The sequence below is a fragment of the Brevibacterium picturae genome (genome assembly GCF_900105045.1).
GTDB classification, from domain to species: Bacteria; Actinomycetota; Actinomycetes; order Actinomycetales; family Brevibacteriaceae; genus Brevibacterium; species Brevibacterium picturae.
On record NZ_LT629739.1, the window covers coordinates 1 to 457,850 of the forward strand.

Annotated in this window: 419 protein-coding genes, 6 tRNA genes, 7 pseudogenes and 1 riboswitch (1 of these 433 running past the window's edge); of the genes and pseudogenes, 180 read left to right on the forward strand and 252 right to left on the reverse strand. The window is 63.2% G+C overall.

Translation table 11 applies throughout. The annotated features are described in order from the left end of the window. Positions 1–708, forward strand: a pseudogene (locus BLT92_RS00005) (Rne/Rng family ribonuclease); the annotation flags it as partial. Positions 709–816: 108 nt separating this feature from the next. On the opposite strand, the gene BLT92_RS00010 reads toward BLT92_RS00005, so the two are convergent. Next, a complete protein-coding gene (locus BLT92_RS00010) occupies positions 817–1,656 on the reverse strand; it encodes an SPFH domain-containing protein (protein WP_231938940.1) in 840 nt (279 codons plus the stop codon). A 408-nt stretch (positions 1,657–2,064) separates the two neighbouring features. Between BLT92_RS00010 and BLT92_RS21165 the strand changes: the two genes are divergently transcribed. The 7 genes and pseudogenes from BLT92_RS21165 to obgE (BLT92_RS00035) all read left to right on the forward strand — a co-directional run. Beyond that, entirely contained in the window at positions 2,065–2,856 is a 792-nt protein-coding gene (locus BLT92_RS21165; RefSeq protein WP_407922867.1) for an alanine:cation symporter family protein, read from the forward strand. 43 nt (positions 2,857–2,899) lie between these two features. After that, positions 2,900–3,082 (forward strand): annotated as a pseudogene (locus tag BLT92_RS21170) (alanine:cation symporter family protein); the annotation flags it as partial. An 85-nt stretch (positions 3,083–3,167) separates the two neighbouring features. After that, positions 3,168–3,596 carry an alanine:cation symporter family protein gene (locus BLT92_RS21175; RefSeq protein WP_407922868.1) on the forward strand — a complete coding sequence of 143 codons (429 nt, stop codon included), beginning with the start codon at positions 3,168–3,170 and terminating at the stop codon, positions 3,594–3,596. 110 nt (positions 3,597–3,706) lie between these two features. Continuing rightward, the gene (locus tag BLT92_RS00020) at positions 3,707–4,021 is read left to right on the forward strand and encodes a chorismate mutase (RefSeq protein WP_092101578.1); all 315 of its coding nucleotides are present in this window, start codon (positions 3,707–3,709) and stop codon (positions 4,019–4,021) included. Between the two features lie 177 nt (positions 4,022–4,198). Then, complete coding sequence (rplU, locus tag BLT92_RS00025; RefSeq protein WP_092101582.1) at positions 4,199–4,507, forward strand: 50S ribosomal protein L21; 309 nt, start codon at positions 4,199–4,201, stop codon at positions 4,505–4,507. A gap of 13 nt (positions 4,508–4,520) precedes the next feature. Further along, on the forward strand, positions 4,521–4,772 hold the full coding sequence (gene rpmA / locus BLT92_RS00030; RefSeq protein WP_009884168.1) for a 50S ribosomal protein L27: 252 nt from the start codon (positions 4,521–4,523) through the stop codon (positions 4,770–4,772). An 83-nt stretch (positions 4,773–4,855) separates the two neighbouring features. Beyond that, positions 4,856–5,926 (forward strand): annotated as a pseudogene (obgE, locus tag BLT92_RS00035) (GTPase ObgE); the annotation flags it as partial. A gap of 9 nt (positions 5,927–5,935) precedes the next feature. On the opposite strand, the pseudogene obgE (BLT92_RS00040) reads toward obgE (BLT92_RS00035), so the two are convergent. The 5 genes and pseudogenes from obgE (BLT92_RS00040) to BLT92_RS00060 form a co-directional block, all read right to left on the reverse strand. Beyond that, a pseudogene (gene obgE / locus BLT92_RS00040) lies at positions 5,936–7,255 on the reverse strand (GTPase ObgE); the annotation flags it as partial. Between the two features lie 82 nt (positions 7,256–7,337). Then, positions 7,338–7,589 (reverse strand): 50S ribosomal protein L27, encoded by a 252-nt coding sequence (rpmA, locus tag BLT92_RS00045; protein ID WP_009884168.1) that lies wholly within the window; start codon positions 7,587–7,589, stop codon positions 7,338–7,340. Between the two features lie 13 nt (positions 7,590–7,602). After that, positions 7,603–7,911: a 50S ribosomal protein L21 gene (gene rplU / locus BLT92_RS00050; RefSeq protein ID WP_092101582.1), complete on the reverse strand. Its 309-nt coding sequence runs from the start codon at positions 7,909–7,911 to the stop codon at positions 7,603–7,605. Between the two features lie 176 nt (positions 7,912–8,087). Further along, positions 8,088–8,402, reverse strand: coding sequence for a chorismate mutase (locus tag BLT92_RS00055; protein ID WP_092101578.1), 315 nt, complete (start codon positions 8,400–8,402; stop codon positions 8,088–8,090). Between the two features lie 110 nt (positions 8,403–8,512). After that, entirely contained in the window at positions 8,513–10,045 is a 1,533-nt protein-coding gene (locus BLT92_RS00060; protein ID WP_092101584.1) for an alanine/glycine:cation symporter family protein, read from the reverse strand. 409 nt (positions 10,046–10,454) lie between these two features. On the opposite strand from BLT92_RS00060, the gene BLT92_RS00065 reads away from it, so the two are divergent. Further along, positions 10,455–11,294, forward strand: a complete 840-nt coding sequence (locus BLT92_RS00065; RefSeq protein ID WP_231938940.1) for an SPFH domain-containing protein — start codon at positions 10,455–10,457, stop codon at positions 11,292–11,294. 108 nt (positions 11,295–11,402) lie between these two features. Here the strand turns inward: BLT92_RS00065 and BLT92_RS00070 are convergent, their stop codons facing one another. Continuing rightward, positions 11,403–14,492 carry an Rne/Rng family ribonuclease gene (locus BLT92_RS00070; RefSeq protein WP_231938943.1) on the reverse strand — a complete coding sequence of 1,030 codons (3,090 nt, stop codon included), beginning with the start codon at positions 14,490–14,492 and terminating at the stop codon, positions 11,403–11,405. Between the two features lie 287 nt (positions 14,493–14,779). Between BLT92_RS00070 and BLT92_RS00075 the strand changes: the two genes are divergently transcribed. Beyond that, positions 14,780–15,430, forward strand: coding sequence for a vitamin K epoxide reductase family protein (locus BLT92_RS00075; RefSeq protein WP_092101587.1), 651 nt, complete (start codon positions 14,780–14,782; stop codon positions 15,428–15,430). A 91-nt stretch (positions 15,431–15,521) separates the two neighbouring features. Here the strand turns inward: BLT92_RS00075 and ndk are convergent, their stop codons facing one another. The 6 genes from ndk to BLT92_RS00105 form a co-directional block, all read right to left on the reverse strand. Further along, positions 15,522–15,935 carry a nucleoside-diphosphate kinase gene (gene ndk, locus BLT92_RS00080; protein ID WP_092101590.1) on the reverse strand — a complete coding sequence of 138 codons (414 nt, stop codon included), beginning with the start codon at positions 15,933–15,935 and terminating at the stop codon, positions 15,522–15,524. Between the two features lie 82 nt (positions 15,936–16,017). After that, the gene (locus BLT92_RS00085) at positions 16,018–16,383 is read right to left on the reverse strand and encodes a DUF4233 domain-containing protein (protein ID WP_092101595.1); all 366 of its coding nucleotides are present in this window, start codon (positions 16,381–16,383) and stop codon (positions 16,018–16,020) included. Between the two features lie 3 nt (positions 16,384–16,386). Continuing rightward, positions 16,387–17,775 (reverse strand): bifunctional folylpolyglutamate synthase/dihydrofolate synthase, encoded by a 1,389-nt coding sequence (locus BLT92_RS00090; RefSeq protein WP_092101598.1) that lies wholly within the window; start codon positions 17,773–17,775, stop codon positions 16,387–16,389. Beyond that, the gene (gene ileS, locus BLT92_RS00095; RefSeq protein WP_092101601.1) at positions 17,772–21,038 is read right to left on the reverse strand and encodes an isoleucine--tRNA ligase; all 3,267 of its coding nucleotides are present in this window, start codon (positions 21,036–21,038) and stop codon (positions 17,772–17,774) included. Before ileS ends, BLT92_RS00090 begins: the two co-directional genes overlap by 4 nt. A gap of 313 nt (positions 21,039–21,351) precedes the next feature. Continuing rightward, positions 21,352–22,107 (reverse strand): SDR family oxidoreductase, encoded by a 756-nt coding sequence (locus BLT92_RS00100; RefSeq protein ID WP_092101604.1) that lies wholly within the window; start codon positions 22,105–22,107, stop codon positions 21,352–21,354. Between the two features lie 140 nt (positions 22,108–22,247). Then, on the reverse strand, positions 22,248–23,444 hold the full coding sequence (locus BLT92_RS00105; RefSeq protein ID WP_231938944.1) for an acyltransferase: 1,197 nt from the start codon (positions 23,442–23,444) through the stop codon (positions 22,248–22,250). A gap of 137 nt (positions 23,445–23,581) precedes the next feature. Between BLT92_RS00105 and valS the strand changes: the two genes are divergently transcribed. Both valS and BLT92_RS00115 read left to right on the forward strand, forming a co-directional pair. Further along, complete coding sequence (gene valS, locus BLT92_RS00110; protein ID WP_092101607.1) at positions 23,582–26,227, forward strand: valine--tRNA ligase; 2,646 nt, start codon at positions 23,582–23,584, stop codon at positions 26,225–26,227. A gap of 142 nt (positions 26,228–26,369) precedes the next feature. Further along, positions 26,370–27,059 carry an AIM24 family protein gene (locus tag BLT92_RS00115; RefSeq protein WP_092101609.1) on the forward strand — a complete coding sequence of 230 codons (690 nt, stop codon included), beginning with the start codon at positions 26,370–26,372 and terminating at the stop codon, positions 27,057–27,059. A gap of 130 nt (positions 27,060–27,189) precedes the next feature. On the opposite strand, the gene BLT92_RS00120 is transcribed toward BLT92_RS00115, so the two are convergent. The 6 genes from BLT92_RS00120 to BLT92_RS00145 form a co-directional block, all read right to left on the reverse strand. Continuing rightward, entirely contained in the window at positions 27,190–28,479 is a 1,290-nt protein-coding gene (locus tag BLT92_RS00120; protein ID WP_092101612.1) for an MFS transporter, read from the reverse strand. Between the two features lie 13 nt (positions 28,480–28,492). Further along, the gene (gene clpX / locus BLT92_RS00125) at positions 28,493–29,779 is read right to left on the reverse strand and encodes an ATP-dependent Clp protease ATP-binding subunit ClpX (protein ID WP_092108590.1); all 1,287 of its coding nucleotides are present in this window, start codon (positions 29,777–29,779) and stop codon (positions 28,493–28,495) included. Positions 29,780–30,033: 254 nt separating this feature from the next. Next, on the reverse strand, positions 30,034–30,675 hold the full coding sequence (locus BLT92_RS00130; protein WP_092101615.1) for an ATP-dependent Clp protease proteolytic subunit: 642 nt from the start codon (positions 30,673–30,675) through the stop codon (positions 30,034–30,036). A gap of 26 nt (positions 30,676–30,701) precedes the next feature. After that, positions 30,702–31,298, reverse strand: a complete 597-nt coding sequence (locus BLT92_RS00135) for an ATP-dependent Clp protease proteolytic subunit (RefSeq protein ID WP_092101618.1) — start codon at positions 31,296–31,298, stop codon at positions 30,702–30,704. A gap of 268 nt (positions 31,299–31,566) precedes the next feature. Next, on the reverse strand, positions 31,567–32,949 hold the full coding sequence (tig, locus tag BLT92_RS00140; RefSeq protein WP_092101621.1) for a trigger factor: 1,383 nt from the start codon (positions 32,947–32,949) through the stop codon (positions 31,567–31,569). 373 nt (positions 32,950–33,322) lie between these two features. Beyond that, positions 33,323–33,393: transfer RNA gene (locus tag BLT92_RS00145), tRNA-Gly, on the reverse strand. A 178-nt stretch (positions 33,394–33,571) separates the two neighbouring features. Between BLT92_RS00145 and BLT92_RS00150 the strand changes: the two genes are divergently transcribed. Together BLT92_RS00150 and BLT92_RS00155 are read left to right on the forward strand one after the other, a co-directional pair. Beyond that, a tRNA-Pro gene (locus BLT92_RS00150) sits at positions 33,572–33,645 on the forward strand. A 428-nt stretch (positions 33,646–34,073) separates the two neighbouring features. Then, entirely contained in the window at positions 34,074–35,261 is a 1,188-nt protein-coding gene (locus BLT92_RS00155) for a PQQ-dependent sugar dehydrogenase (protein ID WP_092101627.1), read from the forward strand. A 2-nt stretch (positions 35,262–35,263) separates the two neighbouring features. Here BLT92_RS00155 and BLT92_RS00160 read toward each other — a convergent pair whose 3' ends face one another. The 3 genes from BLT92_RS00160 to BLT92_RS00170 form a co-directional block, all read right to left on the reverse strand. Continuing rightward, a complete protein-coding gene (locus tag BLT92_RS00160) occupies positions 35,264–36,376 on the reverse strand; it encodes an alcohol dehydrogenase catalytic domain-containing protein (RefSeq protein WP_092101630.1) in 1,113 nt (370 codons plus the stop codon). Positions 36,377–36,392: 16 nt separating this feature from the next. After that, complete coding sequence (locus BLT92_RS00165; protein WP_092101633.1) at positions 36,393–36,866, reverse strand: ribose-5-phosphate isomerase; 474 nt, start codon at positions 36,864–36,866, stop codon at positions 36,393–36,395. Between the two features lie 91 nt (positions 36,867–36,957). Continuing rightward, a complete protein-coding gene (locus BLT92_RS00170; protein WP_092101635.1) occupies positions 36,958–37,563 on the reverse strand; it encodes a mycothiol-dependent nitroreductase Rv2466c family protein in 606 nt (201 codons plus the stop codon). Positions 37,564–37,667: 104 nt separating this feature from the next. Here BLT92_RS00170 and pepN point away from each other — a divergent pair, with 104 nt between their 5' ends. From pepN to BLT92_RS00185, 3 genes are read left to right on the forward strand one after another with little or no spacing between them, the layout of a single operon-like run. Further along, positions 37,668–40,364: an aminopeptidase N gene (gene pepN, locus BLT92_RS00175; protein ID WP_092101638.1), complete on the forward strand. Its 2,697-nt coding sequence runs from the start codon at positions 37,668–37,670 to the stop codon at positions 40,362–40,364. Between the two features lie 12 nt (positions 40,365–40,376). Next, positions 40,377–41,495 (forward strand): mechanosensitive ion channel family protein, encoded by a 1,119-nt coding sequence (locus tag BLT92_RS00180; RefSeq protein ID WP_231938945.1) that lies wholly within the window; start codon positions 40,377–40,379, stop codon positions 41,493–41,495. A gap of 2 nt (positions 41,496–41,497) precedes the next feature. After that, positions 41,498–41,899, forward strand: a complete 402-nt coding sequence (locus BLT92_RS00185) for a globin (protein WP_092101640.1) — start codon at positions 41,498–41,500, stop codon at positions 41,897–41,899. A gap of 48 nt (positions 41,900–41,947) precedes the next feature. Here BLT92_RS00185 and BLT92_RS00190 read toward each other — a convergent pair whose 3' ends face one another. Then, positions 41,948–42,622 (reverse strand): DUF8185 domain-containing protein, encoded by a 675-nt coding sequence (locus tag BLT92_RS00190; RefSeq protein ID WP_092101643.1) that lies wholly within the window; start codon positions 42,620–42,622, stop codon positions 41,948–41,950. Then, on the reverse strand, positions 42,619–43,170 hold the full coding sequence (locus BLT92_RS00195) for an acyl-CoA thioesterase (RefSeq protein WP_231938946.1): 552 nt from the start codon (positions 43,168–43,170) through the stop codon (positions 42,619–42,621). Before BLT92_RS00195 ends, BLT92_RS00190 begins: the two co-directional genes overlap by 4 nt. A gap of 82 nt (positions 43,171–43,252) precedes the next feature. Between BLT92_RS00195 and BLT92_RS00200 the strand changes: the two genes are divergently transcribed. Beyond that, positions 43,253–44,161: an acyl-CoA thioesterase gene (locus BLT92_RS00200; protein WP_092101650.1), complete on the forward strand. Its 909-nt coding sequence runs from the start codon at positions 43,253–43,255 to the stop codon at positions 44,159–44,161. Then, on the forward strand, positions 44,158–44,388 hold the full coding sequence (locus tag BLT92_RS00205) for a hypothetical protein (RefSeq protein ID WP_231938947.1): 231 nt from the start codon (positions 44,158–44,160) through the stop codon (positions 44,386–44,388). The genes BLT92_RS00200 and BLT92_RS00205 overlap by 4 nt, the downstream gene beginning before the upstream one ends. Before the next feature lie 122 nt (positions 44,389–44,510). Here BLT92_RS00205 and ettA read toward each other — a convergent pair whose 3' ends face one another. The 9 genes from ettA to BLT92_RS00250 all read right to left on the reverse strand — a co-directional run bounded on the left by ettA (position 44,511) and on the right by BLT92_RS00250 (position 53,405). Beyond that, positions 44,511–46,193, reverse strand: coding sequence for an energy-dependent translational throttle protein EttA (ettA, locus tag BLT92_RS00210; RefSeq protein WP_092101652.1), 1,683 nt, complete (start codon positions 46,191–46,193; stop codon positions 44,511–44,513). Positions 46,194–46,259: 66 nt separating this feature from the next. Further along, a complete protein-coding gene (locus BLT92_RS00215; protein ID WP_092101655.1) occupies positions 46,260–46,976 on the reverse strand; it encodes a DUF6993 domain-containing protein in 717 nt (238 codons plus the stop codon). A gap of 143 nt (positions 46,977–47,119) precedes the next feature. Then, on the reverse strand, positions 47,120–47,719 hold the full coding sequence (locus BLT92_RS00220) for a single-stranded DNA-binding protein (protein ID WP_092101657.1): 600 nt from the start codon (positions 47,717–47,719) through the stop codon (positions 47,120–47,122). Positions 47,720–47,927: 208 nt separating this feature from the next. Continuing rightward, the gene (locus BLT92_RS00225; RefSeq protein WP_092101660.1) at positions 47,928–49,508 is read right to left on the reverse strand and encodes a GTPase; all 1,581 of its coding nucleotides are present in this window, start codon (positions 49,506–49,508) and stop codon (positions 47,928–47,930) included. Beyond that, positions 49,505–51,202 carry a dynamin family protein gene (locus BLT92_RS00230; protein WP_231938948.1) on the reverse strand — a complete coding sequence of 566 codons (1,698 nt, stop codon included), beginning with the start codon at positions 51,200–51,202 and terminating at the stop codon, positions 49,505–49,507. The genes BLT92_RS00225 and BLT92_RS00230 overlap by 4 nt, the downstream gene beginning before the upstream one ends. A 118-nt stretch (positions 51,203–51,320) precedes the next feature. Next, positions 51,321–51,394, reverse strand: a tRNA-Arg gene (locus BLT92_RS00235). 146 nt (positions 51,395–51,540) lie between these two features. Continuing rightward, positions 51,541–51,747, reverse strand: a complete 207-nt coding sequence (locus tag BLT92_RS00240; protein WP_092101663.1) for a hypothetical protein — start codon at positions 51,745–51,747, stop codon at positions 51,541–51,543. A 129-nt stretch (positions 51,748–51,876) separates the two neighbouring features. After that, the gene (locus BLT92_RS00245; protein ID WP_092101666.1) at positions 51,877–52,191 is read right to left on the reverse strand and encodes a thiamine-binding protein; all 315 of its coding nucleotides are present in this window, start codon (positions 52,189–52,191) and stop codon (positions 51,877–51,879) included. 23 nt (positions 52,192–52,214) lie between these two features. Further along, on the reverse strand, positions 52,215–53,405 hold the full coding sequence (locus BLT92_RS00250) for an acetyl-CoA C-acetyltransferase (RefSeq protein ID WP_092101669.1): 1,191 nt from the start codon (positions 53,403–53,405) through the stop codon (positions 52,215–52,217). Between the two features lie 228 nt (positions 53,406–53,633). Between BLT92_RS00250 and BLT92_RS00255 the strand changes: the two genes are divergently transcribed. Then, a complete protein-coding gene (locus tag BLT92_RS00255; RefSeq protein ID WP_092101673.1) occupies positions 53,634–55,175 on the forward strand; it encodes a cell division protein in 1,542 nt (513 codons plus the stop codon). Between the two features lie 424 nt (positions 55,176–55,599). Next, positions 55,600–56,295, forward strand: coding sequence for an endonuclease NucS (gene nucS, locus BLT92_RS00265; RefSeq protein WP_092101676.1), 696 nt, complete (start codon positions 55,600–55,602; stop codon positions 56,293–56,295). Positions 56,296–56,312: 17 nt separating this feature from the next. On the opposite strand, the gene murA is transcribed toward nucS, so the two are convergent. The 29 genes from murA to guaB1 all read right to left on the reverse strand — a co-directional run bounded on the left by murA (position 56,313) and on the right by guaB1 (position 87,679). Then, entirely contained in the window at positions 56,313–57,626 is a 1,314-nt protein-coding gene (gene murA, locus BLT92_RS00270; RefSeq protein ID WP_092101679.1) for a UDP-N-acetylglucosamine 1-carboxyvinyltransferase, read from the reverse strand. After that, positions 57,626–58,093 (reverse strand): DUF2550 domain-containing protein, encoded by a 468-nt coding sequence (locus tag BLT92_RS00275; protein ID WP_092101682.1) that lies wholly within the window; start codon positions 58,091–58,093, stop codon positions 57,626–57,628. The genes murA and BLT92_RS00275 overlap by 1 nt, the downstream gene beginning before the upstream one ends. Before the next feature lie 22 nt (positions 58,094–58,115). Next, positions 58,116–58,376, reverse strand: coding sequence for a F0F1 ATP synthase subunit epsilon (locus BLT92_RS00280; RefSeq protein WP_092101685.1), 261 nt, complete (start codon positions 58,374–58,376; stop codon positions 58,116–58,118). Between the two features lie 3 nt (positions 58,377–58,379). Beyond that, entirely contained in the window at positions 58,380–59,828 is a 1,449-nt protein-coding gene (gene atpD, locus BLT92_RS00285) for a F0F1 ATP synthase subunit beta (protein ID WP_092101688.1), read from the reverse strand. Between the two features lie 27 nt (positions 59,829–59,855). Next, complete coding sequence (locus BLT92_RS00290) at positions 59,856–60,788, reverse strand: F0F1 ATP synthase subunit gamma (protein WP_092101691.1); 933 nt, start codon at positions 60,786–60,788, stop codon at positions 59,856–59,858. Between the two features lie 31 nt (positions 60,789–60,819). After that, the gene (atpA, locus tag BLT92_RS00295) at positions 60,820–62,454 is read right to left on the reverse strand and encodes a F0F1 ATP synthase subunit alpha (RefSeq protein WP_092101694.1); all 1,635 of its coding nucleotides are present in this window, start codon (positions 62,452–62,454) and stop codon (positions 60,820–60,822) included. 84 nt (positions 62,455–62,538) lie between these two features. Continuing rightward, positions 62,539–63,345, reverse strand: coding sequence for a F0F1 ATP synthase subunit delta (locus BLT92_RS00300; protein ID WP_092108600.1), 807 nt, complete (start codon positions 63,343–63,345; stop codon positions 62,539–62,541). Beyond that, positions 63,345–63,896: a F0F1 ATP synthase subunit B gene (locus BLT92_RS00305; protein WP_092101697.1), complete on the reverse strand. Its 552-nt coding sequence runs from the start codon at positions 63,894–63,896 to the stop codon at positions 63,345–63,347. Before BLT92_RS00305 ends, BLT92_RS00300 begins: the two co-directional genes overlap by 1 nt. 19 nt (positions 63,897–63,915) lie before the next feature. Next, positions 63,916–64,140, reverse strand: a complete 225-nt coding sequence (gene atpE, locus BLT92_RS00310; RefSeq protein WP_025776917.1) for a F0F1 ATP synthase subunit C — start codon at positions 64,138–64,140, stop codon at positions 63,916–63,918. Between the two features lie 79 nt (positions 64,141–64,219). Further along, positions 64,220–65,032 carry a F0F1 ATP synthase subunit A gene (atpB, locus tag BLT92_RS00315; RefSeq protein WP_231938949.1) on the reverse strand — a complete coding sequence of 271 codons (813 nt, stop codon included), beginning with the start codon at positions 65,030–65,032 and terminating at the stop codon, positions 64,220–64,222. Between the two features lie 206 nt (positions 65,033–65,238). Then, a complete protein-coding gene (locus BLT92_RS00320) occupies positions 65,239–65,685 on the reverse strand; it encodes a Cg1360 family ATP-synthase-associated protein (protein WP_092101701.1) in 447 nt (148 codons plus the stop codon). Beyond that, a complete protein-coding gene (locus BLT92_RS00325; RefSeq protein WP_092101704.1) occupies positions 65,682–66,791 on the reverse strand; it encodes an MraY family glycosyltransferase in 1,110 nt (369 codons plus the stop codon). Before BLT92_RS00325 ends, BLT92_RS00320 begins: the two co-directional genes overlap by 4 nt. Beyond that, positions 66,792–67,442, reverse strand: coding sequence for an L-threonylcarbamoyladenylate synthase (locus BLT92_RS00330; protein WP_092101707.1), 651 nt, complete (start codon positions 67,440–67,442; stop codon positions 66,792–66,794). It lies immediately after the preceding gene. 54 nt (positions 67,443–67,496) lie between these two features. Further along, a complete protein-coding gene (gene prmC, locus BLT92_RS00335; RefSeq protein WP_092108604.1) occupies positions 67,497–68,384 on the reverse strand; it encodes a peptide chain release factor N(5)-glutamine methyltransferase in 888 nt (295 codons plus the stop codon). Between the two features lie 34 nt (positions 68,385–68,418). Next, positions 68,419–69,498, reverse strand: a complete 1,080-nt coding sequence (gene prfA, locus BLT92_RS00340; RefSeq protein ID WP_092101710.1) for a peptide chain release factor 1 — start codon at positions 69,496–69,498, stop codon at positions 68,419–68,421. Between the two features lies 1 nt (position 69,499). After that, positions 69,500–71,626, reverse strand: coding sequence for a transcription termination factor Rho (gene rho / locus BLT92_RS00345; protein WP_092101713.1), 2,127 nt, complete (start codon positions 71,624–71,626; stop codon positions 69,500–69,502). A gap of 225 nt (positions 71,627–71,851) precedes the next feature. Next, complete coding sequence (gene thrB / locus BLT92_RS00350; RefSeq protein ID WP_092108606.1) at positions 71,852–72,754, reverse strand: homoserine kinase; 903 nt, start codon at positions 72,752–72,754, stop codon at positions 71,852–71,854. Between the two features lie 2 nt (positions 72,755–72,756). After that, positions 72,757–73,845: a threonine synthase gene (gene thrC, locus BLT92_RS00355; RefSeq protein WP_092101717.1), complete on the reverse strand. Its 1,089-nt coding sequence runs from the start codon at positions 73,843–73,845 to the stop codon at positions 72,757–72,759. Beyond that, positions 73,842–75,155, reverse strand: coding sequence for a homoserine dehydrogenase (locus BLT92_RS00360; protein WP_092101720.1), 1,314 nt, complete (start codon positions 75,153–75,155; stop codon positions 73,842–73,844). Before BLT92_RS00360 ends, thrC begins: the two co-directional genes overlap by 4 nt. A gap of 31 nt (positions 75,156–75,186) precedes the next feature. Continuing rightward, positions 75,187–76,623, reverse strand: coding sequence for a diaminopimelate decarboxylase (lysA, locus tag BLT92_RS00365; RefSeq protein ID WP_092101723.1), 1,437 nt, complete (start codon positions 76,621–76,623; stop codon positions 75,187–75,189). After that, on the reverse strand, positions 76,624–77,526 hold the full coding sequence (locus BLT92_RS00370) for a DALR anticodon-binding domain-containing protein (RefSeq protein WP_092101728.1): 903 nt from the start codon (positions 77,524–77,526) through the stop codon (positions 76,624–76,626). It lies immediately after the preceding gene. Positions 77,527–77,611: 85 nt separating this feature from the next. Then, positions 77,612–78,787, reverse strand: coding sequence for an MFS transporter (locus BLT92_RS00375; protein WP_092101731.1), 1,176 nt, complete (start codon positions 78,785–78,787; stop codon positions 77,612–77,614). Positions 78,788–78,832: 45 nt separating this feature from the next. Beyond that, positions 78,833–81,382 carry an FtsX-like permease family protein gene (locus BLT92_RS00380; RefSeq protein ID WP_092101734.1) on the reverse strand — a complete coding sequence of 850 codons (2,550 nt, stop codon included), beginning with the start codon at positions 81,380–81,382 and terminating at the stop codon, positions 78,833–78,835. Continuing rightward, complete coding sequence (locus tag BLT92_RS00385) at positions 81,379–82,134, reverse strand: ABC transporter ATP-binding protein (protein WP_092101737.1); 756 nt, start codon at positions 82,132–82,134, stop codon at positions 81,379–81,381. Before BLT92_RS00385 ends, BLT92_RS00380 begins: the two co-directional genes overlap by 4 nt. A gap of 94 nt (positions 82,135–82,228) precedes the next feature. Next, positions 82,229–82,304 (reverse strand) — tRNA-Arg (locus BLT92_RS00390). 87 nt (positions 82,305–82,391) lie between these two features. Next, positions 82,392–83,429 (reverse strand): M15 family metallopeptidase, encoded by a 1,038-nt coding sequence (locus BLT92_RS00395; RefSeq protein WP_092101740.1) that lies wholly within the window; start codon positions 83,427–83,429, stop codon positions 82,392–82,394. A 277-nt stretch (positions 83,430–83,706) separates the two neighbouring features. Next, a complete protein-coding gene (locus BLT92_RS00400) occupies positions 83,707–84,762 on the reverse strand; it encodes a hemolysin family protein (RefSeq protein ID WP_092101743.1) in 1,056 nt (351 codons plus the stop codon). After that, on the reverse strand, positions 84,762–86,090 hold the full coding sequence (locus BLT92_RS00405) for a hemolysin family protein (RefSeq protein ID WP_092101746.1): 1,329 nt from the start codon (positions 86,088–86,090) through the stop codon (positions 84,762–84,764). The genes BLT92_RS00400 and BLT92_RS00405 overlap by 1 nt, the downstream gene beginning before the upstream one ends. 131 nt (positions 86,091–86,221) lie before the next feature. Beyond that, a complete protein-coding gene (gene guaB1 / locus BLT92_RS00410) occupies positions 86,222–87,679 on the reverse strand; it encodes a GMP reductase (protein ID WP_092101749.1) in 1,458 nt (485 codons plus the stop codon). 101 nt (positions 87,680–87,780) lie between these two features. Here guaB1 and BLT92_RS00415 point away from each other — a divergent pair, with 101 nt between their 5' ends. From BLT92_RS00415 to BLT92_RS21180, 3 genes are all read left to right on the forward strand, one after another. After that, positions 87,781–91,542, forward strand: coding sequence for a multifunctional oxoglutarate decarboxylase/oxoglutarate dehydrogenase thiamine pyrophosphate-binding subunit/dihydrolipoyllysine-residue succinyltransferase subunit (locus tag BLT92_RS00415; RefSeq protein WP_092101753.1), 3,762 nt, complete (start codon positions 87,781–87,783; stop codon positions 91,540–91,542). Then, on the forward strand, positions 91,539–92,153 hold the full coding sequence (locus BLT92_RS00420; RefSeq protein WP_092101756.1) for a GDSL-type esterase/lipase family protein: 615 nt from the start codon (positions 91,539–91,541) through the stop codon (positions 92,151–92,153). Before BLT92_RS00415 ends, BLT92_RS00420 begins: the two co-directional genes overlap by 4 nt. A gap of 76 nt (positions 92,154–92,229) precedes the next feature. Then, on the forward strand, positions 92,230–92,304 hold the full coding sequence (locus tag BLT92_RS21180) for a 50S ribosomal protein bL37 (protein ID WP_371860662.1): 75 nt from the start codon (positions 92,230–92,232) through the stop codon (positions 92,302–92,304). A 99-nt stretch (positions 92,305–92,403) separates the two neighbouring features. Here BLT92_RS21180 and rsrA read toward each other — a convergent pair whose 3' ends face one another. Then, positions 92,404–92,676, reverse strand: coding sequence for a mycothiol system anti-sigma-R factor (gene rsrA, locus BLT92_RS00425; RefSeq protein ID WP_092101759.1), 273 nt, complete (start codon positions 92,674–92,676; stop codon positions 92,404–92,406). Then, positions 92,673–93,329, reverse strand: a complete 657-nt coding sequence (locus BLT92_RS00430) for a sigma-70 family RNA polymerase sigma factor (RefSeq protein ID WP_407922869.1) — start codon at positions 93,327–93,329, stop codon at positions 92,673–92,675. Before BLT92_RS00430 ends, rsrA begins: the two co-directional genes overlap by 4 nt. 149 nt (positions 93,330–93,478) lie before the next feature. On the opposite strand from BLT92_RS00430, the gene BLT92_RS00435 reads away from it, so the two are divergent. Genes BLT92_RS00435 through BLT92_RS00455 form a run of 5 tightly spaced genes read left to right on the forward strand, consistent with a single transcriptional unit; the run spans position 93,479 to position 98,455 of the window. Next, complete coding sequence (locus BLT92_RS00435) at positions 93,479–93,976, forward strand: DoxX family protein (protein WP_092101765.1); 498 nt, start codon at positions 93,479–93,481, stop codon at positions 93,974–93,976. Beyond that, on the forward strand, positions 93,969–95,285 hold the full coding sequence (gene aroA / locus BLT92_RS00440) for a 3-phosphoshikimate 1-carboxyvinyltransferase (RefSeq protein ID WP_092101768.1): 1,317 nt from the start codon (positions 93,969–93,971) through the stop codon (positions 95,283–95,285). Before BLT92_RS00435 ends, aroA begins: the two co-directional genes overlap by 8 nt. A 1-nt stretch (position 95,286) precedes the next feature. After that, a complete protein-coding gene (gene rsgA / locus BLT92_RS00445; protein WP_092101771.1) occupies positions 95,287–96,324 on the forward strand; it encodes a ribosome small subunit-dependent GTPase A in 1,038 nt (345 codons plus the stop codon). Positions 96,325–96,333: 9 nt separating this feature from the next. Continuing rightward, positions 96,334–97,140 carry an inositol monophosphatase family protein gene (locus BLT92_RS00450; protein WP_092101775.1) on the forward strand — a complete coding sequence of 269 codons (807 nt, stop codon included), beginning with the start codon at positions 96,334–96,336 and terminating at the stop codon, positions 97,138–97,140. A gap of 43 nt (positions 97,141–97,183) precedes the next feature. After that, on the forward strand, positions 97,184–98,455 hold the full coding sequence (locus BLT92_RS00455) for an aminotransferase class I/II-fold pyridoxal phosphate-dependent enzyme (protein ID WP_092101778.1): 1,272 nt from the start codon (positions 97,184–97,186) through the stop codon (positions 98,453–98,455). Between the two features lie 154 nt (positions 98,456–98,609). On the opposite strand, the gene BLT92_RS00460 is transcribed toward BLT92_RS00455, so the two are convergent. Further along, positions 98,610–99,158 (reverse strand): YceI family protein, encoded by a 549-nt coding sequence (locus BLT92_RS00460; protein WP_157691283.1) that lies wholly within the window; start codon positions 99,156–99,158, stop codon positions 98,610–98,612. A gap of 193 nt (positions 99,159–99,351) precedes the next feature. On the opposite strand from BLT92_RS00460, the gene BLT92_RS00465 reads away from it, so the two are divergent. Beyond that, positions 99,352–99,425: transfer RNA gene (locus BLT92_RS00465), tRNA-Met, on the forward strand. A 126-nt stretch (positions 99,426–99,551) separates the two neighbouring features. Then, positions 99,552–99,625: transfer RNA gene (locus BLT92_RS00470), tRNA-Met, on the forward strand. A gap of 202 nt (positions 99,626–99,827) precedes the next feature. Here the strand turns inward: BLT92_RS00470 and BLT92_RS00475 are convergent. Beyond that, positions 99,828–102,836: a UPF0182 family membrane protein gene (locus tag BLT92_RS00475; protein WP_092101784.1), complete on the reverse strand. Its 3,009-nt coding sequence runs from the start codon at positions 102,834–102,836 to the stop codon at positions 99,828–99,830. After that, the gene (locus BLT92_RS00480; protein WP_092101787.1) at positions 102,836–103,975 is read right to left on the reverse strand and encodes a YlbL family protein; all 1,140 of its coding nucleotides are present in this window, start codon (positions 103,973–103,975) and stop codon (positions 102,836–102,838) included. Before BLT92_RS00480 ends, BLT92_RS00475 begins: the two co-directional genes overlap by 1 nt. 171 nt (positions 103,976–104,146) lie before the next feature. On the opposite strand from BLT92_RS00480, the gene BLT92_RS00485 reads away from it, so the two are divergent. Then, a complete protein-coding gene (locus tag BLT92_RS00485; RefSeq protein ID WP_092101789.1) occupies positions 104,147–105,571 on the forward strand; it encodes a zinc-dependent metalloprotease in 1,425 nt (474 codons plus the stop codon). After that, on the forward strand, positions 105,572–106,141 hold the full coding sequence (locus BLT92_RS00490) for an NUDIX hydrolase (protein WP_092101792.1): 570 nt from the start codon (positions 105,572–105,574) through the stop codon (positions 106,139–106,141). Here BLT92_RS00490 and BLT92_RS00495 read toward each other — a convergent pair. Next, positions 106,119–106,676 carry a M48 metallopeptidase family protein gene (locus tag BLT92_RS00495; protein WP_092101795.1) on the reverse strand — a complete coding sequence of 186 codons (558 nt, stop codon included), beginning with the start codon at positions 106,674–106,676 and terminating at the stop codon, positions 106,119–106,121. The genes BLT92_RS00490 and BLT92_RS00495 overlap by 23 nt on opposite strands. Positions 106,677–107,193: 517 nt before the next feature. Between BLT92_RS00495 and BLT92_RS00500 the strand changes: the two genes are divergently transcribed. After that, positions 107,194–108,096, forward strand: a complete 903-nt coding sequence (locus BLT92_RS00500; protein ID WP_092101798.1) for a hypothetical protein — start codon at positions 107,194–107,196, stop codon at positions 108,094–108,096. On the opposite strand, the gene BLT92_RS00505 is transcribed toward BLT92_RS00500, so the two are convergent. Further along, the gene (locus BLT92_RS00505) at positions 108,073–110,112 is read right to left on the reverse strand and encodes an ATP-dependent DNA helicase UvrD2 (RefSeq protein ID WP_092101801.1); all 2,040 of its coding nucleotides are present in this window, start codon (positions 110,110–110,112) and stop codon (positions 108,073–108,075) included. The genes BLT92_RS00500 and BLT92_RS00505 overlap by 24 nt on opposite strands. Next, a complete protein-coding gene (gene nudC, locus BLT92_RS00510; RefSeq protein WP_092101804.1) occupies positions 110,109–111,086 on the reverse strand; it encodes an NAD(+) diphosphatase in 978 nt (325 codons plus the stop codon). Before nudC ends, BLT92_RS00505 begins: the two co-directional genes overlap by 4 nt. 105 nt (positions 111,087–111,191) lie before the next feature. Here nudC and BLT92_RS00515 point away from each other — a divergent pair, with 105 nt between their 5' ends. Beyond that, positions 111,192–112,328, forward strand: a complete 1,137-nt coding sequence (locus tag BLT92_RS00515) for a protein kinase family protein (RefSeq protein ID WP_092101807.1) — start codon at positions 111,192–111,194, stop codon at positions 112,326–112,328. 5 nt (positions 112,329–112,333) lie between these two features. Here BLT92_RS00515 and BLT92_RS00520 read toward each other — a convergent pair whose 3' ends face one another. Together BLT92_RS00520 and BLT92_RS00525 are read right to left on the reverse strand one after the other, a co-directional pair. Continuing rightward, on the reverse strand, positions 112,334–115,519 hold the full coding sequence (locus BLT92_RS00520; protein ID WP_092101810.1) for an ATP-dependent helicase: 3,186 nt from the start codon (positions 115,517–115,519) through the stop codon (positions 112,334–112,336). Continuing rightward, positions 115,519–118,794, reverse strand: coding sequence for a PD-(D/E)XK nuclease family protein (locus BLT92_RS00525; protein WP_092101813.1), 3,276 nt, complete (start codon positions 118,792–118,794; stop codon positions 115,519–115,521). The genes BLT92_RS00520 and BLT92_RS00525 overlap by 1 nt, the downstream gene beginning before the upstream one ends. A 97-nt stretch (positions 118,795–118,891) precedes the next feature. Between BLT92_RS00525 and BLT92_RS00530 the strand changes: the two genes are divergently transcribed. Both BLT92_RS00530 and BLT92_RS00535 read left to right on the forward strand, forming a co-directional pair. Continuing rightward, positions 118,892–119,485, forward strand: a complete 594-nt coding sequence (locus BLT92_RS00530; RefSeq protein WP_231938950.1) for a TetR/AcrR family transcriptional regulator — start codon at positions 118,892–118,894, stop codon at positions 119,483–119,485. A 91-nt stretch (positions 119,486–119,576) separates the two neighbouring features. After that, on the forward strand, positions 119,577–119,798 hold the full coding sequence (locus BLT92_RS00535; protein ID WP_092101816.1) for a DUF3107 domain-containing protein: 222 nt from the start codon (positions 119,577–119,579) through the stop codon (positions 119,796–119,798). Between the two features lie 126 nt (positions 119,799–119,924). On the opposite strand, the gene BLT92_RS00540 is transcribed toward BLT92_RS00535, so the two are convergent. Next, on the reverse strand, positions 119,925–120,557 hold the full coding sequence (locus BLT92_RS00540; RefSeq protein ID WP_092101819.1) for a ferritin-like fold-containing protein: 633 nt from the start codon (positions 120,555–120,557) through the stop codon (positions 119,925–119,927). A gap of 61 nt (positions 120,558–120,618) precedes the next feature. Here BLT92_RS00540 and BLT92_RS00545 point away from each other — a divergent pair, with 61 nt between their 5' ends. Beyond that, a complete protein-coding gene (locus BLT92_RS00545) occupies positions 120,619–122,088 on the forward strand; it encodes a DEAD/DEAH box helicase (RefSeq protein WP_092101822.1) in 1,470 nt (489 codons plus the stop codon). Positions 122,089–122,224: 136 nt separating this feature from the next. Further along, positions 122,225–123,331, forward strand: coding sequence for an acyltransferase (locus tag BLT92_RS00550; protein ID WP_092101825.1), 1,107 nt, complete (start codon positions 122,225–122,227; stop codon positions 123,329–123,331). Positions 123,332–123,347: 16 nt separating this feature from the next. On the opposite strand, the gene BLT92_RS00555 is transcribed toward BLT92_RS00550, so the two are convergent. After that, positions 123,348–124,205 (reverse strand): PHP domain-containing protein, encoded by an 858-nt coding sequence (locus tag BLT92_RS00555; RefSeq protein ID WP_092101828.1) that lies wholly within the window; start codon positions 124,203–124,205, stop codon positions 123,348–123,350. A gap of 79 nt (positions 124,206–124,284) precedes the next feature. Here BLT92_RS00555 and BLT92_RS00560 point away from each other — a divergent pair, with 79 nt between their 5' ends. Together BLT92_RS00560 and BLT92_RS00565 are read left to right on the forward strand one after the other, a co-directional pair. Then, positions 124,285–125,799, forward strand: coding sequence for an aminopeptidase P family protein (locus BLT92_RS00560; protein WP_092101831.1), 1,515 nt, complete (start codon positions 124,285–124,287; stop codon positions 125,797–125,799). After that, positions 125,796–126,872: a P1 family peptidase gene (locus tag BLT92_RS00565; RefSeq protein WP_092101834.1), complete on the forward strand. Its 1,077-nt coding sequence runs from the start codon at positions 125,796–125,798 to the stop codon at positions 126,870–126,872. The genes BLT92_RS00560 and BLT92_RS00565 overlap by 4 nt, the downstream gene beginning before the upstream one ends. 145 nt (positions 126,873–127,017) lie before the next feature. Here BLT92_RS00565 and BLT92_RS00570 read toward each other — a convergent pair whose 3' ends face one another. Continuing rightward, positions 127,018–128,946, reverse strand: coding sequence for a calcineurin-like phosphoesterase C-terminal domain-containing protein (locus BLT92_RS00570; protein WP_092101837.1), 1,929 nt, complete (start codon positions 128,944–128,946; stop codon positions 127,018–127,020). A gap of 217 nt (positions 128,947–129,163) precedes the next feature. On the opposite strand from BLT92_RS00570, the gene BLT92_RS00575 reads away from it, so the two are divergent. The 4 genes from BLT92_RS00575 (at position 129,164) to BLT92_RS00590 (ending at position 132,665) form a co-directional block, all read left to right on the forward strand. Continuing rightward, positions 129,164–130,438, forward strand: a complete 1,275-nt coding sequence (locus BLT92_RS00575; protein WP_092101840.1) for a magnesium transporter MgtE N-terminal domain-containing protein — start codon at positions 129,164–129,166, stop codon at positions 130,436–130,438. Between the two features lie 2 nt (positions 130,439–130,440). Then, positions 130,441–130,992 carry a DUF1003 domain-containing protein gene (locus BLT92_RS00580; protein WP_092101843.1) on the forward strand — a complete coding sequence of 184 codons (552 nt, stop codon included), beginning with the start codon at positions 130,441–130,443 and terminating at the stop codon, positions 130,990–130,992. A 23-nt stretch (positions 130,993–131,015) separates the two neighbouring features. Beyond that, a complete protein-coding gene (locus BLT92_RS00585) occupies positions 131,016–132,140 on the forward strand; it encodes an Mrp/NBP35 family ATP-binding protein (protein WP_092101846.1) in 1,125 nt (374 codons plus the stop codon). Between the two features lie 90 nt (positions 132,141–132,230). Continuing rightward, entirely contained in the window at positions 132,231–132,665 is a 435-nt protein-coding gene (locus BLT92_RS00590; protein WP_092101848.1) for a hypothetical protein, read from the forward strand. A 69-nt stretch (positions 132,666–132,734) separates the two neighbouring features. On the opposite strand, the gene BLT92_RS00595 is transcribed toward BLT92_RS00590, so the two are convergent. Next, complete coding sequence (locus tag BLT92_RS00595; protein WP_092101851.1) at positions 132,735–133,211, reverse strand: twin-arginine translocase TatA/TatE family subunit; 477 nt, start codon at positions 133,209–133,211, stop codon at positions 132,735–132,737. A 178-nt stretch (positions 133,212–133,389) separates the two neighbouring features. Between BLT92_RS00595 and BLT92_RS00600 the strand changes: the two genes are divergently transcribed. Together BLT92_RS00600 and BLT92_RS00605 are read left to right on the forward strand one after the other, a co-directional pair. Then, positions 133,390–133,722, forward strand: a complete 333-nt coding sequence (locus tag BLT92_RS00600) for an MGMT family protein (protein WP_092101854.1) — start codon at positions 133,390–133,392, stop codon at positions 133,720–133,722. A gap of 11 nt (positions 133,723–133,733) precedes the next feature. Next, positions 133,734–134,396, forward strand: coding sequence for an O-methyltransferase (locus tag BLT92_RS00605; protein WP_231938951.1), 663 nt, complete (start codon positions 133,734–133,736; stop codon positions 134,394–134,396). A gap of 109 nt (positions 134,397–134,505) precedes the next feature. Here the strand turns inward: BLT92_RS00605 and BLT92_RS00610 are convergent, their stop codons facing one another. The 6 genes from BLT92_RS00610 to dapE form a co-directional block, all read right to left on the reverse strand. Further along, entirely contained in the window at positions 134,506–134,676 is a 171-nt protein-coding gene (locus BLT92_RS00610; RefSeq protein ID WP_092101857.1) for a DUF3117 domain-containing protein, read from the reverse strand. Positions 134,677–134,806: 130 nt separating this feature from the next. Beyond that, positions 134,807–136,042 (reverse strand): hypothetical protein, encoded by a 1,236-nt coding sequence (locus BLT92_RS00615; protein ID WP_092101860.1) that lies wholly within the window; start codon positions 136,040–136,042, stop codon positions 134,807–134,809. Beyond that, complete coding sequence (locus BLT92_RS00620; RefSeq protein WP_092101863.1) at positions 136,039–136,308, reverse strand: DivIVA domain-containing protein; 270 nt, start codon at positions 136,306–136,308, stop codon at positions 136,039–136,041. The genes BLT92_RS00615 and BLT92_RS00620 overlap by 4 nt, the downstream gene beginning before the upstream one ends. Before the next feature lie 31 nt (positions 136,309–136,339). Further along, entirely contained in the window at positions 136,340–137,239 is a 900-nt protein-coding gene (gene folP, locus BLT92_RS00625; protein ID WP_197679649.1) for a dihydropteroate synthase, read from the reverse strand. Next, positions 137,236–138,042: an LOG family protein gene (locus BLT92_RS00630; RefSeq protein WP_092101867.1), complete on the reverse strand. Its 807-nt coding sequence runs from the start codon at positions 138,040–138,042 to the stop codon at positions 137,236–137,238. Before BLT92_RS00630 ends, folP begins: the two co-directional genes overlap by 4 nt. A 5-nt stretch (positions 138,043–138,047) precedes the next feature. After that, the gene (dapE, locus tag BLT92_RS00635; protein WP_092101870.1) at positions 138,048–139,214 is read right to left on the reverse strand and encodes a succinyl-diaminopimelate desuccinylase; all 1,167 of its coding nucleotides are present in this window, start codon (positions 139,212–139,214) and stop codon (positions 138,048–138,050) included. A gap of 43 nt (positions 139,215–139,257) precedes the next feature. Between dapE and dapD the strand changes: the two genes are divergently transcribed. Further along, positions 139,258–140,202 carry a 2,3,4,5-tetrahydropyridine-2,6-dicarboxylate N-succinyltransferase gene (dapD, locus tag BLT92_RS00640; RefSeq protein WP_092101872.1) on the forward strand — a complete coding sequence of 315 codons (945 nt, stop codon included), beginning with the start codon at positions 139,258–139,260 and terminating at the stop codon, positions 140,200–140,202. Positions 140,203–140,607: 405 nt separating this feature from the next. Here dapD and BLT92_RS00645 read toward each other — a convergent pair whose 3' ends face one another. The 3 genes from BLT92_RS00645 to fdxA all read right to left on the reverse strand — a co-directional run bounded on the left by BLT92_RS00645 (position 140,608) and on the right by fdxA (position 143,456). Then, complete coding sequence (locus BLT92_RS00645) at positions 140,608–141,891, reverse strand: citrate synthase (protein ID WP_092101874.1); 1,284 nt, start codon at positions 141,889–141,891, stop codon at positions 140,608–140,610. Between the two features lie 116 nt (positions 141,892–142,007). Next, positions 142,008–143,129 carry a succinyldiaminopimelate transaminase gene (gene dapC, locus BLT92_RS00650; RefSeq protein WP_092101876.1) on the reverse strand — a complete coding sequence of 374 codons (1,122 nt, stop codon included), beginning with the start codon at positions 143,127–143,129 and terminating at the stop codon, positions 142,008–142,010. A 3-nt stretch (positions 143,130–143,132) separates the two neighbouring features. Continuing rightward, positions 143,133–143,456: a ferredoxin gene (gene fdxA, locus BLT92_RS00655; protein ID WP_092101879.1), complete on the reverse strand. Its 324-nt coding sequence runs from the start codon at positions 143,454–143,456 to the stop codon at positions 143,133–143,135. Between the two features lie 192 nt (positions 143,457–143,648). On the opposite strand from fdxA, the gene BLT92_RS00660 reads away from it, so the two are divergent. Next, positions 143,649–144,722: a GNAT family N-acetyltransferase gene (locus BLT92_RS00660; protein ID WP_092101882.1), complete on the forward strand. Its 1,074-nt coding sequence runs from the start codon at positions 143,649–143,651 to the stop codon at positions 144,720–144,722. Between the two features lie 28 nt (positions 144,723–144,750). Here the strand turns inward: BLT92_RS00660 and BLT92_RS00665 are convergent, their stop codons facing one another. The 7 genes from BLT92_RS00665 to BLT92_RS00695 all read right to left on the reverse strand — a co-directional run bounded on the left by BLT92_RS00665 (position 144,751) and on the right by BLT92_RS00695 (position 156,443). Next, on the reverse strand, positions 144,751–146,511 hold the full coding sequence (locus BLT92_RS00665) for a VanW family protein (protein WP_092101885.1): 1,761 nt from the start codon (positions 146,509–146,511) through the stop codon (positions 144,751–144,753). Between the two features lie 13 nt (positions 146,512–146,524). Beyond that, positions 146,525–147,874, reverse strand: a complete 1,350-nt coding sequence (locus BLT92_RS00670; RefSeq protein ID WP_231938952.1) for a PIG-L family deacetylase — start codon at positions 147,872–147,874, stop codon at positions 146,525–146,527. Positions 147,875–147,890: 16 nt separating this feature from the next. Next, positions 147,891–149,801 carry a translational GTPase TypA gene (gene typA / locus BLT92_RS00675; protein ID WP_092101887.1) on the reverse strand — a complete coding sequence of 637 codons (1,911 nt, stop codon included), beginning with the start codon at positions 149,799–149,801 and terminating at the stop codon, positions 147,891–147,893. A 229-nt stretch (positions 149,802–150,030) separates the two neighbouring features. Further along, positions 150,031–151,959 (reverse strand): ABC transporter ATP-binding protein, encoded by a 1,929-nt coding sequence (locus tag BLT92_RS00680; protein ID WP_092101890.1) that lies wholly within the window; start codon positions 151,957–151,959, stop codon positions 150,031–150,033. After that, entirely contained in the window at positions 151,959–152,990 is a 1,032-nt protein-coding gene (locus BLT92_RS00685; protein WP_092101893.1) for an ABC transporter permease, read from the reverse strand. The genes BLT92_RS00680 and BLT92_RS00685 overlap by 1 nt, the downstream gene beginning before the upstream one ends. Beyond that, a complete protein-coding gene (locus tag BLT92_RS00690) occupies positions 152,987–154,531 on the reverse strand; it encodes an ABC transporter permease (RefSeq protein ID WP_092101896.1) in 1,545 nt (514 codons plus the stop codon). Before BLT92_RS00690 ends, BLT92_RS00685 begins: the two co-directional genes overlap by 4 nt. A gap of 103 nt (positions 154,532–154,634) precedes the next feature. Then, on the reverse strand, positions 154,635–156,443 hold the full coding sequence (locus tag BLT92_RS00695; protein WP_092101899.1) for an ABC transporter family substrate-binding protein: 1,809 nt from the start codon (positions 156,441–156,443) through the stop codon (positions 154,635–154,637). 246 nt (positions 156,444–156,689) lie between these two features. On the opposite strand from BLT92_RS00695, the gene BLT92_RS00700 reads away from it, so the two are divergent. Next, positions 156,690–157,280: a hypothetical protein gene (locus BLT92_RS00700; RefSeq protein WP_231938953.1), complete on the forward strand. Its 591-nt coding sequence runs from the start codon at positions 156,690–156,692 to the stop codon at positions 157,278–157,280. Positions 157,281–157,297: 17 nt separating this feature from the next. On the opposite strand, the gene BLT92_RS00705 is transcribed toward BLT92_RS00700, so the two are convergent. The 5 genes from BLT92_RS00705 to BLT92_RS00725 form a co-directional block, all read right to left on the reverse strand. Next, positions 157,298–157,954: an MBL fold metallo-hydrolase gene (locus tag BLT92_RS00705; RefSeq protein WP_092101905.1), complete on the reverse strand. Its 657-nt coding sequence runs from the start codon at positions 157,952–157,954 to the stop codon at positions 157,298–157,300. 7 nt (positions 157,955–157,961) lie between these two features. After that, the gene (locus BLT92_RS00710) at positions 157,962–159,032 is read right to left on the reverse strand and encodes an NADH:flavin oxidoreductase/NADH oxidase (RefSeq protein ID WP_092101908.1); all 1,071 of its coding nucleotides are present in this window, start codon (positions 159,030–159,032) and stop codon (positions 157,962–157,964) included. Positions 159,033–159,061: 29 nt separating this feature from the next. Beyond that, positions 159,062–160,672 carry an SLC13 family permease gene (locus BLT92_RS00715; protein ID WP_092101911.1) on the reverse strand — a complete coding sequence of 537 codons (1,611 nt, stop codon included), beginning with the start codon at positions 160,670–160,672 and terminating at the stop codon, positions 159,062–159,064. Positions 160,673–160,714: 42 nt separating this feature from the next. Then, complete coding sequence (locus BLT92_RS00720) at positions 160,715–161,479, reverse strand: alpha/beta fold hydrolase (protein ID WP_092101914.1); 765 nt, start codon at positions 161,477–161,479, stop codon at positions 160,715–160,717. A 63-nt stretch (positions 161,480–161,542) separates the two neighbouring features. Then, positions 161,543–162,184 (reverse strand): thymidine kinase, encoded by a 642-nt coding sequence (locus BLT92_RS00725; protein WP_092101917.1) that lies wholly within the window; start codon positions 162,182–162,184, stop codon positions 161,543–161,545. A gap of 140 nt (positions 162,185–162,324) precedes the next feature. On the opposite strand from BLT92_RS00725, the gene BLT92_RS00730 reads away from it, so the two are divergent. The 3 genes from BLT92_RS00730 to BLT92_RS00740 all read left to right on the forward strand — a co-directional run bounded on the left by BLT92_RS00730 (position 162,325) and on the right by BLT92_RS00740 (position 165,776). Beyond that, positions 162,325–164,553 (forward strand): NADP-dependent isocitrate dehydrogenase, encoded by a 2,229-nt coding sequence (locus BLT92_RS00730; RefSeq protein ID WP_092101920.1) that lies wholly within the window; start codon positions 162,325–162,327, stop codon positions 164,551–164,553. An 89-nt stretch (positions 164,554–164,642) separates the two neighbouring features. Further along, entirely contained in the window at positions 164,643–165,128 is a 486-nt protein-coding gene (locus BLT92_RS00735) for a LapA family protein (protein WP_092108616.1), read from the forward strand. Between the two features lie 3 nt (positions 165,129–165,131). After that, positions 165,132–165,776 (forward strand): 4'-phosphopantetheinyl transferase family protein, encoded by a 645-nt coding sequence (locus BLT92_RS00740; RefSeq protein WP_092101923.1) that lies wholly within the window; start codon positions 165,132–165,134, stop codon positions 165,774–165,776. Between the two features lie 10 nt (positions 165,777–165,786). Here BLT92_RS00740 and BLT92_RS00745 read toward each other — a convergent pair whose 3' ends face one another. Both BLT92_RS00745 and pdxR read right to left on the reverse strand, forming a co-directional pair. Continuing rightward, positions 165,787–166,194, reverse strand: a complete 408-nt coding sequence (locus BLT92_RS00745; RefSeq protein WP_092101926.1) for a hypothetical protein — start codon at positions 166,192–166,194, stop codon at positions 165,787–165,789. Positions 166,195–166,203: 9 nt separating this feature from the next. Continuing rightward, on the reverse strand, positions 166,204–167,655 hold the full coding sequence (gene pdxR / locus BLT92_RS00750; protein WP_092101929.1) for a MocR-like pyridoxine biosynthesis transcription factor PdxR: 1,452 nt from the start codon (positions 167,653–167,655) through the stop codon (positions 166,204–166,206). 144 nt (positions 167,656–167,799) lie between these two features. On the opposite strand from pdxR, the gene pdxS reads away from it, so the two are divergent. The 3 genes and pseudogenes from pdxS (at position 167,800) to BLT92_RS00765 (ending at position 170,836) form a co-directional block, all read left to right on the forward strand. Beyond that, positions 167,800–168,681: a pyridoxal 5'-phosphate synthase lyase subunit PdxS gene (pdxS, locus tag BLT92_RS00755; RefSeq protein WP_092101932.1), complete on the forward strand. Its 882-nt coding sequence runs from the start codon at positions 167,800–167,802 to the stop codon at positions 168,679–168,681. Then, a complete protein-coding gene (pdxT, locus tag BLT92_RS00760; protein ID WP_092101936.1) occupies positions 168,678–169,259 on the forward strand; it encodes a pyridoxal 5'-phosphate synthase glutaminase subunit PdxT in 582 nt (193 codons plus the stop codon). The genes pdxS and pdxT overlap by 4 nt, the downstream gene beginning before the upstream one ends. A gap of 10 nt (positions 169,260–169,269) precedes the next feature. Next, a pseudogene (locus BLT92_RS00765) lies at positions 169,270–170,836 on the forward strand (helicase HerA-like domain-containing protein). Here BLT92_RS00765 and BLT92_RS00770 read toward each other — a convergent pair. The 6 genes from BLT92_RS00770 to BLT92_RS00795 all read right to left on the reverse strand — a co-directional run bounded on the left by BLT92_RS00770 (position 170,833) and on the right by BLT92_RS00795 (position 175,889). Continuing rightward, on the reverse strand, positions 170,833–171,768 hold the full coding sequence (locus tag BLT92_RS00770) for a diacylglycerol/lipid kinase family protein (RefSeq protein WP_157691285.1): 936 nt from the start codon (positions 171,766–171,768) through the stop codon (positions 170,833–170,835). The pseudogene BLT92_RS00765 and the gene BLT92_RS00770 overlap by 4 nt on opposite strands. A gap of 7 nt (positions 171,769–171,775) precedes the next feature. Further along, complete coding sequence (locus tag BLT92_RS00775; protein ID WP_092108618.1) at positions 171,776–172,858, reverse strand: winged helix DNA-binding domain-containing protein; 1,083 nt, start codon at positions 172,856–172,858, stop codon at positions 171,776–171,778. Positions 172,859–172,941: 83 nt separating this feature from the next. Beyond that, positions 172,942–174,249, reverse strand: a complete 1,308-nt coding sequence (locus BLT92_RS00780) for a carboxylesterase family protein (RefSeq protein ID WP_231938954.1) — start codon at positions 174,247–174,249, stop codon at positions 172,942–172,944. A 10-nt stretch (positions 174,250–174,259) separates the two neighbouring features. Beyond that, positions 174,260–174,769, reverse strand: a complete 510-nt coding sequence (locus tag BLT92_RS00785; protein ID WP_092101943.1) for a phosphoribosyltransferase — start codon at positions 174,767–174,769, stop codon at positions 174,260–174,262. Between the two features lie 59 nt (positions 174,770–174,828). Next, positions 174,829–175,317, reverse strand: a complete 489-nt coding sequence (locus BLT92_RS00790; protein ID WP_092101946.1) for a DUF2087 domain-containing protein — start codon at positions 175,315–175,317, stop codon at positions 174,829–174,831. Between the two features lie 188 nt (positions 175,318–175,505). Continuing rightward, on the reverse strand, positions 175,506–175,889 hold the full coding sequence (locus BLT92_RS00795) for a YchJ family protein (protein ID WP_231938955.1): 384 nt from the start codon (positions 175,887–175,889) through the stop codon (positions 175,506–175,508). A gap of 55 nt (positions 175,890–175,944) precedes the next feature. Between BLT92_RS00795 and BLT92_RS00800 the strand changes: the two genes are divergently transcribed. Next, positions 175,945–176,523 carry an HhH-GPD-type base excision DNA repair protein gene (locus BLT92_RS00800; protein WP_092101953.1) on the forward strand — a complete coding sequence of 193 codons (579 nt, stop codon included), beginning with the start codon at positions 175,945–175,947 and terminating at the stop codon, positions 176,521–176,523. 134 nt (positions 176,524–176,657) lie between these two features. Further along, entirely contained in the window at positions 176,658–177,299 is a 642-nt protein-coding gene (locus BLT92_RS00805; RefSeq protein WP_157691286.1) for a hypothetical protein, read from the forward strand. A 62-nt stretch (positions 177,300–177,361) separates the two neighbouring features. On the opposite strand, the gene BLT92_RS20305 is transcribed toward BLT92_RS00805, so the two are convergent. After that, on the reverse strand, positions 177,362–177,748 hold the full coding sequence (locus BLT92_RS20305; protein ID WP_157691287.1) for a hypothetical protein: 387 nt from the start codon (positions 177,746–177,748) through the stop codon (positions 177,362–177,364). Between the two features lie 75 nt (positions 177,749–177,823). Between BLT92_RS20305 and BLT92_RS20310 the strand changes: the two genes are divergently transcribed. Beyond that, positions 177,824–178,165 (forward strand): hypothetical protein, encoded by a 342-nt coding sequence (locus BLT92_RS20310; protein WP_157691288.1) that lies wholly within the window; start codon positions 177,824–177,826, stop codon positions 178,163–178,165. Positions 178,166–178,262: 97 nt separating this feature from the next. Further along, complete coding sequence (locus BLT92_RS00815) at positions 178,263–179,501, forward strand: NAD(P)-binding domain-containing protein (protein WP_092101962.1); 1,239 nt, start codon at positions 178,263–178,265, stop codon at positions 179,499–179,501. Here BLT92_RS00815 and BLT92_RS00820 read toward each other — a convergent pair. Beyond that, the gene (locus tag BLT92_RS00820) at positions 179,471–180,139 is read right to left on the reverse strand and encodes a hypothetical protein (protein ID WP_231938956.1); all 669 of its coding nucleotides are present in this window, start codon (positions 180,137–180,139) and stop codon (positions 179,471–179,473) included. The two genes, BLT92_RS00815 and BLT92_RS00820, sit on opposite strands and share 31 nt — an antisense overlap. 115 nt (positions 180,140–180,254) lie before the next feature. Between BLT92_RS00820 and BLT92_RS00825 the strand changes: the two genes are divergently transcribed. Beyond that, positions 180,255–180,971: a PIG-L deacetylase family protein gene (locus tag BLT92_RS00825; protein WP_092101965.1), complete on the forward strand. Its 717-nt coding sequence runs from the start codon at positions 180,255–180,257 to the stop codon at positions 180,969–180,971. 38 nt (positions 180,972–181,009) lie between these two features. On the opposite strand, the gene tpx is transcribed toward BLT92_RS00825, so the two are convergent. From tpx to BLT92_RS00860, 7 genes are all read right to left on the reverse strand, one after another. Continuing rightward, positions 181,010–181,510 carry a thiol peroxidase gene (gene tpx / locus BLT92_RS00830; protein WP_092101968.1) on the reverse strand — a complete coding sequence of 167 codons (501 nt, stop codon included), beginning with the start codon at positions 181,508–181,510 and terminating at the stop codon, positions 181,010–181,012. 292 nt (positions 181,511–181,802) lie between these two features. Beyond that, entirely contained in the window at positions 181,803–182,774 is a 972-nt protein-coding gene (locus BLT92_RS00835; protein ID WP_092101970.1) for a DUF368 domain-containing protein, read from the reverse strand. Positions 182,775–182,809: 35 nt separating this feature from the next. Further along, the gene (locus BLT92_RS00840; protein ID WP_231938957.1) at positions 182,810–183,223 is read right to left on the reverse strand and encodes a VOC family protein; all 414 of its coding nucleotides are present in this window, start codon (positions 183,221–183,223) and stop codon (positions 182,810–182,812) included. A 72-nt stretch (positions 183,224–183,295) separates the two neighbouring features. Continuing rightward, positions 183,296–184,129: a thioesterase family protein gene (locus tag BLT92_RS00845; RefSeq protein WP_092101975.1), complete on the reverse strand. Its 834-nt coding sequence runs from the start codon at positions 184,127–184,129 to the stop codon at positions 183,296–183,298. Positions 184,130–184,165: 36 nt separating this feature from the next. After that, positions 184,166–184,660: a hypothetical protein gene (locus BLT92_RS20735; protein WP_231938958.1), complete on the reverse strand. Its 495-nt coding sequence runs from the start codon at positions 184,658–184,660 to the stop codon at positions 184,166–184,168. Between the two features lie 354 nt (positions 184,661–185,014). Further along, positions 185,015–187,441, reverse strand: a complete 2,427-nt coding sequence (locus tag BLT92_RS20315; RefSeq protein WP_157691289.1) for an LPXTG cell wall anchor domain-containing protein — start codon at positions 187,439–187,441, stop codon at positions 185,015–185,017. A 268-nt stretch (positions 187,442–187,709) separates the two neighbouring features. Beyond that, on the reverse strand, positions 187,710–189,644 hold the full coding sequence (locus BLT92_RS00860; protein ID WP_092101978.1) for an LPXTG cell wall anchor domain-containing protein: 1,935 nt from the start codon (positions 189,642–189,644) through the stop codon (positions 187,710–187,712). A gap of 245 nt (positions 189,645–189,889) precedes the next feature. Between BLT92_RS00860 and BLT92_RS00865 the strand changes: the two genes are divergently transcribed. The 3 genes from BLT92_RS00865 to BLT92_RS00875 are packed head-to-tail and all read left to right on the forward strand — an operon-like array spanning position 189,890 to position 191,760. Then, positions 189,890–190,354, forward strand: a complete 465-nt coding sequence (locus BLT92_RS00865; protein WP_092101981.1) for an META domain-containing protein — start codon at positions 189,890–189,892, stop codon at positions 190,352–190,354. Next, positions 190,351–190,671, forward strand: a complete 321-nt coding sequence (locus tag BLT92_RS00870) for an META domain-containing protein (RefSeq protein WP_092101984.1) — start codon at positions 190,351–190,353, stop codon at positions 190,669–190,671. The genes BLT92_RS00865 and BLT92_RS00870 overlap by 4 nt, the downstream gene beginning before the upstream one ends. Beyond that, positions 190,672–191,760 carry a DUF808 domain-containing protein gene (locus BLT92_RS00875; protein WP_092101987.1) on the forward strand — a complete coding sequence of 363 codons (1,089 nt, stop codon included), beginning with the start codon at positions 190,672–190,674 and terminating at the stop codon, positions 191,758–191,760. Positions 191,761–191,794: 34 nt separating this feature from the next. Here the strand turns inward: BLT92_RS00875 and BLT92_RS00880 are convergent, their stop codons facing one another. The 7 genes from BLT92_RS00880 to BLT92_RS00910 all read right to left on the reverse strand — a co-directional run bounded on the left by BLT92_RS00880 (position 191,795) and on the right by BLT92_RS00910 (position 197,757). Further along, positions 191,795–192,643, reverse strand: coding sequence for an ABC transporter ATP-binding protein (locus tag BLT92_RS00880; RefSeq protein WP_231938959.1), 849 nt, complete (start codon positions 192,641–192,643; stop codon positions 191,795–191,797). After that, the gene (locus BLT92_RS00885; RefSeq protein ID WP_092101990.1) at positions 192,640–193,746 is read right to left on the reverse strand and encodes a FecCD family ABC transporter permease; all 1,107 of its coding nucleotides are present in this window, start codon (positions 193,744–193,746) and stop codon (positions 192,640–192,642) included. Before BLT92_RS00885 ends, BLT92_RS00880 begins: the two co-directional genes overlap by 4 nt. After that, complete coding sequence (locus BLT92_RS00890) at positions 193,743–194,810, reverse strand: iron chelate uptake ABC transporter family permease subunit (RefSeq protein ID WP_092101994.1); 1,068 nt, start codon at positions 194,808–194,810, stop codon at positions 193,743–193,745. The genes BLT92_RS00885 and BLT92_RS00890 overlap by 4 nt, the downstream gene beginning before the upstream one ends. 88 nt (positions 194,811–194,898) lie before the next feature. Continuing rightward, positions 194,899–195,384 carry a SufE family protein gene (locus tag BLT92_RS00895; RefSeq protein WP_092101998.1) on the reverse strand — a complete coding sequence of 162 codons (486 nt, stop codon included), beginning with the start codon at positions 195,382–195,384 and terminating at the stop codon, positions 194,899–194,901. Next, the gene (locus BLT92_RS00900; protein WP_172802532.1) at positions 195,384–196,292 is read right to left on the reverse strand and encodes a sulfurtransferase; all 909 of its coding nucleotides are present in this window, start codon (positions 196,290–196,292) and stop codon (positions 195,384–195,386) included. The genes BLT92_RS00895 and BLT92_RS00900 overlap by 1 nt, the downstream gene beginning before the upstream one ends. Positions 196,293–196,442: 150 nt before the next feature. Beyond that, a complete protein-coding gene (locus BLT92_RS00905; protein WP_092102001.1) occupies positions 196,443–197,231 on the reverse strand; it encodes an alpha/beta fold hydrolase in 789 nt (262 codons plus the stop codon). 31 nt (positions 197,232–197,262) lie between these two features. Beyond that, entirely contained in the window at positions 197,263–197,757 is a 495-nt protein-coding gene (locus BLT92_RS00910; RefSeq protein WP_092102004.1) for an SRPBCC domain-containing protein, read from the reverse strand. Positions 197,758–197,818: 61 nt separating this feature from the next. Between BLT92_RS00910 and BLT92_RS00915 the strand changes: the two genes are divergently transcribed. Continuing rightward, positions 197,819–198,277 (forward strand): NUDIX hydrolase, encoded by a 459-nt coding sequence (locus BLT92_RS00915; RefSeq protein WP_092102007.1) that lies wholly within the window; start codon positions 197,819–197,821, stop codon positions 198,275–198,277. A gap of 47 nt (positions 198,278–198,324) precedes the next feature. Here the strand turns inward: BLT92_RS00915 and BLT92_RS00920 are convergent, their stop codons facing one another. Continuing rightward, positions 198,325–199,281 carry an iron-siderophore ABC transporter substrate-binding protein gene (locus BLT92_RS00920; RefSeq protein WP_092102011.1) on the reverse strand — a complete coding sequence of 319 codons (957 nt, stop codon included), beginning with the start codon at positions 199,279–199,281 and terminating at the stop codon, positions 198,325–198,327. A 33-nt stretch (positions 199,282–199,314) separates the two neighbouring features. Next, complete coding sequence (locus BLT92_RS00925) at positions 199,315–200,316, reverse strand: helix-turn-helix transcriptional regulator (RefSeq protein ID WP_157691290.1); 1,002 nt, start codon at positions 200,314–200,316, stop codon at positions 199,315–199,317. Between the two features lie 54 nt (positions 200,317–200,370). On the opposite strand from BLT92_RS00925, the gene BLT92_RS00930 reads away from it, so the two are divergent. After that, positions 200,371–201,684 (forward strand): FAD-binding oxidoreductase, encoded by a 1,314-nt coding sequence (locus tag BLT92_RS00930; protein WP_092102017.1) that lies wholly within the window; start codon positions 200,371–200,373, stop codon positions 201,682–201,684. Here the strand turns inward: BLT92_RS00930 and BLT92_RS00935 are convergent. Beyond that, positions 201,659–203,149 (reverse strand): amino acid permease, encoded by a 1,491-nt coding sequence (locus BLT92_RS00935; protein ID WP_092102020.1) that lies wholly within the window; start codon positions 203,147–203,149, stop codon positions 201,659–201,661. The two genes, BLT92_RS00930 and BLT92_RS00935, sit on opposite strands and share 26 nt — an antisense overlap. Positions 203,150–203,210: 61 nt before the next feature. Next, positions 203,211–204,488, reverse strand: coding sequence for an FAD-dependent oxidoreductase (locus BLT92_RS00940; RefSeq protein ID WP_157691291.1), 1,278 nt, complete (start codon positions 204,486–204,488; stop codon positions 203,211–203,213). A 157-nt stretch (positions 204,489–204,645) separates the two neighbouring features. On the opposite strand from BLT92_RS00940, the gene BLT92_RS00945 reads away from it, so the two are divergent. Next, complete coding sequence (locus BLT92_RS00945) at positions 204,646–205,257, forward strand: TetR/AcrR family transcriptional regulator (RefSeq protein ID WP_157691292.1); 612 nt, start codon at positions 204,646–204,648, stop codon at positions 205,255–205,257. Here BLT92_RS00945 and BLT92_RS00950 read toward each other — a convergent pair. Next, the gene (locus BLT92_RS00950) at positions 205,235–206,506 is read right to left on the reverse strand and encodes an alpha-hydroxy acid oxidase (protein ID WP_092102025.1); all 1,272 of its coding nucleotides are present in this window, start codon (positions 206,504–206,506) and stop codon (positions 205,235–205,237) included. The genes BLT92_RS00945 and BLT92_RS00950 overlap by 23 nt on opposite strands. 197 nt (positions 206,507–206,703) lie before the next feature. On the opposite strand from BLT92_RS00950, the gene BLT92_RS00955 reads away from it, so the two are divergent. After that, entirely contained in the window at positions 206,704–207,921 is a 1,218-nt protein-coding gene (locus BLT92_RS00955) for a Fic family protein (protein WP_092102028.1), read from the forward strand. A 23-nt stretch (positions 207,922–207,944) separates the two neighbouring features. Here the strand turns inward: BLT92_RS00955 and BLT92_RS00960 are convergent, their stop codons facing one another. Both BLT92_RS00960 and BLT92_RS00965 read right to left on the reverse strand, forming a co-directional pair. After that, a complete protein-coding gene (locus BLT92_RS00960; RefSeq protein ID WP_269457378.1) occupies positions 207,945–208,631 on the reverse strand; it encodes a response regulator in 687 nt (228 codons plus the stop codon). A 7-nt stretch (positions 208,632–208,638) separates the two neighbouring features. Then, positions 208,639–209,787: a sensor histidine kinase gene (locus BLT92_RS00965; protein WP_092102031.1), complete on the reverse strand. Its 1,149-nt coding sequence runs from the start codon at positions 209,785–209,787 to the stop codon at positions 208,639–208,641. Between the two features lie 152 nt (positions 209,788–209,939). On the opposite strand from BLT92_RS00965, the gene BLT92_RS00970 reads away from it, so the two are divergent. Together BLT92_RS00970 and BLT92_RS00975 are read left to right on the forward strand one after the other, a co-directional pair. Continuing rightward, positions 209,940–210,605, forward strand: a complete 666-nt coding sequence (locus tag BLT92_RS00970) for a DedA family protein (RefSeq protein ID WP_157691293.1) — start codon at positions 209,940–209,942, stop codon at positions 210,603–210,605. A gap of 8 nt (positions 210,606–210,613) precedes the next feature. After that, the gene (locus tag BLT92_RS00975; RefSeq protein WP_092102034.1) at positions 210,614–211,246 is read left to right on the forward strand and encodes a histone deacetylase; all 633 of its coding nucleotides are present in this window, start codon (positions 210,614–210,616) and stop codon (positions 211,244–211,246) included. Here the strand turns inward: BLT92_RS00975 and BLT92_RS00980 are convergent. Together BLT92_RS00980 and thiE are read right to left on the reverse strand one after the other, a co-directional pair. Continuing rightward, on the reverse strand, positions 211,200–212,141 hold the full coding sequence (locus BLT92_RS00980) for a 2-dehydropantoate 2-reductase (protein ID WP_092102037.1): 942 nt from the start codon (positions 212,139–212,141) through the stop codon (positions 211,200–211,202). The two genes, BLT92_RS00975 and BLT92_RS00980, sit on opposite strands and share 47 nt — an antisense overlap. Beyond that, the gene (thiE, locus tag BLT92_RS00985; protein ID WP_092108636.1) at positions 212,138–212,806 is read right to left on the reverse strand and encodes a thiamine phosphate synthase; all 669 of its coding nucleotides are present in this window, start codon (positions 212,804–212,806) and stop codon (positions 212,138–212,140) included. The genes BLT92_RS00980 and thiE overlap by 4 nt, the downstream gene beginning before the upstream one ends. A gap of 23 nt (positions 212,807–212,829) precedes the next feature. Beyond that, positions 212,830–212,932, forward strand: a riboswitch (TPP riboswitch). Here thiE and thiO point away from each other — a divergent pair. The 4 genes from thiO to moeB all read left to right on the forward strand — a co-directional run bounded on the left by thiO (position 212,923) and on the right by moeB (position 216,317). After that, positions 212,923–214,104 (forward strand): glycine oxidase ThiO, encoded by a 1,182-nt coding sequence (gene thiO / locus BLT92_RS00990; RefSeq protein ID WP_092102040.1) that lies wholly within the window; start codon positions 212,923–212,925, stop codon positions 214,102–214,104. Its footprint overlaps the riboswitch before it by 10 nt. Continuing rightward, positions 214,101–214,349 (forward strand): sulfur carrier protein ThiS, encoded by a 249-nt coding sequence (thiS, locus tag BLT92_RS00995; protein ID WP_092102043.1) that lies wholly within the window; start codon positions 214,101–214,103, stop codon positions 214,347–214,349. The genes thiO and thiS overlap by 4 nt, the downstream gene beginning before the upstream one ends. A gap of 1 nt (position 214,350) precedes the next feature. Then, positions 214,351–215,118: a thiazole synthase gene (locus BLT92_RS01000; RefSeq protein WP_092102046.1), complete on the forward strand. Its 768-nt coding sequence runs from the start codon at positions 214,351–214,353 to the stop codon at positions 215,116–215,118. Continuing rightward, positions 215,115–216,317, forward strand: a complete 1,203-nt coding sequence (gene moeB, locus BLT92_RS01005) for a molybdopterin-synthase adenylyltransferase MoeB (RefSeq protein ID WP_092102049.1) — start codon at positions 215,115–215,117, stop codon at positions 216,315–216,317. The genes BLT92_RS01000 and moeB overlap by 4 nt, the downstream gene beginning before the upstream one ends. Here moeB and BLT92_RS01010 read toward each other — a convergent pair. Beyond that, positions 216,297–216,800 (reverse strand): SRPBCC family protein, encoded by a 504-nt coding sequence (locus BLT92_RS01010; RefSeq protein WP_092102052.1) that lies wholly within the window; start codon positions 216,798–216,800, stop codon positions 216,297–216,299. The two genes, moeB and BLT92_RS01010, sit on opposite strands and share 21 nt — an antisense overlap. A 70-nt stretch (positions 216,801–216,870) precedes the next feature. Between BLT92_RS01010 and BLT92_RS01015 the strand changes: the two genes are divergently transcribed. After that, positions 216,871–217,515 carry a mismatch-specific DNA-glycosylase gene (locus tag BLT92_RS01015; RefSeq protein ID WP_197679650.1) on the forward strand — a complete coding sequence of 215 codons (645 nt, stop codon included), beginning with the start codon at positions 216,871–216,873 and terminating at the stop codon, positions 217,513–217,515. 34 nt (positions 217,516–217,549) lie between these two features. On the opposite strand, the gene BLT92_RS01020 is transcribed toward BLT92_RS01015, so the two are convergent. From BLT92_RS01020 to BLT92_RS01035, 4 genes are all read right to left on the reverse strand, one after another. Next, entirely contained in the window at positions 217,550–218,164 is a 615-nt protein-coding gene (locus BLT92_RS01020; RefSeq protein ID WP_092102055.1) for a thymidine kinase, read from the reverse strand. Between the two features lie 23 nt (positions 218,165–218,187). Next, on the reverse strand, positions 218,188–218,844 hold the full coding sequence (locus tag BLT92_RS01025) for a PepSY domain-containing protein (RefSeq protein WP_092102058.1): 657 nt from the start codon (positions 218,842–218,844) through the stop codon (positions 218,188–218,190). 74 nt (positions 218,845–218,918) lie between these two features. Next, positions 218,919–219,380: a VOC family protein gene (locus BLT92_RS01030; RefSeq protein WP_092102061.1), complete on the reverse strand. Its 462-nt coding sequence runs from the start codon at positions 219,378–219,380 to the stop codon at positions 218,919–218,921. A gap of 81 nt (positions 219,381–219,461) precedes the next feature. After that, on the reverse strand, positions 219,462–220,247 hold the full coding sequence (locus tag BLT92_RS01035; protein ID WP_092102064.1) for a hypothetical protein: 786 nt from the start codon (positions 220,245–220,247) through the stop codon (positions 219,462–219,464). A gap of 159 nt (positions 220,248–220,406) precedes the next feature. Here BLT92_RS01035 and BLT92_RS01040 point away from each other — a divergent pair, with 159 nt between their 5' ends. Further along, the gene (locus BLT92_RS01040; RefSeq protein ID WP_092102068.1) at positions 220,407–220,697 is read left to right on the forward strand and encodes a YrhK family protein; all 291 of its coding nucleotides are present in this window, start codon (positions 220,407–220,409) and stop codon (positions 220,695–220,697) included. On the opposite strand, the gene BLT92_RS01045 is transcribed toward BLT92_RS01040, so the two are convergent. Genes BLT92_RS01045 through BLT92_RS01065 form a run of 5 tightly spaced genes read right to left on the reverse strand, consistent with a single transcriptional unit; the run spans position 220,698 to position 225,539 of the window. Next, positions 220,698–222,152 (reverse strand): ATP-binding cassette domain-containing protein, encoded by a 1,455-nt coding sequence (locus BLT92_RS01045; RefSeq protein ID WP_092102071.1) that lies wholly within the window; start codon positions 222,150–222,152, stop codon positions 220,698–220,700. Next, on the reverse strand, positions 222,145–222,960 hold the full coding sequence (locus tag BLT92_RS01050) for an energy-coupling factor transporter transmembrane component T family protein (RefSeq protein ID WP_092102075.1): 816 nt from the start codon (positions 222,958–222,960) through the stop codon (positions 222,145–222,147). The genes BLT92_RS01045 and BLT92_RS01050 overlap by 8 nt, the downstream gene beginning before the upstream one ends. After that, positions 222,961–223,824, reverse strand: a complete 864-nt coding sequence (locus BLT92_RS01055) for a histidine kinase (RefSeq protein ID WP_092102079.1) — start codon at positions 223,822–223,824, stop codon at positions 222,961–222,963. Further along, positions 223,808–225,046 (reverse strand): nucleoside hydrolase, encoded by a 1,239-nt coding sequence (locus BLT92_RS01060; protein ID WP_092102082.1) that lies wholly within the window; start codon positions 225,044–225,046, stop codon positions 223,808–223,810. The genes BLT92_RS01055 and BLT92_RS01060 overlap by 17 nt, the downstream gene beginning before the upstream one ends. A gap of 34 nt (positions 225,047–225,080) precedes the next feature. Beyond that, entirely contained in the window at positions 225,081–225,539 is a 459-nt protein-coding gene (locus tag BLT92_RS01065; protein WP_092102085.1) for a DUF2695 domain-containing protein, read from the reverse strand. Positions 225,540–225,658: 119 nt separating this feature from the next. On the opposite strand from BLT92_RS01065, the gene BLT92_RS01070 reads away from it, so the two are divergent. Continuing rightward, the gene (locus BLT92_RS01070; RefSeq protein ID WP_092102087.1) at positions 225,659–226,546 is read left to right on the forward strand and encodes a carbohydrate kinase family protein; all 888 of its coding nucleotides are present in this window, start codon (positions 225,659–225,661) and stop codon (positions 226,544–226,546) included. On the opposite strand, the gene BLT92_RS01075 is transcribed toward BLT92_RS01070, so the two are convergent. The 3 genes from BLT92_RS01075 to BLT92_RS01085 all read right to left on the reverse strand — a co-directional run bounded on the left by BLT92_RS01075 (position 226,475) and on the right by BLT92_RS01085 (position 227,802). Next, positions 226,475–226,969 carry an SRPBCC domain-containing protein gene (locus tag BLT92_RS01075; RefSeq protein ID WP_092102090.1) on the reverse strand — a complete coding sequence of 165 codons (495 nt, stop codon included), beginning with the start codon at positions 226,967–226,969 and terminating at the stop codon, positions 226,475–226,477. The two genes, BLT92_RS01070 and BLT92_RS01075, sit on opposite strands and share 72 nt — an antisense overlap. 13 nt (positions 226,970–226,982) lie before the next feature. Beyond that, positions 226,983–227,315 carry a VOC family protein gene (locus BLT92_RS01080; protein WP_092102093.1) on the reverse strand — a complete coding sequence of 111 codons (333 nt, stop codon included), beginning with the start codon at positions 227,313–227,315 and terminating at the stop codon, positions 226,983–226,985. Between the two features lie 100 nt (positions 227,316–227,415). After that, on the reverse strand, positions 227,416–227,802 hold the full coding sequence (locus BLT92_RS01085; protein ID WP_092108640.1) for a DoxX family protein: 387 nt from the start codon (positions 227,800–227,802) through the stop codon (positions 227,416–227,418). A gap of 83 nt (positions 227,803–227,885) precedes the next feature. Between BLT92_RS01085 and BLT92_RS01090 the strand changes: the two genes are divergently transcribed. Further along, positions 227,886–228,755 (forward strand): sigma-70 family RNA polymerase sigma factor, encoded by an 870-nt coding sequence (locus BLT92_RS01090; protein ID WP_269457388.1) that lies wholly within the window; start codon positions 227,886–227,888, stop codon positions 228,753–228,755. A 12-nt stretch (positions 228,756–228,767) separates the two neighbouring features. Here BLT92_RS01090 and BLT92_RS01095 read toward each other — a convergent pair whose 3' ends face one another. Further along, entirely contained in the window at positions 228,768–229,301 is a 534-nt protein-coding gene (locus BLT92_RS01095) for a winged helix-turn-helix transcriptional regulator (RefSeq protein WP_231938962.1), read from the reverse strand. A gap of 54 nt (positions 229,302–229,355) precedes the next feature. Between BLT92_RS01095 and BLT92_RS01100 the strand changes: the two genes are divergently transcribed. Beyond that, positions 229,356–230,000, forward strand: coding sequence for a dihydrofolate reductase family protein (locus tag BLT92_RS01100; RefSeq protein WP_092108642.1), 645 nt, complete (start codon positions 229,356–229,358; stop codon positions 229,998–230,000). An 87-nt stretch (positions 230,001–230,087) separates the two neighbouring features. On the opposite strand, the gene BLT92_RS01105 is transcribed toward BLT92_RS01100, so the two are convergent. Further along, positions 230,088–230,774 (reverse strand): SDR family oxidoreductase, encoded by a 687-nt coding sequence (locus BLT92_RS01105; protein WP_092102101.1) that lies wholly within the window; start codon positions 230,772–230,774, stop codon positions 230,088–230,090. Positions 230,775–230,866: 92 nt separating this feature from the next. Between BLT92_RS01105 and BLT92_RS01110 the strand changes: the two genes are divergently transcribed. From BLT92_RS01110 to BLT92_RS01150, 9 genes are all read left to right on the forward strand, one after another. Next, on the forward strand, positions 230,867–231,445 hold the full coding sequence (locus BLT92_RS01110) for a hypothetical protein (RefSeq protein ID WP_092102104.1): 579 nt from the start codon (positions 230,867–230,869) through the stop codon (positions 231,443–231,445). Between the two features lie 145 nt (positions 231,446–231,590). Next, a complete protein-coding gene (locus BLT92_RS01115; protein ID WP_092102107.1) occupies positions 231,591–232,163 on the forward strand; it encodes a 1-acyl-sn-glycerol-3-phosphate acyltransferase in 573 nt (190 codons plus the stop codon). A gap of 9 nt (positions 232,164–232,172) precedes the next feature. After that, positions 232,173–232,586: a PH domain-containing protein gene (locus BLT92_RS01120; RefSeq protein WP_092102110.1), complete on the forward strand. Its 414-nt coding sequence runs from the start codon at positions 232,173–232,175 to the stop codon at positions 232,584–232,586. A 24-nt stretch (positions 232,587–232,610) separates the two neighbouring features. Continuing rightward, positions 232,611–233,051: an alternative ribosome rescue aminoacyl-tRNA hydrolase ArfB gene (arfB, locus tag BLT92_RS01125; RefSeq protein ID WP_092102113.1), complete on the forward strand. Its 441-nt coding sequence runs from the start codon at positions 232,611–232,613 to the stop codon at positions 233,049–233,051. Between the two features lie 47 nt (positions 233,052–233,098). Continuing rightward, positions 233,099–233,602 carry a mycothiol transferase gene (locus BLT92_RS01130; RefSeq protein WP_092102116.1) on the forward strand — a complete coding sequence of 168 codons (504 nt, stop codon included), beginning with the start codon at positions 233,099–233,101 and terminating at the stop codon, positions 233,600–233,602. 106 nt (positions 233,603–233,708) lie between these two features. Then, entirely contained in the window at positions 233,709–235,436 is a 1,728-nt protein-coding gene (locus BLT92_RS01135) for a carbon starvation CstA family protein (protein WP_092102119.1), read from the forward strand. Positions 235,437–235,439: 3 nt separating this feature from the next. Continuing rightward, positions 235,440–235,745 (forward strand): cory-CC-star protein, encoded by a 306-nt coding sequence (locus BLT92_RS01140; protein ID WP_407922870.1) that lies wholly within the window; start codon positions 235,440–235,442, stop codon positions 235,743–235,745. Further along, positions 235,736–236,719: an ArsA family ATPase gene (locus BLT92_RS01145; protein WP_092102125.1), complete on the forward strand. Its 984-nt coding sequence runs from the start codon at positions 235,736–235,738 to the stop codon at positions 236,717–236,719. Before BLT92_RS01140 ends, BLT92_RS01145 begins: the two co-directional genes overlap by 10 nt. Positions 236,720–236,831: 112 nt before the next feature. Further along, positions 236,832–238,052, forward strand: coding sequence for a N(5)-(carboxyethyl)ornithine synthase (locus BLT92_RS01150; protein WP_092102128.1), 1,221 nt, complete (start codon positions 236,832–236,834; stop codon positions 238,050–238,052). 25 nt (positions 238,053–238,077) lie between these two features. Here BLT92_RS01150 and BLT92_RS01155 read toward each other — a convergent pair whose 3' ends face one another. Then, positions 238,078–238,992 carry an alpha/beta hydrolase fold domain-containing protein gene (locus BLT92_RS01155; protein WP_092102131.1) on the reverse strand — a complete coding sequence of 305 codons (915 nt, stop codon included), beginning with the start codon at positions 238,990–238,992 and terminating at the stop codon, positions 238,078–238,080. A 16-nt stretch (positions 238,993–239,008) separates the two neighbouring features. After that, the gene (locus BLT92_RS01160) at positions 239,009–239,848 is read right to left on the reverse strand and encodes an alpha/beta fold hydrolase (RefSeq protein WP_092102134.1); all 840 of its coding nucleotides are present in this window, start codon (positions 239,846–239,848) and stop codon (positions 239,009–239,011) included. Between the two features lie 192 nt (positions 239,849–240,040). Between BLT92_RS01160 and BLT92_RS01165 the strand changes: the two are divergent. Further along, positions 240,041–240,577, forward strand: a pseudogene (locus tag BLT92_RS01165) (bile acid:sodium symporter family protein); the annotation flags it as partial. 107 nt (positions 240,578–240,684) lie between these two features. Here the strand turns inward: BLT92_RS01165 and BLT92_RS01170 are convergent. Further along, positions 240,685–241,692, reverse strand: coding sequence for a helix-turn-helix transcriptional regulator (locus tag BLT92_RS01170; RefSeq protein WP_092108644.1), 1,008 nt, complete (start codon positions 241,690–241,692; stop codon positions 240,685–240,687). Positions 241,693–241,798: 106 nt separating this feature from the next. Between BLT92_RS01170 and BLT92_RS01175 the strand changes: the two genes are divergently transcribed. Next, positions 241,799–242,191, forward strand: coding sequence for a VOC family protein (locus BLT92_RS01175; RefSeq protein ID WP_092102140.1), 393 nt, complete (start codon positions 241,799–241,801; stop codon positions 242,189–242,191). Positions 242,192–242,254: 63 nt separating this feature from the next. On the opposite strand, the gene BLT92_RS01180 is transcribed toward BLT92_RS01175, so the two are convergent. Further along, positions 242,255–243,484, reverse strand: a complete 1,230-nt coding sequence (locus BLT92_RS01180) for an alpha/beta hydrolase fold domain-containing protein (protein ID WP_092102143.1) — start codon at positions 243,482–243,484, stop codon at positions 242,255–242,257. Between the two features lie 169 nt (positions 243,485–243,653). Continuing rightward, positions 243,654–244,595 (reverse strand): LysR family transcriptional regulator, encoded by a 942-nt coding sequence (locus BLT92_RS01185; RefSeq protein WP_092102146.1) that lies wholly within the window; start codon positions 244,593–244,595, stop codon positions 243,654–243,656. Between the two features lie 124 nt (positions 244,596–244,719). On the opposite strand from BLT92_RS01185, the gene BLT92_RS01190 reads away from it, so the two are divergent. The 3 genes from BLT92_RS01190 (at position 244,720) to BLT92_RS01200 (ending at position 247,682) form a co-directional block, all read left to right on the forward strand. Beyond that, complete coding sequence (locus BLT92_RS01190; protein ID WP_092102150.1) at positions 244,720–245,712, forward strand: putative oxygenase MesX; 993 nt, start codon at positions 244,720–244,722, stop codon at positions 245,710–245,712. A gap of 17 nt (positions 245,713–245,729) precedes the next feature. Then, positions 245,730–246,770 (forward strand): methionine synthase, encoded by a 1,041-nt coding sequence (locus tag BLT92_RS01195; RefSeq protein WP_092108646.1) that lies wholly within the window; start codon positions 245,730–245,732, stop codon positions 246,768–246,770. 225 nt (positions 246,771–246,995) lie between these two features. Continuing rightward, positions 246,996–247,682, forward strand: a complete 687-nt coding sequence (locus tag BLT92_RS01200; RefSeq protein WP_092108648.1) for a haloacid dehalogenase type II — start codon at positions 246,996–246,998, stop codon at positions 247,680–247,682. A gap of 121 nt (positions 247,683–247,803) precedes the next feature. On the opposite strand, the gene BLT92_RS01205 is transcribed toward BLT92_RS01200, so the two are convergent. Next, positions 247,804–248,301 carry an Lrp/AsnC family transcriptional regulator gene (locus BLT92_RS01205; RefSeq protein WP_172802533.1) on the reverse strand — a complete coding sequence of 166 codons (498 nt, stop codon included), beginning with the start codon at positions 248,299–248,301 and terminating at the stop codon, positions 247,804–247,806. 81 nt (positions 248,302–248,382) lie between these two features. Between BLT92_RS01205 and BLT92_RS01210 the strand changes: the two genes are divergently transcribed. From BLT92_RS01210 to BLT92_RS01220, 3 genes are all read left to right on the forward strand, one after another. Continuing rightward, a complete protein-coding gene (locus tag BLT92_RS01210; protein WP_092102156.1) occupies positions 248,383–249,021 on the forward strand; it encodes a LysE family translocator in 639 nt (212 codons plus the stop codon). A gap of 65 nt (positions 249,022–249,086) precedes the next feature. Further along, entirely contained in the window at positions 249,087–250,016 is a 930-nt protein-coding gene (locus tag BLT92_RS01215) for a ketopantoate reductase family protein (protein ID WP_092102159.1), read from the forward strand. Then, the gene (locus tag BLT92_RS01220; RefSeq protein ID WP_092102162.1) at positions 250,013–250,960 is read left to right on the forward strand and encodes a PLP-dependent cysteine synthase family protein; all 948 of its coding nucleotides are present in this window, start codon (positions 250,013–250,015) and stop codon (positions 250,958–250,960) included. Before BLT92_RS01215 ends, BLT92_RS01220 begins: the two co-directional genes overlap by 4 nt. Before the next feature lie 215 nt (positions 250,961–251,175). On the opposite strand, the gene BLT92_RS01225 is transcribed toward BLT92_RS01220, so the two are convergent. From BLT92_RS01225 to ychF, 3 genes are read right to left on the reverse strand one after another with little or no spacing between them, the layout of a single operon-like run. Next, positions 251,176–251,616, reverse strand: a complete 441-nt coding sequence (locus BLT92_RS01225) for a HEPN domain-containing protein (protein WP_092102165.1) — start codon at positions 251,614–251,616, stop codon at positions 251,176–251,178. After that, the gene (locus BLT92_RS01230; protein WP_157691294.1) at positions 251,609–252,202 is read right to left on the reverse strand and encodes an ArsR family transcriptional regulator; all 594 of its coding nucleotides are present in this window, start codon (positions 252,200–252,202) and stop codon (positions 251,609–251,611) included. Before BLT92_RS01230 ends, BLT92_RS01225 begins: the two co-directional genes overlap by 8 nt. A 49-nt stretch (positions 252,203–252,251) precedes the next feature. Beyond that, a complete protein-coding gene (gene ychF, locus BLT92_RS01235) occupies positions 252,252–253,337 on the reverse strand; it encodes a redox-regulated ATPase YchF (RefSeq protein ID WP_092102171.1) in 1,086 nt (361 codons plus the stop codon). Positions 253,338–253,410: 73 nt separating this feature from the next. Between ychF and BLT92_RS01240 the strand changes: the two genes are divergently transcribed. Continuing rightward, positions 253,411–254,595 (forward strand): DNA recombination protein RmuC, encoded by a 1,185-nt coding sequence (locus BLT92_RS01240; RefSeq protein ID WP_092102174.1) that lies wholly within the window; start codon positions 253,411–253,413, stop codon positions 254,593–254,595. 12 nt (positions 254,596–254,607) lie between these two features. Here the strand turns inward: BLT92_RS01240 and BLT92_RS01245 are convergent, their stop codons facing one another. Next, entirely contained in the window at positions 254,608–255,666 is a 1,059-nt protein-coding gene (locus BLT92_RS01245) for a 4-hydroxy-3-methylbut-2-enyl diphosphate reductase (protein WP_092102178.1), read from the reverse strand. Positions 255,667–255,846: 180 nt separating this feature from the next. Here BLT92_RS01245 and xseA point away from each other — a divergent pair, with 180 nt between their 5' ends. Both xseA and BLT92_RS01255 read left to right on the forward strand, forming a co-directional pair. Next, complete coding sequence (gene xseA / locus BLT92_RS01250; protein ID WP_092102180.1) at positions 255,847–257,157, forward strand: exodeoxyribonuclease VII large subunit; 1,311 nt, start codon at positions 255,847–255,849, stop codon at positions 257,155–257,157. 48 nt (positions 257,158–257,205) lie between these two features. Further along, entirely contained in the window at positions 257,206–257,445 is a 240-nt protein-coding gene (locus BLT92_RS01255) for an exodeoxyribonuclease VII small subunit (RefSeq protein ID WP_092102183.1), read from the forward strand. Between the two features lie 6 nt (positions 257,446–257,451). Here the strand turns inward: BLT92_RS01255 and BLT92_RS01260 are convergent, their stop codons facing one another. Beyond that, entirely contained in the window at positions 257,452–258,018 is a 567-nt protein-coding gene (locus BLT92_RS01260) for a DUF4245 domain-containing protein (protein WP_231938963.1), read from the reverse strand. Positions 258,019–258,227: 209 nt separating this feature from the next. On the opposite strand from BLT92_RS01260, the gene glpX reads away from it, so the two are divergent. The 3 genes from glpX to BLT92_RS01275 all read left to right on the forward strand — a co-directional run bounded on the left by glpX (position 258,228) and on the right by BLT92_RS01275 (position 261,537). Next, positions 258,228–259,352, forward strand: coding sequence for a class II fructose-bisphosphatase (glpX, locus tag BLT92_RS01265; RefSeq protein ID WP_172802534.1), 1,125 nt, complete (start codon positions 258,228–258,230; stop codon positions 259,350–259,352). Positions 259,353–259,443: 91 nt separating this feature from the next. After that, the gene (locus BLT92_RS01270; protein WP_092102186.1) at positions 259,444–260,070 is read left to right on the forward strand and encodes a carbonic anhydrase; all 627 of its coding nucleotides are present in this window, start codon (positions 259,444–259,446) and stop codon (positions 260,068–260,070) included. Positions 260,071–260,133: 63 nt separating this feature from the next. After that, positions 260,134–261,537, forward strand: a complete 1,404-nt coding sequence (locus BLT92_RS01275) for a class II fumarate hydratase (protein ID WP_092102189.1) — start codon at positions 260,134–260,136, stop codon at positions 261,535–261,537. 162 nt (positions 261,538–261,699) lie between these two features. On the opposite strand, the gene BLT92_RS01280 is transcribed toward BLT92_RS01275, so the two are convergent. Beyond that, positions 261,700–263,007 carry an RNA 5'-3' helicase PhoH2 gene (locus BLT92_RS01280; protein WP_092102192.1) on the reverse strand — a complete coding sequence of 436 codons (1,308 nt, stop codon included), beginning with the start codon at positions 263,005–263,007 and terminating at the stop codon, positions 261,700–261,702. Between the two features lie 177 nt (positions 263,008–263,184). Further along, the gene (locus BLT92_RS01285) at positions 263,185–263,946 is read right to left on the reverse strand and encodes an isoprenyl transferase (RefSeq protein ID WP_092102195.1); all 762 of its coding nucleotides are present in this window, start codon (positions 263,944–263,946) and stop codon (positions 263,185–263,187) included. Positions 263,947–264,082: 136 nt separating this feature from the next. Between BLT92_RS01285 and trhA the strand changes: the two genes are divergently transcribed. After that, positions 264,083–264,898: a PAQR family membrane homeostasis protein TrhA gene (trhA, locus tag BLT92_RS01290; RefSeq protein WP_092102198.1), complete on the forward strand. Its 816-nt coding sequence runs from the start codon at positions 264,083–264,085 to the stop codon at positions 264,896–264,898. 12 nt (positions 264,899–264,910) lie between these two features. Here the strand turns inward: trhA and BLT92_RS20740 are convergent, their stop codons facing one another. Next, positions 264,911–265,315 carry a hypothetical protein gene (locus BLT92_RS20740; RefSeq protein ID WP_231938964.1) on the reverse strand — a complete coding sequence of 135 codons (405 nt, stop codon included), beginning with the start codon at positions 265,313–265,315 and terminating at the stop codon, positions 264,911–264,913. Then, positions 265,312–266,301 carry a mycothiol conjugate amidase Mca gene (mca, locus tag BLT92_RS01300; protein WP_092102200.1) on the reverse strand — a complete coding sequence of 330 codons (990 nt, stop codon included), beginning with the start codon at positions 266,299–266,301 and terminating at the stop codon, positions 265,312–265,314. The genes BLT92_RS20740 and mca overlap by 4 nt, the downstream gene beginning before the upstream one ends. A 124-nt stretch (positions 266,302–266,425) precedes the next feature. On the opposite strand from mca, the gene BLT92_RS01305 reads away from it, so the two are divergent. Together BLT92_RS01305 and greA are read left to right on the forward strand one after the other, a co-directional pair. Then, positions 266,426–266,851 (forward strand): DUF4307 domain-containing protein, encoded by a 426-nt coding sequence (locus tag BLT92_RS01305; protein WP_231938965.1) that lies wholly within the window; start codon positions 266,426–266,428, stop codon positions 266,849–266,851. 215 nt (positions 266,852–267,066) lie between these two features. Beyond that, a complete protein-coding gene (greA, locus tag BLT92_RS01310; RefSeq protein ID WP_092102206.1) occupies positions 267,067–267,561 on the forward strand; it encodes a transcription elongation factor GreA in 495 nt (164 codons plus the stop codon). 149 nt (positions 267,562–267,710) lie between these two features. Here greA and BLT92_RS01315 read toward each other — a convergent pair whose 3' ends face one another. Next, positions 267,711–269,069 (reverse strand): AI-2E family transporter, encoded by a 1,359-nt coding sequence (locus tag BLT92_RS01315; RefSeq protein WP_092102209.1) that lies wholly within the window; start codon positions 269,067–269,069, stop codon positions 267,711–267,713. Between the two features lie 65 nt (positions 269,070–269,134). On the opposite strand from BLT92_RS01315, the gene BLT92_RS01320 reads away from it, so the two are divergent. The 3 genes from BLT92_RS01320 to BLT92_RS01330 all read left to right on the forward strand — a co-directional run bounded on the left by BLT92_RS01320 (position 269,135) and on the right by BLT92_RS01330 (position 272,694). Beyond that, positions 269,135–270,091: an SGNH/GDSL hydrolase family protein gene (locus BLT92_RS01320; protein ID WP_231938966.1), complete on the forward strand. Its 957-nt coding sequence runs from the start codon at positions 269,135–269,137 to the stop codon at positions 270,089–270,091. Beyond that, positions 270,088–270,762: a Maf family protein gene (locus tag BLT92_RS01325; protein ID WP_092102212.1), complete on the forward strand. Its 675-nt coding sequence runs from the start codon at positions 270,088–270,090 to the stop codon at positions 270,760–270,762. Before BLT92_RS01320 ends, BLT92_RS01325 begins: the two co-directional genes overlap by 4 nt. A 123-nt stretch (positions 270,763–270,885) precedes the next feature. Then, complete coding sequence (locus tag BLT92_RS01330) at positions 270,886–272,694, forward strand: acetyl/propionyl/methylcrotonyl-CoA carboxylase subunit alpha (RefSeq protein WP_092102215.1); 1,809 nt, start codon at positions 270,886–270,888, stop codon at positions 272,692–272,694. An 8-nt stretch (positions 272,695–272,702) separates the two neighbouring features. Here the strand turns inward: BLT92_RS01330 and BLT92_RS01335 are convergent, their stop codons facing one another. From BLT92_RS01335 to BLT92_RS01350, 4 genes are all read right to left on the reverse strand, one after another. Next, positions 272,703–273,986: an RNA polymerase sigma factor gene (locus tag BLT92_RS01335; RefSeq protein WP_092102218.1), complete on the reverse strand. Its 1,284-nt coding sequence runs from the start codon at positions 273,984–273,986 to the stop codon at positions 272,703–272,705. Next, positions 273,986–274,327 carry a YciI family protein gene (locus BLT92_RS01340; protein WP_092102221.1) on the reverse strand — a complete coding sequence of 114 codons (342 nt, stop codon included), beginning with the start codon at positions 274,325–274,327 and terminating at the stop codon, positions 273,986–273,988. Before BLT92_RS01340 ends, BLT92_RS01335 begins: the two co-directional genes overlap by 1 nt. Positions 274,328–274,443: 116 nt before the next feature. Then, complete coding sequence (locus BLT92_RS01345) at positions 274,444–275,862, reverse strand: NAD(P)H-quinone dehydrogenase (protein ID WP_092102224.1); 1,419 nt, start codon at positions 275,860–275,862, stop codon at positions 274,444–274,446. Positions 275,863–276,037: 175 nt separating this feature from the next. Continuing rightward, the gene (locus BLT92_RS01350) at positions 276,038–276,592 is read right to left on the reverse strand and encodes a gamma carbonic anhydrase family protein (RefSeq protein ID WP_092102227.1); all 555 of its coding nucleotides are present in this window, start codon (positions 276,590–276,592) and stop codon (positions 276,038–276,040) included. A 360-nt stretch (positions 276,593–276,952) separates the two neighbouring features. Here BLT92_RS01350 and BLT92_RS01355 point away from each other — a divergent pair, with 360 nt between their 5' ends. Beyond that, positions 276,953–277,201, forward strand: a complete 249-nt coding sequence (locus BLT92_RS01355) for a WhiB family transcriptional regulator (RefSeq protein WP_009884680.1) — start codon at positions 276,953–276,955, stop codon at positions 277,199–277,201. 471 nt (positions 277,202–277,672) lie between these two features. Here BLT92_RS01355 and BLT92_RS01360 read toward each other — a convergent pair whose 3' ends face one another. Together BLT92_RS01360 and BLT92_RS01365 are read right to left on the reverse strand one after the other, a co-directional pair. After that, on the reverse strand, positions 277,673–279,187 hold the full coding sequence (locus BLT92_RS01360) for a sensor histidine kinase (RefSeq protein ID WP_092102230.1): 1,515 nt from the start codon (positions 279,185–279,187) through the stop codon (positions 277,673–277,675). Between the two features lie 142 nt (positions 279,188–279,329). Beyond that, positions 279,330–284,222 (reverse strand): NAD-glutamate dehydrogenase, encoded by a 4,893-nt coding sequence (locus tag BLT92_RS01365; protein ID WP_092102233.1) that lies wholly within the window; start codon positions 284,220–284,222, stop codon positions 279,330–279,332. A 139-nt stretch (positions 284,223–284,361) separates the two neighbouring features. On the opposite strand from BLT92_RS01365, the gene BLT92_RS01370 reads away from it, so the two are divergent. Beyond that, the gene (locus tag BLT92_RS01370) at positions 284,362–284,826 is read left to right on the forward strand and encodes a DUF2505 domain-containing protein (RefSeq protein WP_092102236.1); all 465 of its coding nucleotides are present in this window, start codon (positions 284,362–284,364) and stop codon (positions 284,824–284,826) included. A 53-nt stretch (positions 284,827–284,879) separates the two neighbouring features. Here BLT92_RS01370 and BLT92_RS01375 read toward each other — a convergent pair whose 3' ends face one another. The 3 genes from BLT92_RS01375 to BLT92_RS01385 are packed head-to-tail and all read right to left on the reverse strand — an operon-like array spanning position 284,880 to position 287,209. Further along, complete coding sequence (locus BLT92_RS01375; protein WP_092102239.1) at positions 284,880–285,332, reverse strand: DUF6912 family protein; 453 nt, start codon at positions 285,330–285,332, stop codon at positions 284,880–284,882. A gap of 9 nt (positions 285,333–285,341) precedes the next feature. Next, on the reverse strand, positions 285,342–286,562 hold the full coding sequence (locus tag BLT92_RS01380; RefSeq protein ID WP_092102241.1) for a CpaE/TadZ family protein: 1,221 nt from the start codon (positions 286,560–286,562) through the stop codon (positions 285,342–285,344). Continuing rightward, positions 286,559–287,209 carry a hypothetical protein gene (locus BLT92_RS01385; protein WP_092102244.1) on the reverse strand — a complete coding sequence of 217 codons (651 nt, stop codon included), beginning with the start codon at positions 287,207–287,209 and terminating at the stop codon, positions 286,559–286,561. Before BLT92_RS01385 ends, BLT92_RS01380 begins: the two co-directional genes overlap by 4 nt. 140 nt (positions 287,210–287,349) lie before the next feature. Here BLT92_RS01385 and BLT92_RS01390 point away from each other — a divergent pair, with 140 nt between their 5' ends. Further along, positions 287,350–287,571 carry a helix-turn-helix domain-containing protein gene (locus BLT92_RS01390; RefSeq protein WP_092102246.1) on the forward strand — a complete coding sequence of 74 codons (222 nt, stop codon included), beginning with the start codon at positions 287,350–287,352 and terminating at the stop codon, positions 287,569–287,571. Positions 287,572–287,625: 54 nt separating this feature from the next. On the opposite strand, the gene BLT92_RS01395 is transcribed toward BLT92_RS01390, so the two are convergent. Further along, positions 287,626–288,141 carry a hypothetical protein gene (locus BLT92_RS01395; RefSeq protein WP_092102248.1) on the reverse strand — a complete coding sequence of 172 codons (516 nt, stop codon included), beginning with the start codon at positions 288,139–288,141 and terminating at the stop codon, positions 287,626–287,628. A gap of 148 nt (positions 288,142–288,289) precedes the next feature. On the opposite strand from BLT92_RS01395, the gene BLT92_RS01400 reads away from it, so the two are divergent. Then, on the forward strand, positions 288,290–288,973 hold the full coding sequence (locus BLT92_RS01400; RefSeq protein ID WP_092102251.1) for a LysM peptidoglycan-binding domain-containing protein: 684 nt from the start codon (positions 288,290–288,292) through the stop codon (positions 288,971–288,973). Further along, positions 288,970–289,440: an Rv3235 family protein gene (locus BLT92_RS01405; RefSeq protein ID WP_092102254.1), complete on the forward strand. Its 471-nt coding sequence runs from the start codon at positions 288,970–288,972 to the stop codon at positions 289,438–289,440. The genes BLT92_RS01400 and BLT92_RS01405 overlap by 4 nt, the downstream gene beginning before the upstream one ends. 39 nt (positions 289,441–289,479) lie before the next feature. Here BLT92_RS01405 and secA read toward each other — a convergent pair whose 3' ends face one another. Both secA and BLT92_RS01415 read right to left on the reverse strand, forming a co-directional pair. Next, on the reverse strand, positions 289,480–292,176 hold the full coding sequence (gene secA, locus BLT92_RS01410) for a preprotein translocase subunit SecA (RefSeq protein ID WP_092102258.1): 2,697 nt from the start codon (positions 292,174–292,176) through the stop codon (positions 289,480–289,482). A gap of 54 nt (positions 292,177–292,230) precedes the next feature. Beyond that, positions 292,231–293,472 carry a winged helix-turn-helix domain-containing protein gene (locus BLT92_RS01415; protein ID WP_092102261.1) on the reverse strand — a complete coding sequence of 414 codons (1,242 nt, stop codon included), beginning with the start codon at positions 293,470–293,472 and terminating at the stop codon, positions 292,231–292,233. A gap of 175 nt (positions 293,473–293,647) precedes the next feature. On the opposite strand from BLT92_RS01415, the gene BLT92_RS01420 reads away from it, so the two are divergent. The 4 genes from BLT92_RS01420 to BLT92_RS01435 all read left to right on the forward strand — a co-directional run bounded on the left by BLT92_RS01420 (position 293,648) and on the right by BLT92_RS01435 (position 297,230). After that, on the forward strand, positions 293,648–294,214 hold the full coding sequence (locus BLT92_RS01420; protein ID WP_092102264.1) for a hypothetical protein: 567 nt from the start codon (positions 293,648–293,650) through the stop codon (positions 294,212–294,214). Between the two features lie 70 nt (positions 294,215–294,284). Beyond that, entirely contained in the window at positions 294,285–295,418 is a 1,134-nt protein-coding gene (locus tag BLT92_RS01425) for a sensor histidine kinase (RefSeq protein ID WP_092102266.1), read from the forward strand. Between the two features lie 28 nt (positions 295,419–295,446). After that, complete coding sequence (locus BLT92_RS01430) at positions 295,447–296,088, forward strand: response regulator (RefSeq protein ID WP_197679651.1); 642 nt, start codon at positions 295,447–295,449, stop codon at positions 296,086–296,088. Between the two features lie 68 nt (positions 296,089–296,156). Further along, complete coding sequence (locus BLT92_RS01435; protein WP_092108653.1) at positions 296,157–297,230, forward strand: DUF418 domain-containing protein; 1,074 nt, start codon at positions 296,157–296,159, stop codon at positions 297,228–297,230. Between the two features lie 107 nt (positions 297,231–297,337). Here the strand turns inward: BLT92_RS01435 and hpf are convergent, their stop codons facing one another. From hpf to mtrA, 5 genes are all read right to left on the reverse strand, one after another. Next, positions 297,338–297,997 carry a ribosome hibernation-promoting factor, HPF/YfiA family gene (hpf, locus tag BLT92_RS01440; RefSeq protein WP_092102272.1) on the reverse strand — a complete coding sequence of 220 codons (660 nt, stop codon included), beginning with the start codon at positions 297,995–297,997 and terminating at the stop codon, positions 297,338–297,340. A 66-nt stretch (positions 297,998–298,063) separates the two neighbouring features. Then, the gene (locus BLT92_RS01445; RefSeq protein ID WP_092102276.1) at positions 298,064–298,786 is read right to left on the reverse strand and encodes a ComF family protein; all 723 of its coding nucleotides are present in this window, start codon (positions 298,784–298,786) and stop codon (positions 298,064–298,066) included. 31 nt (positions 298,787–298,817) lie between these two features. After that, positions 298,818–300,539, reverse strand: coding sequence for an LpqB family beta-propeller domain-containing protein (locus BLT92_RS01450; protein WP_092102279.1), 1,722 nt, complete (start codon positions 300,537–300,539; stop codon positions 298,818–298,820). Continuing rightward, positions 300,536–302,551: an MtrAB system histidine kinase MtrB gene (mtrB, locus tag BLT92_RS01455; protein ID WP_092102282.1), complete on the reverse strand. Its 2,016-nt coding sequence runs from the start codon at positions 302,549–302,551 to the stop codon at positions 300,536–300,538. Before mtrB ends, BLT92_RS01450 begins: the two co-directional genes overlap by 4 nt. Further along, positions 302,548–303,228 carry an MtrAB system response regulator MtrA gene (mtrA, locus tag BLT92_RS01460; RefSeq protein ID WP_092102285.1) on the reverse strand — a complete coding sequence of 227 codons (681 nt, stop codon included), beginning with the start codon at positions 303,226–303,228 and terminating at the stop codon, positions 302,548–302,550. The genes mtrB and mtrA overlap by 4 nt, the downstream gene beginning before the upstream one ends. A 135-nt stretch (positions 303,229–303,363) precedes the next feature. On the opposite strand from mtrA, the gene BLT92_RS01465 reads away from it, so the two are divergent. Genes BLT92_RS01465 through BLT92_RS01485 form a run of 5 tightly spaced genes read left to right on the forward strand, consistent with a single transcriptional unit; the run spans position 303,364 to position 308,691 of the window. Further along, positions 303,364–304,416 (forward strand): hypothetical protein, encoded by a 1,053-nt coding sequence (locus BLT92_RS01465; protein ID WP_092102288.1) that lies wholly within the window; start codon positions 303,364–303,366, stop codon positions 304,414–304,416. Further along, positions 304,413–305,069, forward strand: coding sequence for a hypothetical protein (locus BLT92_RS01470; protein ID WP_092102290.1), 657 nt, complete (start codon positions 304,413–304,415; stop codon positions 305,067–305,069). Before BLT92_RS01465 ends, BLT92_RS01470 begins: the two co-directional genes overlap by 4 nt. Then, on the forward strand, positions 305,066–306,331 hold the full coding sequence (locus BLT92_RS01475; RefSeq protein WP_092102293.1) for a DUF4350 domain-containing protein: 1,266 nt from the start codon (positions 305,066–305,068) through the stop codon (positions 306,329–306,331). The genes BLT92_RS01470 and BLT92_RS01475 overlap by 4 nt, the downstream gene beginning before the upstream one ends. Further along, positions 306,328–307,404, forward strand: a complete 1,077-nt coding sequence (locus BLT92_RS01480) for an AAA family ATPase (RefSeq protein WP_092102296.1) — start codon at positions 306,328–306,330, stop codon at positions 307,402–307,404. Before BLT92_RS01475 ends, BLT92_RS01480 begins: the two co-directional genes overlap by 4 nt. Continuing rightward, positions 307,405–308,691 carry a DUF58 domain-containing protein gene (locus BLT92_RS01485; protein ID WP_092102300.1) on the forward strand — a complete coding sequence of 429 codons (1,287 nt, stop codon included), beginning with the start codon at positions 307,405–307,407 and terminating at the stop codon, positions 308,689–308,691. It abuts the gene before it with no gap. 44 nt (positions 308,692–308,735) lie between these two features. Here the strand turns inward: BLT92_RS01485 and BLT92_RS01490 are convergent, their stop codons facing one another. Further along, complete coding sequence (locus tag BLT92_RS01490) at positions 308,736–309,734, reverse strand: stage II sporulation protein M (RefSeq protein ID WP_092102303.1); 999 nt, start codon at positions 309,732–309,734, stop codon at positions 308,736–308,738. Positions 309,735–309,827: 93 nt separating this feature from the next. On the opposite strand from BLT92_RS01490, the gene BLT92_RS01495 reads away from it, so the two are divergent. Beyond that, positions 309,828–310,652, forward strand: a complete 825-nt coding sequence (locus tag BLT92_RS01495; RefSeq protein WP_231938967.1) for an RDD family protein — start codon at positions 309,828–309,830, stop codon at positions 310,650–310,652. Positions 310,653–310,691: 39 nt separating this feature from the next. On the opposite strand, the gene ahcY is transcribed toward BLT92_RS01495, so the two are convergent. The 3 genes from ahcY to BLT92_RS01510 are packed head-to-tail and all read right to left on the reverse strand — an operon-like array spanning position 310,692 to position 313,992. Next, positions 310,692–312,185 carry an adenosylhomocysteinase gene (gene ahcY, locus BLT92_RS01500; protein WP_092102306.1) on the reverse strand — a complete coding sequence of 498 codons (1,494 nt, stop codon included), beginning with the start codon at positions 312,183–312,185 and terminating at the stop codon, positions 310,692–310,694. 11 nt (positions 312,186–312,196) lie between these two features. Continuing rightward, positions 312,197–313,660 carry a phosphohexomutase domain-containing protein gene (manB, locus tag BLT92_RS01505; protein WP_231938968.1) on the reverse strand — a complete coding sequence of 488 codons (1,464 nt, stop codon included), beginning with the start codon at positions 313,658–313,660 and terminating at the stop codon, positions 312,197–312,199. Continuing rightward, positions 313,657–313,992: a DUF3499 family protein gene (locus BLT92_RS01510; protein ID WP_231938969.1), complete on the reverse strand. Its 336-nt coding sequence runs from the start codon at positions 313,990–313,992 to the stop codon at positions 313,657–313,659. The genes manB and BLT92_RS01510 overlap by 4 nt, the downstream gene beginning before the upstream one ends. A gap of 130 nt (positions 313,993–314,122) precedes the next feature. Here BLT92_RS01510 and BLT92_RS01515 point away from each other — a divergent pair, with 130 nt between their 5' ends. Continuing rightward, positions 314,123–314,482, forward strand: coding sequence for a metallopeptidase family protein (locus BLT92_RS01515; protein ID WP_092102314.1), 360 nt, complete (start codon positions 314,123–314,125; stop codon positions 314,480–314,482). Here the strand turns inward: BLT92_RS01515 and BLT92_RS01520 are convergent. From BLT92_RS01520 to BLT92_RS21020, 3 genes are read right to left on the reverse strand one after another with little or no spacing between them, the layout of a single operon-like run. Then, complete coding sequence (locus tag BLT92_RS01520) at positions 314,479–315,936, reverse strand: DUF5719 family protein (RefSeq protein ID WP_092102317.1); 1,458 nt, start codon at positions 315,934–315,936, stop codon at positions 314,479–314,481. The two genes, BLT92_RS01515 and BLT92_RS01520, sit on opposite strands and share 4 nt — an antisense overlap. Further along, positions 315,933–319,079 carry a glycosyltransferase family 2 protein gene (locus tag BLT92_RS01525; protein WP_197679652.1) on the reverse strand — a complete coding sequence of 1,049 codons (3,147 nt, stop codon included), beginning with the start codon at positions 319,077–319,079 and terminating at the stop codon, positions 315,933–315,935. Before BLT92_RS01525 ends, BLT92_RS01520 begins: the two co-directional genes overlap by 4 nt. Then, on the reverse strand, positions 319,076–319,516 hold the full coding sequence (locus tag BLT92_RS21020; RefSeq protein WP_269457380.1) for a WhiB family transcriptional regulator: 441 nt from the start codon (positions 319,514–319,516) through the stop codon (positions 319,076–319,078). Before BLT92_RS21020 ends, BLT92_RS01525 begins: the two co-directional genes overlap by 4 nt. Positions 319,517–320,014: 498 nt before the next feature. Between BLT92_RS21020 and BLT92_RS01535 the strand changes: the two genes are divergently transcribed. From BLT92_RS01535 to BLT92_RS01550, 4 genes are read left to right on the forward strand one after another with little or no spacing between them, the layout of a single operon-like run. Next, positions 320,015–321,142 carry a coenzyme F420-0:L-glutamate ligase gene (locus BLT92_RS01535; protein WP_092102320.1) on the forward strand — a complete coding sequence of 376 codons (1,128 nt, stop codon included), beginning with the start codon at positions 320,015–320,017 and terminating at the stop codon, positions 321,140–321,142. Between the two features lie 60 nt (positions 321,143–321,202). Further along, positions 321,203–321,916: a hypothetical protein gene (locus BLT92_RS01540; RefSeq protein WP_092102322.1), complete on the forward strand. Its 714-nt coding sequence runs from the start codon at positions 321,203–321,205 to the stop codon at positions 321,914–321,916. After that, complete coding sequence (locus tag BLT92_RS01545) at positions 321,904–322,674, forward strand: CoA transferase subunit A (RefSeq protein WP_092102325.1); 771 nt, start codon at positions 321,904–321,906, stop codon at positions 322,672–322,674. The genes BLT92_RS01540 and BLT92_RS01545 overlap by 13 nt, the downstream gene beginning before the upstream one ends. A 12-nt stretch (positions 322,675–322,686) precedes the next feature. Beyond that, entirely contained in the window at positions 322,687–323,352 is a 666-nt protein-coding gene (locus BLT92_RS01550; protein ID WP_092102328.1) for a CoA transferase subunit B, read from the forward strand. Positions 323,353–323,767: 415 nt separating this feature from the next. On the opposite strand, the gene manA is transcribed toward BLT92_RS01550, so the two are convergent. The 9 genes from manA to BLT92_RS01595 form a co-directional block, all read right to left on the reverse strand. Continuing rightward, positions 323,768–325,081, reverse strand: a complete 1,314-nt coding sequence (manA, locus tag BLT92_RS01555) for a mannose-6-phosphate isomerase, class I (protein ID WP_092108659.1) — start codon at positions 325,079–325,081, stop codon at positions 323,768–323,770. Between the two features lie 354 nt (positions 325,082–325,435). Continuing rightward, positions 325,436–328,243 carry an NlpC/P60 family protein gene (locus tag BLT92_RS01560; protein ID WP_231938970.1) on the reverse strand — a complete coding sequence of 936 codons (2,808 nt, stop codon included), beginning with the start codon at positions 328,241–328,243 and terminating at the stop codon, positions 325,436–325,438. A gap of 263 nt (positions 328,244–328,506) precedes the next feature. Continuing rightward, on the reverse strand, positions 328,507–330,027 hold the full coding sequence (locus BLT92_RS01565; protein WP_092102334.1) for an LCP family protein: 1,521 nt from the start codon (positions 330,025–330,027) through the stop codon (positions 328,507–328,509). A 300-nt stretch (positions 330,028–330,327) separates the two neighbouring features. Then, positions 330,328–331,476 (reverse strand): acyl-CoA dehydrogenase family protein, encoded by a 1,149-nt coding sequence (locus BLT92_RS01570; RefSeq protein ID WP_092108661.1) that lies wholly within the window; start codon positions 331,474–331,476, stop codon positions 330,328–330,330. Positions 331,477–331,513: 37 nt separating this feature from the next. Next, positions 331,514–332,089: a 5-(carboxyamino)imidazole ribonucleotide mutase gene (gene purE, locus BLT92_RS01575; RefSeq protein WP_407922872.1), complete on the reverse strand. Its 576-nt coding sequence runs from the start codon at positions 332,087–332,089 to the stop codon at positions 331,514–331,516. A 1-nt stretch (position 332,090) separates the two neighbouring features. Continuing rightward, positions 332,091–333,335, reverse strand: a complete 1,245-nt coding sequence (locus BLT92_RS01580) for a 5-(carboxyamino)imidazole ribonucleotide synthase (protein ID WP_092102337.1) — start codon at positions 333,333–333,335, stop codon at positions 332,091–332,093. 54 nt (positions 333,336–333,389) lie between these two features. After that, entirely contained in the window at positions 333,390–334,625 is a 1,236-nt protein-coding gene (locus BLT92_RS01585; RefSeq protein WP_092102340.1) for a methyltransferase, read from the reverse strand. Between the two features lie 63 nt (positions 334,626–334,688). After that, positions 334,689–335,852 carry an alkaline phosphatase family protein gene (locus BLT92_RS01590; RefSeq protein ID WP_092102343.1) on the reverse strand — a complete coding sequence of 388 codons (1,164 nt, stop codon included), beginning with the start codon at positions 335,850–335,852 and terminating at the stop codon, positions 334,689–334,691. Next, positions 335,852–336,439, reverse strand: coding sequence for a DUF5998 family protein (locus BLT92_RS01595; RefSeq protein ID WP_092108665.1), 588 nt, complete (start codon positions 336,437–336,439; stop codon positions 335,852–335,854). The genes BLT92_RS01590 and BLT92_RS01595 overlap by 1 nt, the downstream gene beginning before the upstream one ends. 124 nt (positions 336,440–336,563) lie before the next feature. On the opposite strand from BLT92_RS01595, the gene BLT92_RS01600 reads away from it, so the two are divergent. The 3 genes from BLT92_RS01600 (at position 336,564) to BLT92_RS01610 (ending at position 343,004) form a co-directional block, all read left to right on the forward strand. Next, positions 336,564–339,236: a bifunctional acetate--CoA ligase family protein/GNAT family N-acetyltransferase gene (locus tag BLT92_RS01600; RefSeq protein WP_092102347.1), complete on the forward strand. Its 2,673-nt coding sequence runs from the start codon at positions 336,564–336,566 to the stop codon at positions 339,234–339,236. 240 nt (positions 339,237–339,476) lie between these two features. Next, positions 339,477–340,031 (forward strand): TetR/AcrR family transcriptional regulator, encoded by a 555-nt coding sequence (locus BLT92_RS01605; protein ID WP_092102350.1) that lies wholly within the window; start codon positions 339,477–339,479, stop codon positions 340,029–340,031. Positions 340,032–340,238: 207 nt separating this feature from the next. Further along, a complete protein-coding gene (locus BLT92_RS01610) occupies positions 340,239–343,004 on the forward strand; it encodes a DNA gyrase/topoisomerase IV subunit A (RefSeq protein WP_092102353.1) in 2,766 nt (921 codons plus the stop codon). A 322-nt stretch (positions 343,005–343,326) separates the two neighbouring features. On the opposite strand, the gene BLT92_RS01615 is transcribed toward BLT92_RS01610, so the two are convergent. Both BLT92_RS01615 and BLT92_RS01620 read right to left on the reverse strand, forming a co-directional pair. After that, entirely contained in the window at positions 343,327–344,847 is a 1,521-nt protein-coding gene (locus tag BLT92_RS01615; protein ID WP_092102356.1) for an adenylate/guanylate cyclase domain-containing protein, read from the reverse strand. Continuing rightward, positions 344,844–345,836 (reverse strand): biotin--[acetyl-CoA-carboxylase] ligase, encoded by a 993-nt coding sequence (locus tag BLT92_RS01620; RefSeq protein ID WP_092102359.1) that lies wholly within the window; start codon positions 345,834–345,836, stop codon positions 344,844–344,846. The genes BLT92_RS01615 and BLT92_RS01620 overlap by 4 nt, the downstream gene beginning before the upstream one ends. 67 nt (positions 345,837–345,903) lie before the next feature. Here BLT92_RS01620 and BLT92_RS01625 point away from each other — a divergent pair, with 67 nt between their 5' ends. Both BLT92_RS01625 and BLT92_RS01630 read left to right on the forward strand, forming a co-directional pair. After that, positions 345,904–347,484, forward strand: coding sequence for an acyl-CoA carboxylase subunit beta (locus tag BLT92_RS01625; protein WP_092102361.1), 1,581 nt, complete (start codon positions 345,904–345,906; stop codon positions 347,482–347,484). Then, the gene (locus tag BLT92_RS01630) at positions 347,481–347,795 is read left to right on the forward strand and encodes a hypothetical protein (RefSeq protein WP_092102364.1); all 315 of its coding nucleotides are present in this window, start codon (positions 347,481–347,483) and stop codon (positions 347,793–347,795) included. Before BLT92_RS01625 ends, BLT92_RS01630 begins: the two co-directional genes overlap by 4 nt. 71 nt (positions 347,796–347,866) lie before the next feature. Here BLT92_RS01630 and BLT92_RS01635 read toward each other — a convergent pair whose 3' ends face one another. From BLT92_RS01635 to BLT92_RS01650, 4 genes are all read right to left on the reverse strand, one after another. Beyond that, a complete protein-coding gene (locus BLT92_RS01635) occupies positions 347,867–349,651 on the reverse strand; it encodes an MDR family MFS transporter (RefSeq protein WP_092102367.1) in 1,785 nt (594 codons plus the stop codon). Then, positions 349,648–350,457, reverse strand: coding sequence for a TetR/AcrR family transcriptional regulator (locus BLT92_RS01640; RefSeq protein WP_092102370.1), 810 nt, complete (start codon positions 350,455–350,457; stop codon positions 349,648–349,650). Before BLT92_RS01640 ends, BLT92_RS01635 begins: the two co-directional genes overlap by 4 nt. 94 nt (positions 350,458–350,551) lie before the next feature. After that, positions 350,552–351,349 (reverse strand): carbon-nitrogen hydrolase family protein, encoded by a 798-nt coding sequence (locus BLT92_RS01645; RefSeq protein WP_092102373.1) that lies wholly within the window; start codon positions 351,347–351,349, stop codon positions 350,552–350,554. A gap of 104 nt (positions 351,350–351,453) precedes the next feature. Continuing rightward, positions 351,454–352,650, reverse strand: a complete 1,197-nt coding sequence (locus tag BLT92_RS01650) for an MFS transporter (RefSeq protein ID WP_092102376.1) — start codon at positions 352,648–352,650, stop codon at positions 351,454–351,456. A 201-nt stretch (positions 352,651–352,851) separates the two neighbouring features. Between BLT92_RS01650 and BLT92_RS01655 the strand changes: the two genes are divergently transcribed. Beyond that, the gene (locus tag BLT92_RS01655) at positions 352,852–354,522 is read left to right on the forward strand and encodes a DUF885 domain-containing protein (RefSeq protein ID WP_092102379.1); all 1,671 of its coding nucleotides are present in this window, start codon (positions 352,852–352,854) and stop codon (positions 354,520–354,522) included. Between the two features lie 33 nt (positions 354,523–354,555). After that, on the forward strand, positions 354,556–355,272 hold the full coding sequence (locus tag BLT92_RS01660) for a GntR family transcriptional regulator (protein ID WP_092102382.1): 717 nt from the start codon (positions 354,556–354,558) through the stop codon (positions 355,270–355,272). 2 nt (positions 355,273–355,274) lie between these two features. Here the strand turns inward: BLT92_RS01660 and BLT92_RS01665 are convergent, their stop codons facing one another. From BLT92_RS01665 to BLT92_RS01690, 6 genes are all read right to left on the reverse strand, one after another. Continuing rightward, the gene (locus BLT92_RS01665; RefSeq protein ID WP_092102385.1) at positions 355,275–356,000 is read right to left on the reverse strand and encodes an aspartate/glutamate racemase family protein; all 726 of its coding nucleotides are present in this window, start codon (positions 355,998–356,000) and stop codon (positions 355,275–355,277) included. Positions 356,001–356,013: 13 nt separating this feature from the next. Beyond that, complete coding sequence (locus tag BLT92_RS01670) at positions 356,014–357,531, reverse strand: NCS1 family nucleobase:cation symporter-1 (protein WP_092102388.1); 1,518 nt, start codon at positions 357,529–357,531, stop codon at positions 356,014–356,016. A gap of 363 nt (positions 357,532–357,894) precedes the next feature. Continuing rightward, the gene (locus BLT92_RS01675; protein ID WP_092102391.1) at positions 357,895–359,454 is read right to left on the reverse strand and encodes an MFS transporter; all 1,560 of its coding nucleotides are present in this window, start codon (positions 359,452–359,454) and stop codon (positions 357,895–357,897) included. A gap of 89 nt (positions 359,455–359,543) precedes the next feature. After that, entirely contained in the window at positions 359,544–360,848 is a 1,305-nt protein-coding gene (locus BLT92_RS01680; RefSeq protein ID WP_092102394.1) for an MFS transporter, read from the reverse strand. Positions 360,849–360,993: 145 nt separating this feature from the next. After that, positions 360,994–362,373, reverse strand: a complete 1,380-nt coding sequence (locus BLT92_RS01685) for an LLM class flavin-dependent oxidoreductase (RefSeq protein WP_092102397.1) — start codon at positions 362,371–362,373, stop codon at positions 360,994–360,996. A 62-nt stretch (positions 362,374–362,435) separates the two neighbouring features. Continuing rightward, entirely contained in the window at positions 362,436–363,776 is a 1,341-nt protein-coding gene (locus BLT92_RS01690; protein ID WP_092108667.1) for an MFS transporter, read from the reverse strand. Positions 363,777–364,027: 251 nt separating this feature from the next. Here BLT92_RS01690 and BLT92_RS01695 point away from each other — a divergent pair, with 251 nt between their 5' ends. The 4 genes from BLT92_RS01695 (at position 364,028) to BLT92_RS01710 (ending at position 367,052) form a co-directional block, all read left to right on the forward strand. Continuing rightward, complete coding sequence (locus tag BLT92_RS01695) at positions 364,028–364,552, forward strand: flavin reductase family protein (RefSeq protein ID WP_092102400.1); 525 nt, start codon at positions 364,028–364,030, stop codon at positions 364,550–364,552. An 85-nt stretch (positions 364,553–364,637) separates the two neighbouring features. Continuing rightward, positions 364,638–365,747: an Rv2578c family radical SAM protein gene (locus BLT92_RS01700; RefSeq protein WP_092102403.1), complete on the forward strand. Its 1,110-nt coding sequence runs from the start codon at positions 364,638–364,640 to the stop codon at positions 365,745–365,747. A 76-nt stretch (positions 365,748–365,823) separates the two neighbouring features. Next, positions 365,824–366,261 carry a hypothetical protein gene (locus tag BLT92_RS01705; RefSeq protein WP_092102405.1) on the forward strand — a complete coding sequence of 146 codons (438 nt, stop codon included), beginning with the start codon at positions 365,824–365,826 and terminating at the stop codon, positions 366,259–366,261. Positions 366,262–366,302: 41 nt separating this feature from the next. Next, the gene (locus tag BLT92_RS01710; protein ID WP_092102408.1) at positions 366,303–367,052 is read left to right on the forward strand and encodes a DsbA family oxidoreductase; all 750 of its coding nucleotides are present in this window, start codon (positions 366,303–366,305) and stop codon (positions 367,050–367,052) included. Between the two features lie 40 nt (positions 367,053–367,092). On the opposite strand, the gene BLT92_RS01715 is transcribed toward BLT92_RS01710, so the two are convergent. Then, on the reverse strand, positions 367,093–367,749 hold the full coding sequence (locus tag BLT92_RS01715) for a TetR/AcrR family transcriptional regulator (protein WP_157691295.1): 657 nt from the start codon (positions 367,747–367,749) through the stop codon (positions 367,093–367,095). A gap of 153 nt (positions 367,750–367,902) precedes the next feature. On the opposite strand from BLT92_RS01715, the gene BLT92_RS01720 reads away from it, so the two are divergent. Next, a complete protein-coding gene (locus BLT92_RS01720) occupies positions 367,903–370,422 on the forward strand; it encodes an ABC transporter permease (protein WP_197679653.1) in 2,520 nt (839 codons plus the stop codon). A gap of 98 nt (positions 370,423–370,520) precedes the next feature. Here BLT92_RS01720 and BLT92_RS01725 read toward each other — a convergent pair whose 3' ends face one another. Next, positions 370,521–371,135, reverse strand: a complete 615-nt coding sequence (locus tag BLT92_RS01725) for a VOC family protein (protein WP_172802537.1) — start codon at positions 371,133–371,135, stop codon at positions 370,521–370,523. A 140-nt stretch (positions 371,136–371,275) separates the two neighbouring features. Between BLT92_RS01725 and BLT92_RS01730 the strand changes: the two genes are divergently transcribed. Then, positions 371,276–372,013, forward strand: coding sequence for an MgtC/SapB family protein (locus BLT92_RS01730; protein ID WP_092102414.1), 738 nt, complete (start codon positions 371,276–371,278; stop codon positions 372,011–372,013). A 48-nt stretch (positions 372,014–372,061) separates the two neighbouring features. On the opposite strand, the gene BLT92_RS01735 is transcribed toward BLT92_RS01730, so the two are convergent. The 4 genes from BLT92_RS01735 to BLT92_RS01750 form a co-directional block, all read right to left on the reverse strand. Continuing rightward, positions 372,062–373,252 carry a M20 metallopeptidase family protein gene (locus BLT92_RS01735; RefSeq protein WP_092102417.1) on the reverse strand — a complete coding sequence of 397 codons (1,191 nt, stop codon included), beginning with the start codon at positions 373,250–373,252 and terminating at the stop codon, positions 372,062–372,064. A gap of 86 nt (positions 373,253–373,338) precedes the next feature. Next, positions 373,339–374,661 (reverse strand): metal-dependent hydrolase family protein, encoded by a 1,323-nt coding sequence (locus tag BLT92_RS01740; protein WP_092102421.1) that lies wholly within the window; start codon positions 374,659–374,661, stop codon positions 373,339–373,341. 77 nt (positions 374,662–374,738) lie between these two features. Then, a complete protein-coding gene (locus BLT92_RS01745) occupies positions 374,739–375,356 on the reverse strand; it encodes a TetR/AcrR family transcriptional regulator (protein WP_092102424.1) in 618 nt (205 codons plus the stop codon). A 131-nt stretch (positions 375,357–375,487) separates the two neighbouring features. Beyond that, positions 375,488–376,090, reverse strand: a complete 603-nt coding sequence (locus tag BLT92_RS01750; protein WP_092102427.1) for a TetR/AcrR family transcriptional regulator — start codon at positions 376,088–376,090, stop codon at positions 375,488–375,490. A 90-nt stretch (positions 376,091–376,180) separates the two neighbouring features. Between BLT92_RS01750 and BLT92_RS01755 the strand changes: the two genes are divergently transcribed. After that, complete coding sequence (locus BLT92_RS01755) at positions 376,181–377,395, forward strand: ABC transporter permease (RefSeq protein WP_092102431.1); 1,215 nt, start codon at positions 376,181–376,183, stop codon at positions 377,393–377,395. An 86-nt stretch (positions 377,396–377,481) separates the two neighbouring features. Here BLT92_RS01755 and BLT92_RS01760 read toward each other — a convergent pair whose 3' ends face one another. Genes BLT92_RS01760 through BLT92_RS01780 form a run of 5 tightly spaced genes read right to left on the reverse strand, consistent with a single transcriptional unit; the run spans position 377,482 to position 383,024 of the window. Beyond that, positions 377,482–378,144 carry an ABC transporter permease gene (locus BLT92_RS01760; protein ID WP_092102435.1) on the reverse strand — a complete coding sequence of 221 codons (663 nt, stop codon included), beginning with the start codon at positions 378,142–378,144 and terminating at the stop codon, positions 377,482–377,484. Beyond that, the gene (locus tag BLT92_RS01765; protein WP_092102438.1) at positions 378,141–378,863 is read right to left on the reverse strand and encodes an ABC transporter permease; all 723 of its coding nucleotides are present in this window, start codon (positions 378,861–378,863) and stop codon (positions 378,141–378,143) included. Before BLT92_RS01765 ends, BLT92_RS01760 begins: the two co-directional genes overlap by 4 nt. Then, positions 378,860–379,909 (reverse strand): ABC transporter ATP-binding protein, encoded by a 1,050-nt coding sequence (locus BLT92_RS01770; protein WP_092102441.1) that lies wholly within the window; start codon positions 379,907–379,909, stop codon positions 378,860–378,862. Before BLT92_RS01770 ends, BLT92_RS01765 begins: the two co-directional genes overlap by 4 nt. 7 nt (positions 379,910–379,916) lie before the next feature. After that, entirely contained in the window at positions 379,917–380,870 is a 954-nt protein-coding gene (locus BLT92_RS01775) for an ABC transporter substrate-binding protein (protein WP_092102444.1), read from the reverse strand. 6 nt (positions 380,871–380,876) lie between these two features. Continuing rightward, positions 380,877–383,024: a CocE/NonD family hydrolase gene (locus BLT92_RS01780; protein WP_157691296.1), complete on the reverse strand. Its 2,148-nt coding sequence runs from the start codon at positions 383,022–383,024 to the stop codon at positions 380,877–380,879. A gap of 215 nt (positions 383,025–383,239) precedes the next feature. On the opposite strand from BLT92_RS01780, the gene BLT92_RS01785 reads away from it, so the two are divergent. Continuing rightward, positions 383,240–384,067: an MBL fold metallo-hydrolase gene (locus tag BLT92_RS01785; RefSeq protein WP_092102450.1), complete on the forward strand. Its 828-nt coding sequence runs from the start codon at positions 383,240–383,242 to the stop codon at positions 384,065–384,067. A gap of 64 nt (positions 384,068–384,131) precedes the next feature. Here BLT92_RS01785 and BLT92_RS01790 read toward each other — a convergent pair whose 3' ends face one another. From BLT92_RS01790 to BLT92_RS01805, 4 genes are all read right to left on the reverse strand, one after another. Then, the gene (locus BLT92_RS01790) at positions 384,132–385,214 is read right to left on the reverse strand and encodes a fatty acid desaturase family protein (RefSeq protein WP_092102453.1); all 1,083 of its coding nucleotides are present in this window, start codon (positions 385,212–385,214) and stop codon (positions 384,132–384,134) included. A gap of 155 nt (positions 385,215–385,369) precedes the next feature. Beyond that, positions 385,370–386,128: a response regulator gene (locus BLT92_RS01795; protein ID WP_092102456.1), complete on the reverse strand. Its 759-nt coding sequence runs from the start codon at positions 386,126–386,128 to the stop codon at positions 385,370–385,372. Next, complete coding sequence (locus BLT92_RS01800) at positions 386,125–387,543, reverse strand: sensor histidine kinase (protein ID WP_157691297.1); 1,419 nt, start codon at positions 387,541–387,543, stop codon at positions 386,125–386,127. Before BLT92_RS01800 ends, BLT92_RS01795 begins: the two co-directional genes overlap by 4 nt. Positions 387,544–387,836: 293 nt before the next feature. Further along, positions 387,837–390,071, reverse strand: a complete 2,235-nt coding sequence (locus tag BLT92_RS01805) for an HNH endonuclease signature motif containing protein (protein WP_092102462.1) — start codon at positions 390,069–390,071, stop codon at positions 387,837–387,839. Positions 390,072–390,641: 570 nt separating this feature from the next. Between BLT92_RS01805 and BLT92_RS20680 the strand changes: the two genes are divergently transcribed. Together BLT92_RS20680 and BLT92_RS01815 are read left to right on the forward strand one after the other, a co-directional pair. Next, positions 390,642–391,175, forward strand: coding sequence for a hypothetical protein (locus BLT92_RS20680; RefSeq protein WP_197679654.1), 534 nt, complete (start codon positions 390,642–390,644; stop codon positions 391,173–391,175). A 118-nt stretch (positions 391,176–391,293) separates the two neighbouring features. Then, positions 391,294–392,565 (forward strand): ArgE/DapE family deacylase, encoded by a 1,272-nt coding sequence (locus BLT92_RS01815; RefSeq protein ID WP_092102465.1) that lies wholly within the window; start codon positions 391,294–391,296, stop codon positions 392,563–392,565. 103 nt (positions 392,566–392,668) lie between these two features. Here BLT92_RS01815 and BLT92_RS01820 read toward each other — a convergent pair whose 3' ends face one another. Further along, positions 392,669–394,174, reverse strand: coding sequence for a succinyl-CoA:acetate CoA-transferase ScpC (locus BLT92_RS01820; protein ID WP_092102468.1), 1,506 nt, complete (start codon positions 394,172–394,174; stop codon positions 392,669–392,671). Between the two features lie 65 nt (positions 394,175–394,239). Further along, positions 394,240–395,538 (reverse strand): amidohydrolase, encoded by a 1,299-nt coding sequence (locus BLT92_RS01825; protein WP_092108671.1) that lies wholly within the window; start codon positions 395,536–395,538, stop codon positions 394,240–394,242. A 142-nt stretch (positions 395,539–395,680) separates the two neighbouring features. Between BLT92_RS01825 and BLT92_RS01830 the strand changes: the two genes are divergently transcribed. After that, on the forward strand, positions 395,681–396,502 hold the full coding sequence (locus BLT92_RS01830; RefSeq protein WP_092102471.1) for a CDP-alcohol phosphatidyltransferase family protein: 822 nt from the start codon (positions 395,681–395,683) through the stop codon (positions 396,500–396,502). Next, the gene (gene ribA, locus BLT92_RS01835; RefSeq protein WP_092102474.1) at positions 396,499–397,938 is read left to right on the forward strand and encodes a GTP cyclohydrolase II RibA; all 1,440 of its coding nucleotides are present in this window, start codon (positions 396,499–396,501) and stop codon (positions 397,936–397,938) included. The genes BLT92_RS01830 and ribA overlap by 4 nt, the downstream gene beginning before the upstream one ends. Here the strand turns inward: ribA and BLT92_RS01840 are convergent. The 5 genes from BLT92_RS01840 to BLT92_RS01855 are packed head-to-tail and all read right to left on the reverse strand — an operon-like array spanning position 397,868 to position 402,055. Beyond that, complete coding sequence (locus BLT92_RS01840) at positions 397,868–398,740, reverse strand: lysylphosphatidylglycerol synthase domain-containing protein (RefSeq protein WP_157691299.1); 873 nt, start codon at positions 398,738–398,740, stop codon at positions 397,868–397,870. The genes ribA and BLT92_RS01840 overlap by 71 nt on opposite strands. Continuing rightward, a complete protein-coding gene (locus BLT92_RS20320; protein ID WP_157691300.1) occupies positions 398,737–399,735 on the reverse strand; it encodes a class I SAM-dependent methyltransferase in 999 nt (332 codons plus the stop codon). Before BLT92_RS20320 ends, BLT92_RS01840 begins: the two co-directional genes overlap by 4 nt. Continuing rightward, positions 399,732–400,724, reverse strand: coding sequence for a glycosyltransferase family 4 protein (locus BLT92_RS01845; protein WP_092102480.1), 993 nt, complete (start codon positions 400,722–400,724; stop codon positions 399,732–399,734). The genes BLT92_RS20320 and BLT92_RS01845 overlap by 4 nt, the downstream gene beginning before the upstream one ends. Next, positions 400,721–401,104 carry a 6-pyruvoyl trahydropterin synthase family protein gene (locus BLT92_RS01850; protein WP_092102483.1) on the reverse strand — a complete coding sequence of 128 codons (384 nt, stop codon included), beginning with the start codon at positions 401,102–401,104 and terminating at the stop codon, positions 400,721–400,723. The genes BLT92_RS01845 and BLT92_RS01850 overlap by 4 nt, the downstream gene beginning before the upstream one ends. Further along, positions 401,105–402,055: a zinc-dependent alcohol dehydrogenase gene (locus BLT92_RS01855; RefSeq protein WP_092102486.1), complete on the reverse strand. Its 951-nt coding sequence runs from the start codon at positions 402,053–402,055 to the stop codon at positions 401,105–401,107. It lies immediately after the preceding gene. A gap of 161 nt (positions 402,056–402,216) precedes the next feature. Between BLT92_RS01855 and BLT92_RS01860 the strand changes: the two genes are divergently transcribed. Together BLT92_RS01860 and BLT92_RS01865 are read left to right on the forward strand one after the other, a co-directional pair. After that, complete coding sequence (locus BLT92_RS01860) at positions 402,217–403,596, forward strand: AfsR/SARP family transcriptional regulator (protein ID WP_092102489.1); 1,380 nt, start codon at positions 402,217–402,219, stop codon at positions 403,594–403,596. A 90-nt stretch (positions 403,597–403,686) separates the two neighbouring features. Next, on the forward strand, positions 403,687–405,369 hold the full coding sequence (locus BLT92_RS01865) for a tetratricopeptide repeat protein (protein ID WP_157691301.1): 1,683 nt from the start codon (positions 403,687–403,689) through the stop codon (positions 405,367–405,369). Positions 405,370–405,373: 4 nt separating this feature from the next. On the opposite strand, the gene BLT92_RS01870 is transcribed toward BLT92_RS01865, so the two are convergent. Together BLT92_RS01870 and BLT92_RS01875 are read right to left on the reverse strand one after the other, a co-directional pair. Next, entirely contained in the window at positions 405,374–406,219 is an 846-nt protein-coding gene (locus BLT92_RS01870; protein WP_092102496.1) for an ABC transporter permease, read from the reverse strand. After that, positions 406,216–407,247: an ATP-binding cassette domain-containing protein gene (locus tag BLT92_RS01875; RefSeq protein WP_092108673.1), complete on the reverse strand. Its 1,032-nt coding sequence runs from the start codon at positions 407,245–407,247 to the stop codon at positions 406,216–406,218. Before BLT92_RS01875 ends, BLT92_RS01870 begins: the two co-directional genes overlap by 4 nt. 144 nt (positions 407,248–407,391) lie before the next feature. Here BLT92_RS01875 and BLT92_RS01880 point away from each other — a divergent pair, with 144 nt between their 5' ends. Next, on the forward strand, positions 407,392–408,318 hold the full coding sequence (locus BLT92_RS01880) for a carbon-nitrogen hydrolase family protein (RefSeq protein ID WP_157691302.1): 927 nt from the start codon (positions 407,392–407,394) through the stop codon (positions 408,316–408,318). Here BLT92_RS01880 and BLT92_RS20745 read toward each other — a convergent pair. After that, complete coding sequence (locus tag BLT92_RS20745) at positions 408,299–408,820, reverse strand: hypothetical protein (protein WP_231938972.1); 522 nt, start codon at positions 408,818–408,820, stop codon at positions 408,299–408,301. The genes BLT92_RS01880 and BLT92_RS20745 overlap by 20 nt on opposite strands. A gap of 206 nt (positions 408,821–409,026) precedes the next feature. Here BLT92_RS20745 and BLT92_RS01890 point away from each other — a divergent pair, with 206 nt between their 5' ends. Next, the gene (locus tag BLT92_RS01890; protein ID WP_231938973.1) at positions 409,027–409,683 is read left to right on the forward strand and encodes an RNA polymerase sigma factor; all 657 of its coding nucleotides are present in this window, start codon (positions 409,027–409,029) and stop codon (positions 409,681–409,683) included. Next, positions 409,680–409,901, forward strand: coding sequence for a hypothetical protein (locus tag BLT92_RS01895; protein WP_092102499.1), 222 nt, complete (start codon positions 409,680–409,682; stop codon positions 409,899–409,901). The genes BLT92_RS01890 and BLT92_RS01895 overlap by 4 nt, the downstream gene beginning before the upstream one ends. Positions 409,902–409,926: 25 nt before the next feature. Here BLT92_RS01895 and BLT92_RS01900 read toward each other — a convergent pair whose 3' ends face one another. Further along, entirely contained in the window at positions 409,927–411,183 is a 1,257-nt protein-coding gene (locus tag BLT92_RS01900; protein WP_092102502.1) for a phospholipase D-like domain-containing protein, read from the reverse strand. Between the two features lie 125 nt (positions 411,184–411,308). On the opposite strand from BLT92_RS01900, the gene BLT92_RS01905 reads away from it, so the two are divergent. After that, positions 411,309–411,836, forward strand: coding sequence for a Dps family protein (locus tag BLT92_RS01905; protein WP_092102505.1), 528 nt, complete (start codon positions 411,309–411,311; stop codon positions 411,834–411,836). 111 nt (positions 411,837–411,947) lie between these two features. On the opposite strand, the gene BLT92_RS01910 is transcribed toward BLT92_RS01905, so the two are convergent. Together BLT92_RS01910 and BLT92_RS01915 are read right to left on the reverse strand one after the other, a co-directional pair. Then, positions 411,948–412,577, reverse strand: a complete 630-nt coding sequence (locus tag BLT92_RS01910; protein ID WP_092102508.1) for an HD domain-containing protein — start codon at positions 412,575–412,577, stop codon at positions 411,948–411,950. Between the two features lie 66 nt (positions 412,578–412,643). Further along, complete coding sequence (locus BLT92_RS01915) at positions 412,644–413,105, reverse strand: nuclear transport factor 2 family protein (protein ID WP_092102511.1); 462 nt, start codon at positions 413,103–413,105, stop codon at positions 412,644–412,646. 169 nt (positions 413,106–413,274) lie between these two features. Here BLT92_RS01915 and BLT92_RS01920 point away from each other — a divergent pair, with 169 nt between their 5' ends. After that, complete coding sequence (locus BLT92_RS01920) at positions 413,275–414,177, forward strand: Ltp family lipoprotein (RefSeq protein ID WP_092102515.1); 903 nt, start codon at positions 413,275–413,277, stop codon at positions 414,175–414,177. A 97-nt stretch (positions 414,178–414,274) separates the two neighbouring features. Here BLT92_RS01920 and BLT92_RS20565 read toward each other — a convergent pair whose 3' ends face one another. Next, on the reverse strand, positions 414,275–414,418 hold the full coding sequence (locus BLT92_RS20565) for a GPGG-motif small membrane protein (protein ID WP_009884920.1): 144 nt from the start codon (positions 414,416–414,418) through the stop codon (positions 414,275–414,277). 316 nt (positions 414,419–414,734) lie between these two features. Here BLT92_RS20565 and BLT92_RS20325 point away from each other — a divergent pair, with 316 nt between their 5' ends. The 5 genes from BLT92_RS20325 (at position 414,735) to BLT92_RS01945 (ending at position 420,138) form a co-directional block, all read left to right on the forward strand. After that, a complete protein-coding gene (locus BLT92_RS20325) occupies positions 414,735–415,916 on the forward strand; it encodes a hypothetical protein (protein ID WP_157691303.1) in 1,182 nt (393 codons plus the stop codon). Between the two features lie 149 nt (positions 415,917–416,065). Continuing rightward, positions 416,066–416,806: a DUF998 domain-containing protein gene (locus BLT92_RS01930; protein ID WP_092102521.1), complete on the forward strand. Its 741-nt coding sequence runs from the start codon at positions 416,066–416,068 to the stop codon at positions 416,804–416,806. 44 nt (positions 416,807–416,850) lie between these two features. Beyond that, positions 416,851–417,750 (forward strand): macrolide 2'-phosphotransferase, encoded by a 900-nt coding sequence (locus BLT92_RS01935; RefSeq protein WP_092102524.1) that lies wholly within the window; start codon positions 416,851–416,853, stop codon positions 417,748–417,750. A gap of 18 nt (positions 417,751–417,768) precedes the next feature. Continuing rightward, entirely contained in the window at positions 417,769–419,223 is a 1,455-nt protein-coding gene (locus BLT92_RS01940; RefSeq protein ID WP_092102527.1) for a dihydrolipoyl dehydrogenase family protein, read from the forward strand. Between the two features lie 126 nt (positions 419,224–419,349). Further along, positions 419,350–420,138, forward strand: a complete 789-nt coding sequence (locus tag BLT92_RS01945; RefSeq protein ID WP_092102531.1) for a fructosamine kinase family protein — start codon at positions 419,350–419,352, stop codon at positions 420,136–420,138. 119 nt (positions 420,139–420,257) lie between these two features. On the opposite strand, the gene BLT92_RS01950 is transcribed toward BLT92_RS01945, so the two are convergent. Next, positions 420,258–421,145, reverse strand: coding sequence for a DUF4352 domain-containing protein (locus BLT92_RS01950; RefSeq protein ID WP_092102534.1), 888 nt, complete (start codon positions 421,143–421,145; stop codon positions 420,258–420,260). 173 nt (positions 421,146–421,318) lie between these two features. Here BLT92_RS01950 and BLT92_RS01955 point away from each other — a divergent pair, with 173 nt between their 5' ends. Further along, the gene (locus BLT92_RS01955) at positions 421,319–422,761 is read left to right on the forward strand and encodes a sensor histidine kinase (protein WP_231938975.1); all 1,443 of its coding nucleotides are present in this window, start codon (positions 421,319–421,321) and stop codon (positions 422,759–422,761) included. A gap of 46 nt (positions 422,762–422,807) precedes the next feature. After that, on the forward strand, positions 422,808–423,503 hold the full coding sequence (locus BLT92_RS01960) for a response regulator transcription factor (protein ID WP_092102537.1): 696 nt from the start codon (positions 422,808–422,810) through the stop codon (positions 423,501–423,503). A gap of 287 nt (positions 423,504–423,790) precedes the next feature. Here the strand turns inward: BLT92_RS01960 and BLT92_RS01970 are convergent, their stop codons facing one another. Next, entirely contained in the window at positions 423,791–425,071 is a 1,281-nt protein-coding gene (locus BLT92_RS01970; protein ID WP_092102543.1) for an ISL3 family transposase, read from the reverse strand. Between the two features lie 122 nt (positions 425,072–425,193). After that, a complete protein-coding gene (locus tag BLT92_RS01975; RefSeq protein WP_092102546.1) occupies positions 425,194–426,009 on the reverse strand; it encodes a PaaX family transcriptional regulator in 816 nt (271 codons plus the stop codon). Positions 426,010–426,196: 187 nt separating this feature from the next. Here BLT92_RS01975 and BLT92_RS01980 point away from each other — a divergent pair, with 187 nt between their 5' ends. From BLT92_RS01980 to BLT92_RS02015, 8 genes are all read left to right on the forward strand, one after another. Beyond that, positions 426,197–427,612 (forward strand): MFS transporter, encoded by a 1,416-nt coding sequence (locus BLT92_RS01980; RefSeq protein ID WP_092102549.1) that lies wholly within the window; start codon positions 426,197–426,199, stop codon positions 427,610–427,612. Beyond that, positions 427,609–429,222 (forward strand): acyl-CoA synthetase, encoded by a 1,614-nt coding sequence (locus tag BLT92_RS01985; RefSeq protein WP_197679655.1) that lies wholly within the window; start codon positions 427,609–427,611, stop codon positions 429,220–429,222. Before BLT92_RS01980 ends, BLT92_RS01985 begins: the two co-directional genes overlap by 4 nt. Beyond that, positions 429,219–430,043 carry a crotonase/enoyl-CoA hydratase family protein gene (locus tag BLT92_RS01990; RefSeq protein WP_092102552.1) on the forward strand — a complete coding sequence of 275 codons (825 nt, stop codon included), beginning with the start codon at positions 429,219–429,221 and terminating at the stop codon, positions 430,041–430,043. Before BLT92_RS01985 ends, BLT92_RS01990 begins: the two co-directional genes overlap by 4 nt. An 11-nt stretch (positions 430,044–430,054) precedes the next feature. Continuing rightward, on the forward strand, positions 430,055–432,097 hold the full coding sequence (locus BLT92_RS01995; protein WP_092108679.1) for an acetoacetate--CoA ligase: 2,043 nt from the start codon (positions 430,055–430,057) through the stop codon (positions 432,095–432,097). Then, the gene (locus BLT92_RS02000; protein ID WP_092102554.1) at positions 432,094–433,026 is read left to right on the forward strand and encodes a 3-hydroxyacyl-CoA dehydrogenase NAD-binding domain-containing protein; all 933 of its coding nucleotides are present in this window, start codon (positions 432,094–432,096) and stop codon (positions 433,024–433,026) included. Before BLT92_RS01995 ends, BLT92_RS02000 begins: the two co-directional genes overlap by 4 nt. A gap of 28 nt (positions 433,027–433,054) precedes the next feature. Further along, positions 433,055–433,939 carry an amidohydrolase family protein gene (locus tag BLT92_RS02005; RefSeq protein WP_092102556.1) on the forward strand — a complete coding sequence of 295 codons (885 nt, stop codon included), beginning with the start codon at positions 433,055–433,057 and terminating at the stop codon, positions 433,937–433,939. A gap of 43 nt (positions 433,940–433,982) precedes the next feature. Beyond that, positions 433,983–434,498: a hypothetical protein gene (locus tag BLT92_RS02010; RefSeq protein WP_157691304.1), complete on the forward strand. Its 516-nt coding sequence runs from the start codon at positions 433,983–433,985 to the stop codon at positions 434,496–434,498. Between the two features lie 232 nt (positions 434,499–434,730). Continuing rightward, positions 434,731–434,934: a hypothetical protein gene (locus BLT92_RS02015; protein WP_157691305.1), complete on the forward strand. Its 204-nt coding sequence runs from the start codon at positions 434,731–434,733 to the stop codon at positions 434,932–434,934. 27 nt (positions 434,935–434,961) lie between these two features. Here BLT92_RS02015 and BLT92_RS02020 read toward each other — a convergent pair whose 3' ends face one another. Both BLT92_RS02020 and BLT92_RS02025 read right to left on the reverse strand, forming a co-directional pair. Beyond that, complete coding sequence (locus tag BLT92_RS02020; RefSeq protein ID WP_092102564.1) at positions 434,962–435,720, reverse strand: SDR family NAD(P)-dependent oxidoreductase; 759 nt, start codon at positions 435,718–435,720, stop codon at positions 434,962–434,964. A gap of 52 nt (positions 435,721–435,772) precedes the next feature. Then, positions 435,773–436,774 (reverse strand): acetamidase/formamidase family protein, encoded by a 1,002-nt coding sequence (locus tag BLT92_RS02025; protein WP_092102566.1) that lies wholly within the window; start codon positions 436,772–436,774, stop codon positions 435,773–435,775. A 327-nt stretch (positions 436,775–437,101) separates the two neighbouring features. Between BLT92_RS02025 and BLT92_RS02030 the strand changes: the two genes are divergently transcribed. Next, positions 437,102–437,746, forward strand: a complete 645-nt coding sequence (locus BLT92_RS02030; protein WP_231938976.1) for a phosphatase PAP2 family protein — start codon at positions 437,102–437,104, stop codon at positions 437,744–437,746. A gap of 17 nt (positions 437,747–437,763) precedes the next feature. On the opposite strand, the gene BLT92_RS02035 is transcribed toward BLT92_RS02030, so the two are convergent. The 3 genes from BLT92_RS02035 to BLT92_RS02045 all read right to left on the reverse strand — a co-directional run bounded on the left by BLT92_RS02035 (position 437,764) and on the right by BLT92_RS02045 (position 440,736). Then, on the reverse strand, positions 437,764–438,366 hold the full coding sequence (locus tag BLT92_RS02035; RefSeq protein ID WP_092102569.1) for a PadR family transcriptional regulator: 603 nt from the start codon (positions 438,364–438,366) through the stop codon (positions 437,764–437,766). Between the two features lie 70 nt (positions 438,367–438,436). Continuing rightward, the gene (gene ligM, locus BLT92_RS02040) at positions 438,437–439,840 is read right to left on the reverse strand and encodes a vanillate/3-O-methylgallate O-demethylase (protein ID WP_092102572.1); all 1,404 of its coding nucleotides are present in this window, start codon (positions 439,838–439,840) and stop codon (positions 438,437–438,439) included. Positions 439,841–439,884: 44 nt separating this feature from the next. Next, positions 439,885–440,736, reverse strand: a complete 852-nt coding sequence (locus BLT92_RS02045; protein WP_092102575.1) for a methylenetetrahydrofolate reductase — start codon at positions 440,734–440,736, stop codon at positions 439,885–439,887. Between the two features lie 251 nt (positions 440,737–440,987). Here BLT92_RS02045 and BLT92_RS02050 point away from each other — a divergent pair, with 251 nt between their 5' ends. Continuing rightward, on the forward strand, positions 440,988–442,334 hold the full coding sequence (locus BLT92_RS02050) for an MFS transporter (RefSeq protein WP_092102578.1): 1,347 nt from the start codon (positions 440,988–440,990) through the stop codon (positions 442,332–442,334). Positions 442,335–442,442: 108 nt separating this feature from the next. Here the strand turns inward: BLT92_RS02050 and BLT92_RS02055 are convergent, their stop codons facing one another. From BLT92_RS02055 to BLT92_RS02070, 4 genes are all read right to left on the reverse strand, one after another. Continuing rightward, the gene (locus BLT92_RS02055; RefSeq protein ID WP_231938977.1) at positions 442,443–442,964 is read right to left on the reverse strand and encodes a DUF3237 domain-containing protein; all 522 of its coding nucleotides are present in this window, start codon (positions 442,962–442,964) and stop codon (positions 442,443–442,445) included. Between the two features lie 64 nt (positions 442,965–443,028). Continuing rightward, the gene (locus BLT92_RS02060; RefSeq protein WP_092102581.1) at positions 443,029–443,532 is read right to left on the reverse strand and encodes a DUF805 domain-containing protein; all 504 of its coding nucleotides are present in this window, start codon (positions 443,530–443,532) and stop codon (positions 443,029–443,031) included. Between the two features lie 170 nt (positions 443,533–443,702). Beyond that, on the reverse strand, positions 443,703–445,091 hold the full coding sequence (locus BLT92_RS02065) for an MFS transporter (RefSeq protein ID WP_092102584.1): 1,389 nt from the start codon (positions 445,089–445,091) through the stop codon (positions 443,703–443,705). Positions 445,092–445,098: 7 nt separating this feature from the next. Then, positions 445,099–446,118 (reverse strand): MBL fold metallo-hydrolase, encoded by a 1,020-nt coding sequence (locus tag BLT92_RS02070; protein ID WP_231938978.1) that lies wholly within the window; start codon positions 446,116–446,118, stop codon positions 445,099–445,101. Between the two features lie 126 nt (positions 446,119–446,244). Between BLT92_RS02070 and BLT92_RS02075 the strand changes: the two genes are divergently transcribed. Further along, entirely contained in the window at positions 446,245–447,174 is a 930-nt protein-coding gene (locus BLT92_RS02075) for a LysR family transcriptional regulator (protein ID WP_092102590.1), read from the forward strand. 137 nt (positions 447,175–447,311) lie between these two features. Here the strand turns inward: BLT92_RS02075 and BLT92_RS02080 are convergent, their stop codons facing one another. Next, on the reverse strand, positions 447,312–447,494 hold the full coding sequence (locus BLT92_RS02080) for a hypothetical protein (protein WP_092102593.1): 183 nt from the start codon (positions 447,492–447,494) through the stop codon (positions 447,312–447,314). A 214-nt stretch (positions 447,495–447,708) separates the two neighbouring features. On the opposite strand from BLT92_RS02080, the gene BLT92_RS02085 reads away from it, so the two are divergent. Then, positions 447,709–447,957 (forward strand): hypothetical protein, encoded by a 249-nt coding sequence (locus BLT92_RS02085; protein WP_092102596.1) that lies wholly within the window; start codon positions 447,709–447,711, stop codon positions 447,955–447,957. Positions 447,958–448,045: 88 nt separating this feature from the next. On the opposite strand, the gene thpD is transcribed toward BLT92_RS02085, so the two are convergent. After that, complete coding sequence (thpD, locus tag BLT92_RS02090) at positions 448,046–448,954, reverse strand: ectoine hydroxylase (RefSeq protein ID WP_346034997.1); 909 nt, start codon at positions 448,952–448,954, stop codon at positions 448,046–448,048. Between the two features lie 304 nt (positions 448,955–449,258). On the opposite strand from thpD, the gene BLT92_RS02095 reads away from it, so the two are divergent. The 5 genes and pseudogenes from BLT92_RS02095 (at position 449,259) to BLT92_RS02115 (ending at position 453,400) form a co-directional block, all read left to right on the forward strand. Continuing rightward, positions 449,259–450,596, forward strand: a complete 1,338-nt coding sequence (locus BLT92_RS02095) for a dicarboxylate/amino acid:cation symporter (protein WP_092102602.1) — start codon at positions 449,259–449,261, stop codon at positions 450,594–450,596. Between the two features lie 257 nt (positions 450,597–450,853). Further along, positions 450,854–451,330 carry a hypothetical protein gene (locus BLT92_RS02100; protein ID WP_092102606.1) on the forward strand — a complete coding sequence of 159 codons (477 nt, stop codon included), beginning with the start codon at positions 450,854–450,856 and terminating at the stop codon, positions 451,328–451,330. A 37-nt stretch (positions 451,331–451,367) separates the two neighbouring features. Further along, entirely contained in the window at positions 451,368–452,393 is a 1,026-nt protein-coding gene (locus tag BLT92_RS02105) for a D-cysteine desulfhydrase family protein (protein ID WP_092102609.1), read from the forward strand. A gap of 80 nt (positions 452,394–452,473) precedes the next feature. Next, positions 452,474–452,959: a ribonuclease E activity regulator RraA gene (gene rraA / locus BLT92_RS02110; protein WP_092102612.1), complete on the forward strand. Its 486-nt coding sequence runs from the start codon at positions 452,474–452,476 to the stop codon at positions 452,957–452,959. Positions 452,960–453,027: 68 nt separating this feature from the next. Continuing rightward, a pseudogene (locus BLT92_RS02115) lies at positions 453,028–453,400 on the forward strand (PH domain-containing protein). Between the two features lie 27 nt (positions 453,401–453,427). On the opposite strand, the gene BLT92_RS02120 reads toward BLT92_RS02115, so the two are convergent. Next, on the reverse strand, positions 453,428–453,925 hold the full coding sequence (locus tag BLT92_RS02120) for a hypothetical protein (RefSeq protein WP_092102615.1): 498 nt from the start codon (positions 453,923–453,925) through the stop codon (positions 453,428–453,430). 114 nt (positions 453,926–454,039) lie between these two features. Here BLT92_RS02120 and BLT92_RS02125 point away from each other — a divergent pair, with 114 nt between their 5' ends. Further along, entirely contained in the window at positions 454,040–454,270 is a 231-nt protein-coding gene (locus BLT92_RS02125; protein WP_157691306.1) for a hypothetical protein, read from the forward strand. A gap of 44 nt (positions 454,271–454,314) precedes the next feature. On the opposite strand, the gene BLT92_RS02130 is transcribed toward BLT92_RS02125, so the two are convergent. After that, positions 454,315–455,904 carry an acetolactate synthase large subunit gene (locus BLT92_RS02130; RefSeq protein WP_092108684.1) on the reverse strand — a complete coding sequence of 530 codons (1,590 nt, stop codon included), beginning with the start codon at positions 455,902–455,904 and terminating at the stop codon, positions 454,315–454,317. Between the two features lie 223 nt (positions 455,905–456,127). Here BLT92_RS02130 and BLT92_RS02135 point away from each other — a divergent pair, with 223 nt between their 5' ends. Then, entirely contained in the window at positions 456,128–457,081 is a 954-nt protein-coding gene (locus tag BLT92_RS02135; RefSeq protein WP_092102622.1) for a VOC family protein, read from the forward strand. On the opposite strand, the gene BLT92_RS02140 is transcribed toward BLT92_RS02135, so the two are convergent. Then, positions 457,032–457,850, reverse strand: the final stretch of a protein-coding gene (locus BLT92_RS02140; protein WP_231938979.1) for a heavy metal translocating P-type ATPase. 1,368 nt of this gene lie beyond the right edge of the window; 819 of the gene's 2,187 nt are visible here — the last part of the coding sequence; its start codon lies beyond the right edge, outside the window; it ends in the stop codon at positions 457,032–457,034. The genes BLT92_RS02135 and BLT92_RS02140 overlap by 50 nt on opposite strands.

The following is a 457,850-nucleotide window of genomic DNA, read 5'->3' on the forward strand; positions in this document are numbered from 1 at the left end:
CGCATCGGCACCGGGCTTGCCGAGTCCCTGGTCAGCGCCGGGGCCGACCTGTCCGGCCGCGGACTGCTGCTGCCGGGTTCAGAAGAGGACGGCTCGAAGGCGCACCACGGCAATCGGTCCTCGAACAACGACAGCTCGAACAGCAAACGTGATCGAAAGCGTCGCGGAGACAACAAGCCGTCGTCGTCGAAGGCCAGCGATTCCGCCGGCCAACCCGATGCCGCGACCAACGACGCCTCACGGTCGGCCGTTGCCGCCATCGCCAAGGCCACGATGAAGAAGGGCGAGACCGAGTCCAAGGACACTGGCAAGGCAAAGGACGCATCGGTGTCGAACGACTCCGAGCAGTCGCCGAGCACCGACAGCTCTGACGAATCGCGTGGCAGCGAGTCCACCGATGCGAACGGCAGCAGCAAGTCCGGTCGGTCGCGTACCCGCACGAGCAGGAGGCGGTCGAACTCACAGACTGCCGAAACGTCTGAGCCGGCCCAGAACAAGCCGGCACCGGACAAGCCGGCCCAGAAAAAGCCGGAAGTCCCTGCTGCCGAGCTTCCGCTGATGATCGGAGGCGACACTGCGACCAAGGTGGCCACGGCCGAGCCGGTCAAGGCCGCTCCGCGACGGAAGCCGGCTGCCAAGGCCGAGCCCAAGGATGAGTCAGCCCAGGAGTCATTGCCGACCTCGTTCGTCATCATCGGCGAAGACTGAACACATCGAAGGCAGTCGTCTGACTGACCCGAGCGTACAGAGAAGAGGCGTCCCGACACCGATCATTCCGATCGGCGGCGGGACGCCCCTTCTCTGTGCTGATGCAGTTCAGCTGCCGGATTCCTGATTCCTCGTTGTGCTGATCGTCGGTTGAGCTGCCTGATCGCCGCAGAGGACGATCATCAGGTTCGACACGAGATCGCTGCGTTCGAGCTGACCGAGCTTGACGATTCCACGCCCCTCGATCTGCTCGATGGCGGTCTCGACCATACCGACAGCACCCTCGACGATGAGCTGACGCGCTGCCACCACGGCCGTCGCCTGCTGGCGCTGGAGCATCGCACGCGCGATCTCAGCCGCGTACGCGAGCTGTGTGATGCGGGATTCGATGACGGTCACGCCCGCGGCAGCTACACGTGCAGCGACCTCGTTGGACACCTTCGACGTGATCTCATCGGCATTGTCGTGCAACGACATCCGGCGCGGATCCGAAGAGTCGTAGGCATAGGAGTTCGCGATGTGGCGCACGGCGGTCTCAGCCTGAATGGCGACGAACTCTTCGAAGTCATCGACCTCGAACAGGGCCTGAGCGGTGTCTTGAACCTGCCAGACGACCACGGCTCCGATCTCGAGCGGATTGCCGTCGAGGTCGTTGACCTTGAGCGTGGAGGTTTCGTGGTTCCGAATGCGCGTGGAGACCTGAATCTTCCAATACAGGGGATTGACGAAACGCAGACCCGACTGGCGCACAGTGCCGACGTACCTCCCATAGAGCTGGAGGACGACAGCATTGCCCGGAGCCACAGAAGTGCATCCCTTGAACATGAACATCGCGGCGATGAAACAGAGCACGGCCACCACGATGAGGATGACGCCGACCACAGCCTGGGCAACCGTCATGATGAGACCGAACACCGCAAGCAGGAGTGCCAGGAGGAGCAGAATCACGGCGCCGACGATGGCGAAGTATCCGGAAACACCCCCTGCAGGGCTTTCCCTGACCCGTTCGCCCTCCGGCGAGGCGATTCGCCGGCGCGGATCAGGAGGACCTCCGGGCAGCCCTTGCGGTCGCCGCTGCTGCGGGGGCTGCTGCGAACCATTCTGCTGACCGGGGACAGGCTGCTGACGACGCCTCGGGTCCGGGCGCCCTCCTTGGTGGGCTCCGGCTACTGCGGCGGCGGGGGAGGATCGTGTTGGTTGGGGTTCTGAGTCATGCTGTCAGTCTAAGACACAGAGTGAGACGTGCATCTCATAGGCGCCCTGATGATGTGATGCAGATAACAGTTGGATAACTGTATTCGAGTAGGGCGTATTAGTGCTTGCTACCTGCATGGGGGTACGGCAGGTTATTGCACCATGAACACTTTGCTACTGGCAGCAGATGCCCCCAAATCTCCAGTTGATGATGCGATCAACTCCTGGTTCGATCCGATCGCCACCTTCTTCGGCGGGATCATCTTCTTTCCCATCACCCTCGGCCCGATCTCATTCCCCTTCGTCGTCCTCTGGCTCATCGCTGCGGCACTGATCTTCAGCATCTACTTCGGCTTCATCCAGTTCCGCGGATTCAAGGTCTCCCTCGATGTCATTCGAGGCAAATACTCGTCCAAGAACGATCCCGGCGAAATCACGCATTTCCAGGCGCTGGCCTCCGCGCTGTCAGGCACAGTCGGCCTCGGCAACATCGCCGGCGTCGGTGTGGCGATCGCCCTCGGCGGGCCCGGTGCCACCTTCTGGATGATCATCGCCGGTCTTCTCGGCATGTGCACGAAATTCGTCGAGTGCACACTGGGCGTGAAATATCGTGAGATCGACGCAGACGGTGTCGTCTACGGCGGTCCCTTCAAGTATCTTCCCATCGCGTTCCGCAAGTTCTCGAAGCCGGTTGCTTCGGTTCTCACCGGCATCTTCGCAGTCTCCATCCTCATCTTCGGCGTTGTCGGCGGTGGCATGTTCCAGGCCAACCAGACCTTTGCTCAGGTCCGCACCGCCACTGGCGGCTCTGAAGGCTTCCTCGCCGGCCCCTGGGCGTCACTGATCTTCGGAATCATCTTCGCCGTTCTGGTCGGTCTCGTCATCCTCGGCGGAATCCGTTCGATCGCACACGTCACGACAAGCTCGTGCCCGCTATGGGAATCTTCTACGTGATTTCCTGCCTCCTCGTTCTGGGCATCAACTTCCCCAGATCCCGATGGCCTTCGGGGAGATCATCTCGGGCGCGTTCAATCCGCAGGGAATCGCCGGCGGCATCGTCGGCGTCATGATCATCGGCTTCCAGCGCTCGGCCTTCTCCAACGAGGCCGGCATCGGCTCGGCACCCATCGCCCACTCCGCAGTCAAGACGCGTCGGCCCATCTCGGAAGGCTTCGTTGCGCTGCTCGAGCCCTTCGTCGACACGGTCATCGTCTGCACCATGACCGCGCTGACCATCATCGTCGCGAACCAGCCCTCCTACACCAATGATCTCGGTGAAGGTGAAGATCGGCGGCGTGGCCCTGGCCTCGGATGCCTTCTCCACAGTTGCGAGCTGGTATCCGGTGCTCCTGGCGATCGCGGTGGCCCTCTTCGCATTCTCCACACTCATCACCTGGGCCTACTACGGTGAGCGAGCCTGGGCCTACCTCTTCGGCAAGTCGAACGGCGCGGCTACAGTCTTCCGCGTCCTCGTCTGCGTGTTCGTCGTCATCGGCTGCATCGCGAGCTTCAGCAAGGTCGTCGAGTTCGCCGATGCTGCGCTGTTCCTCTGTGCGTTCATCAACATCCTCGGCCTGTACATGCTGATGCCGGTGGTGAAGAAGGAGATGAAGAAATACCTGGCCGATCGCAAGGCCGGTACTCTCAGCGATCCCGACACCAAGGACGCCGTGCCGGTGGACCAGCCCGCCTGAGTCCAGCCGTCCTCTGAAGCCGACACCTGAGACCGATTCCGTGCCTTTGCATGGGGTCGGTCTCAGCGCGGCGACGAAGGAACGCCACGAGTCTCGTTAGACTGGTGCACGTGGATCAGATCAACGACAAGACACGTGCCCAGGAGCGACTGTTGGAACTGCGCGGAAGCATTGACAACATTGACGCAGCGCTCATCCATCTGCTCGCCGAGAGGTTCAAGCTCACAGAGACGGTCGGTGAGCTGAAGGCCGACCACGGCCTGCCTCCCGCCGACCCTGAGCGAGAGAGCAGGCAGGTCGCCCACCTTCGCGAATTGGCTGAAGATGCGCACCTGGACCCGGAATTCGCAGAGAAGTTCCTGACGTTCATCGTCGCCGAGGTGATCCGTCATCACGAAAGGATCGCGGAGACCCGAGAGGCCTGAGCTCGCAGTCCCTCACGGTTTGCCGATCGTCGGTCGAGTCCATTAGACTTGACCGTCGGTGCGTACGACGCACCACGGCTGGTGATTCCTCTCAATGGGACACCCGAAGAAAGTTCTTCTTCGGGAGCCAAGGGATCAACCGCCGTTCGTTTGTGTATGAACAGAAAGGGTTCGACCATGGTCTATGCCATTGTCCGTGCCGGTGGCCATCAGGAAAAGGTCAGCGTCGGCGACATCATCACAGTTAACCGAATGAAGGCGAAGGCCGGGGACAGCGTCGATCTCGACGCCGTCCTCCTCGTCGACGGTGAGACTGTCACGACCGACGTCGACGCCCTGTCGAAGGTTGCGGTCAGCGCAGAGGTCGTCAACGAACTCCGCGGTCCCAAGATCATCATTCAGAAATACAAGAACAAGACCGGTTACAAGAAGCGTCAGGGCCACCGCCAGGACCTCACCCGTCTGAAGATCACGAACATCAAGTAAGAGGAGACTTCACATGTCAAGCAAAAAGGGAGTCAGCTCGTCCCGCAACGGTCGCGACTCGAACCCGCAGTACCTCGGTGTGAAGCGCTTCGGCGGACAGGTTGTTAAAGCCGGAGAGATCATCGTTCGCCAGCGCGGAACCAAGTTCCACCCAGGTGCCAACGTCGGACGCGGCGGAGACGACACACTCTTCGCACTGTCGGCAGGCGCCGTGGAATTCGGTAAACGCAATGGTCGCAAGATCGTCAACATCGTCGGCGCTTGATCGACGAGTTCTGTTTTTTCCCCTCTTAGGGGTCCATGAAGGGTGAGTCTCGAGACTCACCCTTCATCTGATATAAGGACATTATGGCCACCGAGTTCATAGATCGTGTCACCGTCCATCTTTCCGCCGGGGACGGCGGCAACGGATGCGCCTCGATCAGGCGCGAGAAGTTCAAACCTCTCGGCGGACCTGACGGCGCCGACGGAGGGCAGGGCGGCGACATCAAATTCGTCGTCGACTCACAGACCACCACGCTGCTGCCGCTGCACCACCGTCCGCATCTGAACGCGAACGACGGCGGCATCGGCAAAGGCGATCTGCGCCATGGTGCAGACGGCGGGGACCTCATCATCGCCGTCCCCGACGGCACGGTCGTGAAGAACCAGAACGGCGACATCATCGCCGACCTCGTCGAGGCCGGAACCGAATACGTTGCTGCCGCGGGCGGTCGCGGCGGACTCGGCAACGCGGCATTGGCGTCATCGAAGCGCAAGGCACCGGGGTTCGCGCTGCTGGGCGAACCGGGCGAAAGCCTGAGCCTGGTGCTGGAACTCAAGACCATCGCGGACATCGCACTCGTCGGCTACCCCTCAGCCGGCAAGTCAAGTCTCATCGCCGCGCTGTCAGAGGCGAAACCGAAGATCGCGGACTATCCGTTCACCACACTCGCGCCCAACCTCGGCGTGGTCCAGGCCGGAGATGTCCGCTACACGATCGCCGATGTTCCGGGACTCATCCCTGGAGCCTCCGAAGGCAAGGGCCTGGGGCTTGAGTTCCTCCGTCACGTCGAACGCTGTGCCGCGCTGATCCATGTCGTCGACATGGCGACCTGGGAGCCGGGACGTGATCCCGTCTCGGACCTGACGATCATCGAGTCGGAGCTGGCTGCATATGCGGTCGACCTCGACGACGGAACTGGGCTGCTGCCCCTGTCCGAACGTCCCAAGCTCGTGGCGCTCAACAAGGTCGACATCCCCGACGGCCACGACCTGGCCGACATCGTCCGCCCCGATCTGGAGGCCGCCGGGTATCGCGTGTTCGAGATCTCCGCAGTCAGCCACGCCGGCCTGCGAGAGCTGTCCTTCGCAATGGCTCAGCTCGTCACAGCCGAGCGTGAGCGCCGTGCAGAATTCGAGGCGACCCCGCAGCGTGTCGTCAATCGAGACGTCGCCGTCGTCTCCGCCGACGACGATCGTGTCACCGGGCTTCGCACCGGCCTTGAACAGCGAATCTTCGACTCCGAGCCTGTCGAGACGATCGGACAGGTAACCGACTGCCTCGTCATTGGCGAAGTCGGTCTGCCGCACCCATCGTTCGGGTTTGACGCCGAGAACGCGGAAGATGGGTCCCTCGGCGTCTTTTTCCGCCCGGACTTCGAACCCACGGTCGTCGACAGCCTTGGGACGGATGACGACACGCTGCGGGGTCGCCTCGAATTCTGCACGGCGCTCACGCTCGGCTGTGACGAGCTGAGCCATTGCGAAGGACAGCTCTCGCAGGCCGGCGTGGCTGACTGCGGAGATCTCGAACACGCGATACCCGGCGGCCTCCAGATCGGGGCGGACGATGTCGGCCAGGTCGTGGCCGTCGGGGATGTCGACCTTGTTGAGCGCCACGAGCTTGGGACGTTCGGACAGGGGCAGCAGCCCAGTTCCGTCGTCGAGGTCGACCGCATATGCAGCCAGCTCCGACTCGATGATCGTCAGGTCCGAGACGGGATCACGTCCCGGCTCCCAGGTCGCCATGTCGACGACATGGATCAGCGCGGCACAGCGTTCGACGTGACGGAGGAACTCAAGCCCCAGGCCCTTGCCTTCGGAGGCTCCAGGGATGAGTCCCGGAACATCGGCGATCGTGTAGCGGACATCTCCGGCCTGGACCACGCCGAGGTTGGGCGCGAGTGTGGTGAACGGATAGTCCGCGATCTTCGGTTTCGCCTCTGACAGCGCGGCGATGAGACTTGACTTGCCGGCTGAGGGGTAGCCGACGAGTGCGATGTCCGCGATGGTCTTGAGTTCCAGCACCAGGCTCAGGCTTTCGCCCGGTTCGCCCAGCAGCGCGAACCCCGGTGCCTTGCGCTTCGATGACGCCAATGCCGCGTTGCCGAGTCCGCCGCGACCGCCCGCGGCAGCAACGTATTCGGTTCCGGCCTCGACGAGGTCGGCGATGATGTCGCCGTTCTGGTTCTTCACGACCGTGCCGTCGGGGACGGCGATGATGAGGTCCCCGCCGTCTGCACCATGGCGCAGATCGCCTTTGCCGATGCCGCCGTCGTTCGCGTTCAGATGCGGACGGTGGTGCAGCGGCAGCAGCGTGGTGGTCTGTGAGTCGACGACGAATTTGATGTCGCCGCCCTGCCCTCCGTCGGCGCCGTCAGGTCCGCCGAGAGGTTTGAACTTCTCGCGCCTGATCGAGGCGCATCCGTTGCCGCCGTCCCCGGCGGAAAGATGGACGGTGACACGATCTATGAACTCGGTGGCCATAATGTCCTTATATCAGATGAAGGGTGAGTCTCGAGACTCACCCTTCATGGACCCCTAAGAGGGGAAAAACAGAACTCGTCGATCAAGCGCCGACGATGTTGACGATCTTGCGACCATTGCGTTTACCGAATTCCACGGCGCCTGCCGACAGTGCGAAGAGTGTGTCGTCTCCGCCGCGTCCGACGTTGGCACCTGGGTGGAACTTGGTTCCGCGCTGGCGAACGATGATCTCTCCGGCTTTAACAACCTGTCCGCCGAAGCGCTTCACACCGAGGTACTGCGGGTTCGAGTCGCGACCGTTGCGGGACGAGCTGACTCCCTTTTTGCTTGACATGTGAAGTCTCCTCTTACTTGATGTTCGTGATCTTCAGACGGGTGAGGTCCTGGCGGTGGCCCTGACGCTTCTTGTAACCGGTCTTGTTCTTGTATTTCTGAATGATGATCTTGGGACCGCGGAGTTCGTTGACGACCTCTGCGCTGACCGCAACCTTCGACAGGGCGTCGACGTCGGTCGTGACAGTCTCACCGTCGACGAGGAGGACGGCGTCGAGATCGACGCTGTCCCCGGCCTTCGCCTTCATTCGGTTAACTGTGATGATGTCGCCGACGCTGACCTTTTCCTGATGGCCACCGGCACGGACAATGGCATAGACCATGGTCGAACCCTTTCTGTTCATACACAAACGAACGGCGGTTGATCCCTTGGCTCCCGAAGAAGAACTTCTTCGGGTGTCCCATTGAGAGGAATCACCAGCCGTGGTGCGTCGTACGCACCGACGGTCAAGTCTAATGGACTCGACCGACGATCGGCAAACCGTGAGGGACTGCGAGCTCAGGCCTCTCGGGTCTCCGCGATCCTTTCGTGATGACGGATCACCTCGGCGACGATGAACGTCAGGAACTTCTCTGCGAATTCCGGGTCCAGGTGCGCATCTTCAGCCAATTCGCGAAGGTGGGCGACCTGCCTGCTCTCTCGCTCAGGGTCGGCGGGAGGCAGGCCGTGGTCGGCCTTCAGCTCACCGACCGTCTCTGTGAGCTTGAACCTCTCGGCGAGCAGATGGATGAGCGCTGCGTCAATGTTGTCAATGCTTCCGCGCAGTTCCAACAGTCGCTCCTGGGCACGTGTCTTGTCGTTGATCTGATCCACGTGCACCAGTCTAACGAGACTCGTGGCGTTCCTTCGTCGCCGCGCTGAGACCGACCCCATGCAAAGGCACGGAATCGGTCTCAGGTGTCGGCTTCAGAGGACGGCTGGACTCAGGCGGGCTGGTCCACCGGCACGGCGTCCTTGGTGTCGGGATCGCTGAGAGTACCGGCCTTGCGATCGGCCAGGTATTTCTTCATCTCCTTCTTCACCACCGGCATCAGCATGTACAGGCCGAGGATGTTGATGAACGCACAGAGGAACAGCGCAGCATCGGCGAACTCGACGACCTTGCTGAAGCTCGCGATGCAGCCGATGACGACGAACACGCAGACGAGGACGCGGAAGACTGTAGCCGCGCCGTTCGACTTGCCGAAGAGGTAGGCCCAGGCTCGCTCACCGTAGTAGGCCCAGGTGATGAGTGTGGAGAATGCGAAGAGGGCCACCGCGATCGCCAGGAGCACCGGATACCAGCTCGCAACTGTGGAGAAGGCATCCGAGGCCAGGGCCACGCCGCCGATCTCACCTTCACCGAGATCATTGGTGTAGGAGGGCTGGTTCGCGACGATGATGGTCAGCGCGGTCATGGTGCAGACGATGACCGTGTCGACGAAGGGCTCGAGCAGCGCAACGAAGCCTTCCGAGATGGGCCGACGCGTCTTGACTGCGGAGTGGGCGATGGGTGCCGAGCCGATGCCGGCCTCGTTGGAGAAGGCCGAGCGCTGGAAGCCGATGATCATGACGCCGACGATGCCGCCGGCGATTCCCTGCGGATTGAACGCGCCCGAGATGATCTCCCCGAAGGCCATCGGGATCTGGGGGAAGTTGATGCCCAGAACGAGGAGGCAGGAAATCACGTAGAAGATTCCCATAGCGGGCACGAGCTTGTCGGTGACGTGTGCGATCGAACGGATTCCGCCGAGGATGACGAGACCGACCAGAACGGCGAAGATGATTCCGAAGATCAGTGACGCCCAGGGGCCGGCGAGGAAGCCTTCAGAGCCGCCAGTGGCGGTGCGGACCTGAGCAAAGGTCTGGTTGGCCTGGAACATGCCACCGCCGACAACGCCGAAGATGAGGATGGAGACTGCGAAGATGCCGGTGAGAACCGAAGCAACCGGCTTCGAGAACTTGCGGAACGCGATGGGAAGATACTTGAAGGGACCGCCGTAGACGACACCGTCTGCGTCGATCTCACGATATTTCACGCCCAGTGTGCACTCGACGAATTTCGTGCACATGCCGAGAAGACCGGCGATGATCATCCAGAAGGTGGCACCGGGCCCGCCGAGGGCGATCGCCACACCGACGCCGGCGATGTTGCCGAGGCCGACTGTGCCTGACAGCGCGGAGGCCAGCGCCTGGAAATGCGTGATTTCGCCGGGATCGTTCTTGGACGAGTATTTGCCTCGAATGACATCGAGGGAGACCTTGAATCCGCGGAACTGGATGAAGCCGAAGTAGATGCTGAAGATCAGTGCCGCAGCGATGAGCCAGAGGACGACGAAGGGGAATGAGATCGGGCCGAGGGTGATGGGAAAGAAGATGATCCCGCCGAAGAAGGTGGCGATCGGATCGAACCAGGAGTTGATCGCATCATCAACTGGAGATTTGGGGGCATCTGCTGCCAGTAGCAAAGTGTTCATGGTGCAATAACCTGCCGTACCCCCATGCAGGTAGCAAGCACTAATACGCCCTACTCGAATACAGTTATCCAACTGTTATCTGCATCACATCATCAGGGCGCCTATGAGATGCACGTCTCACTCTGTGTCTTAGACTGACAGCATGACTCAGAACCCCAACCAACACGATCCTCCCCCGCCGCCGCAGTAGCCGGGAGCCCACCAAGGAGGGCGCCCGGACCCGAGGCGTCGTCAGCAGCCTGTCCCCGGTCAGCAGAATGGTTCGCAGCAGCCCCCGCAGCAGCGGCGACCGCAAGGGCTGCCCGGAGGTCCTCCTGATCCGCGCCGGCGAATCGCCTCGCCGGAGGGCGAACGGGTCAGGGAAAGCCCTGCAGGGGGTGTTTCCGGATACTTCGCCATCGTCGGCGCCGTGATTCTGCTCCTCCTGGCACTCCTGCTTGCGGTGTTCGGTCTCATCATGACGGTTGCCCAGGCTGTGGTCGGCGTCATCCTCATCGTGGTGGCCGTGCTCTGTTTCATCGCCGCGATGTTCATGTTCAAGGGATGCACTTCTGTGGCTCCGGGCAATGCTGTCGTCCTCCAGCTCTATGGGAGGTACGTCGGCACTGTGCGCCAGTCGGGTCTGCGTTTCGTCAATCCCCTGTATTGGAAGATTCAGGTCTCCACGCGCATTCGGAACCACGAAACCTCCACGCTCAAGGTCAACGACCTCGACGGCAATCCGCTCGAGATCGGAGCCGTGGTCGTCTGGCAGGTTCAAGACACCGCTCAGGCCCTGTTCGAGGTCGATGACTTCGAAGAGTTCGTCGCCATTCAGGCTGAGACCGCCGTGCGCCACATCGCGAACTCCTATGCCTACGACTCTTCGGATCCGCGCCGGATGTCGTTGCACGACAATGCCGATGAGATCACGTCGAAGGTGTCCAACGAGGTCGCTGCACGTGTAGCTGCCGCGGGCGTGACCGTCATCGAATCCCGCATCACACAGCTCGCGTACGCGGCTGAGATCGCGCGTGCGATGCTCCAGCGCCAGCAGGCGACGGCCGTGGTGGCAGCGCGTCAGCTCATCGTCGAGGGTGCTGTCGGTATGGTCGAGACCGCCATCGAGCAGATCGAGGGGCGTGGAATCGTCAAGCTCGGTCAGCTCGAACGCAGCGATCTCGTGTCGAACCTGATGATCGTCCTCTGCGGCGATCAGGCAGCTCAACCGACGATCAGCACAACGAGGAATCAGGAATCCGGCAGCTGAACTGCATCAGCACAGAGAAGGGGCGTCCCGCCGCCGATCGGAATGATCGGTGTCGGGACGCCTCTTCTCTGTACGCTCGGGTCAGTCAGACGACTGCCTTCGATGTGTTCAGTCTTCGCCGATGATGACGAACGAGGTCGGCAATGACTCCTGGGCTGACTCATCCTTGGGCTCGGCCTTGGCAGCCGGCTTCCGTCGCGGAGCGGCCTTGACCGGCTCGGCCGTGGCCACCTTGGTCGCAGTGTCGCCTCCGATCATCAGCGGAAGCTCGGCAGCAGGGACTTCCGGCTTTTTCTGGGCCGGCTTGTCCGGTGCCGGCTTGTTCTGGGCCGGCTCAGACGTTTCGGCAGTCTGTGAGTTCGACCGCCTCCTGCTCGTGCGGGTACGCGACCGACCGGACTTGCTGCTGCCGTTCGCATCGGTGGACTCGCTGCCACGCGATTCGTCAGAGCTGTCGGTGCTCGGCGACTGCTCGGAGTCGTTCGACACCGATGCGTCCTTTGCCTTGCCAGTGTCCTTGGACTCGGTCTCGCCCTTCTTCATCGTGGCCTTGGCGATGGCGGCAACGGCCGACCGTGAGGCGTCGTTGGTCGCGGCATCGGGTTGGCCGGCGGAATCGCTGGCCTTCGACGACGACGGCTTGTTGTCTCCGCGACGCTTTCGATCACGTTTGCTGTTCGAGCTGTCGTTGTTCGAGGACCGATTGCCGTGGTGCGCCTTCGAGCCGTCCTCTTCTGAACCCGGCAGCAGCAGTCCGCGGCCGGACAGGTCGGCCCCGGCGCTGACCAGGGACTCGGCAAGCCCGGTGCCGATGCGCTTGCGTGTCATCTGCACGAGCCCCAGAGAGGTCACCTCGGCGACCTGATGCTTGGTCCTGTCGCGTCCCAGGCATTCGACGAGTCGGCGCACGACGAGATCCCGGTTCGACTCGAGGACCATGTCGATGAAGTCGACGACGATGATGCCGCCGATGTCACGCAGGCGCACCTGCCGGATGACTTCCTCAGCCGCTTCGAGGTTGTTGCGAGTCACGGTCTCTTCGAGGTTTCCACCCGAACCGGTGAACTTGCCGGTGTTGACATCGATGACCGTCATGGCTTCGGTCCGGTCGATGACCAGAGAGCCGCCCGACGGCAGGTTCACGGTGCGCTGCAGCGCCTTCTGCACCTGCTCTTCGACACGGTAGTGATCGAAGATGCCTTCATCCTCGCTGTAGCGGTGAACGCGTTCGAGAAGGTCCGGTGCCACGGCCTCGACATATTCGTGAATGGTGTTCCAGGCGCCGTCACCGTCGATGACGAGGGATGAGAAGTCTTCATTGAAGACATCGCGAATGATCCGCACGATCATATCCGGCTCGCTGTAGAGCAGCTGGGGGGCAAGGACCTTCGTCGACTTCGACTTCTTCTCGATGGTCTCCCATCGTTTGGCCAATCGTTCGACGTCTCTGCCGAGTTCCTTGTCGGTTGCGCCTTCGGCTGCGGTGCGCACGATGACTCCGTTCGAGTCGCCGACGAGTTCCTTGAGCAGCTTCTTCAAGCGGTTGCGCTCAACGTCGGGCAGCTTGCGCGAGATGCCGGTCATCGAGTTTCCCGGCACGTAAACGAGGAAGCGTCCGGGCAGGGAGATCTGGCTGGTCAGGCGAGCACCTTTGTGTCCGATCGGGTCCTTGGTGACCTGAACGAGAACCGCGTCGCCGGGGCTGAGTGCAACCTCGATGCGGCGTGCCTTGCCGTCCATGCCAAGAGCGTCCCAATTGACCTCTCCGGCGTAGAGCACAGCGTTGCGACCCTTGCCGATGTCGATGAATGCGGCTTCCATGCTCGGAAGCACGTTCTGCACCTTGCCGAGGTAGACGTTGCCGATCAGGGAGGACTGTGCACGGTTCTCCTTGAGGTAGTGCTCGACGGTGATCCCGTCTTCCACGACGACCAGCTGTGTCTGTTCGCCGCTCTCACGCACCAGCATGGTCCGATCAACCGATTCGCGGCGGGCGAGGAATTCAGCCTCGGTGATGACGGGCCGACGGCGGCCGGCTTCGCGACCCTCCTTACGGCGCTGCCGTTTGGCCTCGAGTCGCGTTGAGCCCTTCAGCGAGGTCACTTCATCGTTGTCCGTGCCGCGTGAGCGCGAACGACGACGGCGGCGACGACGAGAACCGTTGTCGTCATCATCGTCGTTTTCGTCATCGGCGGAGTCGTTGGACTTCTCCGCCTGCTGGTCAGAGTTTTTGTCCTCAGAGGGTTTGGCATCTCCAGACTTGTTCGAGTCTGCCTGCTGAGTCTTCTTGTCCGAGCGATTGCCGGAGCGTGAGTCACGACTGTTCGAGCGGGACTCGGAATCATCGTCGGCCGAATCGTCTCCGGCGGATGACGAATCGTCGGAGTCGGAGTCACTCCCATTGTCCTCGCGTCCGCGAGAGCGGCGGCCACGGCCACCGCGGCGACGGCGACGGCCCCCGGAATCATTCGAATCGTTGGAGTCATTCGAATCGTTGTCGTCGGAGCCGTCGTGCTTCGATCGGTTCCTGTCGTCGTCGGATGAATCGGAGAAGTCTGGGTCGTCGTCATCGTCGTCGGCGTCGTTCTCGACCTGGACGGGCTGAGCGAGCTCGGCCTTGGGCACTTGGAAGATCAATCCGCCGTCGTGCGGCACGGCAGGGGCACTGCTTGGGGCGGGCGCGGGTTGGGCAGTCGGTGCGGCGAAGGGGTTGCGCGGATCGAAGGCGGGGGCTGGAGCCGAGGAATCATCGTCCGCGGCAGAGTCTGCGGGCCTGTTCTCATCGGCTTCAGAGCGATCGTCCTCGCCCCTGCCCCGAACGCTGTTCTGTGCATCATCTGCGGAGTCTCGGACGAACTGTTCGAAGACGAGTCCTCTGTTCGCCACTGCGTCACGGGCCTTCTTCGGCGTACCGCGTTTCGGCTCGGGGGCGTCCTCATCGTCGTCGTCCGAGTCATCATCGTTCGGCTCGGGAATGCGCAGAGACTCCGCGGCCTCCGCAATGTCATCGAGCTTCTCTCTGATGCTGTCGTCGACGTCCTCATGAGAGGAGTCTGCTGTGTTCACCGACTGCTGCAGATTAGCCAGGTCCGCGAGGATGCCCTCTGTTGCTTCGCTTCCGTCGTTCGACGCGTCATTCATCATTTCTCCCAGACCGAAGACTCCGTCCACACCCCACGGATCTTCGGATCCTTGCATGGTCCAAGTCGGACCGAAACTTGTGGATGGCACTTCCGGCTCGCGCTCAGCGCGTAGGCCCTCGGTGCTGCCTCTTCTTGGTGTCGACCTGCGAGGTCGTACCCTCGACTCGGTGGAGGCACTTCTCCTGTTCGGTGTGAGAACAAGTATCCGTCGCACTATTATGTCACAGATCAGCCGAAGTGCTTCGGACGAACCGAGCTCTCTGTGGTCTGCGTCACCCTAGTCTGTGACAAATCTCAGTTCGCCCGTTTGCCGCTCGGTGCCCGGGGAGGCATTCTTGGAGTGTGAATACCGCAGATGCTCTTACTGACGACGACATCGACAACGTGCCGCGGGCCCGATCCTGGGTGCTGCGGCCGACGACGCTCGGCATTTTCCTCATCGTCGGATCCGTCGTGGGCTTCCTGGCCTCCTTCGCCCTCGCCGTCGAGAAGTATGCGAAGTTGGAGAACCCGAACGTCGTGCTCTCCTGCGACCTCAACCCGTTCTTCTCTTGCGGTTCGGTCATGGAAGCGGCCGAAAGTCAGCTGTTCGGGTTCCCCAATCAGCTCCTAGGAATCGGGGCTTTCATATTTCCGTTGCTGCTCGGCGTGTTGCTCATCGCCGGGGCCAAGATTCCGGGATGGGTCATGGTCGGACTCAACATCGGGCTGGCACTGGGCACCGCTCTCGTCATGTTCCTGTTCTACATCTCGATCTACGTCATCGGCGTCGGCTGCCCGTGGTGCATGGTGGTGTGGACGATGACGATTCCAATGTTCGTCGCCGTGACCGCCCACAACGCCCTCGCGGGCAATTTCGGTGCCGGCATCGCACGGAATCCGATCGCCAGAGTCCTGGCCAAGGAGAACGTCGCGATCTTCGTCCTGTGGATGCTCATCATCGCTGCCTGCATCGTCGTCCAGTTCTGGAACTACTTCTCGACCATGTTCTGAACAGCACATGACAAAGAGCGCGGGTGCCCTGCCGCAGACTCTCCTTGCGAAGATCTGCAGCAGGACACCCGCGCTCGTGCGCTGAGTCCTATCAGGCGGGGAACCAGATTCCGACCTCTCGTTCGGCCGATTCGGTCGAATCGGAGCCGTGGACGAGGTTCTTCTGGACCTTCTCTCCCCAGTCACGACCCAGATCGCCGCGAATCGTGCCCGGCGCCGCGGCCGTGGGATCGGTGGCCCCTGCCAGCGAACGGAACCCGGGGATCACTCCCTGACCGGAGGCGATGAGCGAGACGATCGGTCCTTCGGACATGAAGTCGACGAGGGGCTGGTAGAAGGGCTTGCCCTCATGCTCTGCGTAATGCGCGGAGAGTTCATCCGCGGTCGCGGTCCGCAGCGACAGAGCGTCTATGGCATATCCCTTGGCTTCGATGCGAGCGAGGATCTGTCCCACGAGTCCTCGTGCGACGCCGTCGGGCTTGATGAGGATGAGAGTGCGTTCCATTCCGGTCCTTTTCGTTTGTGCAATGATCGGCGGTCACAGTTTACCCGCCGTTGTGTTCGCTGCGTCCAGCCGCCGAGGCGGTTCAGGCGCGTGCAGCCACTTCCCTGTCGATCCTCGCCGACCAGTACACCGTCACCGCCCACATGGCGATGAAGATCGCTGCGACGAAGAACATCGAGGTGACGATGAACCCGGACGACAGCAGGAGGATCTGCACGACCCATCCCAGTGCCACGCCGGGGCGCTTCTGTCCGATCCGCCGCGGCAGGAGCACGGCAGACACGATCGCGAGAACCGCGATCACCGAAGCGCCGAGCAGAAGCTGGCCCAGAGACAGCGACTCGGCGGCCTTCACCTCGAGACCGTAGGCGGTGAGCACCGCGAAATAGACGATGAAGAGTTCGCAGATGAGAATCGAGCCGCAGAGGACGGGGAACTTCGATTTCACGGCTCAGTCCTCCTTGCCGAGCAGCAGACGGGCCTCTGCGACGGTGTGCAGTGAACCGGTGACGACGATCCCTGGGCTCGTCGCCCCCGAGCTGTTCGCCAGGTCGATGGCCTTCATCAGGGCTGCGTTGAGATCCGGCGTCTCGATCACCGAGTCCTCATCGACCCATTCGCGGGCCGCCTCGGCAAGCTCGTGGGCATCCATCGCGCGGGAGTTCAGTGCCTGACTGACGACGAACGCATCGGCGCTGCGATACAGCTCCTCCAGGACACCGTGGACGTCCTTGTCAGCGAACATCGCCAGGACCATCACAGTGTAGTCGAAGTCGAACGCCTCGGTGATGGTCTCGGCCAGCACATGGGCGGCGTCGGGGTTGTGCGCCCCGTCGACGACCACTGCCGGACCTGTCCGGACCAGCTCGGCACGGCCGGGAGACGTCACGTGGGACAGCCCCTCGGCCACTGTGTCGAGGGCCAGCGGCTTGTCCTCATCACCGAGGAATGCCTCGGCCGCAACCAGCGCCACAGCGGCATTGTGGGCCTGATGGCTGCCGTGCAGAGGCAGGAAGATGTCCGTGTAGACATCGCGCATGCCCTGCACGGTGATGAGCTGCCCGTCGACCGCTCGTGTTCGGTCAAGAAGACGGAAGCTTTGTTCCTCGGTCAAGGCGAGAACGTGACGACGTTCCACCTCGGCGTCCAAAGCCGTCTGGGCCTCGTCTGCCTGTGCACCGATGACAGCCACCGGATTCGGCGCCGGAGAAGGATCGAGACTGCGATTGAGGATTCCCGCCTTGGTGGTGGCGATCTCGGTGAGTGTGTCGCCGAGGAACTTCTGATGGTCGAGACCGATCGTCGTGAAGACGCAGACTTGAGCATCGGCGACGTTCGTCGAATCCCACTCGCCGCCCATTCCCACTTCTGTCACGACGACGTCGACGGGGGCGTCGGCGAACACGGCGAAGGCCAGGATCGTCAGTGCTTCGAAGAAGGTCAGCTTTCCGCGGTTCTCGGCGACGAGCTCTGCGTCGACGAGCTCGAGAACCGGTGAGATCTCATCGTGGATGCGCACGAATGCCTCAGCCGACACGGGGCCTCCGTCGACGGAGATCCGCTCGGTCACCGAATGCAGATGCGGGCTGGTGAAACGGCCCACTCTCAGGTCGTGGGCGGACACGATCGAGTCGATCATCCCTGCGGTCGAGCTCTTGCCGTTGGTCCCGGTGACGGTGATGACCGGCGCCGCCTGATGAATGTCGCCGAGGAGTTCGCACGCCCGACGGGTCGCATCGAGTCGGACCTCGATCTGGGTCTCCCCCGCTCGCGCCAGCAATGCTGCGTACACGCGGACGAGCTGGGACTCAGACTGCTCGTCGCGCTCCTTCGCGCTCATGCTCGGCTCACAGCGAGTCGTGTTCCGGCCGGCAGCTCCTCCGGGGTGAAGACCTGCCCGTCACTGTCAACCGCAGCGAAATCGAGCGAAGCCGCCAGTGTCTCGCCGGCGATGAGGTCCCGGTGGGCTCCCAGCGCGGCGGCCAGATCCGTCTCCGCCTCGATGGTCACCGTGATCCGATCCGAGATGTGCAGATCCAACTGCTTGCGGATTCCCTGAATGGCGCGGACGGTGTCACGGGCCACGCCTTCGGCTTCGAGCTCAGGGGTGACACGCGTGTCGAGAGCCAGGAAGCCGGAGTCCAGCGCTGCCAGCTCCATCCCCTCCGTGCCGGATTCGGCTACGGAGTCCAAGGTGTACTCGCCTTCGACCAGGTCGATTCCGCCACTGGTCACGGTGCCGTCCTCGGCCACCGACCAATCGCCGGCCTTCGAGGCCTTGATCACCTGCTGCACCTGTTTGCCCAGTCGGGGGCCAGCGGCGCGGGCGTTGATCACGAGGGTCTGTGACAAGGAGAATCCAGCGGCTTCGGCCTCGGCGACGTCGAGCACCTCGACCTCGCGGACGTTGAGCTCATCGGAGATGATGTCGGTGAACTCGGTGCCCAGGTCGGTGTCATCGGCAACGGTGAGCTTGGCCAGAGGCAGGCGCACCCGAAGTTTGTTGGCCTTGCGTACGGACGACGCTGTTGAGCAGATGTCGCGGGTCAGATCCATTGCGGAGACGAGCTCGTCATCGGCCGGGAACAGATCCGCGTCCGGGTAGTCGGCCAGGTGCACCGACCGTTGGCCGGTGAGTCCGCGGTAGATCTCTTCCACGGTGAATGGCAGCAGCGGGGCTGCGACCCGGCAGAAGGCTTCGAGGCAGGTGTAGAAGACGTCGAAGGACTCGTGGGTCGCCTCGGTGCCGTCCCAGAAGCGGCGCCGCGACCGGCGCACGTACCAGTTGGTGAGCATGTCGAGGTAGCTGCGCACGAGTTCGCAGGCTGCCCAGATGTCAAGGCCTTCCATGGCATCTGAGAACTGAGCGATCAGGTCGTGGGTCTTCGCCAGCAGGTATCGATCGAGGACCTGGCTCGAGTCGTAACGAGCTTCGGCCTGGTAGCCGGCCTTTTGGCCGGCTGCTCCGTCTGCGGTGTTGGAATACGTGGCGAAGAACTGCCAGGTGTTCCACAGCGGGAGAACGACCTGCCGCACTCCGTCGCGGATGCCCTGTTCTGTGACGACGAGGTTGCCGCCGCGCAGGATGGAGGAGGCCATGAGGAACCAGCGCATCGCATCGGAGCCGTCACGGTCGAAGACCTCGTTGACATCGGGGTAGTTGCGCAGCGACTTCGACATCTTCGCTCCGTCGGATCCGAGAACGATGCCGTGGGAGATGCAGTTGGTGAAGGCGGGTCGGTCGAAGATCGCTGTGGAGAGCACATGCAGGAGGTAGAACCAGCCACGAGTCTGTCCCACATACTCGACGATGAAGTCAGCCGGGAAGTGGTTGTCGAACCATTCCGAGTTCTCGAATGGGTAGTGAACCTGGGCGTAGCTCATCGATCCCGAGTCGAACCAGACGTCGAAGATCTCAGGAATACGGCGCATCATCGATGCACCGGTCGGATCATCGGGGTTGGGCCGGACCAGATCGTCGACCCAGGGGCGGTGGAGGTCGACTTCACCGTGGTCGTTGACCGGCAGACGCCCGAAGTCGGCTTCGATGTCGGCCAGGGATCCGTACACATCGGTGCGCGGATACGCAGGGTCATCAGAGGTCCACACCGGGATCGGTGAACCCCAGAAGCGGTTGCGGGAGATCGACCAGTCGCGGGCGTTCTCGAGCCATCTGCCGAACTGCCCGTGCTTGACGTTGTCGGGCACCCAGTTGATCTGCTCGTTGAGTTCGACCATACGGTCCTTGAACTCGGTGACACGCACGAACCAGGAGGACACGGCGCGGTAGATCAGCGGATTGCGGCAGCGCCAGCAGTGCGGGTAGGAGTGCTCGTAGGATTCATGGCGGATGAGCAGAGCCGAACGCCCGGTCAAGGGGCCGGTGCTGTTGCGCAGGTTCTTGATGATGGCCTTGTTGGCGTCGAAGACCTGCTGGCCCGCGTAGTCGACCACAGTGGAGTCGAAGCAGCCGGCGTCGTCGACCGGACGGGTCGCAGTGATGCCGTAGGAGTCGGTGAGGTCCTTGTCCTCTTCACCGAAGGCCGGAGACTGGTGGACGATTCCGGTGCCTTCGTCGGTGGTCACGAAGTCGGCTTCGAGGATGGTGTGCATCCGCTCGCCGAACTCATCCTGGCGGCCCTCGAAGTACGGGAACGGCGGCTCGTACTCGCGGCCCAGGAGCTCACTGCCGGAGAAGGTCCGCAGCACCGTGGGGTTCTCGCCCAGCTCACGCTCGTAGGCGCCGAGGCGAGCCTCGGCGAGGATCAGGGTCTTGCCCTGCAGCTCCTGTGCACCGTCTTCACCGGCGACGACTGCTGCCAGCGGGATCTCGGGATTGACCGCCACAGCCTGGTTGGAGGGGACTGTCCACGGTGTCGTCGTCCAGATCAGGACCCACTCGTCGGAGTCCTTGAGTTTGTACCCGATGGTCACGGCAGGATCTTGGCGCGATTTGTAGACGTCGTCGTCCATTCGCAGCTCGTGGTTCGACAGTGGGGTCTGGTCTTTCCAGCAATAGGGCAGGACACGGTAGCCCTCGTAGACGAGGCCCTTGTCCCAGAGCTGTTTGAACGCCCAGATCACGCTTTCCATGTATTCGACGTTGAGCGTCTTGTAGTCGTTGTCGAAGTCGACCCAGCGTCCCTGCCGGGTCACGTATTCTTCCCATTCCTGCGTGTATTTCAGGACGGAGGACCGGCAGGCGTCGTTGAAGGCGGCCAGTCCCATGCCGCTGATCTGGGATTTGTCGGTGATGCCCAGCTGACGCTCGGCCTCGAGCTCCGCAGGAAGACCGTGGGTGTCCCAGCCGAAACGGCGGTCGACCTTCTTGCCGCGCATCGTCTGGTAGCGGGGAACGACGTCCTTGACGTAACCGGTCAGGAGGTGACCGTAGTGGGGCAGGCCGTTGGCGAAGGGAGGACCGTCGTAGAAGACGAACTCGTTCTCACCGTTCTCGCCGGCGTCGCGCTGATCGATCGAGGCTTGGAACGTGTCGTCCTGTTTCCAGTAATCGAGCACGGCGTCCTCGATGGCCGGGAAATTCGGCGAGGCACTGAGGCCGAAGGCCGAGGTCGACACCTTGGGATACAACGGTTGCGTCATGAGCGTCCTTTTGAGTCACTGCGGTCACTGTCACGAGGACGACATGTCTGCCGCGGTACCACCTCGCTTATCCGCACCGAAAGACCGTCGGGTGCGACGGACGATCAGCGGATCGCTCATAGCCGGAGTGATGACGGGTCCAACCGCCCGGTTCTACTGGGTGCCCTCTCGCTGGCCGAGGTCGTCGGCGAGGGATGATTGCACTGTTCTTCCGGATGCTCCCCGGTGATGGCCGGATCACTGCACCCTCAATCGTATACCTTGCCCCGGGGTGTCGACCACTCGCCCATCCGCAGTCACCGGACTCCCGAGTTCAGAGCCCCTTGTTGCGGGCGACTTTGTGCTGCGCGGCCTGGGCAATCGGCCTGATCACCATCAGGTCGACGTTGAAGTGGTGCGGTCGGGTCAGTGAGTAGACGACGGCATCGGCGACGTCGTCGGCGGTGAGCGGGTTCTCCACGCCTTCGTAGACCTTGTCGGCCTTGTCCTGACTGCCACCGACCCGTTTCAGGGTGAATTCATCGGTGGCGACCATACCGGGGGCGATCTCGATGACGCGCACGGGTTCACCGGCGAGCTCGAGTCGCAGCGTCGCTGCGATCGAGTGTGTGCCGTGCTTGGCCGCGACGTATCCGCCTCCTCCTTCGTAGGCTTGGTGTCCGGCGGTCGAAGACATGACGACGATGTCTCCGCGCCCTGATTCCATCAGCGCGGGAAGGAATGCTTTGACGACTCGAAGGACTCCGAGGACGTTAACGTCGAACATGTCACGCCATCCGTCGACTGAGGCCTCGGCGACGGTATCGGTGCCGAAGGCGGCTCCGGCATTGGCGACCAGAGAATGCACTGGTCCCCCAGCCAGCACTTCGGCGGCGAGGCTGGCGACTGCGGCGTCGTCGGTGAGGTCAGCGACGAGATAGCTGGCGCCGGTCTCCTCGGCCAGTGCACGCAGCTTCTCTTCCCGCCGCGCCACGGCGACGACGTCCCAACCCTGCTCTCGCAGCCGGCGCACGGTCGCCGCGCCGATTCCCGAACTCGCACCTGTCACAACTGCTCTGAGTGTCTCCATCGCTGTACTCCTCCATACATCTGGGTAGTTCCCGGCGCCACGTCTGATCCTGGGGTGCCGTACCCGATCGTGGGCACGATCGGTGGGGTGAGTTCTCAGTCTACGGTTGTCCGCACGAGGCGGGTAGAGGCCTTCACCCTCTAACCGCCGGTGGCGCCCGGGTCGGGACTCTGGTCCGGTTGGCGCGTTTCGTTCGGCTCCGGCTTCCGTGCTGACGCCGGTGTTTGGGCCCTCTTCATCGTCCGCGGCGGCCTCGGCATCGGCTTCGAATGGGGATTGCGCGGTCCCCCTTCGCCGAAGACGGCGCGCACGCCGGGGATCTTGACCGCCAGCCAGGTCACGACGACGCAGATGATCGTGTAGACGATCGGCATCGCGATCGCATGGACGAGAACGCCGGGGACAGTCGACGGCAGACCCATGGCGTTGCGGATGGGGTAGAGCACGAGCGGGTGGAGCAGGAAGACCCCGAAGGAGTACGGGTAGAACCAGTGCAGGAGCCGGAAGCCGGTATTCATGTGGTGGTGGAGCAGGAGGTAGGCAGACACTGAGGCAACGACCACACCCGGAGAGAGGTACTCGTAGGGGAAGATCCACGGCTTCTCGCCCGAGCCGAATCCGGCCCACACAATAGTGATCGCGATCGAGCCGGCAAATGCCAGCCATGACAGCATCACCCCACGAGACGACAGCACCACGTCCCGCAGCACCCATCCGAGGATGTAGAAGCCGGCCATCGGCAGAAAACGTGTGGCGATGTTGGCCTCACCCACGTCGAAGACGATGCTCGCCAATTGGTCGAGCATGCCGATTCCTAAGAAGATGAGTCCTGTTCCCCATTGCAGTCGACGCGATCCGTGGACGCTGAGCAGTCGGAAGAACGGTGTCAGCAGCGTCAGCCCGGCGAGCACATAGAGGAAGTAGAGCTGCACGAAAGGCGAACCAGTCAGGATTGCGAGTCCCGGGTTCCAGCCATCGTCGGCCGGGAGCAGATAGAAGCGTCTGAAGACGACGTAGACGGCCGTCCAGAACACGAGGGGAATCCCGATTCTCCACACACGCTTGCTGAGGAACCTGCGGGGCTGACTGCCACGTGCCGGATCCAATGCCAGCGCTCCCGCGATCATGATGAATACCGGCACCGACCAACGCGCGGCAGAATCGAAACCATTGGCCACCCACCAGTCGGGTCCCATGGACGCGTAGTTCTCTTCGACGACAGTTCCCAGCGAATGGATCGCGACGACTGCCACGATCGCGATCGCACGGGCCGGGTTCATCCACGCGGTCGACGTGGGCGGCAGGTTCTCTGATCCGATTCTGTCCAAGGGCGCCATGCTTCAATATTCTCATTGTCGAACACTGATGCGACTCACACTCCGTTCAGCGAGTGTCATCTCCCTCAGCACCGAAGTTCGCTCACGACCTGTGATCGGTTTGGCCCCAGGCCTCCCGGGTGAGAAAATCAACAATTATGAACACACCTGCCTTTTCGGACTCGACGCACGAGTCAGTGAACCTGCCGGACAAGCCGGCTCTTGAGGGACTTCGGGACAAATGGGACGCCGCGTGGAGCGACAACGGGGTCTATGCCTTCGACGTCGATACGAATCGCGAGCAGGTCTATTCGATCGACACTCCCCCACCCACGGCCTCGGGGTCGCTGCACGTCGGGCACGTCTTCTCCTACACGCAGACCGACATCATCGCCCGGTATCAGCGCATGCAGGGCAAGAACGTGTTCTACCCCCTGGGTTGGGATGACAACGGGCTGCCGACGGAACGGCGGGTCCAGAACTACTACGGGGTCACCTGCGACCCCACCCAGAGCTACGATCCGAATTTCGAACCGCCGGCGAAGCCAGCGAAGAACTCACGTGACTTCGTCAAGATCTCACGCCAGAACTTCATCGAACTCTGCGAGACGCTGTCGGCCGAGGACGAGCACGTCTTCGAAGATCTCTTCCGCTCCACCGGCCTGTCAGTGGATTGGAACTACACCTACCGCACCATCGATGACACCTCCCGTTCCGTCAGCCAGAAGGCCTTCCTCACCGACCTGGCGAACGGTCATGCCTACTCTCAGGATGCTCCGACGATGTGGGACGTCACCTTCGGCACCGCCGTCGCGCAGGCCGAGCTCGAAGATCGTGAGAAGGACGGCGCCTACCACAAGGTGAACTTCTACCCTGAAGGTACCGACGGCCTCGCCGACACCTCGGCGGAACCGCTCGTGATCCTCACCTCCCGCCCGGAGCTCATCCCCGCCGTTGTGGCACTCGTGGCTCATCCCGAGGACGAGCGCTACACCTCTCACTTCGGAACCACCGTCGTCTCACCTCTGTTCGGAGTCAGTGTCGACGTTCGCGCCCACGAGCTCGCGAAGTCGGACAAGGGCACCGGCATTGCCATGGTGTGCACCTTCGGCGACCTCACCGACGTCACCTGGTGGCGTGAACTCGACCTGCCGACGCGCGCGGTCATCAACCGCGGCGGTCGACTCAATCTCGAGGTCCCGGAATGGATCGCGGCGTCTCCGAAGGCAGATGCCGTCGCCAACTACGAGAAGCTGGCGGGGAAGACGACGTTCACCGCTCGCAAGGAGATCGCCGAGATGCTCGTCGAGTCCGGTGATCTCATCGGCGACGTCGAAGCCATCACCCACCCTGTGCCGTTCTATGAGAAGGGCGACAAGCCCCTCGAAGTCGTCACATCGCGTCAGTGGTACATCCGCAACGGCGGTCGTTCGGCCGAACTCCGCGACGCACTCATCGCGCGCGGACGCGAGATCGAGTGGCATCCGGCGTTCATGCGCTCGCGCTACGAGAACTGGGTGGAGAATCTCAACGGCGACTGGTTGGTCTCGCGTCAGCGCTACTTCGGTGTGCCGATTCCACTGTGGTATCGCTTGGATTCGGCCGGAGAGCCCGATTACTCGGATCCGATCATTCCCGAGTCCCTTCCGATCGACCCCATCGCCGAGGTGCCTGCGGGCTTCACCGCCGACCAACGTGACGTGCCCGGTGGTTTTTCGGCCGATCCGGATGTCCTCGACACCTGGGCGACCTCATCGCTGACACCGCAGCTTCTCGGCGGTTGGAGCCGCGACGAAGACTTCTTCGCGAAGGTCTTTCCCTTCGATCTGCGCCCTCAGGGCCACGACATCATCCGCACCTGGCTGTTCTCAACGGTCGTCCGGGCGAACTCGCTCAATGATGTTGCGCCCTGGAAGCATGCCGGCCTTTCCGGGTGGATCCTCGACCCGGATCGCAAGAAGATGTCGAAGTCGAAGGGCAATGTCGTCGTCCCCTCGGACATCCTCGGCGAAGCGAAGCCGGGATTCGGTCCCGACGCGGTGCGCTATTGGGCTGCCAGCGCCAAGCTCGGCGCCGACACGGCCTATGACGTGACGCAGATGCAGATCGGTCGCCGTTTGGCCATGAAGCTGCTCAACGCTTCGAAATTCGCGCTTGCTCAAGGTGTGCATTCCGGTCTTGTCGGCCAGCTCGGATCGGTGACCCATGATCTCGATCGGGCGTTGCTGACGAAGCTCGCCGAGGTGGTCGAGACCGCCTCGGCGCATATGGCGGCCTACGACTATGCGCACGCTCTGCGTGCCGCGGAGAGCTTCTTCTGGGAGTTCACCGATGACTATGTCGAACTCGTCAAGGACCGCTCGTACGGGTCCACGGGCGAGGACGACCAGCTTTCTGCCCATGTCACACTCGCGACTGCTCTCGACGTGCTGCTGCGCCTGTTCGCCCCGATCATGCCTTTCGTAACCGAAGAGGTCTGGTCGTGGTGGCGGACGGGATCTGTGCACAGATCGCCATGGCCGGGAGACGAACAGCTGACACAGCCTGATTCGTCTGTGAATCCCGAACTGTTGGCCTCTGTCGCCTCTGTGCTCACCGAGATCCGACGAGTGAAGACCGAGGCGAAGGTCTCCCAGAAGACGCAGGTGCGCAGCCTCACCATCCATGCTCCGGCGCCCGTCGTTGCTGCGATCGAGAGCTCCCGGGGCGACTTGACTGCTGCGGGACGCGTTCAGCATCTCGTCACGGAGGACAAGGGCGAAGAGATCACGGTTGCCGAGATCGACTTCATCGCTCAGGACTGACCGCTCACGTCTTGTTCCCGGGATCGCCTCTGTTCCAGGATCAGAACAGAAATCTCCGGGCCTTTGGGGGCCCGGGAACATACGATGGATTCGACAGCTGAAGGAGTACAGGACTTCTTCATGGATGAAAGGCCCTTGAACTATGAGAAGTGAACTGTTTTCGCAGCGGAATGCGGAGATCCAGAACCGGGAACGCTGGACTCTGCAGTCGAACAAGATGCTGCGTACCGTGATCACCCCCAATGCGCCCATGATCGCGACGAAGGGCGCCATGGTCGCCTACCAGGGCGACGTCCACTTCACGCACCAGGGTTCGAAATCGGTCGGACAGTTCATGAAGAAGGCCGCCACGGGTGAGGGCGGCAACGTCATGAAGGCAGAAGGCCACGGCGAAGTGTTCTTCGCCCGCGAGGCCTCGAATATCTTCATGATGTCGTTGGAGGGACAGCAGGATGCGCTGACGGTCAACACGTCGAACCTGTTGGCTTTCGACGATGCCCTCAACTGGGAGATCAAGCGCATCAAGGGCGGAATCGGTGCCATGGCCAGCGGCTCCGGACTGTTCAACCTCGAGCTCAACGGTGTGGGCACTGCCGCCATCTGCTGCAAGGGTTCCCCCATGGTCCTTGACTGCTCGCAGCAGCCGACCTTCGTCGACCCGCAGGCGGCCGTGTGCTGGTCTTCGGCTCTGGCACCGCAGATCAAGACCGATGTCAGCGTGGGGACCTTCTTCGGGCGCGGCTCAGGGGAATCCGTTCAGCTAGCCTTCCACGGTCCCGGCTTCGTCGTCGTCCAGCCTGCTGAGAACGCCGTGTACTCCGCTCAAGCCTAGCTCGATCAGGCTGCGGCACTCTGGGACAGAGCATTTCAGCATCTGCGCATTTCGAGCCCGAGACGCCCCAAGATATACGGGATCGTCTCGGGCTCGTCGTTACCTCGGGCGCGTCGCGCTGTGCTGGGGGTCAGGTCACGGGTGTCCGTGACCGGTTCGCTCTCCCGCGATCCACGCGGTACCGGCGGAACGTCGGGAAGATCAGTGCACAGGCGATGACGAACACGATGACGATGAGGCCTCCTCCAGCGGTGGCGATGGTTGTGGTCGACACCTCCGCGATGGTTCCGTGCAGCACATCTGCGATGCGCGGCCCGCCCGCGACAACGACGATGAACACGCCCTGCATGCGCCCGCGCATGTCATCGCTGGCGGCTTCCTGCAGCATCGTGGACCGGAAGGCGGAGGAGATGATGTCGGCACCACCGCCCATGGCCAGACCCAGCAGTGCCACGATGAGCGCTGCCATCCAGAACCCCGAGGCGAACTCCAGGGACAGCCCGAACAGTGTCATGGCCGAACCCCAGACGAGGATCGCTATGATCACGGTCAGGCCCTGGCGTTCGACTCGTGAGACCCAGCCCGAGAAGATTCCTGCCAGAGCGCTGCCCGCCGCCAGAGATGCGAACAGCAGCGAGAAGACGATGCCGCCGGCAGGAGGCCCTCCGAAGGTTTCGGTCGCGATCTGCGGGAACAGCGCCCTGGGCATCCCGAAGACCATAGCGATGACGTCGACGAGCAGGGAAACCATGACCACGGTGTTCGTTCCCAGGTAACGGAAGCCGTCGATGACCCCTTTGAAGCCGGAACGTGTATCGGGCTGTTTCCGAGGCACCAGTGCAGGCAGCCTCAGCACAGCGTAGAGGGTGGTGGCCAGGAACAGTGCGTCGAGGATGTAGAGCATCTGGTAGCCGAAGACCGGGATCAGCGCACCGCCGATGACCGGGCCCGCCACCGCACCCAATGTCATCACCGTCATATTGAGGGAATTGGCGGCAGGGAGGAGCTCGAGTGGAACGATGGTCGGAAGAAGGGCGCCTTTGGCCGGCTGGTTGAGGCCGAAGAAGGCCTGTTGGAGTGAGAACACCGAGAGCAGCAGCCACACGTTGCCCAGCTCCATGACTGCGATGACAGCCAGCAGTGCACTGGCGACGATGAGACCGACCGTGGAGATGATGAGCAGCTTGCGCCGGTCGATGACATCGGCCAGGGAGCCGCCCCACAGACCGAACACGACGAGCGGAATCAGTCCGAAGATGCCGCTGAGGCCAACGTAACCGGAGGACCCGGTGATGTGATAGATCTGCGCCGGAATGGCGACGACAGTCATCTGGGCACCGATGACGGTGACGATGTTCGCCGACCAGAGCCGGCGAAAGTCGGCGTATCTTAAGGGTCTGGTATCCGCGAACAGCCTCATCTACTCAGGCATGTCAGGCTGACTTCTTCGACGTCCGTGACTGTTCGCGCGGCACCAGCGTGGGGGCCACATTCTTCTCCACGACATCCTTGGTCACGACCACCTCGGCGATGTCCTCCCGGGAGGGAACATCGAACATGACCGACTGCAGGACCTCTTCCAGGATGGACCGCAGTCCCCGTGCCCCGGTCCCCCGCAGCAACGCGAGGTCCGAGATCGCCTCGAGCGCATCGGTCTCGAACTTGAGTTCGACGTTGTCGAACTCAAACATGCGCTGGTACTGCTTGATCAAGGCGTTCTTCGGTTCGGTGAGAATCGAGATCAGTGCCGCACGATCGAGCGTGGACACTGTGGCCAGAACCGGAACACGTCCGATGAACTCCGGGATGAGTCCGAACTTCAGGAGATCTTCGGGGAGGATATCGGCGTAGAGATCCTCTTCGTCGTTCTTCGACTGCAGGAGTGCTCCGAACCCGATGCCGTGTTTGCCCTTGCGCCCAGCGACGATCTCTTCCATACCGGCAAAGGCACCGGCGACGATGAAGAGCACATTCGTGGTATCGATCTGCAGGAAGTCCTGGTGTGGATGTTTGCGGCCGCCCTGCGGCGGGACGGAGGCCTGGGTTCCCTCGATGATCTTCAGCAGCGCCTGCTGCACGCCTTCGCCGGAGACGTCTCGGGTGATCGAGGGGTTCTCCGACTTCCGTGCGATCTTGTCGATCTCGTCGATGTAGATGATGCCGTGTTCGGCCTTCTGGATGTCGAAGTCCGCGGCTTGGATGAGTTTGAGCAGAATGTTCTCGACGTCTTCGCCGACGTACCCTGCTTCGGTCAGCGCTGTGGCGTCGGCGACGGCGAAGGGGACATCGAGTCGCTTCGCCAGTGACTGCGCCAGATAGGTCTTTCCAGAACCGGTGGGTCCCACGAGGAGGATATTGGACTTTGCGATCTCGACCTCGGCATCTTCCGAACCCAGGGTTTTCGTGTCCTCATCACCCTGCAGGGAGCGGATGCGCTTGTAGTGGTTGTACACGGCAACGGACAGGGCCTTCTTCGCAGGCTCCTGACCAACGACGTATTCCTGCAGGAAGTCGAAGATCTCGCGCGGCTTGGGCAGTTCGATCTCGGCATGCTCGGCGGTGCCTTCGCTGAGTTCCTCTTCGATGATCTCGTTGCACAGACCGATGCATTCATCGCAGATGTAGACCCCAGGTCCGGCGATGAGTTTCCGCACCTGCTTCTGTGATTTCCCACAGAAGTTACATTTGAGCAGGTCTGCTCCGTCCGCACTGCGAGCCACTGTCACAACCTTCCGCCAGGGCGCCTGGCCCCAACTCTACCGCTCGTGTTTCCTGTACCTCAATAGCTTCCCATACGAGACTGACATGACCGGCCAGAAACGTCATTCGGTGTGTCGGAGAACGCGATCACACCCAAGCTCTCGGGAAGGCCCAAACTACTCGGCGCCGCACTCGGTGGCAACTTCGCAGCCTGGACCGCTTCGGGCCCGGACAGCGTTCTTCACCTGTCCGGGCCCGACGATGGTCGTGTGTCTCAGACCGTCTTGCGAGAAGTCAGCACCTGATCGACAAGGCCGTAGTCCTTCGCCTGTTCGGCGGTGAGGAAGAGATCACGTTCGATGTCGTTGGAGACCTGCTCCGGAGACTTGTTGGAGTGCCCCGACAGAGTCGTCTCCAACCACTGGCGCATCCGGAAGACCTCCGCGGCCTGGATCTCGATGTCCGAAGCCTGTCCCTGGCCCTGGCCCTCCATTGCGGGCTGGTGGATGAGGACGCGGGCGTTGGGCAGAGCCAAACGCTTGCCTGGGGTGCCGGCCGCGAGCAGAACAGCGGCGGCCGAGGCGGCCTGGCCGAGGCAGACCGTCTGGATCTCCGGCTTGATGTACTGCATCGTGTCGTAGATGGCCGTCATGGCAGTGAACGAGCCACCGGGTGAGTTGATGTAGAGCGTGATGTCGCGGTCCGGGTCCTGCGACTCGAGGACCAGCAGCTGGGCCATCACGTCGTCGGCACTCGTGTCGTCAACCTGGACACCCAGGAAGATGACGCGATCGTCGAAGAGCTTCGTGTAGGGATCCTGGCGCTTGAAGCCGTAGGGAGTCCGCTCTTCGAACTGGGGCATGACATAGCGGGACTGCGGCATGTTGCCGGCAGTGGACCCAGGCATAAAGTTCATTGAATTCATTCTTCCTTGACTCCCACTCAGTTGTCGGTGACGTCGGACGAACGGGCCACCATCTTGTCGATGAAGCCGTATTGGAGCGCTTCTTCGGAGGTGAACCAGTGGTCGCGGTCGTTGTCTTTGAGGATCTGTTCCAGGGTCTTGCCGGTCTGCTCGGCGGTGAGCTCTGCCATCTGCTTCTTCATGTGCAGGATGAGCTCGGCCTGGATCTTGATGTCTGTGGCTGTGCCGCCGATGCCGCCCAGAGGCTGGTGCATGAGAATGCGGGCGTGTGGGGTGGCGTACCGCTTACCGGGTGCACCGGAGGACAGCAGGAACTGTCCCATCGATGCGGCCATTCCCATTGCGACGGTGGAGACATCCGGCTTGATGTACTGCATGGTGTCGTAGATCGCCATTCCCGCGGTCACCGAGCCGCCCGGGGAGTTGATGTACAGCGAGATGTCCGCGTCTGGATCCTCTGCTGCCAGCAGCATCATCTGGGCACAGATCGCGTTGGCGTTGGAGTCACGCACTTCCGAACCGAGCCAGATGATCCGCTCTTTGAGCAGACGGTTGAAAATATGGTCGTCGAGACCCATTGCCCCACCGGCGTCGAGGCCGACGGGCGCTGTCATTTCGTGTGCGCTCACGTTTCACTCCTGTTGGTCTTTGGTTGGCTTGATATGGACTCTAACTGCTCATTGGTCGAATTTAGTCCGGCGGATCGCCTGTGTTCGCCATCAGCGTGATCGTTCATCCGATTCACCCGCGTCTCTAGGGAGTGAACGGGGTCGTTGAACCCTGAGCACCCAGGTGCGGGCTGCAGAATCAACGCAAAACGGTGGGCACGGAATATTCCGTGCCCACCGCTCACTGATTTCTCACCGCCGAGGCGGACCGAGGTCAGTTCGCTTTGTCGCCTTCGGTCACTGCATCGGGTTCGATGACGTCCTCAGAGTCGTCATCGCCCTCGGCCGACTCGTCAGATCCTTCGGCTGCTTCGTCTTCAGGTGGGGAGGTGAACTCCTCCATGTCGACGACATTGCCTTCGGTGTCCTTGACGACGGCTCCGGCGAGGGCGGCGGCCAGCGCCTTGCGGCGCGTGACCTCTCCGACCAGTGCGTTGACCTGTCCGGAGCTGTCGAGCATCTCCGCGAACTCGTTCGGGTTCATGCCGTACTGCTGTGAAGCGGAGATGAGGTATTCGATGAGCTCGGGCTGAGTCACCTCGACCTCTTCGGCTTCGGCGATCGCGTCGAGGATGAACTGGGTGCGCAGGTTGCGCTCGGTCTCCTCGGTGACCTCCTTGCGGTGCTCATCGTCGTCCAGGCGGCTCTCCGACTCGAGGTGACGCTCGACCTCGTCGGTGACGACCTTTTCAGGTACCGGCACTTCGAGAGTCTCGATCAGGGATTCGAGGACCTTGTCGCGTGCCTGCGCACCCTGGTCGGTCTCCTTCTGCTTGGCAGCCTGCTCACGCAGATCCGCACGCAGTTCATCAATGGTGTCGAATTCGCTGGCCAGCTGGGCGAAGTCATCATCGGCTTCTGGCAGTTCACGAACCTTGACGGCGCTGAGGGTGATCGACACTGTGCCGGTCTCACCGGCGTGCTCTCCACCTGCGAAGGTGGTTTCGAAGGTGGTGGTCTCGTCAGCCGACAGGCCGTCGAGAGCCTCGTCCATGCCATCGAGCATGGTTCCGGCACCGACCTGGTAGGAGATGTCGGACGCGGTGTCGATCTCTTCACCGTCGATGGTGGCAACGAGATCGAGGGTGACGAAGTCGTCCTTGGACGCGGGACGGTCCACCGAGCTCAGGGTTCCGAAGCGGGTACGCAGCTGCTCGAGTTCGGCATCCACGTCTTCCTCGGTGACCTCGATCGGGTCAACCTCGACATTGATGGTGTCGTAAGCGGGCAATGTGATCTCGGGCCGCACATCAACGTCGACCGTGAAGGTCAGGTCGCCGTCTTCGGTTCCGTCGAGACCGGGAACCTCAGAGATCTCTACCTCGGGCTGGCCCATCGGCTTGAGATCGTGCTCTTCGACAGACTCGCGGTAGAACCCGTCAAGACCGTTGTTGATGGCCTCCTGGATCACTGCAGGTCGACCGACGCGCTGATCGATGATGCGCGCAGGGACCTTGCCCTGGCGGAAGCCGGGGATGGTGACCTGGCCACCGATGGTCTTGTATGCCTCGTCGATGCTCGGCTTGAGTTCGGCGTATGGGACATCCACGCTGATCTTGACCCGCGTGGGGTCGAGTTGCTCGACGGAGCTCTTCACAGTGTGACCTTTCAATTTCGACAGTCATGCATATTCGGTCATCTGGTGACCTGGAGGGAGCGAAAGTCCACGATGAGATCGCGCACGTCCGCAAGACGCAGTCACCCATATTACGCGAAAGACGCAAGAAAACACGAAACAGAGGGGCCGCCGCCGCGCAAGAGTTCGCGAGGAGCGCAATCATTGCTGGTCGTGGTGGAAGCCATCCAACTGGATGCTGTCGGGCTCGCTGGATCGAACCTCCGCGCCGGCATTGTCGTTGGCCCTCGATAATTGAAACCGTAATCCCAGGAGCCTTCTTGCCGCTAACCCGGAGCAAGCGGGATCGTGAACCAAAAAACCGGCCGGACCATCTGGTCCGACCGGTAAGCGGAGGGGATGACGGGAATCGAACCCGCACCATCAGTTTGGAAGACTGAGGCTCTACCATTGAGCTACATCCCCGTGTTGCGTAAACGACTATAGTCGACATTCGCACCCGCCGCCAAATCGACTGAAGATGACCCGCGTCACACCCTCCGGTGAGGTCAGCGCCGACGGTTGTGAGCTGCATCCCATTCGGGAATACGGACCGAATCGATGTGCATCTCAGGCCGTGCATGTGGTTAGATTGTCTTCGTCGCGGGATGTGGCGCAGCTTGGTAGCGCATCTGTTTTGGGAACAGAGGGTCGCAGGTTCAAATCCTGTCATCCCGACACTTGTGAAGCCGCTGGGACTGAATGTCCGGGCGGCTTTCTTCATATTCACGACTCACCACGTCCCCATATCCGGGTGAACGAGAGTTTGGCGGGTTAGCGGGTTAGGGGCAGGCGTGTGTGTATACGGCCGGCGGCTCGGAGTCGGGTGATCCTGGTCAGACGTGCAAGTCGGGCGTGCAATGCGATTGTGCGGGAACAGAAGTTCGACCCAAGGCGCAGAAATCGACTTTCTCTTCCCGCACAATCAGGGCTATGACCCCGACCCTTCCGGGAACGACCAGAACGAGGGCCAGCGGCAAGAATCTGCGCACCCCGCGAGCCCCGTTCGCTCATATTTATGCCGCCGACCCACATTTTCCGTCTGTCCGGGGGACAATGGAAGGCCAGCCTCTGACGAACTGGTGAGGCCGAAAGGTGCGCCGCCGATGACGCTTCGAGACCACGACACCCGACTCCGAGACCACGACACCCCACTCCGACATGCTGCGGTCGCGGTCGCCCTGGCGCTGGCCCTCAGCGGTTGCAGCACCGATGCCGCCGATCCGCCCTCGGCAAGCCAGTCCGATCCCGCTTCCCAGAACAGCAACGCGTCCGGTGCCGAAACCAACCCCGGTGCCGAAACCGAACCCAGTGGTGAACCGGAGGTCGTGGCGCAGAATCTGGAGGCCCCCTGGTCGGTGGCCTTCTACGAAGACACTGCACTGGTGAGTGAACGAGACTCCGGGCGCATCCTCGAACTCAACGAAGAGCAGCCAGGGCAGGTCCGAGAGGTCACCACGGTTGCAGGTGTCTCCGCCTCGGGCGAGGGCGGCCTCCTGGGTCTCAGCGTCCGCGACGACAGTCTCTACGCATACTTCACTGCCGAATCTGATAATCGGATCCAGCGATTCCCACTCACGAAGGGTTCTGCCGGGGTCGAACTCGGCTCGCCGGAAACCATAGTCGACGGGATCGCCAAGGCTGGATTCCACAACGGTGGCCGACTGGCTTTCGGCCCGGACGGGATGCTCTATGCCACGGTCGGCGACGCCGGCGACCAGAGTGCCGCACAGGATCGTCAGTCGCTCTCGGGTTCGATCCTGCGGATGAAGCCTGATGGCAGCGTACCCGAGGACAATCCGTTCGACGATTCCCTCGTCTACTCCTATGGGCATCGCAATCCGCAGGGATTGGCCTGGGGCGAGGACGACACGATGTATGCCAGCGAGTTCGGCCAGGACACCTGGGATGAGCTCAACATCATCGAGGCCGGCGGCAACTACGGTTGGCCCGAGGTCGAAGGGATCTCCGAGGATGGCGCCGACGGGGATGACTTCATCGACCCGGTGCAGCAGTGGAGTCCCGACCAGGCCAGCCCGAGCGGAATCACCGTCACGGACGACACGATATTCATCGCCAATCTGCGAGGAGAGGTGCTGCGGACCGTGCCCTTAGCAGATGTCGCCAAGGCCGATGTTGCCTACACCGGAGAGTTCGGTCGCCTGCGTGATGTGGTCACGACTCCGAGTGGCGAGGTATGGATGCTGACGAACAACACGGACGGGCGCGGCGATCCGGCCGGCAGCGACGACCGGATCCTCCGCATTCCCTCTGATATCAGCGCCGACGAGTGACCTCAGCGCTGGAAGTCGATGACCTGCCGCACGACGGTTCCGTCTGCCAGAGCGTCGAAGGCTGCATTGATGTCATCGAGGCCGATGGTGTCCGAAACCAGTTCCTCGACCGGCAGCTTACCCTGACGCCAAAGGTCGGCGTAGACGGGAATATCACGGCTGGGCACCGCCGAACCCAGATACGAGCCGAGGACTGTGCGTGCTTCGGCCGTGAGCGTGACCGGGGTGATGTGTGATTGCGCGTCCGGTGCCGGCAGCCCCACGGTGACGGTCTTCCCACCGACTGCGGTCGCAGAGAACGCGGTCTCGAAGGCGCGTGGATGACCCACGCATTCGATGACGATCGGTGCCCGCCGCTGCCCCAGCTGTTCAGGCGTGTAGACCTCGGCCGCACCCAGTTCCTGTGCCCGGACCAGTTTGTCAGGATTCGCGTCGACGCCGATGACTCCCGCCGTCTCGATGGACAGCGCCGTGATCAGAGCGGCCATGCCGACTCCGCCCAAGCCCACGATCATGATTTCGTCCTCGGGCCCCGGAACTCCCGCGTTGAGGACCGCTCCCCCGCCTGTGAGCACCGCGCAGCCGAGCACGGCCGCGATCGACGCAGGAACGTCGGAAGCCACCGGAACGACCGAGGCGCGATTGAGCACAGCATGAGAAGCGAAGACCGACGCGCCGAGGTGGTGGAGCACCTCGGCGTCCGTGCTGTCGTGGAGTCGGACCTTGTGTCCGTCGAACGGCAGCGTACCGGCACCGTTCGTGGCACTGCCCGGAGTGCAAGGGAGTTTGCCGTCGGTGCGACAGTTCGCACATTCGCCGCAGCGAGGCAGAAACACGGTGACGACCTGATCGCCGATCTCGAGGTCGTCGACTCCCTCACCGAGCTGTTCGACCACTCCAGCGCCCTCGTGGCCGAGCAGCATCGGCAGGGGTCGCGGACGGTTTCCGTCGATCACGGACAGATCGGAGTGGCAGACACCCGCAGCACGCAGCCTGATGAGCACCTCTCCGGGGCCGGGCGCGTCGAGTTCGAGTTCTTCGATCGACATCGGCTGAGTCTTCGCATAAGGACGCCCGGCACCCTCGTCCCGAAGCACGGCACCACGGATCTTCACAGCGTCACCGTCGCAGTCACAGCGCCGACGGGCCTTCGGTCTCGTAGGCGTCCATGATTCGGATTCGACGTTCGTGCCGCTCTTCGCCGGAGAAGGGCTCCGCCAGGAAGGCATCGACGATGGCGATGGACTCAGCTTCGGTGTGCTGCCTGGCTCCCACCGAGACGATCTGGGCGTTGTTGTGGCCGCGTGCGAGCTTGGCGATCTCCGGGTTCCATGCCAGCGCCGTGCGCGCGCCTCTGACCATGTTCGCAGCGATCTGCTCGCCGTTGCCCGATCCGCCGATGACGACGCCCAGGGCCTCGACGCCCGCAGCCTGGTCATCGATGACGGCCTGAGCCGCTGCGATGCAGAATGCGGGATAGTCATCGAGTGCGTCGTATTCGAGCGCGCCGTGGTCGACGACCTCGTGACCCGATTCGCCGAGGTGGGTCTTGAGAACCTCTTTGAACTCGAATCCTGCGTGGTCGGTGCCGAGATGAACCTTCATCTGGTCTCTCCTTCGAAGTGTCCGGGCCGAAATGCCCGGCAATGAGCGAATGGTTTGTGCTGCAGGTGGTGTTGGTGGAGAGTCCAGGGACTCAGTCGAAGATCGGGTCCTGATCGCGCGTGCGTTTGAGTTCGAAGAATCCTGGTGTCGAGGCGACAGCGAGAACGCCGTCGAAGAGGCGACCCGCGTCCTCTCCTTTCGGGGCCGGAGTGACGACGGGGCCGAAGAAGGCGGTGCCGCCCACACGGCAGATGGGCGTGCCCACCTCGTCGCCGACAAGGGCCAGAGCCTCATCGTGTGATTCCTGCAACGCAGCGTCGTAGTCATCGCGTTCGCCGTACTTCATCAGATCAGCAGGCAGACCGACCTCATCCAGGGCCTCGGCGACGGCCTTGTCGAAGTCCTTCTCTCCGCCCGGATGGATCCGAGTGCCGATAGCGGTGTACAGGGGTTCGGCAATCTGATCGCCGTGCTCGGCGATGGCGGCGGTGACGATGCGCATCGGTGCGAGGGCGCGGTCCATCAGCTTCCGATAGTCGGCCGGGATGTCCTTATCCCGGTTGAGGATGTTCAGGCTCATGACATGGAACTTCACATCGACGTCACGGACCTTGGCGACCTCGAGGCCCCAGCGCGATGTCATCCACGCCCACGGGCAGGCCGTGTCGAACCACAGGTCAAGTGTCTCTCTGCTCAATTTCGCTCCTTATCAGCGTGTGCGCGGACACTGGAGAATCGCCCGCGCCGTCCGAGGCCAATTTATCAAGTCTTGCCGACGAAGAGGAATGCGTCCATGAAAGAATGGCGAAGTACACCCGGACCCGAAGCGGAGGTCACCTCAAAGTGCCCCAATACAACCTCACTCGCGAGGAAGCTCGCAGACGTTCATCCCTCGTCGACGTCTCGAGCTACGAGAACACCCTGATTCTCACAGGAAAGGGCGAGAGCTTCCGAGTTCGCTCCCGCATCCGCTTCACCGCAACGCCGGAGTCCACGACATTCATCGATGCCATCACCGCCAGCGTCGAACGCATCCGGCTCAACGGACTCGATCTCGAGGCCGCCGAGGTCGTTGCTCCATCTCGAATCACCCTGCCGGGGCTCGCCGCTGAGAACGAACTCATCATCGATGCCCACTTCTCCTATATGAACACCGGTGAGGGTCTGCACCGGTTCATCGATCCCATCGACGACGAGGTGTACCTCTACTCACAGTTCGAGGTTCCCGACGCCAGGCGCGTCTTCCCCGTGTTCGAACAGCCCGACCTCAAGGCTCCGTTCTCCTTCACCGTCGTCGCCCCTTCCCGCTGGACGGTCGTGTCGAACTCCCCCACCCCGACTCCCGGTGATCCCGGCGAAGTCTTCATCGAACTCGACGAAGCACCGGTCGACGACACCGCGGTGTGGCAGTTCGCCCCGACGACACCGATCTCGTCCTACATCACTGCGATCGTGGCCGGCCCGTACCGCAGCGTGCACTCCGAGCTGACATCCTCTGACGGCTCCCCCGTTCCCCTGGGGCTGTACTGCCGCGACTCCCTCTTCGAGCATCTTGATGCACAGAACCTGTTCGGCATCACCCGAGCCGGTTTCGAATTCTACGAACGTGAGTTCGGGGTGTCCTACCCGTTCGAGAAGTACGATCAGCTCTTCGTTCCCGAGTTCAACGCCGGTGCGATGGAGAACGCCGGTGCGGTGACCATTCTGGAGAACTACGTCTTCCGGTCCCGGCCCACCGAGGCACTTGTGGAGCGTCGCACGGTGACAGTGCTCCACGAACTGGCCCACATGTGGTTCGGGGATCTGGTCACCATGAAGTGGTGGAACGATCTGTGGCTCAACGAGTCCTTCGCCGAATTCATGTCGACGTTGGCCACCGCCGAGGCCACCGAATACTCAGACGCCTGGACGACGTTCGCCACGATTGAGAAGTCGTGGGCCTATCGTCAGGATCAGCTGCCGAGCACGCACCCGATCGTCGCGAGCATCGAAGACCTCGCCGATGTCGAGGTCAACTTCGACGGGATCACCTACGCCAAGGGCGCCTCGGTGCTCAAACAGCTCGTCGCGTGGGTCGGTCGCGAGGAGTTCTTCTCCGGCCTGAAACGCTATTTCGACAAGCATGCGTGGTCGAACACGGAGCTGCCCGACCTCCTCGACGAACTCGAGGCGACTAGCGGTCGCGACCTCGCCACGTGGTCGAAGCTGTGGCTTGAGGAGTCCGGTGTCAACCTCATCGAGGCCGAGCTCGACACCGAAACCGACAAGGACGCCGAGGTGGTGACCGAGCTGCGCGTGACCCAGAAGCCCTGGGTGATCGAGGGGCAGCCGGTTCCGTCTCTGCGTCCGCACCGTCTGTCCATCGGGTTCTATTCCGACAACGGCCAAGGCCGGCTCGTCCGCACTCACAGCTTCCCGCTCGACATCGATTCCGAGTCGACCGCCGTCGACGAGGCCCGAGGTCTGCCCAAACCCGAGGTCGTCATCGTCAACGACGAGGACCTGAGCTATGCGAAGGTCCGCTTCGATCACGAGAGTATGGACGTGGCTGCAACGCGACTGGGCGACTTCGATGATTCGCTGACCCAGCTGCTCGTCCTCGGCACCCTGTGGGACACGGTCAGGGATGGTCAGCGCCCGGCTCAGGACTACATCGCCACGGTCTTGGACAACGTCGCAGCCGTGACGCATTCCTCCGGTCTGCTCACACAGATGCGTCAGCTCGAGACCGCTGTCGGGGCCTTCCTGCCTCCCGCAGAACGGGCCGAGGCCCATACTGCCGTTGCCGACCGTTTCGCAGAGCTCCTCGACACGGTTCCTGGTGGAACTGACCAGGCATTTCAGTTCGTTCGCGGCTTCATCAAACACGCGACGAGCCAGGCGCAGATCGCGCAGCTGAAGTCCTGGCTGGACGCCGCCGAGGACACGATCCACGGAATCACCATCGACACCGATCTCAGCTGGGAGATCATCATCGCTCTGGCCGCACATGATGCGATCGACGACTCCGCGATCACGGACATGGCCACCACCGATCCGTCAGCGGCCGGTGTACGGCAGGCGGCGACGGCTCGCAGCGCAAGGCCCACCTCGGCGGCGAAGTCGAAGGCGTACAACAGGATCCTCGATGATGTCGAACTTCCGAATTCCGAGCTCGGTGCCCTGGCGCTGGGATTCGCGGCCGGGCTGCAGACGGAGACCGGTGAGATCCTCGCCTCACAGGCCCCCTTGCAGGATTTCTCCACCGAATACTTCCAGCGGGTCTCCGGCTGGTGGGAGACGCGGACCCTCGAGATGGCGCAGACCATGACTCTGCGGCTGTTTCCCCCGGTCAGCGCCCACACCGTCAAGGCAACCCGGGAATGGCTCAACGACCATCCCGCGGCTCCTAAGGGGTTGCTGCGGCTGATGCGTGAGAATCTCGCCGATGCCCAGAGAGCCCTACGTGCTCAGGAAGTGTCCAGCAGTTCCAAGGGCGCATTGACGTTCGCTCGTTAGGCTCGTGGCATCATGACTTTGCAAACACTGAATTCTGACCTGTTGTCCGCGCCCAAGCTGGATTGGGACTTCCTGCTCGACGCGCCGCTGAGAATCCTCATCATCATCGTTGGTGCCATCGTGCTCAACATTGTGATGCGACTCGTCATCCGACGTTTCTCCACTGCAGTGGCCAAGGGCACCGTCGGCAGTGCGAAGTCGGGCGAGAACAGCAAGTTCTCCAGCACCACCGCCGAATCACAGCGGACAGGCATCGAACCGACGGTCATCCGTGAACGCCGTGCGCAGCGCGCGAAGACCGTCGGCCGGATGCTCTCATCAGTAGCGACGATCATCATCAGCGTCATCGCCGTGCTCATGGTCCTCGACCAGATGAACTTCAACATCGCCCCGATTCTGGCCTCGGCGGGAATCGTCGGTGTGGCACTGGCCTTCGGCGCGCAGGAGCTCGTCAAGGACTACCTGTCCGGCTTCTTCATGGTCATCGAGGACCAGTACGGCATCGGTGACACCGTCGACGTCGGCGAGGCCGTCGGCGAAGTCGAGGACTTCGGCCTCCGCAAAACAGCGATCCGTGATCTCACTGGAACGCTGTGGCACGTGCGCAACGGTGAGATCATGCGAGTCGGAAACCTGTCACAGGGGTGGGCACGTGCAGTGCTGGAGATCCCGGTCAACTACACCACCTCGATGGACACCTACCGTGAGATCACTGAGGACGTGACGGCGGCCATGGCCAAGGACACTGATGTGGCCTCCGCCATGCTCGAGATCCCAGAGATCGCCGGCGTCCAGTCGATCTCGGCCGAATACAGGGTCATCCGCACGATGATCAAGACGAAGCCCAACCTGCAGTGGATGGTCGAACGCGCCTTCCGTGCCGAACTCACCAATGAGTTCGACAGGCGGGGCATCCAGGTTCCGATCGTTCAGGAGACGGTCCTGCGGACGCTCCCCCGGTCGACGGACTCGTCCGACTCCTCCGCAGACAGCAATGCCGACGAGCAGCCTCGGACCACGCCCACGACACCCCGCTACGCCGACCGTGGGCCCTCGCCTCTGCCCAGTGATGACGAGATCCGGTCGACCACGGATGATTCCGGAACCAATTCCGCAGACGGAGAGAGCTGAACGTGACGCAGACATCGAATGAGACCATCTTCGACGCCGTCGGTGGCCACCCCACCTTCACGCGACTCGTCGATGTCTTCTACGAAAACGTCGATCGGGACGAAGTCCTCATCGCCATGTACCCGGAGGGACACGACCTCACCGGTGCCAAGCACCGCCTGCAGATGTTCCTCGAACAGTACTTCGGCGGTCCGACGACCTACCAGGAGCAGCGTGGGCACCCGCGACTGCGGATGCGCCACTTCCCCTTCCCCGTCGACTTCGACGCTCGTGACCGGTGGTTGGCCAGCATGCGTGCCGCCCTTGATGATGTAGCGCTGCCGCCGCTCTACGACGAAATCTTCTGGGACTACTTCCAGCGCGCGGCCACGGCGATGGTCAACACCAACAGCAATCCGGTCTGAGCAGACACCTCTGATTCGTCACTTCTGACGGGACCGTCGGCGGCGGGGTCAACGGGCCCGGGTGAGCAGGTGCCCGCCCGGGGTCGCGATCCGCAGCCACCCGGAGGTTTCGAACAGCTCGTACTCCTCGGGCTGTCCTGCTGGGGCGGTTGCCGTCTCGGGCACGAAACGCAGCGCATCTGCAGCGAATGCGAGCCCGCCGGGCAGTTCAGTACCGCCGACTCCCGTCATCGGCTTCGACCACACACGCGAACGCAGCGCCTTCACCGCGTGTGAGCCCGCACCTTCCGGGGCCCCGTCGCTGATCTCGGCGACTCCCGCCTCGGCGGTGGAACGAATCACATCACCGGAGATTCTGTCGCGGGAAGTCCACTGTCCCTTCGGGGGCGCAATTCCGGTCCAGGACACCAGCACCGAATTGGGCGGCACCGGCAGTCGGGTGCCGTTCTCCGCTCTGGCGAAACGATCCTTGAGGTTAGCCAGAGGCACGACCTCATCGAGTCCGTCCTGCTCCGGGCCGCTCAGACGGAGCATGCGCATCGCGAGCACCAGCGGTGTGGAATCTCCGAGGCCATGGGGGTACAGGGGCGCAACGGTGACGACAAGCACTGTCGCGGACACGTGCAGACGCATGGCTCCGTCGGGATCGAGCCTGTGCGCCAACGAGGTGAACGCGGCCAGGTCCTTCATCGCCAGCGGATCGGCGATCTCAAGTTCGGTCATCGGCGGCCCCGCATCGGAACGGCAGGTCGAATGACGTCTTCCATTGTCAGTTTCTCCTTATTGCTCAGGCGTCGCGGGCGAGAGTTCTCTCTGTCCACGAAGACGATGACGGTCTCGGCCAGCGTATAGCCGACCGATCCATCGGGCTCGGCGATGACGTAGCCGATCGTCACGGACGCCGGCTTGACTTCACTGATGACCAGATCGATGGCGATGGGCCCAGCGCGGTAGGGAATCGGGCGGCGGTATTCGATCGCGTGCGAGGCCACGAGCAGTTCCGTCGTCTCCGAAGCCTCGGCGAAGACCGAAGGTATCGTGATTCCCGATACCGTATCCGCGATGCCCGACTGACCCGGTGTCGTGGGTGCGTCGGTGCTGTGCGTCGGTGAGCCGAGAGCCCGGACGCGGGCCTCTTCGAGCAGACGCAGCTGGGTGACGTTATTCACGTGGCCATAGGCATCCATGTCACCCCATCTCAGCTCCAGCAGTACTCGCGTGAATTCGTTCAGATGGGGATTCGTGGTGCCGATGTGCATATGTCCCATCATGCCACTTTCACCGTTGCGGCGACGGCCGCGATAGGATCGTGACCACACGTAGGACAATCATTGTCGTAGGCTGGAGGCCCATATGAGCGATGCGGAAGACACCACTGCCGAGGCGAACGTCGACACGCTGCGCAGAGTCCTGGAACTCGAGAGCCTAAGCTTCACCTCGGCGTCCCGAGAGAGTGACTACTTCATCGGGCAGAACCAGTACAAACCCGATGGGCGAGTCTTCGGCGGTCAGGTCGTGGCCCAGTCTGTGGTGGCTGCTGCTGCGACCCTGCCGGCGGACCGGCTCATCCACTCCCTTCACGGCTACTTCCTGCGCGCCGGCGATGTCAGCGAACCGATTGAATTCGGAGTCGAACGCCTGCGTGACGGACGCTCGTTCTCCGCCCGACGCGTCCACGCGTATCAGAAGAACGCGCCGATCCTGTCATTGATCGCCTCGTTCCAGGAGGAACAGGAGGGGTTCGAGCATGCCGAGGCCATGCCGGCCGGGCTGCCTGGCCCCCAGGAGTGCCCGGAACTGCGCGACATCCTGGCCGGCCAGGACTCTCCGCAGGTGACCGAATGGCTGAACAAACGCCCCTTCGAGATCCGTCCGGTGGAAGCATCGCTGTATCTCAACTCCACTGATGACCGACAGCGCGAGCAGCAGCACATATGGTTCCGTGCCAGCTCGCCGTTCGGTGATGACCCCGTGCTCAATGCCGCTGCTTTGGCCTACGCCAGCGACTTCAACCTGCTCGAGCCGGTTCTGCGCCGGCAGGGCCTGAGCTGGACGAGCCCGGGACTGAGGGTGGCCAGTCTGGACCATGCGATGTGGTGGCATCGCCGGGTCCGGGTCGATGAATGGATGCTCTACGTTCAGGAGTCCCCCGCGGCACAGGGCGGTCGCGGCCTCGGTTACGGTCGCATCTTCGCTCAGAGCGGGGAACTGCTGGCCACTGTCGCTCAGGAGGGCATGGTCCGCATCAAGGCGCCACAGTGAGCAAAGACACCGCGATGATTGAGATTCTCGGGACGATCCTGTCTCGCCTGGTCAATGTCGCGCTCTTCATAATCATCTCCATTGTGGCCTTGGCATTCCTCCGAGAGGCCATGGAGGTGAATCTGGCGGTGACTGCACTCATATCGATCGTCATCGGAGTCATCGGCACCGTTGCCGTCCGATATCTGATCAAGCTTCTCACGAGGGTCGGCGAGCTGTTCTCCTGACCGTCAGCAGCCCGAAAGCTGACCTATGCCAACAGATGATGCCCCGGTCGCGGACCGGGGCATCATCTGTTGGAACTCGGCTCTGTGTTCTGCATCGACTGCCCGCAGAGCACAGACCTCGATCAGTCGCGAGTGAGGCGACGGTGGGTCACGCGGTGGGGACGAGCCGCGTCTTCACCGAGTCGTTCGACCTTGTTCTCCTCATAGGACTCGAAGTTGCCTTCGAACCAGTACCATTTTGCAGGATCCTCTTCCGTGCCTTCCCACGCCAGGATGTGTGTCGCCACACGGTCGAGGAACCAACGGTCGTGCGAGACGACCACGGCGCAGCCGGGGAACTCGAGGAGTGCGTTCTCCAAGGAACCGAGTGTCTCGACGTCGAGGTCGTTGGTCGGCTCATCGAGCAGCAGCAGGTTTCCGCCCTGTTTGAGGGTCAGCGCCAGATTAAGACGGTTGCGCTCACCACCGGAGAGGACACCGGCCTTCTTCTGCTGGTCCGGTCCCTTGAAACCGAACGCGGAGACATATGCCCTGGAGGGCATCTCGACGTTACCCACCTGGATGAAGTCGAGTCCGTCCGAGACGACCTCCCAGAGGTTCTTGTTCGGGTCGATTCCGCCACGGGACTGATCGACGTAGGAGGTCTTGACGCTCTCGCCGATCTTGAGGTCTCCCCCGTCGAGTTCTTCGAGCCCGACGATGGACTTGAACAGAGTCGTCTTGCCGACACCGTTGGGTCCAATGACACCCACGATTCCGTTGCGCGGCAGGGAGAAGCTGAGACCATCGATGAGCAGACGATTGTCGTAGCCCTTCTGCAAGTCGGATGCCTCGATGACGATGTCACCGAGGCGAGGTCCGGCAGGGATCTGAATCTCTTCGAAGTCCAGTTTCTTGGTCTTCTCGGCTTCTGCTGCCATCTCCTCGTAGCGAGCCAGACGAGCCTTCGACTTCGTCTGCTTGGCCTTCGGATTCGATCGCACCCATTCGAGTTCGTCCTTGAGGCGCCTCGACAGCTTGGCGTCCTTCTTCCCCTGGACCTGCAGACGTTCCTGCTTCTTCTCGAGATACGTCGAGTAGTTGCCCTCATAGGGGTAGAGGTGTCCGCGGTCGATCTCGGCGATCCATTGGGCCACGTGATCGAGGAAGTACCTATCGTGAGTGATCGCGATGACGGCGCCCGGGTAGGACGTCAGGTGCTGTTCCAGCCACAGCACGGATTCCGCGTCGAGATGGTTGGTGGGCTCATCAAGCAGGAGCAGATCAGGCTTTTCCAGCAGCAGCTTGCACAATGCCACTCGACGACGCTCGCCGCCGGAGAGCACACTGACATCGGCATCTGGTGGGGGGCAGCGCAACGCGTCCATCGCCTGCTCGAGCTGGGAGTCGAGATCCCAGGCGTCAGCGGCATCGATAGCCTCCTGCAGCTTGCCCATCTCCTCCATGAGAGCGTCGAAGTCTGCATCTGGACTGGCCATCTCTTCGGAGATCGCGTTGAAACGGTCGAGTTTCGCTTTGATCTCGCCGACGCCTTCTTCGACGTTGCCGAGGACCGTCTTCTCCTCGTTCAGGGGTGGTTCCTGCAACAGGATGCCCACGCTGTAGCCGGGGCTGAGGCGAGCTTCACCGTTGGAGGGGTGTTCGAGCCCCGCCATGATCTTGAGAATTGTTGACTTACCGGCGCCGTTCGGACCGACCATGCCGATCTTCGCCCCGGGGTAGAAGGACATCGACACGTCATCCAGAATGACTTTGTCACCGTGCGCTTTGCGCGCCTTGTGCATGGTGTAAATGAATTCGGCCATAATAACTTCAGGCTATCGGTTAGGCACACCCAAGTGCCAATTGGGTCGCACTGTGAGAATCAGGCCTCAGCCGCCGCCCAGCGAGGGCGCTTCACCGGATGTAGAACCCTCCGCGGATTCGCCTGCAGACGAGGAACCTTCAGATGATTCGCCTTCCGACGAAGAGCTTCCGGACGTACTCCCCTCGGATGAAGACCCATCTGACGAGGTGCCTTCCGACGACGATTCCTCCGCTCCCCCGTCAGCTGATGACGGGCTCTCAGTGGGCCCGTCTTTGCCGTTGATGTCCTCACCGGGCATGTGGCCGGCGCCGTTTGAGTCGCCGTCCTCTTCACGTTTGTCGCCCTCGGGCGCCTTGACACCTTTCGGACGCTCGACCTCGCCGAGCAGACATGACCCGGTCGATTCGGTTGGCGGCATCAGCTCTGCCGTGGCCTTTCCCTTCCGAATCTCCCCGATGACGCAGCCCTTATCGGTCTTGACACCGAACATCTTCGCAGGAACGTCATTGCCCAACGGCGATTCATCGATCGTGGCTTCGAGCTGATCCGCTTCGTACCCGGCGTCGATCATGGTCGTGAAGAACTTCTTCGTCGACGGAACGGTGTCCTCGTTGCCGGTCAGCGGTTCGAGCGCGGAGACCACCTTGTCGACCTCAGCGGCCGGCGTCTCCGGAGTCCGAACCGGCGTGGGCTGAGAATCATCACCGCCGAATCCCAGCAGCGAACAGCCCGACAGAGCTAAGGTCAGAGCTCCGAGACTCAAGAAGGGAACGAGACGCATCAACAACCTCAGCAGATGGGAATGATTAACAGTCTCACCTTAGCCGATTGCGCGCAGATTCACGCCCAGAAACGACATGTTCGAGCGTTGACCAACACACGAATCCCTCCCATGGCGACGCCCGCGCCCGAGGACGGCCCGGATCAGAACGGAGCTGCTGCGCTGACCGTGTCACGTGCGATGGCATCAGCGACGTCTCCCGAGTCGCCCCCATCTTCGTGCGGGGCCTCATCTTCCTCGGCCCCATCCGCATCGCGCGCAGAGTCGGGGCTCGTCTCGCCGGAGATCTCCGGCGCGCCGCCCGCGACCTCACCGTCGAGTCCTGCCCAGCCTGAGTCACTGCCTGGCGCTGCCTGTTGCTGACCCTCCTGCTGCCGGTTGGCGCTGCTGGCCTTCTGGTAGTTCGCGGTCCCGTACCTGAGGTCCGGGCCGATATGTTCGGCCACCACTGTCGGAGCGATACCGCTCTTCTCCTCCGTCGACCATTCTCGGATCTTCAGAGTTCCCTGCACCACAACGAACATGCCTCGCTGCAGACTCATCGAGCAATTGCTGGCCAGGGGCCCGTAGCAGTCGACGCTGAACCACGAGGTCGTGTCGGCGGCATACTCTCCTGTCGTTTTGTCGAGTCGCCAATGGTTGACGGCCAGGCGGAAGGAAGCGCAGGCTCTGCCCGACGGCAACGTCCGGCTCTGCGGATCGGCGGCCAAAGTACCGCTGAGATTGATCGGAATGATGGACATTGTGCTGCCTCGTTTCTTGGGAGCGGCTCATGATGGTCCTGATGGATCACCCATCGGGGGCGACGCAGCCTGAATCGGCCGATCAGGTGAACCACCATTGAGCGCGCCCGGCAGAGACGGCGTCCAGGCATGAAAAATGCCCTGTGGACGGGCGTTGGCCGTCCACAGGGCATTTGCGCATGAGTCGGAGCTCATGTGCACAGAAGTGTCAGTGCAGGATTTCGTAGGCGCGCCGGTGCTCGTCGATCACAGCATTGACCGGTTCCAGATAAGAACTTTGGGCAACACTGCCGACGGCGTCGCGGAGCTTGCGATCGACTTCACCGGCAGCCTCGTCTGCTCCCTTGCTGCGCGCGGATTTGGCGATCATCGACGTCACAACAGATCCGATGATGCCCACCACCAGCAGCCCGATAGTCACGAACCAGCCCCACCCCGGGAGAGTTCCCGGGGCAAGGACGGTGAGAAGCGCAGCGGCGATGACGCCCAGCAGGCCGAGGATCGTGGCGACGAAGAAGACGATCTGCAGAATGTTGGCCACAGACCACCATCCTGGAGTCCGAGGCTTGATATCCACAGCGGTGACGGCCGAGTCGAGAGTTTCGGACAACTCAGTGGTACTGGCCTTCTCGGCTTCCGCGACGGCGCTCTGCCATGGTCTGGGCAGGGCAGACACGGACTCTGCGATGAGCTCATGCGCCATCAGGCGCACCTGAGAACTCTGCGCCTTGCTTGTCGCCGGAACCGAGGCGCGGATGAGCTCGTCCCGGCCCTGGCCGTGCTTAGCACCCAGGGGGTCGGGCGCATTTCTCTGCATCCATGCCAGCACCGGATAACCGGTCTTGCGGTAGCAACGGCGAATATAGTCATCGTGGACGGTCTGCGCGACAGCCTCGACGCCTGCGGCATCGGACATGGTCTCCACCAGGCGTGATGCGCCCGCGCTCTCGTCCGGTGCAGCTACGGGCTCGCCGAGTTCGCTCTGCAACCTCTTGGACATGGCCTGCATGTCTGCCAGGAGCCTCTCGGAAGCCGCCTGCTTGGAGTCGACCGTGTCGGCGAGGATCGACCTGACCTGAGGAATTCCCTCACGTGAGACCGCCGAGGTCATATGCACCTTGGTGTCGGTGAGTCCGTCCTCGACGAGCAGCTGCTGCAGGTGGTCGGTGGCGGCCTTCTGCTCTTCCTCGCTGAGTTTGTCGATCTGGTTGAGAACGACGACCATGTTCGAACTGTTCTCTGCCAGCTTCGCCAGGTATTCCGAATGCAGCGAGAAGTCTGCGTACTTCTGCGGATCAACGACCCAGAAGACGACGTCGACGAGTCCGACGAGTCGGTCCGACTCGACTCGGTGCTTGACCGCAGTCGAATCGTGGTCGGGCAGATCAAGCAGAATGAGGCCATGGAGCTTGCGCTGGTCGTCACCGTCGAGTGCCGATTCTCGCCACGTGCGACTGCGTTCGGGAACATGCAGCCAGTTGAGGATGTCTTTGCCGCCTTCGCCCCACACGCACGCGGTGGGACGTGAGGTGGTTGGGCGCCGGACACCGACTCTGGCAATGTCCAATCCGGCTACGGCATTGAACAGTGATGATTTACCGGAGCCGGTCGATCCGGCGAAGGCCACAACGGTGAACTCCTCGCCCAGGCCGAGGCGATCCTCGGCACGGTTGAGCAGGTTCTGCGCATCCGTGCGAACATCTGGACTCAGTTTGTCTGGCCCCAGATTCAGGGTCTGCCGGATTCCTTCGGCCCGACGCCTGATCTCGGACTGTGCAGGATCATTCACAATGCCACCTCAAGTCGATCACCGGAGGCGCGCAGAGCGCCCGATTGCCGCGCCGGTACCGCGGATAGTCGTAGTACGTTGTCAAAAGGCTCGCGGCAGCCGCCGACGATTCCTGCGGCCGTCGACAGGAACCGATCCCTGATCGATCCGATCAGGTTGACCGCTTCCTGCTCACCGAAGATCGTGCCCGCGAGGCTGAGGGCGACATTCGCATCATTGCGCGAGGCATGATCGTCGCCGTCCGTGTACTTCGGGTCCCAGAATGCCGCGTATTCGACGACAGCACACACACCGCCCACGCCGAACGAAAGAATCCTCGCCTTGGACTTCTTGCCCTGACCGATGTCTCGCACCAGCGCGTTCACCTCGTTCGACCATCCGCTGACTGCAGATTTGACCGAATCCTCCAGGTCCTTCGCGCTATGGTGCAGTTCGGGATGAGCATCCAACAGGGTCGCTCCGGCCGGATCTCGCACCCACTGAGCGCCGATCTCGTCGACGACGCCGATCGCCTGCTCTCGCAATGAGATCGCTGCACTGCGCAAAATCGCGATGTGCAGGGGCGAGGCGGCATCGTGTTTGCCGGTCACAGCGGAGGAGATCCTGTCGCGCATGCGTGCCATGGTGGGCTCCAACCCGCGGAAAAGCTGTCCTGTTCCCACGAAGTCCTGCCATCGTGCATTGACCTCTCCGTGCAGCACGCGACCATCGGAGAAGACTTCGGCCAGTCCCGCATCCGCTGCGTCGAACGTCTGTTCAAGGCTGAGCTGCAGACGATCGAAGGTCGACTCCTGCGACTCTGCGAAGTCGGCCAGGGACTTCACCTGCGCAGGCATTGCGCCGATCGAACCGGCGAGGGTGCGCTGCCGTATCCGCTCCTGTGAGCGGCCCTCCGAACTCACCTGGCTGATCCAGGACCGGATCGGATAGATCGCCGAATGCGGCAGCAGTCCGTCTTCCAATTCGAGTTCGGCCACTGCGAAGATCGGGGAATTCGCCAGTCCCGATTCGGACAGCAGACTAGAGAGATGGTGCCTGACCTCACGGTTCGCCTCCGGCGGTACCCGATCGAGCACGATGGCCACCGAGGTATTGCGGGCTGCGGCATCCTTGAGCAGCGCCCAGGGCGCGGCATCCGCGTAACGGTTGGCCGTGGTCACGAACAGCCACAGGTCCGCGCTCATCAGGATGCGGCGTGCCAGCTCGCGGTTCGTCTCGGCAATGGAATCGATGTCCGGGCAGTCGAGGATGGCTGTACCCGGCTCGACGTCGTCATCGGCGATGAGCACGACGGATGGGGTCGACGTCGCGGGGTCCGTACTCCTCGGCAGATCGGACAGGAAGGACTGCGATTCGAAGAACTTGGCGTCAGCGGGATTGTGGATCACGATCGGGTTGCCCGTCGTCGGCCTGCGCACCCCGGCCGGACTCACGGATCGCCCCACCAGAGAATTCACCAAAGTCGACTTCCCGGCACCGGTCGACCCGCCGACGGCGATCATAAAGGGCATCTGTGTCCGATTGATCCGCGGCAGAAGGTAGTCCGTCAGCTCTGAGGAGAGCTGACGGTGAAGCTCGCGACCGTCGGCGAAGTCATCGGTCTGCAGGGTGAAGCGGGTTTCTGAGACTCGCTTCGCGATATCGCTCAGCGCCCCTCCCACTGGTGGCGTCACGGCACTCTTGCTGTCTGTCATCACGCATCCACTCTCTACGTTTTCCCAGCTGTGCACCAATTGCCACGCCGTGTCGGGAGGTAATTGCTCGCTGTGGGGAAACGTCACAGGGCCAGTGGGGCCCTCAACCCACGAAAAGTACCCCCGGCGGGGCTCGAACCCGCGACCTACCGCTTAGAAGGCGGTTGCTCTATCCAACTGAGCTACGGAGGCTCAAATATCCTAACCGATGCCCGATCCAGAACAGAAAGCGGCCCTCGTCGGTGTTTCGGAGAATGGTCTCCGAAACACCGACGAGGGCCGTTGCAAAAAGGCAGTCACTCGAACCCCGCCGCATCACGGGGTGATCAGCGCATGAGTCAGTACTGGCGAGCGACACGCTCCAGCGACTTGCGCACGGTCACGAATGCGACCGTCACAAGTCCGATCAGCGCCAGGATGACTGCCACTGCTTCGATGGCGAAGGCGAAGTCGACTATGACCGGAAAGAATCCGGCAGCCATGAAACCAAGCAGGGCAACCATCGTCAGTGCGGTGGCTGTAGTGAAATACGTGGAACCATTCATTGTTCATCTCCTTCTTCCTTATCAAAAGAGTAAACCCGAATGAGACCTGCGTCACCCGAAAATGCCCGTCAATTTCATGAGCGACCAACTTACCGACCGGTACTGTCTCGGTCCTGGCCCGGTCTCGGTTCAGTTCCCACCGCGCGAGTCGATGGCCTGCTCCAGCCGCTCGAGTTTGCCATCGATCTCACCCGTGTACCCAGGACGAATGTCGGCCTTCAGCACCAACGCCACTCGTGGTCCGAACTCACCGACAACCTCGGTGGCGGCTTTGACCACGGCGAACACTTCGTCCCATTCGCCTTCGATCGTGGTGAACATCGAATCGGTTCGGTGCGGCAGCCCGGACCGTCGAACCACCTCGACAGCGGCAGCGACTGCATCGTGGACGGACGCGTCCGCATTGTCACCGCCGCTGGGGGCGATGGAGAATGCAACCAACATTCTGGTCTCCTCTCAGCTTGGTTTCAGTTCTGTCCGGGCACGGACACGATGAGCGAGTCACCCTGACCGCCCCCACCGCAGAGCGCAGCGACACCCGTGCCGCCACCTCGGCGCTGGAGCTCGAGCATCAGAGTCAGCACGATGCGCGCTCCGGATGCTCCGATCGGGTGACCGAGTGCTACCGCGCCGCCATTGACGTTGACCTTGTCAGGGTCAACGCCCAGATCCTTCGAGCTGGCGAGTCCGACTGCCGCGAAGGCTTCGTTGATCTCGTAGAGGTCGAAGGAATCAGCGGCAACTCCTTCCTTCTCAGCAGCCGCCTGGATTGCCTGTGAGGGCTGATGTTGGAGCGAGGAGTCCGGGCCTGCAGTCCACCCGTGCGACCGGATCTCAGCGAGGATCGGCGCGCCGAGGGCCTCGGCCTTCTCACGAGACATGACGACGACGGCGCATGCTCCATCGGAGATCTGCGAGGCGTTGCCGGCCGTGATCGTCCCGTCCTTGCGGAAGGCCGGACGCAGCTTGGCCATCGATTCCGGTGTGGTCTCGGCGCGCACGCCCTCATCAGTGGATACGGTGACGTCACCCTTGCGTCCGGCAATGGTGACGGCTTCGACCTCGTCGCCGAATGCGCCCGATTCCCACGCCTTGGCCGCGCGCTGATGCGATCGGGCGGCGAAGGCGTCCTGGTCCTCACGGGAGAATTCGAAGTCACCGGCGTTGGCTTCCTCGGTCAGACCGCCCATCGCCTGGTCGGTGAAGGCATCCCAGAGACCGTCGTAATCCATATGGTCCTTGACCACGACGTCACCGTACTTATAGCCCGAACGCGACTTCTCCAGCAGGTGGGGAGCCAGACTCATCGACTCCTGCCCTCCGGCGACCACAACGTCGTATTCCCCGGCCCGGACCAGCTGGGCAGCCTGTGTGATGGCGTTGATGCCTGACAGACAGAGTTTGTTCACGGTGACACCGGGCACTCGCATCGGGATGCCGGCTTCGACAGCGGCCTGCCTCGCCGGTCCCTGACCGAGCCCGGCCTGCAGAACCTGGCCCATGATGACGTACTCGACCTCCTCGCCCGTAATGCCCGCACGGCCGAGTGCGCCGGCAATCGCCTTGCCGCCCAGCTGCACAGCTGTCAGAGAGGACAGTCCTCCCTGCAGACGCCCGAACGGAGTGCGCGCACCCGCGACGATCACTGCTTCAGCCATATTTCCTCCTCAGGTATTCGAACCCCGTTCACGCACGGGGAAGTCGATAGAATGCTGTCTGCTCCAAGGGTAGTCCAGCTGTCTGTGGCCTCGGTCACGGGGTCAATGTCACATGCTGGGAGAACGGGTCCGGACTTGAGAATTCGCACCCAACACTCATGGTGCGTCCGTTACAGTAGGGGGTGGACGATTTGACCACATCCCTTGACACGACAGGAGTCCACTTCAGTGACGCCCACCGAAGAATTCCGCACAGCGATGCGCGGCTATGAAAAAAGTGAAGTTGATTCTCGCCTACAGCAGCTGCGCACCGAGGTCGAGTCCGTCCGAAAGGCCCTCTCCGATGCGCGTAGTCAGGTCATCAATGCCGATCGTGCGAAGCTTCAGATCGCCGGTGAACTCTCTGAGTCCAAAGCCCAGCTGAAGAAGGCCGCCAATGACAGCGCCGAGGCGGCAGGCCCTCCCGGAAGCCGCATCGATCATCTGCTCAAAATCGCAGAGTCACAGGCACGTGAGACCCTCTCGCAGGCGAATTCCGATGCCGAAACAATCCGCAACAAGGCGCGGGCCGAAGCGGCGTCTGCCCGCGCCCGCATGCACACGGAGAGCAACGACACTCTGTCCAACGCCCGTTCAGAGGCCGATGCGATCATCAGTTCGGCCGAGATGCGCGCAGACGAGACCGTGAAGGCCGCTGAGAAGCGTGCCGCCGAGCTCAAGGCCACTGCGGAGCGTGAGTACAACCAAGCCAAGGAAGCCAACGAAGCTGCCACGAAGGAGGCCCGCGAGAGCCTCGAACACGAGCTCGCAGCACTCAAGGCCACCTCGGAGAAGCAGGCTGCCGACGTTCGGGCCGAAGCCAAGACCCAGGCCGATGAGTCGATCAGCGCCGCTCAGGCGCAGGCCGATGAGCTGCTCGCCACGGCCAAGGCTCGTGATGAGGCGTCGACGAAGGCTGCCGACGAACTCGATGTCGAACTGGCCGGAAAGCGCCAGACGGCCGAAGCCGATCGCAAGAAGGCCTACGAGACGGCCCAGGTTGAGAACAAGAAGGTCATCGACGAGGCTCAGGCACGTGCGGCGAAGGCGGACACAGAAGCCAAGGAAGCAGCTGAGAGGGCCGAGACGACACGCTCGGACGCGGTGAAGAAGGCCGACGAGATCATTGCCGACGGCAAGACTCGCGCACAGTCCCTCATCAGCGAAGCCCGAGCGACGGCCGAGGCCACGATCGAGGAGTCGGCTGCCGAAGCCAAGCGGAACGTGGCATCGGCTCAGTCACAGGTCGACCTGTTGACCAAGCAGCGCAAGACGATCACGGCCCAGCTCGATCAGCTCCGTTCGCTGTTTGCCATGCCCGGTGTGATGGGCGGCGATTCCGTCGACCCGGACAAGGCCGAATCCGCATCCCACGCCACCGAACAGATCGCCGATGAGCAGGAGCTCACCGATCTTCTGGCAGAAGACCCCGAAGAGGCAGACGACGCTGAAGACGTCGCTGGCGACAATGCGGACGGCGGATCGACCAAGGCGAAGGCCGACGCTTCCGAGGAATCGGGCGCTCCGGCGGCTTCGGACAAGGACGCTGCCGCCGAGGCAACGCAGTCTGAGACCGACGAAGCCGTCTCAGCAGACGACAAGGACGAATCGGAGGAATCGGACCTGCCCAATGGAGCCACTGATGCCGACACGATAGCCATCGACGCTCAGGTGTCAGGAGCGAAGAACCAGAGTTCCAAGGCCACTCCGTCGAAGAACTCGCTGCGCTGAGGACTGCAGTCTTCACCAGCTCGCGCTATCGAGATGGGGCCAGTTCGCATTGAACTGGCCCCTTCTTGTGTCCCGATCTCACATGTGTCGATGCGAGTCACCGGAACCGCTGAAAACATCTCGTATGCCAGTGTCGGCGAGATTCCACCCCGACCTCCGTGCCATGATCGGCCGCCTGCCGCCAGGCGACGATGTGCGGCGTCGACGATGCCACGTTCTGTCCGCATCCGGGACAGACATAGACCTTGCCATGCGAATTGCCGGCGACATTCTGCACCGACCACGTCCCGTCGGGAAGATTTCGGCTTCTGCGCAGCCCATTGACGGAGTCGGAGAGCTCACGTGGGGCCTGCTGCCATTTGTTTTTGCGACGCGAGGAGGTAGATCGTGGCATCTGCCCATTCTCTCACGTAGGGTAAAGCGCGTGCGTCTCGTCATTGCTGAATGCTCCGTTGATTATGCTGGTCGTCTGACCGCCCATCTGCCCATGGCCACCCGTCTCATCATGCTCAAGGCCGACGGCTCGATCCTCATCCATTCGGATGGCGGGTCGTATAAGCCCTTGAACTGGATGACTCCCCCGTGCTCGATCAAGGTCACCGATCCGAGCCAGGAGCAGACTGCGGCCGGTCTGACCGAGATATGGACGGTGTCGCAGACCAAGACCGGTGACAAGCTCGTCATCTCGATCGCCGAGGTGATCGCTGATGACCAGCATGAGTTTGGGATCGATCCCGGACTGGTTAAGGACGGCGTGGAGGCTCACCTGCAGGAGCTGCTGGCCGAGCACATCGAAACCCTTGGAGACGGCTACAGCCTCGTCCGACGTGAATACATGACCGCCATCGGTCCCGTCGACATCCTCGCCCGGGACCACGGGCACACCTCCGTTGCCGTTGAGATCAAACGACGCGGCGACATCGACGGGGTGGAACAGCTGACCAGGTATCTGGAACTGATGAACCGCGACCCTCTGCTCACGCCCGTGCGGGGAGTGTTCGCCGCTCAGGAGATCAAACCGCAGGCCCGAACCTTGGCCGAAGACCGTGGTATCCGCTGTGTCGTCTTAGACTATGACGCGTTGCGGGGTATGGACGACCCTGACTCCCGGCTGTTCTGAGTCCGGCTCGAAACGCCCTATTCGAAGCTGAGGATGTCTGCCTTCTCAACACGTTCGATATTGGCGCCGAGACTGCGCAGATTCGTCACGAAATTCTCGTAGCCGCGCTCGATGTGGTCGACACCGGAGACTTCTGTGACCCCGGCCGCTCGCAGGCCCGCCATCACGAGTCCGGCACCGGCGCGGATATCGGAGGCTTCCACCTCGGCGCCGGAGAGACTGTCGCTGCCGGTGATCAGAGCATGGTTGCCGTCGACTCGCACCTTCGCACCCAGCCGGGCGATCTCCTGGACGAATCGCCAGCGGGCTTCGAACAGGTTCTCCGACAGCAGACCGACTCCGTCAGAGACCGAGTTCAAGGCGATGACGAACGGCTGCAGATCCGTGGGGAAGCCGGGAAACGGCATCGTCGCGACACGAATCGCGTGCGGCCGTTCTGCACCGATGACACGGAAGCCTCCCCCGCGCGTGCCGTCGCCCAGCTCGATCTCGCCGAGGTCGTCGACCGTGGCACCGGAGTCGCGCAGCTTGATCGCAATGTTGGGCAGCAGCTCCAGGCCGACGCCTTTGACTCTCACATCGCCACCGGAGAGTGCGGCGCCGAAGGCATAGGTTCCTGCCACGATCCGGTCCCCCACCGTACGATGGTCGACGGGACGGAGCTCCTCGACCCCGGTGATCGTGATGTCGGCCGTGCCGATTCCACTGATCTGGGCACCCATGTTCACGAGCATTGTGCAGATATCGACGATTTCCGGCTCCTTGGCCGCATTCGAAATCGTCGTCACGCCGTGGGCGAGCGTTGCCGCCATGACGAGATTCTCCGTCGCGCCGACGGAAGGAAATTCGAGAACGATCTCGGTCCCACGAAGCCCGCCGGGTGCTTCGGCGACGAAGTAGCCGTGGTCGAGATGCACCGTTGCACCGAGGGATTCGAGGCCCGCCTGATGCATATCGAGGCCGCGGGAGCCGATTGCGTCGCCTCCGGGCAGTGCGACGTGCGCCGAACGCATCCGTGCGGTCAGGGGGCCGAGGACCGAGATGGATGCCCGCATTGCGCGCACCAGTTCATAGTCGGCCTGGATGCCGACTTCAGCGGGAACGTCGATGCTGACGGTGCCGCGGTCGGCATCGTAGTCGACGCCGCAGCCCAGCCGCATGAGCAGCTGAGTCATGATTCGCACGTCAAGGATCGCGGGCACGTTGGTGATCGTTGTCCGGCCAACGGCCAGCAGGCTGGCTGCCATGAGTTTGAGGACGCTGTTCTTCGCTCCCCTGATGTCGACTTCGCCCAGCAGCCGACTCGGACCGGTCAAGCGAAAGACATCCATCAGGTGAACCTTCCCATCGTCGGGTTGAATCCAGGCGGCGATGATTCCAACCAGGAGGCCATTGTCGACAGTGACTCGGTGTCCATGGCCAGTGATACGGAACGGGGGCGGCCGTCGGCCTTCCCGTAGGAGCAGTCCACCACCACTGCGTCAGGCAGCACGGAGTACTGTTCCCCGGACGTGGGTTTGCGGCGGACGAGAATATCGAGATCGGCGCGCGGCAGACGAACTGCGGCACGCCGAGTCAGGGCGAAGACGGGGTACCAGTCCAGAGATGCCACTGAGAACACTGCTACACCCAAACGCCAACGTGGGCGAGAAGCGGATTCCTCGCCCACGTTGATGGAGCAGTCAAAAGCACCGGACAGCTTCGAAATCGACCTGCGTCGAATCGTCACCACAACGATCAGCGCAAGGGCGAGTCCCACTAACGAGAGCAGAACGATCAGCAGGACGGAAGGGTTCACGGTTGCCAGTGTAATTGACGGATCAGAGAAGTTCGGCCTGATCAGCGGCGATGATGACGCGATTATTCTCGACTGAGAGGAATCCGCCATCGGCCTGGACCCGGATGGTCTCCTCATTGCTCGTGAGAATACGTGCTTCACCATCGGCTACAACACCCAGGACAGGCTCGTGGCCTGGGAGTATGCCGATCTCACCGTCCGAGGTACGGGCGATGACGCGCTTGGCCTCACCGACCCATACCTGCCGGTCGGCTGCTACGACGTTCACATCGAGGACAGCCATGGTTTACTTCTGCATCTCTTCGTAGTTGCGCATGACGTCGTCAAGCCCACCCACGTTGTAGAAAGCCTGTTCCGGAATGTGATCGACCTCGCCCGAGCAGAGCTTCGAGAACCCTTCGATGGTGTCGGCCAGCGGAACGGTCGAGCCGGGCACCTGGGTGAACTTCTCAGCGGTGTAGGTGTTCTGTGACAGGAACTGCTCGATGCGACGGGCACGGTGCACGACGAGCTTGTCCTCTTCACCGAGTTCATCGACGCCGAGGATGGCGATGATGTCCTGCAGCTCCTTGTTCTTCTGCAGAATCGCCTTGACCTCATTGGCCACGCGGTAGTGCTCGTCACCGACGATCAGCGGATCGAGGATGCGCGAGGTCGAGGTCAACGGGTCGATGGCCGGGTAGAGACCACGCGAAGCGATGTCACGGTTGAGCTCGGTCGTCGCGTCCAGGTGAGCGAACGTCGTGGCGGGTGCCGGGTCGGTGTAGTCATCGGCGGGAACGTAGATCGCCTGCATCGACGTGATCGAGTGACCACGCGTCGAGGTGATGCGCTCCTGCAGAAGTCCCATCTCGTCAGCCAGGTTGGGCTGGTAGCCCACGGCCGATGGCATGCGGCCCAGCAGGGTCGAGACCTCGGAGCCGGCCTGCGTGAAACGGAAGATGTTGTCGATGAACAGCAGCACGTCCTGGTTCTGGACATCGCGGAAGTACTCCGCCATGGTCAGTGCCGACAGCGCGACGCGCAGACGGGTGCCTGGCGGCTCGTCCATCTGGCCGAAGACCAGGGCGGTGTCCTTGAACACGCCGGCTTCGTCCATCTCCATGATGAGGTCGTTGCCCTCACGGGTGCGCTCACCCACACCGGCGAACACCGAGGTGCCGCTGTGGTTGTGCGCGATGCGGAAGATCATCTCCTGGATGAGGACGGTCTTGCCGACGCCCGCACCACCGAAGAGGCCGATCTTTCCACCCTGGACATACGGGGTGAGGAGGTCGATGCTCTTGATCCCGACCTCGAGCATCTCGGTCTTCGACTCGAGTTCGTCGAAGGCGGGCGCGGGGCGGTGGATCGGCCAGCGCTCACCGATCTCGAGCTGTTCGCCGTCCTCGAGGTTGAGGCAGTCGCCGGTGACGTTCCACACATGGTTCTTGGTCACGTCGCCGACCGGAACGGTGATCGGAGCGCCGGAGTCGACGACCTCCTGGCCGCGGACCAGTCCATCGGTGGGCTGCAGGGACACGGCACGCACGATGCCGTTGCCCAGGTGCAGTGCAGTCTCGAAGGTGAGCTTGCGCGTACCTTCGGAGAGTTCCACCGACGTGGACAGGGAGTTGTAGATCGCTGGCACGGAGTCGAGCGGAAACTCGATGTCGACAACCGGGCCAATGACTCGGGAAATCCGGCCGAGGGCTGTGCCCTGCGCCGGGGAGGTATCCGTAGCTGTGGCAGTCATGGTCTCTTTCTTCTCTGCTCTCGCCGGTCAGTCGCCGGCTGATGATGCCGCGAGGGCATCGGCCCCACCGACGATCTCGGTGAGTTCCTGGGTGATTTCCGCCTGGCGAGCCGTGTTGGCCAACCGGGTATAGGTCTTGATGAGATCATCCGCATTTTCGGTCGCGGTGTGCATCGCAGCCTGACGCGAAGCCTGTTCGGATGCCGAAGCGCTCAACAGCGCGGACAGGATCCGCGAGTCGATGTAGCGCGGCAGCAATGAGTCCAAGACGGCCTCGGCACTGGGTTCGAACTCGTAGAGAGGGAACGCCGCCGAGTCCTTCGCCGATTCGGACGCCCCGCCGGAGGCGATTTCGTCCGCGTCAACGACCTCCAGCGGAAGCAATCGCCGGTATTCCGGATCGTGCTTGACGCTGGAGACGAACTTCGTGAACACAATGTAGATCTCATCCACACCGTTCTCCGCGGATTCGGCATTGAAGCTCTGCAAGAGGGCCTCGCCGATCTCCCGAGCGTTCTCAGGAGTCGGCATCTCGGAGATGCCGGTCCAGGACTGTTCGATCTCACGGTCCCGGAAGGTGTAGTAGTTCTCAGCCTTACCGCCGACGGTGAAGAGCGCAACGTCCTTGCCCTCGCTGCGCAGTAGCCGATTGAGTTCCTCGGCTTCGCGCAGCAGGTTCGCCGAGTAGGCACCGGCGAATCCACGGTCCGGGCCGACCACCAGCACTGCTGCACGGGTGACAGACTCAGGCTCGGTCGTCAACACGTGGTCGACGTTGGACTCACTTGCCACCGCCGAGACCGCACGGGTCAGAGCGTTGGCGTAAGGGCTGGCAGACTGCGAACGTACAATGGCCTTCTGAATCCGTGAAGCAGCGATGAGCTCCATGGCCTTGAAGATCTTCCTCAAGGACGAAGTGGAGCGGATCTTCTGCTTGAAGACCCTCTGCTGGGCTCCCATCAGTTCTTCCTTTCGCTGTTACGGATCAGATTCAACGCTTCTGCCGAACGATCTGCTCCTGCTCGACCTCATCGGAGGAGGCGGTGGCAGTGTCTTCGCTGCCGGCATTGGATCCGCTGGAGTCAGAGCTGACGAAGTTCCTGGCGAACTCGGCCACGGCGCTGTCCAGCTCTGCCGAGGTGTCATCGTCGAGCTTGAGCGTCTCACGAATTGTCGTGAAGACGCCGGTCTTGCGCTCGATGTGATCATGGAGCTCGGTTTCGAACTTGAGCACGTCGGAAACGGGAATCTCATCCAGATAGCCATGAGTACCGGCGAAGATCGACACGGTCTGCTTCTCGAAGGGCATCGGTGTGAACTGAGACTGCTTGAGCAGCTCGGTCAGGCGTGCACCACGAGCGAGGTCGCGCTTGGTCGTTTCGTCGAGGTCGGAGGCGAACATCGCGAACGCCTCGAGAGAACGATACTGGGCCAGAGAGATCTTCAAGGTGCCGGAGACACTCTTGAGTGCCTTCGTCTGTGCAGCACCGCCGACTCGGGACACGGACACACCGACGTCGACAGCTGGACGCTGGCCTGCGTTGAAGAGGTCCGACTGCAGGAATATCTGACCGTCGGTGATCGAGATCACGTTGGTCGGAATGAACGCACCGACGTCGTTCGCCTTGGTCTCGATGATCGGCAATCCGGTCATCGAACCGCCGCCGAACTCATCGGAGAGCTTCGCGCAACGCTCCAGCAGGCGCGAGTGCAGGTAGAAGACGTCACCAGGGAAGGCCTCACGGCCCGGCGGACGACGCAGCAGAAGGGAGACTGCACGGTATGCCTCTGCCTGCTTCGAGAGATCATCGAACACGATGAGGACGTGCTTGCCGTCGTACATCCAGTGCTGGCCGATTGCCGAACCTGAGTACGGGGCGAGGTATTTGAAGCCTGCAGGGTCAGAAGCGGGAGAGGACACGATCGTGGTGTATTCCAGCGCGCCCGCTTCTTCGAGCGAACGGCGGACACCGGCGATGGTCGAACCCTTCTGGCCGACGGCGACGTAGATGCAGCGCACCTGCTGCTTCGGATCGCCCGTCTCCCAGTTGGCCTTCTGGTTGATGATCGTGTCGATCGCCAGAGCGGTCTTACCCGTCTTGCGGTCGCCGATGACGAGCTGACGCTGACCACGGCCAACCGGGATCATCGCGTCGATGCTCTTGTAGCCGGTCTGAAGAGGCTCGCGCACCTCCTGGCGATCCATCACACCTGCGGCCTGGAGCTCGAGCTCGCGCTGACCGACGGTCTCGATATCGCCGAGGCCGTCGACCGGCTGACCCAGAGGATCGACCACGCGACCGAGGTATCCGTCACCGACGGGAATGGAGAGAACCTCACCGGTCCGGTAGACGTTCTGCTCCTCCGCGATCCCGGAGAACTCTCCGAGGACGACAACGCCGATCTCGCGCTCGTCCAGGTTCTGTGCCAAGCCCAAAGTGCCGTCTTCGAACCGGAGGAGTTCGTTGGCCATGGTGCCGGGCAGACCCGAAACGTGGGCAATTCCGTCACCAGCGGTGACGACCTTGCCGACTTCGGACTTTACCGAGCTCTCGGGGTTGTACGAGTCAACGAACTTCCCAAGAGCGTCCCGGATTTCCTCCGGGCGAATTGTCAGTTCCGCCATCTGGTTTCCCTGCTTCCTTTACTCAAAACTTGTGTCCGACGACCGGTGGGCCGCCTGTGCTGCCGGACTGGCCGGCCCCTCGATTTACTTAGCGAGCTTACGCTGCACTTCGGCCAGACGATCAGCCACTGTGGAGCTCATCATCTCGTCGCCGACCTGGACCCGGACTCCCCCGACAACTGCGGGATCGACTTGCACGTTGAGGACGAGCTCACGTCCGTAGCTGGCAGCCAGAGCGGCGCCGAGCTTCTGGGTCTGGGCTTCGCTCAGCGGCTTGGCGACGGTCACATCGGCAACGGAACGCTGCTGTCGTGCGGCGAGGATATCGCTGTACTGATCCAGAGCCACCGCCACGTGGAGTCCACGCGGGTAGAGCGCCGCCTGCTCGATCAGCGTGATGGTGTCGGCCTGAGCCTTACCTGCCAGCAAGTCTGCGATGAGCGCACGTTTCGTCTCTGCCGACGCATCGGAATCCAAGGCGCGCGACAGCTCATGCTCGCTTTCGCACAGACGGGCGAAGCGGAAGACCTCTTCTTCCACCTGTCCGAGTTGACCATTCGCCTGAGCAGCGGCAGCAATTGCTGTCACTCCCACAACTTCAAGGCTGGTCACCAAGTCCTGAGTTCTGGCCCAACGCTGGCTCACGGCCAGTTCACTCAGACGCAGAACAGTTTCGGTGGTCCGAGTCGAGAACAGAGTCCGCAGCAGCTGCTGCTTCTTCTCGGCTGACTCGGACGAGTCGGCCAAGGCCTTACGCAGCGTCACGTTCTCGGCGAGAACCGCAACGATTGCAAGCTCGCCCGTACCGATTTCTCGCGCGTCGCCACGGGAGATCTCAACATTGGCGGCTTCAAGTACGGCCTGCAGGGACAATCTGCTCGACTGGAGCATCACGCCCCCTTGACCGGCTGTGCCGAAGACTGTGACTCGAGATCGGAGATGAAACGGTCGACCACGTTGGCAGAACGCTGATCATCGGTGAGAGATTCGCCGACGATGCGCGATGCCAAATCAGTGGCGAGCGTTCCGACTTCCGAGCGCAGCGACACCATGGCGGACTGACGCTCGGCTTCGATCTGGGTCTGAGCCTGAGCCACGATGCGCTCGGACTCGGAATGAGCCTGTGTCTTCATATTGGCGATGATCTGGGCGCCTTCTTCCTGAGCCTCGGCGCGCAGTCGTGCAGCTTCTGCACGACCGTCGGCGAGCTGCTTCTGATACTCAGCCAGAGCCTGATCGGCTTCGGCCTGCACCTTCTCGGCCTTCTCAATTCCACCCTGAATGCGCTGGGCGCGCTCGTCAAGGGTCTTGTTGAAGGCCGGGAGGACGTACTTCCAGACAACCAGGAAGACGATCAGCAGACAGATGGCACTCCAGATGATGTCGTACCAGGCCGGGAGAAGCGGGTTCTCAGCCGAGGCAAGAATGTGTACCGGAGTCATCGATTAGTCCTCTTCGTGATCAGGGCAGGAAGAACGGGGTGGCGATGCCGATCAGGGCCAGGGCCTCGATCAGCGCGATGCCGAGGAACATGTTTCCGCGCAGTGCGCCGGCCATTTCAGGCTGACGTGCGGTTCCCTCGATGGTCTTGCCGATGACGATACCGACACCGACACCGGGGCCGATAGCGGCGAGGCCGTATCCGATAGTGCTGACACTGCCGGAGACTTCAGCGAGCATATCCATTGAATGCTTTTCCTTTCATAAAGAAGCCGGGTGGTTGGCCCGACCGTGCAACTCGTGAGTTACGGTTCTGGGTGTTAAATCAGTGGTCGTCTGAGATGGCGGCGTTGATGTAAACGCAGGACAGCAACGCGAAGATGTAAGCCTGAAGGACGACGATCAGCATCTCGAGGATGAAGACGAAGAATCCGCCGGCGAAGGTGATGATCGAAAAGAACTGGAATCCGTTCGCAGCGTCGATGAGGAAGAAGCTGGTTGCGGAGAAGCAGAGTACAAGGAGGAGGTGGCCGACCATCATGTTCGCGAAGAGTCGGATCGCCAGTGTGAACGGCTGTGTGACGAACTTCGTGATGAACTCGATCGGGATGAGCAGAATGTGCATCGGCCATGGGACACCGGGCAGGATGAGCGAATCCTTGAGGTATCCGCCGAGTCCCTTCTCAGCGATGCCGGCCCAGTGGTAAGTGACGTAGACCGTCAGCGTTAGGACGATCGGGAGCCCGATGACGCCGGTGCCCGGCATATTGAGGAAGGGGATGAGCTTCGTGACGTTCCAGAACAGAATGCCGAAGAAGATCGCAACGATCAGCGGCATGAACTTCTTCGCCTTTTCCTTGCCCATGGTGTCCTCGGCAATGCCGACGGTGACGAATTCCATGGCCAGCTCCATGCTGGATTGGAAGCGACTGGGAACGAGTTTCATCCTCTTCGCCCAGACTGCGAGCAGAACGACGACTGCCACGGTAGCAATGACGCGAATGAGCATCACCCGGTTCATTTCAAAGGGAGTACCTTCGAAGAGGAACGCGGCGGGGAAGAACTCCGCCATGGACGGGGCGTGATAACCACCTTCAGCGGCTTGGATCATTGCGTTCGCAGCGTTGAGTGTTCCCACGTTTCCTTAACTCTCCCATGGTCAAAAGCCTTGATGGCCTGGCCTTATCCACGCATGACCTGCGTGGCATTAGGTTCAGGAGCGACATGGAGCGACAAATGGCTCCAGCACCGCAACAACTCTACCAATTGTAGAGAGCTGCCGGCAAATTCATCACCTTTGACTGTACATCTTTTGGCAGCGGTTTTCGTGCTGGTCGCGCACGTCTATTTCGCCTCGGGATCGACGTAGGGCACGCGCCCCTTGACCACGGTCAGGGCTTCAACCAGCGAGGATCCGATCACAGCGGCGACAATCGTGAAGAATGCCACAGTTCCGTCCAGCCAGGTTGCGTCTTTGAGGCGCCAGATGACGATCATGAAGACGAAGGCTTTGAAGAGAAAGCCCATGCCCAAGAATCCGGCGATCGCTGTCAGCCCCATGTTGCGGCCCGCATACATGATAACCAGAGTGATGATGATGAAGACCGCGGCCAGTCCCCCGCCCACGGCACCGCCGTTGAGGCCCTGCGTTCCGGCGGCCAGGTAGCCTATGCCCATTCCGAGCACAGCGACCGCGACGACCAGAATGATGCCGCGGACAAGCATGGTCTTCCAGACTCTGGTCCACGCTGCCTGAACGTAGGTTTCCTGACGGGCAGACTCGTCGGTCATGAGATTTCCTCTCTGGCTTTCTGTCGGACCCGAAGTGGGTAGAAGGTGAAGATCAGGGTGATGGCGAACAGCCCGCCGACGATGCAGACCACGTAGATCCAGGGCATCAGCAGCAGCATGACGGACCCGAACGCGATGAGCGCGGTCCACGTGTAGAGGATGAGCACCGCCCGTGCATGCGAATGTCCCAGGCTGAGCATTCGGTGGTGGAGATGTTTCGCGTCTGCGGAGAACGGAGATTGACCGGCCATGAGCCGGCGGACGACTGCCAGTCCCAGATCGAGCAGCGGTAGGAACATCACCGCGATCGGCAGAATGATGGGCAGGAAGGTCGCGAATGCTCGTTCTTCGCCGATCAGCGCTGGGTCGACCTGTCCGGTCACGCGGATCGTGGAAGCGGCGAGCAGCAGGCCGATCAGCATCGAGCCGGAGTCGCCCATGAAGATCCGTGCCGGGTTGAAATTGTGCGGCAGGAATCCGACGCAGGCACCGACGAGAATCGCGGTGATCAGCGACGCGAGGTTCGCATACGAATCGGGTGAGGCATCGCGGGCCAACCCGTATGAGTAGATGAAGAACGCACTGCCGCCGATCGCGACCACTCCAGCCGCCAGTCCGTCGAGACCGTCGACGAAGTTCACGGCGTTGATCGTCACCAGGACCACCAGAATGGTGATGATGATCGACATCCTCGGCGACCCGATGATGACTCCGCCGAATGGGATCGACAGCAGGGCCACACCGTTGATCGCCATGAAGCCGGCAGCCAGCGCCTGCCCGGCGAGCTTGGTGATCCAGTGGAGGTCCCAGATGTCGTCGATGATGCCGAGTACGCACAGTACGGTGGCGGCGCCGGCGATGCCGATGATGGGGGCCGTATCGACGAAGATCCTCTGCAGGAACGGCGTCTGTGAGGCAAAGGCGAGGGCGACGATCACCGCGCCGAACATGGCGACTCCGCCCAACCTCGGCGTCGGAACGGAATGGACATCCCGTTCGCGCAGGGGCGAGAAGATGAGGCCGCGTTCGGCCACCCGCTTGACCATCGGGGTCAACAGGTAGGCCACGAGGGCCGATATGATGAGGATGAAGAGGTAGGCGCGCACTCAGCCGTCCAGGTCGAGGATGTCTGGGACGGTCTCGCGCAGTTCGGCCACCGTTACCGGCCCCTCGCGCACGATTCGCGGGACGTCCCCGGTGAGGTCGATGATCGTCGAGGATGATCCCGACGTCCGCGCTCCCCCGTCGACGTAGATGTCGACGTCATCGCCCAACATCTCCATTGCCTCGTCCGCCGAGGTGGCCGCGGGCTGTCCGGATATGTTGGCACTCGATACGGCCAGTGGGCCGGTTCGGCCCAGCAGTGCGAGAGCGTATTCGTCATCGGGCATGCGCACCGCGACTGTGCCGTGAGTGTCACCGAGGTCCCAGTCCAAGGACGGCTGAGCATTCGCGATGATCGTCAACGGTCCGGGCCAGAAGCGGGCGGTCAGCGCCAGCATCGTCTCATTGACCCCGTCGACGAGGCCGAACACGGTTTCCGCACGCGGCACGAGGACAGGCGGCGGCATGTCGCGTCCACGTCCCTTCGCTGCGAGAAGAGCGGATACCGCGGAGGCGCTGAACGCGTCTGCGGCGATCCCGTACACGGTGTCTGTGGGTATGACGAGCAGATTGCCCGTCTCACTGACCCTGGCGCATTCGTCAAGGACAAGATCACGGATGTCGCTTTGGGTGACGTCGAATCGTCTCGACACGAATTCTCCGTTTCGAATCGTGGTTGTCAGTGGCCGGAACCGGGCTGTCCATGGTCACGGGTCGACCTCGCCGACACGATGAGCCACCGTGTAGCGGTCGCGTCCAGTGTAGTCCGGGTAGGTGCCGGGGTGTCTGAGACTGGCCGTCGACATGATGAGTTCACAGGCTGCGCGGCCCTGTTCCTCGGAATGTTCCATGATGAAAAACCCGCCGGGACGCAGCAGCTTCTCGGCCTGCAGCATGATGAGTGCCGGGACCTCAAGGCCGGTCGAACCTCCGTAGAGTGCGGCCGACGGATCGTGTTCGCGCACCTCGGGGTCGCGGGGAACAGCCTCATCGGGGACGTAGGGAGGGTTGGTCACGACGACATCGGCGCTGCCCCACAGCTCGGGACTGTCATCGGCGAATGTCGTCGCGTCGCCGGAGATCAGATCGACGACGGAGCCGGAGAGGTTCACCGCCGCTAGGTTCTTCAGCGACCAGTCGAGGGCCTCGGTTTCACGCTCGACGCCGATGATGCGAAGTTGCGGATATTCGGTGGCCAGGGACAACGTGATCGCGCCCGAACCCGAGCACAGATCGATGACGAAGGGCACGTGTGTGTTCTGCTGCCGCTCCAGCTCTTCGAGGATCTCTGTGACAAGCAGTTCGGTCTCGGGCCGTGGAACGAAGACACCGGGCCCGACCTGCAGTTCGAGGTGGCGGAAGGGCGCCGAACCGATGAGGTGCTGGAGGGGAACGCGCAGACGTCTCCGCTCGATCAGCTCAGCGAAGACCTCCGTGATCTCCGTGGGAACGGTGTCACCGAAGAGTCGTCGGCGTGCCAGCACGGAGGCATCGATACCCCACGCGTGGGCGAGCAGTGCGGTGGAGTCGGGGTCGGGATTGGGCACGTGCGAGTCGGCCAGCAGTCGTGCCGCTCCGCGCAGAACCGTCGACACGTCTCCCTCGGGAGCGGGCGGGCGCAGATTCAGGTCAGTCCCCCAGCGCGTCGAGTCGTGCGGCCTTGTCAGCCGCACGGCAGGAGTCGATGACGGGATCGAGCTCGCCGCCGAGAACCTGATCGAGGTTGTAGGCCTTGTACCCGGTCCGGTGGTCGGTGATCCGGTTCTCAGGGAAGTTGTAGGTGCGGATCCGTTCCGAACGGTCAACCGTGCGCACTTGAGAGCGCCGAATGTCCGCGGCCTCGGCTGCGGCTTCCTCAGCCTGCTTGGCCAGGATACGGGCCCGGAGCATGCGCAGTGCCGCCTCTTTGTTCTGCAGCTGCGATTTTTCGTTCTGGCAGCTCGCGGTGATGCCTGTGGGCACGTGGGTGATGCGCACAGCGGAGTCGGTGGTGTTCACGGACTGACCGCCTGGCCCGGAGGACCGGTAGACGTCGATGCGCAGATCGTTGTCGTCGAGCGCGACTTCCTCTGGTTCGTCCACTTCGGGAAACACCAGCACTCCGGCAGCGGAGGTGTGGATGCGTCCTTGGGATTCGGTCACGGGAACGCGTTGGACCCGGTGGACTCCGCCTTCGAACTTCACCCACCCGTAGGCACCGTCGTCCTTGGCCTTCAGCGCCAGGGTCACGTCTTTGTATCCGCCGAGATCCGAATGCGTGGCATCCAGGATCTGTGCGGACCATCCGCGCGAATCGATCCAACGCTGGTACATGCGCAGGAGGTCTCCGGCGAACAGCGCCGATTCGTCTCCACCCTCACCAGCTTTGATCTCGATGATGGCATCACGCGCATCGTCGGGGTCGCTGGGAACCAAGAGGTCTCTGAGTTCGGCCTCCACGTCGGTGGCCTCTTCATGCAGGCGTGCGGCCTCAGCACCGAAATCGGCGTCGTCGGCGGCGAGTTCTTCCGCGGCGACGGCGTCGTCTTCGAGCTGGGCGAACCGACGCGCGGCGAGGGCCACTTTGTCGAGTTCTGCGTAGCGCCTTGTCAGCTTCTTGGCTCGGCCAGCGTCAGCGTGCACGGCAGGATCGGAGAGTTCCGCCTGCACACGCGCATGTTCGTCGAGCAGTGCGCTGACGCTGGCCTTGAGGGTGTCATCGTCAGCCATCTCAGTTGTTGTCGGTGGATGACTTCTGCAGCGGTGTCGTCTTCTGCACCTGCATGAGGAATTCGACGTTCGAGCCGGTTTCCTTCAGCTTCGACATGAGCAGCTCGACAGCCTGCTGCTGTTCCAACCCAGCCAGCAGACGACGCAGCTGCCACATGACCTTGGTCTCTTCGGAGGTCATCAGCATCTCTTCGCGACGGGTGCTCGACGCGTTGACGTCGACGGCTGGGAAGATGCGCTTGTCGGCGAGCTGACGCGACAGGCGCAGCTCCATATTGCCGGTGCCCTTGAACTCCTCGAAGATGACCTCGTCCATCTTGGATCCGGTTTCGACGAGCGCCGTGGCCAGAATGGTCAACGAGCCGCCGTTCTCGATGTTGCGGGCAGCACCGAAGAATCGCTTCGGTGGGTAGAGCGCGTTCGCGTCGACACCACCGGAGAGGATGCGACCTGAGGCGGGCTGAGCAATGTTGTAGGCGCGGCCGAGGCGAGTGATGTTGTCAAGGAGCACGACGACGTCGGAGCCCATTTCGACGAGACGCTTGGCGCGTTCGATAGCCAGTTCTGCGATCGTCGTGTGGTCATCGGCCGGGCGGTCGAATGTCGAAGCGATGACTTCACCCTGCACTGCTCGCTGCATGTCCGTGACTTCCTCGGGACGTTCGTCGACGAGGACGACCATCAGGTGGACTTCCGGGTTGTTCTCGGTGATCGCGTTGGCTACCTGCTGCATGATCATCGTCTTGCCCGCCTTCGGGGGCGCCACGATGAGACCACGCTGGCCCTTGCCGATGGGAGTCACGAGATCGATGAGTCGCGTCGAGTGCAGCTTCGAGGTCGTTTCGAGACGCAGCCGCTCCTGTGGGTAGAGCGGTGTCAGCTTGGAGAAGTCGACCCGGCTTCGCGCGTCGTCGACGGTCAGACCGTTGACGGAGTCGAGGCGCACCAGGGCGTCGAACTTCTCACGCTTGTTGTTGCGGTCGTTCTCGCGAGGCTGCCGGATGGCACCGGCGACGGCGTCGCCCTTGCGCAGCTGGTTCTTGCGCACCATCGAGGCCGAGACGTAGACATCGTTGGGGCCGGGCAGGTAGCCCGAGGTGCGCAGGAATGCATAGTTGTCATGCACGTCGAGGATGCCGCCGACCGGGATGAGCACGTCATCATTGCGGATCTCCGGCTCGTCGTTGCCGCGTCCTCCGCGACGTTTGCGGTCGCGTCCGCGGCCGCGGCGGTTGCCGCGATCGTCGTCATCGTTGTTGTTGCGACCCCGACGGTCGTTGTTCCGGTCGTTGCGGTCGTTGTTGCGATCATTCCCACGGTCATTGTCGTCGCTGTGACGGTTGCGACCGTTTCCACGGTCGTTATTGCGATCGTTTCCGCGGTCATTGTTGCGATCGTTTCCGCGGTCGTTGCGGTCGTTGTCGTCGTTCTGACGGTTGCGACCGTTTCCGCGATCGTTGTTGCGGTCGTTCCCACGGTCGTTATTGCGATCGTTTCCGCGATCATTGCGATCATTTCCGCGGTCGTTGCGATCGTTCCCGCGGTCGCCGTCATCGTTCTGACGACTGCGGCCGTTGCCCCGATCGTTGCGGTCTGAACGTTCGCCCGAGTCATCGGAGCTGTGTCCGGTGTCCTCGTTCTGATCCTCGGAGCCACGTGAACGCGAGCGGCCGCGACGCGAACGCTGTTTGTCGGGTTCACCAGCGGAGTCGGACGAGGAGTCGTCTGCGTCCGAGGTCACGGTGACCGCGGAGGACTCGGCGGAAGCCGAGGCGACATCTGCGTTCTGCGAGCCGGCGGCGTCGCCCTTCGACGCCGAAGCTGCGCTGCGACGAGACGGACGTCCCTGAGCTGCGGCCGGAGCCTCGCTGGAGGCGCTGGAATCTTCCTTAGCTTCCTTCTCGGAGGCCGCAGATGCGACCGGTGCGGTCTTCGGGGCTGCTTGAGCCTGGCCCGAACCGCCCTCTGAGCCTTTGTGGTTGTTGATGGCGTCGATCAGTTCGCCTTTGCGAAGTCGACGGTACCCTTTGATCCCGAGTCCCGCGGCCATTTCCTGGAGCTGGGGCAGACGCAAAGCGGTCAGACTGCCGGTGCGTGGTGTGGAATCTTGAGTAGTGGTTTCAGACACGAAGGTCCTTCTCCCTCTTTCGGCCGTGCGGCAAGAGCCGTTTACTCACGGCGACGGAAACACCGTTGACGGTGCATTGTGAAAGATAACCTGCCTAAGAATGAGCAGGAGACGTTCCAGAATGTGTGAAATAGACAGTGGATTCGCGATGCATACCGCAGAACCCGATCACTGATGGAACACCACTAGTTTACGTGCTCAACGGCAATCACGCGAATCCGATGCCTAATTCTTTTGCTCCACCCGATATCCTCCAAGGTCAATGGAGGTGTGTATGAGCGTAACTGCTGCGGGGACCAGGGTCCGGGGAACCGAGCCTGCAAGCACGAGGACGGTTGGTCCGGCGCCTGAGATCACCGCGGGCAGGCCATCGGCTCGCAGCGCGTCGACGAGCGCCATCGATTCCGGGTACGCGTCACGCCGGTATTCCTGATGCAGGCGTTCGTCGGTGGCCTCCAGCAGAACAGAGGCATCGGTGACGAATCCGTGAACGAGCAGCGCGGCTCGGGCGGAGTTCTCCGCGGCGATTGAATGGTCGACGGATGCGGGGATCACGCTGCGGGCGATGTGGGTGTCCAGTCGCACATCGGGCACCAGTGCCGTCACCTCGGCGACGGTGTTGGCCGGGATCTGCCACGACCGTGCAGGATCCGGCAGGGCGACCGTCAGTCCCCCGAAGACTGCGGGCGCCGCATTGTCCGGGTGTCCCTCGAGATCGGAGACGAGTTCGAGCACCCGCTGTCTGCTCAGTCTCTCACTACCGGCACGGGCACCGACCTCACCGGCCAGTGCGATTGCACCCACGATCGCGGCCGCTGAGGAACCGAGACCGCGGGAATGGGGTATCCGATTGACACATTCCAGGCTGAGTCGCTCAACCAGGTCGGTGGGAGTCTTCGGGTATTCGGCTCGCAGCACATCGCCGATCACGCGCATGATGAGATGGGAACGATCCGTTGGCAGGGTCTCGGCGCTCTCCCCCGTCACGCTCACACAAGTGCTGGGGTCGACAGCTTCGTCGTGGATCGTCAGGGTCAGTGTGTCGAAGATCCCCAGTGCGAGACCGAAGGAGTCATAGCCGGGCCCCAGGTTCGCCGAGGTGGCAGGAACCTCGATCTGGATCCTCACGCTCACCTGTCTTCGAGTCCGAGAGCCCGTGCGGCACTGACGGCATCGACGGAGACCAGCTTCGGTTCGATCTCGGATCCATCGGCCGTGTGCAGTGCCCAACTGGGATCCTTGAGCCCGTGACCGGTCACGGTGACCGCGATCCTCGCCCCGGCAGGCACCTTCCCCGCCTCGGACATCTTCAGCAGTCCAGCCACCGAAGACGCGGAACCGGGTTCGACGAAGATTCCCTCTTCCCGGGACAGGATCTTGTGCGCGCGAAGGATCTCGTCGTCAGTGACCGAATCGATGACTCCCCCGGAGGAGTCACGGGCCTCGATGGCCTGCTGCCAGCTGGCCGGATTGCCGATCCGGATGGCCGTGGCGATCGTGTCGGGTTCGTCCACGGGGTGGCCGAGCACGATCGGGGCCGAGCCAGCGGCCTGGAAGCCCCACATCTGGGGCAGCCGCGTCGAAGCTCCGATCTCCTGATACTGGCGGTAGCCCTTCCAGTACGCGGTGATGTTGCCCGCGTTGCCCACGGGCAGCACGTGGATGTCAGGGGCGTCGCCCAGGACGTCGACGACCTCGAAGGACGCGGTCTTCTGTCCCTCGATGCGGTCCGGGTTGACGGAGTTGACGAGGTGGACGGGGTAGGACTCGGAGAGCTTCCGGCACAGAGTCAGGCAGTCATCGAAGTTACCGTCGACCTCCAGCAGCGTGGCCCCATGGGCGATGGCTTGGCTCATCTTGCCCGGAGCGATCTTGCCCGTGGGCACCAGCACGGCGCAGGTCAGTCCGGCCTTGGTCGCGTAGGCAGCTGCCGAGGCCGAGGTATTGCCTGTCGACGCGCAGATGACGGCCTTCGCACCGTGGGCCGCAGCCTTCGTGATGGCCATCGTCATGCCCCGGTCCTTGAAGGACGCTGTCGGGTTGAGGCCTTCGTACTTCACCCACACCTCGGCGCCGGTGAGCTCACTGAGCTTCTCTGCGCGGATGAGGGGAGTGCCGCCCTCCCCCAGTGTCACGGCCGGTGTGGTTTCGGCGATGTCGAGGAGGCTGCGGTATTCCTCGACGACGCCCTGCCACTGTTTTTTGGGGAATTCGCTCATTGTGCCTGTCCTTCTACGCGGATCACGGATTTGACGGCGCGCACCACGGAGAGGCCGCCGAGGCGCTCGACGGTTCCCCGCAGGATCGCGTCGGTGTTCGAGTGGGTGGCGAGCACGAGCTTCGCGTGCTGAGTCCCCTGGTCGTCGGTCTCGCCCACCGTCTGACGCATGAGTTCGATCGACGCGCCTTCGTCGGAGAAGACCTCGGAGACGGCGGCGAGGACACCCGGGCGATCGACGACGTCGAGCGTGATGTGGTACCGGGTGGTGATCGCCGATATCGGCAGGATCGTCGAGTCCTTGTGGAAGGGGCGCTCGTACTGGCCACGACCGCCGAGAACCTTCCGGCGGGCCACGGAGACGATATCGCCGAGGACCGCAGACGCGGTCGGCTCGCCGCCGGCGCCTTGCCCGTAGAACATGAGTGAGCCTGCCGCTTCGGCCTCGATGAAGACCGCGTTGAAGGCACCGCGCACCGTCGCCAGCGGGTGACTGCGCCCAAGCAGGGCCGGGTAGACGCGAGCCGAGAGGCCGGCGCCCGCGGACGAGTCGCTGACACGTTCGCAGACGGCGAGAAGTTTGATGACGAATCCCTGGTCCCGGGCCGTAGCGACCATGTCGGGGGTGATGCCTGCGATGCCTTCGACATGGACATCGTCAATCGTGACCGGAGCGTGGAAGGCCAGCGACGCGAGGATGGCGGCCTTGGCGGCGGCATCGTGACCGCCGACGTCGGCAGTCGGGTCCGCCTCGGCGAATCCCAGCTCCTGCGCGGTCCGAAGCGCCTCATCGAAGCCCCAGCCCTCGGAGTCCATCTGATCGAGGATGTAGTTGGTCGTGCCATTGACGATGCCCATGATCCGATCGATCCGGTCCCCCGCCAGTGAGTCGCCGACCGGGCGGATGATCGGAATGGCACCGGCCACTGCGGCTTCATGTTCGAGGCGGACGCCGGCGGTGTCTGCGGCGGACATGAGCTCGCCGTAATTGGCTGCCAGCAGCGCCTTATTGGCGGTGACGACGGAGGAACCGTGGTCGAGCGCCGACCGGATGAGGGTTTTGGCCGGCTCGATGCCGCCCATCAGCTCGATGACGATATCGGCGCCGGCGATGGCGGTCTCTGCATCCGTCGTCAGCAGGCTCGGGTCGATCCCCGGGCGCTGCTTCGAGGTGTCGCGAACGACGATTGCGCTCAACTCGAGGGGCGCACCGATCCTTTCGGCCAGAGCCTCATTCCGATTCTGGATGCGGGCGGCGACTTCGGTGCCGACGACTCCACAACCGAGCATGGCAACTTTCAAAGCCTGCATATATTCACCTTTTCACTGTCTTCAACGGCACTCACACTTGCTCTCCGGCGCTCATTCCCGGGTCGCTGCGCAACATCTGAGAGTAGTCCTCGGGCGTCACGATCCACTCAACCTTATCCGCTGTCACGGCCAGGACTCCTGGTTTGGGCAGGTGGTTGTAGTTATTGGCCAGTGACCGGCAGTAGGCGCCGGTGCTCGGAACCGCGACGAGGTCGCCCGAGGACACATCGGCTCCCATGTATTCGTCTCGCACGATGATGTCGCCGGACTCACAGTGCTTGCCCACGACACGCACAATGGCCGGTTCGGCACCGGAGTTCCGATTGGCCAAGCTACACGAATAGTCAGCATCGTAAAGAGCTGTCCGGATATTGTCGCTCATCCCGCCGTCGACAGCGACGTAGGTCCGGATCCCGCTGTCCGTGTCGACCTCTTTGACGGTGCCGACCCGATAGAGGGTGAACATGGACGGGGACACGATCGCACGTCCGGGCTCGATGGAGATGCGGGGCACGTTCGTGCCCAGTCCACGGCATTCCTTGGCGACCACCTCGGCGAGTTCCTGCGCCATCTCCGCCACCGGAATCGGTGTGTCCTGTGAGGTGTAGCGGATGCCGAAGCCGCCGCCCAGATCGACATCGGGCAGATCGACGCCGTGTTCGGCCATGATCTCGGCCCGCAGCCCCAGCACACGGGCGGCGGCCACCTGGAAACCGGAGATGTCGAAGATCTGTGAGCCGATGTGGGAGTGAAGTCCGTCGAAGCGCAGGTGCGCGGAATTCGCGACCGCCTCGGCGGCCTTCGCTGCTGTGCCAGCCGATACAGAGAGACCGAACTTCTGGTCCTCATGAGCTGTGGCGATGAAATCGTGGGTGTGTGCCTCGACTCCTACCGTGACGCGCAGCATGACCGGGGCGACGGTTCCCTTGGCGGCCGCAATCGATTCGAGGAGCGTGATCTCGTCGAGGCTGTCGACGAAGATCCGACCCACACCGTAGTCGAGAGCATATTCGAGCTCGGCGACAGACTTGTTGTTGCCGTGCAGGCCGACCCGGTCCCCAGGGACTCCGGCAGCACGGGCCACCATCATCTCCCCTAGAGAGCACGTGTCGAGGCCCAGGCCGGCTTCGTGGACCCAGCGGGCGACGGCGGTGCACAGAAAGGCCTTTCCCGCATAGAAGACGTCGACCCCGGCCAGGCCCTTCTCCGTGGAGAAGGCGGCCGAGTACGCACTGAGGTAGTTCTCCGCGCGGGCGGTGAAGTCCGCAACGTCCATGACCAGGGTCGGGGTGCCGTAGCGTTCGGCGAGGTCGGTGACGCTGTGCCCGGCAATGGTGAGGATACCGGAGTCGGACTTCGTCACATTGTCCGACCAGAGGCTGGGCAGGAGCGCGTTGACGTCATCGGGATAGGGCAGCCACACGGGTGCGGGGGTGGCATGCATGGGGCCGGCGATGTGGGCAGGCATTTACATCCTCTCGGGGGCGGAAGCGCCCAGTAGTCGGAGTCCTGTGGCCAGGACGATGATGGCGGCACGGTCGAGGACCAGCCGGGACGCGTGGAGCCTCGTGATGTTCTCATCAAGGGTCGGGGTCACGGGGCAGGTGTTCGCCCAGTCGTGGAACAGCTGGGAGGTGGTCTCGAGGAGGTCGGTGATCAGCTGTGGTTCGCGTAAGTCCGCGGCGCGGCGGACCGTGGAGACGAAATCGCACAGTGCGGCAGTCAGCGCGGTCTCTGCGGCATCGGTCAGGGTGTCCGGGTCGAAGGCGAAGGCCCCGATTCTTTCCCATGCTCCTCGGCGTTCGACTCGACAGGCTGCTGCGTGTGCGACCTGAACGAAGTAGACAGGATTGTCCTGATGGGCTGTGCGCAGAAACCCCATGTCGCGCAGATGAATCAACGCGGTGGTCCCCCGCGCGGCCATGAAGCGGCGCGCGTCCGTTCCGATCGCCGGATGCGGCGCACGCAGTTCGGGGCTGGCGGCGAGGCGTTCGTTGACCGTGGTCTCGATTCGCTGCGCTGTGGCGCGATCCGGGCCGAATTCCCGGTTGGCGTCGACGATGTCCGCGACGCTGCGGGCGAGGCTGCGAGGGCTGACTGTGATGTTGAGGAAGCCAGGTCCCGCCACATCGACTCCGACCACCCTGGAGTCTTCGCGCAGAATCGACGCGATGTCCTCTGCCAGATTCCTGGGGTCGGTGCACAGAGCCTGAGCGCTGCGCAGTGCGATGGTCGAGGTCCAGTCCCCGTGGTGCCGTGCCTTCGACCGGCGGAGGCTCGGGTCCGGAACACGGTCGCTGACGATTCCTCGTGCGGCGGCGATGCTTGCCAGCGCACGCTCGAGAGCGGTCTGCAGAAGTTCCGGGGTCACCCGATCAGATTACTCGTCTGCGCTTGTCGACGGCGAATCAGACGTCACAGTCGTCGTCATCGTCTCGGTTGACGACGACTCCCGATCAGATCGATCCGGGGCGGCAGGCCGAGAAGCTGACGGTGAACTTGACCGCGGTGGAGGCCAGCACCACGGCATAGGCAGGCCACATCGCATCGACGCTCTGGATCAGGAAGGCAAAGATCAGGGGCCCGGTTGCGGCCATCAGGTAACCGCCGCCCTGGACGAAGCCGGACAGCGCCGCCGAGGCTTCGGCGCTGCGCGAGCGCAAGGTGATCAGGGTCAGTGCCAGCGGGAAGGTCGAGATCCCGATGCCCAGCAGGACCGTCCACAGCACGGGCGCGGCTTCGGGGATGAGCCACAGACCGATGTATCCGACCGCCAGGCACAGGCAGAAGGCGGCAACGATCGGTGACGCGGTGCGCATCTTCTGTGCGAGCAGCGGCAGGACGAACCCGAGGACAAGCGGAATGGCAGTCACCAGGGCGAGCATGGCTCCCGCGAATACCGCGTCGAAACCCGAACGCGTCAGCAGGGTGGGCAGCCAGGTGAACAGGATGAAATTGTTGAACGAGGTCAGCCCTGTCATCGTCATCAGCGCCCAAGCTCGGCGGCTCTTGATCAATCGCCGCAGTTCGCTTCCGCCGACGACCGTTGCTGAGACCCGTGCACGGGGTACAGGCTTGAGCACCGCGATCACGGCCCAGACGACGATCCCCACTGCGGCCGCGCCAGCCCATACGAGCAGAGACCCTCGCCATTCGAGTCTCCCCGCCAGCGGCACTGCCACGAGCGGGGGGATGAATGTCCCCAGCTGCAGCAGACCCACGTGCACCGTCGACAACAGTGCGACGCGGTCGGGGAAATACGACTTCACGATGGGCGGCACGACCACGTTGCCGATGCCCATGCCCAGCAGGGCGAGAACGCTGAGCCCGAGGAAGATCGCAGGAGAGTCGACAACCGCGCGCACGCCCAGCCCCACAGTGATCATGATCATCACTGCCAGGATGATCGTCAGTCCGGAGAAGCGATTGTACAGCCGCGGCGTGATGAAGCCGCTGAGTCCGTAGAGCAGCGGCGGGAGCATCCCGATGATTGCGAGGAAGACCGCGCTGAGGTGGATGTCGGAGCCCATGGCATCCAACAACGGTGAGAGTCCTGTCACGCCAGGGCGGAGGTTGAATGCGGCGACAACGATTCCGATGACGATCAGAGCCGGCGCCCACGCAGATTTCATGCTTGCATTTCTATCATCTCGCCCACTGCGCCAGCACCGGCGGGGTCAGTTCTCCTGCTTGAGGCCCTCGACCGGTGACAGCCGCGCAGCGCGTCTCGCCGGTGCCAGAGCAGAGAGCAGTCCCGCAAGGGTCGCCACGACCAGGATGCCCAGAGTCGCGGGAAGAGACCAGTCGACGATGAGCTGATCGGAGTAGTCGTTCGTCAGCAGCGCAGTGCCGACGATGCCGAGTGCCCCGCCGAGGACAAGCCCGATCAGTGCCGACACCGAGGAGATGAGAGCGGCCTCGAGAGCGAGGAGCATTCTCAGCTGGGAGATGCTCAGACCCAGAGCTCGGAGCAGAGAATTCTCGCGCCGACGCTCGATCACCGACAGACTCACCGTGTTTGAGACCCCGAGCAGGGCGATGAGGACCGCGACGAACAGCAGCGCCACCGCAGAGATGAGGAGGACGTCGATGAGTTCGGAGTACTGTCCCCGGGCCACTGCCGAACCGACGACCTCGTCGCTGGTGACGTCGAGTTCCTCCGCGACGTCCTGTTGGATCCGGAAGATGTCGGAGACCGTGGCATTCGGATCGACCTTGACCAGGACCGAAGTCGAGGTTGGGGACACGCCCAGGTCATTGCCGACGTCCGGTGTGGTGAAGTACACCAGACTCGAATCGCCCGCCTTCTCGACCGGCACCGTCGCCTCGGTCAGGCCCTTGATGCGAATGCTCTCAGAAGCGAAATCGCTGGGTACGAGCACTTTTCCTGCAACCGGTGCCTCGGCGCCCTCGCTCAGAACGGTCTGCGCGGAATCGGGGTCTATGACATAAAGATCGGGCGGCGAATCCCCGTGATCGCCGAGAACCTGTGCCCGGTGAGCGACGGCGACGGCCTCCACGCCCGCGATCTCACGCACGCCATCGGCTTCGTCCCGGTCGACCGTGGTTTCGAGCGGGACAGCGATGTCGACGGGGTAGCGCTGGTCGAGGCCGAAGGCCAACATTGCCTTCGTCGACATTCCGCCGACCAGAATCGTAGCCACCAGGGTGACACCGATGATAAGTGCGGTTGCCGTCGCCGCTGTTCGTCGGCGATTGCGCAGGGTGTTCAGTGTGGCCAGTCGCCCCGGGAGGCCGAAGGGGCTGAGCGTCAGATCGCCGATTGCCGCCACGATCGGCGGAATGATCAGCACCGAGCACAGGACGAGGCCGAAGACGAGGAGCACGCCCCCGAGCGCTCCGCCCAGGATCCAAGCATCCGAGTGCTCGATCAGACTGAGTGAGGCGACGAGGAGCACCACTCCGAGTCCGATGCTCGACCATCCGACGATGGGGCGCAGCCTGCTGTGGCGCGATGGAGCCAGGGATTCGTCGAGGGGCTCAAGTGCTTCCAGAGGCGTCACCGCGATCGCGCTGCGAGCCGGTCGGATGGTGGCGAGGATCGTCAGAAGCACGCCGACGGCGATCCCGATCAACAACGCTGAGGGTGGCACGTTGAGGCTCAGGTAATCGAAGTCCTCGGACCAGATGCGTTTGGCCCCAGCGGCGAGGCAGAAGCTGAGGCCTGCACCCGCAGCCACCCCGACGATCGAGCCCAGCAATCCGACGACGGACCCCTCTGCGACTACAGACCCGTAGAGCTGAAATCGTGAGGCGCCCAGGCAGCGCAACAGGGCCAGCTCGCGCCTACGCCCAGCCACGATGACGGAGAAGATGTTCGAGACGACCAGGATCGCCACGATGACGGAGATGCCGGCGAAGACCAGAAGCAGCGAGGTGATGACCTCATTTCCGCCGGAAAGGCGATCGGCTTTGGCGTCGGTGGCCCCACCGACCGTCATCGCCTCCAGACTTCCACGCAAGGCGGAATCATCGATCGTCGATTGCAGGCGCGTACGGACTGCAGCCGGATCGGCATCGTCATCCAGCGCGATCTGGATAGCGATGACATCTCCCTGCTGGGCGAAGTACTCCTGATAGCCCGCCGAGGTGGTCATCGCACGGTGCATCCCGGCTGTCGACGGGCTGCCGCCCATAGAGGCCAGACCAACGACGGTGAACATCGTGTTGCTCTGGCTCGGCCCTCGATAGACGGGCATGGCATCGTCGTCGGGTTCGACGGACACCGAATCGACGGAGAACCGGATCTCGTCGCCGATGCCCACGCCCAGTTCTTCGGCAGTTGCCTCGTCCAGAACCAGATCCGTGAGCGAATCGGGGCGGGTGCCGTCGATGATGGAGAACGTGTCCAGCTCCGAGTCCGCAGGAGCGGGGCTCAGAGCGAACGTGCTCTCCGAGAAGGATTGACCTCGTCCGGTTGTCATCGTGCGCGCGTTGACGGCCGCCGAGTTCACCCCGTCGACCTGTCTCAGCGGATCCGCCAGAGGAGAGACCTCCTGACCATTGACGAAGACGTCTTGGGCAGGAACGATGACGAGGTCGGACGCGGAGAATGTCTGCCCGACGGTCTCCTTGAGACTGGCCTGCAAAGATGAGCTGATGATGAGGGTCGAGGCGACGAAGCCGGCCGCCAAAGCAATGCCGAGAGCCACCGCGAGGAAACGCGCCCAGTGGATTCGAATCTCCGCCAGAGCGACTGCAATCACAGATCGCTCAGTTCGCCCAGCGCGGAGACCACCGACTCCCTCGTCGGCTGCTGCACTTCTCCCCCGGCGCGGCCGTCTTTGAGGAGCACGACCCGATCCGCGTGTGAGGCGGCCACGGGGTCGTGGGTGACCAAGATGATCGTCTGCCCGTAGCGGGCGGTTGCACCATGCAGCAGAGCCAGCACTTCCGCTCCCGCCTGTGAGTCGAGGTTGCCGGTGGGCTCATCAGCGAAGATCACGTCCGGGCGGGTCAGGAGTGCGCGAGCGACGGCAACACGCTGCTGCTGTCCGCCGGAGAGTTCGTGCGGGCGGTGTTTCAGCCGGTCCCCCAGTTCGAGGCGTTCGACGACTTCCGCCTTCCACGCCGAATCGATCCTCTTGCGCGCCAGGGACACGGGCAGTTCGATGTTCTGTTCGGCACTGAGCGTGGGAACCAGATTGAACGCTTGGAAGATGAATCCGACCCGGTCGCGGCGCAGCTGGGTGAGTTCTTTGTCATTGAGGTCGGTGATGTCCTGTCCACCGATGGAGATGGTGCCGGAATCCACTCTGTCGAGGCCTGCGAGGACATGCATGAAAGTGGACTTCCCCGAACCCGAGGGCCCCATGATCGCGCTGAACCTGCCGGCTTCGAAGTCCACGCTGATGTCATCGAGTGCCGTCACGGCGGTGTCGCCTCGACCGAAGCTCTTGCGCACCGAATGTGCTCTGAGCACGACGTCGCCGTTCGACACATCCGGAGAAATCGACATCACGGCCTTCGTCAGCTGGTTGAGATTCGTTACGGACCACCTTAGCCGGTGGTAGCAGAAACCGCCCGCCTCAGAGATTGAGGAGGGCGGTGCGTGGTGCCCGCGACAGGATTCGAACCTACGACCTTCTGCTCCGGAGGCAGACGCTCTATCCACTGAGCTACGCGGGCAACGGATGTAATGCTATCACCGTCGTGTGGTGCTTCCCAAAACGAAACCGCGTGCGATCGAGTCTCGATCGCACGCGGTCTCACGTATCAGGCGCCCTTGAGATCCTTACGCCCTGGAACGTATTCCCAGTGCCAGAGTTCGTAGGCGTTGCGCTTGGCCCAGTCCGGGTTCTCCCAGCCGTACTTCTCACCGTTCGCGACGAGCCAGTCATACTGGACGCCGGTTCCGTTCTGAGTTCCCGCGCCGAGATCCAGCGCAATTCCCCATCCGTGGTTGGAGGTGCCGGGGCGAGCGGCGAATCCGGGCTTGCGTTCTGCGACGGAGATCTGGGCTTCCAGCGAGCGGTATGAGTCGGTGACTGCCAGTTCTTTCCCGGTGTCCTTCTTGAACGCGGCATTCATCTTGGCGAAGGACACGGCGGCGTCTGAGCGCAGTTTGTGGTTGCCGACGCCGATGTCGCACAGCCAATCCTCGGGGACCTCGCCGTTCGATGCATCGCCCTTGGGCGCTTCGCCCTCGCAGCCGGGCAGAACAGTCTTGGTGATGGCACGCGAAGCGGCCTTCACCTTGGTCTGCTTGGCGCTCGGAGCACCGATGGCCATGCTCGTCTTCTCGTCGTCTGCCTGGATGTCGGCCGAGACGGATTCCGAGCTGATGGCGCGGGTCTGGGTGTCGGCAGCGGTCTCGTCGACCTTGACTTCCTGATTGCCGCTCATGTTGCCGGCGACCATGACGGCGGCGATGGCGGTTCCTGTCACGGACACGGTGGCCAATGCGGAAAAGGTCGTGACACGACGTCGACGAACGGAGCGCAGAAGAGATCCGTCTGATCCGCGGCTGCCCATGTGAGCGGCGACGAAAGCGGAACCATCGTGAGCAGGTCGCGCTTCGGCTTCCTTGGCCATCGCGGCCCGTCGTGGCGAGCCGGCGGCGGCTCTGGCCTCTGCCGCCATCGCGGCGCGGCGCGGCGAAAGTGTCGCTGAGGGGGTCGGATCCGAGTGCCGTGACACCGATGTCGCACTCTGCTTGGAGAAGACAGTTGGAACGCTTGAAGAGGTGTGCTGCTTGCGCAGATCGCGTCGGCGAACCAATGGCGCCTCTGCGGTCGAGGACTCACTCGACATATTACTCCGTACTGTTGTCCGTATTTCGGCCGCCATGTATCCGGGCGAACGAAAACCTTATGTCACAACACTATAACGAGCTCGTTACAGATTGTCACTTTCCGTTCACACTTGGCGTGTGACCTCGGGTTTCAGCTGTTTTCCCCCTCGCCGGACGGCCGCGGAGGGCGTATCCGCGGCCTCCGGGAGGGGCGATTTGTAACATATCGTTACACAACGGCGAGCGATTGGATGACGCGTGTCACACATCCACCGTCATCTGTGTGCGATGCCATGCTCAATATTGGTATCGGCCCCGCTGCATGGCGTCCTGGACTTCGCCGACGAGCTCTTCCAGGACGTCTTCGAGGAAGAGCAAACCCAGCACATTCCCCTCCGCAGACACGACCCTGGCCACGTGGATGCCGGCCTTCTGCATCTGGGACAGGGCCTCCTCCACTTCATCGCCCGATGTCACAGTGAACAGGGGACGGAACCGTTTTCCGGGAATCGGCGCGCCGTATTCCAGGTCGCTGTCGGCGTAGAGGACGTCCTTGATATGGAGATAGTCCTGCGGGTACCCATCCTCGTCGATGACGAAATAGCGGGAGAAACCAGTCTTGCCGACCAGCGACACGAGCTCGTCCGGGGTCACCGTCGAGGAGATGGTGATCAGCTCGGACATGGGCACCATGATGTCGGCGGCGGTCTTGTCACTGAATTCCAATGCCCCCTTGAGCAGCCCGGTGTCGTCGGTGAGCAGACCTTCGCGTTTTGACTCGGCGACGATCGACTCAACCTGCTCAATCGTGAACGCCTCGTTGACCTCGTCGCGAGCCTCGATCTTGAACAGGTGCAGGATCGAGTTGGCGAGACCATTCAGCGGTCGGATCACGAAGCCGAACACTCGCGACAGGAAGACGAGCGGCGGCGCCAGCAGCATCACGGCGCGAGCCGAAGCGGCCAGAGCCATGTTCTTCGGTACCATCTCACCGATCACCACGTGCAGGTAGGTGACGACGCCGAGAGCCAGGATGAAGGAGATCGTCGAGGACAGGCCCGCCGGAATGCCCAGTCCCTCAAGGGGACCGGACAGGAGATGGTGAATTGCCGGTTCTGCGACGTTACCCAGCAGCAGGGAGCAGACGGTGATGCCCAGCTGACAGATCGCCAGCATCACCGACACGTGCTCCATCGCGTAGAGAGCGGTCTTCGCTGCGCTCGAGCCCTCCTGCGCCCGCGGCTCGAGCTGCGAACGTTTGGCTGCGACCACGGCGAATTCAGCGGCGACGAAGAAGGAGTTGCCCAGCAGCAGGACCACGAGCCAGATGAGGCCCATCCAGTCAGCACTCATCAGAATTCACCACCCTGTTCATAGCCGACCGTGTCGGTCGCACGAAGGAGAATACGCAGTCGCTCGATGCGGCGGCCGTGCATCCGCTCGACGCGGATCAGTGCGTCATCGGTGCGGATCTGGTCACCGGGTTCGGGTATTCGGCCCAACTCTTTGAGGACGAAACCGGCCAGAGTCTCGTAGTCGGAATCTTCGGGTATTTCGAGCCCGATGGTCGACGTGACTTCGTCGGGACGAAGCTGTCCGGGCACGATCCACGTTCCATCACGCGCGGGCCGCGCGGCCACACGCATCCGATCGTGTTCGTCGGCGACCTCGCCGACGAGCTCTTCGACGACGTCTTCGAGTGTCACGACACCGGCTGTGCCGCCGAATTCGTCGACGACGACGGCCATCTGCAGGCCCTTGGCCCGAAGCTCCATGAGGAGCGGATCGAGCAAAAGCGTTTCGGGAATCTCGGTCACCTCGGTCATCAGTCCCCCGGCATATGCATCGTCTCGGTTGGACAGTGGAACCGCGAATGCCTGTTTGACGTGGACGACGCCGACGATGTGGTCCTTGTCCTCCCCCGCGACCGGGAATCGCGAGAATCCGGTTTCGCGGGCCTGTTCGATGATCGCTCGCGCGGTCGTGTCCTTGACCACCGATGACATGCGGGTGCGAGGAGTCATCACGTCCTCTGCTGTGCGCTCAGAGAAGCTCAGAGTCCGCTGCAGAAGATCGGCAGTCTGCTCGTCGAGCATTCCCTCCTCCGCGGAGTGCCGAACCAGAGACGTGAGCTCTTCGGGCGACCGACCGACCGAGCCCTCCTCCTGCGGTTCGATGCCGAAGGACAGCAGGATCTTGTTCGCGGTGCCGTTGAGCACGCTGATCACGGGCTTGAACGCGACGGAGAAGAGATACTGCATCGGCGCGGCGATGCGACCGGTGGCCAGCGGCACTGCGATCGCCAGGTTCTTGGGCACGAGTTCGCCGAAGATCATCGACAGGAACGTGGAGACGATGAGTGCGATCGTCAGGGCAATCGGAGCCGCGAGTCCCGGGCTGGCGCCCATCGATTCGAAGACCGGAGCCAGGAGCTTGCCCAGGGACGGCTCCATCAGGTAACCGGTCAGCAGGGTGGTGATCGTGATGCCCACCTGGGCCGCGGACAGCTGCGTGGACAGGTGGGTCATCGAACGGCGCAGCGTCTTGGCACCGAACACGCCTTGCTCCACCGCCTTGTCGGCAGTGTGACGGTCGAGAGTGAGAAGGGAGAACTCCGCGGCGACGAAGACGCCGGTGCCGCAGATGAGCAGGAGCGCTAGTGCAAGGTACAGCCATTCCATCAGTGACTATCCCTGCCGTTCACGGTCAGGAAATCACTGTGAGTGATGCGATCAGCCCCCGAGGGGTGAGGATCATCGTCTGGGGCGCCGGCTTCCCGCCGGCTGGGACTGTCACTGTGCATGAGACGATCTTACCAACTCCGGGACAGAGGTCGTCCCTCGTCATATCCGGCAGCGCTCTGGATTCCGACCGTAGCGAGTTCCGCGAATTCCCGGAGACTGCGGGCCCCCGCGTAGGTGAATGAACTGCGCACTCCCGAAGTGATGCCGTCGAGGAGGTCCTCGACACCAGGGGATTCAGGGTCAATGTACATCGTTGACGAAGAGATGCCCTCTTCGAACAGCCCCTTGCGCGCGCGGGCGAATGCAGACTCGGTCCGGGTCCTGTTCGCCACCGCTCGGGCCGAGGCCATGCCGAAGCTCTCTTTGTACTTCCGACCTTCACCGTCGACGAGAAGGTCACCCGGGGACTCATGGGTGCCGGCGAACCACGAACCGACCATGACCTGCGAAGCCCCTGCTGCCAGAGCCAGCGCCACATCGCGGGGATAGCGCACTCCCCCGTCCGCCCACACATGCGCCCCCATCTCCCGGGCCGCCTCGGCGCATTCGCGAACCGCCGAGAACTGCGGACGCCCGACTGCGGTCATCATGCGCGTGGTGCACATTGCACCGGGGCCCACACCGACCTTGATGATCTGAGCACCGGCGGACACGAGGTCCCGAACGCCGTCAGCAGTGACGACGTTGCCGGCGACGATGGGCACTCCCAGGTCCGCGGCCGCGATCGAGCTCAAGGTGTCGAGCATCTTCGCCTGGTGGCCGTGCGCAGTGTCGACGACAAGCACGTCGGCACCGGCGGCGACCAGGGCAAAGGCCCGTTCGACGGCGTTGCCGTTGACTCCGACCGCGACTGCGATCTTCAGTCTGTTCTGATCATCGAGGTTGGGGGCGTAGATCGACGACCGCAGCAGCGACTTGGGAGTCAGCGATCCCAGCACTCTGTCATCATCATCGACCACGGCGGCGAACGGCGTCCTGGATTCGTTCATGGTTTCGAACAGCGACTCCAACTGCGCGCCGTCTGACCAGTCGACGTCTGTGGACCTGATCACATGCGGTGTCGCTTCGAGCAGCTCAGACACCGAGGTGAATCGGTCGACGTCCTTGAGGTTCGCCGAATCGATCACCCCGTCGAGCTTGCCCGTCTCGTCGACGACGACTCCGAAACCGTGGGCGCGCTTGGCCAGAACGTGCAGTGCACTCAGCACCGTGTCCTCCGGAGAGAACCGCAGGACCGAATCGAAAACTCGGTCCCGGCTCTTCACCCACTTGATGGTGTCCTGCGCCGCAGTCAGGGGAATGTCCTGCGGCAATACTGCAAGGCCGCCTCGGCGGGCCATGGTCTCTGCCATTCGCCGGCCGGAGACTGCGGTCATATTCGCGGCCACGATCGGCGTTGTGGAGCCGGTTGGGTCGGTCGTCGACAAGTCGACGTCGAACCGGGAAGTCAGCGAAGACGAGTTGGGTACCAGGAAGACATCCGAGTACGTCAGATCATTATTCGGGTCCTTTGAGATGAAACGCATAACACTATTGTCCCCTATGCGGACATACGCGGGCACATCGCGTTAGGCTGGTCATGTCGTTAAGCAGCAATTCTTGAATCAGGAAGTAGGCGATCAACGCCGTGTCCGTCAATACTCCGAACCGCACCGTCGACGACTTCGGGTCGAATGAGTGGTTGGTCGAGGAATTGTATGAACAGTACAAGTCCGATAAGAACTCCGTCGACCAGTCGTGGTGGCCGTTCTTCGACAAGTACGAAAAGAACGGGGGCGGGCCAGCAGCGAAGCCTGCGGACGCCGACCCCACCGAAAAGACCGGCACCAAGACAGCCGCGAAGCCCAACGCGAAACCGGCCGCCAAGACTCAGACGAAATCCGCGGACAAGTCCGACAAGTCAGCAGCGGACTCCGCACCGGACAACAGTCCTCGCGGAGTGTCCCCGTCCTCCGCTCAGACAGAGACACTGAAGGCCGAGACCAAATCCGTGCCCACGGTCGTCGTCAAGGACACCGAGCCCAAACCGGCTCCCGAAGAGACAGTGACGCCGCTGCGCGGCCCGGCGAAGCTGATCGCGAAGAACATGGACGATTCGATCGAGGTTCCCACGGCAACCTCCGTGCGCGCTCTGCCTGCCAAGGCCCTCATCGACAATCGCATCGTCATCAACTCGCACCTCAAGCGAACCCGCGGCGGGAAGGTCTCCTTCACTCACCTCATCGGCTTCGCCGTCATTCGGGCACTGCAGAACTTCCCCTCGCAGAACGTCTCCTATGACACCCGCGACGGCAAACCAGTCATGGTCTCCCCCGCTCACATCAACTTCGGCCTCGCGATCGACGTGCCCAAGAAAGACGGTTCGCGCACGCTCATGGTGCCGAACGTCAAGAAGGCCGAGACTCTGACCTTCCGCCAGTTCGTCGATGCCTATGACGGCATAGTCGACAAGGCACGGCAGGGGAAGCTCACAGCCGACGACTTCGCCGGCACCACGGTGTCATTGACCAACCCCGGCGGAATCGGAACCGTGCACTCGGTGCCGCGTCTGACCAAGGGCCAGGGATGCATCATCGGCGTCGGGGCGCTCGACTACCCGGCAGAGTTCCAGGGTGCCAGTCAGAACACCATCAATAAGCTGGCAGTGTCCAAGGTGCTCACGCTGACGTCGACCTACGACCACCGTGTGATTCAAGGTGCAGGGTCCGGTGAGTTCCTCAAACTCGTCCACAGCTACCTCCTCGGCGAAGATGGCTTCTACGACGACGTCTTCGAGTCATTGCGTCTGCCCTACGAACCTGTGCGCTGGGTTCCCGATGTCTCTGCCGAGGATCAGGACGATGTCAACAAGACGGCACGCGTCATCGAACTCATCGATGCCTACCGCACCCGCGGTCACCTCATGGCCAACACCGACCCGCTCGTGTACCGCCAGCGTTCGCACCCCGATCTCGACATCAACCAGCACGGCCTGACACTGTGGGACCTCGAACGCGAGTTCCCAACGGGGGGCTTCGGCGCCACTCCGATGATGCCCTTCCGCAACATCCTCGGACTCCTACGCGAAAGCTACTGCCGCACGATCGGCTTCGAGTACATGCACATCGCCGATCCACTGCAGCGCCGCTGGTTCCAAGCCAAGATCGAGGTCCCCCATCAGGAGCTGACACGCTCGGAGCAGGGACACATCCTCGGTCGTCTCAACGCAGCTGAAGCATTCGAGACCTTCCTGCAGACGAAGTACATCGGGCAGAAGCGCTTCAGCCTCGAGGGCGGAGAGTCAGCCATTGTGCTCCTCGACGAGGTCCTCAACCAGTCGGCAGACACCGGCATGGAACAGGTCGCCATCGGCATGGCTCACCGGGGACGCCTCAACGTGCTCACCAACATCGCAGGCAAGTCCTATGCGCAGATGTTCCGCGAGTTCGACGGAACGATGTCCCCGGACAGCGTCCAGGGCTCCGGCGACGTCAAGTACCACCTGGGCACCGAGGGGTCGTTCACCTCGCCGGCCGGCAATTCGACCGATGTCTACGTCGCCGCCAACCCCAGCCACCTCGAGACGGTCAACCCGATCCTCGAAGGCATCGTGCGCGCCAAGCAGGACTTCATCGACCAAGGAGAAGCCGGCTTCACGGTGCTCCCCGTCCTCGTCCACGGTGACGCTGCCTTCGCCGGTCAGGGTGTCGTGACCGAAACCCTCAACCTCTCGGAACTGCGTGGCTACAGGACCGGTGGAACGATCCACATCATCATCAACAACCAGGTCGGATTCACCACGCCCCCGGCCTCGGCCCGGTCGTCCTTCTACTGCACCGACGTCGCGAAGTCGATCAACGCACCGATCTTCCACGTCAACGGTGATGACCCCGAGTCGGTCGTGAGGGCAGCACGTCTTGCGTTCGAGTACCGTCAGGAATTCAATCGCGACGTCGTCATCGACCTCGTCTGCTACCGTCGTCGCGGTCACAACGAGGGCGACGATCCGTCGATGACCCAGCCGCTGATGTACTCGCTCATCGAAAAGAAGGGGTCGGTGCGCAAGCTCTACACCGAATCGCTCGTGGGCAGGAAATGCATCACCGACGAAGAGGCCAGCGAAGCGCTCAAGGACTACCAGTCGAAGCTGGAATCGGCATTCGCCGAGACCAAAGAGGCCGAGACCGGCTCCTCCGACGGTGATGCCTTCAACGCCCCGCATGTACCCAGCGACATCGAGGCATTCAACAATGCCGAGACCGCGATCAGCACCGAGACACTGCAGCACATCGGAGAAACCTTCGCCGCGGTTCCGGAGAACTTCACGATCCACAAGAAGCTGCGTGCCCTGCTCGAGAAGCGCAAGGAGATGTCGCTGTCCGGCGGCATCGACTGGGGCTTCGCGGAGCTTTTGGCCTTCGGATCCTTGCTCATGGACGGAATTCCGGTCCGACTCGCCGGCCAGGACTCCCGTCGCGGCACCTTCGTGCAGCGTCACTCGGTGCTCATCGACGCAGTCAACGGCAACGAGTGGACGCCGTTGCAGAATCTCAGCGACGAACAGGCCAGGTTCTGGGTCTACGATTCGCTGCTGAGCGAATACGCTGCGGTCGGCTTCGAATACGGCTATTCGGTCGAACGCAAGGACGCCCTGGTCGCCTGGGAAGCCCAGTTCGGTGACTTCGCTCAGGGCGCCCAGACCGTGATCGACGAGTTCATCTCGTCCTCCGAGCAGAAGTGGCAGCAGAATTCCGGAGTCGTCATGCTTCTGCCTCACGGCTACGAGGGACAGGGCCCCGATCACTCCTCTGCTCGCATCGAGCGCTACCTGCAGCTGTGTGCCGAGTCGAACATGACCGTGGCTCTGCCATCGGACGGCGCCTCGTACTTCCACCTCCTGCGTCGCCACGCGATGACGACGAACAAACGTCCGCTCATCGTCATCACGCCGAAGTCGATGCTCCGGCTCAAGGCCGCAGCGAACTCCCCCGAGGATTTCACCACGGGAACGTTCGAACCTGTCATCGACGATGCCGTCGTCGATCCCGATCAGGTCGACCGCGTCGTGCTGGTCTCCGGCAAGCTCTACTGGGAGCTGCTGGCTCAGCGTGAGAAGCGTGAGGACACGAAGACAGCACTCGTCCGCGTCGAACAGCTCTACCCGCTCGATGAGGACTCCATCGCGGCTCTGCTCGATCGGTATCCGGACAGCGCGCAGCTGGTCTGGGCACAGGAGGAGCCTGAGAACCAGGGCGCTTGGCCGTTCATGGCACTGAATATGCCGCAGCTCCTGGGTGATCGTGAGCTCACTGTGATCTCCCGTCCTGCCTCGGCGGCGACCGCCACCGGGCTCAAGCATGTCCACGAGGTCCAGCAGCAGGAGGTCATCGACAGGATCTTCCGCCGGTGAGCTCCGTGACCCCGACGACCGTTGCTGTGATCGGTGGCCCTCTGGTCGCCGGTCTCGGCGACGGTCGTGGCCTCGGGTGGGTCGGACGCGTCACAGCCAGGACGCTGCCCAGCCTGCCCGATCTCAGAGTCTTTCCCCTGGCGGTACCGCACGAAGACTCGTCTGGGTTGCATGCTCGCACCATCGCCGAGGCATCACTGCGGTTCACCGACGACGGCGACAATCGGCTGGTGCTGGCTCTGGGTTCGGGCGACCTCGACTCGGGTCGTTCCGTTGCCCGCGCTCGTCTCGATGTGGCCAATGTCCTCGATGAGGCGCTGGCCCGGAAGGTGTCGGCGTTCGTCATCGGCCCTCCCCCGGAATACAACTCCGAGCGCAATCGTGCGATCGCTGAGCTCAATACGAGCTTCTCAGACGTCGCAAAGCGACGCGGCATCGCCTATGTCGATACGTTCACACCTCTGCTCGGCCATCCCGTGTGGCAGCGTGAGATCGCTTCCTCGAGAGACCATCTTCCCGCGCAGGAAGGCTACGGTCTGCTCGCCTGGCTGGTGCTGCACCGTGGGTGGTTCCCGTGGCTGGGCGTCCAGGATGCCATGGGTGAGGCCTGACCCTGTCTGGCCGGCGGCGCTTTGCCCCGGCACGACGGTCATGAAAGAATGGAACATCTAGCGAAGGAGTGTAATCATGAGCAAACGCAGCCGTAAGCGTCACGACCGCCGCCGCAATAAGGCGAACCACGGAAAGCGTCCGCTCGGCTGATTCTTTCGAATCACGCGAGCGTATGAAAGTGGGCGGGAGGAGCATTGCTCTTCCCGCCCACTTTCACGTACTCGGTCTTTCATGCGTTCGGTACGGCAGCTACGCGTCGGCTCCCGGCCAGACCGTCTGCTCGGTGGCGATTCGCTGGCGAATCTTCTCGCGCAGCCCCATCGGTGCCTCTTCCCGGCTGCAGGATCGGCGTACCAGCTCTTTGAGCAGCGCCTCGATCTCGTACTCGTCATGGCACGACGGGCAGTGTTCAAGGTGCACGGAGATCTCTCGGATCTCCGTGGTCGTCAGTTCTCCGTCAAGATAGTGGTAGATGCGCATCAGTGATTCCGCGCGCACATTCTCACAGCACTCGTCGCTCACTTCGCACCTCCTGCAGGTTTCGAGAAGCCGCGATCCGCTGCATAGTCGGCGAGCATGTCGCGCAGCTGACGGCGCCCACGGTGCAACCGCGACATCACGGTGCCGATCGGCGTATCCATGATCTCGGCGATCTCCTTGTACGGCAGACCTTCGACATCGGCATAGTAGACGACCATGCGAAAATCCTCCGGGAGCTCCGAGAGCGCGTCCTTGACGTCGGAGTCAGGCAGATGGTCGAGGGCTTCGAGCTCCGCCGAGCGACCACCGGAGGACGAATGACTCGCAGCCTGGGCAATCTGCCAGTCCTCGATGTCTTCGCTGCCGTGCTCCAGCGGCTGCCGCTGCTTCTTCCGGTAGTTGTTGATGAAGGTGTTCGTCAGAATCCGGTACAGCCATGCCTTGAGGTTGGTTCCCGGCTTGTACTGATGGAACGCCGCATAGGCCTTCGCATAGGCCTCTTGGACGAGGTCCTCGGCATCGGCGGGATTGCGGGTCATTCGCAGCGCAGCTGCGTAGAGCTGATTGAGATACTCCAGAGCGTCACGCTCGAAACGAGCCGAACGTTCGGCCTTCGTCTCGGGGACTTCTTTGACTGATTCGGTCATCGTAGTCAATGGTACGCCCGTTCTCTCGAGGACGGCAGTGGCGTTCACAGACTTCTCCTTCTGCCTTTCGACTCGGCACCGACAGGTTCGTCCCCGCCGATGCGTGTTCTCTCATTCAACACCGGGGCGAGGCCCCACTATTCCCGGACAACCGTTATGCTTGCCAGTGAGATGCCCGACACGTAGGAAGGACCATAGTGTCTCCAATCAGATTCCTCGCACGGCCCATGCTGGCCGCCGGTTACATCAGCAACGGGGTCGACCGTCTGCGCCGACCGGAAGCTGCGGCCGCCTCGATCGGCCCGCTGCTGAACATGGCGCGCAAACGTATGGATGTGCCCATTGATGCTCCTACCCTGGCACGTGCCACCGGAGCGGCTCAGGTCGCTGCGGGATCGCTGCTGGCGATCGGCAGATTCCCCCGGGTGAGTGCGACGATCCTCGTCGGCACCTACCTCCTCGACACCGTCGGCGAACGCATTGCCGCGGACAAGGCGACGTCGAAGGAGGACAAGCGGGAACGCACGGAGCGCACCCTGATCCGGACCTCGATGCTCGGCGGCGCGCTGCTGGCCAGCGTCGACACAGCGGGCAAGCCCGGTCTCTGGTGGCGCACACAGCATGCAGCCGAAGATCTCTGGTCGTCGGTCGAAGGCACCTCCAAACAGGCGATGAGTGCGCTTGGCGTTGACTGACACACCCGATCTCAGTGCACCCGCCACCGGTGACTGGCTCGCGCCGGTCGCCGGTGGCGTCGTCACCGCGAATGTCAGCGTTCCCGGTTCGAAGTCTCTGACCAACCGCTATCTCATCCTCGCGGCATTGGCCGAGTCCGAGTCGTTCGTCCGTGGCTGGCTGCGCAGCCGCGACACGCGGCTCATGGTCGAAGCGCTCACAGCCCTCGGGGCCGACATCGAGGAGGTCGACGACAGCCTCCGCATCACTCCCATCGACTTCTCAGCCCACCTCGACGGTCCGCCGATCACCGTCGACTGCGGTCTGGCCGGAACCGTCATGCGCTTCGTTCCTCCCCTGGCGGCCGCCACCGGGCGCGAAGTCGTCCTCGACGGCGACGAGCAGGCCAGGGTCAGGCCGATGTCGGTGATCATCGATGCGCTGACCCGCCTCGGCGCATCCATCACGGCGGAGAACAACCTGCTGCCGATGACGATCCATGCACAGTCCCACCTTCGTGGTGGGCACCTTGAGATCGACGCCAGCGCCTCCAGTCAATTCGTGTCGGGCATGCTCCTGACCGCACCTGTGATGCCCCTGGGAATCGAACTCGTCAACCGCGGCGAGTCCGTGCCCAGCCGCGCCCACGTCGATATGACACTCGAGGTCCTCGCCGATGCGGGAGTCGACGTCACGGAGCCCGAACCCGAACGATGGATCGTCGAACCGGGACTCCCCCGGGGACTCGACGTCCACGTCGAACCGGACCTGTCCAACGCTGCTGCCTTCGTCGCTGCCGCCCTGGCCACCAACGGCGACGTCACCGTCCTCGACTGGCCGGCCCATACGACGCAGGCCGGCGATGGGTTCCGAACCATCGCCGAAGCCTTCGGCGCCACCGTGACGCTGGACCGAAATGGTCTGCGCGTCCAAGGCCCCGAGGTCCTGCGAGCCGTCGAGCTCGACCTCTCCGCCGTCGGCGAACTCACACCCGTCGTGGCTGCCTTGGCGGCCCTGGCCGACGGCACGTCGAACCTCACCGGCATCGGGCATCTCCGCGGGCATGAGACCGATCGGCTCTCGGCCCTGCGCCGCGAACTCGGGGCCATCGGCGTCGACGTCGACGAACACCCGACGGCCCTGACGATCACCGGCTCGCAGCTGCGCGGTGGGACGTGGCACACCTACAACGATCACCGCATGGTCATGGCCGGAGCCATCCTCGGTCTGAACGTCGACGGACTGGTCATCGAGAATGCTGACACCGTGGCCAAGACTCTGCCGGAATTCACCCAGCTGTGGGAAGCCATGCTGAATCGCGGCGTCTGAGATGGCACGGATCTACCGCGACGAGGACTACCGTCCTCGCCCGAGCAAACGCGGTTCAAGGCCGCGTACGAAGAACAGGCCCAACCACGACTCTGCGATCGACGGACTCGTCACGGCCGTCGACAGGGGGCGGTATCGGGTTGTCGTCGCCGATGATTCCAGCAGTGTCCGTGGCCGCGCCGGCTCAGGCGCGGCCACGTCCGACATCACGGCAGTGAGGGCCTCCCACCTGCGCAAGGACGCAGTGGTGCCCGGCGATATCGTCAAGCTCGTCGGCGACACCTCGGGCAGGAAGGGCTCACTGGCACGCCTGGTCGAGATCAGCAAACGACGAACCGTGCTGCGCCGCAGCGCCGATGACACGGACCCGACGGAGCGGGTCATCGTCGCCAATGTCGACATCATGGGCATCGTCACCGCAACCGAGGATCCCGAGCCCTCCTACGGGCTCATCGATCGGGCCCTGACAGCGGCCTTCGATGCCGGCATCACTCCCCTGCTCATCGTCACCAAGACTGATCTGAAATCGTCCGATGAGATCACCCAACGATTCTCGGAGACCGGAGTCGAGATCGTGTGCTCCGGACTCCGACCCGACGGGTCACTCACCGATGCCAGCGTGTTCGACCGTCTGCACGGCAAGGTCAGCGTCCTGGTCGGACATTCCGGTGTCGGCAAATCGACACTGATGAATGCCCTGGTGCCCCGCGCCGAGCGAGCGACCGGCCACGTCAATGACGTCACCGGGCGAGGTCGGCACACCTCCTCCTCTGCGATCTGCCTTCGTCTTGACGGCGGAGGCTGGCTCGTCGACACTCCCGGGGTGCGCAGCTTCGGACTGGCCCACGTCGATCACATCACACTGATCTCGGCCTTCCCGGAGCTCGTCGATGCCACTGCCGACTGTCCGCGTGGCTGCACTCATCAGGCTGATGCGCCGGGCTGTCGGCTCGATGCCTGGGTCGCCGCGGGCAACGCCGGCCCTGGTGGAGTCTCACGCTTGGAGTCACTGCGCAGGCTGCTGCCCACGACTGGATAAGGTGGAGGAATGAACGATCTCGACTTGGCGACCGAACTCGCCGACCTCGCCGACTCCATCAGCTACCGCCATTTCGTGGCACAGGACTTCACCGTCGAGACCAAACCGGATCTGACGCCCGTCACCGAATGCGACCGTGCGGTGGAGTCCGCGATCATGGATCGCCTCAATCGCGAACGCCCGGAGGACAGTGTCCTGGGCGAGGAGTTCGGTTCCCACGGGACCTCGCCGAGGCGGTGGATCGTCGACCCGATCGACGGCACGAAGAACTTCGTCCGCGGCGTCCCCATATGGGCCACTCTGATCTCCCTGTACGACGGGCAGACACCGATCATCGGCATGGTCTCAGCCCCTGCCCTCGGGCGACGCTGGTGGGCCGCGGCCGGGCACGGCGCCTTCACCTCGGCGCTGGAAGAGCCGGCCAAACGGATCCGGGTCTCTGACGTCGATTCGCTTGGGGATGCTTCCATGTCCTACGCGTCTCTGTCCGGATGGAAGGAACTCGGCATCCTCGACGAATTCCTCGGTCTCTGTGATTCTCTGTGGCGCACACGCGGCTATGGCGACTTCTACTCATACATGCTGCTGGCCGAGGGGGCGGTCGACATCGCGTGCGAGCCCGAGCTGGAGCTCTACGACATGGGCGCGCTCGTTCCGATCGTTCTTGAAGCAGGTGGGACGTTCACGAACACGGCCGGAGCCCCCGGGCCATTCGGCGGCAATGCACTCGCCAGCAATTCCCGCCTGCAGGAACGTGCCCTTGATCGGCTGGGGCGAGTCGCGCCGAACATTGCACGGACCGACACTCAGTCCTGAGTGCAGACTGAAGCAGAGGAATCTCAAAAGAAGAGGGAGACAGATGCCCGATGTGATGCGTGCCGATCTGTGGCATTCGATGGCTGATGCAGCCGGTCTGATCAATGCCGACGGAACGATCGGTGAGACGATCTACGGCCAGATGACGGCATTGGCGACGCGGACCGGAGCAGTGAATCTGGGACAGGGAGCCCCGGGAACCGATGCTCCCGCCGAGCTCATCGACGCCGCGGCCGACGCTATGCGCGAGGGTTACAACCAATACGCACCGGGCCAGGGATTTCCAGCTCTGCTCGAGGCGGTGGCCCAACAGCGGCAGCGGGACTTCGGCCAGGAGGTGTCTGCGCAGAACGTTCTGTACACGTGTGGGGCCACTGAGGGCCTCACCGCGGCCATCCTGGCTCTGCTGCCCCGTGGTGGGACCGTCCTTGCCTTCGAACCGTTCTATGACTCTTACCCGGCGGCGATCGCCGCTGCAGGAGGATCCCTGGTCACCGTGCCGATCCTGCCGACCCCCGAGGGAGGGTTCGCACCCGATTGGGCCCGCTTCGATGACGCTGTGACGGCCGCCGAGAGCGTCCCCTCGATCATTCTCATCAACACGCCTCACAACCCGACAGGCTTCGTGTTCGATGCCGAGGATCTGTCTCGCATCGGCGATGCCGCTGTCGCCGCAGATGCTTGGGTCCTCACCGACGAAGTGTATGAGCAATTGGTCCTCGACGGCACGCCGCATGTGGCACCGGCGGTGGCCATGGACGACAGCACGAGGGTCGTCACCGTCTCCTCGGCCGGGAAGTCGTGGAATACGACTGGGTGGAAGATCGGGTGGGTGATCGCGGAGCCCGAGGTCAGGGAGGCCATCCAGGCCGTCAAGCAGTTCCTCACCTACACCGCAAGCGGTCCGCTGCAGATAGGGCTGGCGCGCACGCTGTCCGGCGACTCGAGCTTCGTGACAGACAATCGGACATCGCTGCGGCAGCGCGCAGACGTCCTTGTGCCAGCCTGTCGTGACGTACCGGGTGTCGTCACGTCGACGCCTGCTGCCGGCTATTTCACCGTCGTCGACTTCTCCGCTCTGACCGATCTCGACGCGTTCGAACTCAACGACCTGTTGGCGCGACGGCACTCGATAGTCGGGATACCCGTACCCGCACTGTGCCGGTCCGGATCTCCTGCCCACGAGGCGTACAGGTCCTCCATCCGATACTCGTTCTGCAAGTCGGCAGCCGATGTCGATCGCGGTGCACAGTTGTTCGGCGATCTCGCGGCCGAGCTGACGCGAGATCCCGATGCGCTGCGCGGTGAATACTGACTTCACCAGCCCTGTGCTGAGCACAGAACATACCGTCACGAGCACAGCAAAGCAGGGGCGGAACGCACTGACTGCGTTCCGCCCCTGCTCTGCTCACTGCGACCACCTCAGCCTCGGCGTCTCGACTGGAGGATCTGTGGCGACGTCAGACGGTTCAGGCCTTGACGAGTTCGAGCTCGAGTTCGATCTTGATCTTGTTGGATACGAGCAGCTCGCCACCGCCGAGAACGGCGTTGAACTCCATGCCGAAGTCCTTGCGGTCGACATTGGCTGCTGCTGACAAGCCCGCGACCTGGTTTTCATTGGGATCGGTGGCGACACCGCTGAACTCGGTGACGAAGGCAACTTCCTTCGTCACTCCACGCATGGTGAGGTCTCCGACGAGTTCGAACTCGTCGCTGGAGTTGGCGTTGATGCCGGTCGACGTGAAGGTCAGCTTCGGGTTGTTCTCTGCTTCGAAGAAGTCACCGCTCTTGAGGTGACCGTCGCGCTGGGGATTGCGCGTGGTGATCGACTCGACGTCTGCCTCTGCGGTGACCGAGCTGCCCTCGAGGGTCTCACCGACGTTGACGCTGCCGGCGATGTCCTCGAAGTGTCCGCGAACCTTCGAGACGCCTGCGTGGCGTGCGGTGAAGGTGAACTCGGAGTGCACCGGGTCGATGTTCCAGATTCCTGCGGTGAGTCCCTGTGGAAGAGCAGTCATGATTTCTCCTTTTGATTGAAATTTGAAGTACAAGAATGACTCTAGTTTATCGTTCAACCACATGCAACTCCCCCCGGAATGGAACCGGCATCGGCCCGTCGGCGGCAGATGAACGGCAAGTGGACATGTGGCAGACGTCACTCGTCTCCGGTTTGGCCTGCAGGAAGACGCTCGTGTAATGTTGAGACCACGCCGCGGGGTGGAGCAGTTCGGTAGCTCGCCGGGCTCATAACCCGGAGGTCGCAAGTTCAAATCTTGCCCCCGCCACGGTCGAGGCCTCTGATCAGGAGAAATCCTGATCAGGGGCCTTATTTATGTCCATGCTCGAGATGCGGCGTCTGTCTGAAGCCGATTGGCGTTGAGGTCCACTTCCACGTATAGTCGTCAATGCGCCGCGGGGTGGAGCAGTTCGGTAGCTCGCCGGGCTCATAACCCGGAGGTCGGAGGTTCAAATCCTCCCCCCGCCACGAAAGTGGCAGAACCCCTATCCATCGGATGGGGGTTCTTCTGATTCACGCTCCTTGCCTCGGCCCACAGGGATGAGGGGGCTGTAGAAGGCGACAGAGTTTTCCGAGTTCCTGCGCCCCTTTCTCCGGCTTATGAGTCTGGCCCCTGAGATCCGATCGGATCTCAGGGGCCAGACTCATTCAGCTTCGACTGCGACGGGGGTCAGTTCCCTCCGCCCTGATCGGCAGGGGCACTGGCCGGAGCGGAAGCCCCGTCCTTCGTGCCATCCTCGGCGAGGGAGGGATCGGCTGCCACCGCTTCCTCAATCGCGTTCTTCAGACGGTCCTGTGCCTTGCCGTACTTCTCGAAGTCACCCTCCTTGAGGGCTGCGTCGGAATCTTCCATCGCTTTCTTGGCTTCCTGCAGCGCCTCGTTGAGGTTCTGGTCGGCTGAACCGCCGCCGGAATCACCGCCGCTGCTTGTGCCGCCCGACTCGCCGGAGCCGCTGTCCTCAGTGCCCGCGTCGCCGGCCTGGGCACCGGAGTCGCCACCGAAGACCTGGTCGAGGGCCTCGTCGAGGGTCGGAGCGAATCCAATGTCTTCGCCGAACGCCACCAGCACGTGCTGGAGCAGCGGGTACGAGGTCTCTCCTGCCGACCGCACATAGACCGGCTGAACGTAGAGCAGGCCGCCGCCGACCGGCAGTGTCAGCAGGTTGCCGTTCTGGACTTCGGACTCACCCTGGCGCAGCAGGTTGAGGCTGCGCTGCACATCCGGGGCAGTATTGAAGTTGTTCTGCGCCTGTCCTGGACCGGGCACCGTTGTGTTGCGAGGCAGTTGGAGCAGCCGGAGCTTGCCGTAGCCGTCTGCCACCTCTCCCTTGGTGTCGCCGGCGTCAGCATCCGCGGACAGGAAGCCTGTCAGGTTGTTCCGCGCCTGCCCCTCAGACGAGCGTGCCGGGATATAGGAACTCGTCAACGAGAATGACGGGGACTGCTGTCCCGGCATCTGCAGGGTCATGTAGAACGGAGGCTGAGTCAGTCCGCTCGATGCTTCCTTCGTCGGATCGGTCGGCAACGTCCAGAAGTCCTGGCCGGTGTAGAACTCGCTGGCAGTGGTCACATGGTACTGGGTCAGCAGATCACGCTGAACCTTGAACATGTCCTCCGGGTAGCGCACGTGGCTCATCAGATCACCCGACATCTCGGAAGCAGGCTGGATCAGATCCGGGAAGATCTTCATCCATGTGTTGAGGACGGGATCCTCCTTGTCCCACTGGTACATCTCAACGTTCCCGCTGAAGGCGTCGACGGTGATCTTCACCGAGTTCCGGATGTAGTTGACCTCTTCGTCCGGAAGTGTCGCAACATTGCCTGCAGCGGTCTCCGTCGTGGAGTCCTCGGTTGCGGCCTGCAGCTGCTGCGGTGTCGAATACGGGTAGTCCTCGGCAGTCGTGTAACCGTCGAGAATCCACTTGATCTTGCCATCGACGACAGCAGGGTACGGGTCGCCGTCGATCTTGAGGAATGGCGCCATCTTCTGCACTCGCTCACGGGGGTGGCGTTCGTACAGGATCTGCGACTCCTCATTGACTGCGTCGGAGAGCAGGATCTGCTCGTCCTGGAACTTCAGAGCGTAGGCCAGTCGGTTGAACAGATTGCCCACAGAGGGTCCGCCGTCACCGGAGAAGGTGTTGTTGACCTGTCCCGAGGCGCCCTCCTCATCGGAAGGATAGTCAAGCTCCCGGGGCTCGGCTCCCTCTTCACCGCCGACGATGGAGTAGTTCGGTGAGTTCTCCCCGAAGTACACCCGTGGCTGGTAGTCCGGGAATTCCCCCTTGGGAGGAATGTCGGATTCCATGAATGTCGGTTCGCCGTCGGGATTGCGCGTATTGCCATTGGCAGCCACGACGCCGAAGCCGTGGGTGTAGACGATGGCGCGGTTGTACCAGCTCTGGTTGTTGACCGAGCTCGGGGCGAGTTCGCGAACCGCTATCACGGTGTCGCGCATCTCACCGTCGATGTTGTAGCGATCGACGTCGAGCTTCTGCGGGAACGAGTAGTAGGGCCTGACCTGCTGGAGCTGACGGAACGTGTCCGAGACCAGGTTCGGGTCGAGCAGACGAATCGACGCAGCGGTTTCCGCGTCCGCGCGCAGAGCACCCTTCTCGCCAGTCGTACTGGGCTCATAGGGAGTCACCTCGATGTCCTCGAAGTCGAAGGCCTCACGTGTGGCATCGATGTTGTGCTGGATGTATTCGGATTCCAGGCTCTGCTGGGACGGGTTGACCTGGAACTGCTGGACCATCGCGGGATAGGCGATGATCGAAACTCCACCGAGGACGATGAGAGTGGCGGTTGCGATGAGCGAGATTCGCCAATTGCCCTTCCACGCCGTGTAGACGAACAGCAGTGCGACAAGCACCGCTGCGATCGCAACGATGGCCATGGCAGGGAGGGCCGCCCTGTCATCCGTGTAGGTCACACCGGGGACGATGCCGCCGGTCGACGTCATCCGGTCGTACCGAGCCAGCCACAAGCGGCCGGCCTGCACGAGGATAAGAACGCCGACGGTGATTCCCAGCTGCCATTGGGCGGTCTTCGTGAGGATGACGCCCTTCTGCTCCCCCGGACGGATGCCGCCGAAGAGATAGTGTGCGACGAGCGCGGCAATGAGCGACAGCAGAATCGCCATCCCCACCTGGTCACCGATAAGCCGCAGACCGGGAAGGACGAAGACGAAGAACGACTTGTCCATCCCGAACTGGGGGTCCTGCGAGCCGAAGGACGTGGAGTTGATCCATTGGAGAACGGTGTCCCACTGCGCCGAGGCGGTGATTCCGCTGAGTGCGCCGACGACCGCTGGGATCGCGAAGGTCGCGACCTTGCGCAGCGGTTCGATGGCTTCTCGGTACCGATCGAGGTTCTCCTGGCGCGGAGTCGTCGGCGCGTACACCGGACGATTCCGGAAGGCCAAGTGCAGACTCAGCCACACCGGGACCGCCATGACCACGAATCCGGCCAGGAACGTCAGTCCGCGGGCGAACCACATGGTGCGGAACACCTGCGCGACATCGAGCTGCTTGAACCACAGGACTTCGGTGTACACCTGGGTGAAAGCGATGAAAGCGACGAGCAGAATCGCCACTGACACGAGGGTGAGCAACAGGGGCGAACGTCTGGGCCGGTTCGCCGGCATTCGTGCGGAGGTGGGTGAGGACGGAGAGCTCACTACTGCCCTTTCTCATTGTTGTCGGCGCCGCCGGCTGGACACTTCTTGAGGTCCGAGGTGTCTCCGGCTGCGTATTGCTCCACGGCGTTCTGTGCGTCATCGAGAGTGTCGATGCGAGCCACCGTGATCTTGGATTGATCGGCAGCCTCGATGACCTCTGCACAGTTGTCTGCGGGCGATAAGAAGAGTTTCGCCCCCTGCGCAGTCGAGGCCGCTACCTTCTGTCGGGCCCCGCCGATGGGGCCCACCTTGCCTGCAGGATCGATCTCGCCGGTTCCTGCCACGTGCTTTCCACCGGTCATGGCACCGGGGGTGAGTTCGTCGATGATGGCCAGTGCGAACATGGTGCCGGCGGAGGGTCCGCCGATGCCTTCGACGTTGAATGCCACGTCGACGGGGAACTCGAAGTCCTGCTTCATGCTGATGCCGATGGCATTGCGTCCGTCGATCGTCGCGGGCTTCATCGCAACATCGACGTCTTCGCCACCGCGTTCGACGACGATGTCGACCGAGTCGGAGGACTGCACTGTCTCGCTCATGACCGTCGCTGCCTCCGGGTCAGAGTCCAGCTTCTTCCCGTTCACCGAGATGATCCGGTCACCTTTGCGCAGTTGCCCCTCGGCGGGTGAGTCGGGCACCACCTCGTTGACGAGGAGATGCACTTTGTAGGGTTTGTCGAGTTGGCCCATCGCCGCGGCCACGGCCACATCCTGGCTGGAAGACATCTCCACCGCATTGGACGCGGCCACGTCCTCCCGCGTCGTATCAAGAGGGTAGTACGCCTCGGTGGGGATGACCGTCTCCTTGCCATTCAGCAGAGTGCCCAGCGCCTGTGACGCGTAGGTGTCACGCCCCGGGCCTCCGCTGACGGCGACTGTGAGCATGTCGATGCGCCCATCGGTCGGATAGGTCTTGGCACCGGAGACATCGACCATGGGCTTGCCCTGATAGTCACCGAGCGTATTGAACACCGGTCCGGGCAGCTGCAGCATGTAGGGCACCGGCAGCAAAACGGCAAGAGCGATGAGGAGGTAGGTCATGACCCCTGAAGTCGTGGTCAGACGTGGAGCGCGTCGTCGAGTGTCGCCACGCGTCGGTGTTGCGGGCACCGGCACGGCCCGAGGGGCATTCGCTGTCATGTTGTCCTTTCGCTGCACCGCCCGACCAGTCTAGTTGAAACCTGACCGCGAGTTTCACAGACTCCTTTCGCCCGGTGCGAACATCATCCGAAACCTCCCGGAATTGGGAAGCTTCCCACATACAGAACCGTTAACGTATAAGACAAACCGATTCTTGGGGGCTTTGAGAAAATGAGCGATGACAACAACAATGAGCAGAATCCGTTCGAACAGATCTTCGGAATGCTCTTCGGAGCGAATGGTCCCGGCGCCGGTCAGGGCGAGGACAAGGACGGCAATACCGGTCCGCAGGGCTTCCAGATCGATCCGGCGATGATGTCGACCATCATGAATCAGATGCAGGGCCTCTTCAGTCAGGGTGCCGATTCCCAAGCTCAGGCGACGTCGATCGCTCAGAAGGCGGTTCCGACACCTGACCCCGCAGTGGGCGAAGAATCGGTGAAGGCGACCACCGACGCTTTCCGGCTTGCAGAGCTGTGGCTCGCCGAGGCGACCGAGTTCTCCGGAGCCAGCCGATCGGCGCGCACGCTCACCCGTGCAGAATGGGTCAGCGAGACCATGCCCGGTTGGCAGAAATTCGTCCTCCCGATCAAGGAGAACATGTCCTCTGCCCTGACAGAGACTCTCGAGACTCAGGTGCCGGCAGAGATGAAGGGAATTCTCGCCGGAGCCTCATCGATGTTCGGTTCGATGAGCGACTCGATGTTCGCAATGCAGATCGGACAGGCCGTGGGTGCGCTGTCGGAGAGCGTGCTCACCGGCACTGAGGTGGGTCTGCCCCTTCTGCCGCAGGACACCGCAGTGCTCGTCGAGACCAATGTGGAGAAGTTCGCCTCTGAGATCGACGTCGATGCATCGGAAGTCCGGATCTACCTCGCCGCCCAGGAGCTTGCCCACCTGGCGCTGTTCGAGCGCGCTCCCTGGCTGAGCGCGCAGGTCGAAACAGCGCTGACTCGCTATGCGCAGGGCCTCAAGGTCGACACCTCCCAGATCGAAGACATGGCCTCGCAGATCGATCCGTCCAATATCTCCGACCTCAGCGACAACATTCGCCAGGGTCTGTTCAATCCTCCGACCACCGAAGACCAGAAGAAGGCACTGACGACGCTGGAGAACCTCCTTGCCGTCATCGCCGGTTGGGTCGACGTCGTCGTCTATTCCGCATGTGCGCATCTGCCTGGACGCGATCAGATCCGTGAGGCGCTGCGACGCCGCCGAGCTACCGCGGGTCCGGCCGAGAAGACATTCTCGACGCTCGTCGGCCTGGAATTCAATCCTCGCCGCCTGCGTGACGCTGCAGCACTATTCGGGTACCTCGAAACCCAAGGAGGCACAGAGGCAAGGGACAAGGTGTTCTCCCATCCCGACCTCCTGCCGACGACGGAGGACCTCGACGACCCCTTGGGCTACTCCGAGCGTCGGCATGCCGAATGGACCAGCGAATCGACTCTTGACGAGGCCTTGAGCCGCATTCTCGCCGAGGGTATCGAAGGCACGGAAACCAGCGACGATTCAGGGCCGCAGGAAGATGTCGAATCCGATTCCGACGATGGGACTGACGACACTGGTGAGACCGGTGGCCGCAGTGAGAGCTGAATGATTCGTCTCGATACTGCCCGCTCCGAAGTCGGCGCCACCTCGGCCGCGACTGATTTCGCGCTCGACTTCGAGGACTTGTTCTCCACAGCCGGCGACGACGCGTTGCGGCGCGAGTCGGGCGCTGAGCACGTCACTGCCAGTTGCCTGATCTTCGACCCCGACACGGAGTCCGTGCTCCTCAACCATCACCGCAAGGCCGGTCTCTGGGGTCAGTTCGGCGGGCATCTCGAGCCCGAGGATGACAGCCTGTGCTCTGCGGCGCGCAGGGAGGCCATGGAGGAGAGCGGGCTGAGCCACCTGACCTGGTTCTCCCCCGTCCCGATCGATCTCCATGTGCACGATCTCTCGGCCTCGTTCGGGGCGTGCCGACGTCACTTCGACGTGGTCTTCGCCGCAATCGCATCCGTGGACCAGGTTCCCGTCGTCTCGGACGAGTCTCTGGCGGTGAGATGGTTCCCACTCACAGACCTGCCGGCGTCTCTGATGCCGGATCTGGTCGTGCGGCTGCCGCAGCTTTACCGGGCAGGTGTGGGATCCTGGCGAGTCAGCGACCGCCGCCGCGGTTGAACTGCTCCCCCGCGCTGAAGCCTTCAAGGTAGATTTTCGCATCGGCTTGTCTGGGGTGCCTGTCCGCCAACTCGTGGAACTCTTTGGAATGCGGGCCGATCTGCAGATGAGCGAGTTCATGGACGATCACTGTCTCCAACACCCAGCGAGGCACCGTCTGCAGGCGGTGGGAGACTCTGATGTCTCCTGACGAGGTCGTCGTCGATGCCCAGCGACTGATGTTCTGATTCGTCACCCACCTGATCGACTGCGGGCGTAGGCGTCCATCGAAATAGAGCCGGCTCATCTCATGTGCCAGATCGACGAGATCAGCGGCCGAGGAATGGTCCCTGGCAGCGAGGCGGTTGAATAGATCTGTCAGCGACCGGATGTTGGTCTCCACGCTGTATCTCACAGGTGTGCTGAGTACGTATGTATCCACTTCCTTCGAGACCGAAATGGTCTTCTTCCGACGTGCGGAGCGGCGCACTTCGATTTCTCCACGGGTGATCGCCCGCAGTACGTCCTCTTCGGTCCATCGCTGTTGAGTTGCCACAGGCCCATCATAGGAAATTCGGCAGACATTCATTCATGCGTCTCTCCTTGTGAGTTTCCTGAGCATCGTCGTTCCACACCGCATTTCGGACTGTCCACAGGTCGAGTCACCGCCAGTGACCGCCGGTAGCGGAAGTGACCTACGCTTTCATTCTCTTCATTGCCCCTCACACAATCCCTCAAGGAACCTTTTCTCCACAATTCATCGCGACATATCCACAGGTTATCCACACACTGTTGACCGGTATGTGGATGAACCGACATTGACGGGGCGGCAAATGCAGAATAAGTTCTATGATTGACCCCGGAAAACCCGGTGATGCGTGCGGAAGGGGAAGCTGCACGAGTCTCCGCGAGCGCCTGGGGGCACATAGCGGTTGAGGGCACGTCGGGATGCATTTTCCGGCCTGCCCTCGACTGTTTTCCACAGGGTTTTCCACAGTTTCATCTCGCCCATGGCGGATGTCCTCCACCTTCACTACTGTGGAAGTCCGAGGCGTTCGAGGCGAGGTGGAGACATGTTCCGGATTTTTCCCAGTGTGCCGATCACATGGCGGTCATCATCGTGTGTGCAGTTCGGCGTCGATGATCCCGTCCTCATCGACGGGCTCCTGCCAGCAGACGTCGCTCTCGTCGACGAATTGCGAATGGGCGTCGGTTCGGCGCAGTACTATTCTCGGGCGCAGGATCTCGGTGCCGATCTGGGCCGGGCGAGTTCGCTGATCACATTGCTCGACGAGGCGGGGGTCATCGTCCCCGACGATTCCGACGCCGCAACAGTGACGAAGAGTTCCCCTCTGTTGGCAAGCGCGCAGATCTTCGCCCTCTCCCCCGACCGCGTATCGAAGCTCCTCGGTGACTCACGGATCATGGTCGTGGGGCCGCTGCGAGCAGTCACCGAACAGTATCTCTCAGCTTCGGGTTTCGCCATCGCGAACGAGCATCGCGTCGAGGACCTCGATCTGCTGTCCTCACCTCTCGTGATCACGACTTCCTACCTCGTCCCTGATCTTCATACCGCCACCTGGCTCACGGATCGCGAGGTGCCCCACTGCCAGGTCGTCATCGGGGAATACTCCCTCGAGGTCACCGGTCTCATCCGTCCCGGGACGACACCCTGTGCTGTCTGCGCCTGCCTGGTGAAGAAGGACGCAGATGATTCGTGGTTCGACCAGTACTCTCACATCCGAGCCCTTCCGGACCGCGAGAACCTCAGCGATCCGTTGTCACGGGCGCTCGGAGCAATCAATGTCGTTCAGATCCTCAGACGATCTCTGCTGAGTCCCGACGCCGACCCGGTGCGCCGGAACGTCTCACTGGCCACAGGCATCGGAACAGATGCTGCACCGGCGTTTCATCCCCGCTGCCAGTGCCGCGTTCCGGTCCCGCACTTCGACCTAATCGATGAGCAGGCTCAATAGCCCCGACCCATAGAGTTCGAGTTTGGTCGCGCCGACCCCTGGAATCTTCGCCAGTGAGCTCATGTCCTGCGGCCTGATCTCGGCGATCGCCGAAATCGATGTGTCGGTGAGAACGAGATAGGGCGGAAGGCCCTGTTCCAAGCCGACACGGGCTCGCCAGCGTCGCAGCCTGTCGAGGAGTTCAACGTCGATGTCAGCAGGACAGTCCGCACACCGGGACAGAGCCCGGTCGACCTGGGACACGAGCACCTTGCCGCACGATCTGCAGCGATTCAACGTCACCGAGGTCGCAGTCCGACGGCCCTGACCCACCGTTTGATCGACGCGTCCGAGTTCGCTGAGGAACCGGGAGGGTTTGCGTGGTCGCTGTTTGGAATCATGGCGTGACAGAGACCAAGTCAAGCTGAGGTCACTGCCGGCACGGGTCAGCGCCACATAGAACAGGCGCCGCTCCTCAGCGACTGCTCGTGGCGTCTGGGCGTAGCTGATGGGCAGCAGTCCCTCGCTGAGCCCAACCAGGTGCACACTGTCCCATTCGAGGCCTTTGGCCGCGTGGAATGAGGCGAGGGTGACACCTTCGATGTCTGGAGCGAATTGATGCTCGGCTCGCTCGCTTAGATCAGCGAGGAACGTTTCAAGGGGCACCGGCAGTTCGGATCCGGACTGGTGGCTCTCAGCCAGGTCGACCAGTGCCTTCAGAGATTCCCATTTCTGGCGGCTCGCCCCGGCAGCAGGTGGCTTGCTCGAGTACCCCAGAGAGACCAGCACCTCGGCGACGACTTCCGGCAGGGGTCTGCCGCTCGAAGTGGCACGGGCCGCCTTGAGCATGAGGACGGCCTCTTTGACCTCCTTGCGCGCGAAGTACCTCTCTCCGCCACGCAGAACGTAGGGGATGCCGGCTGCGGCAAGAGCCTGCTCGTAAGCGGGACTCTGTCCGTTCGTGCGAAACAGAACCGCAATGTTCCGAGGGCGGCGGCCGGCATGAACCTCGGCAGAGATGGCCTTGACGACACCGGCGGCCTCAGCATCATCAGTCGGATACTCGGTCATGGCCGGCTGTTGGCCAGCAGGGTTGTCGGTACGCAGGGTCAGCGCCGCGCGAGAAGTGTGTCGCAGCAGATTGTTCGCTGTCGACACGATTGCCTTCGACGACCGATAGTTGCGGACCAACTGTATCGTCGTCGACGTCGGCAGCGAAGCGTCCAGTGTCCTCAGCAGTGAGGAGTCGGCTCCCGCAAAGGAATAGATCGTCTGGGCCGGGTCACCGACGACGCAGAGATTGTCCCGTGGCCCCAGCCAGCGCGAGAGGACGTCGTACTGAAGAGGCGAAACGTCCTGAAATTCGTCGACGACGAAGTGCCGATACTGATCGCGGATCTCTGCCGCGATGGCCGGATACTCTGCAAGCACGCCGTCGAGAACGAGCAGAACATCCTCGAAGTCCATGAGCCGGCCGCGTGTCTTCGCTTCGCTGTACGCCTCGAAGATGCGCACCATGTCCTCGACGCCCAGTTGTCCGGGAAGATCGCGGGCGACGGCTTGGGTGGCATAGTCGTCGACGCCCAGAAGGGACGCGGCAGCGAATTCGAGTTCGGAGGCCACGTCTCGATTCAGCTCCCGGCTGGTCTCGATCCCCAAGCTCTGGAGCACCGAGCCGAGGATCCCAGCCTTGTTGTCAACGATCCGAGGGAAGTCTCCCTGTGCAAACCGGTCCCAGAAGAAGCGCAGCTGGCGAAGCGCCGCGGAGTGAAACGTTCGGGCCTGGACGGCCGGGACTCCGAGGTCGCGCAGGCGTGACCGCATCTCCCCGGCGGCCTTGGCCGTGAAGGTCAGAGCCAGAACGTGATTGGGAGGGAACACCTCGGTGGCGATCCCGTAGGCGATGCGATGGGTCATCGCACGGGTCTTGCCCGTCCCGGCTCCGGCCAGGACGATGACCGGTGTGGAGAATTGGGTGGCGACTTCCTTCTGCTCCTCGTCGAGAGCATCGAGCAGTGCCGCAGCCTGAGCGCTCAAACGTTGTCCAACCAGCTGTAGAGAAGCTGTCCGGCGATCGACACTACCCCGGGGGCCCGCACCGTGCCACGTTCGATGGCCGCTCGCAGCTCCTCACGAGTGAACCAAGTCAAGGTGGCGATCTCCGCCTCGTCGGCGGCGAATTCGAGGCTTGGCGCCTCAGCTGAGAAACCGAGCATGAGGGAGCACGGGAAAGGCCAGGGTTGGGACCCGAGGTACTGCGGATTCGCGACTTCGACATGGGCCTCTTCGAAGACCTCTCGAATGACTGCGTGCTCCAAGGTTTCACCGGGTTCGACGAATCCGGCCAGCAGGGAGAATCGGTCCGACTCCCACGCGGCGTTGTTGCCCAGCAGCACCCTCTCGATCCCGTCCTCGTCGGTGTTGATGATGAGGACGATGACGGCCGGGTCTGTCCGCGGGAAGTGCTCGCTGCCGTTGTCGGGGTCCGTTCTCACCCAACCGCCGAGATTGGTCTGGGTCGGATTCCCGGTACGGGGCGAGAACTGGTGGGCTCTGTGCCAATTGCCGAGGCCCACGATCTCGCACGCCAGGGACACCTGCACGTCGTCGAGGGACTCTGCCAGCTGACGCAGCGGCAGCCACACAGGCTCGGCGCTGTCGATTCCCTCCCCCGGTGCCGTCAGCAGATCGGTGGCGTCGCGTGCCCGCGACGTCGCCAGCGAAGTGTCGATCTCACTACGGCCGACATCGTCGAGGGAGACCCCGATGTACCGTGTACCTTCGGCGTCTCGGCCGAGGTAGATCTCCGTCTGCTCATCCGGCACCATGTCGACATCACTGATGAACAGACCACCCGCTGCGACGAGGAGTGACCCACGGTGTTCGAACACGGGCCTCGCTCCGCTGGCCCACAGTTCGTGTAAGTCACCGTCCTTTCCGCGAGAGAGATGGTCACGATCGATTCCATGGCGGGCCAGACTGATCGGTTTCACGGGTGGCAGTGGCTTCATAGCCTCCACGATAACTCAGGGCCCTGACGCAGGACGCGTGCGAGCTGACACGCTCAACGGCCGAATCTCCGGTCTCCAGCCGTGGCACACGGTAGATTGGGGAGGGTGAATACCAAGGCACTCAAGTTGGCAGCTGTCGCGGCAACGATGCTCGAAGACTTCTCCCCGACGGAATGGGTCCCCCTGCCGTCATTGGGGCTGGGGATCAGAGTTCTCGTCGACGATGGTCAGCAGCAGTTGGTGGCGACGGCACAGACCAGTCTCGATCGGTCTGCGGACACCGGTTCCGCGGCCGAAGCAGGACGGATCTATGACACGATGTATCCGCATGCCGGGTTCGCCTGGCCCCATCTGCGCGCCATCACCGAGGTCGACGCCGACTACTTCGGCACTACCGCATCCACCACGGTGACTCTCATCGATCCCCTGCCTGGTGCTCCAGTCGGTGACCAGGCCATCACTGATGTCGCGCGCGCGAGCTCATTGGCGCAGGCTCTGGCCACGCTGCATTCGGCGGCACCGGAAACGATCTCCGAGGCAGGATTCCCCGTCGAAGACCCGTCCCGATTCCAGTTTCAGATCTTGGAGAGGCTCGATCAGGCTGCGTCTACTGGCCAGGTGCCCGCCGCTCTGCTGCAACATTGGGAAGAGGAATTCGAAAAGGTCGCGCTCTGGCGCTTCCTCGCCACCCCAATCCACGGTGCGATTGATGAGACGAGTGTCTACACCGACCAGGAGCGCGTGCTCGCGCTGTCGGGAATCGAACGTCTGCGGGTCTCCGATCCCGCCATCGATCTGGCTGCGGCCTCGGCACTCATCGACCCTGCCGCTGTGCCGACCTTCTTCAGCGAGTACAGGAACTCACGGCCCCGTGCCGACGAGCACGTGATCACCCGTGCCGAACTGCTGGCCGAGTTCGCCGTCCTCGATTGGCTGCTCGAAGCAGTCGATTCCGGAGATCAGGATGCGATTCAGGACGCAGGCGAACTTCTGTCCTCGTTCAACAATGTCCTGTTCTCGAAGGAAGCATCAGAGCCGAAGGGCGCTCCCACTGAAACGACAGTGGCAAGCAGCGCTCCAACAGCAACGAGCAGCGACCAGGACTCGAATCCGGCGACGGATGTGCCGACCGAGCAGCCAGAGTCCGATACCGGGCGCACGCCTGAGGCCGAGAGCGTCATCGACGAGGGAACAACAGAGCCGGACGAATCAGCACCGCCCGAGGACTCTCAACGCCCCTGATCGGGTCAGCTGCGGTCATTGGCATCCAACCACGCAATGATCTCGGCCTCCTCCGGAAGCTGGGTGAACCTGACGATGTCATCGCTGCCGACGAAGTAGAAGGTTCCCGTCACCTCGGTGATCTCGGGATGGACCCGCTGAATGGCGAAGCGGTAGAGAGCCAACTGCCATTTCATCACCTCCAACGCCTTCTCATCTGGCCGTTTCGAGGTCTTCCAGTCCACGACCTCTGCGTGATCGCCTGTGATGAAGACCGCATCGATCTTGCCCGGGACCCTGAACCTTCCGAGGACGAGTTCGAACGACATCTCGATGTGATCGGCATGCCTGCTCGCGAATTCTGAGCCGATGAAAGTCTGCTGGAGACGTTCGACGGTCGCAGTGTTGATGGCCTGGATCTGCTGTCCGTCATCGATGTCGATGCTCGCCTGTCCGAAATGCTGCTCGACCCAGGAATGGAAGGTGGTCCCGATCTCTGCTGCCCGACTCGGCGGGGTCGGAATGGGGCGCAGGGTCTGGGTGATGAATTGCTGCGGGTTTCTGCGCCACGAGACAAGAGCTGTCGCCGATAGACGATCCGGGACAGTTCCGGTGCTGGCAGTGCCAGGGCGGCTGCTGATCCGCCGTGCCTGTCGAGCATATTCGCCTACGAGTCCCTGCTTCTGTGCCAGTTCGTCCAGGCCGACGGGTGCAGCAGTGCTGACCCACTCGGCGGCACGTCGGGCAGTGGACACACGATCGGTTCGCGGTACGGGCCAGATGCTTGTCTCGATGCGGTCCTCGGACGTTTCGTCGGCAGGTTCCGGCATGTCGACATCGCGTCCCAACACTTCGATCGCTTCGGTGAGGAACGGGGACGGCTCGTCAGGGTTCGCCCTGGCCCCCATCAACTCGGCCCCCAGCCACAGGTAGTGTTTGGCGCGAGTGAAGGCCACGTAGGCCAGACGCCGTTCCTCTTCCTCGTGTGCCTCGGCGATTGCCGGTTTGATGAACTCGCTGACCCATTCGTCCAGTGCCTTCTTGGTGTCGAAGTCGGCGGTTCGCAGGTCATAGTCAACCAGGTGGGCACGGTCGCCTCGCAGCGGGTACGGCAAGGCTGTTCTGTCCATCCACCCTTCCTTGTCCTGCGGTTCCGTCGGGAAGTCCTTGACCACCAGAGACGGCACGGCGACTGCATCGAATTCGAGGCCCTTCGAGGCGTGGACCGTCATGATGTCGATCGCGTCGGAGGCCGAATTCGGCTCGACCACGCTGAGCGCATCCTTCGCCTCCATCAGGGTCAGCCACTCGAGGAAACCCTGCACCGAGGGCTGATCGTCGGCCGCCGAGTACTGGCTTGCCGCAGAGAGGAACGAGTCGATCGCGGAACGGTGAAGGTTGCGCAGCGAATCGCTGAGCCCCCAGATGTCGGAGTCGACTCCGGTTTCGGTCATCGCGGTACGAATGATCGAGGCGATGGTCCCGGACCCGGAACGAACATGGCGCAGAGCCCGTGCCAACCTGACCAATCGTTCCAATGCGATCGAGCTCAGACCCGAGTTGCGATAGTTATTCACCATGGTCCGTGCGCCGGCGAAGTGTGCCGACCCTGCGAGTGCCTCGGAGAGGTCAACGAGTTCGTCAAGTCCCTCGACGATGGTCGGCTGGTCGATGGTCTCAGGTACGACTGCCTCAGCCTCGGCGTTGTCCGCCATGAACTCGGTCAGTCGCGAATCGTTCTGCGCACGGGTGAATGCCTGCACAGCGGCGATGTCTGTGGCCCCGAGGCCCAGCAGTCGACCGCTGACCAACCGCATCAGTGCGTCACCGGCCATCGGATCGACGGCCGCGGTGAGCACTGCCCGCAGATCGGCGACGAAGGGGTCGCTCAGGAGACCGGAGGAACCGTGGACGTGAACGGCGTAGCCTGCAGCATCCAGCGCCGCGGCGACCGGCGCGAAATGGGCACGTTTGCGGCACAGCACGGCCGTGGATGACCCGGCGGGAAGGCTGGCGACCCATTCGGTCAGGGATCTGAGTCCGACGGTGAGGAAGTCCGGATCATAGGCGCCCGAGCTGATGTCGATGGCCACACCACCGTCCCCGGCTCCTGTGCGTGCCGACAGCGGCTTCTCCTGGCTTCCGGCCAAACCGTTCGCGGTCCGGTTCGCGACCGTCAGGATCGTGTGGTCATTGCGCCAGCTCGTGCTCAGTGTCAGCGCCGAGACATTGTCGAAGTCGGCGGAGAAGCGGATCATGTTGTCGGCACTTGCCCCGCGCCAGCCGTAGATGGCCTGCCGGGGATCGCCCACCGCTGTCACCGCCGTGGAGTGGAACAGGTCGCGCAGCAGTTTCAGCTGGGCGACCGAGGTGTCCTGGAACTCATCGAGGAGAACGATTGACCACCTCTGCTGTTCGGCACTGCGCGCGGCCGGCACTTCGTCGAGGATGCGCTGAGCGAAGCGAACCTGGTCCGAGAAGTCCATGGCCAGGTTGCGACGTTTGGCGATCATGTAAGCGCCGGCCAGTTTCGCGGTCTTGATCTTCGCTTCGAGCTTTGCGCGCCGACCATTCGGGTCAACGGGTTTTCCCTTGCTCGAGACCAGGGCCTGCAGACACTGGTCAAGATAGTCCGTGACCTCGTCGACCTCGCGACCGTGGTCATTCATCGCCGCGGCCAATGAGATGATGTCGGCGATCATCGTCTCTCGTGCGAAGTCGCCGGGGATCTCCTCCGTCGCAGTGGAGTCGATGATGTCACCGGCAATGGTGTGGGCAGCCGCGTCATCCAGCAGCACCGTCTCGGGCTCGATGCCGATGCTGACTCCGTGTTCGCTGACGATCGAGGCGGCATAGGAGTTGTAGGTCGACACCGTCGGATTGTCGAGACCGGGCAGTCTCATCTCCGAACCCAGCCCGAGGCTGTGGCGCAGCCGAGCCAAGAGCACCCTGATCCGCCCGCCCAGTTCACCCACTGCCTTCCGTGTGAAGGTGAGGCCCAGGATCTCCTCGGGCGCGACGAAGCCATTGGCCACAAGCCATACGACCCGCTGGGAGATCACGGTCGTCTTACCCGATCCTGCGCCGGCGGTGACCTTCATCGACTGCGCCGGATCGGCTTCGATGATGATTCTCTGCTCTTCGCTCGGCGGGAACGCTTGGGCGGGGTCGGCGGCGGTCAGGCGGGCCAGGTGTTCTGCGGTGAAGCGCATCAGGACTCTTCCAAGGTCTGGGGCCCGATTGCCGGGCAGGAGGTGCGGACAGGACAGCTCAGGCATTTCTGCGGCTCGACCCGGGCCGGGAACTCGGCGGCCCGCATGCGATCGGAGACATCGTTGATGAGGTCTCGTGCCCAGCCCGGATCCTCATCGATTGCAAGCGCCGACTGTTCTCTTGTCGTCTGTTTGGAATTGCGCAGGTACACGAGTTCGGCACCATAGGAAGTGGCATCGATGGTCTGGTCCTCACCGATGGTGATGGTCCCGGAGTTGATCGCCTCCTGGTAGACGCCGAGTTGGGGGTGACGGGCCATCTCCTGACCTTTGACGACGTTCTTTCCGGTCTTGAAGTCCACGATCCGGATTCCCTCGGGGGTCTGTTCGAGTCGATCGAGGCGCCCGGTGACTTTCCATTCCTGGGCCTTGTCATCGACTCCGGTGGCGTACACCTGAGCTTCGACGCCGATGGGTTCACCGGGTGCGGTCTTGATGTACTCGCCAAGGCGATCGGCCATCTTCATCGCCAATGTGTGTTCGCGATCCCGCTCCCACTCAGCATCGAATTCGAGCGTCGAGAATTCCTTGTCGACGAATTCTCGGATCGCCGAGGCCGGACCCTGCGGAAAATTCTCCGCCGCGGCGTGGATGATCGTTCCCAGGCTCTGGGCCAACGAGCCGGGCCTGTCTCCCCCGTTGCGGGTGAGGAACCACCGCAGCGAGCAGTCGGTGAAGGACTCCACCTGAGACGGTGAGACTCTCACGGTGTCGTCGCTGGTGAAGAGAGGCTGGCTGGAGGTGACGTCTTCGGTCTCGCGCCATTGTTCGGGTGGTTCGACCGTGCTGCTGGCGGCAGTCAGTGCCGACATCAGCTGCGCCCAATTCCGCACGTCATCCTCGGGCGCCTCGTGCGCAGGGTCCGCGGCGGCTCTCAGCAGCCGGGCGCGGGTATGCGCGGCCATCTCGTCCAGGGACAGCGGCAGGAGTTCATCCTCATGGGTGATCGCGTACCCGTCTGCGTCCTCGGTGCCCTTCGATGTTCGTGCCGCGATCACGTCGAAGAACGGTGAGGGATTGCTTTCGGCGTCAGAGATGGAGGTGATGATGATCTGTTCTTTTGCGCGGGTCAGTGCCGTGTAGAAGAGCTCGCCCTCTTCACGCAGATTCTTCCGTTTGGCATGGGAGTGGTAGCCCGGGTCCCCGGTTGCCCTCTCGCCGGTGGCCAGCACGGCGCTGAGATCGTCGAGGCCGAGGATGCCGCCGCGGATCTTCGGATTGGGCCATACCCCTTCGTTCACCTCGGCGATGATGACGAGCGGGACCCGCAGATGCGCCAGTGACGACGGGGTGCCGACCTGCACATGATCGTCGTTGCCGGCCCGTGCGGCAAGGGAATCCTGCGCGATGTCCTGCTCTGCCACGATCCCGGCGAACGACCGTGCTGTGAATCCTCCGCGGTCGGAGATCTTCTCCGCCAAAGTGAATAGCCGCAGCACCGAGTCCAGATGCGAATTCGCCACCGACTCCGGATCGCGAAGAGCATCCGACTGCCATTTCTCAGCGACGCCCGCCGCCTCCCAGATCATCCACAGCGCCTGGTGCGGATCGACCGACCGGACCTCGGCGGCGGCCCGCAACATCCGAGAGATCGTCGCCAGCCCAGTCGGGGATGAGTCGTTGACATCGCTGCGCAGCGCCTGTGCCAACGACGTCGAGCTGTTTGCTGCGGGGAACTTCTTCCTCACGACTCGCTTGAACCGTCTGATCTGCACCGGGTCGAGGCGGACATAGACGCTTCCGGCCAAGGTCAGAGCCTGTGCAGCGATCGACTCATCATCGTCGAAGTCCGGGGTGCGCGAGAGCAGCTCGAGAAGCGGCGCGGTTGCGGAGTCGATGCTGAGAGGCGCCATGATGTTGGCAGTCGCCACACCTGAGGCACTCAGTTCGTTCGCGACGACTCGCGCCGTCGACGTATTCCGACACAGCACGGCAACATCCGACCACGCATGCCCGTCTTCGACGAAGTTCGTGACTCGACGCGCCAGATACCGATAGCTCGAGGCAGCTCCCTCGAATACATGAGTCTCCACCGTCTCCGGCACGTCGCTCACGGATTCGACGTCGGCAACGTCGTCTGCGACAGCATCGGAAACGTCGGCAGCAGCGATGTCGGCGGCCGCTGAGCCGTCGTCCGAGTATTCCGGTCCGCTGCTCGGGCGCGGCATATGGTGCAGACCCCACCTGGTGGTGATGCGGCGACCGAAGTCATCGCTGACGTCGACGATTCCGGCACCCGTACCCTTCGGGTCGGGCAGAATCACCGTTGTGAAACCATCATCGGCAGCGCTGCGGTCGATGAGGGAGGCGTCGGCTCCGTGGAACCGCCCGGTCACGGTCTCCGGACTGCCGAACAGTGCCAGAGCGCTGCCGCGCTCACGCAGCTGTTCGAGCAGACCCCAGCTCGCAGCCGGGAAATCCTGAACCCCATCGGCCAGGACCACTGTGGGCACCACGTCGGGAGCGAAGGTCCAAGTCCGTCCAGCGGTCACCTCGGCGGGCTCACGCAGAACCTCGAACGCCGCTCTCGCCAGGACCGTCGCAGAGTCGGTGCCTCCGTAACCGGGCATGCTCATGATGTCGAGGTATTCGTCGAGGATCTGGGCCACTGCCTCCCACCGCGGATCACGGTGGCGCTCAAGGACCCGATCGAGCAGGCTGCGCCCGAAGTCGAACACAAACTCGGGTGCCTGGTTCCGGCCACTGTCGGCAGCAGGGGCGGGAAGGCGCACACCGAAGTCGAACTCCATCACCCGGTTGAGGAAATCGCGGACCTCGGTTCGAAACGCCGACGTCGATCGCACTTCCGCGGTGATTTCGACCGGCCAGACGGGTCCACGGCCGTGACCGAGCTCGTGACCGGCCAGGAGGTCGGCGAGGAAAACGTCCTGATCGGCCCCGGAGATGAACTCGAGGTCATCGCCGGTCGCCGTCGTGTGCGCAGCACGCGCAATTCCGTAGGCGAAGGATGAGATGCTTCGCGCGGGCGCCGAGGCCAGCACTGCGTCCCCGGGCACTGCCAGGCGGTTGCGCAGCACATCGGCATGATCGCGGTTGGGCGTGAGAACCAACACCGATGCGGGGCTGACCGCTGACATCAGCTGCGCGTACACGGATTCGAGCATCGTAGTCTTGCCTGTCCCAGGGCGCCCCACGACCGTCACCGACTCCCCCGCGAGCAATTTCGCGCCGATCCCCTCAGTCACTTCATCCATACCCGTATTCCATCATGAGCCACCGACATGGGCACGATGTGAGCACGATCGAGCGCGTTGGCGGGTCCCGGACTTGGTTATCGCGTAGCATGATGGGATGTCGAGTCTGCAACAGAGATTGCCCCGTGAACAGCGTCGTGACCAGTTGGTGGGGGTGGCACGTTCCGTGTTCGCGACCCGTGGATACCGGACCACCTCAATGGACACGATCGCCGAGGCAGCCGGGGTCTCAAAACCCGTCCTCTACCAGCACTTCGCGTCGAAGCAGGACCTCTACCTCGCACTCATCGACGATTCCGCCGCGCACCTCGACACGACTCTTGATGCCGCGATCGGATCGACCACGGATCCGCATGAGAAGGTTCGGGCCACCTATCGTTCCTACTTCGAGTTCGTCGTCTCCCATCGCGAGGAGTTCGTCATCCTCTTCAACTCCGATGTCTACGAACCGGAGGCGCAGGACCGGATCCGCAGCCTCCGCGAGCGTTCCGCCTCTCGTGTCATGACAGCGTTGAAGAGCTACACCGACCTCGATGACATCCAGGCACGGCTGCTGTGCCGAACCCTCATCGGCACCGCCGAAGTCGTCATCAAACAACTGGAGACGACGCCGCAGATCGACGTCGACACAGCCGTCACCCTGCTCACGCAGATGAGTTGGGGCGGACTGCAGTCCTTCACCACGAAGTGACTGGGATCTATGACCTGATGAGGGAAGAAAACACGACCTCGCTGACGTTAAGCTGAGGACGACTCAAACCACGATCCGCACAAGGAGCACAATGGAAATCAAGATCGGCGTCAAGCAGTCACAGCGAGAAATCGTCATGGAATCTGACGAGGCCCCCAAAGATCTGGCCGCGCGCATCGAAGAATCCGTCAAGTCCGAATCGCTGCTGTCCTTCACCGATTCCAAGGGACGCCAGGTATTCGTCCCCGGAGCCGCTCTGGCCTATGTCGAAATCGGCACGGAAAACGCCCGGCGTGTCGGCTTCGGTGCCTGAGCGATTGTCTGCGCAGAGCATCGTGAGGGAATGAACGTCGAACGACGGTGAATTCCTCGTGAATAGGCTGAGGGCCCGGTTCCTGACCGGGCCCTCAGCCTATTCACCCTCCGGATTCGAACTGTCTCAGGCGACGAGCCCCAGCGCCGACATCCGTTTCGAATGGTTGGCTGTCACCGCCGGAATCGACGCCACCACCAGATCTTCGTCGATGCCCAGAAATGGGTCCGTGAGGAGGTTGCGTGCTCGGCCCAGGGTTTCGGCCACAAGCTTGCGTCCCCACAGCGCCAGACGCGACGCCAGCTGAGAGTCGGCGGCAACGTCAATAGTCAGACGATTGCGCACATATTCAGTCGCCCGTGTATCATCGAGAATAGTAATTGCCAGGCTGTATCCGGGCTCGCTGAGCTCATCCACGGCCGTGCGGTAGAAGTCATTCATGATTCCGTCGAAGACGAATCCCTTCATGAGACTTTCGTGCCAGTCACGAGGACGAGTCCGTTCCGCCAGCACGGTGAAGGTCGGCTCGAAATGCTGACAGAGCTCGACCGCATCCTGGCCCAATCGACTGATGTGCTGCGAGAGCTCTTCGAAGTTCGCAAAGGACAGAGAGGCCAACCGCGCCAAAGTGACTTTATCGTCCATGTGCACAGCGGTGGTCGCGTTGGTGGCCATTCGTTCGAAAGCGGTCAGCTCGCCGAACGCCAGAAGTGCGAGCGTAGCAGCATTATTACCGGCCAATGGGGCAGAATCGGGCATAACTCAAGAGTACCGGTTCACGACCATGACGAGCGCGAAGGCGCTAAAAGGAGTTTGAAACATGGCGGAGACAGAACCAGATTTCGCAGAACTGGGAGTCGCTGGGCCGATCGTGGCCTCGCTGGCCGCCTCAGGCATCACCCACCCCTTCCCGATCCAGGCGATGACTCTGCCCGTGGCGCTGTCCGGAGCCGACATCATCGGACAGGCGAAGACGGGAACGGGCAAGACGCTGGGCTTCGGCATTCCGCTCCTGCAGCGTGTCGTCGGCAAGGATGAGGATGGCGGCGCACCAGCCGATCCTGAGAGCACACCCGAGATCGTGGCCGACAGCACCGAGACACGCCTCCCCCAGGCTCTGGTCGTCGTGCCCACCCGTGAGCTGGCCAAACAGGTCGCTGCCGACCTCGTCACTGCGTCCACACAGCGTGATATCGACATCATGACCATCTACGGCGGCATGGACTTCGACCCGCAGATCAAGAAGCTCAAAACCGGTGTCGATGTCGTCGTCGGCACACCCGGGCGTCTCCTCGACCTCTACGGGCGCAAGGTTCTCCGGCTGCACAAGGTGCGCACGGTCGTCCTCGACGAAGCCGACGAGATGCTCGACCTCGGGTTCCTGCCCGATGTCGAGAAGATCATCAATGCGGTGCCGGCACACCGTCAGACCATGCTCTTCTCCGCCACCATGCCCGGCGCGGTCATCACCCTGGCCCGCCGCTACATGAGCCGACCCACCCACATTCGGGCACACGACAACGAAGACCTGTCACTGCTGGGCAAGAACACGACTCAGTTCGTCTACCGCGCCCATTCGATGGACAAGAGCGAACTCGTCGCCCGAATGCTGCAGGCCGAGGGACGCGGACGAACCATCATCTTCACCCGCACCAAGCGAACCGCAGACAAACTCGCCGCCGAACTCGCCGACCGCGGCTTCCAAGCCAAGCCACTGCACGGCGATCTCGGTCAGGTGCAGCGGGAGAAGGCTCTGAAGTCCTTCCGCGACGGTCAGGTCGACGTTCTCGTCGCCACCGATGTCGCGGCACGCGGAATCGACATCGATGATGTCACCCATGTCGTCAATTACCAGTGCCCCGATGATGAGAAGACCTATGTCCACCGCATCGGCCGCACCGGTCGTGCCGGCAACACGGGTATCGCCGTGACGTTGGTCGATTGGGACGACATGCCGCGGTGGCGGCTGATCAACCGGGCCCTCGGCCTCGACCACGACGAGCCCGCGGAGACCTATTCGACCTCGCCGCACTTCTTCGCCGACCTCGCCATCCCCAAGGGGACGAAGGGGCGCCTGCGCAGGCAGCAGACCGAAGGTTCTCCAGACCATAGCGGTGCGAAGAAGTCTGAACAGCGCCGAGGCGGTTCGTCCGGCGGCAGGGGATCGTCGGCAGGCGACGAAGGACGGAAGAAGCCCCGCCGGAACCGCGAACGCCGACGCACCCGTGGCGGCAAGCCCGTGGGACGCACCTCGAGTGCCCCCAGCGACAGCCAGAACTCCGCGGAATAGGGCAACTAGCCAGAGCCAGTCTCAGCCGAGCAGCGGCCCCGACCACCAGTGGTCGGGGCCGCTCGTTCATCTTGCGTTCAATTCATGCCCAGACAATGACAGGGCCGATGTCGTCAAGCATGAACGAGAGTGAGTTTTGTTCGGTTCGCACCGACCGGACGCGGAGTCCGTCGCAACAGCACCACAGGGGGGAATCCGACCCGAGATTCGCTCGCAGGAGTTCCCGCTCGCCTCACGGGGCCACCGCCATGATGTCGATGTCATGCGCGTTCTGGCGGGTCTGACCGTCATGGTCGGCCACTCCGGTGGAGTCCTCATCGGACGCGGTGAGGAAGCGGACACCGATCATGCCTGGCTGCTGGGCCACCTCGCCGAGGCGGTCAATCCGTGGGCGGTTCCGATGTTCTTCATGATCGCCGGCTGGGCGACCCTTGTGGGTGCGCCTCCCCGGTCGGGAGCAAAGGTGTGGGACCGCATCATCCGACATTTCGTGCCGCTGTTCGCGTGGTCGATCATCTTCATCCTCGGCTTCAACCTCTTCGACACTGATGGCGTCGACGTTCGCCACGATCTGGTCCGCACCTTCCTCGAAGCCGGCCGTCCCGCATTCCATCTCTGGTACCTCTACGCGTACATCCCGCTCATCCTCGTCTGTGGGACTCTGGTGCTGTTCTGGCGCGGGCAGCGACCGTGGAAGCTCACCGCCTTGGCTGTCGTCCTGGCCTGTTCGAGTGTCTGGGCGCCGTTCGTGCTCGAACAGCTCGGCTCGAGCCAGGACGCATGGAAGTGGGGCTTTGCGACCTACCAGGTGGTGTACTTCTGCATGGGCGCCTTCTTCATCCACTATGCGAAGGACCTGCGACCGCCGATGTGGACACTGGTCCTCGCGTTCGGCGCCTGCGCGGCCGGAGTCTTCTTCTGGGAATCGGACTACTCGTACCCGATCGCCAATGCGAATCCGCTCATCGTCGGATTGGCGGTCAGCGTCATCCTCATCATCTCCCGCATCGAACTGGGCGACCGCACGAAGCGCTTCTTCACGAAGCTGGCTGGGGCCTCATTCGGCGCGTTCCTCGTGCATGTGTTCTTCCTCGAGCTCTTCTTCGAGCGCCTCTTCGTCGTCGATGCCTCGCCGCTGCTGCTGGTCGTGCAGTATGTGGGCTATCTCGGACTGACCGCGGCCCTGTCCTACGCACTCAGCCTGATGTGGGGAAGGCTGCGCCTGCGCCGAATCCTCGGGTGAAGTCGGCTGCCGGGTCTCACCCCTGGATGAAGTCGACTCCCCCGGGACGGGAGTTCGCCCGCTCGAGGAGTTTCGAGAACATGTGACCGGTGGTGACATGTTCGCCCAGGCGATTGGGCTTTCCGGTGCCGTGATAATCACTCGACCCGGTGATGATGAGATCGTGTTCGTGGGCGAGTCTGCGCATGACCTCGCGTTCGTTCGGCGGGTTGTCGCGATGATCGACCTCAAGACCGTCAAGACCCGCCGCGATGAAATCGGCCATCGCAGTATCGGGCACCACCAGCCCGCGCATCGCAGCCCGCGGGTGGGCGAAGACCGAGACTCCGCCGGCTTCTCGGATCAGCGAGATGGCGGTGATCGGGTCGATGGTCGGCAGACTCACATGGTATTTGCCATGGCTGGACAGGATCGAAGTGAAGGCTTCGGTGCGCGAGGCCACGATGCCCGCGGCCACCAGGGCATCAGCGATATGGGGCCGACCGATCGTCGCATCTTCGCCGGCGACGGCGAGGACCGCGTCCATGTCGATGGGATAGTCCTCCGCGAGGCGGTCGATGATGAGGTGTGTGCGATCGAAGCGGGCGCGCCGCGTCTCTTCGACCACCGCTGCCAAGCCGGTGTCATAGGGATCGTGGAGGTAGGACAGCAGGTGCACGCTGATTCCCTCGTGCCGGCACGAGATCTCCATTCCGCGGACCAGCCCCAGGCCGTAGACCCTGGCGGCAGCCTCCGCTGGAGCCCACCCGGCAGTGGTGTCATGGTCCGTGACGCCGAGCACGTCGATGCCTTCCATCGACGCTTCGGATATGAGTTCGGACGGGGTTTGAGTCCCGTCCGAGAACGCAGTGTGCACATGGAGATCGATGACCATGCGTCCAGTCTATCCGCAGACACCGGGGATACTCGTCTTCGTCCCGGCAATGACTGCAGGCAGTGCCTAGAATGGAAGCATGACAGCCCAGAATGAAGACAGCACAGACACAACCCAGGCCCTGGACGACCGCGTCAACAACCGTTCCCACCGCCCCAATTCGCAGGCATTCCGTGATTTCGTCGCCGAGGGCTGGGATCGCACACCACTCGACGCCCAGGCACTCGCCGCAGCCGGTTTCACCCCAGCACGACGGGCGAAGGTCTCCGCGGCCTTCCCCGGTGAGCGTCTCGTCGTTCCCGCCGGCGGCCTCAAGGTTCGGTCGAACGACACCGACTACCGTTTCCGTGCGCACTCGGCATTCATTCACCTCACGGGTCTCGAGACCGATTCCGAACCGGACGCCGTCCTCGTCTTCGAACCCGAGGACGACACCCACAGCGTGACCTTGTACTTCCGTCCCCGTGCCGGATCGGACACCGTTGAGTTCTTCTCCGATTCCCGCTATGGCGAGTACTGGGTCGGTCCCCGCGCCGACCTTGAAGCGATGTCGACGATGACCGGCATTGCCACCGAGAGTTCTGCAACGGTCGACGATGCGATCACGAAAGACCTCGGCGCGATCTCCGTCCGCCTGGTCCGCCAGGCCGATGTCCGCATCGATTCGGTCATCGATGTCGCCCGCAGTCAGGTGCAGGCCGATCTCGAAATCTCGGAGGCCGGCGACGCCGAACTGGCCCAGCTGCTGTCCGAGCTGCGCCTGATCAAGGACGAACACGAGGTCGATGCTCTGCGCGAAGCTGTGGCCATCACCCGTTCCGGCTTCGACAATGTCGTCGCCTCGCTTCCTGCCGCGGTGGCTCATCGACGCGGCGAACGCGTCATCGAGACGGCATTCGAAACGGCGGCCCGCTCGGACGGCAACGGCATCGGATACGACACGATCGCGGCGTCGGGCAACCACGCCTGCACCCTCCACTGGATTCGCAATGACGGTGTGGTCCGCGCCGGCGACCTCATCCTCGTCGATGCCGGGGCCGAGGCCGATTCCCTCTACACCGCCGACATCACCCGCACGCTGCCGGTCTCAGGCACCTTCACCGACGTTCAGGCGAAGATCTACGACGCCGTGCTCGAGGCATCGGATGCGGCCTTCGCCGTCGCCGCTGAGCACGTCGGCCGTGAGGTGAAGTTCCGCGAGATCCACGACGCTGCGATGGAGGTCATCGCCGCTCGTCTCGAGGAGTTCGGAATCCTGCCGGTCTCAGCTGCCCAGTCGCTGTCACCGGAAGGTCAGCACCACCGTCGGTGGATGGTCCACGGAACCAGCCACCATCTGGGTCTCGACGTCCACGACTGTGCCCAGGCCCGCGCCGAGATGTACCTCGATGGCGTGCTCGAACCCGGCATGGTCTTCACGATCGAACCCGGCCTGTACTTCAAGACCGACGACCTGCTCCTGCCCGAGGAATTCCGCGGAAACGGTGTGCGCATCGAAGATGACGTTCTCGTCACCGCCGAGGGTGTCGAGAACCTCTCCGCCGGCTTTCCCCGTACCCGCACCGAGGTCGAGGCCTGGGTCCAGGGCCGATGAGCGCACGCTCGATCCGGGGCAGGGGAATCCTGGAGATACCGGGAATCGCCGTGGGCCATGCCGGACAGTTCAGTCCCGATCGGCTGACCGGTGTCACGGCCGTCCTGCCCCCTTCGGGCTCGCGAGTCGGCGTCGACGTCCGTGGTGGCGGTCCGGCCACCCACGAGACCGACGTCATCGCCCCCGGCACCCATTCCTATGGCGCCGATGCGATCGTCCTGGCGGGTGGTTCGGCCCTCGGGTTGGCATCGGTGACCGGTGTCGCCGGCGCCCTCGCCGAGGCGGGCCGAGGGTTTCCCGCCCCTGGGATTGAGAACGCCGTCGTCCCTCTCGTCCCTGCCGCTGCGATCTTCGACCTCGGTCGAGGCGATGGGTCCGTCCGTCCGCCCACTGCCGAGGACGGCGCGGCCGCCGCCCACACTGCGCTGTCTGCCGCGAACGACAGTGCGGAGAACACCGAGGTCAGGGGCAGCCTCGGCGCGGGTGTGGGTGCTCGTTCGGGGATGCAGAGCATGCGCAGTTCGCTGGGTTCGTTCGCGATCCGACTGCCCGGCGGATATACCGTCGCGGCTCTCGTGGTGGCCAACCCGCTGGGCACGATCGGGACGCCCGACGGCACGCTGTGGGCTCACCCGCTGCTGCGTTCCTATGGGTTCGAGCTGCCGAGGATCGGGCATCTGCCCGCCGCCCCCGTGCCCTCGACGGAGGCCACCTCGGCGAAGAACACGACGATCGCCGTCGTCGCCACCGATGCCCGCTTGGACCCGGCTCAGGTCACCCGATTCGCCTCGGGCGCTCATGCCGGCATCGCCCGAGCCGTCCACCCCTCGCACACGCTCTTCGACGGCGACACCGTCTTCGGCATCGCCACCGGCGAAATGAGCCTGCCCGAGGATTTCGCGGCTTCGACACTCGATCAGGTCTCGCTCACGGCGGCCGCCGCTGATGCTCTGAGCTTCGCCATCATCGACGCCCACGCCGCTGCCGCCTCGGTGCCGGATTCGTGGGGCCAACCGCCGACGCTTCACGATGTCGCCCCCGAGTTCGCGGGAGCCTTCACAGCGCTGGACTGAGGATCGCCGCGCCGGCCGCAACAGCTGAGGCCGCCGAACACGCCGAGGCGCACAGCAACAGGGGCGGGCACAGACATCGCTGATGTCTGTGCCCGCCCCTGTCCTGTGCGAATCTGCCTCAACAGCTTCGCTTAAGGGGATTCGATCAGTTCGAGGCCTTGCGAGCCTCGTCGGAGTCGAGTCCCTGACGGTCATCTTCGTCGACCTTCTTCTCCTGCTGAGTATCGAAGCCGTCCTTGGTCAGCTTCTTCTCCGAGGCTGCTGCTGCGGCGGCCTCGTCCTCGACGACGGTGAAGCGGATGGTCTCCGTGTACTGGCGGCCGTACCGGTCTGTACCGGTCACCTCGGCGCTGTGCGTGCCGAGATCGAGATCGGACGGGATCTCAGCGCGCCACAGGTGCGAGCTCGTCTGCCCGACGCTGCCGGATGTGCGCAGGTTCTGCGACGCCGTGTACGGGTCGGTGTACTCCCATCCCTTGGCCAGCGCCTCGCCCTTGCCGGGCTGAGTGTGCTCGGCGAGGACGTTCGCCTTGCCGTCGAAGCTCATCTCGACCCGGGCATCTGAGGTGCCGGCCAGGAAGCTCGAGGTCAGCCAGGTCTCACCCTGCTTGAGGTCATCACGGGTGACGACGCGCTCGGAGATGGCCTCAGGTTCGGTGCCCGCCTTGTCGGCATCCTGCCAGTCCTGTGCCTCCTGCGCCCATTCGCGCCATTCGGGTGAGTTCACGCCCAGCAGCAGCTGGTGGTCATCGGATTCGTTGCGCACCGTGTAGCGTTCGCTGCGGTCGGCGCCGTCGAACTCGAGGGTGAGCACGCCGGGCTCCGATCCGTCGCGGGTGAAGGCGTAGGGAAGCCCGTCTGCGTTGAGCCCGCCCGAGTACCAGTCGCCGGAGACTGCGCCGGCGACGATCTGGGTGTTCGGGAGCTCGTCGATGCCTTCGGCTGCCCATTCCTCACGCTGTTCACCGGCGATGAGGTTCTCCTGCGTGTGCGTGTGCCCACCGACGGTCACCGCGTTCGGGTAGTCGCCGATGATGTCGTAGAGGTCGGTCGCATCATCGACGATGACCTGTTGGTGGTCGACGATCGGAGCGTGCGTGGCGATGACCACGTGGGCGTTCTTCGGCACGTTCTTGAGGTCGTTCTCCAGCCATTCGAGCTGTTCTTCCCCGATCTTCTCCTTGTACTTCTTCGTCGACTCGTTGCCCGAGTACTCGATGCTGTCGAGGACGACGAAGTGGGTCTTGCCGACATCGTAGGAGAAGTGGCCGGGGCCGAACTGGTCACGGAAGGTGTCAAGGGCGTGGGCGTCGTCCGGCGAGTCGTAGTCCTGGTCATGATTTCCCGGCGCGGCTCGGACGGGGCCGTTCATCTCGGAATAGATGTCACGGAGTTCGTCGTTGAGGCTGAGGTCGTCGCCGACGTTGTCGCCGAGGAGGAGGACGCCGCAGCCCTTGTAATCGTTGCGATCGGCCAGATCACCCACGGCTCCGTCGCGAGCATAGCCCATTTCGGTTTTGTCATAGGCCTGAGTATCGGAGGCGATGGCGCAGTCCTGCTTCGCCGAGGCGGTCGCTTCGGACTCGATCATCGGGAAGTTCACTGCCTTGGGAGTCTCACCCGTGGGTTCGATTCCGCCGTACTTGAAGTCCCCGGGGGATCCTTCCGGCAGGTGGTTGTAGCTGAACTGGGCGAAATTGTCCGAGTCGACGGGCACCTGCCAGCCGGAGGGCTGCGTGATGGAGACCGTCATATTCTCCCGCACCGGCAGCTCGTAGGTGCCCTCGCCGTCGGTCTGCACGACGTCGACGCCGTTGGTGACGGCGACACCGGGGATGCCGGTCTCGTCTCCGTCGAGCTTCGAGTTCTCGTTGACGTCGTCGAATACCTGTCCCTGCAGCGTCTCCGGATCATCGGCCTGACCGCGGTCGACCTGCACATGCCCCTCGTAGAGTTCGGCAGGGGCCTCGGCTGCCGATGCGGAGCTGGCTCCTGCCAGCGGCGCCATCAGGGCCAGAGCAGCACAGGCGCTCAGCCCCGTCACCGCGCTGGGACGAAGTCGTCTTTCAGACATATCGGTTGGTCTCCTTGTTATCGATACTCGGAAGAGCTGACGGAAAAGGACGCTACGGAGGCTGAGAGACTCCTGTGTGACAGCGGTGCGACTGCCTAATGAACAACAGGTGATGTCGGAATGGCGGGCGCCGACGCCCGGTTCTTCGCCCCCTCACAGCCGTTGCTTCAGCCGCGCTTGACCCACACCTCGGGCATCACCCCGTAGGCTTGAGAGCATGAGTGGTCCACCGAAAAGAGTCTTCGTCGCGCGCCTCATCGCCGTCCCCGTCTTCGACCCTCTCGGGGACCAGGTCGGCCGTGTCAGGGATGCCGTCATCGTCTACCGCGCAACCATGCGGCAGTTCCCCCGGGTCATCGGCCTCGTCGTCGAAGTTCCCGGCCGACGACGGGTGTTCGTGCCGATGGGCAGGGTGACCTCGATCGACTCCGGCCAGGTCATCACCACCGGTTTGGTGAACATGCGACGCTTCGAACAGCGTCGCTCCGAGACGCTGGTCATCAACGACCTCCTCGACCGTCGCCTGCGACTGCGCGACGATGACTCCCCCATCCAGATCGAAGACGTCGGCATCGAGCAGCAGGTCAACAAGGACTGGGAGGTCACTCGCCTCTTCGTGCGCAGAGTCCAGGAGCGCAGCGCGTTCTCCGCCTTCCGCCGGCGCGGTGAGACGATGCAGATCTCATGGACCGACACCGAGCACCCAGCAGACTCCGACGTCGACCAAGAGGCGACGCAGCTCATCGCCGCCTACCAGGACACGAAGCCCGCCGACCTCGCCGACGTCCTGTTCGAGATGAAGCCCGAACGTCGCCTCCAGGTCGCCCGAGCTCTCGACGACGAGCGCCTGGCCGACGTCATCGAGGAGCTGCCCGACGAGACACGGGTCGAGGTGCTCTCCTCCCTCGACACCCAACGTGCGGTCACCGTGCTCGAAGAGATGGAGCCCGATGACGCGGCCGACCTCCTCGGCGAACTCAGCGATGAGCAGGCAGAACGCTTCCTCACCCTGATGGAGCCCGATGACGCCGAGGATGTGCGGACCCTGCTGTCCTACGATGACGACACCGCCGGTGGGTTGATGACCACAGAACCGGTCATCCTGACCCCGGAGACCACCGTCGCCGAGGCGCTGGCCCATGTCCGCCGGGAAGACCTTCCCGCAGCGCTGGCCGCGGCGGTCTTCGTCTGCCGCCAGCCGATCGAGACCCCGACGGGCAAGTATCTGGGCATCGTCCACATCCAGGAGATGCTGCGACACCCGCCGCACGAGGCCGTCGGCATCATGCTCGACACGGAGGTCGAAGCGCTGCCACCGGACTCGCCGCTGGGCGAGGTGACCAAACTGCTGGCGGCGTACAATCTGGTGTCGGTGCCGATCACCGACGAGAACGACCACCTCATCGGCGTGGTCACCGTCGATGACGTCCTCGACGAGCTACTGCCCGATGACTGGCGGGTCTCCGGTCGCGATGATCACAGGAGGGGATAGCCATGGCTGCTGACGATTTCGACGTTCCCCGTTCGAGTAGGCGCAGACTTCCCAGCATCGCGATGTCTCCGGAGACCTTCGGACGTGGTGCCGAGGGCTTCGCCCGGTTCATGGGAACTCCCGCCTTCCTCGTCGGAATGACCGTGTTCTGCGCTGTCTGGCTGATCTGGAACACGCTGCTTCCCGAGGCCTGGCAGTTCGACCCACGGTCGTTGAACTTCACGCTCCTGACGCTGATCCTGTCGCTGCAGGCCTCCTACGCCGCGCCGCTTATCCTGCTGGCGGAGAACCGCAGCACCGACCGCGACCGTGTGGAGTTCGAACACGACAGGCAGCGCGCAGAGCGCAACCTCGCCGACACCGAATACCTGGCTCGAGAGGTCGCAGCACTGCGCATCGCCATGCGTGAGGTGGCGACCCGCGACTTCATCCGCTCCGAACTCAAGGACCTGCTCAAGGAGCTCGAGGAGGACGCGAAGAACCCCGGAAACGACCCTGTCCGAAGTGACCGCTCCGATGACGAGCAGGTAGGCTGGAGGCCCCGAGACGACTGATCGGGACGAGAAAGGACGTGAACATGAGTGGGCCATCTGAGGACACTGTTCGGGACGCTCTGACAGGCGTCATCGACCCGGAGATCCGCCGCAACATCGTCGAACTCGACATGGTCGACGACATCAGCATCGACGGTGGGAAAGTCACCGTCACCGTTCTTCTCACCATTGCCGGCTGTCCCCTCAAGGACACGATCACCAAGGACACCACGGCTGCGGTGTCGAAGGTCGACGGCGTCACCGAGGTGTCTGTGATCCTCGGCACCATGACGCCCGAGCAGCGCACAGCTATGCGCGAGAAACTCCAAGGCCCCGGCACGAGCCGCGAGGTCCCATTCAACAAGCCCGACTCCCTGACGAAGGTCTATGCCATCGCTTCGGGAAAGGGCGGTGTGGGCAAGTCCTCGATCACCGCGAATCTCGCCGTCTCCCTGGCCCAGAACGGATTGCGGGTCGGCGTCGTCGACGCCGACATCTACGGCTTCTCGATCCCGACGATGCTCGGACTCTCGGGCAAACCGACCCGCGTCGATGACATGATCATCCCCCAAGTCGCCCATGACGTGAAGGTGATGAGCATCGGCATGTTCGTCCCGCCCAACCAGGCCGTCGTGTGGCGGGGCCCGATGCTCCACCGCGCCCTCCAGCAGTTCCTCACCGACGTCTTCTGGGGCGACCTCGACGTCCTCCTCCTCGACCTGCCGCCAGGCACCGGTGACATCGCGATCTCCGTGGCGCAACTGCTCCCGGGATCCGAACTCCTCGTCGTCACAACACCCCAGCAAGCGGCCGCGCAGGTCGCCGAACGCGCCGGCTCCATCGCCACGCAGACCGACCAGCATCTGGCCGGAGTGATCGAGAACATGTCCTGGATGGAGCTGCCCGACGGCACCCGCATGGACGTCTTCGGCTCCGGCGGCGGTGCCCAGGTGGCCGCGAACCTGTCCACGACGGTCGGTTCCCAGGTCGAACTGCTGGCACAGGTGCCGCTCGATACCCAGGTTCGCGAAGGCTCGGACTCGGGAACCCCTGTAGTCCTAGGACAGCCCGACTCCCCCGCCGCACGCGAATTCGCCTTCTTGGCCTCGACGCTGGGCCATCGCTCGCGCGGTCTGTCCGGCAGATCTCTGGGCCTCAGCCCGGTCTGATCCGCTTGATCGTCCACCGCCACCCGACTGCGAGGCATCTTCGCACTTCTCGCAGCCTGTGCGGTCCTGGCCCTCATTGCCGGATGCGTCGTGTCCGGACCCACCCGGAACACCCCCACTCGCTCCAGCCGGCAGAGCCACGATCCCGGGCGGAACAGAGACAAGGCCACGACGGCAGAGGCGAACCTCGACGCGTTGAGGCAGAGCATCCGCAGCTACGCGATGGTCGATGACACGCGCGATCCGAAGACGAACATCCATGTCTCCGGCCTGCCCGGTGTTAACTCCCTGAACTCTGCCACCGAGAAGACTCTTCTGCGGACCATCAGATCAGCAGGCGGCTTCCATGGCCACCGGGCCTACTCCCCCGTGGCGACATCACCGGTCCACCACCGGGAGTCCACGGCATTCGTTCCGGCCACGGCCACCTCGGCGAAGGACGCCGACGACGGTCACCGCCAGCAGGCTGTTCGCGGGGATCGGATTCGAGAAGGGCGGGTCCTACTTCTGCCGCGGCTACGGTGACGAACTGTGCTCGAACCCGGAACATCCCGCGGTGGTCAAGAACTGACCGGTGGCCTCAGTCCGCTGGGTTCAGGTTGCTTCGGAGTCGAAGGGCGCGGTGGCGGAGCGATCGCGCATGACGGACTGAGCCTGGAAGCGTTCGATCGGTGACAGGGGCCTCGGTCGAGAATAGCCAGACCCGGAATCCTCGGCACCATCTGCGGAGCCTTCGGCACCCGCGTCGATCGACCGAGCGGACTTGTCACTCGCCGCAGCCGATGACTCGCGGAGCTTGGACTCGCGGATGGCCGAATCCTCTTCGACGAGGGCCTCACGCACGATCCGACGCGGATCGTATTGGCGTGGGTCCAGTTTCTGCCAGTCGACGTCGTTGAAGTCGTCCCCGAAGTCGCGACGCACATTGTCCTTCGCACCCTCGGCCATGCGCCGCATCTGTCGCACGAGTTCACGCAGCTTCTGTGCGTATTCGGGCAGGCGTTTGGGCCCGATGACGACCAGTGCGATTACCACCAGGATCAACATTTCGGTGCCGTTGATACCCAACATGAAAACAAGTCTACCGTGCACCGCAGTATGCTCGACTCACGGTCGGCACAGGATGAAGTGCGCATCGCAGGCACGCTCATCTACTCCACGTTCGACCGGACAACGGGACAATATTCGACCGGGGAATGGCAGGGTATTCGACCGGAGAGCGGCCAGAATACAGGAGGGAGTCGAGCAGATGGACGAGGTGGTTGTCGAGCGGGTGCTGCGCATCGTCGAACTCGTTCCCAAGGGCCGAGTGGTCGCCTACGGCACTGTCGGACAAGTCGCTGCCTGCTCGCCGCGCTATGTCGGGCGCGTGATGAAGGAATTCGGGTCGAATGTCACCTGGTGGAGGGTCGTCAACGCCGCCGGTGTTCTCCCTGAGGCGCTGCTGCCCGCGGCTCGGGAGCATTGGGACGACGAGGCCACTGCGCACACGCATGAGAAGGTGAGCCGCTCGGCCTTCGTCGGCCCCGATCATCTCGAGGAGCTGTGGCGGACCCACGGCACCGATCCCGCGAGCAGTTAGACTGAAATCAAATGTCAGCCGAAAGCGAGGGTCGATTGTCACGCGAGAATGCCGGTGATCTCACCTTCTCCGAACAGTACAACGGGCCCGACCCGCTCCTGGACGCTGCGCGGGCCCTCTCACACGAAAACGGTCTGGCGTCGGTGTCGCAGACGACCGCGTCGACACTCACCCTCCTGGCCCGACTGCTCAGGCCGGTCGCGGCGGTCGAAGTCGGCACGGGTGCGGGAACGTCGACATTGGCGCTGCTGCGAGGCATGCCCAACGCAGGGATCCTGACCTCGATCGACACGAACTCCACGGCTCAGGCCGCGGCCCGTGACCTCATCGACATGGCTGGGATCCGACACAGCCGCCTGCGTCTGATGAGCGGACGCGCCGAAGACGTCCTCCAACGTCTGGCACCGGGGGCATATGACATGGTGTTCGTCGATTCGGAGCCGACGAACCTCGAGCGCATGATCGAACCGGCACTGCGTCTGCTCGACACGCACGGGCTCCTCGTCATCCATCAGACCCTGCTCAAAGGGGGTGTGGCCGATCCTGTCGACCGTTCGCCGCGCACGCAGGCGGCGCGGGGACTGCTCAACCGTCTGGCCGGACAAGAACGCCTCGAACGCGTCCTGCTGCCCATCGGCCAGGGTCTGCTCATGCTGCAGAAGACCCTGCGCTGAACGACCGGGAACCTGGGCCTGAGAATGCGAAAACAGCAGAGACTCTGCGGAGTCTCTGCTGTTCGTTCAGCCGGGCTGTTCGTTCAGCCGGGAAAGTGTGCTGTGGTGCTCAGAGGCCCAAGGTCTCGGCCAGGGTGTCATGCAGATCTGTGGCTTCGTCTCTGCTGAGTTCGATCACAAGACGGCCTCCGCCCTCGACTGGAAGTCGCATCACCATGCCTCGACCTTCTTTGGTCACTTCCAGAGGTCCGTCGCCGGTGCGGGGTTTCTGGGCTGCCATGTGGGCTCTTCCTTCCGTTGATTCTGCAAAGACGGTTCACGCTCGATGGACCGACTGTTGTACATCGATTATTCCACGATCCGGTCACCGACGGGTAACCCGACCGAATTCTGACATCCGAACCTGGCTTCTACGGAGGCAGATCCGCTGGTGGGGTGAAGTGCCACAGGTAGGCGACCCAGACGATCTGGAGCAGAATGAATGCGCACAGCAGCGCCGCCCGGTACCCACGAGAGCGCACCAGAGACAGCGTCAGCGCCATCGGGAACAGCGGCAGCAGAAGTCGCAGGGTTGACGTCTGCGGAGTGAAGAAGATCAGTAGGTAGACGCCGTAGGACAGACAGAAGTACTGCATTGTTCTGCCCATCCTGGCCCCCGCCGGGGAGAAGATCAGCGCCAGCATTCCCGCGATGACGACGAACAGGAGAACCGGTCCCAACGGGCCGATGAGGCTGTTGGCTTGGGCCAACCACTGCACCAGGTAGGTCGATTCGCCCGTGTGCCATGCGGCCTCGGTGTCCGTGTACGCGGTGATCGACCCGGTCACCAACCAGGCATGGACGGGGTGAACCAGCGCCGCGACACACGAGAGCACACCCAAGGTCCACGATCGGGCCACCTCGGCGGCGGGATAGGGGTCTCGCCTGCGATTGACGAAGCGATCGATGAGGTGCAGCAGCATGAAGAAGGAGAACGCCACACCGATGGGCCGCGACAGGTCCATGAGGAACACGACGGGGATCGCGCTCAGGTAGCGGCGGTCGACGATGAGGAAGAGGGCGCTGGCCTGGAGCAGGAGCGTCAGGGATTCAGCGTACCCGGTGGAGAAGATGGCCGCCGGTGGGAAGAACACGACGAGGGCGAGACCGGTCAGGGCCTGCCCTGGATCCACATACCTGCGGAACAGCGCGAGGATGACGATGGAGGCGAACCCGGCCGCGATCGTCGAAATGATCGGTGAGATCACCTCGTAGCTCACACCCGTCATAGTCGAGATGTAGCCGACCACCCCAGGGTGCAGAGGATAGAACGCCCATTGGTTCTCCATCACCGCTCCCGACTCGTCGACCGGGAGGCTGCGCGGGTATCCCTCCTCGGCGACGCGGGAGTACCAGCCGCCGTCCCAGAAATTCAGGAAGTCGTTGAGGGTGGTCGTCACTGGGCTGGAGGACCAGTTCGCCGGGTCCTGGCGCTTGAGGACCGCGGCGAAGATCGAGATGCTCACAACTCGTGAGACGAAGTACACTGCCACGGCCTGCACCCACACGGGCAAGGTGAGGAACAGGGTGCTCCAGCGGGACAGACGGGAGGAGTTGAAGACTTCAGGGGCGAGGGTGATTCCGGGGAGGTCGTGGGCTCTGCTCATTGCTGCCCGCGTGCGGCTTCCAACTCGAGGATGCGGGTGCGCAGTGCTTCGACCGCGGTGTCGACGTCCTCCATGCGGTAACCGCGCAGGGCAGGCCGGAACGACAGTCCCTCGAGGTCCTCAGGCGTGAAGTCGTGAGGCAGCGGCTCCCAGGCGGCGTCGGTCTCCTCGGCGGACTCGGCGGAGAAGACGTTGAATGTCGCCGCCAGCACGATCACGAGCACGAAGATCGCAGCGGCCACTCCGATCACAATCCACAATGGCATATCGTCATTTTCTCACAGTGGCATCGTCTGCTCACCGCAGGCCGCGCACGGTGTGTTTGGGAACCGCGTCTCCGGTGATCGCCAGGGTCACATCGATGGCGTCAGCAGTGGCGCGAACATCGTGGGTGCGAATCATTGCGGCCCCTTGGGACACAGCCAGCGCGGTGGCCGCGATCGTTCCGTGCAGACGGTGGGCCGGTGCCACGTCGCCGATGGCTTCGCCGACGAAGTCCTTGCGGGAAATGGCCAGCAGCACCGGGAAGCCGGTGCGGGTGAAGGTCTCCAGCTCTCGCAGGATCCGCAGCGACTGGTAGGTGTTCTTCCCGAAGTCCGGTGTCGGATCGATGATGATCTTCTCAGCCGCAACACCGGCGCTCGCAGCGGCCTCGGCCAACCCGATGACCCCTGCCAGGGTCCGGTCGACGACCTCGCCGGCGGTCAGTCCGTAGCGGTTGCGGTGAGCATCGGTGCGCGGCGACAGGCCACCCGTATGGGAGCAGACGAGGCCGACGTCGTTGTCTGCTGCCACGGACGCCAGTTCGGGATCGACGCCTGCCCAGGTGTCGTTGAGCAGTCCCGCGCCCGCCGCGCAGGCCGCCTCGGCGACCTCGTGTCGCCAGGTGTCGACGCTGATGAGTACGTGCGGATGACTGTGCGCGACGGCTTCGATGACGGGGCAGACACGGTCGATCTCCTCGGCGATGGAGATCTCCCGGCCTCGGCCGGCCCGCACACCGCCGATGTCGACGATGTGCGCACCTTCGTTCGCTGCGGCGTCGACGGCGGCGATGGCTTCGGAGGCGGTGCCTGCGGATTCGTAGAAGGAGTCGGTGGTCCGGTTGATCACCGCCATGATGGCGGGGCGGCCGGCCCGGGCCTGCTCCAGGTGAAATTCGCCGAGGTCGGGGCTCGGTTCCGCTGCGCCCCTCACTGCTGCTCTCCCTCGATGGCGGTGCCGATGATGTCGACGACCTCATCGATGTCGTCGGTGAGGGTGAACAGGTTCATGTCTCGGTCACTGATCGTGCCGGAGGCCAACATCGTCGTCGTCATCCAGTCGATGAGACCCTGCCAGAATGCCGTGCCGAAGAGCACGATCGGGAAGGAGGTGACCTTGCCGGTCTGGACCATGGTGAAGGCTTCGAAGAGTTCGTCGAGGGTGCCGAACCCGCCGGGCATGACAACGAATCCCCGGGAGTATTTGAGGAACATCGTCTTGCGGACGAAGAAGTAGCGGAAGTTCACGCCGAGTTCGACGTGGCCGTTGAGACCGGATTCGAAGGGCAGCTCGATGCCGAGCCCGATCGAGGCTCCCCCTGCCTCGCCTGCACCCAGATTGCCGGCCTCCATGATGCCCGGACCGCCGCCGGTGATGATGGCATTGCCCCTGGCGGAGATGCGCCGCGAGATCTCCCGGGCGTCCTGATATTCCGGTGTGTCCGGACTCAGTCGGGCAGATCCGAAGATCGACACGGCCGGACCGATCTTCGCCAGGGAGTCGAAGCCCTCGACGAATTCGGCTTGGATCCGCAGCACCCGCCAGGGATCTTCGTGGGTCCAGTCGGATGGCCCACGTGAATCCAGCAGACTCTGGTCCGTGGTCGTCTCCGGCACCTGAGAACCGCGCAGACGCAGAGGTCCTTTGCTGTAGAAGCCAGCGTCATCCCCGGCTGAATCGCCGGGGGCTGGGTCACCGGGGGCTGGGTCACCGGTGGACGAAACGTGGTCTGCCATCGGTCTCACTGCCCCTCGAGGTACTCGCGCAGCGTCCGGGCGGCCCGTTCGACCTCGGCAACGGCGACGTGCTCATCCGATTTGTGGGCGTAGAGAGGGTTGCCGGGCCCGAAGTTCACAGCGGGGACGCCCAAGGCGCTGAACCGCGAGACATCGGTCCATCCCAGCTTCGGGGCAGGCGAGAGACCCAGGGTGTCGATGAAGTCCTGGGCGATGGCGCGATCGAGGCCGGGCCTGGCGCCTTCTGCGGCATCGGTGACGACGACGTCGAAGCCGGTGAAGAACTCGCGCAGGAAACCCTCCGCCTCGGCCGCGGACCTGCTTGGGGCGAAGCGGTAGTTCACGGCGATCGTGCACGCGTCGGGGACGACATTGCCGGCGACTCCCCCGGAGATCGACACGGCCGAGAGGGACTCGCGGTAGTCGAGTCCGTCGACTCTCACCGTCCCGGTTTCGTGCTCGGCGAGACGGGTCAGCACCTGAGCGGCGGCATGGATCGCGTTGACGCCCATGAAGGCGCGGGCAGAATGTGCGCGGACTCCCGTCGTCGACACGTTGACCCTGATGGTGCCGTTGCAGCCGCCTTCGACCGAGGCGTTCGAGGGTTCACCGAGGATCGCGAAATCACCGACCAGCCAATCGGGATGGTTTCGGGAGACGCGACCGAGCCCGTTGAGCGAGGCGTCGACCTCTTCGTGGTCGTAGAAGACCCAGCTGATGTCACGGTTCGGCTCACGCAGGGCCGCGGCGGTGACCAGCGCCATTGCGACCCCCGCCTTCATATCGCAGGCGCCCCTCCCCCAGATGACCTCGCCGCCGGTGTCGTCGGCGCCCTCGAGTCGTCTGCGCTGCGGCGGCAGGTTGTCTTCGACGGGAACGGTGTCCAGGTGGCCGGCGACGACGATGCGCTCGGCCCGCCCCAGCTGGGTACGGGCCACGATCGTGTCCCCGTCTCGCAGGATCTCCAGATCGGGGCCGGGCCCGGCGCTGATGCGGTCCAGCACCTCGGCGACGGCATCGGTGATCGTCGTCTCATTGCCGGAGACCGATTCGATGGCACACAGTCGCCCCGTGAGTTCACCCGGGTCTCCCAGGGCCTCGAAGAGGTAATCGGCCAGGTCACCGGTGGGGGTAAAAGCGGATTCGGTCTCAGCAGATGGATCGACAGTCATACCGCTTAGCCTAGTACTGCCGCCACCGACTAGTCTTGGTGGCATGACAGAACGCATAGTTTCCGCACGTGGCTTGGCCACCCTGCACAATGACTCCGTCCTCACCGTCTGGTACCCCACTTTGAGCACCGGAGAGACTCCCGACGCCGCCGAGGCTGCCGCGACCTCTCACTACCACAAGGACGGCCTGGACGACCTCGTCGGGGCAGACGAGGCCAGAGGCACCCATACCGAGGTCGTGACGACGACGATCGACCTCGACGCCGGTCCCGCCTCGGCGGCCGACGCCTACCTGCGTCTGCACGCACTGTCCCATCGTGTGGTCGCTCCCAATGACGTCAACCTCGACGGCATCTTCGGTCACCTCGCGAACATCGTGTGGACCTCTGCCGGTGCCTGCTCACCGGAGGACTTCGAAGCCACCCGCGCGAAGCTGATGGCCAATGGACCGGTCGCCGTCTATGGACTCGACAAGTTCCCACGGATGACCGACTTCGTCATTCCCTCCGGTGTGCGCATCGCCGATGCCGACCGTGTCCGCCTCGGCGCGCACCTCGCCGCAGGCACAACCGTCATGCACGAAGGCTTCGTCAACTTCAATGCCGGCACGCTGGGATCGGCGATGGTCGAGGGACGCATCTCCCAGGGCGTCGTCGTCGGAGACGGTTCCGACATCGGCGGCGGTGCTTCGATCATGGGGACGCTCTCGGGCGGCGGCACACACCGCATCTCCATCGGCAACGGCAGCCTGCTGGGTGCCAACTCCGGTGTGGGCATCTCCATCGGCGATGACTGCATCGTCGAGGCCGGCCTCTACATCACCGGCGGCACCCGTGTCACCGTTCCCGGTGAGGACGAAACGGTCGTGAAGGCTTCCGAACTCAGCGGTCAGAACAACATCCTGTTCCGCCGCAACTCCGTGTCCGGCACCGTCGAGGCGATCTCACGCTCGTCCAAGGGCATCGAGCTCAACCCCGACCTGCACTGAACATCAGATTGCTGAGCCTCAGTCGGCTCAGCTGCAGTCGACTGAGCAGGCTCTGAAGTGATACCGACGAGGGCGCGTCCACGAAAGTGGGCGCGCCCTCGTGCTGTCTCAGCACCGCTGTGTCGGAGTCCCGTAGTGACTCAGCCTCGCACGGTCCAGTGGCTCAACCTCACACGGTCGGGATGAGAGTGCGGCCCGAGCAGACATGAAAAATACGCCCTACACTCGACTGCAAACCGCCTTCTTGCAAAGGGGTGAAGCAGTGCTGAGTGTAGGACGTATTTGGCCAGCGGTGCCTATTGCGATCGGCGGTGCCAGTTGGGAGACAGGGTGCCGGTTAAGAGGCAGGGTGCTGGTTGAGACCGAAGGTGCTGGTTGAGACCGGCGCTGCGATCCAAGGGGCGATCAGCGGTTGTCGATGTCCGTGTAGTCACGGGAGTAGGCACCCGTGTAGATCTGGCGAGGACGACCGATCTTGGTCTCCGGGTCGTTGATCATCTCGCGCCACTGAGCGATCCAGCCCGGAAGACGACCGACGGCGAAGAGGACCGTGAACATGTTCGTCGGGAACCCGAGGGCCTTGTAGATCAGCCCCGTGTAGAAGTCCACGTTCGGATAGAGCTTGCGCTCGACGAAGTAATCATCGGCCAGAGCGATCTCTTCGAGCTTCTGGGCCACATCGAGCAGCGGGTCGCCGCCGGAGCGGGCCAGGACCTCGTCGGCGGTCTTCTTGATGATCTTCGCGCGAGGATCATAGTTCTTGTAAACGCGGTGACCGAAGCCCATGAGACGAACACCGTCTTCCTTGTTCTTCACCCGCTCCATGAACTTCTCAGGACCATCGTCGGACGCCGAGATCTCCTGCAGCATCTCGAGCACAGCGGAGTTCGCCCCGCCGTGCAGCGGCCCGGCAAGAGCGTTGACGCCGGCCGAGATCGACTGGAACAGGTTCGCCTGCGATGACCCGACGAGACGAACCGTCGAGGTCGAGCAGTTCTGCTCGTGGTCGGCGTGGAGGATGAAGAGCTGGTCCATGGCCTTGACGGCCAAGGGGTCGGGCTCGTACTCCTCGGCCGGGACGCCGAAGTTCACGCGCAGGAAGTTCTCCACCAGGCTCAGCGAGTTGTCCGGGTGGATGACGGGCAACCCCATGTTCTTGCGGTGGGCCAGAGCGGCGATCGTCGGCATCTTCGCGAGCAGACGGAATGTCGAGGTGTCGACCTGACCTTCGTCAAAGACATCGAGGTCATCTTGGTAGAAAGTCGACAAAGCCGCGACTGCAGCTGCCACCATGGGCATCGGATGCGCATCGTAGGGGAAGGCCCGGAAGAAGCGACGCAGGTCTTCGTGAACGATGGTATGTCCGCGCAGTCGACCGTCGAATGCGTCGAACTGCTCCTGAGTCGGAAGTTCACCATGAATGAGGAGGTAGCTGACTTCGACGAAGTTGGAATGCTCGGCGAGCTGCTCAATGGGATAGCCGCGATACTGCAGGACACCTGCGTCACCGTCGATGTAGGTGATGGCCGAGGAGCTTGATGCCGTGTTGGCGAACCCTGGGTCGTAGGTCACTGCCCCGGTGTCGTTCAACAGAGAGCCGATGCGATATCCGTTGTTGCCCGCGGACGAAGCCACCTCGGGCAGCGTCAGCTTCGTGTCCCCGACCTGCAGACTCGCATCCGATGGCATATGTTCTCCTCAGCCTTGTCCCACCTCAAGCACTTCCTGAGGTGTCTTGCACAATTCCCTCAAAGACTACCGATAACAACAAGAATCAGAAAATCACAGCTGTGCCGCGCAACGGCTCAGCCGACCGCCTTGTGCAACCGCTGCGCTGCCGCCCCGATACGCTCGTCGGATGCTGTCAGAGCGATGCGCACATGGTCGGTGGCGGCCTCACCATAGAATTCGCCGGGACCGGCGATGATTCCGATTTCTGCCAATAGCGACAGCGATTCCCAGCAGTTGACGTCGGCGCTCGACCACAGGTAGAGGCCCGCACTCGAATGGTCGATGCGGAATCCGTAGGCTTCGAGCCCGCTGCGCAGCAGATCTCGACGCGCCCGGTACCGCTCCTTCTGCTCGAAAACGTGAGCAGTGTCTCGCAGGCCCGCGATCATCGCGGCCTGGACTGGGAACGGCACGATCATGCCGGCATGTTTGCGCGATCTGGTGAGATCTGAAATCAATTCCCTGTCGCCGGCGACGAACGCCGCACGGTACCCGGCGAGGTTCGACTGCTTCGACATCGAATACACGCTGAGCACACCGTGGTGGTCCTCACCTGTGGCGTTGAGGATGCTCGGAGCAGGAGATTCGGATTCCCAGTTGAGCAGGCCATAGCACTCGTCGGAGGCGAGCACGACTCCGGCGCTGCGGGCACGACGGACGACCTCGGCGAGGGTCTCGGTGTCGAGGACCTCACCGGTGGGATTGCCCGGCGTGTTGATCCAGAGCAGACCGATCCCCTCCAGCGAGGCTCCTGCGGCGACGTCGGCGGCATCGATGCGATGGCAGTCGACGCCCGCGATGGTCGCGCCCATCTCGTAGGTCGGGTAGGCCGCCGAGGGGCAGGCCACGGCCAGTCCGGCCCGAGACAGACCCAGCAAGGTGGGCAGCCAGGCGACCATTTCCTTCGAGCCGATGGTGGGCAGCACCTCGGCGGCGGGATCGAGCGTGACACCGTGCCAGTTCTGATACCACCAGGCGATGGATTCCCGCAGCTCATCGGTGCCCGCCGTGGTCGGGTAGCCATGGGCGTCACCGGCGGCTGCCAGCGCGTCCCGGATCACCGACGGAGTGGGATCGACCGGCGTCCCGATGGACAGATCGCAGGCACCGTCGGGGTGGCCGGCGGCACGGTTCCGAAACTCGATGAGGCGGTCCCATGGGTAGTCGGGGAGGTTGAGGCCGAAGCGGTCAGACATGGCTCAGTCGTGCTGCTGCAGGGGCAGGGCTTTGATGATCGGGTGGTCCAGGCCGGTATTGCCCAGCTTCGCAGCGCCGCCGGGTGAGCCGATCTCGTCGAAGAACTCGACGTTGGCCTTGTAGTACTCCTCCCACTCCTCTGGAGTGTCATCTTCGTAGAAGATCGCTTCCACCGGGCAGACGGGTTCGCAGGCGCCGCAGTCGACGCATTCGTCCGGGTGGATGTAGAGGCTGCGCTCACCCTCGTAGATGCAGTCGACCGGGCATTCGTCGATGCAGGCCTTGTCCTTCAGATCGACACAGGGCTCGGCAATGATGTACGTCACGAGTACGACTCCTCTTAAGACTCAACGAGATTGCACGTATGTATCCTAAGACTACGCCCTCTGCCCTCGCTGGTCCCATCCGGTAACCGGTTTCACATAGGTGTCCTCCGTCACTCCGACAGCGGCTGAGATGAGGCCTGGATTAGGCTGGAGACGAAAGCACCAGACAGGCTCCTCAGCGGAAGGCGACAAGTGGACGATCTGCAACCAGGCAAGAGAGTGGTCGTGCGGTATTCGCTCGAACCCGGTGATACCCATTCGACCTCGGATGCACTCGGCGTCGTCAACAGCGCCGACGACTCATTCGTCGAGATCGACACGAAGCGCGGACCGATCCGCATTGCCCGCGCCCAGATCATGCTCGTCCACGAAGTTCCGCCGGCGCCCACGAAGTCTGGTCGCACCCACGAGATCGTCTCCGCCGTCGACCTGCGCAGGATCTCGGCCGCGGCGTGGCTGCCCACGGACATCTCCTGGCTGCACGTGGAGAATCTGCGCAATGAGAGTGCCGATGATGCCGATGACTTCGGTCTGCTGCAGAAGGGCTGGCTGCTGCGCAGTTCCGAGTCCGCGACCAGGCGCGCCAACAGCTGCCTTCCGGTCACGGACACCGGGATGGACTGGGAGCAGACGCTCGAAGCGGTCGAAGCGTGGTATTCAGCGCGAAACCAGCCGAGCAGCATTCAGATCTATTCGACGGACGATTCCAGCGCCTTGGCCCCCGCCTGCGAGGGGCTCGGACCGCTGCTCTCCGCCCGTGGCTACGCCCCCTCCCAGCCGGTCTTTCTGCTGGCAGGCTCCACCGCCGAGGCGGCCGCTGGGGCCGCGCATCCCGGTGCTGCGGCTGCCCCCGGGTTGTCGATCGACGTGAGCGAAGAGCCGACGTCGACGCACTATGCGGCCTGGACGAGTGAGCGTGATCCCGGATCGGAGGAGGCTTTCCGTGGACTCGTCGAAGCCGCAGATCCCTGTGAGTTCGTCACAGCCTATGCCGACCATCCGGGCGGGACCCGGTCCATGGTGGCCAGCTGCCGGATCGTCGAACGCAGCAAATGGGGCGTGCTGACCAATCTCGTCACCCACCCCGATCTGCGCCGCCGCGGCGCCGGCAGGTCTGTGGTCCGGGCCGCAGCCGCGCTCCTGTCTCAGCGCGGAGTTCGCTCCTACCTCGTCGACGTCGATGCCGGCAACGAGGCCTCGCTCAATCTCTTCACATCACTCGGCGCCACGGTCCGTCACCGATCCTGGTACGCGACTCGAGGCTGAGTCCGGCGCGAACTGCGCCCAGGCAGTGTCAGTCCTCGCACTCGACCTTTTTGACGGGGCGATAGACGGTGACGAACGAGTCCTTCGAAGTCTTGCCCGAGGCGATGTCCTCCATCGTCCGGGTGATCTTGATCGACCAGCCCTGTTTGGGCGACTGCGGCGTACATTCGGGCCCCGATTCCGTCACGGAGCCGGGCGAACTGTAGTTGTACCGGTCGGAAGAGTCCGACTCGACCTTGAGCTTCTTGTCGCCGAACACCTTCGCATGCACCTCACCGTCGGAGACAGACATGTCGAGGACGATCGGTGACTTCGATGTGTTCGTGAACTTCATGTCGATGGTCGTCCAGTCGAGCGTGGCTTCCCGCCCCTCTGGGTAGCGGGAGATATAACGTGAGTGGGCCTGGTGCTCGTCGAGGTCGAAGCCGGCGAAGAAGGCGGCGTTGAACAGGGTCGTCGACACTTGGGACACTCCCCCGCCGTAATCCTCAGCCATCTGTCCGTTGGAGATGACTCCGGCGGCCTTGTACCCATTGGCCGCTGTCCGCTGGCCCAGGGTCTCGTTGAGGGAGAACTGCTCCCCCGGCTGGACGACTGTGCCCGACACCGTCTTCGAGGCGACCTTGAGGTTGGTGTCCCGGGCCGGCTCTGAGGAATAGCCGGTGGAGAATTCGGACATCACATCAGAGACATCGGCCTTCTTCGCGTCCTTCGTCGTGAAGTCCGGCTTGACCGAGGCCAGTGTGACCGTGGGCGTATCAGTGTCGCCCTTGATGGCGTCGGTGACGGCCGTGGTCAGTTCGTCCATTTCGATGCCGATGCCGGTCTCGGACTCCACCACCTCGGGCTTGCCGTCCTTGATGGTGAAGCTCGCGTCCTTGGCGGGCTTGCCGACGTCTGTGTTCGCGGCCAGAACTCGCTTCTGCAGATCCTCCTCATCGAAGGCGGGAACGAGTTTCGAGTCCTTCGGTTCGAATGTGAGGGTCTTGGCGATGATCGCCGGACTGATCGTCAGCTCGCCGCCGTCGACATCCGCATCCGCATCCTTCGCGGGTTCGGCCTTCACGCTCAGATCCTTGCTCACTGCGTCCGCGGCGAATCCGTCGACGACGTCCTTCGCCTCGGCGGTGGTGATGTCCGGATCGACCTCGGTGGCGTTGACCAGGAGCGCGCCCTCGTTGCGCAGCCAGGAGTCTTCGATGGCAGTGCGCACCTGCTCGGAGGACACATTCTGCCCGTGCGCACCGTCCTTGAGCTTCGGCGTGGACTTCGCATAGCTGACCTCGGCGTCGACGGGGTCGACCTTGAGCGACTCCGTGACCTTGCCGGTCGCGTCCTCGAAGCTTGTGTCATCGATGCTGATGACCGGGTCGATCTCGTCATCGCCGAAGAGACGATTCCACAGCACCCTCGGGTCGAGAGTGAAGCCGGTGGCCTGGCCGATGGTCTCTGGTATGTCGAAGCTGACCCCGGCCTTCTCGGGGTCGAGTGAGGCGGTCGGCTTTCCTGCTTTGAGCTCGATCTCCTCGTCGGCCTGTCCGCCCAACTCCTCTCGCAGGGTCGCCTCGGCGGCGGTGGTGGACTTGCCGCCGATGTCGATGCCGGCAACCGTCGTCCCCGGGGAGAGGACGCGTCCGGTGAGGAATCCGATCACCAGGTAGCCGGCGGCCAGAACGAGGACGATGATGATGACGGCGATCAGCCACGGTCTGCGCTTCGGAGCCTGCGTGGCACCGCTCGGGCGTCGACCGGGATTCGGTGAGGAATGGGACAGAGTCTGCGTCGGCATAGTTCTCCCGATTCTAACGGGCCGCTTCGGGCCGCCGCACCTTGATGAACGCGAGGACGGCGGCGATGAGCATCGGACCGATCAGCCAGGCTGCCGAGCGCAGCGTCCCGGTCACGATGATGTCCGAGCCGGGCAGCCACTGCGGCTGGCCGAGGACATAGGAGAGGATGACGATGACGAACGCGGCGACGAGCATCGGCGTCGAGCTCAGGTACATGGTCTTGAGATGCCAGAGACCGCAGGCCACCAGGAGCAGCGCCAGCACCAGCCCCCAGGGCAGGATGACAGCGGCTCCCCACAGGTCGAACACGCTCACGTTCATATGCTGCATCGCACCGAGGAATCCGATGAGCAGGGCCAGCACCGCGGCGTGGGCATAGGCGAAGAAGCCGGGTTTCTTCGGTTCGCGACGTCTACGCAGCGGAGCAGCGCCGGCGACACCCGGATGCTGGGATTCGCAGGCGGCGATGTCGAGGTCGGTGAGTACATGCGGGGCAGGGCCCGAGCTCAGCCTCTGCTCGGAGATGGGTGCTCCGGCGCTGATGGAGTAGTACTCGTGGTCGACGATCTTCATGCCGATGCCGTTCGACAGGGCGAAGAAGCCGCCGGAGACGCTCACCTGAGTGCGGTGGGCCGCCAATGCCGCGCGCTTGACGCCGATGACCGTGGAGATGTCCTGAGCGACGACGATCTGACTCACAGGCGGTTTGGTGGGGATCGTCTGGGCCGGGGAGAAGCCGGTCTCGGCGAATCCCGGCTGGTTCGCATCGAATGTTTCGTGGGCCACCTCGGCGGGGACATCGACGAACAGCAGACGTCCGGTTCTCCAGGCGGCAGTGTCGACGGCGGCGACGGTGGCCTCGTGGACTCGCACATGGTCGGGGTGGCCGTAACCGCCGTTCGCAGCGTAGGTGATGACCGCGTGCGGCCGGACTTCGTCGATGACGGCGGCGATGTAGCGGGCAACCGTCGACAGTTCGGCCGCGCAGAGAGCATTGGCCGGCATGGCCGCCGCAGCGACAGCGTGGCCGTCGGCGCCCCATTCCATCCCGGAGTCTTCGAAGCTGTGCGCACTTCCGCCCAGGAACAGGTGCTCGCGCACGCCCAGGGCAGCCATCGCCTCGGCGATCTCGGCTTCACGCACACGGGCGAGTCCCGCCCGATCTCCCTCCAGATCTCTGAGCTCGGAGGGAATGACCTCGCCGGCCTCACCACGAGTGGCACTCAGGACCGTGACCTGTGCCCCCTCGCCGACGAGTGCGGCGATCGTGCCTCCGGTCGTGATCGTCTCATCGTCGGGATGAGCGTGCACGAAGAGGATGCGGGGTATGACGGTCATGGGGTCCTGAGTGCTCGAGGTCATGCGGTGAGGTTCGACGTCACGCGTTCTGTCGACGCAGTTTCGCGTACGTCTTTGCGCGTTCCTTCGGGTCGAGTTCCAGCTTCCGGATGCGCACTGCGCCCGGAGTGACCTCGACGCATTCGTCCTCGCGGGCGAATTCGAGGCTTTCCTCAAGGGTCAGCTTGCGTGGCGGAGTCAGGTTTTCGAAGGAGTCGGCGGAGGCCGAACGCATGTTCGTCAGCTTCTTCTCCTTCGTGATGTTGACGTCCATGTCGTCGGCGCGGGAGTTCTCGCCCACGATCTGGCCCGTGTAGACCTCGGAGGTGGGCTGGACGAAGAAGCTGCCGCGTTCCTGCAGGTTGATCATCGCGTACGGTGTCACGGTTCCGGGACGGTCGGCGACGAGCGATCCGCTGATGCGCAGTTCGATGCTGCCTGCCCATGGACCGTATCCGGCGGAGAAGGAGTTCGCGATGCCGGTGCCGCGAGTCTCGGTGAGGAAACGCGTGCGGAAGCCGATGAGTCCACGGGCGGGGACGGTGAAGTCCATCCGGACCCAGCCGGTGCCGTGGTTCGTCATGGTCGACATGACGCCCTTGCGGCTGGCCATGAGCTGGGTGACGGCGCCGAGATAGTCCTCAGGAACATCGATCGTGAGCTCTTCGAAGGGTTCGTGGACCTTGCCGTCAACCTCCTTGGTCACCACCTGGGGCTTGCCGACGGTCAGCTCGAAGCCCTCGCGACGCATCTGCTCGACGAGGATGGCCAGTGCGAGCTCTCCACGGCCCTGGACTTCCCAGGCGTCGGGACGCTCGGTGGGCAGAACCTTGAGTGAGACGTTGCCGACGAGCTCCTGGTCGAGGCGGTCCTTGACCATGCGCGCGGTGACCTTGGTGTCCTTCTCGCGACCTGCCAGGGGCGAGGTGTTGATACCGATGGTCATCGAGATCGCGGGATCGTCGATGGTGATCGCGGGCATGGGCTTCGGGTTGTTCATGTCGGTGAGGGTGTCACCGATCATGATGTCGGGAATGCCGGCCACAGCGACGATGTCGCCGGCCGAGGCCTCGGTGGCCGGGACCCTGTCGAGTCCCTGGGTTTCGAGGAGTTCGGTGATCTTGACCGAACTGATGTCATCCCCACGAGCCCATGCGACCTGCTGGCCCTTGCGCAGGGTGCCGCCGAAGATGCGCAGCAGAGCGAGACGGCCGAGGAACGGTGACGCGTCGAGGTTGGTCACATGCGCCTGGAGGATGTCGTCATCGTTGATCTCCGGAGCCGGGATGGTCTCGAGGATCGTCTTGAATAGCGGCTCGAGGTCCGGGTTGGACGGTGCTTCACCATCGGCGGGCTGTTCGAGCGAGGCTGCCCCGACCTTCGCCGCAGCGAACACCGTCGGCACATCGAGAACAGAGTCGACGTCGAGGTCGGGAACTTCGTCCGCGAGGTCGGAGGCGAGTCCGAGGAGCAGGTCCTGGGCCTCTTCGACGACACCGTCGATGCGGGCATCGGCACGGTCGGTCTTGTTGATCAGCAGGATGACCGGCAGCTTCGCGGCCAGCGCCTTGCGCAGGACGAAGCGGGTCTGGGGCAGAGGGCCCTCGGATGCGTCGACGAGGAGGACGACGCCGTCGACCATGGACAGGCCGCGCTCGACCTCGCCGCCGAAGTCGGCGTGACCCGGCGTGTCGATGACGTTGATGACGATGTGATCGTCACCGGCGGAGGGTCCGTTGTAGAGGACTGAGGTGTTCTTCGCGAGAATGGTGATGCCCTTCTCGCGTTCGAGGTCTCCGGAGTCCATAACGCGTTCAGCAAAATCACCGTGTTCGCTGAACACACCGGTCTGGCGGAGCATGGCGTCGACCAGAGTGGTCTTGCCATGGTCGACGTGGGCGACGATTGCGACGTTGCGACGGTTTTCCCGACGCGTGATGGCTTCAGTCATCAAAAACCTTTTGAGCTAGAGAGAATGGTCCGGTGCGGACCCAACAGACTATTATACGGCCACCAGCTTGCCGGAAATGACAGGTGGTGTTCAAGAATGTGCGCGAGGAAGGGGAACGTGAATGCATTCGGTGGTCGCGGCGGCGAATGAGAATCCGCAGAATATGCAGAATCTATTCGTCCACCGCGACCACCGAATGCCTGTGCCCACCGATCCGGTGACGCCTGGGTCAGGCGTCGGTCGTTGCTTCCAGGACCGCGTCTCTGGCCTCGCGGCGCTTTCGCTGCTCCCGTGGATCCGGAACCGGAACTGCTGACAGCAGACGTTTGGTGTAGGGATGGACCGGGTTGCCGACAACCTGTGAGCTCTTCCCGATCTCCACCAGGTATCCGTGACGCATCACCGCGATGCGGGAGGCGATGCGTTCGATGACTGCCAGGTCGTGGCTGATGAACAGGCAGGCGAACCCGTATTCCTGCTGCAGCCCCTCGAACAGGTCGAGCACCTTCGCCTGAACCGAGACGTCCAGGGCAGAGGTCGGCTCATCGGCGATGAGCAGCTTGGGACGCAGGGTCAGCGCCCGGGCGATGCCGATCCTCTGCCGCTGACCGCCCGAGAGCTCATGCGGGTAGCGGTTGCGCATCGACGTGGGCAGCTCGACTGCGGTGAGCAGGTCCTCGACGCTCTTGCTCAGCTCCGGTCCCTTCATTCCCTCGTGCAGGTACAGGGGCTCACCGATGGATTCGCCGACCGGAAGACGCGGGTTGAGCGAGGAGCCGGGATCCTGGAACACGATCCCCACTTCCTTGCGCAGCGGCCGCATCTTCTTGTTGCTCAGACCCTTGATGCTCTTGCCGTTGACGATCATATCGCCTTCGACGGTGGGCAGAAGGCCCAGAGCGGCACGACCGATCGTCGTCTTGCCCGAACCCGACTCGCCCACGAGTCCTACGACCTCTCCGGGAGCGATCATCAGGTTGACGTGGTGAGCGGCGCGGAAGGCCTTCTTCCGCCCCATCGCCGGATACTCGATCGCCGCATCACGCAGCTGCAGAGCCGAAGGCTTAGAGAAGTCGGCCTGGGACCCCGGATGGTAGTAGGTTTCGGTCGAATCCATCCCGAGGTCGGAACTGGGCCGGCCGGCCGCCGCGATCTCCTGGGCTTCCATCGCCAGGTCATCGGTGCGATTCGCACCGCCTTCGGCAACGGTCGCGGCTCCGGCGTCTTCCGTCCCCACCGGCTTTCGCTCCTCATCGACGTGCGGGTCCACACGTTCGTCGGACTCCCCCGGCGCCGAAGCAGATTCGATCTCCGAGAGCTCGGTGCCGAATGCCTCTCCCTCGATGCCTGTGCCCAGGTGCGGAACGGCCTCGAGCAGCTGCTTCGTGTACGGATGCTGCGGGTGGTAGAAGATCTGCTGAGCATTGCCGGATTCCACCACACGACCGGCCCTCATCACGATGATCCGGTCGGCCATATCGGCGACAACACCCATGTCGTGGGTGATGAGGATGATGCCGGCGTCGAGCTTCGACTTCAGCTGCCGCATGAGCTTGAGGATCTCAGCCTGAACCGTGACGTCCAGTGCCGTGGTCGGCTCGTCGGCGATGAGCAGTTTGGGCTGGCAGGCCAGCGCCTGGGCGATCATGATGCGCTGACGCTGTCCGCCCGAGAGCTGGTGCGGGAACGAATTGAAGCGATCCTCGGGATCGGGGATCTCGACGAGTCGCATCAGCTCGAGCGCTCGCTCCTTGGCCTCGTTGGGCCCGACGTCCAGGTGGACGCGCAGGGTCTCCACGATCTGGAACCCTGCCGTGTACACCGGGTTGAGCGCGGTCATCGGCTCTTGGAAGATCACGGAGATCTCATTGCCGCGGATGTCCTGCATCTTCTCCGGTGGCATGCCGATGAGTTCGGTGCTGCCCATCTTGGCCGAGCCGGTGGCGCGACCATTAGCGGGCAGCAGCCCCAGCAGCGACATGCTCGACTGCGATTTGCCGGATCCGGACTCGCCCACGATGGCCAACACCTCACCGGCGTTGACCGAGTAGGTGAGGTCTTCGGCGGCCATCCACCACTCGTCGTTGACCCAGAAGTTCACGCCCAGGCCGTTGACGTCGAGGACCGGTGATGTGGAGGTCTCAGTCTGTTCGGTCATCACTTCGCCCCTTTCTTCGTCATGCGCTCGGCCTTCTTCATCTTCCTCCAGCTGGGGATCGTCTTCATCCGTGGGTCGAACGCATCGCGTAGACCGTCGCCGATGAAGTTGATGCTCAGGGCGATGGCGACGATGAACAGGCCCGGCCACCAGAACAGCCACGGGCGTGTGGCGAAGGACGACTGGTACTCGCTGATGAGCTGGCCCAGGGACACGTCCGGCGGTTGGATGCCGAAGCCGAGGAAGCTCAGCGCTGCCTCGAGGACGATCGCCTGGCTCATGAGCAGGGTGGTGTTGACGATGATGACGCCCATGGCGTTGGGTGCCATGTGCTTGAACATGATCCGGAGGTCGCCGGCTCCGGCCACTCGGGCAGAATCGACGAATTCGCGCTCACGCAGCGACAGGAAGTCGCCGCGGACGAGACGCGCCAGACCCGTCCAGAGAATCGCCCCGAGCACGAGACCGAGTATCGCCCCGTTCGTGCCGGAGACTAGTCGACCGAGGATGGCTCCGACCACGATGGTCGGCAGGATGATGAAGCCATCGGTGATGCGCATGAGGATCGCGTCGACCCAGCCACGGTAGTAACCGGCCAGGGCCCCGACGACGGTGCCGATCACCAGAGCCACACCACCGATGATGGCCATGACCATGAGCGAGATCTGCGTGCCCTTCATCACCCGGGCGAAGTTGTCACGACCGATCTCGTCCTGACCGAAGGGGTGTTCGCCGAGGTTGAACGGGTTCGACAGCGACCAGGTGGGTGCGCCGCCTGGGTTGACGACCTGCCCCGAGGCCGTGTGGTTGAAGATCCACCAGCCGGGCAACCCGAAGATGCCGAGGGAGCTGAAGGCGAATAATGCGATCGCAGCGAGGACGATGAGCCCGCCCATCGCTCCCTTGTGGCGAAGGAACTTGCGGAGAACGATCTTTCCCTGCGACTGCCCCTCGGTTTCCTTGGCCGCAATCGCATTGTCGCCGACCTCTTCGAGGTCGTCGGTTGTGTCTGTGTCTTTATTGGTACTCATGCGTTGACTCGAATTCTTGGGTCGAGGACGGCGTAGAGGAAGTCCGCGACCAGGTTGGCGACGATGGCGAGCAGTCCGGTGATGACGATGTAGGCCATGACCGGATCGATCTCGGCGCGGTTCATCGAATCGATGAAGAGTCGGCCCATGCCGTTCCAGCCGAAGATGGTCTCTGTGATCACGGCACCGCCGATCATCGTGATGATGTCGACGGGAACGATCGAGGCCAGCGGCAGCAGGCCGTTGCGCAGCGCGTGGCGCATGACGACAGTGCGCTCATTGAGGCCCTTGGCACGCGCCGTGCGGATGTAGTCCTGGCTCATCACTTCGAGCATCGACCCTCGGGTGTAGCGAGTGTACGAGGCGAAGGAGATGAGCACGAGAGCAATCGACGGCAGCAGCAGGTGGGTGAAGGTGTCGAGATTCCCCATCCAAAACCCGCCATCGATGTTGGGCGAACTGGCTCCGATCGTCGCGATCGGACGACCGTTGATCGCCGGATGGCCCGAGTAAGCGTCCCATTCCTGAAGCACCCTGTCGCAGAAGATGAGAACAGCGACGATGACTCCGGTGATGGCCGTCGTCCGTGCGGTGTCCCAGGGATCGGGCCCGCGGAACGCAAGTCCGACACCGAGGCAGATCGCGACGGCGAGGATGAGCAGCCCCACGATCCACAGCCAGTTCATCTCCACGTAGAAGAAGAGGTACTGCAGCGGCATGTAGAGCAGTGCGCCGATGACGACGACGGTGATGCTGGCGAGCAGGACCCGTCGGTTCTTCAGTCCCGTCGACAGGAAGGTCATGACGACGGCAGCGCCTGCGCCGATGACGACGACGCCGATGAAGCCGATCGACGGGGACTGGGCCCAGCCGCTGGCAAGGATGTAGTAGATCGTGGCGAAGGAGATCAGCGTTGCGGCGCAGAAGGTGATGATCCTACGCCGCCGGTCGCCGCCGACCGCCCCCATCCAGAAGAGTCCCATCGCCAGACAGACGACGATGACCGGCCACCAGCTCGACAGTTGGGGCTCATTCATGAAGTTGTTGATCTCGATGGCCCCGTACTGCTTGAGCAGCACCGCAACCCAGAACACGGGCAGCGAGTAGAGGAGGAACGAGAGGAATGTGATGAAGTAGTCGAAACCCGTGTACTGGCGGATGGCCGATACGACGCCGACTGCAACGCCGAGCACGATGGCCAGCAGAGTCGAGGCGGTGATGAGCTTGACCGTGTTGACGATGGCGCCCTTGAGTTGGTCTGTGACCTCTTGGTTCTGGTACCAGGCGGTTCCCAGGTCACATTGTCCGATGACGCAGCCTGCGGCACCGGAGAGCCAGGAGAAGTAGCGGATGACGACGGGAGTGTCGAGGTCGAGCAGACGCCGGCGTGACTCGAAGAGGTCCTCGATGTTCGGCGATGTCGAGGCCCGCAGGTCCCAGAAGAAGTCCATGGCCGCGTTGAGCAGCAGGTAGAGGACGAAGGTGACGACGAGGAGCACGAGTGCTGTGGAGAGGAGTCGTCTGAGGATGAATCTGATCATGGTGTGGTGTCCGTTTCAATCTTCCGAAAACGCCGCTGTGGGGATCACACAGTGATCCCCACAGCGGATGGTGTGGAGAAGGACCGATCGCGTCAAGCGCGGATCAGTTGACTTCCCACTCCCAGTAGTTCCAGAAGATCGTCGGCGACACGGTGGTCGTCGAAGCGTTCTTCAGCGTGTCCCGGTGGATGACAAGCGAAGGATGCTGGAAGATCGGGATGCCGAAAGCATCGTCGACGAGCTGCTTCTCGAGCTTCGTCGACAGTTCCGCCTGCTTGTCCTCGGGTGCGACGAGGATCTTATCGAGGATCTTGTCCGTCTTCTCATCCGAGTAGCCGCCGAAGTTGTTCTGCGAGCCAGTCCGGTAGTTCGAGTCCGAGTCCGTGATGCCCGTGGACTCCGACTGCCAGCCGAAGAGGGAGGCGTCATAGGTGCCGTCGCCGAGGCGGCTGCCCCAGTTGACGTCGCCGACGTCCTTGATCTTGAAACCGGCCTTCTCTGCCGACTCCTTGATGAGCTGGACCTCCTGCTGACGACGTGAGTTCGTGTTGTCGTACATGATGCGCACCGTCGGAGCATCCGCTCCGGCCTCTTCAAGAAGCTTCTTCGCACCGTCGATGTCGACGTCCTCGAAGCCATCGATGCCCGAGCCCTTGACGATCTCGTCATACATCGGGGAACCAGGCACCTGATTGTACGAGTCGCGGACGACTGCATCGGGGTTGAGCGGCTTGATGATCTTGTCGACGATGTCCTGCCTGGGCACGGTCTTCATGAAGGCTGTACGGACCTGGTTCGCCTTCTCCTCATCGCCGCCGTACGTTTCTGGATCGAAGGGACCGCCGTTGTCGAATGTGAAGTCGACGTGCTCATAGGTGGCACCGTCGGCAGAGTCGACCGTGACTCCTTCGAGCTCCTCAGCCGCCGAGAGCACATCTGCTGTGGCCTGCGGCTGAGTGAAGTCGACCTCACCATTCTCGATCGCCTGGACCATGGCCATCGGATCGCCGTTGTAGCGGATCGTCACGGTCTCGACCTTCGGCTTCTTCGGGCCGGTGTAGTTCTCGTCAAGGGTCAGGGTCAGATACTGACCTTCCTTGTAGTCGGTCATCTTGTAGGGACCGTTGTGGACCAGGAGGTCCTCGTCCTTCGGCATCGAGGTGAAGTCGAAGCCCGTGTTCCAAGTGTTCGAGATCTTCGACAGCTTCTCGGTGTCCTCGTCCTTGAGCGCCGTGATGATGGCGTCCTTGGCCTTGGCCGGATCGTCGACGCCCAGAGCTTTTTTGCCTACGATATGGGCCGGAACACCCACACCGTCGGGGCCGATTCCGAACGCGAGCTTCCAGTCGGCAAAGGGCTTCGTGTAGGTGAAGGTGATCGACTTGCCGTCATCGGACATCTCGGGGAAGTCCTCGATGAGCTGTCTCGACACCACTGAGGAGTCGAAGTAGACGGTGTCGGAGCTGTTCTCCTTGAGCGTTCCGTCTTCGTTGGCGTTCGATTTCACGGTGTTGAAGTGACTCGAGGTCGCCGCCCAGGTGAGCGCCAGGTCGGCTGCATTGACGGGGGTCCCGTCCGACCACTTCGCATCATCGTTGAAGGTGTATTTCACCTTGAGCGGATCCTCCGAGACCTGCTCGATGCTGCCGAGGGCACCGTCCTGGACCTTGAGCTCGTCGTCGTAGAACCCGAAGTTGTCGTTCATCATGTACGTGACGATCGAGTTCGACACGGCATTGCCGTTCGTCGTCTGCGTGTTCATCGAGCGGAACGCCTCGTTCCAGCCGATGTTGAGCACTGAGCCCTCTGAACTGTTCTCATTGTCATCGCCACCGCCGGGAGGGGTGCAGGCGGTGAGCACCATTGCTGCCGCGGCGACCGACGCCCCGGCTGCGAGGAAGCGTTTATTCACGTTCTCTCCTTGTTGTCATAGGGCGAGTCACCCTCATATTTGCATTCCACTTCCGGAGTGCATTCGGCCACGTGAGTCCCAGGTGGGATTGTGACCGCGTTCATGTTTTTCACATGGAATGCCTCAAAGCTAATTCACCCGGCACTGTGACTGAGTCCACATACTGAGCAAATTTCACAATCGTTACCGTTTCGAAATCAAGGAAACATGCACACATCACGCAGTCTCAGTGGATAGGATGTTGAGGTGGTTAACAGTGAGATAGATCGCAATTCAGAGAACAATCAGCCCACCATCGTGCGGACAACGAGCTCCACGGTGCTCTTCTTCGTCATCGCTGGACTCTGCGTGGTGGGTCTCGGCTCGATCGTCGTCGGCGACTTCACATCGCGCGGCCTTGCGGTAGCAGGCATTCCGATCGCCATCATTACGATCGTCTATGTCCTCTACCGGTTTCCTCGGGTCGAGCTGGGCCATCAGGAACTCGCGCTGATCAATCCGCTGCTCTCGGTCCGCATCCCCTGGAACCTCGTCGATGGGTTCGACACCCATTTCGGGCTGGGTGTGCGTACGCATGAGAAGGTCTACTCCTCGTGGCCTCTGGCAGGGAGGGGAAAGAAGATGGAAAAGGACGAGCACGGCGTCCGCAGGCTGAAGGACAACCCCAATCCTGCCGTCGACACCGTGCTCGATCGCTATTCGGGCCTCGGCGATAACGAGCTGTCGAACCCCCGGGGGGAACGCACAATCACCACCCGGTGGAACCTCGGCATCATCGCCGCACTCGTGGCCGCCGTCGCCTGGGCCGCTATCGGCTTCGCTGCCCTGCCCGGCTGATCAGACGGCCCTGCTGATCACCAGCCGCGTTCGCGCCATTCGGTCAGTTTCGGCCGTTCCTCGCCCAGCGTCGTACCGTCACCGTGTCCGGGCAGCACTCGGGTCTCGTCGGGCAACTGGTCGAAGACTCGCTCCTGAAGATCGTCCATGAGCGAGGAGAAGTCCTCTTTGTGCCACGTCTTGCCCGGACCTCCGGGAAACAGCGAATCACCGGAAAACAGGATGGTCTCTCCCCCGTCGCGCAGCAGCAGGGCGATCGAACCGGGCGTGTGCCCGCGCAGGACGATCGCCTGCAGGACGAACCCGCCGAAATCGCCGACGTCGAGGTGGTCGACTGCTCGTGCGATCTCCACGCCCTCGGCCGTGGTGATCGCCTCCGCATCGTCGGTGCCGGCGATCGTCATGGCGTCGGGGTATGCCGCCGAGGTGGCAGGCAGCGCCCGGATGTGATCCCAGTGCCGGTGGGTTGTGATGATCGCCTGCAGGATCGGTTCTGCCGAGGTGTCCTCGGCTCCGGAGGCGATGAGGTCCTTGATCGCCTCGGCATCGTCAGCGGCATCGATGAGGACCTGCGCCCCTGACTCCTTGGCTGTAATCAGGTAGACGTTGTTGGCCATGTCGGACACCGCGATGTCGCGGATGATGACATGTTCGGTCTCGATGAGATTCGTCATTGTCGGTTCACCATGTTCCTCGTGTGTACTGCGGTGGGTACGGTCCCGGTTCGACTCCGAGATCGTGTGCTGCTCGCTGCGGCCAGGCCGGTTCACGCAGCGCCGCTCGGGCCAGGAAGATCGCGTCCGCCTGTTCCGAGGCCAGGATCGTCTCTGCCTGCTCCGGGTCGGTGATGAGACCGACGGTTCCCGTGCTCACGCCTTCTGCGTGGATCGCTGCCGACAGCGGCACCTGGTAACCGGGTCCGACCGGAACCTTGACGGGGAAATTTCCTCCCGACGAGACATCGATGAGATCCACACCCCGGTTGCGCAGGTCTCGGGAGACCTCGACCGCCTCAGCGATGTCGAAGCCGCCCTCGCGCCATTCGCTGGCAGAGAGCCGGACGAGAACGGGCACGTCCTCCCCCACCGCCTCGCGCACGGCCCGATAGCTCTCGAACAGCAGTCGTGAGCGTCCGGCGAGGTCGCCTCCGTATTCGTCGGTGCGTTCGTTTGACAGCGGAGACAGGAACGAGTGGAGCAGGTACCCGTGGGCGGCATGGAGTTCGACGAGGTCGAACCCGGCACGCACGGCTCGGGTGGCGGCCGAGGCGAAGGCATCGACCACCTCGGCGATGTCGTCCTTCGTCATCTCCTGGGGCGCCTCATATCCGGGGTAGGCGATCGCGCTGGCACCGAGCGTGGACCAGCCGCCCTCGGACTCGGGCACGCTGCCGCGGGGGTTGCCCTCGAAGGGACGGTAGGTGCTGGCCTTGCGGCCCGCGTGGGCCAGCTGCACACCGATCCGACTGCCCTGTGAGTGAACGAATTCGACGACTTCGGACCATGCCTCGGCCTGGTCGTCGTTCCAGATGCCGGCGTCCTGAGGCGAGATCCGACCCTCGGGCAGGACAGCGGACGCCTCGGTGAGGATGAGCCCGAACCCGCCCTGAGCACGTGCACCCAGATGAACGAGATGCCAGGTGCCGGGCATTCCGTCCTCGGCCTCGCAGGAGTACTGGCACATCGGGGCGAGCCAGATGCGGTTGGCGATCTCGGTGCCGCGCAGTGTTATGGGTGAGAACAGTTGAGTCATGCCACCAGTCTGCCAATGATCATCGTCGATCACAGCATGATGTTGAATACTGGTACGGCCAGTGCGTAGACGGTGGCCGTGATGAGGACGATGCCGATCACATTGAGCAGCACACCGCCCCTGACCATCTGCGCCACAGTCAGGTATCCGGAACCGTAGGCGACGGCGTTCGGCGGGGTTGCGACCGGAAGCATGAACGCACAAGTGGCGGCCAGCGCCACCGGGATGGTCAGCAGCAGCGGGTCGAGGTCGAGGCCCAGCGCCACGCCGCCGACGACGGGCACGAAGGTGGCAGCCGTCGCTGTGTTCGAGGTCAGCTCCGTGAGGAAGAGGATGATCATGGCGAAGATCGCGACGATGAAGACCGTCGGCAGCACCCCCAGGCCGCTCGTGGAGTCGCCGATCCATTCGGTGAGCCCCGATGAGGAGAACTGTCCGGACAGGGCCAAGCCCCCGCCGAAGAGAAGGAGCACTCCCCAGGGCAGCTTCTCTGCTGTTTCCCAGTCGAGGAGGCGGACGCCTCGATTGGCCCCACCGGGGATGAGGAAGAGGAGGAGGCCGATGACCATGGCGATGCCCTCATCGCTGATCGGCGGCTCCTCGAAGATCAGCGGCAGGGAGATCCAGCAGACCGCGGCGAGGATGAACATGCCCAGCACCAGCTTCTCGCCGGTCGACATCGGTCCCAGCTTCTCCAGCTCGTCGCGGATGAGCTCGCGGCCTCCGGGGATCTCATCGATCTCCGGTTTGAAGAGCACCTTGACGAGGAGGAACCAGGCGATGGCCATCATCACGATCGACAACGGCACACCCACGAGCATCCACTGACCGAAGCCGATGGAGATGTCGTGGTTGTCCTCGAGATAGCCGACGAGGAAGAGATTCGGTGGTGTGCCGATAATGGTGCCCAGGGACCCGATCGAGGCCGAGTAAGCGATGCCGAGCATGAGTGCGGTGCCGAAGTTGGACTTCACCACGGTCCCGAGTCCGGTGTCATCGTCCTCGTTGTCCGATCCCTCGGAGTCTGCGTTGGCGGAGTCGCTGTCCTCGGAGTCCGTGATAGCTCCCCCGACGACCTTGCTCACGATCATCAGCACCGAGATTCCGATGGGCAGCATCATCACAGAGGTGGCGGTGTTCGAAACCCACATCGAAACGAAGCCGGTCGCGATCATGAAGCCAGCGATCATCGGCCCCGGCTTGTTCCCCATGATGGACAGGGTGATGAGGGCGATCCGCCGGTGCAGGTTCCACCGCTGCATGGCCAAGGCGATGAGGAACCCGCCGAGGAACAGGAAGATGATCGGGTTGCCGTAGGAGGCACCGACGGTCTCCATGTCGATATCGGTGCCGAAGACGGGAAAGGCGACGAGCGGAAGCAGCGAGGTTGCGGCGATGGGCAGCGCCTCGGTCATCCACCACACGGCCATCAGCACGGCGACGGCCGCCGTCAGCTTCGCGCCGTGCTCGACGTCGCCAGGCATGACCGCATAGACGAGTGTCGACAGAATGAGTCCGAGAAGGAAACCGGTCCAACGGATGCGCACCGTCTGTCTGGAGAACCTAGGGGCTCGTTCACCTGGTGACAGATTATCGAAGTCGGTCGAGTGACCGGTCGGTGAGTGTCGTTCCTGGGTCATCTGTGCTCCTCATCGAGCAAAGTGGGATGCTGGCGGACTAGTTCATACCCTACTCAAGAACTGCTCGATGTGGTCGAAGACGATGTCGGGGTGTTCGGCCATCGGCAGGTGGGCCGCATCGGGGATGACGGCAATCGTGGACTCGCTCACCTGCTCCGACAGCTCGGTCATGGCTTCGGGTGTGCAGCTCGGGTCCTGTGCGCCTGCGATGAATAGTGTCGGTGTGGAGATGGTCTCGAGTCGGCCGCCCAGATCGTATTTCGTCAGGGCACGAGCGCAGGCAAGGTAGGCCGCATCGTCGATCATTGCGAGGTCGGTGAGGATAGCCGGCCCCGAGGCGATGTCCTCCGTGAGGAAGCCGGCGGCGAACCACCGATCGGCGGTGTCATCCATTTGGCCGCGGGTACCGTCCTCTTCGACGTCCTTGATGCGTTCGGCCCAGGTTTCGGCGGTGCCGAACTTGGCAGCGGTCGAGCAGGCGACCAGGCCGGTCAGTGAGTCGGGGTGGTCCAGTGCAAGTGTCAGGCCGATGCCGCCGGAGATCGATGCTCCGCAGTAGGTGAATTTCTCCACCCCCAGCTCGCTCAGGCTGCTCACGAGGCCCGAGGCGAGCTCTGCGACGGTGAAGTCCTCGTCGTCCGTCCGCGGGTGCGTGTGGCCGGGGAGGTCGGAGAGGTAGATCTGGTAGTCGTCGGCCAGCCTGCCCGCGACCGCTGCCCACAGGGACATTCTGGTACCGAGGGCGTTTCCGAAGACGATGACCGGTGAACCCGGATTGTCATTGAGGGGGTGGACACAGATGCGCATGAGAACTCCTAGGAAGGTTCGAGATCAGATGAGATGTTCGAGGTCAGGAGGGATGTACGAAGGTCAGGAGACCACCGCACTCAGCCTACCGCCCGAGAACTGGAGATAACAGCGTGGGCACAGTGATTCATAGGTCACGGCATTACCGTCGATGGCTACCTGGTCACCGTCGAAGATGAATCGTCCGTCGACGAGGCGGCCGTTGAACATGGCCTTGCGTCCGCAGCGACAGATGGTCTTGAGTTCCTCGAGAGTGTGAGCAATCTCAAGCAGGCGGGCCGAGCCGGGAAAGGCCTTGGTGCGGAAGTCGGTGCGGATGCCGTAGCACATCACCGGCACCGAGGCGTTGGTGGCGATGCGCATGAGCGAATCGACCTGGCACGGTTCGAGGAACTGGGCCTCGTCGATGAGCAGACAGGCGACGTGCGGTTTCGGTGTGTCAATGGATTCGAGCAGGGCATCATGATCGACGTAGTCCGCGTGCTCGCGGTAGATGGTCTCCACGTCGGAGCGTGCGGGGATGAGAAAGTCGACCTCGCGGGTGACACCGAGACGGGAGACGATCTCGCCGGCGCCCTTCGTGTCAATGTGGGGCTTGGCCAGCAGGACTCGCTGGCCGCGCTCCTCGTAGTTGAAGGCGGCCTGCAGGAGAGCGGTCGATTTTCCGGAATTCATCGCCCCGTAACGGAAGTAGAGCTTTGCCACCTTCGTCCTCTCTCTGTCGTTTCTCTGTCGTTCGCGGTTGTCTGTGACGAGACAGAACCCTACCGGGAAGCCGAGCCCATCGGCGGCAACGGTAGGATAGTGAGGTCAAACCCCGAGACGATGTGGAGTAGTCCATCACCATGGCCAAAATCATTTATACGCGCACCGATGAAGCGCCTCTTCTGGCGACGTACTCGCTCAAGCCGATCATCGAAGCTTTCGCCACCTCGGCGGGTGTCGAGGTCGAGACTCGCGACATCTCTCTCGCCGCGCGTGTGCTGGCGCAGTTCACCGATCGCCTCCCGGCCGACCAGCAGGTCCCCGATTCCCTGTCGGAGCTGGGCGAGCTGGCCAAGACGCCCGAAGCCAACATCATCAAACTGCCCAACATCTCGGCCTCTGTCCCCCAGCTCAAGGCCACCATCGCCGAGCTCCAGTCCCAGGGCTACGAACTGCCCGACTACCCGGACGAGCCAGCCACCGATGATGAGCGCGACGCCAAGGCCCGCTACGACAAGGCCAAGGGCTCGGCCGTCAATCCGGTCCTGCGTGAGGGCAACTCCGACCGTCGCGCCCCGCAGGCCGTGAAGAACTTCGCGAAGGCCCACCCTCACTCGATGGGTGACTGGTCCTCGGACTCGAAGACCAATGTGGCCACCATGGCCTCCGGTGACTTCCGTGACAACGAGAAGTCCGTCGTCATCCCGGCCGATGACACCCTGCAGATCCGCCTGCGTCCCGCCGCCGGCGAGACCGTGGTGCTCAAGGAAGCGCTGCCCGTCCTCGCCGACGAGGTCATCGACGCCACCAAGATGGATGTGGCCGAACTCCACAAGTTCCTCAAAGCGCAGATCGCACGAGCCAAGGACGAGGGCATCCTGTTCTCCGTCCACCTCAAGGCCACCATGATGAAGGTCTCCGACCCGATCCTCTTCGGTCACGTCATCGAGGCGTTCTTCCCCGAGGTCTACGCCGAATACGGTGCCGCCCTCGCCGAGGCGGGACTGACCTCCGACAACGGGCTGGCCGCCATCCTCGGCGGGCTCGACGACCTCTCGGCCGATGTCGCCGCCGGCGTCAAGGCCGGAATCGAGAAGGGCATGGACGAAGGCCCCTCCTTGGCCATGGTCGACTCGCACAAGGGAATCACCAACCTCCACGTGCCCTCCGACGTCATCGTCGATGCCTCGATGCCCGCGATGATCCGCGTGGGCGGCAAGATGTGGAACAAGGACGACGCGACCCAGGACGCGCTGGCCGTCATCCCCGACTCCTCCTACGCCGGCGTCTACCAGACCGTGATCGAGGACTGCCGCGTCAACGGCGCCTTCGACCCCACCACGATGGGCACCGTTCCCAACGTCGGACTCATGGCCCAGAAGGCCGAGGAATACGGCAGCCACGACAAAACCTTCGAGATCGCCCAGGACGGGGTCGTCGAGATCGTCAACTCCGCCGGTGAAGTTCTCCTGAGCCACAACGTCGCCGCCGCTGACATCTGGCGCGCCTGCCAGACCAAGGACGTCCCCGTCCGCGACTGGGTCAAGCTGGCCGTCACCCGCGCCCGCCTGTCCGAGACCCCAGCCGTGTTCTGGCTGGATGAGACCCGCGCGCATGACCGCAACCTCAAGGCCAAGGTCGAAGAGTACCTGGGCGATCACGACACCGAGGGCCTCGACATCCAGATCATGAACCCGGTCGAGGCGACCCAGTTCTCGATCGATCGCATCCGGCAGGGTAAGGACACCATCTCGGTGACCGGCAACGTCCTGCGCGATTACAACACCGACCTGTTCCCGATCCTGGAACTGGGCACCTCTGCCAAGATGCTCTCCGTGGTTCCTCTCATCGCCGGTGGCGGACTGTTCGAAACGGGTGCCGGCGGTTCGGCACCCAAACACGTCCAGCAGCTGATCGAGGAGAACCACCTCCGCTGGGATTCCCTCGGTGAGTTCCTCGCTCTGGCCGAATCATTCCGTCACGAGTTCAACGTCCACGGCAACGCCCGTGCCGGAGTTCTCGCCGACACGCTCGATGCCGCGACCGGCAGGTTCCTCGAAGAGAACAAGTCGCCCTCACGCAAGGTCGGTGAGATCGACAACCGTGGCAGCCACTTCTTCCTCACGCTCTACTGGGCGCAGGAGCTGGCCGCACAGACCACCGACGAACCGCTGGCCGAGGCCATCAAGCCTGTTGCCCAAGCGCTGGAGACCAACGCCGAGACCATCTCGGCCGAACTCCTCGAGGTGCAGGGCAACCCGGTCGATCTGGGCGGCTACTACTACCCGGAGGAAGCCAAGCTCGACTCGGCCATGCGTCCCTCTTCCACGCTCAATGAGATCATCTCCTCCCTGAGCGCAAAGGTCTGAACTGAGAGACACAACGATCTGATCTCAACTCGCAAGGTCAGATGTCGCAACACCTCACTCATGCGCCCATCAGCGACTATGATGGGCGCATGAGTACTCAAGACCCCCGTGGCGAATCCCAATCGCCCGACGAGCTGCTGGCCGAGACGCAGTCCCTGCTCGGCGACGAGGATTCGGCCACCGGGGACACCCGAGAAGTCGAACCGGCCCAGCAGACTGATCCGACTCAGGAAGTCGCACCGACACAGCAGACGGACCCGACGCAGCAGGAACCGACTCCTGCCGGCAAGAACGCCGATCTGTCCCAGATCAAGGGCGGTTCGGGGATGTCGGCCGGCATGTGGATCTCCCTCATCCTCGGTGCCGTGATCGTCGTCCTGCTGCTCATCTTCATTCTGCAGAACAACGTCCCCGCCGATTTCCAGTACTTCGGATGGCAGTTCCAGCTGCCGTTGGGCGTTGCCATGCTCTTCGCCGCGATCGGCGGCATCTTCATCGCCGGCATCATCGGATCCGTGCGCATCTTCGTGCTCAGCCGCCGACTCAAGAAGATCTCGAAGGCTCTGGGCCGCTGATACATGGAATCCCACCCCGGTTTCACCCTTCTGCCCACCCAGCTCGATTCCACCATTGTCCTCGCCGACACCGATGCCGAAGCCGAATGGGCGCGCATCGACCTCTCCTCGCTGACGAAGCAGGAGATGAACTATGCGAGCGAATTCGAACCCGATGCGGCTGCCACCTGGGCTGCAGGTCGGGTCATCCTCCGCCACGTCCTCGGCACGCACCTGGACCGTGACCCGGACGACATCGAGATCCGCCTTGACTCAGCAGGCAAGCCGCGGGTCGAGGAATGCGAATTCTCCGTCACCCGGGCCAGGCGCCTGGTCCTCGTCGCCGTCGCCGACGATCCGGTCGGGGTCGATCTCGAAGCGGTGCCCGAACACGCCGTCGCCGCCGAGGCGATGTCGCTGCTGCACCCGAAGGAGCGGACCGAACTCGAACAGGGTCCACAGTCCGACCTGGCCACCGATTTCGTGCGGGTCTGGGCACGGAAGGAAGCCTTCCTCAAGGCCCTGAGCACAGGGCTGGCCCGCGACCCCGGATTGGACTACATCGGGGTCGGAGCGTCACCGAACTCGCCGCATCCGGACATTGAGATCTTCGATCTGGAGTCGGGACTGCCCAAGGACTATCACGCCGCCATCGCGTTCAATCGGTGAGTGACGGCGTTCAGCCGCCCGTCGGCGAAGCCTCGTCAGAAGGCTCGTCGTCGGCGAAGTCGGGACCGTTCGCCCCGGTGGTGAAGATTACGGCGATGCCCAGCGAGCCCAGTCCCGTGAAGCAGAACCAGATGTAGCCTGCTGCCGGGCTGTCGACGAGGGAGAAGATCACGGCCATGATCGTCGCGACCACCCACAGCGAGTCGAAGATCACCAGGTACTTCACGTAGCTCTTCTGAGCCTTGCGGACACCGTAGGAGATCTCCGTGGCGCCGCTGAGGAAGAGCAGGACAATCGCAGCGATGGCCAACCACCTGGGCGCGAGCAGAAATGATTCGACTGCGGGAAGGAAGATGCAGAGTGCGATCGCGACGAGCATTTTGACGACGCCATCGGCGACGAACCCGAATTTCATCATGCCCCGATCCTACTCAACCGGCCCTGCCCGGTCATCTCCGGCCAGCGGCCCCAACAGTGACTGCACCGTCTCCAGTGCCTGATGCAGAACGGCGGCTTCGACGTTCGAGTGGGCGATGACGATGCCGTGTCTGACATCGCTGTCGGCACTCCAGCCCGCTGCCAAGGAGGCCACGAGGATCCCCCGCTCGGCCAGCTCACTGCGCAGTCGGGCGGCGATGGATTCGGTCGTTTCGATGACGAGGGTCCGACCTTCGTGGGCGAGCCCGGGAATCTCGCCGGCATCGGCAACGACCGCCTCGGCGGCTCTGAGTCTGCGCCGACCACGTGAGATTCGACGTCGCAGCCCTCCCGAGGTGAGATAGGACGCGATCGCCGTCTGCATGACCGGGGAGAATGCCGGCCCCAAGGCGGTGCGCATGGTGCCCAGGCGGTGGCCGAGGTCCCCGTGGGCGATGATGTATCCGGTCGACACGGCGGAGGTGAGCAAGGTCGAGAAGGTGCCGATGTGGACCACCTGTGCGGGAGCATTCGTTGAGACCGCGAGGTCGTAGAGGGTGGGCACCACCGTGCGAGCGTACCGGGCCTCACTGTCGTAATCGTCCTCGATGACGATGACGCCGCCGGCCCGCGCCCATTCCAGGAGTCTCACCCGCCGGTCGATGGGCATGGTCGTCCCGTGCGGGAACTGATGGTTGGGAGTGACGACGACAGCGCCGAGGCTCTCAGTCGTGTCCTCGGACAGGTGCGCCGTGTCGATGGGGAGGAGATCGCGATCTGACATGGCCTGGCGCAGTCCCGGAAACCCCGGGTTCTCGACGCCGATCGCACCGTCGACACCCGTCGTCAGGAGCAGGCGCAGCCCATCACGGGACCCGCTGGTGAGGATGATGTCATCGGGGTCGACGCTCATCCCCCGCGTCAGGCGCAAGTGATCGGCGATCGCCCATCTGGTCTGCGGCTGCCCCAGCGGATCGATCGGACCGGGGTCGATGTCGAGCGAATCGCGCCACGCCCTGCGGAAGGCGGGCTCCTGCAGAGGGTTGTCGCCGCCGAAGCCGGGGCGCAGATCGACGAAGCTGCGCAGCCTGCGGCGTGGAACCTGCGGTGGGCGCATGCCTGGATTCCGTGTGTGCGGTGTGCTCGGCAGCTCCGGGTTCACCCGTGTCGCCGAGCGTTCAGCGGTGATGAGGAACCCTTCGACGACGAGTTGGGCGTACGCGGTCTCGACGGTCCCACGGGAGACATCGAGGTAAGCGGCCAGACGTCGGCTGGCGGGCACCGGTTCGCCGGGTCGAACTGCCCCAGTGGCGATGAGTCTCCTGATCTCGGCCACCAATTGGTCAGGCAGCGGAACGGACGCGCCGCGATCAATGTCGATGGGCAGCGCGATCCCATCGGCTCGGGGCAGGACCGTTCCTGCCGGTACCGACGACTGAGCGCCGCGATGTGCTGATGACATGCGTCGATCATACTGGCCTAAAACTTTTCATGTTTTCTGGCACTCATGTTGAGCCACATGTGGTTCTAGTCTTGTGGTGAACGGCCGTTCTCACCGATCACCTCGCCCGCACCATCGGGCTCACCACGAACGGAAAGCACGACAATGACACAGACACAGACCCTGCTCAACACCGGACTGGCACAGATGCTCAAGGGCGGCGTCATCATGGACGTCGTCAACGAGGAGCAGGCCCGCATCGCGGAGGCCGCCGGCGCCTCGGCAGTCATGGCGCTCGAACGCGTCCCCGCCGACATCCGCGCTCAGGGCGGAGTAGCCCGGATGAGCGATCCCGACCTCATCGACGGCATCACCGCGGCCGTGTCGATCCCGGTCATGGCCAAGGCCCGGATCGGCCACTTCGTGGAAGCACAGATCCTCGAGACCCTCGGCGTGGACTACATCGACGAATCAGAGGTCCTCTCCCCCGCCGACTTCGTCAATCACATCGACAAGTCTGTCTTCAAGGTTCCATTCGTCTGCGGTGCGACCAACCTCGGCGAGGCTCTGCGCCGCATCACAGAAGGAGCGTCGATGATCCGGTCGAAGGGCGAAGCCGGCACCGGAGATGTCTCCGAGGCGATGCGTCACCTGCGGACCATCAATTCCGAGATCAGGGCGCTGGGAGCCAAGAGCGAAGACGAGCTCTACGTTGCCGCCAAAGAAATCGCGGCCCCATACCACCTGGTCAAACAGGTCGCCGGCCTGGGCCGACTGCCCGTCGTGACCTTCGTCGCCGGCGGCATTGCCACCCCTGCAGACGCAGCCATGATGATGCAGCTGGGCGCCGACGGCGTCTTCGTCGGCTCAGGAATCTTCAAATCCGGCAACCCGGAAGCCCGCGCCCAGGCCATCGTCGAGGCGACCACCCACTTCGACGACCCCATCGCCGTCGCGAAGGCCTCGCGCGGGCTCGGCGATGCGATGGTCGGCATCAACGTCGCCGACGTTCCCGCACCCCACCGCCTGGCCGAGCGCGGCTGGTGAGAGTCGGCGTCCTCAGCCTCCAGGGAGCCTTTCGCGAACACCTCAGTGTTCTCGACTCCCTGGGGGTCAGCTGTTGCAAGGTCACCAGGCCGGAACACCTCGACGGCCTTGATTCGATCATCCTTCCCGGGGGTGAGTCATCGGCCATGGTCCGCATCGCGGCCGGCACCGGGTTCTTCCCCGCCCTCCGCGAACGCATCGGTGCAGGGCTGCCGGTCTTCGGCACGTGCGCAGGCCTCATCCTCCTCGCCGATCGGCTCACGGATGATTCGCTGGACGGCTTCGACCGCCTCGGCGGGCTCGACGTCACTGTGGCACGCAATGCCTACGGCAGACAGCGAGAGTCGTTCAGTGCACCGGTGCAGGTCACCGGCCTCGATGACGCATTCGAAGCGACATTCATCCGCGCTCCGCAGATTCTGAGTATCGGTAACGGTGTTGAGGTGCTCAGCGAGTACGCCGATGTGCCGGTGCTGGTGCGCCAGGGCAACATCTGGGGCGGCAGCTTCCATCCGGAACTGGGGATCGACACGAGGATCCACGAGGAATTCCTGCACAGCCTCGGCGCGACCGTGTAAAGATAGCACCATGACGAATGAGACGCTGCAGAAACTCAAGTCCGGTTACGCTTTCGACTCTCCGACCCTGGAACTGGGGGGTGGCGCTGAACGAGGATGAGCCCGACAAGGACACACCGATATCGATCCCTCTGTCGATGCTCAACCGCCACGGACTGGTCGCCGGCGCCACCGGAACCGGCAAGACCGTGACCCTGCAGGTTCTGGCCGAACAGCTCTCACGCGCCGGTGTTCCCGTCTTCGCCTCCGACATCAAGGGCGACCTGTCAGGCATCGGTGCGGCAGGCGAGGCTTCTGAGAAGCTGAGCAAAAGGCTCGAGGCTTCCGGTCAGGACTGGAAAGCCTCGGCCAATCCCACCGAGTTCTACACCTTGGGAGACTCGGGACTGGGGACTCCGCTGCGAGCAACAGTCACCTCGTTCGGACCGATCCTTCTGGCGAAGGTCCTCGAGCTCAACGACACCCAGGAATCGGTGCTGTCATTGGTATTCCACTATGCCGACACTGTCGGTCTTGCCCTCCTCGATCTCTCCGACCTTCGCTCGGTGCTGAACTTCCTCACCTCCGATGAGGGCAAGGCCGACCTCGACGGCATCGGCGGGGCGTCGAAGGCCACCGTCGGTGTCATTCTGCGCAAGATCTCCGAACTCTCTGCCCAGGGCGGTGATGTGTTCTTCGGCGAACCCGAATTCGACACCGCTGATCTGCTGCGCCTCGATGACAACGGGGCCGGAATCATCTCGGTCCTCGAGCTGCAGAAGCTCTATCAGTCCCCTGCCTTGTTCTCCACCTTCCTGATGTGGCTGCTGGCCGATCTGTTCCAAGATCTGCCTGAGGTCGGTGACGCCGATAAGCCCTCACTGGTGTTCTTCTTCGACGAGGCCCACCTGCTCTTCGCCGATGCTTCGAAGGCATTCCTGCAGTCGGTGACGCAGACCGTACGCCTCATCCGCTCGAAGGGAGTCGGCATCTTCTTCGTCACGCAGACGCCGAAGGATGTGCCCGAGGATGTGCTCGCCCAGCTGGGTTCGCGCATTCAGCACCAGCTGCGGGCGCACACTCCCAACGATGCGAAGGCGCTGAAGTCAACGGTGCAGACGTTCCCGACCTCCGACTACGATCTCGAGGAGCTGCTGACCACCTTGGGCATCGGAGAGGCTGTTGTGACGGTGATGGATCCCGAAGGCGCTCCGACTCCCGTGGCACCGACGAGGATGCGTGCCCCCGAGTCGCAGATGGGGCCGATGTCCGAAGACGAGATTCACGCTGCCGTGGCAGCATCCCCACAGCATGAGAAGTACGGGACAGCCATCGACAACGAGTCGGCCCGGGAGATCCTGACGAAGCGTCTGGAGGCCGGGTCCCAGGCCCATGACGAGGAGCAGGCGGCCGCGAACAAGGTGGCGTTCCCGGAAGATTCGGCGCAGGGCTCCGGATCGGGTTCGGGGAAGCAGAAGGAAGAGGAGGAAAGCATGTTCTCCAAGGTCGTGAAGTCCTCTGCGTTCAGGCAGTTCACTCGCACCGCGGTACGAGAGATCACACGCGGCATCTTCGGCACCTCACGCCGACGGCGCTAGTTCGGCGCTAAGAGCGTCAATGAGGTGGTTCCTGCTCGCAGGTCCAGCCCGCTGCAGTCTCCGATGGAGTCACCGTCGAGCTGGACCGGGGCAGGAGCGTCAAGGCTGATGGCGGCCTCGCGTCCTCGCCAGTAATGCATGGCAGGGTTCGCTCCTGGGTGCCGGTTCAGGCAGTCCCAGCCGATCCGTGCCCATTCGCCGAGGCGGTCTCTGGGTGTCGTCGTGGCCAGCTCGACGGCCAGGAATTCGAACTCCTCTGCGGTCACCTCGGCGTGGTCGAATACCGGGATCGGCCCGGCCGGTCGTGCCGTCTTCGAGGCCATCACCGACCACACCCGGGTCTTGGTATCGCCGTCGAACTCTGCGGCGTTGATGCGTGCATTGGTCAGAGGGGCGAAGAGCGCCCGGCCGGCACCATAGGCGTAGCCGACGATCCCTTGGTTGAAGGGTGCTGGCAATCGGGTGCGCCCACCGACGGCTCTCGCATCTCCCCCAACTCCTGCCAGCGACAAGAAATGCTCACGGCGGTGGCCCTCCGCTGTGTAGCAGTCGGCCTCGTTGACTGCTACGTCTTGGTGAGACACAGGGTCGGACTCGAGAAATGATTCGGCCAGGAGCAATGCATGCTCGGCTGAACGGATACCCATGTGCCTGGACAGGACGTTCGCCGTCCCCGTGGGAACGATGAGCACTGGCACCTTTGCGTCGGCCAGGACCGGTGCGATTGCGCGCAACGTGCCATCCCCTCCGAGCACGACGACAACATCTGCTCCCCAGTCAATAAGTCGCGAGGATTGTTCGGCCCCGGGCCAGGTCCGCGTCGTTGTTGTGCTGCGGTAAGGGATTTGTCCACGTTTGAGGATCTCGACCAAATGAGTATGGACCCGCGACGTTCGTCTGTGCCTCGGATTGACGAGGATTCCGACCTTCATCGCAGCTTCAGACGAAGGCAGGGTGGGAGGCGGCAACAGCCTCAGCCCGATCAACGTCGACGTGCTGGGCATCGAAGGGATCGATGATCAGCCGCGGACCGGTCTTGCGCGGTGAGCGTTTCCAGGTCGCAAGTGCCCGGGTGCCGTCGATGAGTGTGTTCTTGAACATGCCGTTGCCACCGGGGACAACGAGCTTCTCGTGGGCCGGATCCAAGGTGGCGCTGCGGTCCTTGTAGCCGAGGATGATCTCATCGAATCCAGGCAGCAATAGGAGTTCGTTCGCCCGCGAGCGGCCCTCGTGCAACCGGTCGGCCAGCTCCGGTGCTTGATAGTGGTCACGGCCATCGATGCTGACTTCGACGATCTCGTCGGCGGATACGGCCGCGGCTAGGGCTGTGCGCACGGGTGTCTTGGGCAGTCCCGTCCACCGGGCCGCGTCCTCAACCGTCACCGGTCCGTGGCTGAGGACGTAGCGTGTCATCCATTCGTGCAGGGCCGCCTCCTCGTCGAGTTCGATGGGGTTCGGGATCCAGTCTGCGGTGAGGACGTATTTCATGTCGTCCTTGCCCTCGACCATCGGCCCCTGGGCGATGATGTTGCGCAGCGCCAGGGTTGTGATGAGATAACGCTCGTGCCCGTATTCCTTACCCGCCTGCAGGGGCTCGAAGGCGTCGAGCAGTTCCTGACGGGTCAACGGCCCACGGTCACGAATCGCCTCTTCAGCGAGTTGTGCAGCGGCGTCGACCATCGCATCGTCGATGCCGAAGACTTCGCGGCGTTTGGCCACAGACTTCAGAGTTCGTTGCCCGGTCAGCCCGAGCACCCATCCGAGGTCGTCGGCCGCGACCAGGTGAATGGTTCCTCGCTGCGTCCACGACCGGACGATGTCTCCAGCGTCCATGGCTGCTCGGACTGCGGTCACCGAGGTGCCCGTGCGCAGTGCGATCGAGACCAGGGCACCGCCCAGCGCCTGAGCCTGCACGCATCCGAGGTTTCTCACCACCGACAGCGGCGTGGGTGTCGTCGACGCCGTCGCGTCGACGAGTCCCTGGGAGATCAGTCGGGCTGCTGAGACCTGGTGTGAGTCCATGAACTCACGATAGACTACGGCACTGACCTGGGCTGGGAAAATCCCGACAGGTGTCTTCACCTTGCCCTCGTGACGCCGACAGATCAGCCCAGAATGTCGATGAGCCCCGGCACGGGAACCCGCGGCAATGCGCCGGAGGTCGCGAAACGTCCCCAGATGGTGCGCAACTCCGGGCCCGCGATCTGGGCCGTGCCACCGTAGTCAAGGAAGCTGTCGTGCCACACATCGCCGGGAAACAGCAGGGGCAGGTCCCCGGAGTGCGCGGCGTCAAAGAAACTGCCATCACCGCGGGAGACGATGAGAAGACGTGTGCCCTGTCCTCCCGACATCCGGTGCCGATCGTAGAACGCCTTGGCTGCGCGGGTGTAGACCGCCGAGGTGATGCCTGAGATCAGTGACTCGAGCATCGGGGAGGTCAGGTGCCGATCGTGCAGTCGGCGGAAGGCCGGGACGAATCCGGCGAAGAAGGCGATCTCTCGTTCGGTGCGGGTCATGAGCACGTCGTATCTGCGTGCGGCTTGTGACCATGCGGCGTCGGTATCGGACTTCGCCGGCAGCGGGTAGGCACCGTAGTGGACGCCGAAGCACATGCCGGCGTGGAGTCCTCCCACCAATGCCGCCCTGTGCACCTCGTCCTGTGCTGCGAGGATGTCATCGACGCTGGCAGCGGGGTCGATCTTCTCGGCGACCTTCGCCATGGCCCAGTTCATCGGTTCGGTGCCTCCGGCGAGTCCCAGTGGCGCCGATGCCAAGATCACGCGGTGGAAGAGGTCATCGGTCGCCTCGGCGATCATCAGGTGTGCGCAGGCGTCGGCACCGGCGCTCTGACCGGCGATCGTGACATTGCTCGGGTCTCCCCCGAAGGCCGCGATGTTGCGCTGAACCCAGCGTAGAGCCGAGATCTGGTCGAGGAGGCCGAGATTGGAATGCTCGGGCTTGCCCGTTCCCAAGAATCCCAGGACGCCGAGGCGGTAGGTGACCGAGACGACGATGACGTCCTGTTCCTCGACGAGGGTGTGCGGATCGTAGATCTCCGCGTCCCCGGCACCAGCGACGTAGGCACCGCCGTGGATCCACACGAGCACCGGCAACGCGGAGTCGTGCTCGACTGTGTCGGTCGGGGCGGTCACGCTCACCCGCAGACAGTCTTCGCTGGTGGACAGCCCGCCAAGCTGATCGAAGGTCATTCCCGCGTTCGGGTCTCGCCGGTACTGCGGGCTTCCGGGACCGGGCTCTCTGCCATCGATGACGTCCACGGGCGGTTCGTCGATCGGGCGGGCGAAACGCCGCGCGCGGGCATAGCGGATGCCCCGAGCGCGGATCACGGTGCCGTCGACGGAGGCTCGGACCCGACCGCACGGGGCATCGATGTCCCGACTGTCGCTGATCATGGTCTGCTGCTTATTTTGAGGCTTCGACCGGGGGCTCGGCCGACCAGGGGAAGACGATCCACTGATCCGTGCGCTTCCACACGAAGTCCGGGTCGATGATGGATGCCGACTTCGCATAGATCACTGCGGACTGAGCTTCGGCACCGTGCTTCTTCAGCAACTCGAGGACAAGGGCGAGTGTGCGGCCCGAGTCTGCGACGTCATCGACGACGAGAAGCTTCTTACCTTTGATCGCTTCGATGTCGAGCATCGGGGCCAGGAGAATCGGGTCGGGCAGGGTCTCATGGACATCGGTGTAGAACTCCACGTTGATCGCGTCGGAGAGCTTGAGGCCGAGGGCGTATGCCAGTGCACCGGCCGGCAGCAGACCTCCGCGAGCGATCGCGATGACGATCTCGGGGTCGTAGTCGGAGTCGGCGATCGTCTGCGCCATCTCCCTGGCCGAGGTGCCGAAGGTGTCCCAGGTGAGGATCTCTTTCTCATCGAGATCGGTCGAATCGGCGTGATAGGCCTGGCCCATGAAGTCTCCTTTTGAATGCCCGTTGTTTACCCGAGCTTCAAGGATACGCGGTCGCCGACTCAGCGCAGAAACGCCTCGAAGACTGCTGCTTCTTGGATGAGATTCCCGGTGCGCGCGGGTAACGGTGAGTTCACCCAGTACTGACCGGTGTGCGCATCGCGTCCCAGGTACCCGTAGTCGATGAGCTCTCGACGCAGCCGCGCGAAGTCCGGGTGGAACTCGCTGAGGATCGTGTTGATGTCCTTCTCGCTGTAAGTTCGCCCGGTCTCGAAAGCTGTGAGCATCTCAAGCAGGATAACGACGAGGGCCTTGCGCTTGGTGGGGATGGAGACCAGCCGTCCCCCGCTCATGAATGTTCTCAGCGTCTTGGCTTTGAAGGCTTCAGCCTCGGGATCAGCCAGCGTTGAGGCGCTGCGGCTCTGGTCCTCGTGGCGTTCGTCGTGGTGCCGTTGGTCGTTCAGCAGTGCCGTGCGGGCGGAGGTGAAGTTCTCCCCCGTCGAACTCATACGCTTGCGGACGAGTAGTTTGAAGTCTTTGTCCTTGGTCATGGCGCTTGTTCCTCTGCGACCACGTCTCCCCCAGCACGAAACCTGGTCCGAAGATCACCGTGACAGGTCCGCCCGAGGATTCTCTCCCCTTCGCCGAAAGGTCGGTGAGCTGGGATCACGACCGTGGCTGGGCGATGGATGCGCCGCTGCCACCAGTATAGGCCGAGTTCGGCGCTTGTGGGTCTTGGTCAGCTGTCGAGGGCATCCAGGTAGACCCATCTGCCGGCTCTGCGGACGAATGAGGAGTTCTCCTCAAGGGTGTGTTCGCCGAGGTGATCCCGGTAGGTTGCCCGGAAGTGCACCGTGCCCGTTTCGTCAGTTTCCTGCCCGTCTGTCGTGTCCACGATTTCCAAGCTCAGCCACGCAGTCTCGGAATCCAGGCCGATGTCGGTGGGCCGGGTCTTGGCGTGCCAGGTGCGGAAGAGGTGGTCTTCATTGCCGCGGGCGAATGCGGTGCAGCGGGAGCGCATGAGCGCCTCAGCGGTTGTCGGCCATCTCTCGGCGTCCAAGGCGGGACGGCAGCAGTTGTCGTAGTCGGTGCCGGGCGGCATTCCGGAACAGGGGCAGATCATGACTCGATGGTATCTCTGAGGTGCTTGCGGGCGGGTTACATGCCACTATGGACGCATGAGTTCAGTATTCCTCTCCGGCGATGCAGAAGCCGACGCCCTTCTTGCCGATGACTCCTTTGCCCTGCTGATGGGCATGTTGCTCGATCAGCAGGTGCCGATGGAAGTGGCGTTCGCCGGACCGGCAAAGCTTGCTGAGCGTCTGGGAAAACTCGATGTGGTCGAGATCGCTGAAATGGATCCCGATGAGTTCCTGGAGAAGTTCTCGATCAAACCGGCGGTGCATCGTTTTCCCAAGTCGATGGCGACGCGAGTGCAGAAGCTGGCGGCACAGATCGTCGACGAATACGATGCTGACACGTCCGCGATCTGGACGTCGGGAGATCCGACTGGGCCCGAGGTCCTCAAACGATTGAAGAAGTTGCCGGGCTTCGGCGAGCAGAAGGCGAAGATCTTCCTGGCTCTCCTCGGCAAGCAGTTCACTTTCAACGCTGACGGATGGCGCGAAGCCGCAGGTGACTACGGTGCTGAGGACAGCCGTCGCTCAATCGCCGATGTGGTCGATGAGGACACCTTGCTGGAAGTCCGCGCCTTCAAAAAGCAGCAGAAGGCTGCCGCGAAAGCAGCCAAGAAGTAGTTTCACTCACTCACGGGCAGGTTATCCACAGATTCAACTTCGCCTGTTCTCAAAGTCACAGTTCTCGCATAATGTAGAGATTCCGGGCGCGATTTTCACATCTGCGCTGGAGCTTTCGACCACAGAGGCGTGGAATGAAGACTGGACGTGGCGGACGTATCCGCTATCGAGCGACGACGGCATTGACGCTGGCAGCCGCACTCGCACTGCCGCTTGTGCTGTCGGGATGCGAGGACCATTCCCCCGTGGCCGCACCGACTTCGACGATGCCTGCCAAGGATCCTTCGAACGGCTCGCCCTCCGCTGACCCACAACCAACAGTCCCCGCGTACGAGACTGACCTTGATCTGAGCCCCGAGGAGACGGAAGCCGTCGAAGGGGCGCTGGTTGCGTTTGAGGGATTTTTTCGCTCGGTAAATTCTGCATACTCGGGTGACTTTGAAACCGCGGACGATTTCCCGAAATTCGCAAGCGGAGACGCTTTGGAATCCATCAGAGGCGACGTCCAGGTAGTCGAGGACGGCACCTACGAATTCTGGGGAGATATCTCGCCTAGCAAAGTAACAATTGACGAAGTCAAAACCAGTGATGATCCGAAAGTAGTCAATACAGTCTCCGTGGACTTCTGCTTTGACTTGACCGAATGGTCGCTTCGTCCAAAAGACAAAGAAGAAACGGCATCGAAATCGGACTTCGTCACCATGGAACATATGATCAAAAAGACTTCCAAGGGATGGCGAGTTGCAGAGCAATCCTTAAAAGAGAAACGATGCTGAAGCTGAAGACCAACATCGCGATCATCATATTCGCTACTTTGGTTGTCACTCTCCTAGCCCCGCTACCCGCCGTAGCGGGTCCGAACTGCGATATGAGAAACATAAACAATTGCTCCGCGGACATTCCGGGAGGCGGAGGAGGGAACAACCCGGCCCCACCCCCTCCGCCAGCGCCCGGCCCAGGAGGTGGCTCCGACGGCGGAGGAGGCGACAGCGGGGGCGCTGGCGGAGATGGCAGCGGATCCGGCGGAGGCGGTGATGGCTCCGGCGGTGGCGGCGGACAGCCAGATTGCGTACTCGAAGAGGTCGGACACATCTGTGCAGATCTGCCCGGGCCTGGCCCCGGACCCGGCGGCGGTGGAGGCGGCGCTCCCGCGAGGCCGGCGCCACCCACCCGCATCCCAGAATCTCAGTTCCAGACCTTCGATATTCCGGCTCCGACGATTCATGCCTGGCCGAAAGATTGGGCTGTCATCGGCAAACCGGCGGCTTTCTGGACGGACGCGGAGACCAGCTATATCGAGATGACGCTGCTGACCTATGCGGTCACTGTGAAGGTCACCCCTGAGAAGTACTACTGGGATTTCGGCGACGACACCGGCGGAACAACGACGAAGACGGGTTCGAAGCCGCGTCCGGGTGACGAACCGCAAATAGGCCATGACTACCAGAAGACTGGAGCGAAGACGGTCGGCATGACCGCGACCTTCAGCGGGGAGTTCTCTGTTGATGGCGGTCCGTGGTTGCCGATCGACGGCTTCGCACACGTAGCCAGCAACGAGATCTCCATCGACGTCTACCGATTCCACCGCTACCTTGTCGATGAGGACTGCTACGCGAACCCACAGGGGCCCGACTGCAGCTGAACCTCGCCGCGCGCACTCGGCCCCAGGCACTACTCCCATGACCACCCCTCTCACCCGCCGTGGCGCAAAAGCGCCAGGAACCTGAAACAATGGGCACATGGTGTGCCGAATCTCGGAGTTGCTCGTCGACTCCCATTGGCCGATCGTCATCATCGGCGCTGGTCAGGCCGGACTTTCAGCCGCCCACTATCTCTGGCGCGACGGATTGGTGCCCGGCAAGGATTTCATCGTCCTCGACGCCGGGGCCGGGCCCGGCGGCGCATGGCGTGAACGGTGGGACTCCCTGACGCTGGGATCGACGAATCATGTGGCGGATCTGCCAGGCTTCCCACTGGGCACACCGGATCCCTCAATTCCCGCCTCGGCGGTGGTCTCCGACTATTACTCACGTTTCGAACGCGAACTCGAACTCTGCGTCGTCCGCCCCGCCGAGGTCGTCACGGTGAAATCACCGACGCCCGGCACAGGACCCCTGCAGATCACGGCAACGATCGATGGAGAACGCGTTCAACTCTCAAGTCGGTATCTGATCAACGCGACCGGCACCTGGACTCATCCCTATGTTCCATTCGTGCCCGGCATCGCCGAGTTCGAGGGCCGCCAGCTGCATACCGCGAACTTTCGCGATGTCGAGGACTTCCGTGGTTTGCGGACCTTGGTCGTCGGCGGTGGCATCTCTGCAACACAGTTCCTGCTCGAACTCGCCAAGGTGACCGACACACTGTGGGCCACACGCAGGCCCCCGAACTTCACCTCAAGGCAGTTTGACGGCAATTGGGGTCTCGAGGTTGAACGAGCCGTCCGATCTCGTACCTTGGCCGGCCTCGCTCCGGCCAGCGTCGTGCGCACCACGGGCTTGCCCATCCGCCAGGACTTCCGTGACGGCGTCGACTCCGGTGTGCTCGTCTCACGTGGAATGATCGACTCGATTCTGCCCCACGGGGTTCACTTCCCCGGTCGGTCGGCCGAGGAACAGACCACTTCAGAAGGGCTCGGTCCCTCGGCCAGCGACCACCTGGCCCTGCCGGAATCCTGGCAGCCCTTCGAGCAGGAACGTGTCGAAGATGTCGACGTGATCTTCTGGAACACCGGTTTCAGAGCCGCCCTCAACCATCTGGCACCGTTACGTCTGCGTACACCCGATGGAGGAATAGCAATGGAGACCGAGGTCTCGGTCAAAGACGACCATCGGATCTTCCTCGTCGGGTATGGTTCCGCGAGCTCTACGGTCGGTGCCACCCGCGCCGGTCGGATCGCGGCCAGAGAGCTGCTCAAACGCCGCGCCCGAGCACAGCGCACGCCCACTCAGGACAAGGTCGGCGATTCGAGGACCTGATCGGCAAAGCTCACGGTCGGCAGCATCTGTGCGAAGAGGTCAGCGGTATCCTGATCACTTGCCACCGTGACCATTTCGACGCTGACCTTGTACAGTCGGCCGTTGTCTGAGATCCCGGCGACAGCGCCGAAGAGCACGGAATCGGTTTCGTCGATGGCCCGGACCTCCTGGCGGGCAAGCGAACCGTGGACAGTCCAATATTCGCCACCGGCGACCGTCCCGGTCTGCTCGTCCAGAACTCTCGACCGGGATTCTCCGAAGGTCTGTTCCTGGGCCGTGGCGACGATGCTGTGCGCCGTCTCGTCATCGCTTTCATAACAGTTGACGGTGATGATGGCACCGTTGTCGCGTGTGTAGAGCTGGTAACTGTCGTAGGCGAGATCATCGTTCCACCCGCCGCCCATGGCCAACTCAACCTTGATCGGGCATTCCTGGCCCAGATCGACTGACACCAGAGTCATCCTCGATGGGACTGCAGGAGCGTCGGATTCCCGTGACGTCTCCTCTGCTGAACCGTCGTCGATGCCGACGCTGACCGGTTGAGAATCGCCCTCGGCGGAGCTGATACGCAGTGCAGAGCATCCGGAGACGAACAGGCCCAGCACCAGCACACTTGCCAGGAGGAGACTCCGATACATGGGCCCGCTTTCGACTATTGGAGAGACGCAGCTTTCACACTGCCATACACATAGTATCCACCGGGTCTGCTTCCTGCTCTGGTACATATGCCCGGCGGGGCTTAGCCTGGGAACTATGACTGAACTACCGATCTTCGACGACGATGATGTCAATAGGCTCCTGTGTATCGTCGCCCATCCCGATGACATGGAATACGGCGCCTCCGCGGCCGTGGCCAAATGGACCGACCAGGGCAAGTCCGTCTCGTATCTGCTCCTGACCCGTGGCGAAGCGGGAATCCGGGAGATGCCCCCTGAGGACGTCGCACCCCTGCGCGAGGGTGAACAACGTCAGGCATGCAAACTCGTCGGTGTCGAGGACCTCGAGATCCTTGATTTTCCTGACGGCCTCCTCGAGCCCGATCACGAACTCAGGCATGCGATCGCAAAGAAGATCCGCCAGTTCGAACCCGATGCCGTGATGGTGACCAGCTGGGAGCTCAAGATGCCTTGGGGTCTTAACCATGTCGACCACCGGGCGGCCGGAATCGCAACCATCGATGCCATCAGGGACGCCGACAATCCGTGGCTCTTCACCGACCTCAAGGAGGCAGGCCTCGAGGCGTGGAAGGCAGACAAGCTGCTGGTCAATGGTGCAGACGCCACCCATGCCGTGGTCCTCGACGAGGCACACGTCGACCGTGCCGTACGCTCGCTGGAGGCTCATACCGTCTACCTTGAGGCACTTCCCGACCATCCGGCGCCGTCGGAGATGATTCCCGGGATCACCTCCGAAGCCGGAACACGGGCAGGCGTGAAGTACGCGCTGCCCGTGCAGGTATTCGACATGTAGCACTCGGCTCGGCCAGCCGGTGGCCGAGCTCGACGCGTTCAGACGCCGAGTGCGGCGACGGCCGAGTCGTAGTCCGGTTCGGTGCCGATCTCGTCGACGAGCTGTTTGTGGACGACGGTGCCCTTTTCGTCGAGGACGACGACGGAGCGGGCCAGCAACCCTGCCAAGGGCCCGTCAACCATGGTCACACCGAATTCCTTGCCGAAGGCGCTGCGGAAGCCCGACGCGGCGACAACGTTCTCGATGCCCTCGGCGCCGCAGAAGCGCGCCTGTGCGAAGGGCAGATCGTTGGACACGCACAGGACTGTGGTGTTCTCCAAGCTCGCGGCGAGTTCGTTGAACTTGCGCACCGAGGCAGCACAGACACCGGTGTCCACGCTCGGGAAGATGTTGAGCACAACACGCTTGCCTGAGGTATCCGCGGAGTTCACCTCACCGAGGTCGGTGCCCACGAGATTGAAGGCGGGAGCCTGTACACCCTTCTCCGGAAGCTCGCCTACGGTCTTGACCGGTGTGCCCTGGAATGCTGTATGCGCCATGTTTCACTCTCACTTTCTGTCGTGATCATTGCTGTCATTCCTCACCCTACGTGAGAAGACCGACACGAGAATCGCTCGTTCACGTTCAGATGCGACGACGGCGGGCGCCTCCGCCCAGCCCTGCGCCGGCGTTCACATCCCCGCTTCCATTGGTGGAGTCGCCACCGTTGCCTGAGTCGGATCCGTTGGCAGAATCCGTGGCATTCGCCGAGCTGTCCCCACCGTCAGCATCGGTTGTCGCCAGCGGGGAGAACTCTCCCGTGTCCGCCGCCCTGCATAAGCCGTGTTGGCTCTATTGCTCGCCGAGGTTGTCCTTTCCGGCCTTCGATGCGAAGGCTGATTCGACGACGATGAGGACAATCACGATTGCCGCGCCGATGGCGGCGAGGAGGATCGGCATCCACACCGGTTCGGAGGGCGCCAGCAGATCACCGCCGTCAGAGCCCGATTGCCATGGCCACAGCGCACGCAGGGAGCCGAGCATCAGACCTGACATCGCGATCAGCGTCCACCACCGGTGATTGTGCAGGAGATATCGCAGAACGTTGACGAAGAGCGCCAGGCCGAGGACCGCACCAAGTCCGAACACAGCGATGTAGACCAGGTCGCGGTCGTTCACTGCTCGCAGTGTGGTGGCGTAGAGGCCGACGGCGAGAAGTAGGAACGAGCCGGAGACTCCCGGAACGACCAGGGCACAGACGGCGATGGAGGCGACGAAGAAGACCGCAATGAGTGGCGGGTCCTCAACTCCTGAGCCACCGGCCAGCCCGGTCGTCCAGAAGGCGAGGACAGCGGCGGCGAGAAAGACGAGAATGCCCAGCGGCAGCGGTTGCCCGGTCCGAGCCGGCAGCATGCGAAGCGGAACGGCGATGCTGGCGGCGACGAGGCCGAAGAAGAGTCCCCGGGACAGTTCAGGGTTGCCGGTGACAAAGCTCTCCATCACCCCAGCAACGGTGAGTACTGCTGTCGCCATACCCAGCAGTACCGGGATGACCAGGAACCAATCGGTGCGGCGCAGTTCGGCAACCGCGCCCCGCCACCGGTCGGGGCCGGTGACCAGAGTTTTGCCAGCCTTGACGACGTGAGCGGCGGAATCGATGACTTGGTCGTAGACACCTGTCACGAGGGCGATCGTGCCGCCAGAGACTCCCGGGACGAGTTCGGCAGATCCGATGAGGAAACCGCGGAGCAGATCAAGAGGGATCAGAGCTTTGGGACGGGTGGGCTTCATGCGAGCGGCCACCTCGGAGTTGGGATCAGTCATAGTACCTTCACCCTACGAGATTCGCACAGACAGGTTCATGCTCCTGCCTCGCCTGCCGATGTGGGCGTTTTCCGACCGATGTCGAAGACGTTGCCTTCGGGATCCTTGAGCGTAGTCCATTCGATACCGAATTCGGCAAATGATGCGATCCGCTCGGCTCCCAATGCCACGGCTCGTTCGACATCGGCGGGATAGTTCGGGTCGTCGAGATCGATGTGCAGAGGGTTCTTGCCCTCAACGCGGTCCTTGACCTGGAGAAAAAGCATGCCCGGAGTCGTCGACTCAGCGTTGTGGACACCGCCGATGCTGGCGACGAATTCGTTCGCCCCCTCGTCGAGGTCGGCATTTAAGAGTTCGGCCCAGAAGATCGATTGGGTTTCGACGTCTTTGCAGTCGAAGGTGATGCTCAGCGAGGACAGTGACGCCATGGCTGATGATCCTTTCGTCATTGTCTGATCCTGACCTCACACTATAGACGCAGGCCCTGACACCACAGCGGTGCTCTGGTCCTATCATCGCTTTCACCCTCGCGGCTGCCGTGCCAGCTGCCGGGACTGGGCCACCAGCCGACCCCCGGAATCCCAAAGTTCGCAGTCCTCTTCGAACATGCCGCCGGCGATATTGCGGGAGTACAACTTCACTCTGATCCAGCCCGGGGCCGGGACAGCGCGCAGATGTGCGGTCAGCTCCATGGTCGGGGCCCAGTTGTAGCGGCCCAGATCGAACATCACCGGCGGGAAGGCGTCGAGAAATGCCAACAGCGACAGTGCCTCTGGCTCTGTCCCGTCTGCCAGTCTGATCCAGCCCTGCAGCAGGCCACGTCCGCTTGGTCGACCGGTCATGAAACCGGCAGTCTCGGGATCGAGTCTCATGTCGTAGCGTTTGAGCAAAGGAGCGGACTTCACGAAGTCTCCGGGCGCCTCGGCGACGTTGATGCACTGGTCCGGGTCCGGCAGCTTCGGTGGGGTGGCCGTGGTCGCGACATCGTCAGGCAGACCTGCGAGGTTGCCCATCGTTGCCAGTGCTGTGATCTTCGGGGCGTCGTTCTGGGCCAGATCCACGGAGAATGTGGCACTGGACCGGCCTTCGCGGATCATGCGCGTAGTGATGTCGGCACTGCCTCCCTCACTCGGGCCCAGGAAATAGGTGGAGACCACCAAAGGGTCGGGAGCGCTCGGACTGTTGGCACGCAGAGCCTGCGCGATGACGCCGAGGAGGTATCCCCCGTTCACCGCCCCGGCAACGCTCCAGTCTCCATCAAGCTCTGCGGTGAAGGTGGATTCCGACAGACGTGTGACTGCAGTCGCGGATTCGAATTCGCTCAGGCTCGATTCGCGCAAATTCATATGGCTCATGTGACTCACATTACCAACGTCTGAACAATCGTCCGGTCAGTGAGGTCGGTTGATGTGGCGTTCATTGCCTCGGCGATAGTTGCCGGTCACGCGTGCGAGCAGCTGCTGGTCGGATTCATAGCCGGCACCGAGCTTGGCAATCAATGCCGATGCCTTCTTTCCGCCGATCTCCATCACGGTCCGTCCGTTTCGCACAATGATGATCAGGCCCGATTTCGTCATGCGATAGTCGAAGGGATCATCTTCGAGGCCCAACGTCACCACTCCCCTGTCCAGCTTCGGCCGGTCACCCTTGTGACCATGAGCATAGCTTTGCCACGCCTCGATCCCAATGGCGCCGGTCGTTCCGGGTTCATCGACTTCTTCACCGGCAACCAATGCCCTTTGTATGTGCACCCCGCGCAGTGTTCCGCCGCCAAGGTCGAGGTATTGTGACCGCCTCGGGCGAATGTGGGGGGTGACGAGAACGAAGCATTCTGGCTCCGTCTCGATGGTCTCGACGTCGAGTGTCTTCGTTCCGTCACGGATCATGTGTTCACAACCGATGATGTCGATCGCTTCGAAGGTCTCACTCGCGATGACAATATCGCTATGCGCTCAACTCTCATACACGCAGGCTGGCCGAAGGAAGCACATTAACGACGAGCCTGGCCCTTATCGGGCCAGCAGCCGAGAGACTCAGTCGCCTCTGCCATTCTGCGCGAGGAATGGGAATCTGGAGTATCGATCAATGCCCGTTGGAACGACTTCCCCGAGCACCCGAGTGGTGCCGTCGACTGACATGCCGATGTAATGTGTTGGCACATGCAGAGTGCCCCTGATCGGAAGACCAGGGGCACTCTTATGAACTCTCAGGCGATCAGTGGCTGATCGGGTGAGCTATGTTCAGTTCTTCTTGTTCCGACGCATGGTCAGGACAACCGCGGCTCCACCGACAACGAGGAGTCCGGCACCGGCAGCGAGGCCGGTCAGTTCAGCACCGGTGCGAGGCAGATCGGATCCGCCGTCTCCACCGTCACCGTCGTCGCTTCCGCCGCCGTTGCCGTCTTCATCGGCAACAACGGTGAACGAGCCGCTCAGTGCCTTCTCATCGTCCGTGTCGTTTGCTCCGGTCACCTGCACGTCGTACTTGCCCAGGTAGGCCGAAGGATCGGATGCGTTGGTTCCGTAGATCGAGAAGGCGGCGACGCCGTTCTCGTTCGCGGTCTCGTCGAGGGTGATGCCCTCAACGTTCTCTGGACCGGCGACAACCTCGAGAGAGACGTTCTCGCCCTCTTCGAAGCCCTGAACCTTGATCTGCACGCCCTTGTCCTTCTTCACGAAGTCAGAAGCAGCAATTTCCTTGGGCTCGATCGAGATTTTGCGCTCGGCCGGAGCCTCGCCGTCCTTCGATCCGTCGGAGTCAGCGTTGGATTCTGCATTCTTGGCGTCTGCAGCTGCACCAGCGTCTGCCTCGGCGCCATCGGCAGCGGAGTCAGCGTTAGCGTCGTCACCTTCAGCGGCAGAGTCAGCGTCTGCGTTGTCGCCATCGGCAGCAGCAGCGGCATCTGCTTCGTCTGCAGCTTCTTCCACGGTCACGGTGAACTCGGTTGCATCTGAAGTTCCTGCGTCAGTGGTGGCGGTAGCGGTGTAGGCGTACTCGCCAGCTTCTGACGGAGCTTCGGTCGTGAAGTTGCCTTCGGCGTCAGCTGTAACTGTCACAGAGCCTTCAGGTTCGGCCTTTTGAGTACCGGACGCGGGCTTCCAGTCCAGCTTCACCTTGGCATTGGCCTCGGTCTTGCCGGTGATCTGTCCGCCTTCGTCCACCTTCTGGTCGGTGACCTTCGGGGCTTCGGGAGCGTCCGAGCCATCGGCATCGGCGCTCGCGTCGTCACCTTCGGCACCTGCGTCAGCATCTGCTTCCTTACCGTCAGCACCTGCGTCAGCATCTGCATCCTTGGCATCAGCGTCAGCTGCAGCTGCTGCGTCGGCATCCTTGGCATCCGCGCCAGCGTCAGCGTCGGCATCCTTGGCATCCGCGCCAGCGTCAGCGTCGGCATCCTTGGCGTCGGCACCTGCGTCAGCGTCGGCATCCTTGGCGTCGGCACCTGCGTCAGCGTCGGCATCCTTGGCATCCGCGCCAGCGTCAGCGTCGGCATCCTTGGCATCCGCGCCAGCGTCAGCGTCGGCATCCTTGGCATCCGCGCCTGCATCAGCATTCGCGTCATCGTCACCTGGAGGCTCTTCATTCGGATCGGTCAACTGGAAGTCGATGCCGGACTCGGACAATGAATGGTCCAGGTCAGCCACCCAGCTCAAGTCGAACTTAGTGCCGTCATTCCACTCCGCAGGTCCACCACCGGAGATGACACCTACTGCGGTCTCTCCCTGGAAGACTCCGCCGCCGGAATCACCAGGAGCCGAGAATGGGTCATCGAGAGCACCCTCAACAGCGAAGCCATGCACCCAGCGACCGCTGACGTTCATGTACTCATAAGGGTAGGATTCGGCAGGGATGACGTCGGCTTCGGTCAGGCCGGTCGTCCGACCGGCCTTCTTGATCGACCCTTCGGTGTGCGACCCGACTTTGGTGATCGGACTCGTCGATGCAGCGAGATCATCGGAACCGGCGCTCGTCCAATCCGTGATTTCAGCCTTCGCGTTGTAGGCCGCGTCATCGAGCTCGATGACAGCGAAATCGATGTCGCTGGCTTCGCCGGACGTTTCTCCGGCCTCCACCGGGCTGCCGAATTCATTGAATCCCCACGTTCCGACGGGGCCGACGCCAGCCGGTTCGAAGCCGTCGCCGCCAGTCGCTTGAGCAGTGCTCGGGCGCTCGGTGTCGGCATGAACCGTGGAGCCGAGGTCGGCGCCTGTGTCCTTGTCACTGTCCTCGGCACAGTGGCCGGCAGTCAGAACAATGGGATTGCCCTGTTCGTCCCAACCGGAGAAACCGGTCGAACACACGGCGACACCACCATTGCTCGGGACGTTCATCAGGTAGCCAGCGCCACCGACGAGGTCATTCGCAGCGTATGCGTCGAGCTCGGGAATACCGGCCTGCACCTCGACCTTGTCTGCGCCATACTTCGTCTGGAGCTTCTCGATTCCGGCGGCATCGATGTCGCTGTCCCTATCGACGCCGAGGTGAAGCGTACCGTCTTCGAATCCGAAAGCGTTCACTTCGGAAATGCTCTTCGCGGCCTGATGTGCGGCTTGCTGGTTGAGCACTGGGGATTCGGCGGCGGCTGGGCCAGCAACAAAGGCGCCACCCAATCCCAGCGCCGCGGCGGCAGTCAGCGCCAGCGAACTCTGCACGAATTTCTTATGCATACGTTTTCGTCTCTCTTATCGGGAGCTTGCAATATCACAACTTGATGACCTTGGTCACGGTTAGGTTACGGGGTTCACACAGCGACTACCAAGAAAGTACCCCTAAAACTGTGAACTAAATGAACGAAACAACAGGCGTTGCTGAAATGGTGAGCGCAGACTCCGCCACGGTTTGCAGCGCCCGGACATGCAGAGCGCCCCCGGTCCGAAGACCAGGGGCGCTCGTGTGTACTCTCAGACGATCATTAGATGATCGTGTGAGCTATGTTCAGTTCTTCTTGTTCCGACGCATCGTCAGAACAACCGCGGCTCCACCGACAACGAGGAGTCCGGCACCGGCGGCAAGGCCGGTCAGTTCAGCACCGGTACGAGGCAGATCAGATCCGCCGTCCCCACCGTCACCATTGCCGTCATCATCATTGTTGCCGTCATCGCCGCCGTCGTTTCCGCCGCCGCCGTTGCCTTCTTCATCTTCGACGACAGTGAACGAGCCGGTCAGAGCCTTCTCATCGTCCGTGTCGTTGGCTCCGGTGACCTTCACGTCGTACTTGCCGAGGTAAACCGATGCATCGGCTTCGCTCGTACCGTAGATCGAGAAGGCAGCTGCGCCGTTCTCATTAGCGGTCTCGTCGAGGGTGATGCCTTCGACGTTCTCAGGACCGGAAGCGACCTCAAGGGTCACCTTCTCCCCCTCGTCGAAGCCCTTGACCGAAACCGTGACGCCCTTGTCTTCCTTCACGAACTCGGAAGCAACGATCTCCTTGGGGTCAACGTTGATCTCGCGCTCGGCAGGAGCAGGAGTCTCGGTCTCTTCCTTCTCAACGGTCACCTGGAACTCGGCAGGTTCGGATTTCTGGCCGTCTACCGTCGCAACTGCGCTGTAGTCGTAGTCGCCTGCAGCCTCAGGACCCTCAATTGTGAAGTTGCCGTTTTCGTCGGCCTTCACAGTCTCTGAGCCTTCTTTGGCGGCCTGGGTGTCATTGCCGGACTGCTTGTCCTTGGCAGGTGCCCAGTCGAGCTTGACCTCGGCGCCAGCCTCGGCCTTACCGGTCACATCACCGTTGGGCTCGATGGTCTGGTCCTTGACCTCTGGGGCTGCTGGAGCCTCAGGGGTCTCTTCGCCTGGCTTCTCGACGTTGAAGTCAACGCCGGACTGCTCGAGCGAGTAGTCGAGGTCGGCAACCCAGCCGAACGACGTGCCGTCTGCGGCGGGTCCGCCGCCGGAGATGACGCCGACTGCGGTGTCACCCTGGAAGACAGCGCCACCGGAGTCGCCCGGTGCCGAGAACGGATCGTCTGAAGGTGAGGTCACGCCAAAGCCGTGAACCCAGCGACCGCCAACGTTCGAGTACTCGAATGGGTACTCTTCGTACGGAATGACTTCACCCTCGGTCAGGCCGGTCGTGCGGCCGGACTTCTGGATGGAGCCTTCTTCGTGTGCTCCGACCTGTGCGATGTCGGTGGCGAGGCTCTTCGACAGATCGTCGGAGTCTGCGCTCGACCAATCGGTGACGCCGTTCTTGACGTTGTACTTTTCCTCATCAACGTTGATCACTGCGAAGTCGATGTCGGAAGGCTTCGGATCCGTCCAGTCGTCGCTGGGGCCCTCAAGCAGGTCACCGCTGCCGTAGCTGTGGAAGCCCCACTCGCCGACGACGCCGAGCTTGGATGGCTGGAATCCTTCGCCGCCATTGGCTTCTGCGATGGAAGGCTTCTCGGTGTCACCGATCTTGGTGTCGCCGGTGATTTCACCCGATGCCGAGTCGATGACCTTCGAGCAGTGTCCTGCGGTCAGCACGATGGGGTTGCCCTCGCCGTCCCAACCGGAGAAACCGGTGGAGCAGACGCCCATGCCTCCTGGCTGTTCGGCCAGGTAGCCGGCTCCGCCGACGAGGTCCTTCTTCGCATACGGCTTCAGTTCCTTGATGCCGTCGACAATGTTGACGTTGTCGAACTTCTCCGCAAGGTCTTTGATCTCGTCGGTCTTCTTCTCAACACCGAGGTTGAGCTTTCCGTTCTTTGCACCGTAGGCGTTGACGCCTTCGATACCGGACAGTGCCTTCTGCACCTGGGCGTCGTTCTCGACATTCAGCTTCTGCGGGGCGGCGTCCGCCATTGCAGGGGATGCGACGAACGCACTGCCGAGACCGAGCGCCGCGGCGGCGGTCAGTGCCAGCGAACTCTGCACGAGTTTCTTCTGCATACTCTTAGGTTCCCTTGATCGGATTCACTGTTGCATTTGCCTGTGCTCTCTTCGATCCGCTCTCCAGCAATTGAGAGGGTGTCCCTGAGAACAGTCTTTCAACCACATGAAAGGTTACGGTTTGGCAACGATGGGAAGCAAGAACAATGCGTGTTGCTCGTGAACACAACTTACAAAAGCTGAATCGGCACGCATTGCTCTGTCTTCTCCATGAACCGCCCATGCCTGGCCGTTATGATCGGTGCATGCGTAACCTCACCGACAACCGACCTTCAACTGCGTTCAGACGTACGATCGGAATTGCTGTTCTCGGCCTCGTGCTGCCCCTCGCTGCCTGTGGGACAGGTTCCGAGCCCAGCGAACCGACCAGCTCCGCTCCTACGGAATCCAGCAGCCCTACGGATTCGGCGGATTCTGCGGCCATCGATCCCACCGGCAAATGGACGTCTCCTGAGACCGGAGATCCGTTCCTCGAGTTCTCCGCGGACGGACAGGTCAAGGGTACCGACGGCTGCAATCGCATCCAGACAACGTGGGAAGTCGACGGTGACAAAATCCTCATCACCCCGTTCACCACGACACAGAAGGCATGTGCCGGAGTCGACACGTGGCTGTCAAAGGCATCATCGGCAACAATCGAAGGCAATGTCATGAAGATTGCTGATTCCAACGGGAAAGTCGTCGGTGGATTGGAGAAGGAAGACAAATGACCAACTCAGTCAACGGCAGATGGGTCAGTGCCAAGCCAGGGTCCGCTGCATTCCTGAACATCACAGCCGACGGGGCCCTGACCGGCAGCGACGGCGCCAACCGCATCTCCACCACGTGGAGCAGCGATGATTCTGGGGCGGTCGTCGAATCGTTCCTCACCACCCAACGGGCAGCTCAGGGTATGGAGAGGTGGGTCGGGCGCACACGCCGGGTCGAAGCCGCTGGCAACCAGCTCAATGTCTTCGACCAAGCCGGCAACCACCTCGGCGTGCTGAACCGAACCGACGATGCTGACGACTCCGACGAAGGACGATAAATGGCCGGCGGACTTTTCGCACTCCTCGACGACGTGGCAGCTCTCGTCAAGCTCTCTGCGGCAAGCCTCGATGACGTCGCCGCGGGCGCATCTCGGGCAGGAGTCAAGGCTGCCGGCGTCGTCGTCGACGATGCTGCGGTCACCCCGAAGTTCGTCGCGGGAGTCGACCCGAAGCGGGAACTGCCGATCATCAAACGCATCGCGTTCGGTTCGCTGTTCAACAAGATCGTCATCATCGTGCCGATCATTCTGCTGCTCAGCGAATTCCTTCCATGGCTGCTGACTCCCCTGCTCATGGTCGGCGGCACCTATCTGTGCTTCGAGGGCGCGGAGAAGATCTTCGAGAAGCTCGGATGGATCGAACACCACGAAGAGCCGAAGAAGGAATCCAAGCACGGTAAGAAGGATGACGGCAAGGACGAGAAGAAGATCGTCCGCTCAGCCATCACCACAGATTTCGTGCTCAGCTGCGAGATCATGGTGATCTCACTCAACGAGGTCGCCAATGAGGCTCTGCTCCCCCGAGCCATCATCCTCGTCGTTGTGGCCCTGGCGATCACGATCGGTGTCTATGGAACCGTCGCCCTCATCGTCAAGATGGACGACATCGGCCTGCACATGGCTCAGAAGGAGAAGCCGGGCACGCAGAAGTTCGGACGGTTCCTCGTTAAGGCGATGCCCAAACTGCTGGGCGGGCTGACGGTCATCGGCACCTTCGCCATGCTGTGGGTCGGTGGACACATCATCCTCGTCGGCACAGATGAACTCGGCCTCCACATCCTCTACGACTTCGTCCATCACCTGGAAGAACCAGTCGCCGCGGTCGCAGGCGTAGGTGGTTTCCTCGGTTGGCTGGTCAACACATTCTTCTCGCTCATCCTCGGCGCCATCTGGGGAGGCATCGTGGCAGGAATCGCCATCGGCATCACTGCCCTGATGAAGTCAGGAAAAGACGACAAGGACACGGCAGAAGAGCGGAGCGATGAGACGACCGGGCAGAAGGCGTCGGCAGACACGACTGCAGACGCGGACGCAGACCACGAGTCTGACCACGACCCCGCTGAAAGCAAGGACTCCTCAGAGAGCTGAGCAATATCGGCCGGCTTCCAGCTGCAGGTCCGGGTCAGCGATCTGCGAAGGTCTTCTTCGGCTTGCCGGGAACGATCATGGGTGCTCCTGTGACGGGGTCGTCGATGACCGAGCAGTCGATGCCGAAGACCTGCTGGACAAGCTCGGTCGTGATGATCTGGGCCGGCGCGCCCTGGGCGACGATCCCACCGTTCTTCATCGCGATGATCTCATCGGCGTACCGGCAGGCTTGGTTGAGGTCGTGGAGGACGGCGACAAGAGTGTGGCCGTGTTCGTGGTTCAACTGTGCGAACAGGTCGAGGAGTTCGATCTGGAAGGCAAGGTCGAGGAATGTCGTGGGCTCATCGAGCAGCATCAGCGGCGTCTCCTGCGCCAGGACCATGGCCACCCAGACCCGCTGCCGTTGACCGCCGGAGAGCTCATCAACCTGCCGGGATGAGAGTTCCTCGGTGTTGGTCGCACGCAGTGCCGAGAGCACGGCGGTTTCGTCCTGGTCCGTCCACTGTTTGAGGAACGACTGGTGCGGGTGACGTCCGCGCGCCACGAGCTCCCCCACCGTGATGCCGTCGGGGGCGATCGACGTCTGCGGCAGCAGACCCAACCGTTTCGCGATCTGCTTCGTCTTCAACTTCGCAATATTGCCACCGTCGAGGAGCACCGAGCCCTTCGCGGGAGTCATCAGTCGAGCCAGGGCACGCAGCAGCGTCGACTTTCCGCAGGCGTTGGGACCGACGATGACGGTGAACTTGCCCGGCGCGATCTCCACGTCGAGGTCGGTGATGACCTGCCGGTGGTCGTATGCCAGATCGAGATCGTGGGCGGCGAGTGGTGACGTGCCCGCAGCAGTGTCCGTGCCGATGTTCGTGACTGGTGGAATGCTCATTGTGCCTTCCGAGCTTCTTGGATGAGGAGCCAGATCAGGTAGATGCCGCCGATGCACACGGTGACGACTCCGACGGGAAGTTGAGTCTCGCCCAAGGCGTGTTGGGCGATGAGATCGGCGGCGACGAGCAGTAGGGCTCCGACTGCCGCAGCCGAAAGCAGGCTGGTGCCCTGAGCCTTCGCGATCCTGCGCCCGATCTGTGGGGCGGCCAGTGCGACGAAGGCGATCGGTCCGGCAGCAGCCGTGACCACGGCGACCAGGGCCACGGCCACGAGGATGAGGCCAGCTCTCACGGGTTCGTTGCGCACACCCAGTGCTTTGGCGGTGTCATCGCCGAGTTCCAGGGTTCCCAGGCCGCGAGAGAAGAGTCCGCAGCCCAGCCCCAACAGGATTGTGCCGATGGCTGCCGGCAGCAGGGTCGACCAGCCCATTCCGTTGAGAGATCCGGCACCCCAGGTCGCTGCGGCCATGGCGAGGTCGAGGTCGGCGCGCATGATCAGCCAGGTGTTGAAGGCATTGAGCATCGCGGTCAGGGCGATGCCGACGATGATGAGCCGGAAGCCCTGGACTCCACCCTTCCACGTCAGAAGGTAGACCACGATGGCGGTGAGGAGGCCGCCGATGATCGCACCGAACGCGGTGGAGATGAAGCTGGAGCCGAAGACGATGATAGTGACGATGCCGCCGGTGTAGGCACCCGTGGAGAAGCCGATGATGTCAGGGCTGCCCAAAGGGTTGCGGGTCAGAGACTGGAAGACCGCGCCGGAGACACCCAGGCCGGCTCCGAGGACGATTCCGGCGATGATGCGCGGTGCCCGCCATTCGCCGACGACGGTGTTGACGATGCGTCTGTCAGCCTGGCCGAACAGTCCTTGGAAGACTTCAGCGGGAGTCAGCGAGAACTCTCCGAGCAGCAGACCCACGAACCCGCAGCCCAGTGCCAGAAGTGTGACGATGCCCGCTGTGACGACGACTCGCAGATCGATGCGCAAACCCAAGGCCCGCAGCATGGGACGACCGAAGTCGACCCGCTCCCCCGGCAGGACACGCTGGCCGGGAACGAATTCGGTGGTGTCACCGATCGGTGAGTTCGAGGATTTCACAGTCCGCTCGCCTTCTTTCTGCGCACGAGTGCGATGAGCACCGGTGCACCGACGAAGGCGGTGACGACACCGACCTGTAGTTCGCCCGGCTTCATCACCACACGTCCGAGCACATCGGAGACCAGCAGCAGAATCGGCGAGAGGATGACTGAGTAGCTTAAGATCCATCTCTGATCAGGACCGACGATCCAGCGGGCGATATGGGGAATCATCAGTCCGATGAACCCGATTGGCCCGGCGGCTGCGGTGGCGCCGCCGGCCAGGAGGGTGACCGCAAGAATGGTGAGGATGCGGGTGCGGTTCACCGAGGTGCCGAGGCTGGCGGCCAGATCGTCGCCGAGGGCGACCGCGTTGAGCGAGTGCGCCAAGAACAGGGCGAGGACGACGCCGCCGATGATAAACGGAGCGACTGCGTAGATGGTGTCGAATCCGCGACCGGCGATGGCTCCGACGTCCCATGCGCGGAAGGCGTCGAATGCTCGTTCGTTTGTGAGGAGGATTCCCTTGGTCAGTCCGGTCAGCACCGCGGCGACCGCGACTCCGGCCAAGGTCAGGCGGATCGGATCGACGCTGTGATTCCGCCCGGAGGAACCGATGATGTACACGCCTGTCGTGGCCACGAGGGCGCCGAGGAAAGCGAACCAGATATAGCCGTTGATCGAGGTGATCCCGAAGAATCCGATGCCGATCGCCACTGCGAAGGAGGCTCCGGCGTTGACGCCGAGGATGCCCGGATCGGCCAGGGGGTTGCGGGTCAGGGCCTGGATGAGGCCGCCTGCCAGCCCCAGGCCCATCCCGACGAGGATGCCAAGTACCGTCCGGGGCAGGCGCAGCTCCAACACGACCAGCTGATCGTCGCTGCCACTAGGGTCGAAGAACGCCCCGAGAACCTCCGAGACCGGCATATCCCGGGTGCCGATGGCCAGGGACATCAGCACGACGAGCACCAATGTCAGGACCGCGACGACGAGGCCGACCGCTCGTTTGATCTTCAGCGCCCGTGTCGTCTTCTGCCCGGTGACCGAAGAGGGCTTCGCCGAGGTGGTGGTGGCGAGACCGGTCATCGGAGGGTTCCTTAGCATCGACTAATTAAGGGCAGGCTAACCACAATCTAGTCGAAAACGTCGGCTCGTCCAAACGATTTCCCGATCATCACTCTGTGATCTTGCCGATCCTCTCGGAGGTCTGCCGCTGGATCCTCGACAGCATTCCACTCATCCCCCGCAGTCGCAGCGGGCTGACGAGCTCGGTCATCGACAGACGCAGGGGCAGGTCAGCTGGGATGGACAGAACCACCTCGGCGGTCTGGCCGTTCAGCCCTTCATAGAGGATGCCGGCGAATCCACGAGTTGTCGGCGCCTCGGGAGGGGCAGAGAAGTGCAGCCTGACAATCGCCTCATCCCCCTGCTCGGGATCCTCAACCTCGGTGACGAGGAAGATCGGTGACTGGCATTCGGGCACCTGCTCCAGCAGCTCCGGGTGATCGCTGTAGCGCGGTGGCAGCTCGGGCAGATCCGAGGCGAGTTCGAGCAGCAGCTGGAGTCGGTCGCTGGAATCCGTCTCGGCGAAGTCGGTGACGACGTCGGCCAGGCTCTGCGGCAGATCCGAAGTGACTGGAGTGTCTGTGTCGGCAGTCATCAGCGGCTGGGCACCTCGCCGGCCTCTGATCCGGTGACGATGGGAACGCCGACGACATTGCCCCACTCGGTCCAGGAACCGTCGTAGTTGCGGACGTTGGTGTAGCCCAAAAGGTGCTGAAGCACGAACCAGGTGTGGCTGGAGCGCTCGCCGATGCGGCAGTAGGCGATGACTTCATCGGCGGTGCCGAGCCCGGCCTCGTCGGTGTAGATGGCCTTGAGCTCCTCGGCTGATTTGAAGGTGCCGTCTTCGTTTGCGGCCTTCGCCCATGGCACCGATGCGGCAGTGGGGATGTGTCCTCCGCGCAGTGCGCCCTCTTCGGGGTAGGCGGGCATGTGGGTGCGCTCTCCGCTGTATTCCTCGGGGCTGCGCACATCGATGAGGGGACGCTTGCCCAGGCTGTCTCTGACCTCGGGCAGGAACGCACGCAGGGTTGAGTCGTCACGGTCGATGACCGGGTATTCGGTCGGTTCCCGGCGTGGCTTCTCCGTGGACAGTTCGCGTTCCTCGGCCTGCCACTTGGAGCGGCCGCCGTCCATGAGGCGGACGTCTTCGTGTCCGAACAGCGAGAAGACCCACAGCGCGTAGGCGGCCCACCAGTTGGATTTGTCGCCGTAGAAGACGATCGTGTCCTCACGCGAGATGCCCTTCGCGGACATGAGGGCGGCGAAGCCCTCACCGTCGACGTAGTCACGCGTCACGGTGTCGTTGAGTTCGGTGTGCCAGTCGACCTTCACCGCGCCGGGGATGTGCCCGGTCTCATAGAGGAGGACGTCCTCGTCGCTTTCGACGATGACCAGTCCGGGTTCACCGGCGTGCTCGGCCACCCATTCGGTGCTGACCAGTCGTGATCCGTCTGCGTAGTCGGCGAATTTGGCCGTGGTATCGGCCGGGATCGCTGTGCTCACTCGTTCCTCCTCGTGAAGATTGTGATGGTGTGGCTCAATGGATCTCTGTGTGGCTCAACGCCACTGCCCACCAGCATATTCCTCACCAAGACTGTCCCGATTTCGGGGTCTCACAGGTGAGATCGGGGCACCCCAGGTGAGTTCGCGGCGTCACGTGCGCGCGAGGAATGCCTGCAGGGAGGAGATGAACGTCTTCGGCTTCTCGGAGTGGACCCAGTGGCCTGATCCCTTGACGGTGAGCAGGGTTGCGCGGGGGAAGAGGGAGCGCATGAGAGGCAGTTCCTCACGGGAGACGTAGTCCGATGTCTCACCGGCGATCCAGAGCACCGGGCCGTCGAAGGTCGCCTCCCCCGTCTCGGGGAAGTCTCCGATCGCGGGCAGGCTCTCATGAAGCAGGGTGAGGTTGGGTTGCCAGGCGTACCCCGCCGAGGTGGTCCGCAGGTTCTGCAGCAGGAACCCCCTGATCGTGTCCTCTGGGATCTTGTCCTGCAGAGCTTCATCCGCAGCGGTGCGCGACTCGATCTCATTGAGATCGAGTTCGGCGAGGCTCGAGAGCAGATGTTCGAAGACGCCGAGGGACCCGCCTGCAGTGGGGGCGATGTCGACGACGACGAGGTGGTCGATGAGTTCCGGATGGCGCAGGGCCAGGATCATGGCGACCTTGCCGCCCAGGGAATGACCGACCAGGTGCACGGGCAGATCTTCGGGATCGGTCACCTCGGCGATCATCGCGGCCACGGAGTCGGCCATGCCCACGTAGCTGAAATCCTCGGTCCAGTCCGAATCACCGTGGTTGGGCAGGTCGACGAGGAGGCTCGAGTAGTCGGGCTCGAGGGCTTTGGCGATGGAGGTGAAGTTCTTGCCGCGGCCGAAGAGTCCGTGGAGGAACACGATGCGCTCTCCGGCGCTGCCGACGAGTCTGCTGGCGATATCAGTCACGCTTCCAGCCTACCCGGCACGTCTCACCAGGTCATGTGCTGTCGGTGGCCGTCTGCTCCAGGGCCTGCAGCGATTGGTCGAGATAGTCGGGGCTGACGACGGGGAAGCCGCCGAATGCGTCTCGGATCTCCTGTGTTGTGCGTGACCAGTCATAGGTCAGCTTCACCTCGGTGCCGGTGTCCTTCTCGTCGAGGGCATAGCGCCAGCGCCAACCACCGGGGGCCACATGACCGCTCTCATCGGCTTGTCCGGGATCCCATGCGATCGCGTGATCGGGTTCGAACGTGGTCACGGTGATGTCGATCCGGTAGTCACCGCTGGCCTCATCGAAGCGCATATTCATGGAGAAGATCTGTCCGGTGGCCGTGATCGGCGTCGGATCAATGGCGCCTTGCACCCAGTCCGTGGGTTCGGTGTCCCGGTGCCGAGCCGGATCAGCCAATACGGTGAAGATCGTATGGGCAGGGGCGTCGATCGTGCGGGTGGCGATGATGTGCTCGTTCGGGTATTTCGCTGCTTCGGCCATCTGATCAGCCTATTCACCGGACTGCGGCATGGGAAGAGATGCTCACAGGTAGGCTGAGTCCATGCACTTCTCCGATTACGACACACGACTGGCCGGGTACGCGGTGATCGTCAACCAGGACCGGGAAATCCTTCTCAGCTGGTTCAACGGCGGCAACGAACCGGCCCATGCTCTGTGGACTCTGCCCGGCGGTGGAATCGAGTTCCACGAGAGCATCGAGGCAGGCACGATCCGGGAGATCAAAGAGGAGACGGGCTTCGACGCCGAGCTGGTCCGGCCGCTAACGACACACACCTTCACTGAGAATCGCAGCAATTCCGCACGCCGCAGATCGGTCTCGCGTCCGTTCAAGGGAGTCCGCGTCGTCTATGAGGCTCATATCACCGGAGGCATGCTGGGGACTCTCGAGGTCGACGGCACCACGGACCGTGCCGAATGGTTGGCCATCGACTCTCTGGCAGACGTGCGGCACGCCCGCATCATCGATATCGGTCTTGATGCGTGGCGTGCCGCAGTGTGAGGAAGCGTGACGGCCTTGTGAGTGCGAGAGCTGCTTGAGTGCGGCCGCTACTTCAGAGCATCCGCGACGAGCTCGGGCATCTTCTCCGCGGCAAACGACGCGGAGAGCACTGAGTTGAGTGAGAATGCCTGCCTCACGTCGTTGAGGTCCTCGGTCAGCACCAGGCTGTGCCCGTCCTCGACAGCTGGGATGCGCTTGAAGGCAGCGTCCTCGGTGACTTCGGCGTCGGGGATGTAGATCGGGAAGGCCACGACCAGGTCCGCGTCGAGATCATCGAGTTTCTCTTCGGACACGGTGGCGGTGAAGCCCGAGGGCTTGAGGGCTGCGACCTTCTCGGACTGCTTGAATCCGAGCTGTTCCATGAACTGGACTCGCTCCGACCCTTCGACGTAGGCCCCCCAGCCTTCCGAGGTCTTCGCGGCCACGCTCACGGACTTCCCGTCGAACTCCGGATGGGCCTCACGAGCGGCCTCATACTTCTTGTCGAGATCCTTGAGCAACTTCTTGCCTTCGTCTTCCTTACCCAGGGCCTGGGAGACGAGGTCGACCTGCTGGTCCATAGTCGTCAGGTAGTTGTCTCCGCCTTCAGGCGCTCCCACAGTTGGGGCGATCTCTGAGAGTCGGTCATAGCGCTCCTGCTCACCGGAGCTCTTAGTATCGAGGATGAGGTCAGGTTCGAGAGCTGCGATCTTCTCGAAATCGGGCTCCATCGTCTCGATGATCTCCGGGGCCTGGTCGTAGAGGTCCTCGGCCCAGGGGCCGACGCCCTTGCCGCCGAACTCCACCCAGTCGGAGGCTCCGACCGGCTGCACACCGAGTGCCAACGCGGTTTCCGCATCTCCCCATCCCAGCGCCACGACCTTCTGCGGGTCCTTGGGCACTTCGACTGCGCCGAATTTCGTGTCGACGCTGATGCCGGAGGCCGTGTCACCAGGGTCTCCCCCACCGCCGCAGCCGGCGAGCACAAGAACAGAGGCAATCAGTGGAGCGAGAATTCGGCGCATGAGTTCCTTCTTAGGTAGTTAGGCGAGCCTAGCTTAACCCACAGTTCCCAGTCGCGCACGAATGGTTTGGAGCCGATTGAGCACTTCGTGGTCGGCGGCGATGTCGAAATCAGCATCAACGCTCAGCAATGCACACAGGTACTCGACGATGAGATCGAGCGAATCGGCGCTGAGACTCACCTCGCAGCGTTGGCATGTCAGTTCCTTCACGACACCGAAGATGGTGCCGTGGTATTTCGACCGCAGCTGCAGGGCCGAGATCTCGAAAGTCACGGTGGCGTTGAATCGATAGTGCGCCTCGGCGAAGGACCGGGCCACAAAGGAGAAGGCGTCGAGCACTTGAGGCTCAAAACGTTCATGTCTGTACTTGACCGAACTGATGCGTTCGACTCGGAACGAACGCCAATCTCGGCGATCGGAGTCGAAGGCGACCAGATACCAATACCCTGACATCGTGACGAGTTTGTGCGGTCTCACGTGCCGCAGGGTGCGGGCGCCGTCGCGCTTGACGTGAATGAATGACAACGCCTGGTGATCAGCGCACGCATCAGAGAGTTCGAGCAGCACATCGGTATCCGGAAGCATGGTTGCGCCCTCGACGTCGGGGCCAGGTCCGGCCTCAATCGATTGGACGAGTCGATGATATCGATGGCGGAGGCGCGCGGGCAGCATTCGTTCGAGCTTGATCCTCGCACTGTCAGTCGCCACCCGCACACCGTCCGAAACGGATTGACCGCGCACCTGACGACTGGCCGTCGACAGACTCACTGCAATCGCCACGGCTTCCTCGTCATCGAATTGCAGGGGTGGCAGATTCGACGACTCCCCCAGGTTGTATCCCCCATCACGGCCAGTCCGACTGCGAACCGGATAGTCGAGAGACTTCAACCTCTCGATGTCTCTGCGCAGAGTACGAGGCTGCACACCCAAGCGTTCGCTCAGTTCCCCGGCCTGCCACCACCCTCGCGACTGGAGGAGCGAGAGTAGGCGCAGCAGCCTGCCTGGCATTTCGCTGCTCGGAGTTCGACTGGTCACAGCTGAATTATATTGTGGTCACATTCGTACCACAATGAATTCTACTGTGAAGGCATGAACTCGATCACAGGATTCCAACTTGACCATCCGCACTCCCCCGACCACATCGTCAGCCCCCTGACCGCCACCGAAGTGGCTGCTGCCGTACGCTCAGAGCTGCGCTCCCGTGCACCGCGTATCGCCGTGCAGTCGACCGGACACGGCCGAACTTCGGGGATGCGTTCGGGGACACTCATCGACACCTCGAGAATGAATGATGTCGCCATCGACCCCTCGGCACGCACAGTGACCGCCGGAGCCGGAGCCAGATTCGCGGAGGTGATGGCAGCCGCCGCGCCCCATGGGTTGGCCCCGTTGTCGGGAAGCTTCCCCGGGGTCGGCATTGCCGGGTACAGCTTGAGCGGCGGCGTTGGCCTTCTGTCACGAAAGTACGGGTTCGCTGCCGACAATGTTCTCAGCGCCGAAATCGTCACCCCGGATGGCGAGATCAGGATGACATCCGCCCAGGAGAACCCGGAGTTGTTCTGGGCACTGCGCGGGGCAGGTTCGAATTTCGGCATCGTGACCTCTTTGACGATGAGGGTCTTCCCCATTGGAGAGGTGCTCGGTGGCTCGATCGAGATCGACCTGCGAGCATCTCCCCAAGCCGGCCAGGTGTGGCGGGAATGGGCGATGGGGCAAGGCCGGGACATGATGACTGCCGCTGCCATCTGCTCGGCTCCGACCACTGCCGCTGACCTGCCTGCCCTCCTGCGCGGAATCCATCAATTGCGAATTCAGATCGCATGGTCGGGCGAGACTGAACTCGGTCGAGCGCAGGTGGCACTCCTGGAGAGGGCGCTGGTGGCCGCCGGGGCAGAATTCGCCTCGAGCATTGATGTCGTGCCCTTTGCGAGGACCGGCGAGATATTTGCCGAACCTGATGAGCCCCATTCATACGCCAGTGACGCATTCTTCCTACCCGAGCTCGGCGAGCAGACGACAGCGAACCTCATTGCAGCGAGTTCCCCGGACCGCGTTCCCTGCTTCACCGTCATCGGTCTGCGTCTGCTTGGTGGCGCCATGGCCAAAGCACCCGAGATTGCAAACGCCCTCGGACATCGCGATGCCACATGGCTGTTTTCTGTCTTGTCGCCCTTGAACGAGGTCGAGGAGACTCCACTGGCCCATCACCTCACCATTGCCGGCGAGCTGGGTGCACCCGAGACCGGCGACGCGCCCCTTGGCCGCTCGCTCAATTTCACCTTTCGGTCCTTGACCGCCGAAGAGATCACGTCAGCGTTCGAGCCCGACGATCTGACACGGTTGCGTTCCCTACGGGATCATTTCGATCCGCGCAGGGTCATGCTGGCCCAGTTCGCGGTGTGATCGTCAGCCCGTCGACGTCCATCTCCTCCAGACCCACCGTGCGTGAGCGACGTCCGGTGACCAGTCGGTGGATGAGCCAGAGCAGCAAGAACGCGGGCAGCCCGATGTAGGCCGAGGCGACTTCGAGGACGCGTCCGTGGGCGACGGCCTCGATGTTCTGTCCGATGATGACGATGACGAGCATGCCCAGGGCGATGATCGGACCGATGGGGAACATCGGCGCCCGGTACGGCAGGTCGGCGAGATCTCGACCCTGCTTGATGTAGGCGCGGCGGAATCTGAAGTGGCACCAGGCGATGCCGACCCAGACGATGAACCCGGACAGGCCGGAGACGTTGATCAGCCAGGTATAGGCCCCACCATCACCCATCACCTCGGAGAGGAAGCCGAACAGGCCGATGACCGCAGTGGCCAGCAGTGCCATGACGGGGACTCCGCGTTCGTTGAGTCGGGCGAACAGCCTCGGCGCGGTCCCTTCCCTGGCCATCGCATAGAGCATGCGCGTCGAGGCGTACAGTCCTGAGTTTCCGGCCGAGAGGATCGCGGTGAGGATGACGGCGTTCATCACCGACGCGGCCACGGCGATGCCGGCGCGTTCGAAGACGAGAGTGAAGGGTGAGGCGGTGACGTCCTCATTGTTCGCCGAGGCCAGCAGCGAGGGGTCCGAATAGGGCAGGAGGAAGCCGATGATGACGATCGCCCCGATGTAGAAGAGCATGATGCGCCAGAACACGGTGCGGATGGCTCGTGGCATATCGCGGCGCGGATTGGCCGACTCCCCCGCTGTGACACCGACGAGCTCCGTGCCCTGGAAGGAGAAGCCGGCGATCATGAATACGCTGATGATCGAGACCCAGCCGCCGACAAATGGCGCTTCGCCTCGTGTCCAGTTGCTCACGCCCGGTGAGTCACCGCCGATGATGCCGGCGATCATGAGCACACCGAGAACGAGGAACGCCAGCACCGCGGTGACCTTGATGGCGGCGAACCAGAATTCGCCCTCGCCGAAGGCCTTGGCAGAGAGGAAGTTGAGTCCGGTGAGCAGGGCGAGGAAGATCGCCGCCCAGACCCAGGAGGGCACATCGGGCAGCCAGAAGGACATGATGACCCCGGCTGCGACGAGTTCGGCCGCGAGAGTGATGGCCCAGTTGAACCAGTAGTTCCAGCCCATGGCGAACCCGAAGGAGGGGCTGACGTACTTCGACCCGTAGGTGTGGAAGGAGCCGGCCACGGGCAGATGGGTCGACATCTCCCCCAGGGACTGCATGACGAAGAGGACCATGATGCCGATCGCAGCATAGGCCAGGAGTGCACCGCCGGGTCCGGCCTGGGAAATCGTGCCGCCGGAGCCGAGGAAGAGGCCGGTGCCGATGGCGCCGCCGATGGCGATCATCTGCAGGTGACGCGACTTCAGCCCCCGTTTGAGTTCGCGGTTCTCCCTCACCGAGGCGGCTGTTTCGTTCATCGTGTCCCTTGACTGTCGTGCGACCGGTGTCCTGTTCGGGCCCCGGCCATTCTTACCACATTCAGATGTCGGTGCTGCGCACTTCGTCCGGTCTGGCCGGGTGTTTGAGGAGGTCGATGATCGGTGCCAATGCAGTCTTGACGCTTACCAGCTTAAAGATCAGGTCTCGCAGACCGGCGACGGCCCGCGGCAGGTAGAACATGAATCGTGCCAGTTCACGAGAGGTTGACTGCGCCTGTTCGGCCCTGGGCCGCTGGGCGGCCTCGAAGCGAGTCAGTGCCTCGGGCAGCCGCTCCGGTGAGGTGGCTTCGAGGGATGCTGCGAGCATCCGGGCAGACTCCATCGACATTCCGGCGCCGATTCCGGCTGTGGGGAGGAAACCTGCCGCGGCATCTCCGAGGAGGACCGTATTTCCTGTGACCCACTGGCGGCTGCGGAAGTCTCGCAGTGCCCAGAAATACGGATCCTCGGCCTCAGCGACGGCGGTCAGTGCTGCGTCGATCCGGGGACTCACGGTGGTGAGCTGGCTGCGAACCTCGGTAACGAAGCGTCTGGCGCCGAGTGGTTCCCGCGAATCTGGAGCGCCGAGGAAGATTCCGATCCTGTCTTTGACCGGGTAGGCGCCGAGGAAGAATCCCTCGCCCCAGAGTTCGTCGACCTGGTCGGTGTCAGCATCTGCCGGTGCCCAGGCAACCCACCCGCCCCATGCCGTGTCGACAGAGCTCTCGGCTGAACCGCCTGGCACGAGGCGTCTGCTGTGGGAGTTCAGACCGTCGGCGATGATGACGAGGTCGAATTCCGCACCGTGCAGATAATGGTCCTCGCTGTGGACCCCGGTGGACACTTCCACCCGTGCCGGTCGAGGGCCGGCGTCAGCGGCAGGGTCGAGTGCGGCAAGGGAAACCAGCGATGAGCCGAAGGCCACGGGGCAGGTCTCGGTCGAGAGGACGGCGAGGAGCTCTCCCCTGGCAATTCCTCTGTATTGCCCATAGCGGGCCAGCAGACTGCCCAGACGGTCCTCGCGCAGCGTTTCGCCTGTATGGGCGTGGAATGCGTACCGGTCGATGGCCACGCTGTTCTCTTGGTACTGCTCGCGGACGCCGAGATCATCGAAGACCGGGTCGACCATCGGCATGAGAGCGAGCATGTATCCGGCATGATCGTCATCGGTCATCGTCTCGGAATCTCGCGAACGCTCGATGAGCACGGGATGTCTGCCCTGCCTGCGCAGCAGTTGGGCGACCGCGACTCCGGCGATTCCAGCGCCCACGACGAGAATGCGCAGATCCTCTGTCTTCGCGGCCTCAAACTGCTCGTCAAAGGGCACGTTCGTGATCATGACATCTCCTCGCGTCGTCATCTCCTGCAGCTGGTCCCTGCAGCTGGTCCCTGTCTGCGCGATGTCTTCGCGGTCAGCATGCGCAGAGTGGACTAGGTGGTCCAATCACGGTAGCATTGAGTGGACCACCTGGTCCAGAGATTGTGAGGAAGAGATCGTGTCAGCTTCTGCATTCGCACGTATGCCGAGAGCCAAGCGGCAGGCGCTGATCTTCGCTGCCGCCGAGGAATTCGCCTCCCGCCCCTTCGAACAGGCCTCCCTCAACAGCATCATCTCCGCAGCTTCGATGAGCAAAAGCTCCTTCTATCACGTCATCGACTCCAAGGAATCCTTGTTGTCACTGGTCGTCGATGAGCTTCGCGAATTGGCGAGGAGAGAATGGACTCCGCCGGACCCGAGCAGCTTCGCCTCAGACTTCTGGAAGACTGCCGCACACGTGTTCGACGATGCCCTGCGTGTCTGGCCGCAGGTTCGGGCACTCGAACTGCTGTGGCGGATCGTGCATGAAAATCGTGCCGATCCCGGGGTCACCAGCCTTGAGAGCAGCTACCAGAAGTGGATTTCGTCGGTGCTGGAGATCGGGCGGGAGGCTGGTGCCATCGATGCGGAATGTCCGGCGGACCTGCAGGCCGTGGCGGCCGCGAGCATGCTGGGCGCCTTCGACGAATGGACCCTGCAGCAGACCAGCCGCGACAGTCGAACCGGCGACAGCATCGAAGCCGCCGCCAGTCAGCAGTTCCGTCTGCTCAAGCGCCTGCTCGAGGCGTGAGCTGCTCTCCCGAGGTTCCCTTGGTCGGGCCGGGAACACCGGGCAGCCCCCTGGCCAGCTGCGGTCCGAGGTCGGAGATGTTCCGGGCGCCCATCAGGCCCATGGCAGTCAGTATCTCTGCCCGGATCAGGTCGATGGCCTTCTCCACGCCGCGCTGTCCGCCGGCCATCAATCCGTAGAGGTAGGCCCGGCCGACGAGCACGAAGTCCGCTCCGGCACACAGAGCGGCCACGACGTCGGTGCCGGACATGATTCCGGAGTCGAGGATGAGTTCCATGTCCTCGCCGACGGCCGCTCGCACCCCCGCCAGTGCAGTCAGGGAGTCAGGTGCGCGATCGAGTTGGCGTCCGCCGTGGTTGGATACGACCAGGCCGTCTGCGCCGATGGACCGGGCCCTGTCGGCATCTTCGGCGGTGAGGACTCCCTTGACGAAGAGCCTGCCCTTCCACTGCTGACGGATCCACCTGAGGTCATCGAGGTCAAGTGTCGGATCGAACATGGTCCGCGTCATCTCGGCCAAGGACTGTGAGGTGTTTGACAAGGAGGCATATTTCGGCGGCTCGGTGGTGAGGAAGTTGAACCACCAGCCGGGCCGGTAGGAGGCATCGAGGATCGTCTTCAGGGTCAGCTTCGGTGGGATCGAGAGCCCATTGCGGTTATCGCGCAGACGCTGGCCCGTGATCGGAGTGTCGACGGTGACGAGCAGGGTTTCGTACCCGCTGGCCTGGGCTCGCTGAAGCAGATCGAGGCTGCGCTCGCGGTCCTTCCACAGGTAGAGCTGGAACCAACGGGTGGATCCCGGTGCCGCCTGGGCGACCTCTTCGATCGATCGCGTGCCCATCGTTGACAGCGAGAAGGGAATGCCTGCCTTTGTCGCCGCGCGGACTCCCCCGATCTCACCTTCGGAATGCATCATCCGCGTGTAGCCTGTCGGGGCGATGCCGAATGGCAGTGCTGTGTGCTGACCGGCGATCGTCGTCGATGTGTTCGGGGCGTCGACTCCGTGCAGGATCCGTGGGAGGAGTTCGACGTCGGCGAAGACCTGACGGTTCTTGCGCAGCGTGTGCTCATCGAGCGCGCCGCCGTCGACGTAGTCGAAGGGCGCCGTGGGGGTCACCCGCTTCGCGATGCGACGCAGGTCCCAGACATCGGCGGCGGAGTCGAGTCGCGCACCCACCCTGTCGAGCCTGGGCAGACCGAACTGCAGAAGAGGGGCGAGTTCCTTCACGTCGGGCAGCTGCCGTTTCATCATTCTCCTCATATTCGACACTGAATCTCATCGGGTTCGAGACCCCTGCGAGCACTGTGAGCCTCCGGCGCTCCTAGTATCCTCGGCGTCTCTGAGCTGCGAGTCTAACGAGGGAACCAAGTTCCGCGGAACTGGGATCACCATGAGAGATATTCCCATTTATTCAATTATATGGGCGTATCGTCTAGACTATTCCCATGTCCGACTCCGCCGTTCCCGTGCCCGATCCTGCCGTTCACGTGCCCGCAGCGCAGGCAGAGACCAGACCGTGGCGCCAGGAATTCCGCGGCGGCACGATCGACGACAGAAAATTCGCCGAGGTGGCCGTCTCCATTCCGGCTCGCATCGGCTCGGTCGACCTGCGCCTGCCCTCGGAGCTCGCCGCACGCTCTGAAACCGCGGTCCGCGCGATCTCGCGGCTTGATGCCGAGCACGGTCGCACCTTGATCCCACTGTCGTACCTGCTGCTGCGCAGCGAGTCGATCGCCTCGTCGAAGATCGAAGCCGAAGAGGCCCCTATCGACGACTTCGTCCGAGCCCTCCACGGTGCGAAGTCCAATTCTTCGGCAACTGCGATGGCAGCTGCAACGGGCGCGCTGGATCTGCTGACATCGGGAGCGATCAATGCCGATTCGGTCTCTCGCGCCCATCGGCTGCTGCTCAAGGACGATGCCAGTGAGGCTCATCTGGCGGGCCGACATCGGCCGATGCAGAACTGGATCGGCGGCTCCGATCATTCGCCCCGTGGCGCGCTCTACGTTCCCCCTCCCCCGGAGCTCGTCCCTGAGCTCATGGATGATCTGCTGACCTTCGCCCGCCGCGTTGACATTCCCACGATCGCGCAGGCCGCCGTCGCCCACTCACAGTTCGAAGCGATCCATCCCTTCACCGACGGCAACGGTCGGATCGGACGAGCTTTGGCGGCTGGCATCCTCCACTCACGCGGAGTCACGACCGGGATCACCGTTCCTCTGGCTGCTGCCTTGGTCGAGGTTCGAGACCGCTACTTCGCCGCGCTGAATTCCTATCACTCAGGCGACGCCGGACCGGTCATATCGCTGTGGTCGACATCATCGGTGATCGCGGCGGAGGAAGCTCAGCTGACCGCGCATAGGCTGGCTGGACTGCCTGATGAGTGGGCCGACCTCCTCGGCCATCCGCGTGAGAACAGCGCCTCGGCCAGAATCCTGACCTACCTCGCATCGGACCCGGTGTTCACGATCGACGATCTTGAGGACTCCTTGCACCTGTCGAGCTCCTCGGCGAACAGGGCAGTCTCGACCCTGACGGAAGCGGGGGTCCTGCGTGGCCTGACCAGTCGCAGACGCAATCAGATCTGGGGTGCCGGCGACGTCCTCACCGAGCTCGAAGACCTCAACCTGCGCATCGGCGACAGGGCCCGTTCCGAACTCTGAACACCTGCTTCGTGTCGATCGGCTCAGGACTGGTCGAGGTAGTGCAGGACCGCGGGGACCCGTCGACTCGTGGTCTGGCCCGCGTGCAGGCCGAGCTTGTCGAAGATCGAGCTGATGGCCTTCTCCACGGAGCTGATGGACACGTAGAGTCGTTCGGCGATGCCGCGATTCGACAGGCCCTCAGCCATGGTCTCGAGGACCTCGTTCTCACGCGGTGTCAGGGCCGAGAGCGAATTCTGCTTCTCCGAGCCGCTCAGCAGCTGCCTGACCACCTCGGGGTCGATGACGGTTCCACCCGCCGCGATGCGGTTGACGGACTCGAGGAAACCATCGATGTCAGTGACACGGTTCTTGAGCAGATACCCGACGCCGACGGTTTCGGTGCTCAGCAGCTCGGTCGCATATTCACGCAGTACGTATTGACTGAGCACGAGGACACCGATGTCAGGGAACCGCCGTTTGATCTCCAGCGCGGCCTCGAGTCCTTCTGTGGTGTGGGTCGGCGGCATCCTGACATCGACGATCGCCAAGTTCGGGCGCTGAGCCGCGACCGCGGTGAGGAGCTGCTGTCCGTCATCGACAGAGGCCACAACTGCGATGCCCTCGTCTTCGAGCAGGCTGCGCACCCCCTCGCGCAGCAGCACCGAGTCATCGGCCAAGGCGACTCTCATCGGGCCGAGGATCGGGGTTTCGGCGCTGGATTCAGGCATGCCAGGTTCAGACATAGGGGATCTCCGCTCTCACTGTGGTTCCGACATTCTCTGTGCTCTCAATCGTCATCGTCCCGTCCAGTGCTCCGACCCGACGCGACAGTCCTTTCAGCCCGCTGCCGGCAGGGTCGGCTCCCCCGGTGCCGTCATCGACCACCTCGGCGATGAGCTTCTGTTCATCGGCGATCACGCTGATTCGAACAGTCGACGCATTCGCGTGCTTGACCACGTTGGTCACGGCCTCCCTGACGACGAAATATGCGGCCGATTCGGTGGCCTGCGGCGCCCTCCTCGACGGGACGGCGGTGAGGGTGACCGGGATCGGGCTGTGATCGGCTACCCGGTGGAGGACAGTGCTCAGGCCATGTTCGTCCAGTGCTGTGGGATAGACGCGCCAGGCGACCTCCCGCATCTCGTCGATGAGGTCCTGGGACTGGACCAGGGCATCGTCGAGGAGCTCACTCACCTTGTCCGTGTCCTTCGCCCGCTGTGCCCGGGCGATGAGCACAGACAGGGAGACGACGTTCTGCTGGACCCCGTCGTGCAGGTCCCGCTCGATTCGGCGCCTCTCCTCATCGATGGCCATGACCACCCCGTGGCGGGTCATCAGGAGCTGGGTGATCCGGGTGTGCGGTGCGTTGGGTCGGCTGACCTCGGTGGATCGGGAGTCGATCTTGCCGTGCAGCCAATTGGCCGCCTCGGCGAGAATGATGACTCCGATGAGGTTGGCGGCCCCATAGAGCACACCGACGAACAGCGTCGGTTGGCTGATGGTCCACAGGTCGAAGCCGATGGTGACGCTGCCGCCGATGAACAGCCCCTGGATGAGGGAGCCGATCGTGACGACGAGGAATCCGGTGAGCAGGTTGAGCACGGGTACTGCGATGAGGCCGGCGACCGCACCATTGAGGAGGAAGAAGGAACGCGTGTTCGGATCGTGGCTCATGACGATTCCGAAGCATCTGAGCTGCCGGGAGCGTTCCCAGCCGAGGACTCTGCGACTCAGTCCTGAGTTGGGGGCAGGGACAGCGGCTAGGAGGAGCGGAATGCACAGCAACACTCCCCACAGGATGCCGACCACCGAGGCGCTCCAACGTGTGACGAACATGCGGGACTCTCGGGGAATCCTCGCGGTCAGCGATGTCGGCCAGGGCATGGGTCGATCGTAGCAACGCAGTGTCCGGACTCCTATGCGTCGGGCTGCAGACTTCGCTTCCGGTTTTCCGCATCGTGTGTCCGGGCTTCTGCGCACAAGATTGTTCCTCGCCCCGTGTCGATCTCCGCTTCCGGTCAATAGCGTCAGTGAGTATGGATCTTGCACTCGATATCCTCCGCACAAGCGTCGAATCACCGTGGGTGTATCTCTTCGTCTTCGCTATCGCCGGCTTCGACTCTCTGGTCCCGATCGTCCCGGCCGAAACGATTGTCATCTCCGCCGCGACCTATGCGGCTGCCGGCACCCCGAATCCCGTGGGCCTCGTTCTGGCAGCAGCAGTCGGTGCGCTCGCCGGTGATGTCGCCGCCTATCTTGTGGGTCGCGGAGGTGGGTCACTTGTGCTTCGGTGGGCCCGCCATCCGCGGGTGCATGGCCTCATCGATCGCACCGAAGCGATGTTCGCTCGCCGAGGCGGGGCCGCGCTCATCGCCGGTCGTTTCGTTCCCGGCGGTCGCACGGCCACAACCGTGACCGCAGGAATGGTGAGATATCCGCGGCTTCGGTTCCTCGCCTTCGATGCGGCGGGGTGCCTGACGTGGGCACTGTACTCGACGGGCGTCGGTCTGCTCGGTGGCGTGATCTTCGACGATCAACCGCTGTTCGCAGTGGGGCTGGGGATTGGAATCGCGCTCATGATCACCGGTGTTGCCGAAATCACGGGCAGAGTCCTGGCCAGGAGACGGACACGTAAAGATACGGATCCGGCGGCTCACCGAGGCAGCCGGCATTGGACAGGCCAGACCGTGGACGTGGCATGATGAAAGGGATGTCTCAAGCACTCGTGTGGTATGTCAGCTACGGATCGAACATGTCTCGTGACAGGCTCGCCTGCTATCTGCAGGGCGGCCGACCGCCGGGTGCGTTCGTCACCTACCCGGGCGCAAGGGACACCGCTCTTCCCTCTGCGGAAATGGGCATCGAACTCCCTGGATCCATCTACTTCGCCGGTCGGTCGACCGTGTGGGGCGGCGGCGGGATGGCGTTCTACGACCATCATGTGCCTGGCCCTGCACCGGCCAAGGCCTATCTCATCACTGCCGAGCAGTTCGCCGATGTCGCCGATCAGGAGATGAATCGGCCGCCGTCAGCCGATAACCCGCTTGAGACGCTCGCATCCGAGCTGCCTGTCGGCTCCACTCATTCGGTGGGACCCGGCGGCTACGAAACCCTGTTGGTCCTCGACCGCCGAGACTCGATCCCGATGGTGACGTTCACCGCTCCACACGGATCCGATGCAGTCACGCACAGGACACCGAATGAGGCCTACCTGAGCATGCTGCGTCGCGGTGTCGACGAGATCAAGGCTGTAGCTGAAGTCGGCACTTCAGCTGAGATCGGTTCCGTGTCCGAAATCAAGGGTGGCGCAGAGTCACGCCGGCCCGCAGCTGCACAAGTGTGAGATCGAGCAGCGGCGTCGGCACACCGAGATCAGCTGCAGTGCTCGCCAGATGCCCGAGGATGTGCTCGGTTTCGCTGGGCAGGCCAGAGGTCACGTCGCGGTAGAGCGATGAGGTGAACGCGGAGCCCTCGGCGGTCAGCATCGACAGTGTCATCGTCCTGGCCTTGCCCGAGACCGGGTGTCCTCTCGCAGCCGCGACGGCCTCGAGCTCGTCGACGATCTGAACAATGTGCGAATGTCCTCCGGCGGCCATGATCGCCCCGACGGGTGCCCGGAACAGGCAGGTGACGACCCCGGCTGCGGCGATGAAGATCCACTTCTCCCACAGAGCGTCAGTGATGTTGTCCAGGATCTGCAGCTTGTAGCCGGGAACATCGAGGGCCTGGGCAACGGAGTCCGGGACGCCTGCTCCATCGAGATCGCCGATGGTCATGACGGCTAGGTCCGTCATCTGGTGGATCGCGCCGTCCTTGATCGTCCCGACGATCTTGACCAGACCGCCCAGCACCTGACCGGGGAACTCCTCGACCAATCGCTCAATCTGGGCCATGCCGTTGAGGAACGGAATGATGAGGGTGCCCTCCCCCACTGCGGGCCTGATGTCATCGATGATCGACTCCAAACCGTTGGCTTTGACCGCGACGATCACCAGGTCGAATGTGCTTGAAACCCCGCGATCTGCTCCAGTGTGTTCGGCCGCGGCGAGCTCTGCTGCGGTGAGGACGGGGACATGGTTCGTCCGGTCTTCACCGGGGGCGATGAATCGCAGGCCGTTGTCGCGCATCAACTCCGCTCGGGCCGGCCGGACGAGGAACGTGACATCTAGTCCTGCTTCGAACAGACGAGTCCCGAAGGCACCGCCGGTCGCGCCGGCCCCGGCGATGAGAATGTTCACAATGCCTCCTGAAGTTCTGCGGCTGCCGCCGTGGGATCATCTGCTGCGGTCACCGCACGGACGACGACGATTCTCCGAGCGCCGGCGTCCTTCACCTCCGCCAGGCGCTCTCCAGCTGAGATCCCGCCGATGGCGAACCAGGGCTTGGACGCGGTGGCGGCGAGCGCGCGCAGGGGTTCGAGTCCGATGGCGGGCCTGCCGGGTTTGGTCGGGGTCTCCCAGACGGGGCCCAGGCAGAAATAGTCGATCTCGGGGTCCGCCTCGGCGGCGAGCGCCTGGTCGATGGAATGTGTCGATCGGCCCAGGAGCACATCCGGGCCGAGGACCGTGCGGGCCTGTTCGCTGGTGAGGTCGCCCTGGCCGATGTGGAAGACGTCGGCACCGACGAGCAGGGCGACGTCCGCGCGGTCGTTGACGGAGAATAGCTTCCCGTGCCGGTGAGCTGTCTGACTGAGCACCGTGAGCGCTTCGATCTCTGCCCTGGCCTCGAGACCTTTGTCGCGCAGTTGGATGATGTCGACACCACCGGCAAAGGCGGCATCGAGGAACTCGGGAAGGTCGCCCTGGGCGCTCCTGGAATCGGTGCAGACATAGAGCCTGGCATCACGAAGCCTCTCGAGGCGGGAGGCTCTGTCGGTGCCTGGGACTGTGTGCTCCATTGTCATATCTGCGGCCATGCTTCTAGAGTAGAGGAGTTCGCGGGAGCCTCATAAAGAGGCTGAGAGGGCTTCGTGCCGACCGTCAGACCTGATGCGGATCATGCCGCCGGAGGGAGAGGCGCTTGCACGCCATTGTCATCGGAGCCGGAATCATCGGCCTGTCCACTGCCTGGAATCTGCGCCGTCGCGGCGTGGGTGTCACCATCGTCGATCCTGCCCCCGCAGCGGGTGCCTCCCATGCGGCGGCGGGGATGCTGGCTCCAGCCGCCGAGGTGGTCTGGGGTCAGTCTCCCCTGTACCCGCTCATGCGTGCTTCGGCAGACCTCTACCCGGACTTCGCGGCCGAGCTGGCCGCTGCGTCCGGACACGATCTGGGATACTCGCACACTGAGACCTTCGTCTGTGCCGGGGACCGGGCCGATCTCGCCTCCCTGCGCGAACTCACCGACTTGCAGAGCTCGGCCGGTTTCGACGTCTCCCTCATCCCAGGCTCCCGGGCCCGGGAGCTGGAACCGGCTCTGTCACCCGGGGTATGCGGTGCGGTGGCAATCCCCGGGGACCATTCAATCGATCCCCGACGACTCACCGGTGCACTGCTGACGGTCCTCGGTGACGCCGTTGTGCGCGCACGGGTGTCCGGTCTGCTCAGTGAGGCGGGCCGGACCGTCGGTGTCGAACTCGAGGATGGGACGAGGCTGAAGTCCGATCAGGTCGTCGTGGCTGCGGGCGGGTCCTGCAATGACATCTCGGGGGTGCCGGCACTGCCCCTGCGCCAGGTGTGGGGTGAGGTGATCCGACTCCGTGCCCCTGAGCCACTGGCCCCGCTGCTCACCCGCACGATCCGCGGGCTGGTCAACGGCCGGCCCGTCTACGTCGTGCCCCGTCCCGACGGTGAACTCGTCCTCGGTGCCACGAGCCGTGAGGACGGGCGATCGGGAACCAATGCCGGCGGCGTTCACCAACTGCTGCGTGATGCCGAACGGCTCGTTCCCGCCATCCTCGAGGCCGAGATCACCGACATCACCACCCGGGCCAGGCCGGGCTCACCCGATGACGTGCCGATCATCGGACGTATCGATCCCGGCTGCGTCGTCTCCACCGGCTTCTTCCGGCACGGCATCCTCCTCGCACCCTTTGGGACTCGGCTCACCGCCGACCTTGTGTCCGAGTCCGACACACGGTGGGCACCGCCGGAGACACTCGCCGCGGTAGCGCCCGCCCGCTTCGACCTGTCCCCTCCAGCTCACCACCTCCAGACCACACCGACCGATCCGAACCAGCAACCAGCAGGGAGTCAACTGTGACCGACGCGATCAGCATCATGCTCAACGGCGAGCGCCACGAACTCGCCCGTCCCACCACGGCCAGGGACCTTGTCGCCGGCATCGTCGACAAGGACATCGGCGTCGATGGCACTCCCGTCGACGGCAGCCGTCTGGGCATCGCCGTCGCCGTGGACGGTGAGGTCATCAGGCGCGGACAGTGGTCGGACTTCACCCTGGACGAGGGACACAGTGTCGACATCGTCACCGCAGTGCAGGGAGGCTGATATGACCTGGAACGTCGACGAGGTGACCCTGGACTCCCGGCTCGTCATGGGCACCGGTGGCGTCAGCTCGCTGAGCATCCTCGAGCAGGCTCTGGAGGCTTCGGGCACCGAGCTGACGACCGTGGCACTGCGCCGCTATGACGGCACTGCCCGGGACTCGGTGTTCGCCCTGCTGCAGCGCCTCGGGATCCGCATCCTGCCCAACACCGCCGGATGCTATACGGCCCGTGATGCCGTGCTGACAGCCCAGTTGGCCCGGGAGGCTCTCGAGACGAACTGGGTGAAGCTCGAGGTCATCGCCGATGAGGAGACTCTTCTGCCCGATCCGGTTGAGCTATTCCGGGCGGCGGAGGAACTCGTCCTCGACGGGTTCACAGTCTTCGCTTACACCAACGACGATCCGGCTCTGGCCAAGCGGCTCGAGGACGCCGGTGTCGCCGTGGTCATGCCGGCCGGGGCCCCGATCGGCAGCGGGTTGGGCATTCTCAATCCCCACAACATCGAGACGATCGTCGGCCGTGCCCAGGTGCCTGTGATCCTCGATGCTGGCGTCGGCACCGCCTCCGATGCGGCCCTGGCGATGGAGCTGGGCTGCACCGCAGTCCTCTTGGCCTCTGCTGTGACTCGGGCCCATGACGCCACCGCGATGGCTCGAGCGATGTCTCTTGCCGTGGAGTCCGGGCACCTGGCCGCTCACGCCGGGCGCATTCCGAAGCGACCGTTGGCCCTGGCCTCGTCGACCTTCGACGGGATGGTGACCCCGGCATGAGTGCTGCGGACAATCCGGGGCCACTGGTCGAACCGACCGGTTCTCTGAGCCCACGGGAGCTCGAACGCTACGCCAGGCATCTGAGCCTGCCGGGCATCGGGGTCGAGGGTCAGTCCAGACTCCGGGCCGCCTCGGCGCTGGTCATCGGTGCAGGTGGGCTGGGGGCACCGGTCCTGCACTACCTGGCCGCGGCCGGAATCGGGTCGATCACGATCATCGACGACGATATGGTCGAAGCCTCGAACCTGCAGCGTCAGGTCCTTCACCGCGATGCCGACATCGGCCGGGCCAAGGTCGCTTCCGCCCGTGATGCCCTGCTGCGTCTCGATCCGGAGTTGGAGGTCACCACCATCGGCGAACGCTTGAGTCCCGACAATGCGCTCGAACTGTTCGACTCCCACGATGTGGTCCTCGACGGTGCGGACAACTTCGCGACCCGCTACCTGTCCAATGATGCGGCCGAACTCACCGGCACCCCTCTGATCTGGGGAACGATCTTTCGTTTCTCCGGACAGGTGAGCACCTTCGTCCCCGAACACGGGCCGATGCTGCGTGACCTGTTTCCCGACATCCCCGAAGCAGACTCAGTGCCCAATTGTGCCGAGGGCGGTGTGCTCGGGGTCCTGTGCGGCACCGTGGGTTCAGCCATGGCCACGGAGGCCGTGAAACTCATCTGCGGCATCGGCACACCACTGATCGGGCGACTGCTGCGCTATGACGCGCTCGAGGCCGATTACTCCACGCTGCGTTTCTCTCCGGATCCGGACCGCGAACCGATCATCGACCTCGCCGAGGTGGCGGTGGCCTGTGCGGCGGCCCGTCCGGGACCCGATGGTTTCGGTACACGGCAAGACGGTGCAGAAGGTCCGGGTGGGGAGAATGAGGTCAGCGTCGAGGAATATCGGGCTGAGTCCTCCCCCGTCCTCCTCATTGATGTGCGCGCCGAATGGGAACGGCAGATCTCGTCCATTCCCGGCTCAATCCATCTGCCGCTGAGCGTGCTGCAGGTCGAAGGGTGGAGTGCGGTGGACACCGTGGCTGCTCACCAGCCTTTCGAGGTCGTCCTCCACTGCAAGTCGGGTGCTCGCTCTGCTCAGGCCGTGCGGCTGCTGAAGGATGGAGCACCGGAGTCCGTGCGTCTGCGGTCGTTGGTCGGCGGCATCGATGCGTGGTCGGCCTCAGGCAGTGAGACGGTTTAAGCGTCTGACCAGACCACGCTGCCCGGCGCTCATCACTCGTGAGTGCATCCACGCCGCCACGGGCCGTATCATCCGAATGGATCTGCGCCGGGTGGTCACGCACCACACGGACGTGATCGTGGTGATCGGGCCTGTCTGCTGCAGCGACCAGGCCCCCGCCCCTCTCAGATCGCCTGAGGCGGAGAACGCCACGAAGGTCGGCGGGTCTGTGGCCTGGAGTTCGATGCCGAAGCTCAATGTCACACCGATCGGGCTGTTGACCCGAATGTCGGCGCGGCTTCCGGGTGCGATCGTGTCGTCGACGGGTACCGCCTCGGGCAGGCCCGGCCACCACTGCGGCCACGCTTCGATGTCGGAGAGCACGGACCACACGTCTGCCGTGCAGGCGTTGACCCTCCACCGGGTCTCGAAGTGGAAGGGCGCGGACTCACCGGGCTGCGGTCGCACATGCTCATGAGGCTGTTGCCCGTGTTCATTCGTCATGGTGTTCCCGCTGATTCTGCCTCGACGGCCGCTGATTCGCCCGTTCTGACTCGACGGTACTGTGGAGACTGTGATTGAGGAAAGTTTCATCAGCTCCCGCCGACCATCTCCTCTGGGTGGACGCAAACCGACGAAGGACGACCTCGCTGAGTTCGCCACTGACAATCCTGATGCCATCGATGATGTCCTCCCCCGGCATCCGGGTCAGCTGTCGATGCTCATCGTCGGAATCAACCCGGGTCTGTGGACGGCCGCGGTCAATGCGCCCTTCGCCAGGCCGGGCAACCGCTTCTGGCCCTCGCTGCATCAGGCGGGCCTGACCGATCACCTCGTCGATGCCTCCCTGGGGCTTGCCGTCGACGATGAAGCACAGCTGTTGGCGCGCGGCATCGGCATCACGAACCTCGTCGGACGGGCCACTGCACGAGCAGATGAGCTCGACAAGCAGGAACTGCGTGATGGTGCGGCCAGGCTTGTCCACCGACTCGACGACATTCGACCCAAGGTGGTCGCGGTCGCTGGGATCACTTCGTTCCGGATCGGGTACTCACAACCCAAGGCCCACCTCGGTCAGCAGGACACGTCCCTCATCGATGGGTGGCCCGAGGACATCGGGCTTCATGTCGTGCCCCAGCCCAGCGGTCTCAATGCCCACTATCAGGTGCCGGATCTGGCCAGGATCTGGCGCGGGGTGTGGGAGAGCATCGAAGGCTGAGCGACCGGCTTGAAGCGGACCCGGCCCTCTGCTTCTAACGCGGTGGAGCGAAATGTTCTCGGCACCGTGCGACATAGGATTCGGACCCGCCGATATGGCTGGCGTCGATGTCCGTGGCACGCGGTTCCGACTCTTCGGCAGTGCGGCCGGGTGCCCCCACACGCTGGTGGAAGACGGCGTCCCTGCCGCAGATCGTGCACACCGCTGTCAGTTTGAGAACGTCTTCGGCCACGGCCATGAATGTCGGCATCGGTTCGAAGGGGCCGCCGTCGAACGTCACGCACAGCCCTTCGACGATGACGGTGGCACCGCCCTCCACCAGTTCCATGACGACCGGCACCAGATCGGGGCCGAAGAACTGAGCCTCATCGATGGCCACGAGATCGTAGTCCTCGGCTCGGGCCGCCTCGGCGAGGGAGTCCACGTCGCCGACCGGCACGGCGGGAATGTTGACCCCGATGTGGGAGGTGATCGCCGAGAGGTCGGAGCGGGTATCGAGAGAGTGGCTGAGGACGAGCACAGTGACCCCGGCGATCTTTGCGCGCCGGACCCGGCGCATGAGCTCCTCGGATTTGCCAGAGAACATGGGGCCGGCAATGACGTCGAGACGACCTGCTGGCCGGGGCGAAGCAACGGGGTTCGTGGGCATGGGGCCAGCCTACGCCGCGATGGTCAGTCGTCGACGGAGACGTTCTTCGATTCGACGTCGACGGAGACCTCGATTTCCTCACCCTCGTCATCGAAATCGAACTGGTACTCGATACGATCGTCGTCTGATTCGAGCTTCCACCCGTCGAGTCGTCCCGACGCCTTGTCTTGGGCCAGTTCGAGAGCCTCATCGAAGGTCATCGGATCGCTCAGGTCGATCGCCTTCTCCTTGTCGTCTGTGGAGTCCTTCTCCACGTCGACGACGTCACCGTTCTCGGCGTCGATCTCGACGTCGAAATCAGTGGTGCCGTTGATGATCTTGACCTCGTACTGCCATGCTTTGTCGCGCTCATCGAAGTCGAGTTCGATGCCATGGACGGTGCCGTCCTTCGCTTCCTTCTGCGCGGTGGCAATGGCGTCCTCGGGTGCCACCGATGGGGACTCCTTGCTCAGGTCGGCATCGTCAGGCAATCCCGATGAGCTGGATGCCGTCGAGTCCTCAGACTCGGTTTCCGCAGAGTCGTCGTCTGCTTCGCTCGCAGCCTCGTTCGTCTCCGAGGTCTGGTCGTCAGTCTCCGAGGTCTGATCAGCGCCCGATTCCCCGTTTGAGCAACCGGTGAGGGCGAAGGCGAGAATCATTGTCCCTGCAGCGGCCCGCGTGGCCAATCTCTGTGTCTTCATGTCTTCAACCGTAGCAACGCCGTGCGCCTTCTGCCTCCTTGCTAAGAGGATTCTCATGCTGGTGAGGGGCTTGGTCAGTCCAGGCAGAATTCGTTTCCCTCGGGATCGGCCATGACGATGAAGCCGGTCTCCATCGGCGGGTTGGGATCGACTCGTTCGAGGCGTTGGGCGCCCAATTTCTGCAGCCGCCGGCATTCGTCTTCCAGAGCCTGCATACGTTCGTCGTTCTGCAGTCCGGGGGCCGCACGCACATCGAGGTGGACCCTGTTCTTGACGGTTTTGTCCTCGGGCACGATCTGGAAGAACACTCGGGGCCCGTGTCCCTGCGGATCCTCGATCGCGGCGCGAAAGTCCTCGGGCTGCATATCAATGCCCAAGTCCTCGACGAATCTCTGCCACGCGGCAAAGGGATCCTCGTCGGGTTCGAGCCTGACTCCGGGTGGGCCGGGGATGTCGTATCCGAGCGCCTCTGCCCAGAAGGTGGCCTGCCCGATCGGGTCATGACAATCGAAGGTGATCTGAACTGCTCGGCTCATTGCGTCTCCTCATTGAGATGGTTGCTTCAAGGATACCTGCCATGTGATCCGGTTGCTGCTAAGCATCTCGACGGCGAGGGCCTAGGGGAACAGCATCTGTTCGGTCAGCGGAAACAGGCTGGGTACGTCCTCCCGGACGATCTCGCCGAATCTCAGCGCCCCGCCGAACAGCTTCTCGATGGCATTGACCGAATGCAAGACTCTGTCTCTGGACAGCGGTGGCAGCAGTTCCCCGTGTTTGAGGTACCCTTTCAACGACCCGCTTGCCGCGATCTTCAGCCCGATGCGTCCGGCGATCAGCCAGGTGATGCACTCCGCTTCGAAACGGGACTGTCTGCCGTCGATGTCGGTCTCGCTGGCGACTATGCCCAACTTCGGGACAGCTCCGCGCTGGCCGGCATAGACCTGAGCCAGCTCATAGAGCACATGCCCGAGCATCACCGTCGGGCTCTGCGTCTTCGGCAGGTCGGTCAAGCTCAGGCCCTTGCTGCGCAGCATGTCCATAGCTCGACGGTGCCCGTCCCAGGTGGGAGCTCCAGCCGCCTTGAACGGGGTGATCGCCGCATCGGGAACCGGTGGCCCGTGGGTGTCCTCAACGTCATAGACGAAGCGCACCGGCGCGAAGGGATGGAGCACGATCAGCCCAACCGCGTCGTCCTTGAGCAGCCTGTCGTACTTGTGCTGCCAAGCGTGCTCTGATTCCACGAAGATCGCCCCTGACCTCTGCTGCGCGATGAGGGCTGCATTGAACGCGGCGATCTGCGGGAATCGTCGCACGAAGCCGAGCAGTTCATCCCATGGCATCACGGATCTGTGACTGCCGGCTTCGGCATACAGCGTGTCAAACGAATTCACGTTCTGATCCATGACCTCACGCTACGACGCGGCACTGACGCGACAGACTCCTCCGCCGGTGAGCATGGTCAAGTGGCACCGATCGCGCCTAGCATCGACATAGGGGCGCAGTACGATTACGGCCCGGAACCAGCGATTTGGTCCGACACGAGTTGCTCCCAGGAGGACGACATGAGCGATGACAACCACAACCTGATCATTCGCATCGGCCAGGACGAACTCGTCATTCGTCAGCGGTATCAGGTGCTGAGCATCGTCAATGATGTGCTCATCGGCGTCTGGTTCCTCATCGGCAGCTTCATGTTCTTCTCCGACGAATGGGTGTTCACAGGCACCTGCCTGTTCGTCCTCGGCAGCGTCGAGATGCTCATCCGACCGGTGATCCGTCTGATCCGGCACGTGCACCTGCAGAAGATCGGCGGACCTGAAACCCCGACCACGGACGCCACATACGACTTCTGATCACCCCAGATCCCCGCGCAGCTCCCCACCGTCCAGCAGCAGAATCCGATCCGCTGTCTCTGCCGCCCACCGGCGGTCGTGGGTGGTGGCCAGGATGGACCCGCCTCGGCGAATGAATTCCGTCATGAACAGGTTCAGCCGTCCGATCGCCATGCGGTCTCTGCCCAGGGTCGGTTCGTCGAGGAGGAGGATCCGAGGGCCCATGATGAGCGCCGTAGAGATGACCAGGTCCTTGCGAAGTGCGATGCTCAGATCATAGGGGTGGGTCTCACTGACTGCCTTCAGCTCAGTTCTCGCCAGTGTCGAGGTGACCGCTGCCTGTCGCTGGGCGCGGATGGCTGACCTGTCACGGCGCCGGTGCGGGGGCAGGGGCGCTGCGTGCGTGAGTTCCTCGCGCACGGTCGCGGCAGAGAGTTGGCTGCCCGGGTCCTGCCCGACCCAACCGAGGTGCCGTGCCCGCTCGTGCGTCGGGGCCTCGCCGAGGTTGATCGGGCTTCCGTGGGCATCGACCGTGATCGTGCCCGATGTTCGGTCCCCGCTTCCGAGGAGACCTGTCAGGCTACGCAGAAGCGTAGACTTTCCCGCACCGTTGGACCCCACGATCGTGACGATCTCACCAGATGCGACGTCGAGATCGACGTCGTCGAGGACTTCGGCTCCGAGACGGGCGACGCTCAGCCCTCTGACGGTCAACGCTGCGGGCTTCGCACGCTCGGACCCATCCGTCGCAGTTCTGCCGGTTCTGTGGCGTTGACGCGTTCGTGTGTCCCAGATTCCGTGGTGATCACAGTCCTCTGCCGTGAGTCGGTGCCGTGTCGTGATCAGTCGCCCGGAATCGAGAACACTCATCTCGCTGCTGACTTCGGTCACTTCGTCACGCTGGTGGGCGGTGATGAGAACCGCTCCCCCGGCGGAGCAGAAGTCCTGCAGCACTGTGCCGAGGCGGCCACGGGTGTCGGGGTCGAGGGACAGTGAAGGCTGGTCGAGGACCAACAGGGACGGTCGCAGCGTGAGCAGGCCGGCCAGTGCGACCAACTGCCGCTGACCCCCGGACAGGGCGTCGAGTCGGCGTCCCCACAGATCTCGGATGCCCAGTGAGTCGAGAACTAACCGCGCTCGCTGCTCAACTGCTGCCAGCTCGTCGCCGTGCAGCCTCCCGGACAGTTGCACCTCATCGCCGACGAGGCTCGTCATTCCGGACAGCTGCGCCTCGGGATCGTCGCCGAGCATGACCGCAGTCCCGTCGAGGCGAACCTCGCCGGTGGTTGTTCCTCGGTCGATGAGCAGCCCGGTGATCAACCGTGCCAGGGTGGACGTGCCCGAGCCCAGCGACCCGAGGACTGAATGAATCCGGCCCGGGGCCAGGTGCAGGTCGATGTCTGACAGCGCCGCCCATGCGCTGCCGCGGTAGGTGAAGCCGGCTCCCTTGAGTTGGACGACCACGGTCTCAGGCACCGCCGATCAGCTGGTCGGCGGTGGGAAGGGGGAGGAATCCGATCACGGAGCACACGATGAGAATGCAGGTGAGGACGGGAGCACCTCGGCGCAGGAGCCGCTGTCCGCGTCCGTCGGTGTGGTCCTGCAGGGATGTCGTCTGCCTTGACTCATGGAGTCCGCGCTGTGCAAGGACGTCATGGCGCTGTTCGACCTCGATGAGCACGGAGGTGAACAGCCCGGTGACGATCCCGGGCAGCAGTCGTATGCGGACCGCCCAACTGCGCACGTTCCATCCGCGACTGGCACGGGCCTCGATGATCGCCGCGGTGCGGGAGCGGATTAGCGGGATGAGGCCGATTGCCGAGGCGCAGATATAGGCCACTGTCGAGGGCAGTCGCAGGGTGCGCAGCCCGTCGAACAGGCGCGCCGAGTCGGCTCCGAGACCGAAGACCGCGCTCAGGGACACGAGTGCACTGACCCGCAGCCAGATCTGAACGGCGATCGCCAGGCCCTCGACGGTGAGTCGGGCGGGACCGTACTGCCACAGCACGCTCACCTCGGTGCCGGGGTAGAACAATCCCTGCACGACGCCGAGGACGATCAGCGTCGGCAGGCACAGCACGCCGACTCCGATCGCCCAGGCGCGCAGGTTCACCGCCGGCGACACCGCGGCGGCGATGAACGTCGCGCCGATGACGGCGATGGGCACGACCGGGGACGGGACGCCGAAGACGAGCAGCAGGGAACATGCGAGGACGATGATCTCTGTGGCTGGATGCCACCGGCGCGCAGCGTGCTGTTCCCGGCCGAGAACAGTCGCGGTCATTCAGCCGACTCCGACCGGCGCTCTGGATCTGCGCGAAAGACTGTGGTCGGTGAACGGATACCGATCGAGGATGCGCCGAGGCAGGGTTCTCACGACGACGTAGGCCAGGGCGAAGATCAGTGCCTTGTCGATGATGTCGGAGAACAGGCTCTGCGCCAGGGTTGCGTTGAGCATTTCGAGGCCGGCCGCCTGCAGGATGGCGACGACACCGCCGGTGCCCGCGCCCAATCCTCCGCCGAAGACATAGGCGGCCACGGGGGCGCCGAGCGCTCCGGCGGGAATTCCTGCGATGGCTCCGGTGAGGACGGCGAACCAGGGGGTGCGGAAGGCTCCGAGGCGTGCCGCCCACCCTGCTGCCGCGCCGATGAAGGCGGCTCCCGAGCTGAAGGCGATGACGCTGGGGCTCAGGGTGACTCCCCAGATGAGGTTGGAGATGATTCCGGTGAAGGCTCCTGCTGCGGGTCCGGCGAGAACGCCGATCATCACGGTCCCGATCGAGTCGAGGTAGAGCGGGATGGGCGTGACGTTGCCGATGACGTGGCCGATGACGATGTTGGCGGCGATGGCGACGGGGATGAGGGCGATGATGCTGCGTGGGATCAGCGGCAGTGTACCGGCTGCCAGCAGGATTCCTCCGGCAAGGTATCCGAGGATGACCCACAGTGTCGTATGTCCCAGGTCGGTGCCGAGGTTGGCCGGTTGTGTCAGGAGGACGGCGACGTAGGTGCCGAGCACGACGAGGGTACCGAGGAAGGTCAGTGTGAGGGCAAGCGTGTGACGCTTGTGACTGTTGCGGCTCTGGGTTTGTGCGGGACCGACGGTGTGTGCCGGCCCCTGCCCAGACTGTCTAGATGTCGTGTTCATGATGAGGTCCTTTGCTCAAAGTTTCGCCGAGGTGGTCGAGGAAGAGCTGGGCATCGATCGTGCGGATAATCTCTGCGTTCGCCTCTTTCCCCCACCGTCCCAGCCAGTCGGCGACGGTTTCGCCACGTGTGAGTGTACCGGTGAGTTCGATGTCGACGGGCGCGCAGATCGTCTCTGCCCAGGGCAGTGTGCCTCGAGTTCCGTTCGGAATCGGATTGTTCGTCGGCGCGGAATCGTCGACTGCCGCCGAGGTGGCCCTTCGCCTGTGCTCGCGTGCCCATTCGAGGGCACAGGCCAGGACGAAGGGGTCGTGGATGTGAGCGATGTAGCCCAGGCCGTCCCATTCGTGGAACTCGAAGTAGAAGCGCAGCGCTTCGGCCATCTGGGTCAGCCAGTCGTCCCATCGGTTGCGGCCGGCAGCCGATCGACCGACAACCGGTAGGGGTGCATCCGATCGGTGGGTCCCGTTGTCGGGGGCCGATGCGCAGCCGAGGATCGCTTTCAGCCGCCCGGGGGTCATCTCGAGGGCTTCTGTGGCTTCGATCGGGGCGATCACCGGCAGATGGTCGGGTGCGCCCCCGCTGTGGGACGGGTCGAAGGCCGAGAGGACTCGAGCAGTGGACTCGGGGTCGAAGGTGACGTTCCATTCGGTGGTCGGATGAGTGTTGCCACGGTAGTTGAATGCTCCTCCCATGATGAAGAGTCGTCGCATCAGTCGGGGCAGTTCGGGATCGAGATCGAGGGCCAGTGCGAGGTTCGTCGCCGGACCGATGACCACTCCGATGAGTTCACCGGGATGAGTCCGTGCCGCATCAACCCACGCCTGGGCGGCACTGACACTGCTGGTCGGAACACTCGGAGCGGGCAGGTGGGCGTAACCGGCACCGTTGGGTCCGTGGGTGAGGTCGGCATATTCGGGCTCGGCGCCATCAGGCTCGACGAGCTCGTGTTCGGCACCGGCAGGGACGGCGGTTTGTGGGCCTCTCTCGCTTGCGGTCCACGCCAAGGGAAGACTCTGCCCCGCATGGATGGGAATGTCGGTTCGTCCAGCGAGTTCGAGCCATCCCTGAGCATTGGCGACGACCTGAGCGGTGGCCACATTCCCGCCTGAGGCGGCGATGCCGCTGATGTCGACGTCGTCCTGGCACAGCAGGTAGCCGAGGGCGAGAGCATCGTCGATTCCAGGATCACAGTCGAGGAACAGTGGCAGTTCGGATGGCATGAGCCCTATTCTGCCGGAGTATTGGATGCTGCTGTCACCACCGGCTCATTCGTGTCCAGTTGGCGCATGGCTGGGTTGATCCTCGGCGCACGAATTGGCAGCACAGATAGAAGGTCTTCGCTGGGGGCTCGTTGATCCCGAACTCTGTACGCAGATCCACGGGTTCTTGGGCTTCGAAACCGGTGCCGATGGCTTCTCCGAAAGCGGCACCGGTGATCCACGGGCGGGAGGAGAAGGCGTATGCGTTGTTGAATATTTCGCAGTCGCAGCAGCAGGCGCCCATGCTTCCCAGCCGTTCCATCAGCGCAGTGGCCCTGGGCGCTGTTCGGTCTCGAAACGTCAGTGCGAAGCGATGCGTTCCATCACATCCGAACTCGCCGAGCTGGCGGAAGACATAGCAGACCAAGCACTCCCCTGCCCGGGGTGTGAGAATGCGGGACGATGCGGCGTCGACGATGGTTCTGACTTCTGATTCCATAATGTCTTTGTCCATGCGGCAATGATTTCAGACGGCACTGACATGAACTGCAGTCAAACCGTTCCGGCGACCGAAAACTGTACTATTTACGCTGATGAGGTCCCTGGCGGGCTGCGTGCACATAGAATCGGGTCATGAGCATTCTTGTCGTCGGTGAGGCTCTCATCGACATCGTCAGCACGACGGGTTCACCGGATCGCTATGCCCCGGGCGGGGCGCCGGCGAATGTCGCACTCGGCCTGGGCCGCCTCGGCTCTGAGGTCGAACTGCTCACTGACGTCGGCGATGACTTCCACGGCGGGTTCATTCTGGCTCATCTGCGGGAGTCGAACGTCAGGGTGCACGTCCGCCCAACGGGCTCGACCTCGACGGCGCGGGCCCTGCTCTCGGCGGACGGGTCGGCCGAGTACGAGTTCTCACTGCGCTGGGCCCCCGATGCCTCGCTGGTGGACGGAGCAACTTGGACAGCGATCCATTTCGGTTCGATTGCTGCGTTCCTCTCCCCCGGAGCCGAGACAGTCGACTCCCTTCTCCAACGCGGTCGAGACTCCTCGGCTCTGCTGAGCCTCGATCCCAACATCCGTCCCACCATCATCGGAGACCATGGGCCGGCATCGGCACGTTTCGAGACACTCGCCTCACGGGTGGATGTGGTCAAGCTCAGTGATGTCGACGCGGATTGGCTCTATCCGGGCCTCAGCACCGAGTCTCAGGTGGATCGGATCATTCGCCTCGGAGCTCGGCTGGTCGCTCTCACCTGCGGATCGGATGGGGCACTCCTCTCGACCGCCTCGGCGAGGGTGAGGACGCAGGCACACTCAGTCGAGGTGGCGGACACGATCGGTGCGGGAGATTCCTTCATGGCCTCTCTCGTCCACGACCTGCAGAACCCGAGGTCGCGAATCGAGGACATGGACGAGGACGAACTCAGACGCCTCGGGGAGAGTGCCTCACGACGGGCGGCTGTCACGGTCGCTCGCGCCGGCGCTGATCTGCCCTGGGCCCGCGAGGAAGGTCCCTAGCTGCTCGAGTGCGATTCTGTGACCGTTGCGGCTGCCCTCGATCATGTCCTGCCCGACGAAGGAGACGACCTGGTCGACGATCGAGACAGACGTCCCCGCGGGGACGTCGTCGAAGAACCAGGAGATCAGCCCCGAAGCAAGGAGATCGTCACCGCGCCAGACGGATTCCGTCTGGACCGCGAACGATTGCTCTTCGACGGCGATATAGGTCACGATCGCTGAGGACTGCAGCTGCCCCGGGGTACCGCAGCGGTATTCGGCGCTTCCACCTGAACGGAAGTCGTCATGGTCGTAGACGAGCGCTTCGCCGGCAGGAACGCTCCACTGCTGCCTCGACCGCGTGTCGGCGAATGCCGCCCAGACGTCCCCGCGGGGACGCGGGATCTCCGTGTCCAGGTGCAGTGTTTCGGTCAGTGGCTTCATCGGTCGCCTCTCCTCACTCACCGGAGAACACGATTCGGTTGCCGTCGGGGTCGGCCACCTGAAGGATTCGCTGACCACCACCTGGCTGCGGACCATCATGTTCGATGCCGGCAGAAGACAGCTGGCCGGCCAGGGCGTCGAGGTCGGACTCCCCGAAGACCACCGTCGAACAACCGGCGCGTTCGGGTTCTGCCCATACCTGAATTCCGAAGTCCTCCGCGAAATGCCATTCGAGCAGTCCGGGCATCGGAGTGGCATCCGCGTCTCGCCCGAAGAGTCTCGTGTACCAGTCGCGGGCACGACTCTGGTCGTTGACGGTGGCATTGGCCATGATTCCGGTGAACATGATCGCCCCTTCGAGATTGCATGATGTAAGTAGTTGCGAATTGCAACCACTCACATCATGCAATCACAGAAGTCCCGGCACCACAAGCCCCATCGCAGGCTCATCCTCCGAACGGAGCCAAGGAGAACCGACCCCAGGCGAGGAAGGCGAAGGCGAGCAGAAACGCGACGTCGCCGACCATCCGCCCCCACTCGCTGCGGCGGAATCTCGTCGTTGCCGCGCCCGCCATCACCAACATGAGACCGCAGGCAGCCAGCGGGGACAGAAAGGGCAGAACCCCGATAAGCGGCGGGACCACCAGCCCGATCACACCAACGATCTTGATCGTGCCTATCGCCTTGACATGACCGGCGCCGAAATCATCGACCCAGTGCTGACTGCTCGCCAATGAGCGATATCGCTCCTTTGTGAGGATGATCTGGCTGGCTCCCCCGACACCGAATGCCAGGGCGAGCACTCCGGCGAAGATCCACAGTACGATATTCATCAGCAAGCTCCTTCTTTTTGGTCGGACCAGCCCGTTCTGGCCTTCACCCTCATGACGCAGCGTGGCGCCGAAAGGTAACAGCCATCGACGATTTTCTTCCGACTTCGGAGTTCGAAGCTCACAGGCCCCGCCTCACTGCGGTGGCGACACGGATCCTCGGCACTCGCGCCGACGCCGAGGATGCTGTGCAGGAGGCATGGATCCGACTGGACAGACAGGACGCAGAGGGCATCGACAACCTCGGCGGTTGGCTGACTCGGGTGGTCGGTCGAGTCTGCCTCGACGTTCTGCGCAGACGCACCGCACGGGGTGAGACCGCTCTCGACACCTGGGCGACCGACGCCCAGATCACCGATGACCGCCCGGGCCCGGAGGAGAGTGTCGCTCGGTCGGAGTCTCTCAGTCTTGCGATGATGATCGTCCTCGATGCACTGCGACCGGAGGAGCGTCTCGCATTCGCCCTCCACGACCTTTTCACCGTCCCCTTCGCGGAGATCGCCGTGATCATCGATCGGACCGTCGAAGCCGCAAAGATGGCCGCCAGTCGGGCCAGGCGCAAAGTGAAGGAAGTCCCCGCGCCCACAGGTGAATTGTCCGCCAGACGCGCGGCCGTCAATGCATTCCTCGCTGCCGCTCGCGAAGGCGACTTCGATGCGCTGCTGCGCGTGCTCGATCCGGACGTTACCTGGCATCGCTGCACGGCGCGCGGAGACACCGTCGAGCTCGGGGCCAACGAAGTGCTTGCGGCCCTCCGGCGCGGCGACCCCGGCAAGATTCAGGCCCGACGCGTCAATGTCAACGGTGAGCCGGGAATACTCGTATCAACGACAGGCGGACGCGTGCTGGGCCTGATGTCGTGCACTGTCGCAGGCGGCAGGCTGATCGATATCGTCTCGATCCTCGATCACGCGTGGCTGGCCCGCCTGCAATTGCCCGGCTGCGAACCCTCATGACTGCCCGCGATCTCACCGGTCGACACCGGTGTCCCCGAGCGCAGCCTCGTACGCGGCTTGCAAGCGCTCCGAGGCCCGAGACCGGGTGCGATCGTGTCGGCCCGCGCCGAGGTGGACTTCCCTGAGTTCGTCCATGAGGTCATCGACGAGCTCGGGAGAGTTGGCGAGGATCCGTGCCCTCACCGTCAGTTCCGGTGAGGTCGGACGGTGGTTCATCCCCCAGGCGCCGAGTGCAACCATGACAGGCACGACCTGGATGCCCGCCTCAGTGAGGGAATAGGCCGCCCGTCGGCCCCTGACGGTATCCGCGCGAGTCAGCAGGCCTTCCTCGACGAGCTTTCGCAGGCGACTGGCCAGCATGTTCGAGGCGATGCCTTCGTCGTTGAGGGTCAACAGTTCGCGGAAGTGGCGACGACCGCCGAAGACGATATCGCGGAGCACGATGAGGCTCCAAGAGTCGCCGAAGACTTCGACGGCGGCATTGATCGCGCACCCCGAGCGCGGTTCGCTGTGCAATTCGTCCTCCCAAGTGGTTGCATTCCACAATCACTGCATTCTACGCTTGAGGCAATTGTCGTCGCCAATCACATCGGAGTGATCATGTTTCGTGCTCGTGTGCACAGTCAGTTCGTCTCGCTCGACGGGTATTCCGCCGGTGACTTTGTCACATTCGACAAGCCGATCGGTGACGCGCAGGCGCTCTTCGGCTGGTTCGATGGCCAAGGAATCGAAGGCATCGGCGACGTCGATGCGCCGGTGACAATGGATCGAGCCCTCTTCGCGCTGTGGGGGCAGGGCATCGGTGCCGAGATCATGGGGCGAAAGAAATTCGGACCGCAGCAGGGCCCGTGGCCGGAAGATGGTTGGCGCGGCTGGTGGGGTGAGGAGCCGCCGTTCAAGACTCCGTGCTTCGTGCTCACTCACCACCCTCGTGAGCCCATGCACTTCCCCAATGGGACGAGTTTTCACTTCATCGATGCCGCACCGGTCGAGGCTCTCCGCCAGGCGAAGGAGGCGGCGAACAATCTCGATGTGCGCATCGGCGGTGGACCGTCGACGGTGCGGCAGTTCCTTGCCGCTGACCTCGTGGACTTCATGCATGTGGCCATCGTGCCGATCACGCTGGGCCACGGGACCTCGTTGTGGGAGGGAGTCGAAGGGATCGAAGACCGGTTCGATATCGAGACGATCGGCTCATCCAGCGGTCTGACTCACCAGCTCTGGAACAGGAAAGAGCGAGAGTGAAAACGTCGTAAACATGACAATGGGGAGATCGAACGCTGAGTTCGATCTCCCCATCTGTGTGGTGCGGAATCTGTGTGTCGCGAAGTCCTACTTCACAGCCTCGGCGATCGGAGTGTCACCATCGTAGAAGTTCACAGTCTCTCGCTTCGCGGCGTCGTGGGCGATGACATGGGTCATCACATCGGCGACAAGCTCGCGGGAAGTCACTCGCGTGTCACTGTCCGGAGTCGTACCGTCGACATCACCGGAGCCATCGGCCAGCAGCACACTGCCCTTCGACGGCTCCAAAGTCAGACCGCCGGGCCCGAGGATCGTGTAGTTCAGGGAGCTTGCGCGCAGGTGCTCATCTGCTCCGTGCTTCGCTTCAACGTAAGGGTAGAACGAGCTCTCCGGATCGACCCGGTCCAGGTCGACTCCAGCACTGGCATAGGAAACGATGACGTAGCGATCGACTCCAGCTTGCATGCTGGCGTCGATGGAGCGTTTCGCTGCCTCAAGATCCACAGCGCGGGTCCGGTCAGGATTGCCGCCACCGGCACCTGCCGAGAAGACCACGGCCTTTGCTCCGGTGAAGAGTTCGGCGAGCTTGCCGGTGTCGGCCGATTCGATGTCGAGGACAACCGCGTTCGCGCCCGCAGCCTCCACCTCGGCGGTCTGATCCGGGTTGCGGATGACGGAATCCACCGAGTACCCGGCTTCCTTCAGCTTCGGTGCGGCCATGAGCGCGATCTTGCCATGGCCTCCGAGAATGACTACGCGGTCTGCATCAGACATGTATTTCTCCTTCGTCGGTGTGCTGGTGGCACTGTCACTGGGAACAGCCCCGAATGGCTGCGATTTATTCCACAACGAGTATTCTCATAGCCATGTCGAGGCCCCCGAACACCGCTGCCGCCCTGCACGCTATGGATCGCGGGCGAAGTGTCGTCGTGGGAACGTCGTCCCGGAAACTCATCGTCATTCTGTTCATAGCGCTCGTGATCGGCGCGGTCCTCGTCGGTCTCGCGGTCCTCATCGTCTCGAGCAGTCTGGAACGGAATGTCAGCTGGATGCTCTTCGCCTTCATTCCGCGCATGTGGGCGATCACCGTCGGCATCATCGGCTGCCATGTCGTGGCTCCGATCGCAGTCGCCTTTCGCCTCCGCCGGGCAGACGCGCTCGTGGTGTCTAGTACCGGTCTCGTCGAGTCCCACCGTGGGACGGTTCTGCCGGCGTCGTTCGTGTCGTGGAATGAGATCGAACGGATCACCCTCGACACGGCCACCCCGAGACCAGGACCCAAATACGTCGTCTACTACCTGACTCGAGACTCCGTCCAGCGACGTGGCCGCACAGGCCCCTTCGCCCGACGGATCATGCTCCGCACCGGTTTCGAGCTCTCACACCGGCGATTGTTCGAACTCTTAACAGCAGCACACGCACGGTATGTGAGACAGATTCGATGAGTCGGCCACGGTGTCGATATCAGCGCGCCGGTTTCGTCGAAGTCGGTCGAACCGACCGCAGTCGCCCAGTCATGCGGTGGACCTCACCCGAACACGTGGTCGCTCCTGTGAAAGAACACCGCCCGCGTCCTCTAACGTAGTCACTATGCTAAGACGCCTTGCCGCCCGCGCATTCTGGACATTCAGCCGCTGGAAGTTGGTCACCCAGCCCGCTCCGAGTCGACCCACCGTGCTCATCGGCGCTCCTCATACGTCCAACTGGGACTTCATCCTCATGCTCTCGATCGCCTGGAGCCAACGCATCGAGGTGCACTGGCTGGGCAAGAACAGCCTCTTCAGGGGATGGCGCAACCCGATCATGCGCGGACTCGGCGGGATCCCCGTCGATCGGTCCGACCCGAGTCGCATCGTCGCCGAGGTGATCGACCGAGTCCATGCCGGTGACGTCTTCGGCCTCGTCGTCACCCCCGACGGCACGCGAGGCGGGCACACGGACTGGAAGTCCGGATTCTACCGGATCGCTCAGAAGACGGGTATGCCGGTCACGCTCGGATACGTCGATCGGACCACGATGACCACGGGGCTCGGACCGACCATCGACATCACCGGTGACGTCGTGGCAGACATGGATCGCATCCGTGCGTTCTACGCGGATAAGGCGGGCATCCGTCCCGAAAAGCAGGTCGAACCGCGGCTGCGGGAGGAGTTCGATCGCTAAACTGAGATCATGAACGGCTCGTCTGGCACTGCGTCCTCCTTGCTTGCCGCACTCAACCGTCAGCGGGAGAAACCTGCCCCTCTGAGCGCGTTCACAGTAGTCATCGACCGAATTCTCGACGGCAACGAAATCGTCCATCTCGCACTTGAGGGCAATGGGTGGACGTGGGTCGACCCTCTGATGCTCGTCACCGATCGGCGCGTGCTCCTCCTGCGCAGAGGCGTGTTCGGCTTCTGGGGCAAGCGGGGTGAGATCGCTGCCAGTGAGGTCTCGGGAGCGACGTTGAAGGTGAACCTGTTCTTTGGCAGAATCACCGTCCGCTCTCATGGCGGCAAGTTACTCCGCATGGGGTACAACTGGGAAAGAAACGCACGGGACTTCGTCGACTCCCTCAACCAGATGATCTCCGGCGACCACCGCTGATCAGCATGTGAGGAGATAAATTCCGTGGAAGACCTAAGAGTCCCTGCCGGCCCCGGTATACCAATTGGCCTCGTGGTCCCAGCAGCAGATCTCACGGAGCAGTTCTCACGTTCGTCCGGACCTGGAGGGCAGCATGTCAACACCTCAGACTCCCGAGTTCAGCTGAGCGTCGACCTCGGCGCGAGCACTGCGCTGACCGAGACGCAGCGTTCCCGAGTCATCGAGCGGCTCTCAGCCAGGCTTGCCGGCACCGTGCTGACGGTCAGTTCCGAAGGTCAACGTTCACAGCTGAGGAATCGCAATGCCGCCAGACAGCGACTCGCCGAGATCCTGCGAGAGGCACTCGCCCCACCCGTGGAGCGCCGAGCCACCAAACCATCGCGGAACTCGCGCCGCCGCAGAGTCCGGGCCGAGCGACGTCGTTCCGAGATCAAGCAGAACCGTAAGCGACCACGGCTGGACTGACTCTCCACCGAGTGACATGAGGGATGGCGGAGAGCACAATGGGCCTTATGAACAGCATTGAGATCCTCACCGATTTGGCCCACCGTCCTGTCGATGCAGCAAACAATCTGCCGGCACTCTCCGCCGATCAGCTCAACGCCCACCCTGGCGGCCATCCCAATTCGATTGCCTGGCTGCTGTGGCACAGCGGACGTGAGGTCGATGTCCAGCTCTCCGACCTCACTGGTGACGCGCAGGTGTGGACGAAGTTCCGTGATCGCTTCGCGCTGGGAGAACCTGGCGATGCAGTCGGTCTCGGCCACACGCCCGAGCAGGCGGCTGGGATCAAGGTCGATGATCAGCAGTTGCTCGTCGACTATCTGGAAGCCACGCTCAGTGCGCTGGGCCGCTACGTCAGCGAACTCTCGGAGACCGGCCTCGGCGAAGTCATTGACGAGAACTGGACTCCCCCAGTCACTCGCGGAGTGCGACTGGCGTCGATCATCGACGACGCGGCCGTTCATGTCGGTCAGGCCGCCTACGCAGCAGGAGCCCTCAACCATTCACACTGAATACTGAGGAAGTTCAAACGAAACGCAGACGTTGGTATACTGGCGGACAGCTCCGACTGAACTTCAATCCGTCTGCGCAATGACGCAATGACGAAAGGCACACTTGATGAGTCCCGTCCTCCTGATGGTGATCGGTCTCGCGATCCTGGCACTCGGATACCTTGTGTATTCCAAGTACCTCGCGAAACGCGTCTATCGCCTGAACGACGAATTCCGCACGCCCTCTCACGAACTCAGAGACGGGGTCGACTACGTCCCCACGAACAAATTCATCCTCTGGGGCCACCACTTCACTTCGGTTGCAGGCGCCGCACCCATCGTTGGTCCGGCCGTCGCTCTGATCTGGGGCTGGGTGCCCGCGTTCCTCTGGGTCACCCTCGGCACTGTCTTCTTCGCCGGTATGCACGACTTCGGCGCGCTATGGGCCTCGGTTCGAAACAAGGGCCAGTCGATCGGTGCGCTGTCCGGCCGCTACATCGGCAAACGCGGCGCTGGCCTGTTCCTGATCGTGATCTTCATTCTGCTGCTCATGGTGATCGCAGCGTTCGCCGTTGTCATCACCGGACTGCTCATCTCCACTCCGACCGCAGTCATTCCGACTTGGGGCGCGATCGGCGTCGCTCTGCTCGTCGGCGTGGCCGTCTACCGTCTGCGCATGCCGTTGGTGGCGGTGACCATCGTCGGCGTCATCGCTCTCTATGGTCTCATCGTCCTCGGCGATGCTGTACCCGTCGTCCTGCCAGAGACCTTCCTCGGCATGACGCCGACCGTCTTCTGGATTCTGACGCTGTTCATCTACGGAGCGTTCGCGTCTCTGTTGCCGGTGTGGGTGCTTCTGCAGCCGCGCGACTACATCAACGGCGTGCAGCTGTTCATCGGCCTCATCCTCCTCTACGGGGCTGTGGTCGTCGGAATGTTCGTCGCCGACGGTGCCCACGACATCGTGACACCGGCCATCAACATGAATGTTCCGGAGGGCACCCCCAGCATCGTGCCGCTGCTCTTCGTCACAATCGCCTGTGGCGCTATCTCAGGTTTCCACGGCATGGTCTCCTCGGGAACCAGCTCCAAACAGCTGGACAAGGAGACGGACTCCCGATTCGTCGGTTACTTCGGTGCAGTTGGTGAGGGCCTCCTGGCGCTGGGAACGATCATCGCGATCTCCGCCGGACTTCGCACCGTTGCTGAGTGGCAAGAGCTTTACAGCAAGTTCGGTGAAGCCGGTGTGCAGTCGTTCGTCCAGGGCGGCGGCATGCTCATGGAATCCGGTCTGGGCCTGCCTGCGTCATTGAGCACCACTGTGCTCGCCACGATGGCAGTGTTGTTTGCCGCAACCTCGCTCGACACCGGGTTCCGTCTGATGCGGTTCGTCGTCCAAGAGATGGGCGAACGCGTCAACCTCAGGATCGGCAAGTACACGGCGACCGGAGTCGTCGTCGTCCTCGGCATGGGCCTCACATTCTCACAGGGGCTGGGAGGAGAAGGCGGTCTGCGCATCTGGCCGCTCTTCGGTACGACCAATCAGCTGATGGCATCGTTGACGTTGATGATCCTCGCGGTCATGCTCATCCGAAAGCGGCGCAATCCGTGGCCGGCGCTCATACCGTTGGCCATCGTATTCGTCATGTCGTTCTGGGCCGCGATCGACCAGCTCTTCAGCTTCGCGACCCCGGGAAGCGCGGACTGGCTGCTCTTCGCCATCGACTGCATCATCATCGTCAGCAGCGTGTTCGTAGCGATCGAAGGCATCAGAGCGATCATCCGAGCTCGATCGGACCCGCCGGAGCCCGAGGATGCCGACGAGAAGCTCGAAGCCGTACGCGAAGAGGTCTGATCCTTGCCCGATGACAGCGGTATGAACGCGGCCCAGCCCTGGACGAAACTGTTCGCCCAGCGCTGGGCCGCGTTCCGCGACGGCTTGGACGAGTTCTACAAGGGACCATACCGTCAGATGTTTGCCCGGGAGAAGCAGAGCGAGGACGACTTCTTCACCCTGATCGTTCTGGGCGAAGCACTGGGTGTACCGGATCCTGCCGCCTACTACACGGCGGAGTTCCTCCCCAGCCTCTACCAGGACTTCCATGCCTGGCATCGCCGCATGGGCATGCCCGACTCTCCTCTGGATCACATCGCATGCTGTTGAACTCGATAGACGGTCTTCGCGTCGTCTTCGTCGGCGGAAAGGGCGGCGTCGGCAAGACCACGGTAGCCTCGTCCCTGGCTGTCGCGCACGCGCTCAAGGGACAGCGCGTCCTCGTCGTCTCCACGGATCCGGCGCACAACCTCGGGCATCTCTGGGACCGTGAGGTCGGCGATGCACCCGAGAAGCTGATTGCCTTCACTGACGGTGATGCTTCCGGCGGACTCGTCGATGGAATGGAGATCGATCCGAAGGCCACACTCGAACGCCACCTGGCTTCCGTCGAACGCATGATGAGGCGGATGTTGCCCGAACGCATGCGGCCCCATGCGCAGCGTCATCTCGCCCTGGCCCGGGAAGCTCCTGGCAGCTTCGAATCAGCGGTTCTCGAACGGGTGGCCGACGCAGTCGCACTGGGCACCGAGGAGTACGACCTCGTCGTCTTCGACACTGCTCCAACCGGCCACACGCTCAGACTCCTCACCCTGCCTGCGCAGCTGACGACCTGGACCGAGTCGCTGCTGAAGAATCGTGATCGCTCAGAACGCTACTCCGCGGCAATGCGCAGCATCGCGGGCACGTCCGGCGCTGATCCCGCTGCCGAGGCTGACGCTGAGCTCCGTCGGACGCTCATTCGCCGCAGAGACCGCTTCGAGAATCTGCGAGAGGTCGTCACTGACCGTTCGCGCACCGGATTCCTTGTCGTATTCACTCCCGAGAGGATGCCGGTTGCGGAGACCTTGGAGTTGGCAGAATCTCTCAAGGCCATCAACGTACCGTTGGCGGCACTCGTCGCCAATCGGCGTTCCCCCTCGGACGAGGGGCAGCTGCTCAAGGATCGCCGTGACGCCGAGGACTCACAGGTTGAACGAGTGCGGCTGATGCTGCCCGACATCCCTCTGTCCGAGCTCCCACTGATGCCAGGAGAACTGGTTGGACGCCAGGCCCTAACAGACTTCGCACGACTGCTGTCCTGACTACGTTCACGGCTGAGCCGTGTCCGCGATTGCGCGGATAGCCGGTTCCGGGATGGTTCAGCGTATAGTCGAAGGTGGAGCTGACTCTGGTTCCCCGACGATGGGAGGCCGGATGTCCGGCACCGTTCACCCGACCACTGCTGACTCTGCCGCCTCGGCGAACGATGAGACCCCGACCAGCGGACTTCTCACCCTGGGCCTGCTCGCCGACTCCTCGATGGAGAACGAACGGCGACTCCCGATTCACCCCCATCACATCGACCGCATCGACGCCGAGGTGCGAGCACGGATGATCGTCGAGCGGGGCTATGCCGCGGACTTTCAGCTGGAACCCGGTTATATCGAGTCTCGTGTCGGACGAGTCGCGGAACGATCCGAAGTGATTGAGTCCGCTGAGGTCCTCCTCCTGCCCAAGCCCCAGGCGGCGGATGTGGAGGCGATTCCCGAGGGCCGTGTTCTGTGGGGCTGGCCGCACTGCGTGCAGGATGTGGCTATGGCGCAGACCGCGATTGATCGGCGGCTGACTCTCATCGCCTTCGAAGCGATGAACCATTGGACTCGGCAAGGAGACTTCAGCCTGCACGTGTTCCACCAGAACAACGAACTCGCCGGCTACTGCTCGGTCCAGCACGCGTTGAGTCTCACCGGGTCGACCGGGGACTATGGTCCGCGACTCAGTGCGGTCGTCATCGGATTCGGTGCCACAGCGCGAGGGGCGGTGACCGCGCTCAAGGCCCAGGGGATCCACGACATCCAGGTCCTGACCCAGCGAGGGGTCGCAGCAGTCGGTTCGCCGATCCACAGTGCGCACATCACCCAACTCAACACCGGCGATGGCCCGACCCACCTGTCCACAGTGGTCACAGACGCCGGCGACGTTCTCCTCCCGACCTTCCTCGCCTCACATGACATCGTTCTCAACTGCACGCTTCAGGATGTCTCCGCGCCGATGACCTACCTGCGCACGGAGGATCTCAAGGAATTCGCCCCGGGCGGCCTGATCATCGATGTCTCCTGCGATGAGGGCATGGGCTTCGAATGGGCCAAGCCCACTGGTTTCGAGAATCCGATGTTCACAGTCGGACAGGGCGTCAACTACTACGCCGTCGACCACACTCCGTCGTATCTGTGGAACTCGGCGACGTGGGAGATCAGCGAAGCGCTCCTGCCCTATCTGCGCACGGTCATGGAGGGGCCGGATGCGTGGCCACAGGTCCCCACCATCGCCCGGGCGATCGAGATCCAGAACGGTGAGGTCAAGAATCCGAGTATCTTGAGTTTCCAGGGCCGGGGATCCGAGTACCCGTACACCCGCATCGCCGAGGTGAGCTGAGTCCACAATCACGAGCTGGGCTGATTCACGTGGCCGGTCTCAGGCTCTCCACGATGGTCTTCGCCGCCTGCTCCCCTGCCTTCGTCGGCAGGAGGGCATAGACATGCAGCTGCCCCTCGCCTTCGTGCCACGCCAACGACACTTCGGCGTCGCGGGCTTTGTCCTTCAGCACGTGTGCATCAGGGTTGAGCACGTCTCGTGTACCGGTGAGGATCGTCAGTGGCCCGAGTCCGTTCAAGTCGCCGCACAGGGGGCTGACCACCGGATCTTCGATGTCATCATCGCCGCTCCACTCTTGAGCCAGAAGGCGACCTCCGGGACGGGCCAACCAGGGGTCGAAGGGCTGAACGACGTCGATCTGCGGGTTCTTCCACGTCAGATCCAGGGCCGGCGACAGCAGGGTCGTGGCCGGCAGCTGCACGCCTTCCGCGCGCAAGTGCAAGACCGCAGAAAGTGAGATCTGACCGCCAGCGGAGTCTCCGGCAAGACGCACCTGATGATCGGAGTCGAGTTCGGCGCGAATGAGTTCGACGACGCCGTCGCGGGCCTCACGGGCGGTGCCGGAGGGCAGCAGCGGGTAGATCGGCACGATGACGCGCTGATTCGTCTCTCGAGCGATGCGTGCGATGAGCGTCCAATGTTGGGGAGCGATCTCGTTGACCCAACCGCCACCGTGGACGTAGACCACAACAGACTTCGGCCGTGCCTTCTGCACGGCGGAGGCCGATGGTTCAACGTCATAGACCGGCCATCCGTTCGGATCGGGCAGCCGACGGTCCACACGCACACCTTCCAAGCGTGAGGGCGGACCGTAGGAGGCGGGTCGGAGAAAGCGCTCAGCGATGCGTCGGCGTGCTCCGTCCTCAGTCACAAACGGACGATTCGCGCCAGTGGCCTTGAGATAGACCGGGATGAGCGATTCGGGAGGCAGTATGCGCAAGGGTTTCCTTTCGGGTTCAGAGGCGAAGCATGGCGGTCGCGATACCGTCGGTCGTCCATTCCGGTATCTGCGTCCCCATATCCTCCTGGATCAACAGCTGTGCTTCGGGGATCTCTGCGGCAAGCGCTTCACCGTTGCCGACGGGAAAGAATGGGTCGGCTCGACCATGGACGATCAGACTCGGTATTCGCAGGTCACCGAGGCGCTCTCGCCAGCGTGGTGAGCAGTCGATCCGGGAAAAGACCTTGCCCAGCTGATTCGCGTGATGGACCGAGACCTCCGATGTCGGAGTTCGGTCCCAGATCCGAGCGGCGATCTCGAGAGCCTGTGCTGGGTCGTTGCCCAAACTGGCGGCGCTTGCAGCTGCGTACTCGGCAACGGCTCGACGGTCCGTCCAATCAGGCTGAGGACGCGAGAAGACTTCAGACATGGCCGACTGATCGTGGTCCGGCAGGTCATCATCGATGGGGTCGGGTGCAACCGGTCGGGTGCTCACCAGCGTCAGTGCCGATATGACGCCCGGATGGTCGAGTGCCGCAACCTGAGCGACCATGCCTCCGACACCGTGCCCGCCGAGGTGGGCGGACTCCGCGCCGAGGGCTGTGACGAGGTTCGCGGCATCGGCGGCGAGAGCTCGCAGGTCGTATGTCGGATTCTCCGGGTCTTTGGTGGTTGAAGCACCGGAATCGCGCAGGTCGTAGCGAACGACTCTGCGCCCGCCCTCGGCTACCCATTCGCAGAGCGAGTCGGGCCACGACAACATCGTGGTTCCGCCGGCGAGCAGCACGAGGGGATCGTCTTCGCGACCGAAGCTCTCAACTCCGAGGTCGACGCCGTCAACTCTGATGGTGGCCATATGGCACGATAGCACTGCGTTGTGTCATCGACGTTCAACAGTGAATGTGCCAGCCTCAGTTGTCGAGTCGCACGCAGCGAACTCCCCCATTTTCAAATGGACCCTCCAGAAATTTAACCTGTGACGCATGTCACCTGGTACTGATCATAAGACGCATCTACCCGCCAGTAACCCGCATGCGGTGTTCCCGGTGGCCCGACTGCGAACCTGTTCAGCCACCTCTTCCGCGGTGATGCGGCACTCAACATCACCCTCACGGCAGTCAACTCGGTGCTGGCGGCATTCACCATCCCAGTGATCACCAACCTGGCCATCGGCTACTTCGACGCCGACGGAGAGCTGGGCCTGCAGCTCGGCAAGCTGCTTCAGGTAATGATCATCGTGCTGGTCCCGGTTGCACTGGGCATGGTGGTACGCCATTTCTCCCGCAGCTTCGCGCAGCGGGCGGACCGGCCGGTGCGAATCTTTTTTTCGATCGTCGTCCTCGTCGTCGGCGCCCGTCTGCTGAAGCTCGGCGCACCGCAGGCAATCGCGGTCTCGATGGAGATCGGCATTCACAACACGACCATCGCCCTGACCATTGCCCTCAGCGTGCTCAACAGCATCGAGGTGGCTATCGCCGCCGTCATCTATTCGATCCTGATGTACGTCCTCGCCACGGCATTCGGCTTCACAATCACCCGTGGAACTCGCACCGCAACAGCCAAGGAGCCACAGTTGCAGGGCTGAGAACCGAACGAAAACTCGAAGCCCTCCTTCCCGTCGGTTTCGGATTCGCGAGCTGCCCGAACAGTTGCTGATCGTCATCGACGAGTTCTGATTTCGAAAACCGCCGCTCATCCGGAACGAGGGTTGACGTCGAACCGGAACTCTGCGGAGGCAAACAGCCTCCGCGCAGCCGCACTCACCTCGCTTCGCAGCTCCTCGGGCCGCTCGATCACCACCTCGCAGCCGAGAGCGGCAATGACGGCTGGCAGCCAGTCGAGGCTCTGTGCATGGATCTCTGCCCGATGCCAAGCCGAGGCAGAGTCCTGCGGCCGCTGCCTCGCGTATTGCGATCGTTCGAGTCGTGCAACGCTGGCTGGCAGGTGTGATCGGATCTGATCTTCGCTCGACCGGATGTGAAGGACGATCTGCCACCGATAGTCCGCCTCGGCGAAGCGGTCGACGAGACGCTGTTTCGGATCGGACTTCTGCGGGGCAGCGAACGTGTCGGACGTCGACCGAACTGACCGAATGCGGTCGACTCGGAATGTGCGCTCTTCCTGCTGGTCCGTGTCGAGTGCGAGCAGGTACCACTTGTCCGAATGTGCGATCACGCCATAGGGGTGGATGGTCCTCCTCGACGCGATGCCAGTCGAGTCGAGATAACGCAGGTCGAGAACTGCGCGACGATCGACCGCGTCAGCCAGACTCAGCATCACCCCGGGATCAACCGAGACTCCCCCGGATTCCGGTGAGGGCGCTATTGCTTCCAGCACGGTGTCGATCCGCTTCGCATCGGCTGTCGGCAGTGCTCGTTTGATCTTGGCCAGAGCCGTCTGCGCAGCGATCTCGGGCTCGCTTGATGCGACCTGTTCGCGGGACAACCCCAAAAAGACCGCGACGACTTCTGCACTGCTGAACATGATCGGGAGAACACGCTGGCCGGTGGCGAGCCGATACCCGCCGTAGCGACCGCGCAGCGTCTCGACCGGGACCCCCAGCGTACCCAGTCGCGCCACGTCTCTGCGAACCGTGCGGTCATCGACATCGAATCTGTCTGCCAGCTCCGCAACGGTCCTCAGCTGTGAGGACTGGAGCAGCTCGAGCAGTCGCAGAGTTCGTGCAGTCGTGTCGGCCATGTCGCCCACCCTCTCGTCATACAGGACAGTTTTCGCCCGGTATCGACAGTACTCTCATGTTCGCGGTCGTAATCACGGATCGCATTCACCGCAAGAGGAGAAGACCATGCAACTGGCAGCCACCCGCATCATCACCGACGACGTCGACGCGCTGATCGCGTTCTATGAAACAGCCACAGGGATCACCGCGGTCCGACTGCATCCGATGTTCGCCGAATTGCGCACTACGTCAGGCACCCTGGCCATCGCCAGCAGCGCCACGGTGCCGCTGCTCGGGGACAATGCCGCCGAGGCGCGGGCGAATCGCAGCATCACGCTCGACTTCCTCGTCAACGACGTCGACGCAACCTATCTGGCGCTGCAAGGTGTTGTTGGGATATTCGTCAACGAACCCACTGACATGCCCTGGGGCAACCGCTCGCTCCTGGTCAGGGATCCCGACGGCACGCTCATCAACTTCTTCACACCGATCACCGACGCCGGCCGAGACCGATTCTGACACTAGGCCGATTCCCACACTGGGCCGCCGAGGTGCTTGCCGGGCCTCACCTCAACCGCGAGGCTATCGAAGTCGTTCGGATAGGTAGGCCTCTGCGATGCTGAGGTGTCCCTGGCTGCCGAGGGAGTTCTTCGCTTTCTGCGAGTAGGCGTGGTTCGCGAGTGGAATCTGCACAGTCTCGACATCGACTCCACGGTCTCGGGCAGCGTCGACCCACGCGAACTGGTCAGCAGGGATGATGACGTCATCACGCATCGCGGTCATCACGAGTGTCGGCGGGGCGTCAGCAGTGAGGTGCGTGGCGGAATTCGCCGCGGCGTAGCGTTTCGGGAATTCTTCGGGTGTGCCACCCGTGTAGCTTGTCGCAAAGATGCGCGAGCCTGTGCCCGCGCCCGGGCCTGCAGGAGCGTTCTCGTAGAGACCAGTCACATCGAACGCGGGGTAATCGGCGACAACCGCAGCTGGAGCGGGAACCTTTCCACCGCACGACGACTCAGCGGTGCCGTCTGCTGCGGCGCCGGCCGTGTTGGCGACCAGGTTTCCGCCGGAGCTCTCACCCCAGAACGCGAGACGCTCCATATCTGCACCGAGCGTGTCGGCGTGAGACTGAATCCAGCTCGCCGCGCACGCAACCTGCGCGGGTGCCTTATTCCATGTCGCGTTGTCCTCAGTGGCAAGTTCGTACTCGACCGCTACAACCAAGTAGCCGTGGTCAGCCAGGGTGCGAAGCTCTGAGCTCACTGCATCTGGCTCACCCGCGATCCAGCCGCCGCCGTGGACGGCCATGATGGTCGGTGTCGAGCCTTTCACATTCTTCGGCTCGTAGATCGATAGGGAGAGGTCATCACCCGAACTGGTCTTGTCGTACACCTCCTTGCGGTCGGGCGACGCAGCATCCATTGCCGACAGCCCGAACGTCGCGGTGAGCAGGTTGACCGAGCCGCCGGCCGACGTGATGGCTCCGACGAGAACCGTAACGACGGCGATGTTCGCGACCGCGCCGATCCCGCCGAGCACTGTCGTGACTGCACCGGTGCGCCGACGTCCCCTGCGCACAGCGACGATTCCGATGAGGAGCACGATCAGTCCGGCCAGAGCCGCTATCGGCGCCAGGGTTGGCGCGAACCGAGCCGCTACCGTACTGAGAGGCCCAGGCCCGGGAATGAGTGATGCGAGTCCGAAGATCGCTGCAATCACGCCCAGTATGAGCCCGAGGACGAACACCACTGCCCGGAATACCTTCGCGACGCCCCCTCTTTCCGAGTGCTGAAGCGAACTCGTGCTGTCGGTCATCTTCTGTCCTCAACTTTCGATCTTCCAGGTTGACACTCCACCTGCATCAGATCTCATCGCTGCGATCACATGCTGACGCCAGGGGTCACTCTAGCGCAGGACATGGCTCGAATACGTGAGCAACCGCCCTTGCTCGCGAGCACCATGGACCCCGCCAGCATTGTCAGAGTCAGCCGATCAGCTCGAGATCGAACCCCGTGACAACGGCCCGCACCTCTTCGAGGTAGCGCCGGGCTTGCTCGGTGAGTGGAATGCCGGAATGGTCGATCCAGCCGATCTCGATGCGTTCGTCAACGTCGAGAGGAATCGCGACGATCTCAGGATCGAGGTCATCGCTGATGATGCCCGTCGAGATCGTATAACCGTCGAGTCCGATCATGAGGTTGAAGATCGTCGCTCGATCGGAGACCCGGATCTCCTGCTTACTCGACAAAGTGGAGAGGATCTCCTCGGCGAAGTAGAACGAGTTGTTCGCTCCCTGATCGAAGGTGAGTCGTGGCACGTCGGCAAGGTCGTCAAGGGTGACCCGACCTCGGGAGGCAAGCGGATTCTTCCGGGAGATGAAGATGTGCGGCGGTGCGAGGAAAAGCGGGTGAAAAACAAGCCCGGAATCCCGCAGCAGTTTGTCGATGACCTTCTGATTGAAGTCGTTCCGATAAAGAATGCCGAGCTCACTGCGGAGCGTACGAACATCTTCGATGATGTCCCAGGTGCGGGTCTCGCGCAGGGAGAACTCATACTCGGCCGCATCGCTGGTCTTGACCATCCGCACGAACGCATCAACCACAAACGAGTAGTGCTGCGCCGATACCCCGAGCAGGCGTCGCGACGGGGGCCGACCGAGATAGTGCTGTTCAAGGAGCTCCGCCTGCTCGACGACTTGCCGCGCATAGCCGAGGAACTCCGCACCGTCCACAGTGAGTGTCACACCGCGGGCAGATCGGAAGAGCAACGCCCGACCCACCCGGGTCTCAAGATCTTTCATGGCTCCAGACATCGTCGGCTGGGAGACATAGAGCAGATCAGCAGCGGCCGTGATCGACCCCTCCGCCGCGACCTCGATGAAGTAGTGGAGCTGCAGCAGTGTGATGCTTCTCAATCCTCGGGACATAGATAAAGACTATATGAACCCATAGTTCAACCAAGTTACCCGATATCTCCCCGTTGCCTGCAGGATGGATTCGAAGACCTCCGCAAGGCCGAGACCGGCCGATCAGACACCGAATTGGACGTCCATGACAACCGAGTTCACAATCAACATCACCACCACCCGATTCGACGAGCACTACTCCCCGTCGGATAGTTCACGAGCCACGACGAACTTCGCGAACCTCGCTAGGGGCGAGCACCGTCAGCAGAACCTCCGCAGCACCCTGACGATTATCAATCGTCGGTTCAACGACCTCGCCCACTGGGACAATCCCGATGGGGACCGGTACGCGCTCGACCTCGAGATCGTTTCTGGACAGCTGCAGTTCACCGCTGCAGGCAGCGATCAGGAATTCCCCTTGCTCGAGGTTCTGGATATCCAGATCCTCGATCGAATGACAGGTGTCCGCTACCCCGGGATCGTGGGAAACAACTTCTCGTCCTACGTCCGCGATTTCGATTTCAGCGTGCGACTTCCGGCGGTCAACGATGCCGCCAGCGAATTCACTGTCCCCGACGACTTCGGTGATCTGCACGGCAAGCTGTTCCAGCATTTCCTCGATTCCGCAGCATATCGGGAACGCTTCCAGGTGGCGCCAGTGGTCTGCATCAGTGTATCGACGAGCAAAACGTACCACCGGACCGAGAATCACCATCCGATTCTCGGCGTGGAGTACCAGCAAGACGAATATTCGCTGACCGACGACTACTTCGGAAAGATGGGAATGCAGGTGAGATACTTCATGCCGCCCGGCAGCGTCGCACCCCTCGCCTTCTATTTCCGCGGCGATCTCCTCAACGACTATTCCAATCTGCAGCTCATCGGCACGATCAGCACGATGGAGACCTTCCAGAGGATCTACCGACCAGAGATCTACAACGCGCACGCGGCCGCCGAAGACACCTACCGACCGACATTGGAGCGGGACGACTTCTCGGAGACACCGATCACCTACGATCGCGTCGAACGCAGCCAGCTCGCAATCAAGCAGGGAAAGTACACCGCGGAGACGTTCGTCAACCCACACCGGGGCATGCTCGAACAGTGGGCCGCAAACTATCCCGTTCCAGCCGCATGACCACCGGAGAAGAATCAATGAAGCCGACTCTATTGCCCACTTCGATCGTCGGCAGTATGCCGAAGCCGTCGTGGCTCGCACAGCCTGAGACCCTCTGGTCACCGTGGAACCTGCAAAGCGAGGCCCTGGCCGAGGGCAGACAGGATGCTCTGCGAATCGCAGTCCACGAACAGACCAACCGCGGCATCGACATCGTCAGCGACGGAGAGCAGACCCGCCAGCACTTCGTCACAACGTTCATCGAGCATCTCAACGGAGTTGATTTCGAGAAGCGCGAGACGGTTCGAATCCGAGATCGCTATGACGCAAGCGTACCCACTGTCATCGGCGCCGTGAGCCGCGAGAAACCAGTGTTCGTCGACGATGCCAAGTTCCTCCGCCAGCAGACCGACCAACCGATCAAGTGGGCACTCCCTGGCCCTATGACGATGATCGACACGCTCTACGACGGCTATTACAAGAGTCGCGAGAAGTTGGCCTGGGAGTTCGCCGCAGTCCTCAATCAGGAGGCGCGGGATTTGGAAGCGGCCGGAGTGGACATCATCCAGTTCGACGAGCCTGCCTTCAATGTCTTCTTCGACGAGATGAAGGACTGGGGCATTGCCACGCTGGAGAGAGCTGCGGATGGACTGCGCGCGGAAACGGCCGTTCACATCTGCTACGGCTACGGGATCACGGCAAACAACGACTGGAAATCAACCCTCGGAGCCGAATGGCGCCAGTACGCGGAATCATTCCCGCTCCTGCAGCAGTCGACCATCGACATCATCTCACTGGAGTGCCACAATTCCCGCGTCCCGATGGATCTTATCGAGCTCATCCGCGGCAAGAAGGTCATGCTCGGAGCCATCGACGTGGCGAATGAGACCATCGAGACTCCAGAGGACGTCGCCGACACCCTGCGCCGGGCGCTCAGATTCGTCGACGCGGACAAGCTCATCCCGAGCACGAACTGCGGCATGGCACCCTTTTCGCGGGGTGTTGCCCTTGGGAAGCTGAGCGCACTGAGCGCGGGGACAAGCATCGTTCGTGAGGAGCTCGCCGCAGATCAGCCCTGACTCTCGGCTGCATAGACACCGCGTGGCTGCCTACTTCAACGGAGCGGACAGCCACGCGGTCACTTACAGACCAACCTGAAACGGCACTCCACCACATACCGCAGCCGAATAGCCTCAAGGAGCGTGCGGGCGATGGCGCCGCGAACACCAGCACTCGAACGAAAGGCCACATCCGGACCGTAGTCGACGGGAATAGTTCAGAGACCTGCGATGTTCGAAACTGTCATGAGTAGCCATAGCGCCGACCGACCTGCGATCGTATTCGACGTCCTTGGCACTCTCGTCGATCAGGAGGGCAGTCTGCGCAAACAGGTCAGCGCTGTCACCGGATGGGGCGAGGTGGCCACGAACCGAGTCGTCGGCTCGTGGCTCGATCACGTCGCCGAACAGGAGCGAGCAATCACCAACGGCGACGCCGCCTTCGCACCCAGTCACATCCTGGACGCCGCGGCGTTGGAGCGGCTGGCGGCAGACGAGGTGCTTCCCGCTGAGGCGATCCGACCACTGTTCAGCGCCGCGCAACGTCTGGAGCCGTGGTCTGACACCGTCGAGGGTTTGACAAAGCTCGCAACCGACGTGACAGTAGTGGGCCTCTCCAACGCTAGTCGCCGGGTGCTGACCGGTCTGAGCAGCAGTTCAGGGATGCGCTGGCATCAGGTGCTTTCAGCCGAGGACGCACAAACGTACAAGCCAAACGCGGAGATCTATCAGGTTGCGCTGTCGGCCACTCCGATGGCCAGCGGAGCGCCGTACATGGTCGCGGCGCATGCGTGGGACTTGCGCGCTGCGGCGGCGGCAGGGATGCGCACCGCGTACGTGCCACGTCCCAATGGCGACCCGCCCGCTGACAGCGACGCTTTCGACCTGTGCGCCGAAGACCTCATCGACTTGCACGCCAAACTGCGCACCTAAGCAGGTTGAACAAACCCGTCCACGTCCGGGTCGGATCAACACGCCTGGCGAGATTTCACACGTTAAACCGGAACTCCACCGCATTCCGGCACAGACCAACCTCTGGCTACGCAATGACACCTCAGTTGTTCGCACCACGTGCCGAGCGTCGGCGCAGTGGAGCGACCCAGGGTTCGCCGAAGATGAGCTGGGTCCGGCAGTGCGCGACCTGAGGCAGAGCGAGGAGCTTGTCGATGATCAACGTCTGCAGCTCGGTGCTGTTCGCCACGGCGACATGGACGAGGTAGTCCTCGCTGCCACTGACGTTGTACAACGCGAGGGTCTCAGGCAGTGCGAGGGCCTTCTGCACGAAGTCGTTGGCCATGTCGCGGTCGTGCGGACGGATCTGAATGCCAAGGAACGCCTGCTCCCCTTTGCCGAGCAAGCTCGGAAGCACATGCGCGCGCGTCGCAACAATGGTCCCGTTGCGGCGAAGTCGCCGGATCCGCTCCAGGCAAGTGCTCGGAGCCACACCCACCTTGGCGGCGATGTCCTTGTTCGGCAGGGTCGCATCCACCTGCAGCAGTTCGAGGATCGCCCAGTCCACCGAATCCAATTCGGGCTGTCGAGCTGATTTCATCTGAGGTTCACACATGGATACAGAGTAGCGAATCCTACCCATAACCTGGCTTCCGAGAGATTCTACGGATCGGAGGCAGAAGTGGGAGCAGAATCATGGGCGGCGTTCGCCCTCGCTCTGCTGGTAGCGCTCGCAGTGCCCGGCCCAGACCTCGTGCTCGTCGTGCACTCGGCGACCCGCGGCGTCCGGGAAGGCGCATCCACTGCAGTGGGGATCGTCGCCGGACTGATGCTGCACGCGCTGCTCGCCGCCGCTGGTGCGACAGCCCTGCTGGTGTCTGCGCCTGGGGCGCTGACCATCGTGCAACTGCTCGGGGCTGGAGTGTTGCTGTGGATGGGCGCGAGCATGCTTCGAACCACCCGCAGCACCGAGCTGGAGGCTGCAAAGGACTTCGAGCACCAATCACGGGGCGGCTACGCGCGCGGATTCGTCACGAACGCGACCAACCCGAAGGCGCTGCTCTTCTTCGCGGCGATCCTGCCCCAGTTCATCGGGCATGGCGACGGAGCGAAGATGCGGACCGTCGCCCTGTGCGCAGCGGTCGTGCTCGGCGCAGGATTGTGGTGGGCTGTGACGATCGCGCTGATCCGGCTGTTCGGCTTTCACCGGTCCCCGGCCGCGGACCGGATCATCACCCTCCTGGGCGGCGTTGCGCTGCTGCTCATCGGGGTTGGACTGCTGGCGAGTACCGCCTACGGCCTCATCAGTCCCTACACGTGAGCGCGATAGGGGACTCACTCATCGCCTGGCCCCGGCCCGGCAGCTCATAAAAGGAAACTCGATATATGACACGGACCCTCATCGTCGGAGCAGGAGCCACCGGCGGAGCCATCGGGGCGCGACTCATCTCAGCCGGGCAGGACGTGACGTTCCTTGTCCGAGAGCGCCGCGCCGCGCAGCTCGCCGCCGACCGCCTGCGCTTCCGCGCGCCCGATGTGGACGTCGTGCACACGGCGCGCGCCGTCACTTCCCTGGAAGGTACAGATCCGTTCGACCTCGTGATCGTCGCAGTCAAGGCACCGGCACTGGCAGCGATCATCCCGACGCTCGCCCCTGCGATCGGGCCGGAGACTTCCATCGTCCCGCTGCTCAACGGCATGGCCCACATCGACCTGCTGGAGCGCGCCTACCCCGGACGAGTCATCGGGGGCATCGTGAAGATCGTCGCGACCCTGGACGAGGACGGGACCGTGGTGCAGATGACCCCGCTGTGCAGCCTGACCGTCGGCGGGCTGCACGGCAAGGACGTGCCCAGCGAGATCCGCCGGACGCTCGACGTCGACGGCATCACTCTGGACATCGTGGACGACGTCGCCTCACGGCTGTGGGAGAAGTGGGCTTTCATCGCCGCTGCCGGTGTCATCACCTGCCTGTTCCGCGGCACCATCGGCGACATCCTCGCCGCCGGAGGCGAAGCGCAGATCCTCCAGGCAATCGCCGAGTGCGAGCAGATCGCGGAAGCTACCGGCCACCGGGTGAGCGAGGCTGGGCACGCGCAGTCCCTGGGGCTGCTCACCGAGTCAGGGTCCGCGTTCACGTCCTCGCTCTACCGCGACCTCCAGCACGGCGACCCCGTCGAAGCCGAGCACATCATCGGCGACCTCGCCACACGCGCAGCAGCCCTCGAAGCCCCTGCACCGCTGCTGAATGCAGCGCTGCTTCAGCTGCGCACCCACCATCAGGCCCTCATCGGGGCGACGGGAACCTCATCATGAACAACGGCATAGTCGATTCCTCGCTCGCCACCATCGGAGACACTCCCATGGTGCGCTTGCAGCGCATCGTCCCGGACGGTGCCGCGCAGGTGATCGTGAAGCTCGAAGCAGGAAATCCCACTGGGAGCTACAAGGACCGAATGGCGCTGGCGATCATCGAAGAGGCGGAACATCGAGGAGACCTCAAACCCGGTCAGCGCGTCGTGGAGTACTCAGGCGGCAGCACCGGCTCCTCGCTTGCCTACGTCTGTGCCGTCAAGGGATACCCGTGCACCATCATCAGCTCGGACACGTTCTCCGAGGAGAAGATCCGGACCATGCGTGCTTTCGGCGCAGACGTGGTGCTCGTGCCGAGCAACGGCGGCTTGATCACCCCCGACCTGTTCGACCGGATGCGCGATGTCCTGGACGGCATCGTCGAGACGGAGGGCGCGTATTGGACGGATCAGTTCCACAACACGGACGCGCTGATCGGGCACGACGCTCTCGGCCAGGAGATGCTCCGTCAGACCGAGAGAAGCGGGATCGTCATCGACGCCTTCTGCGCAGCCGTCGGCACTGCAGGAATGCTCGCGGGAGTATCCCGAACCCTGAAGGCTGCGCTTCCCGACGTCGTCGTCACGGCCCTTGAGCCGACGACCTCGCCCATGCTCAGCGCGGGGCATGCAGGCCCGCACCATGTCGAGGGCATCGCAACCGGCATCGTGCCGTCCTTGCTGCCCGCGGATTTGTATGACCGCGTCCTCACGGTCGATGAAGCAGTAGCGAGGGAACTGGCAGCGCCGCTGACCCGTGAAGAAGGCATCTTCGCCGGCACCTCCAGTGCTTTCAACATCGCGGGCGCTCTGCGTATCGCCCAGGAGCTCGGGCCTGGGCACACTGTCGCGACGGTAGCCTGCGACAGCGGTCTCAAGTACCTCGCAGGCGACCTCTACCGCACCTGAAACCAGGACAATGCTGCCTGTGGGCCTACCTCCGCATACGCTCCAGGTGCCCAAGCCGCTGCTGAACGCCGCGCTACTCCAGCTGCGCACGCACCACCAGACCGCAACTCGTCAACGGCGCAAAGGTTAAAGCGCAAAACGAAACTCAACGACGTCGCCGTCGACCATGATGCAGTCCTGCCTTGAGAACGTCAAAGTCCTTCGGAATTCGTCGCCTACTCGTCGCGGCGCACATATTCAGCACAGACGTCGACGATCCGAATGGCCGCATCGATGGCTTCAGCCACGTCTTGGCTCGTCGCTGTCGGCCGATCGTCGTCTGGATATTCTGTCGCGTTGCGCACTTGTCGCATCCATTCGAACTCGCCCAAGGCACTGTCTTTGACCAAACCTGCTGCCGCGATCCCCGTGTTGCGATGAGCTCCGCCGACAGGTCGGACACGAAGCCCTTCAGCAGCAAGAACCGCGACGAGCGCTTTGCGCGCACCATCGTACGCCGCCGTGAACGCCATCGCGTGATCGTCTGTATCAGCAAGCAGCGCAGCCGTTCGGACATGACGCTCACTGGTTTCGACCACGGCCAGCGCATGCTCGCGATTCTTCTCTACTCGCTCCAGTCTCCGGTTCGCGAGCATTTGATCGACGATGTCAGTCAACGATCTCGCCGGACCTCACATCGACGAGCGGGCGCGAACGAATTGTCGAGAGGAAAGGCGACGACTCTTCCGAATCCCAGTCGACCGGCGCTATGCGCGTGACGTTGACCGGAAGGTCTAGTTGGTCACCTGCCTCCGCGGCCAGTTCCGTGAGCACCCTCCGTGGTGCGTCGCCAACGACAAGGACGTCTAAGTCGTTGGGAAACGCGCCGCTCTCTCCGGACCGTCTCGCGGCCCAGGATCCATAGATGAGCAGCTTCTCCACCCCGTCGACCCCTTCAAAGAGCTCACGCAATACCGGCACAGGACCGTAGGTCGCAGCGATCAGATCTCGCATCAAAGCGAACAATGGGTGGTCGGCATTCGCACTCACGAGACGGTTTCGCCCCTCGTACCGGTCACAAAGCACGGCCGATTCGACCAATCGCCCGACTTCGCGATGGACGACCGGACCGCTCGTATCTGTCCGCCGCCCAAGCTCGGCCAGCGTAAACTCCCGATCGGGGTGTCCGAGAGTCTCAGCCAGAATCGCCCCAACTGCATCCGAGCGCACGAAAGGCGTCAGCTGCGCTGCCATGTTCTTCATAGAACACGAAGATATCTTCCGGTTATAGGAAGAGTCAAGAGTATGGGCCTCAGACGTTGAAGCGGAACTCCACCACGTCACCATCAACCATCACGTACTCCTTGCCTTCCATCCGGACCTTTCCGGCGGACTTGGCTGCGGCCATGGACCCGTTGACGTCGAGGTCACCGAACGAGACGACTTCAGCCTTGATAAAGCCCTTCTGGAAGTCGGTGTGGATGACCCCGGCCGCCTCAGGAGCCGTTGCACCCTTCGGGATCGTCCAGGCACGTGCTTCCTTGGGGCCAGCGGTCAGATAGGTCTGCAGGCCCAGGGTGTCGAATCCGACCCGTGCCAACTGGTCGAGCCCCGCCTCTTCCTGGCCGGTGGATTCCAGCATCTCGCGGGCTTCCTCTTCGTCGAGCTCGGCGAGCTCCGCCTCGAACTTGGCGTCGAGGAAGATCGCTTCCACGGGAGCCACCAAGGCACGCATCTCTGCCTTCTTCTCCTCATCGGCAAGCACATCATCGTCGACATTGAAGACGTAGAGGAAGGGCTTGACGGTCATCAGCTGCAGTTCACGCAGCTCGGTGACGTCGAAGTTGTCAGACTGCATGGCCTGGTAGAGAGTCTTACCGCTCTCAAGGATCTCGACGGCGGCATCGATCGCAGTCAGCTGATCTGCCGGTGCCCGCTTGCCCTTCACTTCCTTTTCGATCCTGGGCCGCGCCTTCTCCAAAGTCTGCAGGTCCGCGAGAATCAACTCGGTGTTGATCGTGTCGATGTCGTCGGCGGGGCTGATCTTGCCCTCAACGTGGACGACATCGTCATCGACGAATCCTCGAATGACCTGGCAGATGGCCTCGGCCTCACGAATGTTGGCCAGGAACTGGTTACCCAACCCTTCGCCTTCGGACGCGCCGCGAACGATTCCGGCAATATCGACGAAGTCGACAGTTGCGTTGAGGATGCGTTCGGAGGTGAACATCCCTGCCAGCCGGGTGAGTCGCGCGTCGGGCAACGGCACCACGCCGACATTCGGTTCGATCGTCGCGAACGGGTAGTTCGCCGCGAGAACTTGATTCTTGGTCAATGCATTAAACATGGTCGACTTGCCGACATTGGGCAGTCCCACGATTCCGATAGTTAGAGCCACGGTAGGCAAGTCTATCCCGCCGCCGAGGTGCGGGTCGAAATCTCGTGTCAGTACCGTCTGTCACTCTTGAGTCATGAATGCTTTCCCCGCCACTGGACTTGTCGTCGCCTTCATTCTGGCGATCATCATCGGCGCCGCTCTCGGCTTCCTCCTCGGGCGTGCGCTCACACGTTCCCGTTATATCGAGCGACTCACGCGTGCAGAGACCATGTCTCGGATCCTCACCGATAGGACGGAGGATCTGGAGGCCGATGCACAGATGGCTGGTGAGATCACCGCCGCCATCGGGCCCCTGGCTGCGAGCGTCAACCACCTGCAGGAGAACCTTCAGGCTCAGGACCGCACACAGCTCGAACAGATCACCCGGCTCAATACGCAGATCGGGCACCTCAGCCAACAGAATCTCCGCCTGCAGGAGTCAACGGGTTCTCTGGCCAGTGCACTGACCTCGACGGCTCAGCGTGGCGATTGGGGTGAGGTCCAGTTGCGGCGCATCGTCGAATACGCGGGCCTCCTCCCCCATGTGGACTTCGAAACCCAAGTCAGCAGTTTGCGGGACGGCAAGAGGCACAGGCCCGATATGACCGTCAATCTACCCGGCGGCGGAACGATCATCATCGATGCCAAAACGCCGCTGTCGGCGCGAATGGCTGATTCTGATTCCAACGACGAGGACCATGCTCGCGCGTTGTTGCGTCACATCGACTCTCTGGCGTCCAAAGAGTATTGGAAATCCTTCGACACCGCACCGGACTTCGTCGTCTGCTTCGTCCCAACGGACGGGCTGCTGTCCTCGGCGGCATCCACCTATCCGAAGATGATCGATCATGCCCTCGGCAAGAACGTCGTACTCGCCTCCCCCGCCACGCTACTGGTCCTACTCAAAACTGTGGCACTGAATTGGCGGCAAGCAGATATGAGCACATCTGCGGCCGAGGTGCTCAAACTCGGCACCGAACTCTACGAACGCATCGGCACTCTGGTCACACACGTGACACGGATGGGCTCAAGTCTCGACCGGTCGGTCGAGGACTACAACCGCTTCGTCTCGTCGTTGGAATCGCGATTCCTCGTCACAGCCCGGAAATTCCCTTCAACGGGAATCGCCACGACCGAACTCGACACAGTTGCAGAGCTTGACTCACGTAGCCGCGGAGTCAGCGCTGAAGAACTCACCCGGCCGCGTTCCTCAGGCCAGGATCCCTTCACGACACCAGACAGACATGATCTGCGCGGTCGCCGCACGGGCACCGACTAGTGAAGGCCCCGGTCAGATCAGGTCGTGATCCCGGTCAGCGCCATCGCGCTTATTCGAGGTCTTCTTGCCTGCGGCCTTAAGATCCTTGCGCAGTTCACGAGGCAAGGAGAACATGATGTCTTCCTCCGCCGTGACGATTTCCTCGACCGAACCGAAGCCGTACTCGCCCAACAGCTCCAGAAGGTCCTGGACCAGCCCCTCTGGCACGCTGGCTCCTGAGGTCACGCCGACAGACGCGACGTCATGGAACCAAGTTTCGTCGACCTCACGCGCGAAATCGACCCGACGAGCGTCCTTAGCTCCGTGCTCCAGAGCAACTTCGACAAGACGCACGGAATTCGATGAGTTGGCCGAGCCGACGACCAGAACCAGATCGGACTGCGGTGCGATCTTCTTCACTGCCACCTGCCGGTTCGACGTGGCGTAGCAAATGTCATCGCTTGGAGGGTCCTGCAAGTGTGGGAAACGTGCGCGCAGGATATCGACCGTGGCCATCGTTTCGTCGACACTCAACGTCGTCTGTGAAAGCCAGACCAGGCTCTCGGCCTCGTCGACTTCGACGGCCCTCGCTTCTTCCGGGTTCTGGATCAGTGTGATGTCATCGGGCGCTTCACCCATCGTGCCTTCGACCTCTTCGTGACCGGCGTGGCCGACAAGGAGGATGTGGTAACCGTCCCGGGCGAAGCGAACGGCTTCGCGGTGGACCTTCGTCACCAAGGGACAGGTGGCATCGATTGTGTCGAGCTCACGTGCGGCCGCCTCGGCGTGGACTGCAGGCGAGACACCGTGTGCGGAGAACACGAGTCGAGCACCTTCGGGAACTTCGTCGGTCTCATTGACGAAGATGGCACCGCGTTCGGCCAGGGTGTCGACCACATGCCTGTTGTGCACAATCTCCTTGCGCACATAGACGGGAGCACCATAGTGCTCGAGTGCGCGCTCGACAGCGATCACTGCGCGGTCAACGCCAGCGCAGTATCCGCGCGGGGCGGCCAGAAGCACCTTCTGGTCAGCGCCTTCAGGCGTCCGGATATCCTCCGGAGCAAGACGTTTGCGCGGAATGGTGGGCATGGGTACAGATACGGCAGTCACAAGCACAGTTTAGGCCGAGGACCTGAACAACGGCTACAAAGGTGAAGCAATCCACATCGCAGCCAAGCAATCACACCCCGGCCGCTCACGTTCCTGTGCGGCAATGATTCGTCATGTCACCACCGTTCGTTAGGGTGGTGGATTGGAAGGGGAGACAACATGGCGCAACGAATTTCCGGCACGCCCGGGACCCTCGGCGAATCGGTCGACGGTCAGGAGCTGGCCCCGACAGCAGGCGAGACGACGGCGGAGAACCCGTGGCCCCTGAGTCTGCTCTCAAGCAAGATGAAGTCCTATATCGATCGCATGTCGAGCGTGTGGATCGAGGGACAGGTCGTCGAGCTCAACCACCGCGGCAAGGCCAGCTATCTGACGCTGCGCGACACCGATGTCGAGATGTCACTGCCCGTGCAGATCTGGAAGAACGTCCTCGAACGCACCGGCGCACCGCTGTCCGAAGGCAGCCATGTCGTCGCCAATCTCAAGGCCGACTTCTGGACGAAGACCGGTCGTCTGACCATGCGGGCCAATGACATCCGCGCCGTGGGACTCGGCGAACTCCTGGCCAGGCTGGAACGGTTGAAGAAGCAGCTCGGCGCAGAGGGCCTGTTCGATCCGAATCGGAAGCTGCGTCTGCCCTTCCTGCCCAATCGGATCGGTCTCATCACCGGCAGGGACTCAGATGCGCAGAAGGACGTCGTTCGCAATGTCCACCTACGCTGGCCCGCCGCCGAATTCGAAATCCGCAACTGCGCCGTCCAGGGACCCGACGCCGTGCCCGGCGTGATGAAGAACCTGACCGAACTCGATGCCGATCCGCAGATCGACATCATCATCATCGCTCGCGGCGGTGGAAGCATGGAGGATCTGCTCCCGTTCTCCAACGAAGCACTCGTCCGTGCTGTGTCCAATGCGAACACTCCCGTGGTATCGGCAATCGGTCACGAAGCCGATCGTCCGATCCTCGATGAAGTCGCCGACATGCGCGCGTCGACGCCCACTGATGCGGCCAAGCGCATCGTCCCCGACGTGGCCGAAGAGTCCATGAACCTGCTGCGCGCTCGGGCCGAGCTCGAGGCCGCCGTCAATCGGATCATCGACCGGGAGCAGGAGATGCTCACCGCAGTCCGATCACGTCCGGTCCTTGCGGAGCCCCAGACCCTGGTGGCTGCTCACGAAGAGCAGCTGCGCTTAATTCGGCGACGCAGTCTCCAAGCAACCACGACACACATCATGCAGGGACAGACCGAGATCAATCATCTGCGCTCACAGGCACGATCCTTGTCACCGCTGCGGACCCTCGAACGCGGCTACGCCGTCGTCCAAAGCGATGACGGTCAAGCCATCAGGGACTCGGCTGAGGTCAGCACCGGCGCCAGCGTCCACGTCCGTGTCGCTCGCGGACGCTTCGATGCCGAGGTAACAGCGGTGCAGGAGAGCACAGATGACAACCGAGCACCCGAGCAATAGCAACAACCGGCCTAAGACCACTCGAGCAATCACACGAAGGACGCAATCATGACAGAACCAGCAACTGCGCAGAACCAGGCCGACATCAGCTCCCTCAGCTACGAGCAGGCTCGTGAAGAACTCGTCGGAATCGTCAAACGGCTCGAAGCCGGCAACCTGCCCCTGGAAGAGTCCCTGAGCATGTGGGAACGCGGCGAAGCCCTGGCCGACCGCTGTCAGGGGTGGCTCGACGGGGCGCGGGAACGTCTCGACAAAGCGCGGGAAGAGTCTTCAGACGACGAGGGCTGAGCCTCATTACAGCTGTTCGGCGACCTGCTGTGCGAAGGAGTCGATGGTCTCGGGAGTAGCGATTGCGGTGATGACGACGAAGGTGTCGCCCTTGCCCGTGACCCAGTATTCCTTGGCGTCCTCGGTCCGATAGATCTGAAAATCGGAGCCTCCGACGGTCACCGTCTCAGCGGCAACCGCGTCGTCGACTTGGTTCTCAGCCCAGTTCTCGGTGGCCTTGGCCTGATCGATGCTGATCCATTGCCGATCTGTGCCGACGAAGGACACATACCAGGAGACGTAATCGGAATCACCCATGCGGTCCAGGCTCGCCTCGTTCGACGTCCACCCACTTGGGATTTCAGGCACGACGAGGTCGAAGTCGGCGCTGTCCTGAGACTGTTCCGCGATCGTCTGGTAGTCGACCACTCGTTTGGAGTCGACCTCTGGTTGCGGTGCCATCAGCAGAACCACGGCGACGACGGCCAGGCAGGCCAGGATAGCGATGATCATGTTGACCCAGTTCGAGTTCTTCCGCAGGAAGCGCATCTCTTCTCTGGACCCCGGGAGCATCACTCCGGACTCGTCAGTCATTGGCACTCCCCCAGGACCGGCATCCGTGCGTGTCACAGGCGCCTGATTTCCCACAACGTTGGTATCGGATTGGGCATTCACATCGCCATTGTCCTCGCCGTTGCCTCCCAGGGCCAATCCTGAGCGAGCAATCACGTCGACCGACACAGTGATGACGCGAATTCGTCCCGATGTCGGAGCCGAACGTGCGGGGTGGCACAATTGGACTCATGAGTGACTCCAATGAATCTGCTGACGTGAAATCTCATCATGACCGAGGCCGAGTGGATGCCGAGGCTCCTCCCGTTGCTGTGACGGATGCCTGGTCCCAGAAAGCTCAGGTCGGAGCCGACGCTCCCGACCGCAACCTCGCCCTCGAACTCGTCAGAGTCACCGAGGCGGCCGCTATTGCTGCTGCACCCTGGGTCGGTCGCGGTGACAAGATCGCTGCCGACGGTGCCGCTGTCGCGGCGATGCGCAACGTCATCTCCACTGTCCGCATGGCCGGACGAGTCGTCATCGGCGAGGGAGAGAAGGACGAAGCGCCCATGCTCTTCAACGGTGAGCAGGTCGGCGATGGCGAAGGCGCTCACTGTGATGTGGCTGTCGACCCGATCGACGGCACCCGTCTGACTGCTCTCGGAATGCCCAACGCCATTTCGGTCATGGCAGTCACCGAGGACGGCGCCATGTACGACCCGTCGGCAGTCTTCTACATGGAGAAGCTCGTCACGGGCCCCGCTGCCGCCGACGCCGTCGACCTGCGCCTGCCGGTGGCAGAGAACATCCGCCGTGTCGCCAAGGGCAAAGGCACCAACGATCCCGCTTCTGTGACCGTGATGATCCTCGATCGTCCGCGTCACCAGAAGATGATCGATGAGATCCGCGCCGCAGGAGCACGCATCCAGCTCATCACCGACGGTGATGTCGCAGGCGCCATTGCCGCCTGCCGCCCCGGGACCGGTGTCGACATGCTGATGGGAATCGGCGGCACCCCCGAAGGCATCATCACCGCCTGCGCAATCAAGGCGCTGGGCGGAGTCATCCAGGGCCGTCTGTGGCCACAGGACGATTCTGAGCGTGAGGCCGCGGCCGCAGCCGGACTCGACATCGACCAGGTGCTCAATACCGATGACCTCGTCACCGGTGACAACAGCTACTTCGTGGCAACCGGCATCACCAATGGTGATCTGCTCGACGGAGTGAAGTTCGACGGCGGACACGTCACCACTCACTCACTGGTCATGCGTTCCAAGTCCGGGACTGTGCGTTCGGTCTTCGCCGAGCACCAGGCGGCAAAGACCCACTCATATGTGGAGGCTGCCGAGGAGGCGGCCCGCCGGGGACTCATCTGAAGCTCGGTCCCGATAACCACCAGATCACTGTCGACGCGGACTCCACCGATTCGACCCCCTGGCCGCACAACCCGGAAGAAGGTATTGGCTGATGCCGAACGAAGCTTGGAAACGTCTGCTCGAAGGCAATCATCGATTCGTCGATGACGTTCCACAGCACCCTAACCAGGACACTGCCCGTCGTGAAGCGCTGTCGGACAACCAGAAGCCGTTCGTCACCCTTTTCGGCTGCTCCGACTCACGGGTTGCTGCCGAAATGATCTTCGACGTGGGCCTCGGCGACATGTTCGTCGTCCGCAATGCGGGACAGGTCGTCGATCCGGTTACCCTCGGCTCATTGGAATACGGGGTCGAGATGCTCGGCACTCCGCTGCTGGTCGTGCTCGGCCACGACAGCTGCGGTGCCGTGACAGCGGCGTATGACTCCTACGACTCCGGCGAGACTCCCCCCGGTTTCATCTCCGATGTCGTGGCCCGGATTCTGCCCACCGTGGCCAGGGCGCGCAAGAACAACCGCACGACCGTCAACGAGACAGTCGCGCAGAACACCATGGACACAGTCGAGAAGATCATGCAGCTCTCAGCGATCATCTCCCGTGCCGTCGACAAGGGGCGCCTCATCATCGTCGGTCTGACCTACCAGCTGCATGACGGCCAGACCACGGTCGTCGCACAGCATGGCGGCGACGAGGACGCGGTCTCCACCTTCGCCTCCTGACCCGCCGGCCGCATCTGCGGCCGGCCCCCGTACAGCCCAGACACCATGTCGGAAAGGACAACTATGAGCGAAGAATTTCGCATCGAACACGACACCATGGGAGAAGTGAAGGTTCCCAAAGATGCTCTCTACAGCGCACAGACACAGCGCGCCGTGCAGAACTTCCCGATCTCGGGCAAGACCCTGGAATCGGCTCACATCGCCGCTTTGGCTCAGGTGAAGAAGGCAGCTGCGAAGGCCAACCTCGAGCTCGGGGTACTCGACGCTGACCGGGCCGACGCCATCCAGAACGCCGCCGATGCCGTCATCGCTGGCGACTACGATGCGCATTTCCCCATCGACGTGTTCCAGACCGGTTCGGGGACCTCCTCGAACATGAACACCAACGAGGTCCTCGCCTCGCTGGCGACCACAGCGCTGGAATCCCAGGGCATCGACGTTCACCCCAATGACCACGTCAATGCCTCACAGTCGTCGAACGACGTGTTCCCCACCTCGGTGCACCTCGCCGTGACCAAGGCCCTGGTCAACACGCTGGTCCCGGCCATGGAAACACTGGCTGTCTCGCTGGAGAAGAAGGCGAAGGAATTCGCCTCCATCGTCAAGTCCGGCCGCACCCACCTCATGGACGCCACCCCGGTGACCCTGGGCCAGGAATTCGGCGGATACGCCGCCCAGGTCCGCTACGGCATCGAACGCATCCAGGCCTCGCTGCCCCGCGTGGCTGAGGTCCCGCAGGGCGGAACCGCCGTGGGCACCGGCATCAACACCCCCGACGGCTTCTCCGTCCGCGTCGTCGAGATCCTCGCCGAGGAGACCGGACTTCCCATCACGGAAGCACGCAATCACTTCGAGGCCCAGGCCAACCGCGACGGTCTCATCGAGGCCTCCGGACAGCTGCGCACGATCGCCTACGGCTACATGAAGATCTGCAACGATCTTCGGTGGATGGGATCGGGACCGAACACCGGCCTCGGCGAAATCGCCATCCCCGACCTGCAGCCCGGATCCTCGATCATGCCGGGCAAGGTCAACCCCGTCATCTGCGAGGCCACTATCCAGGTCGCCGCGCAGGTCATCGGCAATGACACGACAGTGGCCCTGTCCTCGACCAATGGCGCCTTCGAGCTCAACGTCGGCATCCCCGTGATGGCGTCGAACCTGCTCGAATCCATTCGTCTGCTCGCGAATTCCTCGACGGTCATGGCCGAGAAGATGATCGACGGGCTGGCAGCCAATGAGGAGCGTGCCCGCTTCCTCGCCGAGGCGAGCCCCTCCATCGTGACTCCGCTGAACAAGGTCATCGGCTACGAATCGGCGGCGAAGATCGCCAAGCACGCTGTGGCCAACAAGATGACCGTGAAGGAAGCCACGATCGACCTCGGCTTCGTCTCCGACGGCTCCATCACCGAGGCCGACCTCGACAAGGCACTCGACGTCACCACGATGATCGGCAGCTACAAGTAAGTCCAGACCACATGCATTGGGCCCGGTCACAGGAATCACATCCTGTGACCGGGCCCAATGCATTCAACTCATCGAGTCATCGAGCGTGGACCGGATCGGCCTCGCCCCGCGACGTGGCGGTCGAGGGCAGACGCCGGAGCGGTTCCGGGCTCTCCGCGGTGCCTAACTCCGGAAGGGGTCGAACTCCTCGAGAACATCGGTGACCAGGGCTGCGATCTCGGAGCGCTCCGATCTGGTCAGCGTGACATGGGCGAAGAGATCGTGGCCCTTGAGCTTCTCGATCACCGCCGCCACACCGTCATGCCGACCTACCCGCAGATTGTCTCGCTGAGCCACATCGTGGGTGAGCACCACCTTCGAATTCATGCCGATGCGGGAGAGCACGGTCAGGAGCACATTGCGCTCCAGTGACTGAGCCTCGTCGACGATGACAAACGCATCGTGCAGTGACCGGCCGCGGATGTGAGTCAGCGGCAGCACCTCGAGCAGATCGCGGTTCATCACCTCTTCGATGACGTTCTTGCTGACCAAGGCGCCGAGGGTATCGAAGACTGCTTCGGCCCACGGGTTCATCTTCTCGCCCTCGCTGCCGGGCAGGAAGCCCAGGTTCTGCCCGCCGACGGCGTAGATCGGTCGGAAGACCATGATCTTCGAATGCTTGTTCTCCTCGAGCACCTTCTGCAACCCTGCCATGAGGGCGAGTGCGGACTTCCCCGTTCCGGCTCGGCCTCCCAAGGACACGATTCCCAGCGCATCGTCGAGGAGCATGTCGATCGCCACTCGCTGCTCAGCCGACCGGCCGTGGACTCCGAAGATGTCACGATCACCGCGCACCAGCGACACTCGTTTGCCCTTTCGAACACGACCGAGTGCGGAACCGCGCGGAGAAGTGATGACGACTCCGGTGTTGACGACCTCGTCGGCGACCGCTTCGGTAGTGGCCCACCCCTCTTCGTAGAACTGCGACATCTCGTTCTCGTCCAATGACAGCTCGCTCATGCCGGTGAACCCGGAGTCGGTGGCAAGTTCCGCCAGATACTCCTCGGCCTGCAGACCGAGTGCCGAGGCCTTCACACGCATCGGCACATCCTTGGTCACGACCACCACGTTCTGTCCTTCCGCGGCGAGATTGCGGGCCACAGCGAGGATGCGAGTGTCATTCTCCCCACGGTCGAAACCGATCGGCATCGACGAGGCATCGACGTGGTTGAGCTCGACCCGCAATGTTCCGCCGGCATCGCCGACCGGAATCGGCTCGTCGAGGCGGTCATAGTCGGACCGGAAGTCGTCGAGGATGTGCAGTGCCTTGCGGGCGGTGAAGCCGAGTTCGGGATGATTGCGTTTGGCTTCCAACTCGGACACGACGACCAGCGGAATGACGAGGTGATGTTCTGCGAATCTCAACAGGGCACCCGGGTCGGAGAGCAGCACCGAGGTGTCGAGAACGTAAGTGTGGACATGTGCGGTCATGAGGACCCCTGTGGCGTGAGTACCGCCGAGATCCGAGTCTTGACATCCCCCGATCTCGGGTTGGTGTCGACCAACTACTGCCAACCTATCCTCGAATCGGTGCCGACTGAGTAACGGCACGCGTGTTCGGGAGAGTCGTGGGCGTGAACATCGCATGAACCGCGGTGAGGCCGGGACTTATTTCCCGAAGCGACGCTGGCGCAGGCCGTAGTCGCGGACGGCGCGCAGGAAGTCGGTGCGCCGGAAGTCGGGCCAGTACGCTTCGCAGAAATAGAACTCCGAGTAGGCGCTCTGCCACATGAGGAATCCGGACAGGCGCTGCTCGCCGGAGGAGCGGATGATGAGGTCGGGGTCCGGTTGGCCTTTGGTGTAGAGATGTTCGCTGATCTGCTGCGGCGAGAGTTCGGAGATGATCGTCTCCAGGTCGGTGCCCTCGTCGGTGCGCAGGCGCAGCAGTGACTTCACCGCGTTGACGATCTCCTGCCGCCCGCCGTAGCCGACGGCGACGTTGACCCGCATCTGACAGTCCCCCGCCGAGGTGGCCGCCTCCAAGCGTGCCCGCAGGCCCGGTGGCAGGATCTCCAGGTCACCGACCAACTGCACCCGCACGCCTTTGAGGGCTGCGATCTTCTCGACCAGGTCGGAGATGATCTCGATGAGGACCTCGACCTCCTCGGCGGACCTGGCAAGGTTCTCCTTGGACAGCACGTAGAGGGTGACGATATCGACGTCGATCTCATCGCACCAGCCGAGGAATTCGACGATCTTCTCGGCTCCGGCTCGGTGCCCGTCTGCGGTGGTGGCACCGAACTCCTTCGCCCAGCGCCTGTTGCCGTCGGTGATGACACCCACGTGCCGCGGCACCGGCACCGACCTGTCGAGCTCGCGCAGGAGCCGCCGCTCATAGAGACGGTAGAGCAGGCTCACCGGTCGCGCCACACTGTCCTCTTTCACACTCGATTTCCGGTCGGTTCGACCACCATACACAGTACTATCTCGAACAGCTTCGCGTCGGCGGCGGCTCCCCGAACCTGGTACTGAACGATCCCTCAGCTGAAGTCGATATCCTGGAACCATGAATGCATCAGTCACTGAACCATCCTCACCTGGCCCCGAAGGCCAGCGGCCCGAACGTCAGCGGTCCGAAGATCAGAGGTCAGTCGACTCCACGCCCTCAGCGGAGTCCCGCGCCGGCTACCCTGTGCATATCGCCCGCAGACGCTCGGCTCTGCGCCGAGAGTTGGGCAAACTGGCGGGCCAGGTCAAACCCAAACTGCGTGGTTGGTTCCACGCCGCAGCCTTTCCCGTGGCGATGCTCGGGGGCTTGGCGCTGGTCATCATCTCCCCCACAATCGAGTCCCGGATCGCCGCAGCGATCTTCGCCATCACCGGGATGCTGCTCTTCGGGACCTCTGCCGTCTATCACCGGGGACGGTGGCGCACTCGAGCCCGACTGATCCTGCGCCGGCTCGACCACGCAAACATCTTCCTCATCACTGCCGGGACGTATACGCCTCTGGCGGTGCTGACCCTGCGGACTGACCAGACGATTCTGCTCCTGTCCGTCCTGTGGGGCGCGGCGATTCTGGGAGCCGCCTTCAGGACCATCTTCACCACCGCGCCGAGGTGGCTCTTCGTTCCCATCTATGTGGGCTTCGGGGTCGCAGGAGTCGGCTATATTCCCCAGATCTGGGCGAGCAATCCTGCGGTGGGCATCCTCGTCGTTGCGGGCGGAGTCTGCTATATCGTCGGGGCCGTGATCTATGGAATCAAGAAGCCGAACCCCTCACCGAAGTGGCTCGGCTTCCATGAGATCTTCCACATCCTGACCATCGCAGGCTACGGCTGCCATCTCGCGGCCCTTCTCGTCGCCGCGGTAGCCGCCTACTAGATTTCCTGCGGATCAGTCCTGCCGCCGTGCGGGATCGGTCTGAGCCTGATCTGTGTACTCCGGGTCAGCCTCAGGCAGCTCGACCTCGGACCGGTCAGCCTCAGGCGGGTCGGCCTGCCCAGGTTCCGTCTCTGCTGGTTCCGTCTGCTCTTCAGGCTCCGCAGCTGACTTCGGCGCAGCCTCCCCGGACAGCTTCGACTGGTTGGGCACCGCGTATTTGCGCATCGGGATCGGATACGCATCATCGGCATGTGCGCGGGCGCGCACGCGGCGAACGCGTCTGAGGGCATCACGGATGAGGAAGATCACCAAGATGACGATGACCAGTGTTGCCACGAAGCCGATCGTGCCGGGAGTCACCAGTTCCGGATCAGGGCCTTCGTTGGGGTTCGCGGTCTGTGCTGTGGCCAGAATCATGCGCTCTCACCTGTCGCTTCGTCGTCATCATCGATCGGTGAGGCGGGCAGCATGCCCTCTGCGGGCACCTTGCGGCCATCATCCATGGTCACGGAGGCGAAGAGGTCGGTCTCTTGGAAATCAACGCCGGGAGTCAGAGCTGTGCGACCAGTATTGTCGATGGCCAGCTCGAACTCCTCCGTCGGCCAGTATGTCCGCGCCGCTTTGCGTGACGCGGAGAAGAATCCGCCCTCCGGGTCGATCTGTGTGGCATGAGACAGAAGTGCACGATCACGTGAGGGGAAGAACTCCGCGCAGTCAATCGTCGTGCTCAGCCAGTTGACCCGTTGGGCATCGCGCTTCTTGAAGTCTTCGATGTGGTCGGCGAAGGGAGACTCGAGACCGGCTTCGGTCATCTTCTCGTGGATGGTCACCCACTTCTTCGCAGACAGATCTTGGTTGAAGTAGACTTTCTCAACCTGCCAGGCCTCGCCGAGTTCCGGGTTCTGCTCCGGGTCCGCGGCGGCGGCGACCGACGCCATCGTCACAGCATGGTTCTTGATGTGGTCGGGGTGCGGGTAACCGCCCAGCTCGTCGTAGGTCGTCACGACCTGTGGGCGGAAGCTGCGGATGATGTGGACCAGGGGCAGCATGGCCACCTCGTCGGGGACACGGTAGAAGCAGCCGGGAGGAGTCTGGTTGTCGAAGTCACCGTCGGGCAATCCGGAGTCGACGTGCCCGACCCACACGTGTTCAGCACCCAAGGCAGCTGCGGCTGAGGCCATCTCTTCGCGACGCAGGCCTGCGATGTCGCGTGTGGCCTTCGGGCTCTGCAGCAGTGCAGGGTTGAGGATGTCTCCGGCTTCACCGCCGGTCATACTGGCGATGAGGACTCGCGCTCCCAGCGAGGCGTACTTCGCACTCGTGGCCGCACCTTTCGAGGATTCGTCGTCAGGATGAGCATGCACCGTCAGCAGACGCAGTCCATGGTACGGAAGCGAAGTCATGTTTCGTATGTCCCTTTCGATTCAGCCTGGTGACGTTCCGTTTCCTGCACGATGGCTGAAATGATCGCAGGAGACGGATCGACTACTCTAGGTTAGTGCGCAATGTTCGTAGATGAGGAATTCAATGACTGAGGTAACAGTGGAACAACCACTGCATGACGATCGCTACGGCCGTGTCCGCGAGCCCAAACGTCGCCTGGGAAAGACGGCCAAGATCATCGCCGTCGTCATCGTCTCTGCCCTGGTCATCGCGATTGCGTTCGTGGCGTTCCGCCCACAGACGACTCCCACGACTCCCAAGACGCTTGGCTATTCAGTTGTCGACTCTTCGTCAACACAGGTCTCGGTGGCAATATTTCCTGATCAGGATCGGGATGTGCACTGCATTGTTCAGGCGACGAACGAATACGAGGCCGTCGTCGGATTTACCGAGGTCGCTATCCCGGCCGATCCCAACGCCGACCCCAACTCCCCCAGGCAGATGGACATCGATCTGGCCACGACCCAAATCGCCGCGTCCGGTCACGCCGACGCCTGCTGGTTCGAGTAGCACCGCTGGCTGCGCTTCTCCTCCAGCACGCCCCCGCCGCCCGCAACATACGAGCTCACAGTTCACAACAGGTGTCAGTGCGCGTGACGGAGATCATCGTTTTCGCGTGCAGATGCGTTAGACTGTAGTTTCATTCAACATCCGGGCGTACCCAACGCCCGGTTTTTCGTTGCCTGACGCGCCTGTCAGTGCACCGAACCGAAGAAGGAGAAGTCATGACTGAGGATGTCACCCAGGAAGAAACATGGTTGACTCAGGAAGCCTACGACCGTCTGTCGCAGGAACTTGAACACCTCTCCGGACCGGGACGGGCAGAGATTGCTGAGAAGATCGAAGCCGCCCGCGACGAGGGTGACTTGAAGGAGAACGGCGGCTACCACGCGGCGCGTGAGGAACAGGGCAAGCAGGAGGCACGCATTCGCCAGCTCGAACTGCTCCTGCAGTCCGCGAAGGTCGGTTCCAGCGACAGCGATGGCAAAACCGTGTCCCCCGGCTCCGTAGTTACCGCGGATGTCGCAGGAAACGAAATGCGGTTCCTGCTGGGCAGCCGTGAGATCGCCGGCGATTCCGATATCGACGTGTTTTCGGAGAAATCCCCACTGGGCGCCGCAGTGCTCGGTGTCGCCGTCGGAGGAAAGACCAACTACGAAGCCCCCAACGGCAAGGAGATCAAGGTCGAGGTCAAGGACATCGAACCTTTCTCCGGCTGATCGACCACCCGGCGACCGGGAAACAGCCAAAGAGCAGTGGGCGAGTGATGATCACCCGCCCACTGCTCTATTCACATTGTCACTGTTTGACTCAAGGCAGTTGACCCACAGAAGGCAGGTCACTCACTGCCTGACTCAAGTGCCGTGAGTCATTCAGTTCGACTGCCGCCCTCGGGTGAGTGCCCCTCGGACTTCTCGACTGCCGCCTCGTGGATCGCGGTATCGAGCTTGTCCTTAGCCCGCTCGAGCACGGCAGAGGCCTCGTCCCCTTCATCGTCTGCCGAATCATTGGGATTCTTCGCTTTGGCGATGTAGCTGACGACCGTGTTGACAACGGCCACCATCGGCACCGCGAACAGTGCACCGACGATGCCGAACAGGAAGCCACCGGCGGTCACCGCGAGAATGACTGCCAGGGGATGAACAGAGACGGCCTTGCCCATGAGGAACGGCTGCAGGATCTGACTCTCAATCTGCTGCACGGCGAGGACCACGCCCAACATGATGAGTGCGCTGATCGGACCGGTCGACACCAGAGCGACGAGCACCGCGACGACGCCCGAGGCGATCGCGCCCACCACAGGAACGAACGAGGCAAGGAACACGAGCACCGTCATCGGAATGACCAAGGGGATCCCGAGGAACGCAGCACCGATGCCGATGCCGATGGCGTCGACGCCGGCTACGAGGACCTGGACACGCACGTACTGGACGAGGGTGGTCCAGCCACGCTCCGAGGCTCCGGTGGCGGTGGGCTGCGCCGGCAGCGGCAGCAGGCGCATCACCCAGCGGAAGATCTTCTCTCCGTCGTAGAGGAAGAAGAACGTCGCGAACAGGCACACTGCGGCACCGGTGAGGAAGGTGCCCACCGACGACGTCGCCTGCAGGGCCCCGCCGAGCAGTTGGGAGCTGTTGTTCTGGAGGAAGTCCGTAGCGGCAGCGAGCGAGTCGTCGATATAGTTCGAGACCGTTGTGGCATCCAGGCCGAAGGGCCTGGTGGACAGCCAGTCGCTGATTCCGGCGAATCCAGTGATGACCTGGTCGACGAGGTCCGGCATTCCGGAGTAGATCTGCTGGCCGACCAGGGTGAAGAGCCCCGAGACGACGACGATGAACCCGATGAAGGCGATGAGTGCGGCCGCGACTCGGGGCAGCCCCTTCTTCACCATCCAATTGGTGAATGGTGCCAGAAGTGCCGTGAGCAGCAGGGCGATGAGCACCGGCAGCACGACACTCGAGATCTTCGCCAACAGCCAGAACGCGACGCCGATGGCGACGAGCACGACAAGCGAACGCCAGGACCACGCGGCGGCGAGCTTGAGGCCCGGAGCCACATATGGGACTGCTTCAGCTTCGATGCGGCTGTGCGCGATCTCCTCGGCACTGACATCTTGAACACGCGAAGCCGGCTCGGAAGTCTGGGAACGGCCCTCGTCACGGCCCTTGCGGAACGCGTCCCATGCCCCACGGAACCGATTCGGGGATTGCTTCTTCTCATTGTCGGACATAACTCAACAATAGTTGTTGGGAGGCTCAGGGAAGTGCAATGATGACGGTTAAAGGAGGGAATTTCGTGGGAAAACGCATGTTGTACACCTTGGCCACCATGACGGGCACAGCCGTAGGTGTCGGCGCGTCGGCCGTTGGTCTCCTCCGCCACCAGGCAGGCGCACTCCGCAGAGCGTTCGACGACGACGCGCACCGTTCGTATTCCACCTTCGCCGAGGCGGTCGCTCCCCCACGCAATTACGATGATGATGATTCCGCCGCGCTGGCGATCATCGGGGACTCCTGGCTGTGCGGGATCGATGTCGAGGATCCTGCGCTGGCTCCTCCGAATCTCATCGCACGAGGCCTCGGTCGCATCCTCGGCACCACGGTTCGGGTTCAGTCGACTGCGCTGCCCTCGGCCCTGTCCGAGGACCTGCCCCGGCAGGTCGACGAGATCCTGCGTTCGGCATGGCTGTCGCGGCAGCTGTCCGAGTCCTGGACCGACGAGCGGCGATTTGCGATCATCTCCATCGGCACCGGCGACATCATCCACCCGATCCACGGCACCATCGGCATCCCCGTGCTCAACCAGGCGATCAATCGGTTGCAGCGCGAGGGCAGGTACACGGTGTTCGTCCTCGTCTGCCCCAACCTCGGCGGGCTTCCGGGTCTGCGCGATCCGCTCAAAACATCCTTGCGTCGGACCTCGCGGGTGCTCGCCGGCTCACAGTGGTTGGCAGCTCTGGCCGCCCGCGCCACCCCACTGCGGGCCACGGGTTCTCTGAGCGGAACCACACGGAGATCACTGCTCAATGAGTCCGGGCGTTTCCCCAGCACTCTGGGCTATGCCCAGCTGTCGTCAACGGTGCTTGCGGCGATCGCCGAGCGGATCGAGGCCCCCGTCGAAGTCGACCGCAGCCTCGACATCCCGGAGAAGGGGGAGGCAGCACGCAGACCGGCCCCCGCCCCGAGGGTCGAGGCTGACCCTGAAGCAGCGGTCGCTGCCGATGCCGCCTTTGAAGCCGGGGCAGCTTCATGATCCCTGTCGTCCTGGCTTCACAGTCCCCTTCCCGCCGACAGATCCTCGCAGCATCGGGAATCGACCCGATCATCATTGTCTCCGAGGTAGATGAACCCGCCGTCGAAGCGACCTTCGAGGGCTCGGTCGCAGATCTCACCACGGCGTTGTCGGAGGCCAAGGCGCGGGCCGTCATCGACCGGGTGCTCGCCTCCTCCCCGGCTCAGCTGACCACAGCCGATACCGCCGTGATCATCGCCGGCGACTCGCTGCTCGAACACAACGGCGCCGCGATCGGAAAGCCGGGAAATGCTGAGCGCACCCGCGAGATCTGGGCTGACATGGCCGGCGCATGGACAGCGCTTCACTCAGGACACACACTCGCCGTCCTCAAGCGCACCGAGACCGAGACGTCGACAGCGAACTTCGAACTCGCAGACATCCGTTCCCAGCGATCGACGACCTCCGTGCTCATCGGCGAACCCACTCACGAGGAGCTCGAGGCATACATCGCGACCGAGGAGCCCTTCCGTGTCGCCGGCGCACTGACGATCGACGGGTACGGCGGGGCGTTCGTCGACCGCCTTGTCGGCGACCATCTCACCGTCCTCGGGCTCAGTCTCCCCGTGATCCGTGAATTGGTCCGCGGCGCGGGCCTGTTCTGGCCCGATCTGTGGTCACAGCGCGCGTAGAATCGCTGAGGGCAGACGAACACGCCCGAACCGTTTGAAGTTTTCCCTGGGTGTTTTTATCGCTCAGCTACAAAGGCTTGGTGCCGATCTCTAAATTGTTCTGTGATCATACAAAGGAGCGCCATGACCACAGTTCTCCCCGAACAGTCGCCTGCACCACTGCACACCAGTGTGCCCACAGCTGCTGTCCGCCGCGTCCTCATCGCCAATCGCGGTGAGATCGCCCTGCGCATCATCCGCGCGGCCCATGACCTTGGCGTCAGGGCCGTCGCCGTCTACACCCGCGCGGACTCCGACGCAGATTTCGTCCACCTGGCCGATGACGCGTGGCTTCTCGACGGTGCCGGTCCCGGGGAGACCTACCTCGACATCGACAAGATCCTCGCCCTGGCCAAGCGCTCAGGTGCCGATGCGATCCACCCCGGCTATGGCTACCTGGCCGAGAACGCACTGTTCGCTCAGGCCGTGATCGATGCCGGTCTGACCTGGGTCGGTCCTCCACCGTCGGCGATCGAGCTCCTCGGAGACAAGTCCGGTGCCCGTGAGGTCGCCGAGGCCGTCTCTGCTCCCGTCGCCCCGGGTTCCGACGGCGCCGTCTCTGGTCTGACAGAGGCCGCCGAGGTAGCCCAGCGGATCGGCTATCCCATTGTGATCAAGGCCGTCCACGGTGGCGGAGGGCGCGGGTTCCGTGCCTGCGCCTCAGCCGAGGACCTCGAGGGCGCCTATACTGCGGCCACCCGTGAGGCACGCAGCGCCTTCGGTCGCGGCGAATGCCTCATCGAGAAGCAGATTGTGCGTCCGCGTCACATCGAGACCCAGTGTCTTGCCGATGCCCACGGCAACGTGAGGGTCCTGTCCACCCGCGACTGCTCCCTGCAGCGCCGGAACCAGAAGATCGTCGAAGAGGCCCCGGCACCATTCCTCAGTGCCGAACAGGAACGCATCGTCACCGAGGCCTCGATTCGCGTACTCGCCCACGTCGGCTATGTCGGCGCGGCCACCTGCGAATTCCTCCTGGGCACCGACGGCACGATCATCTTCATGGAAGCCAATGCGCGGATCCAGGTCGAGCACACCGTGACAGAAGAGGTCACGGGCGTCGACCTCGTCGCCTGGCAGCTGCGCATCGCCTCGGGGGAACGCCTGCCTGAGGCGTTCCCGCAGGTTCGCGGCCACTCGATCCAGTTCCGGATCAACGCCGAAGACCCCACCACATACTTCCCGGCCACGGGCACGGTCAAGAATCACCGGGCACCGGCCGGACCGGGTGTGCGCCTCGACTCGGGCATCGGCGAAGGCAGCGTCGTCGGCACCGACTTCGATCCGATGCTGGCCAAGCTCATCATCACCGGAGGCGACAGGGACCAGGCTCTGGCACGTGCCCGTCGAGCCTTGGACGAGTACCGCATCGAAGGCGTATCGACTCTGCTCCCACTCCATCGCGTCCTTGTCGCTGAGAAGGACTTCGCCCAGGACTTCGCGGTCTGGACGACATGGCTCGAGACCGCATTCGTCAATCCACTCGCCGACCCGCAACCAGGAGATCAGATGAGCACAGCAACCGACAGTTTCAGCGTTGTCGTCGAGGTCGATGGCCGCCGGATGACCGTCTCGGTTCCCAAGGACGTCATCTCCGACCTCGGGCATGTCCCCAGCCCGAGTGTGCCGCGCCGCAAGCGCAGCCTCAGCCGCAAGGGCGCGCAGCTGGCCGACGACTCCAACTCGCTCAATGCCCCGATGCAGGGCACGATCGTGTCGGTGGCCGTACGTACCGGTGACACGGTCGAAGCCGGCGACACCCTGGCAGTGATCGAGGCGATGAAGATGGAGCAGCCGCTCAAGGCAGGTCATTCCGGAACCGTCTCCGAGGTGCTCGTCGACACCGGCGCCTCGGTGAGGTCGGGAGAGCCGATCATCCGCTTCGCCGCCTGAGGTCGAGATCAGGACAGCAGGTCCCTGATCTGGTCCTCGATGTACTCGGACTCGGCATCATTGCCGGGGCAGTCCAGAGCGTCCCTGAAGGCCGCCTCGGCGTGGTCGGGCATCCCCGACTCACTGAGCGTGATCGCCCGTGCGATGTGGAAGGGCCGATAGCCTGCCAGCCTCGGGTCCGGCGCCAGCTCCTCGAGCGCGCTCAGCCCCTCCTTCGGGCCTTTCGCCTTCCCGATCGCCACGGCCCGGTTCAGTGCCACAACGGGGCTCGGCTCCATCCTCGAGAGGATGCCGTAGAGGACGAGGATCTGCTCCCAATCCGTCGCCGCGTAGGTGGCGGCTTCAGCATGCAAGGCCGCGATCGCTGCCTGCACGGTATAGGGACCGGCCTCGGGTTCTCCTGCACCGGTCAGCGCCAACCCCAATCCTTCGGCGATGAGCCGCGAATCCCACAGGCTGCGGTCCTGCTTGGCCAGGGGCACGGGTGCGCCGCCGGCATCGATCCGTGCCGGCGCCCGCGCTCGGGTGAGCAGCAGCAGCGACAGCAGTCCTCTGGCTTCGGTTCTCGTCGGCAGCAGTCCGACGAGCAGCCGCGTCAGCGCGATTGCCTCCTCCTGCAGATCGGTTCTGCTGTGGGAGGTTCCGCTGGTCGGCGTGAAACCCTGAGTGAAGATGAGATAGACGACGCGCAGGACGCCGGGAAGACGCTCCTGCAGCTGCTCGGACGTCGGCGTGTCGAAGGGAATCCCCGTTGTGGTGATCCGTCTCTTGGCTCGCACGATGCGCTGCTGCATTGTCGTCGTGTCAACGAGGAACGCTGCGGCGACCTCAGCCGTGTCCAGACCGGCCAGGAAACGCAGCATGAGTGCGATCTTCTCCCGTTCCGGCAACGTCGGGTGTGAGCAGGTGAAGAACAGGCCCAGTCGTTCATCGCCGATGTCTGCCGTGCTCAACTCCTCGCCGAGGCGGTCGGCGTGATCCGAATGATCACCGCGGCCGGATTCGGACTCGATCCTCAGCCCGGCGAGGCGGCGTGCCTTCACCGCGTCGGAGCGGATGATGTCGAATGCCCGATTCTTGGCAGTCGTCAGCAGCCACGCCTGTGGGTTCGTCGGCACACCCCGCACGGTCCACGTCTCCAGGGCTCGGGCCATGGCCTCTTGGACCACGTCCTCGGCAAGATCGAGATCATGGAATCTTCGTGCCAGTGCCGCCAGCAGCCGCCCGCGGTCCTCGACACCGATCGTGTGGAGGAGCCGGGCGACTGCCGGCGGATCGACCTCTGAGACCATCAGTAGTCGGCGATCGGCCGTATCTCGATGTGCCCGAATGCGGCGCCCGGACTCTTCTTCGCCCAGGCGATCGCCTCATCGATATCGGCCACTTCGACGACGTAGCTACCGCCGACGAATTCGCCGCTCTCTGCGAACGGGCCGGAGGTCACCACGGTGTCAGCCGAGGTGGTGCTCACGCGCACCGCGGTTTCGGGGCCCTCGAGGGCGAATCCTCCGACCACGATCCCGGCGTCATTGATCTCTTGGTCGAAGGCCATGAACTCGCTCGGGTCTGGCCCCTCGTCTGCGCCGCATTCAGCATCGCCAGCATGTCCCATGAGCAGAAGTACGTACTTCATTTCTCTCTCCCTGCGTCAGGTGCCCAGCATCCGCTGAGCACGTCAAGCGAAGGTGCTTGACACTATCCTGACGGGTGAACAGGAGAGATATCGACAGTTGGGAAGGAAAAACTTTTCTACAGGTGTCGGTGCAGCTGCCGTGACGCCTCAGTCAGGGACCCGCTCACCGAGGGGTAGACGACGAACGACGCCGACAGCTGATCGACGGTCAGACGATTCTCCACGGCCATAGTGATCGGCAGGATCAGCTCACTGGCGCGGGGACCGACGACGACTCCCCCGAGAATCGAACCCGAACCTCGGCGGGCGAAGAGCTTGACGAATCCGTCCTCGATGCCCAGCATCTTGGCGCGGGGGTTCGTGTCCAGGGGAAGCATGACCGTATCGATGTCCGTCGAGTTCTCCCGGTAGTCCTGCTGGGTGAACCCGACGGTCGCGATCTCCGGGGCCGTGAACACATTCGAGGCCACGTGACGCAGCTTCAGCGGCTGAACGGCATCACCGAGCGCGTGGAACATCGCAATCCGACCCTGCATCGCCGCCACGGACGCCAGTGGAAACACACCGGTGCAGTCACCGGCCGCGTAGACACCCGAGCGGGACGTTCGCGAGACTCCGTCGACCTTGATATGACCGGACTCTCTGACCTTGACCTTGGCATCGCTCAGGCCCAACCCTTCGGTGTTCGGGATGGAACCGACCGCCATCAGACAGTGGGATCCCTCAACCCGACGTCCATCGGACAGGACCACTTCGACACCGTTCTCGGTGCGCGTGACCGAGTCCGCACGCGAGCGAGAGAGGACGTTCATGCCCTTATTGCGGAAGACGAACTCCAGCACGTCGGCAGCGTCCTCGTCCTGACCCGGCAGGACTTTCTCACGGGAGGAGACCAGAGTGACCTTCGTGCCCAGTGCGCGGTAGGCGGACGCGAACTCGGCACCGGTGACACCGGAACCGACGACGATGAGGTGTTCGGGCAGCTCGTCGAGGTTGTAGAGCTGTGTCCAGCTGAGAATACGTTCGCCGTCCGGCTTCGCCGAGTCGAGCTCACGGGGATGGGAGCCCACCGACAGAAGGATCGTCGACGCTTCCAGCGTGTACTCGGTCCCGCCGTCCTCGACGACATCGACGTGGTCGCGATCGGCCAAGGTCGCGGTTCCCCGGATCACCTTGACGCCGGCGCGGACCAGTCCTTCGTAGATGTCATCGGCCTGAGCATCGGCCAGGGACAGGATGCGCTTGTTGACTGCTTTGAGGTCCGCGACGACCGTATCGCTGTCATCGCCCTCACTGTCGTAGATGCGGATGCCCAGTCCGTCGGAGCGGGCGATCTCTTCCATCATCTCGGCTGTGGCGATGAGCGATTTCGACGGAACGACGTCGGTGACGACAGCAGCCCCACCGCAGCGGTTGCGCTCAATGAGCATCACATCCGCACCCAGTTGGGCGGCGACCAGCGCGGCTTCGTATCCGCCCGGGCCACCACCGATGATGACGACTCGATCTGCAGTGGATTCAAATTCAGTGTTCACAGAGCAATCCTCTCAAATAGCGGACGACAGGGCGAATAGACGCTTCGGCTCGGAACGGGCCCTGTCCCGGCTGAGCATGCTGGGCCAGAAGGGCTCAGAATCCGCTCGGATAGGGTTCGGATAGGACTCGGAACAGCCAGAGCATACTGGAGCGGAAGCGACCACTCACGGCGCGTCAGAAACCGTCGACGACTTCGGCGGTATCCCGATGCAGCGCCGACAGCCGCAGATACGACTGCGCGTTCTGGCGTACCTTCTCAACGCCGTCGTCGGTCATCTCCCTGCGCACCTTCGCCGGGACTCCTGCGACAAGCGACCGGGCCGGGATCTCGGTACCCTCAAGCACGATCGCACCTGCGGCAACGAGTGATTCGGACCCCACGTGTGCATCGTTGAGGACGGTGGCGTGCATGCCGATGAGGACGTCGTCGTCGACCGCTGCTCCATGGACGAGAGCCTGATGACCGATCGAGACTCGCGAACCGATGACGACCGGTTTCCCCTCATCGGTGTGCATGACCGTGTTGTCCTGGACATTCGAGTCCTCGCCGATGGTGATCGGAGCGTTCTCTGCCCGGAGCACACATCCGTAGAAGACGCTGGCGCCCTTCTTCACCCTGACATCACCGACCAGAGTCGCGCCGGCAGCGATGAACGCACCAGGATCGACCTGCGGGGTATGTCCGCCGACCGAGATGATGCGCGCCTGGGCCAGGTTGTCGTTTGTCATGAGTCCTCCATTGGTTCACATTGCGTTTCAGTACTTGTGTTCGACTGAGTCTGCGGCGAGCAGAGCGTGCCGACGAGTTGACCAGTCACTTCATCGTCAGTCTAACCGTGAACTTGCCGCACCTGACCGGATAGTTGCACCATGATGTCGCCGTCCGCTGTGGACTCGATCGGGACGCATATTGGACGAATTTGCGTCAAGACCCCTATAGCAGGACAATGGGCAAAATATTTGTCAGAAATTTCACACTGCATTACCCTTGTGTGCCCAAAACGGTTATGTGAACCTTGGGTAAGAGAGTTGCGCGCCTGGAATTTGGGTGCCGTACACCGCGTTCACTTAATTCGTCGAAAGGTCACCATGGATTGGCGACATCGTGCAGCATGCCTCAATGAGGACCCGGAATTGTTCTTCCCGATCGGAAACACCGGTCCCGCCCTCCTTCAGATCGAAGAGGCAAAGACTGTATGCCGCCGCTGTGAAGTAGTGGAGACCTGCCTGCAGTGGGCTCTGGAATCCGGTCAGGATGCAGGCGTCTGGGGCGGTCTCAGCGAGGATGAGCGTCGCGCGCTCAAGCGCCGCGCCGCACGTGCCCGCCGCGCCGGCTGAGTCCTTCGCATGCTGAGTCGACTGCCGGCTGAGAACTTCAGCAGCTGAATGCAGTTGGTCACAATCTGAGTCCCTTGCTCTGAATACGAGATCTTCGCATTCTGAGCAAGGGACTCAATTGTGTCTGCACTCATCCGCGTGTGGTGGAGCGCAGCACGCTCCTGTAGCGCGGGGCAAAGCGGTGCGATGCAGTGCGAAGCAGCGAGGTAAGTGCGAAGCGGTGTGGCATGGTGCGAAGAGGCGCGGTGCAGTGCGTCACTCAAGTAGCTTCGCGGTGCGATCCTCTTACAGCGATACGCAATTCATACCGTCGGGTTCTATTCACCCCTACCGTGGCAAATCAGCTTGTCGCTGACCGACCCCGCACCATTAGTGCCAATTCAGCTGTCTGCAACGGGGTGATTTGCAACTGCATGTAGGCGATACGCGAATCAGCGGCGGAGGCGCCGCATCATCGGCTCAAGCGCGGCTTCAGTCGTAGGAGTCGGGGCGCAGCGGCACGTCGAGGATCGCCACAGTTCCACCGCCGTCGCGTTCTTCCCATTGGATCGATCCCGCGAGATCGGCAGACACCAGGGTTTTGACGATCTGCGTGCCCAGTCCGTTGCCGGGGCTGTGGTGCTCGCCCAGCCCCACACCATCATCGGCGATCGTGACATGCAGGTGATCGCCCTCGCGCTCCGGAGTCACCCAAACATGCCCGTTGAGCGTCTCCCCCGGGGCGAGGTTCTCCTGCTCGGAGAGCGGGAACCCGTGTTCGATCGCATTGGTGATCAGCTCCGTGATCGCCAGGGCCAACGACGTCGCATCCGCCGAGGAGATGGTGCCGAAGCTGCCGCAGCGTTTGAGGCTGATCTGGACCAGCGGGCTCGTCAGCTCGGGAGTCAGGCGCAGCCCTTTGTCGACAACTTCATCGAAGTCCACCTCCGATTCGACTCCCTGGCTCAGCACGTCATGGACGACGGCGATGATCGAGACTCGGCGCATCGCCTCCGTCAGAGCACCCTTCGCCTCGGGGCTGTCGATTCGACGCGTCTGCAGCCGCAGCAGCGCCGAAACGGTCTGCAGGTTGTTCTTCACCCGGTGGTGCATCTCTTTGATCATCGCGTCACGTGACAGCAGTTCGCGCTTGCGTCGTCTGATCTCGGAGACATCCCGAGCTAGGACGATCGCTCCGGTCCGAGTCCCCTCATCGGTGAGTGGAATCGCCCGCAGGGACACGCTCGTGCGGCCGACTTCGAGCTCGGTCCGCCATGGGGCACGACCGGTGAGCACGAGCGGCAAGGTCTCGTCGACCTGTCGCAGCTCTGTGCTCAGACTCGAGACCACCTCGGCGAGGTAATCCCCCTCGATCTCCCCGCTGTGGCCGAGCCGGTGCATGAGTGAGACCGCGTTCGGCGACGCGTACTGGACATGGGAGTCGCGATCGAGGATGAAGATGCCGTCGCCGACCCGCGGCTCACCGTGCCTGACCCCGCTCGGAGCCTGACGGTCGGGGAAGGCACCCTGCGCGATCATGGTCAGCAGCGACATCGCGGACTGGGTGTAGAACTTCTCAAGTCGGGACGAACCCCGGCGACGGACCTCTTCGGAGTAGCGGACCATGATGGCGATGGTCACTCCCCCGCGGACGAGGGGCACCGCCTCGGCGGAGACCTCCGTATCATCCGTACCGGCGTTGACACCTAGGGATCTTGCTTGCGCCACCTTCGTCACCAGTTCCCGTGAGCTGACGGACGCGTCCAACAGCTCCCGTTCGAGCCCGGTGGCTCGAGCTCCGATGAGATCACGATTGAACAGAGTCGCGCCGGTCGTCGGACGCGAGTGCGCGACGACTGTATAGGCACCGCTGGCCGAGGGCACCCACAGGACGAGGTCGGCGAAGGACAGGTCGGCGATGAGCTGCCAGTCCCCCACCAGCAGGTGGATGTGTTCGACGTCGGTCTCGTCGGTGATGCCTTCGGCGGCCAGGAGTTCGTTGAGCACTGTGTTCTTCTTCCGGATGGGCAACGGCACAGGCCGATGATGGCGGCCCAGACGTCGGCAGACTTCGCTGGTTTGGAGGCCTGCGAAGTCTGCCGACGTCAGCGATGATCTGACGCTATCACTGATCTCTTGCGGTCACTGCTCAGAAACCGTGCTCCGATTCCCATGCCGAGGAGCGGACCACGCCGCGCATCATGCGCAGCAGCACCGACAGAGGGGCCTGGGTGACGGACTCGAGTCCGAGGATGGTCTCGGTCGTATCCAACACACGCGCGGCCACTGTGTCATTGCGTTCGAGCCATTCGGCCAGACGCTGCTTGGCACGCTCGTCGGGAGTCCCGGAGATCGGCGAGTCCGTCGCGGCGAGAACTGTTCCGGCCACCGAGAGGATGGCCGAGTAGAAGTCATCGCGCAATGAGCCGCGGGCCAGTGCCGACCACCGGTCGCTGCGGTCGAGGTCGCCGATGAGTGTCAGCACCTGCGAACCGGAGAACTTGTCGTTGACGGCGTAGTACACCTCGGCGACATCCTCTGCGGATTCATTCGTCCGGCCGGACAGCTGGGCGACGTCGAGGAGTGCGAATTCGTCGAGCAGAGCTGCCGCGCGCCACGCGAGTTCGCTCGGCACGCCTTCGTCGATGAAGCCCTGAGCCGTGGCCCTCATGCTCTCGGCGTCGAACCCATCGACGAGGTCGGGCACCCTGGCCCGCAGCGCCGCGACGACCTTGCCGTAGGTCTCGATGCCGGAGTCGACGTCGAGTGTGTCGGGGGCCTGCTGCACCAGCCAGCGAGAGGACCGATCGAGCAGACGCACATAGGCGTGCTGCAGCTGGACCTGCACTGAGGTGGGCACCTTGTTGTCGAGTGCGCACACCGCCTCGAAGAAGTCATCGAGTCCGAAGATCTCGGAGACGACGACGAAGACGCGGGCGATCTGCGGCACCGAGGCGGGTGTCTCCTCCAGCATCCGGTAGACGTAGGTGAGCCCACCTCGGTCGATCATCCGGTTGACGAGCTTCGCCGTCGCAATCTCGCGATGCAGCGGGTGCTCCGGGATCAGCTCTCCGTACTTCTCGACCAGGGAGTCAGGGAAGTAGGAGGTCAGCTCCCGCTTCATCCAGTCCTCATCGGGAACCACGCTGTCGAGGATCTCGTCGGCCGCATGCATCTTGGCGTAGGCCAGCAGAACGGCCAGCTCCGGGGAGACATACGAATTGAAGTCACGGGTGGACAGTTCCAGCGCATCGGGCAGGAATTCGACCTGACGATCGAGGTCGGCGTTCTTCTCCAGATAACTGAGCATCCGCCCATAGGTGCCCGACATCGATTCGGTCTGCGCCCGTGCCTCACCGAGGACGACGTTCTGGGCGTAGTTGTTGGCCAACACCCGATCAGCGACGTCATCGGTGAAGGACAGCAGCACGCGTTCCCGATCCTCGGCCGCGAAAGCTCCCTTGTGGAGCAGTGTGCGCAGGAGCAGCTTGATGTTGACCTCGTGGTCGGAGCTGTCGACTCCTGCCGAGTTGTCGACGGCATCGGTGTTGATCGCCACGCCGTTCAGGGCTGCTTCGACTCGGCCCAACTGGGTCACGCCGAGGTTGCCGCCTTCTCCGACGACCCGGCTGCGCAGGTCACGGCCGTCGACGCGGATGGCGTCATTGGCCTTGTCGCCGACATCGCTATGGCTCTCATCCGAGGACTTGATGTAGGTGCCGATTCCGCCGTTGTAGACGAGATCGACGGGGGCTTTGAGGATCTGCGTCATCAGCTCGGCGGGGCTGCGTTTGCCGGGCTCGAGTCCCAGGGCCGCTGCGGCCTCGGGGCTGAGGTCCACGGACTTCGCCGATCGCGGGAAGACTCCGCCTCCGGTGGAGATGAGCTCCCGATCGTAGTCCTGCCAGCTGGAGCGCGGTAAGTCGAAGAGGCGTTTGCGTTCGACGAAGCTGCGTGCAGCATCGGGATTCGGATCAAGGAAGATGTCCCGGTGGTCGAAGGCCGCGACGAGCCGAATGTGCTCGCTGCGCAGCATGCCGTTTCCGAAGACGTCGCCGCTCATGTCGCCGATGCCCACGACCGTGAAGTCATCGGCCGCGGTGTTGACGCCGAGTTCGCGGAAGTGGCGTTCGACGGATTTCCATGCACCGCGGGAAGTGATGGCCATTTTCTTGTGGTCATAGCCGACCGATCCGCCGGAGGCGAAGGCGTCACCGAGCCAGAAACCGCGACGCTCGGCGATGGCGTTGGCCACGTCTGAGAAGCGTGCGGTTCCCTTATCGGCGGCGACAACGAGGTAATAGTCATCACCGTCGTGGCGGACCACACGGTTCGGGTGGACGACCTCCTGCTCACCGCCGTCGGCGGAGTAGACGAGGTTGTCGGCGACTTCGAGCAGACTTTCGATGAAGACCTCGTAGGCGGCCTGGCCGGCGGCCATCCACGCTTCGCGGTCGCTCATCGGAGGCAGCTGCTTGGGGAAGAACCCGCCCTTGGCGCCCGTCGGGACGATGAGCGCGTTCTTGACCATCTGGGCCTTGACGAGGCCCAGGACCTCGGTGCGGAAGTCATCGCGACGATCGGACCACCGCAGGCCGCCGCGGGCTACTGTGCCGAAGCGCAGGTGCACGCCTTCGACCTGGGGCGAGTAGACCCACATCTCCAGGGCCGGTTTGGGCTTGGGTACGAAGCTGAGCTCGTTGGCTCGGATCTTGAGCACGAGTGCCGTCGGCAATTCGCCGGACTCGTCGAGGAAGTAGTTCGTTCTCACGGTGGCACGCAGCAGTTCGAGAGAGGAGCGCAGCACACGGTCCGCGTCCAGGCTGGCGACCTGGCTGAGTGACGACTCGACCGATTCGTTGAGTTCGTCCATCCTGTCTGCGCGAACGGACTCGTCAGTGGCGGGATCGAACTTCGCGAAGAAGTAGTCCACCAGCAGTCGTGAGATCTCCGGATTGTCGCTGTAGACCTCGCCCACATAGGCGTCGGAGTAGGTGAAACCGGCCTGGCGCAGGTATTTGCCCAGTGCACGGATGATCGTCACATGCTTCCAGTGCATACCGCAGACGACGAGGCGGTCGAAGACCCCGGCTTCCTTCTTGCCCTCCCAGCCAGCGATGAACGCATCTGAGATCCGTTCGCAATCGGCATCGTCGAGCCCTTCGGGGAAGGTCAGTCCGAAGTCGTAGATGTAGCGGTGCGACCCATCGACGAGGTCCAGCTCGTGCGGGCGTTCGTCGAGAACGGTTGCTCCGAAGGCCGTGAGGAACGGCAGCACCTCCGAGAGTCCGACGCGCTCGTCTCGGTAGAGCGCCAGGCGCACCGGGGCGTCCGAGGTGTCCTCCGGGCGGTAGAGTCGCACGGCCGAACCATGACCGGCTTCCAGCGCTTCGAACCGTCCGACGTCGGCCACCGCATCAGCGGGCGTGTGGTGTTCCTCGTAGCTGGGCGGGAACGCCTTTGACCACCGGTCAGCGCGAGCGACCGAACTGTCCCTGTCTCCGCGCTCAGTGGGCGCGAGGAAGGCGTGGACGTCTTCGGACCAGGAGCGCACGGCGCCGACGATCCGCTTCTCCACGGTCTCGGGATCGATCTGCGGCAGTTCGACGTCTCGGGCCACGCGGGCGACGAAGTGAATGCGGGCCAGCGCGGATTCTGTCAGCAGCACGTCGAAGTCGACGCTCTCGGCCTGATAGAACTTTCGCAGAACCTCCTGGACCCGCATGCGCGCCGCCGTGTCGTAGAGGTCGCGGGGCAGGTAGAGGATGACGGAGACGAACCGCTGGTAGGGGTCACGGCGGACGAAGACCCGTGACTGGCGACGCTCCTGCATGTCGACGATCTGCATGACGACCTCGAAGATCGTCTCTGTTGTGTCGTGCAGGAGGTCATCTCGCGGATAGGTCTCGAGGATGCCCAGGAGTTCGTTCGCCGAATGGGATCCGGCGGGGAATCCGCTGGCAGAGAGGATCTTGCGCACCTTGCGGTTGATGACCGGAATGTTGAGGACGCTGTCGTTGTAGAACTCAGGCTTGAACACACCGACGAAGCGGCGTTCGCCGACGACCTCACCGGATGCGTCGAAGGTCTTGACCCCGATGTAGTCCATGAAGGACCTCCGGATGACCCGTGAGCGCGAGTTCGCCTTCGTCAGCACCAACACATGGGGTTCACTGGCCTTATCGGCCACTGCCTGACTCAGGCGCGACTTCACCAACGGCCGCAGAGTGGAGATGCCCAGGGACGTGTGCTCGATCGGTTCGAGGCTGCTCTGGCTCTCATCACGGGAGTAGTCGTACTCGCGGTATCCGAGGAAGGTGAAGTGTCCGTCGAGCCAGTTGAGCAGCTCCGCGGCGGCTTCGGCCTCAGAGGCGAGCTCCGAACGCGGAGGCTTCGCCTGCAGCTCCGTCGCGATGTCCTTGGCCCGGATCGCCATGGCGCTGGCATCGGTGGCTGCGGCGGAGACGTAGTCGAGTACGCTGCGCAGCTGGTCTGCGAGCCTGCCGTGATCCTCTTCGGGGAGTCGATCGATCTCGAGGCGGATCCAGGACTGCTGCTGCGGAAGGACGGATCCGCTCGCCTCGGCGGTTTCAGCTACGAGTGGGATGCCGGCGGTGTCGGCGGAGACCGCCGGGGCCTCGGCCGGGGACAGCACCGACAGCTCGGAGCCCTGTCCTTCGACGGCGATGATGGGGTGGTGGACCTGACGGATCGCACGACCGCTGCTCGCCAGATCGCTGACGGTCGAGGAGACGAGGTGCGGCATGTCGGTCAGGACCATCGCGATGACGGTGTGGTTATCGCGGAACTCGGGAGAGTCGACTCCAGGATTGTAGATGGAGATCGCCGGTGATCGCCCGTCGTACTCGAGTCCCAGTGCGTAGTGCGAGGCGGCCGCCGCGGCCAGAGTCTCTGTTCCTGCTTCGGCTGTGCCAGGTTCGAAGCGCGGATAGTACGCCTCGAGGAAATTTTTCGGGGCACCCTGCCCCTTCTGCTTCCTCCACTCTTCTGCAATGTCCGAATATGAGACCTGAGACACCATGTCACCTCTATGATCAGCGCGCAAAATTTACTGCGATTCGACGTCGAACCGCCATCTCCCACACTATGCTCAAACGCTGAGAAAGGCACGCCGACGGCCCTGCCGCATCACGACTCCGATCGCCTGGCAAACTTAAGCTATGCGAACTCTGACACTCAGCCATGAATACGCGGATTCACTGTCGGCTCTTCTCCTCAGGCTTGCCGACGTCTCGACCTGGCAGTCCCTGGGATCCGAGGCCCATGCGAAGCGGATCGATCCCGACACCGAGGTGACGGTGAAGACGCCGCTGCCGAAGAGTGAGATGCCCTCTGCCCTGGCCTCTCATCTGCCGGCGAATGCCGAACTCGTCGAGGTCTACCTCATTCCCGGAGATGTCATCGGAGACAGCGCGGAGATCCGGATGACCGCCCATGCGGCAGGAGTGCCCGTCGAGATCGATGCGCTCATCACGCTCGCGCAGACAGATTCGGGGACGTCGCTGTCGGTGCGCGCCGAGATCAGCTCCTCGATTCCCCTCTTCGGGTCGATGGTCGAACAGGCAGTTGTGCCTATTCTGCAAACGCGACTGGACGACCGTCTGCACAAGCTCGACCAGCCCTGAGGCTGGCGACCTGAGGCTGGCATCCTGAGACCGCTGGCCGGGTTCGCCTGGCCTCAGTCTTGGTCGCGCAGCAGTTCGGGCAGCTCGCTCACGTCGTACCAGAGAAGGTCAGCCTCGCCGAGGTGGTCCTCCGCTGCTTCGGTTCCCCGCTGGGCTGCGATGTCGGCAGCTTCCTCCCAGACCTCGGCCTCGTCGAGGTGGATGCTCGCGATTGATGTCATCTCGACTCCGTCCAGGGTGAGCACGTCGAATCCTTCGGCCAGCCCTTCACCGGCACTCGAATCGGGCGCGTCGTAGGCGACGACCGCGCGCGGTGAGACAGCGGAGGCCTCGAACGCCTGGGTGGCGGCCAATGCGGCCGCGATGCACAGAGCGTCGAATTCTCGTGCCTCGAGTTCCTCCCCACCCAGCTCTCGACCTTGGGCATCGGGGGCGACCGCGTGCACGGATTCGAGTCCCGCACGCAGCGCGGTCAGTGTGGTCGGGATGTAGCAGCGAATGGACATGCTCCAATCCTAAAGGGACGTCGCTCTGCGCCGAGCACCCGGCTTTCGTGACCGTTTCCGGGCCGGCAGCAGCTCGGCCACCACGTCAGCGATCTCCTGGCTGAGCACCGATTTCGGATTCGCCTCGTGGAGGGTGTGCCCGGCCAACATGGCGGCATCGACCGTCGCCGGCTCGTCACTGAAGATGAAATCGGGGTCGCGACGGACGAATCTGTTGAGCACTTCGCGAATGCGCACCTCGGCGGGGTGGCCGACGGCACCTGCCCGGACCTTCGTGATCCCGATGCGCATCTTTGAACCCATTGACTCCGCCCTGTCTGTGCCGAGGAGCTTGACGAGTCTCTGCAGACCGATCGGGTCGCCGGCGGCCAGGACCAGAACGGTGTCTGCGGCGTCGAGGGAGGCCCGAGTCGCACAGTGCCGGTCGTAGAACGGGTCGGCGAAGTCATCGTCGGGGTCCACCCGGTCTGCGACGTCGACGACGACGAGGTCGAACATCGTAGCCAGACGGGCAAGCACCGCGGTGAGGACCGAGGCTCGAATCTCCGGCCACCTGTCGGGCCTGGTCAAACCGGTGACGGCATGGAAGTCCTCGCGTATCGCAGCATGCGGAACGGCGGAGACGTCCAGGGGCGGAGTCTTTTCCGCCTCGAGTCGGCACAGACTTGCCAGATGCGCCGACTCCTCCGTCAGCCCCAGGGTCGTGGCCACCATCGCCGCCACGGTGTCGGCGTCGACGACGACACTGCGATGGCCTTGTCTGGCGCCGTGGTCGCCGAGGTTGACCGCCGTCAGCGTGCGACCGGGTGAGGAGCCCGTCCCCCACACCGTGACGATGTGTCCCTGCCCGCCCGGTGGTCCGGGTGGGGTTCTGGGTCGCGGCGGGACGACGGTGGAATCGCGGGTGTCGTCGAGCGCCTGGGCAACGGTTTCGGCGTCGGCGGTGGACGGCACATGGCTGCCGATGCCGAGTGCCTCCAGCGCCTCGGCGTCGTTGCCGAATCCCAGCACCGCCGTCCCCGCCGCCCGGATCGCGGCGATGACCTGTGCATCCAATCCCGGGAAGTACTGGCCGACGATGACGGCGTCGGCGCTGCCGGTCCGGCACAGTGCCAGCAGTTCGACGTCGTCTGCGGGGCGGGCGACGATGGTGACCTCGTCGACCTCGCTGAGGAGCTCGAACAGGATCAGGTCGAACTCGAAGTCCACGGCCAGGAGAACCTGCGTCATGACTGACCGCTCTCGGCCCTGACCGCCGCGGGTGCGCCGACGACCGAGAGGAGACTGTTGCCGTCGAGGGCGCCGAGCACATCGGAGAGCTCCGTGCTGGCGACGAAGACCTCGATCCTGGCACCGTCCCCGACGCCGAAGCTGCCGACCTCACGAGTGATGTTGGAAACCGGAGCCGAGGTCACGATCTGCTGGGGGTCGACGCCTTCATCGTCGAGTCCTGTGGACTCGGGCTGGGCCCACACGTCGACCAGACTGCCGGCGTCGACGACCGTGGGCACCGAACCGGCGACATCGATGGCCACGATCCTGCCCTTGAGTTCGGCGACGGGGGCCAGGGCCGAGGCCGGCAGAAGCTCACCGGCGGCGATCACGGCGCGGACGCTCGACTGATCCGGGAAACCGGCATCCGCGGACAGGTACTTGTCGCCGATATCAGCCAGATTCACCTCTGCCACTGTCAGATCCTCAGTACTGACCACCTGACCCGGGACAAGCGGCACCGCGCTGGCCCACACCCGGGTGGTGGCGTTCGCAGTGCTGATGAGCAGGTAGGTCGCGACCATGGCCACGACGACCAGGACCGCTCCGACGAGCAGGCGGGCATCGGTCCACTTCGGCCGACGAATTCGTTTCGAGAGCTCCATTGCATCTCCACCTCTGGAAAATTTCCCATGACAGGAACTGTTTCTGAGTGATAGTATTGAACACCAAACGAGGTCAAAGCAATGGTTTTGGCAAAAATTGTCACCAAGCAATCAGTCACCTGGAATGGGAAAGGGCCCTCATGGTCGTCGAAAATCGCTTCCTGCCGCTCACCGATGTGGCCGATCTGCTCAATGTCTCGATCGCTCAGGCCCGCGCCCTGGTCCGCACCGGGGATCTTCGTGCCATCAAGGTCGGCGGACGCGGACAGTGGCGGGTGGAGAAGACCGAGATCGAGGCGTACATCCAGCGGATGTACGAACGCACCGAGCACGAGATCAAAACCGGTTCGTTCGACGACTGAAGCGAGAGCGAACGCGTTCGCTCCCCTGGTCGAGAAGCGACTGGGCACCAGCGCCTAGGCGAAGGGGTTGACTCGGGTCTGGACCAGCGCAATCGCACGGTGAGGGACGATCCGCCCCGAGATCTCGACATAGTCAGAGGCAACCATGTCGCAGCGCCCGCGGATAGCCCCGCCCTCACCCGCCAATTCCAGGGAGACCTCCTCATGGACGGCGGCCAGGCGCCTGAGCGCCGATCCCATCCCCAGTCGCTCCAAGGGCCCGGATTCGCGGCTGTGCCTTCTCGATCGGGTGCGAATCTCTCGTATCCATTCGATTGCCACAACGGCTGTGTCGATGCCGGCGATGACGAAGATCCCATTGCCCAGAAAGACAGCCGTCCCTGATATCTCTCGGGCGGCGACAACCACCTGCACCGGCTGGCCGATCGCGCCGCGCATGCGCTCGAGCAGGGTTCGCTGTGCGGCATGAGCCGCGACTTCGTCACTGAGCTCACCTCTCCTGGCGTGGGCCTCCCGCGAAGCGTGCATTGCTTCGACATCCGACAGGAGTGCGTCGATCCGATCATCCATGAGATGAACCCTGCCGCAGCGAAGAGCGACAAACAAGAGCCTCGGCGCATATCAGCAGAACTACACCATCGTATTTATATTTCCCTATTGACATCAAACTGCATCTAACAGCACTATAGAGTTACGTTTCCAAAGAAGGACAACTCTCATGTATCTGCTGGCAGCTTGCACCATCTCGTGGCTCTGTCTGATCGGTGCATTCATCACCACCTGGGTTCACCTCCCTGCGCCGCGCAGCACCACTGATCTCGTTGTCATCATCGTCGTGGGCACGGCCGCCGTGCTGTTCTCTCGGGTTGGGGTGGTCTCACTGCTGACAATGCTGGTCAGGCTCCTTCCCCATGGGCGCATGAGAACAATGGCCACGAAGACCGTACTGCGCATCGTTCCCACCATGTTGCGCTCGAGTGTTCTTGCTGCGGCCTCGGCCAGCCTGGTTGTCCACGCGGCGCACGCCTCTCCCCTGCCGGCCGATGCACTCGCAGTCGACGATCATCGGGTATTCGCTGCCACCGCAGCCGCCCCCTCGCTCGATCCGGGCTGGCCGACCGCAGTCCCCGACGACACCCCGTCGGACCCGGGCTGGCCGACGACTCCACCGGCCCCCAGATCCGAGCCCTCCCCATATCAGAACGCGCCGACCACCGACGATGAGGCTGAGGTTCATATTGTCGGAGCCGGGGAAAGCCTGTGGTCGATCGCTGCGGACCAGCCCTCATCCCGTGGCGTCACCCAGGACATCGTCGACGACATCTACTCAGACAACCGGGACGTCATCGGTGCGAACCCGAACCTCATCATGCCCGGCCAACGATTGGAGATTCAGCTATGACCGCCCCACTGGTGCTTTCACGTCCTCGAGTGGCATCGACGCCATTGCGCAGCGGAGCGCAGAATCCTGTTGCGACCGCCCCTGCTGCGAAGCAGAGCAGAGGCGGCGAAGACGACAGGGATGACGGACGCATTGCGGCTACCGCGACATCGTTGGCGGTGGCGTGTTTGGAGATCTTCGCCGGCATACGGCGCAGCGATTCCATCTCCCGCTGGGTCGACCGAACTCTGCTGGACAAAATCGATCAACGCGCCCAGCTTCGCGCAGAGGTCGCCCCGAGCAAACCGATCGGAGAACTCGGTCCAACACGCACCCTGCGTGCGGGCAATGCCAGGGTCTGCCGGGTCACCGACGCCATCGCCGAAGTCACCGTCGTGGTCCGCACACAGAACCGATTCCGGGCGGTGGCAATCCGCTTGGAACTGCTCACCACCCGGTGGACGATGACTGCGCTGCAGACGATGTGAGCGCCTGCAGACGGTGAGCGAGAGGTCAGAGCTGCAGACTCAGCTCTTCGCCTTCTTCTTCGCGCGGCGCTGGGCACGATTGGCCGGCTGCTCGTCCCCGGACTCTTCATCCTCAGATTCTGACATTGCGGACGAACCGTCCTCGGAGGGAGCCGAGAGCTGCATCTTGGGCGTCGTGTGACGCAGTTCGGCCGCATCGACCTCAACCTCGGAGTCGTCGTCGGACGTGTCCTCGGCCCGGTTCACGGTCACCTGCAGGGTGTTGGTGAGTCGGACGACGTCCTCTTTGATCCCATCCTGCATGGTTTTGAACATGTCGAAACCTTCGCGCTGATATTCCACCAGCGGATCCTTCTGCGCCATGGCGCGCAGGCCGATGCCGTTCTTCAGGTAGTCCATCTCGTAGAGGTGTTCGCGCCAGCGCTTGTCGATGACCGAGAGAACGACGCGGCGTTCGAGTTCACGGGTGGCTTCTTCGCCCAGGGCCTCTTCTCGCTGTTCATAGAACACCTCGATATCCGACTGGATCTCCTGGTTGAGGCGGTTCTTCGTCAGGTTGCCGATTCCGCCGACCTCTTCGGCCAGGTCCTCCTCGGTGATCGAAGGCTCATAGATCTTGCCCAGCGCTTCGAAGAGTTCGTCAACCTTCCAGTCCTCGACCGGCCCGGTGGTGGCCTCTGCCACATAGGTGTCGATGATCTCCTCCCGGAACTTCGCGACCTGTTCTTCCAGATCTGCCCCGTCGAGGACACTGCGCCGCTCATCGTAGATCACGGTGCGCTGACGGTTGAGCACGTCATCGTATTTGAGGACGTTCTTGCGCTGTTCGGCATTGCGCTGTTCGATCTGAGTCTGCGCCGAGAGAATGGCCCGGGAGACCATTTTGGATTCCAGCGGAACATCGTCGGGAACATTGGCAGTGGCCATGATCCGCTCGGCGGCACCGGAGCCGAAGAGTCGCATCAGATCATCGGTCAGGGACAGGTAGAAGCGACTCTCACCGGGGTCGCCCTGACGTCCTGAACGTCCACGGAGCTGGTTGTCGATACGCCTGGATTCGTGACGTTCGGTGCCGAGGACGTACAGTCCGCCGGCCTCGACGACTTCCTTTGCCTCGGATTTGACTCGCTTCTCCGCTGCCTTGATGACGTCGTGCCATTCGGCCTCGTACTGCTCTTCGTCCTCCTGCGGGTCCAATCCACGCCTCTCCATTTCGGCCACCGCGAGGAACTCGGCATTGCCGCCGAGCATGATGTCGGTACCGCGACCGGCCATGTTCGTTGCCACTGTGACCGCGCTCTTCCGCCCGGCCAGCGCGACGATGGAGGCTTCACCTGCGTGGTTCTTCGCGTTGAGCACTTCGTGGCGGATGCCGCGCTTCGCCAAGTGCTTGGAGAGGTATTCGCTCTTCTCGACGCTGGTGGTGCCGACGAGGATCGGCTGTCCGGTCTCGTGGCGTTCGGCGATGTCGTCGACGACGGCATCGAACTTCGACACCTCGTTCTTGTAGACGAGATCCGACTGGTCCATGCGTTGCATCGGCTTGTTCGTCGGGATCGGGACCACACCGAGTTTATAGGTCGACATGAACTCCGCAGCCTCGGTCTCTGCCGTACCGGTCATGCCGGAGAGCTTCTTGTAGAGACGGAAGAAGTTCTGCAGAGTGATCGTCGCCAGGGTCTGGTTCTCTGCCTGGACCTTGACGTTCTCCTTGGCCTCGATGGCCTGGTGCAGACCCTCGTTGTAGCGGCGCCCCTTGAGCACACGACCGGTATGTTCGTCGACGATGAGGACTTCACCGTCGAGGATCACATAGTCCTTGTCCTTCTTGAAGAGCTCTTTGGCGCGGATCGCATTGTTGAGGAAGCTGATCAGCGGGGTGTTCTCCGCGTCGTAGAGGTTGCCGATTCCCAAGTAGTCCTCGACTCGCTCGATGCCGGGTTCGAGAATACCCACCGTGCGCTTCTTCTCATCGACTTCGTAGTCGCGGTCGGTCTTGAGCCGCTTGACGACCTTGGCGAACTCTTCGTACCAGCGGTTGCCATCGCCTTCGGCCGGACCGGAGATGATGAGTGGGGTGCGGGCCTCGTCGATGAGGATCGAGTCGACCTCGTCGACGATCGCGAATGCGTGTCCGCGCTGCACCAATTCCTCGGCAGACCAGGCCATGTTGTCGCGCAGGTAGTCGAAGCCGAACTCGTTGTTCGTGCCGTAGGTGATGTCGGCGGCATACTGCTTGCGACGGTTGTCCGAGGACATGTTCGCCTGGATGCAGCCGGTCTCCATGCCGAGGAACCGGAACACACGCCCCATGAGTTCGGACTGATAGGTGGCCAGATAGTCATTGACCGTGATGATGTGCACGGAACCGCCGGTGAGGGCATTGAGGTAGGCCGGCGCGGTCGCGACCAAGGTCTTGCCTTCACCTGTCTTCATCTCAGCGATGTTGCCCAGGTGCAGTGCCGCCCCGCCCATGAGCTGCACGTCGAAGTGGCGCATGCCCAAGGTCCGCTCCGAGGCCTCACGGACAGCGGCGAAGGCCTCCGGAAGTAGCGACTCGAGGGTCTCCCCATCCTGATAGCGCTTCTTGAAGCGATCGGTTTCCTCCCGAAGCTCAGCGTCTGACATTTCGCTGAACTCCTCGGACAGCGCATTGATCGCATCCGTATACTGGCGGAGTTTCTTCAGCGTGCGTCCCTCACCGGTACGCAGAAGCTTCTCGAGGAAATTAGCCACTTTTCTCCTAATCGGCATGAATGCCTGACAACAACTCGGACGACTCTATAATCCCTAGCTTAATGGCAGGTGAGTACCACTCATATCCACGGCCCCCAATCCGAGCCACTTCGCCATTTCGCGCAGTTCCAGCGCCAGGTCCTCCTCGTGCTCTTCGCCCGGTTCCCATGTCACCTTGAGCGCCCGGAGGGTGTTCGCCGCCTGGTCCCGATGCAGATCGACTCGTCCGACGAGGCGTTCGCCGAGGAGGAACGGCAGCACGTAGTACCCGTGGACACGGTCCTTAGCCGGAGTGTAGATCTCGATCCGATAGTGGAAGTCGAAAAGCCATTCGATCCGCGGCCTGTGGAAGACCAAGGGGTCGAATGGGGCCAGGAGAGTTCTGGCCGCGACAGAACGAGGCGTCCTCGCGGCATGCCATTTCAGCGCCCGTGTCCCCTCGACGTCGACTTCGATGAGTTCGCCCGAGACGAGCAGCGAGGTGATCGCCTCATCTGTGGGCCCGCGCCGCTGCCGGAAGTAGTCCGCCAGGCAGTCAGGACGGGCGATGCCCAGTGCCCGGGCCGCGATCCGGGTCAGTTCGAGCACGTTGTTGGTTGTGCCGGAGACACCGCGGGGGCGTTCGGCTTCGGGGGCGATGCCCAGTTCTGGTTGGGAGGCTGGCCCGTAGGACAGCGTCGTCTGCGGCAGGGCAGGACTGACATCGTGCGGCAGAGCGTAGACGCGTTCGAAGTGATCGTTGCGCCCGGCGGCACTGATGACGCCGCCGGCGAACAGCGCTTCGAGCGCAATCTTGACCTGGCTGGGGTTCCATCCCCAGTGTCCGCGGTTGCGTTCGGGGATCTCATGGTCCACGAGCTCGGCGACCGCTCGTGCGGATTTCGGCCCCGATCCCAAAACGTCGAGGACCGACTGCTGCAGAGCTCGGAAGTCCCCTCCGCTGTCGGGGTGACGCTGACCGTAGTCGTTGCGCCACCATTCGGTTCTGGTCCGTTCGAAATGTCGCCATGTCTCCGGCGGAACGAAGGCCGCGGCATGGGCCCAGTATTCGACGCCCATGCGCGGTGGTGAGTAGAAGAGCCGATCAAGGGTCTCGCGTGGGTAGGGGCCGAGCCGCGAGTAGTACGGCAGGTAGTGCGCACGCACCACTCGTGAGACCGAGTCGATCTGGGTCAGTCCCATTCTGGCAAAGGTTGATTTCAGGTGCCGCGCCGTCACCCGCGACGGGCGCGGACGATCGAGCCCCGTCGCTGCGATCGCTGTTCTCCGTGCTGCTGACAGTGTCATCTTCTGCATGGGCCCACAGTAGAGCACACCCATGACACGGCACAGACAATCGCAGAGACCCGCACCGCCACATGTGTCCATCCGGCCGAGTCGGATCAGCCCTTCGGCCGAAGCCGGGATAGGTCGCGAGCGGAAGGATTGAGGACGTCACAACCACTCCCAACCGAAGGAACCAGGACACCTCATGAAGAAAGCCATCATCGCCCTCGCCTCACTGCTCGTCATCATCGCCGCCGCCGTCGGCGCGCTCTTCGTCTGGGAACACCAATCGAAGCTCGCGTTGGAAGGACAGGTCGAGGACTACCTCGACGAGCGCAGCATCGATGCCTCGGCGATCGACGTCCATGGTCGCCCCTACATCCTCTTCGCCATGCGCGACTCCGTCGACCTCACCTATGTCGATCTCGAGCTGCAGGACGGGACGAACAAGGACCAGCTGCTCGTCCACCGGCTCAGCAACGGCGAACCTGACCGCCTCACCCGCTTCGTCACCTTCGACCACCCTGAAGGCGAGGTTGATCCGATCGAACGCGCCGACGGCTCATTCACGGAATCCGCGATGGTCGACGGCACAAAGGTCACCTACTCGGCCGATGTCAAGGACCACAAGCTGCGCCTGTTCGCCGATGGACACAAGACCGGTGAGATCGCGGTGGAAAAGGGCGTGAGCCAGAATGGGGCAGCCGTGACCGATACCGGTGTGGTCATCGGGCTCGACTACGACTCCCCCGATTTCGTCGCCGCGAACTGATCAGCGCGGTCCCGCTCCCTCAGCGGCTGAGCATCTGAGCGGCTCAGTGCCCCGACTACACTGTGAACCGATGAAGACTGTGATCACGTGGCTGTGGATCGTCCCACTGCCCCTGACGTTCGCGCTGGAGCTGCTGACCGGATCAGGGTGGCTGCTCACGGTCGCCAATGTGTTCGCATTGGCGACCGCGCTGCCGATCCTGGTGCGCTCTCAGCGCCGCACTGCCCGAGGCGAGGAACCGAGCACAGGGATGCTCGCACTCGCGGCTCTGGCTCTGCTCCTTTCCCTCGTGCCGGTGGCCCTGGCCACAACACTGAGCCTGACCGTGCTGTGGCTGAGCATGGTGACGGTGGTGATGCTCGCCCGCTGGTTTGCCGCCGGCGCACAACTCCTGATGCTCATTCTGCTCTCGGTGGGAAGCATCGTCACACCCGCTCTGATGTGGAGCGATGGCCTCACATTCGCCTTCGGCGCGTCTACCGTGATCGTGGCCAGCCTCGCCCTGGGGCTGCTCCTGCGGATGGTCGACCGGTCCCTGATCGAACGTCATGCCACCGCTGTCGAGGCGGAACGACGCCGGATGGCCACCGAGCTCCACGACCTGGTCGCCCACGAGGTCACCGGGATCATCGTCCTCTCACAGGCCGCGGCACGCAGCGAGGACGCCGGAGTCCTCACGACCGCATTGGGCAAGATCGAGGAATCCGGAACCCGTGCCCTCGAGCAGATCAGAGCGCTGGTCTCGAATGCCCCTGCGAACTCCAGTGCCCGGTCGCCGATCGCTTCCGGCATCCAGGCTCTCCGCGATCGGGCCGATGGCTTCGAGGGCGCATCGTCCCTCACTCTCGACGTCGATGACACCGTCACCGAGGTGGTGCCCTCCTCCGTCTGGCCCGTCCTCGACCGGGTGTTGGCTGAGGCGCTGACGAACATCCGCCGACATGCGGGAGCCGGGGTCCCGGTCATGGTGCGGGTGTCCACCGCCGCCTCGGCGAGGCCAGAGGAGCGACATGTTGCCGACATCGCCCTCACCGTGATCAACGGCCCCGGTCCCGGTGGGATCGGAACCGGCAGTGGAACGGGACTGCGTGGTCTGCGCGCACGGGTCGACCACCTCGGCGGGAGTCTGCTTGCGGGGCCGGGCCACGACGGCGGGTGGGTGTTGGAGGCTCGGATACCCTTGAACCCGACAGCAGACGAATGAGACCGATGGCGGTTGATGGAGGTCGAACGTGATTCGAGTGGCTCTGGTCGATGACCAGGACATGGTGCGGATGGGGTTCTCCCTCATCCTCGACGCCGATGAGTCGATCTCCGTGGTGGGGCAGGCAGCAGACGGCGTCGATGCCATCGAACTGGCCAAACGCGAACAGCCGGACGTCATCCTCCTCGACATTCGTATGCCCAAACTCGACGGACTCGCCGCACTTCCCCGCCTGACCCCGATCTCAAAGGTCATCATGGTCACGACCTTCGACGATGATGACTACGTCGATGCGGCACTGGCCGGCGGTGCGAGCGGGTTCCTCCTCAAGGATGCCGGACCCGATCTGCTGCTGGCCGCGGTCAGGGCGGCCGCGAACGGTGATGCCCTGATTTCACCGTCGCTGACCCTGGATCTGCTCAGCCGCCGCGCCCAGGCCGGTGGTGCGGGCGAGGACCGGGTCGCAGGCTTGAGCGGTCGGGAGAACGACGTCGCTCGTCTCGTGGCCAGGGGCCGGACGAACCAGGAGATCTGCGCCGAGCTCTTCATCTCGCTCGGGACCGTGAAGACCCACCTGGGCAACATCCAGACTCGCCTCGGAGCCCGCAACCGGGTCGAGATCGCCGCCCGGATGTGGGAGTCGGGTGTGATGAATCGGCCGAATGGCTGACCCTCGCTCTCAGACTCCGGCCATTGTGCTGATGTGGGCGGCGGGCGGATCCGACCAGAATGGGAATCATGAGTTCAGACACCAGTGACCACCCGCCCACACCACCGACCATCGCCCCGGCCCACACCACGGACACGACCCGTGCCAGGAGCGGTTCACGTTCAGCAGGCCGATCCCGCATCGCAGCCCTCGACGTTCTTCGCGGGCTCGCCCTGTGCGGCATCATGATCGTCAATCTGCCGCCTATGTTCGGCGTCGACGCCGTCAGCGAAACCGGAGCGGTCGAGAGCTTGTACAGGGTCGAACAGGACTTCGTGCAGAACCGCTTCTTCCCGATCTTCTCCCTGCTGTTCGGCATCGGCTTCGGCATCATGTGGAACTCGGCCAGGAACCGCAGCCGCCGACCTCGGCTGGCGCTGCTGCGTCGTTTCCTGTTCCTCGGCGTCATCGGAGTCGGCCACACGTTCCTGCAGCCCGGCGAGGCTCTGCTGCCCTATGCGATCGTCGCGCTCCTCATCCTGCTGCCCTCGACGTGGATTCCCGCCCGAGCACTGGCCGTGACCACGTCGATCGCCGGAGCGGTGCTCCTGGCCGCTGGGGTCTGGTCCGGCGGCGGTATGGTGATCATCCCCGGACTCTTCCTGCTGGGTTTCGCCGCTGGGTACACCGATCTCGTCCGCCGCAGCCTGCGTCATCCGGGCTGGTTGGCCCCCATCGGTGCCGCGAGTGCCGTGATCTCCGTGTTCGGGTTCCTCATCACCGACTACAACACCCGCCACCTATACATGTGGATCACCGCCGGCCTCGGCATCACCATGGCGCTGTGTTTCGTCATCATCGTCATGCTGCTGATGACCACCCCCGCCGAGGCGATCCTGCGGCCGATCTTCGCTCCTCTGGGTCGGATGGCGCTGAGCAACTACATCGGTGCCACCCTGCTCATCCTCGCTGCCAAGGCCGTTGAGCCCGACCTGGCCCAGTTCGATGAGCATGGCGGATATTTGGCGGGCGTGCTCGTCTGCATCACCATCATGGTCATCCAGATACTGGTCTCCGCCCTGTGGCTGCGCTTCGTCGGGCAGGGGCCGCTGGAGAGGCTCTGGCGTCTGGTCACCTGGGGCCGCGAGGGCTCTCGAGCCTGAGACCGGCTCCAACAAAGAAGGCAACGACGCCAGACGCAGATCGCCGAGGTGGGGGGGGGTCCCACCTCGGCGATCGTGCTCGTCTTCTCGCGTGTGCCCAGGTCAGGTCAGTCGAGAGCGCCCTGAAGTTCGTGATCGAGCGTGATGACGCCGTAGCTCCATCCCTTGCGGCGGTAGACGACGGACGGTTTGCTCGACTCCTCGTCGATGAACAGATAGAAGTCGTGTCCGACGAGCTCCATGCGGTTGAGTGCTTCCTCGATGCCGATGGGAGCCCCGTTGAATGTCTTCTCACGTAGGACCACGGGTGAGTCGCCTTCGGCCTTGATGCGACCGTTCGTCTTGTCGGTGTTCTCCGGCTCGTTCGGAGTGATGGCCTCGCCTTCCTCGGGAACCAGGGAATCGGCAACGGGCATCTTGGCCAGTGCCTCAGCGGTGGATTCCTTCCGGTGATGACCGGCTCGAGGCACCTTGTTGCGGTCCCGCGCGCGCCGTAATCGCTCGACGAGCTTCGCCCAGGCGAGGTCCAATGCAGCATATTTGTCGCTTGCCATGGCTTCTGCGCGAATGGCCGGACCCTTCGCTACGACGGTGAGCTCGACTCGTTCGCTGGTCTCTGGCTGGCGAGAGTTCTTTTCATGAGCGACGTGCACCTCGACTCGTTGCGCTCGCGGCGCGAGCTGCTCGACCTTCGCGATCTTGTCCTCAATGTGGGCCCGAAAACTGTCGGAGATGGTCAGTTGACGTCCGTTGACAACAATGTCCATGATGCGTCCTTAGCGACTCGTTCTTCGGATTCATCCGATCCCATTCCCTTGGATGGGTAAACCCCGTTATACAGTAAAGGGAGAGACAAATCGAGTGCCCCCGCGGCCGAGCCCGAGAACGGCTCCTGCAGCGGGTCTGATCTGCACCGATGCTAGTACCCGTGCGCTTTCTGCCAAGGTTGCTCCAGTCGTTGAGAAATCGTCGACGAGAATGTCAGCGCCGGATTCCGACCCGGATTCGTCTCCGCCTGCGGGAGATATCGAGTCCGAGGCCCTCGGTTCGAGGTACTGCGACCTGGCCACATTGCGTTGCCTCGCATGGGCTCCCAGACCGACCTGGTCATGGTGGCGTCGTGTGAGGAGAACGTCGACGACCTCCAGCGACAGTTCGGGAACGAGTTCGGCGGCGCGTCGGGCAAGGGCTGCGGTGTGGGAGCCGCCTCGGCGTCGCCGTGCCTGCGGGGAGCTCGGCGCGGGGAACAGTCTGACCCGACCGCCCGAATGGTGAGCCAACTCCAAGGCCGCGGTGATGGAACGCGCAAGTGCCAGGGCCAGAGGGTCGAGGATGTCGCGGCGACCATTGTCCTTGAAATTGACCACCATGTGAGATACCTGCGAACTGTATTCCGAGACGCCGACGACCGGTATCTGGCCGTACCGCGGTTCCATGGCTCGCGGGATGCCGCCGAGCAGCTTGAGACAGGCCGTGCACAGGGAGACGTCCTCCCGTCCGCAGCCGGCACACCGGCGGGGCAGGAAGAGTTCGCCGAATTCGGTCAGCAGTCCCATGGGAGAAATCTACTATGCTGGGTCCTGGGATTCAGCCCGGGTAGGAGGGATCCTTGGCCGAGATATCGACGAGCTTCTGCCAGGCATTGGAATTGTAGGAGTAGATCTCTCCGGACGAGCTCGTCACGAGGATCGAGCGGCCGTCCTCACCGGAGGCGATTCGGCTGCCGTCAGGGACCTCTCCCAGCTGCGCGGGAGGCCCGGTCACCCCGATGCGGAAGGGCTGGACCTGTTCGCCCTCCTTCGCGGCCAGCGCCACCAGGGAGGTCGAACCGGCCCAGGAGATGTCCTTGACCTCCTCGAAGTTCGACCCGACTTCGATCGGTGCATCAGAGACGGCACTGGCAGGATTGCCCGCTTTGTCACGTGGGATGCCGACGACGTCGATGCGTGCAGGTTCGCCCTTGTGCCGACTCAGCACCGCGATTCGCGTGCCGTCTCGGGAGACTTCCAAGTCGATGAGATCTCGACCGGCGAGGAAGTCCGTGGCGATGGTGTACTCCTGGCTGTCATCGCCGATGGCTGTGAGCTTGCCCTTGTTGTCGCGCTCCCCGGTCCAGACCGTTTTGAACCGGTCGATGCTGGGCCGTACGAGCTTCTTGCCCCTGAGGATCGGAGTCGCATCGACGGCGTCGTCTTTGAGGCGCATCAGCTGTTTTCCTGAGTTCTGCAGGTAGACGTAGAGCGAATCGTCAAATGACACTGCCGGGTCGCTGGCCTTGGCTTCGGACAGGTCAGGACTGTTCTCGACCTTGGCCACGGTCGTACCCGAGATGCGCGAGAGCCGGTCTTTGGCCAGCACCACCGGTGGGCCGTCGACCTGGACCGAGGTGTCGGTCTTCGGCTGCAGACTCTTCGGGACGACCTGTCCGCCGATGGTCAGCTCGATGCTCGAGATCGAGGGAATCACCTTCAGCGTCGATGCGATCTGCTGCCGGATCAGCCCCTTCTCCTTGTCCGTGGGTGCGTCTCCCTGGTTGCTCAAGGCGATGTGTGCGACGCCGTTTTCGATCGTCACCACGTTCGTATCGCTGAGCTTCGCACCGTCGGGAATCGCGGTCACGACCGCACCCGAGAGGTACGAGGCCGGCCCGGTGAGGAGTTCGTTGATGAGAGCGGTCGGCGTTGACGAGGACCGGAGGAACCAGCGGGAGTCCGGCACCAGGTAGGAGTAATCGGAGGTGAAGAACTGCAGAGAGTAGTTGAGGAAGATCGTCTGGAACTCCGTCTGGGTGATCAAGAGACCATCGGGCGCCGAGGCGATGCGCCATTCCCCGTTCTCCTGCCGCAGCGAGAACTCCATGTTCGACCGGGTTCCCGGTTTGGTGGAGTTGAAGATGCCCGAAGAGTTGACGAGTCCGACGACGGGCGCCGACATCGTCAGCGTCTTCTGATCGGAGGTGACTTCGGCGTTGAGCGACTCCAGGTCGGTGTCATTGGGCAGCAGCGACACCGATTCCTGTGGGTTCCATTCCTGTGCCTCGGCCTCTGTGAGGAAGGACTTGGCCACGGAGAAGTTGTTTCCGGTACCGGCACCGGCGGAGAGGAAGCCACGAACGATCTCACCGATGCTGTCGCCGGGTTCGGGCCCCTCCGGGATCCGAGCACTGCTGTCTCCCGGGGCACCGGAGCCCGCTTCGATATGGCCCACCGGCGAATTGGTCGGGATCGAAGAGCAGGCCGTCAGCGCCAGGGAGGCGACGGCTGCGAGGACGAGCACGTGCAGTCCCTTCTTACGTCGGGGCGTCGTCATGACTGCGGTCCTCCTTCGTGTGCTGCATCGGTGGGCCAGACGGTGTCAGCGTCAATCTCAATGCGGGTGTCAATGTTGTCGGCATCGTCGCGAGCGCCAGTCCCGCTGTCGGCATCGTCGCCGTCGTCGGCACCCGTGTCGGTGTCGGCGCCGCTGTCGATTTCTGGGCCTCGGTCGGCGCCGGCGTCTGCGTCCTCGGGCTCGTCTGCCCTCTCGCCGCTACCGGTGAGGTCGGTCCCGTCGTCGATGATGGCATCATCACCGCGGACGACCTCGGGCTCGCCACCATACCCTTCACGGGTGGGAGGAGCCTGACCGGTTTCGACCACGATGGGAATCGACCCTGTCTGGATCCGCACGGAGCCGTCCGAGGACAGCGGACCCGCGACCAGGGCAGCACCCTGGACCTGCGCGTCCCGGGGCGGCAGGGGCAGAGGCGAGGAGGTGATCTCCTGATCGGGACGGCGCGGGATGGTCAGGCGGAAGCATGAGCCTTCTCCGGGTTTGCCCCAGACCTGCAGCCAGCCGTTGTGCAGGTGGGCGTCCTCGAGCGAGATCGCCAGTCCCAAACCGGACCCGCCCAGGGTGCGCTTGCGAGCGGGATCCGCACGCCAGAAACGGTCGAAGACGTGCTCGACCTGTTCCTCATTCATTCCAACGCCGTGGTCGCGCACGCTCACGGCCACCGCCTCGGCGTTGGAGGCGACGTAGATGTCGATCGGGTTGGACTCTCCGTGTTCGATCGCATTGACGATGAGGTTGCGCAAGATCCGTGTGATGCGCACCCGGTCAACCTCGGCCATCACCGGTGAGGACGGGGAGTGGACGACGATGTTCGTCGACATCTGGTCCGCGACCATCGACACCGTCTCGATGATCGAGGTGACGATCGCACCGACGTCGACGGGTTTGGCCACCAGAGCAGCGGCACCGGCATCGTAGCGGGAGATCTCAAGCAGGTCCGAGAGGAGGCTGTCGAACCTCTCCGCCTGCGAATTCAGCAGCTCCGCGCTGCGGGCCGTCACCGGATCGAGGTCGTCACGCGAATCGTAGATGAGGTCCGCGGCAGCCCGGATCGTGGTCAGTGGTGTGCGCAGTTCGTGGGAGACGTCGGAGACGAACTGCCGCTGCAGCACAGACAGCCGCTCCATCTGCTGAATCTGGTGTTGGAGGGTGTCGGCCATGTCGTTGAAGGACTCCCCCAGCACCGCGATTTCGTCATTGCCGTGGACGGGCATGCGCTCGTCCAGATCACCATCGGCGATGAGACGGGCCACCTCGGCGCCGGTGCGCACCGGGGTCACCACGAGCCGGGTGACGATCCACGCCACGGCGCCCACGAGGACGACGAGGACGAGGGCGGCAACGAGCATCGACCTCTGGACGAAGTCGAGGGTGTCCTGCTGCTCGGACAGGTCGCCGAGATAATAGAGCTGGAACTGCCCGGCGCCGGGGATCTGGAGCTCCTGAGAGATGAGCAGGCCGGGTCCGGTCCCGTCGGGAAGACTCACCGACTGATAGAGCATGTCATCGGTCGGGGCCTTGCCGATGGCATCCTTGAGCTCACCGCTGATGGGCATCTCGTACGGTGCACCATCGGAATCCGTCGTTCCGGCAGAGATCGTGGAGAACGACGAGTTCGGATCGCTGGGCTCCAAGGTCAGCGAATACACGGATCCGGTGGAGCGGTTGTAGATCGACGACAGCTGAGAGCTCAGGTTCTCCTGAGTCACGGCCTGACCATCAACGGGGGCGAGGCTGCGCAGCTCTGAGACGATCGTGCCGGCCTGGGACGACAGGGACTGCAGCCGGGTGTCGAAGAGACCCCGCGAAATCTGCTGTGACATGTACGTCCCCACCCCGAAGATGGCCACCGAGGTGAGGACGATGGTGAGAACGACGATCCGCAGCTGCAGGGAATGACTGAACGAGCGGAGGAGGAACCTCCAGAACGCCCGCATCGCCGAGGCTGCGGTGCGGATTGCGCCGCCCACAGCCGAGGAGCGACTCACGCCGCTCTGCCTGCCTTATATCCCACGCCGCGAACGGTGACGATGATGTCCGGCTTCTCCGGGTCACGTTCGATCTTCGAGCGCAGACGCTGCACGTGCACGTTCACGAGGCGGGTGTCAGCCGCATGCCGGTAGCCCCACACTTCTTCGAGCAGAGTCTCGCGGGAGAACACCTGCCACGGCTTGCGGGCCAGAGCCACCAGCAGATCGAACTCGAGCGGGGTCAGGGAAATCGGGGAACCGCCCTTGGTCACGGTGTGACCGGCGACGTCGACAACGACATCGCCGACGTTGAGCAGCTCCGGGGCCTGCGGTTCGGAGATGCGCAGTCGGGCTCGCACCCTGGCAATGAGCTCCTTGGGTTTGAATGGCTTGGGAACGTAGTCGTCGGCGCCGGACTCCAGGCCGAGGACGACGTCCACGGTGTCCGATTTCGCCGTGAGCATGATGATCGGCACCGAGGAGATCTCGCGGATCTCTCGGCAGACCTCGAGGCCGTCCTTTCCGGGCAGCATGAGGTCGAGGAGGACGAGGTCCGGGTTCACCTTCTCGAATTCGCCGAAGGCTTGATCGCCGGTAGCGCAGAAAAAGGGCTCGAAGCCTTCACTTTTGAGCACAATTCCGATCATTTCGGCCAAAGCCGTGTCATCATCAACTACGAGGATACGAGCGTTCATCCTTCCATTGTCGCTTATCAGCGCCCAATCTTTCGACCTCGACACCCTCACCTGCCAATGCAGACGCTGTGAAGTTCACGCCCGGGGCGGTTCGACTCGGCACCGGACTGCCAATCATGGCAGGATTGTTCGGTGATGGAACGATCGAATGCGTGGACCTCCGAGGTCGACTGGCAGACCGGTCAGTGGCAACGACGAGATCAGGGCCCGACGCATCACGAATGGCACCCGCCTTCCCCTCGTGGAGTCCTGGCCAAACGGCCGCTGACCTTCTTCGAGGTGCTCGATTCCGGGTTCCGACTGCTGCGCTTCGTCCCCGGGCTCACCATCGGCGCGGCTCTCATCGTGTTCACACTCTGGACTCTCGTCCTCACTGCGCTCGGAACCTTCGTGGTTCTTGAGTTCCTGCCCTTCCTCAACGACCTCGTCAGCAATGACGACGCGATGTCCGGGTTCCTCCTCCTCGCGCAGATGGGGTCGTTCGTCATCAGCCTGCTCAGCCTCGGCGTGGCTCATTTCCTCGCCGGATTGGCCGCCAGCGGTGCCGAGGGCTCGTTCGGTGCACGCAAGACCACGCTGACGCAGTCGTGGAGGTCTCTGCACGGCCGCCGGTGGTCGCTCATCCTCGCTGCGATTGCCCTGGGTGCCATCAATCTGGGTCTGCTCACCCTGCTGGGGCTCCCCTCTCTTCTGTTCGCGCTGTTCGACAATACGGTCCCCGCAATCGTCACCGCCGTCATAGCGCTGGGACTCTGGCTGTGCGCCGTGATCTGGCTGAACCTGCGATTCGCGTTCACCGGCTCGGCGATCGCCGTCGAGAGGCTGGGCGTCCGTGCTGCGCTGGGACGCTCCTGGAGGCTGACCGGCCGAGGTTTCTGGCGCACCTTCGGTCAGCTCGGTCTCGGCTACTTCCTGTCCAACCAACTGGTCCAGCTCGTCATCACCCCGCTCGTCACGGTCATCACCGCCGTCGCGACGGTCGCCGTCACCACCGTTGAAGCAGCCTCCTCGGCGATGACGCTCATCACCGTCATCGCTGGAGCGCTTCTCCTGGTTCTGACGACGGTGTCCTCGGCGATCCTCTTTGCGTACTTCTCATGCCTCGTCTGTGTCTGCTACTTCGACCAGCGCATGCGCTCCGAAGGATTCGATCTGGTCCTCATCCGTCGTGAGGAGAACACTGCATGAGCGCGCTGCTGAGTTCGGCCATCGATCGTGAGACCGGGCGCGAATGGGTCGAACACGAACTGTCGAAGAAGGAGTACTCGGACACCGACCTGACCCCCTTGGAACAGCTCGGACAATGGCTGAGCGACATCTGGGACTCGATCGTCTCCGGTGCGCTGAACAGCAACTCTCCCTGGCTGATCCTCATCGTCGTCGTGGCCCTGGCTGCGATCGTCGCGCTCATCGTCTGGCGGGTCCGCCGAGTCGGGCTGAGGAAGACCTCGCTCCCGCTGTCTGCCTTCGACCCCGTCGTCGCCTCACCGGAGCCCGGCCCGTGGAGGAACAGTGCACGGGCTGCCGCACAGCGCGGCGACATGACGACGGCCGTCATCGATTCCGCACGCGCCATCTTCGCTGTGCTCTCCCAGAAGCAGATCGTCACGCTCGATTCGGCGTCGACGGCCAGCGAGCTCAGTCGCACCGCCGGAGGCGAGCTGCCCGAGCACCGGCGGGAGCTGACACGGGTCGCGAATGTCTTCAACGATCTCCTCTTCGGCGAGGACCATGCCCAGACCTCCGCTGCCGCATTGCAGACAACCTACGACGAATTCCGCGCTTTCGATGAGACCCTGAGCGCCCTGGTTCCCAGGCATCGATCGGCGGTGGCATCGTGAGCGCCCTCATCGACGTCGCGACCAGAGGCACCCGCTCGAGCCCGGCGGTGCCACTGACGGCTCGGCTGAGATCAGTTGGGGTGTGGATCGTCGCGGCCGCCGCCATCCTCATCACCGTGATCGCGACGATGCTGATGACGTCTGATCGTGGGTCCGATGCCCCGCTCCACTACGACTCCACGGCTCGCGACGGCACGAAGGCCATGGTCGAGACGCTGCGCGACCACGGGGTCGAGGTCACCACCACCGAGGATTTCGACACGGCCCACACGGCCTCAGGTCAGTCGGATACGACACTCCTGATTCCGACGAAGGCCGACATGCTCTCGCTGGGTGACATCGACGGTTTCCGGTCCGAACTCTCCACCAATGACAACCGTCTTGTCCTCGTCGACCCCGGCTACACGGTCCAGGACTTCACCGATCGCATCACGGTCAATGACAGCCTCAGTCCGCTGGCGTCTCCGGAGACGATCTCACAGCCCGACTGCACCGTGGACTCAGCTCAAGCCGCCGGCCCGGCGGAGACCGGTGATGCCGAGTATGCCGAAGCCCGGAAGGGCACTGAGGGCCTGCACACCTGCTACCCATTCGCCGGCCCCGGCGTCACCCAGATCGACGGCGGCGAAGTGACCCCCGGGTCGGCCCACGGACAGCTCATCGTCGATGAGAGTGCCGGTGGAAAGGGAGATTTTCCCGTCACCGTCCTGGGCAATCCCGACTGGGTGACCAACGCCGGCATCGATGAGGAGGGACATGCCTCGCTGGTGCTCTCCCAGCTGTCGCAGACCGACCATCTCGTCGTCTACTACCCCACCGAGACCGGTGAGTTCCAAGCACCGCCGTCGACCCTGGACTATGTGCCCAGCTGGTTCATCGCCGGGGCCCTGTGGCTGGTTCCTTGCGTGTTCATCCTGCTGCTCATCCTCGGTCGCAGGTTCGGTCCCCTGGCCGTCGAACGACTGCCGGCCATCGTCCCCGCGGTCGAGACCGTGCATGGTCGGGCGGCTCTGGCCGCGCGCAGCCATGACCGGACCGGGGCACTGCACACCCTGCGCACGGGAGCCCTGCTGCGCATCGCGAAACGGTTGGCCCTGGGTCCGGAGGCCGGCCTCCACGACATCATTGTCGCCATCGCGAACACGACGGGCCGCGATCCTGCCCAGGTCGAGTCGGTCTTCTCCTCCGCGGTGCCCTGCACCGACGCTGATCTGCAGCACATCGTCCATCAGCTCACCCTCATCGAAAGCGAGGTCTCATGACACAGACTCCTGGAGAGAACTCCGCCCAGCAGCCAACGCAGGCCCAGTCGGCTCAGTCTCAGCCGACACAGCCTCAGCCGCCCCAGCAGTCTCAGCCTGCTCAGCCCCAGCCGGCTCAGGAACGCGATCCCCTGCGGGAGGCGTTCGTCGATGTGCGCACGCAGATCGCCAAGGCGGTCGTCGGTCAGGACGAAGCGGTCACCGGCATGCTCATCGCACTGCTGTGCCAAGGTCATGTGCTGCTCGAGGGTGTCCCCGGCGTCGCCAAGACCCTCCTGGTGCGCAGCTTCGCGAAATCGGTCAGCCTCGACAACACACGGATCCAGTTCACGCCGGACCTCATGCCCAGCGACGTCACCGGCTCACTGGTCTACGACGCGTCCGTATCGAACTTCGAGTTCCGTCCCGGCCCGGTGTTCACGAACATCCTCATCGCCGATGAGATCAACCGCACCCCGCCCAAGACCCAGTCGGCTCTGCTCGAAGCCATGGAGGAGCATCAGGTCTCGGTCGGCGGAGGCTCCCGTGCCCTGCCCGAACCGTTCATGGTCGCGGCCACCCAGAACCCGCTCGAATACGAGGGCACCTATCCCCTGCCCGAGGCTCAGCTCGACCGGTTCCTGTTCAAACTCGTGCTCGGGCTGCCTGAACGCGAGCTGGAATTCGAGATCCTCAACCGTCACGCTCACGGCTTCGATGCCTCCCACCTCGCCGAGGCGGGACTGACCCCTGTCGTCGACGCGGACATGATCGCCCGGGCACGGGAGGCCATCGCCGAGATCTACATCGCTCCGCAGGTCATCACCTACATCGTCGACCTGGCCCGAGCGACCAGACAGGCACCGTCGCTGGCGTTGGGCGTGTCTCCCCGCGGTGCCACCCGGATGCTCGGTGCCGCACGCGCCTTTGCCTGGCTGTCGGGCCGCGGTTACGTCACCCCCGACGATGTCAAGGCGCTGGCCCACATGACCCTTGGCCACCGTGTGATCCTGCGCCCGGAGGCGCAGATGGACGGCCTCAACGTCGATCAGGTCCTCAACTCGATCATTGCGACCACCGAAGTACCGCGCTGAATGACCTCACGACTACTCCTGCTCGCCCTGCTCGGGCTTGTCCCCGTCATGCTCATGCCGGGGTGGACGAGTGCATTGATCGTGGCCGCTGTCATCATCATCGTCGCCGTTGTCGACTTCTTTCTCGTGCCCCCGCCGAGGTTGGTCTCCCTTCAGCGCACACCCGGACCGATGGTTCGCCTCGGTGATCCCACCGATGCCACTCTCACCGTCGTCAATGACTCCCCCAGGCGTCTGCGCCTCGCAGTCCGAGATGCCTGGTCGCCCAGCGCCGGGGCGAAGAGCACCCGCTCACGTTTCGACCTGGCACCGGGTGAGGACGCGCAGTTGGTCACGCAGCTTCTGCCAGTGCGCCGCGGCGCCCTGCACGGGGACAAGGTCACCGTGCGCTCACGCAGCATCCTCGGGTTCATCTCCCGGCAGCGCAGCTTCGATGTGCCGGCGATCGTGCGGGTCCTGCCCCCGTTCATCTCCCGGCGCGAACTTCCGTCGAAGACGCAGAAGCTTCGCGAACTCGACGGTCGGTCCGCTGTGATGATCCGCGGCATGGGCACGGAGTTCGATTCGCTGCGCGACTACGTCGACGGTGATGATGTGCGCTCAATCGACTGGCGCGCCAGCGCCCGCGCCCAGGATCTGGTCGTCAAGACCTGGCGGCCGGAGCGCGACCGGAGGGTCGTCATCGTCGTCGATTCCTCGCGGCTGGCCGCGCGTCGCTGCGGAGACGGCACGGTCTTCGACGCCGCCCTGGAGTCTGCCCTGCTGCTGACGGCTCTGGCCTCGGGAGCAGGTGACCGGGTCGATGTCGTCGTCGCCGATGCACGCATCCGCGCGATCGCCTCGAGCCATCGTTCGAAGGACCCCGTCCATGACCTGTCGGTGGCCCTGACCACGGTCCACCCGGAACTCTACGATGCTGACTGGGAACAGATCTCCTCGACTGTTCTGGCCACTTCCCGCCAGCATGCCCTCGTCGTCTTAGTCACCGCGCTCGATGAGGGCAGCGTCTCCGATGAGATCCTGCCGGTCCTGCCGACGCTGTTGGCCCGGCACCGTGTGGTCCTGGCCTCGGTCGAGGATCCCGGATTGAGGGAGCTGGCTGCCAAACGTGAGGGAACCGATGAGATCTTCACGGCCGCTGCCGCGGAATCGGAGCTGCTGACGTCGAAGTCGCTGCAGACCCGCCTGCGCGGAGCCGGTGTCCAGTCCGTCGAGGCCGCCCCCGACGATCTCCCTGGTGCATTGGCCGATCTCTACATCAACCTCAAGGCGACCGGGAAGCTTTGAGTCCTGCGCATCGATGAAGGTCCCACAGGTCTGCGGTGGGCGATCTACCGGTCTGTGGCGAGGATCGAATAGCCCGCCTGGTGCTCGTCGAGGTCGGCGCTGAGCCCGGCCCTGACTGCGCGCTTGCCGAAGTACCAGGCATAGGCGATGACTGCCGCGGTGTAGGCGACGCCGATGGCGATCTTGAGCGCCGGCGGAATCGGATTCGGAGTGACGAAACCTTCGATGAGCCCGGAGATGAACAGCATGATGACCAGACCACCGGCGACGGTCAGCAATGATCTGGCTTCGGAGGCGAGTTTGTTGCGTCGCAGCTGCGGACCCGGCACCACCCAGGCGAAGAACAGTCTCAGACCCGCCGCTGCGGCCAGGATGATGCAGCTGATCTCGGGGATGCCGTGCGGGAGGATGTAGAGGAAGAAGTCCGAACCGCGGTCGAACTCGAACATCATCGCACCCGAGAAGCCGACGTTGACCGCATTGGAGAACAGCCCGGAGACGACGAAGACACCGGTGATGCCCAGGAGCACGAACTGCACCGCGATCCAGGCGTTGTTCGTCCACACTCCCACTGCGAAGAAGCCGTTCGGGTTCTCCTTGTAGTAGTCGACGAAATCATGTTCGGCGAACTGTTTGCGGAATGCACGGTCGCCGAAGGTCTCGAGCACCTCCGGGTGCATGCCCGCCCAGATCCCGGCCAGGCTCGCCACTGCCAGGAAACATGCGGCGACGATGAGGAAGTCCCACCGCAGCCGGTAGATCGACAGCGGCAGGCTGATGACGAAGAAGCGGGAGAGACCGCTCAGCCCGCCGGCGGGAACCGCGGAGAGATGATTGCGCGAGCGATGGACGATCGCGGACAGACGCGCGGCCTCCAGGGAGTCGGGAGCCACCGTCATGATCCGCGACAGGTCCTTCGATGCGTCCCGATAGAGGTCGAGGAATCTGTGCGTCTGCGCCGGAGTCAGCGTGTTCTTCTTCGCCAGCATGGACAGTTCTCGCCACTTGTCGCCGTGCAGTTCGGCCAGCAGATTCGGGTCCATGCTGCAAGCCTATCTGAGACTCCCGTCGACCAGAATCTGCGTCCCAGGCGATCCCCAATGAAGCGGGGATGCGAATTATGACAGGATGGATCTGTGAGTACTTTGGTGACGGGCGAAGCCGTCGAACTGAGCATCCAGCCCGCAGCCCTGGCAGCACGCGCGCTGAGCTGCCTCATCGACTACATCGTCTACGCGATCGTCAACATCGGGCTCATCATCGCCATGTTCTGGTTCCTGCTTCAGATCCTCGACGTCAATGAGCTCCTCCTGACATCGGTCATGACCATCATGAGCATCTCGGTGTTCGTTCTCCTGCCGATGATCATCGAAGTCCTCACCCATGGTCGCTCGATCGGCAAGCTCATCCTGGGCCTGCGGGTCGTCCGTGACGACGGTGGCGCAGTACGGGCCAGGCATTCGTTCATCCGGTCCATTCTGTGGCCTTTCGAGATCCTGTCGACCGGCGGCGGTCTGGCCGCCCTCTCCGGTCTGATCTCGCCACAGGCCAAGCGCCTCGGCGACTACATGGCCGGTACGGTGGCCGTCAGCGAACGCACCGCCCCACCACAGCCGGTCCGCACGCATGTCTCACCGCACCTGCACAACTGGCTGGCGGAGACCGATATCGCCACACTTCCTGCCGGACTGCACCGACGGGTCGTGCAGTTCCTGTCGATGTCGGAGAACCTGGGACGCGAATCGCGCTGGGATCGAGCGAAGGAGCTCGCCACCGAACTCAACCCCTATGTCGCGCCGGCGCCGCCGGAGGGGACGATGCCCGAACAGTTCTTATCGGCCGTCATCCACCGGCAGCGGTCTGCAGAGTTTTCGAAGCAGCAGCGTCGCAGTGAGCAGTCTCAAGCCTTCCGTGCGGGCGTGAACAACCTCCCTCACGGGCTGAGCCTGCAGAGCCGGTAGGGCCCCGCAGACTCAGGTTCGACTCATTATCTCAGCACCTCAGTACCGGTAGTGCTCGGGCTTATAGGGCCCGGCGACGTCGACGCCGATGTATTCGGCCTGTTCCTTCGACAGCTCGGACAGGTTCGCTCCGAGTGCCGGCAGGTGGAGGCGGGCGACCTTCTCGTCGAGTTCCTTCGCCAGGCGGTGGACATCGTTGTCGTAGCGGTCGGGACTGTTCCAGAGTTCGATCTGCGCGAGCACCTGGTTGGCGAATGAGGCGCTCATGACGAACGAGGGGTGACCGGTCGCGTTGCCCAGGTTGAGCAGTCGTCCCTCGGAGAGCACGAGGAAGTCCGTCCGATCCCGGTCCAGCCCCTGATCGGCGGGGACGGGCACGCGCCATTCGTGGACCTGCGGCTTGATCTCGACCTTGCTCACCCCGGACATTTTGGCCAGTCCGGCCAGATCGATCTCGTCGTCGAAGTGTCCGACGTTGCCGACGATCGCCCCGGGCTTGAGGCTCTGCAACACCTCGATCCCGACCACGCGAGTGTTGCCGGTGGTTGTGATGATGATGTCGGCGCTCGGTGCCACCGTGGCCAGGTGGTCGACCTGGTAGCCGTCCATCGTCGCCTGCAGTGCGCAGATCGGGTCGATCTCGGTGACGATGACCCTGGCTCCCTGACCGCGCAGCGCCTCGGCGGCGCCCTTGCCGACATCACCGTAGCCGACGACGACGGCGATCTTGCCGCCGATGAGGACATCGGTCGCACGGTTGAGACCATCGGGCAGGGAGTGGCGGATGCCGTAGCGGTTGTCGAACTTCGACTTCGTCACCGAATCGTTGACGTTGATGGCGGGGAACGGAAGCTTGCCTTCCTCGGCCAGACGGTAGAGGCGGTTGACTCCCGTCGTGGTCTCTTCGCTGACGCCCTTGATGCCGGCAGCCATGCGACCGAAGCGGCCGGGTGAGGCTTCGAGTGATCTCTGCACCTGTGCCAGGAGGACCTTGAACTCCTCCGGATCGTCCTCACTCGCGGCGGGGACTCCCCCGTCGAGTTCGGCCTGGGCGCCCTTGAGGACGTACATGGTGGCGTCGCCGCCGTCGTCGAGGATGAGGTTGGCGCCCTCGGCGAAGTCGAAGATCTTGTCCGCGGCCCACCAATACTCTTCGAGGGTCTCACCCTTCCAGGCGAAGACGGGCACACCGGTGGGCGCCTCGACGCTGCCGGTGCCGACGACAACGGCGGCGGCCGCCTCGTCCTGCGTGGAGAAGATGTTGCAGCTGGCCCAGCGCACCTGCGCCCCGAGGGCGACAAGGGTTTCGATGAGCACGGCCGTCTGCACCGTCATGTGCAGGCTGCCGGCGATGCGGGCACCGGTCAGCGGTTTGCTGCGGCCGAACTCTTCGCGCAGTGCCATGAGTCCCGGCATCTCGCGTTCGGCCAGTCGGATCTGGTGCCGGCCGGCCTCGGCCAGACTCAGATCGGCAACCTTGAAGTCGGTGGAATCGAGCACGGTACCTCCATCGGGAACAAAAGCTGTTGTCATCTGCGTCGAGTCTATTGCCTGCGTGCCTCGACGAAGTCGCTGGCCTGCGCGGTCAATTCACGCAGGCGCTCGGAGTCGTCGGCTTCGACGTTGAGGCGCACCAGCGGTTCGGTGTTCGACTTGCGCAGGTTGACCCACCAGTCCTCGCCCTGCAGTCCGATGCCGTCGAGGTCATCAACCGTGTTGCTCGGGAAGTCACCGGTCGCGGCGGCGAAGGCGGAGAGCACCGCATCGGGATCGGCGACGGTGAAGTTGATCTCTCCCGATTGGACGTAGAGGTCGTAGTCGGCGACGAGTCGTGACGCCGGTGCCCCGGTCTTCGCCAGGGCGGAGATGAGGTGGCAGGCGGCGAGCATGCCGGAGTCCGCACCGTAGAACTCATCGAAGTAGAAGTGTGCGGAGTGCTCGCAGGCGAAGACGGCGTGTTCGGAGCGCATAAGTGTTTTGATGCCGGAGTGCCCGACCTTCGAGCGCACTGCACGCCCGCCAGCGGCTGTGATCGTGGCCGGAACGCTGCGTGAGGTGATGAGATTGTGGATGACCACGGGTTCGGCCACGCCAGAGGCTTTGGCGCGAGCGATTTCGCGTTCGGCGACGAGTGCCCCCACCGCCGATGGTGACAGGGTCGCTCCGGCTTCGTCGATGAAGAAGCACCGGTCGGCATCGCCGTCGAAGGCCAGCCCCAGGTCCGCACCATGGTCGAGTACCGCGTGGGAGACGTCGAGGAGGTTCTCCGGTTTCAGCGGGTTCGCCTCGTGGTTGGGGAACGTGCCGTCGAGTTCGGTGAAAAGTCCGATGACGTCGAAGGGCACACTGGCGTAACCAGCCTCGGTGCCGAACACCTCGCCGAGGAGCGCGCCCGCCATGCCGTTGCCGCAGTCGATCACGACCCTCAGGCCCGTGATCTCGTCGACGTGGGTCAGGGTGCGGATGCGTTCGACGTAGCGTTCGCGCATATCCGCGGCCGCAGCCCCGTCGATGGCGACCTGGGGAATGTTGATGTCCGCGGGTGCCCGCGGCGCCAGGTCCTTGATCCGTCCCAGCCCCGAGGCGAGGCTGACTCCGGCCGCACGCGGGCCGCAGATCTTGATCCCGTTGTAATCTGCCGGGTTGTGGCTGGCGGTGATCATCGCGCCGGGCAGATCGAAGATCCCCGAGGCGAAGTACAGCTGATCGGTCGAGCACAGGCCCAACAGCACGGCACGGGACCCGGCCGCTTCGATACCGGCGGCGAATGCGTGGCCGAAGTCTGGTGAACTGGGGCGCATATCGTGGCCGACGACCACCTCGGCGCTCGAATGGAGCTCTGCCATCGCTGTCGCGGTGGCCCAGCCGAGGGCGAAGAGCACATCCTCGTCGAGCTGGTCGGGGATGCGGCCCCGGATGTCATAGGCTCCGACCGCGGGCTCGAGCGCAGTCGTGCGGGCCTCGACGACTTTGGGACCGGGTTCGGCGCCGGCCATGGACTCGGTCATGAATCGCCGATGATGCGCAGGTGACCGTGTTTGCGACCGGGCATCGATCCGTCGCTTCGCCTCTCGGACGTCGACGACGCCGATGCCGCCTCGTCTGCTCTCGCTCCCTCCCCGGGGCGTCCCGCAGCTTCCCGGACGGCGTCGGCGATGGCCAAGAGGTCGTCATGGGTGCGCTCGGGCGGCGCCTGCTCACCTTCGATGCGGATGAGCTGCCACCCCACGGGCGGGGTCAGTTTTGCGGCATGGTCGGCGCACAGGTCATGGGCACCGGGCTCGGCGCGACGCGACAGCGGACCGATGACGACACAGGCATCAGCGTGCACGTACGTCATGGTGGCTGCGGCACTGCGCGAGCAGCTGACTTTTGAACACAATCTCACGGCTGACACAGTCCCTCACTTTACACGCGAGCACCGCCTGTCCTCGTCAGCCAGGGCCGTGTGGTCAGTACAATATTGAGTCATGAGCACCAGGCGTCATCGTGATCGGCACGGCCGCGGACTGCGGTCCCCACTGTTCTTGGCCGATGTCCCCGCGCGCCTGCGCCGGGCCGACAGCTTCGCCCGTGTCGCGGCCGAGGAATTCGCCCGCTTCCGGGCGCAGGAACCGTCACTCCTCGCCGAGGTGGTGCTGGCCATCGATGCCGTTCCACCGGCAAGTTCCACCGAGCCCGCGTTCGGTCGGGTCTTCCCCGCCACCGCCCACAGGCTCACGCACATCGTTCTCTACCGGCGCGTCATCGAGTATCACAGCAGCGGGCAGAGGGATTCCCTCATCGCCGAGGTGGTCGCCGATCAGGTTGAGATCCTCCGCAACTCCTAGCCGAGGCGGATGTCGCGATAGGCCACGCCGGCAGGAGCCGGGGCCGGTGACACCGCGGAGATCCCTGAGTCTGTGTTGACCACATAGCTGGCGTGGACGCCTTTCGACTGGGATCCTGAGGCGTTCTCACCGCTGATGACGATCGCGCGTACGGCGTCCGGGGACACCTCGGCGGGGCTGAACTCGGTGGTGCCGGTGGGATTGAGGTCGATCGACTGCGGCTCGGTGAGCGAACCGTCGTCGAGCATTCCTCGCACCTGCACCTGCCCCTGGCCGGGTGAGAGGTAGAGCTTTCCGGTGCCTGTGCGCGGCAGAGCCATGACCTGGGAGTCGGCGAGGGCACCGGTGGCTTTGACGCTGCCGAAGTCGGCCGCACCCTTCTCCCCGTCCTGACCGATGAATGCGCTGGCCTGAATCGGCTGATCCGAGTCGAGGACGACGCTCGTGGCGTCGAGATCGCCGAGTTCAGCCTCTGCGACCCCGTGGGCGACCACGGTCATCGACGAACGGGGTATGTCGATCTCCCCATCGGGACCGTACGCCTTGAGAGAGACCTCCGAGAGGTCATCACCCGGATTGGCCACGCGCAGGCGCACGTCCTTGCCATCGAGTCCGGTGACGACCTGCTGCGAATCGGCATCTGCTCCGCTGGTGGCCAGGTCGATGCCCTTGGGGGTGAGGCCGTCGAGCACGGTCTCCTGCACGGATCCGGCCACAACTCCCCCGTCGACGTTGACATCGACGGCCAGAGACTCGGCCCCGGCAGCCAGACCGGCAAGACGGATGGCGCGCTGCTTCCCGGCCTTGATGCTGACCTCCGTCGGCTCCCCGCGCTGTCCGGAGGGCGTCATGAGTGTGACCTCGGCCTGGACGGGGACGTCGCCGGGGTTGCTCAGCAGCAGCTGCGAGTTCGATCCCGCGGCGCCGGAGCCGGCCAGAATCCGGAAGTTGCTCGACGCTGACCCGCAGGTCAGGGTCGCGAGTCCGGTGAGGTCGCCGGATGTGCCCTCGACGGTTTCGACACCGGTCGTCAGCGCCGGTGCCCCGGGACGGGCGAAACCGGTGATGAGTTTGGTCTTGTCGATCGGGTCATCGCCGGAGACGAAGCCGGAGGAGCTGGGGTTGTCGAAGTTCGCGGACCCGCCCAGATCTGCCACCTGCAGACGGGCCGCAGAGACCGAGCCGTCGGTGGCGCTGATCGGTGCGGAGGCGGAGACGACGCGTGTGGAGACGTTCGAATCGTCGATGAACTCCGCGTCGGTGCCCTCGGCCTCATCATCGGTCAACAGCGGGCCGGGACAGATCACACGAGTGTCGGCGGTGGGCATTCTCACCTGCTCGGGGCTGCGATCGAGTGTGCCAGGAGTCAGCGGCGTCAGGAACGAGGTCGTGGCCACGAGCACCCCGGGCACGGCGATCGCCGCGAAGGTCACGATGCTGCGCATGTGTTTCATGACTTCTCCTCCACGGGTTGCCCGGGTGCCGGCTGACCCTGTGCCGGCTGTCCCGGTGGTGGCTCCTCAGGCACCGACCGCGACAGCCCGTCCGACCTCGAACGAGTCCTTCGCGACCAGGCTCGGGTCTGCCGCTGGGATCCGAACGGGATCGCGACGATGAGGGTGAGGAGGCCGAGGATCCACCCGACCACGACGCCGGGAGTAAAGAGCTCCGACCCGTAGTTCAGCTCCACCTGTCCCCCGTCGGCGGGCAGTGAGAACTCGGGGGCCCAGCCGAACGTGGACTCCTCGGGCTTGGGCAGGGCACTGCCATCGATGCTGGCGGTGATGTTGTCGATGCTGCTGGCCACGATCAGGGTGCGACCCTCGTCACCGGGGGCCACCTCGGCGGTGGTGCCATCCATCGGTGCGGTGCTCATTGTTCCGTCGGGCTCCCGCACGAGGAAACGACCGCTGTAGGGAGTGTCGACCTGCCACAGTCCACCCGATTCGGTGGGGCCGACCTCGACCACACCGTCGGCGGCGGCCACCGAGTTCGCGAGATTCTTCGCGCTTGGATCGACGAGGACGAAGTCCACGCCCAACTGGCCCAGGACGGAACGAACGTCTCCGGCGTCATCGGCCGAGAGCGCGGCGGCCGCCTGGGCGATGAGTGTCTCGTCCTCACCGATGGGCAGCGGTCTGCGCTCCCACGGCCAACCTCCGACCGCCTCGGCGGATCTGATCGTCGAGGTGCCGATGATCGTTCCATCGGCAGAGGACAGGAGGCGGGCGCGGACCTCACCGTCGATGACGTCGAGGCGCAGGGTGCGTGCCTGGGTGTCACCGGAGGCACGGTCGGCGGCCAGGGCCGGGACGGTGCCGTGCTCCTGAGTGGTGACGCTGTCCGCCGAGGTGGTGCTGGGTCCGGCGCCGACGATGATGAGACCGACGGCGGCGAGGGCCACCAGCCCGGCCAGACCACGCATTGGCAGCCGACGGGAGTTCGTCGATCGAGTGGTGGTGGACTGGGCGCCGAGCGTGAGGAGCATGACCGCGCCGAGGCTGAGCAGGATCAGGCCCGCTGCCGGATAGGAGCCGATGAGGTGGAAGGGCCCGGTCTGGGCCGGGATCAGGACCTGAACGGTGGCCAGCAGCAGACCGGCGAGGTAGAGGCCGACTGCCCACATCAGGCGGGAGAGTCTGAGGTGGGCTTCGATGAGCGTGAGGAACGCGAGGATGAGCATCGGCAGCACGAGGACCGGTGCCCACAGCTGCAGCATCGCCGGGCTGACGCCACCGACGCCGACTGTCGCGAGCAGATCGGCCAGCCAGGTCATATCGATCGGCGTGGGGAAGCCGACCGCCAACAGGTAGCTCGGCGGGGCAGGTGGGGCCAGGGTCTGGCCGGGCATGACGAAGACTGCGCCGGGTTCGGTCACGAGCGCTGCCAGCCATGGCCAGGCCAGGAACAGGGTCGGGGCCAGCAGCCACAGGTGTCGCAGGCCGCGGCCGGTGCACAGCAGCACGACGGTGCCGATGATGCCCAGGGGGAGCATCAGCGGGACGCCGGCGATCATGACAAACAGGAAGAGCCCCGCGGTGGCGGCTGCGGCGATCGACCCGGTGCGCAGGCTGCGCCGCAGGGCGATGACGAAGAGGGGCGCCGCGATCCAGACGAGGATGACGCCGAGGCGGCCGGTCGAGAGTGCGGTGACGAAGAGCGGGGCGGCGATCCACAGCAGACCGGCGAGCCCGCGCACCCATTTCCTCTTCACGATCACGCCCGCCGCGGCGTAGGCGGCGATGACGGCCAGGATCGGGGCGAGGAGGATCAGTGTGCGGACCATGATGTCGACGTGGCCCAGGAACGGAAGGCTCAGCACTGCCAGGACCAGCTGGTAGGGGTCGGCGGGAACAGCGGCCCCGGTGGAGACGTCGAGATTCGGGCTGAGCAGGCGGGCGACGAGTTCCGCCAGTGACACGTCGGTCGATCCCAAGGCTCCCCCGACGAGGTGGCCGGGGCCGAAGAGACGGAAGGAGACGAAGCCGCTCAGTGCCGCAGCTGCAACGAGGAGGTAGGTCAGCGGGTTGTGGAAGAGTCCCGAACCGCCGGTGACCTCGAGGCGCGAGAACGAGTCGATGGCCTCCTCCGTGTCGCCGACCGGGTTGAGTTCGGTTTCGTCCGTGCTCTCCGGGCCTTCGGCCGCTGGCGAGTCGGCCTGAGCCTGCCGCGCGTCCTCGGCGGAGTTCATGCTCCGGCGCTGAACGGCGAGTTCGTCCGGGTCCGCGTAGAGGGCGGCCACATGGGAGTCGGCACTGCGTTTGGCGATGCGGCTGCGACGGGCGTTGGAACGCCTCAGCCGGGAGATTGTGCGGGCGTCGGCGCCGAGCCCGAGCAGTGCGGAGAAGTACCAGGAGGCGGCGCGGACATTGTTCGACAGCAGACCCGCCAGGGTGTTCTTCAGCTGGGTGAGGGCGAGGAGGCAGAAGATTCTGACAAATCCGGGACTGGCGAGGCTGAGCCGGTAGCGCTGTTCGGTGCGGATCTGAGCTTTCGAGCTCGGCGGCAGTGATGAGGAGCCCAGCTGGGAGGCCGACAGTGCGGAGACTGTGAGCCTGGCGTGCGGGGCGACGACAACCCGGCGGCCGAGGTCGCGCAGTCGACGCGAGTATTCGAGACCGCGGTAGGCCACGCCGAGGACGCGGGAGGGGGCTCCGATTCTCTCGAGTTCCGCGGTGGCGATGAGCATGCCGGGCAGGTCGAGGCCGAGTGTCTCCGACTGGCCGTCGCGCTGTCCCTGATCGATCTCCCCGTCCGCGACCGGATTGACCCTGGCCCCCGCCGAGGTCGTGGTGACGCCGGCGGAGACGATGCGATCCGCATGCATGATCTTGGGACCGACGGCGCCGATGGATTCGGTCTCACCGATCGCGTCGAGAAGTTCTTCGAGGCACTCGGGTTCTGGACGCGAGTCGGCTGTGAGGAACCACAGATGTGTGCTGCCGGCTACCTCGGGGAGGGTCTGCGCCTCTGTGACGGCAAGACCCCCGAGATCCACGATCGGGATCCCGGGGTAGGTCTTGTCCAGAGCTGTTTCGAGCTCGACCCTGCTGCTGTCGTCACCAGCGGCGACGACAACGGTGACGGCAGGTTTCACACGACTCGTTTCTTGAGTCGACGGCGTTCACGTTCAGACATGCCACCCCAGATTCCGAAGCGCTCGTCATTCGCCAGGGCGTATTCGAGGCAGTCCGAGCGGACATCGCAGGAGGCACAGACACGTTTGGCCTCACGAGTCGATCCGCCCTTTTCGGGGAAGAACGCCTCAGGATCGGTCTGCGCGCACAGCGCTTGGTCCTGCCAGGAAAGTTCGCCGTCCTCGGCTGCCCCGAAGAGCAGTGAGAGCGGCGATACTGCGGAGTTGTCCGTGGGAAGCGGTGTCAGATCGTTCGGATCGATCGCCAATGGATCAGGCAGAGTATCCGGTGTACGCGCCCCTGGTTCGACGAACCAGTCTTCGGCACTTCGAGAAGTGACTCCGGGCACTGTGGAGAAGTCTTCCCTCTCCTGCCTTTTGCTCTGTGCGCTTTGCACGGTTTTCCCCTTTCTCACTCTCGGCTCACCTCCCACTGTGAACTCCTGTTCCGGTACCGTTCGAGGAGTGAACCGGTCTGGGTGCGACCGACTCTGACGAACAGCTCCGGAGGTGAAGCTCGTGCTGACGGTATCAGCGTGGGGGATGCTCGAATCCGAGGATTCGTGCCGAGTGCGTTCCCCTGTTAAGTATAAATTACACGCGTGTCATTACCGCCTCGTCAAGCCCTTGTGGAGTATTAGACGAGGCACCTGCGGGTTATTCGAACACACCTTCACATACACACGCGCCGAGAACACCACATATAGCGACCACTATCTGGGATGGACACAACCCGTAGTGAGCACCTGAGCAAATCTGGAGAATTTCGAAATCATTCACCGTCGGTGGGATTATGGAGTCATGAGAGTCGAATCACTCGCGATCGCTGCCCGATCCCAGCACCCGCCGCCTGAATTCGGGCTTCGTGGCACTTCGACGGCGATGCGGATCCGAGGATGAACGACCGGCTGCTCACCGTGTACGCGCCTCCGGTCGAGGAGGACATCGCACCCGGATCCGATCTGGCAGCGATACTTGTCAACGCCCTTCGTCGGAATCGCATCGACCTCAAGGACGGCGACATCCTCGTCATCGCGTCGAAGGTGGTGTCCAAGGCCGACGGACGTTTGCGCACGGTGAAGGACCGAGCGGAGTTCGAGGACCTCGTCGAGGATTCGTCGAACCACCTCGTTGCCGAACGGACCTATGCCTCCGGGTCGACCGTCCAGATCGTTCGCACCCATTCGGGCACCGTGCAGGCGGCGGCCGGACTCGACCAATCGAATTCGAACGGCTCCGTCGTCCTCCACCCTCAAGACAGCGACGTGTCGGCTCAGAAGCTGCGGGCACGGGTCGAAGAGGCCTTCTCGGTGCGAATCGGCGTCGTCATCTCAGACACGATCTCGCGGCCCTGGAGGATCGGCGTCGGTGATTTCGCGCTCGGGCTCTCGGGTCTCTCCGGTCTCGATGATCAGCGCGGCAGACCCGACGATGACGGTCGCGTGCAATCGGTGACCGTGCGCGCGATCGCCGACGAGATCGCTGCCGCAGCCGACCTCGTCAAGGGATCCTCGCGAGGCCTTCCGATGGCACTCGTGCGAGGTGCTGGCGGATACCTGGACAAGGGACGATCCGGGGCGAAGGCCCTGAGCCGCGATCTCGGCGAGGACTGGTTCCGCTACGGCCACGTCGAAGCCATCCACAGGGGCCTCGGCGTCACCGAGCTGCCGGGCCGGGCCGCGGCCGGTGACAACAGCGACGACATCCTCGAACGCGTCTCCCGCGCCATCCGAGTCGTCCGCGCCGGAGGCTCGCGCACACCCGGTCAAGCCGCCTGGCGAATGCACATCGAGGGTTCCGGGTCCCGGATCACGATGGCCCCGTCCGACTCTCCCGCCACACCCCAAGCCGGCGGCCCTCCCCTGCTCGAGGCGATGGTGGGCCTCGGCTCACTCGTCGAACGCGTGCACACCGCGTTGTTCGCCGAGGATCTCAGTGCGACGACGAAATGGGAATGGGCCGACGGTGAGCTCGGCGCGTTCCCTCGCGGGGTCCACATCAGCATCGGGCTCCTGTCTCCCTGAACCTTCGCGCCCTGAACTCCCGCGCCACCGAACCTCCATCGAGAAAGCAGGTGATCCTTCGTGGATCTCTCCATCATCAGCCGCACCGGCGGGCCCGTCCTCTTCTGGCGCGGCCCCGACTACGACAGACTCGATCTCACCGGTCCGGTCGCAGCGAACTGGGTGAACAAGGGCGTCGGCCTCTTCGGCGACTACGACCTCGGACCTGACTTCACGCTCTTCGTACCGATGCCAGCTGGACTGCACTGGCGTGAGCTCGTCGCGATCCTCAGCGTGCTCCTCGCCGACGGTCGCGTCGTCCTCGGCTCGGCCACCTCCGAGTCCGGAGTCGAGGACACTGCGGCTCCGGAGGGAGAATTCCATGCTTTCGTTCCGCTGGGGCATGAGGGCGACGAGCGTCTGGCTCCGGCCGAGGAAGTCTTCGTCTACAACCCGCCCGCGCTGGCCCTGAGCACCCCCGTCGATGAGGACTTCATCGACGTCAATTCGGCGATCCGCGCCTACCCGGACTTCACGCCTCGGCGTCTGAAATCCACCGGGACCCTCATCGTCGGCGACCAGGAGATCCAGTGGACCGAGTCCCCGGCCGACTCCGGTGCCGGCATCCTCGTCGCGAACTCGACCCCGCTCCCCGACGAGTGGGCGACGTTCCTGGGCCACTTCCTCCGCGGGGGTGAGACCTTACTGGCCAACGGGATGGACGAGGTTCGCATTGCGAACCTGGCGAGCAGCCTCGGCGAGGTCCGTGGCAGACTGGGAACATGGACAAAGTAGTTGATACGCCCGCTGCGGCGGTAGCCGATATTGCAGATGGATCATCGATCGCCGTGGGCGGTTTCGGTGTCGTCGGCGTTCCTGAGTTCCTGATCCGAGCGATCAAGGACCAGGGGGCCAAGGACCTCGAAGTGATCTCGAACAACGCCGGTGTCGACGGGCGAGGCCTGGGCCTGCTGCTCGCCGACCATCGCCTCCGACGCATCATCGCCTCCTACGTCGGTGAGAACAAGGAATTCGCGCGCCAGTACCTCTCCGGCGAACTCGAGGTCGAACTGACCCCGCAGGGAACCCTCGCTGAGAAGCTGCGGGCCGGTGGAGCCGGAATCCCCGCGTTCTACACGATCACCGGCGCCGGCACCCAGGTCGCTGACGGCGGCATGCCGTGGAAGTACGACACAGAGGGCAACGTCGTCAAGGAATCCCCCGCCAAGGACACCCGCGTCTTCGACACCTTCGGCGAAGAGAAGGAATACGTCCTCGAACAGTCGCTGGCACCGGACTACGCACTCGTGCGCGCCGCCGTCGGAGACCGCCACGGCAACCTCGTGTTCAACTCCTCGGCCAGGAACTTCAATCCTCCGGCGGCACAGTCGGCCCGGACCACCATCGCCGAGGTCGAGAAACTCGTCGAACCCGGTGAGATCGACCCCGACGACGTCCACGTCCCGGGCATCTTCGTCCACCGCGTCGTCGAACTGACCGCCGAGCAGGTCGCCGACAAGCCCATCGAAAAACGCACCGTTCGCGAAGCCTGAGGAGAGCCGAATATGTCATTGACAAGAAACCAGATGGCGGCCCGCGCAGCCCAGGAACTCGAAGCCGGCAGCTACGTCAACCTGGGCATCGGAATGCCGACACTCGTGCCCAACTATCTGCCCGAGGGAGTCGATCTCGTCCTCCAGTCGGAGAACGGGCTGCTGGGTGTGGGCCCCTATCCCACCGAGGATGAGGTCGACCCTGATCTCATCAACGCCGGCAAGGAGATCGTCACAATGCTCCCCGGTGCCTCCTACTTCGACTCCGCGGCCAGCTTCGGCATGATCCGTGGGGGCAAGGTCAACGCCGCGATCCTCGGCGCGATGCAGGTCGCCACGAACGGCGACATCGCGAACTGGATGATCCCCGGCAAGATGGTCAAGGGAATGGGCGGTGCCATGGACCTGGTCCACGGTGCTCAGCGCGTCATCGTCATGATGGACCATGTCGCCAAGGACGGCTCGCACAAGCTCCTGTCCAGCTGCGACCTCCCGCTGACCGGCAAGGGCGTCGTCAGCCGCATCGTCACCGACATCGCCGTGCTCGACGTCACCGGCGACTCCTTCACCCTCGTCGAACTGGCGCCCGGAGTCAGCGTCGAGGAAGTCAAGGAGAAGACCGGCGCCGAGGTGAACGTCCCAGGCGACGTCCCCACCATCAGCGTCGACGCCGCCTGAGGGCGGTTGAGCCGGGCTGCGCGACCTGAGCGACCTCGCGGCTGGCTCGCTAATCGCCTGGGCGGCTAGCTAGTCGAAGGGTGCGACGAGGCCGCCCTGGACCGATTCTTGAGAAGGAGCTCGACCCAGGGCGGCCTCTTCCATGTGCGAATGTACCGGGCAGCCGCAGGGCGCACCGACTGGAGCGAATTTCCGAAGGAGCAATGCGCACTCTGTGCAGACTCTCCGGGGTGAGAGCGCTTCGCAGCCCGTGCACCACACGCAGCCCGTGCACACGCACCAGCAGCCGCTGAACACACCGTCAGCGGCATTGACCACGATTAGTTCAGCATGCCCTACAGTCAGCGCTGAACGGCACCCCAGCAAAGAGTTGATTTACGACTGACGGTGGGTGGTGCTCCCTGCCGCAGACGGTTCAGACGAAGGGCAGCGAGGTTTCGAGCCCGGTGGTCGCCACGAACAGGTCCCCATGGCCGTCTGCGGTCACTGTGGGCTCATTTGCCGCGATGAACACGCTCTGCCCACGTGTGAGTGTCACCGTGGAGCCCAGAGACGTCAGAGTGATGGTTCCCGAGGTGCACAGGGCTATGCTTGCGCCTCGGCGTTCGACCTGTGTCAGGCGCGGGCATCGCAGTGACTGCAGGGCGAAGTCCTCGGTCGTTCCGAGCAGGATTCCGTCGCGATCGGGTTCGACCATGCGGGGTCTGGCCGAGGTGAACTTCGCAACCTTGCCCAGTTCCGGGATGTCGATGTGTTTGTTCGTCAGTCCCCCGCGCAACACGTTGTCGCTCGAGGCCATGACTTCGATGCCGGTCCCGCCCAGATAGGCGTGCAGCACGCCGGATTCCATTGCCAGGGCCTCCCCCGGCTGCAGGTGCACCCGATTGAGCATGAGCGCCACGAGGACACCTGGATCGGACGGGTAGTCGGACACGAGCTCGTGGAAGGTCTCTGCAGGGTCGACTGCTGTCCCCGAACGGCTGATGTGGCCTTCGGGGAGTTCTGCCAGATCCTGCGCGGCGACCTCGTCGACGAATCCTGCAGACCGTGAGTCGCCGAGGACGAGTTCGACCGCTTTGGAGAAGGCCCTTGCCTCGGTCACGGACTTCAGTGCCGAGATCACGTCGCCCAGAAAGTCCAGCGAGGTCGCCGACAGTGACAGCGACAGCAGTCGTTCAAAGGTTGCGCGCACGGCCTTGCGCGACCGGAATCCGGTCAGCGCGTGAAACTCGGTGAGGGCGTAGATGAGTTCCGGTTTGGCGGAGGGATCCTTGTAGTTGCGGGTCGCGGAGTCGAGATCAGGACCCTGGGACTCTTCGCGGGCGAAACCGGTGGCCGCCTGCTCCGGATTCGGGTGAACCTGGATCGACAGGGCCTTCTGCGCGGAGAGAACTTTGAGCAGGAAGGGCAGACGCGGCCCAAAGACCCGCAGCGAATCCTGGCCCAGCAGGCCCGCCGGATCGCCGGCAACGTATTCGATGAGATTGGGGCCGACCGTGCTGCTGTCGGTCTTCACGTCCAGAGACGACGATGATCCCTGCTGCGCGGACCGGCGGGTCGAGCGCTGCTGCTCGAAGTCTCCGGTGTCCAAACGAGAGGGGCTGAGGGGATGTGCTCCGAGCCAGAGTTCGGCGCAGGGTGTGCCGTCGGGCGCGGTTCCCAGGATTGCCGGGATCGCGTCCGTGGTGCCCCAAGCAAAGTTCTTGACCGTGTTGTGCAATCGACGCACTGTCTTGGTCCCCTTCGGCTGGACTGATCGGACGAACACGCGTGAATGCCGCGTGCGTTCTTCCACGTTAGCGCGTTCATGTCGGCTGATCATCGATTCTCGGGGTGGCTTCACTGACTGTTCAGACCAGGACATCTGGTGTTCACCGCCTGCGACCAGGACGTATGGCCAACAGGTGAGGTTGACGGAAGATCAGCGGGCGGACAACCTCATCGAAATTGTCTGGAAGTCCGGAGTCCCTTTCGTGCGTATGCCAGAAAGCAGAAAGCCTCGCGGCCAGTTCTCTTCAGAACCGACCGCGAGGCAGTGGAGCTATCCGCCGGGACTCACCCGACTCATATTGTGCGGCTGGTGTCAGCCGACGACGCGAATGACCTTCGCTCCACGATCGAGCATCCAGCTGTAGCTGCGCTCCGTCGTATTAGTCCGGGACGAGCCGGCATCGTACATCTTTCCCTCATTCTCGGAGATGATGCCGATGTGGCCCGGGATCCAGATCAGGTCACCCGGCTTGGCGTCCTCGGTCGGGATGACCGTGCCGGCATTGCGCTGCTGGCTGGTTGTACGTGGCAGCTCGATGCCGTTCTTGCCATAGACGTACTGGGTGTATCCCGAGCAGTCCCAACCCTTCGTCGGCGAGGTGCCGCCCCAGACATAGCTCACGCCGAGGTGGGACTTCGCCTCCTTGATGATGGAGTCACGCTGAGCCTGGATCTTCTCTGCCTTGGACGGCTCGTCCTTCTTGTCGTCCTTGGGCTCGTCAGATTTCGACTTGTCGTCGTCCTTCTTCTCGTCCTTGGACTTGTCGTCATCCTTGGGCTCGTCAGCCTTGGGCTCGTCATTCTTGGGCTCATCGGCCTTCTTGTCATCCTTGGCGTCTTTGTCGTCTGCAGAACCTTCCCCGGAGTCTGCAGCCGACCCGCCATCGGTGGGGCTGTCCCCCGGTGGTGCCGACGCATCGGCACCACCGGAAGCGTTGGCATCATCAGAGGCGCCCGGAGCATTGTCGTCGACAACGCCGCCGCTGATGGTGCCCGTGGGCGAGAACTCTGTGGTTCCGTAGCCCTCGGCCCAGACGAGTCGAGCACCTTCGAACAGCTGCTCACCTCTCCCGTCCTTGTACACCGGGTCCGACTCGGGATAACCGAGATGCCCACTCACGGTCCCCTTGTCACCCCAATAGTTCTGGAGGGTGCCCTTGGTGTAGTGAGCACCAGAGTCCTTCGACCAATAGATCTTGCCCTTCTGGAACGACTGTGCCGCTCCCCCGTCCTTCAGGCCGCTCTTCTCATTCGCGGTGGGCAGGCCCAGCTGGGTGACGACGTCACCCTTGTACGAATTCTTGATCGCCCCGGACAGGTGGTACGCACCGGTCTTCTTGGACCAGTAGACGTTGCCCTTCTCGTAAGCGCGGGCACGAGCTCCGTCAACGCCCTTGAGATCGTGTTCCTTGCCAGTGGCCTTGCCGAGTTCCTTCTTGTGGTCGGCAGCGTACTGCTCGATCGCGGTCTTGGGCTTCGGCTTTTCCTTCTTATCGTCCTTCTTGTCGTCGTCCTTCTTCTCATCGGACGGCAGATCGCCGGACTTCATGATGTCGGAGACAGTCGAACGGATCTCGCCCATCTTGGAGTAGAAGGCGTCACCGGGGCAGCTGGTGTTCGCCAGGTCGCGGTGGGCGACGACGGTCGACTTGCTGGCCTTGACACCGTCCATCGACAGCTTCCACGCGATGGCGGAGGCAACAGCGTCCCGCGTCTTCTTCGGCGGAGCCTTCTTGTCGTAGGAGCCGAGCACCGAGATGCCGAAGGTTCCGGTATTGTGACCGGCCACGTGGGCACCGATGACGGCCTTCTCGATGTCGCCGCCGCGGGCGTGCCAGAGGCGGCCGTACTTGTCGGCGATGACGTTGTAACCGATGTCATCCCAGCCGCGCCCCGACTGGTGGTAGGACTGGATACCGCGCAGGATCGAGGGAACGTCTTCAGCCGAGTAGCTGTTCGAACCGGCGGTGTGGTGGACGACTGCCTTCTTGATGCCGCTGGCGTAGTCAGGGCTGCCGTTGTACGACTTGGCACCCCATGACTTACGCGAGCCGATCTTCGGCTTCGGCACATTGGACTTCGCCACGTTGTTCACTGACGAGGAGCCGGGCACGTAGTTCTGATTGGTCACCTTCGCCTGGCCTGAAGCAGCCACCGTCTCGGTGCTCGCTGCAGTGGAGGTTGAACCTGGAGTCGCTTCGGAGGTGTCCGCTGCCCCTTCGGACGGCGCGGAACTCTGCGGTTCGATCTCGACGGGGTCGTTGTCGGCCACGGCGGCGGCATCACTGGGGTTGTGCTTTGGGTCGACGAGGACGAGCTCGGCATCGCTGGGAGCCTTGTCGCCCAGAATGCGCATCTGCACACCCGAAGCTTGGCTGACGGTGAACGGCTCGGAGCCTTTGTTCTTCGCCTGTTCCTGCTTCTCCTCGTCGAGTGACGTCCAGTTGCCCCAGTCAGAACCGCTCTTGACGCGAACCTGAATGCGGATGTTGGACTTCGACTCGGAGAAGGTGAATCCGATGAGGCTCGGGTTCTTGGAGGGAACGTCGAGCACGTCGGAGATCAGCGCAATGTTGACGCCGTCCTCGGTCTTCTGTCGAACCGAGCCCGAAATGCCCTCGTCGTCCTTCGAGTCCTCTGATGATTCGGAGTCCTTCGACTTGTCGTCCGTGGACGCTTCGTCATCCTTCGTGGCCGACTCGTCGGCGGGTGCCGATGGATCAGGCTTCGGAGTGGAGTCTTCCGAGGCAGCGGCTTCGCTTCCGTCTTCAGCTGAGGACAACCCCGTGGAGACGGGATTGATCGATCCGGTGGATCCGCCCGCAGCAGATGCGCCGACGCCCACATTGATGGTGTTCGGCACCTGCGTCGAGGCCATAGCGGTCTCCGACTTGAAGATGTTCGGCAGGTTGCTGGTGGCGCTCTGGTTGGCGGCGTTGGCAGTGGAGTCACTGGAAGCCCGGGCGCCGGGGACATTGAGTCCGTCTTCGCTCACGCTCAGCGCCTTTTGGGTCACCTCAGGCTCAGTCGACGCCGCGAAGGCAGTCGTGGTGGTGACCGCTAAGGTGCCGACGAGTGCGACCGAAGCGCAGCCCGCGACTGTGGGCAATAAGTATTTCATCGTTACAGCCTTTACGAGGAAGTCAGGGAAGTTCAGGCTTTGAGGTCATCCTCACCGTTGGCAGAACGGTGGGTAACCCCAACATCTCAAAATTGTTACACATATTCGGCGTGTCAGACTAGCCAAATAATAAAATAATCGAGTTACACCGGTGTGGTTCCCAGTGTTCTCAAGGGACACACCGAGAGAAACTTTTTCACGGAATTCTCTCCAGTTCCGCTCATCTGATGGACATAGACAAGGAATACGCAGCGACGGGGATCTCAGGGGACGTAGCAGATCTCCTTCTCGGCTTCCGTTTTGTCCTCTTCAGACCCATCTTCGCCGCCGCCTTGAGCGCTCACCTGGACGGAAGAATCGGGGGTGAGTCCGGAGGTCACATTGACCCCGGCTGCGGCCCCTGAGGAGCCACCAGGCACCGCTTGAGCACCCTTGTCCTTCTCACCGTCCCCGGAAGCCTGTGCAATCCTATCCGCCACCAGCGCTCTCGCAGCATCGAAGTCCGGGTCCGCGGGGATCACGTTCGGCGGAGTCAGGTCGAAGGACTCGATCTTCTGGGATTTCACCTTCAGAGCCAGATCGACGAACATGTCGACCTCGGAAGAGGGGATGTCTGTCGACAGCGCCCCCGGGGTCGCCTTGGCGATCTGCTGGTAGCGGGTGAGGACGGTGGCCGGGTCGAGCTGCTTGACCATTGCTGTCTGGACGCAGCGCTGCCGGATCATCCGCTCGTAATCGCTGGACATCTCACGGGAACGGGCGAACCACAAAGCGTGGTAGCCGTCGAGCTTCTGTTTGCCCGGTTCGATCCAGCCCTTGACCGGACCGTGTTCACCGGTCTCCGGGTCGACCTTCGAGGAGATCGGGACACGCTTGCCCGATACCACCGTGATGCCTCCGAGGGAATCGATGAGATTTTCAAATCCCTTGAGATTGACCATGGCGAAGTACTGGACCTCGACGCCTGTGATCGCCGAGACGGCGTCCATCGTGGCCTGTTCGCCCGCTCGTTTCGGGTTCTCGAACTCTTCCTTGTGCCGCTCGCCCTGCTGGAACACCGCATTGAGCAGGCATTCATCGCCGCAGTTGAACCCCTGCGGGTAGTGTTCGTGCAGCGGAGAATCCTCGGGAAACGGCACATTCTGCATATTGCGCGGAAGACCGATGATGACCGTCTTGCCGGTGTCCGCATCGATCGAAACCAGGGACAGCGAGTCAGGTCGGATGCCGGTGCGGCCTTTGCCGGCGTCCGAGCCCATCAGCAGGATGTTGTAGCGGCCGTCGACGGGCTTCGCGGCCTTCCCGGAGGCGAAGAGGTCGGCCATCAGCCCGCGCTGGGAGTCCAGCAGCGTCGTGCCCCAGGCCAATGGGCCCACGACGATGAGGAGCAGGGCGCAGAAGGCGGCGAGGAAGCGTTTGCGGGCCCTCGATGACAGCGTGACGAGTTTGATCCGGCGCAGCGAATCGAACAGGCACACGACCCAGTTCACGGCGATGACCGGCAGCCAGATCGTGAGGAACGTCAGCAGGAAGGGATTCGTTCCGATCGTGAAGAGGAACTTCTTGTCGATGAGGACCACTATCAGAGCAATGATGACGAGGGCCCAGCTGATTGCGGTGATCGACAGCGCGATCTTGGCCCAGCGACGGGCCCGGAACAGCAGCTGTACTGCCCCGGGGATGAAGGCGGTGACCAGGAGAAGAATCCACGCCCGTACATCCCTCGTCGGCTGTGAAGCGTACGACGGGTGATGAATGGGGTCGACGTATCTCGTTTCGGCCACTGACCTACCTTTACCTCGCGCTCGTTGCTGTTATGGCCACACGCGCAGACTTGAAGCCTGCGGCGACACAGACCACTGTGCCAAACCTTCTGGAGAGTCGACTGTGTTCATCCATTGTGGCGCGTGAGAACCCGGGATTCCGGCACATTTCGCCTGCGCATGTCGCGCCATGACAGGAGTGCTTGATCACAGGCACCCGCCGCGAGTCCGCTCGCGCAGAAAGAAGAAGGCCACCCCCCCCGCGGGCGAGGACCTTCTCCCTCGAAGTCTGAGCTCTCCCCCGCCGAGGCGGGTCGGGATTCAGCTGATGAGCTTGCGCCCCATCACCATGCGCTGGATCTGGTTGGTGCCTTCGTAGATCTGTGTGATCTTCGCATCACGCATCATCCGCTCCACCGGGTGGTCAACGACATAGCCGGCACCGCCGAGCAGCTGCACCGCGTCGGTCGTGATCTCCATGGCCGCATCCGAGGCGAAGGCCTTCGCCGCCGCCCCGAAGTACGTGAGGTCATCATCGAAGCGCTGGCTCTTCGCCGCCGCCGTGTAGGTCAGCTGACGGGCGGCTTCGAGTTTCATACCCATATCGGCGAGCATGAACTGGATCGCCTGGTTCTCGGCGATGTTCTTGCCGAACTGCTGGCGTTCCTTGACGTAGCCGATCGCGTAGTCGAGTGCACCTTGCGCGATGCCGACCGCCTGAGCCGCGATCGTCACACGGGTGTGGTCGAGGGTCCGCAGTGCGATCTTCAGTCCCTCGCCGGGATCACCGATGATGCGATCGCCGGGCAGGCGGACATTGTCGAAGAGAAGCTCACGCGTCGGTGAGCCCTTGATGCCGAGCTTGCGCTCTTTCTCTCCGAAGGTGAACCCCTCGTCGGACTTCTCCACGACGAAGGCAGAGATGTTGCGTCCGCGCGCACCATCGGGGTCGGTCACAGCCATGACCGTGTAGTACTCGGAGACGCCGGCATTCGTGATCCAGGTCTTGACTCCGTTGAGGATCCAGTCGTCGCCGTCGGCCACGGCACGCGTCTTCATCGAGGCGGTGTCGGAGCCGGCTTCACGTTCGGAGAGTCCGTAGGAGAATCCGGCCTCGCCGCGGGCGACCTGCGGGAAGTACTTCGCCTTGATCTCTTCACTGCCACCGAGCTGGACGGGCATGCTGCCGAGTTTGTTCACAGCCGGAATCAGGGAAGAAGAGGCACAGCCACGGGCGACCTCTTCGATGATGATGGCCACAGCCAGCGCGTCCGCGCCCATCCCGCCGTGCTCTTCTGGGATGTGCGCAGCGAAGAAGTCGGTTTCGACCAGGGCGTCGTGGGCTTCCTGCGGATAGCGGGAATCAGCGTCAACCTCGGCGGCGAAGGGGGTGATCTTCTTCTCGACGACGTTGCGCACGGCGGCGCGAATCTCTTCGTGTTCTTCGCTGGGCTGGTAGAGGTCGAACATCATTCTCCTATTACTGATCAATCGTTAAGTACCTCTATTATCGCCGCAGTGCCTGCCCTTTGTCGAGAGCGACCTGCCGCAGCTGGCTCCGATGCTCATCGAGACGGCCACGTATTGCGGCCGCGGAGTCGGTGTCGCCGGCGCCGAGGATTCGGGCCGCCAGCAGGCCCGCGTTCTTGGCCCCGCCGATCGAGACGGTGGCCACGGGAACCCCTCCGGGCATCTGCACGATCGAGAGCAGTGAGTCCATTCCGTCGAGGTACTTCAGCGCAACGGGCACGCCGATTACCGGCAGTGAGGTCATTGAGGCGATCATCCCGGGCAGGTGCGCCGCTCCCCCGGCACCGGCGATGATGACGCGCAGGCCGCGATCTGCCGCCGTCTTGGCCCACTCGACCATGTCTTCGGGCATGCGGTGGGCGGAGACGACCTCGGCGGTGGAGTCGATGCCGAGCTCCTCGAGCGCCTCGGCTGCGGCCTTCATCGTCGGCCAGTCCGAGTCCGATCCCATGACAATTCCGACGACAGCGGTCCCGGAATTCGCAGAGCCCGCCGCCGAGATGGGCCCTGAGGTGGCGTCGGTCGTGGAGCTGTCATCGGTGGCTGGAGGCATTTCAGGCCCTTTCGTCGTTGGGTATGGCAGCGTTTCCCGTCTCGTCATCGGCGGATGGCTCGGCGTTCGCGTCGAGGTCGGTCGGGGCCGGCATCTGAGGATGCGGATCGACGTCGACGCCGGCGATGAAGTCCGCTGCGTGTCGCGCCCTGGCCAGCACGAGGTCGAGATCCTCCCCGTAGGCGTTGACGTGGCCGACCTTCCGGCCCGGACGCACGCCTTTGCCGTAGAGGTGAACCTTGATCGCGGGGTCGTGGGCCATCACGTGCAGATAGGGCTGGTAGAGATCCTCATGCTCGGCGCCGAGGACGTTGACCATCACGGACACGTCCTCGCGGGCGGCGGGGCTGCCCAGGGGCAGGTCGAGGACCGCACGCAGGTGCTGTTCGAATTGGCTGGTCACGGCCCCATCCTGGGTCCAGTGACCGGTGTTGTGGGGACGCATCGCGAATTCGTTGATGAGGAAGCCGTCCGCGGTCTCGAACAGCTCCATGGCCATCACACCGGTGACGTCGAGGGCACCGGCGACCTTGAGGATCGCCTCGGTGATCTCTCTCGACTTCTCTGCGGCCAGTCCCGGTGCGGGCGCGACGGCCTCTTTGCACACCCCGTTCTGCTGCCAGGTCTCGACGACGGGCCACACCGCAGTCTGGCCCATCGGGGAGCGTGCAACCATGACGGCGAGCTCCCGGGTGAAATCGACCTTCTCCTCGGCCAGCAACTGTCCGACCTCGTCGAGCCAAGACACGGCTTCGTCGAGCGTGTCGATGACGCGCACACCTTTGCCGTCATAGCCGCCGCGAGGGGTTTTGAGGATGAAGGGGTATCCGACTCTCTCGGCGAAGGCTTCGATGTCGGAATGGGAGGTGATCTCGGCCCAGGCGGGGTTCGGCAGTCCGAGTTCGTCCATCCGCGAACGCATGCGGATTTTGTCTTGGGCGAAGATGAGAGCCTGCGGTCCCGGACGGATCGCATGGCCCGCCTCGGCGAGGGTCTGGAGGTGTTCTGGGGGAACATGCTCATGGTCGAAGGTCACCACATCGACGGTCTCGGCGAAGGCCTTGAGGGTCGCGAAGTCCTTGTAGTCGCCGACGCTCACCTCATTGATGACCTGGGTGGCCGGGGCGTCCGCGGTCTCAGACAGGACTGAGAAGCGGATGCCGAGGGCTTCTGCGGCAGGGGCAAGCATACGTGCCAATTGGCCGCCGCCAATGACACCAACACGAGGAAAAGTCACGTTCTCCATCCTATCGTCCGCGGCTGTCATGGGACGCGCAGGTTCGCTATGTGAGTCTCGACCTCAGGCGGAGAGTCGCAGACGCCACAGCGAGGTGACCTCTGCTCCGCGGGCCGTGTGGAGTTCGTCGGTGGCGTCCGAGGCGCGGGGGTGGCGCGGAGTCGTGCCGTGTCGGTCGTGGACGCGCAGCCCGGCGGCGCTGATGCGAGCAAGGAGCGCTTCTCGGGTCCTCAGGCCCAGGTGCTCGGCGAGATCGGACAGGATCAGCCATCCCTCACCGTTCGGGGTGAGGTGGGCGGCCAGTCCGTCGATGAAGCGGTGGAGCACATCGGAGCCGGGGTCGTAGATGCCAGCCTCGAGCGCAGAGCTCGGGCGGGCAGGCAGCCACGGCGGGTTGCACACGATGAGATCGGCAAGCCCTGGTGGGAAGAGGTCGGCCTGAACCACCTCGGCGGAATCGGCCACGCCGAGCCGGTCCAGATTCTCCTGTGCACAGGCCACCGCACGCGGGTTGATGTCCGTGGTCACGACGTGGTCGACGCCTCGGCGCACGAGCACGGCGGCAAGCACCCCGGTGCCGGTGCCGAGGTCGAAGGCGGTCTGTGGTGCCGATGGGCTGCCGGGCTCGGATGCCGGCAGCGGCGCCTGGGCCACCAGGTCGACGTATTCTCCGCGGATCGGGGAGAACACACCGTAGCGCGGGTGGATGTGCTCGCCGAGGGCAGGTACGGCCACGCCCTTCAGCTGCCACTGATAGGCGCTGAGCACCCCGTTCAACTCGGTCAGCGAGACGCACATCGGGCCCGTCGATGGCCCGTAGGCGGCCTGGCAGGCCAGGCTGACATCGGGGGCGCGACGCAGGTTGAGCCGGTAGTCCTCGTCGAGTTCGACGATGAGAGCACCGAGCAGACGGGCGCGATCGGCGATGAAGCGACGCTGCGCCTCGAATGCCTCCGCCGCGCTGTGACCGCCGACGAGACCGTCGTTGGTGGTCTCCGGCTGGCCTCCGCGCTTGTCGCGACCGCGCTTGTTGCCACTGCGTTGGCTGGATCCACCGCCGGCTCCACCGCGGGCGCTGCGGCGTTTGAAGCGGCGGTCCATCGCCTGCAGCAGTTGCCGACCGTTGTGGTAGTCCCCGCGCCACAGCATCCCATTCCCGGATCGGGCCAGACGGTAGGCGGCATCGGCGGTGATCTCGTCACTGATCACCGTCACCCGAGCCGGGGCCGACGACTGATTCTCCGAATGCCAGCTCGCCGACCGCGCGGATCCGTCCTCGGTCCAATCGAGCGCGGTCAAGGGAGCCTCCTGAGGCGTCTGGTCATCGGGGGTTCCTGGCGCATCCGGTCGTGTGACACCCGTTCACACCACGAGCAGAGGAATCTGCAGCTCGCGTGCCGTCGTCGAACCGTGGTGTCCGATGAGAGCGATCGCCGAGGCGGATTCGTTGTCGGAGTCGACGATGGCGAATTCGTCTTGGCAGATGACCATGAAGTCCCCGATGCGTTGCCGGAACCGGGGATCGACGGGGCCGAAGTAGCCGTGTCGGATGGCGTCATCACGGCTGAGGATGAGTGCCCTGTCCCCCACGGTCTCGGTCCAGGCCGAGTAGACGTCGGCCTCGGCGCCCTCATGGGCATAGAGATGGACCGCGCGGGGTTCGCCGCCGACGTGCCTGACCCCCGAGCGCAGTGCGGGAGCCTCGGCGAGGTCGAGGCGCAGGCTGTGATCGATGTCGACCATTCCGTGGTCGGCGGTGACGATCATCGTCGAATCGGCCGGCAGGTCATCGGCCAGCCGTGACAGGGCCAGGTCGACGAGTTCGAGTTCCTCGGTCCACTGCGAGGAATTCGATCCGTGGACGTGGCCGGTCTTGTCGAGGTTGCCCCAGTAGAGGTAGACGAGCCGACGACCCGGCGCCTTCGCCTCTTCGATGGCCTGGGCGCAGCGCTGTTCGAGTGTCTTCGAGGCCCGGAACCGTCCCCCGCGCAGGGAGGCCCGGTTCAGTCCGCGTCCGGCGAACTTCGCCTCGCCGAGGCTGACGACATCGACCTCGGCCTCGGTGAGGCGTTCGAACAGGGTCGCATCGGGGACCCAGGAGACCGGGTCGACGTCGAGGTCCCAGGTCAGCTGGTTGAACACGGCGTCCTTGGCGGGATCGAGCACACGGTATCCGACGACGCCGTGGCCACCGGGCAGCCGTCCCGTGGCCAGCGAAGACAGGGAGTTCGCGGTCGTCGAGGGGAACCCTGTGGACAGGGTTCGTCGGGATGCGGCCAGGGACCGGAAGAAGGGGGTGTAACCGCTGTACTGCTTGAGCTGGCTCTCACCCATGCCGTCGATGAGGACGACGATCGTGGTCCGCGACTCACGATCAAGGCCCAGGACCTGCGCCCGAGTCCGTGCCGTGTCGTCGAAGATCTCCCCCGCGCCGAGGCTGAGCGCCGCAGCCGGGACCACGTCGGAGAGGATGGGCCCGGAATAGTCGGGCGGCCCCGTCAGGGGCGAGGTGGCCTGATCTGCCATCAGCGCCGCGACCGGAGCCTGGCTTGGAACACTGCGGCACGCAGCTTCCCGGCGAACTCCGCGATGCGGTCAACGGCCGACTGGCCCTCGGCTTCGGCGGAGACGCGCAGCATGACGTCCTCGGAGAAGACGGATCCGCCGTAGCCGTGGTCGGCCACGCAGTCCGGATCGCCACAGGTCTCCGGGAAGGCTTCGATCCGCCGGGAGGCGCCCCAGGACAGGGTCAGCGACACCTCGACCGGTTTGTCCCCGGGGATGAATGCGGCCGGGTCCGCGAAGGTCCGGCCGACCATGACGGTGCCGAGACGATCGAGTTCGATGTCTTCGCTGCTCGTCACGGCCCGCGGCTTGGAACCGGGCGCGACGTTCGGGTCGTCGTCGACGTGTGCGAGCAGCAGTCGTGTCTCGGTGAGCACGAAGGCGGTGACGTGACGGTGGATGGATTCGATGTCGACGTGCGTGTCGATGTGGACGAAATGCGCGAGAACCGGTTCGTCGAACAGAGAATCCGCCAGAATCCCCTGTGTGAGCTGTGGGTAGTATCCGGCCGACTGCAGATCGTGAACGAGAACTTCGGGTAAAGCCATGAGACCCATTGTGCCGTACTCGCCCGAGTCTTCCCACTTCGCCCCCTGCACCTTCGGCTCGTGTTCTGCCACCTCGCAGGTCACGTACGGCCCAGGGTGATCGTGATCCGCTTATGCTGGGGGCATGGAAAATTATCCTGCCGAGTGGGAAGCCGATGTGGTCCTGCGCGACGGCGGCACCGCCCACCTGCGCCCCATCGTCCCCACCGATGCCGAAGCACTGTCGAGGATGCACGAGGCGCAGTCGCCGGAGTCCGTCTACCTGCGATTCTTCGCGCCGCTGCCCCGGCTGCCCAAGCGTGATCTCGACAGGTTCGTCACCGTCGACCATCGCGACCGGGTGGCGATGGTCATGCTCGTCGGGTCCGACATCATCGGCGTCGGCCGCTTCGACAAGATCTCGGACACATCCGCCGAGGTGGCCTTCAACATCGCCGACGCCCACCAGGGGCGCGGCGTCGGCTCGATCCTCCTCGAACATCTCGCCGCCGCGGCCCGGGATCTCGGGCTGGTCAAATTCACCGCCGAGGTGCTGCCTCAGAACCGGTCGATGCTGCAGGTCTTCCAAGCCGCTGGCTACGAGGTCTCCCGCGGATTCGACGACGGCGTCGTGGCCGTGAACTTCGACATCGACCCGACGGCACGGTCCATCGAGGTCCAGGCCTCTCGGGAACATCGTGCCGAGGCACTGAGCGTGCGCACGGTCCTCCACCCCACCTCGGTGGTGGTCATCGGCGCCAGCCGCAAACGCAACTCCACCGGTCATCTCCTCATCCGCAACATCACCTCCGCGAAGTTCACCGGTGACCTGTGGGTCGTCCACCCGGAGGCGGACCAGGTTGCCGGTGTCCAGGCGTACCCGAGCCTCGGCGATCTGCCGGGCACGGCCGACCTGGCCGTGATCGCGGTGCCCGCGGAGTCCGCCACCGAGGTGGTCCAGGAATGCGCGGCGCACGGAGTCAAGGCGGTGCTGGTCATCTCCTCGGGGTTTGCCGAGACCGGCGAGGCCGGGTCCGAGCTGCAGCGCCAGATGGTGTCCACGGCCCGCGCCTATGGAATGCGCGTGGTCGGCCCGAACTCGTTCGGCCTGGTCAATGAATCGGCCGACATCTCCCTCAACACCTCACTGGCACCGTTCCTGCCGGCGTCGGGGACACTCGGCCTGTTCAGTCAGTCGGGCGCGCTGGGCACCGCTCTGCTGGCGGCGGCGAAGAAGCGCGGCCTGGGCATCTCCACGTTCGTCTCAGCCGGCAATCGCGCAGATCTGTCCGGCAACGACGTCCTCCAATACTGGGAGGAGGATCCGGCGACGAAGACCGTCGGCCTCTACCTCGAATCGATCGGCAACCCTCGCAAATTCGCCCGCATCGCCCGCCGCGTCTCGCGCGTGAAACCGGTTGTCGTCATCAAGTCCGACCTCACCGGTCGGGAGCTGCCACCGGGCCATATCGTGCGCACCTCGTCCCTGGCCCCGAATACCCTCGACCAGGTGCTTGGCCAGGCCGGGGTGATCAGAGCCGATACGATCCACCAGCTCTTCGACTTGGCCCAAGTGTTCTCGACCCAGCCCCTGCCGGCGGGCAGACGCCTGGGAGTCATCGGCAACTCCGCGGCGATGGCCACCCTCGTCGTCCAACGCGGCCGCGCCGAGGGCCTGCACGTTGAGGCCGATCCGGTATCGCTGCACCCCGAGGTCGAAGCCGAGACGTTCCGGCGTGAACTCGAGGCGATGTATGCCCGCGAGGACATCGACTCCGTGGTCGTCACCTTCACCCCCTCAGCCGGGGCAGAGGAGGCCGAGATCGCAGCCCACCTCGCCGAGGCGGCCGCCCGTTCGACGAAGACGACCGTGGCCTGCTTCCTCGGCATCAAGGGCGTCCAGGACGAGCTGACCACCCACCTCAGCGACAGTGAGGGAAACCGGAACTCGCACACCGTGCCCAGCTACGTCGGGCCTGAGGACGCCGTGTGGTCACTGGCCAGAGCCACCGACTATGCCCGCTGGCGAGGTGCCGACCACGGCCGCTTCCTCGAAGTCGAGGACCTCGACGACAAGGGTGTGCGCACGATCATCGAATCGGCGCTCTCCGGTGCGCAGCCGGGCAAGCCCCTCCGGCTCGAGCGGGATCAGGCAAGGAATCTGCTGTCCTGCTACGGGATCGAGGTGCTGCCCCACATCACGGCCGCTTCGGTCGACGAGGGACTGGCCGCTGCCGATGAGATCGGCTATCCGGTTGCGCTCAAGGCCGTGTCGTCCACGCTGCGCCATCGGATGGAGCTCGGCGGAGTGCGGTTGAACATCGACTCGCCGGAGGAGCTGCGCGAGGACTTCGAAGCGATCCAGGAGACCATCAGCTCCCTCCTCGTCGACGAAGACCCGCTGGTCGACGTTCAGGCCATGGCACCTCCGGGAGTGCCCTGCGTCATCCGCGCCGGCGAAGACCGCCTGCTGGGACCGCTGCTGTCCTTCTCCCTGGCCGGGGATACAACCGAGCTGCTCGGCGATGTCGAACATCGCGTGTCCCCATTGACGGACAAGGACGCCGAGGACATGATCCGATCGGTCAAGTCCTCGCCGAGGCTGTTCGGCTATCGGGGGCTGCCGCCCGTGAACATCGACCCCCTGAAGGACGTGCTCGAGCGCCTGTCGGTGCTCGTCGAAAGGCACCCGCAGATCCTGGAACTCGAAATCCATCCGATGGTCGCCACCGTGACCGGCGGGCATCTGCTGAGCGTGAGAATTGATCTGCTCACGGACTCCGCACGCATCGATTCGACGCGGAGGCTGTTGAGCTGAGGTGGCCCGAGCGACGACTATGTGGCTCATTCAGTGGGAACCGACTGGCAGTTTGGCGAGTCTTATACCAATTCTTCTCAAATGCAGGTAGTGTCTGTATCCGTTCGACACGAAACGTTATGAATTTGTGTTTTAGTGTGTGGCCGAATATTAGCCATAGTCTGTGACCAGCCGCTGGTCATCCACCGTCCCAAAGACACCTGCACTGCAGGTGTCTCACGAGAGTGAGGCCCGAAAGAAATGATTTCACGAAGAGACGTCGTCACCGACTCCGCAATAGCCGTAGTCGCCGAACAGGGAGTTCGTGGACTCACCCATAGGGCAGTCGATGCCCTTGCCGAACTGCCCGTCGGCTCCACGTCGAACGTCTACCGCACCCGTGATGCCCTGGTCACCGGAATCATGGAGCGCATCGGCGAGCTCAATACCCAGCAGCTCGAGCGTCTGCCGGACATGTTCCACAGCAGCGGCAAGCCTGCCCAGGAGATCGCCGTCGATTTCTGCATGAGCTGGTTGACCACGGACCGCAATCGCTTCTACACGATGATCATGCTCAGCCTCGACCCCGCACTACCGGACGAGGCAGTGGCAGCGAAGCAGAAGAACATGGCCAAGATCGACGAGTTCGTCATGCGACTGGCCAAGGTCGATGCCGAAATGGCACGCACGATCAACAGCTCGGTGATGGGTATGATGGTCGCCGAACTGATCGCAGGAACGGCGGATCGTCCGCACATCGAGTCGTTCATGGAACAGTTCCTCGCATGGATGGGCACCGCCGTGACACCAGCCTGAACCTGCCTGAGGACACAGTTGTGATTTGACCTCAGAACACCGGCGCAGGCATACGTGCGAACGACACGGACGCCCCCGGAAAAGCGGTCTTGAGCCGTAGAACTCAAATCGAACGCTAGAATCGACAGGTGCTCTCCGTTGCCGATGCCTCGACTCGGTGCATGAGAGAGCATCCGGAGCGGAAGAATCGTGCGTCAAAGGAGTTCCATGGCCGAAGGCAGAGTCATCGATGTCGACGTCTCATCAGAGATGGAGAGTTCGTTCCTCGAATATGCGGTCTCAGTCATCCACGCCCGCGCCCTGCCCGACGCACGCGATGGTCTGAAGCCCGTCCAGCGGCGCATCGTCTACCAGATGGGAGACATGGGGCTGCGCCCCGAGCGCGGTCATGTGAAGTCCTCCCGCATCGTCGGCGATGTCATGGGCAAGCTCCACCCTCACGGTGACACCGCGATCTACGACGCACTGGTGCGTCTGAGCCAGAGCTTCATCATGCGTGTGCCGCTCGTCGACGGCCACGGAAACTTCGGTTCCCTCGATGACGGCCCCGCGGCCCCGCGTTACACGGAGGCACGGCTGACCTCGGCCTCCATGCAGATGATCGCCGGCCTCGACGAGGATGTCGTCGACTTCGTCGGCAACTACGACAATACGCTGACTCAGCCTGAGGTTCTGCCCAGTGCTTTCCCGAACCTGCTCATCAACGGCACTTCCGGAATCGCCGTGGGCATGGCCACCAATATGGCCCCGCACAATCCGGGCGAGGTCATCGCCGCCTGCTGCCACCTGATCCGGAATCCGGAAGCGGGCCTGGCCGAGCTCATGCGCTTCATCCCCGGCCCGGATCTGCCCACCGGCGGACGGATCATCGGACTCGACGGGGTCCGCGACGCCTATGAGACAGGTCGCGGCACCTTCCGCACCCGGGCCACGGTGTCGATCGAGAACATCAATGCCCGGCGTAAGGGTATCGTCGTCACAGAGCTGCCCTACCTTGTGGGACCGGAGAAGGTCGTGGCGAAGGTCAAGGACGCTGTCGGTGCGAAGAAGCTCACCGGCATCGCCTCGATCGACGACTACTCGGACCGCAAGAACGGCATGCGCCTGGTCATCGGCATCAAGAACGGCTTCAATCCGGAGGCGGTCCTCGCTGAGCTCTACCGGCAGACCCCGCTCGAAGAATCGTTCAGCATGAACAATGTCTGCCTCGTCGACGGTCAACCGCGAACGCTGGGACTGCGCGAGCTGCTGACCGTCTACCTCGCCCACCGCATCGATGTCGTCCGGCGCCGCACCGTGTTCCAGCTGCGCAAGGCCAAGGATCGCCTCCACCTCGTCGAGGGCCTGCTCATCGCGATCCTCGATATCGACGAGGTCATCCAGCTCATTCGCTCCTCCGACGATGCTGCCACGGCCAGGACTCGCCTGATGGACGTCTTCGACCTCTCGGAGCTCCAGGCCACCTACATCCTCGACCTGCAGCTGCGCCGGCTGACGAAGTTCTCGCGCATCGAGCTCGAGGCCGAGCGTGACGAACTGCGCAAGAAGATCGACTACCTCGAGTCGCTCCTGGCCGATGAGGCCAAGCTGCGCGAACTCGTGGCCACTGAGCTCGAGGCGACGGCGGAAGTCATCGGCTCGCCTCGGCGCACGGTCCTCATCGAAGGGTCGATGAAGGAGTTGAGCGCCAAGGGCAAGAAGGCCCAGTCGGATCTCAAGATCGCCGATGGCCCCTGCCGGGTGCTGCTGTCGACCTCGGGCCGTATCGCCCGGACAGCAGATGCCTCGGCGCTGCAGAGGGTCGGGAAGCGCTCGAGTCATGACGCTCTGCGCTCTGAGATCGTGTCGACGACTCAGGGCAAGGTCGGAGCGGTGACCTCGACAGGGCGTGTGCACATGGTCGATGTCGTCGACCTCCCGGCGCTGCCGCCGGCCGCGACCAGGCCGAATGTCGCCGGCGGAGTCAAGATCGCCGACTATGTGAGTCAGGAGAAGAACGAGTCGGTGCTCGGTCTCATCGACCTCGACCGGGAGTTCGTCGTCGGAACCGCAGGCGGTGTCGTCAAGCGCGTGTCCGTGGCCGCACGGCCGAACAAGAGCGAATGGGAAGCGATCACGCTCAAGGGCAAGGATTCCGTCATCGGAGTCGCTCAGCCCAAGGACATCGACGAGTCTCTGGCGGTGTTCGTGACCTCGAGCTCGCAGCTGCTGGCCTTCGACGCCTCGGGGCTGCGGGCCCAGGGCTGGAATGCCTCAGGTGTGGCGGGAATGAAGGTCGCCGCCGATGCGCGCGCCATCTTCTTCGGCATGACTCCCAAGGCTGCCAAGACCGATGAGGACGGAGACGCCGATACCAGCATCGGCACATTCGCCGTGGTCACGGTCGCCAGCGGTGAGAACTTCTACGGCGCACCATCGTCATCGATCAAGGTCAGCGACTTCTCCGAGTTCCCGACCAAGGGCCGTGCGACCTCGGGAGTGCGCGCCCACAAATTCCTCAAGGGCGAGACCGCGCTGTCACTGGCCTGGGTCGGCGACACTCCGCAGGCTGCGGCTCAGGGCGGAGGAGCCAGGACACTGCCAGCCGAGATGTCGAAGCGCGATGCCTCAGGCTCACCTCTCGAATCCAAGATCGACATCATCGGAACGGTCCCCCGCCTCGGCGACGCCGAAGATGCGACCGGCGATTCGGGGGCGGGCGGCGATTCGGGGGTTTCCGGCGGTGGCGCCGGGGCTTCCGGCAATGCTGGGGCGATCGACGACACGGGAGCGCCCGGCGGTGGTGCGTCCTCCTCGGCGGCCTCGCGCACCCAGGGCCTGGCGACGAGCTTCGACGAACTCGACCGCGAACCTGCTGACGGCGGCGATCTCAACGAGGCGAAGGAAGAGATCGCCCGCTCGAAGGTGGACTCCGACGACGCTGTCATCGTTTCGCATGATGATGACGACGATGACGACAGCGCACTGTTCTGAGGAATTGAGCGGGGCTGGTCCGAGGTAATTCCTGGGAAAAGCTGCCCTGCCGCCAACGGGTGATCGCGTTCATGGACCACTTCGCGAGTGGTACCCGTGGTCGTATATGCAACCACTGCAGATGTCTAAACTGCGCCTAACGGTGCGGAGTGCTGCTAACGGTGCCGAGTGGACGCACCGTTGCGGTGTGCGGGCGGGGCGCTGGTGCCGAATGCGGCTAACGGTGCGGGATGCGCCTAACGGCGCAGGATAGACGTGCGGGATGCTGATGCACGTTCGGGTGCGGGCGAACATGCCCGCACACCTACGCGCGACGCGCGACTCAGTTCTCGTCGTCGTCGAGGTCCAGCTGCATGCGGGCGGCGGTTCCGCGCTTCATCTCGCCGATACCGGTCTCCCCCAGCCCCTGGAGCGTGATCGACTCGCGCCGTTCGAAGACGTAGGAGTCCGAGGCCGAGAGGACTCGCGCCGTGTCCTCGTCGGTGAAGATCGTGCCCGGGTCTGCCACGGCGGTGAGCCGGGCTGCCAGATTGACGCTCGATCCGAAGATGTCGCCCAGCCGTGACAGGACCCTGCCCCAGACGAAGCCGACCCGCGCCTGCGGAAGGTCCTCGGCCGCGGTGACGCGCTCCATCAGGGTCATCGCGATCTCTGCACCGCCCATCGGCGTCTCGGCGGCGAAGAAGACCTCATCGCCGACGGTCTTGATGACCCGGCCGCCACCGGTGGCCACGATGTTGTAGGCCATGCCCTGGAACTCCTGCACCAGATTCGCCAGCTGCCTCGGCTCCATCTTCTGCGACAGGCGCGTATAGGAGACGAGGTCGATGAAGCCGACCGCACGAGCCAGCGGCATCGACGAGTCGTACCAGCCCTGCCTGTTGTCCATGGCCAGGCCGTCGGAGACGTTGACGTTGAGCCGTCCCATGACCTCGGCGAGGTTGCGCCGCCAGGAATACGTCAACATCTTCTGCAGAGGATCGACCATGTCCTCGACGACCTGCAGCGCATCGCGCCTGGCCTCGGGATCGGTCAGTCCCTTCTCCTCGGTGAGGAAATCGACGAGAGTCTCCATCTGCCACACGACCAGACGGTCCGTGGTCTGGCCGATTGCGCGGGCCAGGGACAGCGCCGTGCCCTGATCGATGAGGCCGTCGGCCACGGGCTTGGCCCACATCCGCAGAGCGTGGGCGTCACTGACGGTGTAGGCCTTCTCAGTCCCGTCCGTCTGCGACATGCCCAGCGCCCGCCACATCTTCCGCGCCGAGACCGTGGAGATGCCGCCGAGCTTCGCCGCCTCCCTCCGGTCGAGCACGCGTTTGCCGTCGAGGAGGATCTCCTCGAGCCGTTCGGCGGCGCTGCGGGTCTCGTAGACGGTTTCGTCCTCATCCTCGTCGTCTTCGTCGATGATCTGCAGGGCCGCGGTGCGCGGATCCTCGTGCAGTCCCCCGGAGAAGTCGCCGCCCGCGGTCTCGCCCGAGGAGTCCTCATCCTCGGCCCAAGGCACGGTCGACATCAGCGAGGTGGGAGGCAGGTCCTCATCGCCGTGTTCGATCCCTTCGACGGAAGGGGGCGCCGAGGCGGCCGGCGGGGTGTCCGAGGTGGATGATGCGTCGATGTGTTCCTCCGTGATCACCGGAATTGTCTGGGGGCCGCGGCTCGAGTCCTGAGCCGCATCCGCGCCACCGGTTGCGTCCGCGTCATCGGTCGCATCCGTGCCATCGGTAGAGTCAGCGGGATCCTCGGTGCTCCGACCCTGAGTGGATTCGTCTTCCGCAGCCTCACCCAGTGACTCACCGGTCACGATATCGAACTGGGCGGTGAAGTCCGAGACGCCGGTCATCTGCGACCTCCGAGGCCTCTGGCTGTCCCAGTGGCGGCGTCCGTGGCGGTGCCGGTGGCAGTGCCCGCGGCTGTGCCGGTGGCAGTGCCGTCGGCAGCCGGTCTCAGGTGGTGGACATCGCCTGCACTGACGCTGATGTCATTGTCGATGATGAGGTCGCCGCCGGCGTCGAGTCCGGTCGCTCGGCCGTACAGGTTGCTTCCATCGGGGCGTTCGACCCTGACCTGAGTCCCGAGTGTCACCATGTTCGCACGCACCTCGTTGCCGACCGTGCTGCGGCTGAAATCGTCATCGTCATACTCGACAAGCTCCCTGTAGGCAGGAATCAGTGTGCTCAGAATCGAGATTAACAAGTCTTCATGAGCAACTTCTGAACCGTCCGTGTCCGTTTCGATAGCGATGGAACTCGCGCTCTCACGAGGCAGATCGTCAGGTTGCAGCCGGGTGTTGATCCCCATTCCCAGTACGATTCGCGGGCCCGTCGGCAGAGGTTCGACTCTGGCGAGGATTCCGCACAGCTTCTTCCCGTCTGCAGTCAGCACATCGTTGGGCCACTTGAGCACTGCCGACACTCCCGCCTCGGCGATGGCCGCTCGCACCGCTTCCCCGGCGATCAGCGGGATCCACCCCCACGAGTCGAAGACGGCACCGGGCTCCAAAACGATCGAGAACGTCAGTGAACGACGGGCGGGCACCGTCCAGGTCCGCCCCAGCCGGCCGTGACCGGCGTTCTGATGATCGGTGCCGTAGACGCAGAACTGGGCGGGCACCTCGGCGAAGTCGGTGGCGTTTGAGACAGCGATCCGGCGTGTGCGATCGGTTGGGTCATCGGCGAGCGTGGACTGCCCCCGCACCAGTGAGGCCAGCTCGTCATTCGTCGACGAGCACACGTCGTCCCAGATGATCACCGGCAGGTCGAGGTCGCGGGCCGCGGCCTTGCGGCGAAGGGATTCGACATCGACGAGGAAGGGACTGTGTTGGCTGTTCACCAGTCCACTTTAGATTCTTTTGGCGGGAGTGCACAATGATCGCACCGGGCGTCGTTATTGTGGAGGCATGACGGATACCCCACGAACAACAGGTGAGCGCATCGACGCTTTCGTCCAGCGCCGGGATGCGGCCCATACCGGCAATGAGAAGTCGGTGGCCAACCAGCACAAGCGCGGCAAGCAGACCGCTCGCGAACGCATCGAGGCTCTCCTCGACGAGGATTCGTTCCAGGAGATCGACGAGTTCGCCCGCCACCACAACCACCAGTTCGGGATGGAGAACAACCGCCCCGACGGTGACGGTGTGGTGTGCGGTCTGGGCACGATCGAGGGTAAGACCGTGGCCGTGTTCGCCCACGACTTCACCGTCCTCGGCGGCTCCCTCGCCGAGGCGAACGGTCGGAAGATCGTCAAGGTCCAGAAGCTCGCCATCAAGTTGGGCTGCCCCATCATCGGCATCAACGATTCCGGTGGCGCCCGGATCCAGGAGGGTGTGGGCTCGATCGCCCTGTTCGCGGAGATCTTCCGCCTCAACGTGGCCTCCTCCGGCGTGATCCCGCAGATCTCTCTGATCATGGGGCCCTCGGCCGGCGGCGCGGTCTACTCCCCCGCGCTGACCGACGTCACGATCATGGTCGATCAGATCAGCCACATGTACATCACCGGGCCCGACGTCATCAAGACCGTCACCGGCGAGGAGGTCGGCCATGAGGACCTCGGCGGCGGCCGCACGAACAATACCGTCTCCGGCAACGCCCACTATCTGGCCAGCGACGAGGAGGACGCGCTGAACTACACGCGTGACCTGCTCTCGTTCCTGCCGCAGAACAACCTCGACCCGACCGATGCCGACGAGTTCGAATCGGATCTGGCCACTGCTCCTGAGGACGAGGCGCTGGATTCGCTCATGCCGGATTCACCCTCACAGCCCTACGACATCCTCGATGTCGTCACCACCGTCCTCGACGACGGGGAGTTCCTGCAGGTCTCCGAACTCTTCGCTCCGAACATCGTCACCGGCTTCGGTCGTGTCGAAGGAGTCAGCGTCGGCGTCATCGCGAACCAGCCGATGCAGCTGGCGGGAACACTGGACATCGATGCCTCGGAGAAGGCGGCACGCTTCGTGAGGCTCTGCGATGCGTTCAACATTCCGATCCTCACCTTCGTCGACGTGCCCGGTTTCCTGCCCGGCACGGACCAGGAGTTCAGCGGCATCATCCGCCGCGGGGCGAAGCTCATCTACGCCTACGGCGAAGCAACGGTTCCCCTGGTCACTCTCATCACCCGCAAGGCCTACGGCGGAGCGTACTGTGTCATGGGCTCGAAGCAGCTGGGCGCGGACATCAACCTCGCGTGGCCCAGTGCCCAGATCGCGGTCATGGGTGCTCAGGGTGCGGCGAACATCGTCTACAGGCGCAGGCTCAAGGCCGCCGGTGAAGCCGGCGAGGACGTCGATGCGCTGCGTGACGAGCTGATCCAGGATTATGAGGATGCACTCCTCAACCCGTACCTGGCTGCCGAAGAAGGCTACATCGACGCGGTCATCAAGCCGAGTGAGACCCGGAGCCGGATCGTGCGCAGCCTGCGGGCACTGAAGAACAAGCACGTTGACGCTCCCGCGCGCAAGCACGGTAACATCCCACTATGAGTCAGGAAGCACAGCAATCCCCTGCCGAGGTCGCAGACGACGCCGTTGCCAACGACTTTCCCGCCTCGGTCGGGGGCCGGACGCAGGTGCGGGCGCACGACGGCGAACCCGTCAGCGATGACATGGCCAGCGCCGCAGCGGTGGCGGCCGTGGTTGCGATCCGTCAGGTGGCCCTCGCCTACGCTGCCAATCAGGCCGCGGCGGCGGATCAGATGGAGACGACGAAGCGTGATCGCGCCGGCTTCAATGCCCCGCGCCGCAATGTGCGCCGACGCCTCCCCCAGACCTGGACGCAGACACTGGGTCGCTGAGCCGACGGATACGCTTCGGGCGCCGACAGTTGCACTGTCGGCGCCCGAACTGTGTCCGCGAGGGGAGCTGCCTACCTGAGGCGGTATTCTGCCTTCTCCGGATCAGTTCCCGACTCTGGTCGGTGCTGAGCATCCGCGCGATCGCTCGGTTCCACCTGGCCACCCGGTTCCACCTGGCCACCTGGTTCCACCTCGACGCTGACCGTGCTCAACCGTTGAGGGCTGCGCCCATCGGCCGGTGTCGAGTCCGACGAAGGGTTCACGACGCCTCGGCTCGGACCGCCCATGTCATCGCCGTAGACAGCTTCACCGCGAGCCACCATGCCGGCGACGTCGGAGAGCTTGAGCTGCGGCAGGAACCAGGCGAGGACGAAGGCGACGAGGAACACCGGCACCATATACCAGAACGACGGTGCCAGAGCATCCGCGTAGGCGTTGACGACCAGATCGTGGATGGGCCCGGGCAGCGCGGACACAGATTCCGGGGTCAGCGAATCGGTCGACGCGCCGCCGGCAGCCGCACCACCCGGTGCCTGCGACATGGCTTCGCCGACCTTGTCGGCCAGCCGAGAGGTGAAGATCGACCCGAACAGCGCCGTGCCCACAGAGGCGCCGATCTCGCGGAAGTAGTTGTTCGTCGAGGTTGCGGTGCCAACCATCTCCGGGGCCACGGAGTTCTGGATGACGAGGACGATGATCTGCATGACCAGGCCGAGGCCGAAGCCCATCGTGAAGATCATGCATCCGATGAGGAACATCGAGGTCTCCGCCGTCATGGTCGTCATCCACGCCAATGCCAGACCGGCGATAAGCGTGCCGAAGAGCGGGTAGATCTTATACTTTCCGGTCTTCGACACGATGAAGCCCGAGACGATCGAGGTCAGCATGACGCCGGCCATCATCGGGAGCATGAGCAACCCGGAACCTGTCACATCCGTACCGGATGCCATCTGCATGAACGTGGGCAGGAATGCCATCGCGGAGAACATTCCCAGGCCCAGCAGCAGGCCGATGACCGTCGAGAGGACGAAGGTCTTGTTCTTGAACAGGGTGATCGGGATGATCGGGTTGCTGACCTTCGACTCGACATAGACGAAGATGAGCGCAGAGACCACGGTGCCGATGATGAGTCCGATGATGGTCGGCGAGTTCCAGTCGTAGTCGTGACCGCCCCAGCTGGTCACCAGGATCAGCTGCGAGGTGGCAGCCACCATGAAGATGATGCCGAGGAAGTCCACCTTCTGCTCGGACCTATGGCTGGGCAGTTTGAGGGCGAAGAGGGCGATGAAGAACGCGATGATGCCGATGGGAACATTGATCCAGAAGCACCAGCGCCAGTCCATGTGCTGGGTGAAGAAGCCGCCGAGGACCGGTCCGAGCACGCTGGAGATCGCGAACAGTCCGCCCAGTGGTCCCATGTACTTGCCGCGTTCGCTGGCGGGGATGATGTCGGCGATGATGGCCTGCGACAGGATCATCAGACCGCCGCCGCCCAGTCCTTGGAAGCCGCGCCAGGCGATGAGCTCCCAGAAGTTCTGTGCCATGCCCGATCCGAATGAGCCGACGACGAAGATCGCGATCGCGATGAGGAAGATGACCTTCCGGCCCCACATATCGCCGAACTTTCCGTACAGCGGCATGACGATGGTCATCGCCAGCAGGTAGATGGTGACCAGCCAGGCCTGATGCTCGACGCCGTCGAGTTCGCCCACGATCGTCGGCATTGCCGTCGAGACGATCGTCTGGTCCAGGGTCGCCAGGAACATGGCGGCCATGAGCGCGGAGAAGATCAGGATGATCGTCTTCTTGGTCAAGACGATCGGTGCCTTCTCAGCAGTCTCGGGTGCTGCACTCATGCGGATTCCTCCTCAAATACGTCTCGCAGTTCGTCGAACAGTTCCGCGATGACCGGGGCGGGGTCGCCCTCGACCTTGCGCAGGCGCATGAAGGTCGCCTTGAGCGCCATCATTGCCAGCGCGGCCAGGGCCTCGGCCCGCGTGGAGACCGACACATCGTCCTCCTCGTGGCAGTGGCCCGAGTCTGGGCGCTCGGTTTGCGATTCCGTCGCCGAGGCGGCTGTGGGGCTCTCGTCGGCAGCGGGGATTCCCGTGCCCCCCGTTGCCTGGTCGAGGCGACGTTGGATCATCTCCCGGAACAGGCGCTCATTGTTTCCCATGCGCGACATCTGAGCCTGCATGAGCGAGGGATCCTGCTTCATCAGCTGGTGGTATTGGTGCATCTCTTCGCGCTTGTTCAGGCGAGTCCGGACCACCGAGGCCAGCAGGTGCTGAAGGTCGGTGAGGAGCCTGCCACGAGGACCACCGGCTTCGAATGCCTCGATGGCGGGCTGATCTTCATCGTCGAAGACGGTGTCGGCACGCCCGAGCAGTGCCTCTTCTTTGCTCGTGAAGTAGTTGAAGAAGGTTCGTCGTGAGACTCCGCAGCGTTCGCAGATGTCTTCGACGGTGACATTGGTGTAGCCGTTCTCGAGCGCCAGATCGAGGGCAGCCTGGCGCAGGGCCTGACCGCGCTCGCGCTTCTTGCGCTCGCGCAGACCTTCGGACTGTTCGGCGTCGCCCGGGGCGGCAGCCGCCTCTGTGGCTGCCGAGTCGACTGCCTCAGTGTCGGCGGGCGTCGGCTCGCCAGGAGTTGTGGAGTTCATATCCACATTATTGCACCCCGTGCATTTTTGCCTCAAGTGCAATTATCGTGTTCTACGGCACACTCCCAGGAATCCCCCTTCTCGACTGCCCCGCTCAGTACCCGAGCTTCGCATTCGTCAGCACCGGAATCGCCTCGGCGGCCTTGTCGGCTCCCGCGAGGTCCACCTCGACGATCTCAAGTGCCTCCTCACCCTCGAGTGAGGAGATGACGTGGCCGAAGGGATCGGACACGAGACTGTGGCCGACTCCGGTGGGGCCCTTCTTCGGCACGTCGACACCGCTGACCTCGGGATCGGCCTGGCCGATTGCTGCGACGAACATATTGCTGTCCAAGGCTCGGGCCCGGGCCAGAGTCTGCCACTGCTCGACCTTGCCCTTCCCCGCGCCCCAGGACGCCGAGACGATGGCGAGCTTGGCGCCACGGCGGCTGAGCTCGGCGTAGAGCTTCGGGAAGCGGATGTCGTAGCACAGGGTCACACCGAGGCTCTCGCCGCCGAGGTCGATGACGACCGGGTCCTCACCGGCGACGACGGTGTCGGATTCCTTGAACCCGAAGGCGTCGTAGAGATGGATCTTCGCATAGTCGCGGCGCTCACCCTGCGGCGAGTAGACGGCAAGCAGATTGATCACCTTCTCACCTGAGACGGCGAACTCCCCCACGATGACGGTGATGCCGGCGTCGGCCGCCAGCTGGGCCATCGCGGCCCGCCACGATTCGGTGTTCGCCTCGGCGACGTCGCGCAGTCCGGGACCGAAGGCCGACATCGTAGCCTCGGGGAAGACGACGAACTCGGCACCCGTCTCGGCGGCTCGGTTCGTGTAGTCCCTGACCTTGTCGAGGTTGTCCGCGACCGTGGTGGTGGAGTTGATCTGCGCGAGTGCGAATTTCATGGCCAGTCCTTGCGATCCGGGGATGTCGACGGTGCGTTCAGGCTATCGCGATCGCGTGGCAGGAGAAACCTCCGCCCAGTCTCACCTCGACTTCGGCTGCCTCCTCAGTGCAGGTACTCGCGGCCGGGACGACCGCCTCGGCGACGGCCGTGGACGCTGAAGTAGAGGATCATGGCGACGACCACAAGTCCCGCGCAGAGCATGAACATGCCGTTTCCGCCGGTCAGCGGCATGATCGCGCCGAGGATGATCGGTCCGATCCCCGAACCCGCATCGAGGAGCAGGAAGAAGGAGGCGGTGGCGACCGGTACACGGTGCATGGGCACCGATTTCACGGTGATCGCCTGCATGCACGGCATGAGGGAACCGAAGCCCAGGCCGACGAAGACACCGGCGAGGATGATGCCGGGCATGGTCGGCCAGACGGCCAGCAGGATGTTGCCGGCCAGGTTGAACACGAATACGGGGTAGATGACGAAGTTGTCGCCGAGGGCATCCTGCATGCGCCCCACGAACAGTCGTGCGACCAGTGACGCGACGGCGAAGGCGACGAAGAACAGGGAGGCGGCGGCCGGAACTCCGTTGTCGGCGGCATAGCCGGCGAGGAACACGAGCGCCGCGGCATAGGCGGTTCCGCACACGAGCATGATCGAACCGATGCGCAGACCGTCGGGATCCACGAGGGTGCTGATCTTGAAGTGCCATTTCGACCGACGCTGCTCCTCGCTGAGCTCCTGGACGGGCAGCTTGATGGCCACACAGAGGATGAAAGCGACAACCGACATGAACGCCGAGGCACCGAAGAGCATCACGAAGTCGAAGGCGCGCGGGAGGATCACGCCCAGGTAGGGGCCCAAGGCGGTGGACAGTGTCGTCGCGGTGCCGAAGTACCCGGTGCCCTCACCTCGGCGGGAGGAGGGGATGACGCTCTGGATCGCGGTCATGATTGCCGTGTTGCCGGCGCCGAAGGCGATGCCGTGGATAATGCGGATGACCAGCAGCCAGACGAGGGTGTCGGCGAACATGTAGGCCACGGAGGCGAGGATGGACACGGCCATGGTGATGATGAGCAGCTTCCGGCGGCCGATGAAGTCGAGGTATTTGCCGGTCAGAACACGGGAGACGACGGCACCGACGACGAACGAAGAGGAGGCGAATCCGGCCGCAGCCTCACCGGCGGAGAATCGGGCGACAGCGTAGCCGGCCATGGACGTCATGAGGAGGTAGAACACCATCGACATCGCCAGGTTGAGACCGATGCCGACGACGAAGTCCTTGGTCCATAGCTGTGCCCGTGTCACTGAAGATCAGTCTCTCTTTCTGTTGAATGCTGCACAGCGTCCCCAGAATGTCTGCTGTCATGGCTGATCCGCTGTGATCGAGCCAGGGGACCTACCTATGCTATCGGGTGGCTCCTGCCGACGATGAGGCGTCTCAGCGTGATCTTGGTCTAATCACATGGCCACGGACTGCTGTGTTCTCAGTCATATAGGGTGAGAATCATGACCCAGAAGAGAACCCCTTCGGCCATCGACGCCGTCGCTGAAGAATACGTTGACGCCTCGCTCGCACTCTCCCCCTCGCTGGCCCTCTACCTCGGCCTCGACGGTGCGACAGGCTTCGACGACTTCTCCCCCGCGGGCCTGGCTGCCGCCAATGATCTCACTGTCAAGACCCTGGCCAAGCTCGCCGAGGCGGAGAAGGCGGCCGATCTCGACGACGTCGACCTCGCCACCATCGATGCGATGCGCGACCGGCTCACCGTCGACCGCGATTATTTCGAGGCCGGGCTCAAGCATTCGAGCCTCAACGTCATCGAGTCTCCCCTGCAGTCCATCCGCGACGCCTTCGACCTCATGCCCACCGAGACCGCTCAGGATTGGGAGGCGGTGGATACGACGATGGCGGCCGTGCCCACGTCCGTCGCCGGCTATCAGGAGTCGCTGTCCCTGGCCAAGAGCCGCGGCCAGGTCTCGGCCCGGATCCAGGTCGAGAAGGTCATCGAACAGGCCCGCGCGGTAGCCGAACCGGGCAGCAACTTCGACCAGCTCATTGCCGGAGCCACCGCCGCCCCGCCCTCCTTGCGTCAGCGGTTGAACACCCACGCCGAGGCGGCCCGCGAGTCGTTCTCCCACCTCGCCGATTTCTTGACGGCTGAGCTCCTCCCCGCCGCTGGGGAGAACGAAGCCTGCGGACGCGAGGCCTACGCCCTGTACTCGCGTGACTTCCTCGGCGCGGAGGTCGACTTCGATGAGACCTATGCGTGGGGACTCGAGGAGCTCGCCCGCATCGACGCGCAGCAGCGTGAGGTTGCGGAGAAGATTCAGCCCGGTGCCGACCTGTTCGAGGTCATGGAGACACTCAACAAAGATCCGGAGCGGACCCTGCATGGGTCGGAGGGTCTGCGTGAGTGGATGCAGAAGGTCGCCGATGAAGCGATCACCGAGCTCGGGAAATCACATTTCGACATTCCCGAACCCGTGCGCACAATCGAATGCATGATCGCACCCTCGGCCACCGGAGGCATCTACTACACGGGCCCCACCGACGACTTCTCCCGTCCGGGCCGAATGTGGTGGTCGGTGCCCGAAGGCGTCACCGAGTTCGCCACCTGGCAGGAGAAGACCACCGTCTATCACGAGGGTGTGCCCGGCCATCACCTGCAGGTCGGCCAGGCCACCTATGTCTCCAACACCCTCAACCGTTGGCGTCGGCTCATGTGCTGGGTCTCCGGCCACGGTGAGGGCTGGGCCCTCTATGCCGAGAAGCTCATGGCCGACCTCGGCTTCCTGGACGACCCGGCTGACTACCTGGGCATGCTCGATTCGCAGCGCCTGCGCGCAGCTCGCGTGGTCCTCGACATCGGCTTCCACCTGGGGCTCGAAGCTCCGGCCAGCCTCGGCGGAGGAATCTGGAACCGGGAGAAGGCCTGGCAGTTCCTCACCGACAATGTCGCCATGGACCGGTCCTTCCTCGCCTTCGAACTCGACCGCTACCTGGGCTGGCCCGGACAAGCGCCCAGCTACAAGCTCGGGCAGCGATTGTGGGAGCAATACCGCGAAGAGGCCAAGACCGAGGCCGGAGCGGACTTCGACCTCAAGGCCTTCCACACCAAGGCCCTCAACCTGGGATCGGTCGGCCTCGACGCCCTGGGCCGGGCCATGAAGCGCTGACGCTCTGTAGATCACCGGTGGGAGAATGACCTCGTGAAGAACAACGACAGCCCGAGCACTGACAGTCGACGCTCCGAGACCGTGCGCGTCACCGAGGTGCTGCGCAACGAGATCATCGACGGCGTCCGGTTGCCCGGCAGCAAGCTGGTGGAGCGAAACCTCGCCACGGAGCTCGGCGTCAGTCGCGTGCCGATCCGCGAAGCCCTCAAACAGCTCGCTTCCGAAGGCCTGGTGGCGAATCGGCCCAACACCTGGTCGACGGTGCGCGAGTTCTCCCCCAGCGACATCGCCGACCTCAATGAGGTCCGGACCGTCTTCGACATCCTGTCCTTCGAACTCGCCGCACAGCGCCACAACCGGGAAGGCCTGGCCAAGCTCGAGGCCGCAATGGCCAAGGGCAAGGAACTGTCGAAGGCCGGTGATGTGGTCGGCGCGCACCGTTCGGCGGCAGACTTCCACGCAATCGTCACCGAGCTCTCCGGCAACCGACTCCTCGTCGAGATCGGTGAGCTACTCGATTCACGCATGCGCTGGCAGCTGAGCCAGCACGACGACCTCGACTTCGTCGCCACGGAGCACGCCCAGCTCTATGACGCCATCGCCCATCGGGACCAGGCGAAGGCCAGGGATCTGGCCGCCCACCATCTCGGAACGAGTCAGAAACAGCACGACAAGCACAAGGAGCGCCTCGCCAATGCCGTCGGCGAGGACACCGCATCAGATCAGGACACCGAAACAGACGAGGACTGAGGTCACGCAGCGGTGAAGGGCCACCCGCTCATCTGCTTCGGCCGGGCCGTGGCGTAGGTACGGACCTTCGAGGTCCTCAGCCCCAGCTCCACAAGCGACTCCGCCAGTTTCACCGCAGCGGTGACCCCGTCGACGACGGGCACCTCGCATCGCTCGACGATGACCTGTTTGAGGTCTGCCATTCCCCCGCAGCCGAGGACGATGGCCTCAGCCCGGTCACGGTCGACCGCCTCGGCGGCCTGATCAGCGATCGCCTCAATGGCACGATCGGGCTGATTCTCCAGCTCGAGCACAGCCATCCCGGAGGCTCGCACCGAGGTGCAGTGCGTGTTCAGGCCGGCCAGGAGCAGCCGGTCCTCAATGAGGGGAACCGTGCGGTCAAGCGTCGTCACGACCGCGTACCGGTGGCCGAGGAACATTGCCAGCGCAGCACCCGCCTCGGTGATGTCGATGACGGGAACGTCGAGGAGTTCCTGCAGTCCCTCGCGCCCGTGCTCGCCGTATCCGGCCTGGATGACGGCGTCGAACTCGCCGGGATGCTTCATCACCGCATCCATGACTCCCAGCGCCGCGAGATAGCTCTCGACGTTGCCTTCGCAGGATTCGGCACCGAAGCTCGGCGTGAGGGGAATGATTTCGGTGTCCGCCGAGGCGACCTCGCGTGCCGCATGGGCGATGGACTCGGTCATCGACTCGGTGGTATTGACGTTGACGACGAGAATTTTCATGGTGGGGCCTCAATCAGTGAGTGGTGGGGACGGCGATCTCTTCGCCGTCGACCTCGCGGAAGGTGAAGTTCCGGCGGGCGATGATGAAGTAGATGATCGCGGCGATGCCTGCCCCGCTGAACCAGGAGAACTCAGAGAATCCGGCGAACGCGGGAACCAGGGCGAAGACGAGCGAGATCATGGCGGCCGGAACGAAGGCTCCGATGGCCCGCCAATTGACTCCGCGGTGGTAGAAGTACTCACCGTCATTGGCCTCGGTGTAGAGCTGGGGAACGTTGACCTTCGTCTTCCTAATCACCCAGTAGTCGACCATGATGACGCCGAACAGGGGCCCCAGCAGCGCGCCGAGTCCGCCCAGGAAGTAGACGATGACCACGGGTGAGTCGTAGAGGTTCCACGGCAGGATGACGAAGCCGATGACCGCGCTGATGATCGCTGCGCTGCGGAAGTTGAGGTGGCGCGGGAACATATTCGTCAGCGCGTAGGTCGGGGCGACGAAGTTCGCCATGAGATTGACCGCGACCGTGAGGATGAGCAGCGCAAAGGAGGCCAGCGCCAGGAGGATCGGATTGCCGATGGTCTGCACGATATCGGCCGGTGACGTGATGACTGTGCCGTCGATCTTGTACTGCGCACCGGCCAGCGAGATCACGACGAGACCGAAGACGAGCATGTTGATCGGAATGCCCCAGAAGTTCCCGACCACGATCGATCCCTTCTTCTTCGCGGCGCGGGTGAAGTCGGAGAAGTTGAGGACGAAGGTGCCGTAGATCGCGACCCATAGGGACCCTCCGCCGAGGATGTGCATCCACATCGGCCACCCGGACAGAGCGTCTTCCCGGGCCCAGGAAATGGAGAAATCGACGCGGGAGAGCATCCAGATGGCCAGCGAGACGAAGGTGACGAGGATGATCGGTCCGGCGATCGCCTCGTACTTGCGGATCATCTCCATGCCATAGCTGACGATGATGACCTGGACGATCCAGAGGAGAGTGAACGAGAACCAGCCCAGTCCGGAGAGCCCGAGGAACTCGGTGTCGGCCCACGGCTGCAGGCCGGGCATGAGGGTGATGAGCAGGACGTTGAGGACGCTGGAGGCCAGGTAGGTCTGGATGCCGAACCAGGCGATGGCGACGATTCCGCGCACAGATGCGGCAAGCTGCGCGCCGTGGACACCGAATGCGATGCGGCTCATCACCGGGTAGGGCACGCCGGTCTTATGGCCCATGAAGCCGGAGAGTGTGAGCAGGAAGAAGAGCAGTGCGGCACCGACGAGCAGAGCGACGAGGATCTGCCAGGCGCCCAGGCCGAGAGCGAAGAGTCCGAGAGCGAACCCGTAGTTGCCCAGCGAGTGGACGTCGTTGGCCCAGAGGGTGAAGACGCTGTAGGCGGTCCAGCTTCGCCCTTCCTTCTTGCTGGGTGCCAGGTCCGAGTTGTAGAACCGTGGGCTGATGCGATGAGCCGCCAACTGTTCGGGGCTCGGGCCCATCCAGGTGGGCGCGGAGTCCTGCGTGGCCTCAGTCTTCGTCATAGGTTTCACTCAAATCTGAAAAGCACACCGCTGGGATACCAAAATCTCTGATCACAACGCTGTGGCGGCGAGTCCTGTCGAGAACAGCGTAATCCCAGTCACAGATGGTGCGCAACGACACGTTCGCGATTTCGCCGTTAACGCCCTCTACTACAGTGATCGTTCATGTGATCCAGCCGCTGGTCACAGCCCTCGACACTGCAGACCATTGCCAATATTTTTGGCATACCATTTATTTTTCTATGTGCTCGAAAGGTCGTCCGAATGCCTCCCTGACAGCAGAGGGCGCCATCAGCCGCAAACCAGCCGATGGCACCCTCGCACGAGCATCTTCTCCTGCTTCAGGTCATGCGAGTCACAGACTCAGACCTCTTCTTCCACGTCCTTGGCCGTCGGGTCCCATTTGACGATGCCGACGGCGATGGCGCCGGCCAGAGGTGCACAGGCGACGACCCAGAAGACTCCGGTACCCATGGAACCGGCCAGGATCGGGAACATGATGAGGGAGACGATCGAGAACGCACGGAGCACGGACTGATTGAATCCGATGCCGATTCCGCGCAGCCTCGTCGGATAGGACAGGGTCGCGTAATTCATCAGATTGGCCCCGGGTCCTCCTGCCTGTGCGAAGACGAAGGCCGCGAGCATCGCCACCGACACCAGCACGAGAGCACCTGTCGGGATACCGACGATGGCCAGCAGAGCCAGTGCCACAGCTTGGATCACGAAGCCGACCAGCGTAATGCGGCGGGTGCCGAACCGGTTGACGATGCTCATGCCCAGCAGCCCGCCGATGGCTCCGAACCCGAGATTGATGACGAGCGAGGCGATGATCGTGACCAGGGGCGTTTGGTGGAACAGCGTCGTGATGATCAGCGGCGTGCCGTAGGCGACGGCGTTGTACCCGAAGGTGGAGAAGACGGACACGCAGAGGGCGACGATCGTGCGCACGCGGTACTGCGGGGCGAAGAGTTCTGCGAACCCGCTCCACTTGCCGCCGCTCTTGGGCGCGTGCGGCTGAGATGTTTGCGACGTGGGTACCTCAGTGCCGCCGGCGTCGACAGCCGCAGTCGTCGTGGTGCTGCCCGCATCCGCGGCGAGTTTCACGTCGAGGTTGTGGTGTGAGCGCATGACGTCGACGGCGGCGCGCAGGTCGCCCTGATTGGCCAGCCATTCGGGTGATTCGGCGAGGTAGCGGCGGCGCACGAGGAGCACCACGAGTGCTGGGACTGCGCCGAAGCCGACGACGAGGCGCCAGAGGATGGCGTGCTGGTCATAGGGCAGGCTGATGAATATGATGAGGACGACGAGGTAGCCGATTCCAGTGGCGATGTACCAGGCAGGCGACCAGGCGTTGACGCGCTGGGAGCGGTTTCCCTTGCCCTTGAGCTTGGAGAACTCGGCGAGGAAGGCCATCGCCACCGGCAGATCGAGCCCCACACCGATGCCCATGATGAAGCGGAAGAAGATGAGGACCCATTCGTTGGGAGCCACGGCACAGCCGATGGCGGCGACGACGAAGAAAACCATATCGGCCATGAACAGTTTGTAGCGCCCGAAGCGGTCGACGAGGTATCCGCCGAAGAGAGCGCCGATGACCGCTCCGACCATGATCGAAGCGTTGACGAGCCCGGTCATGAAACCGGAGAGCCCGAACTGCTCCTTGATCGCGGTGATGCCGAAGGCCAAGGAGGAGAAGTCATAGGCGTCCATGAAGATCCCGCCGAGGGCCAGGATGATGACCGCCTTGGTCTTCGTGCCCTGGGATCCGAATTCAGCGAGGACCGAATGGATGTCGGAGGCGCTGCGGATGATCCGCGAAGACTTCGTCCCGCTGGCAGTGCCCTCCGTCGCCGAGGTGGGGCCTGAGTCGGTCTTGTCTGGTGCATGTGCCGAAGTGCCGGCAGATTCTGGACTATTCACAATCGCTCAGTATGGTCTGGGCGCGTCCTCGCCCGCTCCCCCGGCCGTCACAATATGTCACGGGCCGCCGGGTCGTCTGAGTTGTCCACCTATTCCAGTTCGACGCCGCGCTTCTCCGGAAGCAGGAACATGGCGAGGAACTGGATGAGGTAGATGGTCGGCAGGAGCGCGAGAGCGAAAGCGAAGCCGAAGGAGTCCGCGAGCAGAGCGATGACCACGGGCGCGAGTCCGCCGAGGGCGCGACCGATGTTGAAGACGACGTTCTGCGCCGTGGCTCTCACCTGCGTGGGATACATCTCTGCAAGCAGGGCACCATGTCCACCGAGCATGCCGTTGGCGAAGGCTCCCATGAAGAAGCCGCCGATGAGCAGTGCAGTCGGGTCGGTCATCTGGCTGTAGACGAGGATCGAGACGATCGCCCCGGCCTGGAAGATCCAGAATGCCTGACGCCTGCCCAGTCTGTCGGCGACCTGTCCGAAGATGAGGATGCCAGCGAGCATTCCGATCACCGTCACCGCCGTCCACAGCGATCCCTTCGTGACACCGAGGTCCATCTTCTCGGACAGATAGTTGGGCAGCCAGGCGATGATGCCGAAGTACCCGAAATTCTGCACCGTCGAGAGGACGATCAGCGCGAAGGTGATCTTCACGGTCGCTTTGTCCTTGACCAGCGCGCGGATCTTCGCGCCAAACGTCGGAAGATCCGCGGCAGCTTGGGGCGTCCCGTCAGAGTCAGATTCGGCCCCTGAGCCTTCCGGCTCCCCCGCTATACGACTCCGCTGGGACTGCACGAACTTGTCGGGCTCTTCGACGCCTCGGCGAATAACGAAGGCGAAGATCGCCGGGAAGAGACCGATGACGAACAGTGCCCGCCAGCCCCATAGGGCGATGACGGGGGCGGAGACGATGGCTGCGGCGAAGACGCCGATCTGGAATCCCACGCCCACCCATGAGGTGGCTCGGGCACGCTGATTGGCCGGCACCGCCTCGGCGGCCAATGCCATGCCGATGCCGAACTCGCCGCCGATTCCGATGCCGGCGATGAACCGGTAGGCGGCCATGTCCCAGTATCCCTGCGCGATTGAGCTCAGTCCGGTGAACACGGCGAAGATGAGAACGGTCCAGGTCAGGACCCGAACGCGACCGTAGCGGTCGGCCAGGGATCCAAAGATGATGCCGCCGAGGACCGCTCCGAAGAGGGTGATCGTCGACAGTGATCCTGCCTCGACGTCGCTGAGTCCGAAGGTGGCGATGATCCCGCCGAGGGCGAAGCTGAGGATGAGTAGGTCGAAGCCGTCGAGCCCGTATCCGACGGCGGCGGCGAAGAGTGCCTTGCGTCTGTAGGTGGGCGCCGAGGTGGACTCGGCAGTGGTCTTGGGCGTCGCTGCGCTCATGCGGGATCCTAGATCGATCGGCGGATCGGAAAATGGCCGCAGACCATTATCCACCAGAAGTGGCCGGCAGATGAACTCGCAGGTCATCTGCGAAATGCTCATCCACCGGCCCTGGGGTCGTAATCATGAGGTCAATGGGATCGGCTCACACCAAGGCGTCGGCGCCCAATCGGAATCCGGCTCCATTGTGGTCATCGGCCAGGCGCGGGCCCTGCCCGGTCAGCTGTTCGCGAACCGTGGCGCCCTCAACCGGTTCGGGCAGGAGGCCGCGGCGGCGCAGTTCCGGCGAGACGTACTTCGTGAAGCGTTCGGCGTCGGCCGGGCGGACGGCTGCGGCGATGTTGAACCCGTCGATGTCGGCCTCGTCCATCCAGTGTTCGAACTCATCGGCGATCGTCGCGGGTGAGCCGGTGATGACGGGTCCGCGTCCGCCGATGGCGACGAACTCTGCAAGGTCGCGGATGGTCCAGGTCTTGTCACCGGCCATCGTGGTGAATGAGGCGAGCGCGGACTGGTTTGCGTCGGTGGCCACGTACTCCAGCGGGTCTTCGGGCTTGGCCCCGGAGAGGTCGACGCCGGTCCAGCCGCCGAAGAGGGAGAGTGCGGATTCGGTGTCGACGTAGCGTGTGTAGTCGGCGAGCCTGGCCTCGGCGGCTTCGTCGGTGTCGTCGACGACGACGGTCGCGAGCGCGAAGATCTTCACGCTGTCGCGGGCCCGTCCTCGTTCTTCGAGACCGTCGCGGACCTTGTCGACCCAGGTGCGCAGGATCTGTGGTGTGGGTCCGGAGAAGAAGATCGCCTCGGCGTGGTCGAGGGCGAACTCCTGCCCGCGTTTGGATGCGCCTGCCTGGAACAGAAGTGGTGTTCCCTGTGGCCCGGGCACGGCGAGCGCCTGGCCGGGGACGGTGAAGAACTTGCCCTCGTGGTTGATGTCGTGAACCTGTTCGGGGTCGACGAAGACGTTGGCCTCGGCATCGGCGCGCAGAGCCTCGGGGGTGAAGGAGCCTTCGAGGAGTTTGTACACGACGTCCATGAACTCGTCGGCCCTGTCATAGCGCTCGTCATGCGGGATCTGACCCTTGAGCCCCAGGTTGCGCGCCGCGGAGTCCACGTAGCTGGTGACGATATTCCAGGCCACCCGCCCATTGGTGAAGTGGTCAAGCGTCGTCAGCGTCCTCGCCAGCAGGTACGGCTTTTCATAGGTCACCGAGGCAGTCACGCCGAATCCCAGCGTTGACGTCGCGGCAGCCATAGCAGGCACTGCGACGAGCGGGTCGAGGAGGGGGAACTGAACTCCCCCACGATTGGTGACGTCAGCGTTGCCTCCGTAGACGTCGTAGACGCCGAGGATGTCGGCGAGGAACAGCGAGGAGAAGCCGCCTTCTTCCAGGGTCTTGGCCAGATCGGTCCAGAAGCTCAGTTGGGTGAATTCCTCGACACGGGAATCGGGGTGGCGCCACAGTCCGGGTGACTGGTGGACCGGGGTCATCATGTCGAAGGCGTTGAGAATGATGGGTTTCGTCATGGGGTGTCTCTTTCCTTGTCGGTGTCAGACGTCGGCGGCAGATGTCAGGTAACAGGTTTGTGTCAGTCGTGGGCAGGATCGGTCAGCGCCAACTCGCGGGCAGGGTCCTTCGCCGCCAGTGCTGCGAGGAGCGAGAGCAGGCACAGCAGCGTGAGGTAGCCGCAGATCAGCCAGGGTGAGTGGCCGCCGACGACGTAGAGCAGGGCCGCGACCATGGGCATGATGCCGCCGCCGATGACGGTGCCCAGCTGGTATCCCATGTTCACGCCCGAGTAGCGGATCTCGATGGGGAACTGTTCGGCGAACCAGGCTGCTTGGGGTCCGTAGATGGCGTCATGGGCGAGGTTCATGCCGAGGATAACGACGATGGGCAGGAAGGCCAAGGGACCGGCGTCGAGGAAGGCGAAGAAGATCCAGCCGAAGACGGCCACTCCGATGATGCCGCCGATGGTCACGCGTTTGCGCCCGACCTTGTCGGAGACCCATCCCCACAGTGGCCCGGTGAAGAGCCCGATGGCGGAGGCGATCATGACTGCGGTGACTCCGGAGGCGGAATCGCCGCGGTTCTCGGCCAAGTAGTTGAGCATGTAGACGGTGATGAGGTAGAAGACGCTGTTCTGCGCCAGGCGAAGGCCGATCGTGACGAGGAGGACGCGCGGGTGTTTGGTCAGAACGTCACGCAGGGGTGCCTTGGCGACATTTCCCGAGGCCTTGAGCTCTTTGAATTCGGGTGCGTCGGAGACGCCGAGGCGAATCCACAGTCCCAGCGCCACGAGCAGTGCCGAGGCCAGGAAGGGAATGCGCCAGCCGAAGGATTCGAACTGTTCGTCGGTGAGCAGCGATTGCACGGTGAAGAAGGCACTGGTGGCCAGCAGCATGCCCGCGGCGGATCCGATCTGGGTGAAGGATCCGAACAGTCCGCGCTTGCGGGCCGGGGCGTGTTCGACCGAGAGCAGAGCGGATCCGCCCCATTCGGCGCCGGCGGACAGACCCTGCACGATGCGCAGGACGACCAGTGCGGCCGCGGCCCACCAACCGATCGCGTCGAAGTTCGGCACGAGTCCGATGAGCGTCGAGGCGATGCCCATCGACAGCAGGGAGACGACGAGCAGCGCCTTGCGTCCGACACGGTCGCCCAGGTGCCCGGCGATGATTCCGCCGACGGGCCGGGCGATGAAGCCGACGGCGAGGCTGGCGAATGCGGCCAGGCTGCTGCCGAGTTCGCTGCCGCTGGGGAAGAACTGGACGTTGAAGATCAGTGCCGCCGCGGTGCCGTAGAGGTAGAAGTCGTACCACTCGATGGTGGTGCCGGCGAAGGCCGAGGCGAGGACTCTCTTCTTCCCGTCCAGAAGCCGCCGAGGCGGCTCCTGGGTGATCGTCTCCGCTACGGAGGACTGTGGCATGGGGTTCTCCCTCATCGACATAGTCAGAGTTTCGTTGAGCAATCTAGGGAGTCTGCGTCGATCCGTATCGCGCCCGTGTCACTGTTGGACTTTGATCGTCACACGGGGACATAAGACGTCTCAGCGCTGTCACAGTGGGATGCGCCCGTCCGGATTATCTGTGATGATCGCAGGAGATCAGTAGGCATTGTTGAGCGGAATATCTCAACAGCACAGCCCCTCAACAGTCACGTATCACCGGAGGCAAGTTCATGACGACGATCGCACGAGCCGCAGCCGTGTCACCGGACGCTCTGCGCGAGACGTTCTCGCACTTTCCGCAGGGCGTCGCGCTCATCGGCGCCGAGGTGGGCGGGACTCCCCTCGGACTCGTCGCTTCGACGGTGACCGCGGGAGTCTCACTCGACCCGCCGCTGATCAGTGTTGCGGTGCAGGCCAGCTCGAGCACGTGGCCGCTCCTGCGCACTGCACCGGCCCTAGGGGTCTCCCTCCTCGGCACGCATCAGTCACAGTTGGCCAGGCAGCTGGCGTCGAAGGACCGCGCCTCGCGCTTCGCCGGGATCGACCCCGAGATCACCGCCGATGGCGCGCTGACCATCCCAGGCGGCGCCGCCTATCTGTGGACCCGCCTCTACAACGAGGTCGAGGCCGGCGACCACTCCGTCGCCCTGCTCGAGATCCTCGATACCGACAGCCGCGCCGATTCCGGCGATGAGCCTGACACCGACGCACTTGTCTTCCACCGCAGCGAGTTCAAGGGCATGACGGTCTCCTGACCGTCCCGTCGCCGCCAGGTGAGCCGCCCTCGACATCACCCGTCTCACCCTTGACGCTGACTAGAACACGTGTTCGAATGTAGTCATGAGATGGAGTCAGCAGAGCGCTCTTGACCCGGCAGTAACGGGCACGGCGGCAACGGGCACGGTGGCCGCAGGCATCGATGCGCCACCGGCCGAGCTCTTCGGGGTCACAGGTCTGGTGCGCAGTGTTCAAACACCGGAGTTCGCCGGCGTCACATTCCACGAAGTGTTGGCGAAGTCGGCGTTGAACAAGGTGCCCGCGGCCAGTTCGATGCCATTCACCTGGACGATCAACCCCTACCGCGGGTGCTCTCACGCCTGCGTGTACTGCTTCGCTCGCAACACCCACCGCTATCTCGACCTCGATCCCGGTCAGGATTTCGACCGGCAGGTCATCGTCAAGGTCAACACTCCCGAGGTGCTGGCCGCCGAGGTGGCCAAACCGAAGTGGTCACGTGAGCTGGTCGCATTAGGCACGAACACGGACCCCTACCAGCGCGCCGAAGGCCGCTACTCGCTGATGCCCGGCATCATCACCGCCCTGGCCGAGCACGGGACGCCGATGTCGGTCCTGACGAAGGGCACGCTGCTGCGCCGCGACCTGCCGCTGCTGGCTCGCGCCAAAGAGGACGTCGACGTGGAGATCAGCATGTCGATCGCCGTCTACGATGATGCCCTGCAGCAGACGATCGAACCGGGCACGCCGACGACGACGGCACGCCTGGCCACGGTGCGGTCGGCGGCGAACCTCGGCTTCAAGGTCACGGTCTTCCTCATGCCGGTGATGCCGAAGCTCACCGACTCCATGGATCACCTCGACACAGCCCTGCGCGCCATCAGGGAAGCCGGTGCGAGCAGGGTCGTCTACGGGGCGCTGCACCTGCGGCCTGGCGCACGCGAATGGTTCTTCGCCTGGCTCGAGCATGAGCACCCCGAGCTGCTCCCCCGCTACCGCCGCATGTATGCGAAATCCTCGTACGCATCGAAGGAGTACCGGGCGTGGCTGAGCCGGCGCATCAATCCGCTCATCGATGCATACGATCTGCGCGGGGCTACCGACGATGACTACCCGATGACCAAGCGCGGAGACCGGACTCGACTCGGTGCCGCGTCTTCGACCGCAGCTCAAGCCGCAAGCCTGACTCCCCCACCTCAAGAAGCACTTTTCTGAGCCTCTTCCAGTGTTTCTTCACATTGGAATGCAAACAATTAAATATCAAGCCACTTTGCTGGATACAATCTCTACTATGAGTGCAGATGACGGCCCGGAGCTGACAAGCAGACTGACCAGCACCTTTCACTTCATCACGGGGGCCTGGGCTAATCGCCGCCACACACGACTGATCTCGAGTCTCATCCTTGCGGTACTTCCACTTGGCGCCTACTACTTCGTTGAGGGCTCCTCCCGTCTTTCTGCCGATCTCACCGTCATCGGCATCCTCACCAGCATTTCGATCTTGGCCTTCTACCCACTCGCCAGAGAAGTGTTCTACCGGATGACACAGCCGATCGCCGAGGCTTTCACAGGGTTCTTTGTCATCGGCTGGCTCCTTGTGCTCATCGTGTTCGTCGTCCGAATTCTCATGTACTTGCTGATCTGGGTCACGTCCATCCCATTGGGTATTCTCGGCTTCTTCTACCTCGCCATCACCGAGGCCAGAGGCGACGGTTTCCGGTTTGGATGAGGCCAGGGAATAACCCGCCCCCGCCCCGGGTTCAAGCGGTCATGAGGATTGAAATCTGGTCGGACATCGCCTGCCCATGGTGCTATATCGGAAAACGTCGCTTCGAGACCGCCTTGGACGGCTTTGCACATAAGGATGACGTCGAGGTCGAATGGCGCAGCTACCAGCTCGACCCGAGTCTGCCCTATCACTACGCGGGCACAGAGACCGAGTACCTCAGCCAGGCCAAGGGAATGCCTGCCGAGCAGGTTCGACAGATGTTCGACCACGTCACGCAGCAGGCGGCCGGTGAAGGTCTTGACTACGACTTCGACTCCATCGTCGTCGCCAACAGCTTCACGGCCCATCGTCTCCTCCACCTGGCCAAGACGCACGGTGTCATGAGTCAGGCCAAGGAAGAGCTCCTGTCCGGCCATTTCGAGAAGGGCCGCAACATCGGAGATGCCGAATACCTCGCCGAGGTGGCCCAGACAGTCGGCATCGACGCCGACGAAGCCCGCCGGGTCCTGTCCACCGACGAATACACCGCCGAGGTCAAGGCCGACATCGCCGAGGCCCAATCCTTGGGTGCCAACGGTGTCCCGTTCTTCGTCATCGATCGTAAGTACGGAATCTCCGGCGCCCAGCCGCCCGAAGCCTTCGCTCAGGCCCTCGAGACCGCATGGGGCGAAAGCCAGAAGCTCACGGTGCTCGCCGGAGCAGGATCGAGTGCGGACAGCCCTGCCCCGGGCAAGGGTGGAGACGAGACCTTCCGCGAAGGCGCAGTGTGCGGCCCCGAGGGCTGCGACTGACTCGACCCTGCAACGGCTCCGGTCAGAACTCAGGCACCGGTCACAAGTAGGGCATCGACGGATAGCGGATGACCCCGTCCGGTGACGTCACAGGCCCGGCGATCATTCCGGCTGCCGCATCGATGAGGAACCGGCCCACCTGTTCCCAGCTGCCCTTGTCAGTCCCCTCATTCATCTTCACTTCCTGGTCCGAGCACGCGCTGGTGACCATGTGAGCCAGCAGATACGCCCTACCGCGCAGGACACCTTCGGGAATGCCGTCGATCGATCCGTGGATGAACCTCAGATCGTCAGGCAGAGCGGACTCGTCCATCACGGACTTCATGATCTCCACTGCTGAGGGCACGATGCCCACTTGCGAGAGGAACTGCGCACGCCAACTCGGCCGCGGCAGGTCGGCCAATACGGCGAAGAGCGGACCCATTCTGCAGCGGACCAAGTCATGGATGCTCGGCGCCTCGCCCAGATCAGCGACGTAGGCCTCCCGACGGAGGGCCACCTCGGCGACATGGCGCTCGACGAGCGCCCGCAACAGGCCATCCCGCCCACCGAAGTGATACGAGATCGCGGAGTGATTCGCCGCCCCGGCATAGTCGACGATGCGGCGATTCGACACCGCGTCGATGCCGTGGACGGCGAAGAGCTCCTCCGCGGAGTTGAGCAGCACCTCGCGCGCTCGATCACTCTGGATTCCCATGATCCCTTTTCTCTCATTCTCGTCAACGCTGCAGACGCTGTCGGCCTGTCGCGATACCAGCGCTCCACCCGCCTCGGCGAGTACTGTCATCACCCTGACAAACAACCGTCGATTTCACAAAAATAAGTCACGTGTCTTAAACTAACCAAGTACATGGTGGTCGAAGGCGACCACTCGACTTCCGAATCGACCAGGAGGACGACCGTGGCCGCCGAACCACCACAGACACGCCGCGAAGCGCGTGAATCAGAACAACCGATAGAACCGGATGCCTCGCCTGGCGCGTCCGACGCCCCGGCCTCCACCGAGTCCGATCATGCCGACACAGACGCTGCCCCTGACGCAGCCGCAGCCGCGAAGCGCGCGAAGGCGGAGATGATCGGTCGGACGGCCGCGATCTTCATCATGCCGCTCCTGTTCGTGGGCATGATGATCACCGGCTACCTCGGCACCATGCACTCCCCCACCGCCAACGACATGCCCGTCGTCGTGGCCGGATCAGATTCGAAGGCCGCGGACATGAAGCTCGCGCTCGACGGCTCCGAACCCGACGCCCTCGACGTCGACACCGTCGACGATGCCCACACCGCACGTGAGATGGTCACCGACCGCGAGGCCTCGGCAGCGGTCGTCATCAAGGGCGACAAGGCCACCCTCTACACCGCAGGCGGAGCCGGCGCCCAGCAGGCCACGACGGTCACAGGACTCGTCATGCCGGCCCTGCAGGACGAAGGCCTCGAGGTCTCGACACAGGACCTGGCCCCACTGCCGGACAACGACTCCACCGGCCTGGGAGCGATGTTCCTCATGACGTCCATCGTCATGGCCGGCTACCTGCCCTTCAGCGTGCTGCGGTCGAACTCGCCCGAGCTGCTGAAGTTCAAGCGGATCGTGCCGATCCTCGGCGCGTGGGCCGCGGTCATCGCCGGCTTGGTCTGGACCGTGACCTGCCCGATTCTCGACGTCGTCGACGTCAAGGACACGGTCGCGATCCTCGGCATCGCCTGGCTGGGTGTGTTCGCGATCGCCTGCGTTCAGCTATTCATCACCAGACTCTTCGGCGCACTGGGAGTGCTCTTCGGGATCCTCTTCCTCATGGTCCTGGGAATGCCGTCGTCGAACATGGCCATACCCGTCTACACCATGTCGCCGTTCTTCCGCTTCACCCACGAGTTCCTTCCGATGCCCGCCATCGGCGAGGCCCTGCGTTCGGTGCTCTACTTCAACGGCACCGGCGTCACCGGCCACCTCCTGGTCCTGGCCATCGGGGCCGTCGTCGGGCTTCTGGCGACAAAGGCCTACGACACAATCTCGCACCGCCGCAACCCCGACCCGCAGCCACTGAGTGTCAACATCCCGTCTCTGCACGGGGGCCGACGCCCCGATTCGAAGGTGCTGCGCTACATCTCCCTCGTGGCCTTCCCCCTGGCGATGGTCACCATGATGATCTCGTTCATGCTCGGCGCGATGGGCTCACCCGCCCCCAAGGACATGCCTGTGACCGTGGTCGGTGCCTCGACTGAACAGGCCAAGGACACGATCGCCGATCTCGAGAAGAACATGGGTGAGGACATGTTCGACTTCACCGCGACGACGAACGAAGACGAGGCCCGAGCCCTCGTCAAGGACCGGGACCAGGTCGCCGCCCTCGTCCTCCCCACGGAAGACAACGCTGAGTTCGGCCTCATCGCCAACGAGGCCGGCAACAATGCCGCCTATCGCGTGGTCAACCAGGTCTTCGATCAGGTCGCTTCGGCCCAGGACATGGATCTCGAGGTCGACAATATCGCGCCTCTTCCCGATCGGGATAAGAACGGCGTGGTCGTCATGTATGTGGCGATGGGCTGGGTCCTCGCCGGTTTCATGGTCGTCATCGTCGCAGCCAACGCCAATCCGTGGAGCCGCCCGCTGAAGCGGATGGTGCCGCTGACCGCGGTCTACGCACCGTTCATGTCCCTGGTGGTCGCACTCATCGCCGGGCCGATCACCGGCGCCGTCGAGGGCCATTTCGCACAGCTGTGGGGTGCCGGAATCCTCGCGATCTTCAGCATCGCGATGTTCGCCATGGTCTTCGAGAGACTCATCGGTATGCTTGCGATCGTCCCAGTCATCGGGACGCTCATGTTCGCCGGGATGCCCGCCTCCAACGGGTCGATCTCCGAGTACATGACGCCGACGTTCTTCTCCACCCTGCACGATTTCCTGCCGATGCCGGCAGCCGTGGAGACGATCCGCTCGATCGTCTACTTCGACTCCGATGTCGTCACCGAGCACCTCCAGGTCCTCGCACTCTGGGGACTCGTCTCCCTGGCCCTGGTGTTCCTCATCGACAGCATCAAACCGCCGCGGACGGAGCACGACTTCGGCAACCTGCACCTCGAACAGGAGAGGGAGGCCAACAAACAGGCCCGGGAACAAGCGAAGGCCCTCGAAGCCTCCGGGTCCGCCCAGACCGTGCAGTCGACGATTGTTGACCACGAGCCGAACAAATCCATGGAAACAGAATCAGCAGCATCCACGGAGCAGGCCGAGTACAGGGTCGCACCCACCGCGGGCGACGGACTGACCCATCGGTTCGCCGAGGCGGCCGATGAGAATTCCGTTGACGAGCGTTCGACTCCCGTGGACTCAGAATCAAGCGACCGTCAGGAGCGCATCCCCTCCACCGTGTGACCTGTTGACTATCTGCTCCGCTGAACACGGGCAGGCCATCGCCGAGATGAACAACCACCTCGGCGATGGCCTGTTGATTGACATCTTCGGTTCGCGCCTCAGCGCCAGGTGAAACCGTCGGGGTCGACGAATTCCCCGAGAGTGCCCGCGATCGTCAGGCGATGAGAGCCCGAGCCTTCGGGGTCGACTCCGGCGTTCTTCGCCACCGCACGTCGACTTTGGATGGCCAGAGTGATCGTCGAACCGGTGTCGAATTCGACGTACTTCGAACCGAACCCCCGGCTGACCTCGATCCCACGGTCACGGTAGAAGTCCTTCGTCGCACGGACGTCGTCGACGCCGACGAGCAGCACTATCTGGCTCGCCAGTCCTGTCGGTTCGGCAGTGTTCTTCTTCGCAGAGGAGGCCAGTGTCCACACTGTTCCGTCCGGCGACCGCAGGGAGCCACCGTAGCCCCAGAAGCTCTTGGATACCGGTTTCACCATCTGTGCTCCCGCTTCGACGGCCGCGGCAGCTGTCATATCGACGTCGGCAGGCTGGTCGAAGACGAGGGAGATGCTGAAGCCCCGAAAACCGTCGGTCGGTTCATGTGATGAGCGGACGCCGATCAGGTGATCGAGGCCGAATGCGCTGCGGACGAATTCCTCGGTCAGGTCCTCTTCGCTCGATTCGATGATGATCGAATTGACTGCGGTGTTTTCGCTTGTCTCCATTACCTGCTCCTCGTCGCGCCGTGAGTGACTGTGGTTGTCCATCTTAGGAGTCGGCATGTCGACGTTGCTTCTTGATTTCTGACCGACCTCGACGCGATTACAAGGAGCTCAGGTGTTCGAGGGTCTACAGTCGGATGACTATGGGTTCACATATCGATTTCTTCGGTCCGACCGGCTTCATCGAGGCCGAACTGCTCCTGGCCAGCTTCTTCCTGTGCTCACTGATCGGATTCGAGCGGCAGTTCCGGCAGAAGAGCGCCGGTTATCGCACCCACGTGCTGGTGGGCATCGGCACGTGCGCGTTCACGCTGGTCTCCGCATACGGGTTCGCCGGTGCGCTCGGCGACGACGCCCGTCTGGACCCGTCGAGGATCGCCGCACAGATCGTCTCGGGTGTCGGCTTCCTGGGTGCCGGTGTGATCTTCAAGGGCCGGAACATGGTGCGCGGACTCACGACGGCCGCCACCGTGTGGGTGACGGCTGCCGTGGGAATGGCCTGCGGAGCGGGAATGGTGTCCTTGGCCATGATGCTCACCGCTCTGCATCTGCTGACGCTGTTCGTCATCGCTCCCCTGATCCGCCGGATCCCCGACAGCGATCATCGCAAACTGCTGCGCATCGCTTACAAGGACGGCTCCGGGGTCCTCCGCGACATCCTCGCCGTGGCCGGCAACATGGGGTATTCGAACACGATCGTCGACTCCAAGCGCTTCGAGGCCGAGGACGAAGTGCCCATGGTCCAGATAGACGTGAAGTTTGAGGGAAAGCCGCCCCTGCACATGCTCATCCCTCCCCTGTTGGAGCTCTCCGGCGTGGACAAGGTGAGCATGCGTGAGGACCGGGTCCATTCGGTCGACGACGACGGCGACTCCGTCTGACTCACCGCTCGCCCCGACTCACCGCTCACCCCACCCCGCACATGCCACTCAGCCTCGCAGCGAGCGCTTCCACGCGAGGGTGGCGAGTGCGGCCGCCTGGTCCGGCAGGTACGCATCGTCGAAGAGCACCTGCGGCGAATGGTTCCAGGCCGCAGTCTCCGGGTCGATGCCCTGCGGAGACACGAGGAAGAACAGAAACGCACCCGGAACCTCGTTGAGCACGAAGGAGAAGTCCTCAGACCCCATGAGCGGGGTCGGGGCTTCGGCGTACCGGTCCTCGCCGAACGTCTCGGTCATCGTGTCCGCCACGAATGCGGCTTCGACGTCATTGTTGACGGTGACGGGATACTGTTCTGTCCACACCACCTCGGCGGTGCATCCGTGAGCGGCAGCGATCGACTCGGCCATTCGTGGGGCCACCTCGGCGAACTTCTTCGTCGACTCTGCTGACAGCGTCCGCACGGAGGCACCGATCGTCGCCGAGGGTGGGATGACGTTGACGGCGTCGCCGGCCTTCAGCTGCGTGACTTCGGCGACGACCGGGTCGAAGACGCTGAACGTGCTGGTGACCATCGCGTAGAGCGCCTGACCGAATTCGAGGGTGGGCCGGACCGGATCGATGCTGGTGTGCGGTTGTGAGCTGTGACCGCCGCGTCCGTGGAATGTGACGTGGATGGTGTTGGCCCCGGCCATCAGCGTGCCGGGCTTCGTGGTGAAGGTTCCGGGCGTCCCCGGTGCGACGTGGATGCCGTAGGCGGCATCCGGAGTCGAGCCGATGGCCTCGAACATGCCTTCATCGATCATGTCCTTGGCACCGCCCAGCCCTTCCTCACCGGGCTGGAACATGAAAGCGACGGTGCCTGCCAGTTCCTCCTGGTGAGCGCTCAGTAGCTTCGCTGCTCCGACGAGCCCGGCCACGTGCAGATCGTGACCGCAGGCGTGCATGCGCCCATTGGTCGAAGCGAAGTCGAGGTTGGTCTCCTCGGCAACAGGAAGGGCATCCATGTCTCCGCGCAGCAGCACCGTTGGCCCGGGCTTCCCGCCGCGGAGCACGGCGACGATCGAGCTGAGGTTTGTGCCTGTGGTGATCTCCAACGGCAGGTCCTCGAGTGCGTCGAGGACCAGTTGCTGGGTGATCGGGAGCTCGAGGCCGAGTTCCGGATTGCGGTGGAGTTCCCGGCGCAGCTCGGAGAGTTCGGTGGCGAGTGCCTGTGCTTCTGTGGTGAATTCGTGGTTCATGTGGGTTCCTCTCTGTTGGTGTGTGGCGCGATGTTGGTGTGTGGCGCGATATTGGTGCGTGGCGCGATTCGGCTGTGGACTGGTTGTCATCCGAGGGCTGAACGCACCGGCGAGTTCGGAAACCAGCCGGCGGAGTCCTTGACCAGTGCCCCGCCCTGGAGGACTGCCTTGACGTTGTCGGGGTCTGCCAACGAGGTGATATCGGCCAGCGGGTCGAAGTCGAGAACGACGAGGTCGGCGAGCTTGCCCGCTTCGAGGGTGCCGAGATCGGTGGACAGGCGCAGCAGCTCGGCGGCATTCTTCGTCCCCGCTACGATCGCCTGCATCGGTGTCAGGCCGAGTTCGACGGCGTGCATCTCCTCGCGCAGGTTGAGTCCGTGTGGGCAGACTCCGGCGTCGGTTCCGAGTGCGACCTTCACTCCGGCGGCCATGGCCACGGTGACACGTTCGCGTGCGATTGCGGACCACTTGACCTTCTTCTCATACAGGTACCCGGGAACGTTCTTCGGGTCTGGGACGCGCAGCGCGCTGCTCAGCGTCGGGACGAGGAAGGTTCCGTTCTCGAGCATGAGGTCGATGCCTTCGTCGTCGATTCCGTATCCGTGTTCGACGGAGCGGACGCCGCCGCGGATGGCCGCCTTGATGCCTTCGGCGCCTTGGGCGTGGGCGGCAACGGGCTGACCTGCTCGTTTGCCGGTCTCTTCGACGATGAGGCGCACATGCTCCTCGGGGACACCGATGTCGTCGGGGGTGTCCGAGGGGCTCGAGACGCCGCCGGTGGTGCAGACCTTGATCACGTCGGCGCCGGAGCGCACGAGTGTGCGGATGGTGCGGCGCACGTCGTCATCGGTGTCGATGATCGGGTCGACGGGCATGGCCGGCATGGTGGGCAGGCCGTTGGGCATCGTGAAGTCGGTGTGCCCGCCGGTCGGCGACAGCGGGGTGATGGCCAGGTGGACTCGCGGTCCGAGGATCAGTCCCTGTTGGATGCTGTCACGCACGCCGCGGTCGGTACCGCCGAGGTCGCGGACCGTGGTGACGCCTGCCATGAGCGTCTTCCGCGCGTTGGCCGCGCTGCGCACGATCCGCTCCGAAGCGAAGCGGGCGAGGTTCTCGGCCTGGTTCTCGACCGAGAGGCCGAAGTGCACATGGGAGTCGATGAAGCCGGGCATGATCGTCTTGCCCGCAAGGTCGACGACACGTGGGCCCTTGCCACCAGAATCGCTGCCTTCCCCCGCCGAGGTGGCTTCCTCGTTGCGCTGCACGCCAGCGTAGACGATGCGACCGTCCTTGATTTCGATCTCGGAGCCGGCGACGGGGTCACCGCCGTTGCCGTCGATGAGGGTGGCACCGCGCAGGATGATGTGCTCGGGGTCGTGATTCGTGGTGGGCAGATAGGCGGTCGACATGAGTGGCGATGATCCTTTCATCGGATGCTGAAGGAGCCGTTCGGGAGGTGGACGAGCCGATTAGGAAGTGGAGGTGTCTATTGGTTCTCACGGTTCAGCAATGACCGCACGAGCCGACGGTAGGAGTCCTTGACATCTGCGTCGCTGCTTGCCTTCGCATCCGGTTTGATAGACAGCCTGAAGAGCGTGAATCCGGCGATCGCGTCGAGGGCGAGGTCCTGATCGACGTCGCTGCTGATCTGGCCCCGATTCACTGCCCGCTGCAGGATTTCGCGGCCCTGCGCATGACGCTGTTTCATATAGCGTTCCGAGATCAGCGGAATGACTTCAACGTCGAACAGCGACAGGAGGATGCCGTTTCTGCTGCCGCCCTGTGGGCCATCGCCTCGAACGGGACGGCCCTGACGAAAGTTCGTCAGATGTTGCCAGGCATGTTCGACCAGATCGTCGACGATATCGCCGGTATCCGGAGCGTCGCCGGGATCGATGCCGTCGAGAACTGCCGCCGCGACCAGCTCGGCCTTGCTCGGCCAACGACGGTAGATCGCGGCCTTGCTGCACCCGACGGCACCAGCGATCTTCTCGATTCGCAGGTTGACGAAGCCGTTGATTTCCAGCACGACTCGCACCTCGTTGAGGACTCGTCCGGTCAGCTCGTCATCGAGCGGTCGGCCCTTCGGTGTGGCTTGCGTCATAGAAGTATAATCGCACACGCCTCCAAGCGCGCGCAACAGAACGTTCCGTTTCGTTTCTCCTGGCGATCATGCCTGCAGGAGGGGCCGAGGTGGATCCGAGTCAGCACCTCACGTGACCCCGAATCACCACCTCAGTTCGCGAGACTGGCCAGCAGCTCGTCGATGGAACTCGCGATCCGGGCACGCGAATCAGTGCCGAATATTGCCGTCTGAACGATCGCGCCCTGCATCACCGCAAGGACTGCGGGAGCGATCTGGTGGGCCTTCGCATTGGCGGCGGCCTCGTCCATCCCTGCTTCACGATGGAAGTACAGACTCAGGTAGGCCTCGAAGCGTCCGATGAGGTCGCTGTAAATCTCGGCGGCAATCGTGGCGAAATCGGGGGCATGTGAGGCTTCTGCCCACACCTGAAGCAGCAGCGGGGCAAAAGGGTTGTCGTCGAGAATCGAATTCAGGAGCGCGGGAAATACCTGATGCGGGGGCGGAACCTCGGCGGCCGTGTCGAAATCCTTTAGCTCGGCCGCGCGCTGTTCCATGATGCGCCTGCCGGCATCGAGGGTGAGCTCTGCCTTCGAGGAGTAGTAGACGTAGACGGCCCCGGCGGACAGGCCTGCCTCCTTGATGATGTCGGCCATGGATGCCCCCGCAAACCCCTTACGGGTGAAGCAGGAGAGCGCGGCATCTTGGATCCGCGTACGCATGGCCTCCCGGTGTTCGTCCGTGACTTTCGGCACCAATCCCCCAAAAAACGAATGCTCATTCTTGATATATCGTACCCGAAGGAGTAAAAAGAACGGGTATTCGTTTTCGATGATTGGACAGCAATGCCAACGAAGATCCTCAGCAGCTCGGGCAGCCCCCGGGACCGTGACGGCAATGCAGACGACCAGGTGGCAAACACCGCCGATGCCGAGAAGCCTGCAGCGGGCAAGCCCAGCATCAAACAGGCCCTGCTCGCCGCTGTCTTCGCCGCAGCCATCGTCAGTGTCATTCTGCTTGCGTTCAGCTGGCCCACTGTCACGTCCGATCCCAGAGATCTGCCGATCGCCGCCGTCGGTGATCAGGAGCAGATCGATCAGATCGCGGAGAATGTCCCCGACGGCATGCTCGACCTCCAGGAGGTCGATTCCCGCGCCGAGGCACAGCAGCTGATCCGTGAACGCGAGGTCTACGGTGCATTCGTTCTCGGCGACGAGCCGGAGATCCTCACCTCGACTGCCGCCTCCCCCGCCGTGGCCCAGCAGCTCAAGGCAATCGGCACCCAGATGCAGCAGCAGATCGACAAGAAGGCGATCGCGGGAATGCAGGACGGGATGAAGCAGATGCAGGAAGCACTCAAAGCCTCGGCTCAGGGTCCCACCGGTTCCCAGGCCAATCCGGGCCAGCCACAGACCAACCCGGGTGATCAGGCTCAGGCTCCTGACACCTCGGCGATGGAGGTACCCAAGGTCACGGTCACCGACGTCGTGCCGTTGAACGAGGACGATCCCACCGGGGCCGGCCTGGCGATCGCGGGACTGCCGCTGACCATCGGTGGAATCGTCGGCGGCGTGCTCACCAGCATGATCGTCCACTCTCGGCGCATGCGTGCCGTCGCGGTCCTCGCCTACGGCGCGATCGGCGGACTCGCCCTCACACTCATCCTGCAGTCCTGGTTCGGCATTCTGCAGGGCAACTTCGGGCTCAACGTTTTGGCCGCAGGACTGGCAGTGGCGGCGACGGCCGGACTCATCAATGGATTCGTCTCACTCGTCGGCCCGGCAGGAATCGCGATCGGCGCGGCGCTCACTATGTTCATCGGCAATCCGATCTCCTCGCTCCAAGCGCCGAAGGAGTTCCTCGCAGGAGCCTGGGGAGACATCGGCCAGTTCTTCGTTCCCGGCGCATCGGGGACCCTGCTGCGCGACCTGTCGTACTTCCCGGATGCGCCCATGGCGATGCAATGGTGGGTGCTCGTCGGCTGGCTCGCCTTGGGCATCGTCCTCATGCTCATCGGCCACCTCAAGGCCCATTCGCAGAAGCGCGCCGCCGTGGGGTGATGTGTAGATTCTCCCTCGCGACTACAAGGCCGAAAGTCAGAGGTGAGGGCCACCCCGCAGGATGGCCCTCACACTCCTTCTACCATTCAGACAGTAGCCGCTCGCAGCCGCCTGACTCCTGTCGGAGCCGCCACTCGCAACAACAAAGCGAAGAACTGGTCGACGAGAATCGCCAAGACCGCGACCCATAAGGCACCGGCGAGAACTCCTTCAATCCCGTACGCTACCTGGTTGAGGATGACGTCGCCCAGTCCGCCGCTGCCGGCGATTGTGGCGATCGTCGCAGAACTCACCGTCAGCACGGCCGCAGTGCGTATACCGCTGATGATCATCGGCAGTCCCAGCGGAAGTTCCACCTTGCTGAGCACCTGCAGTGGTGTCATTCCCATTCCTCTCGCCGCTTTCGTGAGATCACGATCCGCAGAATTCACTGCTTGGAACGCATAGCTGAGTATCGGAGGGAAAGCGAGGACGAACAGTGCGATCATGGCGTTGAGCATTCCGATGCCGACGAAGCCGATGAGGATCGCGATCAGCGCCAGGCTCGGCAATGCACGACCGATATTGGTGATGCTCACCGCCAAGAACTCACCCTTGTGGATATGACCGAGCCAGATGCCGATCGGCACGCCGACGAGGATCGCTGCAAGCAGCGGGATGAGGCTGATGACCAGATGCTCGCCCGTCTTCTCCAGGAGCATTCCAAAATTGGCGGCCATGAATGGGAACGCGCCGAAAATGTCATTCATGACACCCTCGCTCTCGTCCACGGTGTGAGGGCTTTGCCGACGATCACCAGGAGCCCGTCGAAGACGAACGCCAAGAGAACCGCAAGCGCCCCAGCCGCGATGAACTGTGTGTTGAATGGGGAAGAGACGGCTTTGAGGATCGGTGACCCCAGCCCACTGTCGACGACGAATGCGGCGATGGTCGCGATGCTCACAGTCAGAACTGTCGCAATCCGCAGACCGGAGATAATCGACGGCAACGCGAGGGGCAGTTCGACTTTGAGCATGAGCTGCCGCTGGTCGAGTCCCATACCGATGGCCGACTTCTTCACGTCGTCTGGCACTGCGGCCAGGCCGGAGAGCACTGCTTGGAAGATGATCACCAGAGTGAAGCACACCAGTGCGATCTCGACGGTGAGCAGTGTCAGCCCGGTGAAAGGCACGAGCAACTGGAACAGCGCAAGCGGAGGCAACGTGTAGAGGAACGTCGCAACGATCCCGATCGGACCCGCCAACCACTTCTTCCGGTAGGCGACCACCGCTGCCACAAAGGCAATGATGAATCCGATCACCACTGCGATGACAACCATGTAAATGTGGTCGACCAGAGGTGGCCAGAAAACCGTGGACCATTGGTCGACGAACCAGTCACCACAGAATGCACCATTGTTGATCACGCACTCCGATGCCTGTCCGTAATCCGGTATAACCGGGTCACCTGCCGGTGCGATACCGCTCATGACCCACCACCTTCCACACTCCGCGCTCCAACCGCACCGGCTGGCGGATTCACCAGGTCGTGCAGTGTGACCTCGCCGAGGTGGCTTCCCCCGTCCATCACGAGTGCACCATGTGCCCCGGCTGCGGAGACGGCTGACAGGGCTTCTCGCAGGGTCAAATCCGACTCGACCTGTGGGCTGTTCGAATCCTGCTGCAGACCCGACTCGGAATCGGTCTTGGCAGCAAGCACTTCGCCGACGGTGGTCAGCGCGAGGCGTTTGAGGCCGCGTTCAGCACCGAGAAACTCAGCGACGAAATCGTCTGCCGGATGGGTGAGTACCTCAGCAGGTGTTCCGTACTGGGCAAGCTTGCCCCCGGGCTTGAGAATTGCGATCCGGTCAGCCATTTTGATGGCCTCGTCGATGTCGTGGGTGACGAAGAGGGTCGTCTTTCCAACTGCTCTGTGTATCTCAAGGAATTCGTCCTGGACAGCCATACGTGTGATCGGGTCGAGTGCTCCGAAGGGTTCGTCCATGAGCATCACGGGAGGGTCGGCCGCGAGTGCACGTGCAATCCCGATTCGCTGTTGTTGACCGCCGGAGAGCTGGGAGGGATATCTGCCCAGCCATGTGTCCACTGGGGTCAGTCCGACCAACTCCAGCAGTTCGGAGGTCCGCTTCTTGATGCGGGCCTTGTCCCATTTGAGAATATTTGGCACGGTAGCGATGTTCTCCGCCACCGTGTAGTGCGGGAACAATCCAGACTGCTGTATCGCGTAGCCAATGGTCCGGCGCAGTTCGATGGCGGGAATGTCCATGATGCTGCGATCGCCGATGCGGATGTCTCCGCTGCTGAGGTCAACTATGCGATTGACCAGCTGCAGGGCCGTTGTCTTGCCGCCGCCGGATGGTCCGACGAGACACACGAGTTCACCGGACTTCACCTCGATATCGAGCGAGTCGAGGGCAGGAGCAGCCTGACCCGAATAAAGTTTGGTGACCTGGTCGAAGACAATGGCCGAGTTCGCAGTCTGGCTGGTCGGTGTGTCGGTGGATGAAAGTGTCATTGTGTTCTCACATCAGTCCGTTTTCTTGCAGAAAGACCTTCGCCACTTGGGCGGGGTCGATCCTGTTGATGGCAGAGGCCTCGTTGAGAGCCTGGATGGCGTCGATCGTCAGAAGCGAATGGAGGGTGTTGAGGAACTCGGGTGCATCGGCATCAAGGTCATCGAACACGTCGTCCCTGATCAGAGGCACCACGTTCTGGAACCCAAAGAGTTTCTTGTCATCTTCGAGTACTACCAGATCAGACCTGAGCAGCTGCGGGTCGGTGGTGAACACGTCTGCTGCTTGGATCTCGCCGCGCTCGATCGCCTGATAGTTCAATCCGATGCTCAGAGTCTTGAGTTCCATATTGTCAAGCCCATAGGTTTCGACGATTCCCTCATACCCGATCGCCCCGGAGACATTGTCCGGGTAGGTCGAGTAGATGAAGTCTCCGATGCCCTTGAGGTCAGAGACCTTCTCCAATCCATGCTCATCGGCAAATTCTTGGCGCACAGCGATCGCGTTCTTGTTCTCGAACGGAGTTGCCTGAAGTGTGGTCACTCCATGCTCGCTCTCCCACTTCTTGGCGATGTCATAGGTTTCCTCAGCCGTGCCCAATGCGGTGTCCGTGCCGGCCCAGTTCACCACGATGACTCCGGTGTATTCGGGGTAGACGTCGATCTGACCCGATTGGAGCGCCGTATTGATGATGTCACTGGAGCCGACATTCGTCTTCAGATCCACCTGGTATCCGCGGGCTCGCAGTCCTTGAGCGTAGAGTTCGCCCATGATCCAGCTTTCGGCGAATCCTTTGGACCCGACTGTGATCCTCCGGCCGGCGGCACCGGATTTAGTTCCGCCTAAGTTCGCAGTGGTAGCAGTACACCCGCTCACCGTGGCCGCTGCCAGTCCTGCGCCGAGGGCGCCGAGCGTTCCCAGCGCTCGACGCCGATTGAGTGTGTGACTAATCAATTTGCGCATGAGGACTCAGTTCAGCTCGCGAGGGATGCTCTTCGTGGTCGTTCTTGAGTGGAACTGCTTGCCGTTCTTATACGCGACAAGTTCATTGGTGACGAGGAAGTTGACTGTGTCACCACTCATTGTGCTCCGCGTCCGCAGCTCGACATCCCAGCCATGATCGTCGCTGGTGAGCGCGCCTGCGTCAGCCTGCTCCAGCAGTGCCTGGTCGCCGACAGGATCTGCGAGCGCGGGCCTGCGGTACCGAATCACCCGTTCGCAGATGGCGGTCGGCGAGAGCGGATCAGTTTCGTTCCGCTCGTAGGAGTCCCGTTCGAGCGTGTAGTAGAAGAGACCGTCGCTTGTGTTCGTCTGCCAGCCCTCTGTCTCCGTAGTCACGGTGGCGCTCCGGTTGACCAGGTCTGACTGCAGATTGCGAGTCATTGGTACTCCGGACGCTTCAATTGTGGACACAGGAGGGTTCGGGGCTGTACCGAGGTGCGCGGTGAGTGCCTCTGTGGTGAGTGAGTCCTCATCGACCGAGGTGACACTTCGGATGGGCAGTTCGAGCTGCGGATCCTCGACGACGGTGACAACCGTCTCTTCGGGAGACGGCCAGAGAATGGGCCAAAAGCTCGCTGAAACGCTCAGCCGCAGACGATGTCCCGGTAGGAACCGATGCGCTGTCGACAGGAGCGAGAAGTCGAGGACGACGCTCTCCCCCGGTGTCAGCGCTTCGGGATGCTCGTGCGTTGAGTGGTGAGTCAGGTTGAAGAGTCCCATGGTCACGAGCCTCGAGGAGCCATCAGGAGCGACATCGCAGATCCGGGCGGCAATGACGCCGCGATCGGTGCTCGAGCTGACGGTGACCTTCATGCCCGGAGTCCCGATGATCTCCAGCCCGTCAGGCAGCTTCCAATCCGCGGTATAGGAATGCGCATCGTCGGCAGCTTGATCTCCGGCCATGCCTGCTGCTGCACCGAACTGCAGCCAGCTGCCGGCGTTGTAGCCGATAAGTTCCGTGCTTCGCAGTTGTCTGGGTCCGGCCAGCACCGAGCCCTCGGCCTTCCAAATCGTGTCCTCGATCTGCGGTGAGGGCCAAGAGTTCTCTGCGATCCATCGTCCAGGTCGATTCTCACGGTCCGAGTGGACGGGAGCACTGTCGGGGACGTATACCCGCAGCTGAGGCTGGTCCTTGACTCCGTTGTCGATTCCGCTCATCCACTGGTCCCACCAGCGCACGGCTTCGGAGATGAAGTCGATTCCCGGCCCCGGTGCCGCCTGGTGCGGATAGTTGTGCGCCCAGGGCCCCAGCAGTGCGTGGACCGGTGGGTACTCGGGATTCGACTCTCGCTGCTCGTTCGCATTCTCCATGAGTCGGAACAGGGTCGTGCGGTATTCGTCGAGGAGGCCGCCGACGGCAAGGATGGGAACTTGGATAGCCTCCGGGGTTTCACACACTGACGCGTGTTTCCAGTATTCATCGCGGCGCTGGTGGCCCAGCCAATCATTGATGTTGACGGGGGCTTCGTCGATGCGACGCTTCCAGTCCTCGTCCCAGCCTTCGCCCATGATCGCTGGATCCTGCGGGCGCGCGTTGTACCCCCACATGGTCGAGGCCCAAGACAGCATCTGGTCGCCGACGATGGCGCCGCCGTTGTAATGAACGTCGTCGGCATAGCGATCGTCGGTGGAGCAGATCGTAATGATTGCAGCCAGCTCCGGGGGCCGGAGGGCGGCAAGTTGCAGGCCGTTGAACCCGCCCCAGGATTTCCCTATCACGCCGGCTTTGCCATTCGACCACGGCTGTGCCGCGATCCATCTGAGGACCTGGAGCCCGTCATCGAGTTCGGTTTCGGAGTATTCGTCCGTCATGACGCCTGTCGAATCTCCGCATCCGCGCAGATCAACGCGGATACTGGCGTAGCCCGCGCGAGCGAATTCAGGATGGATAGTCTGATCGCGCCCCGCGGTCATATCGTTCTTACGGTAAGGAATGTACTCCAGAACAGCTGGAACCGCGTTATCTCCAAGGTCGTCCGGCAACCAGATTCGGGCGGCCAGTTCGACACCGTCTGCGAGTGGGATGCGGGTGTGCTCAATGACGTCGACGCCCCGTGGATTCGTCCGATAGCGTTCGGCGGGCTCGTTCTCATTGTCGGCGTTGGGGTTACCCACTGCATCGGTAGATAGTTCTGCATGTGTGTGCTGATGCGAAGAAGTTGTTGCCATAATGACCGACGGTAACAGGGGTTACTGCATGGCCGTTCAGTGGTTTCGGACAGTGATATTGCTTCCCAATCGCGGCACCTGTTATCGCGACACCGGTGAGCGGGCACCTGGCTCCACCTGCATTCGGAGACTATCCTCGGACTCAGGAGGTGGCCCACCCTATGAGCCCGCTGACGAATGTGACGATCTGCCGGACCTGCGGTGTCGAGACGACCACGCCACCGCCTCAGCTGTGTCCGATCTGTGCCGATGAGCGCCAGTGGGTGCCGGAGACCGGTCAGAAGTGGACGACGCGCGAGGAACTTGAGTCAGAGCGACACAGTATCTCGATCACCGAGCGCGAACCCGGGCTCTTCGCCCTGCGAGTGGAGCCGAAGCTCGGCATCGGGCAGACGTGCTACCTAGCCCAAACCGAACATGGCAACCTGCTCTTCGACGTCCCGCCCTACATCGACGACAAGGTTGTCGCTGCGGTCACGGCACTGGGCGGAGTTCACGCCATCGCTGCCAGCCATCCCCACATGTTCGGTCTGCAGCTCGAGTGGAGTGCCGCCTTCGAGGGGGCTGAAATCTTTGTTTGTCGGGCCGACGCCGAATGGGTCCAACGAGACGGTCCGAACATCTGGCGCTACTACCGCGAAGCCAGGCCTCTTCCCGGGACGATCGTACTGCGGACCGGGGGCCACTTCGCAGGGAGTGCGGTGGCCCTGTGGGCCGGTCAGGATGACGTCGGCGTCATGCTCAGTGGGGATACGATCGGGCCCGTCGCCCGCGATGGTTGGGTGACGTTCATGCGCAGCTTCCCCAACTACCTGCCCCTGTCGGCGAGAGTCGTCAGACGCATCGCCGCCTCGGTGGCTGACCTCGATTTCGATCGCATGTACGGCAACTTCGGGCAGACGATCCGGGCCGGGGCCAAGGACGCGGTGGCAACATCTGCCGAACGCTACGCGCAGTGGGTGTCAGGTGTTCACGACGATCTCACCTGAGGCTGTGCTCATCTGAGGCGATAATCGCCGAGCTTGTGATCGCCGAGGTTGCCGTGCGAGTGCTTCAGCGTGAGCGGAACTGCGCGGTGACCGGGCAGTCGAAGGGGTCGGCCTGGCCCAGTCCGACCCGGTTGAGGTAGCGGACGATGATGCCGAATGATTCGAAGAGAGTCGTCTCCGTGTACTTGATGTCCTTCTGCGCACAGTATTCGCGGACCATGGGCTGGACTTTGTGCAGATTGACGCTGGGCATGCTGGGGAACAGATGGTGTTCGATCTGGTAATTCAGTCCGCCCATGAGGAAGCCCATCGGGCGGCCGCCGGAGATGTTGCGTGACATCAATGTCTGGCGACGCAGGAAGTCGATCTTGACGTCCTTGGGAACGATCGGCTGGCCCTTGTGGTTAGGAGCGAACGAGCCGCCCATGTGCACACCGAAGACCATGACCTGGACGATGAAGAAGACGCTGCCGATAAGGGGGCCTGCGGCCCAGATGGCGATGAGCGGGAATCCGATGATGCGGATGGCAATGAGGACGCCTTCGGTCCAGCGGCGCTTGATCGAGGACTGTCCCTTGATGATGGCCTTGACCGAGTTCACGTGCAGCTGCAGACCGGCCAGGGTCAGCAGCGGGAAGAAGAACCAGCCCTGACGCGCAGCGAGCCATTTCGACAGGCCGGTGCGCTCCCGGGCATCTTCGGCCGTGAAGACCAGAGCGCCCGGTGCAATGTCACCGTCGACGCCTGCCTTGTTCGGGTTGGCGTGGTGAAGTGCGTTGTGCTTCTTCAGCCACCAGCCGTAGCTGAGGCCGATGAACAGGTTGCCGATGATGGTTGAGACCCATTCCCCGACCTTGCCGTTGGTGAAGATCTGACGGTGCGCCGCATCGTGGGCGACATACGCCGTCTGAGTGAAGAGGATCCCGAAGACGACTGCTGTGGCCATCTGCCACCAGCTTTCGCCGATGAGGAAGAGCATGGCGAAGGCGACGATGTAGGAGAGTCCGATGAGGACGAAGCGCAGGGTGTTCCAGCCGGGGCGGCGTGCCAGCAGACCGGCCTCTTTGACCTGGGCCATCAGCGCACTGAAGTCGCTGGTGAACTCCTGCTTGTCGGTGCCGCGATTGGCTCGCCTTCGCTCGAGCACCTCAGCCCTTGATTCTTTCCCAAGAGGGGGTGTCGGCAGGGGCCTATTCACGACATCGACTGGTTCCATACTACTTACGGTACGAGGCGGACCGTCTCCCTGGCATCACCCCAGAGCACCGTATTTCACCCCGTACCCCGGTAGGGGGTGATTCGTCAGACCTGTGCGCCGGGGACCACGAGGCCTGATTCGTAGGCGGCGATGACCGCTTGAGCGCGATCTCGGGCATCGAGTTTGTAGAGGATTCGTGACACATGGGTCTTGACCGTCTGCACGGCGATGAATAGTGAGGCGGCGATCTCTGTGTTCGTCTCACCGCGGGCCACCAGCACCAAGATCTCGCGTTCACGGTCGGTGAGATCTGGCAGGGCCGCAGAGTTCGAAGTCTGTGGTCCTGCAGCGAAATGCTCGATGACGCGGCGGGTGACGCTCGGGGCCAGCAGTCCCTCCCCCGAGGCCACCACCCTTACCGCCTCGGCGAGTTCGTTGGGTGGGGCATCTTTGAGGAGGAAGCCGCTGGCTCCGGCACGGATCGCATCGAAGACATAGTCGTCGATGTCGAAGGTCGTGAGCATGATGATACGCGGAACGTCGTCGACGATGGCGTTCGAATCCGTAGCAGACGGTATCGATGTCGGCGCTCGCGGATTCGTCGCCTGCGACTCCGGCGTCTGCGGGTTCGTCGCCGGCCGAGACCTGGCCGCCAGGATTTCACGGGTGGCTTCGATCCCGTCGAGTTCGGGCATGCGCACGTCCATAAGGACGATGTCGGGATTCAGCTCGGCGACGAGGCTGACGCAGTCGACGCCGTCCTGCGCCTGGCCCACCACCTCGATGTCGGGGTGCGCGTCAAGCAGCGCGGCAAATCCTGCTCGAACCATTGCCTGATCATCGGCAATCACGATGCGAATCACGCGTTGCTCCTCTCATCGCCCTGCGCTTGATCTGATGTGTCGCCTGCGGCTCTGTTGTCGGCGCCGACTTCCCGACCGTCGGGCTTGTGCGAGTCGCTGTCAGGCGCATCCGCTTTGGGCCAATCAGCCTTGCGCGAATCTGACTTGTGCGAATCGGCCTGGTGCGAATCAGCTTTGTGCGCGTCGGCCACGGCCAGCGGCAACACTGCTTCGACTTCGAAACTGCCGTCATTGCGCCCGCCGGTGCGGAGTTCTCCTCCGACAGAGGCGGCACGTTCGCGCATACCGATGAGGCCCTGATGACGGTGGATTTCGTTCTTCGCCGCCTCCGAAGGACCTTGTCCAGCAGTGTTGACGACGTTGATCCACAGTGCTGTTCCATCGCTGTCGACCTTGATGTGGATCTGGGATTCGGTGGCGTGGCGGATGGCGTTGCTCAGTGCTTCCTGGACGATGCGGTATCCGGCCAATCCGGTGCTGTCGCGCAGGCTGCGATCGAGCGGTCCCCCGCTGCGTTCCATCGTGACGTTGACTCCGGCCTGTTGGGCCTTCTTCACCAGACCTTCGATCTCGTAGAATTTCGGCTGGGGTGCAAGCTGCTGGCTCGAATCGTCATTGCGCAGCACACTCAACAACCCTCGCATCTCGGTGAGGGCATTCCGGGCAGAGACCGAGATGTCTTCGAATTCTTTCTCCACGTCCGCGTCGATGCTGGGATGGCGGAACGGTGCGCTCGAGGCCTGGATGTTGATGATCGACATGCTGTGGGCGACGATGTCATGCAATTCGCGAGCAATCCGCGACTTCTCCTCGACCACGACGCGCTTCGAATGTTCCTCAGCGGTGTTCTCCTGTTCCTGCAGAAGCTGCGATCGGATCAGATGCCACTGCTGGACGATGACTGCAGCTACGTAGAATCCCCCGGCAATGCAAGAGAAGACGACGATGTTGACGATCGAAGAATCCGGCCTGCTCTCGGGGTACTGCAGGTAGCCGAAGACGGCGGCTGCCGCGGAGATCGCGATGCTCGCCAGCAGCGCGGCCAGCGCCACCCCCCAGTGGGCGCGGAGTCCGATGATGAGGATGATGAGGATCTGGGTGATCATCATCGGCACCATCCAGGGCCACGGAGCACCCGAGAGGTAGGGACCCAGCAACGGTAATACACCGCAGGCGATGACGGAGACGATCGCACCGAAGAGCGGACGCAGCATCGACAGCGGCATCGACCCCGCGTGGATCACTACGACGATGAATGCCAGTGCGACAGGAGCTTCATGGACTCCCACCGCGATCGACGATTCGACGGCAAGCATCACGATGGCAGCGAGGATCACTGCCACCCAGGCCAAGGCCTCAGGGTTGAATCTGCGGTCCGGTGGCAGGAATCTGTCGAACAGCTTGCTGAACAGCACGAATTCCGATTCTCCTTCTGCGGCGAGGCCGACCCGACCGGTCGAGCCACCTGGCACACTTCGTCAGTGCGACAGTAGCAAACACGACTATGCGTCCCTTGAGAATTGCCTTGAATGAGAATTGCTTTGCATCAGAATCGCCTTGCACGAGAGCTGCCTGCACGAGGCTCCGTGCCCTGAATGATCCCGGCAGTGAGGTTTCAGATCCACGCGACAAGCGATCTGTCTTCAGCACCGGATTGCTGGAGTCCAGACAGGGCCGATCACGCTTGGCCTGGATCGATTCGTCCTAATCAGAAGGGCGGCGGATCTGCTGCCAGATCATGTTCCCACTGCACTCGAGACATTCGCCGGCCGGTGTTGATGCGCACGTACTCGATCTTCGACGTCCGATCGTCTGCTGTTTTCTTTGCTCGGTAGTTGCCGTGGAATCGACGTCGACCCCTCGGCAGCCTCTTCATGGTCACCGGTTCCGAGCCTGGCAGCAGGCAGGGTTGGAATGCCGCGTTCTCCCAATCCAGCATTCGGTCGATCATCAGCTGCCGACGCCTGAGTCTCGCTCGGTCATAGCTCTCCTGCAGACGCCGCTCATGCTCAGCGCGTTCCTGTTCGCGCTGTTTCGCTTCGTCGCGTTCTCGAATGGTCGTCTCGCCGGGCATCAGTTCCAGAACATATGGAGGTGGAGGAACTTTGTCCTTCGGGATTCGCCATCTTCTGGGACTGATTTCGGTAAGCGCATAGAGTGCTAAAGCTTGAGCAACGTCCACCGGCTGATCAGGGGCCACGACCGTGGCAGTCACCCCGTGGGAGAACTCATATTCGACCAACCCGGTTTGTGGCATCCGCACCGAATAGCTTCGAGCAGTCTTCACCGCATGATGCTTCTTGCACAGAGGGTGCAGGTTTGAGAAGCGGGTCAATCCGCCCTGGTCAGGGTGGTCATGGTCGAAGGGAATGACATGGTCGATTTCCGATTTCTCGGCTCGCCGACTGCACCCCGGTACAGTGCAGATCGCCCATTTCGCGATGAGCGTCTTCCTTACATCGTTCGGAATCCGGTAGGTTGTGGCCTTCGCGTCTATGGGAGTGCCCGTCGCCGGATCTGTCAGTATTCTCGTCAATGTCTTCGAGCGGCCGGCAATGCGTCGAGCCGTCTCAGCCGGCACAGGTGACCCGTCGGCCAGTGAACCTGGAAGCTCTGAATCGCCAGTCAGCGTCAGATAGGGAACGGTAACGACTACTGCTGCTTGCTGTGCGATCCACCATTGGTCGGTAGGCATACCGACTGTCACGTCGAACTCCGCAACGTCTTCCTGCGGCGTGGTCGTGGGAGAGAATGAAGTACCTGTTACCGACTGTGGTGCACTGTCCTTCGCGCAGTCGACGAGTCCGCTGACTCCTTGGTCGTTGAAGTCGAACAGCGGCGCCCCGTTGTCATCGAGCAGAGTCGATTCAGTCGTGTTCTGAATTCCCGTCACCGGGTCCGCCCTCTTGACCTTGATGCTCAACCTCGGTTGGGGACGGGTAGCAATGTCGAACATGAGATTGCTGATCGACCGCTCGTCGATGACCTCGACCCCGGGCGCCAGGTTGAAGGTATTCGCCTGCCCCGCGTGAATTGCTCGGGCCATGGCTTGGATGCGCTGGAAGCTGGCGTGCACCTCGGCGGCCGGGCCCGTCAGCGACATGCATGCGGTGCCGTCCTTGAACGTGTCGACATCGACCCGGCGACGACGAGCGGCAGTCTCTGCTCGGTCTTCTGCGGGTTCGAGTAACTGGATCTTTTTGCGTAATGCTGTTCGAAACGCCTCACTTGTCACGTCGGCCCTTCTCACGAACAGGTATTCGTCAAGCCTGGGCAGAAAACGCAGATCAACGGTTTGGCACAGGTCAGCAGCGGCATCGACGTGCACTTGGGTGAATTCGCCGTCACGGACGCGGTCCGCGAATCGCGGAAGTCCATGTATCACTGTCATCGCCGATGCCAGGCGCCGGAACGTGCGCGGTGTAGAGGTTCCGAAGACAGCCGACAGTTCGACGAGATCTTCGGTGAACACATTGTCATGGACCCAGCGGGAGAAATCGGTGTCGGGTTCGAAACCCGGGAAGTCGGGAAGTTCCTCAGCTTCGGACTCCGACTCAACCTCGGGCGAGCAGACACACTTCGCAAATTCGGAGTCATAGCGCATCAGTGCCGTCGATGCCTTCGCTATGCATACGAGATCCATGCAGTATCGGACTGCGTCCGATTCGTCCACCGGCACCGGGTTCCAGGGGGTGACGTCGAAGGTCGCACGTTCCTCAGCCTCTCGTGCACGCTCTTCGGCTGAGGACGCACCACATCGAGCAACACTTCCGGCGATCGTGGCGAACTTGTATGGAGAGTCACCTTCTGGGACAGCGGTGCCGTGATGCTGGATGACCTGCTCGAGGACGACCCCGGCACTGAGTTCGTGAACTTTCAGCTGTGCCCTGTCGGCGTCCGCAGACGCAGCGCCGAGGCGAGTGACGCTGGACTCGAACCGCACACGAAACCGAGGCGAAGCACTTTGCCCCGCATTCCATCCTGTGCCTTTTCGTCCTGCGTCTTTGTACGCGGATCCGGCTCCTTCGCGCCGCCCACTGTGGGATGCGGATGTGCTCTTCATCGAATTTCACCTGCCTCGTACGTCATCGTCGGGAAGAGTGATTAAACCACTAGATAGATCATCTGTTAATAGTATTCTAACTGATTCGAATTGTAATTGTACATAGATATTCGAATAAATCTTCCATTCCTCACCCCATGCCCTGAACACACCTGAGTCTGTTCACTATCCACTTAAGTCGGTTCGTTACTCAATGCTCCCATTCGGCACTGACACGAGACCACCGTGACCACGGAGATCACAGGGAGAACATCACAGGCCCGCCGCTCACCGAAGTTCACCGCTCACCCGACAGAATCGGACAGATGGCCCCTGGCAACCTCGGCGAGCCGAGGCCGCGAACGCCATGAGAGCCCCAGATACAACACAAACGATGCGAGAAATTACGGGATCGTCGCGCCGACGGAGCTGGGATAAGCGTAGGTCAGCAGTTAGGACACTAGGGCACCGATGACCCTCACAGCCACGGCAGCCCAGGAAGACGGCGCGCGAGTATACATAGATGCCGCCTGCGTCACTCAGGATGTCCCGCGTATAGGTCCGGCGCTTGATGATGTAGTAATCGACGATGAGAATCGCGAATACGGGGACGAAGAAGGTGCCGATCATCGTCAGGAACGGACTGGCCCCTCCCCGGTGTCCCTGTTTCTGGCGCCTCTGATCGTCAGCCTGATCTTCGCGTTCGTCGTCTACTTCTCCCCCGCCCTCATCAACCCAAAAGCTGGCAAGGCCGCGATGATCAGGGTGTCTTGGTCGGTCGCCATCCTCATCACCGGAGCTCTTACCTACATTTCCATCCTCCAATCCGCCAGTACCGTCGAGTGGGTTTCTGCGAGCATCTCAGCGATCGGCATTCCGGCGCTTGCCGCCCTCCTGCTTTTCGACATGTCGGACCCGATCTCTGCGCTGGCATCATCACTGGCAATCATCGGCTGCGGACTCGCATTGGTGGTCGCAGCAGTGCCGACACTGTTGCTGACATGATTGACAGACTGTGAGAGTGCTGCAGCACCGCTGGCCGCGCTCCCCTAGAGTCGGAGCAGACGGTCAGCGTAGGAGCTGAGCCCACCGCGCAGAACGAGCTGCGCTCGAAGGAGAGCCGATGATCACCAACGACGCACAACAACGGATCCTCGCGGCAGTCGACGCCCAATTCGACGAACAACTGGCGGCGACCGCCGAGCTGGTGAACTCGCCGTCCAGACGTGAACATGAGGAACCCGCACAGAATCTCATCGAGTCCCATTTGCACAGGCTCGGCCTCGACATCGACCGGTGGGCCATCGACTCCCCCGAGCTGACGTCGCATCCGGGCTACGGCCCCTCCACCGTCGACTACACGGGGATGACCAATGTCGTCGGCACGTACCAGCCCACTCGGGACGTCGGGAAGTCCCTGATCCTCAACGGCCACATCGATGTAGTACCGCAGGGACCAGAGGAGAAATGGTCTCGTTCTCCGTGGGACGCCGAGGTGGCCGATGGGTGGATGTATGGCCGCGGTGCCGGAGATATGAAGGCAGGTCTCGTCGCGAACCTGTTCGCCTTCGATGCCATCCGTGAAGCCGGCTTCAACCTCACTGGTCGCATCCACCTCCAGTCCGTCGTCGAGGAGGAATGCACCGGAAACGGATCCCTGGCCGCTCTGCTGCGCGGATACACCGCAGACGCGGTCATCATCTCCGAACCCGAGGAAGATGCCCTGGTCAGAGCCAATGTGGGGGTCCTCTGGTTCACGGTCCGGGTCACCGGCAACCCCACTCACCCACGAGAGATGGCCAATGGCTTCAACGCCATCGATGCCGCGTTCGATGTGATGCAGGCTCTGCGCGTGCTCGAACAGACCTGGAATGACTGCAAGGCCGATCATCCGTATTTCGAGGACCTCGACCACCCCATCAACTTCAACTTCGGGGAGATCCGCGGCGGCGACTGGCCCTCGAGCGTGCCTGCCTGGTGCGAACTCCAGGTCCGCGTGGCCACCTACCCCGGAACGAACGCCGATGATGCCTGGGCCGAGGTCGAAAAGTGCGTGTCCGATGCCGGAACGAGTTCACGCCCGACCTTTGAAACTGTTCTGACTCCCAACGGGTTCTACGCCGACGGCTACGTCCTCGGGCCCGGCAGCGATGCCGAAGAGCTGCTCGAACGCACTCACCGGAATGCCTTCGGCAGAGATCTCACCAGTTTCACCACTCCCGGCTATCTCGACGGTCGAGTCTTCATCAACTACGGCCAGATACCGACACTCGTCTACGGCCCCGTCACGGAGAACATCCACGGATTCGACGAGCGCGTGAGCATCGAATCAGTGCGCAGGTGCACGAAATCCATGGCGCTCTTCATCGCCGAATGGTGCGGCATCGACGAATAGCTGGCGCGGCATCGCCGAATAGCTGGCGCGGCATCGCCGAATAGCTGGCGCGGCATCGCCGAATAGTTCGGCACCCTGAATCAGGCAATCTCACAGGCAGACGTCACATACTCCCGTTGGCCTGGAAGTTCCCGTGCCAGGACAGAGCCTCGCCCAGCAGGTGCGGGGTATGACGTCCGTTCGGGTTCTCTGCGATTGCCCGATCCAGATAGTCGCCGAGGCGGTCGCGGTAGCTCGGGTGCGCACAGTTGGCGATGATCTTGCGTGCTCGCGCGACCGGGGACAGACCGCGCAGATCGGCCAGCCCCTGCTCGGTGACGAGGATCTGGGTGTCGTGTTCGGTGTGGTCGATATGGCTGGCGAAGGGCACGATGGAGGAGATCGCTCCGTCCTTGGCCATCGAGTTCGACACGAAGAAGTTGAGGTAGGCGTTGCGAGCGAAGTCGCCGGACCCGCCGATGCCGTTGATGATGGATGAGCCCATCACGTGGGTGGAATTCACGTTGCCGTAGATGTCGGCCTCGACCATCCCATTGATCGCAATGACGCCGAGGCGGCGGATAGCTTCCGGATGATTCGACATCTCCTGCGTGCGCAGGAGGATGCGTCCCTTGTAGGACTCGATGTTCTCGTTGAAGTCGGCGGCGCGCTCGGCCGAGAGCGAGAAGGCGGTGGCCGACACCGAAGCGAGCTTGCCGTTGTCGATGAGGTCGAGCATCCCGTCCTGGATGACCTCCGTATAGGCGGTCAGGCCCTCAAACTCGCTGTCAGCCAGGTTGCCCATGACGGCGTTGGCTACGTTGCCGACTCCGGACTGCAGCGGCAGCAGCTCGGGAGGCAGCCTGTCGGCTTGGATCTCATGGCGCAGGAAGTCGACGAGGTGGGAGGCAATGGCTTTCGAGTCCTCGTCGGCGGGTTTGAACGCCAGATTCCTGTCTGGTGCCGTGGTCTCGACGACGGCAACTACTTTGGAAGGATCGACCCGCAGGTAGGGGTCGCCGATGCGCTGCATGGGTTCCAGGAGCTGGATGGGCAGACGCTCGGGTGGCCGACGAGTGCCGTAGTAGACGTCGTGGAAGCCTTCGTAGGCACGTGGGTGCCAGGAGTTGACCTCGAGGATGACTTTGTCGGCGAGGTCCAGCCATGTCTTCGAGTTGCCGACCGAACTGCCGGGAACCAGCAGACCGTTGGGCAGGATGGCTGCGACTTCGACGACGGCGACATCGAGGTTGCCGTAGAAGCCGAACCAGGCCTGTTGGGCGGAATGACTGAGATGAGTATCAACGTACTCGGTGTCGCCGGAATTGATCGACTTCCGCATCGCCGGGTCGGACTGGAAGGGCAATCGTTTGCTCACAGCGTTCGCCTCGGCGAGGACTCCGTCGAGTTCCGGCGCAGTCGAGGCCCCGGTCCACAGTTCGATGCCGAAGTCACGACCCTGATCATGCTCGGTTCGGGCCTGCTCGGCGATGGCACCGGGCACAGCCTTCGGATATCCCGAACCGGTGAATCCGCTCATTGCAACACGGTCACCGTGACCGATATGAACAGCCGCTGCATCCGCGGTGACAACCTTAGAGCTCAGGTCAGGGCACGTAATTCTCGACATTCACATGAGTTTATCGGACGCCGATTCCGCCACGGGCTCCGCCTCACCCAAGACCTATGCCGCTCCTACCGCCCAGCTAGGAACTCCCCCGCCCCCAGCGCAATCTTCGTCTCAGCTTCCACTCCAACGGCGAGCATGTCCTCGTCGACGTCGAAGCGTTCGGTGTGGTGGCCCCACGAAGTATCCATACCGATTTGGACGTAGGTGGCCAGGCCGCCGCGTTCCTTGACACGTTTCATCATGGCCGTCGCGTCCTCGGATCCGCCGATACCGCTCGTATCGCTGATCGCCGAGACACCGTGCACTCCTAAGAAGCTGTCCCGGATGTTGGGCAGCAGCTCCGGGCTCGGCGATTCCTGATCCGCCTTCCCGACAACAGTCACCTCGTATTCGACGCCATACATCGTCGCAGCACCGGCGATGACGTCCTGCGCCCGATCAAACATGAACTCGTTGATCTCACTCGACTCGCCCCGAGTCTCTACGCGAAGTGTCGCAGTCCGCGGCACGACATTGCGGCCCTCACCAGCATGGAACGTTCCGACGTTGATCCGGCTGGCGCCCGCCGAGTGCCGGGGTATCGCGTGCAGATTCAGCGTTGCCGAGGCCGCCGCCAACAGCGCGTTCTTCCCCTTTTCCGGGTCACCGCCCGCATGTGAGCCGACCCCGGTGAATGTGACGTCGAACTTCGTGCTCGCCAGGTATCCGTCGGCTCCGGTCACGATCGCACCCTTCTCGCCGTTGGCCATCAAATGCGTCGCGACGAACAGGTCAACGTCGTCGAACCAGCCGGCGGCCACGATCGAATGAGCGCCACGCACACCCTCCTCGGCGGGTTGGAAGATGATCTTCACCGTCCCGCCCAGCTCATCCTGAAGCTTCGTCAGTGTCGTGGCCAACCCCAGTCCGATGGCGGCGTGGCCGTCGTGCCCGCATCCGTGCATGGCGCCCTCGTTGACCGAGGTGAATCCCTCGAGAAAGGGGCGGTGGCTGTCATCGGCGAGTTCGACCAGGTCGTTCGAGTCGATGTCGAAGCGGAAGCACACGACCGGCCCGGGGCGTCCGGTTTCGAGCACGCCCAGAACACCGGTGAAACCGTCGCCCATCGCCTCGACAAGCTCCGGATCGGCTCCCTGCGACACTGCACGTTCGCGTTCGGCACCGAGTACGTCTGCCCCGGGCACACCCAAGCGAGCATCGGCGTCGTGGAGTTCGGGTCCGTAGACCGTGTCCCAGCCCAGATCACGCAGGACTGTGATGATCGCCGAGGTGGTCCGGAATTCCGTCCATCCCGGCTCGGCGAACTGGTGGAAGTCCCGTCGCCAAGCGACGAGCTGGTCCTGGAGCTGGAGTGCCACACTCACGTGCACACCTCGATTCGATCGGCAGAAAGATACCTTCGCATCCTATTGCTTCATGACAGTGATAGTCACAGGTATGACGGTGATAGCCACAGGCTGGGCTGTCGTCGACTGACAACCTCGTCAACTGTGGCAGAATGGAAGCATGCGCACTTCCCACTCATCCGGAAAGTCACCCGGCCTCCGACTCCTCACGCCGCTGGCCCTGCTCGGCGCTGCCACTCTGATCTCTGCGGTGCTCCAGCCGCAGTGGTCAACGGTTCTCATCATGCTCGCCCTCTTCGGCCTCGGCGCCGGCCGGAGTCTGTTCCGCGCCGAGAGGTGGCGGCCGGCCGACGACGTGACAACCGTACGGCTCGGACTCATCATGGTCTTCACCGCCCTCATCATCCGCGATGATGGCTTCTCGTGGACGGCGATCGTCGTCGGTGGGCTGGCGCTCATCCTCGACGCCTGCGACGGCTACGTGGCACGGCGAACCGGGGCCACCTCGGCGGGGGCCGACTTCGACGAATCCGTCGATGCTCTCGTTGTGCTCGTCCTCTCCGTCGCACTCGTCCCCATCTGGGGATGGTGGGTTGTTCTGCCAGGCACCTTCTACTATCTCTTCCGCGGGGCAGCTCTGCTGCGGCCCGCCTGGAGACAGCAGCAGCTGCCGCCGTCGGTCCTGCGCAAAACGATCGCGGCAAGCCAAGGAATCCTCCTCCTCATCGCTGGGTCACCAGTGGCTCTGGCAAATCCGAGTCTCGGCATCATGAGCGCAGTGATCGCCCTCGCTGCGCTCATCTTCTCCTTCGGCCGCGACATCCTGTGGCTCGAGCGGCATGCCGGACCCCAGATTCCGGGCGGTTCCAACAGATATGCAGATGACTTCGCCCGGCTCCAGCCTGCTTCGCAGAAGGCAGAAGCTGTTTCGGGGAATGCAGAAGACTCAGAACGCCTGCCTGTACGTAGACTTGGACCATGACTGCCTTGCACAGAAGCACGGACTCAACCGTCCTGGTCGGCGGGCCTCCGAGCAAGCTGCCCACCGTCCACGGGCTCTTCACACTCCGCACCTACATTCACGATGGAACGGCCCACGCAGTGATGTCGATCGGCGACCCGGCTGCTGTGGATGCTCCCCTCGTGCGAGTCCACAGCGAATGTCTTACCGGCGATGCCCTCGGCTCGCATCGCTGTGACTGCGGTGACCAGCTCTCGGCTTCGCTCGCCGCCATTGCTCACGCCGGCACCGGTATTCTCATCTATCTGCGCGGGCATGAGGGCCGCGGGATCGGACTTGAGAACAAGCTGCGCGCCTACGCCCTCCAGGACGCCGGTCTCGACACCGTCGCCGCGAACCGTGCTCTCGACCTGCCCGATGATGCACGCGACTACACAGCGGCGGCAGCGATCCTCAACGATCTCGACTGCCCGCGAATCACTCTGCTGTCCTCGAACCCGAGCAAGGTCACCGCCCTTGAGGGCATGGGCATCACGGTGGCCGACCGCCTCAGCCTCCAGGTGCCGGACCGGCCGGAGAACGCAGGATACCTCGAGGCCAAACGCCGCCTTATGGACCATATCGCCCCTGCCGAGCACCCACACGTCGACACCACGGAGGCGAACACCGAGGGCACCGGGGACACCGCGAGCACAGTCGGCACAATCAGCACAGTCGGCGAAGAGGACACGCTGGCCGTCTACGACACGATCGCCGGTGGCGACGAGGTCGTCGCACAGCTGGCCCAGAGCGAGGACGGCTTCATCGCGACGTCCAATGGTGACGCACAGTTCGTCTCCGGGCAGATCGACCGCGCCCATCTCCATCGGATCCGGGCGTCTGTCGGTGCCGTCCTCGTCGGCTGCGGCACGGTCGTGGCCGACGATCCCCAACTGACGGTGCGCGCCGTCCCCGGGAAGAATCCCGTCCGCGTCATCCTCGACCCCCACGGTCGGATCCCCGCCACAGCGACCGTCCTCACCTCGCCCGAGGCTCCCACGCTGTGGCTCACCGGCGCCGAGGTTGTCCCCCCAAAGGACATCGGCGACCACGTCCATATGGTTCGGCTGCCAGCGACGGCGGACAGTGAGATCTCTCCCGCCACCATCATCTCGCTCATTCGCGAGCATGTCTCGGGATCGATCCTGGTCGAGGGCGGCGGACGGACGGTGTCATCGTTCCTCTCAGCCGGCGTGCTCGACCGACTGTTCCTCACCTCGGCGCCCGTACTCATCGGCAATGGGGTCCCAGGCATCCGCTTCGAGGGCACTGAGGTTATGGCTGAAGCGCTGCGTCGCCCGTTCCGCCGCTACCGGTTCGGTGAGGACATGTGCACCGAATACCTGCTCAGCAAGTCGGCGAGCGGCGGGTCGACGGAGAATGCTGATCGCTCTCCTGGTGACGCCTCCACAGCCTGAGCATGAGGGTGATCGCGCCCGGCAACGTTGAGATAGCGGCCAGGAGACCGTAGCCCGCCGATGTGGTGACCGCCCATTCGACCGAGCTCGCGAGACTGCCGGCAAGGATGCTCACGCTGACCTCGCGCACTCCCCAGCCGCCGACGCCAAGCGGGATGCTCATCGCTGCCAAGCCGACGACGGCGAGCGCCGGGATGACGGGACCTCCGAGGGCGAGCATCGCGATGAGGTAGAGGGCGAGGAAGGATCCGATGGTCACCGCCGCCATCAGCCACACGAGCCCGATGGTTGCTGCTCTCATCCCCCGCATGCCCACAATTGAGAGAACCCCGGTGACCACGGCGACCGCTGCGGCGATCCAGGCGAAGGCCGGGGCCACGGGGATGAGAGCGAGCGTGGCCGTGATGAAGAGCAGCGTGGTTGCGCTCAGCCGTTCGGCACCGACGACGGTCAGCGGAGACAGCCACCGGCGTGGCCCGGTATTGCGGTAGGCGGCGACACGAGCCAGGTCTCCGCTCAGTCCACCGGGCAGGAGGGTGTTGAGCAGACCGGCCGAGTAGCAGTCGGCAAGGGCTCGGCGCCGAGTCACCTGTGTTCCGGTCTGCTTCAGCAGCAGAGAGAACCGCATGGCTTGGGCGGTCGTGGCGAGCAGACCAAGGACCAGCGCCGCGAGGACCGTCATCGGCGTGACTACCTGTCCGCCTTCGAGCAGAGCCTGGACCCCGACGATGCGCACGGTGAGGACGAGCAAGCCGATGGTGATGAGCAGCATGAGCGCCCGTCGCACCCACAGCCTCCTCATCGCTTCGGTTCGCCTCTCCTCGTGCCGAGCTGAGCTGTCCTCGTGTCGTGTTGGACCGTGGCGTCGATGAGCACATCGGTGTGGTCGACGACGACGGTGAGCCCAGACTGGGCCCACCGGTCTTCCAGCCATGCCCGGCCCCTCGCCTGCAGACGGGGTTCCTCCTCGATGGCGGCATCGACGCGTTCGGTGAGGAATCGGGTGAGGAACTCCGAGTCCCGTGGTGCTTCGAGGTGCCAGGGGCTGGCGGATGTCTCCACTTGTGCACCTGTGTTGCGCGCCGTCGTCTCCAGCACCGTCGCTGCGTGGGTGCCCAGGCGTGATTCGCGGAGCTGGTGGTGGGCGAATGCCTCGTCGAGGACACCGTCATCTGGATGTGAGGGGGTCAGACGCCACTGCCCGGAGATGCTGAGCAGGAACAGCCCGACCCCGGAGAAGCGATGCAGCGTCTCGACGATGGTCGCCAAGTCCTCGCGTGTGAGCACGTCGAGCAGGGCACTGCCGGTGATGAGGAGATCACACGAATCTGGCGACGCGGCGGCTGCTGTTCGTCGCTCGCCCCTTGGCTTGGCTGTGCCCACCTCCGTCAGGCTGGCTGTGCCCACCTCCGTGGCCACCTCACCCAGCACTTCGGCAGCGATGGCCGGCAGGGAGGAGATCGGGGCCGCGACCGTGAGCACCGTTGTACCAAATCTGTCGGCCGCGATCTCGAGTGCGGACTCATCGGCATCGACGAGCACCCAGTGCAGAGGACGCTCCGGCAGTCGTTGAGCGAGGCAGCGGTCGAAGAAGCGCATGGAGTTGCCGGTTCCGGCGCCGAGGTCGATGACGACCAGCGGTCGTTCTGTGCCTACTTGTCGTTCTGTGCCGACTTGTCGTTCCGTGTCGAGGCTCAGCGCGCGGGCCGCCTTGTCCAGGAGCGGAAGTGCATACTGTCGTGCAGCATCATCGAAGGGCACCCGCAGATCCAGCCAGTCCGGTTCTGCGGCGTTCATGAGACGCTCTCCAAGACGGAGAGCATGGTGCGCGCCGTCTCGTCCCACCCGTGCACAGAGGATTCCCTAGCTTCGAGCGCCGTGGCTGCGAGTTCGGTTCGGTAGGTCGCGTGTCTCATCCACCGTTCCAGGGCATCTGCCCATGTGGGGATGTCCAGTTCCAGTGCGTGCCCGGCAACCAGGGCTTCCTGTGCCCCGGTGCCCGCGCTCACGAGCGAAGGAATAGCTGCGGCGGCGGCCTCGCGCACGACCATCCCGAAGGTCTCGGCCTTCGAAGGCAGGAGAAGCAGGTCCGCGTGCCGGTAGAGCTCATCGACGGCGGCACCGTCGAGTTCGCCCACACAATCCACCGAACTCAGTCCACCCAGTGCATCACACACGTCCGCGGCATAGTCGGTGTCGGTGATGGGCCCGGCGAGGGTGCAACGCCAATCGGTGATGCCGCGTCGTCTCAGTTCCTGGAAGACGTGTGCGAGGAACAGCTGGTTCTTGTTGTCCTCCATCGCTGCGAGGCAGATGAGGTGGGCTGGCGAACCGGGCTGCGTCACGGGACGTGGATGCGTTCCGGGCAGGGCCACCTCGGCGGTGATGCCGTACTTCCGGGCCATCTCGGCGGCGGCGAATGCACTCGTCGTCACCACAGCGGATGCGGACCGCAGACAGTCGGCTTCACGACGGGCAGCGGCAGGTGTCTGTGCCAGCGAATGCTGGAGCATCACGATCGGACCCTGCAGGGGTGTGGGGAGGCTGCATCCGATGAGCCCGTCGATGAGGACCGGGCGGTCGCGCCCAGCCGCAGCATCGCCGGCTTCCTGACATCGTGCAACCAGCTGGCGCAACCTGGCCACGTCCTCGTCCGAGGGCTCGGGCCAGGTCCCAGGCCCGGTGATGCGTTCGATCCGCCCCTCGGCCGCGGCGGCGAGTTCGGAGTTGAAGCGCAGTCCCCCGCTGGTGCGGCCGAGGTCCGGTTCGATGAGGGTGTAGGTCACGGCCGATTCGCAACGGTATAGGACACCGCAGCGCGCGGGTTCTCGCGCAGGTGGACCGTGATCCCGATCTCGGGACGGTCTGCGAGAGAAGTGGAGAGGTCGGTGCCGATGTATTCGGCGATCGCCTCGCTCGTCGACAGACGGCCCGCGAAATCGGGATGCTCATCGAGGTTCGTGTACCGCAGCGGTGTCAGGGCCTCGTCGAGCAGCGCCAGAGCCTCACCGATGTCAAGGACGACACGATGTTCGTCGAGTTCCTCCCGGGTGAACGTCACCTCGACGGCGAGGGTGGCACCGTGGAGAGCCTGCGCGGGCCCGAAGAATTCGTGCGGCAGACTGTGGGCGATCATGACGTGGTCGTTGACGCTGAGGCTGAACATTCAGGATCCTTCTTCGTAGTCGAGCACATGGCACAGGGTGGCTGTCGCGAGCGCAGTGTCGCTGCTGAGTTCGTCCATCAGCCATGGCAGGTCCTGCCACCCCGAAGTTCCGGTGATGAGGGCGTCGAAGCGGTCGTCGTGGAGTGCGCTCAGTGCGGCACCCAGTCTCTCGCTGCGGGTCCTCCGCGCGCGGTGTCCGGCCGGGACCTGGCCCACTTGGCTGGCGACGATCGAGAGGCGTCGGGCGTGGAAATCGGCACCGAGTGCCACCTGGGGCTCCGTGTCCCCGTACCACGAGGCTTCGACGACGGTCCCGTCATCGCCGGCGATCTCGAGGGCACGGGCCAGCCCGGCTTCGCTCCCGGAGGTATGGATGACGATATCGCAGTCATCACCGGCGTCCTCGGGAGCGAGCGCAGTCAGGCCCAGGCTGGTCAGGAGGGCACGTCGGTCAGGGTTGGTCTCGATGATTTCGAGGCGCTCGAGCGGAAGATGCGAGGCCAACAGAGCGGTGGCGGCACCGATCATGCCCCCACCGATGATCGCCACTCGGTCCCCGTAGTGCGGGGGTGACTGCCACAGGATGTTGAGCCCGGTTTCAGCGGCTCCGGCCAGCAGCGCCCGATGGTCGGAGATGCCCTCGGGTATCGGATGGACATCGTCCGGAACCACCAGGTGATGGCTGTGGTGGGGCAGCAGTCCGAAGACGCGCGTTCCGATCCATGCGGCCGGGCCTTCATCGACGATGCCGACGGCGAGATACCCGTAGGAGACGGGATGGGGGAAATCACCCAGTTGATGCGGGGCGGCCATGAGCTCCGCGACTCGTGGTGGCACTCGGCCGGTATGGACGAGGGTTTCAGTCCCCTTCGACACCGCCGAGGCGGTCGTGCGCACCCGCATCATCTGCTCCCCACCGGTACCCGCGTCGGTACCTGCATGAGGAGTCATCACCTCCCTCCAACATCCCTGTCGGTGGGCATCGGTCCAGTACTGCCAAGCCATACGAGCATCCTAACAGCACAGGTGAGCTCGGGTAGGAAGCTCGGGTAGGGGCGTTCGACAGCGCCCACAGATCACCGATTCACTCAAGCTTTCGTAGACTGGGACTCGTGGATCCTCGGCTGAAACTTCTGAGCACCGTCTCCTGGCGTTCGCGCCCCATCCCGGGCGAGCGCATGCGGACGCTGCTGCGCACCCTCGCCGAGGCAGGTCCCCGGGGCCTGTCCGCCGAGGCCCTCATCGACGCCATCTGGGCCGATGATCCGCCCGAACACCCGAGCAAGGCACTGCAGGTCCTCGTCTCCCGGACCCGAACCCAGACCACCGCCGAGGCCATCGAACGCACCACGACCGGCTACCGATTGGCACTGCAGACTGCGGACATCGACCTCTGGGCTCTCGACATCCTGACCACGGACGCCGAGGCTGCCCTGACCGTCGGGGACATCCCCCGAGCGCTGGAGCTGGCTCGCACTGCCATCGATCTCGGCGAGGATTCCCGTGCCGTTCGCGTCATCGCTGTGGCGACGGCGAAGCAGGGCCGGCACCGTGAAGCTCTGCCCGAACTCACCCGACTCCATGAGGCCAACCCCTTCGACGAGAAGCTCACCGCCGAATTCCTCCGTGCCCTCGCCGGTGCGAAGGGGACGCCTGCAGCTCTCCAGGCCTACGCCGACGTGCAGACTCGCCTGGCCGAGGACCTCGGTTCGAGTTCGGGACCCGCACTGCAGGCCGTCCACCAGGAACTCCTCGCCATGGACGAACCGGTCCGCTCCGGTGTGCGGTATGCGGCGACGAGCCTGCTCGGACGCGACGACGACCTCGAACAGGTCACCGGTCTCCTTTCCTCTGCCAGGCTCGTCACGATCGTCGGTCCCGGCGGCCTGGGCAAGACCCGCCTGGCTCAGGAGCTGGCGCGGATGAGCCCCCTGCCGCATGTGCGCGTCGTCGAACTCGCGACGATCCGACAGCCCGACGAGGTCATCGGGGCCGTGGCAGAGACGCTGCAGGTGCGGGAGACGATCTCGCGCATCGAGCGCCAGACGCCCCTGCCCGATCTGCGCTCCCGCATCATCGCCCAGCTCAGTGTCGGCCGCAATCTGCTTGTCCTCGACAACTGCGAGCACCTCGTTGACGCGGTCTCGGACCTCGTCAGCGACCTGCTCTCGGCCGTGTCCGATCTGCGCGTCCTCACTACGAGCCGCACTCCTCTGCGTCTGACCGCCGAACACACCTACTACCTCGACCAGCTCCCAAGTACCGAGGCCATCGAGCTCTTCACCCAGCGGGCGCGTGCCGTGCGCCCGAGCATCACGCTCAACCGGCCGGTCGTCGCCGAACTGGTCGACCATCTCGACGGCCTGCCGCTGGCGATCGAGCTCGCGGCCGCACGCACGCGCACGCATTCCCCGGAGACGATCCTCGAGAACGTGGCCCGCCGTTTCGAACTGCTGCGCGGCGGTGATCGGAGTGCACCTGCACGCCACTAGACGCTCTCGGCTGTCATCGACTGGTCGTGGCAGCTGCTCGGCGAGGATTCCCGCCGGGCCCTGGCCCACCTTGCGCTCCTGCCCGATGCGTTGAGTGCCGACTGTGCCGAGGCAGTGCTCGGCTCCCATGCGACACAACCAACATTCGCCAGCCCCCTCCAGGCCGTCGACGACCTCGTCGACCAATCACTCATCACGGTCATCGAGCGCGGCGGCGAAGTCCGCTTCCGCATGCTCGAGACGATCCGCGAATATGGTCTGCTCAAGCTTGAAGAGTCCGGCGAGCGGACGCAGGCAGAGGCAGCCGTCGACGATTGGGCGATCAGCCTCTGCACCGAGGCGGTCCCCGACATCATGGGGTCTGCTCAGCTGCGTGCGGTCAGAATTCTGCGCTCCGAGGAACACAACCTCGCGCATGTTCTGCGCCGTCTCCTCGATCGTGACGATGATGACACCGTCACCATGCTCGCGGCCCTGCTCCCATGTTGGATGGTCAGCGGCGAGCACATCCACATCGTCACGCACTTCGACCTCATCGAACGGTTCCTCTCGACCTGGACGATGCCCGATCACCTCGCGGAGATGACCCGTCGGGTCCTCGCCGTCGAGACGACAACGTGGGGAATGCTCCCTCGTTGGCATGAGCTTCCCGAGACCCGGCGTGTGCTCAAGCAGCTGGGCCCGGACTCGGATGATCCCTTCATCCGCGCCATGACCCGCCTGGGCATCGCCGTCATCGAATCCGAAGCGCCGGAACAGTCCCCGGAGGACTTTGCCCGCTTTCACAAACTCAGCGAGTCAGACGATCGCCTCACGCGGCTCCTGGCGGCACCGTTCCTCGCTGGAATCAACGAAAACGCCGGTGAGGTCGGCACCTCGATCACGCTGCTCGAACACGCTATGGCCGATATCCGCGTCGACGATCCGCCGTGGCTGTCAACGCGCTACCGGGAGTCCCTGTCCCAGCTGCATCTGCAGCTCGGGAACTTCGCCAAGGCGCTCGAACACGCCCGAATCGCGCTCCCGACGTTCAATGACCTCGGTGACACCGTCGAATGCCGGTCAGTGCTCGCGTTCGCCCACCTCAACCTCGGCGAGGTGGCTGCGGCCGAAGCCGAACTCGATGCCCTCTCGAGGTCGAATGACCATGACGAGGCCTACCGTCATCGGTACATGCTCCTGCTGGGTCGGGCCGAGCTCGCGCTCATGCGCGGCCGGGTCGATGAGGGACTCACGCTGCTCGATCGTGCGCTGGGTGCAGGGAGTGACCATGCGCCTCTGCCGGGTGTTCCCGTCAGCGATGGACTCGCCCCGTGGAATCTCGTCAGTGCCGCTGTGAGTACGGCTGTCCGTGCCCGCTGCTCCCCCACCGAGGTGGATGTGAAGAAGAGGGAGACGGTGTTTCAGGACGCGAGGCAGAAGTATCTGATCCTGCTGGACAAGACAGAACGCGCAACGGCCCAGCAGCGGGGTCACTATGACTTCCCGGTGCTGGGCACTGTCGCGTTCGCGCTTGCGGTCTGGGGACACCACCGCGAGGATGCCGATGCGGATCAGATTCCCAAGCTGATGGCTTTGGCGGACAAGCTCAGCTACAACCGAGGCTTCCCCTCGTTGAACTGGCGGGCCCTGGCCGATGACCTGACAGCCGAACAGGCAGGCCTACTTGAATCCGAGACCTACATGCTCGCGAACCTCGCCCCCGCCGAGGTGATCGTCGAGCTCCACGAATGCGCGCACACCCTGAACGAGCTGCACTCGCACACACTTTGAACGGTCACCTGCGCTGGTAGGACCGCAGCGCCAGCGGAGCGAAGATCGCGATGACGACGGCGCAGCCGACGAGCGCCCATCCCACCTCGGCGGTCACGGCACCGGTGTTCGCAAGGTCGCGGACCCCGGACACGACGTGTGAGATCGGGTTGATGGTGACGAACCACTGGAGCCAGTTCGGCAGAGATTCGACAGGGACGAAGGCGTTGGACAGGAATGTCAGCGGGAAGAGGATCATCATCGAGATGCCCTGGGCGCCTTGAGCGGAGCGGACCACGGTGCCGATGTAGGCAAATGCCCAGGACAGCGACCAACCGGTGACGACGACGAGGATGATCGCAGCGATCACGCCGAGGGCACCGCCTTCGGGTCGGTAGCCCATGGCGATTCCGGTCAGGAACGTCAATGATGCGGCGATCGCGTAGCGGACCAGGTCGGCGACCATCGGCCCCGCCAGGGGTGCGATGCGGGCGACGGGCAAGGTGCGGAAGCGGTCGAAGATGCCGGTGTCCATGTCTTCGCGCAGCTGCACGCCGGTGTCCATGCTCGCGGTCAGGCAGGTCATCGCGAGGATGCCCGGAACCATGAGCGGCAGGTAGTTCGCGATGTCGCCGCTGATGGCGCCGCCGAAGATGAAGCCGAACATGACGGTGAAGAGGATCGGCTGGATGGCGACGTCGGAGAACTGCTCGGGTTCGCGGCGCATGCGCTTGAGCGCACGGGCGGCGAATCCCATGGTCTGGTTCCAGGATTCGACGAGGCCCGGGCGGGCCGGAAGTTGGCTCGTGTCGGTGCTGACCGTGCCGATGGGTGCGCGGCGTGCGGCTTGGGTGGTCTGTGTGGTGCTCATGCTGAGATCTCTTCTCTGCTTGCGTCAGTGGGGCTTGGTTCAGTGGCGGTTTCGCCGGTGATGGTGAGGAACACGTCGTCGAGGCTGGGCTCCTGCACCTTGATCGACGAGACATCGATCGAATGGTCGCGCAGCGCCAGCAGCACGGTGGCCGCATCGCTGGCGACCTGCAGGGAGACCGTGATCGCTCCAGGATCGGGCACGTGGACGACGTCGCCGGCGAAGAGCTCGCTGATGACTGCACGAGCTCGGTCTTCGTCGCCGGCGTCGCCGAGGATCAGCTGCAGGCTGGAGCCGCCGATGGAGGCTTTGAGCTCGCCGGGGGTTCCCTGCGCCACGATCTGACCGCGGTCGATGACGGCGATGCGATCGGCCAGTTGGTCGGCTTCTTCGAGGTACTGCGTGGTCAGCAGCACGGTGACGCCACCGGCAACGAGGTTGCGGATCGTCTCCCACATCTGGTTGCGGGTGCGGGGATCGAGTCCGGTGGTGGGTTCGTCGAGAAAGATGAGCGGGGGCCGGGTGATGAGGCTGGCGGCCAGGTCGAGGCGTCGGCGCATGCCGCCGGAGAACGTGGACAGCGGTTTGTCGGCGGCAGCACCCAGTCCGAATTCCTCGAGGAGTTCGACGGCGACGGACCGCGCAGCGGTCCTGCTCAATCCCTGAAGTCGGGCGATCAGCTGGAGATTCTCGCGGCCGGTCAGCTTCTCGTCCACCGAGGCGTACTGCCCCGTCACGCCGATGAGCTGCCTGATCTTATGGGGTTCGCGGGCGACGTCGACACCGAAGATCTCGGCGTGCCCATCATCGATTGCCAGGAGCGTGGCCAGCATGTTGATCATCGTGGTCTTGCCTGCCCCGTTGGGGCCCAGGACGCCGAAGATCTCTCCCCTGCGGATGTCGAGGTCGATGTGGTTGACAGCGGTGTAGTCGCCGAAGGTCTTGACGAGTCCGCGAATGCGCACCGCCGAGGTGGCGGAGGCAGCTGCGTTGGTTTGGACCGATGGGTCTGTTCGTATGTTCTGCATTCCCTCAGTGTTCACGCCACCGGTTTCATCGTGGTTTCACAGCAGGCTCGCCCTGGTTTCATCCGGTCACCGGTGAGACGATGACGGCAGGTGCTACAGGCTGAGAACCACCTCGTCGGGTGTCACAGATCAAAGGAGCCTCACATGTCGCAGTTCACCGTCGCCGCCGTTCAGGCCGGCAGCACGTTGTTCGATACCGGAGCCACACTCAAACAGGCACTTGCCTATATCGGGGAGGCCGCGGAGCAGTCAGCTTCACTCGTCGTTCTCCCGGAGGCCTACCTCGGCGGGTATCCGAAGGGCCTGGACTTCGGTATCACGGTCGGTTCCCGCTCCTCCCAAGGACGGAAGGACTTCCAACGCTACTTCGACTCGGCGATTGCCGTTCCCGGCCCAGAGACCGATGCCTTGGCCGACGCCGCGAGCACTCATGGGCTGACCATCGTCATCGGCGTCATCGAACGTGACGGCGGCACCCTCTACTGCACCTCGCTGTTCTTCACCCCCGAGGACGGGTTGGCAGCCAAACACCGCAAGCTCGTCCCTACCGCCGCAGAGCGTTTCCTCTGGGGCCGTGGTGACGGATCGACGCTGGAGACGATTGAGACGGCTCTGGGCACCCTCGGCTCGGCGATCTGCTGGGAGAACTACATGCCGCTGCTGCGCCAGACCATGTATTCCAAGGGCGTCGACATCTGGTGCGCGCCCACCGTTGATGAGCGGGAGGTGTGGGCCTCGACCATGCGCCACATCGCATTGGAGGGACGGTGCTTCGTCATCAGCGCGAACCAGTACCTGCAGCGCCGCGACCTGCCCGACGACGTCCATCCTTTTCAAGGCGAGGATCCCGACACCACGCTGATCTCCGGCGGCAGCATGATCGTCTCGCCCTTGGGCCATGTGCTCGCCGGACCGAAGCGCAATGGTGCCGGACTCCTCCTCGCGACGATCGACCTCGACGAGTTGGCTCAGGCGAAGTTCGACTTCGATGCCGCTGGTCACTATGCCCGGCCCGATGTCTTCACGCTCCTCGTCGACGAAGAGGAGAAGCTCACCACCTACGGGCTGTGATGAGGCAGCTCGTGATGAGGCGGGCGATCATGCTCGCCGTCATCTTCTGGAGCCGGTCGAAGGCGAGTGCGGTCAGGGCCAGGGCTGCGACGAGCAGTCCGAAGTCGCGCAGGGCGATGTCGAAGATCTGTCCCATGGAGACGAGGTCGATGATGATCCCAGCCAGCCAGGCCACGACCAGCAGTGATCCGAATTTCGGAGCCACGGCGACGACGATGCCGGCGATGATCTCGATGATGCCCACGGCGAACATGGCCTGATGGGCGGTCCCCGGCACGATCGCATCGATCCACGGTGCCAGGTAGCTGTCCCAGTTCGTGAGCAGGCCGAAGAATTTGTCCAGCCCGAACAGGATCGGGGCGACGGTGAAGATGGTGCGCAGCAGGAAGAAGGCGCGGTCACTTCCAAGGTGAGATCTGAGGCCAACTGCCCCGGAACTTGCCCCGGTGCCTGATCCGGTGTCTGATCCGGTGTCTTCGGGGGTGGCGAGTTTGTGTGACATGAGCGTGTCCCTTCACGAATGGGCGGAGGATGCCTGTTGGCCTCCTGTACCCAGTTGGTGTCCACGCCTTATGCTCGTCTTACCGGGGCGAGAGAAAATGTTTCGCGGAAGGTTTTTCGCCGATTGAGGTAAGACCATCTCCCCCATCTGACACCAACGAACTATGACCCTTCTCTGCTTCGCCTGGTGGTGGCACAATGATGATCGTGAGTGATGTACCCATCTCTGTCCCTGACTGTGTGCGCGATGACAACTGGCACCTTCACCTCGGCGAGTTCGAAGAACCCGAGACACCGCAACGGCTCGCGGCTCAGCGCAGACTGCACGAACTGCTGCTCAAGGCCACCCGGCTGCAGGTGGGGCGGCTGCGGCATCAACTTCCAGGTGCCGGGTCGACTGACCTGGAGGATCTGGCTCAGCAAGCCGCCGACGATGCTCATCTCGCGGTGCTGCGCAGACTCGGCGAGTTCGAGGGGCGCAGCAGATTCAGCACCTGGGTGTTCAAGTTCGGCATCCTGCAGGCAGGTGTCGCCGTGCGCCGGCAGGCATGGCGCCACCGCGAGGTCACGCTCTCGGAGAACTTGCCGCTCGTCGATGCCGATCACGGGCCGGCCAGCCGCGCCGAGGGCTCCGATCTGGCGCGTGCGGTCCGCACGTCCCTGGGCACGGCACTGACGCCTCGGCAACGACAGATCATGATCGCCCTGCTCATCGACGATGTGCCCATCGATGTCCTGGCGCAGAGGCTGGGCACCACTCGCAACGCGCTGTATAAGAATGTCCACGATGCCCGGAAACGACTGCGCGAGGCGCTCATCGCCTCCGGCCACCTCGAGGCACTCCCCGATAGGAGGACGTCATGACCGACCCGCACCAGCCCTTGAGTCCGGACGCGATCGCCCGGCTGCTCACGGATACGGAGCCATACCTGTCATGTGATGAGTGCTTCGCCCGCATCGACGAATACGTCGAGCACACACTGAGCGACCCGAGCTACCTGGACGTGCCCATGGACGTGCACTTAGCCGGGTGCGCCGTGTGCGCCGAGGAAGCAGAGACGCTCACCGAGCTCCTGTCCTGAGCTCAGCAGAACCTGCCTCAGACACTCACAGGAACGGTCGCATCGGCTTCAGCGCCGACTCGGCGATCTGTGTCAGCGGATGACGGTCCAACCAGTCAGTGCCGAGGACCTCGCAATGTTCGGCGTCGGAGAGGAACGCCTTCTCCATCTCTGCAGCGAAGTCGGGGTCGATGACCTCGACGTTGGTCTCATAGTTGAAGGTCAGCGACAGTCGGTCAATGTTCGCTGTCCCCACCGTCGACCATTTTCCGTCCACCGTCGCGATCTTGGAGTGGATCATGGCCGCCGTGTAGAGCAGGACAGTGACGTCGGACCGCTGCATCTGCTCGAAGAAGCCTCGGGACAGATAGTCACCGAGGATGTGGTTGGATTCCTGCGGCACCATGATCCGCACGTCGACGCCGCGAGCTGCTGCGTCGATGAGGGCATTGAGGAGCTGCTGATCGGGAATGAAGTACGGGGTTGTGAGCCAGATGCGGTCCTGTGCGCGTTCGAACGCGTTGAGGTACATGGACCGGATCGGGTAGACAAGCTGGATCGGCAGGTTGGCCGAGACCCGAAGCTTCGACTCCCAGGCTGTGGGCGCGACCCATTCGATCTGATTGTCCGAGTCATGGAATTCGTTCCACACTCGCGCGATGGACTGGCGCAGCCCCCAGGTGCCGGGACCGGCCGCCTTCAGATGGGTGTCCCGCCAGTGTCGGGCGTAGAGGGAACCGATGTTGAACCCGCCGACGAAGGCAACGTCGTTGTCGATGACGAGGATCTTGGAGTGGTTGAAACCGGAGTGGCGCAGCGGCCCCCTCCAGAACTTCCTGGCCACGAGCGGCAGCCGCAGAACCTTGATCCGCATGGACAGCTGCTCATAGAAGGAGCGCGGGATGGAGAGGTTGGCAAAACCGTCGTAGATGATGTGGATGTTGACCCCGCGTTTGGCTGCGGCGTTGAAGGCGTCGATGAACTTCTGGCCCATCTCGTCGTTCTTCCAGATGAAGGTCTCCATCTGAATCGACTCACTTGCGGATCCGATCTCGTCGAGCATGTCGTCATACAGTGTCGCCCCGTCGGTGTAGATGCTCAGCTGGGAGTCTTCGACGTGGGCGTGGAAGGTCCCAGGACGTGGCGCCGTCCGATGTTTGCGACCGCGTTTCTGCACCAGGTCGATCGCCAATGAAGCCCCCACTGTGAGCGGGACCGCGCAGGCGAGCCCGGCGGCGGCCCATGGTGCGATGGCGCGGAGGCGATCGAGGCCCTGACGGAGATTGCGCGGAATGGCTCCCATAACTGTTCAGTATATCGGCCCCCAGACGGCGGCAACGTTGACCTCATACCCAAGATTGAGGTCTATCGTCGGCAGGAGGTGCCCATATACGGCACATCGTTGCACTGCTTTAGGAGGAACGAATCATGGCTGAATCAGTCAAGGTACCCCAGCCGGCCGGAACGAAGACCACGGGCGCGGAGAACGCGGAGCACGGCTTCACTGCGTCCCCGGCTCTGGCCAAGAATATGCAGTCCGTCCTCGTCGATTTCATTGCTCTGCAGTTGGTCGGCAAGCAGGCCCACTGGAACATCGTCGGCCCCAACTTCCGCGATCTGCACCTCAACCTCGACGAGGTAGTGGCCATCGCCCGCACCGGCTCGGACAGCATCGCCGAGCGCATGAGGGCCCTGCACGCCACGGCGGACGGTCGCCCCAGGGTTGTCGCCGAGCAGTCGTCCCTGCCGGAGTTCCCAGCCGGCGAGATCACGACCCATGACGCCATCGATCTCAGCGTGCGCGCCGTCGAAGCCACGGTCGCGACCATGCGCAAGGTCCATGACGAAGTCGATGCCGCCGACCCGACCACGGCCGACATCTTTCATGAGTTCATCTCGCAGCTGGAGCAGCAGGCGTGGTTCCTCAGCGCCGAGACCCGCACCCCGTCGAACTGACCTGAGGAACCGTCCCTGTGACGGTCCTTTGAAAAGCCACCGGTGACCACGTCGTACAGACATGATCGCCGGTGGCTTCTCCGTGTCACGCACCCATTTGAGGCAACCGCACTACTCCGAGCGTGCTGCCTCAAACGGGTGCTTGAGCATCTTCTGCTCGAGGCCGCTATCGACAATGCGCTGAGCAGCGGTCGAGGGTTTGCGTTCGGCCTGGGCGCTCACGCAGGCGGTGAACTCGTGGGCAACTGTCAGGCGCGGATATTTCTTGAGGACTTCGCCAACGAAGCTCGAGGGCAGGTCCCCCGATCGGGCGCCGGTGATATCGAGAGCCGTGCCAGCCTCGAGCAGATACCCTTCGAGGTCAGTCGACGGGTCTACGGCTGCCCAGTTGTGCCGGATAATGACATCTTTGGCGCGTACACGCCGATCTCTGGGCCACCCGGCTCCCGTCGTCAGCGCAACGGCGACGTGCCCGCCGGCTTCCTCGTACGACAAGGTGCGGTTGTCGAATGGCTCGACGATTCCGATGTCATGAAGCAGCGCGGCCACATAGAGAAGCTCGTCATCGAAGGTGGATCGACTTTCCATTGCGGCAAAGCCACGCGCCCAGTGCCATGACCGCAACACATGGTTGAGCAACGCAGGCGAGTGATAGTCAGCCGCCAGTTCGTATGCTGCGATTGACGCCCGGCTGTCAGGGGCTTTGAGATCGCGCAACCGTAGATTTGAGCTCGTTGCCATTGCCTTGTCCCTCTTCTCTCGTTGCACGAATTGACGTTACTTCACCAGCGCCGAGGTGGCCCGCCGTCAGCGAAGCTCGATGTCCACTCCGTGTTCCTCGGTGGGACGGGGACCGAATATCCGGCGCTGCGCATCGGTGATGGTGACGTCGTTGATGCTCGCCTCCCGACGTGACATGAGACCGTCGTTGCTGAATTCCCACAGCTCGTTGCCATAGCTGCGCCACCACTGACCCGCGGCGTCGTGCCATTCGTACTGGAAGCGCACAGCGATGCAGTCGTCGCTGAATGACCACAGGCTCTTGCGCAGCGCATAGTCGAGTTCGCGCTCCCACTTCCGGGTCAAGAAGGCGACGATCTCCTCACGACCGGAGAGGAACTCATCGCGATTGCGCCACACCGATTCCGGGGTGTAGGCGAGGGAGACCTTATGCGGATCGCGGGTGTTCCACGCATCCTCGGCGCCCTGGACCTTCTGCGCGGCGGTCTCGGCAGTGAACGGCGGGAAGGGCGGACGTGCCTGGGACATGACGGTTCCTCTCGGATCGGGTGACAACGGGAGTCACCAGCCACCCTAGACCCGCTCTGAGACGGACGTGGAGCAGTGAGCAGTATCACTTCAAATTTGTAGTTTATTGTTCAAGTACCAGATATACTATTTCTGTACTTGCAACCTCGCTCAACCACTGGAAGTGATAATGACACAGCAGCAGATGCCCGAAACCACCTACGCGGGCGCATGGGTTCCCCCACAGCAACACGCAGGGCAGAAGTCGTTCATTGCCACATGGCTTTTCGCTTGGCTCCTCGGCGGACTGGGAGTCGATCGTTTCTACCTGGGCAAGATCGGCACCGGAGTCCTCAAACTCATCACCTTCGGCGGTCTCGGCATCTGGGTGCTCGTCGACCTCATCATCACGCTGTCCGGTGCGCAGAGGGACAAGCAGGGCATGCCGCTCAACGGCTACCAGCAGCATAAGAATCTTGCCTGGATCGTCACCGGTGCCGTCATCGCCCTGGGAATCCTCATCGGTGCACTGTCACCGAAGCCGACGTCGACAACACAGATCGCGGATCCCGCCCCGAGCGTCGAGGCCGAGCCTGCGGCGATCGAAGAACCCGTCGAAGACGCTGTTGCAGACGAGGCACCGGAGGAGCAGCCCGTGGAGGAAGCTCCCGTGGCTGAAGAGCCGGCAGAAGAGCCCGTCGTCGAGGAACCTGTTGCGGAGGAGCCCGTCGAGGCTCCAGTCGAAGAGGAAGCCCCTGTCGCCGAGGAAGAGGCTGAGTCCAGTGTTCCTGCTGAGTACTCTTCAGCACTGACCAAGGCACAGTCATACTCGGACATGATGCACATGAGTAAGGCTGGCTTGTACGATCAGCTGACAAGCGAATACGGCGAACAGTTCTCCGCTGAAGCTGCACAATACGGAGTCGACAATGTCGATGCCGACTGGAATCAGAATGCGCTCGAAAAGGCAAAGTCCTACCAAGACACTATGGCAATGTCGCCGGACGCAATCCATGACCAGCTGACCAGTGAACATGGCGAACAGTTCACCTCGCAGCAGGCCGACTACGCGATCGATAACCTCGACGGCTGACCACGGGCCGCCGGTCCACGGCTACGCCTGACGCCGATACAAATGCGGCGCCTCAACCCTTCCCGGGGTTGAGGCGCCGCATTTGTGTCTCAGCAGGTCAGGTGAAGATGCTCACTCCGCCTGGTCCGACGAGGCAACCGATGACGATGAGGATGATGCCCCACACGATCTGCTTACGGAAAATTGCGAAGATGCCCGAAATGACGAGCAGTGCTGCGATGATCCAGAGAATAATAGCCATTGCCCTGACCCTTCCTCAGATGTTTCAAAGTGGGTGTTTCACCGACAGGGTGATGCGCCTGTCGGAGCTTGGGAGCATCCTTCAGTGCCGCGGTGTACTTTCAGTGACGCGGTGAGTCCGGATCCTCGAAGGTTCTCCGTTCGGTGGCTCGAGGATCATAGCTGCGATCGGTCAAGCGGGGGTCGTCTTCGGGAGCACGAGGCGCGCCACGATCATCGGCAACTGGGCGGTCCGAGCGATCGGCCGGCCTGGAGCGCATTCCGTAGTCCGCTTCGTACGAATCGCGGTCGGCAATCGGCCGCTGGTCGGCAACAGGTTGACCGTCACCAACGGGCTGGCGGTCACCAACGGGCTGGCCGGTGTCGACCAGACGCTGATCGGCCGCAGGGCGCTGCGGCTGGTCGTCGACTACCGGAGGCTGATCGGCAGTCGGGCGCGGCTGGTCAGTGACCGGGCGCTGTGGCTCGCCGACACGGGGTTCGTTCGCCGCCGGATGACCGTCGGCTACCGGCTGACCGTTACCAACTGGGGGCTGGCCCGCGACGGGCTGACCATCAGCAACGGGCCGGCTGTTATCGACTGGACGCTGGTCGGCAACGGGGCGCTGCTGGTCGGCGACGGGCTGGTCATAATCGACCGGGCGCTGGTCGGCAACCGGGCGCTGGTCAGCGACGGGTTCACCAGCGGGAACGGGCTGGCCGTTGTCGACCCGACGCTGGTCAGCATTGGGCTGCCTCTCGGCAACGGGCTGGCCATCATTGACTGGGTGCTGTGGCTGACCTTCAGCCACCGGGCGCTGATCGGCCATGGGACGCTCCGGCTGACCTTCGGCCACGGGACGCTGCTGGTCAGCGACCGGGCGCGGTTGGTCGACGATACGGGGATCGTGGCCGGCCTGAGGTTCGTCAGGCACCGGTCGACCGTCATTCGCGACACGACCGTCGCCAGCCACAGGCGGAGCGTCGGGATGGCGTTCGTCCGCGCCCGGGCCGTTTCCGGCAACTGCTGCTCCGGTGCCTGCAGCGGCTCCTGCTCCGGCACCCGCGGCCGCACCGGGTGCGGCTTTCTGGTTGCCGTGGGCGTCCACGTCGGGATCGAGTTCATCAGCCTTCTTGAGCTGATCTTCATGCTCGAGGCGCTGCTCGCGGGCGAGACGATCACGTTCGGCGGCATCGGCATCCAGCTTCTCCGCCTCGGCGGCCTTGCGCTTGGCTTCTGCGGCCTGAACCTCGGCGTCGGCATCGGCCTTCTTCGCCTCGGCCTTGCGACGCTCTGCGTCCGCTTCCCGAGCATGAACTTCATGCTCGGACTCGGCGCTTTCCTGGCGGATCCGTGCTGCTTCCTTGCGCTGGTGTTCGCGCTTCTTAGCTGCAGCCTTACGACTGACCGCGATAATGATGCCGACGACAATCAGAACTACGACGATCGCAACGACTATCCAGATGATGGTAGTTGTACTCATGCGCTTTCTCCTTGCTGCCTATTCGGTTCTCATTGATCATGTGGATCCGATCAACAGGATGAATTCATAGTTGCACGGCGTATCCCACCTGACAAGGGCATTCAGGAAGCCGATCAGGGTGTGTCGGTGGTTTCAGATCGGCAAAACGTCTTGTGCACCCCACCTCCCCGTCTACCATTGGCGGCATGCGTGAGATCCAATCCGAGGCTTCCGCAGCTACGCGTTCGACCGCCATTGCAGCGATCTGCTGGATTCTCGCCGGCATCGTCTATCTCCTTGCCGAGGCCATCACTGCCTCTGCATTCCCTCACTATTCGTATGCGATGAACTACATCAGCGACCTCGGCGTGCCCGACGTCGAAATGTTGGGCAATCGAGCCATTGATTCGCCGCTGCACATGGTCATCAACATCGTCTTCGTGGTCCAGGGTCTGCTGTTCGCCGCAGCGTCTATATGTATGGTTCGCGGTTCAGGGCCGGTCCTGCGACTGCCGATCATCACCTTCGCCTTCTTTCACGCCCTGGGAATGGTGCTCATTGCCGTGGTCAACGGCGGTCAGCACAACAACGAGCTCGGCCTCGGCTGGGTCCATCTCCTCGGCGCGCTCTTCGCCTTCCTCGGTGGGCACCTGACCGCGATCTGTGTCGGCATCTCCCTGCTGTTGAGTCGGCGCAGCTCCTTTGGCCGTCCCAGCCGCCTCATCGGTGTCATCAGCGTCGTGATCGGCCTCATCGGGATTCTCGGCATCGTCATGCTCCAGGTCGATGTACGAGCCGTGCCGCGGACTGTCCTTCCCGATGGGGTGTGGGAGCGCATCGGCATGTACGCGATCATCGTGTGGGAAATCGGATATGGAGCCCTCCTTCTCAGCAGACTGCGCACGCACACGCCACTGTCGGACAGGTCGGCCACGGCCTTAAACTGATGTCAGACCCCAACGGAGCGAGTCCGATCCGGAAAGGCAGCCCGATGCCGATCACCAGTACTGATGCCACAGCCATCCGCGAACTTGCGCAAGCCCACGGCCTCGACATCGTCCCCGAGACCATCGCAGTCAATGAGCTCGGCCTCGACTTCCAGGTCGCCATCGCCGAGGCGGTCGACGGTCAGTCCTGGGTGCTGAGGATCCCCCGCCGCCCGGATGTCACCGATCGCGCCGCCGTCGAGGGCCGTTTCCTGAGTGCGATTGCGCCCCATCTCAGCGTCGCGGTTCCCGATTGGCGGGTCCACACCGCCGAGCTCATCGCCTATCCCCTCCTGCCCGGTGAGCCGGGTTTGACGATCGATGACCAGGGTCAGCCGCAGTGGCACTTCGATGTCGAAGCCGACGAGTATGCGCAGTCCCTCGGCGATTTCCTCGCCGAGCTCCACACTGTCGATCCCGCGGTTGTTCGCGCCTCGGGCATCACCGAGCACTCCCCCGCCGAGGTGCGGCAGCGCAAGCGCGATGACATCGCTCGCGTCGTGGCCGAGTTCGATGTGGCCCGAAGTCTGCGTGATCGGTGGAATGCGTGGCTCGACGATGACTCCTATTGGCCCACGCTCACGGTCGTGACGCACGGTGAGGTGTATCCGGCGCATCAGCTCATGGACGGTGCGAGGAATCTCAGCATTCTCGACTGGACGACGGCCGCGATCGGCGATCCGGCCAGGGATTTCATGATCCACCACGCCAGCGTCTCGGCCGAGGCCTTCAATGCAACGATCAAACACTATGTGGACAACGGCGGCAGAGTCTGGCCGAGATTCGCCGAGCACTGCGGCGAACTGTTCTCCACCTCGCCGGTGGAGCTCGGACTCTACGCACTGCAGACCGGCAACAGTGATCATCTGGAGGCTGCGATAACGCAGCTGGACTCCACCGAATGACGGAAGCGCAGGACTGATATGAGTACCGAAGACGTCAACACCGACAACGCTGAAACGCTGACCACCGATGTCATCGTCATCGGTGGCGGCCCGGTTGGTGAGAACGCGGCCCAGTACGCGACCGAAGACTCTGTTCTTGAGGCGGTCATCATCGAGGAGGAGCTGCTGGGCGGTGAGTGCTCGTACTTTGCATGCATCCCTTCGAAGACGATGCTGCGCACCATCGAACTTGCCCACGCGACACAACACCTGGATGGCCTCGACGGTGCACGCATCGATGGTGATGCGCTGATGAAGCGGCGCGATGAGTGGGTTTCTCATTACGATGACACGGGCCAGATCGACTGGGCCCAAGGGGCCGGTCTGCGAGTCGAACGCGGCCACGCGCAGCTCATCGGTGATCGGCGAGTCCTGATCAACGAACCGAAGCCGGTGGTCGTAGAAGCTCGGCATGCTGTCGTCATTGCCACTGGTTCTCAGCCCACCGTGCCGTCGACGTTTGTCGATGTCGCGCCTTGGTTGTCCCGCGACGCTACCGGCGTTCGGGAGGTGCCGGAGACGTTGCTCATCGTCGGTGGCGGTGTAGTTGCTGTGGAGGCTGCGACCTGGATGGCAGCTCTGGGTACTCACGTGCGGATGCTCGTGCGCGGCGACGGCCTTCTGTCCGGCCAGGAACCGTTCGCAGGAGACCATGTCGCCCAGGCACTTGGGAATGCGGGAGTCACTATCGACCTGGGGACCTCGGTGGATTCTTGCTACCGTCCGGGTGCCAAGGACACCGGGCTGGGCCGGATCCACGGTGGGCAGGTCACGGTGCAGACGCTCGGCCCCACCGGAGAGTCCACCGTCACAGCAGATGAAATCCTGGTCGCGACGGGGCGACAGCCTCGACTCAATGATCTCGGACTCGAGAGCGTGGGACTCACTGACGAGGACGTCACCGCGGGACGCTTGCCCGATTGGCTGCATGCCGTCGGGGATGCCAGTGGTGAAGCGCAGCTGACTCATTGGGGCAAGTACCAGGCGCGAGTGGTTGGCGCACAGGTCCGGGCCCGCGCCACAGGCGAACGGTCCGAATCTGTCCCGGAGAACGTGCCGGCGCCGCAAGTCGTCTACAGCGACCCCCAGGTCACCTCGGTGGGAATGACGGAGGCCGAAGCACGCAAAGACGGGCACGAGGTCGAGGTCTCCCAGCTGCCGTACAACAGCAGCGCCGGAACATCGCTTCTGCGCGATGATGCCACCGGCACGGCACAGATCGTGGTCGATGCCCGCTCTGGGATGCTCCTCGGAGCCGCGTTCGTCGGCCCAGATGCGGCCGAACTGATCCATCCGGCGACAGTCGCGATCGTCGGGAACCTGCCCGTGCATGTGCTGCGCCACGCGGTTCCAAGCTTCCCTGCGGCCTCGGAACTGTGGCTGCCGTTATTGGAGGGCCTGCCTCGGCGGTTGCGACTGCCCGACCGCGAGTGACGACGCCGATCCCCTGGGCCCGTTGCTTCCCTTTGTACAAATCTGATCAACCGCCCATTGGTGGACATGACGGTTCGGCGAAACTGTTCAATAAGGGACGGCGAAACTGTAATCTTGGGTAGGGCCATGGAAATTTACGTCAAGCAACGCACCGGCGCCCCACGCGGGTTCTTCGCCGCCGAGGCTGCCGGTCTCGAATGGCTGGCCGAGCCGGATGTCATGCCCGTCGTCGGCGTCATCGATCACGATAAGACGAGTCTGCGACTCGACCGCGTCGAAGAGACCAGCCCGGATGCGCATTCGGCCTTCGCTTTCGGCCGTCGGCTCGCTCTTCTCCATGATTCCGGTGCTCCGGCTTTCGGCTGGGCACCAGCTGAACCAGCGTGGTTCGGTCCGCTCGAGGCTCCGTTCGAAGTTGAGGTCGCATCATGCGCTTCGTTCACCGAGCTCTGGGTGGCGACCCGGTTGGAGCCGGTGGCGACCGACATCGCCGATCAACTGTCGAAGGACGACCAGGCGACCATCACCTCGGCGATCAACGCCATCGCCGGCGGCGCCTTTGACGGGATCGCCGGACAAGGCACAGAGGCTCCTGCCAGGGTCCACGGTGACCTTTGGGCCGGAAACCTCATGTGGACGCCCAACGGCTGCACCCTCATCGACCCTGCTGCCCATGGTGGGCACCGCCTCGAGGACCTCGCCATGCTCACACTGTTCGGCACACCGTTCCTCGATGACATCTTCTCCGGCTACGAGGCGGTCCATCCGATGCCGGATAGCTGGCGAGACGATCTTCCCGTACACAACTTCTTCGCCCTGCTCGCACACGTCAAGCTCTTCGGCGCAGGCTTCCTCGGGCAGACGCTCAACGCGGCGCGTGCGATCATCGGCCGGGCCAAAGAACTCAAGGCTTAGACAAATATGGGGAGCGGCTCGATCCCAAAGCTGGACCGAGCCGCTCCCTGCGCGAAGCCACGATGGCTCCGTAGCCGTATTCGCACCACATCGTGCCAATGCGACTGTCGTATGTGCGCCTACTTCAGCGAGATCTCGATCGGGTCGGAGAAGATGCCGCCTTCGAAGGAGAGCCGATCGGGGTTGACGTCCTCAGGCACGTCGTAGACCAGTACACCCTCGGCGGTATTGCCGGGGTTGATCTCTTCGAGGAAGAGGAGGGAGTTCTCGTCGACGTAGATGCCGGCTTCGGAGTCGGTGGAGTAGGTGTTGCCTGACTCGTCGCCGAGCTTGATGTTGTCTTCGAAGAAGTAGTCCGGCTCCGACTCTGTGTTCTTCACCGACAGCGCCACCGTGACGAACTGTCCCTGGGCCTCGGCACCCATGAACTCGTCACCGACCGATGCCACACCGTCTTCGACCTTGTTGACGGTGATTTCCCATCCGTCGGCCGTGACCGCATCGCCGATGCCATACTCGGCCGTCGCCGCAGCAGGATCGTCCCCACCGTCGTCGGCAGGTGCCTTCTCATCCTTCTGCTCGGCGCCCGCGACCTTCTCCTCTTGTGCAGACGAGGCACCGGCTTCATCGGCTGTGTCCTCTCCGCCGCCACCAAGCGCGCTGAACATCGCGATGACAACGATGATGGCAAGAAGCCAGAACCACCAGCGTTTGAGCAGCGGTTTCTTCTGCTTCGCCGGCTTCTGACCGTAGGGTCCGCCGACGTACCCCTGCTGTCGTGGATGCTCACCTGGGTAGCCGGGCTGCGCTCCGGGGTATCCCTGCGCCGAGCCTGCGGCCGGGAACGACCCCGAGGTGAGGCCCGCGCCGTTCGCTCCGAGCTGGTTGGGGCCGGACTGCGCGTACTGCGGCGCCCACTGCTGAGGGCCTGCCGACTGGGAGCCGGGTTGCTGAGGACCTGGCTCCTGGGGCTGGCCGGGGTTCTGGGGTGCGTGTGGGTTGGACATGATGCTCCTTGAAAGACTGCCGGAAAAGGCTGTGACGTGCTGACTCGTCAAGCCTCGCGGGTTCGCAGGATTTCCACGTCCACCTATTGGATCGAACCGACTAGCCGATCGGTTGAGTCGGTCCACCCAATGGGTGGACTACGTGTGTCAGAGCCCGCGGCTACTATTCATGTGTGTCAGGTCAACCATTTCCTCAGCAGCGCCCTGAGAACCTCGCCCGCCCACGGCGGCGCCGGGTTCCCCAGTGGGTACGCATCGCCGTGAGCATCGTCATCGGTGTGATCCTCTTCCTCTTCGGGCTCTTCACCTCGGTGATGGCGCTGACGTCGAACACGTGGGCCTTCGCCGACGGCATCATCAGCAACACGGGGATGCTGGCAGTCCTCCTCCTCGTACCTGTGTGGGGAACAGTCTTTCTCCGACACAAGTGGCCCTGGGCCCCCTTCATCGCCGGTGCCCTGCTCACCATTGGGTGGGGTGATGCCCTCCTGCTGCTCATCGGTCTCTTCCACCTCGTCATCCGCGCATCGAAACGGCAGGCAATCGTCGCCTCGGCGGCAGCATCGGTCCTGGTCATCGCCTCCACCGTGCGCATGTGCCTGTCACCAGTCCAGCTCAATCCCTTCGCCATCATGTTCCTGCCCGACCCCGAGCAGATGACGAACCTCGACGCGCCCGCTCCCCCGGCCGATGCGCTGCTGGCCATCACCCTCGTGACCATCGCGGCGGCGATAATCGGACTCGGAACCAGCCTCGGCGTCGGGTCCCTGCTGCGCCGGACAAAACGAATGAAAGCCGTCGAGACGATCGCTGCGCGTGAGACCCAGCGCAATGATTCCCTGTCCGCCCAGATCGCCCGCCAATCCGAACGCGAACTCCTCGCCCGCGAACTCCACGACACGCTCTCCCACCGACTCTCGGTCATCTCCCTGCACAGCGGTGCCCTCGAGGTCGGCGGCAAGGATGATCCCGGTGTTGCCTCGACTGCTTCGGCGCTGCGTCAGGAGGCGCACGCATCCCTGGAAGACCTGCGGCATCTTGTCGGCGGAGTCCGTGAGGGGACGTTGGCCAATCCCAGTCCGCTGAAGGAGGCGTCGACTCCCCCGAGCCTGACCTCGATGCGTTCGATCCCGCAGCTGGTCGCTTCGGTGCAGTCCACCGGCACGATCATTCGTCCCTCGATCATCATCCAGGATGTCGAGTCCGCGTCCACGGTCCTCGATCGCGCGGTGTATCGGATCGTCCAGGAGTCGCTGACGAATGCGATGAAGCATGCCCCTGGTGCGCCAGTGACTCTCGGGGTCACAGTCTCGGCCGATCTCGGGGCCCGGGTCGTCATCGCTAACCCCGCTCCGCCGACGGCTCAGCGTTTGCAGCATCCACGCAGCATCTCCGCCGAGGCGGGTCCCGGCATTCCGCCCTACCCCACCTCGGCGCCTCGCGTAGGTCCAACCAATCCTGGCGCTCAGCAGTCTCTGTCCTCGACAGGTGCCGGCGCCGGTCTCGTCGGAATTCGGGAACGAGTGGCGATGCTCGACGGCGAGGTCTTCATCGGTGTCCGTGACGGCTCATTCGTCGTCGAGGTGACGCTTCCACCGTTCGAACGTCAGGGCTGAACACTCTGAACTATCGATGTCATACCCCTCGGGTAATGTGTCGACCATGAGCCAGAACGCTGCCCCGATCCGGGTGATCGTCGTCGATGACGACCCGATGGTCGTCACCGGGATCACTGGGATCCTCCATCCTGCCGAGGACATTGAGCTTGTGGGATCCGCCTCGAGCGGCGAAGAAGCCCTCGACAAGGCGGCACTGCATTTTCCCGATGTGGTTCTCACGGACATTCGGATGCCCGGAATCGGCGGAATCGAAGCGATCGAGCGCCTCGTCAACAGCGTCCGACCGCCCCAGGTCGTTGCGTTGACGAGCTTCGACACCGACGACTACCTCTTCCGTGCCCTCGAGGCCGGTGCCGCAGGTTACCTGCTCAAGGACATCGCTCCGGTCGCCCTCGCCGAGGCGATCCGCAAAGTCCACGTCGGCGAGCCCATCCTCTCGCCCCGGTCGATGCGGCAGCTGATCACGAAGGTGACGACCGGTCAGGACCAACGTCGGCAGCGTGAGGCCGAGGAGATGCTGGCCGACCTCACCGAACGCGAGCTCGAGATCGCGATCCTCGTGGCTCAAGGCCTGTCGAACCAGGAGATCGCCGACGCGACCTTCATGAGCACCGCCACCGTGAAGACCCACCTCAACCGCATCAACATCAAGTTGGACACGAGCAATCGGGTTCATATTGCAGTGGCCGTGGAGCGGGCTGGTGTGAGCAGTGCTGGGGAGGCGGGGCAGAGGCACTGAGCACTGGTTGAAGCCAAAGATCCGCATGCCCGCTGCTTCCCCGAATACACCGCCTCACACCGGCTCCACTTATAGCAAGTACCCCACAGGAGCAACCAATTGCGCGAATTCGGTCAATGAGTATAGAGCTCCGACGATACAGGCCGTATAGATGATCGATTTCCATATCTTCATTTGCGCCACCCTGATGAGGAAGACCAGTGAGAAAATACCCGTTCCCACTAGTAACCCCAGCACGAATACCAGCCAGATATAGACGAGCACCCAGGCCACGGATATGCGGCTCTTCATAAATAGGGCTGTAGGAGCCTGCCCATTCCTCCGGCATGGAGGAGTGATCGGATGAGATAGTTGCCCCGGTTACGGAATCCCAACGCGATACCCCGCAGATGCTCCAGCCTGCCGTTGATCGCTTCCGTGGGCCCGTTCGACGTTCCCGGATGATCGAAATACGCCAGAATATCGGTACGCCGGCGTTGAAACGTCGTTCGTAGACTCCGCAACTCCTTCAACTCATCCGGGATCGTGTCGGCCAGCTTGTCGATGAGCCCGGCCATGATCGTTTTGCCTTTCTTCGGGCCGGCCGCGTAGGCCTTGATCGTGTCTTGGTAGAACTGCCAACACACCACCAAAGCAGCATGATTATCGGCGACGAAGACCGTGTTGAGTCGGTGTTTCTGCTTCTCAGATAGCAGCCCAACTCGGGTACGGATCGTTTTCCGAATCCCGTACAAGTCATCACCAGACCGGCCCCGACGACCATGAAGCTCGGTCTGGAGGCGTCTCCTTGTCTCATCGAGCTTCGTTCCAACGAGAGCAACAACGTGGAAGGGATCCATGACCGTGACCGCGTCCGGGACTACTTCGGTCGCGGCTTTCTTGTACCCGGCGAAGGCATCCATAGCGACGTGGGCGATCCCGGTCCGGAAATCATCGGGCTGATTGTTGAGCCAATCAGAAAACACGTCGGCCGAACGGCCGGGAACGATGTCGATCAACCGTGCTGGCCTGTTGGTGAGGTCGACGATGACGGTGACCCACCGGTCGAGACCGCGATGGGACCAGCAATGTTCATCGACGCCGATCGTGGTGACCCCATCAAGCCTGGTCGCATCGGCAAGCAACAACGTCCGGCCGAGATCAAGCACTGCCGAACAGACTGTGTTCCACGACGTCGCGAGGTTCTTCGCGATGGCGTGGATGCTCATCTTGTCGACTACGACGGATTTCAAAGCCCACAGACGTGCGGGCCGAGAAAGCTTCGAGCGGCCCACACACGCCTTCGACGGTGACTGCGACCACCGGCGATCGCAGCTGAGGCACGCGTACGTGCGGATGCGGATGGCCAAGGTCACGGCTGTCAGCCCGATCGGGGGATGGACGAGCCGGCGGATCCGTGTGGATCGGACTCGACCCGGCGCCTGGCATTCGGGACAGTCGGCGTTGCCGTCGGTGATCAGGCACAACACGGTCAAGTGCCTACCTGTGTGGTGTTGGCCGATCGCGGTGAGTCCGAGCTCATCCAGGCGGAGTGTGGTGTCGAGGCAGGGCGGGGTAAAGTTGTGCATCAGGGACCTTGGGTCGTGATGGAGTCTTGAACACCTACATCATTGCACCCAGGGTCCCGTTGTCGTTCGAGGTTGCCTCAGCTCTTGAACACCGCCCTATTTATGAAGAGCCGTGATTCCTGTCACAAAAATGAATAGAGTTCATTCAGATCTCCCGCGAAAAAACCCGACACTGCATGAACTTCCCGAGTGCCCAACTCAGCATCAAGCTCTCGAAACGAAATACTCTGCGCGGCCCCCGGCCATCCCTTCGGCAACAACGTCGCTGGCAGCTGCGGGTCCGTACGCGCAAGAGCCAGCCAATCCAAGTGGAGCTCGACTCGCTTGACCAGCGCGTCAACCGGCGACAGTGAATCCGGATCAACAGCTCGCCACTTCTCGCCGAACGACTCATAGTCGGCGGCCAACTCCGCCAGGTCGAAAGCGCCTGCCAGCATCTCTTCGGACGTCGGGGGCTGAGGCTCGCCATAGACGACAATCGGAGAGATCACCGACTGCTCCGGCCCCAGTATCGTGGCAACATCATGCGGCCCGGGAGCCACCCAAGGGCCGCCATCCACCTGAGCGAAACCAGCCCACGACAGCCTCGACGCCATCTGGTGGCGCAGCGTCCTCTTCGCCTCGGGCACCCGGATGCGCACAAAGGTCCATCGGCCGTCCCAATCCTGGGGCTGCCAGCCGGCGAACATCTTCTCCTGACCCTCGCGCAGAATCGCCCGTCCGCGATCGGAGAGCGTGTAGAAGGTCTTGCGGCCCTCTTTGTGTCGCACGATGAAGTTCTTCGCCGCCATCCGCTGCAGCACGGACCTGGCCGCCGACTCCCCCACACCCAGCCTGCCCATGACGAACACGATCGAGGCCCCGCTCAGCGGCCTGGGATCATCAAGCATGTGCAGGCCGGCGAGCGCGAAGAAGAGTGACTGCGGGTGGACCGTCATGCCTCTACTTTACGGTCTCTACGTCGCCCCGAATCATCTATTAATCGCATTTCATTGACGCCACAACATAATATTGCATAGTATCGAAAACGGTTCGGTCAGCGGCGATCGGCCCCCTTCCCAGCACAGGACACCGCACAGAACGACGAGCCACCCACAGCCAAGCCACACAATCAGCGAGGATCACATGGCTTCCGCGAAATCCACACAGACCAAATCGACACCGATGCTCAAACGAGCAGCCGCCTCGGCGTACCTGGGCAGTGTCATCGAGTACTACGACTTCTTCGTCTACTCCGTCTGCGCAGCACTCGTCTTCAAGGACGTCTTCTTCTCCAACCTCACCCCGGCCATCGGCACCCTGGCCAGCCTGGCTACCTTCGCCACCGGCTACCTGGCCCGGCCCCTGGGCGGCATCATCTTCGGCCACTTCGGCGACAAGCTGGGCCGCAAGCGCATGCTCATCGTCAGCATGTTCACCATCGGCATCGCGTCGACCGCAATCGGCTTGCTGCCCACCTACGACCAGGCAGGGCTCATCGCCCCCGTCCTTCTCATCCTCATCCGCGTCATCCAAGGCGTGGCCATCGGCGGCGAATGGGGCGGGGCCATGCTCATGTCCGCCGAACACTCCACGTCCAACCGCGGCTTCTGGGCCAGCTTCACCAGCGCCGGGGCACCCACCGGCCAGCTCGTCTCCGCGCTCGTCATCGCCGGTACCCTCGCAGCCATGGGCCCCGACGCCTTCATCGCCTGGGGTTGGCGACTGCCGTTCCTCGCCTCGGTCCTCCTGCTGGTCATCGGCGTCATCGTCCGCTCCGCTGTCGATGAGTCACCAGAGTTCCTCGCAGCGAAGAAGCGCACGCCCAAGGCTGGCATCCCGATCCTCGCCACTCTGCGCAAGCAGCCGCTGACACTGCTGCTCGCAGTGGGCGTGGGCCTGTCCGCCTTCATGTTCCAGGGACTGCTCACCACCTATTCCATCGCCTACGGCGTGCAGATCGGCATCGAACGGCAGACGATTCTCAACGCCCTGTCCTTCTCCTCCTTCTTCGCGATCTTCGGCATCATCGGCTGGTCCCGCCTCTCCGACACGATCGGACGCAGGCCCCTCGTCATCGCCGGGGCCGTGTTCATCGCCGTCTGGGGCTTCGCCCTCTTCCCCCTGCTGGAGACGAAGAACGGCATCATCATCACCATCGGCATGGTCGTCGGCCAAGGCATCATCCACCCGATGATCTACGGCCCGCTGGCCGGTCTCTACTCGGAGCTCTTCGACACCGAGCACCGCTACACCGGTGCCTCACTCGGCTATCAGATCGCCGGCATCGGCGCGGGCATCTCGCCCGTCCTCTTCGCCGCGATCATGAGCTCCACCGGATCACCGTCGACCATTCCTCTGTCCATCGTTCTCCTCGTCGTGGCCGCCATCAGCATCCTCTGCATCTGGCGACTCGGTGAGACGAAGTCACGGACCTTGTCCGAACAGCGCTTCGCCGAGACACCGGCTGCCACCGGCGCTGCTCCGACCGGTACCGCTGCCACCGGAACTGCACCGACGACCGACACCCCACCAGCAGCAATGGAAGGACCGACTCAGTGACCTTCACCCACCCCAGCCTGGCCAGGCTCTCCGAACGCCAGGCCACCGACTACGGCGAGAAGACTGCGATCACCTTCGCCGGCATCGACTACTCCTACGTCCAGATGCACGAACGCACACTATCCCGGGCCGCCGACCTCCACTCACGTGGCATTGGCCGAGGCGACCGGGTGGCCTACCTCGGACCCAACCACCCGGCGCTCATTGAAGTCCTCCTCGCCTGCCTGCGCCTGGGAGCGATCTTCATCCCGCTGAACTGGCGGCTGGCCCCCGCCGAACTGGACTATCAGCTCACCCTCGCCGAGGTGGCCCGACTGTACGTCGCCCCCGATATGTCTGAGACCGCCGAGCAACTCAGCGACGCCGTCGCGCAGGAACCGGTGCACTGGGAGGACACAGCCACCTCGGCGAGCGTGCCGGTGGTGCCTGCGGCTGAGGTCACCGGCGACGAACCGGCGTTTCTGCTCTTCACGTCCGGAACGACTGGGCGGCCCAAGGGTGCGGTGCTCTCACACGCGAATCTGCTGTGGAATTCCTTCAACCTTCTGCTCAACTCGGATCTCACCGCCGACGACGTCACGCTGGTCACCGCTCCCCTCTTCCACGTCATCGGCCTCGACCAGCAGGTGATGACCAGCTACCTGCGCGGGGCGCACATGCTCATCGAATCCAAGTGGGACGTGAACCGCGCCTTCGACGCCATCGAGCACGAAGGTCTGACGTGGATGGCCGGGGTGACGACCATGTTCTCCGACATGCTCCAATCACCGAGGTGGAACACCGCCGACCTGTCCTCTCTGCGATTCGTCAACTCCGGTGGCGCACCGATCCCCGTCTCACTCATCGAGGCATTCCAGGCCAAGGACATCATGTTCTGCCAGGGCTACGGACTCACCGAAACCTCCCCCGGATGCACGTTCCTGCCTGCTGCGAACGCGTTGGACAAGGCAGGATCGGCAGGCCGGGGCGTGCCCTTCACCGAGGTGCGCGTCCGTGACCTGGCCGGCAACGACTGCGAAGCCGGAGTCAAGGGCGAGATCGTCGTCCGCGGGCCCAATGTCACCAGCGGCTACTGGAACAACCAGGCCGCGACCGATGCGGCGTTCTCGCCCGGCGGTTGGTTCCACACCGGCGACATCGGCTATCTCGACGCCGAGGGGTTCCTCTTCATCGTCGACCGGCTCAAGGACATGTTCATCTCAGGCGGGGAGAACGTCTATCCCGCCGAGGTGGAATCCGCCCTTTTCGACCACCCTGCCGTGGCCGAGGCCGCCGTCGTCGCGGCCGCCGATGAACGGTGGGGCGAGGTGGGCCACGCCTTCGTCATCGTGTCTGTACCTGAGACCGGGGCTGGCGCTGATGCCGGAGCCGACTCTGCAGCTTCGCCTCCGACCGGAGAAGAACTGCGCGAATTCCTGCTCACCCGGCTGGCCAAATACAAGGTGCCGAAGTACTTCGACCTCGTCGACGAGCTCCCCCGCACCGGCTCCGGGAAGGTTCACAAGGTCTCCCTGCGCACCACCGGCGGACTCGGCGCTCACTCGACAGATTCTTCTGACTCAACCACTGACAGCCACGCACTAACCGCACCATCGAAGGACCACGCATGACCAAGTCCCCTGCTTCCCACCTCACGGACGTCTCCTCCCAGCCGACCACGGTTGAGATCTCCGAGACCCTGCGCTTCACCACCGAAGGCAGCATCGGCATCCTCACCCTCGACCGCCCGGCCAAACGCAACGCCCTTGATGATGCAACGGTGGCGGCCCTAGGCGAGTTCTTCCGCACCCCGCCCGAGGTCTCGGCGATCGTGCTGACGACCGTCGGCGATCACTTCTGCGCTGGCCTCGACCTGTCGGAAATGGCCGAACGCGATGCCGTGGCCGGCCTCCACCACTCCCGCGGCTGGCACAAGACGATGGGCATGATCACTGAGTCCGAAATCCCCGTCGTCGCCGTCCTTCAGGGCGGGGTCATCGGTGGTGGCCTCGAACTCGCCACAGCCGCTCACCTGCGCGTTGCTGAAGAATCTGCGTACTTCGCCCTGCCCGAGGGCAAGCGCGGACTCTTCGTCGGCGGCGGTGCTTCGGTGCGAGTTCCGCGCCTCATCGGACTCAGCCGTGTGCAGGACATGATGCTCACCGGGCGTAAGTTCGATGCCGCAGAAGCCGAAGCAATCGGGCTCATCAACTACCGTGTACCAGTCGGCGAAGGCCTGACCAAGGCCAAAGAGCTCGCGACCTCGATCGCATCGAACTCCCCGGTGACGAACTATGCGATCACCCAGACCCTGCCGCGCATCGTCGAATCCGGGAGAGATGAGGGCTACATGATGGAGTCCCTCATGGCCTCCGTCGCCCAGTCGAGCACCGAAGCCAAGGACCTCATGCGCGCCTTCCTCGACGGCTCCGGCCCCAAGGTCAACAAGTGAGAGGCACCGATATGCCAAAAGTCATCCGCGACGTTCCCACCGACGCCATCGAGACCAGCAACATCGGCGCCTTCCTCACCTGGGTCAACACCAAATTCGGGTACACCTTTGAAGGCTGGGACGATCTCTACACCTGGTCGACCACCGACATCGAAGACTTCTGGGAATCCGTCTGGGAGTACTTCGAGGTCAAGGCTCACAGCCCGTACACCTCGGTGCTCGAAGAACGGGTCATGCCGCACGCGCGCTGGTTCACCGGCGCCACGCTCAACTACACCGAGCACTCCCTGGGTTCACCCGAACAAGCCGACGATGCGGCCGTGACCGCGGTGTCCCAAACCCGTGACGACTTCACACTCACCTTCGCGCAGCTGCGCGCCGAGGTGGCCCGAGTCCGCGCCGGTCTCATCGACCTAGGTGTGAAGAAGGGTGACCGAGTCGTCGGCTATCTGCCCAATCAGCCCGAGGCGCTCGTCGCGTTCCTCGCCGCGGCCAGCATCGGTGCGATCTGGGCCAGCTGCGCCCCCGAATTCGGCACCCAGTCCGTCATCGACCGCTTCAGCCAGGTCGAACCCACCGTGCTGCTGGCGATTCCTGGCTACATGTACGGCAACAAGGCCGTCGACCGCACGGCCGAACTCACCGAGGTCCTCGCAGCACTCCCCACACTGACCCACCTCGTATCCGTCGACTACGGCGAGTTCAGCCTCGATGACGACACACGCGAACAGTTCACGAACGGTGCCGGACTCGACCACGCGATCGACGTCGTCGATTACGCGGGACTCGGGGCCACCTCGGCGACGGGCGGGGACACAACTGCGGGTGAATCCCTCGAATTCGAACCGGTGCCATTCGACCATCCCCTATTCATCCTCTTCTCCTCCGGCACCACCGGTAAGCCGAAGGCCATCGTGCACAGCCACGGCGGCATCCTCCTCGAGACGCTGAAGAACCACAGCCTGCACTTCGATCTGGGACCGGGCAGCCAGTTCTGCTGGTTCTCCACGACCGCGTGGATGATGTGGAACGCTCTCGTCGGCGGATTGGTCGTCGGGTCCTCGATCGTCATGATCGACGGCAACCCGAACTATCCGGATCCCAAGGAACTCTGGCGCATCGCCGCGAACACCGAAGCCACACTCATGGGTGTGGCACCTGGGGCGATCATGTCTGCCCGCAAGGCCGGGTTCAACCCCACCGAGGAGTTCGACCTGTCCGCGGTTTCCCAGTTCGGCGCCGCCGGCGCACCACTGCCCGCCGAGGGCTACGAGTGGGTGTACGACCAGTTCGGCCAGGACGTGCTGCTCAATGTGGGCTGTGGCGGCACCGATGTGTGCACCGGCATCCTCCAGGCCTCCCCGTTGACGCCGGTGTACTCGGGTGAGATGTCGGGAGTCTCCCTCGGATTCGCCGCCACCGCCTTCGACGCCTCCGGCAATGAGGTGGTCGATGGTCTGGGCGAACTCGTCATCACTCAACCGACGCCGTCCATGCCCGTGACCTTCTGGGGCGAGAACGGTGACGCCCGGTACGAGGCAGCGTACTTCGACAAGTACCCCGGCATCTGGCGCCACGGCGACTGGGCGAAATTCACCACCGGCGGCGGAGTCGTCGTCACCGGCCGCTCCGACGCCACCCTCAACCGCGGCGGAGTCCGACTGGGCACCGCGGACTTCTATTCCGTGATCGACACCCTCCCCGAGGTGTCCGATGCCCTGGTCATCCACCTCGAGGACCCGGATGGTGGGATGGGCGAGCTCGTCCTCTTCGTCCAACTCGAAGACGGAGTCTCATCCACCGACGAGCTGGCGGGCCGGATTCGTTCCGCACTGAAGACTCGCTTGTCGCCGCGTCACACCCCCGACGAGGTGGTCCCGGTGACCCGGATTCCGCTGGGCCGGACGGGCAAGAAGCTCGAGGTCCCGGTCAAACGCATCGTCCAAGGTGCCACCGCTGAATCGGTGGCGAGCGCCGGAGCCTTGCAGGACCCACGCTCCCTCGATGAGTATGTGGAGTACGCGCAGACGCGGAAAGCGAAGGTCAACGCATGAGTGGGACTCTCAAGATTGCGATCCTCGGCACCGGAGTCATCGGCGCAGCGTGGGCGACGGGATTTCTCACCGCCGGGCACACGGTCACCGCTTTCGATCCCGCCGAGGGGGCGGAGGAACGGCTGCGCGCACAGGTGGCGAGCTTCGGTGGTGAGGCTGGTACGGGCACCACCTCGGCGCTGGACAACCTCATCTTCGCCCCCAGCCTCGCCGAGGCGGTCGCCGATGCCGACTTCGTGCAGGAGAACGGGCCCGAACGCCTCGAGGTCAAGCAGTCGATGCTCGCCGAGATCGACGCTGCGGCACCCGAGTCCGCGATCATCGCCTCCTCGACCTCCGGATTCGCCCCCAGCCAACTGAACGCCCAGGCGACGAAGGCACCAGGACGCATCGTCGTCGGTCACCCCTTCAACCCGGCGCACCTGGTTCCTCTCGTCGAGGTCGTGCCCTCAGCAGCCACCTCGGCGGCGGTCGTCGACCGGGCACTGGCGATCTACGAAGCCATCGGGAAGAAACCGATCCTCGTACGCGCCGAACTCCCCGGCCATGTGGCCAACCGCCTCCAGGCCGCCATGTGGCAGGAAGCGTACTCCCTGGTCGAACGCGGAGTCGTGACTGTGGCCGACATCGACACGGCGATCGCCTACGGGCCGGGACTGCGGTGGGCGATCCTCGGACCACTCGCACAGCAGTCACTGTCCGGTGGTGCCGGCGGCATGCGGCATGTGCTCGACCATCTGGGGCCACCACAGGAGGTGTGGATGCACGACCTCAAGCAGGTCCACCTCGGCGAGGATCTCAAGGAGAAACTCGTCTCCGGCGTCGATGAGGAACTCGACGGCCGTGATCTGACGGTGCTCGCCCAGCAGCGCGACGACATGCTCCTCGAACTCATCGCCCTCAAACGCAAGTACGGCGAACTGCCGTGACCCCGTCCGCATTCCAAGGAGGACTCCCATGATCTACCGGCCCAACATCGACCTCTCAACGATCACGGCGATCGACGTGCACACTCACGTCGAGGCCGACGACCACCATCACACCTCGCTCGATCGCGAACTCCTCGACGCCTCGGCCGGGTACTTCCGGGCACCGGAACCACGGACTCCCACCGTCGATGACCTCGCCGCCTACTACCGGGAGCGGAACATGGCCGCGGTGATCTTCACCGTCGACGCCAGGACAGCCTTGGGCGGCCATCCCCCGGTCTCGTCCGAGATGATCGCGCAGAAGGCCGCCGAGCACAACGACGTCCTCATCCCCTTCGGCTCCGTCGACCCCCACAACGTCGCCGAGGCGGTCGCCCGCGTCCAGGACCTCGCCGTCAACTACGGGGTCCGCGGCATGAAGTTCCACCCGAGCCTGCAGGGCTTCGATCCCAGCGACCGCAAGTACTACCCGATCTACGAAGCCTGCGCCCAGCACGGGCTCGTCGCCTTGTTCCATACGGGGCAGACGGGAATCGGGGCCGGGCTGCCCGGTGGTCGCGGCATCAAACTGCGTTATTCGGACCCCATGCTGCTCGACGACGTGTCCGCGGATATGCCGGAACTGACGATGATCTTCGCTCACCCTTCGGTGCCGTGGGCCGATGCCTCGATCTCGATCGCCACGCACAAGGCCAACGTGTACATCGACCTCTCCGGCTGGTCACCGAAGTACTTCCCACCACAGCTGACCCGGGCGATCGGGTCGATGCTCAAAACCAAGACGCTCTTCGGCTCCGACTTCCCGCTCATCACGCCCGAACGCTGGATCAACGACTTTGAGGGCTTGGGCATCAAGGAAGAAGCAGTGCCGCTGATCATGAAGGACAACGCTGTGCGGGTGCTGGGGTTGTGAAGTTTTCATTGTGATACGCCGTATCAAGGCGTAATTTTGGTGCATGAGCATCGAATCCGCATCTATGTACGAAGCGGGCCCTTCGGCGCCATTGACGCGCAGCGACAGCGATTTCCTCACCGCTTATACGGACGTCGGCACTGAGGATCTGACGCAGGAAGCAGTTGATGCCGCTGATGCAGAGATTGCTGCCAACCGGTCGGCAGCGGCAATGGACGTGAAAGAGAAGTCCTTTGACACTCAGGAAGTTGCTGCTGCCCTGAGGATGGCGCCGGCAAATGTCCGTCGTGCCGTCCGCGAAGGAGCACTGTTTTCGGTCAAGATCTCTCCAGCCGGACACCACCTGTTTCCGAAATGGCAGTTTCCGTACGGTCGAGCGCTGCCCGGACTGAACGCAGTGATCAGCGCCTTGCCCCGCAGCTATCATCCGCTGAAGATCGAAGAGTTTATGACCAAGGAGTCAGAAGCACTACGCGGAATGTCACCCGTGACGTGGCTGGCCGAGGGCGGAAACGTCGACGACGTGGTGACCCTTGCCGATGAAATGGCATGGGAATGAGTGCGAAGAACCCTCGCATTCCGCATCCACACAGTACAAGCACCCCATGGAATGGAACGGGCTTCGCGAATTCGGACCACTGCGCCAGATGCGGTGGGATCCCCATCCGCTGCCGCTCGACTATCACCCAGAAGTTGGAGTCGCATACTGCCCACTCCCATCTCTATGCCACCGCCTCCGTCGGCGCGTAGACTCAACACCACTTCACAGTCGATTGCGGAAGGCGATCATCGTGCCCTTTGAAGACGGTATAAGCAAAGCAACCAAGAATCTCGACAAGGCTGCTGAGGCAGCGCCCACGTCGAAGGTCGTTCATGCCACCGATCATGAAAAGAAGAACGAAGACGCCGTGGACCGCGCACACGACGGGGAGCGTACCCGCGAAGACGACGGCCAAAACGACGTCGAGGGCCAGCACGACGACCCTGACGACTGAATGATGACTCTGGCCCCAGTAGTGACGTCAGAACTGGATCCCGCGAGTCAACGCTCCATCGATCAATAGGTTTGCCCCAGACGTCCGACTCGACAGAGGACTCGACAAAAAGACGACACTCGCAGCTGTCTCCTCCGGCGTACCCATGCGTCCTGTGGGGTTGAGTCCCATAGCGAACGAGAACAGCTCCGGATTGCTCGTCTCGATTCCGGGCCAGACTCCATCCTCGTGATAAGTATTTCCCGGCGACACCGTATTCACCCTGACGCCCTTGTCGGCAAGGCTGAGAGCCAGTCCTGCCATGTATCCGATGATCGCGGTCTTCATCGTGCCATAGGGTCCGGAGGCGAAGTCCGCCTCACGCCCCGAGACACTCGAGATGGAGATCAGCGACGCCACATCGCTCTTCTCCAAATGGGGAATGACGAGTTTGGACAGGTTGACCGTGCCCATCATGTCGACGTTGAACGACTCGTACCAGTTTTCCTCGGTATCCGGAATCGCCAAGGCGCTGACACTGTTGACGACCATGTCGATGCTGCCGAACTCTGCGACCGTGGCATCAACCCATTCGGACAGAGACGTGGCGTCTTGAACATCGAGGACCGTGCCGATCGCTTTGCCTGTCGAAACCAATGACTCCTCTGTCTCGGCAACCTCTGAAGCGTTCCGCGCACAGAAGGCCACGTTGGCACCCTCACCGAGGAACGCCTCAACGATGGCACGTCCGATACCGCGTGTGCCCCCGGTGACCATTGCGGTCTTTCCGCTGATCTTCAAGTCCATGGTGAGACCCTTTCTCTTCGATGTTCGTGGGTGCTGAGTTCGTTCTCTGGGATCAGACCAAGGAGCGAGCACGATCGCGGAGATCCGCGTGGATCCCGTTGAACGCGCTGCGCTCCGGCAGCAGGGACTTCGCGATCTTCGTCATCACGCTGTAATTGGTGTCGACGACATTGGCGACGGGGACCAGTGAGATCTGGGTGAGCAGCTGATAGGCGTCCATCCTGTCCAGCCCGTAGAGTTCGCCGAGCCACTGGATCATCTGCACTTGGGAGATCCTCCACGAATCCTCCATCGGCCGCGATGACCCGACAACCATCCAATGAGCGTCGTCTTCCAGACGCGGCCAGTCCGGAGCACCGCCTTTGATGAGGTCGACGATGATCGTCGAGTTCATCGCTCCTTCCACTGCAGTACCGCAGGCTTCGCCTTCGCCTTGCCGGTAGTGTCCGTCGCCGATGGAGAACATGGCACCTTCGACGTTCACTCCGAAGTAGGCAGTCGTCCCGACTCTCATCTCCGGGGTGTCCATGTTTCCGCCGAATCGTTCGGGGGTCAGGGAGGAGAACACCTCGCTGCCGGCCGGTGCTAGGCCAACAGTGCCGAGCATGGGCTCGATGGGCAGGGCAACCTCGAAGTCGCCCTTGCGTGTCTGGAATCCCACGGTCTGTGCGGCGGAATCGATTTCGTAGATCCAGACGCCTTCGGGAAGATGATCGTGGAGCAGGCTCGTCCTGTCAGTGGCAGTCAGCCCGCCGAAGAAGGGGATCATGGCGGACGCGCCCCAACCACGAGCTGGGGTCAGGTCGACGATGTGGATGGCCAGTGTGTCACCAGGTTCGGCTCCTTCGACATAGAAAGGGCCGGTCTGTGGATTGAGATACCGGGAGTCGAGCACCGTGCTCGGAACGTCGGCGACTGAGGTGATTGCGTTGTTGAACGCGTCCTCGGTCCACAGTCGCAGGGCAGTGCCGGGCTTGATCGTAGCTGCCGGCCGACAACCACCGAAAGTGTAGACGAATTGATTGTGTTCAGGAACAAAGTCGACGACGTCCATACTTGATGCTACGTGATCATTGTCACTGGGCCAATGGTTCTCATGGTCGCTCCAGGGCCACGATTCGGCACCGTGCGCGGCGTCTGTCCTGAACGCCTCATGAACATCCTCGGAACGCTGGCGGCTTCGATCCGCGACATGACAGGGCGGAGGCAGTTCCCGGACTACAGCAGTGTCAACAGCAGCACTTCCGACGGACTAGACTTTCCCTTGATGGTTGTCGATTCACATACGGCGTCTGATGATCCGATTGGCATCCCCTCCGATCGTGACAGACCGCGGGCTCAGAGCAAGGGGTGGCTGAATCAGGCGACCTCAATTTGGGTCTTGACGCTGGGATTCATCGTGCTGACAGTCCTCGCCGCAGGGCCAGTACGAGTACTGGACTACCAACTCAATCGGCGTTGGCTCTATCTCTTCAATCCTGATCTGGTGTGGTTCGCACAGAACATTTTGGATAGCATCGCCGGGCAAGCAGTCTGTCTGCCTGTACTGGCGGCCGTGGCGATCACCCTCGCGTACCGACGCCAATCCTGGCGTCCGATCGGATTCGCACTGGCGGCGGAAGCAGCGTTCTACATCGGCGTCGGGGGTCTGAAAGTTCTCCTGGCACGGCCGGCGACGACCTTGCACGATCCGCGATTCTTCCAAGGTGGTCTGCTCGACTTCGGTGATCGTGGAATCAGCTACCCGTCAGGGCACTCCGCCGAGGCGGTGCTGATCTACGGTGCCGCCGTCTACCTCATCGCCCATTACAGCGGCGCCTCCCAAAGAGTCGTGCACGGACTCAGCTGGGTCGTGGCAGCGATCGCCATGAATTCCGTTGTGGTGTCATTCCTCCTCGGGTGGCATTGGATCACCGACCTCCTCGGCGGCCTCATCGCCGGTGGTCTGTTCCTACGAATCCTGACGACGCTCGACAAGCGGCTCCTCGACCGGGAGCGAAAGAAACTACTCGCTGCAACTCTGTGAGATGCTTCGAACTCGCCCTAGGGCGAAGTCTCTGCGGCAGTGCGCTCGAGTCGCTTGCTGAGCTGCAGCCCCCGCTGCGCCCATTCGATCTCACTCCGGGCACGAGCGGCCAAACCTTCGTAGGCGAACTTCTTGTAGGCGATGGTGACTTCACGATCCGCATCGGCGGTGACCGCCAGACGGCGATTGAGCATGGGCGATTCGAGTGCCTCGATCGTAGCGATCTCGTCCTCCCAAACCTGCAGCTCACTCTCCCAGTGAGAGATGTGCTCGTTGAGGAATGCGTAGACGGACGCCTGGTCGGCTGACTCCAGATAGGCGGCGCGCAGATGGGCGGCATCGCGTGTGCGTTGGTACTTCAGTGGGCCGTTCATCCAGTCGATGAAGGCCTGCTCCCCCGCCTCGGTGACATGATAGACGCGACGCATTCCGGCGGATCCGCGCGTCTGCTCCTCGGCGACGATGAGCTCTTCCGTCGCCATCTTCCGCAGTTCCGGATAGATCTGCGAATCCGGGGCATGCCAGACGTGACCGACGGACTGGGAGAACTGCTTCTGCAGCTCGTAGCCGGACATCGGGCCGATGCGCAGCAGAGCCAGCAGTGCACTTCGGAGACTCATCGTGGTTCCTATTCTGTGAATCAGCGAGGGGCCCGGACACGCTGCCCGGACCCTCCTCAGACTACATCTCTCAGGCGTCTTGGCCGGTGCGCCACCCACCACGGTAGGTCTGACGCGCAACGGTCGAATACGGAACCGGGCTGACGACGACGCCGACCTCGGTCTGCTCATGAGGCTCGACCGATGCCTTCGAGGTACCACCGTCGGGCTCGCCCCAGACGACCTTGAGCTCAGCACCCTCGGGAACGTCAGGGTTGACCGTGGCCAAGGACAGGCCTCGGCGCTCATTGGCCGAGTAACCGGTGAACATCGAGAACCCGACGACATTGCCATCGGCGTCGACAACCGAGTCGTAGTTCGCCGAACCGTAGTTGGCCAAGGGCAGATCGAAGTACTTGTAATTCGGCCCATCGACATTGAGCGGGGAGGCCAACACTTCACCCAAGTCGTGGGCGTCCCAGGCCAGAGTCACCTTCTTGCGCTGCGCTGCCGGATCCATGGCTTCCAGGGCACTGCGGCCGATGAAGTCGTGGTCGAACTTCACGAACGATCCGTAGCCGAGCTCCCACGGGGTCAGGTAGTAGTCCTCGATGTTGTCGGAGACGAAGGACCCGGCCAGTGTGCCGGTGGCTTCGTAGCTGTCAGCGCCGAGCCATTCGCGGTATCCGCGCTCGGCTTCACCGGAGTAGATGGCCGGCAGCGGTGAGGGGATCCAACCCGACTCCAGGGTGTTCGACGGGTAGGCGCGGGCACCGACGGGCAGGAGACCGAACTCGGCACCCGCCTCGACGATGGCATCCCTGATCTCATCATGGTCCTCATACGGTCCCCAGATTTCGAGACCCGGAGCTCCGGCCATGCCGTGGCGCAGGGTGCGGACCTGTTTGCCGGCGATGGTCATGGTCGACATGTTGAAGAATTTCAGCTTCTCCAGTTCGCCGCCGTTGAGTTTTTCGATGATTGCCCAGGCATTGGGGCCTTGGATCTGGAAGCGGTAGTAGCGGCGGCTGACCGCGTGGCCGTAGGGCCGCGATGGGGACCGGCGATCGACCTCGATGTCGAGGTTCGAATAGCCGCCGGTCTCACCGTGGTAGAGCAGCCAGTTCGATGCCGGCGAGCGCCCCACGTACACGTACTCGTCCTCGGCCTCGTGGAAGAGGATGCCGTCGCCGATGACGTGGCCGGATGCGGTGGTGGGCACGTACTGTTTGGCCTTGTTCACGGCGAACTTGGCCACGGAGTTGATCGCGGTGTCGGAGATCAGGTTGATGGCATCGGAACCCTTGAGGAACACGTTGTCCATGTGGTGTGACTGGTCGTAGAGGACTGCGGTCTCACGCCATGCCTTCTGTTCCTTGATCCAGTTGGTGAAGTCGGCGGGGACGACCGGGTAGATGTAGGAGCCGATCTGCGAATTGCGCAGGTGGTCGACGGCATTGGTTGAATCGAGGATCTGCTGGAGATTGTCGGTCATGGTCGGTGAACCTCTCTGTTCTTGTCGCTGTGTGTGGGTGCTGTTTAGGCCTGTGCGGTGAAGTCCTGGACCCATTCGGCCGTGGCCGCGAGTCCGCCGAACGTGTAGAAGTGGGTCTTCACCCCTGATGTCGCCGAGGTGATGGAGTCGTAGGAGGACAGATCGGTGAGGAATCTGTCCGGTCCGGCTGTGCCGAGGAGGTTCGTCAGTGAGAACCCGTACTTCTTCGCGATTCCCGCACTGGTGCCGACTCCGAAGCGGCGAGCATAGCCCAGGAGTCGCTTGATGCCTGCGGGACCGGGAGTGCCGATGCGGATGTCGGCCTCGACGCCGTGGCCGCGCACTTCGTGGACCCACGCCACGACGGCCTCGGCATCGAAGGCGAACTGGGTGAGCACGACTTGGCCCAGCCCCTGTTCCGCCAGCGACGCGCTCTTGGCCGACATGTGCTCCCACAGGGTCTGGGTGCTGATGTCGGGATGGCCCTCGGGGTAGCCGGCGATCCCCACCTCGGCTACGCCGTATTCCTGCAGGATGCCTGTGCGAATGACCGAGAGCGAATCGGGGTAGGGACCTTCAGGGGTCGCGGGGTCTCCCCCGACGACGAAGACGTGGTCACTGGCTCCGGCCTGCTGCAGAGCGTCGAGGAACTCGCGCAGCTCGGTCTCCGACTTCAGTCTGCGAGCCGAGATGTGGGGCACGGGGACGAACCCGAGTTCGAGCACTTCCTTCGCTGCCTCGAGGCGCATCTCGAGGTTCTCATTGCCCAGGAACGTGATGTTGACGCGTGTTCCCTGGGGAATCGCGTGGGCGGCCTGCTGGAGGCCGGGGACGTCTTTGCCGGTCATCTCCAGCGAGAAGTCGTCCAAGACGTTGGTTGCGGTCGATGCCTCCACGTGGTGATTCCTTTCATGAACACTGCGATGGGTTCGTGAAATCACTATACGCATAGGCATTTACCTATGTCCATAGGCAAATGAATGTTCATGCCTGCCGACGCCACCTGGGCGCGCATGACCCGATCGGCACACGGCCATTGCCCGAGCACCTCGGCGCTGATAATGTGCCCATCATCTCGCTATACCTATCTTCATAGGCATCCTGCAACGATGCGGATGCTGAACTCACCACAGAATCGGAGAACGCGGTGGACCTGCGCGAACGACTCAACTCCTCCCGAATGTCGGCGTATCAGTGGCTGATCGTCGGCATCTGCACCTTCCTCAATGCCTTGGACGGCTATGACGTCCTGGCCATCTCGTTCACCTCGAACCAGGTCAGTGAGGAGTTCTCCCTGTCCGGAACGGCTCTCGGCCTCGTGATGAGCGCCGCGCTGCTCGGGATGGCCGTCGGTGCCTTGGCCCTGGGACCGGTCGCGGACCGGATCGGACGGCGGAACATGACGATCATTGCTCTCATCGTCAATATCTGCGGTCTCTTCCTCTCCGCCACCGCCACCTCGGCGACGGAATTGGGCATCTGGCGCATCGTCACGGGCCTGGGCATCGGCGGCATCCTCGTGGGCACCAATGTCATCTGCGCGGAATACGCCTCCCGCAAACGTCGTGGCCTGGTCATCAGCATCTACACCGCCGGCTACGGAATCGATGCCGCTGTCGGCGGTTCGGTGATGGTCTCGCTCATCGCCACCTCCGGGTGGCGGTCGGTCTTCGTCCTCGGCGGATGCCTGGCCACGCTGTCTCTGGTGCTCGTCCTCGTGCTGGTTCCCGAATCGCCGTCCCATCTCTACAACCGGCGACCGGAGAACGCGGTGAAGAAGCTGACGCTGATCGCCCGCCGGCTGGGCTACACCGAGCCTGTTGATCTGAATGCCTCGAGCGCGGAGCAGGAGAACAGGGCGGGCGATTCCGGTGTACTGGCACTGTTCAACCGTCGCAATCGCCGGGTCACCTTCGTCGTCTGGGCAACGTTCTTCATCGTCATGTTCGGCTTCTACTTCGTCAATTCCTGGACCCCACGCCTTATGAACGAATCCGGGCTCACCGACACCTTGTCGATGATCGTCACGGTCGGGCTGACCTTGGGAGGGGCCATCGGATCCGTGGTCTTCGGGCTGTTCACCTCACGCTGGTCAACCCGCTCGGTGCTGATGAGCTTCTCTGTTCTGGCCGCGATCCTTATGGCGGTCTTCATCTTCACGGCGCAGTGGATCGTGCTGGTCATCGTCGTCGGTGTGCTGGTGGGAATGTTCAGCAACGGCTGCATCGCCGGCCTCTACGTCCTCACTCCGCAGTCCTACTCGTCGTCGCTGCGCTCGACCGGCGTGGGCTGGGGAATCGGCATCGGTCGCTTCGGTGCGATCATCGCCCCGACAGCCACGGGTGCGATGCTCGACGGTGGGTGGAGCCCGCAGGCGATCTACGTCTTCGTCGGTGCTGTGCTCCTGCTGGCGGCGGTCGTGCTGCTGGGCATGCGCGGAGTCGATGTCGAGGCGAACCGTCGCCCGGAGGTCCGGGAGGGCGCTGCGGTGTAAGGACTCACTGCTGCGGTGTGACGGCTCGTTGGTGTGTGGCGGCGCTGCAGGCTCGCTGGTAAGGGACGGTGCCGTGGGGCCGATCGGGCTTCGGTGGAGGTTCGAGCGTCACAGCACCTGGAAGATGTCGATCCTCACACCGTTGGGGCTGCGCACACCGGAGCCGATGAAGAGAACCTCGCTCATCCAGGCATAGGGGCCTGACTCGTCTGCGGTCAGTCGCGGTACGCACCGAAAGTAGATCTTCTCGGGGTCGACGTGCTCGCGGCTCATCACCTTGTTGAGGTCATCGCTGCTGCCGGTGCGAATCGCTCGGTTCTCCACGAGAATGTGGTGCCCGTCATCGGTTTTCAGCACATAATCGGCGGCGAGGTGAGCAACGGTGTCGCTGGGATACTGCTGGAAGTCGGCGCCAGCGTTGAGCACTTCTCCGCTGAGTCCCGGGCCGCTGACCCGGCCACCACGGATCGGGACGACCTTGCGCAGTCCGTCGACGGTCGTCCCGATCGTGATCGGTGCGTCCACCGCAACGTCGACGGTCGCAAGGTAGGACAGTTCCGGCGCGGTGATTTCACTCAGAGATGGTGCGCCGGAGTCTGAGGCGTCGAAGTTCTCGGATTGCTGGGTCAATGGTTCGTCTCCTCGGGATGGCTGGCGGCGGCGCTCACAGTGGCCTCGGCGTGAGCGTATACCGTCAGCGCTTGTCGAATCGCTGTCCAGCGGGATTGCTCGACAGCAGGAAGAGAATGAACAACGTGATCGAGCCCAAGATTGGGACGAGTCCGAGAAGTAGGAACCACCCGCTCAGGCCCGCGTCATGGAGCCTGCGCACGCTGAGGCTGATGGTGGGCAGAATCGTCGCGAGGAAGTACATCAGCAGAAACGTACCGATCAGCCCTGCCCCTATGCTGACATCGGTGATGACACCGCCGAAGTGACTCACCCCTGCTGTTGTGATCTGGGTGGCCCCCGCTAGCGCACCGCCCACGCTGTAGACGACGATGCTGAGCAGCGTGATCCACCAGTATTCGCTGCGGCTTGCTCGTCCGAAGAAGACCGCGTACTTACGGAAATAGCGCCGTATCGCCGCGGCCGGTGATGCGCCTGGAAGCGGAGTGTAGGTGCCCAGCAGAGTGCTGTCAGCAGTCGCCTGCACATGCGTGCTCGCATAGTCCCGTGGAATGGAGAGGTGGGTCATATATAAACACTACAAGCAGGGTTGGCGTGTGACGTGGGAAACACGATCGAATTGTTCGGTCAATCGTCGAAGTTCGTGCAGTGTTCATGTGCAGCCGTCGGAAATCCATCCGATTGGAGAGCCGATGGTGTGGGTCCACACGATGCCGACCAGGTCCAGCCGGCGTGAGGTCACACCGCAGTTCGCTGCGTCTTCGTTGTTGCCGGTGCGCCTTCTGTCTCCGGTTCCGACTCTGGCTCACCTGGTTCGGAATCCTCAGCAAAAGGGCGGCTCTTGAATACGGCAATGGCACCGATGACTGCGATCACAGCCCACACTCCGCCGATCAGATACGGACCCGTGCCGGGAATGAGGATCAGCGCCGAGGCGATCATCGGGGACAGGCCTGCGCCCAGGGCCGCCGCCAGCTGGTAGCCGGCCGAGGCACCGGAGTATCTGACCTGTGGTGGAAACAGCTCGGAGACGTAGGCCGCGATCGGTCCGTAGCACATGCCCTGGACGATGCCATTGCCCAGAATGATGGCAAGTGCGTACTGATGGATCTCGCCGCTGACGATCAGGAGGACGATCGGCACCGCGAGCACCACTGCCACAATATGCGCTCCGATCAGCGTCCGCTTGCGGCCGAGGCGGTCGCTGAGACGTGCGACCACGAACGTGACGATCAGAGTGATCAGGGCCCCGAGCGCTTTCCACTTGAGCACTTCGGACTTGTCCTCACCTGCCGCCACTGCGACGGAGACGCCCCAGACGGTGGTCAGCCCCTGCGAGACGTAGATGGTCATCGTGGCCAGCAGTGCAATGAGCACCTGCTTCTTGAAACGAGCGAAGACTGTCAACAGCGGCACCTTCCGCTCTTCGCTTTCGGATTCGAGCTGCTGGAAGGCCGGCGTCTCGCTGACTTTGAGCCGGATGACGAGTCCGACGACGATGAGTACTGCCGACAGGAGGAAGGGCAGTCGCCATCCCCAGGTGGCGAATCCATCGCCGGTGAGTGTCGCGGTCAATGACAGAACGAGGGTCGCGAGGATGGCGCCGGCGGGCCCTCCGGCGTTCGCGAAAGCTGCGGCCAAACCTCGGCGCTTTTTGGGCGCATGCTCCAAGGCCATGAGGGCTGCGCCTCCCCATTCTCCGCCGACTGCTACGCCTTGGATGATGCGCAGGATGAACAGTGAGATCGGTGCGATCATTCCGATGGATGCCGTTGGTGGCATGAGTCCGATGATGACGGTGACTGTTCCCATCATGATCATCGAGACGATGAGCGCCTTCTTACGGCCCACCTTGTCACCGAAGTGACCGAAGATGACCCCGCCGAGCGGCCGGGCCAGATACCCTGCCGCCAGCGTGCTGAAGGAGGCGAAGAGGGAGAGCCCGGGGCCAAGGCCGGCGAAGAAGAGTTGTGCGAAGACGATCGAGGATGCTGTGGCATAGAGGATGAAGTCGTAGAACTCGATCGCGGATCCGACAAAGCTCGAGGCCAGGATTCGGCGCATCTCCGGAGTTCGCAGTGAGGTCTGCAGGCCGTCGGAATCGACAACGTCATTGTTGTTCGTCATGGTGTGTTCAGCTCCTGATAGTCACGTTGGCAGGTGTGGTCACGGAAAGGGAGTCGAGGTCTTCGGGAACGAGGAATGTTCCGGTGAACTGTTCGCTCCCCCGGGACCAGACGGAATCGTCCGCTGATCCGGGGACAAGGTGATGAAGGGCCAGGGTTCGTGCCCCGGCGGCGTCGGCGATTCGGATCGCCCCATCGACAGAGGTGTGCGATTTGTAGTGATGGTCGCGTGAAGCGATACCTTCTGCATCGGTCCGATGGCTGTAATTGTCCTCCACCCAGCTGAAGTCGATGGCCTCGTGCAGGAGCAGATCGGTGTCCTGGGCCAACCGCACCATGTTAGCGGTTTCGCAGGTGTCACCGGAGACGGTCACAGATCCGAATTCGCTGTCGAAGCGGAAGGCGAACGCCGGTGCGATGGGTGGGTGCTCGACCAGGATCGCGGAGACGGTGACCAGATCGTCTTCGAAGACGACGAACGGTTCCATATCAGGGGTCGGAAGGTCATTCGGGTGGTAGCCGACCTCGGCGGGAACCTCGATGTCACGGGGATCGAACAGCAGTTCCGGTGACGGGCGCAGGGAATCGAGGACCCGGTCGTTGAGGTCGGTGGCATAGGCCTCGACAATGCTGGTGAACATGTCTGAGACGCCAGGGGTCGGATTGTGCGGAGCAACGGGCTCTGGAGCTGTCACAGCGCGTGAGGATACGGGCGGAAGCTCACCGCGTCGCCCCGGACCGATGAGAGGAACCGGAGCACCGACGCGCTCCTGAAGCTCGTGCATTCCGAAGACGATGAGAGAGGGCAGATCGATCGTATGATCCGAGTGCAGGTGGGTGATGAATACTCCCCCGAGATCGGCGAGATCCAATCCGGACTGCCGAACCCTGCGCCCCACTCCGTGTCCGGCGTCGACAAGGTAGAACCGGTCATCGACAACGACCGCGGTCGAGATTCCCGCCCGGTCCTTGGCGTCGCCTTTCCACCATCGCGGACCTCCCGCGGTCCCCAGGGTGATGACTTTCATCTTTGAACTGTCCATTGTGAGATTGCCGCGTGCTTCGTTGCTCAGGTCGGTTGACTCAGCCCAGTCTTCCGCGGCACGATCAAAAAGAAAATCAAAATATTATCGGCATAAACATAGGTAAAAACGATGAAGGACATCACGCTCCGCCAGATCGAGTACTTTCTCGCCGTACTTGACCGGGGATCTCTCAGCGCCGCGGCCGCTGCATCGAATGTGTCACAGGCGACTGTGTCAGCGGCCCTCAGCCAGCTCGAAAAGCAGTTGAACGTCACGCTCATCGCCCGGGGACCTGCCAGGCGTGCTCGACCGACGAGCGCCGGCCGTGAATTCGGAATCCGGGCCAGGTCGGTCCTGGCTACTGTCACCGAAGCTGTCGAGTCGGTCAATGAAGACTCCGCTGTTCTTCACGGACCATTGCGCATCGGATGCATTCCTACGGCAGCGCCGAGGATGCTTCCCGGCACGGCGTCGTGTTTCGAACGGCAGTTTCCCGACATCGACATCAGCTTCGTCGAGGCCCATCCGACGACGATTCAGCAGATGATCCTGGCGGGTGAGGTCGATCTGGCGGTGATGTACCGCAAGCAGGCGCAGATCGAAGGATTAAAGAAACATCCGTTGTCAGAAGTTCAACTGCACGCATTGGTCTCTGCCGATCATCCGCTGGCGAAGCGTCGGGGAGTGGATATCGCTGAGCTCGTCGGTGACCCGCTCATCCTCCTTGACTCCCCACCGACAGCAGATCTGCTCATCGGGCAGATCCGTGGTTTGGGGCATGAACCGAATGTCAGGTGGCTGCTGCCCAATGCCGAGACAATCCGGTCGATGGTCGCCTGGGGGCTTGGCTTCTCCTTGGCGAATGCGGTACCCCACCCGGATATCCGTTCGTTCCAGGGCATGAAGGTCACATACCTGCCGGTGACCAATCCCGAATTCTCGAACACCATCGTGGGGGTGACCGTGGAAGACGCGCGAATGCTGAAGAAGGTGACGACGGCGCTGGACGTGCTCAGACAAGTCGCGGAGGACACAGCCCCATCGAATTGGGCGAACTGACCACCGCACACATTAATACCGGCAACAGATGGATGCGCCGCGGCTGACGAGCTGTCGCGGAGGAGCTGTGGCCTGACCCTCCGCGACAGTCGATTCGCCGGTGTGACGCCGCGATCGTCGTTTCAGCAGCGGACCCGTCAGTAGTGTCCCGGCGGGTCGCTGGCGGGGAACGATTCGTCTTCCCACTCGTCGACCATTCGGTCCTCGTGGTCGTGACGGCTCTCCGCGGTCTCTGACATTTCAGCGGAACCCTCGGTCGCCTCGGCGGGGGAGGTTGAGGACTCGTCCTGCCCATTCTCTGGCTGATGATTCTCAGACATGGCTGCACCTCCCCTCGGAAATCAGTGCTCGAACCTGGTATCACCATCATGCGCGCTCAAACGCCCCAGCGATACGGCAACGGCGTGATTTTCGTGAACCGTTTCGTACACAATCGCCCCGATGGCGGCGCCAGCACCAGTCCCCTACTGAGCCGGTGCCTCCCGGAGTAGCATGAGAGCCAAGTACGATCTGCACAATGCGAGGTGTTGGGACATGAACGATGATCAGAATCTGCAGAAGAAGGCCGATGAGATCAACAGCAAACTCGACGAGGTGGCTTCGAAGGCCAGCGGACCGGATGTCTCGTACGGATCGACTCCCGGTTACGTCCAGGACAATGTCGAAGAGGATGCTCAGGCCGCTGCCGAGGACGAAGGTGTGACGCTCTATCGTCACCCGGACGGTTCGCACGAGGCGGTCGACGAGTCGAAGATGGCTCCGGAGATCGACTCAGACGGCTGACCCTCCATGCACGGATGAAGCCCGGCATCTGAACGACCAGGTGCCGGGCTTCTGAGCATGCCTACTCCATCATGCGGGATCGAGGAACTCAGGAACCGGCGGGAGTGAAGTCCGTGCTGCCGGCGAACTCGGGCCGCGGCTTCGGTGCGGCGAAGGGTTCGACGCACGTGTTCTCCACCGAGTTGTAGACGATGAAGATGTTCGACCGTGAATACGGGGTGACATTGCCGTTCGAGGCGTGCATGCAATTGGAGTCGAACATGACCGCACCACCGGCAGGCCCCTCGAGGACGTCGATGCCGTACTCATCGGCGAAATCGCTCAGCGTCTGCGGATCAGGGGTGCCCGCACCCTGCATGACCAGCGACTTCTTGTAGTTGTCCTCCGGTGTGCCGCCGACGCAGCTGATGTAGCGCTGATGCGATCCGGGCATGATCATCAGCGGCCCGTTGAACGAGTAGTTGTCGGTCAGCGACAACGACAGGCTCACGGCACGCGGCTCGGGCATACCATCCTCGGCGTGCCAGGTTTCGAAGTCCGAGTGCCAGGAGAACTCCTTGCCGACGAACCCGGGCTTGTAGTTGATGCGGCTCTGGTGGATGTAGACCTCGGACCCCAGCAGCTGCTCCGCCCGGGCGATGACCCGCGGATCATTGGCGATCTTGGCGAAGATCTCGTTGTTGCGATGGATGTCGAAGATCGACCTGACCTCGTTGGACTTCGCCTCGACAATGGTGGCGTCGTCGTCCTTGATCGTCGGATCGTTGGCCAAACGGTGCAGCTCGACCCGGAACGTCTCGAGCTCATCCGGGGTGATGAGCTCGTCGATGGTGAGATACCCCTTGTCGTCGTAATGCTGCAGCGTCGCCGCGTCGAAAGGTCCCTGTTCGGGCGAGCCGAAGGCGATCGGGCCTCTGCGGTCGAGGACTTCGGTTCTCTCGCCGGTGCGAGTGGGGTAGAGATCCTTGGTTGTCGATGGTGAGATTACAGTCATCATTCTCCTTCCTCGGATTGTGCGAATGCCTGGTCGCTCCGGGACAGGATCTGTGGGAACGACAGAAGCATTCCGCTTGTGCCGCCACGGTAACAGGGGGAATCATTCGGGGAAAGCGACCACCAGGCCTCATATCCACGCAGCCACGTGTCGTCCGGGTCGATGCACATGCTCGGGTCCTTCTCACAGAGGAGGACGATACGGCCAGCATCCGCTCAATCCTCTAGCATCTCCTGGACAGGATTCCTTGTCCTCGCAGCGCTCCGATATCTCAGCGCCCGAAAACACCAGGAAAGGTCATCGCGTCATGCCATCCACTGCAGGAGCTGCCAGAACGCAGCCACGGTCATCGTCGAGACTTCGCAGCATCCTGCGCAACTACCGCTTCCCGCTGTTCATCCTCACCGGCGTCGTCATCGGCGCGATCATCGGGTTGATCTTCGGCGAGAGGGCCACGGTCATCAAACCCTTCGGCACCCTGTTCATCAACATGATGTTCACCCTCGTCGTCCCACTCGTCTTCTTCTCCATCTCCTCGGCGGTGGCGGGCATGTCCTCGGCCACGCGACTGGGCAAGATCCTGGGCAGCATGCTCGGCATCTTCGCCATCACCGGCATCGTCTCCTCCATCGTCATGATCGCGGCCCTGTGGATCACCAACGCCGCCGAGGGTGTCCAGGTTGAGATGACACAGCCGGAGGACGTCGAAGAGGTCGGGTCGATCGGCGACCAGCTCGTGTCGACCTTCGTCGTCGATGACTTCTCGAAGATCCTCTCCGCCGAGCACATGCTCGCCCTCATCGTCTTCGCCGTCATCGTCGGCATCGCCACCAGCAGCATCGGTGAGACGGGTAAGCCCTTCGCCGCCTTCCTGAGCTCCGGCGCCGAGGTGTTCCTCAAGTTCACGTCGATCATCATGTACTACGCCCCGATCGGCTTGGGCGCCTACTTCGCAGCCCTCATCGGCGAGCTCGGGGCCCAGCTGGTCGGCGACTACGTTCGCGTCTTCCTCGTCTACTACCCCGTCGCGATCGTGTACTTCGTCGTCGCATTCACGCTGTATGCCTTCCTGGCCGGCGGTCGTCGCGGGATCTCTGCGTTCTGGGCGAACATCATCGAGCCCACGGCGATCTCCCTGGGCACGTCCTCCTCGGTGGCGGCGATCCCGGCCAACCTCCGTGCCGGCAAGCGCATCGGCGTGCCCCGCGACATCCGGGAAACGATCGTTCCCATCGGGGCGACGATCCACATGGAGGGATCGAGCCTGTCGGCGATCCTCAAGATCGCCTTCCTCTTTGCCGTCTTCCAGCGCGACTTCTTCACGCCCGGCAACATCCTCATCGGCATCGCCGTGGCACTGCTGGCCGGGATGGTCATGGCCGGCATCCCCTCCGGCGGATTCATCGGCGAGCTGATGATCATCACCCTCTACGGCTTCCCCGCCGCGGCTCTGCCCATCATCCAGATCATCGGCACCGTCATCGATCCCCCGGCGACGACCGTCAATTCGGTCGGTGACCAGGCCAGTTCCATGATGGTCGCCCGTGCCCTCGACGGAAAGGACTGGATGGACAGGACCGACGAATCGGAGGAGATCGAATCGGATGACACCCCCGCCGAGGCGGTTGCCCCCGAAAATTCTTGATCACGATCGTATTTCGAACGTGAAGTCAAAAGCGCCCTTGTGCGATACATAGCCGGTCCATGTGACAAGAAACCCTGCGTCTATGTCGATTCTGCAACATCACTGCAATGATGGTTTCACGCATGCGCAACAGTCTCTGTGAATTTCCTCAACAGTCATCTCTTGGCGCTCACCTGCAGTGACGATAATCGACGAGGTCGATGACATTTCACTGCCAGTCGCTCACACTGACTGTCACCGCAGGAGGCAATGACGCTATGAACACCACCATCCGCAATCGCGCAGCAGCACTGTCACTCGCCGCGGTCGCCGGCCTCGCAGGAGTCGCGCTCACCGGCGGAACCGCGCTGGCTGCAAACGACTCCCCAGCGGATTCCGGGTCCAACGCCGAGGTCAGCGCTGCCGTCGCTGCGCACAGCGACGGCGATCCGAGGAATGCGTCCGGCTACGCGGATGCGCTCGTCACGGCATGGGGCGCCGGCTCAGACGCGGAAGTCAGTGAATACGCCACACCCGGCGTCGTCGAAGCCCTGACCGAGCACGGTGACGAGCATGCGACTCAATGGGATCGCATCGCCGCCGACGGGGCCGCCGATTCATCCTCCGTGGTCTATAAGAACAAGGCCACCGGAGAATTGCTGACCTTCGACGTCGATAACGAAGCCGCCACCCATGGCGACCACCCAGCGGTTCACCACGTCCGCTTCAAGGACCGCACCCAACCATCTCACTGAGCCTGCCATCAGCAGTCGGCAAGTACACTCGGGAACCATGGTCGACCTGAACACGCTGCCCCGCCGCCACTACACCACGGGGCCCACCCCGCTTGAGCACCTCGGAGACTTGAGCATGAAGCTGGGCGGACCGCAGATCTGGATCAAACGCGATGACCAACTGGGCCTGACTCAGGGTGGGAACAAAACCCGCAAACTCGAGTTCCTCATCGCCGATGCCCTGGCGCAGGGCGCCGATACTCTCGTCACCGCGGGCGGCGTGCAGTCCAATCACTGCCGGCTCACACTCTCAGCGGCCCGGCGTGAAGGGCTCGACTGCCACCTTGTGCTCGAAGAGGACCTCGGCCCCGACGCCAAGCCGGTTCCAGCGGAAGCCGGCGGCAATCCCGCCGAGCACACGGGCAATTTCCTGCTCTTCGACCTCCTCGGCGCGGATTCGGTTGAGGTCCACCCCCACGGCAGCGACCTCATCGCTCGCGCCGAGAATCTCGCCGCCGAACTCAAGGGACGGGGAAAGAACCCCTACATCATCCCCGTCGGCGGCTCGAATGCCACCGGGGCTCTGGGCTATGTCGATTGTGCCCAAGAACTGCTCACCCAATTCGCCGAGGTGGGCCTGGACGTCTCGTCGCTCGTCACCCCGAGCGGGTCTGCCGGGATGCAGGCCGGACTCATCGCCGGCCTCCACCGCGAGGGCAGTCAGATCCCGGTCCTCGGGATCAACGTCAGCCGCACACAGGAGGTGCAGGAACACAAGATCGTGGGCCTCGTTGATGAGGTCGCGTCGTTCCTCGAACTGCCGCCGGTCCCTCGCGATCGCAGCGTGGGCCTGGGCGACTACTTCGGCACCGGCTATGGGCTGCCCACACCTGGAATGGTCGAGGCGGTGCGGCTCTTCGCCGAGACCGAGGGCATCCTGCTCGATCCCGTCTACACGGGGAAGGCTGCGGCCGGTCTCATCGATCTGATCCGGCAGGGGCGTTTCGAGGCAAACGATACCGTGGTCTTCATCCATTCGGGTGGAGTGCCCGGCCTCTATGCTCGAGCCGGAGCATTCGCTTAGTCTGGAAGCGAACTTCTTCTCAATCGACCCACTTGCTCGACTGCCCCACCTCTCGACTGCCCCACTTGGAGGAAACCACCATGACCGTCTCCACCGCTGACCTCTGGGACGAACGCGGACCAGAGCTTCACTCACTGGCCCTGAACTTCGGTGACTTCGGCGCGAAGGACTCGTTCTCAGGGCCGGCCCGGACCGTGCGCTGCTTCGAGGACAACGCTCTGGCGAAGTCGACACTGTCCCAGCCCGGCGACGGTGCTGTGCTCATCATCGACGGCGGTGGATCGATCGCGACCGCACTCATGGGCGACATGATCGCCGAGCTCGCTGTGAGCAACGGCTGGGCCGGAGTCGTCATCAATGGAGCCGTCCGTGACCGAGCCGCACTGGCCTCCATCGGCCTGGGGATCAAAGCGCTGGCCAGCAACCCGCGCAAGAGCAGAAAGACCGGCGAGGGTGAACTCGATGTCACGATCGAGGTCGGCGGAGCCATGATCCAGCCCGGCGCCATGGTGTTCGCAGATCCCGACGGAGTTGTGGTGGAGAAGCAGCCGCACGCTGAGAAGTAGCCACACGCCTCCACACCGGGCGCTGCAGCCGATTCACTGTTTGACTACTTTCACAGTATGATCCGGTTATGGCTACAGAACTTCAGGCACTTGCAGCATGGACATTCACATCGGAGTGCCCCCATTCCCGATGACCTCGGTCCGATCCTGGTGACAGGCGAGACTCCGATCTCCGCGTTCAGAACGATCCGCGACTCGGCGATCTTCACGAACAAGCGGTTGATCATTCGTGACGCCCAAGGACTGAGCGGCAAGAAGATCGAAATGTACTCGATCCCCTATTCGTCCATCAACATGTGGTCGAGCGAGAACAGCGGAAAGCTCGACTTCAACGCCGAGCTGGAGCTGTGGACTCGAGCCGGGCATCTGAAGATCAAGATCGGCAAGGGCCTCGATGTCCGCAAGCTCGACAACCTCATCGCCCAAGCCGTCATCGGCTGATTCGGCGCGACCGTCACCGATTCAGCCTCAGCGATGCACTGAGTCGAAGTCCTGATCTGCCGACTTCCACACCGTGTCCGCTTCGACGACCGAGCCGTTGCCGGTCACTTCTTCGACTGTCTCGATGCCGTAGATGTATGACCAGGTGCCGGCGTCTGTGGTCCCGGTGACCATGAGCACCTCATAGTCGAAAGCTGCACTGCCGGCGGCCTGAACCGCGTCTGCAGTGGCCTTCTTATCGGTGTTCGGCTGCCCTTGTGAGGGGAATTCGACGTGCAGCCGATCAACGTCGGTTTCATGATTGAAGTCCGGGTTGCTCTCGGACTCACGGTGCACATGAACTGCGTCGATGCTGTCGATGAGGAAGTCACCGAGTTCGTCGGTGCTGTCGAAGTCGCCGCCGGGAATTTCGGCGCTCTGCCCAGGTTCGATGTCGGCTTCTTCGGCATCGCCGGGACTGCAGCCGCCGAGTGTGAGGGCTGCTGCCACGACCAGGGCAGAGACAAACTGGGGAACTGACTTCATGGGCTCCACCCTATCGATTTTGAAACCACCGCGTTGACAGAATCCATGAAGCTTTCACACCCGCCGGAGGTATAATACGGGCATCGAATCTGCGATGAAGTGGGGCGAATCATCATGACCGCAGAAGTGAAGAGATCACACAATTCCACCAATCGAATCAGCCGTCTGGCCAGACGATTCACAAGTGTGAACATCGGCCAGGGACAGAAGGTCGGATACACCGAAGACAGCTCGGAAGCGCGTCTGCAGTCCACTGCCACGCACGAAGGGATCAAGCTCTATCGCAATCCCGATGGCTCACACGAAGCCATCGATGAATCACAGGCAGGAGACATGTTCGACTGACGGGCACGGCCCCAGACCTCGACCGCACCGTACTCACTGTCGGATCAGACGAACACCTCGATGAGTCGCGGCCCGGAGTCAGCCATGCCTGCACGGAAATCACGATCGAGCTCTTCGATCGTCTCGACTCGTGTTGCCGGCACACCCATGCCCTGTGACAGCGACACCCAGTCGATGGCGGGGTCGCCGATATCGAGAAGGGATTCGGCCTTCGGCCCGAAGTCGGGGACGCCGACATTGGACATCTCATTGCGCAGAATCTGATATTTCCGGTTGGCGAAGATGAGAACAACGATGTCGAGCTGCTCGCGGGCGCAGGTCCACAGCGACTGCGGGTTGTACATTCCCGAACCGTCGGATTCTAAGACGATGACCTTCCGCTCGGGGCTCGAGATCGCAGCCCCGGCCCCGACGGGGAGTGCCCAGCCGATGGATCCGCCGGTGCCGCCGAGGTAGTCGTGGGATTGCGACCCTGCCGTCTGGGCGTAGAAATCCCGGCCGGTGGTGATGGACTCGTCGACGACGATCGCGTTTTCGGGGATGGCTCCGGAGAGCCAAGCGGCGAGCTTCGCCGCTGTGATCGTGCCGCTCGGGACGGGTGCGGGCGCCAGCTGCGCCCGCAGGGACGGTTGGGCAGGTGAACTGCCGGCCGCCTCGGCGACTGAACTGCGGTTCTTACTTGACCCGACCGCCTCGCTGAGGGCCTCGAGCGCCTGCTGCGAGTCGGCGCCGATGGGACTGAGCGTGAAGAACGTGGTGCCCGGTGCGGTGAGCACGCTCGGCTTATCGGGGTAGGCGAAGAAGGCGACGGGCGGTTTGGCGTCGACGAAGATGAGGGCGTCGAAGTTCTTCAGCAGCTCGACAGACGGTTCCACCGGGTACGGGATCTTCGTCACCGCGGGCCGGCCGGCACCGCGTTCGGTCCGCGGCGCGAAGGTCTCGGCGAGCAGTGTCGCACCGGTCGCCTCGGCTATTCGAGCTGCTGCCTCGAGCTGTGACGAACGCAGTGCACGTCCGCCGAGGAGGATGGCAGTCCGCGGACCGGCCTCCCGCAGGCGTGCGGCCGCTGCGTCGACCTCGGCCGGGCTGATCGAGGCCGGGGTGGGTGCGACTGCATTCGGGGGCAGTGTGTACCCCTCAGCGGTGTTCCACGCGGTATCGGCGGGGAGGATGAGCGAACTGATCTGTCCCGGAAGGCTGTAGCCGATGGCATCAGCTGCGTCCTTGGCGATCGAGTTCGCCGATGGTGAGGTGCGCACCCAGTTGCTGAACGGTCGCAGAGCGCCTTCGATGTCAGAGGTCAGCGGTGCGTCGAGGCCCCGGTGGTAGCCGGCATGATCGCCGATGATGTTGACCATCGAGGCCCGGGCTCGCAGCGCATTGTGCAGGCTGGAGAGACCATTGGCCGCACCGGGACCCAGGTGCAGCAGCGTGGCAGCCGGTTTGTCGAGCATTCGGGAGTAGCCGTCGGCGGCTCCGGTGACGACTCCTTCGAAGAGGCCGAGGACTCCTCGCACGTGGGGCTGTCGGTCGAGGGCTGCGACGAAGTGCATCTCCGAGGTGCCGGGGTTGGCGAAGCAGACCTCGATCCCGTTGTGGCCCAGCGTCTCCAGCAGGCTCTCTGCACCGTTCATGCCTTCATCTCCTTCGAAGTCGGTCATGGAGGTATCCCCCATGGTCAGCAGTTGCCTCTGTCGTATCACACCAAGAAGTTCTGGTGCTGGAGTGTCTGAATCGGATCTCCTGAAGCACGGCATGGGAATAATCGCCTTGCCATGTCGGTTGACTGAGTGTAGAGTACTAGTTGAAGGTTCAACTAGTAACATCATTCGGACCACTCTTCGTTAGGACGCTGACATGACCGCCACCGACAACGCCTCCGCTTCCACCCAGCAGCGTTCCGCTGTCAACGACACGACCCTCAACGTCGATACAGGCATGGATGCTGTCACCCTGCGAGTCGGCGACCTCGAGAACATGTCAACGTACTACGCGAACGCCCTGGCCATGGAGCCCATCGAAGAGGTCTCGCGCGGCAACGGGGTCCATCGCGTGCTCGGCCGCGGCACCACCCCGATGGTCAAGCTCGTCTCGACCCCGGACCTGCCCGGAGTCGATCCCCGTCAGGCGGGGCTGTTCCACACCGCTTTCCTGTACAAGGATCAGGCCTCGCTGGCGGCGACTGTCGCCCATGCCGCGCAGAACACGAACTCACGCTTCGTCGGCTCGAGCGACCACCTCGTCAGCGAAGCCTTCTACTTCACCGACCCCGAGGGCAATGGCATCGAGCTCTACGTCGACCGGGACCGCTCGCAGTGGCAGCACACCACGGACGGTGAGGTGCGCATGGACACGATCTACCTCGACCCCAACGCCTTCCTGGCCGAGCACCTCGACGATCAGATCATTGCTAACACCTCGGCGCAGCCCGGCAAGGTCGGACACGTCCACCTGCAGGTCGGCGATGTGCCCACGGCACGTTCCTTCTACGTCGACGCACTCGGCTTCGAACCGACCTTCGCCTCGATGCCCGGCGTGCTCTTCGCCTCGGCCGGCGGCTACCACCACCACGTGGCGATGAACACCTGGAACAGCCAGGGTGCAGGCCCACGCGCAGCCAGCCTCGGCCTCGGCGACGTTGCGATCACCGTCCCCGGACGCGAAGATCTCGATGCCCTCGTGGCCCGTCTGAGCGCACGCAGCATGCAGTTCGCTGACGATGGCCGTTCGGTGCGTCTCTCCGACCCCTGGGGCACCCAAGTCACCGTGGCCGCCGGCGCCAGCTCCGTCGACGAGGCACTGGCGCGGTAACTGTCCGGCTCGAGGCAGTAGCCGACACTTCGGGCCGCAGATCCAGCCGACGCAGCAGCTGCGCATTGAGCGCGACCACGATTGTCGAGATCGACATCAGGATCGCTCCCACGCTCATCGGCAGGACGAACCCGATGGGTGCCAAGACACCGGCGGCGAGCGGAACCGAGATGAGGTTGTAGCCGGCGGCCCACCACAGGTTCTGCTTCATCTTCCTGAACGTGGCCCGTGAGAGCTCGATGACCGAGAGCACGGACCGCGGATCATCAGAGGCCAGGATCACACCGGCCGATCCGATGGCCACGTCAGTGCCGGCACCGATCGCGATTCCGACGTCGGCTGCTGCCAAGGCGGGTGCATCGTTGACGCCGTCGCCGACCATGGCCACCTTGCGGCCCCCACCCTGCAGCTCGGCCACCTTCGCGGCCTTGTCAGCGGGGTGGACCCCGGCGAAGACTCGGTCGATGCCCAGTTCCGTGGCCACGGTTTGAGCCACCGCCTCGGCGTCACCGGTGATCATGACGACTTGTGCCCCGCGCGCGTGCAGAGCGTCGACGGCCTCGCGGGATTCCGGGCGGATCTCATCGGCCAACTTCAGCGCCCCGATGACGTCGCCGTCGGAGAGGACGTGGAGGATGATGGCGCCCTCCCCACGCCACTGCTCAGCGATCGGGGCCTCACTGACTCCGTGCTCACTGAGCAGATACGGCCCGCCCACGGCCACCTCGGCGCCGTTGACCTCGGCTGTGACGCCGACTGCCGGCGAGGA

What these genes read in the sequence shown, in the direction of transcription:
- BLT92_RS21165 (WP_407922867.1), top strand. Translation starts at nt 2,065, where the DNA reads ATGAACACTTTGCTACTGGCAGCAGATGCCCCCAAATCTCCAGTTGAT.
- BLT92_RS21175 (WP_407922868.1), top strand. Translation starts at nt 3,168, where the DNA reads ATGATCTCGGTGAAGGTGAAGATCGGCGGCGTGGCCCTGGCCTCGGAT.
- rplU (WP_092101582.1), top strand. Translation starts at nt 4,199, where the DNA reads ATGGTCTATGCCATTGTCCGTGCCGGTGGCCATCAGGAAAAGGTCAGC.
- rpmA (WP_009884168.1), top strand. Translation starts at nt 4,521, where the DNA reads ATGTCAAGCAAAAAGGGAGTCAGCTCGTCCCGCAACGGTCGCGACTCG.
- rpmA (WP_009884168.1), bottom strand. Translation starts at nt 7,589, where the DNA reads ATGTCAAGCAAAAAGGGAGTCAGCTCGTCCCGCAACGGTCGCGACTCG.
- rplU (WP_092101582.1), bottom strand. Translation starts at nt 7,911, where the DNA reads ATGGTCTATGCCATTGTCCGTGCCGGTGGCCATCAGGAAAAGGTCAGC.
- BLT92_RS00060 (WP_092101584.1), bottom strand. Translation starts at nt 10,045, where the DNA reads ATGAACACTTTGCTACTGGCAGCAGATGCCCCCAAATCTCCAGTTGAT.
- BLT92_RS00070 (WP_231938943.1), bottom strand. Translation starts at nt 14,492, where the DNA reads ATGCAAGGATCCGAAGATCCGTGGGGTGTGGACGGAGTCTTCGGTCTG.
- ndk (WP_092101590.1), bottom strand. Translation starts at nt 15,935, where the DNA reads ATGGAACGCACTCTCATCCTCATCAAGCCCGACGGCGTCGCACGAGGA.
- BLT92_RS00090 (WP_092101598.1), bottom strand. Translation starts at nt 17,775, where the DNA reads ATGAGCGCGAAGGAGCGCGACGAGCAGTCTGAGTCCCAGCTCGTCCGC.
- ileS (WP_092101601.1), bottom strand. Translation starts at nt 21,038, where the DNA reads ATGACGCAACCGTTGTATCCCAAGGTGTCGACCTCGGCCTTCGGCCTC.
- BLT92_RS00100 (WP_092101604.1), bottom strand. Translation starts at nt 22,107, where the DNA reads ATGGAGACACTCAGAGCAGTTGTGACAGGTGCGAGTTCGGGAATCGGC.
- BLT92_RS00105 (WP_231938944.1), bottom strand. Translation starts at nt 23,444, where the DNA reads ATGGCGCCCTTGGACAGAATCGGATCAGAGAACCTGCCGCCCACGTCG.
- valS (WP_092101607.1), top strand. Translation starts at nt 23,582, where the DNA reads ATGAACACACCTGCCTTTTCGGACTCGACGCACGAGTCAGTGAACCTG.
- BLT92_RS00115 (WP_092101609.1), top strand. Translation starts at nt 26,370, where the DNA reads ATGAGAAGTGAACTGTTTTCGCAGCGGAATGCGGAGATCCAGAACCGG.
- BLT92_RS00120 (WP_092101612.1), bottom strand. Translation starts at nt 28,479, where the DNA reads ATGAGGCTGTTCGCGGATACCAGACCCTTAAGATACGCCGACTTTCGC.
- BLT92_RS00130 (WP_092101615.1), bottom strand. Translation starts at nt 30,675, where the DNA reads ATGAACTTTATGCCTGGGTCCACTGCCGGCAACATGCCGCAGTCCCGC.
- BLT92_RS00135 (WP_092101618.1), bottom strand. Translation starts at nt 31,298, where the DNA reads ATGACAGCGCCCGTCGGCCTCGACGCCGGTGGGGCAATGGGTCTCGAC.
- BLT92_RS00155 (WP_092101627.1), top strand. Translation starts at nt 34,074, where the DNA reads ATGACGCTTCGAGACCACGACACCCGACTCCGAGACCACGACACCCCA.
- BLT92_RS00165 (WP_092101633.1), bottom strand. Translation starts at nt 36,866, where the DNA reads ATGAAGGTTCATCTCGGCACCGACCACGCAGGATTCGAGTTCAAAGAG.
- pepN (WP_092101638.1), top strand. Translation starts at nt 37,668, where the DNA reads ATGGCGAAGTACACCCGGACCCGAAGCGGAGGTCACCTCAAAGTGCCC.
- BLT92_RS00180 (WP_231938945.1), top strand. Translation starts at nt 40,377, where the DNA reads ATGACTTTGCAAACACTGAATTCTGACCTGTTGTCCGCGCCCAAGCTG.
- BLT92_RS00190 (WP_092101643.1), bottom strand. Translation starts at nt 42,622, where the DNA reads ATGACCGAACTTGAGATCGCCGATCCGCTGGCGATGAAGGACCTGGCC.
- BLT92_RS00195 (WP_231938946.1), bottom strand. Translation starts at nt 43,170, where the DNA reads ATGATGGGACATATGCACATCGGCACCACGAATCCCCATCTGAACGAA.
- BLT92_RS00200 (WP_092101650.1), top strand. Translation starts at nt 43,253, where the DNA reads ATGAGCGATGCGGAAGACACCACTGCCGAGGCGAACGTCGACACGCTG.
- ettA (WP_092101652.1), bottom strand. Translation starts at nt 46,193, where the DNA reads ATGGCCGAATTCATTTACACCATGCACAAGGCGCGCAAAGCGCACGGT.
- BLT92_RS00215 (WP_092101655.1), bottom strand. Translation starts at nt 46,976, where the DNA reads ATGCGTCTCGTTCCCTTCTTGAGTCTCGGAGCTCTGACCTTAGCTCTG.
- BLT92_RS00220 (WP_092101657.1), bottom strand. Translation starts at nt 47,719, where the DNA reads ATGTCCATCATTCCGATCAATCTCAGCGGTACTTTGGCCGCCGATCCG.
- BLT92_RS00230 (WP_231938948.1), bottom strand. Translation starts at nt 51,202, where the DNA reads ATGACAGACAGCAAGAGTGCCGTGACGCCACCAGTGGGAGGGGCGCTG.
- BLT92_RS00240 (WP_092101663.1), bottom strand. Translation starts at nt 51,747, where the DNA reads ATGAATGGTTCCACGTATTTCACTACAGCCACCGCACTGACGATGGTT.
- BLT92_RS00245 (WP_092101666.1), bottom strand. Translation starts at nt 52,191, where the DNA reads ATGTTGGTTGCATTCTCCATCGCCCCCAGCGGCGGTGACAATGCGGAC.
- BLT92_RS00250 (WP_092101669.1), bottom strand. Translation starts at nt 53,405, where the DNA reads ATGGCTGAAGCAGTGATCGTCGCGGGTGCGCGCACTCCGTTCGGGCGT.
- murA (WP_092101679.1), bottom strand. Translation starts at nt 57,626, where the DNA reads ATGGATGTCTTTCGCTTGACCGGTCCGAGTCGGCTGCTGGGCGAAGTC.
- BLT92_RS00280 (WP_092101685.1), bottom strand. Translation starts at nt 58,376, where the DNA reads ATGGCTGTCCTCGATGTGAACGTCGTAGCAGCCGACCGGCAGGTATGG.
- atpD (WP_092101688.1), bottom strand. Translation starts at nt 59,828, where the DNA reads ATGACTGCCACAGCTACGGATACCTCCCCGGCGCAGGGCACAGCCCTC.
- BLT92_RS00290 (WP_092101691.1), bottom strand. Translation starts at nt 60,788, where the DNA reads ATGGGAGCCCAGCAGAGGGTCTTCAAGCAGAAGATCCGCTCCACTTCG.
- atpA (WP_092101694.1), bottom strand. Translation starts at nt 62,454, where the DNA reads ATGGCGGAACTGACAATTCGCCCGGAGGAAATCCGGGACGCTCTTGGG.
- BLT92_RS00300 (WP_092108600.1), bottom strand. Translation starts at nt 63,345, where the DNA reads ATGCTCCAGTCGAGCAGATTGTCCCTGCAGGCCGTACTTGAAGCCGCC.
- BLT92_RS00305 (WP_092101697.1), bottom strand. Translation starts at nt 63,896, where the DNA reads ATGACTCCGGTACACATTCTTGCCTCGGCTGAGAACCCGCTTCTCCCG.
- atpE (WP_025776917.1), bottom strand. Translation starts at nt 64,140, where the DNA reads ATGGATATGCTCGCTGAAGTCTCCGGCAGTGTCAGCACTATCGGATAC.
- BLT92_RS00320 (WP_092101701.1), bottom strand. Translation starts at nt 65,685, where the DNA reads ATGACCGACGAGTCTGCCCGTCAGGAAACCTACGTTCAGGCAGCGTGG.
- prfA (WP_092101710.1), bottom strand. Translation starts at nt 69,498, where the DNA reads ATGGCTGACGATGACACCCTCAAGGCCAGCGTCAGCGCACTGCTCGAC.
- thrC (WP_092101717.1), bottom strand. Translation starts at nt 73,845, where the DNA reads ATGAGCGAATTCCCCAAAAAACAGTGGCAGGGCGTCGTCGAGGAATAC.
- BLT92_RS00360 (WP_092101720.1), bottom strand. Translation starts at nt 75,155, where the DNA reads ATGCAGGCTTTGAAAGTTGCCATGCTCGGTTGTGGAGTCGTCGGCACC.
- lysA (WP_092101723.1), bottom strand. Translation starts at nt 76,623, where the DNA reads ATGCCTGCCCACATCGCCGGCCCCATGCATGCCACCCCCGCACCCGTG.
- BLT92_RS00375 (WP_092101731.1), bottom strand. Translation starts at nt 78,787, where the DNA reads ATGAAATCTGCGTGGGCGCCGGCTCTGATCGTCATCGGAATCGTTGTC.
- BLT92_RS00385 (WP_092101737.1), bottom strand. Translation starts at nt 82,134, where the DNA reads ATGTCGATTTCTCCGGATGTGTCGAACGGCGACGTCGTGCTCAGAGCA.
- BLT92_RS00395 (WP_092101740.1), bottom strand. Translation starts at nt 83,429, where the DNA reads ATGTCGAGTGAGTCCTCGACCGCAGAGGCGCCATTGGTTCGCCGACGC.
- BLT92_RS00400 (WP_092101743.1), bottom strand. Translation starts at nt 84,762, where the DNA reads ATGAGTGCTGACTGGATGGGCCTCATCTGGCTCGTGGTCCTGCTGCTG.
- BLT92_RS00405 (WP_092101746.1), bottom strand. Translation starts at nt 86,090, where the DNA reads ATGGAATGGCTGTACCTTGCACTAGCGCTCCTGCTCATCTGCGGCACC.
- guaB1 (WP_092101749.1), bottom strand. Translation starts at nt 87,679, where the DNA reads ATGCGTTTCATCTCAAAGGACCCGAATAATGATCTGACGTACTCGGAT.
- rsgA (WP_092101771.1), top strand. Translation starts at nt 95,287, where the DNA reads ATGGCACGGATCTACCGCGACGAGGACTACCGTCCTCGCCCGAGCAAA.
- BLT92_RS00450 (WP_092101775.1), top strand. Translation starts at nt 96,334, where the DNA reads ATGAACGATCTCGACTTGGCGACCGAACTCGCCGACCTCGCCGACTCC.
- BLT92_RS00455 (WP_092101778.1), top strand. Translation starts at nt 97,184, where the DNA reads ATGCCCGATGTGATGCGTGCCGATCTGTGGCATTCGATGGCTGATGCA.
- BLT92_RS00460 (WP_157691283.1), bottom strand. Translation starts at nt 99,158, where the DNA reads ATGACTGCTCTTCCACAGGGACTCACCGCAGGAATCTGGAACATCGAC.
- BLT92_RS00480 (WP_092101787.1), bottom strand. Translation starts at nt 103,975, where the DNA reads ATGACAGCGAATGCCCCTCGGGCCGTGCCGGTGCCCGCAACACCGACG.
- BLT92_RS00485 (WP_092101789.1), top strand. Translation starts at nt 104,147, where the DNA reads ATGAGCGATGACAACAACAATGAGCAGAATCCGTTCGAACAGATCTTC.
- BLT92_RS00490 (WP_092101792.1), top strand. Translation starts at nt 105,572, where the DNA reads ATGATTCGTCTCGATACTGCCCGCTCCGAAGTCGGCGCCACCTCGGCC.
- BLT92_RS00500 (WP_092101798.1), top strand. Translation starts at nt 107,194, where the DNA reads ATGTTCCGGATTTTTCCCAGTGTGCCGATCACATGGCGGTCATCATCG.
- nudC (WP_092101804.1), bottom strand. Translation starts at nt 111,086, where the DNA reads ATGAAGCCACTGCCACCCGTGAAACCGATCAGTCTGGCCCGCCATGGA.
- BLT92_RS00520 (WP_092101810.1), bottom strand. Translation starts at nt 115,519, where the DNA reads ATGCGCTTCACCGCAGAACACCTGGCCCGCCTGACCGCCGCCGACCCC.
- BLT92_RS00525 (WP_092101813.1), bottom strand. Translation starts at nt 118,794, where the DNA reads ATGGATGAAGTGACTGAGGGGATCGGCGCGAAATTGCTCGCGGGGGAG.
- BLT92_RS00530 (WP_231938950.1), top strand. Translation starts at nt 118,892, where the DNA reads ATGTCGAGTCTGCAACAGAGATTGCCCCGTGAACAGCGTCGTGACCAG.
- BLT92_RS00535 (WP_092101816.1), top strand. Translation starts at nt 119,577, where the DNA reads ATGGAAATCAAGATCGGCGTCAAGCAGTCACAGCGAGAAATCGTCATG.
- BLT92_RS00540 (WP_092101819.1), bottom strand. Translation starts at nt 120,557, where the DNA reads ATGCCCGATTCTGCCCCATTGGCCGGTAATAATGCTGCTACGCTCGCA.
- BLT92_RS00545 (WP_092101822.1), top strand. Translation starts at nt 120,619, where the DNA reads ATGGCGGAGACAGAACCAGATTTCGCAGAACTGGGAGTCGCTGGGCCG.
- BLT92_RS00555 (WP_092101828.1), bottom strand. Translation starts at nt 124,205, where the DNA reads ATGGTCATCGATCTCCATGTGCACACTGCGTTCTCGGACGGGACTCAA.
- BLT92_RS00560 (WP_092101831.1), top strand. Translation starts at nt 124,285, where the DNA reads ATGACAGCCCAGAATGAAGACAGCACAGACACAACCCAGGCCCTGGAC.
- BLT92_RS00565 (WP_092101834.1), top strand. Translation starts at nt 125,796, where the DNA reads ATGAGCGCACGCTCGATCCGGGGCAGGGGAATCCTGGAGATACCGGGA.
- BLT92_RS00570 (WP_092101837.1), bottom strand. Translation starts at nt 128,946, where the DNA reads ATGTCTGAAAGACGACTTCGTCCCAGCGCGGTGACGGGGCTGAGCGCC.
- BLT92_RS00575 (WP_092101840.1), top strand. Translation starts at nt 129,164, where the DNA reads ATGAGTGGTCCACCGAAAAGAGTCTTCGTCGCGCGCCTCATCGCCGTC.
- BLT92_RS00580 (WP_092101843.1), top strand. Translation starts at nt 130,441, where the DNA reads ATGGCTGCTGACGATTTCGACGTTCCCCGTTCGAGTAGGCGCAGACTT.
- BLT92_RS00585 (WP_092101846.1), top strand. Translation starts at nt 131,016, where the DNA reads ATGAGTGGGCCATCTGAGGACACTGTTCGGGACGCTCTGACAGGCGTC.
- BLT92_RS00595 (WP_092101851.1), bottom strand. Translation starts at nt 133,211, where the DNA reads ATGTTGGGTATCAACGGCACCGAAATGTTGATCCTGGTGGTAATCGCA.
- BLT92_RS00600 (WP_092101854.1), top strand. Translation starts at nt 133,390, where the DNA reads ATGGACGAGGTGGTTGTCGAGCGGGTGCTGCGCATCGTCGAACTCGTT.
- BLT92_RS00605 (WP_231938951.1), top strand. Translation starts at nt 133,734, where the DNA reads ATGTCAGCCGAAAGCGAGGGTCGATTGTCACGCGAGAATGCCGGTGAT.
- BLT92_RS00610 (WP_092101857.1), bottom strand. Translation starts at nt 134,676, where the DNA reads ATGGCAGCCCAGAAACCCCGCACCGGCGACGGACCTCTGGAAGTGACC.
- BLT92_RS00615 (WP_092101860.1), bottom strand. Translation starts at nt 136,042, where the DNA reads ATGAGCAGAGCCCACGACCTCCCCGGAATCACCCTCGCCCCTGAAGTC.
- BLT92_RS00620 (WP_092101863.1), bottom strand. Translation starts at nt 136,308, where the DNA reads ATGCCATTGTGGATTGTGATCGGAGTGGCCGCTGCGATCTTCGTGCTC.
- BLT92_RS00630 (WP_092101867.1), bottom strand. Translation starts at nt 138,042, where the DNA reads ATGGCAGACCACGTTTCGTCCACCGGTGACCCAGCCCCCGGTGACCCA.
- dapE (WP_092101870.1), bottom strand. Translation starts at nt 139,214, where the DNA reads ATGACTGTCGATCCATCTGCTGAGACCGAATCCGCTTTTACCCCCACC.
- dapD (WP_092101872.1), top strand. Translation starts at nt 139,258, where the DNA reads ATGACAGAACGCATAGTTTCCGCACGTGGCTTGGCCACCCTGCACAAT.
- BLT92_RS00645 (WP_092101874.1), bottom strand. Translation starts at nt 141,891, where the DNA reads ATGCCATCGGATGCGAGTCTGCAGGTCGGGGACACGAAGCTGACGCTG.
- dapC (WP_092101876.1), bottom strand. Translation starts at nt 143,129, where the DNA reads ATGTCTGACCGCTTCGGCCTCAACCTCCCCGACTACCCATGGGACCGC.
- BLT92_RS00665 (WP_092101885.1), bottom strand. Translation starts at nt 146,511, where the DNA reads ATGCCGACGCAGACTCTGTCCCATTCCTCACCGAATCCCGGTCGACGC.
- BLT92_RS00670 (WP_231938952.1), bottom strand. Translation starts at nt 147,874, where the DNA reads ATGACCTCGAGCACTCAGGACCCCATGACCGTCATACCCCGCATCCTC.
- typA (WP_092101887.1), bottom strand. Translation starts at nt 149,801, where the DNA reads ATGACTGAAGCCATCACGCGTCGGGAAAACCGTCGCAACGTCGCAATC.
- BLT92_RS00680 (WP_092101890.1), bottom strand. Translation starts at nt 151,959, where the DNA reads ATGACCGAACAGACTGAGACCTCCACATCACCGGTCCTCGACGTCAAC.
- BLT92_RS00685 (WP_092101893.1), bottom strand. Translation starts at nt 152,990, where the DNA reads ATGAGTACCAATAAAGACACAGACACAACCGACGACCTCGAAGAGGTC.
- BLT92_RS00690 (WP_092101896.1), bottom strand. Translation starts at nt 154,531, where the DNA reads ATGATCAGATTCATCCTCAGACGACTCCTCTCCACAGCACTCGTGCTC.
- BLT92_RS00705 (WP_092101905.1), bottom strand. Translation starts at nt 157,954, where the DNA reads ATGACGAATCTCATCGAGACCGAACATGTCATCATCCGCGACATCGCG.
- BLT92_RS00710 (WP_092101908.1), bottom strand. Translation starts at nt 159,032, where the DNA reads ATGACTCAACTGTTCTCACCCATAACACTGCGCGGCACCGAGATCGCC.
- BLT92_RS00715 (WP_092101911.1), bottom strand. Translation starts at nt 160,672, where the DNA reads ATGACCCAGGAACGACACTCACCGACCGGTCACTCGACCGACTTCGAT.
- BLT92_RS00720 (WP_092101914.1), bottom strand. Translation starts at nt 161,479, where the DNA reads ATGCGCATCTGTGTCCACCCCCTCAATGACAATCCGGGTTCACCGGTC.
- BLT92_RS00730 (WP_092101920.1), top strand. Translation starts at nt 162,325, where the DNA reads ATGGCCAAAATCATTTATACGCGCACCGATGAAGCGCCTCTTCTGGCG.
- BLT92_RS00735 (WP_092108616.1), top strand. Translation starts at nt 164,643, where the DNA reads ATGAGTACTCAAGACCCCCGTGGCGAATCCCAATCGCCCGACGAGCTG.
- BLT92_RS00740 (WP_092101923.1), top strand. Translation starts at nt 165,132, where the DNA reads ATGGAATCCCACCCCGGTTTCACCCTTCTGCCCACCCAGCTCGATTCC.
- BLT92_RS00745 (WP_092101926.1), bottom strand. Translation starts at nt 166,194, where the DNA reads ATGATGAAATTCGGGTTCGTCGCCGATGGCGTCGTCAAAATGCTCGTC.
- pdxR (WP_092101929.1), bottom strand. Translation starts at nt 167,655, where the DNA reads ATGTCATCAGCACATCGCGGCGCTCAGTCGTCGGTACCGGCAGGAACG.
- pdxS (WP_092101932.1), top strand. Translation starts at nt 167,800, where the DNA reads ATGACACAGACACAGACCCTGCTCAACACCGGACTGGCACAGATGCTC.
- BLT92_RS00770 (WP_157691285.1), bottom strand. Translation starts at nt 171,768, where the DNA reads ATGAAGGTCGGAATCCTCGTCAATCCGAGGCACAGACGAACGTCGCGG.
- BLT92_RS00775 (WP_092108618.1), bottom strand. Translation starts at nt 172,858, where the DNA reads ATGGACTCACACCAGGTCTCAGCAGCCCGACTGATCTCCCAGGGACTC.
- BLT92_RS00780 (WP_231938954.1), bottom strand. Translation starts at nt 174,249, where the DNA reads ATGATCAGCGACAGTCGGGACATCGATGCCCCGTGCGGTCGGGTCCGA.
- BLT92_RS00785 (WP_092101943.1), bottom strand. Translation starts at nt 174,769, where the DNA reads ATGGGCCAGGCCTATCACGCCGATTCGACCGATCTCGATGAGAAAGAG.
- BLT92_RS00790 (WP_092101946.1), bottom strand. Translation starts at nt 175,317, where the DNA reads ATGACCAAGGACAAAGACTTCAAACTACTCGTCCGCAAGCGTATGAGT.
- BLT92_RS00795 (WP_231938955.1), bottom strand. Translation starts at nt 175,889, where the DNA reads ATGATCTGCCCCTGTTCCGGAATGCCGCCCGGCACCGACTACGACAAC.
- BLT92_RS00800 (WP_092101953.1), top strand. Translation starts at nt 175,945, where the DNA reads ATGAGTTCAGTATTCCTCTCCGGCGATGCAGAAGCCGACGCCCTTCTT.
- BLT92_RS00805 (WP_157691286.1), top strand. Translation starts at nt 176,658, where the DNA reads ATGAAGACTGGACGTGGCGGACGTATCCGCTATCGAGCGACGACGGCA.
- BLT92_RS20305 (WP_157691287.1), bottom strand. Translation starts at nt 177,748, where the DNA reads ATGAATCGTCGGAGCCGGAATATCGAAGGTCTGGAACTGAGATTCTGG.
- BLT92_RS20310 (WP_157691288.1), top strand. Translation starts at nt 177,824, where the DNA reads ATGACGCTGCTGACCTATGCGGTCACTGTGAAGGTCACCCCTGAGAAG.
- BLT92_RS00815 (WP_092101962.1), top strand. Translation starts at nt 178,263, where the DNA reads ATGGTGTGCCGAATCTCGGAGTTGCTCGTCGACTCCCATTGGCCGATC.
- BLT92_RS00820 (WP_231938956.1), bottom strand. Translation starts at nt 180,139, where the DNA reads ATGTATCGGAGTCTCCTCCTGGCAAGTGTGCTGGTGCTGGGCCTGTTC.
- BLT92_RS00825 (WP_092101965.1), top strand. Translation starts at nt 180,255, where the DNA reads ATGACTGAACTACCGATCTTCGACGACGATGATGTCAATAGGCTCCTG.
- tpx (WP_092101968.1), bottom strand. Translation starts at nt 181,510, where the DNA reads ATGGCGCATACAGCATTCCAGGGCACACCGGTCAAGACCGTAGGCGAG.
- BLT92_RS00835 (WP_092101970.1), bottom strand. Translation starts at nt 182,774, where the DNA reads ATGACTGATCCCAACTCCGAGGTGGCCGCTCGCATGAAGCCCACCCGT.
- BLT92_RS00840 (WP_231938957.1), bottom strand. Translation starts at nt 183,223, where the DNA reads ATGACGAAAGGATCATCAGCCATGGCGTCACTGTCCTCGCTGAGCATC.
- BLT92_RS00845 (WP_092101975.1), bottom strand. Translation starts at nt 184,129, where the DNA reads ATGAGCCATATGAATTTGCGCGAATCGAGCCTGAGCGAATTCGAATCC.
- BLT92_RS20735 (WP_231938958.1), bottom strand. Translation starts at nt 184,660, where the DNA reads ATGATCCGTGACGGAACGAAGACACTCGACGTCGAGACCATCGAGACG.
- BLT92_RS20315 (WP_157691289.1), bottom strand. Translation starts at nt 187,441, where the DNA reads ATGCATAAGAAATTCGTGCAGAGTTCGCTGGCGCTGACTGCCGCCGCG.
- BLT92_RS00860 (WP_092101978.1), bottom strand. Translation starts at nt 189,644, where the DNA reads ATGCAGAAGAAACTCGTGCAGAGTTCGCTGGCACTGACCGCCGCCGCG.
- BLT92_RS00865 (WP_092101981.1), top strand. Translation starts at nt 189,890, where the DNA reads ATGCGTAACCTCACCGACAACCGACCTTCAACTGCGTTCAGACGTACG.
- BLT92_RS00870 (WP_092101984.1), top strand. Translation starts at nt 190,351, where the DNA reads ATGACCAACTCAGTCAACGGCAGATGGGTCAGTGCCAAGCCAGGGTCC.
- BLT92_RS00875 (WP_092101987.1), top strand. Translation starts at nt 190,672, where the DNA reads ATGGCCGGCGGACTTTTCGCACTCCTCGACGACGTGGCAGCTCTCGTC.
- BLT92_RS00880 (WP_231938959.1), bottom strand. Translation starts at nt 192,643, where the DNA reads ATGAGCATTCCACCAGTCACGAACATCGGCACGGACACTGCTGCGGGC.
- BLT92_RS00890 (WP_092101994.1), bottom strand. Translation starts at nt 194,810, where the DNA reads ATGACCGGTCTCGCCACCACCACCTCGGCGAAGCCCTCTTCGGTCACC.
- BLT92_RS00895 (WP_092101998.1), bottom strand. Translation starts at nt 195,384, where the DNA reads ATGACTGCCGACACAGACACTCCAGTCACTTCGGATCTGCCGCAGAGC.
- BLT92_RS00910 (WP_092102004.1), bottom strand. Translation starts at nt 197,757, where the DNA reads ATGGCCGAAGCAGCGAAATACCCGAACGAGCACATCATCGCCACCCGC.
- BLT92_RS00915 (WP_092102007.1), top strand. Translation starts at nt 197,819, where the DNA reads ATGCACTTCTCCGATTACGACACACGACTGGCCGGGTACGCGGTGATC.
- BLT92_RS00920 (WP_092102011.1), bottom strand. Translation starts at nt 199,281, where the DNA reads ATGCGCCGAATTCTCGCTCCACTGATTGCCTCTGTTCTTGTGCTCGCC.
- BLT92_RS00930 (WP_092102017.1), top strand. Translation starts at nt 200,371, where the DNA reads ATGAACTCGATCACAGGATTCCAACTTGACCATCCGCACTCCCCCGAC.
- BLT92_RS00935 (WP_092102020.1), bottom strand. Translation starts at nt 203,149, where the DNA reads ATGAACGAAACAGCCGCCTCGGTGAGGGAGAACCGCGAACTCAAACGG.
- BLT92_RS00940 (WP_157691291.1), bottom strand. Translation starts at nt 204,488, where the DNA reads ATGATCACGAACGTGCCCTTTGACGAGCAGTTTGAGGCCGCGAAGACA.
- BLT92_RS00950 (WP_092102025.1), bottom strand. Translation starts at nt 206,506, where the DNA reads ATGAAACGGCAGCTGCCCGACGTGAAGGAACTCGCCCCTCTTCTGCAG.
- BLT92_RS00955 (WP_092102028.1), top strand. Translation starts at nt 206,704, where the DNA reads ATGTCCGACTCCGCCGTTCCCGTGCCCGATCCTGCCGTTCACGTGCCC.
- BLT92_RS00960 (WP_269457378.1), bottom strand. Translation starts at nt 208,631, where the DNA reads ATGCCTGAATCCAGCGCCGAAACCCCGATCCTCGGCCCGATGAGAGTC.
- BLT92_RS00965 (WP_092102031.1), bottom strand. Translation starts at nt 209,787, where the DNA reads ATGCCCTGGCCGACATCGCTGACCGCGAGGATTCCCCGAGAGTCCCGC.
- BLT92_RS00970 (WP_157691293.1), top strand. Translation starts at nt 209,940, where the DNA reads ATGGATCTTGCACTCGATATCCTCCGCACAAGCGTCGAATCACCGTGG.
- BLT92_RS00975 (WP_092102034.1), top strand. Translation starts at nt 210,614, where the DNA reads ATGTCTCAAGCACTCGTGTGGTATGTCAGCTACGGATCGAACATGTCT.
- thiE (WP_092108636.1), bottom strand. Translation starts at nt 212,806, where the DNA reads ATGACAATGGAGCACACAGTCCCAGGCACCGACAGAGCCTCCCGCCTC.
- BLT92_RS01000 (WP_092102046.1), top strand. Translation starts at nt 214,351, where the DNA reads ATGACCTGGAACGTCGACGAGGTGACCCTGGACTCCCGGCTCGTCATG.
- moeB (WP_092102049.1), top strand. Translation starts at nt 215,115, where the DNA reads ATGAGTGCTGCGGACAATCCGGGGCCACTGGTCGAACCGACCGGTTCT.
- BLT92_RS01010 (WP_092102052.1), bottom strand. Translation starts at nt 216,800, where the DNA reads ATGACGAATGAACACGGGCAACAGCCTCATGAGCATGTGCGACCGCAG.
- BLT92_RS01020 (WP_092102055.1), bottom strand. Translation starts at nt 218,164, where the DNA reads ATGCCCACGAACCCCGTTGCTTCGCCCCGGCCAGCAGGTCGTCTCGAC.
- BLT92_RS01025 (WP_092102058.1), bottom strand. Translation starts at nt 218,844, where the DNA reads ATGAAGACACAGAGATTGGCCACGCGGGCCGCTGCAGGGACAATGATT.
- BLT92_RS01030 (WP_092102061.1), bottom strand. Translation starts at nt 219,380, where the DNA reads ATGAGCCGAGCAGTTCAGATCACCTTCGATTGTCATGACCCGATCGGG.
- BLT92_RS01035 (WP_092102064.1), bottom strand. Translation starts at nt 220,247, where the DNA reads ATGGATCAGAACGTGAATTCGTTTGACACGCTGTATGCCGAAGCCGGC.
- BLT92_RS01040 (WP_092102068.1), top strand. Translation starts at nt 220,407, where the DNA reads ATGAGCGATGACAACCACAACCTGATCATTCGCATCGGCCAGGACGAA.
- BLT92_RS01050 (WP_092102075.1), bottom strand. Translation starts at nt 222,960, where the DNA reads ATGACCGCGACTGTTCTCGGCCGGGAACAGCACGCTGCGCGCCGGTGG.
- BLT92_RS01055 (WP_092102079.1), bottom strand. Translation starts at nt 223,824, where the DNA reads ATGAACACGACATCTAGACAGTCTGGGCAGGGGCCGGCACACACCGTC.
- BLT92_RS01060 (WP_092102082.1), bottom strand. Translation starts at nt 225,046, where the DNA reads ATGCCATCCGAACTGCCACTGTTCCTCGACTGTGATCCTGGAATCGAC.
- BLT92_RS01065 (WP_092102085.1), bottom strand. Translation starts at nt 225,539, where the DNA reads ATGGACAAAGACATTATGGAATCAGAAGTCAGAACCATCGTCGACGCC.
- BLT92_RS01070 (WP_092102087.1), top strand. Translation starts at nt 225,659, where the DNA reads ATGAGCATTCTTGTCGTCGGTGAGGCTCTCATCGACATCGTCAGCACG.
- BLT92_RS01075 (WP_092102090.1), bottom strand. Translation starts at nt 226,969, where the DNA reads ATGAAGCCACTGACCGAAACACTGCACCTGGACACGGAGATCCCGCGT.
- BLT92_RS01080 (WP_092102093.1), bottom strand. Translation starts at nt 227,315, where the DNA reads ATGTTCACCGGAATCATGGCCAATGCCACCGTCAACGACCAGAGTCGT.
- BLT92_RS01085 (WP_092108640.1), bottom strand. Translation starts at nt 227,802, where the DNA reads ATGAATATCGTACTGTGGATCTTCGCCGGAGTGCTCGCCCTGGCATTC.
- BLT92_RS01100 (WP_092108642.1), top strand. Translation starts at nt 229,356, where the DNA reads ATGTTTCGTGCTCGTGTGCACAGTCAGTTCGTCTCGCTCGACGGGTAT.
- BLT92_RS01105 (WP_092102101.1), bottom strand. Translation starts at nt 230,774, where the DNA reads ATGTCTGATGCAGACCGCGTAGTCATTCTCGGAGGCCATGGCAAGATC.
- BLT92_RS01110 (WP_092102104.1), top strand. Translation starts at nt 230,867, where the DNA reads ATGTCGAGGCCCCCGAACACCGCTGCCGCCCTGCACGCTATGGATCGC.
- BLT92_RS01115 (WP_092102107.1), top strand. Translation starts at nt 231,591, where the DNA reads ATGCTAAGACGCCTTGCCGCCCGCGCATTCTGGACATTCAGCCGCTGG.
- BLT92_RS01120 (WP_092102110.1), top strand. Translation starts at nt 232,173, where the DNA reads ATGAACGGCTCGTCTGGCACTGCGTCCTCCTTGCTTGCCGCACTCAAC.
- BLT92_RS01130 (WP_092102116.1), top strand. Translation starts at nt 233,099, where the DNA reads ATGAACAGCATTGAGATCCTCACCGATTTGGCCCACCGTCCTGTCGAT.
- BLT92_RS01135 (WP_092102119.1), top strand. Translation starts at nt 233,709, where the DNA reads ATGAGTCCCGTCCTCCTGATGGTGATCGGTCTCGCGATCCTGGCACTC.
- BLT92_RS01145 (WP_092102125.1), top strand. Translation starts at nt 235,736, where the DNA reads ATGCTGTTGAACTCGATAGACGGTCTTCGCGTCGTCTTCGTCGGCGGA.
- BLT92_RS01150 (WP_092102128.1), top strand. Translation starts at nt 236,832, where the DNA reads ATGTCCGGCACCGTTCACCCGACCACTGCTGACTCTGCCGCCTCGGCG.
- BLT92_RS01160 (WP_092102134.1), bottom strand. Translation starts at nt 239,848, where the DNA reads ATGGCCACCATCAGAGTTGACGGCGTCGACCTCGGAGTTGAGAGCTTC.
- BLT92_RS01170 (WP_092108644.1), bottom strand. Translation starts at nt 241,692, where the DNA reads ATGGCCGACACGACTGCACGAACTCTGCGACTGCTCGAGCTGCTCCAG.
- BLT92_RS01175 (WP_092102140.1), top strand. Translation starts at nt 241,799, where the DNA reads ATGCAACTGGCAGCCACCCGCATCATCACCGACGACGTCGACGCGCTG.
- BLT92_RS01180 (WP_092102143.1), bottom strand. Translation starts at nt 243,484, where the DNA reads ATGACCGACAGCACGAGTTCGCTTCAGCACTCGGAAAGAGGGGGCGTC.
- BLT92_RS01185 (WP_092102146.1), bottom strand. Translation starts at nt 244,595, where the DNA reads ATGTCCCGAGGATTGAGAAGCATCACACTGCTGCAGCTCCACTACTTC.
- BLT92_RS01190 (WP_092102150.1), top strand. Translation starts at nt 244,720, where the DNA reads ATGACAACCGAGTTCACAATCAACATCACCACCACCCGATTCGACGAG.
- BLT92_RS01195 (WP_092108646.1), top strand. Translation starts at nt 245,730, where the DNA reads ATGAAGCCGACTCTATTGCCCACTTCGATCGTCGGCAGTATGCCGAAG.
- BLT92_RS01200 (WP_092108648.1), top strand. Translation starts at nt 246,996, where the DNA reads ATGAGTAGCCATAGCGCCGACCGACCTGCGATCGTATTCGACGTCCTT.
- BLT92_RS01205 (WP_172802533.1), bottom strand. Translation starts at nt 248,301, where the DNA reads ATGAAATCAGCTCGACAGCCCGAATTGGATTCGGTGGACTGGGCGATC.
- BLT92_RS01215 (WP_092102159.1), top strand. Translation starts at nt 249,087, where the DNA reads ATGACACGGACCCTCATCGTCGGAGCAGGAGCCACCGGCGGAGCCATC.
- BLT92_RS01220 (WP_092102162.1), top strand. Translation starts at nt 250,013, where the DNA reads ATGAACAACGGCATAGTCGATTCCTCGCTCGCCACCATCGGAGACACT.
- BLT92_RS01230 (WP_157691294.1), bottom strand. Translation starts at nt 252,202, where the DNA reads ATGAAGAACATGGCAGCGCAGCTGACGCCTTTCGTGCGCTCGGATGCA.
- BLT92_RS01240 (WP_092102174.1), top strand. Translation starts at nt 253,411, where the DNA reads ATGAATGCTTTCCCCGCCACTGGACTTGTCGTCGCCTTCATTCTGGCG.
- BLT92_RS01245 (WP_092102178.1), bottom strand. Translation starts at nt 255,666, where the DNA reads ATGCCCACCATTCCGCGCAAACGTCTTGCTCCGGAGGATATCCGGACG.
- xseA (WP_092102180.1), top strand. Translation starts at nt 255,847, where the DNA reads ATGGCGCAACGAATTTCCGGCACGCCCGGGACCCTCGGCGAATCGGTC.
- BLT92_RS01255 (WP_092102183.1), top strand. Translation starts at nt 257,206, where the DNA reads ATGACAGAACCAGCAACTGCGCAGAACCAGGCCGACATCAGCTCCCTC.
- BLT92_RS01260 (WP_231938963.1), bottom strand. Translation starts at nt 258,018, where the DNA reads ATGACTGACGAGTCCGGAGTGATGCTCCCGGGGTCCAGAGAAGAGATG.
- glpX (WP_172802534.1), top strand. Translation starts at nt 258,228, where the DNA reads ATGAGTGACTCCAATGAATCTGCTGACGTGAAATCTCATCATGACCGA.
- BLT92_RS01270 (WP_092102186.1), top strand. Translation starts at nt 259,444, where the DNA reads ATGCCGAACGAAGCTTGGAAACGTCTGCTCGAAGGCAATCATCGATTC.
- BLT92_RS01275 (WP_092102189.1), top strand. Translation starts at nt 260,134, where the DNA reads ATGAGCGAAGAATTTCGCATCGAACACGACACCATGGGAGAAGTGAAG.
- BLT92_RS01280 (WP_092102192.1), bottom strand. Translation starts at nt 263,007, where the DNA reads ATGACCGCACATGTCCACACTTACGTTCTCGACACCTCGGTGCTGCTC.
- trhA (WP_092102198.1), top strand. Translation starts at nt 264,083, where the DNA reads ATGAATGCATCAGTCACTGAACCATCCTCACCTGGCCCCGAAGGCCAG.
- BLT92_RS20740 (WP_231938964.1), bottom strand. Translation starts at nt 265,315, where the DNA reads ATGATTCTGGCCACAGCACAGACCGCGAACCCCAACGAAGGCCCTGAT.
- mca (WP_092102200.1), bottom strand. Translation starts at nt 266,301, where the DNA reads ATGACTTCGCTTCCGTACCATGGACTGCGTCTGCTGACGGTGCATGCT.
- BLT92_RS01305 (WP_231938965.1), top strand. Translation starts at nt 266,426, where the DNA reads ATGACTGAGGTAACAGTGGAACAACCACTGCATGACGATCGCTACGGC.
- greA (WP_092102206.1), top strand. Translation starts at nt 267,067, where the DNA reads ATGACTGAGGATGTCACCCAGGAAGAAACATGGTTGACTCAGGAAGCC.
- BLT92_RS01315 (WP_092102209.1), bottom strand. Translation starts at nt 269,069, where the DNA reads ATGTCCGACAATGAGAAGAAGCAATCCCCGAATCGGTTCCGTGGGGCA.
- BLT92_RS01325 (WP_092102212.1), top strand. Translation starts at nt 270,088, where the DNA reads ATGATCCCTGTCGTCCTGGCTTCACAGTCCCCTTCCCGCCGACAGATC.
- BLT92_RS01330 (WP_092102215.1), top strand. Translation starts at nt 270,886, where the DNA reads ATGACCACAGTTCTCCCCGAACAGTCGCCTGCACCACTGCACACCAGT.
- BLT92_RS01335 (WP_092102218.1), bottom strand. Translation starts at nt 273,986, where the DNA reads ATGGTCTCAGAGGTCGATCCGCCGGCAGTCGCCCGGCTCCTCCACACG.
- BLT92_RS01340 (WP_092102221.1), bottom strand. Translation starts at nt 274,327, where the DNA reads ATGAAGTACGTACTTCTGCTCATGGGACATGCTGGCGATGCTGAATGC.
- BLT92_RS01350 (WP_092102227.1), bottom strand. Translation starts at nt 276,592, where the DNA reads ATGACAAACGACAACCTGGCCCAGGCGCGCATCATCTCGGTCGGCGGA.
- BLT92_RS01355 (WP_009884680.1), top strand. Translation starts at nt 276,953, where the DNA reads ATGGATTGGCGACATCGTGCAGCATGCCTCAATGAGGACCCGGAATTG.
- BLT92_RS01365 (WP_092102233.1), bottom strand. Translation starts at nt 284,222, where the DNA reads ATGGTGTCTCAGGTCTCATATTCGGACATTGCAGAAGAGTGGAGGAAG.
- BLT92_RS01370 (WP_092102236.1), top strand. Translation starts at nt 284,362, where the DNA reads ATGCGAACTCTGACACTCAGCCATGAATACGCGGATTCACTGTCGGCT.
- BLT92_RS01375 (WP_092102239.1), bottom strand. Translation starts at nt 285,332, where the DNA reads ATGTCCATTCGCTGCTACATCCCGACCACACTGACCGCGCTGCGTGCG.
- BLT92_RS01380 (WP_092102241.1), bottom strand. Translation starts at nt 286,562, where the DNA reads ATGACGCAGGTTCTCCTGGCCGTGGACTTCGAGTTCGACCTGATCCTG.
- BLT92_RS01385 (WP_092102244.1), bottom strand. Translation starts at nt 287,209, where the DNA reads ATGGAGCTCTCGAAACGAATTCGTCGGCCGAAGTGGACCGATGCCCGC.
- BLT92_RS01390 (WP_092102246.1), top strand. Translation starts at nt 287,350, where the DNA reads ATGGTCGTCGAAAATCGCTTCCTGCCGCTCACCGATGTGGCCGATCTG.
- BLT92_RS01395 (WP_092102248.1), bottom strand. Translation starts at nt 288,141, where the DNA reads ATGGATGATCGGATCGACGCACTCCTGTCGGATGTCGAAGCAATGCAC.
- BLT92_RS01400 (WP_092102251.1), top strand. Translation starts at nt 288,290, where the DNA reads ATGTATCTGCTGGCAGCTTGCACCATCTCGTGGCTCTGTCTGATCGGT.
- BLT92_RS01405 (WP_092102254.1), top strand. Translation starts at nt 288,970, where the DNA reads ATGACCGCCCCACTGGTGCTTTCACGTCCTCGAGTGGCATCGACGCCA.
- BLT92_RS01415 (WP_092102261.1), bottom strand. Translation starts at nt 293,472, where the DNA reads ATGCAGAAGATGACACTGTCAGCAGCACGGAGAACAGCGATCGCAGCG.
- BLT92_RS01420 (WP_092102264.1), top strand. Translation starts at nt 293,648, where the DNA reads ATGAAGAAAGCCATCATCGCCCTCGCCTCACTGCTCGTCATCATCGCC.
- BLT92_RS01425 (WP_092102266.1), top strand. Translation starts at nt 294,285, where the DNA reads ATGAAGACTGTGATCACGTGGCTGTGGATCGTCCCACTGCCCCTGACG.
- BLT92_RS01435 (WP_092108653.1), top strand. Translation starts at nt 296,157, where the DNA reads ATGAGTTCAGACACCAGTGACCACCCGCCCACACCACCGACCATCGCC.
- hpf (WP_092102272.1), bottom strand. Translation starts at nt 297,997, where the DNA reads ATGGACATTGTTGTCAACGGACGTCAACTGACCATCTCCGACAGTTTT.
- BLT92_RS01445 (WP_092102276.1), bottom strand. Translation starts at nt 298,786, where the DNA reads ATGGGACTGCTGACCGAATTCGGCGAACTCTTCCTGCCCCGCCGGTGT.
- BLT92_RS01450 (WP_092102279.1), bottom strand. Translation starts at nt 300,539, where the DNA reads ATGACGACGCCCCGACGTAAGAAGGGACTGCACGTGCTCGTCCTCGCA.
- mtrA (WP_092102285.1), bottom strand. Translation starts at nt 303,228, where the DNA reads ATGAACGCTCGTATCCTCGTAGTTGATGATGACACGGCTTTGGCCGAA.
- BLT92_RS01465 (WP_092102288.1), top strand. Translation starts at nt 303,364, where the DNA reads ATGGAACGATCGAATGCGTGGACCTCCGAGGTCGACTGGCAGACCGGT.
- BLT92_RS01470 (WP_092102290.1), top strand. Translation starts at nt 304,413, where the DNA reads ATGAGCGCGCTGCTGAGTTCGGCCATCGATCGTGAGACCGGGCGCGAA.
- BLT92_RS01480 (WP_092102296.1), top strand. Translation starts at nt 306,328, where the DNA reads ATGACACAGACTCCTGGAGAGAACTCCGCCCAGCAGCCAACGCAGGCC.
- BLT92_RS01485 (WP_092102300.1), top strand. Translation starts at nt 307,405, where the DNA reads ATGACCTCACGACTACTCCTGCTCGCCCTGCTCGGGCTTGTCCCCGTC.
- BLT92_RS01490 (WP_092102303.1), bottom strand. Translation starts at nt 309,734, where the DNA reads ATGGACCCGAATCTGCTGGCCGAACTGCACGGCGACAAGTGGCGAGAA.
- ahcY (WP_092102306.1), bottom strand. Translation starts at nt 312,185, where the DNA reads ATGACAACAGCTTTTGTTCCCGATGGAGGTACCGTGCTCGATTCCACC.
- manB (WP_231938968.1), bottom strand. Translation starts at nt 313,660, where the DNA reads ATGACCGAGTCCATGGCCGGCGCCGAACCCGGTCCCAAAGTCGTCGAG.
- BLT92_RS01510 (WP_231938969.1), bottom strand. Translation starts at nt 313,992, where the DNA reads ATGACGTACGTGCACGCTGATGCCTGTGTCGTCATCGGTCCGCTGTCG.
- BLT92_RS01515 (WP_092102314.1), top strand. Translation starts at nt 314,123, where the DNA reads ATGAGCACCAGGCGTCATCGTGATCGGCACGGCCGCGGACTGCGGTCC.
- BLT92_RS01520 (WP_092102317.1), bottom strand. Translation starts at nt 315,936, where the DNA reads ATGAAACACATGCGCAGCATCGTGACCTTCGCGGCGATCGCCGTGCCC.
- BLT92_RS01535 (WP_092102320.1), top strand. Translation starts at nt 320,015, where the DNA reads ATGAACGACCGGCTGCTCACCGTGTACGCGCCTCCGGTCGAGGAGGAC.
- BLT92_RS01545 (WP_092102325.1), top strand. Translation starts at nt 321,904, where the DNA reads ATGGACAAAGTAGTTGATACGCCCGCTGCGGCGGTAGCCGATATTGCA.
- BLT92_RS01550 (WP_092102328.1), top strand. Translation starts at nt 322,687, where the DNA reads ATGTCATTGACAAGAAACCAGATGGCGGCCCGCGCAGCCCAGGAACTC.
- BLT92_RS01560 (WP_231938970.1), bottom strand. Translation starts at nt 328,243, where the DNA reads ATGAAATACTTATTGCCCACAGTCGCGGGCTGCGCTTCGGTCGCACTC.
- BLT92_RS01570 (WP_092108661.1), bottom strand. Translation starts at nt 331,476, where the DNA reads ATGTTCGACCTCTACCAGCCCAGCGAAGAACACGAAGAGATTCGCGCC.
- purE (WP_407922872.1), bottom strand. Translation starts at nt 332,089, where the DNA reads ATGCCTCCAGCCACCGATGACAGCTCCACGACCGACGCCACCTCAGGG.
- BLT92_RS01580 (WP_092102337.1), bottom strand. Translation starts at nt 333,335, where the DNA reads ATGGAGAACGTGACTTTTCCTCGTGTTGGTGTCATTGGCGGCGGCCAA.
- BLT92_RS01590 (WP_092102343.1), bottom strand. Translation starts at nt 335,852, where the DNA reads ATGGCAGATCAGGCCACCTCGCCCCTGACGGGGCCGCCCGACTATTCC.
- BLT92_RS01595 (WP_092108665.1), bottom strand. Translation starts at nt 336,439, where the DNA reads ATGGCTTTACCCGAAGTTCTCGTTCACGATCTGCAGTCGGCCGGATAC.
- BLT92_RS01600 (WP_092102347.1), top strand. Translation starts at nt 336,564, where the DNA reads ATGGAAAATTATCCTGCCGAGTGGGAAGCCGATGTGGTCCTGCGCGAC.
- BLT92_RS01605 (WP_092102350.1), top strand. Translation starts at nt 339,477, where the DNA reads ATGATTTCACGAAGAGACGTCGTCACCGACTCCGCAATAGCCGTAGTC.
- BLT92_RS01610 (WP_092102353.1), top strand. Translation starts at nt 340,239, where the DNA reads ATGGCCGAAGGCAGAGTCATCGATGTCGACGTCTCATCAGAGATGGAG.
- BLT92_RS01615 (WP_092102356.1), bottom strand. Translation starts at nt 344,847, where the DNA reads ATGACCGGCGTCTCGGACTTCACCGCCCAGTTCGATATCGTGACCGGT.
- BLT92_RS01625 (WP_092102361.1), top strand. Translation starts at nt 345,904, where the DNA reads ATGACGGATACCCCACGAACAACAGGTGAGCGCATCGACGCTTTCGTC.
- BLT92_RS01630 (WP_092102364.1), top strand. Translation starts at nt 347,481, where the DNA reads ATGAGTCAGGAAGCACAGCAATCCCCTGCCGAGGTCGCAGACGACGCC.
- BLT92_RS01635 (WP_092102367.1), bottom strand. Translation starts at nt 349,651, where the DNA reads ATGAGTGCAGCACCCGAGACTGCTGAGAAGGCACCGATCGTCTTGACC.
- BLT92_RS01640 (WP_092102370.1), bottom strand. Translation starts at nt 350,457, where the DNA reads ATGAACTCCACAACTCCTGGCGAGCCGACGCCCGCCGACACTGAGGCA.
- BLT92_RS01645 (WP_092102373.1), bottom strand. Translation starts at nt 351,349, where the DNA reads ATGAAATTCGCACTCGCGCAGATCAACTCCACCACCACGGTCGCGGAC.
- BLT92_RS01655 (WP_092102379.1), top strand. Translation starts at nt 352,852, where the DNA reads ATGACCCAGAAGAGAACCCCTTCGGCCATCGACGCCGTCGCTGAAGAA.
- BLT92_RS01665 (WP_092102385.1), bottom strand. Translation starts at nt 356,000, where the DNA reads ATGAAAATTCTCGTCGTCAACGTCAATACCACCGAGTCGATGACCGAG.
- BLT92_RS01670 (WP_092102388.1), bottom strand. Translation starts at nt 357,531, where the DNA reads ATGACGAAGACTGAGGCCACGCAGGACTCCGCGCCCACCTGGATGGGC.
- BLT92_RS01680 (WP_092102394.1), bottom strand. Translation starts at nt 360,848, where the DNA reads ATGAGCGCAGCGACGCCCAAGACCACTGCCGAGTCCACCTCGGCGCCC.
- BLT92_RS01685 (WP_092102397.1), bottom strand. Translation starts at nt 362,373, where the DNA reads ATGACGAAACCCATCATTCTCAACGCCTTCGACATGATGACCCCGGTC.
- BLT92_RS01690 (WP_092108667.1), bottom strand. Translation starts at nt 363,776, where the DNA reads ATGCCACAGTCCTCCGTAGCGGAGACGATCACCCAGGAGCCGCCTCGG.
- BLT92_RS01695 (WP_092102400.1), top strand. Translation starts at nt 364,028, where the DNA reads ATGACGACGATCGCACGAGCCGCAGCCGTGTCACCGGACGCTCTGCGC.
- BLT92_RS01700 (WP_092102403.1), top strand. Translation starts at nt 364,638, where the DNA reads ATGAGATGGAGTCAGCAGAGCGCTCTTGACCCGGCAGTAACGGGCACG.
- BLT92_RS01705 (WP_092102405.1), top strand. Translation starts at nt 365,824, where the DNA reads ATGAGTGCAGATGACGGCCCGGAGCTGACAAGCAGACTGACCAGCACC.
- BLT92_RS01710 (WP_092102408.1), top strand. Translation starts at nt 366,303, where the DNA reads ATGAGGATTGAAATCTGGTCGGACATCGCCTGCCCATGGTGCTATATC.
- BLT92_RS01715 (WP_157691295.1), bottom strand. Translation starts at nt 367,749, where the DNA reads ATGGGAATCCAGAGTGATCGAGCGCGCGAGGTGCTGCTCAACTCCGCG.
- BLT92_RS01720 (WP_197679653.1), top strand. Translation starts at nt 367,903, where the DNA reads ATGGTGGTCGAAGGCGACCACTCGACTTCCGAATCGACCAGGAGGACG.
- BLT92_RS01725 (WP_172802537.1), bottom strand. Translation starts at nt 371,135, where the DNA reads ATGGAGACAAGCGAAAACACCGCAGTCAATTCGATCATCATCGAATCG.
- BLT92_RS01730 (WP_092102414.1), top strand. Translation starts at nt 371,276, where the DNA reads ATGGGTTCACATATCGATTTCTTCGGTCCGACCGGCTTCATCGAGGCC.
- BLT92_RS01735 (WP_092102417.1), bottom strand. Translation starts at nt 373,252, where the DNA reads ATGAACCACGAATTCACCACAGAAGCACAGGCACTCGCCACCGAACTC.
- BLT92_RS01740 (WP_092102421.1), bottom strand. Translation starts at nt 374,661, where the DNA reads ATGTCGACCGCCTATCTGCCCACCACGAATCACGACCCCGAGCACATC.
- BLT92_RS01745 (WP_092102424.1), bottom strand. Translation starts at nt 375,356, where the DNA reads ATGACGCAAGCCACACCGAAGGGCCGACCGCTCGATGACGAGCTGACC.
- BLT92_RS01755 (WP_092102431.1), top strand. Translation starts at nt 376,181, where the DNA reads ATGCCAACGAAGATCCTCAGCAGCTCGGGCAGCCCCCGGGACCGTGAC.
- BLT92_RS01760 (WP_092102435.1), bottom strand. Translation starts at nt 378,144, where the DNA reads ATGAATGACATTTTCGGCGCGTTCCCATTCATGGCCGCCAATTTTGGA.
- BLT92_RS01765 (WP_092102438.1), bottom strand. Translation starts at nt 378,863, where the DNA reads ATGAGCGGTATCGCACCGGCAGGTGACCCGGTTATACCGGATTACGGA.
- BLT92_RS01770 (WP_092102441.1), bottom strand. Translation starts at nt 379,909, where the DNA reads ATGACACTTTCATCCACCGACACACCGACCAGCCAGACTGCGAACTCG.
- BLT92_RS01775 (WP_092102444.1), bottom strand. Translation starts at nt 380,870, where the DNA reads ATGCGCAAATTGATTAGTCACACACTCAATCGGCGTCGAGCGCTGGGA.
- BLT92_RS01785 (WP_092102450.1), top strand. Translation starts at nt 383,240, where the DNA reads ATGAGCCCGCTGACGAATGTGACGATCTGCCGGACCTGCGGTGTCGAG.
- BLT92_RS20680 (WP_197679654.1), top strand. Translation starts at nt 390,642, where the DNA reads ATGACCCTCACAGCCACGGCAGCCCAGGAAGACGGCGCGCGAGTATAC.
- BLT92_RS01815 (WP_092102465.1), top strand. Translation starts at nt 391,294, where the DNA reads ATGATCACCAACGACGCACAACAACGGATCCTCGCGGCAGTCGACGCC.
- BLT92_RS01820 (WP_092102468.1), bottom strand. Translation starts at nt 394,174, where the DNA reads ATGTCGAGAATTACGTGCCCTGACCTGAGCTCTAAGGTTGTCACCGCG.
- BLT92_RS01830 (WP_092102471.1), top strand. Translation starts at nt 395,681, where the DNA reads ATGCGCACTTCCCACTCATCCGGAAAGTCACCCGGCCTCCGACTCCTC.
- ribA (WP_092102474.1), top strand. Translation starts at nt 396,499, where the DNA reads ATGACTGCCTTGCACAGAAGCACGGACTCAACCGTCCTGGTCGGCGGG.
- BLT92_RS01840 (WP_157691299.1), bottom strand. Translation starts at nt 398,740, where the DNA reads ATGAGGAGGCTGTGGGTGCGACGGGCGCTCATGCTGCTCATCACCATC.
- BLT92_RS20320 (WP_157691300.1), bottom strand. Translation starts at nt 399,735, where the DNA reads ATGAACGCCGCAGAACCGGACTGGCTGGATCTGCGGGTGCCCTTCGAT.
- BLT92_RS01850 (WP_092102483.1), bottom strand. Translation starts at nt 401,104, where the DNA reads ATGTTCAGCCTCAGCGTCAACGACCACGTCATGATCGCCCACAGTCTG.
- BLT92_RS01855 (WP_092102486.1), bottom strand. Translation starts at nt 402,055, where the DNA reads ATGACTCCTCATGCAGGTACCGACGCGGGTACCGGTGGGGAGCAGATG.
- BLT92_RS01870 (WP_092102496.1), bottom strand. Translation starts at nt 406,219, where the DNA reads ATGAGCACCACACAGACCACCCAAGCCGCACGCCGCGCACCCATCGGC.
- BLT92_RS01875 (WP_092108673.1), bottom strand. Translation starts at nt 407,247, where the DNA reads ATGCAGAACATACGAACAGACCCATCGGTCCAAACCAACGCAGCTGCC.
- BLT92_RS01880 (WP_157691302.1), top strand. Translation starts at nt 407,392, where the DNA reads ATGTCGCAGTTCACCGTCGCCGCCGTTCAGGCCGGCAGCACGTTGTTC.
- BLT92_RS20745 (WP_231938972.1), bottom strand. Translation starts at nt 408,820, where the DNA reads ATGTCACACAAACTCGCCACCCCCGAAGACACCGGATCAGACACCGGA.
- BLT92_RS01895 (WP_092102499.1), top strand. Translation starts at nt 409,680, where the DNA reads ATGACCGACCCGCACCAGCCCTTGAGTCCGGACGCGATCGCCCGGCTG.
- BLT92_RS01900 (WP_092102502.1), bottom strand. Translation starts at nt 411,183, where the DNA reads ATGGGAGCCATTCCGCGCAATCTCCGTCAGGGCCTCGATCGCCTCCGC.
- BLT92_RS01905 (WP_092102505.1), top strand. Translation starts at nt 411,309, where the DNA reads ATGGCTGAATCAGTCAAGGTACCCCAGCCGGCCGGAACGAAGACCACG.
- BLT92_RS01910 (WP_092102508.1), bottom strand. Translation starts at nt 412,577, where the DNA reads ATGGCAACGAGCTCAAATCTACGGTTGCGCGATCTCAAAGCCCCTGAC.
- BLT92_RS01915 (WP_092102511.1), bottom strand. Translation starts at nt 413,105, where the DNA reads ATGTCCCAGGCACGTCCGCCCTTCCCGCCGTTCACTGCCGAGACCGCC.
- BLT92_RS01920 (WP_092102515.1), top strand. Translation starts at nt 413,275, where the DNA reads ATGACACAGCAGCAGATGCCCGAAACCACCTACGCGGGCGCATGGGTT.
- BLT92_RS20565 (WP_009884920.1), bottom strand. Translation starts at nt 414,418, where the DNA reads ATGGCTATTATTCTCTGGATCATCGCAGCACTGCTCGTCATTTCGGGC.
- BLT92_RS01930 (WP_092102521.1), top strand. Translation starts at nt 416,066, where the DNA reads ATGCGTGAGATCCAATCCGAGGCTTCCGCAGCTACGCGTTCGACCGCC.
- BLT92_RS01935 (WP_092102524.1), top strand. Translation starts at nt 416,851, where the DNA reads ATGCCGATCACCAGTACTGATGCCACAGCCATCCGCGAACTTGCGCAA.
- BLT92_RS01940 (WP_092102527.1), top strand. Translation starts at nt 417,769, where the DNA reads ATGAGTACCGAAGACGTCAACACCGACAACGCTGAAACGCTGACCACC.
- BLT92_RS01945 (WP_092102531.1), top strand. Translation starts at nt 419,350, where the DNA reads ATGGAAATTTACGTCAAGCAACGCACCGGCGCCCCACGCGGGTTCTTC.
- BLT92_RS01950 (WP_092102534.1), bottom strand. Translation starts at nt 421,145, where the DNA reads ATGTCCAACCCACACGCACCCCAGAACCCCGGCCAGCCCCAGGAGCCA.
- BLT92_RS01960 (WP_092102537.1), top strand. Translation starts at nt 422,808, where the DNA reads ATGAGCCAGAACGCTGCCCCGATCCGGGTGATCGTCGTCGATGACGAC.
- BLT92_RS01970 (WP_092102543.1), bottom strand. Translation starts at nt 425,071, where the DNA reads ATGCACAACTTTACCCCGCCCTGCCTCGACACCACACTCCGCCTGGAT.
- BLT92_RS01975 (WP_092102546.1), bottom strand. Translation starts at nt 426,009, where the DNA reads ATGACGGTCCACCCGCAGTCACTCTTCTTCGCGCTCGCCGGCCTGCAC.
- BLT92_RS01980 (WP_092102549.1), top strand. Translation starts at nt 426,197, where the DNA reads ATGGCTTCCGCGAAATCCACACAGACCAAATCGACACCGATGCTCAAA.
- BLT92_RS01990 (WP_092102552.1), top strand. Translation starts at nt 429,219, where the DNA reads ATGACCAAGTCCCCTGCTTCCCACCTCACGGACGTCTCCTCCCAGCCG.
- BLT92_RS01995 (WP_092108679.1), top strand. Translation starts at nt 430,055, where the DNA reads ATGCCAAAAGTCATCCGCGACGTTCCCACCGACGCCATCGAGACCAGC.
- BLT92_RS02000 (WP_092102554.1), top strand. Translation starts at nt 432,094, where the DNA reads ATGAGTGGGACTCTCAAGATTGCGATCCTCGGCACCGGAGTCATCGGC.
- BLT92_RS02005 (WP_092102556.1), top strand. Translation starts at nt 433,055, where the DNA reads ATGATCTACCGGCCCAACATCGACCTCTCAACGATCACGGCGATCGAC.
- BLT92_RS02010 (WP_157691304.1), top strand. Translation starts at nt 433,983, where the DNA reads ATGAGCATCGAATCCGCATCTATGTACGAAGCGGGCCCTTCGGCGCCA.
- BLT92_RS02020 (WP_092102564.1), bottom strand. Translation starts at nt 435,720, where the DNA reads ATGGACTTGAAGATCAGCGGAAAGACCGCAATGGTCACCGGGGGCACA.
- BLT92_RS02025 (WP_092102566.1), bottom strand. Translation starts at nt 436,774, where the DNA reads ATGGACGTCGTCGACTTTGTTCCTGAACACAATCAATTCGTCTACACT.
- BLT92_RS02035 (WP_092102569.1), bottom strand. Translation starts at nt 438,366, where the DNA reads ATGAGTCTCCGAAGTGCACTGCTGGCTCTGCTGCGCATCGGCCCGATG.
- ligM (WP_092102572.1), bottom strand. Translation starts at nt 439,840, where the DNA reads ATGACCGACAATCTCCAGCAGATCCTCGATTCAACCAATGCCGTCGAC.
- BLT92_RS02060 (WP_092102581.1), bottom strand. Translation starts at nt 443,532, where the DNA reads ATGACCCACCTCTCCATTCCACGGGACTATGCGAGCACGCATGTGCAG.
- BLT92_RS02065 (WP_092102584.1), bottom strand. Translation starts at nt 445,091, where the DNA reads ATGACGAACAACAATGACGTTGTCGATTCCGACGGCCTGCAGACCTCA.
- BLT92_RS02070 (WP_231938978.1), bottom strand. Translation starts at nt 446,118, where the DNA reads ATGAAAGTCATCACCCTGGGGACCGCGGGAGGTCCGCGATGGTGGAAA.
- BLT92_RS02075 (WP_092102590.1), top strand. Translation starts at nt 446,245, where the DNA reads ATGAAGGACATCACGCTCCGCCAGATCGAGTACTTTCTCGCCGTACTT.
- BLT92_RS02080 (WP_092102593.1), bottom strand. Translation starts at nt 447,494, where the DNA reads ATGTCTGAGAATCATCAGCCAGAGAATGGGCAGGACGAGTCCTCAACC.
- BLT92_RS02085 (WP_092102596.1), top strand. Translation starts at nt 447,709, where the DNA reads ATGAACGATGATCAGAATCTGCAGAAGAAGGCCGATGAGATCAACAGC.
- thpD (WP_346034997.1), bottom strand. Translation starts at nt 448,954, where the DNA reads ATGATGACTGTAATCTCACCATCGACAACCAAGGATCTCTACCCCACT.
- BLT92_RS02095 (WP_092102602.1), top strand. Translation starts at nt 449,259, where the DNA reads ATGCCATCCACTGCAGGAGCTGCCAGAACGCAGCCACGGTCATCGTCG.
- BLT92_RS02100 (WP_092102606.1), top strand. Translation starts at nt 450,854, where the DNA reads ATGAACACCACCATCCGCAATCGCGCAGCAGCACTGTCACTCGCCGCG.
- BLT92_RS02105 (WP_092102609.1), top strand. Translation starts at nt 451,368, where the DNA reads ATGGTCGACCTGAACACGCTGCCCCGCCGCCACTACACCACGGGGCCC.
- rraA (WP_092102612.1), top strand. Translation starts at nt 452,474, where the DNA reads ATGACCGTCTCCACCGCTGACCTCTGGGACGAACGCGGACCAGAGCTT.
- BLT92_RS02120 (WP_092102615.1), bottom strand. Translation starts at nt 453,925, where the DNA reads ATGAAGTCAGTTCCCCAGTTTGTCTCTGCCCTGGTCGTGGCAGCAGCC.
- BLT92_RS02125 (WP_157691306.1), top strand. Translation starts at nt 454,040, where the DNA reads ATGACCGCAGAAGTGAAGAGATCACACAATTCCACCAATCGAATCAGC.
- BLT92_RS02130 (WP_092108684.1), bottom strand. Translation starts at nt 455,904, where the DNA reads ATGAACGGTGCAGAGAGCCTGCTGGAGACGCTGGGCCACAACGGGATC.
- BLT92_RS02135 (WP_092102622.1), top strand. Translation starts at nt 456,128, where the DNA reads ATGACCGCCACCGACAACGCCTCCGCTTCCACCCAGCAGCGTTCCGCT.